This window comes from Klebsiella sp. WOUb02, from assembly GCF_050058015.1.
Classification (GTDB): Bacteria; Pseudomonadota; Gammaproteobacteria; order Enterobacterales; family Enterobacteriaceae; genus Klebsiella.
Window position 1 is genome coordinate 3628398 of record NZ_CP170110.1, and the last position, 455003, is coordinate 4083400.

Consider the following 455003-nt stretch of genomic DNA (forward strand, 5'->3'; position numbering starts at 1 on the left):
CGATTATGGCCCGGACTCAAACTTCAGGCCCTTAACTAATGACTAGAGGATTAAAGGTATCTCATGGCTGAATGGAGCGGCGAATATATCAGCCCATACGCTGAGCACGGTAAGAAGAGTGAGCAAGTAAAAAAAATTACGGTTTCCATTCCTCTGAAGGTGTTAAAGATCCTCACAGATGAACGCACGCGTCGTCAGGTCAACAACCTGCGCCACGCCACCAACAGCGAGTCTGCTGTGTGAAGCGTTCCTGCATGCATTTACCGGTCAACCGCTGCCAAACGATGAAGACCTGCGTAAAGAACGCAGTGATGAAATTCCGGAAGCGGCGAAACAGATTATGCGTGAGATGGGTATCGACCCGGATACGTGGGAATACTAAGCCAATAAAAAAGGCAGAAGTTTTCTTCTGCCTTTTTTATTTCTCCGCGTTTGACGGCGTGAGAGAAACAAAAAAGCCGCCCTGAGGCGGCTTTTTTTTGGCTTCCGGCAACTTACTTGCTGGTGCCCGGTACGCTGAAGCGCTTGTTGAAGCGGTCAACGCGGCCACCGGTCGCAACATCACGCTGCTTGCCAGTGTAGAACGGGTGGCATTTACCGCACACGTCGAGGTTCAGGTCGTGACCAACGGTAGAGCGGATTTTCATGACGTTACCGCAAGAGCAGTTAGCAGTAACTTCTTCGTATTTCGGGTGAATATCTTTTTTCATGGGAGAACCTCAGTTAAGGCCGCGTCGCTCTTCCAGCCCTAACGCCAGACACCACGCGATGTTAATAATTTCCCGTAGACTTTCCGCCGGGCGGAATTCATGGGTAATAGTATACGCTTTGATGCTGCACGAAGCACACCAAAGGCGGCGAATCATACAGAATTTGACCGACGGATGCAAACTGATCCGCGAGCCCTTATCACAATGTGTATACTAAGCGGCCAGATTTCAAGTCAGGAAGATGACATGCCCGTCGCCCACGTAGCCCTGCCCGTTCCGCTGCCTCGTACCTTTGACTATTTGCTCCCTGAGGGCATCACGGTCAAAGCGGGCTGTCGCGTACGCGTGCCGTTTGGTAAACAGGAGCGCATTGGAATTGTCACCGCGATTAGCCAGCGCAGCGAGCTGCCGCTGGATGAGCTCAAACCGGTGGCAGAAGCGCTGGACGCCGAGCCGGTCTTTTCTTCCTCTATCTGGCGGCTGCTGCTGTGGGCGGCAGACTACTATCACCATCCGATTGGCGATGTACTGTTTCACGCCCTGCCCATCGCCCTGCGCCAGGGAAAACCGGCCAGCGCGACGCCGCTCTGGTACTGGTTTGCCACCGAGCAGGGCCAGGCGGTTGACATCAACGGCCTCAAGCGTTCGCCGAAGCAGCAGCAGGCGCTGGCCGCGCTGCGTCAGGGAAAAATCTGGCGTCACCAGGTGGCGGAGCTGGAGTTCAGCGACGCGGCGCTGCAGGCGCTGCGCGGGAAAGGGCTCTGCGAACTGGCGAACGAAGCGCCGGCCCTCACCGACTGGCGGACCGGCTTTACCGTACCCGGAGAGCGGCTGCGCCTGAATACCGAACAGGCCACCGCCGTTGGGGCGATCCACAGCGCCTCCGACCGCTTTTCCACCTGGTTGCTGGCAGGGATCACCGGCTCGGGGAAAACCGAAGTTTATCTTAGCGTACTGGAAAACGTGCTGGCGCAGGGCCGCCAGGCGCTGGTGATGGTGCCGGAAATCGGCCTGACCCCGCAAACCATCGCCCGCTTTCGCCAGCGCTTTAACGCTCCCGTTGAAGTGCTGCACTCCGGACTTAACGATAGCGAACGCCTCTCGGCATGGCTCAAGGCCAAAAACGGCGAAGCGGCGATTGTTATCGGTACCCGTTCGTCGTTATTTACCCCGTTTAAAGACCTCGGGGTGATCGTTATTGATGAAGAGCACGACAGCTCCTATAAGCAGCAGGAAGGCTGGCGCTATCACGCCCGCGACCTCGCGGTATGGCGCGCCCATAGCGAGCGGATTCCGATTATTCTCGGCTCGGCAACCCCGGCGCTGGAGACGTTACACAACGTTCGCCAGGGCAAATATCGTCAGCTGAAGCTGACCCGGCGCGCGGGTAACGCCCGCCCGGCCCAGCAGCACGTGCTGGATTTAAAAGGCCAGCAGCTGCAGTCGGGGCTCTCTCCGGCGCTGATCGCCCGGATGCGTCAGCACCTGCAGGCCGATAATCAGGTCATCCTGTTTTTAAACCGCCGCGGCTTCGCCCCGGCGCTGCTGTGCCATGACTGCGGCTGGATTGCCGAATGCCCGCGCTGCGATAGCTATTACACCCTGCACCAGGCGCAGCATCATCTGCGCTGCCACCACTGCGACAGCCAGCGCCCCGTCCCGCGTCAGTGCCCTTCCTGCGGCTCGACGCACCTGGTGCCGGTAGGGCTCGGTACGGAGCAGCTGGAGCAGGCGCTGGCGCCGCTGTTTCCCGGAGTGCCGATATCCCGCGTTGACCGGGATACGACCAGCCGTAAAGGGGCGCTTGAACAGCATCTCTCCGATATTCATCGCGGCGGCGCGCGTATTCTGATTGGTACCCAGATGCTGGCAAAAGGTCACCACTTTCCGGATGTCACCCTGGTCTCTCTGCTCGACGTCGACGGGGCGCTGTTTTCCGCCGATTTCCGCTCGGCGGAGCGCTTCGCCCAGCTCTACACCCAGGTATCAGGCCGCGCGGGCCGCGCCGGGAAACAGGGCGAGGTGATCCTCCAGACCCACCACCCGGAGCATCCGCTGCTGCAAACGCTGCTATATAAAGGCTATGACGCCTTCGCGGATCAGGCGCTCGCCGAACGCCAGGCGATGCAGACTGCCGCCGTGGACCAGCCACGTGCTGATTCGCGCGGAAGACCATAACAATCAGCAGGCGCCGCTGTTCCTGCAGCAGCTGCGTAACCTGCTGCAGGCCAGCCCGCTGGCCGACGATAAGCTGTGGGTCCTTGGTCCGGTTCCGGCGCTGGCGCCAAAGCGCGGAGGCCGCTGGCGCTGGCAGATCCTGCTGCAGCACCCGTCACGCACCCGCCTGCAGCACATCGTCAGCGGTACGCTGGCCCTGATCAATACGCTGCCGGAAGCACGCAAGGTGAAGTGGATGCTCGACGTCGATCCTATTGAAGGTTAAGCCTTCTCTTGCGAGGCGGATCGAAAAAATTCAATGCTCATCACGTTTTTCATGAAAATTCTGTAACTCTCTGTAGCGACTATCTGTTAAAAATGTTGTTGATGTCAGAACACAAAGGATGTGTCTGCGCCAGTCAGCGAGGAGAAAACAGGTGAAGCCCAAAAAACAGGTGGTTGCCGCCACGATGAAAGACGTTGCCCTGAAGGCTAACGTTTCAACGGCAACCGTATCCCGAGCGTTAATGAATCCCGATAAGGTTTCACAGACCACCCGTAATCGGGTGGAGCAGGCGGCGCTGGAGGTCGGCTATTTGCCGCAGTCGCTCGGGCGGAATATGAAACGCAACGAATCGCGCACGATCCTGGTGATTGTGCCGGATATTTGCGATCCCTTCTTCAGTGAAATTATCCGCGGTATCGAAATCACCGCTGCGGAACAGGAGTACCTGGTGCTGATCGGCGACTGCGCCCATCAAAACCGCCAGGAAAAAACCTTTATCGATCTGATTATTACCAAGCAGATCGACGGCATGCTGCTGCTCGGCTCCCGGCTGCCGTTCGATGCCGGCGTAGAGGAGCAGCGCAATCTGCCGCCGATGGTAATGGCAAACGAATTTGCGCCAGAGCTCGAGCTGCCGACGGTGCATATCGATAACCTCACCGCCGCCTTCAACGCCGTCAACTACCTACACGAGCAGGGACACAAGCGGATTGGCTGTATCGCCGGCCCGGAAGAGATGCCGCTGTGTCACTACCGCCTGCAGGGCTACGTTCAGGCGCTGCGCCGCAGCGGGATAACCGTCGAGCCGCAGTATATTGCCCGCGGCAATTTTACCTATGAAGCCGGTTCTAACGCCCTTGAGCAGCTGTTATCGCTGCCCGTGCCGCCGACGGCTATATTCTGCCATAGCGATATTATGGCGCTGGGGGCGCTGTCGCTGGCAAAACGCCGCGGCCTGAAAATTCCTGACGATTTGTCTATTATTGGTTTCGATAACATCTCTTTGTCTGAATTTTGCGATCCGCCATTGACGACCGTTGCGCAACCGCGCTTTGATATCGGCCGCGAAGCGATGCTGCTATTGCTGGACCAGCTGCAGGGCCACAGCGTCAGCAGCGGCTCGCGGCTGCTGGACTGCGAACTGATCGTTCGCGGCAGTACGCGAAAAATCAGAGTATAACCATCAGGCTTTCGGGCCTGCTCTTCTGGTCAAAGGCCCGCTGCTTAAGTAACATGGCGGACTGACGAACGAATAAGACAGCGAAACGATAGTGGCACAACGAGATTATGTACGCCGCAGCCAACCGGCTTCTTCGCGGCGCAAAAAGAGCAATACCCGAAGCTCAAGGAACAAGAAAAGCGGCCTTTCTGCTGTTTCACCAACTATGGTGGCAATCGCGGCGGCCGTGCTGGTGGCCTTTATCGGTGGACTGTACTTCATCACGCATCACAAAAAAGAAGAAGCTGAAGCGCTGCAAAACCGCCAGGCGGCAGGTAACGGCCTACCGCCGAAACCGGAAGAGCGCTGGCGCTATATAAAAGAGCTGGAAAGTCGTCAGCCCGGCGTCCGCGCGCCGACTGAACCGACGGCCGGCGGCGAAGTGATGAAGCCCGAACAGCTGACCAACGAACAGCGCCAGCTGCTGGCACAGATGCAGGCCGATATGCGCCAGCAGCCCACTCAGCTGACCGAAGTGCCGTGGAACGAACAGACTCCGGCGCAGCGTCAGCAGACGCTGCAGCGCCAGCGTCTGGCTCAGCAGCAGGTACAGCAGCAGGTACAGCAGCAGCAGTGGACGCAAACCCAGCAGCAGGCGCCGGTACAGCAGCCGCGCGTACAGCCGCGGGTGGCTGAACAGCCGATCCCGCAGCCGAAGCCGGTACAGCAGCCGAAACAAACCGCGGCAGCGCAGCAGCCGTATCAGGATCTGCTGCAGACGCCAGCGCATACCGCAACGGCGCCTAAAACGCAGACGCAGGCCGCCGCGCCGGTTGCGCGGGTTGAAGAAGCGCCAAAAGCCGCCGCCGAGAAGAAAGACGATCGCAGCTGGATGGTCCAGTGCGGCTCCTTTAAAGGAGCCGAACAGGCGGAAACCGTGCGCGCTCAGCTGGCCTTTGAAGGCTTTGCCTCGCACATCACCACCAACAACGGCTGGAATCGCGTGGTCATTGGGCCGCTGAAAGGCAAGGAAAATGCCAACGACACGATCGTGCGCCTGAAAATGGCCGGACACGCAAACTGCATTCGTCTCGCCGCCAGGGGTTGAAACCCTCAAAATCCCCCCCATCTATAATTGCATTCCGCCCCGCGTAAAGCGCGGGGCCCCTATTCCGCTTTTGTAACCAAGGGGTCCGCTCGTGACAACAATAGTTAGTGTTCGCCGTAACGGCCATGTGGTTATTGCCGGCGATGGCCAGGCCACGCTGGGCAACACCGTAATGAAAGGCAACGTGAAAAAAGTCCGCCGTCTCTACAATGACAAAGTGATTGCGGGCTTCGCCGGCGGCACCGCAGACGCCTTTACGCTGTTTGAACTGTTTGAACGTAAACTGGAAATGCATCAGGGCCATCTGGTCAAAGCCGCCGTTGAGCTGGCGAAAGACTGGCGTACCGACCGCATGCTGCGCAAGCTGGAAGCGCTGCTGGCGGTTGCGGATGAAAACGCCTCCCTGATCATCACCGGTAACGGTGACGTGGTGCAGCCAGAAAATGATTTAATTGCTATCGGCTCCGGTGGTCCCTACGCCCAGGCCGCTGCCCGCGCTCTGCTGGAAAATACCGATATGGGCGCTCGCGACATCGCAGAGAAGGCGTTGAATATTGCAGGCGATATCTGCATTTATACCAACCATTTCCACACCATCGAAGAATTAGCCTCTAAAGCGTAAGGATCTCCCATGTCTGAAATGACCCCACGCGAAATTGTCAGCGAACTGGACAAACATATTATTGGTCAGGACGCGGCTAAGCGTTCTGTCGCTATCGCCCTGCGTAACCGCTGGCGCCGTATGCAGCTTAGCGAAGAGCTGCGCCATGAAGTTACGCCGAAAAACATTCTGATGATCGGCCCAACCGGCGTCGGTAAAACGGAAATCGCGCGTCGCCTGGCAAAGCTGGCCAACGCGCCGTTCATCAAAGTTGAAGCGACCAAATTCACCGAAGTGGGCTATGTCGGTAAAGAAGTGGACTCCATCATCCGCGATCTGACCGATGCGGCGATCAAAATGGTCCGCATGCAGTCCATCGATAAAAACCGTTATCGCGCGGAAGAGCTGGCGGAAGAGCGCATTCTGGACGTGCTGATCCCGCCGGCGAAAAATAACTGGGGCCAGGCTGAGCAAACTCAGGAGCCGTCCGCGGCTCGTCAGGCGTTCCGTAAAAAGCTGCGCGAAGGCCAGCTCGATGATAAAGAGATCGAGATTGACCTTGCCGCTGCGCCGATGGGCGTAGAGATCATGTCCCCTCCGGGCATGGAAGAGATGACCAGCCAGCTGCAGTCCATGTTCCAGAACCTGGGCGGGCAGAAGCAGAAACCGCGCAAGCTGAAAATCAAAGACGCGATGAAGCTGCTGATTGAAGAAGAAGCGGCGAAACTGGTTAATCCGGAAGAGCTGAAGCAGGATGCTATCGATGCGGTAGAGCAGCACGGCATCGTATTTATCGACGAGGTCGACAAAATCTGTAAGCGCGGCGGCAATAGCTCCGGCCCGGACGTGTCTCGCGAAGGCGTCCAGCGCGATCTGCTGCCGCTGGTTGAAGGCTGTACCGTCTCAACCAAGCACGGCATGGTGAAAACTGACCACATTCTGTTTATCGCCTCCGGCGCATTCCAGGTGGCCAGCCCGTCGGACCTGATCCCTGAACTGCAGGGTCGTCTGCCGATTCGCGTCGAGTCTGAAAGCGCTGACCACCGAAGACTTCGAGCGCATCCTCACCGAGCCGAATGCTTCGATTACCGTGCAGTATAAAGCGCTGATGGCCACCGAAGGCGTGAGCATCGAGTTTACGCAAGACGGCATCAAGCGTATCGCCCAGGCCGCATGGCAGGTCAACGAAACGACCGAGAACATCGGCGCGCGCCGTCTGCACACCGTCCTGGAGCGTTTGATTGAAGATATCTCCTACGATGCCAGCGAAATGAACGGCCAGAGCATCACCATTGATGCTGAATATGTCGGTAAACATCTCGATGTTCTGGTGGCGGATGAAGATCTGAGTCGTTTTATCCTATAATCCGGTTCAATATATTTTCATCACAATCGATGGGGCTATATATAGCCCCATTTTTATTGGCCGGGAACCATGACTGAACAACCTATAAACCGCACCCAGGCCTGGCTGGAAAGCCTGCGCCCAAAAACGCTGCCTCTGGCCTTTGCTGCTATCGTTGTCGGCACGGCGCTTGCCTGGCGCCAGGGTTATTTCGATCCCTGGGTGGCTCTGCTGGCGCTGATTACCGCCGGTCTGCTGCAAATTTTATCCAATCTGGCTAACGATTACGGCGATGCGGTAAAGGGCAGCGACAAGCCCGATCGCCTGGGCCCGCTGCGCGGGATGCAAAAAGGGGCGATCAGCCAGGCGCAGATGAAGCGTGCGCTCATCCTCACCGTGGTGCTTATCTGTCTTTCCGGACTGGCTCTGCTGTTTTCCGCCTGGCAAACCATGGCCGATTTTATTGGCTTTCTGGTTTTGGGTGGCCTGGCCATCGTGGCGGCCATCACCTATACCGTCGGCACCCGCCCTTACGGCTATATCGGCCTTGGCGATATTTCGGTGCTGGTCTTCTTTGGCTGGCTGAGCGTGGCGGGAAGCTGGTACCTTCAGGCCCACACGATTGCCGCAAACGTCTTCCTGCCGGCAACGGCCTGCGGCCTGCTCGCGGCGGCGGTACTCAATATCAATAACCTACGCGATATCGATAGCGACCGGGAAAACGGCAAAAACACGCTGGCCGTGCGCCTTGGCCCGATCAACGCCCGCCGCTACCACGCCTGTCTGTTAATCGGCGCTCCGCTATGCCTGGCGCTGTTTAATCTGCTCTCTCTGCACAGTCCGTGGGGCTGGCTGTTTATCCTCGCTACGCCGCTGCTGGTGAAGCAGGTGCGATTTGTCATGCGCGAGCGCGAACCGGTGGCGATGCGTCCAATGCTGGAACGGACGGTAAAAGCGGCTCTGTTAACCAACCTGCTGTTTGTCATCGGGATTATTTGCAGCAAGCTGCTGGGTTAACTGACAAATATCAATTAACAATTGATGATTTTGCCAACAATGGGTTTCGCGAGATATACTAAAAACTCTCGCAGCAACTGAACGTTAAGCCTATGAAATACGATACTTCCGAGCTTTGTGACATCTACCAGGAGGATGTCAACGTAGTGGAACCTCTGTTCTCCAACTTTGGGGGACGGTCGTCGTTTGGTGGACAAATCATCACGGTGAAATGTTTCGAGGATAACGGGTTGCTATACGATATGCTCGAACAGAACGGCCGTGGTCATATTCTGCTGATCGATGGCGGCGGTTCCGTCCGACGGGCGCTGATTGACGCAGACCTGGCGCGTCTGGCGGTGCAGAATGAGTGGGAAGGCGTGGTGGTTTACGGCGCGGTACGTCAGGTAGACGATCTGGAAGAGCTGGATATCGGCATCCAGGCGCTGGCGGCCATTCCCGTAGGTGCCGCGGGTGAAGGCATCGGCGAAAGCGACGTCCGCGTCAACTTCGGCGGCGTGACCTTCTTCTCCGGCGACCATCTGTACGCCGATAATACCGGAATCATCCTCTCCGAGGATGCGCTGGATATCGAATAACCCGCCCAATAAAAAAGGCCTTCTCAGAGAGAAGGCCTTTTTGTTTCACGCCGAAACTTAGTACAGTTTCTTCGCGCAATCCAGCCAGTCATTTTTGAACGGACGCTTCATGTTTTCGATAGCGTCGATGATGTCGTGATGAACCAGCTTCTCGTTCTGAATACCGACGCAGCGGCCGCCAAAGCCCTGCTGCAGCAGTTCAATCGCGTATGAGCCCATGCGGGATGCCAGGATACGGTCGTAAGGAACCGGAGAGCCGCCGCGCTGAATGTGGCCCAGAACGGTAGCACGGGTTTCGCGGCCGGTTTCCTTCTCGATGTAGTGCGCCAGCTCGTCCACGTCGCACATATGTTCGGTAATCGCCACGATGGCGTGTTTCTTCCCTTTGGCGATGCCCGCTTTGATTTCTGCGACCAGATCGTCACGCGAATATTCTACTTCCGGCACCATGATGAACTCACAGCCGCCGGCAATCGCCGCTGCCAGGGTCAGGTCGCCGCAGTAACGGCCCATCACTTCAACCACGGAAATACGCTGGTGGGAAGAAGAGGTGTCGCGCAGGCGGTCGATTGCTTCAACAACGGTGCTCAGCGCGGTGAAGAAACCGATGGTGTAGTCGGTGCCCTTGATGTCGTTATCGATGGTGCCCGGCAGACCGATACATGGGAAGCCCATTTCAGTCAGGCGCATCGCCCCCATATACGAACCATCACCGCCGATAACCACCAGCGCATCCAGGCCGCGCTTTTTCATGTTCTCAAGGGCCACGGCGCGAATATGCTCTTCGCGGAATTCCGGGAAACGCGCCGACCCCAGGAAGGTGCCGCCACGGTTGATCATATCGGAAACGCTATAGCGGTCGAGCTGGACCATACGATCTTCATACAACCCGAGGTAACCGTCATAGATTCCAAAAACTTCCAGACCTTCCGTTAATGCCGCGCGCACAACGCCGCGAATTGCCGCATTCATGCCCGGCGCATCACCGCCACTTGTCAACACACCGATTTTCTTAATCATGACTACCTCTGAACTTAGGAAGCAAAAAATAATCCTGTTGCCTGAAGCGCTCCCTTATCAGGAGTGCACGACGATAATTGCAATAGTATATCAAACGCTTCTGGCTGAATTGATTCAGGTCAGACCAAACGGCGGTAATTTATACAAATAATGCCGGGCTGCCCCACATTTTTACATCGAGTTTACAGACTATAACTCAAAGCTTAAAAAACGCCCTGCCGCGCCAGCGGCACCACAGAACAGGGGTCCTGATGGATAATGACATCAGAACCCGGAAAACGGTGCAGAATCGCCTGCTCCACCTGGTCGGCAATGACGTGCGCCTGAACCAATGGCAGGTTATCTTCCATTTCCAAATGTATTTGAATAAAGCGAGTCGGCCCTGACTGCCGCGTCCGTAGATCGTGTGCTCCGCTGACGCCCGGCCATGCGGTCACGATATTGATAATGTCCTGACGTTCCTCATCAGGCTGCGCTCGGTCTAACAGCGACTGGACGGCCTCATAGGCCATGCGCAGCGCGCTATACAGAATATAGACGCCAATTCCTAGCGCAAATAGCGCATCGGCACGATGCCAGCCGTACCAGGAGAGGCCCAGCGCCACCAGAATAGCGCCGTTCATCATAACATCAGACTGATAATGAAGCATATCTGCGCGCACCGCCTGACTCCGCGTTTTTCTCACCACCCAGCGCTGAAACGTCACCAGCACCAGCGTACTGAGCAGCGCAATCAGGGTCACAATCATCCCGATGCCCGCCGCCTGCATCGGTTCCGGGCGCGCCAGATGCTGAATGCCGGTTAAAAACAGGAACAGTGCCGACCCGGAGATAAACATACTTTGCGCCAGCGCCGCCAGCGACTCGGCCTTACCGTGGCCAAAGGTATGCTCCTCATCGGCAGGCTGCAGCGAATAGCGCACCACCAGGAGGTTGGTTAACGAAGCGGCAATATCCACCAGCGAGTCCACCAGCGCAGCCAGAATACTCACAGAACCGGTGTACCACCACGCAAAAATTTTGATCAAAAGTAACGTGGAGGCCATCACCGTCGCCGCAACAGCCGCACGACTCACCAGCCGGCCATAAGATTGATTCATAAACGCTCCTTCACCCGCAATGCGCTTAGTATAACCCGATCTATTGCGACGACGGATGGCAAGCGGGGGGTCGTTTAGCTGAATGACAGGCAAAAAAAAACCCCACATCATGTGGGGGAAGACAGGGATGGTGCGCTAAGGGTGGCATCATCCAACTGATAAAAAAGGATTTTTATCAAGCAGTGTCCACACTGCGACCATATCGACAAAAAGCCACGGTTACCCGTGGCTTCCTTTTGCGCTCACTTCCACCCGCATGACTTCTGTAGTGGTTTGATGGCCTCTGAAAGTCCCTTGAGATCGAAAGTAGTGGTAGCTGAATTTTCATTATATGGAGTAATCTGCGCCAGCATTTTTCCAGACTTCTCAAGACTCTTGATAAAATCAATTGTCCTGCCCCTGTAGAAAACTGCTTTTGTATTACCTGATATATCCCACACTTTTGTGACCGCCTTTTGCTTATCAAGCCTGTGAAGCATAGAGGTTTCACCAAGTCCTAAATAGACATCCCAGTTAATGAATAACTCAGTCTTCCTCTCTCTGCATGTAATAAAAAGTACGGGGGTGGAGGTTCTTCCAAAATTTGATGAGATCGGTAAATCGGCTGTCAGCATAGCAAAAACATTTGTCGAGTCATCAATATCTGATTCGACCGTTGATACTTGCCACTTCCCTGTGTCGCTTTTTTCCTCCGGGCTCTGTATCTCATTTGGCGGCAACAACAGATCGTAGCAACCTAACCTTTTTGTACCGTTTTCCTCGGCCTGGCACTTTGCCAAATCATCTTTGCTTACTGTGGGGGCTTCCTCTGTCTTTGGTTTCGGCTTTTCTTGCGCGTGAACCCCCAAAGAAATGAGCGCACCGAAGAAGGTCGCAAGAAATAAACAACTCTTCTTCATGTGGTTATCCCTTTGGTCTTGTGAGAAATACAAGGGTTCCGATTATTACATCACCAATAACCCAAATGGTCCCCATAGCCATCATTCCCAACCCAGCTCCCAAAGCGGCCCCGGCTCTTTCCGCGTCCGATGAGGCTTGACTGATCACCTCGCCGCTGCCACCTAACCCCTTAAAAACAGCGTAGATCATGAAGATATTAAACAGGATGAATACCCATTTAATTAACTTCCCAAAAATTGAGCGGCGTGGTTTTTTTAGCTGCTTGCCACAAGATGGGCACCTCAAAGCGGAATCACTTACTTCCTTCCTGCATTCCGGACAACTGACCAAAGCCATAATGCATCCCCTTAATTATTTAATAATTGCCATTTGTTACAAAACATTTTGATTTTATCGGATTACTCTGAATTGACAAGAAAATAGCCCCGCGAAATGCGGGGCTTGTTTTATACGGCGAGACTTAATTGCGGATCGCCATAGTGGGATGACGGAAACGCATCTGAGGGGATAAAGCCAGGCGGCAACTTTTCGCGATGGCCGCGCTTTGTTACCAGCTTTTCAACGCTGTTAAGTGTGGTAAAAGTGATGCTGCACTCAAAGTTTTGGCACTGGTGATAATGGCGAACGGTGGTATTACTCAATGGGCTACTGGTGCGCGTTTTAGCAACGGCACCGCAAATAGGACACTTGAACATGATGGCCTCCCGGGCGGGAGTTGAACTCACCGTTATTATGGCTGCTACGACTCCGTTTCTGCAATCCATTCAGGTATTTTCGCTTCAAGCTCCAGCTGCGTTTTAAATCCGCCGTCGTCGATCGTGTGCGTGGCCTTCGCAATTATCCAGTCCTGATTATTTATATCCGTCTTAAATCCCGATACCGTGCCGTGCATCTCGGGGTACAGATCTGCGCGGCCGTAAGCCAGTGTCATATTAAATTCGGCAGCGCCGCGTTTGAGCTGCTGCCACTTTGCCGCAGCGGCCCGCTGGGCGGCGATCTCATTGTTGAAGGTTGTACGCAGCACAAATACGTTGCCGTCTTCACCGGCGATATAATCCCCTTCCCTTGCGCTGCTGCGCGGCTTGTTCTCGGTCTTTTTCTTGCGTTCCTTGACGGTGACTTTCTTCTTTTTGCCGAACTCCAGATCCAGCCAGTACGCCTGCACGCCGGTGTAAGCGTCACGGTCAGCGATGCGGAAGGAATGCCGGTCGCCACTGGAGCGGGTGATCGCAAACTCCGGCAGGGCTTTGCCGTTCGCGCTGACGCCACCACCCGGCAGGATAAACAGAAGGCTACCGTTTTTGATGGTGGCAATAGCCCCCAGCAGGTCGGCCATCCTCGTCAGAAATGACATATCGCTTTCCTGAGTCTGGTCAGCATGGTCAATCTCGGCGCTCATCAGTTGCTCGGAAATCACCGGCGTCAGTTTGTAACGCCTGGCGATGGCTGACACGATGCGCTCAACCGTCACGTCATGCCATGACACCTCGCGCTTGACGTTGAACTCGTCCCGAAAATCTGCACTGCGGGCGGTGATCTCCAGCCTGTCTGGCGGCCCTGAATGCGCGACCTCGTCAACAGTGTAAACCCCTTTGTAAACCAGCGGCTCGCCCTGCCACCCCAGCGACACCGACAGACTCAGCACCACGCGGCGGCAGTTCGATCAATCCGTCGCTGTCGTCGATAGCAATAGTCAGCTCGTCGGCCTCAAATCCGCGGTTGTCGGTCAGCTCCAGCGAAATGATACGCGGATCCAGCTGCGTCAGTGCTTTGCCGCCCATCAGGATACTGAAGGCCGGTACTCGCGACAGTTCGGACTGATAGTCCTGGAATCGCTGCGCCCCTTCGTCCAGCAACGCTTTTGCTTTGTCGATAGTGTCTGTCGTCAGTGCCATATGCATTCCCCCGCCGTTGATGTTTTCATGCGCGCGCGATACTGGCGATGGCTTTTTGTTGTGACAGACCGGTCACAACCCTGAAGGCACGACAGCGGCCCGCCATCCCGGCGATGATGACCGCGAACTCACTCAACATGATGGCGGTAGAGTATGACCGACAACTTTTTTCACGGGGCGCGCGTCAAGGAAAATACCGACCTCCAGACCGCGATCAATGACATTGATTCAACGGTCATTGGTCTGGTCGCGGTAGCCGAAGACGCCGACCCTCTTACTTTTCCACTTAACACCCCGGTGCTGGTGACGCGGGTTATCAGCGTACTCGGCAAAGCAGGTAAAACCGGTTCGCTCTACAAATCGCTGAAAGCTATTTCCGACCAGGTCAGCACCCGCGTGATTGTTGTACGCGTGGCAGAGGCCGGAACTGGCGAGGACGATCCGACACAGTCGCAGCTGATTATCGGCGGCACGCAGGCTGACGGCAGCTACACCGGGATGTTTGCCTTTCTGACGGCGGAGCAGAAAACCGGCTATCGCCCTCGCATTCTCGGCATTCCGGAGTACGACACCGCCGAAGTGACCGCGCAGCTGCGGGTTATCGCGAAGCAGACTGCGGGCGTTCTCATACAGCTACTGCGACGGCTGCGACACCATCGCGGAGGCGAAAACCTACCGCGAGACGTTTGCGGAGCGCGAGGGAATGCTGATCTGGCCGAACTTCATCGCCTATAACCCGCTGACCGGTGTGAATGAAGAATTCCCGGCGGTGGCTTATGCGCTGGGTCTGCGGGCGCTTATCGATAACGAGCAGGGCTGGCATAAATCACTGTCTAACGTGCCGGTGAAAAATGTGCTGGGGATTGCGAAGGATGTGTTCTGGGCGTTGCAGGCGGAAGATTCCGACGCCAACGAGCTGAACGCCAACGAGATCACCACGCTCATTAAGCGCGATGGCTTCCGCTTCTGGGGCAACCGCACCACCGAGACCGAAGAATTCATTTTCGAGGTGTACACGCGAACCGCGCAGATTCTGGCAGACAGTATCGCAGAAGCGCAGTTCACCACCGTGGATACCCCGCTGACACCCGCGAACGTGAAAGACGTGGTGAGCGGGATTAACGCCAAGCTTCAGGCGCTGGTCACAGCAGGCAAGTTGATTGGTGCGGCCTGCTGGTATGACGTCGTTGATAACCCGGTAACAGGCATTCGCCAGGGTAAAGCTATCGTGCGCTATAACTACAGCCCGGTGCCGCCGCTGGAAGATCTGACGATGATCCAAACATTCACCGATCAGTATTACGAATCCGCTTTTGCATCGCTGGGAGGTGAATAGTGGCTATTCCTAAAAAACTCCGGCTGTTCACCGTCTTTGTGGACGGCGTGAACCATATCGGCAAAGTCCCCAGCGTGACGCTGCCGAAAGTGACCCGCAAGACCGAAGATTACCAGGGCGGCGGTATGCTCGGTTCGGTGGCGGTTGATCTGGGGCTGGATTCCGGCGCGCTGGACGCGTCAATGATTGTCGGTGGTGTGGTCGAAGAGCTGATCCTGAAATATGGCGGCGATATCGACGAAATGCGCCTGCGCTTTGTCGGCGAGTTTTACAGCGGCGGTACCAGCTCGTTACTGGAAGTTGAGATGCGCGGCCGCATCACCGAAATCGATCCGGGTGATGCGAAGCAGGGCGATGACACCAACCACACCTACGCCATCAAAAACACCTACTACAAGCTGTCGGTGGACGATAAGCCGCTGCTGGAAATCGACCTGCTGAACTTTATCTACAAGCGCAACGGGGAGAATCTCTACCCGGATCGCATTATGTCGGCGCTGGGCCTCGGCAGCTGATAGCCCTTTTTACTCACCTTTAAGGCGGCCTGATGGCCGCCCGGAGAAAATGCTATGTCCGTTATTCTCAGTAAGCCGGTTAAGCGCGGCGATCAGGAAATTATCACCATCACTATCACTGACACCATCAAACAGGCGGGTTCGCTACGTGGTCTGCGTCTGGTTGACGTGCTGAACTTCGATTTTGATGCGGTCTCCACCCTGCTGACGCGCACCACCAGTCCGCAGCTGACCAGCGCCGAGATTGCCGCGCTGGCAACCGGTGACTTCACTGCACTCTGCGAAGAGATCACGCCTTTTTTGACGAAACCGGCGCCGTCCGTACCGAACGCGGCGGAGACGGGGAGCGAATAAGAGAGGCGGTATTTTCTGACGTCGACGATCTGATCGCCGACATTGCAGTTATTTTTCACTGGCCGCCCTCCGAGATGTACGGCATGGAGCTGCGCGAGCTGATGGCCTGGCGCGAGAAGGCGGCCATCAGAAGCGGCAACCATGAACAGGAGGATGACGACGATGGATCTTAGTATTCGCGTTGCGTTCAGTGCCATTGATAAGCTCACCCGTCCGGTCAGTGCCGCCAGTAAAGCTATTGGCGGCCTTTCGGACTCCCTCAAGCAAACGCAGGGCTCAATCAAAGAGGTTGAGCGGCAATCTGCTGCCTTCAACCGTCTACGCGACAGCGTTAAAAAAACTTCCCGCACTATCGACGACACCACCCGTACGCTGGAAGGGCTGAGACAGGCCCAGCGGTCAGGTGCGACGCTGACGGATAAGCAACGCCAGCAGATGACCGATCTCGCGGCGAAGCTGGATCGTCTCAAAGTCCGACGCGATAAAGAGACAGAGAGTCTCCGGGGGGCCTCCGAGGCGCTCCGTCGTCATGGTGTCTCCCTTGCGGGTGGTAGTCAGACCATAGCCAGCGCCATTCGCCGAACCGAGCAATATAACCAGACCCTTGAGCGTGAACGCCGCCAGCTCGCTGCTGCCACGCAAGCGCGCATGCAGTATGACCGCGCGAAAGAGATCGCCGGCAAGATGCGCGGCGCCGGGCTGGCGATGACGGCGGCCAGTGCCGGTGGGTTCTATCTGGGTTCGCGGCTGATGGCGCCACAAATTCAGACACAGGAACACGCCTCCGTTATTGCTGCTCAGAATGGCGAGAGCGCAGCATCCGGCGGTCGCTACTCTCGCATCATTCAGAACATTAACGCCGCTGGCGTCAGTCGCGATTTAGCCCGCATCTCTGAGGCGGTGGCGGGTGTTCGCAGTACGCTGGGCGCGCTCGGCGCGGTAGGTGACGAGGAACTCACGCGCATTTCCCGCAAGGCGCTGGATCTGCAAGCCGTCCTTGGCGGGGATATGACGGAACATATCCAGATGGCGGCGATCATGATGAAAAACGGGCTAGCCCGTAACAGTGATGAGGCATTCGACCTTATCACGTCGGGCATGCAGCGCGTTTCCACGCAGATGCGCGGCGAGATGCCGGAAATCCTTCACGAGTATTCGACCCACTTCCGCAACATGGGCTTTACCGGTGCGGAAACCATGACGCTGCTGGTCAATATGGCTCAGCAGGGTAAGTTCGCGCTGGATAAAACCGGGGATGCCATCAAGGAATTCAGCATTCGCGGCTCTGACATGTCAAAAAACAGCGTCAGCGCCTACAAGGCGATCGGTCTTGACGCGGCAGCCATGTCATCGGCGATAGCCACCGGCGGCGAAAGTGCGCGCAAGGCGATGGAGAAGACCGCAAAAGGGCTGCTGTCCATTCAGGATCCGGCGACGAGGGCTAATGCCGCGATTTCGCTTTTTGGTACCCCGATTGAAGACCTGTCTATAGACCAGATCCCGGCGTTTCTTTCGGCGCTGGCGAACGTTTCTAATCGTCTCGGCGATACCAGGGGAAGCGCCGACAGGCTGGGCGATACCCTGCGCGATAACCTGCCTGGTGATATCAGCAAGCTGGGCGGGGCATTTGACGGGCTGCGCACGGAGGTGCTGACGGGGATGGATACCAGCCTTCGGACAATCACGCAGACACTGACGGCTTTCGTCAACAACCTGCGGGACTGGGTGAGTGAAAACCCGGAGCTTACACAGACTCTGGTGCTTGTCACTGCCGCGCTTGTGGCCCTGACTGGAGCGGTAGGCGTAGCGAGTCTCGCCGTCAGTTTCTACGTTGGCCCCTTTGCAAAGCTAAGGCTGGCTATTCAAAACATCGGCCTGTCTTCGATCACCGCAACCTCCAGTATCGCCAGACTTAACCTGGTTCTTTCCGGCCTGCGCGTCATTCTTGCAACACTACTCGGCATCCCCGGAGTGATTGCGCTGGGGTTTATCGCTGCTGGGCTGATTATCTGGAAATTCTGGGAGCCCATTAAAGCATTCTTTGGTGGTTTCCTTCGCGGGATATGGGAGGGATTAACCCCGCTCAGGAATGCATTCTCAGCGCTGGCGCCAGTATTCTCCTCCTTGGGTGATGCCATTAAAGCAGTGTGGGGATGGTTCAAAGACCTGCTGTCTCCGATGCAGGCCAGCAAGGATACGCTGGATAAATGCGCTACCGCCGGGGAGACTTTCGGGCGGGTGATGAGTTCTGCGCTCAGTTTCCTGCTGTGGCCGCTACAGCAGTTAATGAATGGCGTGGGCTGGCTGCTTGAAAAGCTGGATCTTATTCCTGAAGGGATAGACAGGGCCAGGCAGCAGGCTGACAAGGCACAGCGGGAACTTGAAGCCTCTGCGACAGCGCTGGCCGGGCATCAACTACCCCTGGGTCAGGCAACGGTGTCGAAACCAGCCGGGGGAAGTAAGCCGCCGGTTATCACTGGTGTTCAGGGTCACCTGAAAAACATCGATACGAATACCAAAGCAACGGCCAACAACACGAAGAAAGTCGGCCCCGGCGACATTGTCTTTAAAAATCTGCCGCGTGCGCTGGCGCTGCGTGGGGCTTATCAGGAGGCGCGGGTTATTCCGCAACCTGTGCCGCGCGTCGGCGGCGTTCTGTCGGTACCGACGGCGACGCAAGGGGCGACTTCTGCGCCGGTCGCCGCAGCTTCGGGTGCGGCGCCGTTCTTCCAGCTGGTCTTTAACGACGTCGGCAAACGCTCGGATCAGGAGCTTGAAAAGATGGTGCGCAACGCCGTGCGCGATGCAATGGCCAACACCCACAAAACTAACCGTGGTTCATTCCGCGATCGGGAGTAAGGAGGTTTTTATGATGATGGTATTCGGGATGTTTGTTTTTACGCTGCGCACTGTCCCGTATCAGCAGCTGCGCCACTCGCAGGAGTGGCGTCACGTTAAGAATGACCGGGTCAATCAATCGGCGGGCTGGCAGTACATCGGGCCCGGTGACGACACGATCACTCTTGACGGTGTGCTCTACCCGGAAATCACCGGCGGGCGGTGGTCGCTGTCGGCGCTGGAGACCATCGGCTTTGCCGGTCGCCCCTGGCCTCTGATTGAAGGTGACGGGCTGATTTACGGGATGTACGTCATGACACGTCTGGAGCGGGGAAAAACGGAGTTTGACCGCTACGGCAACCCCAAAAAAATTGAGTTCACTATCAGTCTGAGTCGGGCCGATGCGGATTTTCGCGAGAAGCTACAGACGTCGTCGGTCAGTGATGTGCTGGATGACCTTAAGACCAGTGCGACCAAAGCCGTTAACTCGGTTTCAAACTCGCTGAGCAGCCTGTTTTAACCCACAAAAAAGCCCCTTCGGTGAGGGGCTTTCACTGCCGGCAAACATCGCCATTCCTGACGATGGCGGTACCGCACCGCCATTTCTGGCGACCTGCAGCACTGTTAATTTTGACGGTACTCGATACTCACGCCACCCGCGCCCAGCACATCAACAGGATGTGAGATTCAACAACGCTGAGAGCGGCACCGCTACCCAGATTGTCTGTTTTACCGCTGAAGGTGTGCTCTTGCTCCGGGATAATCACCTCGTGGTCATGATCGTCCACTTCGTCGGTTTCGCCCAGGTTGGCGGGGTTAAATTGCTGGCTAATGTCGCCGCCAATCTCCCACGGGTTTTCCCGGCTGGGAACTCCACCATGCTTGTGTCTGCCGGCAGGTTCCGTTCTCAGGGTTTGTTCCGGGTGGTTGCTGATTTCGCCACTAACGTTAATCTGCACTGCCGGGAGGTTGACTCCCTGAATGGTGACGGTATCACTACCGCCAGTCGTGCCAATATCTGAACCGTTAGCGTTGCCGACACGGATGGTCTTTTTCTCCCCGGTATACGCCCACTCAGTCCACGGATAGCGCTCATTGGGATCAACGTTCTGCGCGTAGAATTTCACTGTACCAACGGGGTTATCCAGCTCCCATGCTGAGCGGATGGCTGCGGCAATAGCCAGCTTTACGGCCAGAGGAGTCGCCGCCTTCTCCTGATCGTCGCTATCAATCTTATTGCTCAGCTGGGTAAATCCCTTTTCATCCAGCGTTGCATCGGGGTGGTTTCGTGACGCCGCATGCTCGCTCAGTTGCTCGTCGGCATAGTCTTTGGCGTTGTTACCAGCATTAATCACATCCTCTACGGTTGCCAGAACGATCCCCGGATCCACAATGAGTTCAACCACCTCGGTACTGCTTACTGCCAGCCAGATGCGGAGGATGGTAAAGCGCCCCGAGCCTTCCGCCAGTGCGGGTTTATAGGTTTCCGGGACATTGGCAACCGCCATGCACTCGCCGGCATCATCAAATAATGCCGCCTCCCGGATAGTAAATCCGCCCACCTCCGGGGGAATAATCATCTCGGCGATAATAATACTGTCGCTATCGGACAATTTCAGGCTGTTCAGCTGGGTGCGAAAAAGCTCATTCACTAATGAGGCTTGCTCTTCATCGGGGGTTGTTGCGCTACCGCCGCCATCACCGACAGACATTTGAGAGAAAACGACCTTATCCCCGTTAACGATTGCAGTAGCTATTTTCTCCCTGCCGGCGGTCGTAATTAGCGATTTAAAAATTTTGCTCATCTTGATTGATTCCGTATTGTGTGACGGTTATCAGTTGGATCGATACTCTACGTAGCTGCACTCGCTATCGGGTTTTGAAGGGTCGCAGGTATGTATTTATAGATCGCCTTCAGTTCTACCTCTATCACATCCGTGGTTAATGCAACCCCGTCGTTACTGGCTGGATTCCTGATCTTCCTTTGCTGCCTTATTCTCTTCCTTCCTGATGAGCACCAGCGCCAGCTTTGCTTCGGCGAGCTGGTTATCGTTTGCTGATTTATCCCGTGACAGGATTTGCATATGAGCATTAAGCAACGCGTCGCGGGTGGTATACAGCTCTATTTCCAGCTCAACTTCGCGCTTGCTCTTTTTCAGTAATTCTTCTTTATTCGCCATTTTTATTCACCGTAGAATTGAGTCAGGAACGCCTCGGCCTCGGCAATGAGGTTATCTTCATCTTCAAAATTAAACTGCTCAACCCGTTCGAGATAAACCCCGCTGTCGATATCGAATTTAATCGTGTGAACGGCGTTGGCGATATTATTCGCGGGGTCGATTATATTTGAACCAATAACATCAATGCTCAGCACAACATCAAGTTCGGAAACGTAAGGGGCACCAAATCCCATATACGCAGTGTGTCGTTCTATTTTCTTTGAAACGGTAATTGTCATATAAACCTCTTATGCGGTGTATTTAGCCAGGATGTACCAGTATGTGCCGTCAGTCTCTAATACCACTGCGCCCTTTGCCGGTAGGCTGAATGAGCCAGCGCCAAATTCAAACGGGCCGGTCAGTGCCAGGGCGTACGTGGCGCTCAAATTTTTAACTGTAAGTTTTTTGTTTTTCATGCGTGTCGGCATAATAATGGCGTCACCAGTTGCCGAGGGGGTCGCAAACGTTACCCCGGCAAAACCGGACACGGTCGCCCCGATAGCTGTTGTAGTTGAATACTCCTTAGGGGTCTGCCACGAGCCGGTTTCGTCCATGCCGGTGATGAAGTTGTTACTGTTATCAAGGACTCTCAGCGCATAGCTTTGAATATTTTTCGCAGTAAAACCGTATTGGGCGCCCCAGGAGTGAAAGCTCTGTGTGGAGTTAACATCATAAAATCCAAAAGACGTGTTTCCGCTGGCCGGGGTGTTAGCAAATCCATAGCCGCCAGTGCCGTCAACATGGTTAGCCATATTACGAAAGGCGAATATCAGATTGCCCCTCGTCAGCGCCCCGGCATTCATGTTATACGTGCCGTTGCTTATCAAATCCAATATGGTACCGTTGCCTGCGGCGGAGGCTTTGTTATTTCGGCCATTGATTTCACCGACGGTGAACGTGTTGGCGTCGGAAGACTCATTAAGCGAAGCAATAACGTTAAGGCCCCAGCTTTTATTATTTGGAACCAGTTTCATGGCTGAGCCGTCAGCAGGCGTGCCTGTTACATTGGTGCTCCCAACCTTGTACCAGGCATCCTCGATATAAATTGTTTTATCAATTACTCCCAGAACAAATGAAGACCACGTCGCCGAACCTTCCGTGACGTTAATAATCTGCTTAACCCTGATTTTAGAAATGGTCTCTGCCGTTAGGTCAGAGCAGGTGACAGAGTCAGCGGTGAACGTGGTATTTGAACTGCCTAACAGGAGCGGCTGGGCGACGTGGTGAACGTAGAGCGACGCCGCCCCGCGCTCCGGGTTGAGCGCCAGCGCCGCTGAATTTGCAAACCCGGCAATGCTCGACTGCGGCTCGGTATCGCCAGGGTCCATCATGTTCCGGATGGCAGTGACCGTCGCCCGGTCATATGGCCCATCACAGAACTTGAACGCCTTAAACCCCATGCCGGGCAGCATATACTGATCATAACCGAGATAGGGAATACGCAGAGAGGTAGCGCGGGCCCTGGCTTCGGCTTCAATATCCAGCGGGTTAACTGCATCTCTGTCCCCGCCTAAATCCATCAGCGACATCGACTCAGCGTTTTTCGCCTGTTGAGTCCTCGCGACCGCTCCTCCAAATGTCTGTTTAAAGGCCAGGAGCCATGAACCCATACCCTCTTCGCCTGAACCCAGGTTTTGGCGAATTACAGCATCCGACGTATACGCCCAGCATCCGGCACCAATTCCGCCCGTCCCTTGCGGCGTGCTGCCAGCCAGAACCGTTTTCGGAAATTCCCCTGTCCACACCAGGCGATAACTGTCGAACAGGATTTCTTCACGCGGCGATTCCAGGGTCGCGCCCTCGGCGAACGTCTTTACCGCACTGACTTTTTCGGCGATCGATTCATCTGCTGTGTCGGCCTGGTCTTTAAGATACCGCGTACGGTTTGCCAGGCTTTTCAGTGGGCGGTTTGCTGGGCCATCCAGTCCCCCGGCGACGCGCTCGCTCCGGGAGATCAGCTCAATCTCTTCTTCCCACGATGAGGACTCTGGAAGTCTGGTCATACTCTTACCCGTAATTAAAATTGCCATCGTGAAAAATCACGCCGTTGTAAGTAATGTTCTCTTCCGGTTCAAAATCCTCCGGATAGATGCTGATAATGTCGCCGCCACATAATGTGGATCCGGCCCAGATATCCCCCGTCAGCTTAACGGCGATATTGAGCCGGGCGGCATGCCTGCTGACCGGTTTTGCGTCGTCAATCAGGCGATTCAGTTCTGCCAAGGTCTTTTGTGTCAGCCCGACCTCATTGATATCGACTTCAAGGCGGAATGTTCCCGGTTCGTCGCCGACGTCAAACCACTCCGCGAACGTCGCTGAAAACCCCATGTCCTCAATGACGCGCCGCACCGCGCCACGCGTACCCTTGCGCCGGTGCAGCCAGTACGATCGCTGTATGGCGGCAATTTTTCTCTCTGCCGGCCACCCTTTATCCCACCTGTCAACTGACAACGCCCAGGCCAGATACGGCAGCAAATCAACGGGGCAAGCGGTCGGCGTCCACAGTGTGCGAAGTGCAACTGTGATCGCCGACAGCCTGGCTGTGCCGGCTTCGGTGTAGCGAAGCCAGTCCCCGGAGGACGGCGGCAGCAGAGAATTACTCATCGGTGCCGCCGTTTTCCACTTCGTAGCCGGTATTTCGTGCCACCTGCGTGTTATCGATCTGCAAATCGCTTTCCGGTGAATTGATCACCACGCGTTGCACCCCCTGGACATGCAACGCTGCCGAAATGGCGGAGCGCACCACATCACGGCCGATTTTTTTATCGGCATTCGCGAGAAAGGTCTGCAGCGAGGCCAGTGCGGCGTTAATGATGGGCTCCGACTCCGGGCCCGGATACAGGTACAGGGTGGCATCAATCGCATATTCAATAATCTCGGCGCCCTGCACCGTCACGCGATCGCCCAGCGGGCGTGTATCTTCATCGTTAACCGCCGCCTGAACCGTCGAAATCAGTTCGGCCGATGGCGTCCCGTCGCCGTCACTGGAGAGGATAGCGATCACCACCTCTGCCGGTGACGGGCTGGTTGCGCGTACGGCAGCAACCTTGCCGCTGGCACTACGGGCGAAATACTCATAGGCAGTCTGACGGCCCGGCAACGCTCATCCCTTCAAATGCGGCCTGTGCGCGCAGGCGCAGTGCCTCGTCGCTTTCTGTCACGGCGTCGGTGGTGTCCGTCGCTTCGGTGATAACCAGGCGTTCCGTGTCCAGATTGGCAGCAATATTATCCAGGTCATCGCCAGTCGCGTGACTGAGCATGCAGGCTGCTGCACCCTCATTGATGCGCTGGCGCAACAACAGCTCACGGTACGCCACTGCCTGAGCAATAATATTCAGCGGCTCCGACTCCAGCTCTATCGCTGCCGCGACAGGCTGTCTGCTGATCATCCGGGAATGCAGCCACCATCACCGCTTTTACCTCAATGAGGATGGCCTCGAAGTCCAGCTCTTCGATAATGGTCGGTGATGGCAGCTGTGACAGGTCAATTGTTGGCATTGGCATCCCCCTTTAACGTCACCGCACGGGTGCTCTTTTCCATCGATTCGGTCAGCATGCCGGACATCTCAGCAGTTACCGCGCCACTGGCGGAATACGTCACATTGATGGTGTCCAGCACGATCCGCGGCTCCCACGCCGCCAGCGCTATCACCGCCGCACTCATCAGTTGCAGGCGGGTGACGTCGTTTTTCGGGCTGTCGATAAGGTCAGGGCACAGTGAGCCGTAGTTACGGCGCATCAGGCGACTACCAACCGGCGTCAGCAGAATGTCGTTAACTGACTGCCACACGTGATCCTCGTCGGTCAGGGTGCCGGTGCCTGCGGCATTCATACCGCGATAGCGCTCTGTCATTTTGTGCCCACCGTCCAGTCGCCACCGCGCTCAACCTCGCCGTGACTGTGATCATCCACCTGCACACCGTTAGAGGTGAACGCCCCGCCGGTGTGGGTGATATCGCCGTGCATCTCACCGCCTTCGGTGACGTTAAGATTTTTGGTCGTCAGCAGGTTGGTGCACTCCACCTCCGGCGTGTCCAGCGTGATTTTGACTGACACCTCAACCACGGCGGATTTAATGCCCCTCACCTGCAACGCCCCCGCCTCCGCGTCATAGCGGAACGTCGCACCATCCGGTGCCGTTACCACCATCTCGTTACGCGATGCGCCCGGTGCCGGGTTGTCGGCGCTGTACAGGCTCCCACCGATAAACGCGACGTCGGTATTGCCGCCCAGGCACAGGAACCAGACCTGCTCGCCGACGGACGGCGGCACCCAAACTTTAAACGCACCGGCCCGCTGCGCCGTCCAGCGCAGCCAGGTGGTTTCGAGCTCGCCGCTTTGCACGCGAACGCGCCATTTTCCCTCGTCGATCTCCGTCACCGTGCCGGTGCGGGCGATGTTCTCAAGCAGGCGAAGCAGCCCGGCAATCTCCATCAGCGCCCCTCCAGTGAGTTAATCACGTGGCGGAAAATAGCCGTGCGGTCGGCTTTGCTCAGGCCCAGTAGCTCGCGGCGCGGGTAGTCCGCCATTGCACCGCTGTCATTAATCCGATCACGTAGCCCTTCCTGATGTGCTCTCGCGATACGCGCAGCAACGCCGGAATAGCCCACTTCAACGCCATCGACCGTAGCGCGTGACTTCAGGAAGCGCGCGGTTCTCAGGCGCCGGAACATCGGCTCGGCCGTAGTGGTATTGCGGCGCGTTTCACTCAGGTTGATATCGAGATAACGCTCAATATCCTCGCGATAGAATGACCGCTGCGCCCCGCGCTCCACGTCAAAACCGCTCACCATGCGCCCCCGCCTACTGCGGGTTGTACGCCAGTTGCGCAGGTTTCTTTCCTGCCCCTGCCATATGAATTTGATTCCTGCGCGCGCACGCAGCACCTTGCGGCGGCGGCCTTCATATTTCGTGCCGTCCGGGTCTTCCTGCTTGCCGATGCGCCGGCTCTGACTCTGGCGCAACATCGTAGCCATCCCCCTGGCCATGCGCAGGCGGCCTTGTACGGACGCCCCTTCCAGAATGGCCGCAAACACCTCATCAAGCTGATGAAACGACGGATCATTGCTCATGCCAGTGCGCCTCCGGACTCGGGATTAAAGACCATCTCCCACTCTCCGCCATTGAAACGGGGTCGGGACTCGGCGAGATGCTCCGCCTTCGGCGTGCCGAATGCGTCGTTTGTCACTATGACGCGCTCCCAGACAGGCACCTTAAACAGAATGTCGGCGACATCGTCGTTGACGATCTCGGCGTCAAACTCCACCTTGCGGTTATTGTCGGGATTCAGCAGCAAGTCAGGCTGTTGCTGCCATACCCACGCCAGCAGCGGCAGCATGAGATCGTCCACCTGGCCGGGAAAATCCATCGCCAGCACCTGAATGGTGTAGTGGTACATGAACGACGCTTCGCCGGTCGCCTCAATCTGGATATGACCTTTTTCCACCCAGACCGTGATTTGTTCCGGGTTGGCTTTGCACCAGGTATTACCGGCGGTCAGCGCAGCACGCAGTAGTTCGGCTTTTTTCACTTTATCCCCCTGGCAATACGCCGCAGTTCCAGCTCACGGATCCCCGCCTTATCGGCGTTGCAGGTATCCAGCGCATCAAGTAATGAGTCCGTCCAGACGGCAAGCCCGCCCCACGTCATCGGCCTGGCCGGTGGTGGCGGAACATCAGTTTTTGCCGTCAGGCTTTCGGGCAAGGGCTCCTGAATAATCTGCGGCGCTGACTTCTTCGGCTCGCTGGTACAGGCTGTCAGCGCCAACAGCAGGCACAGGAGCAACGGCGCAGCCGTTACCGGCCAGTGCGGTTTTGATGTTTTCACGTCGGTGTTCTCCCGTTGCGGTGCGCTGCTGGTTTAGTTGCTTCAGCCCGGCCTCAACCTGATTGACGTCCCGGCGTAGCGCCCTGACCTCGGTCAGCACATCGCCGGTCTGTTTCAGCTGTCCCTTGGTGCTGGTCAGCGATTGCTCTGCCTGTTCGCGCTTATGGCTTTGCCACGCAAGACCGCTGACGGCGGCAATCAGCAGGACAAACATCACGATGGCAAGAATGGCGGCCGCTTTCATTTCGCCCCCTTCAGCGCCGGGTCAGATAAGCACCAGGCTTTGAACTCTTCCCGGCGGTTGACCAGCCCCTGCAGGCGCTTGCCACCGGAGTTCACAAAGTCCGTCAGTCGTTCGCAGACGCCCCGCCAGTTTCCCGCCTGCGCATGGCGCCAGAGGGTGGTTCTGACTTTCTGGCCTTTGGCGTTGGTGTACCAGCCCAGCCCGGTACAGCCGACGTTAAAGGTGCCGTCGGTCATGCTCTCGAAGACCTTCTGCGGTGCGGCGGCACCATTAAACTCGCGGTTCGTGCACTTTTCGGCGCGCATCAAATCGTTAACCCAGCGCTCGGCGATCTCGCCCTCGGCGTATTCGCGGTTCTCCACCTTTGAGGTGGAGCCGATACCCACCGTCAGCACGCCTGCCGGGCAGTAATACGGGGTCTTGCGACAGTCCTCGTACTTCGCCATCTTCTGCTGTGCTTCCGGGCTGGTTCGCAGCGCCTGTGGCCAGAGCGTCGCCGCCAGCGAGATGATCGCGGCGGTTGAGCAGGCAATAATGCGTTTTTTCATCGCGGCGCCTCCCGGATGGTTCGGATCAGCTCTTTAACGTCCTGGCGGTTCTCGGTGTCGTCGCGGATGGCGTCGATCAGTTCGTTCAGCAGCGTGTTATTGGTCTCCTGAATGCGCGCCATCCGGCGGCGGTGCATCTCGCCCAACACAGCGGCGGCGATACCAATCAGGATGCCGGCGGCGGTGAGCCAGTCCTTTTGCGTCATGACGCCAACGCCCGTCAGAAACGTTGACCAGGAGTACGTCACGCCATTCCAGATGCGATTGATTAAGTCCATAGCTGCACGGTCTCCTGTGTCGCCGTGGTGCTGATTTCCGGCAGCTCTACCACCTGGCCTGCGTCGAGAAAGATCTGACCGGCCAGCGCTTTGTTAGCAGCGAGGACGATCTCAGTCACGCCCTGCGTGGAGCCGTAGTGCCGCTGGCATAACAGGTCTACCGTGTCGCCCTGCAACGCTTTGACTTTCATCAGAATGCCTCCGCAGTATTGCGCACGGTGCCGCGAATATCGGAGATCGCCCAGCGTGCATCGCGCCACATATCATCGGCCTGCGAGGTCAGCGCCGCGGCGCGTTTTTCGCCCGCATCGCCCGAGGTATCCACGTCCCGGTTCGTGCCGAGGATGTGCGCACGGGCAATACTGAATACCGCCCGGCGGAAACGGTGGACCTTCACGCTTTCGCCGTTCACCTCGACCGCCGGGACGTCGGCCAGTCGGATGTAACCCGCTGACAGCTGAACGGCCTGCCAGTCAACCAGTTGATCGAGGGTGTGGGATACCCCCTCAATAACGGCTTGCTTCAGGCGCGAGGTGGTCACCGCACCATTGATGCGCATCTCCATGCGCACATCGCTCAGGGCGATTTCCGGCCAGAACGTCCCGGCGGTGACTTTCTCGCCACCGTCGTCAGTGTCCGGCACATCCTCCGAGGAGGGGGTAACAGTGCGACCGGCTACAAGGCTCATCGCGTCGTCTCCTGAATAGGTGGCGGTGAGCGGACGGAGAAAAGAAAACGCAATGCGTTGCAGATCTCCGCCCGCGCCGCCAGCGCACGGGGCGCAAGTCGGTTATTTTTTGACAGCAGGCGTTTTTTTCGTGGTTGTTTTGCGCGCTGCCGTCTTACGAGTTGTGCTTTTGCGGGTGGTTTTGGTCGCTGTGGCGCTGGCCGCTACCGCCGGATCTGACGTTGCTGCAGCTTCGCCTGCGCCGTCCGCTGCGGTATCTCCGCCGGTATCGCCAGTACCTTCAGCGCTATCGCCTCCATCGGTACCATCAGCATCACCGCCCTCACCTGCGCCCGCGTCTGCTGCGGCTTTTTTCACCGCGCGGGCAAGGCGTTCAATCTCTTTTTTCACCCCGGCGCCCGCATCCAGAGTCAGCGCCTGGCGCAACAGTGCCAGCGCGGCGGTCTGTTCTTCGGTTGTGCCGTTTCGCAGCGCAAAAGCGCGTGCTTTGCAGAGTTTGGCGCGAACCACGTCGGGCATATCGCTGCCGGCGGTGAACTCTGCAACCTCATCGAGCACCGCCAGATATGGCGTGACGTCGGTGGTATCGTCTGCCTTGACCTGCACCAGGATCGGATCGCAAATCTCATCGACAAGAACGGTTGCGGCGGTACGGTTGAAGCGGTCTGGCATCAGCAGGCCATGTGTAACGACATAGCGGCCAATACGGGCGGCCAGCGCGTAATCGCCGGCATCGATCGCCCAAACCATCAGGGTGACGATTACCTCGTCCTGTCGGCCGCTGTCGCCGTCGAGAGTGCCCTCGATCCAGCCCTCATAATTCGGCAGCAGCTGGCGTTTCATCGCTGCTTTCGCCTGGTCAGACTGCACCCGCTTTAATGCACTCTGATCCATGCGCAGCCGGTGCATGATTTGCTCGTGCGCCGTCCGTGCGGTATCTGACTGCTGGTCGGTTTTGCCATGACGCTCGGCCATGACCGTCTGAAAATGTTTTTGTGCCGGTGTCAGCATTATCTCTTCCCCGAATAACGGCGGGCCGTAGCCCGCCTGGTGCACGGTTACTCGCCGCCTTCTGCCGCTTCGGCAAAGGTGATGCCGTCGATAAAGGCCACTGCGCCGTAGTCTTCAACGATGAAGTCATCGTTCGAGGACTGGTACGTTGCCACGCGGTTGTATTCCGGCTCCTCTTTGATCGTCCGGCGCAGACCACCCCGCTGGTAGTAAATCGAGAGGTTTTTAAACGGCGTGATGAGAATGGCGTTACCTGGCATGTAAGGCGCAATAAAGGTCGGCATGTTGCCGACGCGTTCCTGCGCAACAATCAGCTGACCGGCCAGCATTTCGGTGTTCGGGTTGGTCTGACTCATGGCGTTGATGGTCGGGAAATTGCTGGTTGTCAGCAGATCGCCGGACAAAATCACCACGTTGTCAGGGTTGCGCTTATGCCATTCATCCATGAGGCTGTTTTTGGCGTCATAGACCGCAGCCGCTACGTTACCGTAGGTGCCCTCGGCGACAATGGCGTTGTTCTGGTTGCGCGAGGTGATCGTCACGCCGGTAATGCGACGGTGCGCCGCTTCGTTGCGGATTTTTTGCAGCCAGCCAATACCACAATCCTGCAACAGCGGATTCGCTGCGCGGTCTGATGGGTCGGCGTAACTGGTACCGTTAAAGCCGATCATGATGCGGTCGAGCGACATCTGACGGGCCATCGCAGAGCTAATCAGCGGCTGGAAGTTCGGCTGATGCGCCCACGCATCCATTTGCGCATAGCTGACGGCGTAGTCGTAGTTGGTTTTGCGGCACAGATAGTTGTACGGATCCATCTGGTCGTTAGCGCCAGGATTACGACGGTTGGTGGTGCTGTTGTTGACGCCCGCCAGCGGGCCTTTGCTGCCGATCAGGATTTTCTGGCCGATCTGCTCTTCAACGCCAAAGACGTTGATCAGTTTCAGGAAAGCATCATCCTGCTGCGCGGCCGCTTCAAGGCGCTGCTGCACGGTCGGATCAACGCTGAATTGCGCCGCAACGGCGGCAGCGCTGACGCCGTTCAGCTGTGCCTGGCGGGCAACGTAGCTGTCAAACAGCTTACGGGTAGGATTTCTCATGTCGGGATCTCTCGTTATGGATATCAGTAATCAGCGAGCTGCGCGTTCGCGCCGCCGTTCGCTGGCTGGCGCTGGCTGAAATTGCCGTCCGTCCCTTCAAGCTGCTGGCGCAGCGCGGCAAGGTCGGTGGTCAGCTTCTGGATGGCGGCTTTGTCCTGCTGGCGCTCCAGTTCAGCGGCGTTGAACTGGTCAATTTGTTCAGATTGTGATTGCGCCACGGCTTCAACGACCTGATGCATCTGGCTGAAGCGCTGATCATCAGTTTTCTGGCCTTTGCTGATAATGCCCATCACGCGGCTATACCACTTCGCGCCCTCGTCGCTGCGCTGAGCGGTCAGCTCAATGACCTCGGCTTCAATGGCTTCGGTGAACATCGGCGGTTCTGCCTGCTGGTTGTTGAAGGCCATCACCGATGCGCGGTGCTGCGCGGCAAACTTCAGGCGTTCGGTGCCGAGACTTGCCGGCGTATCGGTCATCGCCAGCCCCACGACATAGGCCTTGCCGTTAAGGGCAAATTGCGGGTGCAGCTCAATGCTGGAGTAGACCTTCTCCCCCTTATTGGTCATCTGCACCATGCGATCAGACGGTTCAATTTCCGCATACAGCGCCGTGCGCCCGGCCAGCGGCCCTTCGGTAATGTCCTCGGTGCTGAGTGCTGCCACATCGCCCATCGCGCCAAAGTCGCTGCCGGGATACATGGAGAGATAGTGCTCAATGTTGACGCGTGCGCCGTACACTTCCTGGCTGTAGTTCGCCGCTGCATCACGGAGGTGTTGCGGCTGAATTTCGCGGCCATCAACGGTATTACCGGAGACGGCAACGCGGAATTTCTTACGGGGTTTGGTTGTGCCTGCCATGTTCGTTTACTCGCTCGGTTTCTGAGTTCCCGGTGATGATGGCAGGCGGTGACGCACGCGCTCAACGCGTTGTTGTTGTGAGGGAGCTACCACAACCAAAAGCGGGCGAAAGGGCACGCGCGCGCGGGTTAATCTCCCCGGCAGGAAGCGAGGAGGATTAATGGCGATTGAAGAAGCATTCATCATGCAGCGGGCGCGGCAGCTCTACTGGCAGGGATACCCGCCGGCGGAAATCGCGCGCCTGATGGGTATCAATCAGAACACGATTTACTCATGGAAAAAACGTGACGAATGGGACACCACGCCGCCAGTTCAGCGCGTCACAACGTCCATTGATGCGCGACTGATCCAGCTCACCAGTAAGGACACAAAGACCGGTGGCGACTTCAAGGAAATTGACCTGCTGACGCGACAGCTCAAAAAGCTGGATAACGGCACACCAGTGACGCAGCCGAAGAAGAAGATCCGCAAGAAACAGAACTTCTTTTCAGAGGCGCAGATCGCTGCGTTACGAGAGAACATACTCGGCTCTCTGCGCTGGCATCAAAAGAACTGGTACGACAATCATCGGTGGCGTAACCGGGCTATCCTGAAAAGCCGTCAGATTGGCGCGACCTGGTACTTTGCCCACGAGGCGCTGTTGCGTGCGCTGTCTGACGAGGTTGAGCACAAACATCAGCGCAATCAGATATTTCTGTCGGCCAGCCGTCGCCAGGCGTACCAGTTCCGCACCTTCATTCGTTCCGCTGCTGCTGAGGTGGACGTGGAGCTAAAGGGCGGTGACATGATCCAGCTGTTCAACGGCGCGGAGCTGCACTTTCTCGGCACGTCAGCCGCAACCGCGCAGTCGTACACCGGCAACCTGTATTTCGATGAATTTTTCTGGGTCGGGCAGTTTGCCAACCTGAAGAAAGTGGCCGGCGCAATGGCGACCCTGAAGGGGCTGACGCGTACCTACTTCTCGACGCCGTCGGCAGAGAGTCACGAGGCGTACCCCTTCTGGTCTGGTGAGGCGTTCAACAAAGGCCGCAGCCATAGTAAGCGCGTGGAGTTCGACACGTCCTGGAAGACGCTTAACAGCGGGGTGATGTGCCCGGACAAAATCTGGCGCCAGATCGTCACGTTGCAGGACGCCATCGATCACGGCTGGACTCTGACTGACATTGACGAAATCCGCGAGGAGAGCAGCCCGGAAGAGTACGACAACCTCTACGGTTGTGTCTTCATCAAGGATGGTGAAACCGCCTTTGACTACAACATGCTGCTGAGCTGCGCCGCAGACGGTTACGACGAGTGGCCGGACTGGAAGCCCTACGCCATGCGCCCGATGGCCGATCGCCCGGTATGGATTGGCTACGACCCCAACGGCTCCAGCGGCAAAGGCGACAGCGGGGCCATCTCTGTTAACGCAGCGCCACTGATCCCCGGCGGCAAGTTCCGCACCATCGAGACCATTCGCGTGCGCGGCATGGAGTTTGAGGCGCAGGCCGCCATGATTATTAACATGCTCACGCGCTACAACGTGCAGCACATAGGTATCGACGGTAGCGGCATTGGTGAGGCGGTTTACCAGCTCGTGAAGAAGCGTTTCCCTGCGGCGGTGTGCTACCAGTTCTCGCCAGCCAGCAAGCGCATGCTGGTACTAAAAATGCTGCAACTGATCCGCGCCGGTCGCTGGGAGTATGACCGGGGAGAGTATGACCTGATCACTGCCTTCTGTGCTGTGCGCAAAGTGGTCACGCCTGGCGGCGTCATCACTTATGACACCGACCGTGCCCGTGGTGTGAGTCACGGCGATCTCGCCTGGGCGACCATGCTCGCCACTGTTAACGAGCCGCTGGGTCAGGAAGGCGGCAACACTATGACTGTTATGGAGTACTGATGAGCAGACGAAAATCCCCGCGCGGCAGGCAGTATGCCAGAGAGCAAGCCGACCTCGCCGACGCCCTGAAGTCAGCCCCCGGCCTGAGCGCGTTCACGTTCGACGGCCCGTGGCCGGTGACCGGAGCTCATGACCTGCTGGATAACATGTACTGCGCCAACAATGGCCGGTACTACGAGACGCCGATCAGCTGGTACGGACTGGCCCGCCAGTTCGGCTATGCGAGCTGGCACCAGTCGGCGCTGTTCTTCAAGCGTAACGTGCTGGCCGGATGCTTTATCCCGCACAAACTGTTATCGCGCCAGGCGTTCAGCGCCTTTGCGCTCGACTGGTTTGTGTTCGGTAATGCGTACCTTGAGATGCGTCGTAACCGCCTGTATGGGCCAATGGGTTTTCGTAACTCACTGGCGAAGTACACCCGGCGAGGCTCTGACCTCGACACCTACTGGTTTATTCAGTCCGGCCTTGATGACCACCAGTTCGAAACCGGTTCGGTGTGCCATGTGATCAACCCCGACATTCACCAGGAGATCTACGGCATGCCTGAATATTTCGCCGGCCTGCTGTCGGCCAACCTGGCGCACTCCGCCGACAAGTTCCGCAAGCTCTACTACGACAACGGGTCGCATGCCGGCTGTATCGTCTACGTCAGCAGCGCAGTGGCTGACGGTGAAAGCCTGGAGAACCTGAAGAAAACATTGACCGATACCCGGCGAGGCGGGGCATTTAAAAACATCCTGCTGAGTGCGCCCGGCGTCGGCAAAGATGCCGTGCAGATCCTGCCGTTCAGCCAGATATCGGCAAAGGATGAGTTTGTGGGTGTGAAGTCCTCCACGCGTGACGACATGCTCGCGGCTCACCGTGTTCCGCCGCAGCTGATGGGCGCCATCCCGGAAGGCAACGGATCGTTCGGCGACGTCGAGAAGGCGGCGAGAGTCTTTGCGGTCAACGAGCTGACGCCGGTCATGGAAGCGATGAAGCATGTTAACGACTGGCTCGGCGAAGAGGTGATCCGCTTCAACCCTTACGCCCTGCTCGACGTCGCGCAGTAACACCAGGCCGCACCGCCATTCCTGGCGGTGCGGTACCGACCTGCAGCACCGCCATTCCCGGCCATGTCGGCCAACCTGCAACACCTCAATGTCATATCACCAACCAGACGCAGCCAGCGCCATTCTGGCGGGCTTTTGCCTGCCCGCTCGCCGGATGCACCGCGAAAGTGCGCGCCCGGCAGGCGGCTTTTGGCGAGGTATGCCGACCCCTTCCCTACCCCCAAAGCGCGCGCTTACTCCCCCGCCTCGCCTGCGCGCTAAACATGCGTCTTTTTGTGCACTTTGTGCAGACCGCCGAAGTCCCGCCAGTACTGGCGCTGCGGGGCAAAAACGACGTTTCAAAAATTGTGCAAATTTGTGCACCTTTTTGCACTACATCAAACACCTTGAAGGCGTGTTATTATTGCGCAATATGTCGCTATATTTACGCTACGGTGCGAATGCTGGAAACGAATATGAAAACTGTAACTGACGCTGAATTTCGTGCAAATATTGGCGATATGCTGGAGTACCTCCGCTCTGGTGGAAGCATCACTATTAAGGGTGAAGACCGGAAGGATGTTGTTCTTTCTGGTTCGGATCTTAGCCCTGAATATCTTGCTGCCAGCGATGACCTCAGAAGCATTCGAGAAAAGGTAACTAAAATGAGCCAACATCCTTTGTTGCAGACAACGCGTGAACTCGCAAAGCGCCACCCCACGTTGTTTTCTCATGGGAAAAAGGCGCTTTCCTTTGAAGAGGCAATGAAGCGCACGAAGGAAAAACACGCCGAAATCATCAAGAGGCTTGAGGATAACTAATGGATCTGGTTTTTCTGTCGACAGGCGAGGTCGAGCGGATACATGCTGAAACCCTCCCTCAGAGTGGCAGCCCCAATGCTGGGCTACTGGAGGGGGCGTTAAACCGTATTCAGAACCTGCATTACTATGAAGGTGTTGACGATATTTATGCTCTTGCCGCTATGTACCTTATTGGCATAGCAAAAGCGCATGCTTTCCATGACGGTAATAAAAGAACCGCGTTTCAGGCGGCCTCTATCTTCTTGATGATGAATGGCTCAGAGCTATCAGGCTCGCTTTTGCTGGTTAAATTAACGGTATTTGCTGCGATGGGAGCAGCCAGCCTGGAAGAAACCACTTTTGCCCTTAAACTACTGTCTGATTATGGAAATGATCTGATTAATGACTATGAAGAAGATTATCTTTAGTGATGAATTTGATGGTTTTTAGCCCGTCCGATGCACAAAAGCCGCCTGATTAAGCGGCTTTTTGCTTTTTACTCCACCTCACCCAGCGCTACCATGATCGCCAGTCGTTCTGCTGGCGGTAATGCTGCAAATTTATCCTTCCAGCGCTGCGCTTTTCGCTTAATCCGATACCTATCGTTGTAGTCTTTACCGGCGAACGCATGCGAGTATGCGGCCCCCTCTGGGTAGTTCATCCAGATTTTCTCGGTGCGCACGCCGCCGCGCGTCATGGCCTGAAATTCCTTGCTGCGCCAGTTCGGTAAGGCATTGTCATAAACCGAAGAAGGATATCCCGATACGATTACGCTCACATTTTCTGGCATCGAGCAGAGCAAGCCCAACAGGCGGTAATGATCGCCAATGGTGTATTCATGCCGATAGCGCGCAGAACTGGAGCGCGTTTCGTGGAGATATGGCGGATCAGAATAAATTAAGACGCGGCCGGCAGAGGCGTAATCAAAGCAACTCAAGAATTCGACGGCATCCCCAACATCAATAAACAGGGTGTCGGCCAGTCTATCCAGAAAATCAGGGTTGCCCTGGTTAAATATCTCGACGGTTTCCGGGTCAATATCGATCCCCCAATTACGTCGCGCCGGGGGCTTGCGCAACATCACCGCGCCGCCGCCCAGGTGCGTTTCAATGTAGGTATCATGCGGTGGCATTTCGGCGATGATTTTTTGATAAACACCGCTGCCCGCCTTGCTTCCCAGATAGCTCATACTCGCCAATCTCCTAAAAATAGTTCTGCAGTACTGCTAAAAATGACGGTGCTCGATAGAATGGCCAGCACGGTCAAAAGTGACCGTGCCCTCCTGAATAATCAGCGGCTTTTCCGTTTAGCTGCTTTCTTCCAACGCGTGACCAGGTCACCGGCTTTATGATCTGCCAGAGTTTTACGCCACGGCTTATCAACCCCGGCAATGATCAGCTCACCCGTAACCGGATGCGCCCGATACACCGTATCCAGCACCGTCACTTCATTGCCGCGCGCCAGCTGTATGGCCTGCGGCTTACTGATCTGAATTTTTTTAACCTGTGCCCACGACTGGATTAACCCTGCCAGCCCGGCAATTTCCGGTGATAAAACCTGCTCTTGCCGCCTGATTTCGTGGGCGGCTTTGAGGTAACTTTCAGCCCGGCGAGTGTCGTATTCGGAACAGTCACCGCTGGTTATGCTGCGCGCCAGCTCCTCAAACTCATCAGCAGGCGATTTTTGCCGCGGCGGTTTGTAGTTACGAATGCTCTCAAACACCTGTTTTCGCTGGTCGCGTGTTAACTGACCGATTTCAAACTGTTCCGGCTCCTCCCCGTCAGCTGACACCGTCATTAATGACGGTGATCCTGGCGGCGGATTTGTTTGTTTTTTAGCCTCGGTACAGTTATTGACACGAGTCCTAGAGGGCGCGGACGCGCCCGGAAGGTCAAAATCAAAGTCAACTACCTGGCCGGAGTCGTCTAAAACCTCCGGTTTCTTCCTTACGATTGAGTAGGAATGCAGGCGGGTTTCAATGGGTGGGATCTGAACGGCTGGCATCATCAGACCTTTGATGAGGTCACGATATTCACCGTAATCATTCGGCTCGTCTTTCTGCTGGTACCAGATGCGCAGCGGTAGATCGCGGCGGGCAACCAGTGCGCCGCCCTGTAATTGAGTGTATTGCTGCCAGTCGCCAGCATCGGCCGCGCGGTGTAGCTCGGCAAACAGCGGGTTTATCTTGTCGGCCTGTTCCTGATTGCGGAACCGGCGCAACTCGCGCCAGACAGACACCGGCGCGCCACCCAAAAACTGAAACTGACGGATACCCCAGCATGAAGCCCAGGCGGTAGCGTGTTTAGATGTTTCTTTGAGTGGCCGGCCGCTTTCGTCGTCGGTTTCACCGTCGAGCGCGTAACCATCAATATTCTTGCTGATGTACTTCACCACGTAGCCGGTGGCGCTGCCGATCTCATGGTCAATAGGCTTCATGTCAAAGCGCGGCTGGTTACCATGCTTACCCTGCAACTCTTCCACATCCTCGCGGGTGGCGTAGTCTTCCATCACTTCCATCAGCTCGGCGGAATGTTCCGGCAAAGAGAACAGCAGGCCATGCCAGTGCGGCGTACCGTCGTGGTGAGACTCGGCTACACGCAAACCAAAAACCGGGATTTCGCGGCGGGCCAGCTCTGCGCGGATTTTCTGCCATACCCGGTTAAGGTAGCGCTGCGTCGCTCTCGGGCTGGCGCCGTTCCATTTGGCATTACGATGACCGAATACGGTATATGCGTGGTATTTGGATGGTGCTGTCAGGGTAAAAAACTGGCCCGCGTAGCCGCTTTCGGTGGCTACCTTCTCAAAGCCGCCGATGCGGGTCATGAGTTCAACGCGGCGCAATGCCGGGTTAGATATGCTCTTATCGATCTGCTTAATAAGCGAAATACGTTCTTTGGTGTCCTGATCTTCCAGCTCAAGGCGGGCCATGATCGCGCGGCTGCGCTTGCGTCTGGCGTCCCACTCGTCAACGTGGTGCTTACTGCAATACGGAGCAGCACCACGTTTCACATCGCCAAAAGCAATGTGTAGATGCTCGCGCCAGCGCGTGGCGTACTTTTTCAGGTTGCGGTGCCAGTAGCGATCATCCAGCATCTTGCTGATGCCGGTAGTAGCCTCATCAATAAACAACGCGCCGCGACAATACTTTCCCCAGCTCGGTGGCGTCAGGAAGAAAAGCCGCGCGAGGATGGCCGCTTCGGTGTAAAGGTACCCGGCATATTTGCGATCACTCTGCGTCTCTATCGTTTCATGAACTTCACTCAGCACAGACCGCATATAGATGGCGATATCCTGCGCCAGCAGCTCGACATCTCCCGGCGTGAAATCCGGCAGGCGATTAAAGCGCTCAACCAATCCATGCAGGGTGTTGAACGTGTGATAAAGCGGGTTTAACCCCTTAAATGCCGTATCGGCCTGAGATTTAGCCTCATCGGTCATCGCAATAGCATATTGCTCATTAACCATATTGATAGGCGGCAGATCCCTGCGGATGATGTCGCGCAGCGCCAGGCGGGCTATGTGCCTGCCCTTCATGGTGTGAATGCTGTCAATGCGGGAAGCCAGGCGCAGGCGAATAAAGCGAGGTAGCGGTGCAAGGGTGACTTTTACCCACGCCAAAAACTCCTTCTCTTGACCAAGTTCAACCAGATCAACAGCAGGAGTCTTATCAACATAAATGGCAGGTCTCGGCTTCTGCCACTCGTAATCATACCGGGTGGCGTCAGCGCGACCCGGCTGCGCGATGTGAGGCGCAGTTGATGCGGCGGTCATTGTTCCGCCGCCATATACGCTTTTATGAACGCTGCCGCCGCTTCAATGTTGATAGCGTTTCCGTAGGCGCGCAGTCTTCCCACTCGGGCGGGAACCCCATCAGCCAGCGGGAATGATCCGGGTCTAGCTGGCCGCCACTTTCCATCCCGGCAGTATAGCCAGTCAGCATCTCGCCAGAAGCCGTTAACCGGACCTGGCCACTCAGGACCGCCACATCCTGCAAGCGCTTCTGAATCTTTGTTCCATTTTCGCGATACGTCTGCATAGCTTCTTGCGGGCATGGTGAACGATCGTTGCTCGTGGTTGGCGTCGGCCAGCCCGCTAATTGCGCAGCCACGTCCAGCCTGTCCGTTGATAGCCTCCCGTTGCGGATCCGTCCACCCTGATAACCGCCCTTCCCGTCCGTTGCCGTCGGTGTGGGCCAACCCGCTAATAACGCCGCAGTCTGAAGGTTTACCCCCCCCTGTCGGTTGAAATTCCCCGCACCTCTCCCATTGCTGGCGATCGGCGTCGGCCACCCAATAAGCACGGTCTCTTTGGTGCGGCGCGGCGACGCTCGCAGACGGAAACGCAGTCGCCCCGAAGGCATAGCCCAGGGCTTCCACGTCAGCTTGTACAAGGTCGATCCAGTCGTTCGCGTCAGCGCTGCCAGATTGCTCGCCAAAGACCACGACAGGGCGGCGCTGGCCGACAAGCCAGTGTGCGGAGGGCCATAAGTGCCGCTCGTCAGCAAACCCAAGACCTTTGCCTGCCTGGCTGAAAGGCTGGCAGGGGCATGATGCTGTCCATGCGGGGCGATTGTCGGGCCATCCTGCGCGGCGCAGCGCGAGAGACCATCCGCCGATCCCGGCGAAGAAATGGCACTGATTGAATCCGATAAGGTCATTGGGGGTTACATCCTCAATTGAACGGGTATCAACGACGCCCGGCGCAATATGGCCGGCGTCGATAAGGTTGCGCAGGTGCTGGGCTGCGTGGAGGTCTATTTCGTTGTAATAAGCAACCACAGCGCCTCCCACACCACAGAGAAAACACGAAAGGCGAGATAGCCCATCGGGAGCCAGAACAGCAGCGAGCAGAGCGCGCAGCAGATAACAAGGTTTCGCCAGAACCGGCGATAATTGGTTTCTTCGTTCATTTGCGGTCCCTCAGATCGTTACCGTGTCGCCGGGCTTAACCTGGCGGGCTTCTTTTTCGCTATCGCGGATGATGATCGTGTTGCTGTAATCGACGTAGCACAGCACCTCCACCTCGACGACCCAGAAATGGCGATATGGACGAACGTCCAGAATTCGCGTCACAACGGCATCAAGCGTGTTCATCAGATGGCTTCCCGTTATCGAATCCGGCGGCCAGGTCAAACCCGATCCATATCGCCGCCGGCCGCAGATGTTCAGTGGCGCTCGTCCAAGCTCCACATGCGCCAGAGTTGCAACCCGCGGCGCCGCGAAGAACGCCGATCACTTCACCGGCCATATCGCGGCTTTTGGCGCTGACAGAGCGGCGGACGCTGAAGGCGTGGAGATTGAAAGCGGAATAGATTTCGCGGGTTTCTGGGGTATCGCTGTTGGATATCACCGCGCGGGCGCCGTGCTGGCGATGAGCACCGAGCAGGGTTGCAACCAGGTCGCGGTGATCGTCCAGGGTAAATGGCTTGCCGTAGGCGGTGAAGTTGGCGGTTTTGCTGGCCGGGATGTATGGCGGGTCGCAATAAATGACAGCGTCATCGCTGGCGTATACGACAGCGCGGATTGAAAGGCGAAAGTCGCTATGCATGAAAATGGCTTTTGTGTCGTTGGCCTTTTCGGCAAAGCTGCGCATTTCATCAGCCGGAAAGTAAGGTGCGGCATATTTCCCGAACGGGACGTTATGTTCACCAATCTGATTGACGCGATATATCCCGTTAAAGCAATGGCGGTTCAGATACAGAAACAAAGTGGCGTAAAGCAAAGCAGCATCAGCTTTGCCTGTATCGCTCCACTGCATGGAGTTAAATAGTGCCCGGCGCTTGTAATACTGCTCTTCGTTATTGCCACCCAAAAACATTCCGCGCGCGGTGTCGATCAGTCGCTCGGTGTCGGAGGTTAATACGCGAAAAAAATTTATCAGCGCGCGGTTGCTGTCGCAGAGGACGTAGCGGCGGTATTCCGTGTTCATAAATACGGTACCGCTGCCAACGAATGGCTCTATTAAGCAATCGGCTTTTGGGAGATGCTTCAGCAGCTTCGGCATGACGCGGGTTTTTCCGCCCGCCCATTTGATCGGGGACTTAATCACGGTTCGCCTCCATCGCGGTGTATTTCTGGATAAGCGGGTCAAGCACCAGATTCATCAGATTAACGAGGGTCTTCGCGGCCTCCGGGCTTTCCAGTACAGCGAGCGGTGTCGCGTTTGCGAGATTGAGGATTTTGGCTTCGTGCAGGGCGGCCAATGCACCCTGGGCGTATTCAGGTGATCGGTTCATTTGCGGTATTCCTGGTTGTAGGTTTCGTGGGTCATAAGCCGCCACTGCTGGCCGCCGTTCTTGCTGAGCAAGCGCCAGCGGCGACCAATGCGGATCACGAGATAGGCGTGAGGCATGACGCGGGAGAAATTGCGCTGACCGCGCGCGAAGCATTTCAGGGCGGCTAACGCCCTGTTGCATACCGGCAGCGGTGCGCTACAAATGACGGAGAGACGCGGATGCATGGCGGCCCTCACAGCGATTCAATGTGCGGGGAGGTCAGGCGCTGCCAGATCTCGCAAACCTGCTCGGCCTGATAGACGGCATCTGTCAGGGTGTACCGCGCAAGGGCTTTCCGTGCGTGGGGGGCGTAGCCAGTGGCGGCGGCAAGATCGAGAAGAGAGCGAATGCAGCGGAATTTTGTACCGTCAGGGAAGATGCCAAGCACTTTTGTGCGCTCGACGGCATACCGCAATGAGACCAGCTTTTCCGGGGTATCCTTGAACCACACAAATAAACTATCGAACCGATGCTCGGTGTTGTCGGCAATAAAGCCCGCCAGGTCGCACATCACACCTTCTTCGGCCTCGGTGGCACTCATTAATTCAGCGCGCCAGTGGGAATCCTTTTTCATCCACTCAAAGGCTGTATCAACGTTGATCAGGCCTGTCGCCATCCGGATATTGATTGGAGAGTAAAAGCTTTTCCCGATCTGACCCGTTGACGGCTCAAAGAACACGGCTTCGATAGCGAGCAAAGGTGAAGACTGTTTCTCGTTGGTGATTATCAAATCGACCATTAAATGATTCATTATTTATTGCCCTCGCTGATTGGTAATTCGCGGCTATCAATCCACCGCTCGATTGATGAATAAATCTCTTCCGGGGTAGCACTTTCCTTTTTCAGCTGGCCGACAAAAATACGCAGCAGGCCCAGAAGGTGGGCGCGTTCGTGCTTCCGAGCGTTGGCGCTTATTTCCACAAACTCCGGATCGCTTATTCCGCCATCCAGTTTTATTGACGTGATCGACATGCGACCTCCTGAAAAAGGCAAAACGAATCCCCGGCAAAATGAATGCCGTTATTTTTAACGCTGGTTAATTAAGGGTTAGGGCGCTGTTTTTTTCTTTTAGCTAGCTTAAATATCCTTTCGTGCCAGTAATACATAAAATCTATAAACGTCAGGCGATCGCGTTCATAATCTCCGCGAATTGATTTTTCTAAACCGTGAATAATTAAGTCAATTGACGAATCATTCGCGGGTACGATAATACGGGCGCCGTTTTTAAGCTGTACCGTGAATCCTTGCCTGGCGTTCTCTACTGCCTCGCGGATCAGCATTTCCTGTGCCCATGAAGTCTTCTCTTCGGTGAACATGCTCATGCAGCAATCCCCGCAAACACTGGAGGCGGTATCTCTCCATTCATGATGGCGTTGACGAATGGGCGAAGCTCGCTAAGCGTGTCATCGTCATTCAGGCAGAATGCGGCACCATAAATATGCTGGATCCCGCTAGCTAAAACGCCATAATGTGAATCGCGGCCCTGCGGGTTGTTTTCCAGATTGAAATAATAATCTTCCAACATTTTATTAATCTGTTCGGCATAAAGGCGTTTCACTTTTCTTTCTCCTTAATGACTAATAAAGCGGCTTTTATTAATGACCCTGTCTATCGTTTTGCACGCTTCGGCTAACGCAAAATCAATCCCGAAATAATGGCCGCCATGCGTAATTTGATACCGCTGGCGGTTATAAGGCTTTTTGCGAGGGAGCTTCAGAATAGTAAAACCACGATAAAGGCTGGTTTTACTGTTCAGCTGCGAGACCGCTCCGCCAATTCCACTTTTCATAGCGCTACTCCCTGAAGCGGTTCGCATTAAAGCCCCATCCACAGCAACCAGGCATCGCGCTGCTCTACCGGGCGGTTGTAGTACGCCTCGCGCACTGCGCGGTTGAACTCGGGGATATAAACCCAGCGCTCACCTGCGCGGGCGTTAGGCTTGTTGGGGTCGCGCAACTCAATGACCGGCAGCTTTCTAGCCTTGATCATTTCCTCCACTGCGGTCTTTGGTTTACCGATCAGCTCGGCGAACTTCTCTACATGAACGGCATCAAGCGGGTATTTGATTGTGCAATCACTCGCTTCCATAAAACCTCCGGTTAGTTGCCGGGTAACTCCCTGCCCGGCTCAGGTTTTTGTGGTATTTTCGCTATGCCCCATGTTCTTGGCAGGACTCGGGCATAATTTATTAACCGCAAGGAACATATTCATGAACAACAGGAAAGAGATCATTGCCCATCTGGCAGCGCTCAATGCGCTTATTTCCCAATCCACCACAACTATCAGCTGTCCTGAAAATAAAGATCTCAGGGAGTTGCATGCTGAAGTGACTAAGCAAATTCATCAAAAATTCCCCTACTCACCTCTCGATAATCGTTTTGAAGCGTTTTAATCACAGGCCGGAGCAATCCGGCTTCTTCGCGTCAGCGCTTCCAGCGAGACAAAGATCTGAGACAATTGCTGGACTGGAATTTTTTTCCCATTCTTAAAGCTGTTTGACTTCACTAACCCCATGATCTGGCCCATTAATTCCACGGACTCAGCCACCGTAAATGCACCTTCCTGGAGTTGCTGGTCACTGGCGGCGCCCTCTTGGCTGCTACCATTTTTATTGTGATCGGCGTGCTTTTCGCTCTTGCCTGCATGCCAGGTAATCGCGATGCCTGTTTGTTCAGCCAAACTGCGGGCCAGTTCTTCAATGGCCCTTTCCTGCGTCTGGTTCCAACAAATAACTCCGTGGCGAGATAAATTCTCACTGGCATTGCCAATGCGCGTACGGATCACCAGCTCTGCCGAGCACATATCAAAAAGAACCCCGTGCAAACCGTGCCCCTCGCTTGGCTCGCGTTCTCCGACCTTCTCGCTCATCGTTTCCCCCGGCTCATTTCGTGTTAATCTCGTAAGATCCAGCCCTCTCTAAACCGTTTGAAAACGTTCTAGCGGCTGGAACTCACGCCCAAAAAGGTTCTAACCTTTAGACCTTTTGGGGAAATATAGTCCCAAGGTAGGAACCATGTCAAATGAACATAGCTGAAAAAATTAGGGCGATACGCAAGGCGGAGGGATTAACGCAAGTAAAGTTCTGTGAAATCAGCGGGCTGGCATTAAGTACTTTAAAAAACTATGAGGGCGGACATGCGGAGCCAGGGTTAGGGGTTGTGTTGAAGATCACGAACACCTCACAACTTCAAAAATACACCCTATGGTTGATGACCGATAAGACTGCGCCGCAGGCTGGTCAGATCGCACCGGCCCTCGCACACATTGGGCCAGAATCAACGGAATCAGACCAATCCGATAAACAGATTGGTTAACAGTTTATAAATCTTACATTTTCACTATTTGTTACCAGGATAGTGAAATCTGCGCCGGAGGGCTTTCTTATGTCGATTAAGAAGCTCGATGATGGTCGCTACATGGTGGACATTAGACCTCGCGGGGCAGCAGGACGCCGCATCCGCAAGACGTTTGACAGAAAGGCTGAGGCTGTTGTGTTTGAGCAATACACGATAGCGAACGCAAGCCAAAAAGAATGGGCAGGAAGGCGCGCCGACCGGCGGCCTTTAAGTGAGCTGCTCAATGCCTGGTGGCGGTACCACGGGCAAAACCATGAAAATGGCAAAAAGGAGTTCAATCACCTGCTGAAGACGATTAATGGCCTGGGCGATCCCACTGTTAGTCGGCTGAGTAAAAGGGATTTGATGGACTACCGATCCGGCCGTTTGGGTGCCGGGATTAAGGCATCAACAATTAATCGTGAGATGTACCGGCTATCCGGCATGTTTACGAAGTTAATACAGATCGAGGAATTTGGCGGACAGCATCCCGTTAACGGGCTTCCACCATTGGCGGAAGAAAACCCGGAGATGACATTTCTGGAGCGGGAAGAGATCAGCAACTTGCTGAGCGTTCTGGAGGGGGATTCTCTGTTAGTTGCCCTGTTATGTCTGAGCACCGGCGGAAGATGGTCAGAGGTCGCCACGCTGAAGCGGTCAAATATCGTTAACTGCCGCGTCACGTTTCTGAAGACGAAGAACGGGAAAAAGCGCACGGTGCCGATCTCTGAGGAGCTGGAAAGTAAGGTGAAAAAAGAGGCCAGCGGAAAGCTGTTCAAAGTGGACTATGAAAGGTTCTGCAAAATACTGCGGGAGGTGAAACCGGATATCCCGGAGAACCAAGCAACGCATATCTTGCGCCACACCTTTGCGAGTCATTTCATGATGAATGGCGGGAATATTATCGCCCTGCAACAGATCCTGGGGCATGCAAATATTCAGCAAACGATGGTCTACGCTCATCTGTCGCCTGACTACCTGCAAAACGCGGTTACGCTGAACCCATTGCAGGGAGGGATTGCGGCATAAAGTGCGCCCCGAAGTGTCCACATACTGTCCACGCTTCGGGAAATTTGAAAGTGTTCCAAACCTTCACAACTCTTTTCAAGTCGTTGTTTTAGCTTGAATACAGAGGTAAGTGATTGATAAAAAAAACCCCTCCATCATGGAGGGGAAGACAGGGATGGTGTCTATGGCAAGGAAAACAGGGTTTGTTACTGGGGTTGCACGGTATTGCTACTACTTGAAAGCATCTTCGCTGAGCCTTTCTGCATCCTTACAACCTCACGCAGCTGATCCATTCGCTGCTGGTGCTTAGCATTTAAAACCGCTTGCTGCTCTGGCGTTAACAGGTGGTACATCTGGTTGCGAACCTTCGCCATTTCGATCTGGCGGTCAACCTGTTCCTGCGCCATCTTATCGGCCTGAGCGCGCACAGCGTTTTCATCAAATTTATCTGCGGTGACAAGGCGATGCATTGTCTCTATTTCGCTAACATTAACGGGTAACCTGTCGTGGCGTGCCCGTTGCATAAGATCTCGTAACTGCTGCCGTTGCTGTTCGGTTAAACTTATGCCATCAAACATATGGCCCTGGCTGCTGCGCTGCGCCCCTTCTTCTCCCGGGAGCCAGTTAACGCTGGTAACGACTTCAGCGGCCTGGCTATAAGCACTTAGCGCCAGCGTTGAGGCCATGACGGCAGCAATAACATTGCGCATCACATACTCCCAAAACGTTTGTGTCGCGATTCAACGAGAGACAGTCTACGATTCGGGCTGCAAACATGCGTCAGGGGGTGTAAAACAACGTAAAGTCATGGATTAGCGAGCCTTGATGACGTAATTTCTGCCTCGGAGGTATTTAAACAATGAACAAAATCCTGTTAGTTGATGATGACCGGGAGCTCACCTCCCTGTTAAAAGAGCTGCTCGATATGGAAGGCTTTAACGTGCTCGTAGCCCATGACGGGGAACAGGCGCTGGCTCTCCTGGACGACAGCATCGATTTACTTTTACTTGATGTGATGATGCCGAAGAAAAACGGTATCGATACGCTTAAAGAGTTGCGTCAGACACACCAGACTCCCGTTATCATGCTAACTGCCCGCGGTAGCGAGCTGGATCGCGTTCTCGGCCTTGAACTGGGCGCGGATGACTATCTGCCTAAGCCGTTTAACGATCGTGAGCTGGTGGCGCGCATACGCGCGATTCTGCGCCGCTCCCACTGGAGCGAGCAGCAGCAAACCACCGAAGTGGGATCGCCGACGCTGGAGGTTGACGCATTGAGCCTCAACCCAGGCCGCCAGGAAGCCAATTTCGATGGTCAAACGCTGGAGCTGACCGGCACGGAGTTCACCCTGCTGTACCTGCTGGCGCAGCACCTTGGCCAGGTGGTCTCTCGTGAGCACCTGAGTCAGGAAGTATTGGGTAAACGCCTGACGCCGTTCGACCGCGCCATCGATATGCATATTTCTAACCTGCGGCGTAAGCTGCCGGAACGAAAAGACGGCCACCAGTGGTTTAAAACCCTGCGCGGGCGCGGCTATCTGATGGTCTCAGCTTCATGATTGGAAGTTTAACCGCACGCATCTTCGCTATTTTCTGGCTCACGCTGGCGCTGGTGTTGATGCTGGTTCTGATGCTGCCTAAGCTGGATTCGCGCCAGATGACCGAACTTCTGGAAAGCGAGCAACGCCAGGGCATCATGATTGAGCAGCACGTTGAGGCCGAACTGGCAACCGATCCCCCCAACGATCTGATGTGGTGGCGTCGTCTGTTTCGGGCGATAGATAAATGGGCTCCGCCGGGACAGCGCCTGCTGCTGGTCACCAGCGAAGGGCGCGTTATCGGCGCAGAACGCAACGAAATGCAGATTATTCGCAACTTTATCGGCCAGGCCGATAACGCCGATCATCCGCAGAAAAAACGCTACGGTCGTCTGGAAATGGTCGGCCCGTTTTCCGTCAGGGATGGCGAAGATAATTATCAGCTCTATCTGATCCGCCCCGCCAGCACGTCCCAATCCGATTTCATCAACCTGCTGTTTGACCGTCCGCTGCTGCTGCTTATCGTCACCATGCTGGTCAGCGCCCCGCTGCTGCTATGGCTGGCGTGGAGTCTGGCAAAACCGGCGCGTAAGCTGAAAAACGCCGCCGACGAGGTCGCCCAGGGGAACCTGCGCCAGCACCCGGAACTGGAAGCCGGCCCGCAGGAGTTTTTGGCCGCCGGGACCAGCTTTAACCAGATGGTCACCGCCCTGGAACGGATGATGACCAGCCAGCAGCGTCTGCTCTCCGATATCTCCCACGAGCTGCGCACGCCGCTTACGCGCCTGCAGACTGGGCACCGCGCTGCTGCGCCGCCGCAGCGGCGAGAGCAAGGAGCTGGAGCGTATTGAGATGGAGGCGCATCGGTTGGACAGCATGATCAACGATCTGCTGGTGATGTCGCGCAATCAGGCCAACAACGCGCTGGTCAGCGAGACGGTAAAAGCCAACCAGCTGTGGGGCGAGGTGCTGGATAACGCCGCCTTTGAGGCCGAGCAGGTAGGGAAATCGTTCACCGTGGAGTATCCGCCGGGTCCCTGGCCGCTGTACGGCAACCCCAACGCGCTGGAAAGCGCGCTGGAGAATATCGTCCGCAACGCCCTGCGCTACTCGCATACCCGAATTTCGGTGAGCTTCTCGGTGGATAAAGACGGTATCACGGTTAACGTCGATGATGACGGGCCGGGCGTCAGCCCTGAGGATCGCGAGCAGATTTTCCGCCCGTTCTACCGGACCGACGAAGCGCGCGATCGCGAGTCAGGCGGTACCGGTCTGGGACTGGCGATTGTCGAAGCCGCTATTCAGCAGCATCGCGGTTGGGTGAAGGCCGACGACAGCCCGCTGGGCGGCCTGCGGCTGACCATCTGGCTGCCGCTGTATAAGCGTACCTGACGAGGTGTCCCCGGCCTGCGCCCGCAGCCGGGGAAGCATTATTTGCCCCACAGTCGGCGGGAGCTATCTTCGATCTGCCCGCTTAAACGCCGCTTCTGCATGGTGCGGCTCCAGCTTACCGACAGCCCTCCGGCAGAGAGCAGGCGATGATACTGCTCATCATCAAACGGCATATGCCAGGCAATCGCGCCGGCCTCGTGTACGCTGATATCGCTCACCCGGGACACCAGCTCCAGCGGCGCGTCGCAGGAGACCACGCCCCCCGCCACCACCCGATACAGCCAGCCGGTTTTACCGCTATTTTGCATGCGCTGGGCCATATCGCTGATGGCAAAATGGAAGTTGAGCTTAAAGCACGGCGATCGCGGCTGCGTCACCTGAATCAGCGCCTCGCCCCAGCGAAAGATATCGCCGATATAGACATTTTTCTCGGTCATCCCTTCTGCAGAAAGGTTTTCGCCAAAGGCCGGCGCGCAGAAAAGGTCGGCCTGCTGGGGGAATTCACGGGTCCAGTCGGCGTAGTGCTCACGCGGGTACTGGCAGATCGCGCGATCCGGACCGCCGTGAATTTTCGTTTCCGCCTGCTCATCGCCTTCCAGCCCCAGATCGCCGAGGATTAACTCGCCGTCGACCTGGATTTTCCCGATGGCGCTCGGACGGCTTCCTTCGTAATCCCTTATTTTGCCTACAAAGACGTTCACCGGATAGTGCATCTGCTGCCCCCCTGCTACAGGTATAAAAAAAGCGAGCCATCAGACTCGCTTCTCGGTCAGCACAATGCAACCTTATTTTTTGGCGGCAAAACGCGCTGCGGCTTCGTCCCAGTTAACCACGTTCCAGAACTCTTTGATGTAGTCCGGACGACGGTTCTGGAATTTCAGGTAGTAAGCGTGTTCCCACACGTCCAGGCCCAGGATCGGGAAACCGGAAGCTCCGGAGATAGCTTCACCCATCAGCGGGGAGTCCTGGTTCGCGGTAGAAACCACGGCCAGTTTGTCGCCTTTCAGCACCAGCCACGCCCAGCCGGAACCGAAACGAGTGGCTGCCGCTTTCTCAAACTCAGCCTTGAAGTTGTCAACAGAACCGAAATCGCGCTCGATAGCCGCTTTCAGATCGCCCTGCAGAGTGGTACCGGTTTTCAGGCCTTTCCAGAACAGGCTATGGTTAGCGTGACCGCCCGCGTTGTTACGCAGAGGACCCTTTTTGTCAGCCGGCAGCTGATCCAGTTTAGTAATCAGCTCTTCAGCAGACAGATCGGCGAATTCCGGCAGGCTTTCCAGCGCAGCGTTGGCGTTGTTAACGTAAGCCTGGTGGTGCTTAGTATGGTGGATTTCCATAGTCTGCTTGTCGAAATGCGGTTCCAGGGCGTCATAAGCGTACGGCAGGGCTGGCAGTGTAAAACTCATAATCATCTCCATTATTGTCGAGCGGCTGAAGTGTTAAGGCCGCGTAAGCAGTTGGTTCATTATAGTTAATTAAATGATATTGAAAACGCTTATCAATGCCGTATTTTTAATAAGGTTATAACAGAGTGTGATACCTGCGATTTTGTGATCTGGAACAAGTAATTAAGCCGTTGGTTGCCAGGGTTTTCCAACACGTGGCAACAGCCTGAAGGCGATAAAACTGACCGATTTTTACACTCATCGGGTCGGAAGAAGATTTATCCGATAAAAAATAGATGAGGATAAGATCAATGAATCACGCGATTACGATGGGCATTTTTTGGCATTTGATAGGTGCGGCCAGTGCAGCCTGTTTCTATGCTCCGTTCAAACAAGTTAAACAGTGGTCATGGGAAACCATGTGGTCTATCGGCGGGATTGTCTCCTGGCTGATCCTTCCCTGGACTATCAGCGCCATGCTGTTGCCTGATTTTTGGGCCTATTACGGCTCCTTCAGCGCCTCGACTCTGCTACCGGTCTTCCTGTTCGGCGCAATGTGGGGGATCGGCAATATCAACTACGGCCTGACCATGCGCTATCTCGGCATGTCGATGGGGATCGGTATCGCCATTGGTATTACCCTGATCGTCGGTACGTTAATGACCCCGATTCTCAACGGTCAGTTCGGGGTTTTAGTCAATACCAAAGGCGGCCAGATGACGCTGCTCGGCGTGCTGGTCGCGGTGATTGGCGTGGCTATTGTGACCCGCGCGGGGCAGCTGAAAGAGCGCAAAATGGGCATTAAAGCCGAAGACTTCAATCTGAAAAAAGGCCTGCTGTTGGCGGTGATGTGCGGTATTTTCTCGGCGGGGATGTCGTTTGCGATGAACGCCGCCAAACCGATGCACGAAGCCGCCGCGGCGCTGGGGGTCGACCCGCTGTACACCGCCCTGCCAAGCTACGTGATCATCATGGGCGGCGGCGCGCTGGTAAACCTCGGATTCTGCTTTATTCGGCTGGCCAAAGTGAAGAATTTGTCGATAAAAGCGGACTTCTCGCGGGCAAAACCGCTCATCATCGCCAATATTCTGCTTTCCGCTCTCGGCGGCCTGATGTGGTATCTGCAGTTCTTTTTCTACGCATGAGGCCACGCCAGCATTCCGGCACAGTACGACTATATGAGCTGGATGCTGCATATGAGCTTCTACGTTCTGTGCGGCGGGCTGGTTGGGCTGGTGCTGAAGGAGTGGAAAAACGCCGGGCGGCGTCCGGTCGGCGTGCTCAGTCTCGGCTGCGTGGTGATCATTATCGCCGCCAATATTGTCGGCCTGGGAATGGCGAACTAAATCACCTAAGCGGCGACGCGACTGCGTTGCCGCCACTGCCCCGGCGTCATGCCAATTTCACGGTTAAAGACCACCGAAAAGTAGTTACTGTCTTCAAATCCGCACAGCATGGCGACTTCGCCAATTAGCCGCTCCGTATGCTGCAGCAGGTACTGCGCGTGGCAAATCCTCAGCTGACGTAAATAGTGGTTGATCGTCATCCCGGTCTGCTGGCGAAACTGCTGGCGCAGGGCGCGCTCGCTGCACGCTTCCCGCGCGCAAAAACGATCGAGAAAAAAGGGCCTGTTCAGGCTGCCGGCCAGCTCGGTCAGCAGTTTATCGAGCAGGGCTTCACTTTGGGTCGCCGCCAGGTTATCGGTCGCGTAGCGATGGCGGTGCAAGCTCAGCGCCAGCTGGGCGAACAGCAGCTCGGCCATCTGATTGGCCTGGGCGTCGCTGCGGGTGCTCTCCTGCTCAAGCTGGGTAATCACCTGCCGCACCTGGGTCATCCCGGAGCTGCCAATCCGCCAGTGCGGGAGCCACGGCGTACCGAACAGGCCGGGAATATGGGCCGCCCAGTCAAAATTGAGCCGCAGCCGATCCGGGCAGTAGATGACGTTTTGCAGGACCAAATCGTTAACCGAGGCGTAGGAGTGCTTGTCTTCCGCGCGGATATAGAACAGATCGCCGCGGGTAATGCGCCACGGGCGATCGTTCAGCACGTGCAGGCCGTTTCCCCGCCATACCAGCACCAGTTCGCAGAACTCATGGGTATGCTCGGCGAAGACGTTTTGCGGGTAGCGATCCGCTACCGCCACCGCCTGAGAGGGCGAGGCAAAAAACTCATCTTTGCGAAGAATCAACTGACCGGCCACCGCGACAACTCCAGGCGCAAATAACGTTTCATTATTCGCATTTTGCTGACTAAAACGTTGACTGCTCTCGCGTTACTGAAGAATGGCGTCGCGCCCCTGGCGGATATCACGCGGCGACCAGGAAAACTCGCGGCGAAATAGCGTCGAAAAGTGGTTACTGTCGCCGAATCCGCAGCGATAAGCGATATCCGTGACGCTGTCATCGCTGTGCCGCAGCAGATGGCGCGCCTTCATCAGCCGCACCCGGTTCAGGTAGCGCTGCGGCGTCAGGCCGGTCTGCTGCTTGAGCTGACGATGCAGCGTGCGCAGCGACAGCGAAAACTGCGCCGCCACCTCTTCCCAGCAGACATCCTCGGCAAAGTGATCTTCCAGCCACGCCATCAGATGATTGAGCCGCGCCTCGCTATCGGCGGCCCCTTCCGCGAGGCTGCTTTTGCGCAGCAGCACCAGCAGCTGCATAAACAGGATTTCGCGACTGGCAATGGTATGCACATCCGACTCAGCGCCGAGGCTTTCCATCTGGTTGACGAGCTGACGCACCTGCTGCAAGGCCCCCTGATTAACCCGCCAGTGCGAAAGATAGTTGCCCTCCTGCTCCTGCGGCAGCAGCAGATTCAGGCCGTTGAGAAAGCGAAACGCATCCGGCGCGCGGTAGAGCACGTTGGTCAGGCACAGATTATCGGTGTGTTCATAAAGATGGCGATCGCGATCGCGAATAAAGCACACCGAGCCGCCGCTGATGGTATAGGGCTGGCCGTTAAAAACGTGGATCCCCGTCCCGTGCTCAACGATAACAATTTCATGGAAATCATGGTGATGTTCCGGAAACGCCGACTGAGGGAGACGTGGCTCAATAGCAACAGCAGAAGTACCGGACTTAAAGAAATCCACACTGTGCAATATGGTCATGGCAGCGCCCTCGTAATGAGAAATGTTATCAATCAGTGTGGCAAATAGTAATTAAGGACCGGCAATCCGGCCTTCAATTTTTGACCGCAAACTTCGTAAAGCCTGCCGCTTTTTCAAGAAACAGCCGGAAAGATCGGGAACTGCGGACAACGTCACATCCGCCACGCCCATCGCGACAGAATGAAATTGTGAGCTCTCTCACGGCCACCTTTGCTTCCTTGCCAGCCGGGAAATATCCCTGTCCGTGGCAAGAAGGTGCGCGACCGGCGACTTTTTTAGACTGCTGGCAATGATTTTCAGAAGGATCTCTGCCATGAGTTTTCGTCATTGTGTCGCCGTTGATTTAGGCGCCTCCAGCGGGCGGGTGATGCTCGCCAGCTATGAAAGCGGACAGCGTGCGCTGACGCTGCGTGAAATCCACCGTTTTACCAACGGCCTGCGCCAGGTGGATGGCTATGACTGCTGGGATATCGATAGCCTGGAAGGCGACATTCGCCGCGGACTGGAGAAGGTGTGCGCGCAGGGCATCCTTATCGATAGCATCGGCATTGATACCTGGGGCGTGGATTATGTCCTGCTCAACAAGCAGGGCCAGCGCGTCGGTCCGGCGGTGTCCTATCGCGACGACCGCACCCGCGGCCTGATGCAGCATGCCGAAGAGCAGATGGGCCGCGCGGATATCTATCGCCGCAGCGGCATCCAGTTTCTGCCGTTCAACACCCTGTACCAGCTGCGCGCTCTGGTTGAACAGCAGCCGGAGCTGGTGAGCCAGGCCGCGCACGCGCTGCTGATTCCGGACTATTTCAGCTTCCGCCTGACCGGCCAGATGAACTGGGAATACACCAACGCCACCACCACCCAACTGGTCAATATCAACAGCGATAGCTGGGACGAAGAGCTACTGAGCTGGAGCGGCGCACCGCGCGAGTGGTTCGGTACCCCGACCCATCCCGGCAACGTGATCGGTCGCTGGATCTGCCCGCAGGGCAACGCGATCCCGGTGGTCGCCGTCGCCAGTCACGATACCGCCAGCGCGGTGATCGCCGCTCCGCAGCAGAACCCGGACGCCGCCTGGCTCTCCTCCGGCACCTGGTCGCTCATGGGCTTTGAAAGCCAAACCCCTTACACCGGCGACGATGCGCTGCAGGCCAATATCACCAACGAAGGCGGCGCGGAAGGCCGCTATCGGGTGCTGAAAAATATTATGGGCCTGTGGCTGCTGCAGCGGGTGCTGAAAGAGCAGAACGTCAGTGACCTGCCGGCGCTGATTGCCCATACCGCCGCTCTCCCGGCCTGCCGATCGCTGATTGACTGCAACGACGATCGCTTTATCAATCCGGCCAATATGAGCGCCGAGATTCAGGCCGCCTGCCGTGAATCCGGGCAGCCGGTTCCCAGCGGCGATGCCGAGCTGGCACGCTGTATTTTTGACAGTCTGGCCCTGCTGTATGCCCGCGTGCTCGGCGAACTTTCCCGGCTGCGGGGCCAGCCCTTCAGCCAGCTGCATATCGTCGGCGGCGGCTGTCAGAACGCGCTGCTCAACCAGCTGTGCGCCGACGCCTGCGGCATTACGGTCATCGCGGGTCCCGTCGAGGCCTCCACGCTCGGCAATATCGGCATCCAGCTGATGACGCTGGACGAGCTAAATAACGTCGACGATTTCCGTCAGGTGGTGCGCGACAACTACGCGCTCACCACGTTTACCCCTAATCCTGAAAATGAAATTGCCCGCTTCGTTGCGCAGTTTCAGCAACAACAGACCAAGGAGCTTTGCGCATGACCACTCAACTTGAACAAGCATGGGAAATCGCCAAACAGCGCTACGCCGCCGCCGGTGTGGATGTCGAGGAGGCTCTGCGCCAGCTGGACCGGCTTCCCGTCTCCATGCACTGCTGGCAGGGCGATGACGTCGCGGGCTTTGAAAACCCGGAGGGGAGCTTAACCGGCGGGATTCAGGCCACCGGCAACTATCCGGGCAAAGCCCGCAACGCCGGCGAGCTGCGCGCCGACCTCGAGCAGGCGCTGAGCCTGATCCCCGGCCCGAAACGGCTGAATCTGCACGCGATCTATCTGGAGTCTGATGCCCCGGTTGCGCGTAACGAAATCAAACCTGAGCACTTTAAAAACTGGGTTGAATGGGCCAGAAACAACGGCCTGGGGCTCGATTTTAACCCCTCCTGCTTCTCGCATCCGCTGAGCGCCGACGGCTTTACCCTGTCGCACGCCAACGATGAAATCCGCCAGTTCTGGATCGATCACTGCAAGGCCAGCCGCCGGGTTTCCGCCTATTTCGGCGAGCAGCTGGGCACCCCGTCGGTGATGAATATCTGGGTCCCCGACGGCATGAAGGACATCACCGTTGACCGCCTGGCGCCGCGCCAGCGCCTGCTGAACGCGCTGGATGAGGTCATCAGCGAGAAGCTCGACCCGGCGCACCATATCGATGCCGTGGAGAGCAAGCTGTTCGGTATCGGCGCCGAAAGCTACACCGTCGGCTCCAATGAATTCTATATGGGCTATGCCGCCAGCCGCCAGACCGCGCTGTGCCTGGACGCCGGGCACTTCCATCCAACGGAAGTTATCTCCGACAAAATCTCTGCCGCCATGCTCTACATTCCGCGCCTGCTGCTGCATGTCAGCCGCCCGGTGCGCTGGGATAGCGATCACGTGGTGCTGCTGGATGACGAAACCCAGGCCATCGCCAGCGAAATCATCCGCCACAACCTGTTTGACCGGGTGCACATCGGCCTCGATTTCTTCGACGCCTCTATCAACCGCATCGCGGCGTGGGTGATTGGTACCCGCAACATGAAAAAAGCGCTGCTGCGCGCGCTGCTGGAACCGACGGAACAGCTGCGCCAGCTGGAAGCCGACGGCGATTACACCGCCCGCCTGGCGCTGCTGGAAGAGCAGAAATGCCTGCCGTGGCAGGCAATCTGGGAGATGTACTGCCAGCGTCACGATACCCCGGCGGGCAGCCAGTGGCTGGATAGCGTGCGCGGCTACGAGAAGAGCGTTCTCAGCCAGCGCGGGAATTAACCTCGCCCGGCGACCGGCAGATATACAACCTATTTAGGGTACGGGGTCAGCCCCGTGCCGAATCAACAGGAAGCACAAGACTATGCACACCATTATCGACTCCTGGTTCGTCCAGGGCATGATTAAAGCCACCACCGATGCCTGGCTGAAGGGCTGGGATGAGCGCAACGGCGGTAACCTGACGCTGCGCCTCGACGAGGCCGATATCGAACCCTTTGCCGCCGATTTCCACGTCAAACCGCGCTATATCGCCCTGAGCCAGCCGATGCCGACGCTGGCCAATCAGCCGTTTATCGTTACCGGCTCCGGTAAATTTTTCCGCAACGTGCAGCTCGATCCCGCCGCCAACCTCGGCGTGGTCAAAGTGGACAGCGACGGCGCGGGATACCACATCCTGTGGGGCTTGACCCACGAGGCGGTGCCGACCTCAGAACTGCCGGCCCACTTCTTGTCCCACAGCGAACGCATCAGGCTGACCGGCGGCAAAGATCGCGTGATCATGCACTGCCACGCCACCAACCTGATCGCCCTGACCTACGTCCTCGAAAACAACAGCGATCTCTTCACCCGTAAGCTCTGGGAAGGCAGCACCGAATGTCTGGTGGTGTTCCCGGACGGCGTCGGCATTCTGCCATGGATGGTGCCGGGTACCGACGAAATCGGCGGGGCCACCGCGCTGGAAATGCGTAAGCATTCGCTGGTGCTGTGGCCGTTCCACGGCGTCTTCGGCAGCGGGCCGACGCTGGATGAGACCTTTGGCCTGATCGATACCGCCGAGAAATCGGCTGAAGTGCTGGTGAAGGTTTACTCCATGGGTGGTATGAAGCAGACCATCACCCGCGAAGAGCTGATTGCCCTCGGCAAGCGCTTTGCTGTGCAGCCTATGCAGTCCGCGTTAGACCTTTATCAATAATTACATCGCGCCCCGCTCACCGAGACGGGGCGAACTCTGTCACCTGCAAACCCTATCCGAAGCCTTTCGCCATGCGGGAAGCCTACGCATCAGCAAGGAGAAAGACAGCGGAAAACTAACTCAATCATGTGGAGTAAAAGCAATGAAAATAAAGACAAGCTTGATCCTCACCGTTGCCGCCCTGGCGTTGTCCGGTTCTGCTTTAGCTGAAGTTAAAATTGCCCTCGTGGCAAAATCATTGGGAAATGGATTCTTCGAGGCAGCGAACGTCGGCGCGCAGGAAGCGGCGAAAGAGTTAGGCGATGTGAAAGTGATTTATACCGGCCCCACCACCACAACCGCCGAAGCGCAGATCGAAGTGCTGAACGGGCTGATCGCCCAGGGAGTGGACGCGATCGCCATTTCCGCCAACGATCCGGACGCCGTGGTGCCGGTGCTGAAAAAAGCGATGCAGCGCGGAATCAAAGTGGTCTCCTGGGATTCCGGCGTGGCGCCGGCGGGCCGTCAGATCCACCTGAATCCTTCCAATAACGCACTGATCGGCGAGACCAACGTTAAGCTCGCCGCGGATGCCTTAAAAGCGCTGAACGTCGAAAAAGGCGACGTGGCGATCCTCAGCGCGACCCCAACCTCAACCAACCAGAACATCTGGATCGAAGAGATGAAGAAGGTGCTGCCGAAGTACCCTTCCGTCAACCTGGTCACCGTTGCCTACGGGGACGATCTCTCAGACAAGAGCTACCGCGAAGCGGTCGGGCTGCTGAAATCGTATCCGAATCTGAAGGCGATCGTCTCGCCTTCGTCGGTGGGGATCGTTGCCGCCGCCCAGGCGGTGAAGGATCAGGGCAAGATTGGCAAAGTGTACGTCACCGGGCTGGGGCTACCGTCTGAAATGGCCGGGGCGATTAAATCCGGCGCCAGCAAAAGCTTCGCTATCTGGAACCCGATTGACCTCGGCTACGCCGCCACCTACCTGGCCGACGATCTGGTCAAAGGTACGGCAACCAAAACCGAAGCCGATATGGGCAGGTTGGGCAAGGTGAAGCTGGATGCCGACGGTAGCGGCGCGATGGCGCAGCCGTTCGTCTACGATGCCGGCAACATCGATAAGTTTTCCAAAATTTTCTAATCCTCATCCCCCGTTTCGCCTGGAAACGGGGGGAAAAACGGAGACTTATCATGACGGCGTCCACCCCGCTGCTGTCGCTGAAGGGCATCACCAAGGTTTTCCCCGGTGTACGCGCCCTTGAGAACGTACAGCTCGATCTCTGGCCCGGCAAAGTGACCGCCTTAATTGGCGAAAACGGTGCCGGTAAATCAACGCTGGTCAAAGTGATGACCGGCATTTATCAGCCCGAAGAGGGCGAAATTCTGTATAAAGCGATCCCGATTCATCTGCCCCATCCGGAGTCGGCGCACAGGGTCGGGATCACCGCCATCCACCAGGAGACGGTGCTGTTTGACGAACTCTCGGTGACCGAGAATATTTTTGTCGGCCAGTATCTGCATAAAGGCCTGCTGAAAAAGCTCGACTGGCCCGCGATGCACCAGAAAGCCGGGGATATTCTCCGCCGCCTGGAGGTGCAGATCGACCCGCGCGCTACGCTAAAAACGCTGAGCATAGCCCAGCGCCACATGGTGGCCATCGCCCGGGCGCTCTCCTTTGAGGCGCAGGTGGTGATCCTTGATGAGCCGACCGCCGCGCTCTCGCAGCACGAAATTCTGGAGTTTTATCAGATAGTCGAACGCCTGAAGCAGGACGGTAAGGCCATCCTGTTTATCTCGCATAAGTTTGACGAAATCTTCGAGCTGGCGGACTACTACACCATTTTGCGCGACGGCGTGTACGTGAGCTCCGGCGCCATCAACGAGATCACCGAAGAGCGGATGGTGGCGATGATGGTCGGGCGCGCCATAACCCAAACCTACCCGAAAGTGAGCTGCGCCCCGGGAGAGACGGTGCTGGAGGTCAACAACCTCTGTCATCCCAGCGAGTTCGCCAATATCAACTTCACCCTGCGTAAAGGCGAAATCCTCGGCTTCTACGGCCTGGTCGGCGCCGGGCGCACCGAGCTTATGCAGGCGCTTTCCGGCGTATCGCATCCCTCCTCCGGCGAAATCGTGCTGAAAGGCAAAGCGGTGCGTTTTCGCCAGCCGGCGGACGCCATTCAGGCCGGTATCGTCTGCGTACCGGAAGAGCGGCAGAAGCAGGGAGCGATCATCGCCCTGCCGATCGCGCAAAACATCAGCCTGCCCCAGCTCGCCAGGCTCAACCCCAGCGGCGTGCTGAACGACGCGCGCGAATGGCGGCTGGCCGATGAGTATGCCTCACGCCTGCAGGTCAAAGCCTTCAGTCTGGCAGCAGGCGGTCGAAACCCTCTCCGGCGGCAACCAGCAGAAGGTGGTGATCGGCAAATGGCTGGCCACCCATCCGCAGGTGATCATTCTCGATGAGCCGACGAAGGGTATCGATATCGGTTCAAAAGCGGCGGTACACCAGTTTATGTCCGAGCTGGTGGGCCAGGGGCTGGCGGTCATTATGGTCTCTTCAGAGCTGCCGGAGGTCATGGGAATGGCCGACCGCATCATTGTGATGCATGAAGGGCTGATGGTGGCCGAATATCGCGCCGGCGAAGCGACGGCGGAAACCATCGTCAGCGCCGCCAGCGGCATTGCCCGGGAGGCTGCGTAATGTGGCGACAACTGCTTAAACACCGCGAAGCGCTGCTGGCGGCGGTCATTATTCTGATGGTGGCGGGGATCGGCAGCCGGGTGCCGTCGTTCATCGCGGCGGAAAACCTGGTCGAGATGTTTAATGACACCTCGATTCTGATCGTCCTCGCTCTCGGCCAGATGATGGTGCTGCTGACCAGGGGGATCGATCTGTCGATGGCCGCCAACCTGGCGCTGACCGGGATGATCGTCGCCCTGCTCAACGCCCATCACCCGGAAATTCCGGTGTGGGCGCTGCTGCTGCTGGCCACCCTACTTGGCCTGCTGATGGGAGTGATTAACGGCCTGCTGGTCTGGCGTCTCGGCATCCCGGCGATCGTGGTGACCCTCGGCACCATGAGCATCTATCGCGGCATTATTTTCCTGCTCTCCGACGGCGGCTGGGTTAACTCGCACCAGATGAGCGCGGACTTCCTCGGCCTGCCGCGCGCCTCGCTGCTGGGACTGCCGCTGCTGAGCTGGTGCGCCATCGCCGCCCTGCTGCTGGTGGGTTACTTCCTGCGCTATAGCCGTACCGGGCGGGCGCTGTACACCGCCGGCGGCAACGCCACCGCGGCCTACTACACCGGTATTAACGCCGGAAAAATGCAGTTCATCAGCTTCTGCCTTTCCGGGGCGCTGGCGGGATTTTGCGGCTATCTGTGGATCTCCCGCTTCGCCGTCGCCTACGTTGACGTCGCCAACGGCTTCGAACTACAGGTCGTGGCGGCCTGCGTCATCGGCGGCATCAGCACGATGGGCGGTACCGGGCGCGTGATTGGCTGCCTGTGCGGTGCGCTGTTCCTCGGAATTATCAACAACGCGCTACCGGTTATCGGTATCTCACCTTTCTGGCAAATGGCTATCTCCGGCGCGGTGATTGTCATCGCCGTGGTGCTTAACGAGCGCGGGAACAAACGTCACGGACGGCTCATTCTGCGCAGCGCGGTGCAGGCTTCGCAAACACAGACGGTGAAACCATGAGCAAAATAATGACCACTGAAGAGATGACCAACCGCCCGGCAGCGCCGTCGCCGCTGCGCCGCCTGCTGTGCTGGGAAGGCTTCCTGCTGGCGGTGACGCTGGCCGTTTTCGCCGCCAACGCGCTGGCGTCGCCCTACTTCCTTAATATCTGGAACCTGTCGGACGCCACCTTCAACTTCACCGAGAAGGCGATTATCGTCCTGCCGATGGCGATGCTGATTATCGCCAGAGAGATCGACCTCTCGGTCGCCTCGACCATGGCGCTGAGCTCCACGGCGATGGGCTTTTGCGCGGCGGCGGGGATGGATACTCCGCTGCTGGTTGCCGTTGGGCTGGGCGTCGGTCTGCTGTGCGGCCTGTTTAACGGCATCCTGGTGACGCGCCTGAACCTGTCGTCGATCGTTATCACCATCGGCACCATGAGCCTCTATCGCGGCCTGACCTACATCCTGCTGGGCGATAAGGCCCTGAACCACTATCCGGACAGCTTCGCCTGGTTCGGCCAGGGCTACGTCTGGGGAGCGCTCTCGTTTGAGTTTGCGCTGTTCCTGCTGCTGGCGGCCGCCTTCACCTTCCTGCTGCATAAAACCAACTTTGGCCGCCGCACCTACGCGATTGGCAATAACCCGACCGGCGCCTGGTTTTCCGGGATCAACGTCAAGCGCCATAACCTGATCCTGTTTGCCCTGGTCGGGCTGATGGCAGGGCTCGCCGCGGTGCTGCTGACGTCGCGGCTGGGCAGCACCCGCCCAACGCTGGCGGTGGGCTGGGAGCTGGCGGTGGTGACGATGGCGGTGCTCGGCGGCATCAATATCCTCGGCGGCTCCGGCAGCATGGTTGGGGTGATTATCGCCGCCTTCCTGATGGGGCTGGTGACCTTTGGCCTGAGCCTGCTCAACGTACCGGGCATCGTGATGTCGATAATCATCGGCGCCATGCTGATCGCGGTGATTTCACTGCCGATTATCACCCGCCGGGTACTGCAGCGAAGACATTAGCCCTTCGCCTGACGGTGGGGGGAAACGGGATTTTCTTAACAGGAGAGTTATTATGAGCTTTATGTTGGCATTGCCGAAAATCAGCCTGCACGGCGCGGGCGCCATTGGCGATATGGTCAATCTGGTCGCCGATAAAGGGTGGGGCAAAGCGCTGATCGTCACCGACTGTCATCTGGTGAAGCTGGGCCTGCTGGACAGCCTGTTTGCCGCGCTCGATGCGCACCAGATGCCCTGGCACCTGTTTGACGAGGTATTCCCCAACCCCACCGAAGCGCTGGTACATCAAGGCATTACCGCCTTCCACGACGCGCAGTGCGATTACATTATCGCCTTTGGCGGCGGCAGCCCCATCGATACCGCGAAAGCGGTTAAAATCCTCACCGCCAATCCGGCCCCTTCCACCGCCTATTCCGGCGTCGGCAAGGTGAAAAACGCCGGCGTACCGCTGGTGGCGATAAATACCACCGCCGGAACGGCGGCGGAGATGACCAGTAATGCGGTCATCATCGATTCCGCGCGCCAGGTAAAAGAGGTGATTATCGATCCGAATATTATTCCGGACATCGCCGTCGATGACGCCAGCGTGATGCTGGATATCCCGGCCTCTATCACCGCGGCCACCGGCATGGATGCCCTGACCCACGCCATCGAAGCCTTCGTTTCGGTCGGCGCCCATCCGCTAACCGATGCCAACGCCCTTGAAGCCATTCGGCTGATTAATCTGTGGCTGCCGAAAGCCGTCGACGACGGGCATAACCTTGAGGCGCGCGAGCAGATGGCGTTTGGCCAGTATCTGGCGGGCATGGCCTTCAACAGCGCCGGGCTCGGCCTGGTTCATGCGCTGGCGCATCAGCCGGGCGCGACCCACAATCTGCCCCACGGCGTATGCAACGCCATCCTGCTGCCGATCATCGAAAACTTTAACCGCCCGAACGCCGTCGCCCGTTTTGCCCGCGTGGCGCAGGCGATGGGCGTCGAGACCCGCGGCATGAGCGATGAAGCGGCCAGCATGGCGGCGATCGAGGCGATTCGCGCCCTGAGCAAACGCGTCGGCATTCCGCAGGGCTTCAGCCAGCTGGGGGTGACCAAAGCCGACATCGAAGGCTGGCTGGACAAGGCCCTCGCCGACCCGTGCGCGCCGTGTAACCCGAGAACAGCCAGCCGCGACGAAGTACGCGAGCTGTATCTGGAGGCATTATGATCCGCAAGGCGTTTGTGATGCAGGTGAATCCCGACGCGCACGAAGAGTATCAGCGTCGGCATTCGCCAATCTGGCCGGAGCTGGAGGCGGTTCTGAAGGCGCACGGCGCGCACCATTACGCCATTTATCTCGATAAAGAGCGTAATCTGCTGTTCGCCACGGTGGAGATTGAATCGGAAGCGCGCTGGAACGCCGTCGCCGGAACCGAGGTCTGCCAGCGCTGGTGGAAGCATATGCGCGACGTGATGCCGACCAACCCGGACAACAGCCCGGTGAGCGCCGAGCTGAAACCGGTATTCTATCTGGATTAAATCCCCGGTGGTCCCGCCGAACGATGTTTAGCGGGGCCACTTTTACAGTCTTCAGAAGAAATATTTAAAGCGTAGGCGCGCGCCGTAGCGATCGTCGTCATCGTTCTTATTGACCTGCACATCGCTATCAAGGATGGAGTAGTAGGCCCCAAGATAGATATTAAAGTTCTGCATATTCATTACGTTCGGGATTTGATATGAGGCGTGGAAGGTATGAATATTGTAGGTTCCCTCATCCTTAATCCAGCAGTCGTTATCGCAAATCACCCCGGCATAGTCGTTGATTTTGTTATGGGCGTAGATATAGCCCAGCTCAAAGCGCTGCCACAGCGCGTTAACCCCGGCGGTGAAGTCTTTTTCATTGTTGGCATCCATATACGCAGTGTTGACGTTCACCACCAGCCCATCGGCCGGATTGGTTTTCAGGCCATTCCACGTCATGGTCAGACCGTAGCCGGTACGATCGGACTGATCGACAAACTCTCCCCGCGCGTTGCTATAGCCGTAGGCGTTTTTCACCACGTTTGACTCCATCGCCGCGGCGAAGGAGAACTCATCCTTCGCCCACGAGACAACCGGACGCAGGTAGGCGACGTTCTTTTTCTGTTCCATGTCGCGGCCGTGGTAGCCGCCACCGTCATACAGGGAGGTGCCATCCTCCAGCAGCGTATTCAGCTCGAAATACCAGTTATCCAACTGCTTGCTCAGCAGGAAATTACCGCCCGCGTCGGATCGCCCGCGCCCCTCTTTCATCATGTAGATATAGCCGTGACCGTCGCTGTAGAGATCGTTGGCGGTATTACCCGAATGCTCGACGAAGGTATCCTGATTCAACGGGAACATGTCATAGGCTTCGAAGCGCCCGACCTTTATCTTCCAGTCCTTCTCCTGACCGAAGAAGAAGGCGGCGTCATCAAGATTCATTGAGCCGGTCATATCGGCCAGCGGCTGAATCGAGAATCCGGCAAAATAGCCGTTATTCATGGTGCGAATGCCGTCAAAGCCCAGCAGAATGCGGCCGTTTAAATCCCAGTTATCGTAGGTCGGGTCGCTGCCAACATCGGCGTTAGTCATCGCCAGCAGGCCGTGCTTGCTCTCCGCGTCCATGTTGAACTCAACGTCACCGTAGATTTTCAGATCGCCATAGCCGGAGAGCTTAAGCTCCGGCGCGGTAATATTCTTTTTGCTCTCTGCGACTGGCGCGACGCTTTTTACCGCAACGGTCGTTTGCGCCAGCGCAATAGCGGCTGGTTGCTTTTCCTGTAATTCCCGCAGCTGGCCTTCCGCCACCGCGGCCCGACTTTCCGCCGCGGCCAGCCGCGCTTCCAGCTGTTCCATACGCTGTTCAAGCGTCAGAGCGTTATTTTTAGCAATTGCTGAACTTGCCATCAAACATAAACTCATCACTAACGCTATCGTCTTTTTATTCATTTTTATTTTCCGGAGGTAACGAGAAGGTCTGATGAGTTAATAACTCACCTTTTTATCTTAATTGTTTATATATGGGTATAAGCGCTAATTAATATGCGGCGTATATTTATTGGCCGGTATAGAGCTCGATATTTATTTTTATCCTCAGCGGTAATTTCTCTTAATACCCGGCAGGGCACCCCGGCGGCAACAACGTTCGGCGGAATAGAGCGATTCACCACGCTGCCGGCGCCAATCACCGAGTTTTTACCGATGGTCACGCCAGGATTAATAATCACCCCGGAGCCCAGCCAGACGCCGTCCTCAATAATCACCGGCAGGGAGAACTGCTGCTGCGTATGGCGCAGATCCGGATGCACCGGATGGCCGGCGGTAGAGATCGTCACATTCGGTGCGAACATCACGTTATTGCCGATAATAATCTCGGCATCATCGACCAGCGTCAGGTTGAAGTTTGCGTAGAAGTTATCACCTATGGTGGTGTGAATTCCGTAAGCAAGATTGATCGGCGGCTCAATCCAGCACTGTTTGCCCACGCTTGCAAACATGCGAAGGATAATGTTGTCTCTTAGCTCCTGACCGAAAGGGTGCGAGTGGTTATATTCATAGGCCCGCACTTTTGCTATCAGCCGCTCCTCTGGCAGCCCGTGTCCGGAATCAGAGTAAAGTTCACCGCTGTTCATTCTTTTTTTAATATCCATCGTCAACCTGTTCTCCATTTATTCAACACATCCCTGTGAGAATTTATTCTGTTAATTTATTAAATGGTCATTGCTTTATTACCAACGCTGGCAGAGGCGGATTTCCCTGAAAGCGTAAAGGCCGATATTAAGGTGACGGACAGCGCAATACCGCCAAGGATCATATACGTCTCCTGGAAACCAATCCGGTCATACATATTGCCGGCAAATGCGGAGAGGAAAATCGCCGCCACCTGTTTGGCGAACTGGAAGCCCACCAGATAAATCGTCGCCGACAGCCGGACGTCAAATACGCCAGTAATATATTTAAACGCCCCGACCAGCAGGAACGGCACTTCCAGGGCGTGGAGCATTTTCAGCGCCACGACCTCAACCGCGGTGGTGGCGAACGATGAGCCGATCATCCGCGCCGCCATCACCATCCCGGCAATCAGCAGGGTATTCTTCGCACCGATGCGGTTAATAATCCACGGCGAGCTGAACATGATGATCGCGTTGCAAATTTCCCCGGCGGTGGTCGCAAAGCCAAAGGCGCGGGTGCCCGATTCCGGCGTAGCGAAGAAGGATTTAAAGAAGGTGGCAAACTGCTGATCGAAGACGTCGTATACGCACGCCACGCCGACCACGTACAAAATAAACATCCACATTTTGCGCTGCCGGAACATCCTCAGGGCGGTTTTTAAATCCACCGATGGGCGATTCGCGCCCAAAGAATCCATGACCTGAGCGGCCTGGCTGGCCTGCGGTTTCGCGATAGCCACCAGCACCACCAGCAGCAGCGCGGCGGCCGATCCCATCCAGAATACCCACTCGGGATTGACGCTAAACAGCATCCCCGCGGTCGTCGCGCAAAGCGCCCAGCCAAGGCAGCCAAAGGTACGCGCTTTACCGTACTCAAACCCGCTGTTGCGGCTGATGCGTTCGATATAGGCTTCCATCGCGCCGGCGCCGGCGGAGAACACGAAACCAATATAGGACCCCCCGCTTAATGCCCCCAGCCAGATATTGATTTTCAGCAACGGCGCAAAGACGTAGAGGAAGAACGGCGCAATCAGCACCAGCAAAATTGTCACGATCCACATCAGGTGTTTTCTCAGCCCCAGCTTATCGGAAATCACCCCCAGAACGGGCTGGAAGCAGATCGCAAACAGGGAAAGGCTGGAGAAAACGATGCCAGTCTCGGTTTTATTCAGGCCAATAACGTCCGACAGCCAGATCGGCAGGAACGGGAAACAAGTGGCCATAATGAAAAAGTAGAGAAAAAAGAACAGGCCGAAAATCCAGAAGTTAGGGTTGTTTTTGTGGGTACAGGCAGTCGGGTTCATTTTATATTCCTCAGTCAGGGCCGCCTGGCGGCCCGTCTCCATTACACGCGTTGCAGGCCAATCAAAATGGCGCTTTCCGGATCGAGGATTGGCAGCGCCAGCCCCGCCAGCTGTAGCCACTCGCCGCTCACCGTTTGCGGGGTCACCATCCATTCCGGCAGCTTGCGCATGGTATGTCCTCCCTCTCCCGTAATCTGAATATCCGGGTGATCGAGCAGCATAACCTGATAGCGAGCGCCCGCTTCCAGCCCTGCGACGCGCAGCGGCGCCATCAGGGTGTAATCCGGCATCGCCAGCTGGCTGACGAGGAAAATCGCCTGGCTCTTATCTTCACTGACTACGCCGTGCGCCAGCGTGGTAGCGTCCGGCATATCCATGCGCCACTGCACGCCGTGATGAATGACATCGCGCCACTGCTTATGCAACGCGGCATACTTGCGGTAGCCCGCGCGCTCCTGTTCGTCGGCGCTCACTGGATCCAGCTCCAGCCCCATATGGCCAAACAGCGCAGTCAAGCCACGAAAGGCGATGCTGTGCTGGCGGAAGGTAGCGTGGCAGTGGCGGTTGCCGATATGCGCGCCTATCACTTCCGGCGGGAAGAAATAGCTCATGCCGCGCTGGATAGCGTTGCGCTCCAGGGCATCGTTGTTATCGGAAGCCCAGAAGCGATGGCTGCGTTTCAGCACTTCATAATCGATACGTCCGCCGCCGGAGGAGCAGGATTCAAATTCGATATGCGGGAAGCGGGTAACCAGCGCGTCCAGCAGACGATAAAACTGGCGGGTCTGCGCATCGGCGGCGGCTTTACCGTTATGGCCCGGCTGCACCAGCTCTCGATTCATATCCCACTTCACATAATCCACGGCGTGCTCGCCCAGCAGCCAGCTCATCCGCTCCAGCAGATAATCAAAGGCCTGCGGAATATTGAGGTTCAGGACGTACTGATGGCGGCCGGTCAGCGGCGTATAGCCCGGCAGGGCCAGCACCCAATCGGGATGGGCGCGGAAGAGGTCCGAATCCGGATTGATCATTTCCGGCTCAACCCAGATGCCGAACTCCATGCCCAGCGATTTCACTTGGTCGATAACTGGCGTCAGCCCGTTGGGGTACTTTTTCTCATCCAGATACCAGTCGCCGAGCGCCGCCCAATCGTCGTCGCGCCCTTTAAACCAGCCGTCGTCAATGATGAAGCGCTCGACGCCAAGTTCCGCGGCCTCGTCCGCCATGCGCATGATGTACTGCGGGTCATGATTGAAATAGATCCCTTCCCAGGTATTGAGATGCACCGGGCGCGGTTTGTTATCCGGGAAGCGCACGATCTGCTCGCGCAGGTAGCGATGAAACTGCTGGCTCATGCCGTTCAGGCCCTGCGCCGAATAGCTGGCGTACAGCGACGGCGTCCACAGGGTTTCGCCTTCGGCCAGCGCCATCTCACCCGGTAAATAGAGCGCTTCCGCCTGCAGATAGCGGCGGCCATCGGTTTTTACCTCAGCGCGCAGGCGGTGGTTGCCGCTCCAGCCAAGGTGCACGCCCCACACTTCGCCCTGCATCTCGCTAAAGGCGATGCTGCCGGTAATCAGCGCCGGGAAATGCTCGTGGGAGGTGCGCCCGCGGCGGTTTTCCAGCACGAAGCTGTCGTGCTCAAGGAGCAGCCGATGCGGCTGAAACTCGCGGATCCAGCGGCCATGAAAGGCCATCACTTCGCGGGCGCGTTCGGCAACCGGCAGCGTGACCGCAAGCCGGTCCACCTGCCAGGGCTGCGCGCGCAGATTGGTAAGCCCGTGGCGAACGCTGAGCACACCGCAGCTATCGAGCACGATTTCGCTACGTAGACGCAGCCCGGCCTGCGGGTCCTCGCTGATAATGGTCAGGTTTCGCCCGTCCTGCGTGACCTCCACGGTGGCGAACATTGGCGAGCCGTCCAGCCCCTGGCGGTGCCCTTCAATACCCGGCGCACCAAACAGACCGTGGCCCAATTCGGCCATGAGCGTTATAGGGGAATCGACATCCAGGCGACCGTTAGCCACCGGACGCGTCAGGCTGGCCGCATCCTGCGGCGAAAAGTGGCTTAAATGCGGCCCCCAGTAGATAATTTCGGCGAACGGATGGGTTTTGATTACCACATCGGCCCCTGCGCTTTGCAGGCGTAAAATCGAATCAGACATCAGACATCTCCACAACAAGGAATGTCTTACTGTTGATCCGAAACGTTTCGGATGCCAACCAAAACGTTTCGGATTCGTGATCGAGTGCAAAATTAGCGTAGCGGGAGAGATGTCAGGCGGTGTCTCCGGGGATAAATTCGGGCTGCCAAAGCACCTGCAGAGAAGAAAGATCGTCGCCGGCGATCAGCCGACGGACCATACCGGCGATCTGGCGGCCAACGCCCTGCCGAGTGGATTGGATCACCGCCGCCACCGGGGTTTCAATAATGCTGTCCTGCGGCAGTCCGTCGTAAACTACCAGCGAGACGCGATTATCGCCGGTCAAGCGCCCCAGCTGCGATAGCGCCATCGCCGCACCGTCGCCGTGGGTGTTACAGTCGGTCACGATCGCCGTGGGCGGTTCCGGTAAGCGCAGCAGCTCCATCGTCGCCTGATAGCCGCCGCGGCGGGTTGGCGGCACGCTGCGCAGCCACGTATCCGCTAATCCGGCTTCGCGCAGCGCCTGCAGGTAGCCGTTGCGGCGTTGGGTGATAAACGCCTGATTGTTATTTTCGCTCAGCAGCGCGATGCGCCGATGCCCCTGGCTGATTAAATGGTGGGTCGCCCGCCAGGTTCCGGCCTGATTATCAAAATCAAACCAGGCATAGGGTTTCGGCAACCGGCTGCGGCCAAGGGCGAGGAAAGGAAAGCCAGAGGAGAGCAGCTGCGTGAGGCGGGGGTCTTCATCGAGGGTATGGGCGACAATCAGCGCATCGACCCGCCGACTCTGAACCATCCGCATATAGCCGTGCTTATCCGCCTGCTCATCGTCGGCAATCAGCAGTAAATCAATCTCATAACGCGCCAGCTCGTGGCTAATTTCGCCGACCATGTCGAGAAACACGCTGTTATTCAGCGGCGCCGGGCTGATGGGGAAAACCAAGCCCACGGCGTCAATTTTGCCCATTTTAAGGCGTCGTGCGAAGGTATTGGGCCGGTAGCCGCGGCGCTGCGCTTCCGCCTCCACGCGGGCACGCGTCTCCTGTGACACGTCGTCATAACCGTTCAGCGCGCGGCTGACGGTGGTTACCGAGATCCCAAGTTCTTTAGCAATAGCTTTCAGCGACATACGCATCCCAGTCGACGGTGGAGGAGACGGCTAGTGTCCCGCAATACGGGCGGGACGTCCAGAGAGCGGCGCGATGATCGCCGCGCTATGACGCTAGTTTTGCTCCGCCACCAGAATAGCCTGTGTATCCGGCTCCAGCGCCTGGAAGAGATGTTCCCGATCCGCGGGATAACAGATGTAATCCCCGGCGCCCAGCTCTTCCGGGGTTTCCGTCAGGCCCACCAGCGCGCGCCCCTGGGTGACGATAATATGCTCTATCGATCCCGGCGGGTGCGGGTGAGAAATACGGTCAGCGCCCGGCTGGGTCAGCAGCAAATAGATATCGCGGCGGGCGCCGGGCGGGCAGGCCGCCAGCAGAATTGCCTGATAGTGGGCCTGCTCAGCTACCACCTTAATCCCTTCCCCACGGCGCAATACCTGCGTTTTTTGCGCCTGCGGCTCCAGCAGCCTGGCAAACGGAATATCGAGGGCGACGCAGAGCGCCCACAGCGTTTCGAGGCTGGGGTTGCCGTTGCCTGACTCCAGTCTGCGATAGCGTCGATTTGGCAATACCGGCCCGGCGAGCGACTTCCGCCAGCGAGAGTCCGGTGCGCGAGCGCTCGCGTACCAGACTCGCGGCAATCAGGCTAATTGGCTGTGTCATACACGGCTCCGCGTTTTTTATATAGAACGATTCGTTCGACTTGAAAGTCGACAGGGTTGCGTTCATTATAATGGAAATTCGTTCGATATGGCTAAATAGTATGAAGCAGCACTTCTCCAGTCTCAAAGGAGACACGATCAAAGCGATATTCCTGGTCTGCCTGGCCGTTGGCGTCGTCGGCCTCTCCTACGGTTCGCTGGCGATAGCCTATGGCTTCCCGGTGTGGGTGCCATTCGTACTGTCGATTTGCGTGCTGGCGGGCGCCTCGGAGTTTATGTTTATCGGCATCGTCGCCAGCGGCGGTAATCCGCTGGCCGCCGCCGCGGCAGGCTTATTGGTCAACGCTCGCCACGTGCCGTTCGGCGTAACGGTGCGCGATCTGGTCGGCAGGCGCGGCGCCAGCCTGCTGGGCTGCCATATTATGAATGACGAGAGCGTGGTCTTCGGGCTGTCGCAAAAAACGCCGGAGCAGCGTAAAGCCGCCTACTGGCTGTGCGGGCTCGGCGTAGCCATTATCTGGCCGCTGGGGGCGCTGCTTGGGGCGCTGGTCGGCAAGATCCTGCCGGATCCGGAAACCATCGGCCTCGATGCCGTCTTCCCCGCCATTCTGCTGGCGCTGGTCATTCCCGCGTTGAAAAACCGCACCACCTTAATCCGCGCCTGCAGCGGCGCGGCGTTGTCCCTTGCGTCAGTCTCCTTCGCCCCTACGGGCCTGCCGGTGCTGTTCTCCCTGTTCGGCCTGCTGGCGAGGAAAAAATAATGGGTAACATCACGCTGTTTATCGCCGGGATCGCTATCCTGTCGGCCGGAACCTATCTGATGCGCCTCGGCGGCGCGAAGATCGGCAATCGGCTGGCGCTTTCCGAGCGTTCTCAGGCGCTGCTCTCCGACGCCGCGACGGTATTGCTGTTTTCGGTCGCTCTGGCAACGACTTTGTATGAGGGCGAACATTTTGCCGGGATGGCGCGGGTGCTTGGGGTAGGTTTCGCCGTTTTTCTTGCCTGGCGTAAGATGCCGCTGATCGTGGTAATTATCGCGGCGGCCATCGTTACGGCGCTGCTGCGTCTGGCGGGTATAAACTAAAAAAGCGCCCCAGGGGCGCTCTTTCGACGATAGCACTTCGCTTATTTGTTCAGTTCCGCCGTCATATGCACGCGGTTACCGGTAAAAGCTTCGGTAATTTTATAAGACGATGCGCCAGCGGCCTGCGCCTGAGCGGCAATTTTCGCTTCAGCCCCGTCCATGGTTGTGGCGGTGGCGGTCACGCTTTCAGCGGCGAATGAACCAAAAGAAGCGGCCAGAGCGATAACTGCGACAAAAGTTTTGATGCTTTTCATGATGTAAATCCTTCAATTAAGTTGTTTGGATAAGGCGTTGTGCCTTGATGTGATAAATAATAGCCCTCACATCCCATAACGAAAAGCGGAAGGATTTGTTGTCATCATTCAAAAAAACTGACCTTTATTCACCCCTCAATAAGCCGCTGTGGGTGGGTGTAAATCGTCGCCCTGCCCGGCTTGCAAAACCCCACCAGCGTCAGGTTGCAGCGTTCCGCGACCTCAACCGCCAGCGCGGTCGCGGCGGAGACCGCAAACAGAATTTCCACGCCGCACATGGCCGCCTTCTGCACCATCTCGTAGCTGGCCCGGCTGGAGACCAGCGCCGCTCCGTTCTGCCAGTCGCTCCCCTCTTCCACCCGCCGCCCGAGCAGCTTGTCGAGGGCAACGTGACGGCCAACGTCTTCATGCCCTCCCGCCAGCTGGCCTGACGGCCGAACCCAGGCTGCCGCGTGGGTGCACCCGGTGATGCGACCGATGGGCTGCACGTCGTTAAGGTGCTCCAACGCGCGATCGAGGTTCGCGAGGTTGAAAGTTTGCGTAAACGCCAGCGGGCGCACCGGCCTGCCGATATCGTTGAGCTGTTCGACGCCGCATACCCCGCAGCCGGTTCGCCCGGCCAGCGCGCGCCGATGCTCTTTTAACCCCATAAAACGGCGGCTGGAGAGCTCAATCTGCACTTCCAGGCCATTGCATGCCGGCACCACCTCCATCCCGTAGATCTCTCGTCGATTTTCGATAATCCCTTCGGATAAGGAAAACCCCACGGCAAAACGCTCCAGATCCCCGGGAGAGGCCATCATCACGACGTGGGAGATACCGTTATAGACCAGCGCGACGGGAACTTCCTCGGCTAACTCGTCAGACTGAGGATGTTGCAAATTCTCGCGCTTCCACAGCGCGACCTGACGGTAACCTGAGACATTCGTCACACTTTCAGTTTGTTGGTGAGGGTTCTTATTCACTTTGTCTTAACCGTATTGGAACAGGCATACACACAATGTGGTATTCTTCCGTATACCCCTTCAAGCGAAAGGGCGATCGTCTCTCAATTCTGAACCTTCGCGGTCCTCACCGCAAAGTAAATAACTATATGTGACAATGTCGAGACAAGGAGTGAACCATGCAGGTCAGCAGAAGGCAGTTCTTTAAGATCTGCGCTGGCGGTATGGCAGGCACTACGGCCGCGGCGCTGGGCTTTGCCCCAGGCGCTGCGCTGGCGGAGACCCGGCAGTATAAGCTGCTGCGTACCCGCGAAACCCGTAACACCTGTACGTACTGTTCTGTCGGCTGTGGGCTGTTAATGTACAGCCTCGGCGACGGGGCAAAAAACGCCAAAGCATCCATCTTTCATATCGAAGGTGACCCGGACCATCCGGTCAACCGTGGTGCGCTCTGCCCGAAAGGGGCCGGTCTGGTGGACTTTATCCACTCCGAAAGCCGCCTGAAATTCCCGGAATATCGCGCGCCAGGCTCCGATAAATGGCAGCAAATCAGCTGGGATGACGCGTTCGATCGCATCGCTAAGCTGATGAAAGAAGACCGCGATGCCAACTTTATTGCGCAAAACGACGCTGGCACCACCGTCAACCGTTGGTTGACCACCGGGATGCTCTGCGCTTCCGCATCCAGTAACGAAACCGGCTATTTAACCCAGAAATTCACCCGCGCGCTCGGTATGCTCGCGGTCGACAACCAGGCGCGCGTCTGACACGGACCAACGGTAGCAAGTCTTGCTCCAACATTTGGTCGCGGTGCGATGACGAACCACTGGGTTGACATTAAAAATGCCAACCTCATCGTGGTCATGGGCGGCAACGCCGCTGAAGCGCACCCGGTAGGGTTCCGCTGGGCGATGGAAGCTAAAATCCACAACGGCGCCAAACTTATCGTTATCGATCCGCGCTTTACGCGTACGGCATCGGTGGCCGATTTCTATACGCCAATTCGTTCAGGGACGGATATTACCTTCCTCTCCGGGGTGATCCTGTATCTGCTCAACAACGAAAAAATTAACCGTGAGTACACCGAAGCCTATACCAACGCCAGCCTGATCGTGCGTGAGGATTACAGCTTCGATGACGGTCTGTTTAGCGGCTACGACGCCGAAAAACGCAGCTACGATAAGACCAGCTGGAACTACGAGCTGGACGAAAACGGCTTTGCCAAACGCGATACCACCCTGCAACATCCGCGCTGCGTCTGGAATCTGCTGAAACAGCACGTTTCCCGCTATACGCCGGACGTCGTAGAAAATATCTGCGGTACGCCAAAAGCCGACTTCCTGAAGGTCTGCGAATATATCGCCGAAACCAGCGCTCATGATAAAACCGCGTCGTTCCTCTATGCCCTTGGCTGGACGCAGCACTCGATCGGCGCGCAGAATATCCGCACCATGGCGATGATCCAGCTGCTCCTCGGCAATATGGGGATGGCGGGCGGCGGCGTAAACGCGCTGCGCGGCCACTCCAATATTCAGGGGCTGACCGACCTCGGGCTGCTCTCCACCAGCCTGCCGGGCTACATGAACCTGCCGAGCGAAAAACAGGCCGATATCCAGACTTACCTGGCCGCCAGCACGCCGAAACCGCTGCTGAAGGATCAGGTGAACTACTGGGGCAACTATCCGAAATTCTTCGTCTCGATGATGAAGGCCTTCTACGGCGATAAGGCAACGGCGGAGAACAGCTGGGGCTTTGACTGGCTGCCGAAGTGGGATAAAAGCTACGACGTGCTGCAGTACTTCGACATGATGAGCCAGGGCAAAGTGAACGGCTATCTGTGTCAGGGCTTTAACCCGGTGGCCTCGTTCCCGAATAAGAACAAGGTTGTCGCGTCGCTGTCGCGGCTGAAGTTCCTGGTCACTATCGACCCGCTTAACACCGAAACGTCCACCTTCTGGCAGAACCACGGCGAGTCGAACGACGTCGATCCGGCGAAAATCCAGACCGAAGTCTTCCGCCTGCCGTCAACCTGCTTCGCCGAAGAGAACGGTTCGATCGTTAACTCCGGACGCTGGCTGCAGTGGCACTGGAAAGGCGCGGACGCCCCGGGGATCGCCGTCACCGATGGTGAAATCCTCGCCGGTATCTTTATGCGCCTGCGGAAAATGTACGCCGAAGAGGGCGGTCCGACGCCGGAGCCGGTGCTGAATATGACCTGGGACTACTCCACGCCGCATGAACCGGCTTCGGAAGAAGTGGCGATGGAGAGCAACGGCAAGGCGCTGGTGGATATCACCGACCCGGCCACCGGCGCGGTTATCGTCAAGAAAGGCCAGCAGCTGAGCTCGTTCGCGCAGCTGCGCGATGATGGCACCACCGCCAGCGGCTGCTGGATCTTCGCCGGCAGCTGGACGCCGGATGGCAACCAGATGGCACGCCGCGATAACGCCGACCCGTCGGGCCTCGGCAATACGCTGGGCTGGGCATGGGCGTGGCCGCTTAACCGCCGCATCCTCTATAACCGCGCCTCCGCAGACCCGCAGGGTAAACCGTGGGATCCGAAGCGTCAGATCCTCAAATGGGATGGCGCAAAATGGGGCGGTATGGATATTCCGGACTACAGCGCCGCCGCGCCGGGCAGCGACGTCGGGCCGTTTATCATGCAGCCTGAAGGGATGGGCCGCCTGTTTGCTATCGACAAAATGGCGGAAGGACCGTTCCCCGAGCACTATGAACCGTTCGAAACGCCGCTGGGCACTAACCCGCTGCACCCCAACGTGGTCTCCAACCCGGCCGCCCGCGTCTTTAAACATGACCTGGAGCAGATGGGTAAAGCGGATAAGTTCCCGTACGTCGGCACCACCTATCGTCTCACCGAGCACTTCCACTACTGGACCAAGCACGCGTTGCTCAACGCCATCGCGCAGCCGGAGCAGTTCGTGGAAATCGGCGAGAAGCTGGCGAATAAGCTCGGTATTGCCCACGGCGATACCGTCAGAGTCTCCTCCAACCGTGGCTATATCAAGGCCAAGGCGGTGGTGACCAAGCGAATTCGCACGCTGAAGGTGGACGGCAAGGATGTCGATACTATCGGTATTCCGATCCACTGGGGCTATGAAGGGGTAGCGAAGAAAGGCTTTATCGCCAACACGCTAACGCCGTTCGTCGGCGATGCGAATACGCAGACGCCGGAGTTCAAGGCCTTCCTCGTGAACGTGGAAAAGGTGTAAGGGAGACGACTTATGGCTTATCAATCGCAAGACATTATTCGTCGTTCCGCGACTAATGGTTTCACCCCCGCGCCTCAGGCGCGGGACCACCAGCAGGAGGTCGCAAAGCTTATCGACGTCACCACCTGTATCGGCTGTAAAGCCTGTCAGGTGGCCTGTTCAGAGTGGAACGATATCCGTGATGAGGTCGGTCACAACGTCGGCGTGTACGACAACCCGGCCGATCTGACCGCCAAATCCTGGACGGTGATGCGCTTCTCGGAAGTGGAGCAAAACGACAAGCTGGAGTGGCTGATCCGTAAGGATGGCTGTATGCACTGCGCCGACCCGGGCTGCCTGAAGGCGTGTCCGTCGGAAGGGGCTATCATTCAGTATGCCAACGGTATCGTCGACTTCCAGTCCGAGCAGTGCATCGGCTGCGGCTACTGCATCGCCGGCTGCCCGTTCGACGTCCCGCGCCTGAACCCGGAAGACAACCGCGTCTACAAGTGCACGCTGTGCGTCGACCGCGTTACCGTCGGCCAGGAGCCGGCCTGCGTGAAGACCTGTCCGACCGGCGCGATCCACTTTGGCTCCAAAGAGGATATGAAGGTGCTGGCAGGCGAGCGCGTCGCCGAGCTGAAAACCCGCGGTTACGACAACGCGGGCCTGTACGATCCGGCCGGCGTCGGCGGCACGCACGTGATGTACGTCCTGCATCATGCCGACAAGCCGAATCTGTACCACGGCCTGCCGGAAAACCCGCAAATCAGCGCCACCGTGAAGTTCTGGAAAGGTATCTGGAAACCGCTCGCGGCGGTGGGCTTTGCCGCGACCTTCGCCGCCAGCATCTTCCACTACGTCGGCGTCGGTCCGAACCGGGCGGAAGAGGAAGAAGACAACCTGCATGAAGAGAATGACGAGGTGCGCAAATGAAAAGACGTGACACCATCGTGCGCTACACGGCGCCGGAGCGAATCAACCACTGGGTGACCGCCTTCTGCTTTATGCTGGCGGCGATTAGCGGGCTGGGGTTCTTTTTCCCCTCCTTCAACTGGCTGATGCACGTCATGGGCACCCCGCAGCTGGCGCGAATTCTGCACCCGTTTGTCGGGGTTATCATGTTTGCCTCGTTTATCATCATGTTTTTCCGCTACTGGCACCACAACCTAATCAATCGGGATGATATCTTTTGGGCGAAGAATATTCGTAAGATCGTCGTCAACGAGGAGGTAGGCGACACCGGGCGCTATAACTTCGGCCAGAAATGCGTATTCTGGGCGGCGATTATTTTCCTGGTTCTGCTGCTGGTGAGCGGCGTGATCATCTGGCGCCCCTATTTTGCGCCTGCGTTCTCAATCCCGGTGATCCGATTTGCGCTAATGCTGCATTCATTTGCCGCGGTGGCGTTAATTGTGGTTATCATGGTGCATATCTACGCCGCCCTGTGGGTGAAAGGCACCATTACCGCGATGGTGGAAGGTTGGGTTACCAAAACATGGGCGAAGAAACATCACCCGCGCTGGTATCGCGAAGTCCGCCAGAAACAGGAAAAAAAGACTGAATGAGTATTCGCATAATCCCGCAAGATGAGCTGGGTTCGAGCGAGAAACGCACGGCGGAATATATTCCGCCGCTACTGTTCCCCAGGCTAAAAAATCTTTATAACCGCCGCGCCGAGCGCCTGCGCAAGCTGGCGGAAGACAACCCGCTGGGCGACTACCTGCGCTTTGCCGCGCTGATCGCTCACGCCCAGGAAGTGGTGCTGTACGACCATCCGCTGCAGATGGATTTGACGGCCCGACTTAAGGCTGCGAATGAGCAGGGCAAACCGCCGCTGGATATTCACGTCCTGCCGCGCGATAAGCACTGGCACAAGCTGCTGCATTCGCTTATCGCCGAGCTGAAGCCGGAGATGAGCGGCCCGGCGCTGGCGGTGATCGAAAATCTGGAAAAAGCGTCCGAACAGGAGCTTGAGCTGATGGCGAGCGCGCTTTTCGCCTCCGACTTTGCCTTAGTCAGCAGCGATAAAGCCCCGTTTATCTGGGCCGCGCTGTCGCTCTACTGGGCGCAGATGGCGAGCCTGATCCCCGGTAAAGCTCATGCCGAATACGGCGAGCAGCGTCAGCATTGCCCGGTTTGCAGCTCGATGCCGGTCTCCAGCATGGTACAAATCGGCACCACTCAGGGGCTGCGCTACCTGCACTGCAATCTGTGCGAAACCGAATGGCACGTGGTGCGCGTGAAGTGCAGCAACTGCGAACAGAGCCGCGATTTGCACTACTGGTCGCTGGATAACGAGCAGGCGGCCATCAAGGCCGAAAGCTGCGGCGACTGCGGAACTTACCTGAAGATTATGTATCAGGAAAAAGATCCCAACGTCGAAGCCGTTGCCGACGATCTTGCCTCGCTGGTGCTGGATGCCCGTATGGAGCAGGAAGGCTTTGCCAGAAGCTCTATTAACCCGTTTATGTTCCCGGGCGAAGGCGAGTAGGTTGCCCCCGATGGCCGGGTAACGCAGGTTGCCCGGCCGCTTCTCACGCCGCGTACGTCAAAGCCTCGCTGAATTTATCAGCGCTCTTCTGCGCGCCATCTCCCCACGCCTGCCCTGAATAATCCCGTGTTCATCCGCCATAAACCAGGCTATAAAGCTGTATATCCATACAGAAAAGGAGTGACAGATGACGCTGGAAAAAGGCATTAACCGGCTGGTTGATGAGTTTATCGCCGCGGCCGCCCCTCTTCGCGAGCGCAGAATATTGATGACCGGAGAGCGGGCTACGTGGCCAGCGCGGCGCTGGCGGGAGAACCTGAAACCCGCGTGCAGGTCGAGGATATCGCCATAGACGGCATGACCTTTCGCGTAGTATCGCCGCTTGATGCCCAGGGCGCACTGCCCACGGTGATTTACTATCACGGCGGCTGCTTTATCAGCGGCGGCTTTGCCACCCACGATCGGCAGCTTCGACAGCTGGCGTATGAGAGCCGCTGCCGGGTGATCGCCGTGCAATACCGGCTGGCCCCCGAGTATACCTTCCCCGCCGCACACGATGATGCGCACCGCGGCGCCTTAATTATCCACCGCCACGCCGGGCGGCTGGGGGTAGATACCGCGCGCATCACGCTGGCCGGAGACAGCGCCGGCGGCCATCTGGCACTGGTTACCGCCCTGCGGCTGAAAGCCGCGGCAGAGTGGCGGCCCGTGCAGCTGATCCTGATTTACCCAATGCTGGACGCCACCGCCCGCTCGGCAAGCTACGTCAGCAACGGCGAAGATTACCTCATCACCCGGGATACGCTGCTGAGCGGCTACGAGATGTATCTGCCGGCGACCGAGTTTGCCCATCCGGAGGCGAGCCCCCTGTGGCGAGAGGACTTCAGCGGCCTGCCGCCGGTGCATATTATTACCGCCGAATACGACCCGCTGCGTGATGAGGGCGAAGCCTTATATCGCCGGCTGCTTGCGCAGAACGTCGAGTGCAGCGCGCAGCGCTACCTCGGGGTGATTCACGGCTTCTTCCAGCTTGCGGGGATCAGCCCGGCGGCGCGGGATGCGATGCGGGATATCGCCTGGCGAAGCGGTTCACCAGGCGCCGCATAAGGTAAAAGGGGCGGGCTACTCTTCTTCGTTGCCGCCCTCTTCGTACGAGCCAAACGGCTTCGCGGGCAGAACGATATAAATGCCTTCAAAAACGGCACCGAGATTCTCATCGCCAAACAGCTCGACCTGTAGCTGTACGCGCGCCTTTCGGCCGCGAGCGAGGCGGTCAAGATCGCCGCTTAGGGAGCCGAGGTCCGCAACCGCGCTCGGGCGGCCGCTGATCGGCTGGCTGTAGCGGATATGGGCGTCGGCGAGGATAATCGTCCCGCCCAGGTGCCGCTCGCGCAGCATCAGCCAGATCAGCCCCCAGCCGGTAAGGGTCGCGAGGGAAAACAGGCTCCCGGCAAACAGCGTGTGGTGCGGATTCTGGTTGCCGGCTTCCGGCATGGTGGTGATAAATTTTTTCCCGGTGTACTGCTGGATGCGCACGCCCATTTTTTCGCTGAGCGGAATATGCTGATACCAGGCCTGCTGCAGTCTGTCCGCACCAGTCGCCGCGGTGAAGAATATCGTCCAGCGAGGCAATCGGCTTGATCATCAGAAAATGGCGGATGGGCGTGGTGGTTGGCGTGGTTATCTCGCCCTGGTTGACGAACCCCAGCTTGGCGAAGAAATCCACCGCATCCTCGCGGGCGCTGCAGGTCACGCGCTTCACGCCTTCCTGACGCGCCACCGACTCCAGGGTCATCGCCATCAGCGTCCCGAGCCCTTTATCCTGGACGGAAGGGTGCACCGCCATAAAGCGAATGGAGGCTTCATTTTCGGCGTTAACGTACAGCCGCCCTACGGCAACCAGGTTTCCATCTTCATCGACCACCATCTGGTGATGCGCCATGGCATCCCAGGCATCGCGTTCCGACCCTTTTGGCTGATGCAGCGGTTTACGCAGCATCTCCCAGCGGAATTGATAGTAGCTCTCTAACTCTTCTTCTGTTTGCGGTACACGAAGGTGATACATAGTCGTACTCTCTTTTGTTACCCGCAGCCTGCCCGGAAGCTGACTCATACCTGTAACCAGAAGGTGACAGGGCCATCATTAACCAGCGAGACCTGCATATCCGCAGCGAATCTCCCGGTCCGCGTGTTCATTTCCTGCTGGCGACAGCGCGCGACGAAATAGTCATACAGCGCCTCAGCGGCGTCGGGCGCGGCGCCTTTCGAGAAGCCCGGACGCATGCCGCGCTCGGTATCCGCAGCCAGCGTAAACTGGGAGACCACCAGCACGCTGCCGCCGGCCTGCCGGACGTTGAGGTTCATTTTGCCTTCCGCATCGCTAAAGATGCGGTAGCCCAGCACGCGTTCGCAGAGGCGGTTCGCCTTCTGCTCATCGTCGTCTTTCTCGACCCCCAGCAGCACCAGAAGTCCCGGGCCGATTTCGCCCGTCACCTCGCCCTCCACGGTAACGCTGGCACGGGATACGCGTTGAATTAATGCAATCATGGTTGTTCTGTTTCTTCTTTTTTTAGTTTGCGGTATTCCCCGAGAGTGACAGTAATTTCGGCCCCAAGCAAGACGATACACCACGTCCAGTAGACCCAAACAAACAAAATGGGCACGACGGCTATCACGCCATAAATCAGCTGATACGACGGAAAGGCGGTAATATACAGGGCAAACGCTTTTTTACCGGCCTCAAACAGCAGCGCGGCCACCAGCGATCCGATCACCGCGTCGCGGTTTCGCACCTGCGTCGTCGGGACAATGCTGTAAAGCAGCCAAAACGCCGCCCACGATAGAATCAGCGGGAAGATGCGCAGCACGTCATCAATGACGCTGTTGAGATCGCTGGCCCAGCGCAGCGACAGCAGGTATGAGCTGATCGCCAGACTTGCCCCCGCCAGTAAAGGTCCGAGGGTCAGGATCATCCAGTAGACTGCAAAAGAGTAGATTTTTGGCCGGGCGCGCGCGCTGCGCCATATGGTATTCAGCGCGCTATCGATCGAATACATCAGCAGCAGCGAGGTCACGATCAGCCCGCAGGCGCCCACCGCCGTCATTCGGCTGGAGTTCGCGACAAACTGCTCGATATAGCGCTGAATGACATCCCCCGTCGCCGGGATAAAGTTGGCAAAGATAAAGTGGCGTATCTGCCCGCTCACTTCGGAAAACATGGGAAAGGCGGAGAAAAGCGCAAATATTACGGCAACCAGCGGCACCAGCGCGAGCAACGACACATAGGCAAGATTTCCCGCCAGCGTCGTCATATTGTCTTCATCAATCCGGCGCCACAGCAGCTTTAGCCAGGCCAGCAGCGGCCGGCAGCGATGCTTCGCTTTTTGATGAACGGTTTTTAACATAATCATTGCGCAAAGTAGTCAGGGATGGTCTCCTTTCCGGTCACCAAAATGCTGGTTATTCCCAGCCGGTTCGCACCCGCGATATTTTCGGCGTTATCGTCAAAGAAGACCGTATCGGCGGCGGAAAAACCCTCTTCCTGCAGGACGCGTTGGTAGATCCGCTCCTCGGGCTTGCGCATCCCCATCTCCTGCGAAAGATAGATACGGTCGGCCGCGGCGCGCACCTCGGGGTATTCATCCGGCCAGAAAGTGGTGTGCAGGCGGTTAGTGTTCGACAGTACGACCACGCGATGCCCCTGCTCGCGCAGTCTGCTGCATAATCGCAATGACCTCCGGGCGAAGAGCCACAAATACGGCCTGCCAGCCGTGAGAAAACTGCTCATAGCTCAGCGCCATATTCATCTCATGGCACATCGCTTCAGCGAAGGCTTCGTCGCTGATTTCACCGCGCTCGTGCTGGCGAAACGCCTCACCCATGGTGAAGTGCTGCTTCAGCGTCGCAAGCGGAATGCGGCTTAAATCACTCCACGTCCCGAGTACCCGGTTGAAGTCGATGTCGACAATCACATTACCTAAATCAAAGATATAGAGCATGGCCCTCTCCTTTTGCACCGTGGAAAATTAACTGTAGCGGGAAAGGCGGGGTTTGACTATGAGACGGGTGCTTTGAAACCCAAAAAGAAACCCCGCCATTAAGGCGGGGTTTAGGTATCAACGGACGGCGAGAGTAAGTATCCTCCGGCAGAGCCGGAGGCTTTAGGGTGAGCGCCTCAAAGGCGCCGACAAACCATGAGCCGCCCAGGGCGGCTGCTATACGTTCAGTTTCATTTGATCGTATCGTTCGTCTTCTCTCTCCTGGTTGCGTATGTACGCCCTGACCGTGGCTTCATCCAAACCAACGGTTGAAACGAAATAACCTCGAGCCCAGAAAACTTCACCGGTGAAGTTTTTACCTCTGCCGAAGTGTCGTGCTATCGCTATCGCACTTTTTCCCTTCAGATAGCCGACTACTGTCGATACCGAGTACTTTGGCGGTATGCTGATGCACATGTGGACATGATCGCGCATCAGATGCCCCTCCAGAATCTGACAGCCCTTCTGGCTCGCAAGCTCGTGGAATATTTTTCCCAACTCATGCCGCAGCGCACCATATAACCGCTGCTTCCGGCGTTTAGGGATATAAACCACGTGATATTTACAGTCCCATTTCGTATGGCTTAAGCTCTGATAGTCTCTCATCACGAATCCTCATCTCTTGGCGGAGATTTCAGATTCGCGCGACTGACTTAAAGGTCAAACCTTTCGGAGTCCCCCGGCAAAGCCGGGGGTTTACCGGATTTAATTAGTCTTCTTTCGCACCGCGCATAGCGCGTTTACGATCGTTCTCGGTCAGGTGACGTTTACGGATACGGATAGACTGCGGAGTCACTTCTACCAGTTCGTCGTCATCGATGAACTCCAGAGCCTGCTCCAGGGTCATCTTGATCGGCGGAACCAGAACCGTGGCTTCGTCAGTACCGGACGCACGCATGTTGGTCAGTTTCTTACCGGTCAGGCAGTTTACGGTCAGGTCGTTAGAACGACTGTGAATACCGATGATCTGGCCTTCGTACACTTCTGCACCGTGACCCAGGAACAGCTTACCGCGGTCCTGCAGGCTGAACAGGGCGAAAGCAACCGCTTTACCCTGACCGTTGGAGATCAGTACGCCGTTGTTACGCTGGCCAACTTCACCCGGACGAACGTCATCGTAGTGGCTGAAGGTGGAGTACAGCAGACCGGTACCGGAAGTCATGGTCATGAACTCAGAACGGAAGCCGATCAGGCCACGGCTTGGGATCACGTAGTCAAGACGTACGCGGCCTTTACCGTCTGGATTCATGTTTTTCAGGTCGCCTTTACGCTCGCCCAGCGCCTGCATCACGGAACCCTGATGCTGCTCTTCAACGTCCAGGGTGACGTTTTCGAACGGCTCTTGCTTGCGGCCGTCGATTTCGCGGAAGATAACTTTCGGACGGGAAACCGCCATCTCGAAACCTTCACGACGCATATTTTCAATCAGTACGGACAGGTGCAGCTCGCCGCGGCCGGAAACGCGGAATGCGTCAGCGTCTTCGGTTTCTTCAACGCGCAGCGCCACGTTGTGGACCAGCTCTTTGTTCAGACGGTCGAGAATCTGACGAGAGGTCACATACTTCCCTTCTTTACCGCAGAACGGAGAGGTGTTGACGTTGAAGAACATGGTAACGGTCGGCTCATCAACGGACAGCGCCGGCAGCGCTTCAACATTCTGCGGATCGCAGATGGTGTCGGAGATGTTCAGCTCGCCCAGGCCGGTGATCGCGATAATATCGCCCGCTTCGGCGATGTCGCTGTCGATACGTTCCAGACCCAGATGGGTCAGCACTTTACCGACTTTACCGTTACGAGTTTTGCCTTCGCTATCGATGATAGTGACCTGCTGGTTCGGCTTCACTTTGCCGCGTTTGATGCGGCCGATGCCGATAACGCCAACATAGTTGTTGTAGTCCAGCTGGGAGATCTGCATCTGCAGCGTACCGTCCAGATCGACGTTCGGTGCCGGAACGTGGTCAACGATCGCCTGATACAGCGGAGTCATGTCTTCCGCCATATCTTCGTGGTCCAGACCCGCGATACCGTTCAGCGCAGAGGCATAAACGATCGGGAAATCCAGCTGCTCATCGGTGGCGTCGAGGTTTACGAACAGATCGAAGACCTGATCGACAACCCAGTCAGGGCGCGCGCCCGGACGGTCAACCTTGTTGATGACCACGATCGGCTTCAGGCCGTGGGCAAAAGCTTTTTTGGTGACGAAGCGCGTTTGCGGCATTGGGCCGTCAAAGGCATCAACCACCAGCAGCACGGAATCGACCATGGACATAACACGCTCAACTTCACCTCCGAAGTCGGCGTGCCCAGGGGTATCAACGATGTTGATACGGTAATCATTCCATTTGATTGCGGTGTTTTTCGCGAGGATGGTAATCCCACGCTCTTTCTCCAAATCGTTGGAGTCCATCACACGCTCTTGTGTTTCGGCACGTGCATCGAACGTACCGGATTGCTGGAGCAGCTTGTCAACCAGGGTAGTTTTACCATGGTCAACGTGCGCGATGATGGCGATGTTACGCAGATTTTCGATCACAAACTTTGCCTCAGGCATTAGAAATAGCGCGTTATTGTACACGTAATAAGCGAAGGACTGAACAGGATCACAAACATCCTCCGCAAACAAGTATTGCAGAGTTTCTTTGTGATCGCTTTCACGGAGCGATAAAAGGGCACCGCAATAAAAATTGCACCAAAATAGTGCCCAACGTTCACATTGAGGCACTATTTTGGTGCATTATTCCCATCATGGTGCAGTTCTTTTGCACTATGGTGCGCATGATACAGCGTTTTACATAGAATTTAAAAGTTGGCACAGATTTCGCTTTATCTATTTTAAGGCAACAACGCCACTTTAAGTAGTAAAAAAAGTTTTCGTTACCACGACGACAATGACCAATCCGGGAGAGTTTAAGTATGTCCGCTGAACACGTTTTGACGATGCTGAACGAGCACGAAGTGAAGTTTGTCGATCTGCGCTTCACCGATACCAAAGGTAAAGAACAGCACGTCACAATTCCTTCTCATCAGGTTAATGCCGAATTCTTCGAAGAAGGCAAAATGTTTGATGGCTCCTCGATTGGTGGCTGGAAAGGTATTAACGAATCTGACATGGTTCTGATGCCGGATGCGACCACCGCGCTGATCGACCCGTTCTATGAAGAACCGACGCTGATCATTCGCTGCGATATCCTGGAACCAGGCACCCTGCAGGGCTACGATCGTGACCCGCGCTCCATCGCGAAACGCGCTGAAGAGTACCTGCGTTCTACCGGCCTGGCAGACACCGTCCTCTTCGGGCCAGAGCCAGAGTTCTTCCTGTTCGATGACGTCCGCTTTGGCGCTTCTATCTCCGGTTCCCACGTGGCTATCGACGATATCGAAGGTGCATGGAACTCCGCCACCAAATACGAAGGCGGCAACAAAGGTCACCGTCCGGGCGTGAAAGGCGGTTACTTCCCGGTTCCGCCGGTTGACTCCTCTCAGGACATCCGCTCTACCATGTGTATGATCCTGGAAGAGATGGGCCTGGTTGTTGAAGCTCACCACCACGAAGTTGCGACTGCTGGTCAGAACGAAATCGCGACCCGCTTCAACACCATGACCAAAAAAGCGGACGAAATTCAGATCTACAAATACGTTGTGCACAACGTTGCTCACCGCTTCGGTAAAACAGCGACCTTTATGCCAAAACCAATGTTTGGCGATAACGGTTCCGGTATGCATTGCCACATGTCCCTGTCCAAGAACGGCGTAAACCTGTTCTCTGGCGACAAATATGCGGGCCTGTCTGAGCAAGCGCTGTTCTACATCGGCGGCGTCATCAAACACGCTAAAGCAATTAACGCCCTGGCTAACCCGACCACCAACTCCTACAAGCGTCTGGTCCCGGGTTACGAAGCACCGGTTATGCTGGCCTACTCTGCGCGTAACCGTTCCGCCTCTATCCGTATTCCGGTGGTCACCTCTCCGAAAGCGCGTCGTATCGAAGTGCGCTTCCCGGATCCGGCTGCCAACCCGTACCTGTGCTTCGCAGCGCTGCTGATGGCTGGTCTTGACGGTATCAAGAACAAAATCCATCCGGGCGAACCGATGGACAAAAACCTGTATGACCTGCCGCCGGAAGAAGCGAAAGAGATCCCACAGGTTGCCGGCTCTCTGGAAGAAGCACTGAACGCGCTGGACGCGGACCGTGAGTTCCTGACCGCAGGCGGCGTATTCACCAACGACGCTATCGATGCCTACATCGCCCTGCGTACCGAAGAGAACGACCGCGTACGTATGACTCCGCACCCGGTAGAGTTCGAGCTGTACTACAGCGTTTAATTTTGCTGTAAATCCTCGGTATTCCGTGTTGTGGCGTGGGGTACCAGGGATATTTTGTTGCCGTGGAAACTTTCAGCCCATCTCAGGATGGGCTTTTTTCTCCACCAACATGCTGATCTTATGCGCTTTTTACTTATAAAAAGCTATACTGCACTAAAATAGTGCACTCTTTTTCAGGAGACTGTCAGATGGCAACAGGCACTCAGCCCGATGCTGGGCAGATCCTTAACTCTTTAATCAACAGCATCTTATTGGTCGATGACGACCTGGCGGTGCATTACGCGAACCCGGCGGCGCAGCAGCTGCTGGCGCAAAGTTCACGTAAGCTATACGGCACGCCACTCCCCGAGCTGTTGAGCTACTTTTCGCTGAATATCGGTCTGATGCAGGAGAGTCTGCAGGCGGGCCAGGGCTTTACCGATAACGAAGTCACCCTGGTGATCGATGGCCGCTCGCATATCCTGTCCTTAACCGCCCAGCGCCTGCCTGAAGGGCAAATCCTGCTGGAGATGGCGCCAATGGATAACCAGCGGCGTTTGAGCCAGGAGCAGCTGCAGCACGCGCAGCAAATTGCGGCGCGTGATTTAGTCCGCGGCCTGGCCCACGAGATTAAGAACCCTCTGGGCGGCCTGCGGGGCGCAGCGCAGCTGCTGAGCAAGGCGTTACCCGAGCCGGCGCTGGTGGAATACACCAACGTCATCATTGAGCAGGCCGACCGCCTGAGAAACCTGGTCGATCGCCTGCTGGGACCGCAGCATCCCGGAATGCACGTTACCGAAAGCATCCATAAAGTCGCTGAGCGGGTGGTGAAGCTGGTTTCGATGGAGCTGCCGGATAACGTCAAGCTTACCCGTGATTACGACCCTAGCCTGCCGGAGCTGGCGCACGACCCGGACCAAATCGAACAGGTCCTGCTGAATATCGTGCGCAATGCGCTGCAGGCGCTGGGGCCAGAGGGCGGGGAGATAATTTTGCGCACCCGTACCGCCTTTCAGCTGACGCTGCATGGCGAGCGCTACCGTCTCGCCGCGCGCATCGACGTTGAAGACGACGGCCCGGGAATTCCGTCCCATTTACAGGATACGCTTTTTTATCCCATGGTTAGCGGTCGCGAAGGCGGTACCGGTCTGGGGCTTTCCATTGCCCGCAGTCTCATCGATCGACACTCCGGCAAAATTGAATTTACCAGTTGGCCAGGGCATACCGAATTCTCGGTGTTCCTGCCTATTCGGAAGTAGAGGTGTTTATGCAACGAGGGATAGCCTGGATCGTTGATGACGATAGCTCCATCCGTTGGGTGCTTGAACGCGCGCTCACCGGGGCAGGCTTGAGTTGTACAACGTTTGAAAGCGGCAACGAGGTGCTTGATGCACTGACCACCAAAACCCCGGATGTACTGCTGTCTGATATTCGGATGCCGGGGATGGATGGGCTCGCGCTGCTGAAACAAATTAAGCAGCGCCATCCGATGCTTCCGGTCATCATAATGACCGCGCATTCGGATCTGGATGCCGCAGTAAGCGCCTACCAGCAGGGCGCCTTTGATTATCTGCCGAAACCGTTTGATATTGACGAAGCCGTGGCGCTGGTTGACCGCGCCATCAGCCACTATCAGGAGCAGCAGCAGCCGCGAAATGCGCCGATAAACAGTCCGACGGCCGATATCATCGGCGAAGCGCCGGCGATGCAGGACGTCTTTCGCATTATCGGCCGCCTGTCGCGATCTTCCATTAGCGTGCTGATCAACGGTGAATCCGGTACCGGTAAGGAGCTGGTCGCCCACGCTCTGCACCGCCACAGCCCGCGGGCAAAGGCGCCGTTTATCGCGCTGAATATGGCCGCGATCCCAAAAGATTTGATTGAGTCCGAGCTGTTCGGTCACGAGAAAGGGGCGTTTACCGGCGCCAATACCGTGCGCCAGGGCCGCTTTGAGCAGGCCGATGGCGGCACGCTGTTTCTCGATGAAATTGGCGACATGCCGCTGGACGTGCAGACGCGCCTGCTGCGCGTGCTGGCCGACGGTCAGTTCTATCGCGTTGGCGGCTATGCGCCGGTGAAGGTGGACGTCAGGATTATCGCCGCGACCCACCAAAACCTCGAACAGCGCGTTCAGGAGGGAAAATTCCGTGAGGACCTGTTCCACCGTCTGAACGTGATTCGCGTCCATCTGCCGCCGCTGCGCGAGCGTCGGGAGGATATTCCACGCCTGGCGCGCCACTTCCTGCAGGTTGCGGCGCGTGAACTCGGCGTTGAGGCGAAGCTGCTGCACCCGGAAACGGAAACGGCGCTCACCCGCCTGGCCTGGCCCGGTAACGTGCGCCAGCTCGAAAATACCTGCCGCTGGCTGACGGTGATGGCCGCCGGTCAGGAAGTTCTGACCCAGGATCTCCCCGGCGAGCTGTTTGAAACCTCGGTGCCGGACAGCCCAACGCATATACAGCCGGATAGCTGGGCGACGCTGCTGGGACAGTGGGCCGATCGCGCCCTGCGATCCGGTCATCAAAACCTGCTCTCTGAGGCTCAGCCGGAAATGGAGCGGACGCTGCTGACCACCGCCCTGCGCCATACCCAGGGGCACAAGCAGGAGGCCGCGCGCCTGCTGGGATGGGGACGCAACACCCTTACCCGCAAGCTGAAAGAGCTGGGAATGGAATAACGCGGTTCGCGCTGGCCGAGCGGCCAGCCGCTTTATCGCCCCGGCTGGCTATGCGCCGCCGGGGCTTCGCTTAAATCACCCGTGAGAACTGCTGCATCCGCGCTTTCTGGCGCAGATAGGTATCAAAGCACATGCAGACGTTGCGGATCAGCAGCCGGCCTTTCGGCGTCACCTCAATCCCCTTTTCATCGACGTCCACCAGCCCATCTTTCGCCAGCGGCGCGAGCAGCTGCAGGTCTTCAGCAAAATAGTGCTGACAATCGATATCCCATTGGGCGGTGACGGTAGCAAAATCGAGACGGAAATTGCAGATCAGCGATTTGATGACGTCCCGGCGAATGCAGTCATCGCGGGTCAGCGCAATACCGCGCCACAGGCCGTTCCCGATGTCATCAACCTGCTGATAGTACTGCTTCAGCTCTTTCTGGTTCTGCGCGTAGCAGTCGCCGATCATGCTGATTGCGGAAACGCCCATTCCCAGCAGGTCGGTGTCGCCCTGCGTGGTGTAGCCCTGGAAGTTGCGATGCAGGACGCCTTCACGTTGAGCAATCGCCAGCTCGTCGTCCGGGCGCGCAAAATGATCCATACCAATAAACTGGTAGCCGGCATCGGTAAGGGAGCCAATCGTCTCCTGCAGGATATCCAGCTTCTGTTCCGCCGTTGGCAGGTCAGCTTCTTTGATTTTACGCTGCGCGGCAAAGAGCGTGGGCAGATGCGCATAGTTGAATACGCTCAGGCGATCGGGGTTGAGTTCGGCCACCTTCTGCAGCGTAAAGGCAAAACTTTCCGGCGTTTGCTTCGGCAGACCATAAATCAGATCAATATTGGTAGAGGTAAAGCCAATCTCACGCGCGTGGTTGAGCAGGGCAAAGATAAACTCCTCATCCTGCTCGCGGTTCACCAGGCGCTGCACCTCTTTATTGAAGTCCTGCACGCCCATGCTCAGGCGATTAAAGCCCTCAGCGCGCAGGTGGTCCAGCACGTCCAGCTCAATTTCCCGCGGATCGACTTCAATTGAAATCTCGGCATCGGCAATAAAATTGAAGTGGCCGCGCAGCAAATTCATCAGCCGGCTGATTTGCTCTTTATTCAGATAGGTTGGCGTTCCGCCCCCCCAGTGCAGCTGGCGCACCTGGCGCCCGGTAAAAAGCGGAGCCCGATGAATAATTTCCTGCTCAAGCACGTCCAGATACTGGTCGGCCTTATGCTGCTGGCGGGTCACAATTTTATTACAGCCGCAGAAATAGCAGAGCTTATGGCAAAACGGGATATGCACGTACAGCGATAGCGGGCGCTGCGGATAGCGGGCCACCGCCTCGTCGAACTCAGCGGCGCCAAATTCGGGAGAAAACTCCAGCGCGGTGGGGTACGAGGTATAACGCGGCCCGGAATAGTTATATTTTTGGATCAGGGCCAGATCCCAGTCGATTAACTGCACAGACATGCTCACTCCTTCCGATGGTGCCGCCGGCGGGTACGCCGCTCCGGCCCAACCGCACTTCGGGTAATGAGCCGGTTGCGCAGCCATTTCTGACGCCGCGACAACCGTCGTAGTTTAGCGAATAACCACAGCAGATAACACATAACCAGAAGGGTTATAAGCAGGACCGGAAATCCGATCGAGTGCAAACGTTAGTTTCCACCCTTCAGCAGGCGCATCATATCTTCCTTACGCTCTTCTTCTTCCTCATCTTCGTCGTCGTCGTAGGAGAGGCCGAGCTGCTGCATAAGCTCATCAATACGATCGAGTTTGGCATCAACCCAGGTCTGCTCTTCAGCATTCAGGGAACCACCCTCTTCCAGACGTTCCAGCAGCGCGTCCAGGCGCTCATCGTTTTCCAGCAAATCCAGCTCAGCCTGCGGTGAAAGCATAGGTTTCTCGCTCTTCGGTTTGTGCTGCTTAATAGCCGGGGTGCTCTCGGTCACGCCCAGCGGAATCGGTTTTTTACTACCAATACGCGGATCTTGCTGCTGACCTGCTTTTTTGCCTGGCGAAGAAGCGGCTTCTCCGCCAGTGGCGCGACTTCCTGCCGTATGACCGCGATGCTTCTTCTGACGCTTGCGATCGCGAGATTCCTGATTCACTTCTTCACGCGTCTTACGCTGTGTTTTACCACGGGATACAGCTGTCGGTTTTTTCATGGTGTGTAATCTTCAGATCGTTTTCTTCAGTATAGAATTGAGGCGGAATCTAGCAGAAAGCAAGCAAAGAAAAAAGGCGACAGATTACTCTGTCGCCTTTTTCCTCACGAACAACCCTTAAAGGGTTTCCACTTTCCATGTTAGCTAACGACAAACCCTGTCTTTCCCTTAGCTAAACATTCCTTGTTACATCCCTTTCCCTTTGAAAACGTCTCCAGACGCCCGTCATCCTGACTATCCCTGGTCTTCGCCTCCTGGCGCTCCCTGACCGCTCATCCTGAGCCCTGTTCCCGCTGGCATCCTCGCCTTGAACACTACTTTACCGGGTTAAAGGAAACCCACAACCAACTGCCGTACAAAAAAGCGTTTTTCAGAATTTTCCTCAACGAGTAACTAATTGATATATATTTATTTTATCTATTATCCCGCGACTCTTTCTCACGGATTTCGTATACCACGAATGGTCAATGTCTCACAAATTGCATGGTTTTTACCTACAGCGGCCTTAATTTGCGAGATGCGGTAAAAACAGTCTTTTTCTGCTGTTCAGGTATAATCCCCGCCATAGCCTTATTTAACGGAGACGACAGTCTTGACCAACTGGAATTATCAACAGACGCATTTTGTCACCAGCGCACCGGATATCCGCCATCTTCCTTCCGATACCGGAATCGAAGTGGCGTTTGCCGGCCGCTCAAATGCAGGGAAATCCAGCGCCCTGAATACGCTGACGAATCAGAAAAGCCTGGCGCGTACCTCAAAAACGCCGGGGCGTACCCAGTCTGATTAACCTGTTCGAAGTTGCCGACGGCAAACGTCTGGTCGATTTACCAGGCTACGGCTACGCTCAGGTCCCTGAGGAGATGAAGATCAAATGGCAGCGGGCGCTGGGTGAATACCTCGAAAAACGCCTGTGCCTGAAAGGGCTGGTGGTTTTGATGGATATCCGCCATCCGCTTAAAGACCTCGACCAGCAGATGATCGAATGGGCCGTAGAAAGCGATATCCAGGTGCTGGTGCTGCTCACTAAGTCCGATAAGCTGGCCAGCGGAGCCCGCAAAGCGCAGCTCAATATGGTGCGTGAGGCGGTACTCGCCTTTAACGGCGATGTGCAGGTTGAGGCGTTTTCTTCGCTGAAGAAATCAGGCGTCGATAAGCTGCGGCAGAAGCTCGATAGCTGGTTTAACGAAATCCCGCCTCAGGAAGAGATCGAAGACGGAGAGTAATCTTCGCCAGGCTCCCCCGGATAACGGCGCGTAGCGCCTTATTCGGGCGACAAAATCAGGCCAACTCCCACCATCCCGCTCGAGAACCGGTCGAGAAAAACTTTTCTTTCGCGCAATAAAAAACGCCCCGGTCATAAATGACCGGGGCGGCTAAAATATTCAGCCAAATCCGATTACGTGAAGTAAAAGGTCTGAAAGATAGAACATCTTACCTCTGTACCCTACGTCACTAACTCTACTCTTCTTTCAGTTAGGGAGAAAGCACTTTTTGTAGTTTTTTTTCACTCTTTACATAGCAAATTCGAATGATCGTCACAAAACGCTATAAGTTATGTTGCTTACTTACAGAAAAAGGCTCTCTCCACGAAACACTTAGTGCGCTTGATCCCAGTTTTCTCCGCTGCCGACTTCCACCAGCAGCGGAACCGCCAGCGTAGTGCTGTTTTCCATTAATTCATGGACCTTTTTCGCCACGCTATCGAGATCGTCTTTATGCACTTCAAAGACCAGTTCATCGTGCACCTGCATGATCATCCGCACCCGCGGCTTCTCGGCCAGCAGCCACTCATCAACGGCAATCATCGCCCGTTTAATGATATCCGCCGCCGTACCCTGCATTGGCGCGTTGATTGCCGCTCGCTCGGCGCCGGCGCGACGCGCGCCGTTGCTGGATTTGATGTCCGGAAGATAGAGCCGACGACCGTCCAGCGTTTCAACATATCCCTGCTCTTTCGCCTGCGCGCGGGTGCGCTCCATATACTCCAGCACGCCCGGATAGCGCTCGAAGTAGAGATCCATATACTTCTGCGCTTCTCTACGCGGAATATTGAGCTGGCGCGCGAGGCCGAAAGCGCTCATGCCGTAGATCAAACCAAAGTTGATCGCTTTAGCGCTACGGCGCTGCTCGGCGCTGACGCTCTCCAGCGGCAGGCCAAATACCTCCGCCGCCGTCGCCCGGTGGATATCTTTCCCCTCCGCAAAAGCGGTCAGCAGGCCGTTATCACGAGATAAATGGGCCATAATGCGCAGTTCAATCTGCGAGTAGTCGGCAGAGACGATGAGATAATCCTGCGGCGCGATAAACGCCTGACGAATGCGTCGCCCTTCCTCGTTACGCACCGGTATATTTTGCAGGTTAGGGTCCGTTGAGGAGAGACGCCCGGTGGCGGTGACGGCCTGGTGATACGAAGTATGGACCCGACCGGTTTTGGGGTTAATCATCAGCGGCAGCTTATCGGTATACGTCGACTTCAGCTTGGCCAGCCCGCGGTACTCAAGAATCACCTTCGGCAGCGGATAGTCCAGCGCCAGCTCTTCCAGCACCTCTTCCGAAGTCGATGGCGCGCCGCCCGGGGTTTTCTTCAGCGGCTTAATGCCCTGCTTCTCAAACAGAATCGTTTGCAGCTGCTTCGGCGAGGAGAGATTGAACTCTTCCCCGGCGATCTCATAGGCCTTCTGCTCCAGCTCAACCAGGCGCTTAGCGAGCTCCAGAGAGTGGGCGTGCAGCACCGCCGGATCGATTTTTACCCCATTACGCTCAACGCGGGATAGCACCGGAACCAGCGGCATCTCGATGTTTTTAAATACCCGCAGCGGCCCTTCGTGCTGCTGCAGCTTCGGCCACATCTTGAGGTGCAGCTGCAGGGTGACGTCGGCATCTTCAGCCGCATAGCGGCCCGCTTCTTCCAGCGCAATCTGGTTAAACGTCAGCTGATTCTTTCCTTTGCCGGCAATCTCTTCGAAGGTGATGGTTTTATGCTGCAGCCAGCGATCGGAGAGGCTGTCCATGTCATGGCGCCCCGCCACGCTATCAAGGATGTAGGACTCCAGCATCGTATCAAAGGCGATGCCGCGAAGTTCAATGTCATAGTTAGCCAAAATCCCGCGGTCATACTTCAGGTTTTGCCCAACTTTGAGGAGGCTGTTGTCTTCCAGCAGCGGCTTGAGCAGCTCAAGCACGCGATCGCGCGGGATCTGATCCGGCGCATCAAGATAATCATGCGCAACCGGCACATAGGCCGCGACGCCGGGTTCGATAGCGAACGACAGGCCGACCATATTGGCAGAGATGTTATCCAGGCTGTCCGTTTCCGTATCGAAAGCAAACAGCGGCGCTTTCTTCAGCTTCGCAATCCACGCCGTCAGCGTCTCTTCATCGAGAATGGTGACGTAGTTTTCGGCAGATAGCGTCGCCGCAGCTTCAACAACCTTTTCTTCAGCGACCGCAGCCTGCGCGGGTTTTGCCGCGGGTTTACCGCCTTTTACCTGCATCCATTTGCCGGACTCCACGTCGGTTATCCAGCGCTTGAATTCATACTTTTTGAACAGCGCCAGCAGATCGTCCGCCGCCGGTTCCTCAACCAGCAGCTCCTCGCAGCTCAGATCCAGCGCCACGTCTGTTTTAATGGTTGCCAGCTGGTAGGAGAGGTACGCCACCTCTTTATTCTGCTCCAGCTTCGCGGCCATCGTTTTGGCGCCGCGGAAGCTCAGGCCAGCGATTTTTTCCGCTTCGGCATACAGCGTATCAAGGCCGCCTAATCCCTGTAGCAGGGCCTGAGCGGTTTTCTCGCCGACGCCAGGAACGCCTGGGATATTATCCGAGGAGTCGCCCATCAGGGCGAGGAAGTCGATGATCAGCTCTGGCGGAACGCCGTACTTCGTCACCACCTCATCCGGGCCGAGGATCGTATTGGTCATGGTGTTAATCAGGGTGATACCCGGAGTGACCAGCTGGGCCATGTCCTTGTCGCCGGTACTGATCAATACCGGACGCCCCGCTTTTTCAGCCTCACGCGCCAGGGTGCCAATCACATCGTCAGCCTCCACGCCCGGTACCGCCATCAGCGGCAGGCCCATGGCTTTCACCATCGTGTGCAGCGGCTCAATCTGCGCGCGCAGATCGTCGGGCATCGGCGGGCGGTGGGATTTGTAGTGCTCAAACAGTTCGTCACGGAAAGTTTTTCCTTTGGCATCAAACACCACTACGGCATGAGTGGGCTGGTACTGCAGGATCAGGCTTCGCAGCATATTCAGCACGCCATACATTGCGCCGGTCGGCTCGCCTGCGCTATTGGTCAGCGGCGGGAATGCGTGGTACGCCCGGTAAAGGTAAGAGGAGCCGTCAACGAGGATGAGAGGGTTTTCAGGGATCTGAACCATAATTTCCGTGCCTGTTTATCAGATTATGGATAAAGGATGCCACAGACGGGCATGAAAACCTGAATTTTTCCCACATTTCGCCGAAAAGATTCATCGATCCGGTCGATCCTGCGGCAAGGCTATCTGTGGATAAGTTTGTGCATAATTTTAGGGCGGTTGTCAGAGCGTTTGCATAACAGAGTGCATCATTATAATTAGTTAATATTTATCAATGCATTACACGTTGAATATTGATTTTAAACCGTAGCGATGACTCAATGCTCCATGTGGATATAAGATCCGCCTGTTTTTCTATTCTCGTTAGACCCATCATTTGCTGCGTTTTCTGATAAAATCAGGCTCTTGCGCTGTTTAATCGCGCTCTTTATCAGCCTAACTTTCTGAATAAAATAACTATGTCGAGATTACTCGTTGCGATAACGCTGCCTCTGAGTATCGCTCTTACCATCTTAGTCACCATTATTTGTTCCGTACCGATAATCATCGCCGGACTGATTAAACTGCTGCTGCCAATCCCCGCGGTATGGCGGGCTATATCTCATTTTTGTAATTTCATGATGTACTGCTGGTGTGAAGGGCTGGCGCTGCTGCTGTACCTCAATCCGAAGCTGAAGTGGGACGTGCAGGGTCTTGAAGGGCTGAATAAAAAGAACTGGTATCTGCTCATTAGCAATCACCATAGCTGGGCGGATATCGTGGTGCTCTGCGTTCTGTTCCGCAAGCATATTCCGATGAACAAATACTTCCTCAAGCAGCAGCTAGCCTGGATGCCCTTTATCGGCCTTGCCTGCTGGGCGTTGGATATGCCCTTTATGCGCCGCTACTCGCGAGGCTATTTAATTCGCCACCCGGAGCGCCGCGGCAAAGATGTTGAAACAACCCGTCGTTCCTGCGAGAAATTCCGCGCCTATCCAACGACCATCGTGAACTTCGTGGAAGGGTCGCGTTTCACCGAGGAAAAGCAGCACCAGACCCGTTCGCCTTACGCCAACTTATTGCCGCCAAAGGCGGCAGGCATTGCTATGGCGCTAAACGTGCTGGGCAGTCAGTTCGATAAGCTGCTGGACGTGACGCTATGCTATCCGCAGAATAATCGGCGCCCCTTTTACGATATGCTCTGCGGCCGCCTCACGCGCATTGTGGTCCGCGTTAATCTGATGCCCGTCGCTGAAGAGCTGCATGGTGATTACGTGAATGATAAAAACTTTAAACGTCGCTTTCAGCGCTGGCTGAACGAGTTATGGCAAGAAAAAGACGCCCGGCTGACGGAAATGCTGCAACGGCAGGAAAAGTAATCTTATTGGGCCTGAAAACAACAACGCCGGTCAGTGACCGGCGTTATTTTTTTATTTCTTCTCAACCAGCTGTTTAACAGCATCAGCATACTGGGCGACAAATGCGTCCATATTGCTGGTATCCATCCCCTGCGGGTTCAGCTGATATTTACCATTAACGTACATTGCCGGTACGCCCTGCAGCTGCAGGTCAGCAGCCGCTTTTTCCTGCTGGGCAACCAGCGATTTCACCACGAAGCTGTTCCAGGCCGCATCGTAATCTTCGCCTTTCACGCCGGCGTCAACGAAGACTTTACGAATATCGGCAACGGTCTGTACGGTTTGGGTTTTCTGTACCGCTTCAAACATTGGCGTGGTGATCCGATCCTCAACGCCCAGCGCCATGGCCACCGCCCACGCCTGAGTTAAATCTTTGCCCAGCGGGCCAAGGAACTCCACGTGGTATTTGGTCATTTTGACGCCTTCCGGCAGCTTTTTCTTCACGTTGTCGGAAACGTGCAGCATTTCTTCAAACTGATAGCAGTGCGGGCAGTAGAACGAGAAGAATTCGAGCACCTGAGGCTCTCCGGCAACCGGCTTCTCGAGGGTAATGTACTGCTTGCCGTCGGTTATCTGGGCAGCGGATGCGCTAAAAGCCAGAATAATACCAGCCAGCGCCAGCCAAATTTTTTTCATTTTTAACTCTCTCCTGGAAATATCAGATTAATACATTGGCGTTAACTGAAGAGGGGGTTCCTGTAGAACCTTCACCTGCTCAAGAAAAGTTGTGGTCTGCCCGCGCCAGTAATCTTCCCCGGTTAGCCATGGGAAGTTGATCGGGAAGGCAGGATCGTCCCAGCGTCTGAGCAACCACGCAAGGTAGTAAACTAAGCGCATGGCGCGTAAAGGCTCGATGAGGGCAATTTCGTCGGTGTTAAACGGGCTGAATTCTTCATAGGCTTCAACGATCGTCTCCAGCTGCATGCGCTGCTCGGCCTTATCGCCGTTCAGCAGCATCCAGAGATCCTGGATAGCGGGACCGTTGCGGGCATCATCCAAATCGACAAAAAGCGGGCCATCGCGCCAGAGAATATTTCCGGCGTGGCAGTCACCGTGCAGGCGCAGGATCTTCGCGCCGCCCTCCCACTTTGCCGTGACCGCCTCGATCAGCTTATCAGCGGCAGCAAGAAAACGCCCCTTCAGGCCGGCCGGTATCAGCGTTGAGTGCTCAAAGACCGCGCGCGGCTCGAGTAAATATTCCTTAATTCCGATCTCTGGTCGGGCAACAAAGAGTCTGCTTGCGCCCGGTTTGATGCAGGCGGCCGAGAAAACGCCCAACCCATTCCATCTGATCGAGATTATCCGCTTCAAACTGGCGCCCGCCCAGGCTTGGAAAAACGGCAAAGAAGAAGCCCTGATGCTGATGCAGCGAGCGGCCGTTGAAGAGCAGCGGCGCGGCGACGGGCACCTCATCTTGCTCTAGCTGGAAGGTAAACTGGTGTTCTTCGAGGATCTGTTCGGCGGACCAACGTTCAGGACGATAGAACTTCACCACATAGCGGCGACGATCCTCGTCCTGAAACTGGTAAACGCGGTTTTCATAGCTATTTAGCGGGGTAAGACCTGAGTCGACCCGCATCCCCAGATCAAAGAGGCCATCAATGATGGTATCCGGGTGAAGCGTCTGAAAATTGAAAGCCTTATCGTGCATCCTGACATCCGATAATCGTACGAATAGTTCAGGATATCATCTCATAACTCATTCTGCGGTCGCACTTACAACCTTTTACTCTTTAATCACGCCGCGAGCGCGCAGCAGCGCCGTTTTGAAATCTTCTTCGTAATCTTTCTGAATCCCCGGAATAACGGCTTCCTTTGCAGAGTCGCGCATTTTCAGATGGTAAATAAGAATATCGTCAGAAAGATCGGCAAGTTCCCCCTTGTAGCCGGCCTCTTTCGCCAGTTTCTGCAGGAATTGAATCAGATTCAGTTCCGGCTCTTTTTGCCAGGCCGGCTGGAGGAGTTCAATAACTTCATTCAGACGTTTACATTTCATGGTCATGCTCCTTACTCTTGATAGGCACAAGTTAACAGGGTCAATCCCACAATGAAAGAGGCGATATTTATATGCAAGGCGAGGCAATAACCGGCGTCGTGCTGGCCGGCGGAAAAGCCACGCGGATGGGCGGAGTGGATAAAGGACTGCAGCCGCTAAACGGGAAACCGCTATGGCGCTATGTTACCGATGCGCTGGAACCGCAGGTGACAAAGCTGGCGATCAGCGCTAATCGTAACCTGGAAAGATGGCACGCGACGGGTTACCCCATCTATACCGATAGCCTTAACGATTTCCCCGGGCCGCTAGCCGGCATGCTGTCGGTGATGCAGCGGATAGAGTGCCCCTGGTTTGCATTTTGCCCCTGCGACACGCCGTTTATTCCCCCGTTTCTGGTTGAACGTTTGCTGCAGCAGAAACAAGAGGCCCCGGTAGTCTGGGTGCACGACGGGGAGCGGGATCATCCCGCTATCGCCCTGATGCATCGCCGGCTGATACCACAGCTTGAGGCCTATCTGGCGGCCGGCGAGCGACGGGTGATGGTCTTTATGCGCCAGGCTGGCGGGCATAGCGTCGATTTTAGTGACGTAAAGTCTGCGTTTATTAATATGAATACGCTTGCTGATTTGCAGAATATTCACGATATCCAGGAGCCTTCATGATCCCTGTATTGGCCATTTCGGCCTGGAGCGGAACCGGCAAGACAACCCTATTAAAGCAGCTGATCCCGGCATTATGCGCCGAGGGGTTGCGTCCTGGTTTGATAAAGCATACCCATCACGATATGGATGTCGATAAGCCCGGGAAAGACAGCTATGAGTTGCGCAAAGCGGGCGCCGCGCAGACTATTGTCGCCAGTACGCAGCGCTGGGCGCTGATGACGGAAACCCCGGATCAAGAAGAAATAGACCTGCCGTGGCTGGTTAGCCGGATGGATGCCGCAAAGCTGGACGTTGTGCTGGTAGAGGGTTTTAAGCATGAACCGGTGGCGAAGATCGTGCTTTTTCGGCAAAACGGCGGGCATCGGGTTGAGGAGCTCGTTCTGGATAAGTACGTTATTGCCGTGGCCAGCGATGCTCCGGTTGCAACGTCTTTGCCGCAGCCTGGATTTAAACGATATCCCGCAGATCGCAGCATTTATTGTGCGCTGGTTGGAAGAAGAACGAGGGTGATGGTAGCAAGGTTAATTGTGTATCGTATCGCAGCGCTGCGATACACCGTTTTTCCTGAACCGCAGACAACAAAAAAACCCCATGCCTGCGCATGAGGTTTTTTTGTTTATTTGATGCCTGGCAGTTCCCTACTCTCACATGGGGAGACCCCACACTACCATCGGCGCTACGGCGTTTCACTTCTGAGTTCGGCATGGGGTCAGGTGGGACCACCGCGCTAGTGCCGCCAGGCAAATTCTGTTTGCCAACACGCCATAAGGCCTGTCAGCTAATCTGTATCAAGCTGATTATTCGTCTCACGCCAAAACAGCTTCGGCGTTGTAAGGTTAAGCCTCACGGTTCATTAGTATCGGTTAGCTCAACGTATCGCTACGCTTACACACCCGACCTATCAACGTCGTCGTCTTCAACGTTCCTTCAGGACTCTCAGGGAGTCAGGGAGAACTCATCTCGGGGCAAGTTTCGTGCTTAGATGCTTTCAGCACTTATCTTTTCCGCATTTAGCTACCGGGCAATGCCATTGGCATGACAACCCGAACACCAGTGATGCGTCCACTCCGGTCCTCTCGTACTAGGAGCAGCCCCCCTCAATTCTCCAGCGCCCACGGCAGATAGGGACCGAACTGTCTCACGACGTTCTAAACCCAGCTCGCGTACCACTTTAAACGGCGAACAGCCGTACCCTTGGGACCTACTTCAGCCCCAGGATGTGATGAGCCGACATCGAGGTGCCAAACACCGCCGTCGATATGAACTCTTGGGCGGTATCAGCCTGTTATCCCCGGAGTACCTTTTATCCGTTGAGCGATGGCCCTTCCATTCAGAACCACCGGATCACTATGACCTGCTTTCGCACCTGCTCGCGCCGTCACGCTCGCAGTCAAGCTAGCTTATGCCATTGCACTAACCTCCTGATGTCCGACCAGGATTAGCTAACCTTCGTGCTCCTCCGTTACTCTTTGGGAGGAGACCGCCCCAGTCAAACTACCCACCAGACACTGTCCGCAACCCGGATCACGGGCCCACGTTAGAACACCAGCCATTAAAGGGTGGTATTTCAAGGATGGCTCCACGCAGACTGGCGTCCACGCTTCAAAGCCTCCCACCTATCCTACACATCAAGGACCAGTGTTCAGTGTCAAGCTATAGTAAAGGTTCACGGGGTCTTTCCGTCTTGCCGCGGGTACACTGCATCTTCACAGCGAGTTCAATTTCACTGAGTCTCGGGTGGAGACAGCCTGGCCATCATTACGCCATTCGTGCAGGTCGGAACTTACCCGACAAGGAATTTCGCTACCTTAGGACCGTTATAGTTACGGCCGCCGTTTACCGGGGCTTCGATCAAGAGCTTCTCCCTAAGGATAACCCCATCAATTAACCTTCCGGCACCGGGCAGGCGTCACACCGTATACGTCCACTTTCGTGTTTGCACAGTGCTGTGTTTTTAATAAACAGTTGCAGCCAGCTGGTATCTTCGACTGACTTCAGCTCCACGAGCACGTCGCTTCACTTACCATCAGCGTGCCTTCTCCCGAAGTTACGGCACCATTTTGCCTAGTTCCTTCACCCGAGTTCTCTCAAGCGCCTTGGTATTCTCTACCTGACCACCTGTGTCGGTTTGGGGTACGATTCGTTGTTACCTGATGCTTAGAGGCTTTTCCTGGAAGCAGGGCATTTGTTACTTCAGCACCGTAGTGCCTCGTCATCACACCTCAGCGTTAAAAGGTTCCGGATTTACCTGGAGCCTCCGCCTACATGCTTAAACCGGGACAACCGTCGCCCGGCTAACATAGCCTTCTCCGTCCCCCCTTCGCAGTAACACCGAGTACAGGAATATTAACCTGTTTCCCATCGACTACGCCTTTCGGCCTCGCCTTAGGGGTCGACTCACCCTGCCCCGATTAACGTTGGACAGGAACCCTTGGTCTTCCGGCGAGCGGGCTTTTCACCCGCTTTATCGTTACTTATGTCAGCATTCGCACTTCTGATACCTCCAGCAACCCTCACAGGCCACCTTCAACGGCTTACAGAACGCTCCCCTACCCAACAACGCATAAGCGTCGCTGCCGCAGCTTCGGTGCATGGTTTAGCCCCGTTACATCTTCCGCGCAGGCCGACTCGACCAGTGAGCTATTACGCTTTCTTTAAATGATGGCTGCTTCTAAGCCAACATCCTGGCTGTCTGGGCCTTCCCACATCGTTTCCCACTTAACCATGACTTTGGGACCTTAGCTGGCGGTCTGGGTTGTTTCCCTCTTCACGACGGACGTTAGCACCCGCCGTGTGTCTCCCGTGATAACATTCTTCGGTATTCGTAGTTTGCATCGGGTTGGTAAGTCGGGATGACCCCCTAGCCGAAACAGTGCTCTACCCCCGAAGATGAGTTCACGAGGCGCTACCTAAATAGCTTTCGGGGAGAACCAGCTATCTCCCGGTTTGATTGGCCTTTCACCCCCAGCCACAAGTCATCCGCTAATTTTTCAACATTAGTCGGTTCGGTCCTCCAGTTAGTGTTACCCAACCTTCAACCTGCCCATGGCTAGATCACCGGGTTTCGGGTCTATACCCTGCAACTTAACGCCCAGTTAAGACTCGGTTTCCCTGCGGCTCCCCTATACGGTTAACCTTGCTACAGAATATAAGTCGCTGACCCATTATACAAAAGGTACGCAGTCACACCCCGAAGGGTGCTCCCACTGCTTGTACGTACACGGTTTCAGGTTCTTTTTCACTCCCCTCGCCGGGGTTCTTTTCGCCTTTCCCTCACGGTACTGGTTCACTATCGGTCAGTCAGGAGTATTTAGCCTTGGAGGATGGTCCCCCCATATTCAGACAGGATACCACGTGTCCCGCCCTACTCTTCGAACTCACAGAATGTGCATTTTAGTGTACGGGAGTATCACCCTGTACCCTGCGACTTTCCAGACGCTTCCACTAACACACAAACTGATTCAGGTTCTGGGCTGCTCCCCGTTCGCTCGCCGCTACTGGGGGAATCTCGGTTGATTTCTTTTCCTCGGGGTACTTAGATGTTTCAGTTCCCCCGGTTCGCTTCGTTAAGCTATGTATTCACTTAACGATAGTGCAACGAATTGCACTGGGTTTCCCCATTCGGAAATCGCCGGTTATAACGGTTCATATCACCTTACCGACGCTTATCGCAGATTAGCACGTCCTTCATCGCCTCTGACTGCCAGGGCATCCACCGTGTACGCTTAGTCGCTTAACCTCACAACCCGAAGCTGTTTCGTAAAACAGTCGCGTTGCGAAAATTTGAGAGACTCGAACACACTTAAAGTGTGTCGTTTCAATTTTCAGCTTGATCCAGATTTTTAAAGAGCAAAACTTCGCAGTGCACCTTTTCAGGAACACTCGGAAGTTTTCTTGTTTTGAGCAGTAAAAGGATGGTGGAGCTATGCGGGATCGAACCGCAGACCTCCTGCGTGCAAGGCAGGCGCTCTCCCAGCTGAGCTATAACCCCATCGTAATTGCTAATCTCCCGTACCGGTAATTCAGACTGAGACAAGGCGTGGAAGGACGAAGCATACTGAAGTATGCGAGTCGTTTCACAACGCAGTATTCAGGATGAATTTGGTAGGCCTGAGTGGACTTGAACCACCGACCTCACCCTTATCAGGGGTGCGCTCTAACCACCTGAGCTACAAGCCTGCAGAGATTTTTACTGCTTATTTTTCATCAGACAATCTGTGTGAGCACTACAAAGGCAGGTTCTTTCAGGTAAGGAGGTGATCCAACCGCAGGTTCCCCTACGGTTACCTTGTTACGACTTCACCCCAGTCATGAATCACAAAGTGGTAAGCGCCCTCCCGAAGGTTAAGCTACCTACTTCTTTTGCAACCCACTCCCATGGTGTGACGGGCGGTGTGTACAAGGCCCGGGAACGTATTCACCGTGGCATTCTGATCCACGATTACTAGCGATTCCGACTTCACGGAGTCGAGTTGCAGACTCCGATCCGGACTACGACATACTTTATGAGGTCCGCTTGCTCTCGCGAGGTCGCTTCTCTTTGTATATGCCATTGTAGCACGTGTGTAGCCCTGGTCGTAAGGGCCATGATGACTTGACGTCATCCCCACCTTCCTCCAGTTTATCACTGGCAGTCTCCTTTGAGTTCCCGGCCGGACCGCTGGCAACAAAGGATAAGGGTTGCGCTCGTTGCGGGACTTAACCCAACATTTCACAACACGAGCTGACGACAGCCATGCAGCACCTGTCTCACGGTTCCCGAAGGCACTAAAGCATCTCTGCTGAATTCCGTGGATGTCAAGACCAGGTAAGGTTCTTCGCGTTGCATCGAATTAAACCACATGCTCCACCGCTTGTGCGGGCCCCCGTCAATTCATTTGAGTTTTAACCTTGCGGCCGTACTCCCCAGGCGGTCGACTTAACGCGTTAGCTCCGGAAGCCACTCCTCAAGGGAACAACCTCCAAGTCGACATCGTTTACAGCGTGGACTACCAGGGTATCTAATCCTGTTTGCTCCCCACGCTTTCGCACCTGAGCGTCAGTCTTTGTCCAGGGGGCCGCCTTCGCCACCGGTATTCCTCCAGATCTCTACGCATTTCACCGCTACACCTGGAATTCTACCCCCCTCTACAAGACTCAAGCCTGCCAGTTTCAAATGCAGTTCCCAGGTTGAGCCCGGGGATTTCACATCTGACTTAACAGACCGCCTGCGTGCGCTTTACGCCCAGTAATTCCGATTAACGCTTGCACCCTCCGTATTACCGCGGCTGCTGGCACGGAGTTAGCCGGTGCTTCTTCTGCGAGTAACGTCAATCGACAAGGTTATTAACCTTATCGCCTTCCTCCTCGCTGAAAGTACTTTACAACCCGAAGGCCTTCTTCATACACGCGGCATGGCTGCATCAGGCTTGCGCCCATTGTGCAATATTCCCCACTGCTGCCTCCCGTAGGAGTCTGGACCGTGTCTCAGTTCCAGTGTGGCTGGTCATCCTCTCAGACCAGCTAGGGATCGTCGCCTAGGTGAGCCATTACCTCACCTACAAGCTAATCCCATCTGGGCACATCTGATGGCATGAGGCCCGAAGGTCCCCCACTTTGGTCTTGCGACATTATGCGGTATTAGCTACCGTTTCCAGTAGTTATCCCCCTCCATCAGGCAGTTTCCCAGACATTACTCACCCGTCCGCCACTCGTCACCCGAGAGCAAGCTCTCTGTGCTACCGTTCGACTTGCATGTGTTAGGCCTGCCGCCAGCGTTCAATCTGAGCCATGATCAAACTCTTCAATTTAAGTTTGATGCTCGTGAATTAAACTTCGTAATGAATTACGTATGTTCACTCAGAGACTTGGTATTCATTTTTCGTCCGAAGACGTTAAGAATCCATGTCACTTTGAGTGCCCACACAGATTGTCTGATAAATTGTTAAAGAGCAGGTGCGACGCGCTTTAGCGCTCTGTCGCGAGGTCCCGTATATTACGTTTTCCTCATTCAGAGTCAAGCGTTTATTTTGCTTTTCTCCGTCGGCTTTTGCGGCTGATATTCAGCGCTGAAGCCTGCTGACCCGGCGGCATGTTGGCCGTTGTTCCGTGTCAGTGGAGGCGCATTATAGGGAGTTCTCCGACGTTGACAAGCCCTGTTTGCAAAAAACTTTTCAACCGCCTCTTTTTTCACCAAAACGGGTCGCTGAGTGGCAAAAAACCGGCGTTTTGCCGTTTTAAACAACGAAACGCCCCGCCTGGTGGCATACTGAGAGAGTAGAAAAGAGAAAGGAACGGCATTTATGTCTCTAAGCGCACAGCAACTGGCGGCACAGAAAAACATCTCCTGGGTACTGGCGGAGAAACTGGCCCAAAAAATTCTGACCGGCGAATATCAGCCGGAAAGCATTCTCCCCGGCGAAATGGAGCTGGGCGAGCAGTTTGGCGTGAGCCGAACGGCGGTACGAGAGGCGGTCAAGACGCTGACAGCGAAAGGTATGTTATTGCCGCGCCCGCGCATCGGTACCCGGGTGATGCCACGCAGTAGCTGGAACTTTCTCGACAAGGAGTTGCTCTCCTGGTGGTTAACGGAAGATAACTTCGAAGAGGTGGTGACCCATTTCCTCGTCATGCGCAGCAGCCTTGAGCCCCAGGCCTGCTTGCTGGCCGCCACCTTGGGCAGCGCGGAGCAGAAAGCGCAGCTCAATAGCTTAATGGAAGAGATGGGCGAGCTGAAAAGACGCTTCCAGCGCGAGCGCTGGATTGAAGTCGATATGGCCTGGCATGAGCACATCTATGAAATGAGCGGTAATCCCTTCCTTATCTCTTTCGCCTCGCTATTCCATTCGGTCTATCACACCTACTTCACCTCTATTACCCAAAATGAGGTGGTGAAGCTGGATCTCCACCAGGCCATTGTTGACGCGATTCTGAATAGTGATGGCCCGCAAGCGCTCAGCGCCAGCCAGGCCCTGCTAAGCGCGCCAAACCATTCAGCTAAATAAAGGGTTCCGCATGACCGAGAAGAAAGGGCGTAGTATGGCCGGACTGCCGTGGATTGCGGCGATGGCCTTTTTTATGCAGGCGCTGGATGCCACCATTCTGAATACCGCCCTTCCGGCAATAGCCCATAGTCTCAACCGTTCGCCGCTGGCAATGCAATCCGCGATCATCAGCTATACGCTAACGGTGGCGATGCTCATTCCGGTCAGCGGGTGGCTCGCCGACCGCTTCGGCACGCGTAAAGTGTTTATTATTGCCGTTGGCCTGTTTACGCTCGGCTCCCTCGCCTGCGCGCTTTCCGGCTCCCTGACGGAGCTGGTCATTTTTCGCGTCATTCAGGGGATCGGCGGCGCGATGATGATGCCGGTCGCACGCCTGGCGTTACTGCGGGCCTATCCGCGCAGCGAGCTGCTGCCGGTGCTGAATTTCGTGACGATGCCGGGGCTGGTCGGCCCTATCCTTGGGCCCGTTCTCGGCGGCGTGCTGGTGACCTGGGCCAGCTGGCACTGGATTTTCCTGATCAATATTCCCATTGGCATCATCGGCATCCTTTACGCGCGTAAATGCATGCCGAACTTCACTACCCCGCGCCGCCGCTTCGATACCCGCGGATTTTTGCTGTTTGGGCTGAGCCTGGTGCTGTTTTCCAGCGGCATCGAACTGTTTGGCGAGGAAATCGTCGCCACCTGGATCGCGCTGACGATTATCGCCCTTAGCGTCCTTTTGCTGCTGGCCTATATCCGCCATGCCCGCCGCCATCCCACGCCGCTGATCTCGCTTTCTTTATTTAAGACCCGAACCTTTTCCGTGGGTATCGCCGGCAATCTGGCCACCCGTCTGGGCACGGGCTGCGTGCCGTTCCTGATGCCGCTGATGCTGCAGGTCGGCTTTGGCTATCCGGCGATTATCGCCGGCTGCATGATTGCGCCGACCGCCGTCGGCTCTATTATCGCAAAATCCACCGTCACGCAGATTCTACGCTGGCTCGGCTACCGGAAAACGCTGGTAGGGATAACGATATTTATCGGCCTGATGATCGCCCAGTTCTCGCTCCAGTCGCCCGCGATGCCCGTCTGGATGCTGCTACTGCCGCTGTTTGTTCTGGGGATGGCGATGTCCACTCAGTTCACCTCAATGAACACCATTACGCTTGCCGATCTGACCGATGATAACGCCAGCAGCGGCAATAGCCTGCTGGCGGTCACGCAGCAGCTATCGATCAGTCTCGGGGTCGCGATTAGCGCGGCGGTACTGCGCTTTTATGAAGGATTCGACAGCGCCAATACCGTGGAGCAGTTTCACTACACCTTTATTACGATGGGCGCGATCACCGTGGTGTCCGCACTGGTGTTTATGCTGTTAAAAGCGAAGGATGGCCGTAACCTGATAAAGGAACGGCACAAACGTTAAGCTGAGCCGCGAACGATAAGCTCGGGCGTGAGCTGTACGCGCTGCTGCTGCTGTCCGGGATCGGCCATCCGGTGGATCAGTACATCAATCGCCAGCTCGCCCAGCTCATCCTTCGGCTGATGGATAGTCGTCAGCGGCGGCGTCATATAGCGGGCCAGCTCAATATCGTCATAGCCCACCAGCGCCATATCCTGCGGAATACGCAGCCCGGCCTGATAGAGAGACTGATACGCCCCAAACGCCATGGCGTCGTTGCCGACAAATACCGCCTGCGGTCGTTCAGATAGGGCCAGCAGACTCCTGCATCGCGCTGAATCCGCCGCCAAACTCAAAGTCGCCGGTAATCACGTATCCCTCCGCTATCTCCAGCCCGGCGCGGGACATCGCGGCGTGATAACCCTCCAGGCGCAGCCGTGACGGAGTTTTATCCAGCGGACCGGCAATACAGGCGATCCGGGTATGCCCCTGGTCAATCAGGTACTGGGTCGCCATATCGCCGCCCAGCAGCGAGTTATCCTGAATCAGATCGCTGTCGCCATCAAACGGCGCCCAGTCCATCATCACCGTTGGCACCGAAGGATAGCGCTGCATAATTTCTGGCGAAGGCTGATGCGTCTCGGTACAGAGCAGCAGTAAACCATCAACGCGCTTTTGCATTAGCGTTTCCAGATTACTGTTCATGCGCTGCTCATCGCCTTCCGTATTGCACAACACCAGGCTATAGCCGCGCTCGAAACAGCTACGCTCCACGCCGCGCACCAGCTCAGAATAAAACGGGTTGGTACTGGCCGTGATGAGCATACCGATGGTACGGGTTTGATTGAGCTTGAGGCTACGCGCCAGAGCGGACGGCGCGTAGTTCAGGTTTTTGATCGCCGCGTCCACTTTGGCGGTAACCGCCTCGCTGACGAAACGATCTTTATTAATGACGTGGGAAACCGTCGAGGTGGAAACGCCCGCCTCGCGGGCCACATCCTTCATGGTAGCCAAGCGTTACCCCTGTTGACGTAAAAATTCGTCGATTTCTTTTCGCCACGGCACTGAAGGCTGAGCGCCCTTGCGGGTAACGGCAATGGCGGCAGCGGCATGGGCAAAGCGGATAGCGTCTGCCAGCGCGGTGCCCTCCAGTAAGGCGGTCACTAAGGCGCCGTTAAAGGTATCGCCTGCGGCAATGGTATCGATGGCCTGAACCTTAAAGCCCGGAACCCGACGGCCTTCACCCGCGTGGCTCACCCAGACGCCGCGGCTACCCAGCGTAATAATGACGGTACCGATACCTTTATGATGAAGCACGCTAGCCGCTTTGGCCGCATCGTCATCGTTTTCGACGCGAATACCGGTCAGCTTCTCCGCTTCCGTTTCGTTAGGCGTGATGATGTCCACCAGCGCCAGCAGCTCATCCGACAGCTCGCGAGCCGGGGCCGGATTCAGCACCACGCTTGTTTGATGCTGATGGGCGATTTTAGCCGCCGCCAGCACGCTCTCCAGCGGCGACTCCAGCTGCATCAGCAGCGCATCGGCGTCGGCAATCCGCGTCTTCTCGGCCTCAACCTGGGCGACAGAAAGAGCGGCATTGGCGCCGGCATGAATGCCGATGACATTCTCACCTTCACCGTTAACAAAGATCAGCGCCACGCCGGTTGATTCATCTTTTACCGCGCGCACCGGCGCGATGTCGATGTTATCGCTCGCCAGCTGGCGGCGAACGCGCTCGCCGATATCGTCATCGCCGGTACAGGCGATAAACGCAATATTTGCCCCGCTGCGCCCGGCGGCAACGGCCTGGTTGGCCCCTTTACCGCCAAAAGCTACCTGATAATGGTTACCGGTGACGGTTTCGCCCGGCGTCGGGAAAGATTTAAGGTTAAGAATGTGATCGGCATTGATGCTGCCAAGGACGACAAGTTTGCCTGAGGTTTTCATCATTTGAGTTCCCGGGAAAGCGCGCCACCGGACTCCGGTGGCGCATGCCCTGCTTTTCTTTTTTATGTTGTCCCTCGGACCGTTGCCGGCCCGAATCGCATATTACTGCTTAATGACCAGTTTCAGCTCAACCGGATAGCTGGCATCCACTTTTTCACCCTTCAGCACTTTATCAGCAGTCTCGACGCCTTTCACGCCGATCTGCTCAGGCAGCTGGGCGATGGTCGCAGCCAGTTTGCCACTATTTACCGCTTTTTCGCCATCCGGAGTGCCGTCAAATCCAACCACCATCACATCGGATTTACCCGCCGTTTGTAAAGCACGCAGCGCGCCCAGCGCCATTTCGTCGTTCTGAGCAAATACCGCCTGCACGTCCGGATGCGCCGTCAGCAGGTTCTGCATGACGTTCAGGCCCTTGGTACGGTCGAAATCTGCCGGCTGGCTCGCCAGCACGTTAAATTTGTGCGCCGCTACGGCCTGCTTAAAGCCTTCGCCACGCTCGCGCGCCGCGGATGTCCCTGCGATACCCTGCAGCTCAATAACCTTCGCGTTCTCACCCGCTTTCTGCGCAATATAGTCGCCGGCCATTTTGCCGCCGAGCACGTTATCAGAAGCAATATGGCTGACCACGTCGCCTTTTGCCGCCTGACGGTCAAGGGTAATAACCGGGATCTTCGCCTGATTAGCCATCTTCACGGCGTTACCTACCGCATCAGAGTCGGTCGGGTTGATCAGCAGCAGCTTAGCGCCGCGCACCGTCAAATCCTGCACGTTGGCCAGCTCTTTCGCCGGGTTATTTTGCGAATCCAGCACCACCAGGTTATAGCCCAGCTTGTCGGCTTCTTTCTGCGCGCCATCTTTCAGGGAGACAAAGAACGGGTTGTTAAGGGTCGAGATAACCAGGGCAATGGTATCTTTCGCCATCGCGTTGGCGCTCACGGTCGCGCTTAAAGCAACAGCAGATACCAGGGTCGCCAGTTTTTTCATATTCATAGTTAAGATGTCCTGTAGAGTTCTTAGTTACTGCTTTTTGTTATCTACCAGTACCGCCAGCAAAATGACCACCGCTTTTACGATCATCTGGTAATAGGAAGAAACGCCTAATAGGTTCAAGCCGTTATTCAGGAAGCCGAGGATTAGCGCGCCGATCAGGGTACCGACGATACGCCCCTTGCCGCCGGCCAGGCTGGTGCCGCCCAGTACCACCGCGGCAATGGCATCCAGTTCATAGCCGGTCCCCGCCGTCGGCTGCGCGGAGGAGAGGCGCGCCACTTCGATAATGCCCGCCAGCGAAGCCAGCAGGCCGCATAACGAATAGACGATAATTTTGACTTTATTGACGCTGATGCCGGACAGACGCGTGGCCGCTTCATTGCCGCCCAGCGCGTAGATATAGCGGCCCAGGCGCGTGTGGTGCAGCATGTACCAGGCCGCCAGGAAGACGATCGCCATAATCCACACCGGCGTCGGAACCCCTAACGGGCGGCCGATACCAAACCAGCCAAACAGGTCGGCATTATCCGTAAACCCGGTATTGACCGGGCTGCCGTTGGTGTAGACCATCGTCACCCCGCGTAGCAGCAGCATCATCACCAGAGTGGCGATAAAGGCCTGCACGCGCCCCTTAGCCACAATCACGCCGGTCACTGCGCCAATCGCCGCGCCTAAGGCAAGCGCCGCGGCGATCGCCACCAGCGCATTAACCTCAAGGCCGACAATCGACGCCGCGACCGCGCCGGTCAGCGCCAGCAGGGACCCCACCGACAGGTCAATCCCCGAGGTGAGAATAACCAGCGTCATGCCCACCGCCATAATGGCGTTAACCGACGTCTGCTGCAGGATATTGAACAGGTTATTGACGGTAAAAAAGTTGGGGCTCATGGTCGAGACAATCGCTATCAGCACCAGCAGGGCAATCAGCGATTTTTGCTCCATCAGCCATGCTTTAGTGAAATAGCGGCGACCAGCAACAGCCTGGGTTGTCATCTTTTTTACTCCTGATTCACACGGTTAAGCTTGCCCACAGCGGCAGCCATCAATACTTCCTGGGTGGCCTGCTCGCGTGTAAATTCACCGCCGAGATGCCCTTCATGCATCACAATGATGCGATCGCTCATGCCTAACACTTCCGGCATCTCCGAAGAGACCAGAATGATGCTCAGACCATCGGCTTTAAACTGGTTAATCAGCTGGTAGATCTCTTTCTTCGCCCCCACGTCAACGCCGCGGGTAGGCTCATCAAGGATCAGGACCTTCGGGCGGGTCATCAGCCCGCGGGCAATAGCCACCTTCTGCTGGTTACCGCCGGAGAGCAGGCCAATCGCCTGCTCCATCGATGGCGTTTTGACATTGAACAAGCGGATGAAATCGCTCACCGCCTGCTGTTCATCTTTATGCTTCAGCTGGCCGCCGGCGTGGCTGAAGTAGCGCAGCGCGGTCAGCGACATATTTTCCTTTACCGACATGCCGAGGACTAAGCCATCGCGCTTACGGTCTTCGGAGATATAAACGATGCCGTTCGCCAGGCCATCCTGCGGGGAGCGGGTGACCACTTCGTGCCCGTCGAGGGTGACGGAGCCGCTGCTGCGCGGCAGCGCGCCGTACAGGACCTTCATCAACTCCGTGCGCCCGGCGCCCATCAGCCCGGCGACGCCGAGAATTTCCCCCTGACGCAGGGTAAAGGTGACGTTTTCCACGCCCGGCCCGCACAGGTTATCGACCTTCAGGCGCACGGCGCCCGGCGCTTTATCCAGGCGCGGATACTGGTCTTCCAGCTTACGACCGACCATCATCTCGATCAGCAGGTCTTCGTCCAGGCTCGCCACCTCGCGCTCGGCAATAAACTGCCCGTCGCGAAAGACGGTAACGTCATCGCAAATCTCGAAGATCTCTTTCATCCGGTGGGAGATATAGACAATTCCGCGCCCCTGAGATTTCAGCTCGCGGATAACGCGGAACAGAGAGTCCGTTTCGGTGTCGGTCAGGGCGTCCGTCGGCTCATCCATGATGATGACCTTCGACTCAAAGCTCAGCACCTTGGCGATTTCAACCATCTGCTGGTCGCCGATCGACAGATCGCCCACCAGCTTCTGGCTGTTAAAACGTAAGTTCAGCTTCGCCAGCAGCTTGTCCGCTTCGGCGTACATCGTTTTCCAGTCTATTTTGCCAAACCGGTTAACGAACTCACGGCCGAGGAAAATATTCTCCGCGATCGTCAGCTGAGGGATCAGGTTGAGTTCCTGGTGGATAATGCCGATCCCGGCTTCCTGGGAGGATTTCGGCCCGTTGAAAGTGGTCTCTTTTCCTAACCACGTTAAGGAGCCGGCGTCGCGGGCGTAGATCCCGGTCAGCACCTTCATCATGGTGGACTTACCGGCGCCGTTTTCGCCCACCAGCGCCATCACCCGGCCGGCATAGACGTTGAGCGCGGCGCCGGAGAGCGCTTTGACGCCCGGGAACGCTTTATCGATCCCTTTTAATTGCAATAAGGCTTCCATATCGGCGACCTCAGAACGTGACGCCGGCACAGAGAATGACGTTCGCAAACGGGGAACACTCCCCGCTGCGAATCACCGCCTGACTATCCGCGGTTTGTTTTTTAAACTGCTCATGACTGGTGTAACGAATTTCAATGGTGTTTCCCTGGTATTGCTGCAGCAGCTCAAGGTGAGTGAGCAACGTCGCATGGAGCTGCGGATTATGAGTTTTAATCTCTTCCGCAAGGATCGCCGCCTCAACCTGCATTTCCGCCGTTACCACCTCCAGAACCTGCATAAAGGAGGGAACGCCCTGGGTTAACGCCATATCAATACGCGCGCTGCTGCGGGGAACCGGCAACCCGGCGTCGCAAACCACCAGCGTATCGGTATGACCCAGGCGGGAGATAACCGAGGAAATATCAGCGTTAAGTACGGTGCCTTTTTTCATTTTTCTCTTCTGCTCCAGTAGCGAAACGTTTCGCTGAACAGAGTATTGTCAAATTGCGCGCAGAAAACCACCGCCAGAAGAGAGAAATGTGATCGCCATCGAAACGTTTCGCAAAGCGCAGGGAGAGAAAAGTGAGCGCAGGCCAATAGCGATAAAAAGCCCTTCGCAAGGAAGGGCTTCGGAACATCAAATTTCGACCTGGGTACCCAGCTCAATGACCCGGTTAGGCGGGATCTCAAACTGATCCGGCGCCCGCAGGGCGTTGCGCTGCAGCAGAAGATAGAGCTTGCCGCGCAGCCGCAGATACCACGGCCGTTTACCGATAATCAGCGATTCATGCGACATGAAGAACGAGGTTTCCATCATCCGGCAGCTCAGCCCTTCCAGCCCGCAGCGGTGGAAAACCTCTTCCACATTCGGCGTTTCGCGCCAGCCGTAGCTCGCCACCACGCGCCAGAACGACGGTGAGATTTGCTCGATCTGCACCCGGCGAACGTTGTGCACGTAAGGCGCATCTTCGGTCCGCAGCGTCAGCAGGATCACCCGCTCATGCAGCACCTTGTTGTGCTTGAGGTTGTGCAACAGAGCAAACGGAATGACGTTCAGGGCGCGGGACATATAGACCGCAGTGCCCGGAACGCGGACCGGCGGCGATTTCTCCAGCGAGGAGATCATCGCTTCCAGCGAGTTGCCGTGTTCGTGCATCCGGCGCAGCAGGCGGAAACGCTCGCTCTTCCAGGTGGTCATCACGGTGAACATCACCAGGCCGAGGGTCAGCGGCAGCCAGCCGCCGGAGACGATCTTATCGAGGTTGGCCGAGAACAGCGGCAGGTCAATGCACATAAAGGCGATAAACAGCAACGCCACGAGGAATTTATTCCAGTGCCAGTTTTGACGCGCCACGGTGGTGAACAGAATAGTGGTCAGCACCATGGTACCCGTCACCGCAATACCGTACGCCGCCGCCAGGTTGGAGGAGTGCTCGAAGCTGATAATCACGATGACCACCGAAACGTACAGCAGCCAGTTGATAAACGGGATATAGATCTGCCCGGATTCCATCTCGGAGGTATGGATGATGCGCATTGGCGATAGATATCCGAGGCGCACCGCCTGACGGGTCAACGAGAAGACCCCGGAAATAACCGCCTGGGAGGCAATCACCGTCGCCAGAGCGGCGATAATCAGCATCGGGATCAGCGCCCATTCGGGAGCCAGCAGGAAGAACGGGTTTTTGATCGCCTCAGGATGTTTGAGCAGCAAAGCCCCCTGGCCGAAGTAGTTCAGCACCAGCGAAGGCAGCACCACAGAGAACCACGCCAGGCGAATAGGCAATTTGCCGAAGTGGCCCATATCGGCATACAGCGCCTCAACGCCGGTAATGGAGAGCACCACCGCCCCGAGAGCGACAAAAGAGACGGTCTTATATTCGAGGAAGAAGTGCACCGCCCAGTACGGGTTCAGCGCCTGCAGGACTTGTGGATTCGCAATAATGCTGCGCGCGCCGAGCACCGCCAGCAGCAGGAACCAAATCAGCATAATCGGCGCAAACAGCTTACCCACCATACTGGTGCCGTGCTTCTGGATGGCAAACAGCAGGGTCAGCACAATGATGGAGATCGGGACAATCCAGGTATCCAGATTGGGGGCAATAATTTCCAGCCCCTCAATCGCCGACATCACCGAGATCGCCGGGGTAATGACCACCTCGCCATAGAAGAAGCTGCCGCCAATCAGCCCGAGGATAACCAGCACCGACGTTGTTCGCGCGGAGGTGTTGCGCCCCGCCAGCGACATTAGCGTCAGGATCCCCCCCTCACCGGCGTTGTCCGCCCGCATAACGAAGGTAATATATTTGAGTGATACGGTAAAAATTAACAGCCAGAAAATTAGCGACAGGAAGCCAAAAACAGCATCACGTTCAACGCCAAACCCAAACTGACCTGACAGACATTCACGTAGCGTATACAGTGGGCTGGTACCAATATCGCCGTACACCACGCCGATTGCCGCCAGCGTTACTGCCGGAAGCGATTGCTTATTATCAGAGCTCATAGACTAGTCTTTTCGTTTATACATATCATTTTTCAAGCTGCTTCTGCGCTGCTGGCGTCCAGAAATCCCGGTCACATAGCCGTGCGCCAGGGGATTTCATCCCTTGCTGCCTTGCCGCAACTTGAATGTTTTTGTGTATATAAAACAAATGTGTTCCCGGTCCTCAGGCTCACAAAAAGCGCACAGTATGCACGATTATTTGCTGAATCGTACCCCTAACGGACATCATATTAACCTGGCTCAAAGAAAATAAATCGAATCTTCAGGCTATTACCGCACCTAATCAAACATCTATACTCGACTCAATAACGACACATGAAAAAGCACGCAACTCAATTATGGCTCAATCACATTTACTGGCAGAAAGAATTTCCCGGCTGAGCGCGGCGCTGGAAAAAGGTTTGTTTGAACGCAGCCACGCGATACGGCTCTGTCTGCTGGCCGCGCTCAGCGGCGAGAGCGTGTTTTTGCTGGGCCCGCCGGGTATTGCTAAAAGCCTGATCGCCCGCCGTCTCAAATTCGCCTTCCAGCAGGCTCGCTCCTTTGAATACCTGATGACCCGCTTCTCGACTCCGGAAGAGGTTTTTGGTCCACTGTCGATCCAGGCTCTGAAGGATGAAGGCCGTTACGAACGCTTAACCGCAGGCTACCTGCCGGAAGCGGAGATCGTCTTCCTCGATGAGATCTGGAAAGCCGGCCCGGCGATTCTTAATACCCTGCTGACCGCCATCAACGAACGCCATTTCCGCAACGGCGCCAGCGAAGTGAAAATTCCGATGCGCCTGCTGGTGGCGGCGTCCAACGAACTCCCGGAAGCGGATAGCAGCCTGGAAGCGCTGTATGACCGAATGCTGATCCGCCTGTGGCTCGACAAAGTACAGGATAAAACCAACTTCCGCTCCATGCTGCTCAGCCAGCAGGATGAAAACGGCAATCCCGTCCCGGCATCCCTGCAGATTAGTAGCGAAGAGTTTGCCCAATGGCAGCAGGATATCAGCGGCGTGAAGCTGACGGATAGCGTATTCGAACTGATCTATCAGCTGCGCCAGCAGCTGGAGACGCAGCCCAAAGCGCCCTACGTTTCGGACCGTCGCTGGAAAAAAGCCATTCGCCTGCTGCAGGCCAGCGCCTTCTTCAGCGGCCGCGATACCATCGCGCCCATCGACCTGATCCTGCTGAAAGACTGCCTGTGGCACGACATCGAAAGCATGAATCTGATGGCGCTGCTGCTGGAAACCCTGATGACCAACCACGCGTGGCAGCAGCAGACGATGCTGACGCGCCTCGGCGCCATTACCCAACGGCGTATTCAGATCCAGCAGCAGCACAGCGACAAAACCGCGCTGAAGGTCACGCGTCTCGGCGGCATGTTCAGCCGGAAAGCGCACTATGAACTTCCCGCCGACGTTGAAGGAACAACGCTCCTTCTGCTGCTGCAGCAGCCGCTCAAGCTGCACGATATGGAGGTTATCCATATTACCTTTACCCGCGAGGAGCTCTCCCACTGGCTGGAGAAGGGCGGCGAGATCCGCGGTAAGCTCAACGGCATTGGTTTTGCCCAGCCGCTAAATATGGATGTCGATACCAGCCAGCATCTGGTGGTGCGCGACGTCAGCCTGCAGGGCTCGCGTCTGGCCCTTCCCGGCAGCGAATCACAGGAAAATATGCCCGCGGAAATCAGGCAGCAGCTGGAAGCCCTCGACGACGAGTGGCATCAGCAGCACAACCGTTTTAGCGAACAGCAAAAATGTCTGTTTATTCCCGGTGACTGGCTGGGACGGATCGAAGCCAGCCTGCAGGACGTCGGGGCGCAGATCAAACAGGCCCGTCAGCCATGACGCTGGATATGCTGAATGTCATGCTGGCAGTCAGCGAAGAGGGGATGATCGAAGAGATGCTGCTGGCGCTGCTGGCCTCTCCGCAGCTTGCCGTTTTCTTTGAGAAATTCCCGCGGCTGAAGAACATTATCGCCGCCGATATCCCGCGCTGGCGCGAAGCCATCAGGGCCAGGCTAAAAGAGACGCATATCCCGCCCGAGCTCGATGCTGAAGTGCAGAATTATCAGCGGTCGCAGCTTCTTTCGACCTCGCAGTTTATCGTGCAGCTGCCGCAAATTCTTACGCAGCTGCACAAGCTCGAGTCCCCTTTTGCCGCCCAGGCCCAGCAGCTGGCGGATGATAACCCGCACTTTACTCCCGCTTTGCACACCCTGTTTCTGCAGCGCTGGCGTCTGAGCCTGGTGGTGCAGGCCACCACCCTCAACCAGCAGCTGCTGGATGAAGAACGCGATCGGCTGCTCAGCACGATGCAGGAGCGGATGACCCTCAGCGGCCAGCTCGATCCGGTGCTGGTGGAAAACGATAACTCCGCGGGACGCCTGTGGGATATGAGCGCAGGCGAGCTGAAGCGCGGCGATTATCAGCTGATCGTCCGCTATGGCGATTTTCTTACGCAGCAGCCGGAGCTGATGCAGCTAGCCGAACAGCTCGGGCGCTCGCGGGAAGCAAAATCGGTCCCGAAAAAGGATGCGCCGATGGAGGCTTTTCGCAGCCTCGTTCGCGAACCGGCCACGGTACCGGAACAGGTTGACGGCCTGCAGCAAAGCGATGACATTCTGCGCCTGCTGCCGCCGGAGCTGGCAACCCTCGGGATCACCGAACTGGAGTTCGAGTTCTACCGCAAGCTGGTGGAAAAGCAGACTGCTGACCTACCGGCTGCACGGCGACGCATGGCGGGAAAAAATTACCGAACGGCCGGTTATCCACCAGGATTTTGACGAGCAGCCGCGCGGGCCATTTATCGTCTGCGTCGATACTTCAGGCTCAATGGGCGGTTTTAACGAACAGTGCGCCAAGGCGTTTTGCCTGGCGTTAATGCGGATCGCCCTGGCGGACAACCGGCGCTGCTTTATTATGCTGTTTTCCAGCGAAGTGGTGCATTACGAGCTCACCGGCCCGCAGGGGCTGGAGCAGGCGATTCGATTCCTCAGCCAGCGCTTTCGCGGCGGTACCGATCTGGCCAGCTGCTTTCGGGCCATTATTGAACGCATGCAAAATCCGCAGTGGGTCGATGCCGATGCGGTGGTCATTTCTGATTTTATCGCCCAGCGCCTGCCGGATGAGGTGATCGGTAAGGTGGGAGAACTACAGCGCAGACACCAGCATCGCTTTCACGCGGTGGCGATGTCGGTGCATGGCAAACCCGGGATCATGCGCATCTTCGATCATATCTGGCGCTTTGATACCGGGCTGCGCAGCCGCCTGCTGAGACGCTGGCGGCGTTAACAAGCGAATTAAAGCAGGGAATCGACGCTTTCACGGACCTGCGCAGGCCATACGCCGCACTGAACCTATCCGATGTGATCGAGCTGCAGCAGCAGCATCGTCAAACGCGACTGACCAATGCCGCCGCCGATGGTCTGCGGCATTTCGCCGCGCAGCAGCGCCTGGTGCCACTCCAGCTTCAGGCGATCCTCATCACCGGTGATCGCCAGCTGGCGCTTCAGGGCGTCGGCATCGACGCGGATCCCCATAGAAGAAAGCTCGAAGGCGTCCTGCAGAACCGGGTTCCACACCAGAATATCGCCGTTCAGGCCGGCAAAGCCTTCGGCAACCTCGGTGCTCCAGTCATCATAATCCGGCGCACGCACGTCGTGGCGCTGGCCATCGGTGAGCTTGCCGCCAATCCCGATGAGGAATACGGCGCCCAGCTCTTTGGCGATCGCCCGCTCACGCCCTTTAGCGTCGAGATCCGGGTAACGGCTCAGCAGATCCTGGCTATGAACAAACTGAATCTGCTCCGGCAGGAACGGCGTCAGGCCAAACTCTTTGCTGACGGCGGCTTCGGTCGCTTTGATCCCGGCATAGATGGCTTCTACGGTAGATTTCAGCGTCCCGTCGTGGCGTTCGTCGTCGCCCATCACACGCTCCCAGTCCCACTGGTCAACGTAAACGGAGTGGATGGCGGTCAGCCGGTCTTCGTCGGGGCGAAGGGCCTTCATGTGCGTGTACAGCCCTTCGCCCGCGCTGAAGTCGTGTTGTCCCAGGGTTTGCCGCTTCCATTTAGCCAGGGAATGAACGACTTCAAACTGGGCATCCGGCAGCGTTTTCACTTTTACCTGAACCGCCTTCTCGCAGCCAGACAGGTTGTCCTGAGTCCCGTCCCCTACGCGGCTTAAAATGGGAGCCTGGACTTCGATCAGGCCCAGTTTGTCTTCCAGCTGGCGGGAAAAGTGAGACTTAACGAAGCTGATCTGGCGTTGTTTTGCGATATATGCGGTTTTCATTTTTATGACTCCTGCGTCCTGTTGCTATTGATTAAGCAACAAAACAGGCCATCAATTCAATAATCAAACAACAAAAAGGCGCATACACTTTTGATTCATTAAAATATAGGGCTAATATAGAAAGAACCTTTAAACATCATAAGAAAAACCTATGGAAAATTATCAGATCGACAATCTGGACCGCGGCATCCTTGAAGCCTTAATGGCCAATGCGCGCACCGCCTACGCCGAACTGGCCAAACAGTTTGGCGTCAGCCCGGGAACGATCCACGTCCGCGTGGAGAAGATGAAGCAGGCAGGCATTATTACCGGCGCGCGAATCGACGTGAATCCGAAACAGCTCGGCTATGACGTCTGCTGCTTTATCGGCATTATCCTGAAAAGCGCCAAAGACTACCCCTCCGCGCTGGCCAGGCTGGAGAGCCTGGATGAGGTGACCGAGGCCTACTACACCACCGGCCACTACAGCATCTTTATTAAGGTAATGTGCCGCTCGATCGATGCCCTCCAGCAGGTACTTATCAACAAGATCCAAACAATCGATGAAATTCAGTCCACCGAGACGCTGATCTCCCTGCAAAACCCGATTATGCGCACCATCCGCCCGTGATCGGGCTTTTTTAATCCCACATTTTCCACAGGTAGATCCCAGCTCACACACAGCGTACAATGTGCCACACTGAATAAATGAGCGGACGATCATGGCAGACATTACTCTTATCAGCGGCAGCACCTTAGGCAGTGCGGAATATGTAGCGGAGCATCTGGCGGAAAAGCTGGAAGAAGCGGGCTACAGCAGCGAAATCCAGCATGGCCCGCTGATTGAGGATCTGCCGACGGACGGGATCTGGCTGGTTATCTCCTCGACTCACGGCGCCGGCGATATTCCTGACAACCTGACGCCTTTCTATGAAGCGTTGCAGGAGAAGGAAGCGGACCTGTCGGGCATACGCTTTGGCTTAATCGGGATCGGCAGCCGGGAATATGACACTTTCTGTGGCGCAATCGACAAGATTGACGATGCATTAAAGGCGTGCGGGGCAAAACAGATCGGCGAAACGCTGAAAATTAACGTCCTCGATCATGAAATTCCGGAAGATCCGGCCGAGATTTGGCTGGGATCCTGGAAAAATTTGATCTGATTTTTGTAAAGATCGCTCGATCATCTGTGGATAACTGTGCTTAAAACCGTTGATCAACCGGTAGTTATCCAAAGCATAACCGTTGTCTTGTTTTTGATCTGTGCATAACCCTTCATTTTGATCCCAGCTTATACGGAACAGGATCACCGATAGTTCACAGTAAGTGATCCTCCTTAACCGATTGATCTTAAAACGCGGATCCGGCTTATCCACAGAGAGCTTCGATCCTAATAAGAGATCACAATAAAACAGATCTCTAAATAAAAGATCTTCTTTTAAATACTCAAGATCCCGGAGCTTTCTCGGAAGTCGAAAGTTGAGTAGAATCCACGGCCCGGGCTTCAATCCATTTTCAAACCGCTTTATGCGAGGCATACCACCATGTTTTATCAGGATCCTTTTGACGTCATCATCATTGGCGGGGGTCATGCAGGCACTGAGGCCGCAATGGCCGCAGCGCGAATGGGTCAGCAGACCCTGCTTTTGACACACAATATCGACACCCTGGGGCAGATGAGCTGCAACCCGGCGATTGGCGGCATTGGGAAAGGACACCTGGTAAAAGAAGTGGATGCTCTTGGCGGCCTGATGGCGAAAGCGATCGACCAGGCAGGCATTCAGTTTAGGATACTAAACGCAAGCAAAGGTCCGGCGGTGCGCGCCACTCGCGCTCAGGCAGACCGCGTGCTCTACCGCCAGGCGGTACGTACGGCGCTGGAAAACCAGCCCAACCTGATGATCTTCCAGCAGGCGGTGGAGGATCTGATTGTCGAAAACGATCGCGTTGTCGGCGCTGTGACCCAGATGGGGCTGAAGTTTCGCGCCAAAGCGGTGGTCCTGACCGTCGGTACCTTCCTCGACGGCAAGATCCACATCGGACTGGATAACTACAGCGGCGGTCGTGCTGGCGATCCGCCGGCTATCTCGCTTTCCCGCCGCCTGCGTGAACTGCCGCTGCGCGTCAGTCGTTTGAAAACCGGTACTCCGCCGCGTATTGACGCGCGCACCATCGATTTCAGCGTCCTGGCGCAGCAGCACGGCGATGACCCGATGCCGGTATTCTCGTTCATGGGATCCGCGGATCAGCATCCGCGTCAGGTTCCGTGCTACATCACCCACACCAACGAGAAAACGCACGACGTCATCCGCAATAACCTCGACCGCAGCCCGATGTACGCCGGGGTGATTGAAGGGATCGGCCCGCGCTACTGCCCGTCGATCGAAGATAAGGTGATGCGCTTTGCCGATCGCAACCAGCATCAGATCTTCCTCGAGCCGGAAGGGCTGACCTCTAATGAAATTTATCCGAACGGCATCTCCACTAGCCTGCCGTTCGATGTGCAGATGCAGATTGTTCGCTCGATGCAGGGTATGGAGAACGCCAAAATCGTTCGCCCGGGTTATGCCATTGAGTATGATTTCTTCGATCCGCGCGACCTGAAACCAACGCTGGAAAGCAAATATATCCAGGGTCTGTTCTTCGCCGGCCAGATTAACGGCACCACGGGTTACGAAGAGGCGGCGGCCCAGGGCCTGCTTGCCGGTCTCAACGCCGGTCGCTTCTCTGCGGAAAAAGAGGGCTGGGCGCCGGGCCGCTCTCAGGCCTACCTTGGCGTGCTGGTGGACGATCTCTGCACCCTCGGAACCAAAGAACCGTACCGCATGTTTACCTCCCGCGCGGAGTATCGTCTGATGCTGCGTGAAGATAACGCCGATTTGCGCCTGACCGAACAGGGTCGCGAGCTGGGTCTGGTGGATGATGAGCGCTGGGCGCGCTTCAATCAGAAACTGGAAAGCATTGAGCTTGAGCGTCAGCGGCTGAAAACGAGCTGGGTGAACCCGCTGGCCGAAAGCGTTGGAGAAGTGAACGCTCACCTAACCGTGCCGCTCTCACGCGAAGCCAGCGGCGAAGATCTGCTCCGTCGTCCGGAGATGACCTATCAGCAGCTGGTGCAGCTGTCGCCTTTCGCTCCGGGTCTGCAGGATGCGCAGGCGGCTGAGCAGGTTGAGATCCAGGTTAAGTATGAAGGCTATATCGCACGCCAGCAGGATGAGATCGAAAGACAGCAGCGCAATGAAAATACCTTGCTGCCCGCTACGCTTGATTATCGCCAGGTCATTGGGCTCTCCAATGAGGTGATTGCCAAGCTGAACGATCACAAGCCGTCTTCAATCGGCCAGGCGTCGCGCATTTCTGGCATAACGCCTGCGGCAATCTCCATTTTGCTGGTCTGGCTGAAAAAGCAGGGGATGCTGCGCCGCAGCGCCTGATCCTCAGGCAGTTTTTTGGCGGATAGCTTCCCGTTCTCCGCCTTGTTGTTCATCAGCCCGGTAAGCGTTTTCGCCTCCGGGCTCATTATTTTTAGACAGGTACCGATCGTGCTCAACAAACTTTCTCGTCTCCTGGATGAAGCGGCTATTACGCTCACCGATCATCAGAAAAATCAGCTGGTGGCGTATGTTGGACTGCTGGATAAGTGGAATAAAGCCTACAACCTGACCTCCGTTCGCGACCCGAACGAGATGCTGGTGCGGCATATTCTCGACAGTATCGTCGTTGCCCCCTATCTTCAGGGAAGCCGCTTTATCGATGTCGGCACCGGTCCAGGACTGCCCGGCATTCCGCTGGCCATCGTCCGCCCTGAGTCACATTTCACTCTGCTGGACAGCCTTGGCAAGCGCGTGCGCTTTCTCCGTCAGGTTCAGCATGAGCTGAAGCTTGAAAACGTGACGCCGGTGCAGAGCCGGGTAGAAGCGTTCCCGGCCGAGCCGCCGTTTGATGGGGTGATCAGCCGCGCGTTCGCCTCGCTGAGTGATATGGTGAGCTGGTGTCATCATCTGCCGGCAGAAGAGGGACATTTTTACGCGCTTAAGGGCGTGGCTCAGGCTGAGGAAATCACCGATTTGCCAGCCGGATACGCGGTGAGTGAGGTGATTAAACTGCATGTTCCTCAGCTGGAAGGGGAGCGTCACCTGGTGGTTATTAACTCAAAAATGATTTAATTTTTATCAAAAAATGTGGAAAAAATGTCGCCTGCGGATGTTACAAAAATGAAGATAACGTCGGGGTAGTATCGGGGGGCATTTAACCTTCTTTTCACTATGGCTTTTCTGGCGATTAACTTTTGCCGATTCATTTACCAGCATAATAGTCAACTTAGAAAATATCAGTCCGCTACAAATCAAGGCGCTGAACAGGCATATGGTTGTTAAATATTTATTATAAATGTCAATAAAAGGTTTTTAATGTATGTGGGGTTGTTTTGGAAAAAGTCTCTGGTTTTTATCTTGAATATCAAAAGGATGAAAAGTCATGATTTATGAAAAAAATTAATTCACGAAAACCTTAAATGTTTATAATGTGATCTAATGCACGCTTTGTAGGCCGTATTTTCTCGGTATTTGCAGTTTTGCATGATCGCTCACAGATTGGCAAAATGCAGGAAAAGTTGCCTGTCAGAAAATAATTAAACATTTATTCACTATTTTGCTACTTATTGTTTGAATTCACGGGTTGTCACCGTATAATTTGTCCGCTTTTTGATGCTTGACTCTTCGCCTCAAAGGACGTTTTATACGACACGCGACATACCTCGAAGGGAGCAGGAGTAAAAACGTGATGTCTGTGTCGCTCTTGAGTCGAAACGTTGCTCGTAAGCTTCTGTTTATTCAGTTACTGGCAGTAATAGCAAGTGGACTGCTGTTCAGCCTCAAAGACCCCTTCTGGGGCATCTCCGCAATATGCGGTGGTTTGGCAGTGGTTGTGCCAAACATAATGTTTATGATTTTTGCCTGGCGTCATCAGGCGCATACACCAGCCAGAGGCCGAATGGCCTGGACCTTCGCTATCGGCGAAGCTTCCAAGGTGTTGCTGACCTTCGCCCTCCTCGTGATGGCGCTGGCCGTTTTCAAAGCGGTATTTTTACCGCTGATAGTGACGTGGGTTTTGGTGCTGGTGGTACAAATTCTGGCACCAGCTGTAATTAACAACAAAGGGTAAAAGGCATCATGGCAGCAGAAAATATGACGCCGCAGGAATACATAGGGCACCATCTGAACAACCTTCAGCTGGACCTGCGTACTTTCTCGCTGGTGGATCCGCACAACCCCCCGGCCACCTTCTGGACGCTCAACATTGACTCCATGTTCTTCTCAGTGGTGCTCGGTCTGTTGTTCCTTACCATTTTCCGCAGCGTGGCGAAGAAAGCGACCAGCGGAGTACCGGGTAAACTCCAGACGGCTATCGAGATGACCATCGGCTTCGTCCATGGCAGCGTTAAAGATATGTACCATGGCAAGAGCAAGCTGATTGCTCCGCTGGCCCTCACCGTGTTCGTCTGGGTATTCCTGATGAACCTGATGGATCTGCTGCCAATCGACCTGATTCCTTATATCGGTGAACACATTTTCGGCCTGCCTGCACTGCGCGTGGTTCCGTCTGCGGACGTAAACATCACCCTGTCGATGGCGCTTGGCGTGTTTATCCTGATTCTTTTCTACAGCATCAAAATGAAAGGCGTGGGTGGGTTCGTTAAAGAACTGACGCTGCAGCCGTTCAATCACTGGGCGTTCATTCCTGTCAACTTAATCCTTGAAGGGGTAAGCCTGCTGTCCAAACCTGTTTCACTGGGTCTGCGACTGTTCGGCAACATGTATGCCGGTGAGCTGATTTTCATTCTGATTGCTGGCCTGCTGCCGTGGTGGTCACAGTGGATTCTGAATGTGCCATGGGCCATTTTCCACATCCTGATTATTACGCTGCAAGCCTTCATCTTCATGGTTCTGACGATCGTCTATCTGTCGATGGCATCCGAAGAGCATTGATTTTTACCAACATACTACGTTTTTATTGAAACAAACTGGAGACTGTCATGGAAAACCTGAATATGGATCTGCTGTACATGGCTGCCGCTGTGATGATGGGTCTGGCGGCGATCGGTGCTGCGATCGGTATCGGCATCCTCGGGGGCAAATTCCTGGAAGGCGCAGCGCGTCAACCGGATCTGATTCCTCTGCTGCGTACTCAGTTCTTTATCGTTATGGGTCTGGTGGATGCTATCCCGATGATCGCTGTAGGTCTGGGTCTGTACGTGATGTTTGCTGTCGCGTAGTAAGTTGTACGTAAGAAACCTAAGCCACAGAGTTAATTTAAGAGGTATTGTGCTGTGAACATGAACGCAACAATCCTCGGCCAGGCCATCGCGTTTGTTCTTTTCGTATGGTTCTGCATGAAGTACGTATGGCCGCCTTTAATGGCAGCCATCGAAAAGCGGCAGAAAGAGATTTCTGACGGTTTAGCTTCTGCAGAACGCGCTAAGAAGGATTTGGACCTTGCACAGGCCAACGCGACCGACCAGCTGAAAAAAGCGAAAGCGGAAGCCCAGGTAATCATTGAGCAGGCGAACAAGCGTCGCGCTCAGATTCTGGATGAAACTAAAGCTGAAGCAGAACAGGAACGCACCAAAATCGTCGCACAGGCGCAGGCTGAAATTGATGCCGAACGTAAACGTGCTCGTGAGGAGCTGCGTAAGCAGGTCGCAATCCTGGCTGTTGCTGGCGCCGAGAAGATCATCGAACGTTCCGTGGATGAAGCTGCTAACAGCGACATCGTGGATAAACTTGTCGCTGAACTGTAAGGAGGGAGGGGCTGATGTCTGAATTTGTAACGGTAGCTCGCCCCTACGCCAAAGCAGCTTTTGACTTTGCCGTCGAACACAAAGGCGTTGAGCGCTGGCAGGATATGCTGGCGTTTGCCGCTGAAGTGACTAAAAACGAACAAATGGCAGAGCTTCTGTCCGGTGCCCTGGCGCCGGAAACGCTCTCTGAAGCGTTCATCGCGGTCTGCGGCGAGCAGCTGGACGACAGCGGCCAGAACCTGATTCGGGTTATGGCTGAAAACGGTCGTCTGAAGGTGCTCCCGGATGTTCTTGAGCAGTTCATTCACCTGCGCGCTGCCAGTGAGGCAACCGCAGAGGTAGAGGTTATTTCTGCCACCCAACTGAGTGAAGAACAGCTCGCGAAGATCGGCGACGCGATGGAAAAACGTTTGTCACGCAAAGTTAAGCTGAATTGCAAAATCGATAAGTCTGTACTGGCAGGTGTTATCATCCGTGCGGGTGATATGGTCATTGATGGCAGCGTACGCGGCCGTCTCGATCGCCTTGCAGACGTCTTGCAGTCTTAAGGGGACTGGAGCATGCAACTGAATTCCACCGAAATCAGCGAACTGATCAAGCAGCGCATTGCTCAGTTCAATGTTGTGAGCGAGGCTCACAACGAAGGTACTATCGTTTCCGTCAGTGACGGCGTTATCCGCATCCACGGCCTGGCCGATTGTATGCAGGGCGAGATGATCTCCCTGCCGGGTAACCGCTTCGCTATCGCACTGAACCTGGAGCGCGACTCCGTAGGTGCGGTGGTAATGGGTCCGTACGCTGACCTGGCCGAAGGCATGAAGGTTAAATGTACCGGCCGTATCCTGGAAGTTCCCGTTGGTCGTGGCCTGCTGGGCCGCGTGGTGAACACCCTGGGGGCGCCAATCGACGGTAAAGGTCCGGTTGAACACGATGGCTTCTCGCCAATCGAAGTTATCGCACCGGGCGTAATCGAACGTCAGTCCGTCGACCAGCCGGTACAGACCGGTTATAAATCCGTCGATGCCATGATCCCAATCGGCCGTGGCCAGCGTGAGCTGATCATCGGTGACCGTCAGACCGGTAAAACCGCGATGGCAATCGATGCGATCATCAACCAGCGTGATTCCGGTATTAAGTGCGTCTACGTGGCTATCGGCCAGAAAGCGTCCACAATCTCTAACGTGGTACGTAAGCTGGAAGAGCACGGCGCGCTGTCCAACACCATCGTTGTTGTGGCGACCGCTTCTGAATCCGCAGCGCTGCAGTATCTGGCTCCGTATGCCGGTTGCGCAATGGGCGAATACTTCCGCGACCGCGGCGAAGATGCGCTGATCGTATACGATGACCTGTCTAAACAGGCCGTTGCTTACCGTCAGGTGTCCCTGCTGCTCCGCCGTCCGCCAGGACGTGAAGCATTCCCGGGCGACGTGTTCTACCTCCACTCCCGTCTGCTGGAGCGCGCATCCCGCGTTAACGCGGAATACGTTGAGAACTTCACCAAAGGTGAAGTGAAAGGTAAAACCGGCTCCCTGACCGCGCTGCCGATTATCGAAACCCAGGCTGGCGACGTTTCCGCGTTCGTTCCGACTAACGTAATTTCGATTACCGATGGTCAGATCTTCCTGGAAACCAACCTGTTTAACTCCGGTATTCGTCCGGCGGTCAACCCGGGTATCTCCGTATCCCGCGTGGGTGGTGCTGCTCAGACCAAGATCATCAAGAAACTGTCCGGTGGTATTCGTACCGCGCTGGCGCAGTATCGTGAACTGGCTGCGTTCTCTCAGTTCGCATCCGATCTGGATGAAGCAACCCGTAAACAGCTGAGCCATGGTCAGAAAGTAACCGAGCTGCTGAAACAGAAACAGTATGCGCCGATGTCTGTAGCACAGCAGGGCCTGGTCCTGTTTGCTGCTGAACGCGGTTACCTCGAAGATGTGGAACTGGCGAAAATCGGTAGCTTCGAAGCCGCTCTGCTGGCTTACGTTGACCGTGACCACGCTCCGCTGATGCAAGAGATTAACCAGACCGGTGGCTATAACGACGAGATCGAAGGCAAGCTGAAAGGCATCCTCGACTCCTTCAAAGCAACCCAGTCCTGGTAAAGTCTGGCGGCTTGTCTTAGGGCAAGCCGCACGGCATTGAGGAGAAGTTCATGGCCGGCGCAAAAGAGATACGTAGTAAGATCGCAAGCGTCCAGAACACGCAGAAGATCACTAAAGCGATGGAAATGGTCGCCGCTTCCAAAATGCGTAAATCGCAGGATCGCATGGCGGCCAGCCGTCCTTATGCAGAGACCATGCGCAAAGTGATTGGTCACCTTGCAAACGGTAATCTGGAATATAAGCACCCTTACCTGGAAGAACGCGACGTTAAGCGCGTAGGCTACCTGGTGGTGTCGACCGACCGTGGTCTGTGCGGTGGCTTGAACATTAACCTGTTCAAAAAACTGCTGGCGGATATGAAAGTCTGGTCCGATAAAGGCGTTCAGTGCGATATCGCAATGATCGGCTCTAAAGGCGTTTCTTTCTTTAATTCCGTAGGCGGCAATATTGTCGCTCAGGTGACCGGCATGGGTGATAACCCGTCCCTGTCCGAACTGATCGGTCCGGTAAAAGTGATGTTGCAGGCCTATGATGAAGGCCGTCTGGACAAGCTGTACGTTGTCAGCAACAAATTTATTAATACCATGTCTCAGGCTCCGACCATTACTCAGCTGCTGCCGCTACCGGCGTCAGAAGATGCTGATCTGAAGCGTAAATCCTGGGATTATCTGTATGAGCCAGATCCAAAAGCGCTGCTGGATACCCTCCTGCGTCGCTACGTTGAGTCTCAGGTTTATCAGGGCGTGGTAGAAAACCTGGCCAGCGAGCAGGCCGCACGTATGGTGGCGATGAAAGCCGCTACCGATAATGGCGGCAGCCTGATTAAAGAGTTGCAGTTGGTATACAACAAAGCTCGTCAGGCCAGCATTACTCAGGAACTCACCGAAATCGTCGGTGGTGCATCCGCGGTATAACCAGGTTAATTCGTAGAGGATTCAAGATGGCTACTGGAAAAATTGTCCAGGTAATCGGCGCCGTGGTTGACGTCGAATTCCCTCAGGATGCCGTACCGCGCGTGTACGATGCTCTTGAGGTACAAAATGGTAACGAGAGTCTGGTGCTGGAAGTTCAGCAGCAGCTCGGCGGTGGTATCGTACGTGCTATCGCCATGGGTTCTTCCGACGGTCTGCGTCGTGGTCTGGAAGTTAAAGACCTCGAGCACCCGATCGAAGTCCCGGTTGGTAAAGCAACGCTGGGTCGTATCATGAACGTGCTGGGTCAGCCGATCGATATGAAAGGCGACATCGGTGAAGAAGACCGTTGGGCTATCCACCGCGCGGCGCCTTCCTACGAAGAGCTCTCCAGCTCTCAGGAACTGCTGGAAACCGGCATCAAAGTAATCGACCTGATGTGTCCGTTCGCTAAGGGCGGTAAAGTCGGTCTGTTCGGCGGTGCGGGCGTGGGTAAAACCGTAAACATGATGGAGCTGATCCGTAACATCGCGATCGAGCACTCCGGTTACTCCGTGTTTGCGGGCGTAGGTGAACGTACTCGTGAGGGTAACGACTTCTACCACGAGATGACCGACTCCAACGTTCTGGATAAAGTATCCCTGGTTTACGGCCAGATGAACGAGCCGCCGGGAAACCGTCTGCGCGTTGCGCTGACCGGCCTGACCATGGCTGAGAAATTCCGTGACGAAGGTCGTGACGTACTGCTGTTCGTCGATAACATCTATCGTTATACCCTGGCCGGTACGGAAGTATCCGCACTGCTGGGTCGTATGCCTTCAGCGGTAGGTTATCAGCCGACTCTGGCGGAAGAGATGGGCGTTCTGCAGGAACGTATCACCTCCACCAAAACCGGTTCTATCACTTCCGTACAGGCGGTATACGTACCTGCGGATGACCTGACTGACCCATCCCCAGCAACCACCTTTGCTCACTTAGATGCAACCGTGGTACTGAGCCGTCAGATCGCGTCTCTGGGTATCTACCCGGCCGTTGACCCGCTGGACTCCACCAGCCGTCGAGCTGGATCCGCTGGTTGTTGGTCAGGAACACTACGACACCGCGCGTGGCGTACAGTCTCTGCTGCAACGTTATCAGGAACTGAAAGACATCATCGCCATCCTCGGTATGGATGAGCTGTCTGAAGAAGATAAACTGGTGGTAGCTCGCGCGCGTAAGATCCAGCGCTTCCTGTCCCAGCCGTTCTTCGTGGCGGAAGTATTTACCGGTTCTCCGGGCAAATACGTCTCCCTGAAAGACACCATCCGTGGCTTTAAAGGCATCATGGAAGGCGAATACGATCACCTGCCGGAGCAGGCGTTCTACATGGTTGGTTCCATCGACGAAGCCGTGGAAAAAGCCAAAAAACTTTAACGCCTTAATCGGAGGGTGATATGGCAATGACTTACCACCTGGACGTCGTCAGCGCAGAGAAGCAAATGTTCTCTGGTCTGGTCGAGAAAATCCAGGTAACGGGTAGTGAAGGTGAACTGGGTATTTTCCCGGGTCACGCCCCGCTGCTCACCGCCATTAAGCCTGGTATGATTCGCATCGTTAAACAGCACGGTCATGAAGAGTTTATCTATCTGTCCGGCGGCATTCTTGAAGTGCAGCCTGGTAGCGTGACCGTTCTGGCTGATACGGCAATTCGTGGCCAGGATCTCGACGAAGCGCGAGCCCTGGAATCGAAGCGTAAAGCGGAAGAGCATATTAGCAGCTCTCACGGCGACGTAGATTACGCTCAGGCGTCTGCGGAACTGGCCAAAGCGATCGCCAAACTGCGCGTTATCGAATTGACCAAAAAAGCGATGTAACACCGGCTTGAAAGTTAAAAAGCCAGTCTGGTTTCCAGGCTGGCTTTTTTTATGCCTTCATCTTAAAGCCTGTCATCGGTCCTGGCGTACAAGTCCCGGTCACCTTCCCCTGCGAGGCTCGTCAGCATGCCGCGGCAATGCGATAATTTGCTGGAACAGGCTAATGCCTAAGGTATTTTCTTCATTTTCGAGCGCGAGGGTAACCATTGGCCTGCACGCGCTAAGTGCGGTCTGAAGCTATGTTTTATGTATAACTTGTGCTTTATTCAGGTGTCAAAAAAACAGGAAAAGCAGTGAGATAGCAGGCGTTTATCGCCTTTGTGACCCTTTTTCGGAGATAAACACATTTGCAGTGGTGAAAAATAGCGCCATAAAATGGCGTATAGCGTTGAGCCTGAGCGTTTTATCCTCGTCTCGTTTTATGATGAAAAATATGTAGTATTTTCAACGTGAAAGGCTTTTACTTTTCGTTCTAACAGCTGTCAGGATGCGTATGTCAAACAGTGCGATGAGCGTGGTTATCCTTGCCGCAGGCAAAGGGACCCGCATGTATTCCGATCTTCCCAAGGTGCTGCACGCCCTGGCTGGAAAGCCAATGGTGCAACATGTCATTGATGCTACTAAAGATTTAGGTGCTTCTTCTGTGCACCTTGTGTACGGGCACGGCGGCGATCGGCTGCGTCAGACGCTGCATGAAGACAATCTTAACTGGGTTCTGCAGGCGGAACAGCTGGGGACCGGCCATGCGATGCAGCAGGCGGCGCCTTTCTTCGCCGATGACGAAGATATCATGATGCTGTACGGCGACGTCCCGCTGATCTCCGTCGATACCCTGCAGCGCCTGCGCGCCGCTAAACCGCAGGGCGGAATTGGCCTGCTGACGGTGAAGCTGGACGATCCGAGCGGCTATGGGCGCATCACCCGTGATAACGGCCGGGTTAGCGGCATCGTTGAGCATAAGGATGCCAGCGAAGCGCAGCGTCAAATTCAGGAAATCAACACCGGGATCCTGATCGCCGGCGGCGCCGATTTAAAACGCTGGCTGGCTAAGCTGACGAATAACAACGTCCAGGGCGAATACTACATTACCGATATCATCGCCATGGCCTATCAGGAAGGCCGGGAAATCGTTGCCGTCCACCCTCAGCGCTTAAGCGAAGTGGAAGGCGTCAACAACCGCCTGCAGCCTCTCCCGCCTTGAGCGCGTCTATCAGTCTGAACAGGCGGAAAAACTGCTGCTGGCGGGCGTTATGCTGCGCGATCCGGCACGTTTTGATCTCCGCGGCACCCTGACGCACGGGCGCGACGTTGAGATTGATACTAACGTTATCCTTGAGGGCAACGTGGTGCTGGGCGATCGGGTGAAAATCGGCGCCGGCTGCGTGATTAAAAACAGCACCATTGGCGATGATTGCGAAATCAGCCCCTACTCGGTGGTGGAAGATGCCCATCTGCAGGCGGCCTGCACCATCGGGCCTTTCGCGCGTCTGCGGCCGGGGGCGGAGCTGCTGCAAGGCGCGCACGTCGGCAATTTTGTCGAAATGAAGAAAGCGCGCCTGGGCAAAGGCTCGAAGGCGGGGCATCTCACCTACCTCGGCGATGCGGAAATCGGCGATAACGTTAATATCGGCGCAGGTACCATCACCTGTAACTATGACGGCGCCAATAAATTTAAAACCATTATTGGCAACGACGTGTTTGTCGGGTCGGATAGCCAGCTGGTGGCGCCGGTAACCGTCGGTAACGGCGTGACGATCGCCGCCGGCACCACGGTGACCCGCGATATTGCCGATCATGAATTAGTATTAAGCCGCGTGCCGCAGGTCCATAAGCAGGGCTGGCAGCGTCCGGTGAAGAAAAAGTAGGTCATTTATCCCTCGTCCTTTCGGGATGAGGGCCGGGGTGAGAGGATAAAATAATCCTCCCCCCATAGCAGTAACCATAAAAATAACCCCACTCTCTACAAGGCTCGGGGCGCCCGGAAAGGGCATTATCCAACGTAAATGCGTTGGGTAAACACAGGTCAGCGACAACGCATGGCATAACGCCATTATCAGGAAATTTAACTATGTGTGGAATTGTTGGCGCAGTCGCGCAGCGTGATATTGCTGAAATCCTTCTCGAAGGTTTACGTCGTCTGGAATACCGGGGCTATGACTCTGCCGGTCTGGCAGTGGTTGATAACGAAGGACACATGTCCCGCGTTCGTCGGCTCGGTAAAGTACAGATGCTGGCTCAGGCGGTAGAAGAGCAGCCGTTGCACGGCGGTACGGGGATTGCCCATACCCGCTGGGCGACCCACGGCGAACCGTCCGAGAGCAATGCGCATCCGCATGTTTCTGAACATATTGTGGTGGTCCACAACGGCATCATCGAAAACCATGAACCGCTGCGCGAGCTGCTGCAGTCGCAGGGCTATATTTTTGTATCAGAGACCGATACGGAAGTGATTGCTCATCTGGTGCACTGGGAGCTGGAGCAGGGCGGCACCCTGCGTGAAGCCGTTCTGCGCGCCATCCCCCAGTCTGCGCGGCGCCTACGGTACCGTGATCATGGATACCCGCGATCCGGGCACCCTGCTGGCCGCTCGTTCAGGCAGCCCGCTGGTTATTGGTCTGGGGATGGGGGAGAACTTCATCGCCTCCGATCAGTTGGCGCTGCTGCCGGTGACCCGCCGTTTTATCTTCCTCGAAGAGGGCGATATTGCGGAAGTCACCCGCCGCTCGGTGGTGGTATTTGATAAGTCCGGCGCGGCGGTTAAACGCCCGGATATTGAATCCAACCTGCAGTACGACGCGGGCGATAAGGGCATCTACCGCCACTACATGCAAAAAGAGATCTACGAGCAGCCGAACGCTATCAAGAACACCCTCACCGGGCGGATTAGCCACGGAGAGGTCGATCTGAGCGAACTGGGCGCCAACGCCAACGAGATGCTCTCTCAGGTTGAGCATATTCAGATTGTCGCCTGCGGCACGTCGTATAACTCCGGGATGGTTTCTCGCTACTGGTTTGAAGCGCTGGCCGGGGTGCCGTGCGATGTCGAAATCGCCTCCGAATTCCGCTATCGCAAATCGGCAGTGCGCCGCAACAGCCTGATGATCACCCTCTCCCAGTCCGGCGAGACGGCGGATACGCTGGCCGCTCTGCGCCTGTCGAAAGAGCTGGGATATCTTGGATCTCTGGCTATTTGCAACGTGCCTGGCTCATCGCTGGTTCGCGAGTCCGATCTGTCGCTGATGACCAAAGCGGGCACCGAAATCGGCGTGGCTTCCACCAAAGCCTTCACCACCCAGCTGACCGTGCTGCTGATGCTGGTGGCGAAACTGGCGCGCCTGAAGGGCCAGGATGCGGCGATTGAACACGATATCGTGCATGGCCTGCAGGCGTTACCAAGCCGAATCGAGCAGATGCTGTCGCAGGACAAGCGCATTGAAGCGCTGGCGGAAAGCTTCTCTGATAAGCACCACGCGCTGTTTCTCGGCCGTGGCGATCAGTTCCCTATTGCTCTTGAAGGGGCGCTGAAGCTGAAAGAGATCTCGTATATCCACGCGGAAGCCTACGCCGCCGGTGAGCTGAAGCACGGTCCTCTGGCCCTGATTGACGCTGAGATGCCGGTCATTGTGGTCGCGCCGAACAACGAACTGCTGGAGAAGCTAAAATCCAACATCGAAGAAGTTCGCGCCCGCGGCGGTCAGCTGTACGTCTTTGCCGATGGCGATGCGGGTTTTAGCAGCAGCGACAATATGCACATCATCCAGATGCCGCACGTTGAAGAGGCGATCGCGCCAATCTTCTACACCGTCCCGCTGCAGCTGCTGGCCTATCACGTCGCGCTGATTAAAGGCACCGACGTTGACCAGCCGCGTAACCTCGCAAAATCGGTTACCGTAGAGTAAAGCACAACGCATCCTGTAAGGGCTGCCATTCGGTGGCCCTTTTTGTTATCCGCAGATCGTTTTTTTATCGCGGCGGTAAACAGTTTGTCGGCGCTGGTTTATGACAAACTGTCATCTTTGACGACGGTATTGGCTGTCAAAAAAATAAAATATTCCCGTAAAATTCCCGTCACTTAAATAATTAACACCATGATTTATAGTGTTTTTATTTTATTCTGTTGCGCATCTTTTTGCCTGTCATAAAACTGTAATAATTCGTACATTTTACTGTCACCTCTTTGTCCTATTTTGCTCACCATAGCCTCGAAACAACGATTTACGAATCCAGCAGGAGACATTATGAACGTTATGCGTACCACCGTCGCAACAGTTGTCGCCGCGACCTTATCTATGAGCGCTTTTTCTGCATTTGCAGCAGCAAGTCTGACGGGCGCAGGCGCAACTTTCCCTGCGCCGGTGTATGCCAAATGGGCTGATACTTATCAGAAAGAGACCGGCAATAAAGTGAACTACCAGGGCATCGGCTCTTCCGGTGGTGTAAAACAGATTATTGCCAACACCGTTGATTTCGGTGCTTCTGATGCTCCTCTGGCTGATGACAAGCTGGCTCAGGAAGGTCTGTTCCAGTTCCCAACCGTTATCGGCGGCGTGGTGCTGGCCGTTAACCTGCCAGGCCTGAAGTCCGGCGAGCTGGTGCTGGATGGTAAAACGCTGGGTGACATCTACCTGGGCAAAATTAAGAAGTGGGATGACGAAGCGATTGCTAAACTCAACCCGGGCAAGAAGCTGCCGGCACAGAATATCGCCGTCGTGCGTCGTGCCGATGGTTCCGGTACTTCCTTCGTCTTCACCAGCTACCTGTCGAAAGTGAACGAAGAGTGGAAATCTAAAATCGGCGCCGGCTCTACCGTTAACTGGCCGACCGGCCTGGGCGGTAAAGGTAACGACGGTATCGCCGCTTTCGTTCAGCGTCTGCCTGGTTCCATTGGCTACGTTGAATACGCCTATGCTAAACAGAACAATCTGGCCTACACCAGACTGCTGTCTGCCGACGGCAAGCCGGTTAACCCAACGGAAGATAACTTCGCTAACGCCGCGAAGGGCATCGACTGGAGCAAGTCCTTTGCCCAGGACCTGACTAACCAGAAAGGTGATAATGCATGGCCGATCACCTCAACCACTTTCATCCTGGTGCACAAAGCTTCCAGCAAGCCTGAGCAGACGGCTGAAGTGCTGAAGTTCTTCGACTGGGCGTATAAAAACGGCGGTAAAGAAGCTAACGCCCTGGATTACGCAACGCTGCCGGAAAGCGTGGTTGAGCAGGTTCGCGCTGCATGGAAAACCAACGTGAAAGACAGCAGCGGTAAAGCGCTGTACTAATACTCGCTATACTTCGCGCTGCGGGCCACGTTGCTTGCGGCGCGAATTATTTTGGGTATAGCATTACCTTTGTCTTACAGGTCAGTAATATAGAGACCTTTCGGACCCGAACTTAAAGAGTAACCTATGGCTGCAACCAAGCCGGCATTCAACCCTCCGGGGAAAAAGGGTGACATAATTTTCGGCGTGCTGGTCAAACTGGCGGCGCTGATTGTGCTATTGATGCTGGGCGGCATCATCGTTTCCCTGATTATCTCTTCGTGGCCAAGCATGCAAAAGTTTGGCTTTGCCTTTTTGTGGACTAAAGAGTGGGATGCACCCAACGAAATCTTCGGGGCGCTGGTTCCGATCTACGGTACGCTGGTTACCTCATTTATTGCGCTGCTGATTGCCGTTCCCGTGAGCTTCGGTATTGCGCTATTCCTGACCGAGCTTTCTCCTGCCTGGCTTAAGCGCCCTCTCGGTATTGCGATTGAGCTGCTGGCGGCTATTCCGAGTATCGTGTACGGCATGTGGGGCCTGTTTATCTTTGCTCCGCTGTTCGCGACCTACTTCCAGGAGCCGGTTGGCAACATCATGTCGACTATTCCTTTCGTTGGCGCCCTGTTTGCGGGACCGGCGTTTGGTATCGGTATTCTGGCGGCCGGCGTTATCCTGGCCATTATGATCATCCCTTATATCGCCGCGGTTATGCGCGATGTCTTTGAGCAGACGCCGGTGATGATGAAAGAGTCGGCCTACGGCATCGGCTGTACCACCTGGGAGGTTATCTGGCGCATTGTGCTGCCATTTACCCGCAACGGGGTGATAGGCGGCGTGATGCTCGGTCTGGGGCGTGCGCTGGGGGAAACCATGGCGGTGACCTTTATTATCGGTAATACCTACCAGCTGGATAGCGCTTCGCTCTATATGCCGGGCAACAGTATCACCTCTGCGCTGGCGAATGAGTTTGCCGAAGCCGAGTCTGGCCTGCACGTCGCGGCGCTGATGGAGCTGGGGCTGATTCTGTTCGTTATTACCTTTATTGTTCTGGCCGCATCTAAGTTCATGGTGATGCGTCTGGCGAAGAATGAGGGAGCACGCTAATGGCGACGATTGAGCTACAAACCACCGCCGAGCTGGCGGAATCCCGCCGTAAAATGCAGGCTAAGCGGCGCCTGAAAAACCGCATCGCGCTGGGCCTCTCAATGGGGACGATGATATTCGGTCTGTTCTGGCTTATCTGGATCCTGATGGCCACCGTGACCCGCGGTATTGACGGTATGAGCCTGGCGCTGTTTACCGAAATGACCCCGCCGCCGAACACCGCTGGCGGCGGCCTGGCTAACGCCCTCGCGGGCAGCGGCCTGCTGATCCTGTGGTCAACGATCTTCGGTACGCCGCTGGGCATTTTAGCGGGGATTTATCTGGCGGAATATGGACGTAAATCCGCGCTGGCGGAAGTGATTCGTTTTATTAACGATATCCTGCTTTCCGCGCCTTCTATCGTGGTGGGCCTGTTCGTCTACACCATCGTGGTCGCACAGATGCAGCACTTTTCCGGCTGGGCGGGGGTTATTGCCCTGGCGCTGCTGCAGGTGCCTATCGTGATTCGTACCACCGAGAATATGCTGAAGCTGGTGCCGGACAGCCTGCGTGAAGCGGCCTACGCCCTGGGGACGCCGAAATGGCGCATGATTTCCGCAATTACCCTGAAAGCCTCGGTTTCCGGCATTATGACGGGGATCCTGCTGGCTATCGCGCGTATCGCCGGGGAAACGGCACCGCTGCTGTTTACCGCGCTCTCCAACCAGTTCTGGAGTACCGATATGATGCAGCCGATCGCCAACCTGCCGGTCACGATTTTCAAATTTGCCATGAGTCCGTTCGCGGAGTGGCAGCAACTGGCGTGGGCCGGGGTACTGATTATCACCCTGTGCGTACTGCTGCTGAACGTTCTGGCGCGCGTGGTTTTCGCGAAGAATAAACACGGTTAATTTTTGCGGCGCGGCGAAACGCGGCGCTGAATGAGGAAGAGATTGATGAGTATGGTGAATGCTACCCCGGGTAAACTTTCAGTTCGTAACCTGAACTTCTACTACGGAAAATTCCATGCCCTGAAAAACATCAACCTGGATATTTCCAAAAACCAGGTGACGGCGTTTATTGGCCCGTCAGGCTGCGGTAAGTCGACCCTGCTGCGTACGTTTAACAAAATGTTTGAGCTGTATCCGGAGCAGCGTGCGGAAGGCGAAATTTTGCTGGATGGCGATAATATTCTCACCAATACCCAGGATATCGCCCTGCTGCGCGCCAAGGTCGGGATGGTCTTCCAGAAGCCGACGCCGTTCCCGATGTCGATTTATGACAACATCGCCTTTGGCGTTCGCCTGTTTGAAAAACTGTCGCGCACCGATATGGACGAGCGCGTGCAGTGGGCGCTGACCAAGGCCGCGTTGTGGAACGAAACCAAAGATAAGCTGCATCAGAGCGGCTACTCTCTCTCCGGCGGCCAGCAGCAGCGTTTGTGCATTGCGCGCGGTATCGCGATCCGCCCGGAAGTGCTGTTGCTTGATGAACCCTGCTCCGCGCTGGACCCGATTTCCACCGGGCGCATTGAAGAGCTGATCACCGAGGCTGAAGCAGGATTACACCGTCGTTATCGTTACTCACAACATGCAGCAGGCTGCGCGTTGTTCTGACCATACGGCATTTATGTATCTTGGCGAGCTGATTGAATTCAGCAACACGGACGATCTGTTTACGAAGCCCGCTAAGAAGCAAACTGAAGATTACATTACCGGCCGCTACGGTTGATATGCTCCTCAGCTTTCAGGCTGTACCCGCGCTGGCTGCCTTTGCTCACCCCGGTTACGTAGCCGTATATCTACGCGCCCGGGGATTTGCGCTGTTGCCGCCTCGCTATGGCCAGAAATCTCTTGGGCATCTGGAGGAACGATGGATAACCTAAACCTTAATAAACATATTTCCGGCCAGTTCAACGCTGAACTGGAGTATATCCGCACCCAGGTAATGACGATGGGTGGGCTGGTGGAGCAGCAGCTTTCTGATGCGATCACCGCGATGCACAACCAGGACAGCGAGCTGGCAAAGCGAGTTATCGATGGTGATAAGCAGGTCAATATGATGGAAGTGGCCATTGATGAAGCCTGCGTGCGCATCATCGCCAAACGTCAGCCTACCGCCAGCGACCTGCGCTTAGTGATGGCGATTATCAAAACCATCGCCGAGCTGGAACGCATCGGCGATGTCGCGGATAAAATTTGCCGCACGGCGCTGGAGAAGTTTTCCCAGCAGCATCAGCCGCTGCTGGTGAGCCTGGAGTCTCTTGGCCGCCACACCGTGCAGATGCTGCATGATGTGCTGGACGCCTTTGCGCGCATGGATCTGGACGAAGCCGTACGTATCTATCGTGAAGATAAGAAAGTGGATCAGGAGTATGAAGGCATCGTGCGCCAGCTGATGACCTATATGATGGAAGATTCACGTACGATTCCGAGCGTGCTGACCGCCCTGTTCTGCGCCCGCTCTATTGAGCGCATCGGCGACCGCTGCCAGAACATCTGCGAATATATTTTCTATTTCGTCAAAGGCCAGGACTTCCGCCACGTTGGCGGCGACGAGCTGGACAAGCTGCTGGCGGGTAAAGATCCGCAAGAGTAAGCGGCCATTCCCCGGCCGCGCGACGCTGGCCGGGGTGGCAGTTTCTTGCCCAACCCTGGCCCGGCCGAGCGCAGCGATGCCGGAGCTTAGCGGGTAATTTCCCAGCCCCGCGCTTTCCACAGCGCCGGGAGCTGCGCTAAATCGGTAAACATCGTCACTTTCGGATGCACGATCGGCGGGTTATGCGGATCGGCGCAGAAGTAGAACACCTCCATTCCGGCATCAATCCCCGACCGGGCGCCGGCGCTGGAGTCATCAACCAGAATGCAGTTCTCGACGTTAACGTTCATCGCTTTCGCCGCGTGGAACATTAGCGCCGGATCGGGCTTCCAGCGTTGAATATCGTAGCCGCTGTACAGCCTGTCGGGGAAATGGTGCAGCATGCCGGTTCTGCCGAGCGAGTGCTGCATTTTGCTGACCGGGCCGTTCGAGACCACGCATTGGGGAACGGTCACCGCATCCAGCAGCGCTTCAGCGCCGGCAATAGCCTCCAGCTCTGAATCAAACAGGCGCGCCACCTCGTCGCGATAGACCGGCTCAAGCGTCGCCTTTTGCAGGCTAACGCCATACTCCTCATTGATGGTATCGATGATCTCGTAGAGCTTTACGCCTTTGAAGCGCTTAAAGATCTCTTCTAAATCCAGCGTAATGCCAAACTCTTTGAACATGTGCACATAGGCGCGGGAGCAGATCACTTCGCTGTCGACCAGCGTGCCGTCACAGTCGAAAAACAGGGCTTCTATTGGGGACATGCCGTTTCCATTTTAACAAGTTTAACGTTTTCGTAATGCAGATTTGCGCGACGCAATCGTTGCCGTATAAGCAAAAGCAATGAAAAAAAATTAACACACAACTGCACCCGGTGTCGCATTTTGGTATAGGATAGCGTCGAATTTTCCCTCCTTTGTTCGGAAACCGATAATGAGTCAACAACAAACCAGCCAGTCTTCTGGCCAGGGTCTGCTGGAGCGCGTGTTCAAGCTGCGCGAACATGGTACAACGGCACGCACCGAAGCGATCGCAGGTTTCACCACCTTCCTGACGATGGTCTACATTGTTTTCGTGAACCCACAAATTCTCGGCGTAGCGGGTATGGATACCAGCGCCGTATTTGTGACGACCTGTCTGATCGCGGCATTCGGCAGCATTATGATGGGGCTGTTTGCTAACCTGCCCGTCGCCCTGGCGCCGGCAATGGGCCTCAACGCCTTCTTTGCCTTTGTGGTAGTTCAGGCAATGGGCCTGCCGTGGCAGGTGGGAATGGGGGCGATTTTCTGGGGCGCCGTCGGCCTGCTGCTGCTGACGATTTTCCGCGTCCGCTACTGGATGATTGCCAATATTCCGGTGAGCCTGCGCGTGGGGATCACCAGCGGGATTGGCCTGTTCATCGGCATGATGGGGCTGAAAAATGCGGGGGTGATTGTTGCCAACAAGGATACGCTGGTCAGCATCGGTAACCTGACCTCCCACAGCGTGCTGCTGGGAGTCCTCGGCTTCTTTATCATCGCCATTCTGGCATCGCGTAACATCCACGCGGCGGTACTGGTTTCTATCGTGGTGACAACGCTGCTGGGCTGGATACTGGGTGATGTTCACTACACCGGTATTGTTTCTGCGCCGCCGAGCGTGATGACGGTTGTGGGTCATGTCGATTTAGCCGGTTCGTTTAATCTTGGTCTGGCCGGCGTTATCTTCTCCTTTATGCTGGTCAACCTGTTTGACTCCTCCGGTACCCTGATTGGGGTGACGGATAAAGCCGGTCTTGCCGATGAAAAGGGTAAATTCCCGCGCATGAAGCAGGCGCTGTTCGTGGACAGTATCTCATCCGTTGCGGGTTCCTTTATCGGTACTTCGTCGGTCACGGCCTATATCGAGTCCTCCTCCGGCGTCTCCGTCGGCGGACGTACCGGCCTGACGGCGGTGGTGGTCGGCATTCTGTTCCTGCTGGTGATTTTCCTGTCGCCGCTGGCGGGAATGGTGCCAGCCTACGCGGCGGCCGGGGCGCTAATCTACGTCGGCGTGCTGATGACTTCCAGCCTGGCGCGCGTGAAGTGGGACGATCTGACGGAAGCGGTGCCGGCGTTCATTACCGCGGTGATGATGCCGTTTAGCTTCTCCATCACCGAAGGTATCGCCCTCGGCTTTATCTCCTACTGCGTGATGAAGATTGGCACCGGTCGCCTGCGCGACCTCAGCCCGTGCGTGATTATCGTATCACTGCTGTTCGTGCTGAAAATTGTGTTTATCGACGCCCACTGATTTGCCCGCACGAAGCCCTCTCCCAACAGGGAGAGGGCTGTCGCTTAGGCTTTAACGCGCTGAATATAATCGCCAAAGGCGCTCAGCTGGCCGCTGAGATGATCGAGCGTGCTCTGATCGACCACTTCTCCCGACTGCGGGTCCACCTTGTTCTGAATAATCCCGCCCATAAACTCAGGCTTGTTCATCACCATCGCGTCGAGGAATACCAGAATCTGCCGCAGGTGATACTGGCAGCGCGCGCCGCCGATGGCGCCCATCGAGCTGGTTTGGATCAGTACCGGTTTCCCCGCGAGCGGCTGTTCAGGCAGGCGAGATAGCCAGTCAATCGCATTTTTCAGGCCGCCGGGAACCGAATAGTTATATTCCGGGGTCACGATGACCACGCCATCCGCTTCGCGAATCTGCCGCGCAATCTCCTGCACACTTTGCGGGAATCCCTCTTCCTGCTGGAGATCCGCATCGTATAGCGGAATGTCGCCAATCGACGGCAGCGCGGAGATCGCCATCCCCGCAGGGGCGATGCCCGGCAGAGTGCGTGCGACCATACCATTGAACGACTCTTTGCGCAGACTTCCGAGTAACGTAACAACTTTCAACGTATCAGACATGATTGTTCCTTTGCATCATGATGGCCGGGCGAACCGGTCAGTTGAGGGAGAATGCTTTTTCCACCGGCAGGCTGGTAAAGCGCATCAGGCGGGCCGAGGGCTCTTTCGCGCGCGCCTGGGCGTTCGGCAGGGTATGCCAGCCGTCGCTGCTCGCGTATTCCCAGACTTTAAGCTGGCCGATACCCGGAGTGGCGGCAATGGACCAGACCAGCACCGTTTCGGCGTCGCAGAGCGCCTCTATGGGTTGGAGGTTGGCGGTTCGCAGCCGACCTGAGCCAGGAAGCAGCTGCAGGCGTACGGGCGCTTCTCCGGTGAGCTTGAGGACGCTGCGGCGCAGCGCCACCAGCTGGGCGCGAGCTTCATCGGGATCGTGCTGGTTGTTAATCCATAGATTTTCGTTGCTGTTGAAAACATACCGATTGGCGTCGTGCAGCGGATGCACGCCGCGCGAAGCGTGCTGCAGCTCCATGTCCAGACCGCAGTCGCCTTCCGTTGTTAGCGTGACGCCAACGATATTTCCGGCATACGCAATGGAAAAGCGGGGAAGGTGGCTGTCGCGAAAGACGGGCCTGCCGTCGGCTTCTCGGATGATTTCGGGGAGCTCGCGAATGCCGTACAGCATAAACAGCAGCTCTGCGAGCAGCGACCGCGAGGCGCGGTAGCGGGTCTGCCGGTACTCCGGCAAACGTTGGGCGGTTTGATGACAGGCCGCCGACAGGCGTGTCGATAGCGGCTCCCTTGCGCTCAGTATCCCTCTTGCAAAATGCGTTGCCATTCGTCGCTCCGTGATTAATGGTCAGAGATAAAAATTGAGAACTACATTATCGCCTGGAATTAATAGGTTTTAATGCGGAAATCATCCCTTGAAAAGGGGATTATGTGAATTTTACAAATTCTTGCCTAACAAAGAGAGGGTGATACGGATAACAGTGCTACAGCGGGTCCGTATAGAGTCGTTTCAGGGCATCCCTGAGCCAGACGATTTTGGGGTTGTAGCTGTTGCGCTTATGCCACAGCAGGACGAAAGGCACCCTGACTTTTTCCAGCAGCTGGGGCTCCAGAGGAAGGGGGCGGGACACCAGCGGCAGCTGGTGCTGGCGGTTATAGTGGTGGCAGTAGCGCGGTGCCGTCGCCAGCATGTGGTGATCCGGCTGGGCGGCCATAAACAGAGATTGCTCAAAGCCCGGCAGGGTCAGAGCGACGCTGCGCTTGTGGCCCAAATCGTGCAGAACCTCATCCAGCGCCCAGGTATCAATTTGCTCCCAGTCTGATATTGATATGCGGGTAGCGTAAAAAGGTCTCCAGATTCCACTCTTCGCCGAGGGCCGGATGATCCGCGCGCAGCCACACCTGCGGCAGATCGGTAAACAGCACCTCGAAATCGATATACCACGGCAGCTGGCTCAGCTGCTCGCGCGAGCGCGGGTGCGTTTCCCGCCCGCAAAATCCAATATCGACCTCGCCGCGAATAATGGCATCCAGAGAATCATAGTCCCAGCCGCGCAGGCGGATCAGCGCCTGGGGATAGCGCTGGTAGATCTGCCGGGCAAGGGTATCAAACAGGATCATCATGAGCGGCATTTCCGCCGCCAGTTCGAACTTCAGGCCGCTGGGCGTGGCGTGATGCGGCTTATCGAGGATCTGGTTACCCATCTGCATCCAGTCCGCCAGATCCTGCTCCATGCTGGTCATCAGCGGAGTTGGCGTCAGGCCGAGAGGCGTTTTAACGAATAGCGGATCGTCGAACCAGGCGCGGAGCTTGGCCAGCGACTTGCTCACCGCCGACGGCGAAACGTTCATTCGTTTCGCCGTGCGGGTGACGCTGAGCTCCTGGGTTAAGAGCTGCAGGCAGAGTAATAAATTAAGATCGAGACTCGACAGGGGTTTCTTCATAAGTTTGCGCGGCCCGTGCGGGGGCAGCGGCCACAATCAGCACAATGCTGACTATGCTACAGCCAATGAGGATCCCGATCAGCATATTCATTGCGCTTAAGCCAACGATAGCGGCCAGCCAAATCCATAGCGAAGAGCCGCAGACCTGAGCGATACCCAGCGCGGAGCTGGCGACGCCGGCGCGCAGGGTAAACGGCCCCAGCGCCTGGCTCATTGCCACGCCGAAGCCGACGGAGAAGCCCGCGCAGATCAGCGCCAGCCCCAGCATCGTCACCGTTTGGCTGGTGGCGAGGCAGAGCAGCGTCCCGGCGATAAAGAACATCGCCTGCGAGGTTAGCATCAGGGTGCGCGGCTTAAACAGGGTGAGCGCAAAGGGCGTGGAGAACGAGACGGCCATGCTGATCAGCGCCATCAGGGCCATCGCCATTGAATATTTGCCGCGGTCGAAGCCCATCTCCTCCATCATCAGCACCGGCGAGACGTTGACGTAGGTCAGGATGGCGGTGACGCTGAGGGTGGTAATGACCACCCGGCTGAGGAAAAAGCGGTTCAGCAGCGACTCGACGCCGGCAGGTTGCTGAGCCGACTCGCCTGGCAGCGCGGTCGGCCGCGTCTCCCGCAGCACGAAGATCGAAAGCAGACCGACCATCACGCCCATGCCGGTCATGGTGTAAAACAGGCTTTGCCACGGGTACTTAAGCATAATCAGATGTCCCAGCACCGGCGCCAGCACCGGGATAATGCAGGTAATCCCGTTGAGGAGCGATAGCACCCTGGCGCGCCGCCGGTCATCGAGGGTGTCGCGCAGCACCGCAAAAGCCACCACGTAGCAGTCTGCCGGCGCCGATGCCCTGAATAAAGCGGCCGATCAGGAAAAGGGGGCTGGTATGCGCCAGCGAGCAAAGAAGGGAGGCGAGAATAAAGGTAAAGGCGCCAAATATGGCGACCGGCTTGCGTCCGGACCTGTCGGCAATGCGCCCGGCAAACAGCATCGCGGTGGCCATACCCGCCAGGTAGACCGAGAACGCGATATGCAGCTGCGCCTCGCTGGCCCCCAGATCCTGCGCAATTCTCGGTAGACCGACCAGGTACATATCAATGCCGGATGGATAGAGCAAAACCAGCGCAAAACCACAGATTAAAAAGCGTGCCATAGGACCCCTCGCGATAATAGTGCCGTACAGAGTAATGGGGAATGCCAGACAGTACGAGTTGCCATTTGGACAACAATGATTTCCTGAGAGGAAAAATGGGGGGCTTAAAAAGTAAAAGCCCGCATCAACGGCCGGTTAATGCGGGTTAGTGAACGTTCACGGACTACGCGAGGTACGGCTACTTGCCGATGCAGAAGCTGGAGAAAATGCGCCCCAGTAGATCGTCAGAGGTAAATTCACCGGTAATTTCGCTTAAGGCCTGCTGCGAGAGCCGCAGCTCTTCTGCCAGCAGCTCGCCGGCCCATGCGCCAAGCAGCTGGGCCTTACCCTGCTGCAGATGGTTGGCCGCCGTTTCCAGCGCCTGCAGGTGGCGGCGGCGGGCGAGGAAACCGCCCTCCATATTGGTCTCGAAGCCCATGCTCTGCTTAAGATGATTGCGCAGCGCCTCAACGCCCTCGCCGGTACGCGCCGAGAGGCGAATAAGCGAGTGACCATTTACTTCACTCAGACCCAGCGTTTCGCCGGTGACGTCGGCTTTATTGCGCACCACGGTAATCGGCAGTTTTGCCGGCAGGCGTTCGATAAAGTCCGGCCAGATCTCCGCGGGATTGACGGCGTCGGTGGTGGTGCCATCCACCATAAACAGCACCCGGTCGGCCTGGGCGATTTCCTGCCACGCGCGCTCGATACCGATGCGCTCAACCTCATCGTTGGCGTCGCGCAGACCGGCAGTATCGATGATGTGCAGCGGCATGCCGTCGATGTGGATATGCTCGCGCAGCACGTCGCGGGTGGTTCCGGCGATATCCGTCACAATCGCGGCTTCACGCCCGGCCAGCGCGTTCAGCAGGCTCGATTTCCCGGCGTTAGGGCGCCCGGCGATCACCACCTTCATTCCTTCACGCAGCAGGCTGCCCTGACGGGCCTCGGCGCGGACCGCGTCGAGATCGGCCATCACGTCGTTAAGCTGGGCCTCTATTTTGCCGTCGGAGAGAAAATCAATTTCCTCATCCGGGAAGTCGATAGCCGCTTCGACGTAGATTCGCAGGTGGGTCAGCGCTTCCACAAGGTGGTTTACGCGCGTGGAGAAGGCGCCCTGCAGCGAGTTCAGCGCCGAACGCGCCGCCTGCTCGGAGTCTGGCGTCAATCAGATCGGCAATCGCCTCGGCCTGAGCCAGGTCGAGCTTATCGTTGAGAAACGCGCGTTCGGAGAACTCTCCCGGGTGAGCAATGCGCAGGCCCGGAAGGGTCAGGATACGTTTGAGCAGCAGATCGAGAATAACCGGGCCGCCGTGGCCCTGCAGCTCGAGGACGTCTTCGCCGGTAAAGGAGTTTGGCCCCGGGAACCACAGGGCGATGCCCTGATCCAGCGCCGTTCCGTTAACGTCCTTGAACGGCAGGTAGTCGGCATAGCGCGGCTTTGGCAGCTTGCCGAGTACCGTCTCTGCGACCTCGCGCGCCTTCAGGCCGGAGATGCGCAGAATGCCCACACCACCGCGTCCCGGTGGGGTTGCCTGGGCGACGATAGTGTCGTTATGGCTCATGATGACTCTCTATGTAAATGTAAAAAAGGCGGTCTATTGACCGCCTTCTCTGGCATTAACTTTACCGTATATTCTCGAAATAGTTCAAGTTGCAGGAAGGCGGCAAGTTAGAGATGCCCCAGGAGCTTACTGAAGTAAGTGACTGGGGCGAACTAACGAAGCCAACGCATCTGCGGCTTGAAGAATGAAGAGAATCAGGTTTTTTTCTTCTCGCGGCTATGCAGGCCACGCTTCTCCAGACCACGATAAATCAGCTGCTGCTGAATAATGGTGACCAGGTTGCTGACGATATAATAAACCACCAGGCCCGACGGGAACCACAGGAAGAACACCGTAAAGATGACCGGCATAAAGGTCATGATCTTCTGCTGCATCGGGTCGGTCACGGTGGTTGGCGACATCTTCTGAATGAAGAACATCGTTGCGCCCATGATGATCGGCAGGATGTAGTACGGGTCTTGTGCAGACAGGTCGTGGATCCACAGGATAAACGGCGCATGACGCAGCTCAACCGAGGCGCTCAGCATGTAGTACAGCGCAAGGAAGATTGGCATCTGGATAATCAGCGGGAAGCAGCCGCCCAGCGGGTTAACCTTCTCCGCTTTATACAGGGCCATCATTTCCTGGCTTTGACGCTGTTTATCATCGCCCAGACGCTCACGCATCGCCTGAATCTTCGGCTGCAGCATACGCATCTTCGCCATGGAGGTGTACTGCGCTTTGGTCAGCGGGTACATGATGCCACGAACGATAAAGGTAATAACGATGATCGAGAAGCCCCAGTTGCCGAGGAAGCTATGGATCCATTTCAGCAGCTTGAACAGCGGCTGAGAGATAAACCACAGCCAGCCGTAGTCAACGGTCAGATCGAGGTGCGGCGCAACGGCAGCCATTTTGTCCTGAATTGCCGGGCCGACCCACAGCACGCTTTCCAGCTTATCGGTTTGACCCGGCTGCACCAGAACCGGCTGAGATTTGTAGCCGATAGCGACAAGACCGTTGCCGAGGTTCGCGGTGTAGAAGCTGTTGGTGCCGCTATTCTGCGGAACCCATGCGGTAGTGAAGTACTGCTGCAGCATGGCAACCCAACCGTCTTTAGTGCTGACGTTCAGGTTTTCGTTATCGACGATGGTATCGAATTTGTATTTTTCGTACTTGGCATCTGCAGTTGAATACGCGGCACCGCGGAAGGTGTGCATCGTAGACAGGCCACCGGTCTGGGTATCGCGAGCGGATGGCAGGTTAGCAGACTGTTTCAGCTGACCGAAGGTGGAGATCTCCAACGGTTTTGCGCCGACGTTCTGTACGCTATAGCCTACGTTCACCGCATACTCACCGCGTTTCAGGGTGAACGTTTTGGTGAATACGTTGCCGGCCTGGTCGGTGTACGTCAGCGGAATGACGATTTCGTTCTGGCCATCGGCCAGCACAAACGCATCTTTATCGACGTTATACAGCGGACGAGAGCCATTCGCCGGGTTATCCGGGCCATCACGACCGGTTAAACCGCTCTGCGCCTGATAGATAAACTGCGGGGTGGTCTCCAGTAGCTGGAACGGTTCGGTAGACTTCAGCGCTTTCGGGTAAGCCGGAAGCAGCGCCTGCTCAACATCACCACCGCGGGTGTTGATGGTCAGATCGAGCACGTCTGTTTTAACCGTAATCAGTTTCCCCTGGCCACTGGCCGGTACGCCCTGGTCGGCGGCGCTACCCGCTGCTGTGGTCGTTGTCTGCGTGGTCTGCTGCTGCTGGGGTTGCGGATTGTTATCCTGCTCCCAGGCTTGCCAGATCATGAAAGACACGAACAACAAAGCGATGATAAGAAGATTGCGTTGCGAATCCATCGTTAGTGTTCTCTGGTATCAAATGGTCCAGGCGGGACGGGATCGTCACCACCAGGGTGTAAAGGGTGGCATTTTAATACGCGTTTCACTGTCAACCAACTGCCTTTTACCACACCAAACCTGCGCAATGCCTCAATTCCGTAGCTTGAGCAGGTTGGAGTGAAACGACAATGCGGCCCGAGTAGCGGACTAATCAGGCGCTGATAGACCCGAATAAGGCCTATCAGGACCCGGGAGCCAGGCGACAATGGCGGCGCCATAATTTTTCCAACGCTTCCGAGAGAGCACGGTTATCGAGTTCGGCAACCCCTTTCTTTGCCACCACCACGAAATCCATTGGCGGGAGTTCATGCTGACGCAAACGGAAGCTTTCACGCGTCAGACGTTTAATCCGATTGCGTTCATGCGCGCGTTTGACGTTTTTCTTGGCGACAGTAAGACCGATGCGGGGATGCCCCAGCGAATTCAGGCGGCCGAGGATGGTGATTTGCGGCGTGCCAGCCCGTTGTGGCTGCTGGAAGACGAAAGTGAAATGACTGGGAGTTAACAAACGTAACTCCCTGGGAAATGCTAGCTTAACCACGCAGGGTTAGCTTTATTACTTGGAAACGGTCAGACGAGCACGGCTTTTAGCACGACGACGTGCCAGAACCTGACGACCATTTTTAGTAGCCATACGTGCACGGAAGCCGTGAGAACGGTTGCGCTTCAGTACAGACGGTTGAAAAGTGCGTTTCATGGCGGTTTCTACCTAAACTTGAATAATTTCACTGACTTTTGCGTATACCCGAACGGACTTCGAACGACTAACGCCTCAGCGATGGTGATTAAAGAGGCCGGATTGTAATAATTGTACACTCCGGAGTCAATTCTCTTTCCTTATTTCTCACACCTTGTCGCATAAAAAATGAGCTGAGACAGGCTGCTGAAAACGGGCATTACGCACCGGGTGGAGGATTATACGGCCTGACGGGTAAAGCGCAAGGATCGCCGGGGATCTTTGTTAGATCGTTTAGGCCAAAAACCGGCATAGCTCATTAATTTTTCCAATATGTGGGCGAAATCGTGCCCCTCCTCTCGCAGGATCGATTACACTTACCCGGCTTCGATCCTTCCTGTGGATAAATCGGGAAGAATCTGTTGAGAAACACAAGATATCTTTTGCAGTTTAGGCTATGATCCCCGGTCCCGATCGCGATCCCCGGATCCGCATCGGACCAAAACCGCAGATAGCGGTTCGCACGTCACCCCTTTTGTGCAGGGGCTTTTCGGCTTATGCAGGGTCTGGTCGACGTGCGCCAACAATCACGATTGTTTCTTTTTTTCTTGATATCGATTTTACGTTCGAGTGGAGTCCGCCGTGTCACTTTCGCTTTGGCAGCAGTGTCTTGCCCGATTGCAGGATGAGTTACCAGCCACAGAATTTAGTATGTGGATACGCCCGTTGCAGGCGGAACTGAGCGATAACACGCTGGCACTGTATGCGCCAAACCGTTTTGTGCTCGATTGGGTAAGGGATAAATACCTCAATAATATCAATGGACTCCTCAATGATTTTTGCGGTGCTGATGCTCCACAGCTGCGGTTTGAAGTCGGCAGCAAACCGGCGGCACAGCCGCAGCGCAGCGCGGTAAATAACGTCGCGGCAGCCGTACCGGCCGCGCAGGTGCAGATGGCGCGCGCTGCGCCGACCCTCGTGCGCCCGGGCTGGGATAACGTCCCGGCGCCGGCGGAACCCACCTACCGCTCTAACGTCAACGTCAAGCATACCTTTGATAACTTTGTCGAAGGTAAGTCTAACCAGCTGGCCCGCGCGGCGGCACGTCAGGTTGCGGATAACCCGGGCGGCGCCTACAACCCGCTATTCCTTTATGGCGGCACCGGTTTGGGTAAAACCCACCTTCTGCACGCGGTCGGTAACGGCATCGTTGCGCGCAAACCGAACGCCAAAGTGGTCTATATGCACTCCGAGCGCTTTGTTCAGGACATGGTTAAGGCCTTGCAGAACAACGCGATCGAAGAATTTAAGCGCTACTACCGCTCCGTCGACGCCCTTTTGATCGATGATATTCAGTTCTTTGCCAATAAAGAGCGCTCGCAGGAAGAGTTTTTCCACACCTTCAACGCCCTGCTGGAAGGTAATCAGCAGATCATTCTCACCTCGGATCGCTATCCGAAAGAGATCAACGGCGTTGAGGATCGTCTGAAATCACGCTTCGGCTGGGGGCTGACGGTGGCGATCGAGCCGCCGGAGCTGGAAACCCGCGTGGCGATCCTGATGAAAAAAGCGGACGAAAACGACATTCGTCTGCCGGGTGAAGTGGCCTTCTTTATTGCCAAGCGCCTGCGTTCCAACGTACGTGAGCTGGAAGGGGCGCTGAACCGCGTTATCGCTAACGCCAACTTTACCGGCCGGGCGATTACCATCGATTTCGTGCGCGAAGCGCTGCGCGATCTGCTGGCGCTTCAGGAAAAGCTGGTCACCATCGACAATATTCAGAAGACGGTGGCGGAGTATTATAAAATTAAGGTGGCGGATCTGCTCTCCAAGCGCCGCTCCCGCTCGGTGGCGCGTCCTCGTCAGATGGCGATGGCGCTGGCCAAAGAGCTGACCAACCACAGTTTGCCGGAAATTGGCGACGCGTTTGGCGGCCGCGACCATACCACCGTGCTGCACGCCTGCCGTAAGATTGAGCAGCTGCGTGAAGAAAGCCACGATATCAAAGAAGATTTTTCCAATTTAATCAGAACATTATCCTCGTGACGCTATGAAATTTACCGTAGAACGTGAACATTTATTAAAACCTTTGCAACAGGTAAGCGGCCCGTTAGGTGGTCGTCCGACGCTGCCTATTCTCGGTAACCTGCTGCTTCAGGTCTCGGAAGGCGCGCTGTCGCTCACCGGCACGGACCTGGAGATGGAAATGGTGGCGCGCGTTGCGCTGATGCAACCGCATGAAACGGGCGCAACGACGGTTCCGGCGCGTAAATTCTTTGATATCTGCCGCGGCCTGCCTGAAGGGGCGGAGATCGCGGTTCAGCTGGAAGGCGATCGGATGCTGGTGCGCTCCGGGCGCAGCCGTTTCTCGCTGTCGACGCTGCCTGCCGCCGATTTCCCGAATCTCGACGACTGGCAGAGCGAAGTTGAATTCACGCTGCCGCAGGCGACGATGAAGCGCCTGATTGAAGCCACCCAGTTTTCAATGGCCCATCAGGACGTCCGCTATTACTTAAACGGGATGCTGTTTGAAACCGAAGGCGACGAACTGCGCACCGTCGCTACCGACGGGCACCGTCTGGCGGTCTGCTCTATGCCGCTGGGTGAATCGCTGCCTGACCATTCGGTGATCGTGCCGCGTAAAGGGGTGATTGAGCTGATGCGCATGCTCGACGGCGGCGATACGCCGCTGCGCGTGCAGATTGGCAGCAACAACATCCGCGCCCACGTCGGCGACTTCATCTTTACCTCGAAGCTGGTGGACGGTCGTTTCCCTGACTACCGCCGCGTGCTGCCGAAGAATCCGGATAAGCATCTGGACGCCGGCTGCGATATCCTCAAGCAGGCGTTTGCCCGGGCGGCGATTTTGTCGAACGAGAAGTTCCGCGGCGTGCGCCTGTACGTCAGCGAAAATCAGCTGAAAATCACCGCCAATAACCCGGAGCAGGAAGAGGCGGAAGAGATCCTCGACGTTTCCTACTCCGGCAGCGAAATGGAAATCGGCTTTAACGTCAGCTACGTGCTGGACGTGCTGAATGCGCTGAAGTGCGAAAACGTGCGTATTTTGCTGACCGATTCGGTTTCGAGCGTGCAGATTGAGGATGCGGCGTCGCAATCGGCAGCCTACGTTGTCATGCCCATGAGGTTGTAGAAAATATCGGGCTATCTTACTTGTTATTCTGGCTCCGGGCAGTGCTCGCAATCCTCACGTACTTTAGTACGCTCCGGTTGCTGCGCGCTGGCCGTAACCAGACTAACTGCGACGATAACGCCCTGGCTATGAGTTGATATGTCGCTAACCCGATTACTCATCAAAGACTTCCGCAATATCGAAAATGCGGATCTTGCCCTATCCCCCGGCTTTAACTTTCTGGTTGGCGCCAACGGCAGCGGCAAAACCAGCGTGCTGGAAGCCATTTATACGCTCGGTCACGGCCGGGCGTTTCGCAGCCTGCAAATTGGCCGCGTCATCCGCCATGAGCAGGAGTCGTTCGTGCTACACGGGCGCCTGCAGGATGGCGAACGTGAGGTCGCTATCGGTCTGACCAAAGACAAGCTGGGCGACAGCAAGGTCCGCATTGACGGCACCGATGGCCATAAAGTGGCCGAGCTGGCGCATTTAATGCCGATGCAGCTGATTACGCCGGAAGGGTTTACTTTACTCAACGGCGGTCCCAAATACCGAAGAGCCTTCCTTGACTGGGGATGCTTTCACAATGAAACCGGGTTTTTTACCGCCTGGAGCAACCTCAAGCGCCTGCTGAAGCAGCGCAACGCCGCGCTGCGTCAGGTTGGCCGCTATGCGCAAATTCGGCCCTGGGATCTGGAGCTGATCCCGCTGGCGGAGCAGATTAGCCGCTGGCGCGCCGATTACAGCGCCGCTATCGTCGAAGACATGGCGGATACCTGTAAGCAGTTTTTACCTGAATTCTCTCTGACCTTTTCCTTCCAGCGCGGCTGGGAAAAAGAAACAGATTACGCCGAGGTGCTGGAGAGAAACTTCGAGCGTGACCGCATGCTGACCTACACCGCCCACGGCCCGCACAAAGCGGATTTCCGCATACGTGCCGATGGTGCGCCGGTCGAAGATACTTTGTCACGTGGGCAGCTCAAACTCCTGATGTGCGCGCTACGGCTGGCACAGGGCGAGTTTTTAACCCGCGAAAGCGGGAGACGCTGTCTGTATCTGATAGATGATTTTGCCTCGGAACTTGATGACGCGCGGCGCGGGCTGCTTGCCAGCCGCTTAAAAGCCACGCAGTCGCAGGTTTTCGTCAGCGCAATAAGCGCTGAGCACGTAATGGACATGTCGGACAAAAATTCGAAGATGTTCACCGTGGAAAAGGGTAAAATAACGGATTAACCCAAGATTAAATGAGCGAGAAACGTTGATGTCGAATTCTTATGACTCCTCCAGTATCAAAGTCCTGAAAGGGCTGGATGCGGTGCGTAAGCGCCCGGGTATGTATATCGGCGACACGGATGACGGCACCGGTCTGCACCACATGGTATTCGAGGTTGTGGATAACGCTATCGACGAAGCGCTCGCAGGGTACTGTAAAGACATCGTTGTCACCATCCATAGCGATAACTCCGTCTCCGTACAGGATGATGGCCGCGGCATTCCGACCGGTATTCACCCGGAAGAGGGCGTATCGGCGGCAGAAGTCATCATGACCGTACTGCACGCAGGCGGCAAGTTTGATGATAACTCCTATAAAGTTTCCGGCGGCCTGCACGGCGTAGGCGTTTCCGTGGTTAACGCCCTGTCGCAGAAGCTGGAGCTGGTGATTCAGCGCGATAATAAAGTTCACCGTCAGCTGTACGCCCACGGCGTGCCGCAGGCGCCGCTGGCCGTAACCGGCGATACCGAAAAAACCGGCACCATGGTACGTTTCTGGCCGAGCTATGAAACCTTCACCAACGTGATCGAGTTCGAATATGAGATTCTGGCAAAACGCCTGCGCGAGCTGTCGTTCCTGAACTCCGGCGTCTCCATCCGCCTGCGCGACAAGCGCGATGGCAAAGAAGACCACTTCCACTACGAAGGCGGCATCAAGGCGTTCGTTGAGTATCTCAACAAGAACAAAACGCCAATTCACCCGAATATCTTCTATTTCTCGACCGAAAAAGACGGTATCGGCGTCGAAGTTGCGCTGCAGTGGAACGACGGCTTCCAGGAAAATATCTACTGCTTTACCAACAACATTCCGCAGCGCGACGGCGGTACGCACCTTGCGGGCTTCCGCGCGGCGATGACCCGTACCCTGAACGCCTACATGGATAAAGAAGGCTACAGCAAAAAGGCTAAAGTCAGCGCCACCGGCGACGACGCCCGCGAAGGCCTGATTGCCGTCGTTTCCGTGAAAGTTCCGGATCCTAAGTTCTCCTCGCAGACCAAAGACAAGCTGGTCTCCTCCGAGGTGAAATCGGCGGTAGAGCAGCAGATGAACGAGCTGCTGAACGAATACCTGCTGGAAAACCCGTCAGACGCCAAAATCGTGGTGGGTAAAATTATCGACGCCGCGCGCGCGCGCGAAGCGGCACGTCGTGCCCGTGAGATGACCCGTCGTAAAGGCGCGCTGGACCTGGCTGGCCTGCCGGGCAAGCTGGCTGACTGTCAGGAACGCGATCCGGCGCTCTCCGAACTGTACCTCGTGGAAGGGGACTCCGCGGGCGGTTCTGCCAAGCAGGGCCGTAACCGTAAAAACCAGGCCATCCTGCCGCTGAAGGGTAAAATCCTCAACGTCGAGAAAGCCCGTTTTGACAAGATGCTCTCTTCTCAGGAAGTCGCGACCTTGATTACCGCCCTGGGCTGCGGTATCGGCCGCGATGAGTACAACCCGGATAAGCTGCGTTATCACAGCATCATCATCATGACCGATGCGGACGTCGATGGTTCGCATATTCGTACCCTGCTGCTGACCTTCTTCTACCGTCAGATGCCGGAAATCGTCGAGCGCGGTCACGTCTATATTGCGCAGCCGCCGCTGTACAAAGTGAAGAAAGGCAAGCAGGAACAGTACATTAAAGACGATGAAGCGATGGATCAGTACCAGATCTCCATCGCCCTCGATGGCGCCACCCTGCACACTAACGCCAGCGCCCCGGCCCTGGCCGGCGAAGCGTTAGAGAAGCTGGTTGCCGAGTTCAACGCCACGCAGAAAATGATTGGCCGCATGGAGCGTCGCTTCCCGAAAACGATGCTGAAAGAGCTTATCTACCAGCCAACGCTGAGCGAAGCCGACCTTTCTGACGAGCAGGCCGTTACGCGCTGGGTGAATGCGCTGGTAACCGATCTGAATGAGAAAGAGCAGCACGGCAGCCAGTGGAGGTTTGATATTCACGCAAACAGCGAACAGCAGACTGTTTGAGCCGATTGTTCGCGTCCGTACCCACGGCGTAGACACCGATTATCCGCTGGATCATGAGTTTGTGACCGGCGGCGAGTATCGTCGTATTTGCACCCTGGGCGAGAAGCTGCGCGGCCTAGTCGAAGACGACGCGTTTATCGAACGCGGCGAACGCCGTCAGCCGGTTGCCAGCTTCGAGCAGGCGCTGGAGTGGCTGGTGAAAGAGTCCCGTCGCGGCCTGGCTATCCAGCGCTATAAAGGTCTGGGCGAGATGAACCCTGACCAGCTGTGGGAAACCACCATGGATCCGGATAGCCGCCGCATGCTGCGCGTCACCGTTAAGGATGCTATTGCCGCCGACCAGCTGTTTACCACCCTGATGGGCGACGCCGTTGAACCGCGCCGCGCCTTTATCGAAGAAAACGCCCTGAAAGCGGCGAATATCGATATCTAAGCCGCAGATTACCCGGTCTGGCGCTTCGCTGACCGGGGCTGGCGTTTGATAAACCCGGATCGCACGCTCAACGGCGTCATCCGGGTTTTTTTATGCGGGAAAAGGGGAATCTCCCCTGCCGAACCCATCCCCGTTTTCCTTGGTTTCTGTTGCTGTTTTTTGAGCGGAATCGCGTTAGCATGAGTCAGGACTCATCTTACCTGGGGATCTCATGGCCATTAAACTGATTGCAATTGATATGGACGGCACGCTTCTGCTGCCGGACCATACCATCTCTCCCGCTGTTAAAACCGCGATTGCTGCGGCCCGCGCGCGCGGCGTCAACGTGGTGCTGACCACCGGTCGGCCATATGCCGGCGTGCACAGCTACCTGAAAGAACTGCACATGGAGCAGCCGGGAGACTACTGCATCACCTACAACGGTGCGTTAGTGCAGAAGGCCAGCGACGGCAGCACCGTTGCGCAAACGGCGCTGAGCTATGATGACTACCGCTATCTGGAACAGCTTTCCCGCGACGTCGGCTCCCATTTTCACGCGCTTGACCGCAATACCCTGTATACCGCCAACCGCGATGTAAGCTACTACACGGTGCATGAATCCTATGTTGCAACCATCCCCCTGGTTTTCTGTGAAGCCGAAAATATGGATCCCAACATCAAGCTGCTGAAGGTGATGATGATTGATGAGCCGGTGATTCTGGACCAGGCCATCGCGCGCATTCCGGCAGAAGTGAAAGAGAAATATACCGTGCTGAAAAGCGCGCCATACTTCCTCGAGATCCTCGATAAGCGCGTCAATAAAGGCACCGGCGTGAAGTCGCTGGCCGATGCGCTGAATATCAAGCAGGAAGAGATCATGGCGATTGGCGATCAGGAAAATGATATTGCGATGATTGAGTTCGCCGGCGTCGGCGTGGCGATGGATAACGCGATACCGACCGTTAAAGAAGCGGCAAACTTTATTACCAAATCAAACCTTGATGACGGCGTGGCGTATGCCATTGAAAAGTATGTTCTAAATTAAACCCTCTTTCCTGGAAATCAGCCCGCGACCCTCGCGGGTTTTTTTATGTCTGCCGTTTCCCCGCCATAAATATTCTCATTATCAATTGTCGTTTTTGTGATCTAAATTGTAGTACAACACAATATTGTTGTACTACATTATGGCCATGGCAATGATGAGTGCTATCACGTTAGTACTACAAAGTTGAGGCGAAATCCGGCGGTCACGGTAAAGTAGAGCAGGACATACAGAGCACAAGGACTCTCCATGACTCTCAATAAAACCGATCGCATTGTTATCACGCTGGGCAACCAGATCGTCAGCGGCAAATACGTTCCCGGCTCGGCGCTGCCGGCGGAAGCGGAGCTGTGTGAAGAGTTTGAAACCTCGCGCAACATTATTCGCGAAGTGTTTCGCTCCCTGATGGCCAAGCGGCTGATAGAGTTGAAGCGCTATCGCGGCGCCTTCGTCGCACCGCGTAACCACTGGAACTACCTGGATACCGAGGTGCTGCAGTGGGTGCTGGAGAATGATTACGACCCGCGCCTGATTGGCGCGATGAGCGAAGTGCGAAACCTGGTGGAGCCGGCCATCGCCCGCTGGGCGGCGGAACGCGCAACCTCGAGCGATTTAGCGCAAATCGAAGACGCGCTCAACGACATGATTGCCAATAACCAGGACCGGGACGCCTTTAACGAAGCCGACATTCGCTATCACGAAGCGGTGCTGCAGTCGGTACATAACCCGGTATTACAGCAGACTGAGCGTGGCAATCAGCTCGCTGCAAAGAGCGGTATTTGAACGAACCTGGATGGGTGATGAAGGCAACATGCCGAAGACCCTCCAGGAACATAAGGCGCTGTTTGATGCCATCCGGCATCAGGATAGCGAAGCGGCGGAGCAGGCGGCGCTCACCATGATCGCCAGCTCAACACGAAGGCTGAAGGAAATCACATGACATCACGCTACATCGCAATTGACTGGGGATCGACCAACCTGCGCGCCTGGCTTTTTGAGGGCGACAGGTGCCTGGAGAGCAGGCAGTCGGAAGCAGGCGTCACCCGCCTCAACGGCAGGTCCCCGGCCGCGGTGTTTAGCGAGATCACCGAAAGCTGGCGCGATGAAGCCACGCCGGCGGTGATGGCGGGGATGGTCGGCAGCAATGTGGGCTGGAAGATCGCTCCGTATTTACCGGTTCCGGTCCATTTTTCGGCTATTTGCCAACAGTTAACCGCCGTTGGCGACAATATCTGGATCGTTCCCGGCCTAAGCGTCTCCCGGGACGATAACCGCAACGTGATGCGCGGCGAAGAGACGCAGCTGCTTGGCGCGCACGCGATCGCTCCCTCTTCCGTCTACGTGATGCCCGGCACCCACTGCAAATGGGTGCAGGCCGATGGCGAGCAAATTGTTGATTTTCGCACCGTGATGACCGGTGAGCTGCACCATTTACTGCTGCAACATTCGCTGGTGGGCGCCGGTCTGCCGCAGCAGGAAACCTCCGCGGAGGCATTTTCCGCCGGCCTCGAGCGCGGGCTGATCTCCCCCGCCGTGTTAGCGCAGCTTTTTCAGGTTCGCGCTTCGCACGTGCTGGGTACGCTGCCGCGCGAGCACGTCAGCGAATTTTTATCCGGTCTGCTGATTGGTGCCGAGGTTGCCACCATGAGCGAAAGCGTGATTGACCAGCAGATAACCATCGTGGCCGGAGAAGCGTTGGCGAACCGCTATCAGCAGGCGTTGGCCGCATTTGGCCGCCAGGCGACGGTCATTTCCGGCGATACGGCTTTCCAGGCGGGTATCCGGTCCATCATCCAGTCGGCTTCTTTACTGGCCGCGCCCGCTCGCTGAATTGAGCCGGCGACCGGGGATGCCCGGGCCCGCTGTCCCGACGCAGTCTGAATGATTTTGTCTAAATAAGGAGCATCGCATATGCAGTGGCAAACTAAGCTTCCGCTGATCGCTATTCTGCGCGGCATCACGCCGGAAGAGGCGCTGGCGCACGTTGGCGCCGTTATCGACGCGGGCTTCGATGCCGTCGAAATCCCGCTGAACTCTCCCCGCTGGCAGCAAAGTATTCCGGCCATCGTCGAAGCGTTTGGCGATCGGGCGCTGATTGGCGCAGGCACCGTGCTGCAGCCGGAGCAGGTTGACGAGCTGGCGAAGATGGGCTGTCGGCTAATCGTTACGCCCAATATTCACGCTGAGGTTATTCGCCGCGCGGTGGGCTACGGCATGACCGTCTGTCCCGGATGCGCTACCGCCACGGAGGCTTTCACCGCGCTCGATGCGGGTGCCGGCGCGCTGAAGGTGTTCCCGTCCTCCGCGTTTGGCCCGGATTATATCAAGGCGCTGAAGGCCGTTTTACCGCCAGAGGTTCCCGTCTTCGCCGTCGGTGGCGTCACGCCGGAGAACCTGGCGCAATGGATTGATGCCGGCTGTGCCGGCGCCGGACTGGGGAGCGATCTTTATCGCGCCGGACAGTCCGTCGAGCGCACCGCGCAGCAGGCGGCCGCATTTGTTAAAGCGTATCGAGAGGCAGTGCAATGAAAATAACCAAACTGACTACTTACCGTTTACCCCCGCGGTGGATGTTCCTGAAAATTGAAACCGATGAAGGCGTCGTTGGCTGGGGCGAGCCGGTAATTGAAGGGCGCGCGCGTACCGTCGAAGCGGCGGTGCACGAGCTGGGGGAGTACCTGATTGGCCAGGACCCGGCGCGTATTAACGACCTGTGGCAGGTGATGTACCGGGCCGGCTTCTATCGTGGCGGCCCCATTTTGATGAGCGCCATTGCCGGCATCGATCAGGCGCTGTGGGATATCAAAGGTAAAGTGCTCAATGCGCCGGTATGGCAGCTGATGGGCGGCCTGGTGCGCGACAAAATTAAAGCCTACAGCTGGGTCGGCGGCGATCGCCCGGCGGAAGTTATCGATGGTATTAAAAAGCTGCGCGGGATTGGTTTTGATACCTTCAAATTAAACGGCTGCGAAGAGATGGGGGTTATTGATAATTCCCGCGCGGTAGACGCAGCGGTCAATACCGTGGCGCAAATTCGCGAAGCCTTCGGCAATGAAATTGAGTTTGGACTTGATTTCCACGGCCGCGTCAGCGCGCCGATGGCTAAAGTGCTAATTAAAGAGCTGGAACCGTATCGTCCGCTATTTATTGAGGAGCCGGTGCTGGCGGAGCAGGCGGAATATTATCCAAAACTGGCGGCGCAAACCCATATTCCGCTCGCGGCGGGCGAACGTATGTTCTCGCGCTTCGAATTCAAGCGGGTATTGGAAGCGGGCGGCCTGGCCATTCTGCAGCCGGACCTGTCGCATGCGGGCGGCATTACCGAATGCTATAAAATCGCCGGCATGGCCGAGGCCTATGACGTGGCGCTGGCGCCGCACTGCCCGCTGGGCCCGATTGCCCTGGCCGCCTGCCTGCACGTCGATTTCGTCTCACGCAATGCGGTTCTCCAGGAGCAAAGCATGGGTATTCACTACAACAAGGGCGCGGAGTTGCTCGACTTTGTGAAAAATAAAGAAGACTTCAATATGGAAGGCGGCTTCTTTAAACCGTTAATGAAGCCTGGGCTGGGAGTGGAAATTGATGAAGCCAGAGTGATTGAACTCAGCAAAAATGCGCCGGACTGGCGTAATCCATTGTGGCGTCATGAGGATGGTTCCGTCGCCGAATGGTAATGTCCGTCATACTTTGCACCGGTGATGCGTTGGCTGTATTTTCTTACCCCAGTCACATACAAACGTATGCTCCTGGGAATGCGAAAACTCGCCGCCTTTCCCCGGCACAAATTATTTAGCGCATTACGCTTAAGCTATTAATAAAAAATTCAAATAAACCCTCTGTAAATTACAGGGCATGGTGAGCGGTTTCGCTATGCCCAAAATCTGGAGACAGATTGCTATGGATATATCAGTGACAGCTGCAAAAACCGGGCGTCGTCGTTATCTGACGCTGGTTATGATCTTTATTACCGTTGTTATTTGCTACGTTGATCGGGCTAATCTTGCCGTCGCCTCCGCGCATATTCAGGAAGAGTTTGGGATTAGCAAAACGGAAATGGGCTATATTTTTTCTGCTTTTGCCTGGCTATATACGCTGTGTCAAATTCCCGGCGGTTGGTTCCTCGACCGCGTCGGTTCGCGAATGACCTACTTTATTGCCATTTTTGGCTGGTCGGTGGCGACGCTATTTCAGGGCTTTGCCACGGGGCTAATGTCGCTGATTGGTCTGCGAGCGATTACGGGCGTGTTTGAAGCTCCGGCTTTCCCGACCAATAACCGCATGGTGACCAGCTGGTTCCCGGAGCATGAGCGCGCATCGGCGGTCGGCTTCTACACCTCCGGTCAGTTTGTGGGGCTGGCGTTCCTGACGCCGCTGCTGATCTGGATCCAGGAGCTGCTGAGCTGGCACTGGGTGTTCATCGTCACCGGCGCTATCGGTATTGTCTGGTCGTTAGTTTGGTTCAAGGTCTACCAGCCTCCGCGCCTGACTAAAAGCATCAGCAAAGCCGAGCTGGACTATATTCGCGACGGCGGCGGCCTGGTGGACGGCGATGCGCCGGTCAAAAAAGAGGCGCGGCAGCCGATGACCGTGGCCGACTGGAAGCTGGTATTCCATCGTAAGCTGGTCGGCGTCTACCTCGGGCAGTTCGCCGTCACCTCCACGCTGTGGTTTTTCCTGACCTGGTTCCCCAACTACCTGACTCAGGAAAAGGGGATCACCGCGCTTAAAGCGGGCTTTATGACCACGGTGCCGTTCCTTGCCGCGTTCGTTGGCGTGCTGCTCTCGGGCTGGCTGGCGGACAGGCTGGTGCGAAAAGGCGTGTCGCTGGGCGCCGCGCGTAAAACGCCTATTATCTGCGGGCTGCTGATATCGACCTGTATTATCGGCGCGAATTACACCAACGATCCGGTGTGGATTATGACCCTGATGGCCATCGCCTTCTTCGGTAACGGCTTTGCTTCTATCACCTGGTCACTGGTGTCGTCGCTGGCGCCGATGCGCCTGATTGGGCTGACCGGCGGCGTGTTTAACTTTGTCGGCGGTCTGGGCGGGATCACCGTTCCACTGGTGATTGGCTATCTGGCGCAGGGATATGGTTTTGCTCCTGCTCTGGTTTATATTGCCGTCGTGGCTCTGATTGGCGCGCTTTCATACATTGTGCTGGTGGGCGATATTAAACGTGTAGGCTAATTCTTGCCGATACTATACCCTGATGCGAACGCCGTGCATCAGGGTAGTCCTATGAAACAAATCACTTTTGCCTCTCGTCATCATCAGTTGACCAATACGCGCGTCTGGACTGCGGACAGCCAGTGGCTGGTTTTTGACGTCCGCCCTTCCGGGACCTCCTTCACCGGGGAGACGATTGAGCGGGTCAACGTCCACACCGGCGCGGTAGAGACTATTTATCGCGCGCAGCAGGGCGCTCACGTTGGGGTGGTGACCGTTCATCCGACGAAAGATGCCTACGTTTTTATTCACGGCCCCGAGCGCCCGGATGAAAGCTGGCATTATGATTTCCACCACCGCCGCGGCGTGGTGTCGTTTCAGGGCGAGTGCCGTAACCTCGATGCGATGGATATCACCGCTCCATATACCGCCGGCGCGCTACGCGGCGGTAGCCACGTCCATGTTTATAGCCCTGATGGTCAACGGGTCAGCTTTACCTATAACGATCACGTGCTGCATGAGCGCTCGCCCGCGCTGGATCTGCGCAACGTTGGGGTGGCCGCGCCCTATGGCCCGGTAGTACCGCGCGGGCAGCATCCGCGTGAATATGGCGGCAGCCACTGGTGCGTGCTGGTCAGCCGGACGACGCCTGAGCCGACGCCGGGCAGCGATGAAATCAACCGCGCCTATGAAGAGGGCTGGGTTGGTAACCATGCCCTGGCCTTTATTGGCGACACGCGATCGGCAGAGGGAGCAAAGGTCCCGGAGCTGTTTATCGTCACCCTGCCGAATAGCGAAGCCGGCTGGAGGCGGCAGGGCGATGCGCCGCTGGCGGGTACCGATACGACGCTCCCCGCGCCGCCGGCCGGAGTGATGCAGCGGCGCCTGACCTTTACCCACGACCGCCGCTATCCCGGATTAGCCACCGCGCCGCGCCACTGGATGCGGGCTAATCCGCAGGCGACGGAGATTGCGTTTTTGATGCGCGATGATGCCGGCGTGGTTCAGCTGTGGTTGATTTCGCCGCAGGGTAGCGGCCTGCGGCAGCTAACCGCTAATCGTTCGGATATCCAGTCGGCCTTTAACTGGCATCCGTCGGGCGACTGGCTGGGATTCGTGCTGGAGAATCGGATTGCGCTTTGTGACGCCCGGTCTGGCGCGGTGACGTTTTTGACGGCCGAGGGGGAAAGCGCGCCTTCGGCGGATGCGATCGTCTTTTCGCCGGATGGTAAATATCTGGCATGGATGGCGGAGGTGGGCGGCTATCGTCAGACTGTGGACCACCGAGGTTACGCGTTAGATCAAGGATTTGGCATTGACGCTGGCGGGATAACCGAATTGGTCGCCAGCGACTCTTGTTCGCTTTTTTCTACGCGCGATTTTATCGAGCTATCGGTACGGAACATATCCCACGGCAGCAGCAGCGTATCCATCACCGCGGTGAGGGGCATATCTATCGCCACCAGGGATTTGGTGCCCCAGTTGGCATCGCTATCGCCCAGCATCTGCGCGCTGGCTCGCGTTCCCGGGTAGGTTCCTTCCTTGCCGCCGGTATGAGACATCACGCTGGAGCAACCGCTCAAGCCTACCATTCCACCGAACAGGACCAGCTTTAACAGACCGCTTTTCATCATTCTTCCATTATTGTTTCGGGCATTGAGATAACCATTTATCGGTTATATCGGGCCATCCTCTGAATGCATAGCGTTATTACGCCGCACTGTGGCAGGCATCGCATTTTGCTTTTTGTGCTCCCCTCAGTCTAAGCAATCGTCGGCAAACTGCAAAAAAAATTGCGGCATTCGTCTTGAAAAACGCGCCGGGAAACCCATTTTAGAAACGTGGCCCAATGAGAATACGCCTGCGGGGTATTCCGGGTAATAACGACCTGTCCATGATGGAAGGTCATAAAATTCTCGCTGATTTCAGGAGCTATTTATTATGCGTAATTTCGATCTCTCTCCGCTGTATCGTTCTGCTATTGGTTTTGACCGCCTTTTTAATCTGTTAGAAAACAATCAGAGCCAAAGTAATGGCGGCTACCCTCCGTACAACGTTGAGCTGGTAGACGAAAACCATTATCGCATTGCGATCGCCGTTGCCGGCTTTGCCGAAAGCGAACTGGAGATCACCGCCCAGGATAATCTGCTGATCGTCAAAGGCGCCCATGCCGGTGAGCAGCAAGAGCGTACCTACCTCTATCAGGGCATTGCCGAGCGCAACTTTGAGCGCAAATTCCAGATCGCGGAAAACATCCACATCCGCGGCGCGAACCTGGTGAACGGCCTGCTGTATATCGAACTGGAACGCGTGATCCCGGAAACGGATAAACCGCGCCGTATCGAAATCAACTAATCCCGTTGGGTCGCCCGCGCGGCCCGCTATTGAAACTTGCTCGCCGTCAGGGGGCAGATGCGGGTTATCAAACCTGCGGTATTCACTCGCTTCTTAGAAGGAGAAACACATTATGCGTAACTACGATTTATCCCCGCTGCTGCGTCAATGGATCGGTTTTGACAAACTGGCTAACGCTCTGCAAACCGCCGGTGAAAGCCAGAGCTTCCCGCCTTATAACATCGAAAAAAGCGACGATAACCACTATCGCATTACCCTTGCGCTGGCCGGTTTCCGTCAGGAAGATCTGGACATTCAGCTGGAGGGGACGCGCCTGAGCGTGAAAGGCACGCCGCAGCAGGCGGAAAAAGAGACGAAGTGGCTGCATCAGGGGCTGGTAAGCCAGGCCTTTAGCCTCAGCTTCACTCTTGCCGAAAATATGGAAGTCTCCGGAGCCACCTTCAACAACGGCTTGTTGCATATCGATCTCACCCGCAATGAACCGGAAGCGGTTATCCCGCAGCGGATCGCGATTAGCGAGCGTCCGGCGCTCGATAGCTAATTCGGCAAGACCATCCAGGCCCCGATCTTTCGGGGCTTTTTTTTGCCCTCCTGCGCTGCAATGACCGCCAGAAATACCCGCTACGCGCTTGTGATGACCCGCTGATTATTGTGCGCCATGCTGCATACAGGCCCCCGAGGGTTGAGCCATAATCCTTGGCATTACTAATGTTATTCACAGGGAAAACACGATGAGTGATATAGCATTGACCGTCAGCGTCCTGGCGCTGGTTGCGGTTGTCGGATTGTGGATCGGCAATGTCAAAATTCGCGGCGTGGGTTTTGGCATTGGCGGCGTGCTGTTTGGCGGTATCATCGTCGGCCACTTTGTCGATCAGGCAGGCGTTACCCTCAGCGGCCCCATGCTGCACTTTATTCAGGAATTTGGCCTGATCCTCTTCGTCTATACCATCGGTATTCAGGTCGGGCCGGGGTTCTTCGCCTCTCTGCGCGTCTCAGGTCTGCGCCTCAATCTCTTTGCCATCCTCATCGTGATCCTCGGCGGTCTGGTGACCGCGGTACTGCATAAGCTTTTTAATATCCCGCTGCCGGTAGTGCTCGGTATTTTCTCCGGGGCGGTCACCAATACCCCGGCGCTGGGGGCCGGGCAGCAGATCCTGCGCGACCTTGGCGTGCCGCTCGATATGGTAGATCAGATGGGGATGAGCTATGCCATGGCCTATCCGTTTGGCATTTGCGGCATTTTGCTCACCATGTGGCTGGTGCGCCTGTTCTTTCGCGTCAACGTCGACAAAGAGGCCCAACAGTTTGACGAGAGCAGCGGTAATGGCCATGCGCTGCTGCAGACGATTAACGTCCGCGTTGAAAACCCGAACCTGAATAATATGGCGATTCAGGACGTACCGATGCTCAACAGCGACAGGCTGATCTGTTCGCGCCTGAAGCGGGATGAGCTGCTGATGGTCCCGGCTCCGGGCACGCTGATCCAGACCGGAGACCTTCTGCATCTGGTGGGGCGCCCGGAGGATTTACACAATGCGCAGCTGGTGATCGGCAAGGAGGTTTCCACCTCGCTTTCCACCCGCGGTACCGACCTGAAAGTTGAGCGGGTGGTGGTGACCAGCGAGAAGATCCTCGGCAGGAAAATCCGCGATCTCAACTTTAAGCAGCGCTATGACGTGGTGATCTCGCGGCTTAATCGCGCCGGCGTGGAGCTGGTGGCCAGCAGCCATGCCAGCCTGCAGTTTGGCGATATTCTTAACCTGGTCGGGCGCCCGGAGGCGATTGACGCGGTTGCCGCAGAGCTGGGTAACGCGCAGCAAAAACTGCAGCAGGTCCAGATGCTGCCGGTATTTATCGGCATTGGTTTAGGAGTGCTGCTGGGCTCTATCCCGCTGTTTATTCCCGGTTTTCCCGTCGCGCTTAAGCTGGGGCTGGCCGGCGGGCCGCTGATTATGGCGCTGATCCTCGGGCGAATCGGCAGCATCGGCAAGCTGTACTGGTTTATGCCGCCCAGCGCCAACCTTGCGCTGCGCGAGCTCGGGATCGTGCTGTTTTTGGCGGTGGTTGGCCTGAAGTCGGGCGGTGATTTTATCCTGACGCTGACTCGCGGCGACGGCCTGAACTGGATAGCCTACGGTATTTTCATCACCGGCATTCCGCTGCTGACGGTCGGTGTTCTGGCGCGAATGCTGCTGAAGATGAACTATCTGACCCTCTGCGGCATGCTGGCCGGCTCGATGACCGATCCCCCGGCGCTGGCCTTCGCCAACAACCTGCACGCCACCAGCGGCGCGGCGGCGCTGTCATACGCCACGGTCTATCCGCTGGTGATGTTTTTACGCATCATCACGCCGCAGCTCCTCGCCGTGCTGTTCTGGGGGATAGGCTAACGGGCTATCGAGGTGGACGCGGCGCAAATGGTAGTCCACCTGATACACGCTGGCGTTGCGAAACATAACCGAGTAATTGAGAAATTCGCCGCTGTCGCTGTAGGAGAGCGAGGTGATGCGCAGCAGCGGCGTCTGCTCCGGCACGTTCATCGACTGCGCCAGCTGCCTGTCCGCCAGCACCGGGGAGAGGCTCTCGTAGTTACCGCTAATCGTTAGCCCGCATTCCTTCTCGATGTAGTCAAATTTTGACCCCTCGAGATGCACCAGCGACAGATTACGAAACAGTTTTACCGGCATATAGCTGTCTTCCAGCATCAAGGGCTTCCCATCTACGTAGCGCACGCGTCGTGAGAAATAGATCCGCTCGTTAATCTGAATCCGCAGCTGGCTGGCAATCGCCGGCGGGGCGGCCATTACCTCGAAAACCAGTACCTGGCTGATCACCTCTTTCCCCTGCTGGCGCAGCACTTCGGCCAGGCCGGTAAGGTTAGTCGTTTCATGGTGCAGGTCTTTGCGCGCGACGTAGGTGCCGCTCCCGTGCCGCCGCACCACCAGTCCCCAGCTCACCAGCAGATCGATGGCTTTGCGAATGGTCATCCGCGCGACGCCAAACTCCTGCGCCAGCTTTTTCTCTCCCGGCAGCGGGCTGCCGATGTTGAAATCCGATGAATTGAGCCGCAGGCGTAATCTTTCCGCAATCGATTTGTAGATCACCAGTAGACCTCTATTTCAGTAGCTGAGGTGATTATCAAACCTCTTTTTTGTATTAATAATCATTAAATTACATACGTATATGCTGGTTTTTTTTCAGGACCATGATGGGCGGCATTGTTGTTGTCTATGTTTTATTAAAAAAGTAGACAACATTGCGCTTATTAAAACCATGAAAGCGATCACGAATCGCACCGACATTGCATGTTGGATGACGGGTAAATTCCTATTCTCGCTTTAGGCCGATACTCAAGACAAATAAGGCCACTCACCCTACAGGTTGTTAAATGAGGATTTTAAAATGCTCAGTCAAATACAACGTTTTGGCGGTGCCATGTTTACCCCGGTTTTGCTGTTTCCGTTTGCCGGGATCGTGGTCGGAATTGCCATTATGCTGCGCAACCCGATGTTTGTCGGCGAAGCGCTTACGGCCCCGGATAATTTATTTGCGCAAATCGTTCACATTATTGAAGAGGGCGGCTGGACGGTATTTCGTAATATGCCGCTGATTTTCGCCGTCGGCCTGCCGATTGGCCTCGCTAAACAGGCGCAGGGCCGGGCCTGCCTCGCGGTGCTGGTCAGTTTCCTGACCTGGAACTACTTCATCAACGCGATGGGGATGACCTGGGGCCACTTCTTCGGCGTCGATTTCTCCGTCGAACCCACCGCCGGCAGCGGCCTGGCAACGATCGCCGGAATTAAAACGCTGGATACCAGCATCATCGGCGCGATTGTTATTTCCGGCTTCGTGACCGCGCTGCATAACCGCTATTTTGATAAACCGCTGCCGGTTTTCCTCGGTATTTTCCAGGGCTCCTCGTTTGTCGTTATCGTGGCGTTCCTGGCGATGATCCCCTGCGCCTGGCTGACGCTGTTGTGCTGGCCGAAAGTACAGATGGGGATTGAATCTCTGCAGGCGTTTTTACGCTCGGCCGGGGCGCTCGGGGTTTGGGTTTATATTTTCCTTGAGCGGATCCTGATCCCAACCGGCCTGCACCATTTTGTCTACGGTCCGTTTATCTTCGGCCCGGCGGTGGTGGAGGGCGGCATTCAGATGTACTGGGCGCAGCATCTGCAGGAGTTCAGTCAGAGCACCGAACCGCTGAAGGCCCTGTTCCCGGAAGGCGGTTTCGCCCTGCACGGCAACTCGAAGGTCTTTGGCTCCGTGGGTATTGCGCTGGCGCTCTACTTCACCGCCGCCCCGCAAAACCGCGTCAAGGTTGCCGGGCTGCTGATACCAGCCACTCTGACCGCCATGCTGGTCGGTATCACCGAACCGCTGGAGTTCACCTTCCTGTTTATCTCTCCGCTGCTGTTCGCCGTGCACGCCGTGCTGGCGGCGACGATGGCGACGGTGATGTATATGTGCGGCGTGGTGGGCAACTTCGGCGGCGGTCTGCTGGATCAGTTCCTGCCGCAGAACTGGATCCCGATGTTCCATAACCACGCGTCGATGATGTTTATCCAGATCGGCGTCGGGGCGTGCTTCACCGGCATCTACTTCGTTATCTTCCGCACCCTGATCCTGCGCCTCAACCTGAAAACGCCGGGCCGCGAAGAGTGTGAAATCAAGCTCTACAGCAAGGCCGACTACCAGGCGGCGCGCGGCAAAACCAGCGCCGCGGGCGCGACGGAGGCCAAACTCGGCCAGGCCGCAGGCTTCCTGCAGGCGCTCGGCGGGGCGAGCAATATCGACAGCATCAATAACTGCGCCACCCGCCTGCGTATCACGCTGGTCGATATGGCGAAAACGCAAAGTGACGACGTCTTTAAAGCGCTGGGCGCCCACGGAGTGGTGCGGCGCGGCAACGGGATTCAGGTCATCGTCGGCCTGCACGTTCCTCAGGTTCGCGACCAGCTTGAAACCCTCATCAAAGATTCTCTACCGACCGAACAAAACACCATGACGGAGGCAGTGTCATGAAAAAATTCTCAGTTGTTATCGCAGGCGGCGGCAGTACCTTTACCCCGGGCATCGTATTAATGCTGTTAGCTAACCAGGACCGTTTCCCGCTGCGGGCGCTGAAATTTTATGACAACGACGGCGCGCGGCAGGAGACTATCGCCGAAGCCTGTAAAGTTATTCTCAAAGAGCAGGCGCCGGATATTGCGTTCAGCTACACCACCGACCCGCAGGCGGCGTTTACCGACGTGGATTTCGTGATGGCACATATTCGCGTCGGTAAATATCCGATGCGCGAAAAAGATGAAAAAATCCCCCTGCGCCACGGCGTGCTGGGCCAGGAAACCTGCGGACCTGGCGGCATTGCCTACGGAATGCGCTCGATCGGCGGCGTGCTGGAGCTGGTGGACTATATGCAAAAATATTCGCCGAACGCGTGGATGCTTAACTACTCCAACCCGGCGGCCATTGTGGCAGAAGCGACCCGCCGCCTGCGTCCGAACGCGAAAATCCTCAACATTTGCGATATGCCGATCGGTATCGAAGGGCGGATGGCGCAAATCGTCGGCCTGAAAGACCGCAAGCAGATGCGCGTGTGCTACTACGGCCTTAACCACTTCGGCTGGTGGACGTCGATTGAGGATCTGCAGGGTAACGACCTGATGCCAAAACTGCGGGAATATGTCGCGAAATATGGCTATGTTCCGCCATCTAACGACCCGCATACCGAAGCGAGCTGGAACGATACCTTTGCCAAGGCAAAAGACGTGCAGGCGCTGGATCCTGATACCATGCCGAACACCTACCTCAAGTACTATCTGTTCCCGGATTATGTGGTTGCGCACTCCAACCCTGAGCGCACCCGCGCAAACGAGGTCATGGATCATCGCGAGAAAAACGTCTTCAGCGCCTGCCGGGCCATTATTGCCGCCGGCAAATCATCTGCCGGTGATTTGGAGATCGACGAGCACGCCTCGTACATCGTTGACCTCGCGGCGGCGATTGCCTTCAACACCCAGGAACGCATGCTGCTGATTGTGCCGAATAATGGCGCTATCCATAACTTTGACGCCGATGCGATGGTCGAAATTCCGTGCCTGGTTGGCCATAACGGGCCGGAGCCGCTAACGGTTGGCGATATCCCGAACTTCCAGAAAGGGATGATGGGCCAGCAGGTGGCGGTCGAAAAACTGGTGGTCGATGCCTGGGAACATCGCTCCTACCACAAGCTGTGGCAGGCGATTACGCTGTCGAAAACCGTGCCGAGCGCCTCCGTCGCCAGGGCGATCCTTGATGACCTGATTGCGGCCAATAAAGAGTACTGGCCGGAACTGCACTAATCTCTCCCTCTCACCGGCACCCAACGGGTGCCGGTTCTTCCCTCTTCCCCCGTTCGTGATGAATTACGCTATGCTGGAGCCTGGCCGTGGCACGAACAAGGAACCCTGATGAAAATCTCCCGCGTCGGCGAAGCGCCGGATTATCGCTTTTCACTCGCCAATGAACGTACTTTTCTCGCCTGGATCCGCACGGCGCTGGGCTTTCTCGCCGCCGGCGTCGGCCTCGATCAGCTGGCGCCCGACTTTGCCACGCCGCTGATTCGCGAAGCGCTGGCGCTGCTGCTGTGCCTGTTTGCCGGCGGCCTGGCCATTTACGGCTACCTGCGCTGGCTGAGTAATGAAAAGGCGATGCGTCTGAAACAGGACTTGCCCTATACCCGGACGCTGCTGGCGATCAGTATTCTGTTGATGATTGTGGTCGTGGTGGTGATGGGACTGGTGCTCTACGGTGGATAGGCGTCGGATGCGGCGGGAGAGCGATCCGGGCCTGCAGCCGGAGCGCACGTCGCTGGCCTGGTTCCGCACGCTGCTGGGCTACGGGGCGCTGATGGCGCTGGCGGTCAAACACAACTGGCACAGCGCCGGCGCGCTGTTCTGGCTGTCGATTGGCGTGCTGGCCGTCGTTGCCATTATTCTCTGGCGCTATACCCGCAGCCGCAACCTGATGGATATCAACGAGAGCGATTTCGCACACTCCCGGGCGATACGTGACAAATTTTTGATCTCTCTCGCAGTGCTTTCGCTGGCGTTAATGTTTGCTGTAACTCATCTACGGCAAATTGTTTTATTCATTAAGGATGTGACATGACAGGACGTTGCCACAGCAGGAGTGCCGCAGAGAGGGAGCTGAAGGTACTGGACGTCAATATTTATCGCCATCACTGCCAGATCCCGGGGCAATATTATCGCCAGCTACGCCAGCAGGGCGTTTCAGCGATCCGCTTTGTTCCGCAGCTTCAGCCGGAAGATGCCGGGGCCTGGGGGGAGTTCCTGTGCGCGGTTTTTGCTATCTGGGTACGCGAGGATATCGGCCGGATCCTGGTGTTGCCCTTTGAGAGCGCTCTGCGCGGCTGGTGTGGTGAAGCGGTGCGTCCCGCCGACGCGCCGGTTACGCCAGATTGTCGTGACTGCCCGTGGCTAAGGTTATGCGGCGGTGATTGCCCGCCGCCGGATGCGGAAAAGGGGCAAAACCCGCTGTGCGCGGGTTATCGCCGGTTTTACAGCATGAGCGCGCCCTATATGCGCGTCATGCGCGATCTACAAAACCAGCAGCGGTCGCCCGCCGAGCTGATGCCGCTGCTGCGCTAACGGCGGGCTAGCGGCCCTTCGCCAGATACTGCGCCATTTCTTCTTCCGGCACCATGCCCCCGCCGGTGGCCCACACTAGGTGCGTGGCATTGCGCATCTGCTCCGGGCTAAAGCCGTGCATTTGCCGGTAGGTCTCGCTTGCGCAAATATGCTGCGGCCCCTTCATGCCCGCCAGCGCCGAAGGCTCAAGGCGGATATTTTCAGCCTGCGCCAGCCAGCCCAGTATGTCGTACATCGTCTGGTCGTCGAGGGTATACAGGCCATCCAGCAGACGCTCCATCGCCCGGCCGACAAATCCCGACGCCCGGCCAACGGCGAGCCCGTCGGCGGCGGTCAGGTTATCAATACCTAAATCCTGGACCGCAATCGCATCGTGCAGTCCGGTATAAATCCCCAGCAGCATACAGGGCGAGTGGGTCGGTTCGGCGAAGAAGCAGCGCACGTGGTTGCCGAAGGCCAGCTTGAGGCCAAATGCCACTCCGCCAGGGCCCCCGCCAACTCCGCACGGCAGATAGACGAACAGCGGATGGTCGGCATCCACCGCGCGGCCCTGCTGAGCAAACTGGGCCTTCAGACGCTCGCCGGCGACGGCGTAGCCGAGGAACAGCGTGCGCGAGTTTTCGTCGTCGATAAAGAAGCAGTTAGGGTCTGATTCGGCGGCTTTACGCCCCTGCTCAACCGCCACGCCGTAATCCTGGTCGTACTCCACCACCGTCACGCCGTGGCTGCGCAGCTTCGCTTTTTTCCACGCCCGGGCGTCGGCGGACATATGCACGGTGACCTTAAAGCCGATGCGCGCGCTCATGATGCCAATCGACATGCCGAGGTTGCCGGTGGAGCCCACGGCGATGCTGTACTGGCTGAAGAACTGTTTAAATTCAGGCGTCAGCAGCCTGCTGTAGTCATCCGCGGTGGTGAGCAGTCCGGCTTCCAGCGCCAGTTTTTCCGCGTGGGTCAGCACCTCATAAATGCCGCCTCGCGCTTTAATTGAGCCGGAGATCGGCAGATGGCTGTCCTTTTTCAACAGCAGCTCGCCCGCCACCGGCTGCACAAATTCCTGCTCCAGCCGCACCTTCATGGCCGGGATCGCCACCAGCTCGGATTCGATAATCCCGCCGGTGGCCGCGGTTTCCGGGAAGGCCTGCGCCAGATACGGGGCAAAGCGATCGAGGCGGGCGCGGGCGTCCTGGACGTCTTCGCCGGTCAGGCCGACGTAGGGTAAACCCTCGGCCAGGGTGGTGGTGGCCGGGTTAAACCAGGCGGTTTCTTTCAGGGCAACCAGCTCCTTCAGCAGCGGGAACCGGGAGATTAAAGTGGTCATGTCAGCGTTTTTCATATTACGTCTCTTTGGCGCTCAGATGATGAAAGAAAGCAGGAACGTACAGGCCAGCGCAAGTAAGGATGCGATAAATGTGGCCGTTGTATAGTATTTAAACGTCTCGCTCAGGCTCGCTCCGCAGTATTGTTTGACCAGCCAGAACAGGGAATCGGTGACGATCGTGCAGCCAATGGCGCCGGAACCAATAGCAATGGCGATGATCTCCGGACTCACGCCGGGATAAAGCGGCAGCATCGGGGCAACGATGGCGGTGGCGCCCATCATCGCGACGGTGGCAGAGCCAGGCGCAGGCATAGCGGCGGGATGGGGGAACCCCGGGCAGGACGCTTCGCGTCGCGGCCCGGGGAGAACTGCGGAAGCCCTAAACCGGCTGCTGATGGCGGCTAAAGCGCGAGGCCAGCGGCAGCCAGCACAGCATAATCAGCAGCCCCATCAGCATCATCAGCAGCCCGAGGCTGCCCTGGCCGGTCTGCGGCATCATGGCCGATAGCCAGGCCAGCACGCCGGAACCGATATTCTGCAGGCCGCCAACCAGCGCGCCGGCGGTACCGGCGAGGAACGGGAACGGCTCCATTGCGCCGCTGGTTGCCAGCGGAAACAGCATTCCGGCGCCGAAGAAGAACAGCGCGGCGGGCACCAGCAGCGTCCAGACGGTCATGACGCCCATCAGCCCCGGGAGCCACATCATAATTCCCGCCAGCAGGCAGCAAATCACCGATTGCCACATCAGCGTCGGGAAACGCTTGTTTGGACGCCCGGCGAACCAGGCGCCGAAGAAGGCCGCCGGGATCGGTAAAATAAACAGGATACTGACCGCCATGCTGCTCAAGCCCAGCACTGCGCCCATCAGCACGCCGGAGCAGGCTTCAAAAACGGCAATTCCGGCGAGGCCGCCGACCAGCATCAGCAGGTAGCAGTTGAACGCGCCGTTGCCGAAAAGGGTCCGGTAGCTGGTGGACAGGCGGGTTCGCGGCGCGGCGGCCGGGCGGGTTTCCGGCATCCAGCGCGCCATGCTAAAGGTCACCACGGCGCAAAGCACCAGCAGGAAAGCGTAGCAGGCGCGCCAGCTCCACAGCGTATTGAGGACCCCGCCAAGCAGCGGCGCCAGCAGCGGGCTGACCAGAATACCCATATTCAACAGACTGTTGGCATGTCTTAGCTGCGCGCCTTCATACAGATCGCGCGGCAGAGTACGCGCCATGACGCCGCCGACGCCGGTGCCCATTCCCTGAATCGCGCTGGCGATAATCAGCACCGTCAGGCTATGGGTGGTGATGGCAACCAGCGTCGCCAGCATAAAGATAGACATCCCGACCAGAATCACCGGGCGTCTCCCCACGCGATCGGACAGCGGCCCGTAAAAGAGGCTGCGATACGCCGTAGGTCAGCAAATAGGCCGCCATCACGCTCTGCACGGCGCCCTCGCGGACATTGAGCGAGATGGCCATGTCGGCAATGGCCGGAATATATATGGTCTGCGCCATCTGGCCAACGGCCACCAGCACGACCAGCATCAACAACAAATTGAAGTTTTTATGCCGTTTCATGTCGATGAATACTTTGTGGGTAGAGATAAATAAAGAATATGTGACTGGCACATCCGGTAAACGATGGAGGAATCTACCACATAAAAATGACAGAACAACCACCCGGCGGCGATTGTCAGGGAATTAAAGGCAGGTTTTGTAAACAATAATCGGCAACTAATGTTGCCATGATGCGCTAAGAGAGGCGCAGCAGGATCGCGCCGGCCGCGATGCCGCAGGCGGCAACAATTCGCAGGGCCATGACCCGCTCTTTAAGCAGGACGAAAGCGATGAGCGCGCCGAACAGAATTGAGGTTTCACGCAGCGCGGCAACGACCGCCAGCGGCGCCTGGGTCATGGCCCACAGCGCGAGGCCGTAGGAGCCCATCGTACTGATGCCCCCGAGCAGCCCCTTGTGCCAGTGCTGGCGCAGATAGCGGCTGACCTCCCGGCGACGGGTGACCATCGACCAGACCAGCAGGCAGCAGCCGTTCATCAAAAAGGACCACAGCGTGTAGCCCAGCGCGGAGCCGGAAAGCCTTACGCCGGTACCATCAACCAGGGTATAGCCGGCAATAAAGCAGGCGTTAATCAGCGCCAGTACGACGCCGCGCCGCGAGCTGGCCCGCCCGTTGTAGGCCATCGCCAGGATCGCCAGGCAGATCACCCCAATGCCAGACCAGGCCAGAGGGGAGAGGCGATCGCCGAGAAACAGGACGCTAATTATCGCCACCAGCAGCGGCGCCGTGCCGCGCATCAGCGGATAGGTCTGGCTCATGTCCGACACCTGGTAGGTTTTGGCCACCAGTACCGTGTAAACCACCTGCAGGGCGCTGGAAAGCAGCAGGTAGGGCGCGCTGGCGAAGGATGGCTGCGGCGCGAAAGGCAGCAGCAGCAGGGCGATGACCGCCGCCGAACCGCTCACGCTAATTGCCGCGTACATCTTATCGCCGCTGGCTTTGACGATCGCATTCCAGCTAGCGTGCAGCAGGGCGGCGAACAGCAGAATGCAGAAAACGTTGATCGTCATTAGGGTGGAGCACCGTGGTGGCGTGATGGTGAAACTGTAACATGCGCCTTTTCGCCCGGCCAGAGGCGGCTACAGCGAGCAGAACAAGCGATGCGTTACCCGCGGCTCATCGTAAACCGGGCGAAACCCCAGGCTTTCATAAAACGGCCACGCCGATGACGGCGCGTGGGTGTTGAGGAAATCGAACCAGGTGCTGGAATGGGTGATAACCGCCACCAGCAGACTGCTGTCCGACGCCCTGGCGACGGTAGCGCTCGCCGATGTACAGGTGGCGAATGCGCCCGGCCCGCGGCTGCTGGCTGTCGGCGTCAACGTTCAGCCCGCAAACGCCCACCAGCTCTCCACCACGGAAGGCCCCCAGCAGCTTCTCTCCCGGAGCGTTAAAGCGATTTTCTCCGCTTTGCCAGTTCTCCGCCAGGCGGCGCAGCATATTAAAGTGCTGGGCGAGGCTTTCGCTACGCAGGGCGAGAAACCCGGCGTCGTCCGGCGTGGTGGCGGCAATCAGCAGCGGTGGCATATTTTTCTCCATCAGTCGGCGCAGGTGAAGGGAGACCGCCTGTAGAGGGGCGGTTTCCCGCCCCTCCCAGGTGCGACCTGAACCTGAATCAGCGGAACTGTTTCAGGACAGCATCAAGCAGTTGCAACGCGGCAACCATGAGTTTCAGGATAAGAAGGATAATATCCATCGTGCCCATACGCGTCTCCTCGGTAAAGGAGCACAGCCGGCTGGCGTACCTTTCCGCCGCCTGTTGCCAGCCAGGGTATACGCCGCCTGCCTGAACACGTTGCCGTGCCCGGAAGATAGCGTATTTGTTGACGTAACACAGTGTGCTCTTTCAGGGTTAAGGCGCTGACGGCACCACCCGTTTCAGCCAGGACTTGATTGCGCCGGTAAACATGCGGCCCCCGAATGGCACAGAGTGAACGCTTTCAGTATAAGCATTTACTGTATAAATAAACAGTATTTTTCTCGACAAAAATCCACCGCCGATCCATACTCTATTTTATGAAAAACCGTGGCTAAAATTGCGTGAACCGCCGTGAACGCGTATACTTTTGCCGTTGACGTAATAGAGTGTGCTTGCGGTTACCAGCCGCAAAAATGCTAAAAAAAACCTCGCTGCGGCGGGGTTTTTTGCTTTTTATCGCCGGGGTAAAAAATTGTGATCCTCTGCGCAAATTTCCGTGGTTGAAAATAAATCCGTTGTTTAATGGCGGCAGCTGTGTTTGTATAAATTCAGTTAATTTTTCGACACAAAGGCCCCTAATGAATGCTTCCATGCTGACTTCGACCCTACTAAAAACCGCGCCTGCCGCGGTGGTCGTCGTGCGTGTGGTGGTCGTCGTCGGCAATGCGCCGTAGGGTCCGGAACAACACGATTCCAAACCCCGCCGGCGCAAACCGAGCGGGGTTTTTTTTCGACCCTCGCCCGGTAGGCCGGCTCAGAATAAAAGGACTGGAGCATGGCAAGTTCGGGCACAGCATCACATAAAATGCGCTTTACCGGCGCGCAGTTAGTTGTTCATTTACTGGAACGTCAGGGGATCACCACGGTAACGGGTATCCCTGGCGGCTCCATTCTGCCGGTCTACGACGCGTTAAGCCAAAGCAAGCAGATTCGCCATATTCTGGCGCGTCACGAGCAGGGGGCCGGGTTTATCGCCCAGGGCATGGCGCGCACCGAGGGCAAGCCGGCGGTTTGTATGGCCTGCAGCGGCCCGGGGGCGACAAACCTGATCACCGCCATCGCCGACGCGCGTCTGGACTCGATCCCGCTGGTCTGTATTACCGGTCAGGTGCCGGCCTCAATGATTGGCACCGATGCGTTCCAGGAAGTCGATACCTACGGCATCTCTATCCCCATCACTAAACACAACTATCTGGTTCGCGACATTGCCGAGCTGCCGCAGGTGATGAGCGACGCTTTTCGCATCGCGCAGTCCGGGCGTCCGGGGCCGGTGTGGATAGATATTCCTAAGGACGTGCAGAGCGCGACCATCGAACTGGAGGCGTTACCCGAGCCCGGCGTTCGCGCGGCGGCGCCTGAGTTTGACGGCGCCAGCGTACGTGAAGCGGCGGCGATGATTAATGCCGCTAAGCGTCCGGTGCTCTATCTGGGCGGCGGGGTGATTAATGCTCCGGAGCAGGTTCGCCAGCTGGCGGAAAAAGCCAATCTGCCGACCACCATGACCCTGATGGCGCTGGGCATGCTGCCAAAGGCGCACCCGCTGTCGCTGGGCATGCTCGGCATGCACGGCGCGCGCAGTACCAACTTTACGCTGCAGGAAGCTGATTTACTGATTGTTTTAGGCGCACGTTTTGATGACCGGGCGATTGGTAAAACCGAGCAGTTCTGCCCGAACGCGAAGATTATTCACGTCGATATCGACCGCTCCGAGCTGGGTAAAATTAAGCAGCCGCACGTGGCTATCCAGGGCGATGTCGCCGAGGTTCTGACGCAGCTGATCCCGCAGGTTGCAGCGCAGCCGCGCGACGAGTGGCGCCAGCTGGTCGCCGACCTGCAGCGTGAATTCCCCTGCACCATCCCGCAGCAGCAGGACCCGCTCTCTCATTACGGTTTGATCAATGCCGTTGCCGCCTGCGTGGATGATGAGGCGATTATTACCACCGACGTCGGCCAGCACCAGATGTGGACCGCGCAGGCCTATCCGCTGAATCGCCCCCGCCAGTGGCTGACCTCCGGCGGCCTGGGCACCATGGGCTTTGGCCTGCCGGCGGCGGTTGGCGCAGCTCTGGCGAATCCGCAGCGGAAGGTTATCTGCTTCTCCGGCGACGGCAGCCTGATGATGAACATTCAGGAGATGGCCACCGCCGCTGAAAATCAGCTCGACGTAAAAATCATTCTGATGAACAACGAAGCGCTGGGCCTGGTGCATCAGCAGCAGAGCCTGTTCTATCCGCAGGGCGTGTTTGCCGCCACCTACCCGGGGATGATTAACTTTATGCAGATTGCCGCCGGCTTCGGCCTGCAGACCTGCGACTTAAATCATGAAGCCGATCCGCAGGCGGCGCTGCAGGCGATTATTGACCGCCCCGGCCCGGCGCTGATTCATGTGCGAATCGATGCCGAAGAAAAAGTCTATCCGATGGTACCGCCGGGTGCGGCAAATACAGAAATGGTGGGGGAATAAACCATGCAACAGCAGACTCATGACAACGTTATTCTGGAACTCACCGTGCGTAACCACCCTGGGGTCATGACCCACGTTTGCGGCCTGTTCGCCCGTCGCGCCTTCAACGTGGAGGGCATCCTCTGCCTGCCGATTCAAAACAGCAATCAGAGCCGCATCTGGCTGCTGGTCAATAACGATCAGCGCCTCGAGCAGATGATCAGCCAGATCGATAAGCTGGAGGATGTCGAGAAGGTGACGCGCAATCAGTCCGATCCTTCCATGTTCAATAAAATCGCCGTCTTTTTCGAGTGAGCTAATCGCTCGCCGCATCCGGCGTGATGACTTTTACCGACCCGTTCCGGCAGTGCTGCGCGTAGTCTGCCGGTAGGGGACGATCGCTGATCAGGACATCAAAGGCCGACAGCGGCGCGATGCTGGCGGGCGCGACGTCATCGAACAGCCCGTAGCGGGCGAGCAGGATTTTGCGTAATCCGCGATCCAGCGCCTTGCGTTTAGTGGTGAGATCGTCGGGGTTAAACCAGCTGACGCCAAAATGTTCGTGCACGCCGCTGGCGGAGATAAACACCTTCCGCGGATTCAGGGAGTCGAGGGCCGAGGGGTTGCTGGCATCATAAAAGGCATCGCTCTTGGCCCGGTAGGTGCCGCCGCAGAGGATGGCGGTGGCGTTAGGCTTTTCATTCAGCGCCACAAGCACCCGGTGCGAGTAGCAGATTCCGGTAAAGGTAATGTCATCCGGGATCATGCTAATCACCAGCGGCATCTCACTGCCGTTATCGAAAAAGACGAGGTCGTTTTCGCTGACCAGCCCGGCGGCGAGGATGGCGACGGATAAATCGTCCCGGTGGTGGGGGCTTTTGCCCGCCGGCGCAGCGCTGGCCGCGGGCGATGAGGGCTTGTTCACCATCACCACGTACCCGCCCAGCAGCGTCAGCGGCAGCGGTTGGTCATTCTCAAGGCTGAGATCCCGACGAATGGTCATCACCGAAACTTCCAGCATCCGCGCGGCTTCTTTGAGATGGATACGGTCGGTTTTCTTGAGCAGCTCCATCAGACGCCGGATACGTTCTTTTTGCTTTGTTTCCATTCACCTTCTCCGCAAGTTTGGGCAATAATGTTCCTTTAGTAACATTTTTTGTTCGTCGAAACATTGTGCATTCACACTACTATACTGTGGGCGATCAATAATTAAAAGCGGGTAAGATCGCGTCTCTTAAATTATAAATATTTTACTTTCAGTGTCTTATGTTTATTTCTCGTACTTATTGTTTTACGGGCATGCCGAGCGGCTGAACAGAGGTGGCGGTTAAATAAACAGCCCGTGATTCTGCAATCGCGATCCTGGTCACAAATGGTACGAAAGTAACATGATAATGTTACTATAATATCATTGTTATGTGATTGTTTCTAAGAGGTAGTAAAATGGATATCGCGGTTATCGGCTCAAATATGGTGGATCTGATCACCTATACCAATCAGATGCCAAAAGAGGGGGAAACTCTCGAGGCGCCCTCTTTTAAAATTGGCTGCGGCGGTAAAGGCGCCAACCAGGCCGTCGCGGCAGCCAAGCTTAACTCCAAAGTCCTGATGCTGACCAAGGTCGGGGACGACATCTTTGCCGATAACACGATTCGCAATCTGGAGTCCTGGGGCATTAATACGACCTATGTTGAAAAAGTCCCCTGCACCAGCAGCGGCGTGGCGCCGATTTTTGTTAACGCCAACTCCAGCAACAGTATTCTGATTATTAAAGGCGCCAATAAGTTTCTCTCCCCGGAGGATATTGACCGCGCTGCCGAAGATTTAAAAAAGTGTCAGCTGATTGTTTTACAGCTTGAGGTACAGCTGGAAACGGTTTATCACGCCATTGAATTTGGTAAAAAACACGGCATCGAAGTGTTATTAAATCCGGCGCCGGCGCTGCGTGAATTAGATATGTCCTACGCCTGCAAATGCGACTTTTTCGTCCCTAATGAAACCGAGCTGGAAATATTAACCGGATTGCCCGTTGATACTTACGAGAATATTCGTAGCGCCGCCCGCAGCCTCGTAGAAAAAGGGCTGAATAACATTATTGTCACTATGGGGGAGAAAGGTGCGCTATGGATGACGCGCGATCGGGACGTTCACGTCCCGGCGTTTAAGGTCAGCGCGGTTGATACCAGCGGCGCCGGCGACGCCTTTATCGGCTGTTTTGCGCATTACTACGTCCAGAGCGGCGATGTTGAAGCCGCGATGAAAAAAGCCTCGCTCTTTGCCGCCTTCAGCGTCACCGGCAAAGGTACCCAATCGTCTTATCCCAGCATTGAGCAATTCAATGAATATCTGGCGTTAAACGAATAACCCTCAGCACTGTAAAAGGTAGCACTATGAACGATAAAAATATCGTTCAGATGGCCGACGGCTATCTGAATAAAACCCCTCTGTTCCAGTTTATTTTGTTATCCTGTTTATTCCCGCTATGGGGATGCGCTGCGGCATTAAATGATATTTTAATTACTCAGTTTAAAAGCGTATTTGCGCTGAGCAACTTTGCCTCCGCGCTGGTACAAAGCGCCTTTTATGGCGGTTATTTTTTAATTGCCATTCCGGCCTCGTTAGTGATTAAAAAAACCAGCTATACACATGATACTTCAAGTTGCAGTTTGTTAAGTTCATTCCCTTATATTAATCATTCACTCTGTAACTGATTAAGGATTTGGTGCATGGCCGCCTTTTAGCAAAGCAGATTTTTGGATTTCTTTATTCAATAAAACCAAATCCACCTCAACCCGCTACACTACCGCAACATATTTTATGCCATTGTTATTCTCTTTTAACGTTTCAAGCGTCTGTGGAATGTCATCAAACGCAACGGTTTGAATAAACGGCATAATCAACTCGCAGCGACCGATCTGTTGCAGCATGTTTTCGCCGGCTTGACGTAACCGACTCCACTGTACATTGCTACCGTATGCATGAATGGCTGCCAGAGCAATTTCATGAAGCGAGATACTGGTCGTGAACGGTGGTAATGGCGCTTTTTCCAATCTGTCCTGAATACATACAAGATGGCCGTAATAACCCAGTAATCCCGCCAGAGATAGTGCATTTTGCTGATTGACGGTATCGAAAGCAGCGTACAGCGGTTTTTCGCCCAGTGCGCGATTCAACTCATCTGTCCATGACCTATGGCCATAGTCAAAGCACTGGATGACCCCATGGTTGAGCAATTTTTGATGATGCCTGCCGCTGGCGGTGACATAAACATTAGCGCCTGCCTGAATAAGCATCTGTGTTAACAGGCTGCCAGCACTACCACCGGCACCGCTGACAAGCACGTTCTCACCAGAGAGATGAGGGACTTTTTGCACTGCCTGCCAGGCCGTCAGACCCGGGCAGGGTAACGCTGCCGCGCTGATATCACTGATATGCTCGGGAACAGAAATAACTGCATGAGCGTTGACTATTGTATGGCGGGAAAAACTGCCGTCGAATCGAAGATCGGTATGGTACATTACCCGAGAACCAAGGCGCAGATGCGTGGCGTTTCGGCCTGTGGCGGCTATGACACCCATACCATCTACACCTGGGATTTGGTCAATTTGCCAGATATCTGATAGACCATTCAGTAATTTCCAGTCTACAGGATTGATGCCAATAGCCCGATTCTCAATCAGCACCTGATCATCGCCAGGTTCCTGTAAGACTTTTTCGTGGCGAACAAGCAGGAGTGGAGATACTTGTTTTTTCCACAGAAAGGCTTCGGTTTCTATCATTGATCAGTCCTCTGGTTTTGGTGAAAGGACAAATTAAACAGCGCCTGAGCGTGAATACAATTTCATTTACCCAATCATACCGAAGATGCTGGTCTGAGTGTCTGGAAATTATCGTTAATCCGACAGGTCAGTTGCCCGGCTATCACTGGCAGGGTATCGCTGAAAAATCCGTTTATTGCCGCCCGGAAGGCCTTCGCCGTGGCAAAATACCGGTTGTTCCGGGCATGCTCATTCATGACCTTCCACAACCGCTCAATCGGATTCAGATTCGGGCTGTAAGGAGGCAGGTAGTGCAGTTCAATATTCATCACCACCGCCCAGTCCTGCACCAGTGAGGCACGGTGATACGGTGCACCATCCAGTATAAGATGCACTTTCTGCCTGACCGGGTAAGTCTGCCGGATAGCGATGAAAAACTCACAAATGGTTCTGGCATTAATCTGCGCATAATCGCAGGTCACTGTCCGGGCGATGTCGTTCAGGCTGAGTGCCCCGATGATATTCATCCGGGTACGGCTGCCGGTGGTTTTAACCGCTTTGCGCTCACCCCGGCGTATCCAGCCACCACTCAGTTTCGTTGACTGCGTGGGATGCACCGCATCCATAAACAGGATGGGTTCGCTGTCACCCGCCGTCAGCTTCAGAGCCTCATATTCAGCCATGAACTGCTGCTGTTTTTCTTCGCTGAACTTATGCGGGACGCCCGTCGGCTTTTTCCATGAAAAACCATTGCGGTGAAGCCACTTGTTCATCCCCGGAATGGAGTAAGACACACCGAAACGCTCGCTGACGAGGGCAACAATACTGGCTGTACTCACATGTACGTCATCGGTCAGCAAACAGATTAACTCTGCTGAGTGCGCAGAACTGAGATGCTCCTGAGAACCACCGTTTTCAGAGGTCAGCTTACCCTCATCAAGATAATCCGCGATATGGCGCAGGACGGTGGTCTCATGGATAAGCTGGGACTGCGCAATCATGGTCGTTGACCAGCCCTGAGCAGAGAGGAGTACGCAGCGAATTCTGTCGCAGACACGGCGGTCACGGCTTAGGCGGTGCTGAGCCTCAAGGGCTGCAATCTGTTCGGGTGAGAGTCTGATGTTCATGAATTAAGCATGATCCCCTGACTGCATGAAATCAAGCAGTTTCAATGATCACGGGTATATAAAGTGGCGATTTTAACCGGCCTGACGCTTTATATCGTCGGCTGTACGCTCTTTTTCCCGGCCTCGCACATGGCAACCTACACCATGTTCCTGGCCGCGATTTTTGCCATCGCTATCGGCCTGAGCTTCCTGGAGACGGCGGCGAACACCTACAGCTCAATGATTGGGCCAAAGGCGCAGGCGACGCTACGTCTGAATATTAGCCAGACCTTCTATCCGATTGGCGCCGCGGCCGGCATCCTGCTGGGCAAATATCTGGTCTTTTCCGACGGTGAAAGCCTCGAAAAACAGATGGCGGGCATGAACGCCGAGCAGATCCATAACTTTAAAATCCTGATGCTGGAAAACACCCTTGAGCCCTACAAGTACATGATCATGGTACTGGTGGTGGTGATGGTGCTCTTCCTGCTGACCCGCTTCCCGACCTGCAAAGTGGCGCAGACGGCGAACCATAAGCGTCCGTCGGCGCTCGACACCCTGCGCTACCTGGCGAAAAACGCCCGCTTTCGTCGCGGGATTATCGCCCAGTTCCTCTACGTCGGGATGCAGGTCACCGTCTGGTCGTTCACGATTCGCCTGGCGCTGGAGCTGGGGGATATCAACGAGCGCGATGCCTCAACCTTTATGATCTATAGCTTCGCCTGCTTCTTCATCGGTAAGTTTATTGCCAACATTCTGATGACGCGCTTCACGCCGGAAAAAGTGCTGATTATCTACTCGGTCATCGGCGCACTGTTCCTCGCCTACGTGGCGCTGGCGCCGAGCTTCAGCGCGGTGTACGTAGCGGTGCTGGTGAGCGTTCTGTTTGGACCCTGCTGGGCAACCATCTATGCCGGGACCCTCGATACGGTTGATAACGAGCATACCGAAATGGCCGGGGCGGTGATTGTGATGGCGATTATCGGCGCGGCGGTAGTGCCGGCGATTCAGGGCTACGTCGCGGACATGTTCCACTCCCTGCAGGTGTCGTTCCTGGTGCCGATGCTGTGCTTCATCTACGTCGGCGTCTACTTCTGGCGCGAGTGCAAAGCGCGCCGCGCCCTGACCGAAGCGACGGCCTCCTGAGGAGAATCATCATGACGACACGTTTAACCCTATGGCGTCAGCTCTTTACCGAACACCCTCGCGTCCTGCTGGCGAACGATGCCTTTACGGTCACCGCGTTCCGCTACCCCAGCGGCGTAGAGGGCCTGCGGGTGGAGAACTCGCGCGGCCAGCTGGTCATTCTGCCCTGGCTGGGGCAAATGATCTGGGACGCGGAGTTCGATGGTCACGATCTGACGATGCGCAATATGTTCAGCGAGCCGAAGCCGGCGACGGAAGTGGTGGCCACCTACGGCTGCTTCGCCTTCCACTCCGGGCTGCTGGCGAACGGCTGCCCCTCGCCGGAGGATACGCATCCGCTGCACGGCGAGATGGCCTGCGCCGCGATGGATGAAGCCTGGCTGGAGCTGGCGGAGGAGAGCCTGCGGGTAACGGGACGCTACGAATACGTGATGGGCTTCGGTCATCATTATCTGGCGCAGCCCGCGGTGGATCTGCATAAAGGGAGCGCGCTCTTTGATATTCACATGGCGGTCACCAACCTCGCTTCCGTCGCGATGCCGCTACAGTATATGTGCCATATGAACTATGCCTACGTGGCCGGGGCCCGCTTCAGCCAGAATATCCCCGACGACGCCCTCGCGCTGCGGGAGTCGGTGCCGGCCCACGTGCATCCGACCGAGCGGTGGCTGGCGTTCAACCGGCGCATTCTGCAAGGAGAGGAGTCGCTGGCGGTCCTGAACGAGCCGGACTATTACGATCCGGAAATCGTCTTTTTCGCCGACAGGCTCGATCGCTACACCGACCGGCCTGAATTTCGCATGACGGCTCCGGATGGCACCACGTTCATCACCCGCTTCTCCAGCGCGGAGCTGAACTACGTGACCCGCTGGATCCTCTATAACGGCGATCAGCAGGTGGCGGCTTTTGCGCTACCGGCCACCTGTCGTCCCGAAGGATTTCTGGCGGCGCAGCGTAACGGCAGCCTGATCTCGCTGGCTCCGCAGGAGACCCGCGCCTTCAGCGTGACCACCGGCATCGGCGGCTGATGAGTATAATAGTGCTCAAGGCTTGAACAGCAGCGCGCTTATCGTTAAGGTAAGCGCGTTTTTTTATCCGCCGGGAAACGCCATGACCTCCATTGCCCTTATTGACGATCATCTTATCGTCCGCTCCGGTTTTGCGCAGTTGCTGGCGCTGGAAAGCGATTTCCGGGTGGTGGCGGAGTTCGGCTCCGGCCGCGAGGCGCTGGCGGGTCTGCCGGGCCGCGGCGTGCAGGTCTGCATTTGCGATATTTCGATGCCGGATATCTCGGGCCTCGAGCTGCTGAGCCAGCCTGCCCAAAGGCATCGCGACCATTATGCTCTCGGTCCACGACAGCCCGGCGCTGGTGGAGCAGGCGCTGAACGCCGGCGCCCGCGGCTTTCTCTCCAAACGCTGCAGTCCGGACGAGCTGATTGCCGCCGTCCGCACGGTGGCGACCGGCGGCTGCTACCTGACGCCGGATATCGCCATGAAGCTGGCGGCCGGTCGCCAGGATCCGCTCACCAGGCGCGAACGGCAGGTGGCGGAAAAGCTGGCCCAGGGAATGGCGGTGAAAGAGATCGCCGCCGAGCTTGGACTATCGCCCAAGACCGTCCACGTTCATCGCGCTAACCTGCTGGAAAAGCTCGGCGTCAGCAACGACGTTGAGCTGGCGCGGCGCATGTTCGATAGCTGGCAGTGAAAGCGCTGTTCTCGCGGCTGCTCTCGGTCGTCGGCTGCTTCTTTATCTTCTCCGCCGCGTGGTTTTGCCTGTGGAGCATCAGCCTGCACGTGGTGGCGCGCCCGGATCTCGCGGTGCTGCTGTTTCCCTTCGGTCTACGCCTTGGCCTGATGCTGCAGTGCCCGCGCGACTACTGGCCGGTGCTGCTGGGAGCGGAATGGCTGCTGATCTTCTGGCTGGCGCAGGAAGTGGCGCTGGCTCATCCGATAATATTGACGATCGGCAGTCTGCTAACCCTGCTGCCGGTGGCGCTGATTTCGCGCTATCGCCAGCAGCGCGACTGGCTGACCCTGCTGCGTCAGGGCGGCGCGCTGATTGCCGCCGCGCTGCTGCAATCGCTGCCGTGGCTCGGCGAAGGCAGCGACGGCCTCAACGCCCTGCTGCTGACGTTGACCGGCGGCCTGACGCTGGCGCCGACCTGCCTGGTCATCTGGCACTACCTCACCAGCACCGTCTGGCGTCCGCTGGGGCCGGCGCTGGTTTCGCAACCGGTGAACTGGCGCGGGCGGCACCTGATCTGGTATCTGCTGCTGTTTATGGTCAGCCTGTGGCTGCAGCTGGGGCTGCCCGCCGAGCTCTCGCGCTTTACGCCGTTTTGCCTGGCGCTGCCGATTATCGCCCTGGCCTGGCACTACGGCTGGCAGGGGGCGCTGATTGCCGCCCTGATGAACGCGATTGCCCTCATCGCCAGCCAGACCTGGCACGACCATCCGGTGGATTTACTGCTCTCCCTGCTGGCGCAAAGCCTGACCGGCCTGCTGCTGGGGGCCGGCATTCAGCGGCTGCGTGAGCTGAACCAGTCGCTGCAAAGCGAGCTGGCGCGCAACCGGCGGCTGGCGGAACGCCTGCTGGAAACCGAAGAGAGCGTGCGCCGCGACGTGGCGCGCGAACTGCATGACGATATCGGCCAGACCATCACCGCCATCCGCACCCAGGCGGGCATTGTGCAGCGCCTGGCGCCGGAGAACGGCGGCGTCAGGCAGAGCAGCCAGCTGATTGAGCAGCTCTCCCTGGGCGTCTATGACTCGGTGCGCCGCCTGCTGGGGCGCCTGCGCCCGCGGCAGCTGGACGATCTGACCCTTGAACAGGCGGTGCGTTCGCTGATGCGCGAAATGGAGATCGAAGATCGCGGTATAGTCAGCCACCTCGACTGGCGCATCGATGAATCCGCGTTGAGCGAAAATCAGCGCGTTACCCTGTTCCGCGTCTGCCAGGAAGGGCTGAACAATATCGTCAAGCACGCCAGCGCCAGCGCGGTTACGCTGCAGGGCTGGCAGCAGGATGGGCGGCTGATGCTGGTACTTGAGGATGACGGCAACGGGCTGCCGCCGGGCACCGGACAGCACGGCTTTGGCCTGATCGGTATGTGCGAGCGCGTGACGGCGCTGGGCGGGACCTTAACCATTTCCTGTACCCACGGCACTCGCGTCTGCGTCAGCCTGCCGCTGCGCTACGCCTGAGGAGCGATGATGTTTACCTTTATGAAATCCCCGCTCGACGCCGAGCCGCTAGCCGATAAGCAGGCCCTGGACGAGCGCTATCGCTACTGGCGGCGCCATATTCTGCTGACCATCTGGCTGGGCTACGCGCTATTCTACTTCACGCGCAAAAGCTTCAACGCCGCGGTGCCGGAGATTCTCGCCGGCGGCGTGCTGACCCGCAGCGATATCGGCCTGCTGGCGACGCTGTTTTACATCACCTACGGACTGTCCAAATTTTTATCCGGCATCGTCAGCGACCGCTCTAACGCCCGCTACTTTATGGGCCTCGGCCTGATTGCGACCGGGGTGGTCAATATCCTGTTCGGCTTTTCTACCTCGCTGTGGGCCTTTGCGCTGCTGTGGGCGCTGAACGCCTTTTTCCAGGGCTGGGGCTCGCCGGTGTGCGCCCGTCTGCTGACCGCATGGTACTCCCGTACCGAGCGCGGCGGCTGGTGGGCGCTGTGGAACACGGCCCATAACGTCGGCGGCGCGCTGATCCCGATAGTTATCGGCGCCGCGGCGCTGCACTACGGCTGGCGCGCCGGGATGATGATTGCCGGCATGCTGGCGATCCTCGCCGGGCTGTTTCTCTGCTGGCGGCTGCGCGACCGGCCGCAGGCGGTGGGGCTGCCCGCGGTAGGCGACTGGCGTCACGATGAGCTGGAGATCGCCCAGCAGCAGGAGGGGCTGGGCCTGACGCGCCGGGAGATCCTCTACAGATACGTATTAACGAACCCCTATATCTGGCTGCTGTCGCTGTGCTACGTGCTGGTTTACGTGGTGCGGGCGGCGATTAACGACTGGGGCAATCTCTACATGTCGGAGACCCTGGGGGTCAATCTGGTGACCGCCAACTCGGCGGTGACCATGTTTGAGCTGGGAGGATTTATCGGCGCGCTGGTGGCCGGCTGGGGCTCGGACAAGCTGTTCAACGGCAATCGCGGGCCGATGAACCTGATTTTTGCCGCCGGGATAATGCTGTCGGTGGGCGGCCTGTGGCTGATGCCGTTTGCCAGCTACGTGATGCAGGCGGCCTGCTTCTTTACCACCGGCTTCTTTGTTTTCGGCCCGCAGATGCTGATCGGCATGGCGGCGGCGGAGTGCTCGCATCGCGACGCGGCGGGGGCGGCAACCGGGTTTGTCGGGCTGTTTGCCTATCTGGGCGCCTCGCTCTCCGGCTGGCCGCTGGCGCAGGTGATGGACGTCTGGCACTGGAGCGGCTTTTTTGTGGTGATTACCATCGCCGCCGGCATTTCGGCGCTGCTGCTGCTGCCATTTTTAAACGCCCAGGCGCCGAGAACCGCCAGCGAAGCGTGACCTGGCTCTCCTTTTTGCCCCGAGTGGGGCAAAACTAAGAAATTTTCCCGGTTTCACCTGGACGCTGTCTCAGGCCAGCCGCATGGCCAGTTTTTACAATAGCGGTCATTCAAAATCATTTTCCCAAAATAGTTCATGTTGCAGGAAGGCGGCAGGCGAGCGTCGCCAACGTACCTGAGGCTTGAGGCATCAAGGGAAAACCGGGAGTGTGCTATGCTGGCCTTTTTAAACCAGGTACGTAAACCGACCCTGGATCTGCCGCTCGACGTGCGGCGCAAGATGTGGTTTAAACCGTTCATGCAGTCCTATCTGGTGGTCTTCATCGGCTACCTGACCATGTACCTGATCCGCAAGAACTTTAACATTGCCCAGAACGACATGATTTCGACCTACGGGTTGAGCATGACCCAGTCTGGGGATGATTGGCCTGGGCTTTTCCATCACCTACGGCGTGGGTAAAACGCTGGTTTCCTACTACGCGGATGGCAAGAACACCAAGCAGTTCCTGCCGTTTATGCTGATCCTTTCCGCCATCTGCATGCTCGGCTTCAGCGCCAGCATGGGCGCCGGATCAACCAGCCTGTTCCTGATGATCGCCTTCTACGCGCTGAGCGGCTTCTTCCAGAGCACCGGCGGCTCGTGCAGCTACTCGACGATTACCAAGTGGACGCCGCGACGCAAGCGCGGATCGTACCTCGGGATGTGGAATATCTCCCACAACCTCGGCGGCGCGGGCGCGGCAGGGGTTGCGCTGTTTGGCGCCAACTACCTGTTCGACGGCCACGTCATCGGGATGTTTATCTTCCCGTCGATTATCGCGCTGATCGTCGGCTTTATCGGCCTGCGTTTTGGCAGCGACTCTCCTGAATCCTACGGCCTCGGCAATGCCGAAGAGCTGTTCGGGGAAGAGATCAGCGAAGAGGATAAAGAGACCGAAGATAGCGCGATGACCAAGTGGCAGATCTTCGTCGAGTATGTGCTGAAAAACAAAGTCATCTGGCTGCTGTGCTTCTCCAATATTTTCCTCTACGTGGTGCGTATCGGCATCGACCAGTGGTCGACCGTCTACGCTTTCCAGGAGCTGAAGCTGTCAAAAGAGGTGGCGATTCAGGGCTTTACCCTATTTGAAGTCGGCGCGCTGGTCGGCACCCTGATGTGGGGCTGGCTGTCGGATCTGGCCAACGGCCGCCGGGCGCTGGTAGCCTGCGTCGCGCTGGCGCTGATCATTGCGACGCTCGGCATTTATCAGCATGCCAGCAATCAGTATGTCTATCTGGCATCGCTGTTTGCCCTCGGCTTTTTGGTCTTTGGCCCGCAGCTGCTGATTGGCGTCGCGGCCGTCGGTTTTGTGCCGAAAAAAGCCATCGGCGCGGCTGACGGCATCAAAGGCACCTTCGCCTATCTGATTGGCGACAGCTTCGCCAAGCTGGGCCTCGGGATGATTGCCGACGGCACGCCGATCTTCGGCCTCACCGGCTGGGCGGGCACCTTTGCGGCGCTGGACGCGGCGGCAATCGGCTGTATCTGCCTGATGGCCATCGTGGCGGTATTTGAAGAACGTAAAATTCGCCGCGAGAAGAAGAAACAAAGTTTGCAGACCGCCTGAGGCATCAGGTATTGGTAACGTTGCCCGGCCTTCCCGCCGGGCTTTTTTATGCCGCAGGGCCAGGGCTTGTTTCAGGCTGACTCACCTGCCAGAGCAGCTCCCGCAGCCACTGCTGAGCCGGATCGCGATGGCTGCGTTCGTGCCAGGCCATGCTTTTGGTAAAGCCCGGGATCGTCAGCGGCGGCGGCGTGATAAGCATTCCTGAAGTCACTGTCGCCAGCCGGCGCGGCACCACCGCGATCATGTCGCTGACCGCCAGTATCTCCGGGAGCACTAAAAAGCTGCTTACCGATAGCCCCACCCGTCGACTACGGCCGACTGCCGCCAGCGCCTTGTCGGTCACCCCGCGAAAGCTGTCGCCCTCCCAGGACACCAGCATATGTTCCAGCGCGCAGAATTGGTCGAGCGTTAGCGGCGCGCCGGCCTGGGGATGATCGGCGCGCATCAGGCAGACGTACTCTTCGTGGTACAGCGCCCGACCGTGGAGCTCGGGCGGCGTTGAGGGCGGCGTGAGGAGCGCAATATCAACCTCTCCGCGTTCGGCCTGAGCCAGCAGCGTGGATGGCGACTCCGGAATAATGCGCACGCGGATCCCCGGCGCCAGCGGTTTCAGGGCGGCAATAAACGGCACGATCACCGCCTTCAACGCATAGTCGGTGGCGGCGATAGTCCAGGTGAAATCGGCGTTAAGCTGTTCGAAAACGGCGGGCTGCAGCAGGGCTTCGGCATCGGTCAGCAGCTGCTTTACCGGCGAAGCCAGCGCCTGCGCGCGCAGGGTCGGGATCATGCCATGCGGAGCACGGATAAACAGCGGATCGTTAAACGCATCGCGCAGCCGCGTAAGCATGCCGCTCACCGCCGGCTGCGTCAGCGCCAGCCGCTGGGCCGCGCGGGTGACGCTGCGCTCATCGAGCAGCGCATCCAGCGTTTTCAGCAGATTAAGATCGAGGTTTCTGATATCAGATTTCATGATAGCTTTCCGCAGCCGCGATAAGTCACATTATGGTACGCCCGGGAGTCGACAGCGCGCAAATTCCCATTATGATAGTGGGGCTGCGATAGAGTGAGAGGAAGCATGATCTGGTTAGGACTGGCCACGCTGGTGGTTGTATTTGTTGTAGGATTTCGGGTACTGACCTCTGATTCTCGTCGTGCGATTCGTCGTTTGAGCGAACGGCTGGGTATTACTCCCGTCCCGCTGGAATCGATGATCGATCAGCTGGGAAAAACCGCCGGAAGCGAGTATCTGCGCTACCTCGAGCGGCCTAACGAAGCGCATCTGCAAAACGCGGCTCAGGTTCTGCTGATCTGGCAGGTCGGCGTCGTCGATAGCAGCGAGCAGAACCTGCACTACTGGTATCGTTTGATGCAAAAATCTCGCCTGGCGGTGCCGATAACCGATGCGCAGATCCGCCTGGCGCAGGGGTTTCTCCGCGAGCTGGAGCCGGAATACGGTGATATTATCGCCCTGCAGCAGCGCTATAACGCCCTGTTTTTACCGGAAGAGGGCGTTCACTGGCTGCACTGATATCACTATCGGTGATGATGTTTATCCGGAATGGTGATTCGATTTATATCATTCCCCGCCGCATCATTGACCTCGTAAAGTTTGTTCACTCACGAGGTTAATGATGCACCAGCCCACCCAACAAAGCGCCATCGTCTGGCCGGAAGCGTATCTGCCGGGAACTACCGACAATTTTGCCTCCAACGAAATCATCGTCAGCGGCCTGACGGCGGCAGAAATTTGGGCGCAGCTCGACGATACGACGCGCTGGCCGACCTACTACAGCAACGTTGCGGACATCCACGTTGACGGCGGCGGCCCGCTGCTGAGCGCGAATGCGCGCTTTCGTTTCTCAACCTTTGGTTTTCCGATTGAGGCGCAGATCGTTGAATACGTTCCTCCGGCCGTCGGACAGGCCGCGCGCGTTGCCTGGCACGGCTGGGCAGAGGGCGACGAAGCCACGCGTCTTGACGTCATTCATGCCTGGCTATTCGAGGATTTACCCGGCGGCCGCGTGCGTATCCTGACCCAGGAGTCGCAGAAGGGCGTTCCGGCGCAGACGCTGGCGGCGAGCGTGCCGAATCCGATGATTAACGGGCATCAAGAGTGGATTTGCGGCCTGGTCACGGCAGCGCAGCGCGCGCGGGGCCAGTGATGCGGTAATTCGTACGGCGGCGGGCCTTGTCTGACGGGCTCGTCGGCGGCAAAGGAGAAACAATCAAGCTCAAAGCTGTCAAAACGTTAAAGTCGTCACACACAAAATGTTACACTGCGCGGCTTCCCCGTATTTCAACCATGCAGGTAACTAATGACTCCTTCGAATGCATCTACGTCACACGCCAGCCAGCCGGCACGGCCAAACTGGTCGGCGGTCTTTGCGGTGGCCTTCTGCGTGGCCTGCCTGATTACCGTTGAGTTCCTGCCGGTAAGCCTGCTGACGCCGATGGCGCAGGATTTAGGTATTTCCGAGGGGATGGCCGGACAGTCGGTCACCACGACCGCGTTTGTGGCGATGTTTGCCAGCCTGTTTATTACGTCCGTTATCCGCACCACCGACCGTCGCTACGTGGTGATCCTGTTTTCCGTGCTGCTGACGCTCTCCTGCCTGCTGGTCTCCTTTGCCAACAGCTTTTGGCTGCTGCTGCTGGGTCGCGCCTGTCTGGGGCTGGCGCTCGGGGGATTTTGGGCGATGTCGGCGTCGCTGACGATGCGCCTGGTTCCGACGCGAGTGGTGCCGAAGGCGCTGTCGGTGATCTTCGGGGCGGTGTCGATTGCGCTGGTGATCGCCGCGCCGCTGGGGAGTTTCCTCGGCGGCATTATCGGCTGGCGCAACGTCTTTAACGCCGCGGCGGTAATGGGCGTGCTGTGTACGATTTGGGTGCTGAAGGCGCTGCCTTCGCTGCCCGGCGAAGCGCCGCATCAGCAGCAAAATATGCTGGGACTGCTGAAGCGTCCCGGCGTGATGGCCGGGATGGGCGCGATTTTCATGGCCTTCGCCGGCCAGTTCTCCTTCTTTACCTACATTCGCCCGGTCTATATGACCCTCGCGGGCTTTGACGTTGATGGCCTGACGCTGGTGCTGCTGAGCTTTGGGATTGCCAGCTTTGTCGGGACCTCGCTGTCGTCGATGCTCCTGAAGCGCTCGGTGAAAACCGCCTTAGCGGTTGCGCCTGTGGTACTGGCGGTCTGCGCGGCGGTGCTGGTGCTGTGGGGCGAAAGCCAGGCCGTGGCCTCGGCGGTGGCGATTATTTGGGGCTTTGCCTTCGCCCTGATCCCGGTGGGCTGGTCAACGTGGATCACCCGTTCGCTGTCAGACCAGGCGGAAAAAGCCGGGTCGATCCAGGTCGCGGTGATTCAGTTGGCCAACACCTGCGGGGCCGCCGTTGGCGGCGTGGCGCTGGACCACTTGGGCCTGCTATCGCCGCTGTTTATCTCGGGCGCCCTGATGCTGCTGACCGGACTGCTGGTCACCACGAAGGTGCGGATATAACCGCGATCGCCTACGCCGGACGGGCGAACCCGGGCCGGGCATTCACGCCGCGACCCGGGACCGTTTCTGCGCTTAGAACCAGGCCTCGAACATGCCGCCGACGTTCAGCGAGTCCAGCTGGTCGCTGCTGGTACCCTTGACCCTGGCGGTATGCTTATTATCCACCTGGCCGCCGGTGACGTAGAAGCGCAGCATCGGCCGGAACTCCGGCCCCATTCCGATAGCAATGTTCTGCGACAGCGTCAGCTTCCAGCCCTTATTGTCGCCGCCTCGATCGTAGTCAACGCGCTGATAGCCGGCCTCCAGCCAGGTTGAATGCACGTCGTTCCAGAAATACATCGGACGAACAATCGCGCCGTAGTTTTTACGGTTATCGGTATTGTCCTTGCCGTTATCGTAATCATGGAAGGCCAGCAGATACTCCACCTGCGCCTGTTGGGTAAACTTGTGGCTGCCCTCAAAGCTGGCGTAAATGGCCGTCAGATCGTCGGTTTTGTTATAGACGCTGTTATCCGAGTTATCGGAATAGCGCAGGATAACTTTGTTGACCCCGCGGTCGTTGGTATGGCTCAGCACCAGGCCGCCCTGCCAGGCATCGAGCTGCGCGTCGTTATCTACCGCTTTTGAATCAAAGCCGTAGTTGGCATACACCTCAACGTCGATTGGCCCGGCCTTCATATTGTGGATTTTTGAGGTCAGCGCGTAGTGGCCGTCATCGCCGGTGCCGGAGCCGCCGGTACAGGTGATGCGCGACGGGTTGGACTCATCGGCCATCACCTCCGGGCTGCAGGACTCAACCTGTGAGACCCCCGCCACGTCGAACTGCACGCCGCCGATCTCACAGTTTTTCACCCCGGCGCCCTGGCCGTCGTGGTTCATCCAGAAGTAGTCGTTGATCCCCTGCTGCGGACGCTGGTGGAAGTCGCGGCCGGCCCAGATATAGGCGTTGGGGTTGGATTCGAGGACGTTGGTGACGCCGACGTAGGCCTTTTTCAGGTTAACTTCGTCGCTCCAGTGGTCGAACATGACGTTAATATCCCAGATAGCCCCCTGGCTGCTTTTAAAGGCCTTGGTTATCTGGAATTCGCCGCCGTTGCCTTCGTTGCCGAGACGGCCGATAGCCGACGCGCCGTTATAGGAGCCGTCGACGCCGACGAACTTCTGGTCGCCGGTCTGGAACTGGGCGCCGTAGCGGGCGTAGCCGCTAAATTTCAGGCCGAACGGGATAGCCATATCCGGCGAGGTCGCGGTGGTCTGGGGGTTGGTAATGACGTCCACCTTTTTATCGGCGGCGGCATCGATTTTGGCCTGACGGTCGGCCAGCGCTTTATCAACGGCTTTCGCCACAATGGCGTCTATTTGTTGCTGAGTAAAATCTTGCGCTAATACAGAAATTGGGCACAGCGCGGCAACGACCGCCATGGCTAATGGCAGCATTTTTACATTATTCATAATTATCTCGCGTGTAATAATTTATATATTAAGATAATAACCATCCCTCCCCGGTTAATAGACAGGGAAAACGACAGGATGACGGATATATATTAACGTTGGTATAGGTGAATAATTTCCTGTGAAAGTTCGCGAGCCAGCAGCGAGTTCATCAGATGGTCCTGGGCGTGAACCATAATCAGCGTCATCGGCTGGCGCGCCTCGCCTGCATCCTGCTCAATAAGTAGGGTCTGCATCTGGTGCGCCCGGCGGGCGTAGCCATCGGCTTCATTAAGCAGCAGCCTGGCTTCATCAATATTACCGTGGCGGGCAGCGTGAAGCGCTTCGAAACATAATGAGCGTGACTGTCCCGCATTCACGATAATTTCCATTACCGCGTCTTCTAATTCGATCATAATATTTCCTGAGGGTATTAACTTTATTATTTAAAGCGTACGGCGAAAGTCCCTTTTCCGCATAATTAAATCCGGTAAACCCCCGGCTTTGCCGGGGGACTCCGAAAGGTTTGACCTTTAAGTCAGTCGCGCGAATCTGAAATCTCCGCCAAGAGATGAGGATTCGTGATGAGAGACTATCAGAGCTTAAGCCATACGAAATGGGACTGTAAATATCACGTGGTTTATATCCCTAAACGCCGGAAACAGCGGTTATATGGTGCGCTGCGGCATGAGTTGGGAAAAATATTCCACGAGCTTGCGAGCCAGAAGGGCTGTCAGATTCTGGAGGGGCATCTGATGCGTGATCATGTCCACATGTGCATCAGCATACCGCCAAAGTACTCGGTATCGACAGTCGTCGGCTATCTGAAGGGAAAAAGCGCGATAGCGATAGCACGACACTTCGGCAGAGGTAAAAACTTCACCGGAGAAGTTTTCTGGGCACGAGGTTATTTCGTTTCAACCGTTGGTTTGGATGAAGCCACGGTCAGGGCATACATACGCAACCAGGAGAGAGAAGACGAACGATACGATCAAATGAAACTGAACGTATAGCAGCCGCCTTGGGCGGCTCATGGTTTGTCGGCGCCTTTGAGGCGCTCCCCCTAAAGCCTCCGGCTCTGCCGGAGGATACTTACTCCTGATGACGGTGTTATTTTTATCGGACGCTCCGGGAAATAGCGCTGAGAGCGTATTTCCCGACTATTACTGGCTTACGGTTTCAGCGACCGGAACGGCGCCTTTGGCTTTTTCGACTTCGGTTTTCATTAATGAGCGTTCATAGGCGCGGAGGAATGGCAGGTAAATGACGGCAGACATCACCATGCAAATGACGCACATCACTACCGGGCTCAGGGTCCAGTTGGCGGCCCAGGAGGCGCCGATGGGTGCCGGCGTGGTCCACGGCGTCAGCGAAACCACCTGAGTCAGCCAGCCGAGACGCGTTGCGCCGTAGGCCAGCACCGCGTTGATCATCGGCACGAACACGAACGGGATAAACATCATCGGGTTCATGATAATCGGCGCCCCGAACAGGATCGGCTCATTAATGTTGAAGAAGCTTGGCACGATGCCCATTTTGCCGATAGTCCGCAGGTGCGCCACGCGGCTGCGCAACAGCAGGAAAGCCAGAGGTAGCGTCGAGCCCACGCCGCCAATCAGCAGATAGTGGTCCCAGAAGCCCTGCAGATAAACGTGCGGCAGCGCGGCACCAGCGGCCAGTGCCGCCTGGTTTGCCGACAGGTTCGCCATCCAGAACGGGTTCATAATCCCGGTCACAATCAGCGAGCCGTGGATCCCGGCGAACCAGAAAATCTGGCACATCAGCACCGAGAGCAGAATTGCCGGCAGGGAGTCGGAGGCCGACACCAGCGGTTCCAGCAGATGCATAATCGCCTGCGGTAGGATCATACCAGTCTGCGCTTCGATAAACAGGTTCAGCGGGTGCAGCGTACCGATCACCACCAGCACCGGGATCAGGATTTCGAACGAGCGCGCGACGCCGGTGGGCACCTCTTTGGGCAGGCGGATAGTAATATTATTCCGCTTCAGCCATGCGTAAATGCGGGTGGAGTAGATGGCGGTAATTAAAGCGGTGAAGATCCCCTGGCCGGACAGATACTGGGTGGAAATTTTGCCGTCAGCGTAGGGCGCCGCGACCAGCAGGAAGGCCATAAAGGCCAGCAGGCCGGACATCACCGGGTCGAGCTGAAACTGGCGGCCGAGGCTGGCGCCAATGCCGACGGAAATAAAGAAGGTCATGACCCCCATGCTCAGGTTAAACGGCAGCATCAGCTGTTCACGATACTGCTGTGAGAAATCCAGCCAGCCGCGGGCAAAACCGTTGGTGGTGTCGGGCGAAAAAGGAGGAAAGATAAATACCAGCATGAAAGAGCCGATGATCATAAACGGCAATGCGGCAGTGAAGCCATCGCGGATGGCGATAACGTATTTCTGCTGCCCAAGGCGTCCTGCCAGCGGAGTAATAGATTGCTCGATCGCGGCAATCATGGACTGATACAGAGAACTCATTTGCACACCTCTTAATGCGCCGCTGCTATCAGCGACAGAGCGTAATCCAGGACGTTATCTCCCCGCTGCATTCCGTAGTCCATCGCGTTTATCGGCTGGACCGGAATATTCAGGGAGGCGGCTTTCTCAGATAAGGTTTTCAGCATGTATTTTACCTGGGGCCCGAGCAGCACCACCTGGTATTGCGGAAACTGCATGTCAAATTCGGAAACGCCGTAGGCGTCTATCTGCACCGGCAGGTTACGTTCCTTCGCCTCATCAACCATCTTCCTGACCAGCAGACTGGTGGACATCCCCGCAGAGCAGCACAGCATAATCTTGTACATCGGCACTCATCCTCGAAATGTAAAAAGTTATTGCGTGGATGATTTGATATCAGACGGAAACCGGTTTCCATTTATAAAAAACAGAACTGTGATAACCGTCAAGAACTAACGGGGTAAGGGCTGATTAATTAGATTCTGCTCACATAATTCCGTGGTTTCTGCGATGATTTTCCATGAAACGGAAAGTCGGTTTCCAAATAAAAAAGGAAACGGATATACTGCCGTTGGTTACTATTGAAGCGATTCAGGTTTTAAGATTTACAGGGATCGGCCCGACCCTGTCAGGGGAGAATGATGTCTACAATCAACGATGTATCACGGCTGGCTGGCGTCTCAAAGGCCACGGTTTCACGCGTATTGAGCGGTTCTCGCGGAGTCAAAGAGGCCAGTCGTCAGGCGGTACTGCAGGCGGCTGAAGAACTCAATTACCGGCCAAATATGATTGCCCAATCATTGTTCAGCCAGAGCACGGGCTGCATCGGGGTGATTTGCGCGCAGGATAATATCAACCAAACCACCAGCTATCTGTATGCCCTGGAAAAACAGCTCAGCCAGCATCAAAAGCATCTCCTGCTGCGCTTTGCGAACACCCGCGATGGGGTGATGAACTCGCTTGAAGAGCTCAGCTGCGGCCTGTGCGACGATATCCTGATTATCGGCGCCCGCTTTCCATTGAATATCGACCGGCCGGACGTGGCGCTGATCGACTGCCTCGAGAGCGAAGGGGCGAACAGCATTCAGTTTGACCACGCTTTTGCCGCGGAAACCGCCTGTAACTATTTGATTAGCCAGGGGCGACGTCAGATTGCGCTTATCCATCCCGAGGGGAGCGGCTTTGCCGATCAGGTGCTGCTGGGCTACAAGCATGCGCTGGAGAAAAACTTCCTGCCGTTTAATCGTAACCTGGTATTCCTTGACAGCATTTCGCCTTCGGTGGCGGTGCAGGAGCTGGTGAGCAACGCCACAACGTTGAATTTCAATGCGCTGCTGGTTGCCGATGAGCAGCAGGCGCAGCGGGTTGTCCCGCAGCTGCAGGCGTTCAGTCGCGCGGTGCCGGAAAAGGTGATGGTTTTTAGCCTGGCGGGATCGCTACAGCTGCCCGGTATTCCGACCATCCCGGCGATTGAGTACTCGATGGATGTGATGGCGATGCGGATCGTCAACTGGCTGACGGAAAAGACGCAAATGCTCGGTGGCAGCATGCTGCGCGGGGATCTTATTATTCCGAAAATCTGAGGCGGCCTGCGCACGGGCGCATAAAGCGGCGATTAACACCAAAAATACCTGCCAGCGGCGCAGCTGACAGGTATCTTCCTTCGCGCGGCGGGCAGCCTGCTGGGCGCGCCGCGAACGCGATCACTGCGCCGGGCAGGTAATTTTGTCGATCGCCGCCCGGTAGTTCTGCTGGTTATTACGCTCTTTGGCCAGAGTTGCCTCGCGGACGTAGGTTTGATTCTCTTTTGCGGCCAGAACGCTATTGGCAAAGTCGTTATCGCTAATGGCCGTCGCCGGGGCGCATTTTTCCTTCACCGCTTTTAATACCTGCTGTTTTTGCTGCTCGAACTGCAGGCTTTGTAGCGGCGATTCGGCCCGAGCCGCCGTGGCGCTGAGGGCGCTGACCAGGCACAACATCCAGCATGCTTTCATGGCGCTTCTCCGTAAAAGGTGATACCAAACTATATGCATAGCGCGCAAAACACGCAAATCACCTCGCCTTTAACTTATTTAAAATCAGTAGATTGCTCTGCTATGCCACCCGAGCGCGCCGCCGTGAATCCATGGCTATCAGCACCACCGACGACAGGATCAGCAGCGTGCCGAGCCAGTCCGGCAGCGTAAAGGTGATGCCCAGCAGCAGCAGCGAGAGCAGGGCGCTGCTCAGCGGCTCGGCGCAGCTGAGAATGCCCGCTTTCGCGCCGCCAATCATCTGCGCGCCGTTCAGATAAAGGCTGAAGGTCAGCGAAGTGCCGATCACCACCAGATAGAAGAAGGCCAGCAGCAGGGGGCCGTTGACCACAAAGTTGCTGCCCTGGCCGCCGTAGAACGGCAGCAGCATCGCCCCGCCGAGCAGCATGCTCCAGCCGACGATCGGCAGGGTGCCGTAGCGGGCGATAAGCGTTGACGGCCAGGTGGTGTAGAAGGCGGCGGCAAAGGCCGAAGCCACTCCCCAGAACAGCGCCGCGGGTGAAATGGAGAGCGTGGTCGGATTGCCGTGGGTCACCAGCAGAAACGTCCCCGCCAGCGACGTGCCGATGGCCGCCAGCACCAGCGGACGAGGCCGCGTTTTGCGGACCAGCGCGAACCAGGCGACGATAATCGTCGGCGACAGGAACTGCAGCACCGTCGCGGTGGCGGCGTTTGATTTTTCGATGGTCATCAGAAAGGTGTACTGCACGGTCAGCGCGCCAAACAGCGAGAAAATCAGCAGGCTGACGGCATCTTTGCGGTTTTGCAGGACGCGGAAAATTTTATCGCCGTGGACGAAAGCGAGCATCAGCAGGATCAGGCCGGCGAACAGCAGGCGCGTCATGGTCAGAAACGGTGATGACATCTGGCTTTGCTGCATAATGTACTGCGCGCAGACGCCGGAACTCCCCCATAGCACGGCGGCTATAAGCACATTCAGCATCCCTTTTTTACTGGAGCCCATCTTTCCCTCAGGTGGTATATCGCGAAAAGGGAATCATAGCATGAGCGGGGCCTGGCGGCGGGGCAGGAAATAGCCGGCGGACTATTTGGTCTGTGAGTTCGCTCCGGTTTGGCGATCCGTTGCGCAAGCTGAAGGCGGGTTAGATCCCGTCGAAAAGAAAATCTATTGACGCTTTAATAACCGCGCTCTGGTTATTCAGATTACAAACTTCTTCACCCACAGCCCGGTGCGGAATACTGGCAAGTTCATGGGTCATCACGACGTAGGCTTCCCCTGCCACGGTGACGACTGGCGTTAAACGATCGGCGCGTGGGCCTGTGTAAGCCGCCAGAGGAAACAGTGGAATCACAACCCGGGTATTGCGCTTACCGATGATGTCGTTTTGTACATCAAGGAGATAAGGATACGCAGCAACGCGTCCCGTATTCTTATAAACGTAATACTGCATACCTAAAACGTCCTGTATTCGTCAGAAATAGTTCCGTTTTCCTCAGTTAAATCATTTAAATACTCAATGGCCTGCGCATTCTCTTTTTGCCAGCGGGCCACTTCAATGCTGTGGATTTCGCTTTTCAAGGCTTGAGAAAGCGTATGAGAGAGATTGATGCCGGCCTCGCGGGCTTGTTTAACCAGGGCCGGGTCCAGCGTCACGCTGACATTTTGCTTATTGCGTTTTGCCGCTGGCATAGGGGATCTCCTGTGTTATTCACACGTGTAGATTACACAGAAATAAACAAACCCGCCATCAGGCGGGTTAAAATTCGCGCAATACTTATATGCAGGCCTAAGCCTTAGCTCAAATCGACGTTTTTACTGCCGAACAGCCAGGTCAGCGCAAAGCCGCACAGGTAAGAGACGGCCAGCCCCGCCGCGTAGACCGCCATCCCGGCGTAGATGCCGCTGCCGGAGGTCATCAGCGGCAGCGCCACCAGGCCGGACGGGCCGAAGACCGTATTCAGCCCCACCGGCAGGCCCAGCCACGCGATCAGGCCGAGGAAGAAGCCGCCGCAGGCGCCGCCGATGCAGGCGGTGACAAACGGCTTCATCCGCGGCAGGGTGACGCCATAAATCAGCGGTTCGCCGATACCGAGAAAGCCGGGGATAATCGCCCCTTTAATCTGGGTGCGCAGCAGCGAGCCGTGCTTCGCCCGCCAGTAAAGGGCCAGCGCCGCGCCCACCTGCCCGGCGCCGGCCATCGCCAGAATCGGAAACAGCGAGTTAAAGCCCTGCGCATCCACCAGCGCGAAATAGACCGGGACAAAGCCCTGATGGACGCCAAACATCACCGCCAGCAGGAACAGCCCCGCCAGCACCGCGGAGCCGAACGGGTTACCGTTGAGGTGCAGGAACAGCCACGACATTCCGGTAAACAGCCAGCCGCCAATCGGCATGATCACCGTAAAGGTGACCGCGCCCATAATCAGCAGGGTGACCGCCGAGGTAAGGATCATATCGAGGTTGGCCGGCATGATGCGCCGCACCTGTCTTTCCACCCATGCGCCGATAATCGAGGCGATCAGCACGCCGATAATATTGCCGCGCGGGTCGATGCCGTGGCCAAAGAAGGTGGAGATCCCGGCGTAAAATCCGCTGGTCGCTTCGGGGTTGTAGCCGAGGACGAACAGCGAGGCGATAATCGCTCCGTTAACCCCGGAGCCGCCAAACGCCTTCTGGGCGTTATAGCCGATTAAGATACTCAGGAAGGTAAACATCCCTTTGCTGAAGATCTTCATATAGCCGATCAGCGCCACCAGGCCGGCGTTAGGGTGCACATTCTCCAGGACGAAGATCTGCTCTGCCAGGGTGGCGAAGCCGAGCAGCAGGCCGACGGCGATGAAGCCGGGGATCAGCGGCGTAAAAATGGTGGCGAATTTGGCGAGAAACTTCTGCACCCCGCTGGTTTGCTTGCTCTTCAGCGCCTGCTTTTTCTCGGCGGCGATATCCGCCAGCGACGATGCATCCTGCGGCGCATCCTCCAGCATGGCGTTCATCATTTCCGCCGCGGTTTGCGCTTTTCCCGGGCCGAGGACGACCTGGAACTGCTCATCGCTGACGATAACCCCCATCACGCCTTCAAGCTGGCGAATCGCGGCGCTATCGGCCAGGGCTTCGTCACGCAGCGTCAGGCGCAGGCGGGTCATACAGTTGCCCGCCTGCGCCACGTTTGCGGCTCCGCCGACGTGGGCAAGGATCCGCGCTATCATCTCTTTGTTTATTTTTGCCATTGCAGATTACCTGTCTGTTGGCGCTCAGGCGTTGCCCAGCGCTTTGCGGATATAGCCGCTATTTTTGGCCAGCAGCGACTGCGCTTCTTCGGCGCTAATATCGGCAAGCACCATCACAATCGCCGTTTTACAGCGGCGGCCGCAGGCGTCCAGCGCGCGCCGGGCGGCGTCGCGATCGCACTCGGTCGCCTCCATCACGATGGAGATCTGGCGCTCGATAAGCTTCGCGTTGGTGGCTTCAACGTCCACCATCAGGTTGCCGTAAACTTTGCCGATGCGGATCATTGCCCCGGTAGAGATCATATTCAGCACCAGCTTTTGCGCGGTGCCGGCTTTCAGGCGGGTCGAACCGGTCACCACTTCCGGGCCGACCGTCGGGGTGATGGCGACGTCCGCCAGCCGGGCCATTTCGCCGTGCGGATTGCAGCTGACGATGGCGACGAAAGCGTTCTGGCTATGGGCATACTCCATCGCGCCGATGACGTACGGCGTCCGTCCGCTGGCGGCAAGGCCCACCAGCACGTCGAGGTTGCTGAAATTGAGGTTCTGCAGGTCCATTGCGCCCTGAGCTTTGTTGTCTTCGACATTTTCCACCGCGCTGAGAATCGCTTTATGCCCGCCGGCGATAATTCCGACCACCTGCTCCGGGCGCGTGCCGAAGGTGGGCGGACACTCGCTGGCATCGAGGATCCCCAGGCGACCGGAGGTGCCTGCGCCGATGTAAATCAGACGCCCGCCCGCCTGCAGCGCCGCGGCGACCTTATCGACAACCTGAGCGATCTGCGGCAAGTAGGGGGTAATTGCCTCGGCTACCTGCCGATCTTCCTGGTTAATCACCGTCAGCATCTCAACGGTCGGCAGGGTGTCAATATTGGCGCTATTGGCGTTGCGCCGTTCGGTCAGCAATTTGCTCAGGTCGATACTCATAACAAAACCTCATTATTCACAATGGCAGGTATTCTAAGGAATTAATTATTCCATTCATGTGAAGATTATCACGATTAGCGTACGGCGGATAATAAGATATTTGTAGGTATGGCGGGGGATTGTGCGGTAATAAAACTGGAATATTTTATTACCGCAGGGTGGGCTGACGTACCGCGGCGGGCTTTTTCAGGCTCATTTTGAGCATGGTTTCACCGTCGAGGCCCGGTCTGGGCAGATCAGCTGGCGCCGCCTCCCAGCGACTGCCAGAGTGTAATACGGTTTTGCAGATCGGTTTGCTGCAGGGAGATCAGCGTGGCCTGCGCCGACCACAGCGTACGCTGCGCGGTGAGCACCGACAGATAGTTGCCTATCCCTGCCTGATAGCTGCGGGTGGCGATATCCAGCGATTTCTGCTCGGCGGTGACGTACTGCCGCTGGGCATCCAGCTGCTCACCCAGCGTTTCCCGCCGCGCCAGCGCATCGGCGACGTCTTTGAAGCCGCTCTGAATGCTTTTCTCGTAGGTGGCGATCAGCCCCTTTTTCTCCGCTTCGGCATAGCGAAGCTGCGCCAGATTGCTGCCGCCGGTAAACAGCGGCAGGCTGATCGATGGCGCGAACGACCACACCTGCAGCCCGTGGCTGAACAGCGAAGAGAGCGAATCGCTGCCGACCCCGGCGCTGGCGGTGAGTGAAATGCTCGGGAAGAAGTTGGCGCGCGCGGCGCCAATATCGGCGTTGGCGCTTTTGAGGTTATGCTCCGCCTCCTGAATATCCGGGCGGCGCAGCAGGACCGACGAAGAGACGCCGGCGGGGATCAGGGCGATGCTGTTGTCGCCGAGGCTTTGCAGCGTGCCGGGCAGCAGACTCTCAGGGACGGTTTCGCCGGCCAGCAGGTTGAGCGCGTTTTTATCCTGCGCGACCTGGGTACGATAGCTGGCGACGCTGGCGCGCGCCTGCTGGTAGACGCCTTCTGCGTCGCTCAGATCGCTGGCCGAAGCGGTACCGACCGCCATCTGGCGGGCGACGATTTTGCGCGAGCTGTCGGCGCTGGCCATGGTTTCTGCGGCCAGCGCCAGGCTGCTGTTATCCGCCGCGAGGGTGATCCACGCGGTGGTCAGGTCGGCGATCATCGTCAGCCGCGTATTTTGCGCGGTGAATTCGCTGGCGAGCCAGGTTTCCCGCGCCGCGCGCGACAGGCTCTGGTTCTTGCCGAACAGATCGAGCTCAAAGCTGGAGACCGCTCCGTCGGCCTCGGCTGACGAGGTGAGGCCGCTGGCCACCGTTTTGCTGCGGGTGTGGCTCAGCTCGGCGTCAACGGTGGGGAACAGCGAAGCGCGGGTTTCGCCATATTCGGCGCGGGCGGCTTCGATATCGGCCAGCGCCTTTTGTACATCGCGGTTGCTGTTCAGCGCGATGGTCACCACCTTTTTGAGCCGCGCGTCGTTCACCACCTGCTGCCACTGACTGACCACCGTCGTCGCTTCGCCGTGGGCGCCGGGCAGCGTGGAGGGAACCGGCGCCGCCGGGCGCTCATAGTGTGGATCAAGCGAGACGCAGCCTGCGCTCAGGAGCGCGATAAAAACGAAAGTAAAACGAAACATAACCTACTCCTGAGAAGGACGCTGGCGGGTGAAGAATCGCTTCACCAGCACAAAGAACAGGGGAACGAAGAACACAGCCAGCAGCGTGGCGGTCAGCGTGCCGCCGATGATCCCGCTGCCGATCGCCACGCGACTGTTGGCCCCCGCGCCGGTGGCCACCGCCAGCGGCAGCACCCCGGCGATAAACGCCAGCGAAGTCATGATGATAGGGCGCAAACGGGTTTGCGCGGCGCGTATTGCCGCCCGCGAAAGCGAATAGCCCTCATCGACCGCTGACTCAGCGAATTCAACGATCAGGATGGCGTTCTTCGACGACAGGCCGATGGTGGTCAACAGCGCAACCTGGAAGTAGACGTCGTTATTCAGATCGCGTAGCCAGGCCGCCAGCGCCGCGCCGAGCAGGCCGAGCGGGATAACCATGATCACCGAGAACGGCACCGACCAGCTCTCATACAGCGCCGCGAGGCACAGGAACACCACCAGAATTGAGATGGCGTACAGGCTCATAGCCTGGCCGCTGGCCAGCTTTTCCTGCAGCGACATGCCGCTCCACGCCCAGGTGGTGCCCGCCGGCAGGCTGTTGGCCAGAGCTTCCATCTTATCCATCGCCGCGCCGGAGCTGGAGCCGGCGGCGTTTTCGCCCTGAATTTCAAAGGCGGCGGAACCGTTGTAGCGCACCAGGCTTTCCGGACCGTACTGCCAGCGGGTGGTGGCGAAGGCGGAGAACGGCGTCATGGCGTCATCGCTGCCGCGCACGAACCATTTGCCGAGATCGGCGGGGACGGCGCGAGAATCGCTATCGCCCTGGATATAGACCTTTTTCACCCGCCCGCGATCGATAAAGTCGTTGACGTAGGTGCCGCCCCAGGCGCTGGAGAGGGTGTCGGTGACGTCGCTCAGCGATAGCCCCAGCGCTACCGCCTTGTTGTTGTCGATATCCACCTGCAGCTGCGGCATCTGCGGCAGGTCGTTGGCGCGCACCGACTGCAGCTGCGGGCTCTGATTGGCCGCCGCCAGCAGCTGGCTGCGCATTTTCATCAGGCTGTCGCGATCGGTGCCGCCGCTGGCCAGCAGCTCAAAGGTAAAGCCGTTGCTCTGCCCGAGGCCGTCCACCGAAGGGGGCGTCATGGCGAACAGCGAGGCGTCGCGGATGCTGCCGAGCTCTTTGGTGGCGCGCAGGGCAATGGCCTGCGCGGTATTGGCTTCGCCCTTGCGCTGGGACCAGTTTTTCAACGACACAAAAGCCATCCCGGCGTTCTGTCCGCTGCCGCTGAAGCTGAAACCGTCGACGGTAAAGATAGCGCTGGTATTGGCCTTCTCTTTGGTCAGGAACCAGTCGGTCACCTGGCGGCGAACCTCGGCGGTGCGCACGGCGGTCGCGCCTGCCGGCAGGGTGTACTGGACCATGATTTCGCCCTGATCCTCCGCCGGCAGGAAGCTGCCCGGCAGCTTCCACATCGCCAGCGCCATGACGGCGCAAATCAAGGCGAAGGCGCCCATCATCGTCGCCGAGCGGCGCAGGCCGCCCAGCACGCGATGCTGATAGCCCTGCTCCGTGCGCCCCCACAGGCGGTTGAACGCCCCGAAGAAGCCGGTGGTGTGAGGCTTAGAATGGCTAAGCAGCGCGCCGCACAGCGCCGGGGTTAAGGTCAGCGCCACCACCACGGAGAGCAGCATCGCCGAGATGATGGTCACCGAGAACTGGCGATAGATCACGCCGGTTGAGCCGCCGAAGAAGGCCATCGGCAGGAACACCGCCGACAGCACCAGGGCAATGGCGATCAGCGCCCCGGAAATTTCGCCCATCGACTTCTCGGTAGCTTCACGGGCGGAGAGCCCCTCATCGCGCATAATTCGCTCGACGTTCTCCACCACCACGATGGCGTCATCCACCAGCAGACCGATCGCCAGCACCATCGCAAACAGCGTCAGGGTATTGATGGAGTAGCCAAACAGCGCCAGCACGCCGAAGGTGCCAAGCAGCACTACCGGAACCGCCACCGCCGGGATCAGCGTGGCGCGGAAGTTCTGCAGGAACAGATACATCACGCAGACCACCAGCACGATGGCCTCAAACAGCGTTTGAATCACATCCTCAACCGATATTTTAATAAATTCGGTGCTGTCCTTCGGATAGGCAATGTCGTAGCCCTGAGGCATCTGGCGCTGATACTCGGCAATCTTATCCTTCACGCGCGTCGCGGTATCCAGCGCGTTGGCGCCCGGCGCCATCATGACGGCGATGCCGGCGGCAGGGTGACCGTTGAGGTTCGCCGCGGCGGTGTAATCTTCGCTACCCATTTCAACCCGGGCGACGTCGCTCAGGCGGACGACCGAGCCGTTGGTCTTGCTCTTTACAATAATGTTTTTGAACTGATCGACAGTCTGCAGGCGCGACTGAGCGCGCACGGTGGCGGTGAGCTGCTGGGCGTTAGAGGACGGCAGCGCGCCGATTTTACCCGCCGAGATCTGCACGTTCTGCGCTTCGATTGCCGTTTCGACATCGGAAGGCATCAGCGCATAGGAGGCCAGTTTGGTCGGGTCCAGCCAGATGCGCATCGCATATTCAGCGCCAAATACCTGCAGGCTGCCGACGCCTTCAACGCGCGCCAGCGGATCCTGCATGTTACTCACCAGCCAGTCGGCGATATCGGAGCTGGTAGCTTTGTCGGTTTTGTCATACACCGCGAGGATCAGCAGGAAGCTGCTCTGCGATTTCACCACCGTCACGCCGGACTGCTGCACCTCGCTGGGCAGCCGCGACTCGGCCTGTTGGACCTTGTTTTGCACCTGCACCTGCGCGGTGTCCGGATCGGTGCCTTGCTCAAAGGTCACGTTAATGCTGACCGAGCCGTCGGAGCTGCTGGTGGAGCTGAAGTAGAGCAGGTTATCCAGCCCGGTAAGCTGTTGTTCGATAACCTGGGTCACGCTGTTTTCCAGGGTTTCGGCAGAGGCGCCGGTGTAGGTGGCGGAAATTTTCACCGACGGCGGCGCGACGTCCGGGTACTGGGCGACCGGCAGCGTGCGGATGGCGAGGATCCCGGCGAGCATAATCAGGATAGCGATAACCCAGGCGAACACCGGACGCCGGACGAAGAAGCGGGAGAACATCAGGCGTTGCCTCCGCTGTTTTTCATTTCAACGGCTTTGACCTGCTGTCCGGCGGCAACCTTGCCGGTTCCTTCAACGATCAGCCTGTCGCCGCTCTTCAGGCCGCTCTCTATCAGCCACTTATCGCCATAGGCTTCGCCGGTTGCGACCTCGCGCAGGGCGACTTTGCCGTTGGCATCGACCACCAGCGCGGTGGCGTGACCTTTGGCGTCGCGGGTGATGCCCTGCTGCGGGGCGAGGATCGCATCGTCCATCACGCCCTCATCGATGCGGGCGCGTACGAACATTCCCGGCAGCAGGAGGTGCTGTGGGTTGGGGAATACCGCGCGCAGGGTGACCGATCCGGTTGCTTCGTCCACCGCCACTTCGGTTAGCGTCAGGCGGCCCTTCTCGCTATAGGTGCTGCCGTCTTCGAGGCTCAGGGTGACGCTAAGGGTATCGGCGTTGCTTGCCAGCGTTTGCTGGCGTAAGCGCAGCAGATCAACGCTCGATCGCGTGAGATCGACGTAAATCGTCTCCAGCCCGCGGATCGTCGCCAGGGCCGTATCCTGATCGGCGGAGACCAGCGCCCCCGGGGTAACGGAGGAGATACCAATCCGTCCGGCAATCGGCGCGCTGACGGTGGTCCAGTCGAGGTTGATGCGGGCGCTCTCCAGCGCGGCCTTTTTCGACTCGACGCTGGCCTTGTCCTGGTTACAGGTCGACTGCGCGTCATCGGCATCCTGCAGCGACACGCCGTTATCTTTTACCAGCTGCGTATAGCGCCGGGCCTTCTGACAGTCGGCAACCGTTAGCGATTGCGCCTGTTTCAGGGCGGCTGCGGCTTCGTTATAGGTTGCCCGGTAGCTGGCCGGGTCAATTTGATACAGCGCCTGGCCGGCTTTTACCATGTCGCCTTCGGTAAACAGACGCTTTTGAATAATACCGCCCACCTGCGGGCGCACTTCGGCGCTGAGCGATGCGGTGGTGCGGCCGGTCAGCTGGCTGATAACGGAAACGGACTGACCTTTCAGTGTGACAACGCCGACTTCCGGCGTCGTTTGCGGCGGGGCAGATGTTTGCGAATTATCGCATCCGGCCAGCAGAAATAATGCTGTTGCGATGGGGATGATGGTCTGTTTCATTATATTCTCTCAGGATGAACAACGTCCGACCCGCTAATTAAATCATGCGGTGATGGGCCGGGCGTTGAGGCATCTTCGGATAAACGAAAATGCCGAAACAGGAACCCAGGCGTTCCTGTATGCTGTTATTCGACGATGGCCGCCGAAGCGGTCATTTTGACTTCTCTACGCCAGAGGTGCCTTCACTCCTGGATTTATTGTGAGAATGACCATTCTCATTTTTGCTCGTCATACGTCTCGAACGGCTAATGGAAAGGTTTTTTTGTCTAAATTTGAGTCGTGAAAATTAAGACAAAAAATAATGGAGGAAATAAGAATTTTTTGTGAAAGCAAGCACCAATAATACCCTTACATAATTTAATCTGGAGGCATTAATGGCTTTAATAATGACAACAAGCATTAATCCCGCGGATCGGGAAGAGCTGCTGGCGGGTCTACAGGAATACAACCTGCGCTACCTGGACCCGACGCAGTTTGGTGAACTGGGGATCTATCTCCGCGATCGGGCGGGGGAGATGCAGGGCGGTCTGATCGCCAAAAGAAAGGCCAACTGGCTGTGTATTGAGTACCTGTGGGTCAGCGAAGACTCGCGCGGTAGCGGGCTGGGCGGCGAGCTGATGCGTGCGGCGGAAAAGCAGGCGCGCGAAGAGGGGTGTAACCACGTGCTGGTGGACACCTTCAGCTTCCAGGCCCTGCCGTTTTATCAAAAACAGGGCTACCGGCTGCAGATGTCGCTGCCTGATTTCCCGCACCCCGGCATGGAACGCCATTATCTGTCGAAGGCGCTGTAAGGCTGCTGCCGGCGCGGATATTAGCCGCCAATCCCCTGCTGGATCATCGCCAGAGCGTGGCTGACGATGGTTTCCCGGGAGATCGCTTTTAGCCGCGCGTCGGTGCGAATGCGCGAATAGGGCACCAGCACCAGGCTAATCAGGCTGGTGAACAGCAGCTCCGGCGACAGGGCCGGGTTGAGTTTTCCCTCCTGCTGCCAGCGGCTTATGGTCTCCAGCATCCGGCGATACTTATCGTCACCAAAGCGGGCGTGCATATGCTGGCGCAGCACCGGCATTTCGCCAATCATCTCCTGCATCCACAGCGGCGCAAACCAGTCGTTTTGCTCCGCCAGCGCGGCGAGCGCCTCAATCAGCAGGGTAAACGCGGTCAGCGGATCTTGCGGATGGGCGATAAAAATCTTGCTGATTTCGCTGCGCAGCGGCATAAAGCGCTCCTCCAGCAGCTGGTCGACTAATATCTCCCGCGAGTCGAAATAGTAATGCAGCATCGCCGGCGTGACGCCGGCCTCTTTAGCGATGGCGTTCAGCGACGTCCGGGCGATGCCCTGGCGGGCAAACAGCGCCAGCGCAATATCCATAAGCTGTTCACGGTTAGCGGTGCCCGGTTTTTTGCCGCGCGGACGGCCCGGACGGCGAGGCGCATCATTGTCTTTTTGTGCCGTCATTTCTTCACTGTCTCTTGACCAGATTCATCATTTCCCTAAATATTAATTATGCATTTAATTAATTTCAAGCGAGTGTTGCTATGACATCTGAAATCGCCGCCCGGCCGGTGCCGTCGATCCGCCTGCTGTTCAGCGCGCTGCTGCTGGTGATGCTGCTGTCGGCGCTGGACCAGACTATCGTCTCGACCGCGCTGCCGACCATCGTCGGCGAACTCGGCGGGCTGGATAAGCTCTCGTGGGTGGTCACGGCCTATATCCTGAGTTCGACCATCGTGGTGCCGCTGTACGGTAAATTCGGCGATCTGCTCGGGCGAAAAATCGTGCTCCAGGTGGCGATCGTGCTGTTCCTCGTCGGCTCGGCGCTGTGCGGCCTGGCGCAGAATATGACGCAGCTGGTACTGATGCGCGCGCTGCAGGGACTGGGCGGCGGCGGCCTGATGGTGATCAGCATGGCGGCGGTCGCCGACGTGATCCCCCCGGCAAACCGCGGCCGCTATCAGGGGCTATTCGGCGGAGTCTTTGGCCTGGCGACGGTCATTGGGCCGCTGATCGGCGGTTTCCTGGTGCAGCACGCCTCCTGGCGCTGGATTTTTTATATCAACCTGCCGCTGGGGCTGTTTGCGCTGCTGGTTATTGGCGCGGTGTTCCACAGCAGCAACAGGCGCAGCGCGCACCAGATCGACTGGCTGGGGGCGTTTTACCTGAGTATGGCGCTGGTGTGCATTATCCTCTTTACCTCCGAAGGCGGCGGCGTGCGGCCGTGGAATGACCCGCAGCTGTGGTGCATTTTGGCCTTTGGCGTGGTGGGGATGATTGGCTTTATTTATGAGGAACGGCTGGCCCTTGAGCCGATTATTCCGCTCTCGCTGTTCCGTAACCGCACCTTTCTGCTGTGCAGCATGATTGGTTTTGTGATCGGCATGGCGCTGTTTGGCTCGGTGACCTTCCTGCCGCTCTATCTGCAGGTGGTGAAGGCGGCCACCCCCACCGAAGCGGGGCTGCAGCTGATCCCGCTGATGGGCGGCCTGCTGCTGACGTCGATCGTCAGCGGGCGCATAATCAGCCGTACCGGGAAATACCGCCTGTTCCCGATTCTCGGCACTCTGCTGGGCGTGGCGGGGATGGTGCTGCTGACCCGCATTACCATCCATTCGCCGATGTGGCAGCTGTATCTGTTTACCGGCGTATTGGGTGCGGGCCTGGGGCTGGTGATGCAGGTGCTGGTGCTGGCGGTGCAGAACGCGATGCCGGCCCAGATGTACGGCGTGGCTACCTCGGGCGTGACGCTGTTTCGCTCGATTGGCGGCTCGATCGGCGTGGCGCTGTTCGGCGCGGTCTTTACCCACGTACTGCAAAACAACCTGCAGCGCCTGCTGCCGGAGGGCGCCGAGCTGCCCAGGGCGCTGAACCCGGAGGCGGTACAGGCCCTGCCGACGACGATCCGCCTCGATTATCTCGACGCTTTCGGCGCGGCCATTCACGCCGCCTTCCTGATGGCCGCCGGCATTATGGCCGTTGCCTTTATGCTGTCATGGCTGCTGAAAGAAGTACCGCTGAAAAAGGCGGCAGGCTAGGCGGTTCCGGCGATACGCAGCAGCGCCCGGCGCAGCGCCGGCGCGGCGAAGCTGAGGAACTTCCGCAGCTTGAGCGGGGCCAGATCCCGGTCGGTATACAGCAGGTGCACCGGCGCCGGCTCGGGTTCCACCGATTCCAGAATGAGCTGCAGCTCGCCGCGGGTCAGACCGTCGATGGCCTGATAGTGCAGCAGCCGCGCCACGCCTGCCCCCAGCCGGGCGGCGTCAGCGGCGCTTTCCGGGGTGGTGACCGACAGCACGGCGCGCAGAGCCACCAGCCGATCTGCCGCTTCGGCGGCGCGAAAGCGCCAGCCGCGATAGGGCATCGGCGATTCAATACTAATAATCGGCAGCCCTTCCAGATCGCGGGGGCGCTGCGGCACGCCGTGCTTTGCCAGCAGCAGCGGGTGGGCGCAGGTGACGATACGCATCTCGCCGAGGCGGGTGGCCACCATGCCGCTATCCGGCAGGGTTCCGATGCGCACCGCCAGGTCGACGTGGTCGTCTATCAGGTCAACATTACGGTCGCTGAGCAGCAAACGAACGTTAATTTGCGGATAACGGGCGAGAAAATCGGTCACCACCGGCAAAACGTGGACGCGACCGAACATCGTTGGCGCGGCGATCACCAGCTCGCCCTTGGGCTGCAGATACTCCCCGGCCGCCTGCCGCTCGGCGTTGTCCACCTCTTCAAGGATCCGCCGCGCGGCGGCGACGTACTCTACGCCGGCATCGGTCAGCGTAAGCCGGCGGGTGGTGCGGGTCAGCAGGCGCGCGCCGAGCGCGCTTTCCAGCTCGGCAATGTTGCGGCTGACGGTGGTCAGCGGCGTGTTCAGCGCGCGTGCCGCCGCCGACATACTGCCCAGTTCGGTAACCTTCACCAACAGCGCCATCGCGCTTAATCGGTCCATTATTATCCCGCCTTACGGAAAGATGATTGCCAGATCCCCAGTATTATCATTTGTCGCAGCAGAGTCCATGCTGTGGTCAGCGATACGACGACGCGGAGGATCTATGGCCGGTGATTTTCTTGGTATTGCCATCACCCCGGATGTGATGGATGTCCAGCATGAAATGGGCAGCGACGGGCTGTGGCAGTCGCCCCACGGCCGCCGCCAGGCGGATCGCTTTACCGCCAGCGAGGAGGCGATGATTACCACCCGGGATAGCTTTTATCTGGCCACCGTTTCGCAAACCGGCTGGCCCTATATCCAGCATCGCGGCGGGCCGCCCGGCTTTCTGCATCTGCTGGATGAGACGACCCTGGCAATGGCTGATTTTAGCGGCAACCGGCAGTACATCAGCACCGGCAACCTGCGGGGAAGCGCCAGGGCGTGCCTGTTTTTGATGGATTACCCGCGCCGTGCCAGGCTGAAAATCTACGCCACCGTTGAGGTGCTGGCGGTGGATGACGATCCCGTGCTGCTGGCCAGGGTAAAGCCGGAAAATTACCGCGGCAGGGTTGAGCGCATTTTTCGCTTTCATCTGCAGGCGTTCGACTGGAACTGCCCGCAGCATATTACGCCGCGCTACAGCGCTCAGCAGGTGGCGGAATATAGCCAGACGCTGCGGCAGCGTATTCACGACCTTGAGCAGGAGAATCAGCGCCTGCAGCATTTAACCCACACAGGAGAAGATCATGACTGAACAACGCCCGCCGCTGCCGCCGTTTACCCGCGAAAGCGCGGCGCAAAAAGTACGTGCCGCCGAAGATGGCTGGAACAGCCGCGATGCGCAGAAGGTGGCGCTGGCCTATACCCCCGATAGCGAATGGCGCAACCGCAGCGAGTTTGTGCACGGGCGCGCGGAAATCGTCGGCTTCCTGCAGCGCAAATGGCGCAAAGAGCAGGAGTACCGGCTGATTAAGGAGCTGTGGGCGTGGAGCGATAACCGCATTGCGGTGCGTTTCGCCTACGAGTGGCATGATGACAGCGGCAACTGGTTCCGCTCGTACGGCAATGAAAACTGGGAGTTTGATGAGCACGGCCTGATGCGCACGCGCTACGCCTGCATCAACGATCTGCCGATCGGCGAAAACGAACGCCTGTTCCACTGGCCCCAGGGCCGCCGCCCTGATGACCATCCGGGACTTAGCGCTCTGGGGCTGTAAAGCAGGCGTTAACTTACGGGTTAATCGGCTTGCGGGAAATCGACGACCGTATCGTTAACCCGATTCACCATGTTGGTGAACAGAATGGCGTCCGGCGAGTGGCGACGCCGGTTCAGGAGAAAATAGTCGTCCGGTTTTCGGTTGTCGTCTTCCCGGCAGAAGCCCCAGAATTCTGCGCATAACAACAAAACCGGAGGACATATGGATTTCGCACAACAACATCACCAGGCCACGCCTGTGCTGCTGGCTAACGTCTGGGATGTTCCCAGCGCCAGAGCCGCGGCTGCCGCGGGCTATTTGGCTCTGGGCACTTCCAGCGCCGCTATTGCCAACACCTTTGGCTATAACGATGGTGAAGAGCTCTCGTTTGCTGAGCTGCTCTTGCTCGTCACGCGTATCCGCGGGCAGGTTGCGCTGCCGCTGAGCGTGGATATGGAGTTCGGGTATGGCGCCAGCGTCGCAGAGGTGGTAGATAATCTGCGAGCGCTGGCGCAAACCGGCGTGGCAGGCGTTAATCTCGAGGACAGCCTGGTGGCCGACGGTGAGCGGCGCCTGGTGGATGGTGAAACCTATGCCCGCCGCCTGCGGGCGGTCAAAACCGGACTGGAACAGGCGGGCGTCGCGTTGTTTCTTAATATTCGTACCGATCCGTTTTTGCTTAACCGACCGCAGGCGCTGGCTGAGACGGTTGCCCGAGGTCGAGCTGTATGCGCGAAATGGGGCTGACGGCCTGTTTGTCCCTTGCGTTACCGAGGCGGCGGATATTGCGGCGATAGCGGCGGCGGTTGCGCTGCCGCTGAACGTCATGGCGATGCCCGCGCTGCCCGATATTGACCAGCTGACCCGTCTCGGAGTGAAGCGGATTTCTATGGGCAACGCGCTGCATAGCGCCCTGCAGGGGCATCTGCACTCTCTGCTACATAACGTACGGCAGCAGCAATCGTTTAAAGGGGTATTCCGCAATGCAGGTGACTGATAAAGGGTTATGCGATACCTGGTATGAGGCGCTGGTGGCCCGCTCATCCCAATACGCCGGGCTTTTTTACGTCGGCGTGAAAACCACCGGCGTGTTCTGCATCGCCACCTGCCGCGCCCGCAAGCCAAAGCGGGAAAACGTGGAGTTTTATAGCGATTTTAAAGCCGCGCTCAGCGCCGGCTTTCGCCCGTGTAAGATTTGTCGGCCGACGGAAAACGCCAGCTCCGCGCCGCCGATGGTGGAGCAGGTGATGCAGCAGACTGCGCGCCGCGCCGAAGGTGCGGATCACCGACGACCAGCTGCGCCAGCAGCACATCAGCCCGGAGCGCATGCGGCGCTGGTTTAGCCAGAACTACGGCATGACCTTTCAGGCCTTCCAGCGGATGCTGCGGGTCAATACCGCCCTGCAGGAGCTACAGGGCGGGCGCAGCGCGACCGACGCGGCGTTTGACAGCGGCTACGATTCGCTAAGCGGCTTCGGCTATACCTGCAAAAAGCTCACCGGCCGGGCGCCGAGCAAAGCGGGGCGGGTGATCCTGATCCACCGCTTTACCACCCCCATCGGACCGATGTTTGTCTGCGCTACCGAGCGCGGGGTTTGCCTGCTGGAGTTTGTCGACCGGCGGATGTTGGAGAGCGAATTCCGCGACCTTCAGCGCCTGCTGGCGGCCAATATTATCGCCGGGGAAAACGCCCATACGCGCCAGGCGGTGGCGGAGATCGGGGAGTACTTTGCCGGCCAGCGGCAGCGCTTCTCCCTGACGCTTGACGCGCCGGGCAGCGATTTTCAGCAGGCGGTCTGGCAACAGCTGCGGGCGGTACCCTACGGCACGACCGAGCATTATCAGGGGCTTGCCGCACTGATGGGCAATGCCGGGGCGGTGCGGGCGGTGGCCAACGCCAACGGCGCCAACCGGCTGGCGATTGTTATCCCCTGCCACCGGATTATCGGCAAAGATGGCTCGCTCACCGGCTACGGCGGCGGCCTGGCGCGCAAAGAGTGGCTGCTGGCCCATGAGGCTAAATTCAGTAGATGATTTTATTTCCTGTTGCTGCTTTTGATGTTTAAAAGCCGGCCATAAAGCCGTTATAGTTTCGTACGAAAATAATAATGACTTTCTAATGGACTAACAGGGTGAAGATAATGAAATTGCGTTTATGGACAGCCGCCGCGGTGGTGCTGACGGGCCTGCTGCTGGCGGGTTGCGATCGGCAGGACGGCGATGCAAAACACATTAAAGTCGGCGTTATTAACGGCGCTGAACAGGATGTGGCGGAAGTGGCGAAGCAGGTGGCGAAAGAGAAGTATGGCCTCGACGTTGAGCTGGTTGGTTTTAGCGGCTCCCTGCTGCCGAACGAGTCGACTAACGCCGGGGATCTGGACGCCAACGTCTTCCAGCACCGGCCGTTCCTCGAACAGGATAATAAAGCTCACGGCTATCATCTGGTGGCGGTCGGCAACACCTTCGTGTTCCCGATGGCGGGCTACTCGCGCAAGATTAAATCGGTCGCTGACCTCAAGGACGGGGCGACCATCGCCATTCCTAACGATCCGACCAACCTCGGTCGCGCGCTGCTTCTGCTGCAGCAGCAGAAGCTGATTACCCTCAAAGCCGGCACCGGGCTGCTGCCGACGGCTCTCGATATCACCGCCAACCCGCATAGCCTGAAAATCATGGAGCTGGAAGGCGCGCAGCTGCCGCGCGCGATCGACGATCCCAAGGTCGATGTGGCGATTATCAGCACCACCTACCTCCAGCAAACCGGGCTCTCGCCGGTGCGCGACGGCCTTTTTATCGAGGATAAAAACTCGCCCTACGTGAACATCATCGTTACCCGCGATGACAATAAAGATGCGCAGAACGTGAAGGAGTTTATGCAGTCCTATCAGTCGCCGGAAGTGGCGAAGGCGGCGGAAACGATCTTCAACGGCGGCGCGGTGCCGGGCTGGTAATTACTCACGTAGGGAGAGGTGTATATGCTTCGGCAACGTCAGGCGGATGTGCTGCTGGTCGCCGCCACGATCATCGCCGCGTGCGGGTGGATATTTTCGCGTGAAGCCATTGCCGGGATGCCGGTTTTTGCCTTCCTCGGCCTGCGCTTCTTTTTCGCCGCGCTGCTGCTGCTGCCTTTCTGCCGCGGTTTTCGCGTAGAGAAACGGCAGTGGCCGCCGATACTCATCAGCGGCTTGTGGTTTGCGCTAAACCTGTGCTTGTGGATTTACTCGGTGTCGACCACGCCGTCGCTGGGCGAGGGGGCGTTTATCATGAGCCTGTCGATGCTGTTTGTTCCGCTGACCGCATGGGTGATGATGAAAACGCGCCCGGCGCGCGCTTACTGGGAGTGCCTGCCGCTGGCGATCGTCGGCCTTGCCCTGCTGAGCCTGCATATGCCGATTGCCTTCCACCCCAGCCAGGGCTGGTTTCTGCTCACCGCGCTGGTGCAGTCAATCTGGTTCTGCTACACCAGCCGCTGCGCCCGCGAGGTGCCGCTGATCCCGCTGACCGCCGTGCAGCTGGGGATCACCGGGCTGGTGGGGCTGGCGATCTCGGCGGCGGTTGAAAGCTGGGATCGGCCGTTTACCCTACCCACCTTCGGCTGGCTGCTCGCCAGCATCGTTATCGCCACCAGCCTGCGCTTCGGCCTGCAGATGAAGGGGCAGAAGTACGCGGCGGTTGCCAGCGCGGCGATTATTATGGTGCTCGAACCGCTGCTGACGGTGATTGCCGCCGCCCTGTGGTATCACGAGCAGCTGCCGCTGCAGAAGATTGTCGGCGGCGTGCTGATCCTCGTCGCCCAGCTGTGGTTCCGCTGGCGCATGCTTAAACCGTTACGCTAAACCACCGTGCCGCTGCGCCATCAGGTGCAGCAGCGGCACCAGCGATAGCCCGTCCGGCATCTCGCCGCGGGCGATCAGCTCCCGAATCTCTTCGAAGGTAAACCAGCCGGTTTCCATCACTTCATCCTGGTCGGCGTCCATCCCGACGTACTCCAGATCGCGGGCAAGCCAGGTGATGAACAGCTGGTCGCTGCTGCCGTAGGAGGGGTTGTAGCGGATAATCTCTTCGGCGTTTTTGGCCTGCCAGCCGGTCTCCTCGCACAGCTCACGCAGGGCGGCCGCCCGCGGCTCTTCGCCTTCATCGACGCCGCCTGACGGGATGGCCCACACCACCTGGTCAATCAGATAGCGGTAGTGGCGGATCAGCAGCACTTTATCCTGCTGCATCGCCACAACGCCTACCGCCGGGCGCGGATAGTGGATGGAGTAAAAGTCGCGGCGTTCGCTAGCGGTGATGTCGATAGCCACCTTGCGCATACTGAACCACGGGGTGTCGGCAATCACTTCGGCATCGTGCATATCGGCGGCGGTCAGTCTCTTTTTCATCGGGGCCACTTCTCCAGAAAATTGAGCGTTCAGCACAGCATAGCCGGCGGCGGCTGACAAGCGGAGAAAGTTGGCCCAATCTCATCGATCATTGCCCGAATGCCCATATTGCGCCAGGCTTGTGGGACGTACGATGTTCGCCAGATTATCCCGAAGAGGAACGAGCATCATGAACATCACCCACATCCGTAACGCGACCCAACTTATTGAATACGCAGGTAAGAAATTCCTCATCGACCCGATGCTGGCGGATAGGGCCGCCTGGCCGGGATTTGCCGGCACCGCCCGCAGCGAGCTGCGTAACCCGCTGGTGGCGCTGCCTTTGCCGCTCTCTGTCATTATTGATGTCGACGCCGCGATCGTGACCCATACCCATGAGGATCACTGGGACGCGGCGGCGATCGCCGCGATCCCCAAAGCGCTGCCGGTTTTTGTCCAGCATGAGGCCGATGCCCGGCTGCTGCGGGGCCAGGGATTTAGCGATATTCGCCTGCTGTCTGAGAGCAGCGAATTTGCCGGCGTGAGCCTGCAGAAAACCACCTCCGGGCAGCACGGGAGCGATCGCACCTACGCCGTGCCGGCGATGGCGGAGCGCCTGGGCGAAGCCTGCGGCGTGGTGCTGCGTCATCCGCAGGAGAAAACGCTGTGGCTGGTGGGGGACACCATCTGGTGCGATGAAATCGAAGCTGACATGATCCGCCTGCGCCCCGATGTGGTGGTGCTGAATGCCGGGTATGCCCACGTCATCGGCTTTGGGCCGATCATCATGGGCAAAGAAGACGTGCTGAAAACGCACTTTACCCTGCCGGAGGCGCAGATCGTCGTCGGCCATATGGAAGCGGTGAACCACTGCCTGCTGAGCCGTCGGGAGCTGAGCGAGTACGTGGCTGATAACCAGATTGCCGGGGTGGTCAGCATCCCGCAGGATGGGGAAAGCATGGTATTTTAAGCTTCTGGCCGGGAGAGGAGGCAGCGATGAAGTTAACCGAGGTGGCGATTGTCGCGGTGGAAGGGTTTAGCCCGTTTCACTACTCCGTTCCCTGCATGCTGTTTGGCGATAGCGTGTCAGAAACCAAGCGTTTTAACCTGCGCCTGTGCGCCGAGCGGCCGGGGATGTTGACCGCCCGCGACGGCTTCGCGCTCCACGCCCGGGATGGTTTTACCGCCCTTGAGCGGGCGGATATTGTGGTGGTGCCCTACTGGGGGGCGGTGAATCAGCGCCCGCCGCAGGCCCTGCTCGATAGCCTGGTGCGGGCGCGGGATAACGGCGCCGAAATAGTTGGTCTCTGCCTGGGGGCATTCGTGCTGGGCTACGCCGGGCTGCTGGACGGCAGGCGAGCGGCGACCCACTGGGAGTTTGAGCAGGATTTTCAGCGCCTTTTCCCGCAGGTGCGGCTGGATATCAACGCGCTGTACGTCAATGATCGGCGGATAATCACCTCGGCGGGCACCGCGGCGGCGCTCGACTGCTGCCTGTATATTATTCGCCAGCGCTTCGGCAGCCTGGCGGCCAACCAGATTGCCCGGCGGATGATCGTTCCGCCCCATCGCGAAGGCGGCCAGGCGCAGTTTATCGCCCAGCCGGTGCCGAAAAGCACCCGCGATGCGCGCATTAACTGCCTGCTTGAGTATCTCCAGCAGCATATCCACGAAACGCACAACCTCGATTCGCTGGCCCAGGTGGTGGCGATGAGCCGCCGCACCCTGACCCGCCATTTTGCGCAGGCCACCGGGATGAGCATTGCCGACTGGCTTACCGCGGAGCGGCTGCGGCGCAGCCAAATCCTGCTCGAAGCGGGCGAGATGCCCGTTGAGCAGGTGGCGGAAATGGTCGGATTTCGCTCCGCCGTCACCTGGCGCCAGCAGTTTAAGTCCCGCTTTGGCGTCAGCCCGGCGGAGTGGCGGCGGACCTTTCGCCGCGGGGCTTAGCCGGCGAGGGTGGCGCTGTCGATCACGAAGCGATATTTGACGTCGCCTTTGACCATCCTTTCCCACGCTTCGTTGATCTGATCCCCGCGGATCAGCTCAATATCGGCGACGATGCCGTGTTCGGCGCAGAAATCGAGCATCTCCTGGGTTTCCGGGATCCCGCCAATCATCGACCCGGCAATCGACCGACGACGAAATATCAGGTTAAACACTTCCGGCGACGGGTGAGGGGTTGCCGGCGCGCCCACCAGGGTCAGCGTGCCGTCGCGTTTAAGCAGCGTGGTGAAGGCATCGAGGTTGTGTGGGGCCGCCACGGTGTTAAGAATAAAGTCGAAGCTTTTGACGTGCGCCGCCATTTCCGCCTCGTTGCGCGACACCACCACTTCGTCCGCTCCCAGCTCTCTGGCCGCGTCACGCTTGGATTCCGAGGTGGTAAAGGCCACCACGTGGGCGCCCATGGCGTGGGCCAACTTGATCCCCATGTGCCCCAGCCCGCCGATGCCGACGATGCCCACTTTTTTGCCCGGCCCGACGTTCCAGTGACGCAGCGGCGAGTACGTGGTGATACCGGCGCACAGCAGCGGCGCTACGGCGGCCAGCTGCTCCTGCGGGTGGCGCACGCGCAGCACGTAACGCTCGTGAACGACGATTTGCTGAGAGTAGCCGCCCAGCGTATGGCCGGGCGCATCCTGAGTGGGACTGTTATAGGTGAGCACCGTGTGGTCACAATAGTTTTCCAGTCCTGCCTCGCACTCTTCGCACTGCTTACAGCTGTCGACCATACAGCCGACGCCCACCAGGTCGCCCACCGCGTGGCCGGAGACGTGCTCGCCGACGGCGGTGACCCGGCCAACGATTTCATGCCCCGGCACGCAGGGGTAGATCGTCCCGGCCCATTCGGAGCGGGCCTGGTGCAGGTCGGAGTGGCAGACGCCGCAGTAGTCGATGGCGATCTGCACATCGTGCGGCCCAGGCTCGCGGCGGGAGATGGCCATCGCGGCCAGCGGCTGGCTGGCGGAGTTAGTACCAATAGCGTTGATCTGCATAGCGAAACCTCTTCTGAATAAAGGTGCTGAATAGGGCGGAGGGAGATGCGTGTTTTTTGCGCGGCAACGCTAAGCGTAGCCTGGCCAGCGCCGGGCGGGAGGGAATTAGCTCAAAGGGTTAAAAAAGGCGGACAATCCCCCGGCTGGCGGGGGATCGGGGGTGACATTAGGGCTCAACGGCCGTCAGAAAGGCTCTTCAGTGCCGCAAACCGTTGTCTTAGAACCCTTCCAGCACGATTTTGCCCACCGCGCGTCCGGTTTCGAGCTGAGCGTGCGCTTTCTGCAGATTTTCCGCGGTGATCGCGCCATAGTGTTCGCCGAGCGTGGTTTTAATCGTTTTATCATCAATCAGCGCGGCGACGCGGGTCAGCAGCCGATGTTGGGCAACGATATCCGACGTTTCAAACATTGAGCGGGTAAACATAAACTCCCAGTGCAGCGAGATGCTTTTGGCCTTCAGCGGCCGGGCGTCGAGGGTTTGCGGATCGTCGATCAGCGCCAGTTTACCCTGCGGCGCGAGGGCATCAATCAGCTGCGAATAATGCTGTTCGGTGTTGTTCAGGCTGGCGACGTGGGTCACTTCCTTCACCCCGATACGGGCCAGCTCTTCGCTCAGCGGCTTACTGTGGTCAATCACGTGATGCGCGCCGGCGTCCAGCACCCATTTCTGACTATCCGGGCGCGATGCCGTTCCGATCACCGTCATCCCGGTCAGCCTGCGAGCCAGCTGGGTAAGGATTGAGCCGACGCCGCCCGCCGCGCCGACGATCAGCAGCGTGTCGCCGGCGTTGCCGCCCTCCTGGACGCCCAGGCGATCGAATAACAATTCCCAGGCGGTAATAGCGGTGAGCGGCAGGGCGGCCGCGGAAGCGTTATCCAGCGAGCGCGGCTTGAGGGCCACGATCCGTTCGTCCACCAGCTGAAACTCCGCGTTGCTTCCCGGACGGCCCAGCGCGCCGGCGTACCAGACCTCATCGCCCGGCGCGAACAGGGTGACCGCCTCGCCAACGGCTTTTACCGTGCCAACCGCATCCCAGCCCAGCACCCGCGGAGTATCGGCATTGAATCCGGCGCGCACCTTGGTGTCCACCGGGTTAACGGAAATGGCCTTTACCTCGACCAGCAGGTCATGGCCCTCGGCGGTAGGAACCGGCAGCTCGATGGCGCTTAAAAAGGGGATATTGCGGCCTTCTGCCGCTGCGCGGGTAATCGCGATTGCTTTCATATACTCTCCGGTTTGCGAATCGGTTCATCGGTTGAATGCGTCGAGGATAGACCGGCGGCGGCCGGGGAAAAACGGTCCGGCGGCGATAAGAGTTATATTCAAAAAGAGAAAATCGCTTACCCGACAAGGATCGGACAGTCCGGCCCCCGCTGTTTCATATTTGAGAATAATTTTGCGTAGACTTCAAAAATATTAATTGCTGAAGTAATGAATAATAATATTGCGTTATAGCGCAAAGTTTACGCCTTGACTCACGCCACGCTGCATGCGACTTTCTTTATATCAAATAATAAACCGAGTTTCATATTTGAGACAAAAATATCATCATCGCGATATTTAGCTGATTGTTTCACCGCTGAGACAAATTAATTAAAAACGCCGCTATTTAGCGGCGGCGGACTGCTGTTGTTTATTAAAATATAAAGTGAGGCATGTGCTATGCGTAAAATTATCATCACGCTGCTGCTGGGCGCGTGTACCGGGGGCTTCGCGCAGGCGGAGCAAGGAAAGCCGTTTCCGCATCTCGGCTGGCGCAGCGCCGATAATCTTGCCGGCGTGGATTTCGGCGGCGCCCTGCGGGCCAACTACCGCTATGAAGACTGGCACGGCAGTAATTATCGCCACCCGCCGCATCTGCGTTTTGATACCTTTCGTATCGACAGCAGCGGATTTTATAATAACTATTTCTTTGACGCCGGATTCTGGTTTCAGGATCACCATAAATATGCCGTCGACCGGGCCTATGTGGGCTATCGTTTAAACGATAATAACAATATTACGCTCGGTATTCCGGGTAAACCTTTCGGCCTTGAACCCTATCCGCAATTCGGCTGGTCTTACGGCATTCCCTTTTATTTAGGCTTTGGCGTCAATGCCGGCAGCGGGGTGAACTATCAATATCACGATAATAACTGGTCGCTGGATATGGCCTATTTTCCGTGGATGGAGCCGGAAAATCTGCGCTATGCGCCGGAGGTGGGCGACTACAGCCGCCTGAAGAACACCATTTACCCGAGCCAGCATCAGCAGCGTAACGAGAAGCGCGATCAGGTGAACGTCCGCATCGCCAGGGAGTTTCACGGCGGAGGCTGGAGTAACGAGCTGGGCGGCTCGCTGGCGCTGGCGCGTCTGCACAATCGCGAAACGGACGATGACGGCACCTTCTGGGCGGCAGGCCTGCACGGAATGGCGCACAACGGGCCGTGGCAGCTCACGTCGCAGGTGATTCGCTATCAGTACGATCCTAAGAACCCGGCGGGCGTCAGCGACGATACGATCCTGATGGGTGGCAACGGCCTGACGCCGGCCTACCTCATCCCGGCAAAGGCTACCACCGCGTCGCTAAACCTTGCTCGCGACGTCGATGTGCAGTGGGGAGCGGTATCAAAGCTGCGTTTCTATAATGACTACAGCGTGCTGTGGAAAGACAAAAGCGGCTGGCAGGATTCGCAGATGAATACCGTGGGGGTGCAGGTATTCGCCCTGCCGGTGATGCTGTGGGTCGACCTCGGCTGGGCGAAGAACGTCAACCCCTGGGGCGGGGCGCTGAACGCCACGGGCTGGACCAGCACCGAATCCGAGGGCAGCGGCAAATGGTATTTCCGCACTAACGTCAATATTGGGTACTACTTCTGATGAGAAGCGGGGCAAGGAGGCCCCTGCTGTTTTTACCGGCCAGGGCAGGCTCTGGTTTTCTCGCGCGACATCCGAAGCCATTTGCCAAACGGTCATGCATAGAGCTGAAAGCTAAAGGTGCCTGGAGGGGGGAAAACGAAAAGGTCGAAAATATGCTGAATGCAGACTCGATTTTAATGACGGATTGAAAGAGTGATTACCCGCGCCTGGTACAGAATTCACCATCAAATGGCGTAGAGGAGAGCAACTGGCGGAAGATCACAGGAGTTGAACCTGCCCGGGACCGCTGGCGGCCCCAACTGGATTTGAAGTCCAGCCACCTCACCGGAGATGACGATCTTCCGCGCCTCGATTGCTACATGGAGGCGGGGCGCATTATAGCTACTTTCAGTCATTTACCACATACCTAAACGCACTTTTTTACTGTTAAAACTGGACTTTACAGAACACTCCTGGTCAAATCCTTTCAAAATCCGTGGCTTACACTTTTTTACATTCTCGTGCGCTAGCGCAATCTCCTCTTCGCAGGGGTTTTCGCGTCGATTATCTCCTCTTAAAAGCCCGGAAAGATGCGGTGCACGACGCCGCTGGCGTGCAGAAAAGCCTGAAGCGCCGCTCCGATAAGTGGATGACGGCGCCGTTTTTTTGCTGACCGCCCCCGATGCCGCACGGTAAAAGGTTTTTTTATTCCATTTATTTGGAAAAGGTAATTTCCGTTTCATTGCGGTGACTCACGCCACAGACAGTTTTGCCGTTCGGTGATAGCGTAATCTGCCGCTGAGAGGAGCCCGGAATGGATTTAGAAAACATCTTTCGTGACGTTAAGCTGAGTAAAACGGAAATGACCGTCCTGCGCTCTATTCAGCACGATCCTGAACGCTGCGTGCGGGAGGGGATCCGCGCCGTCGCCGAGCGCTGCTACAGCAATCCTTCCTCACTGGTGCGTCTGGCAAAGAAGCTCAAGTTCAGCGGCTGGCTGGAGCTGGTCTATTTTATTAAATTCAATATCACCATGCCTAAGCTCGATGTCACCAACGACATCGACTATATGAGCATTCTGCCGGCGGAGCAGGTCACCCCGCTGCTGGAAAGCCTGCAGCAGCACCGCATCCTGGTTCACGGCAGCGGCTTCTCGCAGCTGATTGCGCAATATATTTATAATAAGTTTCTGGTGACCGGCGTAAACGCCAGCCTCGCGCTGTGGCCGGATTATGAAATTCTCGAACAGAAAAACGCCGCCAAATTCGACTCGATCTGGATAATTTCTAAATCCGGGCGCAGCAGCTCGGCGCTAAACTGGGTAAAGGCGCTGGAGGGAAAAGAGATTAACCTGGTCTGCTTTACCGGCGACTATCAAAGTCCGCTGGCCCAGGCGGCGGATACCGCGTTTATTATTCACGATCCGCAGAAGTTCGATGATGATATTTACTGGAGCAACCCGTTTTTCGGCTACTGCATATTGGGCTTTGAGCGCTTTCTGAAGATGTGGTTTATTCAGACCGCAAAAGGCAGGGCGGGCGACGCCCTTTAGACGCGGCGCCGCAGTGTTTCCGGGCTGCGGCGTTGAGGCTGCAGCCCGGAGGCTGGGGGTGATTACCGCCAGTCGGCAACCAGCTTATCGTCGAGGTAGGCGTTAACCAGCTTCTGCGCCAGCGACCAGGAGCCGACCAGCGGATGAGCCATCAGCGCCCGTATCGCCAGCGACTTATCCCGCTGCAGGATCGCCGCCACCGCCAGGCGTTCATACTCTTTGACGCTGGCGATCATATTCTTCTGCGCCGTCGGCACGTGCGCCGGGGTGACCGGCTTCAGGCCATCTTTGCTCAGATCGCAGCTAATCTCAATCACATCATCCGGGCGCAGGAAGTCGAGGGTGTCGTTATTGGATATCGACACCACGATACGCTTGGTGGTGGTGCTGTTGACCGCCTCCAGGATATCCAGCGCCACGCCCGCGTAGCCGCCGGTGTCCGGCTCTTCGATAAACTGCTGTAGGGTAAGCGGCTCGCGAGTATGGAACTTCTCCTGCTGCGACTCATTCTGCATATAGCTGTTTTCCCGGCGCAGGTAGTGCTTCATCCAGATATTGAACGCCGCTTCCGGGTTGGCCCGTACGTCAACGGTTTGCAGCTCATCGCGCATATCGCGGTTGATGCGGGCGATCTGCTCCCCGCGGGTTTCCGGCGCTTCCTGAATCGCTTTTAACGCCACCTCGCGGTAGTAGTAATAGTAGAGATATTCGTTCAGCAGCTGCTTGTCGCATAGTTCAACCAGCTCGGGCGAGAAATACTGCATCGCCGTTTTACGATACAGATCCGGGCTGGCGATCAGGCGTTCGGTCACGTCTTCTCCGCGCACCGTGAAGTGGGTAAACCAGGAGAAGTGGTTCAGGCCGTAGCACTCGACGCCAAGGTCACGCTCGTCGCAGCCGAGGATCTCCGGCAGCTCGCGAATCAGCTCCGACGGCGCATCGCAGATACCGTATACCCGGCGCTTAAAGCCGGACTTGATAATCGCCTCGGTCACCAGCCCCGACGGATTGGTGAAGTTAAACAGGATTGCGTCCTCGGCGGCGTGCTCTTCGATGAGGCGGCAGTAGTCCAGAATCGCCGGTATTGAACGCATCGCCATGGCAAAACCGCCGGCGCCGGTGGTCTCCTGGCCTAACGTATTATGCTCAAGCGCAATGCGCTCGTCGCGAATACGGCTCTCGTCGCCGCCGACCCGCAGGGTGGTAATAACGTAGTTGGTATTCGTCAGCGCGGCGACCGGATCGCGGGTAGCGCTAAAGTGAATATCCGGGCGGATAGCCTGAAAGACGTAGCGGGCGATCTCGCCAAAGATGGCCAGGTTATCAGCGGAGCTGTCGAGAAATACCACTTCCGTTAAACCAATGCGGTGCGCGTTATAAGCCAGTGATTTTGCCAGAAACGCGGAGCGAACGCCGCCCCCGCCTAATACGGTTAATTTCATAAATAACTCCTGATTAATTTTCTGCGAGCCAGCTATCAACCCGGGAACGAACCTGTCCCACCTTGACGCCATAAATAACCTGTACTTCATTTCTGTTGCGCACCACGCCATTGGCGCCGGTGCTTTTCAATATATCATCGTCAACCAGTTGCATATTTTTAATAGCGACCCGCAGGCGGGTGAAGCAGTTATCAACGGAAATAATATTATCCTTACCGCCTAAACCATTAATAATTTCATCGGTGACCGCCGATTTATCGCTCATCTTTTTGCGATAATCCGCTTTGCTATATAGCTTCACATTTTCATCGTCTTCGCGGCCCGGCGTTTTCAAATTCAGTTTTACCACCAGGGTGCGGAAAATAACGTAGTAGACGGCAAACTGACCGATACCGATAAGCACATAGCCGGGCCAGCGCGTGAGCGAAACCGGCAGCGGCAGGTTATAAATCAGGAATTCGATCAGCCCGGATGCGCCCCACGGACGAACGGTGAAGATGTCGCAAATGGCCTGCGAGGCGGCGGTTAACGTCGCGTGGATCACCCACAGCAGCGGCGAAACAAACAGGAAGGTGAACTCAATGGGTTCGGTAATCCCGGTCAGCATCGAGGTGATAATGGCGGGCAGCAGAATCGCTTTGGCCAGCATTTTCTTCTCAGGCTTCGCGGTGTGGTAAAACGCCAGCGAGGCGCCGGCCAGGCCGAAAATCGTGGTCATCCCCTGCTGGGAGAAGCGTAGGGCTTCGTTCATCACCGGGGTGAGATCCGGATGGCGCATATAGGCGAGGAAAATCGCCTGGGTGCCGGAAACGACCTGCCCGTCAACGTTCAGCGTGCCGCCGATCTGCGTCAGCTGGAACGGCGACCACACGAAATGGTGCAGGCCGGTGGGGATAAGGAATTTTTCAAAGAAGCCGTAGACGAAGACGCCCGCGACGCCGGCGTTTTTCATAAACCCGGTTAACGCCGCGATGCCGTGGGTCATAAACGGCCAGATCCAGGTGAAGGCGATCGCATAGAAGATGATAACGGGCGTCATGGCCACCAGGGTCAGCTTCGCGCCGCCGTACATCGACAGCGCGCCGGGCAGCTCAATGGTCGAGACTTTATTATGTACCCAGGCGATGGTGCAGCCGAGAATAATGCCGAGGAATACCCCCATATCGACCACCACGAACCCTAGGATCTGCGTCTGGCCGGTACCGTAATATTCGCCGTTAATTTTTTCGGCAATCCCGTGAGTATGCTCCAGCCACGAGTGGTTGGCCCCCAGAAACATGATAAAACACATGACCGAAACCAGCGCCACTTCCGTTTTTTTATCTTTTGCCAGACCGTAACTAATACCAACGCAAAACAGTAATCCGAGATTGCCGAATAATGGCCAGAAGGTATCGCCGAGCAGTTGACCAAGCTGATGTAAAAAACTGGTTTCAGAAATTAATGTTGGGTTAGTTAAGACAGAACTGAGTGCCAGAATTAAACCGATGACCGGCAAGAACAATACAGCACCGATCATCGCTCTGGAGAATTTTTGCATATTCTCCAGCGCATGTTGACGTATTGCGGACATAGTTGTTCCTTTTATTTTTGTAGCTACAGGGACTTTAATTATTTTTTTGACTTCCAGTATTTTGGTTATAGCAATTCTGCTATTTGAAAGGAACATGTTGCGGGAAATAGGCACAAACAGCCGCAAAATGGCAACAGGTTTCAGGGGCGGGAAATATAGGGGGACCTTCTCCCCGCAGGGAGAAGGCTGGAGGACGAGGAAATTAAGGCGCGACGGGCGCGGGCTGGGCGCCGCTTACCTCGCCGCTGCGCATCACCTGCGCAACCTGCTGTTTTTCCATATTGGTCGCGCTGAGCTGGCCGTTCACCGTCGGCCTGAGCGGCGCATCGGCTAGCACGCTGCCGCTGGCGGTTAGCTGGAAATTGCCGTCACCGGAAACCGGTAGCGCGGGCCAGCCCCACGCCTGCAGGACGTTCAGCGGTACGCCGCGCCCGTTCAGGCTGAGATTAACCTGGCGCTGGGGAAGCTGCGACACCGCGGCGGTGGCCTGTAAAATACCGCGCTCGGTAAAGGCGCTAAGCTCGTTGATATTGACCGTTGAGGCGTTGGCGCTGAGCTTAAGCGACGGGCGGCGGACGTCAACGCGGTTAAAGGTCGCGGCGGCGGCGTTGAGCGTCGCGCTGCCGTTCCATACGCCCCAGCGCCGATCCTTCACCAGCTGCAGTTCGCCGCCGTAGCCGTCAAGGGCGGTAACCTGCCAGGGGAACTGCGGATCGATATCGATAACCAGGTTGCGGCTGGCGCCGAATTTCTTCAGCGTCAGGCTCTGTAACCAGGCCGGCAGCGGCTCCATCCACAGCTGTTTCCAGTTTTCCGGCAGAGTATATTCCAGCCCGGCAAAGGCGGTGTCATCCAGCACCAGCGCCTTGCCGTCGCGCAGCCAGCGGCCGGAGGTGCGCACCATCCCGCCTTCCCAGCGCGAGGTAAACTGACGCAGGGCGATACCCTGCGGCGAGAATTCGGCATTAAGGATTGGATCGAGGAAGTGCAGCGAGCCGTTAATGAATTCGCTGGCGTTCATCGACAGGGTGCCGTCCTCGCTCTGCCAGTCGCCGTGGCTTAAGGTCAGATTGCGCAGGCTGAGGTCCAGGCCGGTGACCGCCCAGTCGGTTCCCTGCAGGCTGGCATCGGTCACATCGAGGCGGCCAATTTGCAGCGAAGGGACGGTGGTCAGCGGAGCGAAGAAGTCCGCCAGCGCCTTATCGCTCTGCAGGCGGGTTTCATTCAGCTGCAGATTATCAACCAGCCAGCTGCCGTCGGCGCCGCGTTTGGCGTTGCCGGTTAGCGTTCCGCGGGCGATATCGGCGCCGAGAGTGGACAGCGTGACTTCGCCATTATCAATGCTTCCCTGAATCAGGACGTTGCTGGCCTCAACCCCGTTGAGAGTCAGCGAACCCGCGCTCATCTGAATTTGCGCTTTTTTCCCCAGAACGTTGCCCGCTTCCGGCGCCCACGGGCTGACGCCGCCGGTCACCCGCTGCGCGCTCAGGTCCCAGCCGGTTTCCGGGCTGTTAAACGCCATATTGCGCAGCTGCAGGCGGTCGGCGGCAAAGGGCAAAGAGGCGGAGGAGGGGGAAAGGTTTAACGTCCCGTCGCTGAGCACAATCTCATCGGCATGCAGCGGATCGCTGAACTGGCGGGTGCTAAAGCCGATATCCACCGTTTTGGCAACCAGCGTCGGGGGCTTGCCGTCGCGACCGAACGTCACGTTTTGCAGCTGCAGGTGGAGCGGCGCCGAGAAGTCGTGATCCATCGCATCGAAGGAGACCTGCCAGCCGGTGCCGTCGCTCAGCCAGGCGCTGGCCTGACGCGAGCCCCAGTGGGTCTGTAGCAGGAACCAGGCGGCAACGATCGCGACCAGCAGAACGGCCAGCAGCCAGAGAATCAACTTTCCAGGAAATTTCATGGTCTTACATCCTGAGCGAGGCACATAAGGCTGTTATGCCCGAATTATGCGCAATCCTCAAGACAGGAATTGTGTAATCAGATGATGTGAGGGGGCTAAAAGGGGCAGACTTCAGGCTGCCCCGGCCGCCGTGCGCGGCCGGGGAGCAAGGCGGGATCAGTTTTTCTCTGGCGGGAAGACCAAATTCAGCACAATCGCCGTAATACCGCCGGCGGCGATACCGGAGGAGAGCAGGTTCTTCAGCCAGTCAGGGGCGAACTGCAGGATCATCGGCTGCTGGGAGACGCCGAGACCCACCGCCAGCGACAGGGCGATAATCAGGATCGCCCGGCGGTTCAGCGGCTCGCGGGAGACGATGCGCACGCCGGATGCGGCGATGGTGCCGAACATCACCAGCGTCGCGCCGCCGAGCACCGGCTCAGGGATATGCTGCACAAAGCCGCTGACCGCCGGGAACAGCCCGAGCACGATAAGCATCAGCGCCACCACAAAACCGACGTAGCGGCTGGCCACGCCGGTGAGCTGAATCACGCCATTATTCTGACCGAAGCAGGAGTTCGGGAAGGTATTAAATACCGCGGAGACAAACGAGTTCAGGCCGTTGGCCAACACGCCGCCCTTCAGTCGCTTCATATACAGCGGGCCGGAAACCGGCTGCTCGGAAACGTCGGAAGTGGCGGTGATATCGCCGATCGTTTCCAGGGAGGTGATCATAAACACCAGCATCAGCGGCAGCAGCAGGTTCCAGTCAATCCCCAGACCGTAATAGAGCGGGGTGGGCACCATAATCAGGCTGCTGTCGGTTGCCGCGGTATTGGCGGGAAGCATATCGAGCAGCCAGGCCGCCAGGTAGCCGGCCGCCATCGCGATAACCAGCGAAGCGATGCGCAGGTAGGGGTTGCGCTGGCGGTTAAGAATAATGATCAGCCCCAGCACGATACCCGCCAGCAGCAGGTTTTTCGGCGCGCCGAAGGTGTGGTCGGCCATCGCCGCGTAGCCGCCGCCGATGGAGGTCAGGCCAACCTGAATGAGGGACAGGCCGATAATCATCACCACCACGCCGGAGACCAGCGGGGTAATAACGCGTCGCGCAAGGTGCAGAATGCGGGAGAGGACCATTTCCGTGCAGCTGGCCAGCATCAGGGTGCCGAACAGCGCGGCCATCATCGTCGGCACGTCGGCGCCGCCGGTTTTTAGCGCGGTACCGCCCATAATCAGCGGGGCGACGAAGTTAAAACTGGTGCCCTGAATGGAGAGGAGCCCGGAGCCGACCGGTCCCCAGGCCTTAATTTGAATAATCGATGCCACGCCGGAAGCAAACAGCGACATGCTGATGATGTGCTGCGTATCCTGGGCGGGAAGACCCAGAGCCTGACAAATTAATAGCGCCGGCGTGATCACCGCAACAAACATCGCCAGCAGGTGCTGGAAGGCGGCGAACAGCGTTTGTGGCAGCGGGGGGCGGTCTTCGAGGCGGTAGATTAATTCGCTGGTTTGTTTATGCGCAACCGGTTGCGCATTTTCTGGCTCGGCGGTATTCACGGACATCACAAGCAATCCCAAGGTGGCAAAGCGGGGATTTTAGCGGACTGTAATGCAAAAGCAAACGTTTGCCAGCGTTTGAGGAAAAATAATTCCGCCGAAAAAGTGTGGGGAAAAGGCATTCGCATGGCGGGGCGAAAAAGAAGCCCGAGCCGGTGCCGGGCACCTTATCCGGGCGAAGAAAAAACGTTGCGCATAAAGCCGTCGTCCCGGTAAGCGCTGCGCTACCGGGACGGTTTCGGCGGGATTACTCTTCGTGCTCTTCCCACGCCAGGGCGCGTTTCACCGCTTTTTTCCAGCCGCTGTAGCGGTAGTTACGTTCGGTGGTTTCGATCCCCGGACGGAATTCGCGCTCGATCACCGCTTTCTCCTGCAGCTCGTCCAGGTTCTGCCAGAAGCCAACTGCCAGACCGGCCAGGTAAGCCGCACCCAGCGCCGTGACTTCACGGACTTCCGGGCGCTCGACGCGGGTGCCGAGAATATCGGACTGGAACTGCATCAGGAAGTTGTTGGCGACCGCGCCGCCGTCGACGCGCAGCGCGTGCAGGCGGATGCCGGAGTCAGCCTGCATCGCTTCCAGCACGTCGCGGGTCTGATAGGCGATAGACTCCAGGGTTGCGCGGATAATATGGTTGGCGTTTACCCCACGGGTCAGGCCAAAGATCGCGCCGCGAGCGTACGGGTCCCAGTAGGGCGCGCCGAGGCCGGTAAACGCCGGGACCACGTACACGCCGTTGGTATCCTTCACCTTGGTGGCGAAATATTCGGAATCGAACGCGTCGTTGATCAGCTTCATCTCGTCGCGCAGCCACTGAATAGAGGCGCCGGCCATAAATACCGCGCCCTCCAGGGCGTAGTTAACTTCGCCGCGCGGGCCGCAGGCAATGGTGGTCAGCAGGCCGTGGGTCGAGGCAACCGCTTTCTCGCCGGTGTTCATCAGCATAAAGCAGCCGGTGCCGTAGGTGTTTTTCGCCATCCCCTCTTTGACGCACAGCTGGCCGAACAGCGCCGCCTGCTGGTCGCCGGCAATACCCGCGATAGGAATACGCGTGCCGCCTTTACCGCCGATGTTGGTCTGGCCGTATATCTCGGAGGACTTGCGCACTTCCGGCAGCATGGCGCGCGGAATATCCAGCGCGTCGAGCATTTTGTCGTCCCAGTCCAGGTCGTTGATATTGAACAGCATGGTGCGCGAGGCGTTGGTGTAGTCGGTCACGTGCACGCGGCCCTGGGTCATTTTCCACACCAGCCAGGTATCAACGGTCCCGAACAGCAGCTCGCCGCGCTTAGCGCGTTCGCGCGAGCCCTCAACGTGATCGAGGATCCACTTCACTTTGGTGCCGGAGAAGTACGGGTCCACGACCAGGCCGGTGGCCTGGCGGATGTACTCTTCCATGCCGTCACGCTTGAGCTGCTCGCAGATCTCGGCGGTACGGCGGCACTGCCAGACGATGGCGTTATAAATCGGCTTGCCGGTTTCGCGTTCCCAGACGATGGCGGTTTCACGCTGGTTGGTGATGCCGATGCCGGCGATCTCGTCGGAGCTGATATCCGCTTTCGCCAGCACTTCTACCAGCGTGGAGCTTTGCGAGGCCCAAATCTCCATCGGGTCGTGTTCAACCCAGCCCGGCCGGGGATAAATTTGCTCAAATTCACGCTGAGAAACGCTGACGATATTGGCATTGTGATCCATCACTACGGCCCGGGAGCTGGTGGTGCCCTGGTCGAGCGCAACGATATATTTTTTGTCGGTCATAGTATGAGTCTCGTAGTCAGATTACAGCGAAGCTTTGGGTTGCGTCGTAGAGGTGGAGGTTGTGTCCTGCTCCTCAACTTCGCAGATGTCGCAGGGCAGGTGGCGGCCAATCAGCTTGCGGTAGCTGAATGCACCCAGAGCGGCACCGACCACCGGTGCGCACAGCGGCACCAGGAAATAGGGAATATCTTTGCCGCCGGTGAAGGCGACGTCGCCCCAGCCGGCAAGCCAGGCGAAGGTTTTCGGTCCGAGGTCGCGAGCCGGGTTCATGGCGAAGCCGGTCAGCGGGCCCATCGATGCGCCGATCACGGCGATAAGCAGACCGATCAGCAGCGGAGCCAGCGGTCCGCGAGGCACGCCGTTACCGTCATCGGTTAACGCCAGAATAACGCCCATCAGGATAGCGGTAATCACCATCTCTACCGCGAAGGCCTGCACGAAATTGATATGCGGGTTCGGATAAGTGGAGAAAATTCCTGCCAGATCAAGACTTTCGACGCTACCGCGCACCATATTATGCGAGTGTTCGAAATCGAGGAAAAGATTGTAATAAAGCCCGTAAACTAATGCCGCAGCGCAAAAGGCGCCAGCGAATTGCGCAACGATAAAAGGAACAACTTTACGTCCGTCAAAGCAGGCGAACAGCCACAGCGAGATGGTAACTGCCGGGTTAAGGTGAGCACCGGAAACGCCTGCGGTCAGGTAAATCGCCATCGCGACCCCCAGACCCCAGATGATGCTGATTTCCCATTGACCGAAGCTGGCTCCCGCGACTTTGAGCGCAGCGACGCACCCAACGCCGAAAAAGATCAACAACCCGGTACCGAGGAACTCTGCGATGCACTGGCCTTTTAGTGTTGATGTTTGGCTCATAATCGAATCCTGAAACAAAGTGGTGATTATTGTAAGTATGAAGGTCGTCGTCGACCACGCTGCCATGTAGGCATAGTGTTAATTTATCGTTAACGAACAAAAACGAGAAATATCGAACTCAAAATGTGTGTGCCAGCTCAAGAAAATGAGCGTTTTCGCGCCACAAACGCGTGTTGTAGCACATTAAAGAGCGTTTACGGCCGCGCGGCGCTAACCCAATGATTAACAATTGCCGGAGAAGTTCCGGGGACAGGCGCCGAATGGGCCAGGTAAAGACTGAAAAGTGTTGCCAACCGCAATCTGCGCGGGTTGTCGCTGGACAGGGAAGGCGGGGATTCATACAATCGACTGCATCACCACTGTAGTGCGCTTATTTTCGTTAAGGCGTCAACGCGTATACGAAACGGACGGTTTCTATCAACGCCTTGCAAGTTCAGGAGAGGTATGACGATGTCATTAGAAGTGTTTGAGAAATTAGAGTCAAAAGTACAGCAGGCGATTGATACCATCACGCTGTTGCAGATGGAAATCGAAGAGCTGAAAGAAAAGAACAACACGCTGGCGCAGGAAGTTCAGGGCGCTCAGCACAGTCGTGAAGAGCTGGAGCGTGAAAACGGCCAGCTGAGAGAGCAGCAGCAGGGCTGGCAGGATCGTCTGCAGGCGCTGCTGGGCCGCATGGAAGAAGTGTAGCCCGCTCGTCCTCACCCTCTCCTGTCCGGGAGGGGGTTAGTTTTACTCCTTCGTATATTCCCTCAAGTTATAGCCAATCTTTTTTTATTCTTTAATCATTGATTCGCTTTCTGGCACGCTTAGTTCATCACAACACGACATATAGAGAGCGGTGCGATGAATAAGTGGGGCGTGGGGTTAACTCTGTTGCTGGCATCCGCCAGCGTTCTGGCAAAAGACATTCAGCTATTAAACGTATCTTACGATCCGACGCGCGAGCTGTACGAACAGTACAACAAAGCGTTTAGCGCGCACTGGAAGCAGGAAACCGGCGACAACGTGGTGATTCGTCAGTCTCACGGCGGTTCCGGCAAGCAGGCGACATCGGTCATTAACGGCATTGAAGCCGACGTCGTTACCCTGGCGCTGGCCTATGACGTTGACGCGATTGCCGAACGCGGCCGCATCGATAAAAACTGGCTGAAACGCCTGCCGGATAACTCCGCACCCTATACTTCAACCATCGTGTTCCTCGTGCGTAAGGGCAACCCGAAGCAGATTCATGACTGGAACGACCTGATTAAGCCGGGCGTGTCGGTCATTACGCCGAACCCGAAAAGCTCCGGCGGCGCGCGCTGGAACTATCTGGCAGCCTGGGGCTACGCCCTGCACCAGAATCACGGCGACCAGGCGAAAGCTCAGGAGTTCGTGAAGGCGCTGTTTAAAAACGTCGAAGTGCTGGATTCCGGCGCCCGTGGCTCAACGAATACCTTCGTCGAACGTGGGATCGGCGATGTGCTGATCGCCTGGGAAAACGAAGCCCTGCTGGCGGCAAACGAGCTGGGTAAAGACAAGTTTGAAATCGTCACTCCGAGTGAATCGATTCTGGCCGAGCCGACCGTTTCGGTCGTGGATAAAGTGGTCGATAAAAAAGGCACTCGCCAGGTGGCGGAAGCCTACCTGAAGTATCTCTACTCCCCGGAAGGTCAGGAGATTGCGGCGAAGAACTACTATCGTCCGCGCGATCCGGCCGTCGCCAGCAAATATGCCAGCGAGTTTCCGAAGCTGAAGCTGTTTACTATCGACCAGGAGTTCGGCGGCTGGACCAAAGCTCAGAAGGAGCACTTCTCTAACGGCGGCACCTTCGACCAAATTAGTCAGCGTTAATCTCTCCCCTCAACGCCCGGTTAAATGACCGGGCGTTTTCATTTGGTCATCAAATTACGCTACTCTTCCGTTTCTGGCTGAGACAGGAAAATATAATGCGAAGAGTACGATACCTTTTATTCGGCGTTCTGGTGGTGGCTGCGGCGGCAGCGGCGGGCGGCTGGTACTGGCTGCGCTCCGGCAACCCGGATGCGCTGCGGCGCATCGTATTGCAGCAGTGCGTGGTCAATCAGCAGCAGCAGCAAAACCCGGCCCCCTGCGCCGAGGTCAATCTGCAAGGCGGCTATGTCCTGTTTAAAGACCGCAACGGGCCGCTGCAGTATCTGCTGATGCCGACGTACCGGATTAACGGCACCGAGAGCCCGCTTCTGCTCAATCCATCGACGGCAAACTTCTTCTGGCAGGCCTGGCAAGGGCGGGAAATTATGAGCGAACGTCGCGGTTCGCCGGTACCCGATAACGCGGTTGCGCTGACGATTAACTCCCGCAGCGGGCGTACGCAGAACCACCTCCATATTCATATTTCCTGCCTGCGCCAGGACGTTCGCGCCCAGCTGGACCGCGAGGCCTCCGTGATTAGCAGCCGCTGGCTGCCGCTGCCGGGCGGTTTGCTTGGCCATGAATATCTGGCGCGCCGGGTGACCGAAGCGGAGCTTGCCCAGCGCAGCCCCTTCCTGATGCTGGCGGAAGAGGTGCCCGAGGCGCGTGAACATATGGGACGCTTCGCGCTGGCGATGGCCAAACAGAGCGACGGTTCGCTGGTGCTGCTGGCAACCGAGCGCAATTTGCTGACCCTGAATCGCGCCTCTGCGGAAGAGATTCAGGACCATAGCTGCGCGATCCTGACCTCCCGGTAGTTTTCTCCCCATCGGCGCCCTGCCGGTATCTTATTGATTCTCATCCCGGTTGCTGCCGGGATGTAGATCCATACGTAAAATTAATGTGAATCCGATCAAAAGATATAAAGGTATACCTTTATATCTTTTTGGCGATCGTTACACTCTCCTCATAGTCATCTTATTGGATGGCTTATCCATAAAAACGTTTTTATTTCACGTAGTGTCATCATCAATTGTTCGACAGGTTTGCGCTTTTGAGCGTAAAGGAATTTCAACATGAAACTTTCTATCGTGGAAAAAATCGGCTTTGGCGCAGGGGATATGGCGATAAACGTTGTCATTATTGCTATGCAGTCTGCTCCTCGCTTATTTCTATACCGACATCTACGGCCTGAGCGCCGCGGATGTCGGCGTGCTGTTTGTGGTCGTACGGTTGATCGATGCCATTATCGATCCGGCAATGGGGATCCTGACCGATAAGTTCAATACCCGCTGGGGGCGCTATCGTCCGTGGCTGCTGTGGTTTGCCGTGCCTTTTGGCTTTGCCGTCTATTTGATGTTTATCACCCCGGATATGGCGTATATGGCCAAGCTGGCGTGGGCCTACGGTACCTATATTCTGATGACCCTCGTCTATACCGCCATTACCATTCCCTACATTTCGATGATTGGCGTGATCACCGACGACCCCGTTGAACGCCTGAGCGCCAACGGCTATCGCTTTGTCATGACCAAGATTGCCGCGTTCCTGGTGACCATCGTGGTGCCGATGCTCGCCGTCTGGCTGGGGCAGGGCAACAAGGCGCTGGGCTACCAGTTTTCGATGGGGCTGATGGGCGCCATGGGCGCGCTGCTGTTTATCTTCTGCTTCCTCGCCACCCGCGAACGCAGCGTCCCGGAAATTACCTCTCTCCCGGTCGGCAAGCAGTTTAAGTATCTGCTGCGTAACGATCAGTGGCTTATTCTCGGCGCGGTGATTTTACTCCTGATGTGCGGCTACGTGATCCGCGGTTCCGTCGCCGCCTACTACGCGAAATATTTCCTGAACGGCGGCGATAGCCTGATTTCGCCCTTCCTGACCACCGGCGTCGTCGCCTCGATTCTGGCGATGATTGCCACCACTTGGGTCACCCGCTTCTGGGACAAAATCAAGATGTTCCGCTATACCCAGCTTGTCACCTTCGTCCTCAGCGCGCTGATGTATTTCTGCGTCGGCCGCGAAAACCTCGCGCTGGCGTTTGTCTTCTATTTTCTCATCAACTTCTTCTGCGACATGCAAATGCCGGTGTTCTGGTCGTCTATCGCCGAGGCGGTGGATTACGGGGAAAAGAAAACCGGACTGCGCGTCTCCGGCCTCGCGTTTGGCGGCATCCTCTTTTTCCAGAAGTTCGGCATGGGGGTGGCGGGCGGCGTGCTGGGCTTCCTGCTGAGCCATTTTGGCTACCAGGCCGACGTTGAGCAGAGCGCCCGTTCGCTCACCGGCATTGCGCTGATGATGACGATAATCCCGGCGCTGTTCCATCTGGCGGTGGGCCTGCTGATGAAAAAATATCTGATCAATAACCACTACTACCGCGACATTCAGCACGAGCTGGCGCAGCGGCAGGCATAAGGAGGCGCGGATGAACGGCATGAATAAGGTCTGGGTTATCGGCGACGCCTCCGTTGATCTGGTTGCGGAAAGACAGGACAGCTACCTGAAGTGCCCCGGTGGCGCCTCGGCGAACGTTAGCGTCTGCGTCGCCAGGCTGGGAGGGCGATGCGGCTTTATCGGCTGCCTCGGGGACGATGATGCGGGGCATTTCCTGCGCCAGGTTTTTCAGGATAACGCCGTGGATGTCTCATATCTGAGGCACGATGCGGCGCTGACCAGCGCGGTACTGATTGTCAATCTGGCGGCCGACGGGGAGCGCAGCTTCACCTATCTGGTGCATCCCGGGGCCGATACCTACGTGTCGCCGGCGGATCTGCCGTCGTTCCGCCCGCACGAGTGGTTTTACTTCAGCTCGATAGGGTTAACGGACCAGCCGGCGCGGGAGGCGTGCCTGGAAGGGGCGAAAAGAGCGCGCGAGGCCGGCGGCTACGTGCTGTTCGACGTCAATTTACGCAGCAAGATGTGGCGGGATGCCGGCGAAATCCCCGCCCTGATCGCCCGCTCCGCGGCGCTCGCCTCAATCTGCAAAGTCTCCGCCGACGAGCTCTGCCAGCTGAGCGGCGCCGACCGCTGGCAGGATGCCCGCTACTACCTGCGCGATCTGGGCTGCGAAACCACCGTGATCTCATTAGGCGCCGAGGGCGCGCTGCTGGTGAGCCCCGAAGGCGAGCTGTGGTTTCCCGCCCCCCGCGTTGAGGTCGTCGATACTACCGGCGCCGGCGACGCTTTTGTCGGCGGCCTGCTCTACACCCTCGCGCAGGCTGACCGCTGGGACGCCGCGCTGCTGGCCACCGCGATTCGGCAGGCTAACGCCTGCGGCTCGATGGCGGTAACGGCGAAAGGGGCGATGACCGCGCTGCCGTTCCCCGATCAGCTAAACACTTTTCTCTCCAGCCACGCGCTGGAACAAGCCATGACCGTGAAATAAGGAGTCATCATGCACGTTGAGCAAAACAAAATACTGGGATGCCTGGTTGGCGCCGCCGCGGCGGACGCGATGGGCGCGGCGACGGAAGTGCGCACTCAGCAGCAAATAAAGGACTATTTTGGCGGCTGGGTCACCACCTTTCAGAAGCCTCCCGCCGACACCTTTGGCCGCTGCAACGAGGCCGGGATGTGCACCGATGATTTTATCCAGGCGAAGTACATTATGGAGGCTCTGCTGCGCCATCGGCGCGAGGTCAGCGACGAGGCGATGCGCGAGGCGTTTCAGCAGTGGCTGGCTTATCCCTACTACGCCAATTTTACCGGCCCCACCACCCGGGCGGCGATGAAGGCGATCTTTAACGATAACCGCGCCTCGTTGCAGGGCGAGCTGGAGGGAGAAAAGCAGTCCGTACAGATTATTAATAAGGGCAACGCCGAGGCGACGAACGGCGCGGCAATGAAGATTTGGCCCGCGGCGGTGCTGCATCCCGGCAATCTTGACGCGGCGATTGATTGCGCGCTGCAGATTTGCCGCTTTACGCATAACAACGTGCTGGCGATGTCCGGCGCGGCGGCAATGGCGGCGGCGACCAGCGAAGCGCTAAGGGCCCAGACCGATGCCGACAGCATTATCGCGGCCGGTGTGTACGGCGCGCAGAGGGGCTATCTGCTGGCAGAAGCCCAGGGCGCGATGATGGTCGCCGGGCCGTCCGTCGCCCGGCGCATCGAGCTGGCCGTGGCGATCGGCAAGCGGCATCGTCATTGGGAAACGGCGGTAGTGGAGCTTGCCGACATCATCGGCAGCGGGCTGCACGTCAGCGAAGCGGTGCCGGCGGCGTTCGGCCTGTTCGCGTGCTGTCCGAATTCTGCCGTAGATGCTATTATCTCCGGCGTTAATATCGGCAATGATACTGATACCGTCGCCACCATGGTTGGGGCGATCGCCGGCGCATTCCACGGCGTGGACGCTTTTCCCGCCGATTATTTAACGACCGTGGATCGTATGAATCATTTCGATTTGGCAGAACTGGCCAGACAGATCGCAGGGTAGCGAATTCACCCTGCCGGGGACGGTAGCGCGTCCCCCGCTGGCGAAGACGCGAGGTGCGTAGTTTGCAGGTTGATAAAACGAGCTTTACCCCGCTTTATAAGCAACTATTTTTTATCATCTGTCAGCGGATCCAGAACGGCTCTTTGCCTTTGGGCAGCCAGTCTGCCGACGCAAAAGGAGCTGGCCCGGGAGTATCACGTCTCGCTGATCGTGGTGAAGCAGGCCTGGAGCGAGCTTATCAACGCGGGCATTATCTCGTCGCAGCGCGGGAGCGGTTCGGTGGTCTGCGCCGTGCCGGAAGGGGTCAACTACGGCCACACCTTTCGCGGAATTACCCGCGATTTACAGGATGCCAGCGTTGCCGTTGAAAACCGCATCCTCGAAATTGCGCCCCGTCGGGCGCGCGACGCCCAGGCCGATGGCCTGAGCCTGCCCGCGCATCAGCACTATCTTTTTATTTCGCGTATTCGCTACCTGAACAATCGCCCGTTTAACCATGAGAAAATCTATCTCGATCTGAGCTTCTTTCCCGGCCTCGAACTGACGGCTGAGGCGCTGGAGCACACCTCGCTGTATTCGCTGCTCAACGTCACCAGCGACTCGGCGATTGAAAAAGTGGAGGCCATTTTGCCCTCCGCGGAGCTGTGCGAGAAGCTGCAGGTTGCCGCCAACAAGCCGCTGCTGTCCGTGGCGCGACAGACGTTTCAGGCCGGGCGGGATATCCCCTTCGAATACTGCCGCTATTACGTGCTGTCGGAATATTTCGGCGAAATCCACTACCACTAACCGCGCGGCGCGATAAACCCCGGGGCGGCGAGCGACCAATAGGCCCACCATATCTGGCATTTACCTGTCCGACCCGGCGTCGTATTCTTGCTGAAAAAAACGACAGGAGACAGGTATGTCGCTCTGGCTTTCTTACCCTCTGTTCCTTCCCTCTCTGATTATCGGTATCACCATCCTGCTGTGGGCGACCTCCCTGCTGCCGGAGTTTATTACCGCGCTGCTGTTTTTCGCCGTCGCGATGATGGCGAAAATCGCGCCGCCGGAGGTTATCTTTGGCGGCTTTGCGTCCTCGGCGTTCTGGCTGGTGTTCAGCGGCTTTGTCCTCGGGATCGCGATCCGTAAAACCGGGCTGGCGGACAGGACGGCGCAGGCGCTATCGGCCAGGCTCACCGACTCCTGGCCGCTGATGGTGGGCAGCGTGGTGCTGTTCAGCTATGCCCTGGCCTTCGTGATGCCCTCCAATATGGGGCGTATCGCGCTGCTGATGCCGATCGTCGCGGCGATGGCGAAGCGCGCCGGGATTGAGGACGACACCCGCGCCTGGTACGGGCTGGCGCTGGCGGTCGGCTTTGGCACCTTCCAGCTATCGGCGACGATCCTGCCCGCCAACGTGCCGAATTTAGTGATGAGCGGCGCGGCGGAGGGGTCGTACGGTATTCACCTCAACTACCTGCCGTATTTGCTGCTGCACACGCCGGTGCTGGGCTGGCTGAAGGGCGCGGCGCTGGTCGTGCTGATTTGCTGGCTGTTCCCCGGCAGGCCGCATCCGCCGCGGGAACGGACGCCGCTGCCGCCGATGAGCCGGGATGAGAAGCGCCTCTCCTGGCTGCTGGCGGTGGTCTTGAGCCTCTGGGTGAGCGAGAGCTGGCACGGGATTGGTCCCGCCTGGACGGGGCTGGCGGCGGCGGTGATTACGCTGCTGCCGCGGGTGGGATTTATCAGCGGGGAAGAGTTCTCCAGCGGGGTGAATATCCGCACCTGCATTTACGTCGCCGGGATCCTGGGGCTGGCGATTACCGTCACGCAAACGGGGATTGGCGGCGTGGTCGGCAACGCTTTGCTGCACGTTATGCCGCTCGACAAAGAGAGCCCTTTTACCAGCTTCCTCGCCCTGACGGGGATCACCAGCGCCCTGAACTTTATTATGACCGCCAACGGCGTACCCGCGCTGTACACCACCTTTGCGCAGAGTTTTGCTGACGCCACCGGCTTTCCGCTGCTGAGCGTGATTATGATTCAGGTCCTGGGTTATTCGACGCCGCTGCTGCCGTATCAGGCATCGCCTATCGTGGTGGCGATGGCGCTGGGCAAAGTTCCGGCGCGTTCGGGGATGCTGCTGTGCATTGCGCTGGCGGCGGTCAGCTATCTGCTGCTGCTGCCGCTGAACTACGGCTGGTATCAGCTGCTGGGGAAACTATAAAAAAACCCGGCTAGCGCTACGCTAAGCCGGGCTGCGGATTCATCTCGCCGGGTGACCGGCGTATTGAATTACGCTTTTTTCGCTGCTTCTGCCGCTTTAACGATGACCGCGAAAGCGTCTGCTTTCAGCGATGCGCCGCCAACCAGCGCGCCGTCGATGTCCGGCTGGGTGAACAGCTCTGCGGCGTTAGATGCGTTAACGGAACCGCCGTACTGAATGATGACCTGCTCGGCCACTTTGGCGTCCACTTTCGCAATGTGGTCACGGATAAATTTGTGCACCGCCTGAGCCTGAGCCGGGGTCGCGGATTTGCCGGTACCGATAGCCCATACGGGTTCGTAAGCGATAACCACGCCTTCGAATGCCGCTGCGCCCTGAGTTTTCAGCACGGCGTCGATCTGGCGTGCGCAAACTTCTTCCGTTTTGCCCGCTTCGTTTTCAGCTTCGGTTTCACCGATGCACAGAACCGGGATCAGGCCCTGCTCTTTCAGCACGGCGAATTTCTTCGCGATAAATTCGTCAGACTCTTTGTGGTAAGTACGACGCTCAGAGTGGCCGATGATGATGTATTCAGCGCCGACATCTTTCAGCATCTGGGCAGAGGTTTCACCGGTGAATGCGCCGGACTGGTTCAGGTCAACGTTCTGCGCGCCCAGGTGAATATGGCTGCCTTCTGCCGCATGCTTAGCCAGATCGATATACATTTCCGGCGGCGCGATAGCAACAGCACAGCCGGTCACGCCGGCCAGCTCGGTACGCAGGTTCGCCACCAGCTCGTTTACCATGTGGCGGCTGCCGTTCAGTTTCCAGTTACCCATCACTAAAGGATGTCGCATTTTAATTCTCCACGCTACATAAGCGAATTAAGGAATATAGCCGCCCCTGGGGGCAGCATGGTCTGTCAAACAGTATAGAGTTTCGTCGTTGGAAAGGCTTTGCTTTTTGTCATTTATTATTGCTCTCCAGCGTTTCAGATAGCGCTAGCTTAATCGGTTCAACCGCGAAGGTAAGCCCCTTTTCGCCGTTATCTGCCACCACATAGCGGATAGCGCCTTCGGTTTCGGCGAAGTAGCGTTTCCCTTTGCCGGCGGCGAGGAGTTTTTGCAGCTTTTGCCCGCTTTGCGCCGGGCTTAATGTTGGGACGAAAGCGCGTACAACGGCGCTCATATACTCCTGCGCTTTCGCCTTTGCCGCCTTCTGCTCCGGCCCCTGAACGGGCAGCCAGGTCACCTGCATCGATTTGATTTTGAGCGTGCCGCGTTCCAGGGCGGTGGAGGCGTACAGGTTTTCGTTAATCTTGCTGGCCGCCCGGGTCAGGTTAGCCCGATCGCGGCTGGAGGCAATCGCGCGAAATTCGTTGAGCTGCAGTTTGGGGTTCTCGGCGTTGAATTTTTCGCGAAATTCGCTGATGGAGATATCAAAGGCCGGCGCGCCGGAGAGCAGATAGGGCGCCGCGGAGGAGGCTTCTGGCTCGGCGGACAGCGCCTTATGGCCGACAGATAACGCCGTCAGCCCAATCAAACATAAGGTTGCCCACTTCTTCATACCGGTCCTTCCTTTTTTTGCCTGCTGACGATTAAAACGGGAACCGTCGCGCTTGTCAAAAAGTCACCGCTCCAGGGTAAACTACGCGAATGATGAGGATAAGGAATAAAACATGACCCTACAGCAGTGGATGTTCTCAATTAAAGGGCGTATTGGACGCCGTGATTTCTGGATTTGGATCGTTATCTGGATAGCGACCATGAGCGCGCTGTTCACCCTCGCCGGCTCAAATTTGCTGAATCTACAGACCGCGGCCTTTATGCTGGTTTGCCTGCTCTGGCCAACGGCGGCGGTGACCATCAAGCGGCTGCACGATCGCGGCAGGTCGGGGCTCTGGGCGCTGCTGATGGTTCTGGCGTGGATGCTGCTGGCGGGGAACTGGGCGGTGATTCCGGGGGCCTGGCAGTGGGTTGTCGGCCGCTTTGTGCCGACGCTGATTATGGTGATGATGCTGATCGACCTGGGGGCGTTCGTCGGCACCCAGGGCGAAAATAAATTTGGTAAAGAGACGCAGGACGTTCGCTGGAAGGCGGAGTCCTGATCACCAGTAGTGTTCGGCTGTCATATGGCCCGGCCGGCGACGCAGATGTTTGCTCATCTGCCGGGTATCCTTCAGCAGCTGCTGGGTATCCCGCACCATCTGCGGGTTGCCGCAGAGCATCACGTGGCTATTGTCAGCGTTCATCGGCAGGCCGACCGCCTCTTCCAGGGCGCCGGTTTCGATCAGGAACGGAACGCGCCCCGTTAGCATGCCCGGTACGGTTTCCCGACTGACCACCGCCTGGATGCGCAGCTTGCCCTTATAGCGTTCCTCCAGCGCCTGCATTTGCGGCAGATAGCTAAGATCGGCGGCATAGCGCGCGGCGTGGACCAGCACCAGGTTTTTAAAGCGCTCCAGGTCCTTGCCCTCTTCCAGAATCGACAGGTAGGGGCCAATTGCCGTGCCGGTGGCCAGCATCCATAGGGTGTCGCAATCCGGCACTTCTTCGAGCACGAAGAAACCGGCGGCCTCGCTGACGATCTGCACGTCATCGCCCGGCTGCAGCGCGGCCAGCCGCGGGCTGAGTTTGCCCTCCGGAACCGTCACCAGGTAGAATTCAAGATCGGGGTTGCTTGGGGCGTTCACGTAGGAGTAGGCGCGCTGCACGCGCTCGCCGTCAACATCCAGACCCAGTTTGGCAAACTGCCCGGCGGTAAACGGATGAACAGGGGCCCGTACGTGCAAACTAAACAGCGCGTCGGTCCAGTATTCTACTTTTGTTACTTTGCCGCTAATCCAGTCCGCCATGATCTTCTCCCGTTGCCAAGCGTTGCCCTATCTTCGTTGCAGACGACAAAGATTTCCAGCCCAACGGGGCCGGAAAGCTCTATTGATCAAATATTAGCGCCTGCTTCAGCCTGCCCGCAGGCTGAAGGGCTTACAGGATGTGCAGCTGGATATCCGGATCTTTGCGATCGAGATAGTGAATGGACTGGATACGGCGGATGGTGCGAGATTTACCGCGGATCAGCAGCGTCTCGGTGGTGGCCATATTGCCCTTGCGGGTGATGCCGTCCAGCAGATCGCCTTTGGTGATCCCGGTGGCGGAAAAGACCACGTTATCGCTGCGCGCCATCTCGTCGAGGCGCAGCACGATGCCGGCCTCAATGCCCATCTCTTTACAGCGCGCCAGCTCGTTCTCACCGATACGGCGGTTCTCTTCGCTGTCGCCCTTAACGTGGTGGCGGGCCAGCAGGCGACCCTGCATATCGCCGTCCAGCGCCCGGATCACCGCGGCGGAAACCACGCCTTCCGGGGCGCCGCCGATGCCGTACAGGACGTCAACTTCGCTATCCGGCATGCAGGTCAGAATCGAGGCCGCCACGTCGCCGTCGGGAATGGCGAAGACGCGAACGCCCAGCTGCTGCAGTTCGGCAATCACCGCATCATGGCGCGGCTTGGCGAGTACGGTCACCGTCAGTTCGCCGAGCGGCTTATTCAGCGCGCTCGCCACGTTACGCAGGTTCTCAGACAGCGGCAGATTGAGGTCAATCGCCCCTTTCGCCCCCGGGCCGACAATCAGCTTTTCCATGTACATATCCGGCGCATTCAGGAAGCAGCCCTTATCGCCAACCGCCATGACGGCCAGCGCGTTCGCCTGGCCCATCGCCGTCATCCGCGTGCCCTCGATCGGGTCGACGGCGATATCCACCGCGTCGCCGCGGCCGGTGCCGACCTTCTCGCCGATATAGAGCATCGGCGCTTCATCGATTTCACCTTCGCCGATGACGATAGTGCCGTCGATATCAATCAGGTTGAGCATAATACGCATAGCGTTAACCGCGGCGCCGTCGGCGGTGTTTTTATCACCGCGGCCCAGCCACTTGTAGCCCGCCAGCGCGGCGGCTTCGGTAACACGCGAAAATTCGATGGCCAGTTCTCGTTTCATAATTCACTCGTTGTGAAGGAAAATTGCGCGCGGCGCCGTTCTGCTCCTGCGGGAGCAGAGGCGTCAGGCGTTGGAATAGCGTTCGGTTTCCGGCATCCAGCGCTCGATAAGCGCCTGGGCCTGCTGTGGATAACGTTGATGAATATGGCGGGCAATGCGCTGAACGTCGGGGATCATTGCCTTATCGCGCAGTAAGTCGGCGACTTTAAGCTCGGCGGTGCCGGTCTGCCGGGTGCCGAGCAGCTCGCCCGGGCCGCGGATCTCAAGGTCCTTTTGCGCGATGACGAAACCGTCGTTGCTATCGCGCAGGACCTGCAAGCGCAGCTGCGCCGTTTTCGACAGCGGCGACTTATAGAGCAGCACGCAGTGGGAGGCCACCGCACCGCGCCCGACGCGGCCTCTGAGCTGATGCAGCTGCGCCAGCCCCAGGCGTTCCGGGTTTTCGATAATCATCAGGCTGGCGTTAGGCACGTCCACCCCGACCTCGATAACCGTGGTGGCGATAAGCAGATGCAGCTCGCCCTGCTTAAAGGCCTGCATGACCGCCTGTTTGTCCGCCGGCTTCATCCGCCCGTGCACCAGGCCGATATTCAGCTCCGGCAGCGCCAGCTTCAGCTCTTCCCAGGTGGCTTCCGCCGCCTGGGCTTCCAGCAGGTCCGACTCTTCAATCAGCGTACAGACCCAGTATGCCTGACGCCCTTCCTGGGTACAGGCGTTGCGCACGCGGTCGATAATATCGCTGCGGCGGGTGTCGGGGATGGCCACCGTAGTGACCGGCGTACGGCCCGGCGGCAGCTCGTCGATCGTCGAGGTGTCGAGGTCGGCGTAGGCGGTCATCGCCAGGGTGCGCGGAATGGGGGTGGCGGTCATGATCAGCTGATGCGGATGGAAGCCCTGCTGCTGGCCCTTTTCCCACAGCGCGAGGCGCTGATGCACCCCGAAGCGGTGCTGTTCATCGATAATCACCAGCGCCAGGCCGCTAAACTGGACCTGCTCCTGAAAAATAGCGTGGGTGCCGACAATCATCTGCACCTGCCCGCTGGCGATGGCATCCTGCTGCGCCTGACGCGCTTTGCCTTTTTGTTTGCCGGCCAGCCAGCCGACCTCAACGCCCAGCGGGGCAAACCAGCTGCGGAAGTTGGCGGCGTGCTGCTCCGCGAGCAGCTCCGTCGGCGCCATCAGCGCCACCTGCCTGCCGTGGGCGATGGCCCGCAGCGCCGCGAAGGCGGCAACCAGCGTTTTACCGGAGCCGACGTCGCCCTGCACCAGGCGCATCATCGGCACATCGAGCGCCATATCCCGCTCAATCTCGGCGGTCACCCGCTCCTGCGCGCCGGTCGGTTTAAAGGGCAGGGAAGCCAACAGCTTGTTTTTCAGAGAGTCGTTCGCGCTGAGCGGCACGGCGTGGAAACGCTGGGCGCCGGCGCGAACCGCCAGCATGCTCAGGTTATGCGCCAGCAGCTCTTCCAGAATTAAGCGCTGCTGGGCCGGGTGCTTGCCGGTTTCCAGCTCGCTGAGCTGGAGCGACGGCGGCGGGCGATGCAGCGTGCGCAGCGCCTCCGGGAGACTCATTATCCCCTGCGCCAGCTCGGGCGGCAGCAGTTCGGCGATAGCGCAGGTCTCCAGCAGCTCCAGCGCCTGATCGGTCAGCTTACGCAGCGTAGCCTGTTTGATACCTTCGGTAGTGGGGTAGACCGGAGTGAGGGTCTCCTGCAGGTCCGGCGTGCTCATATCGCCCTGCACGCGGTATTCCGGGTGGATCATCTCCGCGCCGTATTTGCCGCGCTTCGCTTCGCCGTAGGCCAGCACCCGGCGGCCGGCGGCAAGGCTGTTTTTCATCGCGGCGTTGAAGTTGAAGAAGCGCATGGTGAGAATACCGGAGCCATCGCTTATCTGACAGGTCATCATTCGGCGGCCGCCGAAGGTGATATTGCTGTTGAGCACTTCGCCTTCAACGGTGGCGTAGACCCCCGGCAGCAGTTCGCCGATTTGATATAGATGGGTACGGTCTTCGTAGCGTAGCGGCAGATGCAGCAGAAGATCCTGCACGGTGTGCAGGCCGATTTTCGCCAGCTTGCTGCTCTGCGCTGCGCCAACGCCGGTTAACGTGTTGAGCGGGACAGCATCCAGCAGACGGCTTTGCATCGGTTTACCTCGCTGCCTGCATCGTGGCCCACCACGCGGCGTCGGCTTCGACTTCGCCCTGGCCGTTGACGTGGGGATAGGGCAGGCCTTTTTGTTTTGCCACCCTCGCCAGCACCGGATAACCCCCCTCAAACAGCAGGCGCTGCTGCTCTTCTTCCGGCAGCATGCTGTTTTCGCGTTTATACATGCCCGCGTTCTGCCGCTGGCGCTGCGCTTCATACAGAATTAAGGCGGAGGCGACGGAGACGTTTAGCGACTGTACCATGCCGGTCATCGGAATAATGATGTCCTGGTCCGCCAGCGCTAAGGCTTCCGTGGTGATGCCGGTTTTTTCCTGGCCCATCAGGATACAGGTGGGCCGGGTGTAGTCTATTTCACGAAAGTCGACGGCTTTGTCGGAAAGATGGGTGGCGAGGATCTGCATGCCCAGGTCCTTTAAGTGACCGACGGCATCGCCAATGGTACGGTGCGTTTTGACCTGTACCCAGCTGTTGCTGCCCGCGGCGGCGGCGGCCATGGGACGCATGCGGCTACTGGGCCAGATAGCGTGCACTTCGTGCACGCCAACGGCATCTGCGGTACGAATCACCGCAGAGACGTTATGAGGTTTGTGGACCTCCTCCATGCAGACCGTCAGGTCAGGCTGACGCCTGGCGAGCATCTCACAGATACGCGCATAACGCTGTGGGTTCATAAGGCTAGTTTCGGTTACGGGTGACTTTTATCACGTCCGGCATCACGCGAATTTTGCGCATGATATTCGCCAGATGCACGCGATCGCGCGCCGTAAGGCGAATAAAGGCGCTGTAGACGCGGCCATCCTTTTCTTCCGTATTCAGGCTTTGAATATTGGAAGCGGCGGTATTGATTGCGGCCGTGAGGTTCGCCAGCGCGCCCTGGTGGTTAAACATATCCACCTTAATTTCGGTGATAAATTCCTGGGCGGTCTCTTTATCCCATTCGACGGCCATAAACTTCTCGGGCTCTTTCTGGTAGCCGCGGATGTTACGACAGGACTCATGGTGAATGACCAGGCCTTTGCCGGGGCTGACGTGGGCGATAATCGGGTCGCCGGGAATCGGGCGGCAGCACTTGGCAAAGGTAATCAGCACGCCGTCGGCGCCTTTAATCGGCAGATGGCCGTGGCCTGACGAGACGCTTTGCGCCGGCGCGGTGACGGTTTCACCCTGCTGCAGGTTTTTCGCCACCACCACGCTCATCGCGTTGCCGAGGCCGATTTCCGCCAGCAGATCGTCCAGCGACGCCAGCTTCATGCGCTCAAGCTCGCGCTGAACGTTCTCTGGCGGGATTTCCGCCAGCTTACGGCTGCCGCCGAGGGCGTGGTTGAGCAGCCGGCGGCCAAGGCTGACGGAGTCATCGCGCTTGAGGTTTTTCAACAGCTGGCGGATCTTCGCGCGCGCTTTCGAGCTGACGACAAAGTTTAGCCAGGCGGCGTTCGGACGCGCGCCCGGTGCGGTGATGATCTCTACCGTCTGGCCGCTGGAGAGCGGCTGCGACAGCGGATAGGGCTGGCGGTCAACGCGGGCGCCAACGCAGGCATGGCCGATATCGGTATGCACCGCGTAGGCAAAGTCCACCGGCGTCGCGCCGGCGGGAAGTTCGACAATGCGCCCTTCCGGGGTGAAAACGTAAATCTCATCCGGGAACAGATCGGATTTGACGCTCTCGATAAATTCAAACGAACTGCCTGCGCTCTGCTGCAGTTCCAGCAGGCTCTGCATCCAGCGCTGGGCGCGGATCTGCGCGGTGGTGCTGCTCTCGCCGCCGTGCTCTTTATAAGCCCAGTGCGCCGCAACCCCCATTTCCGCCATCTGGTCCATGTCTTCGGTACGAATCTGTACCTCAACCGGGACGCCGTGCGGGCCGATCATCGAGGTGTGCAAGGATTGATAGCCGTTCGCTTTCGGAATGGCGATGTAGTCTTTCATCCGCCCTGGACGCGGCTTGTAGAGGCTGTGCATCTGGCCAAGCACGCGGTAGCAGGTGTCGGCATCATGCACGATTACGCGGAACGCGTAGATATCCATGATCGAGTGAAAACGCTGCTCTTTGAGCACCATTTTGCAGTAGATGGAGTACAAATGCTTCTCGCGACCGCTGACGCGACAGGGGATCCCCGCTTCCTGTAAACGCCCTTCGATTTCGGAGAGGATCTTCTGGATCATCTCTTTACGGTTGCCGCGCGCCGCTTTAACGACTTCTTTAATGACGCGATAGCGATTGGGATACAGCGCTTCAAAGCCCAGCTCTTCGAGCTCGGTTTTAATGTGATGGATACCTAAACGATGGGCCAGCGGGCTGTAGATTTCCAGCGTTTCGCGAGCGATGCGGCGGCGTTTATCCGGGCGTAATGAGCCCAGGGTGCGCATGTTGTGGGTGCGGTCGGCAAGTTTGATGAGGATGACTCGGATATCCTGCACCATCGCCATAATCATCTTGCGAAAGTTTTCGGCCTGCGCCTCTTTCTTATCGCGGAACTTGAGCTTATCAAGCTTCGACACCCCCTCTACCAGCTCGGCAACGCTTTTACCAAAGAGCTGCTCCATGTCCTGGTAGGTGGCAGGGGTATCTTCAATCACGTCATGCAGCAGGGCGGCCATCAGCGTTTCGTAGTCGAGCTTCATCTCGGCCAGAATACAGGCTACCGCAACCGGGTGCGTGATATAGGGTTCACCGCTTGAACGTGTCTGACCCTCGTGAGCGTCACGTGCAACGAGATACGCCTGCCGAAGACGCTTGATTTGCTCTTCCGGCAGGTAGTTTTGAATCAGCTGATTCAGGCTTTCAAACAGATACAAGGGCGACCCGCTGCGTTATTAACGACGACCTTCAGCAATAGCGGTAACTGCTTGTAATTCAGCGGCTTCCTGCTCTTGCTGTTCCTGACGATCGCGCACGTCGAGGATCTGGTTGTTGATCAGACCTTCTTCGATTTCGCGCAGTGCGATAACGGTAGTTTTATCGTTTTCTTCCGCTACCAGCGGATCTTTTCCGCCAACCTGCATCTGACGAGCGCGACGCGCGGCGACCAGCACCAGGTCAAAACGGTTACCAATTTTCTCTACAGCGTCCTGAACAGTTACGCGTGCCATACTTAAAATGCTCCACAGATGAAGAAAGGACTGGGCATGATACTGAATGTCGGTTCAGTCTGCCAACAGTTTGGTGATTAAAGCGCCATGTCGCTGCTTTTGGCGGCTCATGCGCAGGCGTTCGGCGCGGATGATGTTTTTCAGATCGCCGAGGGCGGTATCAAAATCATCATTCACAATAAGGTAATCATATTCCGCGTAATGGCTCATTTCTGCAACAGCCTGCGCCATACGTTTTGCGATCACCTCTTCGCTGTCCTGGCCGCGGCCGCGCAGGCGACGGTCAAGCTCATCTTTGGACGGCGGCAGAACAAAAATGCTGCGCGCGCCCGGCATTTTATGACGGATCTGCTGAGCGCCCTGCCAGTCGATATCGAGGAAGACATCAACGCCGGTTGCCAGTACCTGCTCGATGGCTTCGCGCGAGGTGCCGTAATAGTTGCCAAAAACCTCCGCGTGCTCAAGAAACGCGTCTCTGCTAATCATCGCTCTGAAATCGTCGTGATTAACAAAGAAATAGTGTTCACCGTGCACTTCGCCAGGACGCGGCGCGCGCGTGGTATGCGAAACAGAGACCTGGGAGTCGAACAGCGGTTGGGTTTTTAATAAAGCCTGAATCAGGCTGGATTTACCCGCGCCACTTGGGGCGGAAACAATATAAAGCGTGCCTTGAGCCATGAGAGTCTTTTGTATGTGATGGTCGAAAGAGAAACTACATACGAGCCTATTATACACGCCGCCGCGCCGTGACGTAGTCCCTGCCACACTTTTTCCCTCGGTTTCTTTCATTTTGCCTGCTGTTTCCCTGATTTCTCTATGAGTTGCCGCAATGACGTACAAACCCTGGAAGCCGGATCGCGGCGCTGAAAAGCCCTTATCGCCGATTAAGCCCCGTCGGCGGCAGAATGCCAATGGACAAAAAGGAGGGCAGCGCAGTGCAAAAATGGCTTTGGGCGATAGGAATATGGATGACGGCGGGATACGGCCAGTCGGCCTGCCCCGCATGGACGCAGAGGCGGGCTGAACAGGAGGTTAGCCGCCTGAGTCAGCAGATTAGCGGGTGGAAAAACGACTACTGGCTGCGCGGCGGCAGCGAGGTCGCTGATGACGTCTACGATCGGCTTTTAGCGCGGTTAATCGAGTGGCGGCGCTGTTTTGCCATCAAAACGCCGGTAATCGATGATTTACCGCCGCCCCGCGGCGAGGTCCGGCATCCGGTTGCCCACACCGGCGTGCGCAAGCTGGCGGAAAAAACCGACGTTGCGCGCTGGATGCGGGGCAAAACCGATCTGTGGGTGCAGCCAAAGGTGGATGGCGTTGCGGTGACGCTGGTTTACCGCCGCGGGCGGCTGGTACAGGCAATCAGCCGGGGGGATGGCCGAGCCGGCGAAGACTGGACGGCAAAAGTGCGGCAGATTCCCGGCGTGCCGAGGGTGACGAAGGGCGCGCTGGCCAATAGCGTGCTGCAGGGAGAGCTTTTTCTCCGCCGCGCCGGACATATCCAGAAGCGGATGGGGGGAGCGAACGCCCGGGCGACGGTGGCGGGCGCCATGATGCGGCTGGATACGTCGACAGCGTTAGCGGAGCTGGGGGTCTTTATCTGGGCGTGGCCGGACGGGCCCGCGGAGATGCGCCAGCGCCAGGCTCTGCTGCAGCAGGCCGGATTTAGCGATAGCGCCGGCTTTTCTCAACCGGTGGCGGACGTGGAGCAGGTTGCGCGCTGGCGCGAACGCTGGCTAACGTCAGCGCTGCCTTTTGCTACCGATGGCGTTGTCGTGCGTCTCGGGAGAGAACCGGACGGCCGCTTCTGGTCACCGGGGCAGGGTGACTGGGTCGCCGCGTGGAAGTACCCTCCGGCCAGCCGCATTATGGAGGTGCGCGACATCCGCTTTTACGTCGGGCGAAGCGGGAAAATTGCCGTGGTGGCAGGGCTTGAGCCGCAGCGGATGGATGATAAGCAGGTCAAACGCGTGAACGTCGGGTCGCTGGCCCGCTGGCAAAAGCTGGATATTGCTATTGGCGATCAGCTGCAAATTAGCCTGGCGGGACAGGGAATACCGCGGATAGACGGCGTGGTGTGGCGAACGGCCCAGCGGCAGAAGCCGCAACCACCTCCGGAGCACTTTAACGCCCTGACCTGCTATTTTTTCTCCCCCGAATGCGCCGGGCAGTTTCTTGCACGGCTGGTCTGGCTATCGTCAAAACCCGTACTGGATCTCGACAGCGTCGGCGAGTCCGTCTGGCGCGCCGTCCATCAGTCTCACCGTATGACGCACCTTTTTTCGTGGCTGGCGCTTACCCCTCAGCAGCTGCAGGCGGTCCCGGGGATCTCTGCGCAGCGCGGCCAGCGGCTCTGGCACCAGTTTAACCTCGCCCGCCAGCAGCCCTTTCTGCGCTGGGTGCAGGCTCTGGGGGTGCCGGTGCCGCAGGCGGCGCTGGCGGGCCTGGCCGGAGATGGCTGGCCGCAGCCTGCTGGCGCGAAACGCAGAGCAGTGGCGACGCCTGCCGGGAGTGGGGAATGAAAGAGCGCGTCAGCTGGTGGCCTTTCTTCGTCATCCTGACGTTACCGCGCTGGCGCAGTGGCTTCGCGAGCAGGGTATCTCCGGGTTTTAGCCCGCTTAGTGCGCATTATGATTGTAGTGGAAGACCGGTAGGCCTAGCTTCCAGCGCAGGGCCAGCATGCGGGCGGTGAAGCCAAACAGCAGGGTGGAGATGACTACCACGTCGTGGCTGCTGACGTAGTGCTGCAGGGCGATATAGAGAATGGCGGCGGCAAAAGAGATCCCGGCGTACAGCTCTTTCTGGAACACCAGCGGGATGCGCTTACAGAACATATCCCGCAGCACGCCGCCGAATACGCCAGTGATGACCGCTGCGATGGAGGCGATAACCGGACCTTCTCCCATATCGAGGGCAATCTGCGCGCCGATGATAGAAAACACCACCAGACCGAGGGCGTCCAGGACCAAAAACAGCCGGCGCAGGTGGGGCATAACCGGGGCGGCAATCGTGGTCAGCACCGCGGCGACGGCAACAATGATGACGTATTCCGGGTTCTTGACCCAGCCGAGGGGATAGTGGCCGAGCAGAATATCCCGCACCGACCCGCCGCCCAACGCGGTGGCGGTCGCGATAATGATCACCCCAAAGGTATCCATACGACGGCGTCCGGCTGCCAGCGCGCCGGTCATCGCTTCCGCGGTAATACCAATTAAATACAGAATATGAAGCAGCATAGATCCCCCACGATGAGAGTCGGCAGGTTAGCGATTTGTGCGCAGTATCACGACTGAGATTTTCTAAGGTGAACTATTTACGCCTTGAAAAAATAATGCCTGATTTTGTCTTTTACCTTTATTAATAGGGGGTGTGAGGTTTTTTGTGTCATGTATTACTTTAGAAAAAGTAATGAATAGGCTTCGGGAGGAGCCGCTAAGGAAAATACGCGTTAAATACGTAATATTTAACTTGCGGCTTTTATCATTTCTTTTTCTCTTTCCGAGGCTTGTGAATATGACCGGAGTGACCGGCGAGAAAAACCACCTGCTCCGCCTGGCTGCCGTTGTTCTGACCGGCGTCCTGGCCGGCCTGTCGGGAATGGTTCTGGCGATGATTTTGCACGCTATTCAACACCTTGCTTTTGGATACAGCCTCGATCGTATTATCGGTACGGAGTCATTTTTGCAGGGGGTAACGGACGCCTCCTGGCCTCGACGCTTCACGGCCATCGTGATTGGCGGAACGATCGCCGGGTTTGGCTGGTGGCTGCTTGGCCGCTACGGCCAGAAGCGGGTATCGATTTCCGCCGCCGTCGCCACGCCCGCGGTGCCGATGCCCGCTGGCACGACAACCCTGCACGCCTTGCTGCAGATCGTCACCGTGGCGCTGGGCTCCCCGCTCGGTCGGGAGGTGGCGCCGCGAGAGATGGGGGCGCTGGGGGCCGGTATCGTGGCGCGCAGAATGGGCCTGCATCAAGATGAGACCCGCACGCTGATTGCCTGCGGCGCCGGCGCCGGGCTGGCGGCGGTGTATAACGTGCCGCTGGCCGGAGCCCTGTTTAGCCTCGAAGTGATGCTGCTGTCGTTTAGCTGGGAGAAGACCCTGGCGGCCGTTGTGACGTCCGCCGTTGCTGCCTGGACGGCGGCCCTCGGGCTGGGGGATGAGTCGCAGTATCACTTTATCTCCGGGGCGCTCCCGGGCTCGTTTATGTGGTGGGCGATAATCGCCAGTCCGCTGCTTGGCGCGGCGGCGTGGCTGTTTCGTCGGGCGACCAGCGCCGCGCGGGCGCGGGTCAGGGCGAACTGGCAGATGCCGCTATTTTGCCTGCTGGCGTTTGCCCTTCTTGCCGGGCTGAGCCTCTATTTTCCTCAACTCCCTGGCAACGGCAAGGGCCCGATGCAGCTCGCGATCGGCGACGGGCTGGGATTTCATAGCGCGCTGGTACTGCTGGCCCTGAAAGCGATCGTGATTCTGGCGGTGCTGCGCGGCGGTGCGGAAGGAGGGCTGCTGACCCCTGGCCTGGCGGTAGGCAGCCTGGTGAGCCTGCTGCTGAGTATGCTTTGGCAGCAGCTGGTGCCCGGCGGCGACGCCAGCAGCTTTGCGCTGGTTGGGGCCGCGGCTTTTCTGGCGGCGTCAATGCAGATGCCGCTGACTGCGGTTGCGCTGGTGATGGAGTTTACCCATATGGACCATAGCTATCTGGCCCCCACGCTGCTGTGCGCTGCGGGCGCGTTTATCACCTGTCGAATACTGGATGGAAAGTACAGGTTCTGAATTGAAGAGATAAAAAAGGCTGGTAGAACCAGCCTTTAATCGATGTGCCTGCGGTTATTCGATGTTCTGAATCTGCTCGCGCATCTGCTCAATCAGCACTTTCAGGCTCTATGGCAGAATTGGTGACCTCCGCATTAATCGATTTTGACGCCAGGGTGTTCGACTCGCGGTTGAACTCCTGCATCATAAAGTCGAGGCGGCGGCCAACGGCTTCTTTTTTCTTCAGAATGTTGCAGGTCTCTTTGACATGTGCTTCCAGACGGTCCAGCTCTTCGGCAACGTCGATACGCTGCGCCATCAGCACCAGCTCCTGTTCGAGACGGTTGTTCTCCAGCTGAACTTCCGCGTCTTCCAGCTTCGACACCAGGCGCTCGCGCTGCCACTGCAGGATTTCCGGCATATGGCTGCGAACTTTACCGACTTCACTGCTGACGCCCTGCAGGCGCTGTTCGATAAGCAGCTTCAGCGCCTGACCTTCGGTCTCGCGAGCGACGATAAAGTCATCCAGCGCGCCGTTCAGTGCGGTGAGAATTTCGGCGGCAATAGCGTCGAGGTCCTGCTCCTGAGCGGCCATTACGCCGGGCCAGCGCAGAATATCAACCGGGTTGATTTCCCCTTCATCGCTCTGCATTTTTACCCAGTTGGCGGCGTTGACCAGCTGCTTCGCCAGGTTTTCGTTCAGGATCAGCTCACCCTGAGCGCTGGGATCCTGTTCAAAACGCAGGGTACATTCGATTTTGCCGCGGGTCAGACGCGCACGAATACGCTCGCGCACCACGGGCTCCAGGCTACGGAACTGCTCCGGCAGGCGGAAATAGGTTTCCAGATAGCGCTGGTTTACCGAGCGCAGTTCCCACGCGGCGCTGCCCCATTCGCCCTTAATTTCACGACGGGCATAGGCGGTCATACTGCGGATCATAGACGTTCCTGTTTTTAAAGGAGAGTGGGGGGGATTATAGCTTTCAGGGCCTTATCAGGATAGGAATAAGCGACCATTATCCGTATAATGCGCAGCCATATTCGTTTCAAGCCGGAGAGAACATCATGCGTCCAGCAGGCCGTAGCGCTAATCAGGTGCGTCCCGTAACCCTGACCCGTAACTATACCATACACGCTGAAGGCTCCGTGCTGGTCGAATTTGGTGACACTAAAGTGCTGTGCACCGCGTCAATTGATGAAGGCGTACCGCGCTTTCTGAAAGGCCAGGGCCAGGGGTGGATCACCGCGGAATACGGCATGCTGCCGCGCGCAACGCATACCCGTAACGCGCGTGAAGCCGCTAAAGGTAAGCAGGGCGGCCGTACCATGGAAATCCAGCGCCTTATCGCCCGCGCGCTGCGCGCTGCGGTAGACCTGAAGGCGCTCGGCGAGTTCACCATTACCCTCGATTGCGATGTGCTGCAGGCCGACGGCGGCACCCGTACCGCATCCATCACCGGCGCCTGCGTGGCGCTGGCCGACGCGCTGAACAAGCTGGTCGCCGCCGGCAAGCTGAAAACTAACCCGATGAAAGGAATGGTTGCCGCCGTTTCCGTCGGCATCGTTAACGGCGAAGCGCTTTGCGATCTGGAGTACGTGGAAGATTCCGCAGCGGAAACCGATATGAACGTGGTGATGACCGAAGACGGCCGCATCATCGAGGTGCAGGGCACGGCGGAAGGCGAGCCGTTTACCCATGAAGAGCTCCTGACTCTCCTGGCATTGGCCCGAGGGGGGATCGAATCCATTGTCGCGACGCAGAAGGCGGCGTTGGAAAACTAGTTTTTAAGGCGACTGAGAAGTCGCCTTTTTTTTGTCCGTAGATCCATAGAAAGCATGATGAGGAGCGAATCCATGAAACCATATCAGCGCCAGTTTATTGAGTTTGCGCTTAACAAGCAGGTTCTTAAGTTTGGCGAGTTTACGCTGAAATCCGGGCGCAAGAGCCCCTATTTCTTCAACGCCGGCCTGTTTAACACCGGGCGCGATCTGGCACTGTTGGGCCGTTTCTATGCGGAAGCGCTGGTCGACTCCGGAATCGATTTTGACCTGCTGTTTGGCCCGGCCTACAAAGGCATTCCTATCGCGACCACCACCGCGGTTGCGCTGGCTGAACACCACGACCTGGATTTACCCTACTGCTTTAACCGCAAAGAAGCCAAAACGCACGGCGAAGGCGGCAATCTGGTTGGGAGCGCCCTGCAGGGTCGCGTCATGCTGGTCGACGATGTGATAACCGCAGGTACCGCTATTCGCGAATCAATGGAGATTATCCAGGCCAACGGCGCCGAGCTCGCCGGCGTGCTGATCTCGCTGGATCGCCAGGAACGCGGCCGCGGCGAAATTTCCGCGATTCAGGAAGTTGAACGTGATTACGGCTGCAAGGTGATCTCTATCGTCACCCTCAAGGACCTGATTAGCTATCTGGAAGAGAAGCCGGAGATGGCCGGGCATCTGGCGTCGGTGCGGGCGTATCGGGAAGCGTTTGGCGTATAGGTAATAAAGCCCGGGGCGCGATGCCACCGGGCTTTGGATTATTGCAGCTGTGCGGCGACCAGCGGCCAGCGGGCGTCAAAATCGTCCGTCGGACGATATTTAAACTCGCTGCGCACAAAGCGCGACAGCATGCCTTCGCAGAACGCCAGCAGCTGGCTGGCCAGCAAAGATTCATCGGTGGCAAAGCCTTCGCCTTCGCGCATTTTCTTCTCGCGCATCACCTGGCGTAGCTGAACCTCAATACGCTCAAACAGCTGGTTGATGCGGTCCTGCAGACGATCCTGTTCAAACATCAGCGCATGGCCGGTCAGAATACGCGTCAGCCCAGGATTACGCTCACCAAACCCAAGAATCAGCAGCACAATCAGGCGCAGGCGCGCGGATGTGTCTTTTTCATCTTTTAAAATCAAATTGATGCGCGTAATCAGACTGTCTTCGATAAACTCAATCAGGCTATCGAACATGCGGGTCTTGCTGGGAAAATGACGGTACAGCGCCGCTTCGGACACGCCGACGGACGCCGCCAGTTTCGCCGTGGTAATACGTTGACTACCATCGCTGGATTCAAGCATTAGCGCCAGAGATTGAAGTATTTCCTCGCGACGATTCCTTTTCGCAGTTTGTTTTTCTGCCATGTTTTAAAATACCCCTGAAAATAAGCACTTGTCAGGCAGACATCCACAAAGCGGCCGCAAACGGTCATTTGCGGCGATGTTATTGCATTATTGCGCTTTGGGATGCGGGTTTTGTGTAGCCGGGCCTATGCGCGCCCTGAGTGGCCAAAGCCACCTTCGCCACGTTCGGTGGCGTCAAAATCTTCCACCAGATTAAATTCCGCCTGTACGACGGGTACAAATACCATTTGAGCGATACGCTCGCCGGGCTCAATAGTAAAGCTCTGCTGGCCGCGGTTCCAGACGGAAACCATCAGCTGCCCCTGATAGTCGGAATCGATAAGACCGACCAGATTGCCCAGGACGACACCGTGCTTATGGCCCAGACCGGAGCGCGGCAGGATAACCGCCGCCAGGGACGGATCGGCGATATGAATAGCCAGGCCGGTTGGCAGCAGGGTCGTTGCGCCCGGCGCAAGCTCTACGGCGGCGTCGAGGCAGGCCCGCAGGTCAAGTCCGGCAGAGCCGGAGGTGGCGTAGGTTGGCAGCGGAAACTCTTTGCCAACGCGCGGGTCCAGAAGCTTAACGTCGATTTTTTTCATCATAACGGGTCACGATCTCGTCGAGTAATAATTGGCCCAGGAGTTCCTTGCGCTCGTGCGGCAAGCGCTTATCTCCATCCTGCCAGAAAAGGTGTAATGCGTTGCTGTCGCTGTTAAATCCCTGATTTGGCTTAGATACATCATTGGCGCAGATCAGGTCGAGATTTTTGCGAGCGCGTTTTTGTCTCGCGTATTCTTCCACATTATTCGTTTCGGCAGCAAACCCAACGACGTAAGGTCGGCTATCCGTTAGCGCAGCGACCCCGGCAACGATGTCCGGGTTTTTGACCATTTTTATTGTTAATTCATCATCTTGCTTTTTGATTTTGTTCTCAGCAATGGTGATGGCGCGGTAGTCGGCGACGGCCGCACAGCCGATAAAAATATGCTGCTGCCGAACGCCGCCGTCGACTGCGGCCTGCATTTCCAAAGCGGTAGTAACGTCGATCCGCTGCACAAACGGCGGCGTCGGTAGCGAAACCGGGCCGCTGACCAGCGTGACGTTCGCCCCGCGGTGTGCCGCAGCGGCGGCAATCGCGAAGCCCATCTTACCCGAGCTTTGATTGCTGATATAGCGTACCGGATCCAGCGGCTCGCGGGTGGGACCCGCGGTAATCATGATGTTGAGATGTTGCAAATCTTTGACAGGCGAAAAATGCGCGGCCGCCATATCGACGAGGGTCAGCGGGTCAAGCATCCGGCCTGGACCGATATCGCCGCAGGCCTGGCTTCCGCTGTCCGGGCCCCAGACCAGCAGGCCGCGCGAGGCGATGACCTCAAGGTTATGCTGCGTCGCGGCGGCGCGATACATCTGCTGGTTCATGGCGGGCACCACCGCAACCGGCGACGGCGTGGCGAGGCAGATAGTGGAGACCAGGTCGTTCGCCATGCCGGCGGCGACGCGGGCGATGAGATCGGCGGTTGCCGGGGCGAGGATAACCAGGTCGGCCCATTTTCCCAGCTCAATGTGGCCCATTGCGGCTTCTGCCGCCGGGTCGAGCAGGCTATCGGAAACCGGATAACCCGACACCGCCTGCAGGCTGAGCGGCGTAATGAAGGCCTTCGCGGCTTCCGTCATGGCGACCCGTACCTCGGCGCCGCGGTCGCGCAGGCGGCGTACCAGTTCAGGCGTTTTATAGGCAGCGATGCCGCCGCTCACGCCGAGAACGATCTTTTTACCAGCCAGACTCATCATGATTCTTTCCTGTTGGAGTACACCAGAATTCGCGCATCTTATCACAATCCCGTCGGCGTCGTGCGCCTGCCTGGAATTGACTTTGCGAGCCTCTACGCAAGGGTAAAAGGCGGCCGTCGGCGGCGGCGAAAGGCTATGCCATGATATGGGGCGCACTGGAGAGGAGAGGCTGCGATGGATTTACTGGACCCCCTGCTGCCGAGGGAAAAAATGCTGCTCTACGGTATCGAAGCGCTGTCGGACGTTGAGCTGCTGGCGCTGTTTTTACGTACCGGCACCCGCGAGCAGGACGTGATGACGTTTTCGCACGACCTGCTCGCGCGCTTTGGCTCGCTATACGGTCTGCTATCGGCGGACAAGGCGCAGTTTGACAAGATCGACGGCATTGGTCTGGCGAAGTTCGCCCAGCTGAAAGGCGTTGCCGAGCTGGCGCGGCGCTATTTTAGCCGACGGATAGTAGAGGAGCCTTCTCTGGTTACGCCGCTGATGACGCGGGAGTTTTTGCAAAGCCAGCTGATGGACGAGGAGCGGGAGATCTTTATGGTGATCTTTTTAGATAATCAGAATCGGGTATTGAAACATAGCCGGCTTTTTTCTGGTACTCTTAGCCACGTTGAGGTGCATCCGCGAGAAATTGTACGCGAAGCCATCAAAGTGAACGCCGCTGCGGTGATCCTGGCACATAATCATCCATCCGGTAGCCCCGAGCCGAGTAAGGCCGACAGGTTGATTACCGAAAGAGTGATAAAGTGTTGTGGTTTCATGGATATACGTGTGCTCGATCACCTTGTTATCGGCCGCGGTGCGTACGTATCTTTTGCCGAGCGCGGCTGGATTTAGCCCCGAGCACGCGATCCTGCGGGATCTTTGTCTGTTCGGGACTTGAGCACATCGCCGAGTCAGCGTATACTACGCCACCTTTGAGAATCTCGGGTTTGGCATTTGGGCCTGGCAATCGATGGTTCACTTAGACACCCAATCACTCCGGTTGCATCAAGGCGGCCTGAATGATGACGTGTAGAACTGCGATGACCGGGCTGTAAAGCCTGACGAGGCGCCAATACCCCATACGAAGCTCGAGCTAATTTGATTTTTGGAGAATAGACATGTCCCGAGTCTGCCAAGTTACTGGCAAGCGTCCGGTGACCGGTAACAACCGTTCCCACGCACTGAACGCGACCAAACGCCGTTTCCTGCCGAACCTGCACTCTCACCGTTTCTGGGTTGAGAGCGAAAAGCGTTTTGTCACCCTGCGCGTATCTGCTAAAGGTATGCGTGTTATTGATAAGAAAGGCATCGATACAGTTCTGTCCGAACTGCGTGCCCGTGGCGAAAAGTACTAAGTACTAAGAGGAAATAAATCATGGCTAAAGGTATTCGTGAGAAAATCAAGCTGGTTTCTTCTGCTGGTACTGGTCACTTCTATACCACCACGAAGAACAAGCGTACTAAGCCGGAAAAACTGGAACTGAAAAAGTTCGATCCAGTTGTCCGTCAGCACGTTTTATACAAAGAAGCTAAAATCAAATAATTTTAGCTTCGATGTAAAAAAAACCCCGCCCTGGCGGGGTTTTTTGTTTTCTGGCCATCCCCATAATAAAGACATCTGCAATACAGCCGGAGACGCTATGCCTGAATTACCTGAGGTGGAAACCAGCCGACGCGGGATTGAACCGCATCTGGTTGGCGCAACTATCCTACACGCCGCTATTCGCAATGGACGCCTGCGCTGGCCGGTTTCTGAAGAGATTTATCGTCTGAGCGACGTGCCGGTGCTCAGCGTGCGTCGACGCGCCAAATACCTGCTGCTGGAGCTGCCTGGCGGCTGGATTATCATTCACCTGGGCATGTCGGGAAGCCTGCGCATTCTGAGCGAAGAGCTGCCCGCAGAGAAGCATGACCACGTCGACCTGGTGATGAGCAACGGCAAGGTGCTGCGCTATACCGACCCTCGACGCTTTGGCGCCTGGCTGTGGACCAAAGAGCTGGAAGGGCATCCGGCGCTGGCGCATCTCGGTCCTGAGCCGCTGAGCGACGATTTCAACGCCGCCTACCTGCAGACTGAGGTGCGCGAAAAAGAAAACCGCCATTAAGCCCTGGCTGATGGATAACAAGCTGGTGGTGGGGGTCGGAAATATCTACGCCAGCGAATCGCTGTTTTCTGCCGGGATCCATCCGGATCGGCTGGCGTCGTCGCTATCGCATGAAGAGTGCGAGCGGCTGGTGAAGGTGATTAAAGCCGTGCTGCTGCGCTCGATTGAGCAGGGCGGGACCACGCTGAAGGATTTCCTGCAAAGCGACGGTAAGCCGGGATATTTCGCCCAGGAACTGCAGGTCTACGGGCGCAAAGGCGAGCCTTGCCGCACCTGCGGCACGCCGATTATCGCCGGCAAGCACGCCCAGCGGGCGACGTTTTATTGTCGCCAGTGTCAGAAGTAGGGCTGCGTCCCCGAAGGCGTAAAGATTAGAGCTTTTTCAGCAGCGCCTGGTGCACGTTAGCCGGCAGGAAGTGGGAGACGTCGCCCTGATGGCGCGCGACCTCCTTGACCAGCGATGACGAGATAAACGACCACTCTTTGCTCGGCATCAGGAAGACGCTTTCGAGGGTCGGCATCAGGTGGCGGTTCATATGCGCCAGCTGCATTTCGTATTCGAAATCCGCTACCGCCCGCAGGCCGCGAATCAAAATGTTGGCCTGCTGCGCGCGGGCGAAATTGGCCATTAAATCGCTAAAGCCGATGACCTCAACGTTGACCAGGTGCGCGGTTGACTGCTGCGCCAGCGCAATGCGCTCGTCGAGGCTGAACATCGGCTTCTTGCTCGGGCTGGCGGCAACCGCCAGCAGCACTTTGTCAAACATGCTGGCCGCGCGGGTGACGATATCGATATGACCGTTGGTGATAGGGTCGAAGGTACCCGGATAAATCGCTTTTGTGCTCATAATTACACTCTCTCCGAGTAGCCGCGGCTCAGCGCCCACAGCTCGGTGTATTTATTAAACGTATACTGCGCGTTGACCACGGCGAGCAGCCAACCCTGTTTACCATCCAGCACGCCGCCGCGCAGCAGCAGCGTTTTGACAAATGCCCCCAGCGTATGGCCGAAGATGCTCAGCAGCGAGGTTTTTTTACCCTTCTGATGGCGCTCCTGCGCCCAGGCGGCGGCGTAGGCCAGCTGCTTTTGCTGAAAGCCGGAGAAGTCGCGGCAGGTCAGATGCAGCAGGTCGCCGGCAAGTTCGATAACCGGCGCGCCTTTGGCATCGAGCGATTCGTGTACCAGATTATTGTTATAGCGGTAACTATGGCGCGGGTACAGGCGCATCACGCGATCGGGATACCAGCCGCTGTGGCGCATAAAGCGGCCAAGGAAATAGTTACGCCGGGCAATGCTGTAGATAGCGCCCTCTTTTGGCGCCGTCAGCGCCTGACGGAGTGACTGTGCCAGCTCCGGGGTGACGCGCTCGTCGGTATCAATCATCAGCACATAGTCGCCGGTGGCGTACTCCTGGGCGCGCTGGCGCTGAACGCCGTAGCCCTGCCAGTCGGTGTTGATGTAGACCTGAGCGCCGAGGCTGCGCGCCAGCTCAACGGTGCCGTCGCTGCTGCCGGAATCCAGCAGCACGATCTCATCGGCCCAGCTTACCGACGCCAGACAGTCCGGCAGCAGATCCGCCGCGTTTTTGGCGATCATCACGACGGACAGTCGGGTCGACATTAGTGGCTCCGCTGCGGCAGATAGGGCTGCAGTAACTGTAGCAGACGGGAGAGCGCGCCCTGGTTTTGGTGCAACACTTCCACTGCGTGACGGCCGTACCACAGGCGGTAATCTTCGTCGGTCAGCAGATTAGAAACCTGAGTGACCAGCGAATTCAGGTCGGTCACGGTGATCAGGCCATCATCCTGCTGCAGCTTGGCGCAAATATCTTTAAAGTTGAAGGTGTGCGGGCCCATCAGCACCGGGATGGCGTGCGCCGCCGGCTCCAGCGGATTATGACCGCCGCGCTCGACCAGGCTGCCGCCGACAAAGGCAAGATCGGCAATGCCGTACAGCAGCATCAGCTCACCCATGGTATCGCCAATCACCACCTGGGTGCTATTGGAGGGGATCTCGCCGGTGCTGCGCAGGGTAAAGCTCATCCCCGCTTTCTGCACCATCTCCCGCGCGTCGCCGAAGCGTTCAGGGTGGCGAGGGACGAGGATCAGCAGCAGATCGGGGAAGGTTTCCAGCAGCTTTTTATGCGCCTGCAGCACGATTTGCTCTTCACCGTCATGGGTGCTGGTGGCTATCCACACCTTGCGGTGCGGCGCCCACTGGCGGCGCAGGGTGATGGCGCGGGCGGCCAGCTCCGGGGTGACGGAAATATCAAACTTCAGGCTGCCGGTGACCGCCAGCTGATTGCGCTTCAGCCCAAGGGAGATAAAGCGGCTAGCGTCTTCTTCATTCTGCGCGGCGATAAGCGTAATGCGGCTCAGCAGGCGGCGCATAAATTTACCCAGTTTGGCATAGCCCTTCGCCGAGCGTTCGGAGAGGCGGGCGTTAGCGATAACCAGCGGAATTTTACGCTTGTGCAACGCGGCGACCATATTTGGCCACAGCTCGGTTTCCATGACGATAACCAGCTTCGGCTGCACGGTGTTGAGGAAGCGGTTCATCGCGCAGGGGAGATCGTAAGGCAGGTAGACGTGGTGCACGTCTTTGCCGAATGCGGACATCGCGCGTTCGGAGCCGGTGGGCGTCATGGTGGTGACGGTAATAGGCAGCGAAGGATAGCGGTGGCGCAGGGCGCGTACCAGCGGGATGGCAGCAAGCGTCTCACCCACGGAAACGGAATGTAGCAGAATCCCATCCGGCGCTACCTTGTTCTGACAAAAGCCATAACGTTCAGCCCAGCGTTTGCGGTAGGCGGGGGCCTTACGGCTGCGCAGCAGCAGTCGCAGCCAGACCAGCGGCTGAATAAGATAGAGTAGGGTGGTATAAAGCAATTCCAAGCGATTTATCCGTTTTATGTTTTAGCGGGCAAATTCTAAGCATTTAGCCCGTGTAAAGCTATCCCTTTGGCGGAAACAAAGGGATTCAGCGTCAGGCCGCGTTGCGATAGCGCTTAATACGCAGGTAGCGCCGCCCAAGGCGCCAGCGTAAGCGGAACGTTCTGGCGTTTTTCCAGATCAGGTGCCAGATGCCGCGGTTGAAGAACTCGGTAATGATAATATGCTTTTTTGATTCATCTTTCATGCTATCGAAGGTATGAATAATTCCCAGCCCCTCTTTCGCAATCTGCCAGCGGCAGGCGGAAATATGGCGCACCTTATCGGGATAGCGTTGGTTAATGGCGTCGAGCATCTCCAGAATCTTCATATAGTGGCGGGCCGAGCGCATCAGCGTGTCGTCGTTATCCGGCTTATGCGATACCGATTCTGAATGGATGTAGTAATCGTAGAACTGTTCGCTGGTGTACTGCACGCGCTCCGCCGCCAGCAGCGCCTCAGTGGTCCAGGGAATATCCTGATGGCGCAGGCCCGGCTCGAAGTGAAAGCGATGCTGCATGATAAATTCGCGGCGGTAGATATTCAGCCAGGTCACGTGCAGGAACTTACGCGAATCCAGCGCCTGTTTTAGCCACACGTGGCCCGGCAGCACGCCGGTAGACGGCAGCCGCTCGGGAGGCAGGATCGGGTGGATATCATTTTTGCTCTCGTACACGTAGCGGCCATTGCAGGTGGCGATATCGAGATTGCCCTGCTCCGCCATCGCCAGCAGCGTGCGGTACATGCCCGGATAGAGCTTGTCGTCGATATCCGGGAACGCCAGGTATTTACCGGTGGCTACCGCCAGCCCGGTATTGCGCGCAACCGAAACGCCCTGGTTTTCCTGCTCCTGCACTCTCACGTTTTGTAGCCGCGATTTCCACGCATCGATAACCGCGAGGCTACCGTCCGTTGAGCCGTCGTTCACCAGGATCAGTTCATAGCTTTCCAGTCTGCTGTTGCTCAAGGCATTCAAAGAATTGCGCAAGGAATTTTTCGCCGTTATAGACGGCGGCCACGATGCTCAGTAAAGGCGTTTGACTCATAAATCATTCGATCCTGGTTAAATAACGGCGTCAGGCGCGGCGCAGCTGACGGTACTGCTGACAAATCGTATCGACGCTGAACTTTTCCAGCGCGGATTGCTCAATGACCGGCGGGTTATGGTAAATGCTTTGCATCGTCTGAGCCAGCGCCGGGCCGTTGAGTTCGGCCAGGCCGCGGGCTAATTCGCCGGTGAGAATCTCCGTTACCCCGCCCGGGCAGCGGGTGCTGGCAACCGGCGTATTCAGCAGCAGCGCCTCCACGATCACGTTGCCAAAGCCTTCGCTATCCGAGCTGAGCACCAGCATCTTCGCGTGCTTAATCCACGGCAGCGGGTTTTTCTGAAAGCCTTTAAACAGCACGCGATCGCTGACCTGCAGCCGCTCCGCCAGCTGGCGCAGACGCTGTTCCTGCTCCGGTTTGCCCTGTCCCAGCAGCACCAGCGGCGCCTGGATACCGCTTTGGGCATAGGCTTCAATCAGCCGGTCGTGGCGTTTGCCGGGGTGGAAACGCCCGACGTGGATAATATAGTCGCCGGTTGGCTGCTCGCCCGCCATCTCCGCGCCGGCCCGCAGGGCGGCAATATCGAACGGGTTATAAATCGTTTTCAGCTGCGCCGGGCGAATGGCGAACTGGCTGACCAGATCCTCCCCGACCGCATCGGAGACGGTTACCACATTGCGTCCCTGATAGACGCGTTTGATTTTCTGCTGCTTTATCCAGCGGTCAAAGCCGGTGCGGTGGCCGAGATACGACGTAGAGAAGACGCCGTGCAGGCAGAACCAGACGTTACGCTGCGCGAGCGCGCGGCTGCGGGCGACGATACGGTCGGTTTTGTGCAGATTGGAGAGCACCAGATCGAAGCTGCCCTGCCGCTCAGACTCGGCGATGGCCGCGTCAAGCTGGCGCGCGCGGCGCGACAGCTCGGTCAGCTTGCGCCACGGTTTGCGGCAGCGGTCGGTAATCACCCGGTAATCCAGCCCTTCCGGCAGCGGGTAGTCGCAAACGTCGCGCAGGGAAAACAGCGAGACGCGCTCTCCCTGGCGCAAAAAATGTTCCGCCAGCGTGAGCACCACTTTTTCCGCTCCGCCGCCGGGCAGGCCGTCGATGACAAACAGTATGCGCATAGCTATTTTACCAGCTCCTGATAGAAAGAGAGCAGCTGCGCCGATAGCCGTTCGCTGGTGCAGGCCATAATGCGCTCGCGCGCCCGGATGCCTTCCGCTGAACCTAAGGCGCGGGCGGGGAGCGCGACTACCGCCTGCTGCAGCGCCGAAATATCCAGCGCGTCGCAAACAAAACCGTTGCTGCCCTGAATAATAAACTCCGAACCGCCGCAGCCGGTGGTGGTAACTACCGGCAGGCCGCAGGCCATCGCTTCAAGGATAACGTTAGGGAACGGATCGTACAGCGTAGGCAGCAGCAGTCCGTCGGCCATCTGGTAGAAGGGCAGGGTTTCTGACTGCATGCCGAAGAAGCGTACCCGCTCTGCGCAGTTCAGCGTGTTAGCCAGCGCCTGATAGCGGCTCTGTTCTTTGTCTTTACCTACCACCAGCAGATAGCGATCGGTGGGGGCGATGGCGCGAATCGCCGCCTCCAGCCCCTTGCGTTCAAAGCCGGAGCCGACGTAGATCAGGCAGGTTGCCCGGTGCGGTAGGTTCCACCGGTCACGCAGCGCGATAAAGGCTTCTTCCGTTGGCGGCAGGAAGCGCTGGTTATCAATCGCGTTGTAGATAACGCGGATCTTCTCCGCCGGCAGGCCGAAGTCTGCAATAATTTCCTGTTTAATCATCTCCGCGTTGCAGATGACCCCGCGCAGGTGCGGGTCGTGATACATCTCGCGTTCGGCCCGCATAACGTAGCGGTGGTAGCGATCGGCGAACAGCAGGCGGCTTTTCCAGCCGGGCAGGATGCGCGAGCGCTGCTGCAGCCAGCGGCGATGCACGCCGTCGCCGGCGCGATACAGGTCGCAGCCCGGGATGCGCTCATGGCTCTGAACCAGGTCGAAGTTTTCGGCCTGCCACAGCCGGCGCGCGGCGTCGGCAAAGCCGCGTTCACGGCTGATGCGTCCCCATTTGCGCGGGTTGCAGATGCGAATATTCCACTCGGGCTTCACCGGCCCCAGCCATTCGCGGGTAATGACGTTCAGTTCAAGATTACTGCTATCGAGGGCCTCCAGCGCGCGGGAAACGAAACGCTCCGCGCCGCCGTCGGGGCGATATTTCTGCCGCACCAGGGCGAGCCTGAATTTGCTCATGCCAGCACCTTTTTGGCCGCCGCGATAACCACGTCGGCGGGAATTAAATCGAGATAGCGCTCTTCCGTACCGGTATCAATGTCGTCAGGGTCGGGCAGAGGACCAAAGTCTCCGGCCCAGATGACTTCGCCCTTCGCCTGCCACGGGCTCCAGAAGGTTAGCTTTGATGGGCCGAACAGCGCCACCAGCGGCGTGCCGAGGGCGGCAGCCATATGCATGGGTACGGAATCAACGCCGATAAATAAGCGGGCGTGGCCGATGACCGCCGCCAGCTGACGCAGGGTCAGCTGCCCGGCAAGGGAATGCAGGCGGGCGTCCGGGCAGCCGGCGATAATGGTCTCCACCATGCGCTGCTCTTTCGCATCGGGCCCCGAGGTTAGCACCACGGCATGCCCCGCCGCGGAGAGGGCGTTAATCAGCGCGCTCATCCGCTCTTCCCGCCAGCATTTAAAGAACCAGCGGGAGGTGGGCTGAATGACAATATAGTTATCCTCAAACCCCGCCGGCAGCAGCGCGCGGCTGCTCTTCCAGTCCTGTTCGCTGTAGCCCATGCGCGCCGGGGCGTCATTAACGGCCAGCCCGAGGGGAGCCAGAATGGAGAGGTTCTGCCGCACCGTATGCAGGCTTTGATGTTCCCGGGTGGAGGCCAGGGCGGTATGGCAGAAGCGCCAGGCCAGATGGCGGCGTTTCGGGAAATCAAAGCCGATGCGCGTGGCGGCGCCGGTCAGGCGGGTAATAATGGCGCTCGGCCACTGATCGGCAAGGTTAAGCACCAGGTCGTAGCGCTGCTGGCGCAGCGTGCGGATCAGCCGCAGCTCCATTTTGAGCTGATGGAGGGTTCCCTGCTTTTTCCAGCGGCGGTCAATCGCGTAAATCTGGTTAATATCCGCGTTCGCCGCGAGCATATCCCGGGTCTCTTCATAAAGCAGCACATCAACGCTGGCCGCGGGGTAGTGCCGTTTGAGGGCGTGAACGAGCGGCGTGATCAGCAGCATATCGCCATGATGGCGCAGCTTGATGACCAGGATGCGCGCCGGGTTCACGGCACCGGGAGAGCGGGTTTCAGGGGTCATTCTCTGTTCTTCATTCAGTATCAGGGTTCCGATTCTAGGGGATCAGATAGATTGAGAGAAGCGTTGTCTTGCTCTACCATGACCCGATACGTATGGTCTGAGGACGTTTTCGTGCACAATCCCGCATTTCTCATCACGATTGATACCGAGGGTGATAACCTCTGGCAAAAACATGACAGCATTACCACCGAGAATGCGCGTTATTTACCGCGTTTTCAGCAGCTTTGCGAAAAGTATGGTTTTAAGCCGGTCTATTTAACCAACTACGAGATGGCGATAGATCCATTCTATATTGAATTCGCCAAGGATGTGATTGCCCGCGGCACCGCCGAAATCGGCATGCATCTGCATGCCTGGAACAGCCCGCCGACCGACCCGCTGACCGCTGATGACTGGCGACATAAGCCCTATCTTATCGAATACAGCGATGCGGCGATGCGTGAAAAAGTCGCTTATATGACCCGTCTGCTGGAAGAGACCTTCCAGACTAAAATGGTCAGCCATCGCGCCGGACGCTGGGCGTTTGATGAGCGCTATGCGCGCCTGCTGGTGGAGCATGGCTATCAGGTCGACTGCTCGGTGACGCCGCGGGTCAACTGGAAAACGGCGAAAGGCGCTCCGCAGGGCGATGGCGGCACCGATTATCGCCGCTTCCCGCAGCACGCCTATTTCCTCGACGAGAACGATATTAGCCGGGAAGGGCGCTCTCCGCTGCTGGAGGTGCCGATGAGCATCCAGTACAAACACAGCGCCCTGATGAACGGCATTAAGCAGGGCTATGACCGCCTGCGCGGCAAGGTGCGCTCGCCGTCGGTTCACTGGCTGCGGCCGATGGGCGGTAACGTTGAGACGATGAAAAAGGTCGTCGAACAGACGTTGACTCAGGGTAATGACTACGTCGAATATATGCTCCACTCTTCTGAGTACATGCCCGGCGGCAGCCCGACGTTTAAAAACGAGCAGGATATCGAACGTTTGTATGCGGACCTCGAAAGCTTCTTCAGCTGGCTGGCGCCGCGGGTTAAAGGGATGACCCTGGCGGAGTACTCTGCCTTCCGGAGAAATCCTACCTAAAAAGGTCAGGTATCATAGAGATATCTGACCTTTCTGGTGTAACATTATCCGCGTTTATATATTGAGCTTTTGGGTTCTTTCTGTACGGTGTGTTTTCATTTTCTGAGGTATTCATGAAGATAGTAACGGTATTGCGTTCTGGTGGTGATTATAATCATGATCATGTTCAGTGGTTGTATAAGCAATTACCGGATAATATCGAGAAGATTTGCTTCACTGACCTCATCATTCCGGGCGTTCAGACGATTAAACTGACTGAAAATCTTCCCGGCTGGTGGTCAAAAATTGAAATATTTGATCCACAAAAAGTCGACGATGATATTTTCTATATAGATTTAGATGTGGTTGTCGTAGGTGACATTACGGATATTTTGCAAAATACCCGCCTGACTATGTTAAGCGATTTCTTCTTTCCGCAGAAAACTAAAAACTCGGCAATAATGCGTATCCCGCATGAAGAGAAATTTAAAGTATGGGAAGCTTTCAGACGCTATCCACAGTTGTTTATGACGCGTTATCAGAGCGGTGGGGATCAGGAGTTTATTAGTAAAATATATCCTCAAGCGTCGATCTGGCAGGATATATTGCCTGGACAAATTGTCAGCTATAAAAAGCATGTCATTAGTAAGAAGAAACATGAGCATGCGACCGGAAACGGTTCCGTGCCTGTCGGAACTCGAATTGTATGCTTCCATGGAAAACCAAGACCGTGGGATTGCGGTGAAGTATGGGTACCCCCATTTTTGAAAAGCTAATCAGACATGATCAGAGATAAGTTTCCGTTAATAATATTGCTGGCGGCAATATTATCTTGCGCGGTAGTAACCCCAGAAAAAATAATGGGGAGAAACCTTTTTTACCTTTCATCGATGATTACCGTTAGTTATGCAGCAATAAACTTTAAAGCACTGCGTTTCAAAACTGAAGAAGTTGTGCTGGCAGCTACTCTTTTTTTGATGGGAGTTTCACAGTTGCTGTGGACATATAGATTTCCTGTTAATGCCACCGAAGTTTATATGGCTGATCTTAGCTATGCACGAACGGGTGCCTATTTGATTATTGGTTCAGTAGTGATGCTGCTGATTTCAGCAGTGCTACGCCTAATTAAACCGTATCCAGGGCAGTTTATTAACTACATGCTGCTATTAGGTTTCGCCTATTTAACATTATATGCACTGCATTTCCACTTCTTTATTTCTGATGATCGTCTGAGAATAGATAGTTCAGCAACGTTAAGTGCCTATATTTATGCGTTCTATACCATGATTACGCTTTACGCTTTATCATGTGTGAAAATTCGCTATCGTGCTCCGATAATTATTACAGTTGTTGTTTTATCGTTATGGATTATATTTTTGACGCAAACCCGGTCAGTGTTGATTTTTTACCCGGCAATTTTGTTATATTGTTTGCTGAAAAGCAAAATGCTGTCCAGGGCAAAATTTATAGCGCTGTGTGTGGCGTCTTTATTAGCCTCACTGGTGATGATTGAGTTTGCTTTTCCGACCATCAAGGTGCGGGCGGTGGAAGCCGTTACCGAACTGTCTGAATATCAAAACGATAACAATACCTCGCTGGGTGCCAGATTAAGTATGTGGCATACGGGGGTCTATGAGATATACCGCCATCCTTCAGGGGTCAGCTCTCAGGACCGCTATGAAATTCTGTCGCAGTTAATGCAAGAGAAAGAGCATGGTAATCCGGAGGGAATGCGTAACATGGTTTACCATTTGCACAACGACCTCATTGAGACGATGTCATTACAAGGCGTTATCGGTGGCATCATCTTACTGTGCCTGTACACGGCAATGGTTTTCTATGTTCGTAGAAAAGGGATATTATCGTGCGGCACCGCTTTTTTATGTGCGCCGGTTATCTTGTTCGGCTCAGTGGATTCGCTTTTTATTCATGACCGATTTATTGTCATGCTCATCACCGGCCTCATTATTTTCACAGGCCTATCGGAAGCCAAACAAGCGCGAGCATGATCAGGTGAAAGAGGTGGCCTGTTCGGTCACTTCTTTCACAATTTGGCTGAACGGCACTTTACTGAATATATCGACAGGAACCGCGCTATTTATTGAGGTATTGATAATGTTGATTCCGGAGCTTTGCATATAGCGGCTGGCCAGTGCAAGCGCAGGGAAAATCAGCGCAGTAACCTTGCTTTCGAGATAAGAAGGTAGCTTATTTGCATCATTTTCATAAAATCGTGGCCGGTTGAAATTATTCATATCCAGACCAGCGATAATAACTTTATCAAACCCAAGGTAGGCAATAATTTGCAGCGCCCAGTAGGCTACGGTGCCTGCATCGAATATTCCTTGACGAATATCGATAGAAAAAGCAATATTATCAATACACTCGTGCAATATTACCGTGTCAAAGTCGGTAAACCGGGCGCGAATATCTTTGCTGACTACCCGAGGTTGATAAATTTTGTAGCAGGCATCTTCAATCAGCGCCAGTCGGCAGCGGATATTCTCCATGCCTGTGCGATCGATAATTTTGGCAATGCCGTGGGCGGTTGTGAAAAATAGAATCTGCGGATTGCTGACAATAGCGGAAATAACGTCCGGCTTGCGGTCGAAAAATTCCATATCCACGATAAGATATAAGGAGAAACTGAGTTTTCCTTCCAGCGAGAAGGCACCATTCACGCCCATTACCGGTACGGTACAAGGGGTAACGGAAAAATCAATATCCTTAACTGATGGCCCCGTGGCGGTCAGAAGCAGTGGTCCGGAAAAGCTATTTTTCAGTTCGCTCAGGCTGCACAGTGGCACAGTTTTGCCTTTGTATATCATTGAACAAATCTCACCCGACGCTGCGCGGGCGATCTTCGCCCACGGCCACAGGTTCTCATTATGGCGAAAAGCGCGCGGATGCGTGTAGCGATAGATTTGCTTAAACAGTGAGCCCATCAGGCCAGTCCCCGGGAGGTCAACAGTTGCAGAACCCGTGAGGCGCTAATATCCCCCGTGCTGTTGCCGTTTTCCGGACGCACGACGTACTGGTTTTGCCCATAGCCGCCGATAAGGCCCGGATCGGTCGGACCGTAGAGGGTGAAATTCGGCTTATCGAGCGCGGCGGTCAGATGGCTCAGGCCGGTGTCGACGGAAACCACGCCGCGGGCGCCGGCCAGGATCTGAGCGACCTGCTCCAGGCTCATGCGCGGCAGCACCTCGACAAAATCATGCCCCTGCGCCAGCCGTTTGGCCCGCGCCTCTTCGTGCGGCGCCCCCCACGGCAGCTTGATCCGCAGGCCGCTGTCGGCGAGCAGGGCGATAAGCGCCTGCCAGTTCTCTTCCGGCCAGTGTTTATCATCGCGGGTGGTGGCGTGCAGGAAGACCAGATAGGGCGCGGCACCGGTCTCTTCCTGGCGCAGAAAGTGGCGGGCAATCGCATAATCGCCCTGGGCCTCTGGCCTGGCGTAGCCGAGGCTTTTGGCAAACAACTCGCGGGTGCGCTCAACGGCGTGCTGCTGCTTAGCGATATGGTGGCGGCGGTTATAGAACAGGCTGGCCAGCGGCTCGCGGGCCGTCTGCCAGTCCATGCCGTGCTTCACGCCGTGCGCCAGCCGGGTGACCAGCGCCGCGCTTTTCACCAGCCCCTGGGCGTCAATGATTGCGTCGTACTGCTCCGCCCGCAGCGCCTGGCGGAAGGCCTTACGCTCGGCCTTCACCGGCGCGGAAAACCACGCCTTGCGCCAGCGGCGAATGGCCACCGGAATCACGCGGTCAACGCTTTGGTGCCAGGAGGGGATCTGGGCGAAGCCCTCTTCGACTACCCAGTCGAAACGAATTCCGGGGAAGGCCTGCGCGGCATCGGTCAGCGCGGGCAGCGAGTGCAGGACGTCGCCCATGGACGAGGTTTTAACGATCAATACCCGCATCCGCTAGGCTTCCTCTTTTTCCGCTTCGTTCTGCAACAGCGGGTTCAGCTCTTCCAGTACGCGCTGCGGCGTAATATCGATCAGGCTCTGATGATATCCTTCAGCCGCCTCTCCTTTCCGCACCTTGTGGTAGCCGCTGATCAGACGGATCGTCCGCGCCTTATGCGACAGCGGTGGCGTAAAGTCTGGGCTGCTTGGGCCGTACAGCGCGACCAGCGGGCGATTGAGCGCGGCGGCGACGTGCATCAGCCCGGAGTCGTTGCTGACAACCGCCTGGCAGGCGGCAATCAGTACCACCGCCTGTTCAAGCTGGGTTTCGCCGGCCAGATTACGGCACCATGCCTGCTGCTGGGTGCTGAGAGCGGCCAGAATGTCGTTGCCCGCCTCATGGTCCTTGGCCGAACCGAAAAGCAGCACCTGATAGCCGTCATCGATCAGCCGTTTGGCCAGTTCGGCATAGTGGTAGTGCGGCCAGCGCTTGGCCGGACCGAACTCAGCCCCGGGGCAGAAGCCGATAATGGGGCGATGGGTGGAAATATTGAAGGCGTTGCAGACCTGCGACTTCTCCCCTTCATGCACCTGCAGCTGCGGCCAGAGCAGCGGCTGCGGCAGATCTTTCGCGCCGCGCATAACGCCTTTGTCGTAGGCTAAAGCCACGTAGCGCTCAACCATCAGCGGCCATGCGTCTTTATCCAGCGTTCTGGCGTCGTTTAGCAGGCCGTAGCGCATCTCGCCGCGCCAGCCGGTGCGGTGCGGGATGTTGGCGAAGAAGGGAACCAGCGCCGATTTAAACGAATTCGGCAACACGTAGGCGCGATCGTAGCGACGTTCGCGCAGGCTGAGGCCGAGCTTGCGCCGTTCGCCGATCTCCAGCGCGCCGTGGCCGAGCGGCATGGGAATGGCTTCGTTGACTTCCGGCATCCGTGACAGCAGCGGACGGCACCACGCGGGCGCCATCACGTCGATGATTGCCTGGGGATAGCGCGCCTTGAGCGTGCGATAGAGACTTTGCGACATCATCATGTCGCCCACCCATGACGGGCCGATCACCAGTATTTTCATTCACTTCATCCTTCAAACGGTCTCTGCGTTGGCTACCTGCGTTCACTCCGGTCACTTGCTTTTGTAAGCTCCCGGAGATTCACTTAGCTGCCCGAATGATTTTGTGAATTTGTATCGCTGTCGCGGTTCAGCCAGCGCATGTACTCGGTGACGCCTTCGGCCACGGTTTTGAAAGGCTTATCATAGCCTGCCGCACGCAGGTTGGTGAGATCTGCCTGCGTAAACGCCTGGTAGCGGCCCTTCAGCTTGTCAGGGAACGGGATGTATTCGATGCTGCCCTTCTGGTGGAACGCCAGCGTGGCGTCGGCTACCGCCTGGAAGGATTCCGCCCGGCCGGTGCCGAGATTGAAAATACCGGACGCGCCGTTCTCCCAGAACCACAGGTTGACCGCCGCCACGTCGCCGACGTAGACGAAGTCGCGCTTGAAGCCGTCGCTGCCTTCGAACAGTTTCGGACTTTCGCCATTATTCAGCTGGGTATTGAGGTGGAACGCCACGCTTGCCATGCTGCCTTTATGGCCTTCGCGCGGCCCGTAGACGTTGAAATAGCGGAAGCCGACGATCTGCGAATCGACTTCCGGCAGGATCTGGCGCACGTATTCGTCAAACAGGAACTTGGAGTAGCCGTAGACGTTGAGCGGCTGCTCGTATTCGCGGGATTCGATAAAGTCGCTGGTACGGCCGCCGTAGGTGGCTGCGGAAGAGGCGTACAGGAACGGGATCTCGCGCTCCAGGCAGTAGTGAAGCAGCTCTTTAGAGTACTGATAGTTGTTATCCATCATGTACTTGCCGTCCCACTCCGTGGTGGAGGAGCAGGCGCCTTCATGGAATACCGCTTCAATTTCTTCGCCGAACTCTTCGCCCGCCATAACCTGGATCAGGAAGTCTTCTTTATCCATGTAATCCGCGATGTTCAGGTCAACCAGGTTCACAAACTTGGTGCCATCTTTCAGATTATCTACGACCAAAATGTCGGTAATGCCTTTGTCATTCAGGGCCTTAACGATATTGCTGCCGATAAACCCTGCGCCGCCGGTAACGATGATCATAACAGTAACCTTTGAAGTATGGAGTCCAGAGATAATCCGGACATGAATGCTTCTATCATATCACCACATGAGACAGGCTTCAGCCCTTCGCAGAAAAGGTGCCGGGTGAGCGTGATTTATGCTGCAAATAATTCATTCAGGCATGCATCATCTCGTATCAGAGTATAGCTTTGGGTAATATGTGCCAAATTTTGCCGAATCTGGAGAGTTGCAATGCGTGGTGATTTTTATCAACAGTTAACCAATAGCCTGGATACCGCTCGCGCGGAGGGGCTGTTTAAAGAAGAACGCATTATCACATCGGCGCAGCAGGCGGATATCACCGTCGGCGGCAATAGCGTGATTAACTTCTGCGCCAATAACTATCTCGGCCTCGCCAACCACCCGGAGCTGATTGCCGCGGCGAAAGCCGGCATGGACAGTCACGGCTTCGGTATGGCCTCCGTGCGCTTTATTTGCGGGACCCAGGACAGCCACAAAGCGCTCGAGAAGAAGCTGGCCGAGTTCCTCGGCATGGAAGATGCGATTCTCTACTCCTCCTGCTTTGACGCCAACGGCGGCCTGTTTGAAACCCTGCTGGGGCCGGAGGACGCGATTATTTCCGATGCCCTGAACCATGCGTCGATCATCGACGGCGTGCGCCTGTGTAAAGCGCAGCGTTTCCGCTACGCCAACAACGACATGCAGGAGCTGGAAGCGCGGCTGAAAGAGGCGCGTGAGGCCGGCGCGCGGCACGTGCTGATCGCCACCGACGGCGTGTTCTCCATGGACGGCGTGATCGCCAACCTGAAAGGCGTCTGCGACCTCGCGGATAAATACGACGCGCTGGTCATGGTCGACGACTCTCACGCCGTCGGCTTTGTCGGCGAAAACGGCCGCGGCTCCCACGAGTACTGCGAGGTGATGGGCCGCGTGGATATCATCACCGGCACCCTTGGTAAAGCGCTGGGCGGCGCCTCCGGCGGCTATACCGCGGCGCGCAAAGAGGTGGTCGAGTGGCTGCGCCAGCGCTCGCGTCCGTATCTGTTCTCCAACTCGCTGGCTCCGGCGATCGTCGCCGCCTCCATCAAAGTGCTGGAGATGGTGGAGTCCGGCGCCGAACTACGCGACCGTCTGTGGTCCAACGCGCGCCTGTTCCGCGAAAAAATGACCGCGGCGGGCTTTACCCTGGCGGGCGCCGATCACGCCATTATCCCGGTGATGCTCGGCGAAGCGACCGTGGCGCAGAACTTTGCCCGCGAGCTGCAAAAAGAAGGTATTTACGTCACCGGTTTCTTCTATCCGGTGGTACCAAAAGGCCAGGCGCGTATTCGTACCCAGATGTCTGCGGCGCATACCCCTGAACAAATTGAACGTGCGGTGGAAGCCTTTACCCGCATCGGTAAACAACTGGGCGTTATTGCCTGAGGGTGTGAGATGAAAGCGTTATCCAAACTGAAAGCGGAAGAAGGCATCTGGATGACCGACGTACCGGAACCGGAAGTCGGCCACAACGATCTGCTGATTAAAATCCGTAAGACCGCGATTTGCGGTACCGACGTACACATCTATAACTGGGACGAGTGGTCGCAGAAGACCATCCCGGTGCCGATGGTAGTAGGGCACGAATACGTCGGGGAAGTGGTGGGTATCGGTCAGGAAGTTCGCGGCTTTAAGCTGGGCGATCGCGTGTCTGGCGAAGGTCATATTACCTGCGGCCACTGTCGTAACTGCCGCGCCGGGCGCACCCACCTGTGCCGCAACACCATTGGGGTTGGCGTTAACCGTCCCGGCTGTTTTGCCGAGTATCTGGTGATCCCGGCTTTCAATGCCTTCAAAATTCCGGACAACATTTCTGACGATCTGGCGTCGATTTTTGACCCCTTCGGCAACGCCGTCCACACCGCGCTCTCCTTCGACCTCGTCGGCGAAGATGTGCTGGTTTCCGGCGCCGGTCCGATTGGCATCATGGCGGCGGCGGTCGCTAAGCACGTCGGCGCGCGCAACGTGGTGATCACCGACGTCAACGAATATCGTCTGAGCCTGGCGCGCAAGATGGGCGTGACCCGCGCGGTTAACGTTGCGCAGGAGAGCCTTGCCGACGTGATGGCCGAGCTGGGCATGACCGAAGGGTTCGATGTGGGTCTGGAGATGTCCGGCGCGCCGCCGGCGTTCCGCACCATGCTGGATACCATGAACCACGGCGGCCGTATTGCGATGCTGGGTATTCCGCCGTCCGATATGTCCATCGACTGGACCAAAGTCATCTTTAAGGGGCTGTTCATCAAAGGGATTTACGGTCGTGAAATGTTTGAGACCTGGTACAAGATGGCGGCGCTGATCCAGTCCGGCCTGGATCTGTCGCCGATTATCACCCACCGTTTCGGCATTGATGATTTCCAGCAGGGCTTTGACGCGATGCGCTCCGGCCAGTCGGGTAAAGTGATTCTGAGCTGGGATTAAACCTCCGTTATCCGCCGCGTCAGCAGATGGAAATCCGTTTGCTGGCGCATCTCCGAGCGCCTGCGGGCGCTTTTTTATTGGGATGTGGATAACATTTCAAACATACTTCATTGCAAACGCACTATTTCTAAATCGATTTTTTGCCAGGTCGTTTATACAGTTTGTTTACCCATGTTTTAACCTTATAAACTCTATGCCTAAACTCACCGTCTGCCTGCTAACCTGTGACTCCGCCCGCCTGCTGCGGGAGGTTTTGCCGCCGCTATTACAGGTGGCGGATGAGTGCATTGTCGTTGATTCCGGCAGTACGGATGCGACGCTGGATATCTGCCGGCAGTTCGGATTACAGGTTCATCACCACGCCTATACCGTCCACGGCACGCAGATGAACTATGCCACAGCGCTGGCCAGCCACGACTGGGTGCTGTGTATGGACAGTGACGAAATCCTCGATAGCGAAGTTGTCGCCGCCATTCTGAGGCTCAAAGCCGGGCCGGAGATCGATCCGACCTGCGCGTGGCGCCTGCCGCGTTACTGGTACGTGCTGGGAGAGGCGGTCAGAACCATTTACCCCGTTTCATCGCCGGATTACCCGGTGCGCTTGTTCAACCGTACCGTGGCGGCCTTTAACGATCGCCCGGTAGACGATCGCGTCGTTGGCTATGGCCGCTCAATCAGGCTGCCCGGCCGCGTCCGCCACGATACCTTCTACTCGCTGCATGAAGTCTTCAACAAGCTCAATAGCTATACCACCCGGCTGGTTAAGCACCAGAAGATCAGGCCGTCGCTGGCCCGCGGAGCTATCAGCGCGATTGGCGCATTTTTTAAGTGGTATCTGTTCAGCGGGGCGTGGCGTAGCGGAAAGGTTGGGCTGGTGACCGGGCTGTACGCCACCTTCTACAGCTTCCTGAAATATTTTAAAGCCTGGTATGCCGATGGGGATAAACGGGAATCCGCGGCAGAAAAGCGCCCGGATTCCCGCTCCGTCTAGTTCGTCGGATTATCCCAGCCCTGCCATTTCAGCTGGTAATACTGCACCAGCGTGCTCTGGCTAATGCTTTCGCTCAGAATCGTAAAGAAGCGGCTGGCGTTCACCGGCTCCAGCGGACGCTGCGGTTTGCAGTATTTCACGCCGCGGAACGGATTATGCGGCTTCGTCGGCGGCACGGTCTGCGACGGCGAGGCGTTACCCGGTGTGGAGGTATCCACCTGCGGCTCGTTTAGCAGGCTGCTCGGGCGCACGAGGGTAATGTCCGACGGCAGGCTATAGACCATCTGCTGCAGCACGCGCACCGTGGTGGGGTGCGGGTGGCCGATGGCAATCGCCGAACCGTTACGTCGCGCCAGGGCGATCGCCCGGTTGAACTGGACGCGGATATCCGCTTCATTCTGCGTATCGTCGAGGAACACCTTGCGCTTAATCACCTTCACGCCGGTGCCCTGCGCGGCGCGCATCGCCTGGGTGTTGCCAATGGTCACGCTGTCGAGGAAGTAGAGATTGTAGCGCTCCAGCGCCTGCATCACCTTCTGCATCCCGAACAGGTTAGAGGTCATCGCGCTGCCCATATGGTTGTTCAGACCCACGGCGTACGGCACTTTGCCATAGGCTTCACGGATGATGCGCTCAATCTCGGCGCTGCTCATGTCCGGACGCAGGGTGTCTTTTTCCAGCGGCTGCTTGCTGAGCGGCGCCATCGGCAGGTGAATGAGCACCTCATGGCCGAGGCCGTGCGCTTTGGTCGCCATTTCACGGGCGTGCGGGGCATTGGGTAACACGGCAACGGAGATGGTGGCCGGCAGCGCCAGCACCTGGTTTTCCGTCTGTGGACGATAGCCAAAATCGTCAATAACAATAGAAAGTTTGCCAGCCAAAGCTGGCGCGGCGAAAGCCAGCGTACCGGCTACCGCGAGTGCAATTCTGCGAAATTGAAGCAAAACTTATCTTCCCAACCACGGCTGTGGATTGACCGCCTGACCCTGGCGACGAATTTCGAAATAGAGCGACGGACGGCCTTGACCGCCGCTGCTGCCGACGAGGGCAATCGCCTGGCCTGCACGGACCTGAGCCCCGACGCTGACCAGCGCGCTTTGATTATAGCCGTAGAGGCTCATATCGCCTTTACCGTGCTCCACGACCACCACCAGGCCGTAGCCCTGCAGCCAGTCGGCGAGGATCACCCGACCATCGGCTATCGCTTTGACCTCGGTGCCTTCAGACGCGGCGATAACCATCCCCTTCCAACGTAGTTCACCTTGCAGCTGTTCGCCATAGCGGTGGAGCAGCGTGCCGCGCACCGGCCAGTAGGCCTGGCCGCGCGGCGAACCCAGTCCGCCGGTACGGGACATCAGGGAACGTTCGCTTTCGGATGGTTTATAGGTGGTGCCTTTGCGGGATGCATCCTGCTGGCGATCGCGGACCGCCTGCGCCTCGCGGGCTTCGCGCTCCGCGCGAGCCTTAGCCGCCGCTTCTGCCTGGGCAACGCGACCGCGGAGGCGCGATTCGTTGGCCCGCATTTCGCTCAGCTGCTGTTGACCCTGCTGGATAGAGGATTCGAGGCCTGAAAGCGTCTTTTTACGCTCGTTGCGCGCCTGCTCAAGCTTAGCCTGCTGCGCGCGCTGCTCGTAGACCAGCGTTTGCTGCTGGCTCTGCTTCTCTTCCAGCTCGGCCTTTTGCGCGGTGACCTCTTCGCGCGTCTGCTTCAGCTGGGCGATAGTCTCCTGGCGGGCCTGGTTGAGATAGCCGTAGTAGGCCTGGATACGCTGGTTGCGCTGGCCTTCTTCGCCGCTGAGGATCATCTGCATGCCGGTGTGCGGCCCCTGACGAAACGCGGCGTCCAGCTGGGCGGAGAGGTTACGCTCCTGCGAGGCGCGCTGGCGCTCCAGCCTGGCGATAGAGGCGTTCATCTCGTCAATCTGCTTGTTCAGCTGGGTCAGAGTGGCCTGGGTTTCACGCAGCTTGCGGGCGGCGGCGGAGATGGCTTCTTCCTGGGTCTTTAGCTGAGCGAGCAGGGAAGAGCGCTGCTGCTGCTGCTGCTGTATCGCCCGCTGTTTAGCGGCAATATCGGCCTGAATGGATTTTAGCTGATCGCGATCGTCCGCATGGGCTGGTACGGCGCACAGCAATACGCCAGCGCTGAACGCGCTGGCGTAAAGAACGGATCGTACTGTCGTTGCGATCCATGTATTTGAATAAGTCGCCTTTCCCCTCATGGGGAAGGATTATTCCACGATGAACAGCGCCTTGCCAGTCATCTCTTGCGGGATTTCCATTCCCATCAGCGACAGCATGGTCGGCGCGATGTCGGAAAGTTTGCCATCGGCGGCCGCTTTTACGGTTTTATCACCGACGTAGATCAGCGGTACCGGCAGGTTGGTATGGGCAGTGTGGGCCTGGCCCGTCGCCGGATCGCGCATCTGCTCGGCGTTGCCGTGATCGGCGGTGATCAGCAGCTGGCCGCCGACGGATTCGACCGCTTTCGTTACCTGATCGATACAGTTATCCAGCGTTTCGACGGCTTTAATCGCCGCTTCCATGACCCCGGTGTGGCCGACCATATCGCCGTTCGGATAGTTACAGATAATGGTGTCGTACTCGCCGCCTTTGATGGCCGCAACCAGTTTTTCAGTCAGCTCGGCGGAACTCATTTCCGGCTGCAGATCGTAGGTCGCGACTTTCGGCGAGTTGATCAAAATACGATCTTCGCCTTTAAACGGCTCTTCGACGCCGCCGTTAAAGAAGAAGGTCACGTGCGCGTATTTTTCCGTTTCCGAGATACGCAGCTGCGTTTTATCGTTTTTCGCCATCCACTCGCCGAAAGTGTTCGCCAGTGAGGCCGGCGGATAGGCGCAGGCGACTTTGATGTCGGCGGCATATTCGGTCAGCATCACGAAGTCGAGGTTAACCGCTTTCTTACGCGCAAAGCCGTCGAAATCGGCGTTGACGAAGGCGCGGGTGATCTCACGGGCGCGGTCGGCGCGGAAGTTCATGAAAATCAGCGCGTCGCCGTCTTCCATTGCCGCATCGGCCTGGCCCGCGGCGCGAATCACCGTGGCTTTGACGAATTCGTCGTTCTCATCACGGGCGTAGGCGGCCTGCAGACCGGCAACGGCGCTATCGGCCTGGAACTCGCCCTGCGCCAGGGTCATCAGGTTATACGCCTGTTCGACGCGATCCCAGCGGTTGTCGCGATCCATGGCGTAGTAGCGGCCGATAATCGAGGCCACGCGGCCCTTACCGAGAGCGGCAAATTTGTCTTCGAACTTCACCAGCGTGCTTTCCGCGCTGCGCGGCGGAGTATCGCGGCCGTCGAGGAACGCGTGCAGGTAGATTTTCTCCGCGCCGCGCTCTGCCGCCAGTTCAACCATCGCCATGATATGGTCTTCGTGGCTGTGAACGCCGCCGGGGGACATCAGGCCCATGATGTGCACTGCTTTACCTGCGGCAACCGCTTTGTCTACCGCCGCGGTCAGTACCGGGTTAGCAAAGAACGTCCGCTCTTTGATTTCGACATCAAGACGGGTCAGGTCCTGGTAAACGATACGACCGGCGCCAAGGTTAACGTGGCCCACTTCGGAGTTGCCCATCTGGCGATCCGGCAGGCCCACTTCGAGGCCCGAAGCGTCAATCAGCATATGAGGACGTTTCGCCCACAGCGCGTCCATGACGGGGGTTTTTGCGCTATAAATAGCGTTATCCTGCTGCTCTTCACGGTAGCCATAGCCATCCAGAATGACCAGTACCATAGGTTTTTTAGAAACCGACATTGCGACAACCTCATGCTCAAAGACAGAAAATTTGCGTAATTTTACTACAGCTGAATCGTTCAAATCACCGTGAAAGATCAAAGAAAGGGAGCGGCCAGGCCGCAGGTGAGCGGCAAGGAGGCGTTTTTTTCGCGGCGTGCCGCAGAAAATGCATTACATCGCGCTCACTGGCTGTATTTGCCGCAATGCACAGGTATACTCCTTGCCTGGTTTTTTTATCACTTAGTCGGGAGTTGTAACCCCCCATGCAAGAAATTATGCAATTCGTCGGCCGTCACCCCGTCCTGAGCATCGCGTGGATCGCGCTGCTGGGTGCGGTGCTGTTCACCACCTTTAAAGGGCTGACGTCGAAAATTAAAGTCATTACCCGCGGTGAAGCGACGCGTCTGATCAACAAAGAGGACGCGGTGGTTGTCGACCTGCGCCAGCGTGACGATTTCCGTAAAGGCCATATTGCCGGTTCCCTCAACCTGCTGCCGAGCGAGATCAAGGCAAATAACGTTGGTGAGTTGGAAAAGCACAAAGCACAACCCATTATAGTGGTAGACGGTTCCGGTATGCAGGCGCAGGAGCCTGCGAGCGCGCTGAACAAAGCCGGATTCGAAAAGGTCTTTGTACTGAAAGAAGGCATTGCCGGCTGGAGTGGCGAAAACCTTCCGCTGGTACGCGGCAAATAATTTACCCCGCGCCTTTATGACGCAGCAGGGTTCCCGCATTGCGGCTATCCGCAGAGCGCGCGCCTTGCCTGCGGTCTAAAATCCTCAGGGTAAAAACAGGAGTGAAGTCATGGCCAATATTGATATCTATACCAAAGCGACCTGCCCGTTCTGCGTGCGTGCGAAAGCGCTGCTGAACAGCAAAGGCGTGGCGTTCAACGAGCTGCCGATCGATGGCAACGCGACGAAGCGCGAAGAGATGATTCAACGCAGCGGTCGCACCACGGTTCCGCAGATTTTTATTGATGAGCAGCACATTGGCGGCTGTGACGACTTGTATGCGCTTGATTCACGTGGTGGACTTGATCCCCTGCTGCGCTAATTTTGCGTCTACCCAGGCCGGGTAGGCGTATTTAAGGACAACACGAAAGGGTTTTACTATGTCAGAACAAAACAGCACCGAAATGACTTTCCAGATCCAGCGTATTTATACCAAGGATATCTCCTTCGAAGCGCCGAATGCTCCGCAAGTTTTCCAGAAAGACTGGCAGCCAGAAGTTAAACTTGATCTGGATACCGCTTCCAGCCAGCTGGCTGAAGGCGTTTATGAAGTGGTGCTGCGCGTGACCGTAACCGCCGCGCTGGGCGAAGAAACCGCATTCCTGTGCGAAGTGCAGCAGGGCGGCATCTTCTCTATCGAAGGCATTGACGGCAACCAGATGGCGCACTGCCTCGGCGCATACTGCCCGAACATTCTGTTCCCGTACGCGCGCGAGTGCATCACCAGCCTGGTTTCTCGCGGTACCTTCCCGCAACTGAACCTTGCGCCAGTGAACTTCGATGCGCTGTTTATGAACTATCTGCAGCAGCAGGCTGGCGAAGGTGCCGAACAGCATCAGGATGCCTGATGAACGAACTTAATGCTGCAATGACTGTGATCGGTGCCGGCTCGTACGGCACCGCTCTTGCCATCACCCTGGCAAGAAATGGCCATCACGTTGTGCTCTGGGGCCATGACCCTAAGCACATCGCGACGCTGCAAAACGATCGCTGCAACGCCGCTTTTCTTCCTGACGTTCCCTTGCCCGATACGCTGCATCTGGAGAGCGACCTGTCGACCGCCCTGGCCGCCAGCCGCGATATTCTGGTTGTCGTTCCGAGCCACGTCTTCGGCCAGGTGCTGCGCCAGATTAAGCCGCTGATGCGTTCCGACGCGCGCCTGGTCTGGGCGACGAAAGGTCTTGAAGCTGAAACCGGCCGCCTGCTGCAGGACGTGGCGCGGGAAGCGCTGGGGGAGAATATTCCGCTGGCGGTGATCTCCGGCCCAACCTTTGCGAAAGAGCTGGCCGCAGGGCTGCCGACGGCCATCTCCCTGGCCTCGACGGACCCGCAGTTTGCCGACGATCTGCAGCACCTGCTGCACTGCGGTAAAAGCTTCCGCGTCTATATCAATCCGGACTTCATTGGCGTCCAGCTTGGCGGCGCGGTAAAAAACGTTATCGCCATTGGCGCCGGGATGTCCGACGGGATCGGCTTTGGCGCCAACGCGCGCACCGCGCTGATTACCCGTGGTCTGGTCGAGATGTCTCGCCTGGGCGCGGCGCTGGGCGCCGATCCGGAAACCTTTATGGGGATGGCGGGCCTGGGCGATTTGGTACTGACCTGTACCGACAACCAGTCGCGTAACCGCCGCTTCGGCATGATGCTCGGTGAGGGCATGGACGTGCAAAGCGCGCAGGATAAGATTGGCCAGGTGGTTGAAGGCTACCGCAATACTAAGGAAGTTCGCGTTCTGGCACAGCGTTTAGGCGTTGAAATGCCAATAACCGAGCAAATTTATCAGGTATTGTATTGCGGAAAAATTGCGCGCGAGGCAGCATTGACCTTATTAGGTCGCGCACGCAAGGACGAGCGCAGCAATTAGCCTCAAAGGAACCTTGTCACCTCTATGACCCGGTCAGCACAGAACTGGCCGGTCATTATGCTATCGCCTGGAGTCAGCAATGCCGTGTGAAGAACTGGATATCGTCTGGAATAATATTAAAGCCGAAGCCCGAGCTTTAGCTGACTGTGAGCCGATGCTCGCCAGTTTCTACCACGCCACGCTGCTGAAGCACGAAAACCTCGGCAGCGCGCTGAGCTATATGCTGGCTAACAAGCTGGCCTCGCCGATTATGCCCGCCATCGCGATTCGTGAAGTGGTGGAAGAGGCCTATGCCGCCGACCCGGAAATGATCGCCGCCGCCGCCTGCGATATTCAGGCCGTGCGTACCCGCGACCCGGCGGTCGATAAATACTCCACGCCGCTGCTGTACCTCAAAGGATTTCACGCGCTACAGGCGTACCGCATCGGGCACTGGCTGTGGAATCAGGGCCGGCGCGCGCTGGCGATTTTCCTGCAAAACCAGGTTTCCGTCTCCTTCCAGGTCGATATTCACCCGGCGGCGAATATTGGCCGTGGAATAATGCTCGACCACGCGACCGGCATTGTGGTTGGCGAAACGGCGGTGATCGAGAACGACGTCTCTATTCTGCAGTCCGTCACCCTCGGCGGTACCGGTAAAACCAGCGGCGATCGCCATCCGAAAATCCGCGAAGGCGTGATGATTGGCGCCGGGGCGAAGATCCTCGGCAATATCGAAGTGGGACGCGGGGCCAAAATCGGCGCCGGATCCGTGGTGCTGCAGCCCGTTCCGCCGCATACCACCGCCGCAGGCGTTCCGGCGCGCATCGTCGGCAAGCCGGAGAGCGATAAGCCGGCGATGGATATGGATCAGCACTTTAACGGCATCCACCATACGTTTGAGTACGGCGACGGGATCTAGAATCGGGCTATCTTAGCGGCCGGCCTGGCGTCGGGCCGCGCTGGCCGTCCTCACGCGCTGCGCGCAGTCCATTCCATACTGCGGCGAAACATCCGAATAGTTAACTACGCAATAGCGCGCCGGGATATCCCAACTGGCGCCAGGCCTCATACACCACTACCGATACCGCGTTTGACAGGTTCATGCTGCGGCTGTCCGGCATCATCGGAATACGGATTTTCTGCTGCGGCGGCAGGGCATCAAGAATGCTGGCCGGCAGACCGCGGGTTTCCGGGCCGAACAGTAAAAAGTCACCGTCCTGATAGCTCACCGCGCTGTGGGCGGGGGTGCCTTTGGTGGTGAGCGCAAACAGGCGCTGCGGGCTGGCGCTTGCGACAAAAGCCGCATAATCGTGATGTCGCTGAACGGCGGTAAACTCGTGATAGTCCAGCCCGGCCCGGCGCAGACGCTTATCGTCCCAGGCGAAGCCCATCGGCTCGATGATATGCAGGCTAAAGCCGGTGTTGGCGCACAGGCGGATAATATTGCCGGTGTTCGGCGGGATCTCTGGTTCGAATAGTACAATGTTCAGCATGCTGCCCTGTCTCATTAGGCTCTTGATGGCGGGGGGCAGAATAGCAGATATTTCCCCGGCCCTCATCCCTGCGGGAGAGAGCCGGGGGAGCGGATTACGCGGCGTTACCCTGCTTAATCGCATTGAAGGTCTGCAGCGCGTCGGCGTTCTGCACCAGCGAGTCGCGGCTGATTTCAGCGATGGTTTTGGTCCCGGTCAGGGTCATCGCCACCTTCATCTCTTTCTCAATCAGGTTCAGCAGGTTGGCTACCCCCTGCCTGCCGTGGGTGGCCAGCGCGTACAGATAGGCGCGGCCGAGCAGCACGCTATCGGCGCCCAGCGCAATCATCCGCACCACGTCGAGGCCGTTGCGAATACCGCTATCGGCAAGAATCGCGATATCGCCCTTCACCGCATCGGCGATAGCGGGCAGCGCGCGGGCGGAGGAGAGGACGCCGTCGAGCTGGCGGCCGCCGTGGTTGGAAACCACGATCCCGTCGGCGCCGAAGCGCACCGCATCCCGTGCGTCCTGCGGATCGAGGATCCCCTTGATCACCATCGGGCCGTCCCAGAATTCGCGGATCCACTCCAGGTCTTGCCACGAAATCGACGGATCGAAGTTATTGGCCAGCCAGCCGATATAGTCTTCAAGACCGGTTGGCTTGCCGAGATAGGCGGAAATATTGCCGAGGTCATGCGGGCGGCCGTTTAAGCCAACGTCCCACGCCCACTGCGGGTGGGTCATCGCCTGCCAGTAGCGGCGCAGCGCCGCATTCGGGCCGCTCATGCCGGAATGGGCGTCGCGATAGCGGGCCCCCGGCGTCGGCATATCAACGGTAAAGACCAGAGTTGAACAGCCCGCGGCCTTGGCGCGCTCCAGCGCATTGCGCATAAAGCCGCGGTCGCGCAGGACGTACAGCTGGAACCACATCGGGCGCTTGATGGTCGGGGCGACCTCTTCAATCGGGCACACGGAAACGGTGGAGAGGGTAAACGGAATGCCTTTATCATCCGCCGCGCCTGCGGCCTGCACTTCACCGCGACGGGCGTACATCCCGCACAGCCCGACCGGTGCCAGCGCCACCGGCATGGCGAGCTTTTCTTTGAACAGCGTGGTTTCCAGACTCAGGTCCGACATATTTTTCAGCACCCGCTGGCGCAGCGCCACGTCGGAGAGATCTTCAACGTTGCGGCGCAGCGTGTGCTCGGCGTAGGCTCCGCCGTCGATATAGTGGAACAGGAACGGCGGCAGGATCCGCTGGGCGGCGGCGCGGTAGTCGCTGGCGGCTGAAATAATCATCACGAGTTCTCCCTGGAATTTTCATTGTGGGCGCCGGGCAGGCGGGTAATGCGCGCCTGGCGGGCCTGATCTTCATCAAAACGTTTAATCGTGGCGTGGACAAAGCCCAGGTGGGCCATCATCGCCTGGCGCGCGCCCTCGGCGTCGGAGGCAAAAATGGCGTCCATAACGGCCTGATGCTGTTCGGTCAGGCGGGCGAAAACCGGCGGCACAAGGTACATCCGCTGGCGGCTCTCCTTGACCGACGACTGCAGGAGGTCGAAAAAACCGCGCATGGTTTGCAGCAGCACCACGTTGTGCGACGCCTCGGCAATCGCGAGGTGGAAGCGGACGTCGGCCTGGGAGGCCAGGTCCGGGTCCTCGCTCTGGGTGGCTTCAAAGCACAGGCGGATTTTCTCTTTTTCGCCATCGGTAGCCCGCATCGCGGCGTGCCAGGCGGTGCTGGCCTCAATGGCGTGGCGGGCTTCCAGAATATCAAAACTGTAGTCGGGGTCGTCGGCGAGCAGCGTTTTCAGCGGCTGCACGATATTCTGTTCCGACCATGCTTCGTGCTGCCAGCGGACAAAGGTTCCGCCGCCGCGGCGGCTCAGCAGGAGCCCTTCGTTAACCAGCATCGCCAGCGCCTCGCGCAGCGAATTACGCGACACGCCGAGCTGGGCGGCCAGCTGCCGTTCGGCGGGCAATCGCATGCCCGCCTCGAGGTTTTGTTCTTCAATCAGCTCCCGCACGCGACGGGCGACGTCGTCGGCGAGGCGCTTAGGCATAACTATCACGGGATCATCCAGGTTAAGACGTAAGCCTGCAGCGTGGTGATGACGCCGACCATACAGGTAAAGATCAGGCTATGTTTTACGGTAAAGCGGAACAGGTCAGACTCCCTGCCCACCAGGCCTACCGCCGCGCAGGCGATGGCGATGGACTGCGGGGAGATCATCTTCCCGGTGACTCCGCCGGTGGTGTTGGCGGCAACCAGCAGAATATCGGAAACGCCGATTTGCTGGGCCGCCGTGGCCTGTAGCGCGGCGAACAGCGCGTTCGACGAGGTATCTGAACCGGTCAGGAACACCCCCAGCCAGCCGAGGAACGGCGAGAAGAAGGTAAACGCATGGCCGGTATGCGCCAGGGCGAGCGCCAGCGTCGACGACAGCCCGTAGGAGTAGTTGGAGATAAACGCGAACGCCAGAACCATACCGATCGAGTAAATCGGCAGCGCCAGCTCCTTAAGCGTGCTGCCAAAGGTGATCAGCGCGTCTTTCGGCTTCATGCGCAGCCAGACCACGGAAAGTATAGCCGCGAACAGAATCGCCGTACCGGTGGCCGACAGCCAGTCGAATTTATACACCGCGGCGTAAGGCGTCGCGGCGCTGACCACCGGCGGCATGCGGGCGACCATCTTATCGAGGAACGGCACGGAGATATTAATCACGAAGTCGTACATCGCGCCGCCCGGAGCAAACAGGGCCTTAAACGGCGGGATGCTCCACAGCGTGACGGTGGCGGTCAGGAACAGGAACGGCGACCAGGCGCGAATGACCTGGCCGGCGGTGTAATGCGTACGCGCCAGGGTTTGATCGACCTGCGCGGCGCCCATATCGCCAAAGCGGAAGATACGAACCGGCTGCCAGCGCTTAAGGAACAGGGTCAGGCAGACCAGCGACACCAGCGAGGAGATGATATCCGGCAGCTCCGGGCCAAGGAAGTTTGAGCTGAGGTATTGCGCAATGGCAAAGGAGCCGCCGGCGACAATCACCGCCGGCCAGGTCTCTTTGACGCCGCGCCAGCCGTCCATAATCGCCATAATCCAGAACAGCACGATGATCGTCAGGAACGGTAGCTGGCGTCCGACCATCTGGCCGATGGCGAAGCTGTCGATTCCGGTGACCTGGCCGGCGACCAGAATAGGGATCCCCATCGCCCCGAAGGCTACCGGCGCGGTGTTGACAATCAGGCACAGGCCGGCGGCGTACAGGGGGTTAAAGCCGAGGCCCACCAGCAGCGCGGCGGTAATCGCCACCGGCGCGCCAAAGCCCGCCGCCCCTTCGAGGAAGGCGCCGAAGGAGAAGCCGACGATCAGCATCTGCAGGCGCTGGTCCGGGGTAATGGACAGTATTGACGAGCGGATAATCTCGAACTGCCCGGTCTTCACCGAGATTTTGTAGACGAATACGGCGGCAATAATAATCCAGGCGATGGGCCACAGGCCGTAGAAGAAGCCGTAGACCACGGAGGTCAGCGCGCGGTCGACCGGCATTTTATAGAACAGCAACGCCACCGCCAGCGCAATCGCGACGGTCCAGCTGGCGGCAACGTACCCTTTGAGCTTGAGCTTAATCAGGGCAAAAAAGAAAAACAGAATCGGTAGCGATGCGATAAAGCTTGAGAGCCAGATATTACCGGCCGGATCGTAATTTTGTTGCCAGAGGTTCATGCAGGTCTCCATCGGGCCACCGTGATGCCGTGCTGAGTCTGCGCTCCTTGCCGGTCACATCATTTGTAAAACTGGCCCAGCCAATAGGGTGTTGTGGGATTAACGACAACGAATGGTTAACTAAATGTTATTGATGAGCAATATGGTTGTGACGAAAAATGATGGATATGTGAACTATTGGACGATTTAAGAAATCATTGGTTGGGCCAATTTAGCGAAATGCTGGGGAGCGTCCTGCGCAGAGAAAATCCCCTCTCCGGGCGGAGAGGGAAGGGGGATCAGAATGCGATTTTAGAGAAGCCGGTCATTTCCGTGAGCTTCATTTCACGACCCAGAGCGGTCATCGGGTGAACGATAACCAGGCCGCGCACGCTTTTTTTCAGCTTGCCCATGTCGGCCTGCTCTTTTTTGGTGATCGCGCGGCGGTGCGGCAGGCTCATGAGCTTTTGCGCCTCTTTGCTTAGCTTCTGGCCCTGAACGGCGCGCAGGCGCACGATTTCCGCTTCAATGGTCTCTTTTTCTTTGTCCAGCTCGGCGTATTTGTCCGCGGCTTCAACCAGCGACATATCGGCCTGCTGATGGCGGATGGCGTCGAGACGGTCGCTCAAACGCTTGATTTCATTCTTTTCGACTTCTTTCATGGTGATTTAATCTATTAATAAAGGGGGATCAACGCCATATAGTATGGGCTGTGAGTTGTGCTGTGGGTAGTTATTTATCGAAATCTCGCGGCTTTGCCCTGTGAAGCATTCTCGTCGGGAGTATTGCGGCCAGCTGTATCGGCAGCGTGCGATGTGCGCAGACGGGAGTCAGAGCGCCAGTTTCTGAAAAGCTTTTTTTAAGCTGATTCGGGAAATCAGCTCGGTCAGGGACAGCATCATCGTTGAGCGTACAACCTGCTGGTAGCGCAGCTTCTGCATCGCCAACAGTTCCGCATCGCTCTCATCAAACAGCGGCACAGGCGGCAGCGCGCTGACGCAGTGCAGTTCGCCAAAAGGCCCGAGGATCTCGTCGTCGGTAAAACCGTACTCGTTGCCGTCGTGGTTGAGCTCTTCGCGCAGGGCCATCAGCAGCTCGGCGTCTTCATACTCGGCGCGGCTAATCACCCCAAGGCCGTAAATCAGCTTCAGGCGTACGGAAAGGTCGCCCAGCGGCCCGTCGCCGTCCAGCAACGGTTCCACTGCGTATTTCACCGCGTAATCATCTTTGCGGAATACCTGAAGCACCAGGATATTAACCGCCTCAGTGAGTAGCTCGACGGCGGCGATCAGGAAGCTTCGTACGGTTTTGCCAGCATTCAGACGCTCAAGCACACGGTTTTCAAATGCCTGTGTTTCTTCCATTATTGCCTGCATATCTGACAGGAGTAGTCGTGGGCGCGGTTCGTGCCGCGCCAGTTCGTGCCTCATTTGATGGCGTTATAGTCGTTAACGGCCTCCAGCACCACGTCGCTTGCGGCATCCAGACCGGAAATCTGTGCCAGCGCGCCCTGCGGGCCCTTCTCGGCAATCAGCGCCGCCAGCTCCTGCGCCTGCGGATCCTCTGCGCTACGGAAGTGCATCGCCGCCGCAATCCCTTTCACCAGGTTGGCGTGCGGCAGGGCGTATTCCAGCGTGCCGAGCAGCGGCTTAACCAGGCGATCGCCCGCGCTAAGTTTACGTAGCGGCTGGCGGCCAACGCGCTCAACGTCATCTTTCAAATACGGGTTCTCGAAACGACCGAGAATCTTCTGGATATAGGCGGCGTGCTTCAGGGCATCAAAGCCGTAGCGCTTAATCAGCACCGCGCCGCTCTCTTCCATGGCCCCTTTGACGATGGCGCGAATTTTCTCATCGAGGATCGCGTCGCGAATCGTCTGGTGGCCCGTCAGTTTTCCGAGGTAGGCGGTTATAGCATGTCCGGTGTTTAAGGTGAATAGCTTACGTTCGACAAATGCCATCAGGTTGTCGGTTAATTCCATGCCCGGGATAGCGGGCAGGGCGCCCTTAAACTGGGTTTTATCGACAATCCATTCGCTGAAGGTCTCCACGGTGACTTCCAGCGGGTCGTGGGTCGCCGACGCGGACGGCGGCACAATGCGGTCAACGGCGGAATCGACGAAGCCGACGTGGGCTTCTACCCAGGCTTTGTCTTCTTCGGCCAGCGCGTTAAACACGTGGCCCTTCAGACTGCGTGGTTCCGCGCACCATGTTCTCGCAGGCGATGATGTTCAGCGGGGCTTCAACCCCCTGCGCCTTGCGCTTGACCAGCCCTTTGGCAATGGCCGGGGCGATGCGCTCCAGCACGACCGGGCCGACGGCGGTGGTGACCAGATCCACGCTGGCGATCAGCTCAACGACCTCATCGCCGATGCTGCTCACGGCGTTGACGCCGGAGACGGTATCCACCTGCTCGTTTTCGCCGACAACGTGAACCTGATAGCTATGACGGGCGTTAAGGGCATCCAGAACGACCTGATTCACATCGGCAAATGTTAAGGTGATTCCCGCGTCGGCCAGCAGTTTACCGATAAAGCCGCGCCCGATATTACCTGCGCCAAAATGTAATGCTTTCATAGTATTAACCTTCAATTAATGTTTTTACCTGAGAGGGTTCGGGTGAGGCCTGTCCCTCACCCGAACCCTCTCTCCGGCATGCGGAGAGAGGCTGGTGTTTCTCGTTATCCCGGACGCCGGCGTCAGCGCCTCGTCCGGGCAACGGATTAGGCTTTGTTCAGTAGCGCCAGCACTTCTTCCACGCTGGTGGTGTGCGTCAGGCGCTCAATCACCGTCTCATCGTCCAGCGCGTTGGTCAGGCTGGTGATGACCTGGATGTGCTCGTTATTGCGGGCGGCGATGCCGATGACCAGACGGGCAACCTCATCTTCCTCTTCGCCGAAACGTACACCCTGCGGATACTGGCAGAACACCACGCCGGTTTTCAGGACGCGATCTTTCGCTTCGATAGTGCCGTGCGGGACCGCGATGGACTCACCCAGGTAAGTGGAGGTCAGCTTTTCGCGATCCAGCATTGCCTGCACGTATTCCGGTTCAACGTAGCCGCCTTTGACCAACTGCTCGCCGGCAAAGAGAATGGCTTCTTCTTTGGTCGCCGCGTGACGACCGAGGAAGATATTTTCCGCCCCGAGCCTGAACAGGTGAGTATCGGCGGCGTCAAAGCTGTCCTGCAGGCTGTCGCGAACTTTCTCTTCGTTATCGGTATGGCGCTGCGCCGCGACCAGACGTTCGGTCAGGCTGGTGTACAGGCCGCTATCGAGGAAGTTGGTCAGCGAAATATGCTGAGCCTGCGGGACCTGGCGCATGGCGCGTTCGGTCAGGTCGCGGTGGGTAATCACCAGGTCGACGTCCGGCGGCAGGTTGTTAATCGCACAGTTGGTGACGGAGATATTGCTCAGTCCCGCATCCTGTACTTTCTTACGCAGCACGCCTGCGCCCATGGCGCTGGAACCCATACCGGCGTCGCAGGCAACGATGATTTTGCGCACGTGGCTCAGGTCGTTAGCGACATCGCCAGCGGCCAGCGGCGTCGCCGCGCCTTTGGAAGCGGACTTCATATCCTGCACACGGCGGGTTGCCGCATCGATATCCTCTTCCTCTTTCACTTTGCTGGTTTTCAGCAGAATGGCGGAGACCACGAAGGAGACGGCCATAGCGGCGATAATCGCAGCGATGTTAGCAAAATAGGTGCCTTTCGGCGTCATGGCCAGCACCGCCAGGATGGAGCCCGGAGAAGCCGGAGACACCAGGCCACCGTTGAGGATGGTCAGGGTGAACACGCCGGTCATACCGCCGAGGATAACGGCGAGGATCAGACGCGGGTTCATCAGCACGTACGGGAAGTAGATTTCGTGAATACCGCCGAGGAAGTGGATGATTGCCGCGCCGCCCGCGGACTGCTTGGCATTACCGCGACCAAAGAACATATACGCCAGCAGCACGCCCATCCCCGGACCCGGGTTCGCTTCAATCAGGAAGAAGATTGATTTGCCCAGCTCGTGGGACTGCTGAATACCCAGCGGCGAGAAGATACCGTGGTTGATGGCGTTGTTGAGGAACAGGATTTTCGCCGGTTCTACGAAGATAGACGCCAGCGGCAGCATGTCATGCACGACCATGAAGTTAACGCCCGCCGCCAGAATTTTCGACAGGACTTCAACCGCAGGGCCAATGCCGAGAAACGCCAGAATCGCGAGGATCATCCCGATGATGCCGGCGGAGAAGTTATTCACCAGCATCTCGAAGCCGGACTTAATCTTACCGTCTACCCAGCCGTCAAAATGTTTAATCGCCCAGCCGCCCAGCGGACCGGCAATCATCGCGCCGAGGAACATCGGCATATCGGCGCCGACGATCACGCCCATCGTGGTAATCGCGCCGACCACGCCGCCGCGCTCGCCGCCAATCAGCTTACCGCCGGTGTAACCGATCAGCAGCGGCAGCAGGTAGGTAATCATCGGGCCGACCAGCTTCGCCAGCGTTTCGCTCGGCAGCCATCCTGTCGGAATGAATAGTGCGGTGATGATACCCCACGCGATAAACGCGCCGATGTTTGGCATCACCATATTGCTAAGGAAACGACCAAAGCTTTGCACCTTGATCTTGATATCGGATGACATAAAACACCCCTTTTTCTGTTTTGCTTATCGCGTAGGCTAAAAGCCTGAGGCTTGTTGTTAATGTGGCGGCAGAGGAAGCCGGACCCTGATTGATAAAGCGAAATCTGGCACTGAATCGTAGAACTGTCCAGTGACCGGGTCTTTATGTGATCTGTGTCACGTGAATATAGGCGATCGTGAGGTGTATATAGTGATTTGTGTCACATAATGGCTGTGCAAAAAAGCGTCCGGGGGATAATTTGCGGCCGAAAATGCGATTTAATGTGATAAATGTCACAATTTTGTATCTGATAATAATTTTTTATATGTGATGTTTGTCACAAAATATCGGCGCTTGTTTTTAGCGCCTGTGATCTCAGGCAGATTTCGCGGGCCGGCGTTGGCCCATGCGGATCGGTTGTATAACGTCCAGGGCTGATTGCCGCGACGTCCCGCCTGCCTTTTGTCCGCGCCTGAACCATACTTAGATTTTTGTTGGCGAAAGGAGCAGGCAATGAAACTGATCGGCAGCTATACCAGTCCCTTTGTGCGCAAAATTTCCGTCATACTGCTGGAAAAAGATATTCCCTTCGAGTTCGTCAATGAATTCCCCTGGAGCGAAACCAGCGGCGTCGCGAAATATAATCCGTTAGGCAAGGTGCCGGTACTGGTGACCGACGACGGCGAGTGCTGGTTCGACTCGCCGATTATTGCGCAATATCTGGAACTGCTCGGCGTGATGCCGGATATGCTGCCGACCGAGCCGCAGGCGGCGCTGAAAATACGGCAGCTGGAGGCGCTGGCTGACGGCGTGATGGAGGCGGCGCAGGCACTGGTGCGTGAAAAGGCGCGTCCGCCGGCCCAGCAGTCGGAAACGGAGCTGCTGCGCCAACGCGAGAAGGTGGCTCGCGGCCTGGATGCGCTGGAGGCCTACGCGGCCGACGGCACCCTGCGCGGGGATGAGATTAACCTGGCGTCGATCTCCGCGGCCTGCGCCATTGCCTATCTTAACTTCCGCCGCGTGGCGCCGGGCTGGTGCGCGACGCGGCCTCGGCTGATTGCGCTGGTTGAGGCGCTCTTTCAGCGCGCCAGTTTTGCCCGCACGGAACCGCCAAGGAGTTGACCCAGGCGGGTAACAGTTTCCGCGCGCAGGCGTTACAATTGCCGCTCAATTGTTGACTCCCTCTCCCGTCGGGAGGGGGGAAAATAACCTATCGCCAGGCTCATTCATGACTACCGATACTCGCGCGCTTTATACCCAACTTCCGGCCACCGACCGTCTGCTCCGCGATCCCGCTTTCTCGTCCGTGCTGGCTCGATACGGCCACGCCCAGGTTGTCGCCCTGCTGCGCCAGATGCTGGAGCTGGCGCGGGAGCATATCCGCCTGAGCCACGCGCTGCCCGACTGGTGCGGCGACTGGGGGCGGGAGGCCGAACGGCGGCTGGCGCAGACGATGGAAAGCGCGCTGCGCCCGGTTTTCAACCTGACGGGAACGGTGCTGCATACCAATTTAGGCCGCGCGATCCAGGCCGAGGTCGCGGTGGAGGCGGTTGCGCAGGCGATGCGGGCGCCGGTTACCCTTGAATACAGCCTCGACGACGGCGGGCGCGGCCACCGCGATCGCGCGCTGGCAGATCTGCTGTGCCGCCTGACCGGCGCGGAAGACGCCTGCATCGTCAATAACAACGCCGCGGCGGTGCTGCTGATGCTGGCGGCAACGGCCAGCGGCAAAGAGGTCGTGCTCTCGCGCGGCGAGCTGGTGGAGATTGGCGGCGCGTTTCGCATCCCTGACGTGATGCGTCAGGCGGGCTGCGTTTTACACGAGGTGGGCACTACCAACCGCACCCATGCGAAAGATTATCGCCAGGCCGTGGGTGAGAATACCGGGCTGCTGATGAAGGTGCATACCAGCAACTACAGCATTGCCGGTTTTACTAAAAGCGTGGATGAGGCGGAGCTGGCGGCGCTGGGCCGCGAGCTGGATATTCCGCTGGTGGTCGATCTGGGCAGCGGTTCGCTGGTGGACCTGAGCGAGTACGGCCTGCCGAAGGAGCCGATGCCGCAGGAGATGATTGCCGCCGGCGTCAGCCTGGTGAGCTTCTCCGGCGATAAGCTGCTCGGCGGCCCGCAGGCGGGGATTATCGTCGGTAAAAAGGCGATGATTGCCCGCCTGCAGCAGCACCCGCTCAAGCGCGCGCTGCGCGCCGATAAAATGACCCTTGCGGCGCTGGAGGCCACCCTGCGCCTCTACCTGCATCCGGAAACCCTCGCCGGGCGCCTGCCAACCCTGCGCCTGCTGACCCGCACCGCCGAAGATATCCACGCTCAGGCGGCGCGTCTGCAGCCGCAGCTTGCCGCGCGCTACGCTGACTTTGAGGTGCGGATTGAGTCCTGCCTGTCGCAAATCGGCAGCGGCTCGCTGCCGGTGGACCGTTTGCCCGGCGCCGCCCTGACCTTCACCCCGCGCGACGGTCGGGGCAGCCGGCTGGAGGCGCTGGCTGCCCGCTGGCGGGCGCTGGCGGTGCCGGTGATTGGGCGAGTTAGCGATGGCCGCCTGTGGCTGGATTTGCGCTGCCTTGAAGATGAATCGAGGTTTATGGAGATGTTATTACCATGATTATTGCCACCGCCGGACACGTTGACCACGGCAAAACCACGTTGCTGCAGGCGATTACCGGCGTGAATGCCGACCGCCTGCCGGAAGAGAAATCCCGCGGGATGACCATCGATCTGGGCTATGCCTACTGGCCGCAGCCTGACGGCCGGGTGCCGGGCTTTATCGACGTGCCGGGCCACGAAAAGTTTTTGTCCAACATGCTGGCTGGGGTGGCCGGTATTGACCACGCGCTGCTGGTGGTGGCCTGCGACGATGGCGTGATGGCGCAGACCCGCGAGCATCTGGCGATCCTGCAGCTGACCGGAAAGCCGTCGCTAACCGTTGCGCTAACCAAGGCCGATCGGGTGGAGGCGCAGCGCGTTGACGAGGTGCGCGCCGACGTAGAAGCGGTGCTGGCGGAGTTTGGTTTTACGCGCGCCGCGCTATTTACCACCGCCGTACCCACCGGGCGCGGAATTAGCGAGCTGCGGGAGCATCTGCTGCAGCTCTCCGGGCGCGGACATCCGCAGCATCAGCGCTTTCGCCTGGCGATCGACCGCGCCTTTACCGTTAAGGGCGCGGGGCTGGTGGTGACCGGCACGGCGCTCAGCGGGGAAGTTAAGGTCGGCGATACGCTGTGGCTTACCGGCGTCGATAAGCCCGTGCGCGTGCGCGGCCTGCATGCGCAGAATCAGCCGGTCGAGCAGGCGCGGGCCGGTCAGCGCATCGCGCTGAATATCGTCGGCGATGCGCAAAAAGAGGCGCTAAACCGCGGCGACTGGCTGCTGTCGGTTCAGCCTCCCGAAGCGGCTGGGCGGGTGATAGTCGAGCTGCAGTGCCACGTGCCGCTCACCCAGTGGCAGCCATTGCATATCCATCATGCTGCCCGCCACATTACCGGACGCGTGTCGCTGCTGGAGGGAGCGCTGGCCGAACTGGTGCTTGATAGCCCTTTGTGGCTGGCGGATAACGATCGCCTGGTGCTGCGCGATATCTCCGCCCGCGCCACGCTGGCAGGCGCCAGAGTCGTGACGCTCAATCCCCCGCGCCGCGGCAAGCGTAAGCCGGAATACCTGCAGTGGCTGCATACGCTGGCGAGCGCCGACGACGACGCCCGGGCGCTGGAGGTGCATCTGCAGCGCGATGCGGTGCGTCTCGATGATTTTGCCTGGGCCCGGCAGCTTAGCGAAGCCGGCTTGGCCGCGCTAATGGGCCAGCCCGGCTATCTGCAGGCGGGCAACAGCCTGCTCAGCGCCCCGCTGGCGGCGCGCTGGCAGACCAAATTGGTCGATGCGCTGGCGCGTTATCACGATCAGCATCGCGATGAGCCGGGTACGGGACGCGAACGCCTGCGACGCATTGCGCTGCCGATGGAGGACGAAGCGCTGGTGCTGCTGCTGATTGAGCAGATGCGCGAAAGCGGGGTTCTCCACAGCCACCACGGCTGGCTGCATCTGCCGGAACATAAAGCGGGCTTTACCGATGAGCAGCAGGCCGTCTGGCTGCGGGTGGTCGAGCTGTTTGCCGATGAGCCCTGGTGGGTGCGCGATCTGGCAAAAGAGGGCGGCGTTGAAGAACCCTTAATGCGCGCGGTGCTGCGCCAGGCGGCGCAGCAGGGAGTGATTACTGCGATCGTTAAAGATCGCTATTACCGCAACGATCGGATCGTCGAATTCGCCGGGCTGATCCGCGAGCTGGATCTCGAGAGGGGATCGACCTGCGCCGCTGATTTTCGCGACAAGCTCAACGTCGGCAGAAAGCTGGCGATCCAAATCCTCGAGTATTTTGACCGTATTGGCTTTACCCGCCGGCGCGGAAACGATCATATTCTGCGCGATAAGGCGCTGTTTCTTTAGCCGGGCGGCTACGCGTCCTGTTCGCCCCAGGCGCGTTCAACCTCTTCGGCGAGAATCTTCACGCCCGCTTCAATTTTCTCCGGGTCCGGCACGTAGTTCATGCGCATGCACTGGTGGGTATGCGGCCAGGGCTTATCAAGGCCCGGGAAGAAGTAGTCGCCCGGCACCATCAGCACGCCGCGCTTTTTCAGGCGCTGATAGAGCAGCTCGGTGGAGATCGGCAGATCCTTAAACCACAGCCAGAGGAAAATAGCGCCTTCCGGCTTATGGATCAGGCAGCGCTCGGCCGGCAGGTAGCGGCGAATAATGGCGATGGTTTCCTGAACCCGTTGGTAATAGAACGGCTTAATCACCGTTTCCGACAGGCGCAGCAGGTCGTTGCGCTTAATCATTTCGCACATCATCGCCGGCCCCATGCCGCCGGGAGCGAGGCTGATAATGCCGTTCATATTGCTGATGGCGGTAACGATCTTCTCATTGGCGATGATAATCCCGCAGCGGCTGCCCGGCAGGCCGAGCTTGGAGAGGCTCATGCACAGCACGATATTGGGATTCCATAGCGGCCTGGCGTCGCTGAAAATAATCCCCGGGAAAGGAACGCCGTAGGCGTTATCAATGACCAGCGGCACGCCGTGCTGATTGGCCAGCGCATCCAGCTTGATCAACTCTTCGTCGGTAATCACGTTACCGGTAGGGTTAGTCGGGCGGGAGACGCAAATCATGCCCGTCTCTTCCGTCACCTGCAGATGTTCGAAATCCACATGATATTTAAACTGGCCTTCCGGCAGCAGTTCGATGTTCGGGCGGGTGGCGACGAACAGATCCTCTTCGAGACCCGAATCGGCGTAGCCGATATATTCCGGGGTTAGTGGGAACAGCACCTTGCGGGTGGTGCCATCCGCACGGCGTCCGGCAAAGAGGTTAAATAAGTAGAAAAACGCACTCTGACTGCCGTTTGTTAGTGCAATATTCTGTGGTTCAATCTCCCAGCCCAGTTCGTCACGCAGCATCTGCGCCAGCAGGCTCAGCAGTTCGCTTTTTCCCTGCGGGCCGTCGTAATTACAAAGCGCATCAAGGGCTTTACCGTTAGCCAGCATGTCGGCGAGCAGGCCGTGGAAGTAGTCATTCATTTCCGGGATTTGCGCGGGGTTGCCGCCACCCAGCATGATTGCACCCGGCGTACGCAGGCCGTCATTAAGGTCTTCCATCAAACGGGTAATGCCCGAATGGCGGGTGAATTTGTCGCCGAAAAGTGAAAATGTCATCGCGAATAATCTGTCGGTATGTCTGGAAAGTGGGTAACCATAACGCCAGCGTTGGCGAGGTGCAAATCTGCGGAAACGGGGAGGGTTTTGTTATTGTGCTGAGTTATTTCGTTTTAATAGCGATTTATTCTGTAGCGGCGCCCTCGACAGGCGAAGGCGCCGCTTATACGCGGACTAGCGCTGACCTGCCCACACGATCATGACTTTGTCATCGCCGCTATCGCGCACAAAGCCGTAGCCCTGCGGCAGGGAAAGGGTGGTTTGCTTGCCCCTACCGACGGCCGGATGGCGGGCGCGGAACTGGCCCAGCTTCTGCCAGTGCGCCACGCTAAGCGCGGCTTTACCCGTGACGTCCTGCCAGTTCATATCCGAGCGCGTGCCCTGCAGCGGATCTGAACCCGTCGGGCCAAAGGGCCGCGAGGACTCATCGCCGTAGAAGATTTGCACCGCGCCGGGGGCGAGCAGCAGCAGTTCGGCCGCCGAACTGCCGCCTTCGCGGAACAGGCGCGTATCGTGCGATGAGAGGTAGCTCAGGACGTTAAACTGCTGCAGCTTGTCCGCCATCTGCTGCCAGGTCAGATCCATATTGGCCAGGCAATCCGCGGCCTTCGCCGCCTGATCCTGATAATCGAAGTTAATCATCGCGTCAAAACCGTGGCGATAGTAATCGCTCTGCATGACGCCGTGGCCCCAGGCCTCGCCGGTCATCCAGAACGGCGCATTATCCAGCGCCTTATCGGGGTTGGCTTTTTTCCACTCCGCCAGCGCGGCGGTGGCCTGGGTTTTCAACTGCTGCCAGGCGGCCTGTTCGACGTGCTTGGCGGTATCGACGCGGAAACCGTCAATACCGTAGTCACGTACCCACTGGCTCAGCCAGTGGGTCAGGTAGTCGCGCGGCGTGAAGCCGGGGAGCTCTTTGGCGGCGGTATCTGCTTTCTGCCGATAGAAGTTCGGCAGGCCGGAAGGCGTTGTCGACTCCGTTTTCAGGTCCGGCAGGAAGGCCAGGGACATGGTCAGATCGTCAAAGCCGGGGTTGTCGTAGTCGCCGATATCGGTACGGATCCACTTTTTCCCCCACCATTTTTCCCAGCCGGCCTTATCGCTGAAGTTGATGTAATCGTTAAAGCTGTGCCAGCTCTGCCCCGGGCCGGGTTTCCAGTCGGTCCAGCGTTCGCCGAGCGTCTTTTTCAGCTCATCGCCCTGCAGATAGAGGGAGCCAAATTTGAAATCCTGCATATCGGCGAGCGTCGCGTAGCCGGTGTGGTTCATCACGACATCAAACAGGATGCGCATGCCGCGCTTATGGGCCTCATCGACGAGACGGCGCAGGTCGGCTTCGGTACCCATGTTGGCATCCAGCTTCGTCCAGTCCTGCGCGTAGTATCCGTGATAGGCGTAATGCGGGAAGTCTCCCTTGGTTCCGCCGCCAACCCAGCCGTGAATTTGCTCCAGCGGCGAGCTGATCCACAGCGCGTTGACGCCCAGCTGCTGGAGATAGTCGAGCCGGCTGGTCAGGCCCTGCAGATCGCCGCCGTGAAAGGTGCCAATCTCCTGCATGCCGTCTTTGTGTCGCCCGTAGCTATTGTCGTTCGCGGGGTTGCCGTTAACGAAGCGGTCGGTGAGCACGAAATAGACCGTGGCGTTATGCCAGCTAAACGGCGCGGCGGCGTCGGTTTCCGCGCGCTCGAGCAGCAGCAGGCCGTTGCTGTTGGGAGCGGGCTGGAGGGTGACTTTGCCGCCGCTCACCGTTGCGACGTTGCCGCTGTAAAAATCACGCACCTTGCTGCCTTCGGCAAAGGTCTGGCCGACGGCGATCGTCAGCGGCTGGCCCTGCCATTTCGGGCACTGGCGCAGCTGGGGCGTCGCCGCTGACGCCGTTTCGCTCTCCTTGAGGGTGATCATCAGCGTCGGCGTGCCGGAGCGGGTGTCGACATCAAGGGTATACAGCCCTTCGCGGAAAACTCGCCACTGGGCTGGCGTGCCGCGGCAGGGCTCCATAGAGAGCATTTGGTTAAGCTTTATGGCTCCGGCGGGCTGCCAGCACTGTTGGTCAAAATTTATTTGCAGCGGACGTGTACCTTTCGCCACCTCGTTTTGGCTAATAAATCGGCCGGCGCCTTCTTCGGTGAAGGTGGGAAAGTTAGCGGTGTTCCAGGCGGCGAAGGCCATCCCAGGCAACAGTAGCGACGCGAGAGCAACGAGTTTCATGCCGAAGTCCTGTAAGGTTTTTTGTGCAGTTTGCCCGTCCGGCCCGGGGATGAACTCATCCCACCTGCGCTTTTACGGGGAGGATGAAAAGGGGTGAGTGATTCAGTTCAAAAATAGCCAAAAAATGAGACCGGGCTAGCATTTTTGCGACGTTTTCAGCGGGCCGAAACCGATTTCAGATGACAGCTTTTAGGAATTGGACTATTTCTGTTAGTGCTCTCACTGGGTATTTTTGATACTATTCGCGATTCAATTAACGTTTTTTCGCATAAAACAAGGCGTTGGAATGCATATATCCGACCAGGAGATCTAATGATATCGATTCCCATTCGACGATATGGGGCTGCGATACTCATGTTACTTACCTGCATATTTTCAGGTAGTGTGTTGGCAACAACCCACACGGCAACAACGAGTCATAAAGCCCCGATAGTAAAGAAAAAAAGTAGTGTTAAGGTCAGCAGTAAACAAGAGTATTCTCGCAATAGTGTAAAGAGCAGTTCACTTCCTGATTTGCGAAAATACCCTTCCGGAACCCCAAGGAAAAAAGCGTTTCTCCGGACAGTTATGCCTTATATTACCAAGCAGAATCAGGTGATTACCGCGGATCGCAACTGGCTTGTTACCAAGCAGTATGATTCCCGTTGGTCGCCGAGCGAGCGCACGCGTCTGAAAGACATTACCTCTCGCTATAAGGTGAAATGGGCCGGCAACACGCGTCATATTCCGTGGAACACGCTGATGGACCGCGTTGACATTATCCCTAACAGCATGGTTGCCACGATGGCGGCGGCCGAAAGCGGCTGGGGTACGTCGAAGCTGGCGCGCATGAACAACAACCTGTTTGGTATGAAGTGCGGCGGCGGCAACTGCAGCGGTGCGATGAAAGGCTATTCTCAGTTTGATTCTGTAGAACAGTCGGTGCAGGCCTACGTGACCAACCTGAACACCCATCCGGCGTATAAATCCTTCCGCACCTCCCGCGCGCAGCTGCGTAAAACGGACCAGGAAGTGACCGCCAGCACCATGATTCATAAGCTGAAGGGCTATTCGACCAAAGGGTCGAGCTATAACAACTATCTCTTCGCGATGTATCAGGATAACCAGCGTCTGATTGCCGCACATATGTAACGCAAAATCCGTAATAAAAATGCCCGGCGCGCATGCCCGGGCATTTTTTTCGCGCTTTTCCCGCTACATCATCACCTCGCTGTGCCGGTCGCGGTACTCCTTCGGCGTGACGTCGTACTCTTTCTTAAACACGGAATAGAAATACTGCAGCGACGGATAGCCGCACATCTGCGAAATTTCATTGATCGACAGCGTCGTCGAAACCAGCAGGCTGCGCGCCTTTTCTAACTTCTCGCTGTGAATGACCGTATGAATGGTTTCGCCCACCTCCTCTTTAAAGCGTTTTTCGAGGTTCGAACGCGAGATCCCGACCGCGTCCAGTACCTGCTCGACTTTTATGCCCTTGCAGGCGTGATTGCGGATGTAGTGCATGGCCTGAATAACCGAAGGGTCGGAGAGGGAGCGGTAGTCCGTCGAGCGTCGCTCAATGACGCGCATGGGGGGAACCAGCCTGCGCTGCAGCGGCAGCGCTTCTTTATCCAGCAGGCGGTGCAGCAGCTTTGCCGCCTGATAGCCCATCTGGCGGGTGCCCTGCGCCACCGACGATAGCGCCACGCGCGACAGGTAGCGGGTCAGCTCTTCATTATCGATGCCAATAACGCAGAGCTTTTCCGGTACCGGAATATGCAGCAGCTCGCAGGCCTGTAAAACGTGGCGGGCGCGGGCGTCGGTAACGGCGATGATCCCGGTTTGCGGCGGCAGCGTTTGCAGCCAGTCCGCCAGACGGTTTTGCGCGTGCTGCCAGTTTTCCGGCGCCGTCTCCAGCCCCTGATAAACCACGCCGCGATACTTCTCTTTGGCGACCAGCTGGCAAAATGCGTGCTCGCGCTCAACGGCCCAGCGCTTGCCGCTGGAGGTGGGCAGCCCGTAAAAGGCGAAACGATGAACCCCTTTCTCTTTAAGATGCAGGAAGGCGCTCTCAACCAGGGCGGCGTTATCGGTGGCGATATAGTGAACCGGCGGGTAATCCTCGGGGCGATAGTAGGAGCCGCCGACGCCGACGATCGGCACTTCGACGCCGGCCAGCAGCTTTTCAATTTCGGGGTCGTCATAATCGGCGATCGCCCCGTCTCCCAGCCACTCTCTGATGTTCTCTATCCGGGCGCGGAAATCCTCTTCGATAAAGATGTCCCACTCCAGTACTGCGACGCCTGTAAATATTCGCCAACGCCTTCCACAACCTGCCGATCGTAGGCCTTGTTGGCGTTGAATAACAACGTAATACGGTGGCGCTTTTCAAACATAATCTCGTTCCCTGGTCTCTCTTGCTGGCCATACAATACCGGCCAATGCCCGAACTATTACAAGCGACTTATGCGGAAATCCGGCGGTAGCGCAAATAATTCGGGCATTCTGCTGTCCGGAGCGTCAGGTGCGCCGCTTGGTGGCGGAATCCATCCACACCGCCAGCAGCAGGATGGCGCCTTTAACGATGTACTGCCAGAAGGTGGCGACGTCCATCATGCTCATGCCGTTATCCAGCGCCGACATGATAAAGGCCCCCATCACCGCGCCGGCCACGCTGCCTACGCCGCCGGCAAGGCTGGTGCCGCCGATAACGCAGGCGGCGATGGCGTCCAGTTCGGCGATGTTGCCCGCGGACGGCGAGCCGGCCCCCAGCCGCGAGTCTGAGGATCAGCCCGGCAATGGCGACCATCAGGCCGTTGATGGCGAACACCGCCAGCTTAGTTCGCTCGACGCTGATCCCCGACAGGCGGGCCGCCTCAAGGTTGCCGCCGATGGCGTAAATCCGCCGACCAAAGGCGGTGCGGGTGGCCATAAACATCCCTGCCAGCAGCAGCGCGGCGAGGAGCAGCACCGGCGTAGGGACGCCGCGATAGTCGTTCAACAGCCAGATTGCGCCGAGAACAAAAACGGCGGTAAGGGTCTGGCGGCCGACGGTAGCGGTTGCGGCGGAGGTGGTTAACCCCAACGCCTGGCGGCGCAGGCGACCGCGCCACTGCCAGATAATAAAAGCGGCCATGCCGACGACGCCGATACCGAAGCCAATGCCGTCCGGCAGGTAGCTCTGGCCGATTTGCGACATCGCCGGGCTGGTCGGGGAGACCGTGGTGCCGTTGGTGATGCCGATCAGTATCCCGCGGAACGCCAGCATGCCGGCGAGGGTGACGATAAACGAGGGCACTTTACGGTAGGCGACCCACCATCCGTTCCACGCGCCCAGCAGCAGCCCCATCGCCAGCGTCACGAGGATAGTGAGCGGCAGCGGCCAGCCGAGCCAGACGTCGAAGATGGCCGCCGCGCCGCCGAGAAGCCCCATCATTGAGCCGACGGAGAGGTCAATCTCGGCGGAAATAATCACAAAGACCATCCCCACCGCGAGGATGCCGGTGATGGCCGTCTGCCGCAGCAGGTTCGAAATATTGCGCGCGCTTAGGTAGGCCCCGTCGGTAACCCAGGTAAAGAACAGCATGATGACCACGATGGCGGCGATCATGACGAAAACCTGAAGATTCAGGCCCTTTAATCCGGGCAGGGTGGCGGAGGCTGATGGGGCCAGTTTTATCTCAGACGACGTGTTTTTCGACATGGTGTTCGCTCCTCAGTGCGGCTTCCATTACCTGTTCCTGGGTCAGACCCTGGTTGATTAAGTTGGCTTTCAGTTTGCCTTCGTGCATGACCAGCACCCGATCGCTGAGCCCGAGCACCTCCGGAAGCTCCGACGAGATAACGATAACGGCGATCCCCTGCTGCACCAGCTGGTTTATCAGCTTGTAGATTTCGTATTTCGCGCCGATATCGATGCCGCGGGTGGGCTCATCAAGGATTAAAATGCGCGGGTTCAGCAGCAGGCAGCGGGCGAGGATCGCTTTCTGCTGATTACCGCCGCTGAGTCGGCCGATGGCCAGATCCGGCGACGAGGTTTTGATTTTCAGCCGCTGGATAGACTGCTGAATGCACAGCTGCTCCCCGGCGTCATCGAGGCTGCTTAGCGGGCCGCTAAACTGGTCCAGCGCGGCCAGAGTGATGTTCTTGCCAACCGCCATTACCGGCACGATGCCGTCTTTTTTGCGATCCTCCGGCACCATGGCGATACCGTGGGCAATCGCCTGCTGGCAGTGATGAATCGCCACCGGCTGGCCGTCGATATAGATTTTCCCCTCCCAGCGCCCCGGCCAGACGCCAAACAGGCACTGAACGGCTTCGGTACGCCCGGCGCCGACCAGCCCGGCAATGCCGAGAATTTCGCCGCGATGTAGCGAAAAGGAGATATCGTTCACCCGTTTGATATGACGGTTGACCGGATGCCAGGCGGTTAAATTCTCGACGCGCAAAATCTCGTCGCCGCGGGTATGCGGCTCGTTGGGGTAAAGGGCGGTAAGCTCGCGGCCGACCATCATGGTAATGACGTCATCTTCGTTCATGCCGCTGGCGTCGCGGGTGCCAATATGCTGGCCGTCGCGGATTACGCAGATGGTGTCGGAGATAGCTTTAACTTCGTTGAGCTTGTGAGAGATATAAATACAGGCGATGCCGTGGTTTTGCAGATCGCGAATAATGTTCAGCAGGATTGCCGTTTCTTGTTCGGTCAATGAAGCGGTGGGCTCATCGAGAATCAGTAAGCGCACCTGCTTGTTGAGCGCTTTGGCAATTTCAACCAGCTGCTGCTGGCCAAGGCCTAAATCCCCGACGCGCGTATCGGGCGAGATCGCTAAATTGACCTGAGCCAGCAGCTTCTGGCTGCGTAGGGTCATGGTTTCATAATCCAGCAGGCCGTGGCGGGAAATTTCCGCGCCGAGGAAAATATTCTCCAGCACCGTTAGGTGTTTTACCAGCGCGAGCTCCTGGTGAATGATGGCGATGCCTTTACGCTCGGTATCGCGAATATGGGCGGCCTGCAGGGTTTCGCCAGAGAAGATAATCTCGCCCTCATAGCTGCCGTGCGGGTAAATGCCGCACAGCACCTTCATCAGGGTGGATTTGCCGGAACCATTTTCGCCGCACAATGAGACAACTTCCCCGGCGTTAAGCCGCAGGCTGACATTATCAACGGCCTTCACCGCGCCGAAAGATTTGGTAATGTTCTTCATTTCAAGTAACCAGGACATAGATGCTCCGCATAAGCGATATCCGGCTGGACGAGAATAACGCCCCCGCTAAGGGGCGTCGGGGATTACAGTTCGCTCTTTTTGTGGAAACCGTCTTTAACAACCGTTTGCTCGATGTTGTCTTTATTGACTTCGATTGGCGTCAGCAGCCGTGACGGGACGTCCTTCAGCCCGTTATTTAAGGTCGCGTCGGCGTGCGGCGCCTTATCGTTACCGAGCTCGACGGCAATTTCTGCCGCCGTGGTGGCAAGCGTCACGATGGGTTTATAAACCGTCATCGTCTGGGTACCGGAGATAATGCGCTTCACGCCCGCAAGGTCGGCATCCTGACCCGAGATCGCCACTTTCCCCGCCAGCCCCTGGGCGCTTAACGCCTGGATTGCCCCGCCGGCGGTGGCGTCGTTTGAGGCCACTACCGCATCAATTTTGTTATTGTTGGCGGTCAGCGCATTCTCCATAATTTTTAACGCGTTTTCCGGCAGCCAGCCGTCGACCCACTGATCGCCGACAACGTTGATTTTGCCGCTATCAATATAAGGCTTGAGCACCTTCATTTGCCCGGCGCGGAAGAGCTTGGCGTTATTATCAACAGGCGAGCCGCCCATCAGGAAATAATTGCCCTCGGGCACTTTATTGACCAGGCTTTGGGCCTGCATTTCGCCGACTTTTTCGTTATCGAAGGAAATATAGAAATCAATATCTGCGTTATTAATCATACGGTCGTAGGCGAGGACTTTGATTCCTTCCTGCTTCGCTTCTTTAATAACGTTACTTAAAACCTGACCGTTGTAAGGAATAATAACCAGCACGTCGACGCCGCGGTTTATCATATTTTCAATTTGCGACATCTGCGTTTCTTCATTACCGTTAGCAGACTGCACAAATACTTTTGCGCCTAATGATTCGGCCTTGTTGACAAAAATATCGCGATCTTTTTGCCAGCGCTCCAGGCGCAGATCGTCAATAGCCATACCAATTTTAACTTCTTTAGCAATACCCGCCATGCTGGTCAGAATGAGTGAAGCGCAGAGCGTGAGGCAAAGGTTCTTTATCTTCATAATAATAATACCTTTTTGTAAATTGCAGGATAACACAAGCGGTAAAGGAAGACGGCCTGATACGTTGAAGATTCTTAACGTGGAAAAGGGCGCTGGCAATTACCTGTGCTTATTTTGGCGTTATGAAATTTAGTTTATTTGCTGATTTATGACCGCGATCTTATTTTAATCATCAGAGCCTCAGGGATTGTCCCTGTTTTTCATTGGGATACGCTATAAATAACGAATTGATGGGGTGTTTATGCGATCTGGCGCACGTTTGCGGATTCTCTCAATCGCGGTGTGAAATAACGTAATTGAGGAAAGTAAAACAGCAATTCTATATTGGCTTATGACTTATTACCCGCCGCATCCCTGAATATGGAGTTCATTATGCAAACCTATTTCGATCAACTCGATCGCGTTCGTTATGAAGGCCCTAAATCCACTAACCCGCTGGCTTTCCGTCACTATAATCCGGATGAGCTGGTGCTGGGCAAACGCATGGAAGAGCACCTGCGGTTTGCGGCCTGCTACTGGCACACGTTCTGCTGGAACGGGGCCGATATGTTTGGCGTCGGTTCCTTCAACCGTCCGTGGCAGCAGCCGGGCGACGCCCTGGAAATGGCAAAACGTAAAGCCGACGTCGCCTTTGAGTTTTTCCACAAGCTGAACGTTCCCTACTACTGCTTCCACGACGTTGACGTCTCGCCGGAAGGCGCGTCGCTGAAAGAATACCTGAACAACTTCGCGCAAATGGTCGATGTGCTGGCGGCAAAACAGGAGCATAGCGGCGTGAAGCTGCTGTGGGGCACCGCGAACTGCTTCACTAACCCGCGATACGGCGCAGGAGCGGCAACCAACCCGGATCCGGAGGTGTTCAGCTGGGCGGCGACTCAGGTGGTGAGCGCCATGGACGCCACCCACAAGCTGGGCGGGGAAAACTACGTCCTGTGGGGCGGCCGCGAAGGGTATGAAACGCTGCTCAACACCGACCTGCGCCAGGAGCGCGAGCAGATTGGCCGGTTTATGCAGCTGGTGGTCGAGCACAAACATAAAATCGGCTTCCAGGGGACGCTGCTGATTGAGCCGAAGCCGATGGAGCCGACCAAGCACCAGTACGACTACGACGCCTCCACCGTCTATGGCTTCCTCAAGCAGTTCGGTCTGGAAAAAGAGATCAAGCTGAATGTCGAAGCGAACCACGCGACCCTGGCAGGCCACAGTTTCCACCACGAGATTGCCACCGCTATCGCGCTGGGCCTGTTTGGCTCCGTCGATGCCAACCGCGGCGACCCGCAGACTGGGCTGGGATACCGATCAGTTCCCGAATAGCGTGGAAGAAAACGCGCTGGTGATGTATGAGATTCTCAAGGCCGGCGGTTTCACTACCGGCGGGCTGAATTTTGATGCCAAAGTGCGTCGTCAAAGCACCGATAAGTACGACCTGTTCTATGGTCATATTGGGGCGATGGATACGATGGCGCTGTCGCTGAAAGTGGCGGCGCGCATGATTGAAGACGGCGGGCTGGATAAGCGCGTGGCAAAACGCTATGCCGGCTGGAACGGCGATCTGGGCCAGCAAATCCTCAAGGGGCAGATGACGCTGAAGGAAATTGCTCAGCATGCCACGCAGCATAATCTGGCGCCGCAGCATCAGAGCGGCCACCAGGAGCAGCTGGAAAATCTGGTGAATCATTATCTTTTTGATAAGTGATGATAGCGCCCGGCGCGTCCGGGCATAGGCTATTTAGCACGCTTTCGCGCCACGTTCAGCCGTGGCGCGCCGTTCAGGAGAGTCTGTATGTATATCGGGATTGATTTAGGTACCTCGGGCGTGAAGGCCATTTTGCTCGATGAGCAGGGTGAGGTACTGGCTTCGCATACCGAAAAGCTCAGCGTATCGCGCCCGCACCCCCTATGGTCCGAACAAGATCCCGAGCACTGGTGGCAGGCAACGGATGGCGCGATCAAAGCGCTGGAGGAGCAGCACGCCCTGCGCGACGTGAAGGCTATCGGTATCGCCGGGCAGATGCATGGCGCCACGCTGCTGGATAAGCAGCAGCGGGTGCTGCGTCCGGCCATTTTATGGAACGACGGGCGCTGCGGCGAAGAGTGCACTCTGCTGGAAGAGCGGGTGGCGCGGTCGCGGCAGATCGCCGGCAACCTGATGATGCCCGGCTTTACGGCGCCGAAGCTGCTATGGGTTGCGCGACACGAGCCGGATATTTTCAGCCAGGTTGATAAGGTCCTGCTGCCGAAAGATTCTCTCCGTTTACGCATGACCGGCGAGTTTGCCAGCGATATGTCCGACGCTGCCGGGACGATGTGGATGGACGTGGCAAAGCGCGACTGGAGCGACGAGATGCTCGCCGCCTGCGGCCTGAGCCGCGATAACATGCCCGCGCTATTTGAGGGCTGCGAAGTGACAGGAGCGCTGCGCCCGGCTATCGCCGCGGCGTGGAATATGCCCCAGGCGCTGGTGGTGGCCGGCGGCGGCGATAATGCCGCCGGGGCCGTCGGCGTGGGGATGGCGGATGCGGGACAGGCGATGCTATCGCTGGGCACCTCCGGCGTTTACTTTGCCGTCAGCGAGGGTTTTCTCAGCAAGCCCGAAAGCGCGGTGCACAGTTTCTGCCACGCGCTTCCAGGGCGCTGGCATTTGATGTCGGTTATGCTCAGCGCGGCATCCTGCCTTGACTGGGCGGCGAAGCTGACCGGCCTCGGTACGGTTCCGGCGCTGATCGGCGCGGCCGAATCGGCGCAAGAGAGCGCGGGCCCGGTGTGGTTTCTGCCCTATCTTTCCGGCGAGCGGACGCCGCATAACAATCCGCAGGCGAAAGGCGTCTTTTTCGGCCTGACCCATCAGCATGGCCCGGCGGAGGCTGGCGCGCGCGGTGCTGGAAGGCGTGGGATATGCGCTGGCGGACGGGATGGATGCGGTCCACGCCTGCGGCATTAAGCCCGAGAGCATTACCCTGATTGGCGGCGGCGCGCGCAGCTCCTGGTGGCGGCAGATGCTGGCCGACATCAGCGGACAGCAGCTGGATTACCGCACCGGCGGCGACGTCGGGCCGGCGCTGGGCGCCGCGAGATTAGCGCAGCTGGCGCTGCATAAAGGCGCGTCGTATTCAGACCTGCTGCCTCAGCTGCCGCTGGAACAGGCTCACCTTCCGGATAGCGAACGCTTCGCGCGCTATGCTCCGCGTCGCGAAACGTTCCGCCAGATTTATCAGCAGCTCCTGCCGCTGATGTCGTAGCGGCGAAAGCGGATTTTAGCGCTGCGCTAGCTCACCAGCCGCCGCGTGTCGATGCGCTGCACCAGCGCCGACAGCAGCAGGCTGCCCAGCAGCGCGGCGCTAAAGATCCACAGAATATCCAGCAGCGGCCAGCGGGTGAGCTCGAGGCCGCTGGCCCGCAGCGCGTGGATAATCAGCGCGTGGAAGCCGTAGATCCCCAGCGAGTGGCGGGCGATAAGCGCCAGGCCGGGGATCTGACGTACGTTGAGGGTATTTTTCGCCAGCGTCAGCAGGGATACCGCGCAAACAAACACCGCCGGACCGCAGTATAAATACCAGGTATCGCCGAAGTCGCCGCGCCACTTGAGCTCGTGCAGCGTACCGCGTGATATCACCCAGACGGCGCTGGCAAACAGCGCGGCGCACAGCAGAGTCAGCCATTTTTTATCCGTCTCCATCATGCCAATCGCCCGGCCAAGCACGCCGTACAGCACGTAGTAAAAGGCATCGCCGCTGATATAGAGATTGAGCGGCAGCCATTCGATACCGCCCGCTTTTACGCTCACCATATTGGGATTGGCGAGAATGCCGATGACCAGCATCAGCGCCAGCAGCATCTTGCCGCTGATCTGCTTAACCTGAATGAGCGGCGAGAGCAGGTAGATGACGATAATCGCGAAGAAAAACCACAGGTGATAGAACACCGGCTTTTGCAGCAGGTTTCTTAGCGAGAGCTCGACGTTGATATGGGTAAACAGCGAGATGTAGAGCAGCGACAGGGCGCTGTAAAACAGCACGCACAGCACTATGCGCAGAAAGTGCCGCGGCCGGGCGCTGCGTTCGCCGAAAAACAGATACCCTGACATCATGAAGAAGAGCGGGACGCTGACGCGAGAGGCGGAGTTGAGCAGGTTGGCCATATCCCATTCCACCAGGCTGATGGCGTGGGGATGGGTGATGTACCAGGTTGTGCTGTGGATCATCACCACCATCATGCATGCGATACCGCGTAGGCTCGTAATCCAGTTTATTTTTTCCTGCATCAGTACCTCAGTGGTTCCTTCTTAAACAGGGTCTGACTTCCCTGATACGGCGGTGTCGCAATAGAATATTCTGAGTTTTCCGCCGCATGCTTGTAGAGATGTGGAGAGATTCGCACAATGTCCGGGCGATTTCACGTAATCTGCACGATAACAATTTGCTAACAAGGCGGTTGACGATAATGGTGATGAAATATTTCCTGGCTGGAGCGCTGCTGCTGGTGCTTGCCGGCTGCAGCCAGACGCCGTCCCAGCCGCTACAAAAAGCGCAAAGAGCGCGAATTACGCCGCAAATTACCCTGAATATGGAGCAGCTGTGTAAGGATAAGGCGGCAAGGCGCTACAGCACCGGGGCGAGGCTGGTTGACGTCAGCCATTTTGAACAGTTCCAGGGAAGCTATGAGCTGTCGGGCCATACCGAGCAGAATGAGCGTTTTATCTGTTCTTTCGATCCGGACGGCCAGTTTTTACATCTTTCGATGCGCTAAATGCCCCGCAGCCGGCGCATGATGGCGTGAATTTCCCCCATTTTGCTTAAACAACGCCGTTTCGTACTGTATATCTCGCAGCCAGCGGGTATACTGATCCCTTCCTTTAAATCCACACGTATCCAGCACGAAATAATATGCAAAAGTTTGATACCAGGACCTTCCAGGGCCTGATCCTGACCTTACAGGATTACTGGGCTCGTCAGGGCTGCACCATTGTTCAACCACTGGACATGGAAGTTGGCGCCGGCACCTCCCATCCAATGACCTGCCTGCGCGCGCTGGGGCCAGAGCCGATGGCGACCGCCTATGTGCAGCCTTCGCGTCGTCCGACCGACGGTCGCTATGGCGAAAACCCGAACCGCCTGCAGCACTACTATCAGTTCCAGGTGGTCATTAAGCCATCGCCGGACAACATTCAGGAGCTGTACCTTGGGTCTCTGAAAGAGCTGGGTATGGACCCGACTATTCATGATATCCGCTTCGTGGAAGACAACTGGGAAAACCCAACGCTGGGCGCCTGGGGTCTGGGCTGGGAAGTGTGGCTGAACGGTATGGAAGTGACGCAGTTCACCTACTTCCAGCAGGTGGGCGGTCTGGAGTGTAAGCCGGTTACCGGCGAGATCACCTACGGTTTGGAGCGTCTGGCTATGTACATTCAGGGCGTAGACAGCGTTTACGACCTGGTCTGGAGCGACGGCCCGCTGGGTAAAACGACCTACGGCGACGTGTTCCATCAGAACGAAGTCGAGCAATCAACCTACAACTTTGAATACGCCGACGTGGATTTCCTGTTCTCCTGCTTTGAGCAGTATGAGAAAGAAGCTCAGCAGCTGCTGGCGCTGGAAAATCCGCTGCCGCTGCCCGCCTACGAGCGTATTCTGAAGGCCGCCCACAGCTTCAACCTTCTGGATGCGCGTAAAGCCATCTCCGTCACCGAGCGTCAGCGCTATATTCTGCGCATCCGCACCCTGACGAAAGCGGTGGCGGAAGCTTACTACGCTTCCCGTGAGGCCCTTGGCTTCCCGATGTGCAACAAAAACAAATAAGAGGCGGCCATGTCTGAGAAAACTTTCCTGGTGGAGATCGGCACCGAAGAGCTGCCACCAAAAGCCCTGCGCAGCCTGGCTGAATCTTTTGCTGCGAACTTTACCGCCGAGCTGGACAGCGCGGGCCTCGCCCACGGCGCCGTTGAATGGTTTGCCGCCCCGCGTCGTCTGGCGCTGAAGGTGGCCAATCTGGCCGCTTCCCAGCCGGATCGTGAAATCGAAAAGCGCGGCCCGGCGGTTTCTGCGGCGTTTGACGCCGAAGGTAAACCGAGCAAAGCGGTCGAAGGCTGGGCGCGCGGCTGCGGCATCACCGTCGAGCAGGCCGAACGTCTGGCGACCGATAAAGGCGAATGGCTGCTGTATCGCGCCCATGTGCAAGGCGAAAGCGCGGAAGCGCTGCTGCCGAACATGGTCGCGACGTCGCTTTCCAAACTGCCGATCCCTAAACTGATGCGCTGGGGCGCGTCGGACGTGCAGTTCGTACGCCCGGTTCACACCGTGACCCTGCTGCTGGGCGACAAAGTCGTTCCGGCGACCATTCTCGGTATCGACTCCGATCGCGTCATTCGCGGCCATCGCTTTATGGGCGAGCCGGAATTCACCATCGATAACGCCGACCAGTACCCGCAAATCCTGCTGGAGCGCGGCAAAGTTATTGCTGACTACGAAGCGCGTAAAGCCACCATTAAAGCCGACGCCGAAGCCGCAGCGCGCAACATCGGCGGCAGCGCCGATCTGAGCGAAAGCCTGCTGGAAGAGGTGACCTCGCTGGTGGAGTGGCCGGTGGTGCTGACGGCGAAATTCGAAGAAAAATTCCTCGCGGTACCGTCAGAAGCGCTGGTGTACACCATGAAAGGTGACCAGAAGTACTTCCCGGTCTACGCGGAAGACGGCAAACTGCTGCCGAACTTCATCTTCGTCGCCAACATCGAATCCAAAGACCCGCAGCAGATCATCTCCGGTAACGAGAAGGTGGTGCGCCCGCGTCTGGCGGATGCCGAATTCTTCTTCAATACCGACCGTAAAAAGCGCCTGGAAGACCATCTGCCGCGTCTGCAGACCGTCCTGTTCCAGCAGCAGCTGGGCACCCTGCGCGATAAAACCGACCGTATTCAGGCCCTTGCCGGCTGGATTGCCGGTCAGATTGGCGCGGACGTTAACCACGCGACCCGCGCGGGCCTGCTGTCGAAGTGCGACCTGATGACCAATATGGTCTTCGAGTTCACCGATACCCAGGGCGTTATGGGCATGCACTACGCGCGTCATGATGGCGAAGCGGAAGACGTTGCCGTGGCGCTGAACGAGCAGTACCAGCCGCGCTTTGCCGGCGACGATCTGCCGTCTAACCCGGTTGCCTGCGCGGTGGCGATTGCCGATAAGATGGATACGCTTGCCGGTATCTTCGGCATTGGTCAGCATCCGAAAGGGGACAAAGACCCGTTCGCGCTGCGCCGCGCCGCGCTGGGCGTGCTGCGCATCATCGTTGAGAAGAACCTGAATCTGGATCTGCAAACTCTCACCGAAGAAGCGGTACATCTGTACGGCGACAAGCTGACTAACGCCAGGGTTGTGGATGACGTCATCGACTTTATGCTCGGTCGCTTCCGCGCCTGGTATCAGGACGAAGGCTACGGCGTTGATACCATTCAGGCGGTACTGGCGCGTCGCCCAACCCGTCCGGCTGATTTTGATGCGCGCATGAAGGCGGTTTCGCACTTCCGCACGCTGGAAGAGTCCTCGGCGCTGGCGGCAGCCAACAAGCGCGTCTCCAACATCCTCGCAAAATCTGAAGAGACGCTGAGCGATACCGTTCACGCCTCGGTGCTGAAAGAGGCCGCAGAGATCAAGCTGGCGACCCATCTGGTCGTGCTGCGCGATAAGCTGCAGCCGTTCTTCGCCGAAGGCCGCTACCAGGAAGCGCTGATCGAGCTCGCCTCCCTGCGTGAACCGGTAGATGAGTTCTTTGAGAACGTGATGGTGAACGCCGAAGATCGGGACGTGCGTATCAACCGCCTGACGCTGCTGTCCAAACTACGCGAGCTCTTCCTGCAGGTAGCGGATATTTCTCTGCTGCAGTAAGCGCCTTTTGGCAACAAAAAAACCTGCCTTCCGGCAGGTTTTTTTATGGCGCGAAGACGCTCATGGAGCAATCTCGTTGCCCGCAGGCTGGCCCTTAATTACTCCAGGTTGCCTGCCGTCAGGCCCTCTTTGTCGAAAGCATGGCTGACGTTAATGCGGTTTTGATGCGCCGACGTATCGATGTTTGAGCCCGCTTCCGGCGGTACGGCATGACGTTCTGCCGCCATGACGCCGGTCGACAGTGAGGCTGCCAGAAACAGGGCGGTCATCACGCTGATATTTTTCATCTTCTATTCCTTTTCATCGTGCTGTTGTTGTCGCCTGTGTAGCGGGTTCCGGCGGCCGACACTCTCTAAGAGAGCCATCAACGAGATTTATTTAGTCAGCTCTGCGGTCATATGAACGCGGTTGTTGAACTGGGCGCTGGTAATTTTGTAGGACGCACCTTGCTCGGCGGCCTGGGCGGCAATTTTGGCTTCTGCGCGATCCAGGGTGGAGGCGGTGGTGCTGATGCTCTGAGCGAATGCGCCGAAGGACATCATAGAAAGTGCGGTAACTACAACTAAAGTTTTGATTGATTTCATGATCGTATTCCTGAGGTTGTTTGTCTGTAGTAGGGCGTTTTTCCTTGATGTGATAAATAATAGGCCGATCGGCGGGTGATTAAAATCGGAACAATTTGCGCATATCATTCAAAAAAATAGAATGAGTTTTGATCGATAAAACCTCGGGGCTAATCGTCATGATCGACGATAAGTGCGTCGGTCAGTTTGCCCGGCGGCGCGGCTATTTTTGCCCCGTATCGCCGCGAGCGCGGAAAAAATAGTCTTGAAATGTGGTTGTCGCTGTGGCTATTCTGTGTCCCGACGAATCCCTCGTCTTACTGAGAGCACACTGAAAATGGATAACCACGCCTGCTGAATTCACTCCTTGCCAGCGCCACGTGCGGCAGGGGAAGTATCGATTTCATTCAGGAGTGCTTATGGTCCATTGTGCCCAATCCCCCGCTTTTATTTTGCATCAGCTCACCTGTCAGTTTGCGACAGGAGACACGCTATTTGGCCCGCTAAATCTCTCGCTGGAGAGGTCGTTCTGCGGCCTGGTCGGCCGTAATGGCGTCGGCAAAACGCGCCTGCTTCGGCTGCTGGCGGGCGCTGATTCTCCTTCCGGCGGACATATCGAACGCTTTACCTCGCTGGCTTACGTTGCCCAACATCCGGCCATTGCTTCCGCTACCACGCTGGCCAACCTGCTGGGCTATGAGCCTATATTCTCCGCCCTGCGGCGGCTTGAGCGCGGAGAAGGACAGGCTGACGACGTTGAGCGCCTGGATGGTTTCTGGGATCTGCACGAGCGTCTGAGCGCGGCGTTCGCGGATGCCGGCCTGCCTGCGTTCTCTCCCGAACGACCCGCGTCGTCGTTGAGCGGCGGCGAGCGGGTGAAAGCGCTGCTGTGCGGGGCCTTTCTCTCAGGCGCGGGCTATTTGCTGCTGGATGAGCCGACAAACCACCTCGACCGGCAGGGCCGCCAATGGCTGTACCGGCAGCTTGAGCGCTGGCGCGGCGGGGGAATTATCGCCAGTCACGATCGTGAGCTGCTGGCGCGGATGCCGCGCATCCTTGAGCTCACGCCGACGGCGCTGCGAAGCTACGGCGGGAACTACGCCGACTATCGGCAGCAGCGTGATGCCGAACAGCAGGCCGCACGTGCCGCGCTGGAGCATGCCGCGACAGAACGCCGTCGCACCCGGGCGCGGATGCAAAAAGAGCATGATGCCAGCCAGCGGCGATCTGCGCAGACGCTGCGGGTTGTTGATACGCTGAATATTGCCTCGTTTGAACGCGTGAAGTACAAAGGCGCGGCGAAGGAGCGCCCCGGGACGCTCCAGCGGCAACATCGGGAACAAAATAGCGCCCTCAATACCGCCGTCGCCCAGGCGTACGAGCGGGTAGAAGATGAGGCGTCGGTGATGTTCACTCTACCGGGGAGTCAGATCGCCGCCGGTAAACAGGTTCTGACGCTGGAGGCTTTACGGCTGGCGCACTCGGCGGCGGCGCCGCTTAGCTGGCGTCTTGATGGGCCGATGCGCGTTGCGCTGCGCGGGCCTAATGGCTGTGGAAAAACCACCTTACTGAAAACGCTGGTCGGTCTCGAGCCGCCGCTTTCTGGCGAGTGCCGGCTATCGGTTCATGCGGCCTGGCTGGATCAGCACCTGACGCAGCTGGAGCTGTCGCTATCGGTTTTAAGGCACCTTAATCTTGACGATACGCCGCTGGAGGAGGGCGTACTGCGCAGCCGGCTTGCGCAGCTGCAGACTGGGAGCGGATAAAATCAATCTGCCGCTGGCGATGCTGAGCGGGGGAGAACGTCTGAAAGCGGCGCTGGCCTGCGTACTGTGGCGGCGAGACGCCGCCCAGCTTTTGCTGCTCGATGAGCCGACTAACCATCTTGATTTAGCCTCTGCTCAGGCTATTGAAGCGGCGCTGGCTGGGTTTCCCGGTGCGATGCTGGTTGTGTCGCATGATGAGGCTTTCCTGCAGGGGCTGAAGCTCACCCACGTTTTAGCGTGGCGGGACGGCGGCTGGCATTTTGAGACGAGCTAAAAGCCAAAAAAACCGCCATGCGACGTGGCGGTTTTCTGATGTTCAGATAAAAAAAATCCCCGCCATCAGGCAGGGATCTTAAATTCTGAGCTTATTTAAGCTTACAGGCTGGTAACGTTGCCAGCTGCCGGGCCTTTAGCGCCGCTTTCGATGGTGAAGGAAACTTTCTGACCTTCATCCAGAGATTTGTAGCCATCGTTCATGATAGCGGAGAAGTGTACGAACACGTCTTTAGAGCCGTCATCAGGAGTAATGAAGCCGAAACCTTTATCAGCGTTGAACCATTTTACGATACCAGTCATTTTACCGGACATAGCGAAATACCTTTAAATAATAAATGAACCTTTCGGCGATACGGTCTGGACTACAGATTTGAAGCTATAAAGGGAAAGTTCACTACCGGGGTATCTAGGATAACCGCTCAAGGACTACTCTATACTAATGCTCTGTGGTCTGTACATCAAACCTGCGAGCATTAACTCATTTTTGAGATGCGATAGCAAACGTTTTTTTCATAGGAATTAAAACGGTCCTGAAGCAGGACCGTAATCAGTGTCCAGTAAGATTATAGAACTTTACTCGAGAACCTGCCTTGAAAGCTTCGAATTAGCCTGGATCAGGCGCATTAACTTGAGCTCGGTAGAAGAGGGCTTAACGCGTCTTGACTCCCACTCCTGCACCATCGCTACGCTGACGCCCATGGCATCGGCGAAATCGTCAATTTTCAGCCCGGTTCCTTTACGCAGCCGGTCGAATTCGCTGAACGCGGTTGGCTTGAGCGTTGAGGCGGTCGTGCGGGGAATATCTTTAAAAACAATTTGTTCCAGGCTGCTAAGCAATTCGAATATCGGATCTTTATATTCCATTGAGGACTCCTTTCTGTTGCACAGTAAAGGGTAGGGTTTGTTGAGTCCTCTTAAGAATAGTCAGAAAAAAGCGTGAAGAACGATTCCGGGGGTGATTATATGCCAGCAGACTTTCTTTTGCGGCCGGGCAGCCCGGCGGGAGCCTGGGGTAAGCCAATGATTAATCATCATACGCGTGGGTTTGGAAAATATTTGTAAACGATAGTGTAAAAGTGAGGCCAGCGGCTCCCCGCCGCCTTGCATAGCAACGGCGATAAAACACCGCCAGCGGGCTATTTCCTGCGCAAGATTGTCAGGAAAGTGTATCCTGCGAGGCCGACCTGGACTATCCTTGTCAGCGTCTGGCACGTGTGTGTCTGTTTGCGCTTTTTTTGGCTGAAAGGAGTAAAAAAATGGCGACAGGAAAGTCCTGCTCTCGCTGGTTTGCGGCTGTTGCGGCCTTATTAATGGTGGTTAGCCTGAGTGGGTGTTTTGATAAAGAAGGCGATCAGCGCAAAGCGTTCATCGACTTCCTGCAAAATACGGCGATGCGAAGCGGCGAACGTCTGCCGACGCTGACCGCCGATCAGAAAAAACAGTTCGGTCCATTTGTGTCCGATTATGCGGTGATTTACGGCTATTCGCAGCAGGTAAGTCAGGCGATGGACGCGGGTCTGCGCCCGGTGGTAGACAGCGTGAACGCGATTCGCGTCCCGCAGGACTATATCACCCAGCGTGAGCCGCTGCGTCAGGCAAACGGCGCGCTGGGCGTGCTGAGCCAGCAGCTGGAAAATGCCAAAATGCAGGCCGACGGCGCACATAGCGCGCTGAAGCAGGGTGACGATCTGAAGCCGGTCTTTGACCAGGTTTACAACAAAGTGGTTACCGCGCCGGCAAATGCCCTGCAGCCGCTGATCCCTGCGGCGCAGGTCTTTACTCAGCAGCTGGTGCAGGTTGGTGATTTTGTTGCTCAGCAAAGTACGCAGGTGAGCTTCGCGGCAAACGGGATTCAGTTCCCGACCTCGCAGCAGGCCAGCCAGTACAACGCATTGATTGGCCCGCTGGCGGCTCAGCACCAGGCCTTCAATCAGGCGTGGACTGCGGCAGTTAACGCGACGCGCTAACCGCTGCCCAGGCCCGGGGAAGGCGTTTAGCGCGCCGTTACCCGGGTTTCTTCCCGGCTGACGCAGCGCTCAGCCGGGCGGGAATGCCCCTTTCCTGTCTATTTCACCTGCGGATTCACGCAGTTCTTATCGACGTTGCCCTGCAGCGCATCAATCAGATTATCCACCGCACAGGCCGCCATGTTGTAGCGCGTTTCATGCGTGGCGGAACCAATATGCGGCAGCGCGACGACGTTCGGCATGCTGAGCAGCGGAGAGTCATGAGCCAGCGGCTCCTGTTCAAACACGTCGAGACCGGCGGCATGAATTTCGCCGTTCTGCAGCGCGGCAATCAGCGCCTTCTCATCGACGACCGGGCCGCGCCCGGCGTTAATAAAGATGGCGGAGGGCTTCATTTTGGCGAACTTCTCCGCATTGAAAAGATGATAAGTCTCAGCGGTCAGCGGCAGGATCAGGCAGACGAAATCGGCTTCCGCAAGCAGCGTATCCAGATCGCAGTAGCGGGCGTTGAAGCGCTCTTCCGCCTGCGGGTGCTGGCTGCGCGCGTTATAGAGAATCGGCATCCCGAAGCCGGCGTGCGCGCGCTGGGCCAGCGCCATGCCGATGCGCCCCATTCCCACGATACCTAGCGTTTTGTGGTGCACATCGCTGCCGAACCAGTCCGGGCCGATGCTTTTGGTCCATTCGCCCGCCTTCACGCGGTTGGCGACTTCCACCACCCGGCGCGAGCCGCTGAGCACCAGCGCCATCACCGTATCGGCAACGGTTTCGGTCAGCACGGTGGGCGTATGCATCAGCAGGACCCTGCGCGCGTTCAGCGCCGCAACGTCGAAGTTGTCGTAGCCCACGGAGACCGTTGAGGCCGCACGCAGATTGGGCATTTTCTCCAGTAACGCGGTATCAACTTTTTCGCTGGAGCCCAGCAGGCCTTCGGCCTGGGCAAACGCCTCGGCGTGCTGCGCGACGGTTTCGGCACTCAGGTTTTTCACTCGGGTGACGGCAAAGTGTTTTTCCAGACGTTGCTGCAGGTCGTCGGGAAGCGTTTTATAGAGAATAACGGACGGCTTCATACGGATCTCCGTAGTATTAGGATGTCAGGCGTGACGAGCGCCAAGCGGGAGTTTTTGATTATTAGCAGGCTTAACAATTAAAGTAAGCCATACCGCGACAAAAAGCGCCACTCCCATGAAAATGTACGAGGCCGCCGGGCTGCCGGTCGAACCGTTCAGGTAGCCGACAAACCACGAGCCAAAGAAGGAGCCCAGCGCGCCCATGCTGTTAATCAGCGCCATCGCGCCGCCGGCGACGTTGCGCGGCAGCATCTCCGGGATGATGGCGAAGAAGGGACCATAGGGAGCGTACATCGCCGCGCCGGCGATCACCAGCAGGGTATAAGAGGTCCAGAAGTGGTTCGCGCCGACGGCCCAGGAGCCGATAAAGGCCAGCCCGCCAATCAGCAGCAGCGGCCAGACGAACAACTTGCGGTTCTGCAGTTTGTCCGAGGCCCAGGAGACGACGATCATCGCAATCGTTGCCGCCAGGTAAGGCACCGCGGAGAGCCAGCCAACCTCGACCATGCCCATGTTTTCGCCGCCGCTGCGGATAATTGACGGCAGCCACAGCACGAAGCCGTATACTCCGATACTCCAGGCAAAGTACTGCATGCACAGCAGAACGACGTTACGCGAGCGGAAGGCCTCGCCGTAGTTACGTACGGCTTTGATGCCCTGCTGCTCGCGCTCCAGCTGCTCCTGCAGCGCGGCTTTTTCGCTCTCCGACAGCCAGCTCACCTGCGACGGCTTATCTTTTACCAGTACCCACCAGCAGAAGGCCCAGATCACCGCCGGAACGCCTTCAATAATGAACATCTCGCGCCAGCCAAAGGACTGAATCAGATAGCCGGAAACCACCGACATCCACAGCACCGTGACCGGATTACCGAGGATTAAAAAGGTATTGGCGCGCGAGCGTTCGGATTTAGTAAACCAGTTGCTGATGTAAATCAGCATCGCGGGCATCACCGCGGCTTCGACAACGCCGAGAATAAAGCGGATAGCGGCCAGCGCCGGAATATTGTGCACCATGCCGGTCAGCGAGGCGCAGGCGCCCCACAGGATCAGGCAGATAAAAATGAGTTTTCGCACGCTGCGGCGTTCAGCATAGATTGCCCCGGGGATCTGGAAGAAGAAGTAGCCGAGGAAGAAAAGGGCGCCCAGCAGCGACGAGATACCTTTAGTGATCCCCAAATCTTCGGTAATGCCCGCCGCGGAGGCGAAGCTGAAGTTGGCACGGTCGAGATACGCCAGGCTATACGTGATAAACACGATAGGCATGATGTACCACCAGCGTTTTGTTGCATTGGTTAAGCTGTTCATAGGCTTGCCTCTGTATGTGAGGTAACACTCACCGATAGAAAGGTGTCTTATGCCGCGCTGTATGTAGGGTACAGAGTGGCTACGATCGTTGCATTAAACGTTATTCGCCCAGCGCTTCGCGCGTCGGTAATCCTTCGCTATCGCCCTGAACCTGAATCGCCAGCGAGCCGATTTTGTTCCCGCGTCGTACCGCCTGTTCCAGCGTTTTGCCTTCCAGCAGGGCGCTAATGACCCCGACGGCAAAGCCGTCGCCCGCGCCGACGGTATCGACGACGTTATCGACCTTTATCGCCGCGACGGCACCCTGCTCGCCCGCGGCCGTTTTATACCAGGCGCCGTCGGAGCCGGTTTTGATAATCACGGCGCGCACGCCGCGGTTGAGATAGAAGTCGGCGATAGCCTCCGGCGTTTGCTGACCGGTCAGGATCGTTCCCTCCTTCAGGCCGGGTAAAACCCAGTCGGCCTGGAAAGCCAGATGATTGAGCTTTTCCACCATCTCCCCTTCGCTTTTCCACAGCACCGGCCGCAGGTTGGGGTCGAACGAGATCGTTTTTCCCGCGGCCTTCATCGCGCCGGCGGCGCGATCCAGCAGCGCATATGAACTCTCCGACAGCGCGGCGGCGACGCCGCTCAGGTGCAGGTGGCGGGCGCTGGTAAAGTAATCGGGGTGGAAATCATCCGGCGACAGGTGGCTGGCGGCCGATCCTTTGCGGAAATACTCCACGATGGGATCGGTTCCATTTTCGACTTTAGATTTCATCTGGAAGCCGGTGGCGTAGCGCTTGTCCGTGGTCACGCCGCGGGCGTCAATCCCCTCTTTAGCCAGCGAGTTAAGGACAAAACGGCCGAAGCTATCCTCGCCGACGCGGCTGACCCAGCCGACCTTCAGCCCCAGACGGGCAAGGCCGGTGGCGACGTTCAGCTCCCGCGCCGGCGACGCGTTTGATGAAGCATTCTACTTCCGCGAGGTCCCCGGTTTGGGTCGCGACAAACATGGCCATCGCTTCGCCGATGGTAATGACATCCAGGCTGTTTTCCATGGCTTAATCCTCGCGTAAAAGGTTGACATAGCGGCGGGTCACGGCCGTGAGGTCATGGCCGATCAGCGGAAATTCGATACCGCGCGGGGCGTCGGCAGGCAGGTTATCCAGCAGCGCCATCCAGCGCGGAGCGGCCTCATCGGGAGGCACGGCGCGGTACTGCTCGCGATGCGGCTGGGCCGCCTTCACGTGAATATAGCTGACGGCGGGCGCGAGGTGGCGGGCGGCCTCTTCCGGCGAATCGCCGACCCACAGCCAGTTGCCCATATCAAAGGTCAGCGTCACCGGCAGGTTATTGACCCGACAGATGGCTTTAAAGCGCTGCATCGGCGCCAGCTGGCCGCAGCTGGTCTGGTCATTTTCCACGACCAGCGCCATCCCGCTCTCCTGCAGCGTGTGGCGCAGGGTTTCCAGCTGGTTGTTATGGATGAAGTGGCCGAGGGAGAGTTTTAACCATAAGGCGTTGAGGGTTTGCGCTTCCTGCAGCAGCGCCGCGAGATTCGGGTTAAGCGAGCCGTCGGCGGCAAACAGGGCTTCCGGCGCGGAGTAGCAGACCAGCAGGCCGTGGCTCTCTATCTCGGCGGCGAGCGCGGGCAGCCGGCTCAGCTCGCCGGGGCTGAATAGCTCGCGGCGGATCTCCACGCCGTCGGCGCCGGAACCGGCAATAAACGGCAGTACGGCGGACTGCCCGCCAAGCGCTCTGACGCGATCGTGGCCATAAGCGGCGGTCACGACAATGATTTTTCTGGCCATCTGACAAACTCCCGGTGGTTCTGTAGCGAATCTCTCTATTACGCTATATGGGACCGGTTCCAAAGGAAAGCGGAGGATGTCTAATTTATGATCACCATCACGAAGGCGAGCTAACGGGAGGTCGATCCGCGGACGATCAGCTCCCCGGAAAATACCCGTTCACAGATCGGCTCATGGCCGCCTTCGATGCGGCGTATCACCTGTTCAACGGCGGCGTAGCCAATTTGCCACGTCGGCTGTTTGAGTGTGGTGATCCCGACGCCCGCCAGCTCCGCCCACTCCAGCTCGTCAAACCCGAGCAGGCCGATATCGCTTCCCCAAATCAGGTTGACCCGCTTCAGCGAACGCGCGACCTGCAGCGTCAGGGCGCCGTTGGCGGAGATAACCGCTTTGCGCATTCCGCGATGGCCGGAGTGAAACTGGCGCAGCACGTTGTCCAGCAGCGCGCCGTCGTTGAGCGGAACTTCGGCATTTTCCGCGACGATCCCGATGTGGCGCTGGATGGTGGCGCGAAAAGCGCTCAGGCGCTCGCGTCGCGTGTTGACGGAGCCTAGCGGCTCGCTCAGAAACAGCAGCGCCTCAAAGCCTTTTTCCACCAGATGTTCGGTGGCGGTGGTGGCGGCCTGGGCGTTATCCAGCCCGACCACGTCGCAGGCGAAATCGGGAATTTTTCGGTCGATCAGCACCATCGGCAGCGCCGACTGCTGCAGGCGATTGAGGCCCTCTTCGCGCATGCCGACGGCGTTGACCACAATCCCCTCAACCTGATAGCTGCGCAGCAGGTCGAGGTAGTGCAGCTCCTGATCCAGCTCGTTGTTGGTATTACATACCAGCAGGGTGAAGCCTTTCTCGCGGCAGGCGGCCTCGATGCCGCTAAGCACGTTAACCGAGTAGGGATTGGTAATATCGGCGATGATCAGGCCAATCAGCCGGGTACGGCCGTGCTTAAGGCCGCGAGCCATCAGGCTGGGGCGATAGTTAAGTTCGGCAATCGCTTTTTCAATGCGCGCCAGCAGGTCATCGGAAAGCAGATGCTTTTCGCCGTTGAGGTAGCGTGAAATGCTGGTTTTACCGGTTTTTGCGGCTTTTGCCACATCGCTAATGGTTGCTCGCGCCGCTTTCGCCATGATGGCTTCCTTTGCTGAAATCTGGAGAACACCTTAGCGCGAAAATTCGCTATATCAAGCATTTTGCCCGGTAAGCGCCTCCTGGCGGGCGGAGCAGGGCGGGGTTTGGGGCACTTCCACGCGACGGTTCTGCGCTTTGCCTTCCGCCGTGCCGTCGCCGGCAACCTGATTGGCCGGGCCACGCCGCGGGTGCGGATTCGGTTGGCGGCGATGATTATTTCCTTAATCCATTTTATTCTTTGTCATAGCACGCGTGACGGTTGATTATGACGCCCGGATGTGGAGAAAATTCCCCGGATATTGTAAGCCACAATCGAACGGTCGATAACAGGCCGTCACCACACCTGCATTCGCTGACCAGGAGCCCGCTTTGCCAACCTCATCTGCAACTGAAACCATCCTCACCGCGGCCCATTGGGGACCGATGCTGGTTGAAACCGATGGTGAAAATGTCCTCTCTTCCCGCGGCGCGCTGGAAACTTCCTTCGCTAACTCTCTGCAAACCGCCGTGCGGGACCAGGTTCATAGCAAGACCCGCGTGCGCTACCCGATGGTGCGTAAAGGCTTTCTGGCCTCGCCGGATAGCCCGCAGGGCGTACGCGGACAGGATGAGTTCGTCCGGGTGAGCTGGGAGCAGGCGCTGGATCTTATTCATGCTCAGCATCGGCGGATCCGGGAGAGCTACGGCCCGACGTCCATTTTTGCCGGCTCCTACGGCTGGCGTTCAAACGGCGTACTGCATAAAGCGGCGACGCTGCTGCAGCGCTATATGAGCCTGGCCGGCGGCTATACCGGCCACCTCGGGGATTACTCCACCGGCGCGGCGCAGGCAATAATGCCGTACGTGGTGGGCGGAAATGAGGTCTACCAACAGCAAACCAGCTGGCCGATGGTGCTGGAGCATAGCGAGGTGGTGGTGCTGTGGAGCGCTAATCCGCTGAATACGCTAAAAATTGCCTGGAACGCCTCCGATGAGCAGGGAGTGACATGGTTCGATCGGCTGCGTAAGAGCGGCAAGCGGGTGATCTGCATCGATCCTATGCGATCGGAAACCGTTGATTTCTTTGGCGAGGATATCGACTGGGTGGCTCCGCATATGGGAACGGACGTGGCGATGATGCTCGGTATCGCCTGTACCCTGGTCGAAAACGGCTGGCAGGACGATGCGTTCCTTGGACGCTATACCAGCGGCTATGAGATTTTTGCCCGCTACCTGACCGGCGAGAGCGACGGCGTGGCGAAAACCGCCGAGTGGGCCGCGGAAATTTGCGGCGTAAGTGCGGATAAAATCCGCGAACTGGCGCAACTTTTCCACGAAAATACCACCATGCTGATGTCCGGCTGGGGTATGCAGCGGCAGCAGTTCGGCGAGCAGAAGCACTGGATGCTGGTCACGCTGGCCGCGATGCTGGGGCAGATTGGCACCCCCGGCGGCGGTTTTGGCCTCTCCTACCACTTCGCCAACGGCGGCAATCCGACCCGCCGGGCGGCGGTGCTGGCCTCGATGCAGGGCTGCGTGGCGGACGGCATTGAGGCGGTAGAAAAAATTCCGGTGGCGCGCATTGTCGAAGCGCTGGAGAACCCCGGCGCGCCGTATCAGCACAACGGCATGGACCGATGCTTCCCGGATATTCGCTTTATCTGGTGGGCGGGCGGCGCCAATTTTACCCATCATCAGGATACCAACCGGCTGATCCGCGCCTGGCAGAAGCCGGAGCTTATCGTCATTTCGGAGTGCTTCTGGACCGCCGCGGCCCGCCATGCCGATATCGTCCTGCCGGCAACGACCTCGTTTGAACGCAACGATATGACCATGACCGGCGATTACAGCAACCAGCATCTGGTGCCGATGAAGCGCGTGGTTGCGCCGCGCGACGAGGCCCGGGATGACTTTGAGGTGTTTGCCGATCTTAGCGAGCGCTGGGAAGAGGGCGGCCGCGCCCGTTTTACCGAAGGGAAAAGCGACCTCCAGTGGCTGGAAAGCTTCTACCGCATCGCGGCTCAGCGCGGGGCGAGCCAGCAGATTACGCTGCCGCCGTTCGAGCAGTTCTGGCAGGATAATCAGCTTATCGAAATGCCGGAAAACCCCGACAACGCCCGTTTCGCCCGCTTTGCCGCTTTCCGCGCCGATCCGCAGGCTAATCCGCTGAAAACGGCGAGCGGAAAAATTGAGATCCACTCGCCGACGATTGCCGGTTTTGCCTATCCCGACTGCCCGCCGCACCCGATGTGGCTGGCGCCGGACGAATGGCACGGCAGCGCGCAGCCGGGCCAGTTGCAGGTGCTTTCCGCCCATCCGGCCCATCGCCTGCACAGCCAGTCTGAATCATACGACGCTGCGGGAGCAGTACGCGGTGGCCGGCCGCGAGCCGTTGACCATTCATCCGCTGGATGCCGAGGCGCGGCAGATTGCCGACGGCGATCTGGTGCGGGTATGGAATTCGCGCGGTCAGGTTCTGGCCGGAGCGGTGGTGACGGAAGGGATCCGCCCCGGGGTTATCTGCCTGCACGAGGGGGCCTGGCCCGATATCGACCCGCAGGCGGGGATCTGTAAAAACGGCGCGGTGAACGTGTTGACCAAAGATATTCCAACCTCGCGCCTGGGTAACGGCTGCGCAGGCAACACGGCGCTGGCGTGGCTGGAAAAATACGCCGGTCCGGCGCTTACGTTAACGGCGTTTGATCCGCCGGCCAACGCATAATCCACGTCGGCTGCAGGGTATCGTCCTGCCATGCGCAGTCTTCTATCCGGAAGCCCTGCGCATGGTAAAAATCCACCGCCCGGACGTTTTTTTGGTACACCTCGAGGCTCAGCCAGGCATAGTGCCGCTTGACCTCGTTCAGCAGCGCGCTGCCGATCCCCCGGCGGACCGCCTGCGGCGCGACGAAAAGCGCGCCGACAAAGCGTGATTCCAGAACGCTGATAAAGCCTTTTATCTCCTCGTCTTCTTCCCACACCCAGGTGCTGGCGGCGGGAAGGTAAACGTCGCGCACGACCGCGACGCTTTCATGCCAGTACGTCTCTTTAATAAACGGATGCGCCTGAGTCGTGCTTTCCAGCCATAGCGCGAGCAGCGGACGGAACTCTTTAGCTTCCCACTTGCGGATCATCCGCACCTCCGGGGTAACAGAAACAGCCCGTGACGTGATCGTTCACCAGCCCACAGGCCTGCATAAAGGAGTAGCAGATAGTCGAACCGACAAACTTGAAGCCGAGTTTTTTCAGCGCTTTCGACAGCGCATCGGAGGCGGGGGTCGTCGTGGGGATTTCCGCCAGCGTAGCGGCGTGCGATATCTGCGGACGATTGTCGACAAAGGACCAGACAAAATCAGCGAAGGAGTCGCCTTTTTCTTCCATCGCAAGAAAAGCCCGCGCGTTGCCGATAATGGCCTGAATTTTACCGCGATGGCGAATAATACCGGCGTCCAGCAGCAGACGCTCGACGTCGGCCTCGTCCATCGCGGCGACGCGAACCGGGTCGAACTGATGAAACGCCCGGCGATAGTTTTCACGTTTTTTTAGCACCGTAATCCATGAAAGCCCGGCCTGCTGGCCCTCAAGGCAGATCATTTCGAACAGCTTGTGGGCATCTCTTTGCTCTACGCCCCATTCTCTATCGTGATACTGGATATAGAGCGGGTCCTGGCTAACCCATCCGCAACGCTGCATGTCTGTCTCCCTTAGCAATAAAACTTACGCGTTCACCTTGACGGCTGAAAGATAAAGATAATAGTTAATACAGGGATATCACTCCCAAATACAGGGGTATCAGATCCCATAAAAAACACAGCAATACTTCCGGTTTGGCTCTTTATGGAGTCGCTTTAATGATAATAAAGAAATGCAATGGCTTGTGGGGATACTTCCTCCCGGCATGCGTATCCGTATGGGTATCGTGCGTCTGTGGGGCGCATGCCTGGCAACAGGAATATATCGCTATCGATACAAAAAGTAATACCCCTGAACGCTATACGTGGGATAGCGATCACCAACCGCGCTATGAGGACATTCTGGCCGAGCGCATCAATTCGACCGGCAACGCCGCCGGATTGGCCCTCAACCAGGGGCTGGCGCCGCCGGATACCGGCCGCGGCATGAGCGTGGGCTGGAACTTTACCTTAGCCAACGGCGTGACGTCAGGGCCGGTGGCAAGCTTACGCAGCGATCTGCTGCAGCCGCCTCCCGTTCGCCGGGCTGCGGAAAGTAGCTACGTGAATACGCTCGGCTGGCGCGTGGATTATCAGCAGACTGTGGGGGATTCATCCGTGGGCGCAGGTGAGCTACAACCAGGCGCTCGCCTCCGAGCTGCCCTGGCCAACCCGTACTCAGGACGGCGGCTGGCGGGATGTCACCTTTGGGGCGGATATGTCGCTCAATTCGCACCTTGCGGCGTGGGCGGCGCTTTCGCAGGCGGATAACCTGCCAACCGGGGCAAACTATCAGTACCTGATGGGGGTCAGCGCCAATTTCTAAAGCGTTTTTCGCCGACCTCGCCGCTGGCATAAGATCGTCAGGCGAACGCGCCGCGGCTATTTTGCTGCCGTAATGTTAATTATGTCGTCCATATGTAGCACGTTTAGTCCGACGCTTTAACTTAGCGATCACAGAACTGGCGCGCCGTGGTGAGATAGTAGGTGCTAACTTATCTCCTGTTATCAAACGCGCGCTCGTTTCTCAATGTCATTCATTCCGGCATTCATGCATTTCATTCCCTGCTGACGGCATTTCATGCCTTTTCTCCCCTGCGCTTGAGGGGACTTCGCTATTGTGGCGGCAGTTAATACTTCAGGACATCTGCTATGAACGCTACCAATACTCACTATACCCGCTGGCTCACGCTATTCGGCACGATCGTGACGCAATTTGCGCTGGGATCGGTTTATACATGGAGTTTGTTCAATAGTTCTCTTTCCGCAAAGCTGGATGAGCCGGTAAGCCAGGTGGCGTTCTCCTTTGGCCTGCTGAGCCTCGGCCTGGCGCTCTCCTCCTCCGTCGCCGGTAAACTGCAGGAACGCTTTGGCGTAAAATGCGTGACGATGGCGTCCGGCGTGCTGCTTGGACTCGGCTTTTTCCTCACCGCCCACGCCAACAGCCTGATGATGCTGTGGCTGAGCGCCGGCCTGCTGGTCGGTCTGGCCGACGGCGCCGGCTATTTGCTGACGCTGTCCAACTGCGTGAAGTGGTTCCCCGAACGTAAAGGGCTGATTTCCGCCTTCTCCATCGGCTCCTACGGTCTCGGCAGCCTCGGGTTTAAATTTATCGATGGCCATCTGCTGGCTACCGTCGGGCTGGAGAAGACCTTCATTATCTGGGGCGCGATTGTGCTGGTGATGATTATCTTTGGCGCAACGCTGATGAAAGATGCGCCGAACCACGCCGCCAGCACCGGCAATGGGGTGGTGGAGAACGACTTCACGCTGGCGCAATCGATGCGCAAACCGCAGTACTGGATGCTGGCGGTGATGTTCCTGACCGCCTGCATGAGCGGCCTGTACGTTATCGGCGTGGCGAAGGATATCGCGCAAGGGATGGTGCACCTGGACGTGGCGACGGCGGCGAATGCGGTCACCATTATTTCTATCGCCAACCTGAGCGGACGCCTGGTGCTGGGGATCCTGTCGGATAAAATTTCCCGCATCCGCGTGATTACGATTGGTCAGGTTGTTTCGCTGGTCGGTATGGCGGCGCTGCTGTTCGCCCCGCTGAACGCCACGACCTTCTTTGCCGCGATTGCCTGCGTGGCCTTTAACTTCGGCGGCACAATTACCGTGTTCCCGTCCCTGGTCAGCGAGTTCTTTGGCCTGAATAATCTGGCGAAAAACTATGGGGTGATTTATCTGGGCTTCGGTATCGGCAGCATCTGCGGGTCGCTGATTGCGTCGCTGTTCGGCGGATTCTACGTCACCTTCTGCGTGATCTTCGCGCTGCTGATTCTTTCTCTGGCGCTCTCCACGACCATTCGCCAGCCGAAAAGCGAAGTTTACAGCGCTGCGCACGCCTGACGGCGCGACGGACCATCAATTCACTAAGCGAATAATGCCAATCCGACCAGATATTTTGTAAATATTTGGTTGGATCACATTCCCTCCTGATACTTTTCCCTTCCTCTGTGGTCTACTTACCGCGCTTTGTAGAGGTTTCTCATAACTAACCTTCACGCACTCTATTAACCTGCTTGCTTATATCGCGTAAGTGAGGGGGGTTTTATCTCATCTTTTTCCAGGTTTTCTTGCATGAAATATATTAGAACGATGACGCAGCAGACGCTCAGTATATGGCTGGCGCTGTACATCGGCTGGTTTATGAACGTTGCCGTTTTTATCCGTCGCTTCGACGGTTATGCTCAGGAATTTACCTTCTGGAAAGGCGTTTCCGGCTTTGTGGAACTGGTTGCGACCGTGCTGGTGACCTTCTTCCTGCTGCGTCTTCTGTCGCTGACGGGACGGCGGTTATGGCGAATATTAGCCACCCTGGTCGTGCTGTTCTCCGCGGCCGCCAGCTACTACATGACCTTCCTCAACGTGGTCATTGGCTACGGTATTATTGCCTCGGTGATGACCACCGATATCGATCTTTCCCAGGAAGTGATCGGCTGGCATTTGATTCTTTGGCTGGTGCTGGTTAGCGCGCCGCCGCTGCTGCTTATCTGGAATAACCGCTGCCGCCATACCCTGCTGCGGCAGATCCTCACCCCGGGTCAGCGGGTGAAGAATATTGCTATTGTCCTGCTGGCGGGGCTGATGGTCTGGGGGCCGATTCGCCTGCTTGAGGTTCGCCAGAAGAACGTTGAGCGGAGTTCCGAAGTGGATATGCCGAGCTACGGCGGGGTGATCGCTAACTCCTATCTGCCCTCGAACTGGCTCTCCGCGCTGGGGCTGTACGCCTGGGCGCAGGTGGATGAATCTTCCGATAACGGCTCCCTGATTAATCCGGCGAAGAAATTCACCTACGTTGCGCCGCAGGGGCTGGATGACACTTACGTGGTGTTTATCATCGGCGAGACGACCCGTTGGGATCACATGGGGATTCTGGGATATAACCGCAACACCACGCCGAAGCTGGCCGAGGAGAAAAACCTCGTGGCCTTCCGCGGCTACTCCTGCGATACCGCGACCAAGCTCTCTCTGCGCTGCATGTTCGTTCGCGAGGGCGGGGCGGAAGATAACCCCCAGCGTACGCTGAAAGAGCAAAACGTCTTTGCCGTCCTGCATCAGCTGGGCTTTACCGGCGATCTCTACGCCATGCAGAGCGAGATGTGGTTCTACAGCAATACGATGTCAAACACTATTGCCTATCGCGAGCAGATTGGCGCCGAGCCGCGTAACCGCGGTAAGAGCGTCGATGACATGCTGCTTATCGATGAGGTGAAGCGTTCGATGCTGAAGAACACCCGCGGCAAGCACCTGATTATTCTGCATACCAAGGGGTCGCACTTTAACTATACCCAGCGCTATCCGCGCAGTTTCGCCCAGTGGAAGCCGGAGTGCGTCGGCGTGGACAGCAAATGTTCGAAAGCCGAGCTGATTAACTCCTACGATAACAGCGTGACCTATGTCGACCACTTTATCGTTAGCGTGCTGGATCAGCTGCGGGATAAGAAAGCGATAGTCTTCTATGCCTCCGATCACGGTGAGTCGATCAACGAGCGCGAGCACCTGCACGGGACGCCGCGCAAGATGGCGCCGCCGGAGCAGTTCCGCGTGCCGATGATGGTGTGGATGTCGGATAAGTATCTGGAAGCGCCTGACCACGCGGCCTCGTTTGCCCGACTCAAGCAGCAGGCGGCGATGAAGGTCCCGCGTCGTCACGTTGAGCTGTACGATACTATTATGGGCTGTCTCGGCTATACCTCGCCGGATGGCGGGATTAACGAGAATAACAACTGGTGCCGCGTGCCCGGAGCGAGTAAATCCGCGCAGGAATAACGAGAGTGGTGAGTTTCTCGCCGCTTGAGTGATTTTTTCGTAATAAGGCATTGACGGGTGTGGGTCTCAGCAGTAAGATGCGCCCGCATTCGGTGATTGGCGCAGCCTGGTAGCGCACTTCGTTCGGGACGAAGGGGTCGGAGGTTCGAATCCTCTATCACCGACCAAATTTAAAAGCCCGCTCTTAGAGCGGGCTTTTTTGCGTCTGTGGCCGGTGAGGATGAGAACCTCCGGGGGCAGAGGTTCGACTCGAGCGCAGCGAGAGAACGTTGCTTTAGCAACGGCCCGTAGGGCGAGCTATCCTCTGCGCGTAATGTTTGCCAGTTAAGCGGCGTTCCGTTCACCATACGTCTGGCAGACCATGCAGCCCCGGCGCCAGGTGACCGGGTTAAGGGGAAGATAACCGTCTTCCCCTTAACAATCCCCGCGGTCTCGCACGGAAATCGGTGCTGCGCACTGCGCTCACCTCCCGGCCTGCAGCCTGCGGTCGGCTCAACTCGACCTGCTCGCCCGTTCCGGGCTCGCTCCTGTCTCGATTCGCCTCTTGCCGCCATCCCTGGCGGCCAGCCCTTGTCTTCCGGCCTTCGGTTCGCCGATTTCAGCGGGGAGCCAGGGCCTCGCTGCACGCCTTTTCTTCACTGAACGCTCAGCATCGCGGGGATGGGGGCGGGTATGAAGCGATGGTATGAAGTAAGGGAATGAGATGAAGATCCTGTCTCGATTCGCCTCTTGCCGCCATCCCTGGCGGCCAGCCCTTGTCTTCCGGCCTTCGGTTCGCCGATTTCAGCGGGGAGCCAGGGCCCTGCTGCACGCCTTTTCTTCACAGAAGGTTCTGTATCGCGGAGCAAGGGAGGGGCGGTACTATGCGCGTTGAGCGGACGTAGCGGGTGCGTGACTCTATCCGACTCGTCAAAAAGGCGCTGATCCCCGTTTCTACCCGCCTGTTTATCGTTTTGTGACATCTTCCATTGTATTTTTTTATATATGAACCGATCTTTTTTCGCGAAGCTTATGGATAACGGCAGCATTTTTCGCTGTGCGCTTTAACGTTCGCGCTATTAATCGCTCACATATTGGTCACATGGTAATAAATTTTGGCCATTTGCCAGAATTGCTTATCACTACATGTTGGAAGGTATTAAGGCATTTATGCTGGCTCAATGGCGCTAGCATAAATTTCTATGCTGAAAATAGCCTCGCGGAGTTTTTTTAATCTTTGCCTGTGGTTTCTCACCCCGGATGTAAAACCAGGTTGGCTGTATTGACGTTTTCCCATTCTGTTGACAGATTGTAGGGCATGAGGGGCATTTCATGGAGAATCCGCACTGCAACTCAGTCGTTTTTGTGAAAGGAATCCCCATCTCTCTCAGCGCCCTCGGGCACAACCGACCAGACCGGGTAAAAAATAAATAAAGGTCTGGCGGAAATATGCAAACAACATCACATCTGGAGCAGAATAATGAGTATTTCCTTGAAAAAGTCAGGGATGCTGAAGCTTGGCCTGAGCCTGGTCGCTCTGACCGTTGCCGCAAGCGTACAAGCTAAGACCCTGGTTTACTGTTCTGAAGGTTCGCCGGAAGGCTTTAACCCACAGCTATTCACCTCTGGTACCACCTATGACGCCAGACTCGGTGCCAATCTATAACCGCCTGGTTGAATTCAAAACCGGGACCACGGAAGTTATTCCTGGCCTGGCTGAAAAATGGGACGTGAGCGAGGACGGTAAAACCTATACCTTCCACCTGCGTAAGGGCGTGAAGTGGCAGGACAATAAAGACTTTAAACCGACCCGTGACTTCAATGCCGACGACGTGGTGTTCTCGTTCGATCGTCAGAAAAACGCGCAAAACCCGTACCACAAAGTGTCTGGCGGCAGCTACGAATACTTCGAAGGCATGGGCCTGCCGGACCTGATTAGCGAAGTGAAGAAAGTGGACGATAATACCGTCCAGTTCGTGCTGACCCGTCCTGAATCGCCGTTCCTCGCCGACCTGGCGATGGACTTCGCCTCCATTCTGTCAAAAGAGTATGCTGACAACATGCTGAAAGCCGGCTCGCCGGAAAAAGTGGACCTGAACCCGATCGGTACCGGCCCGTTCCAGCTGCTGCAGTACCAGAAAGATTCGCGCATCCTCTACAAAGCGTTCCCGGGCTACTGGGGCACCAAACCGAAGATCGACCGCCTGGTCTTCTCTATCACGCCTGATGCCTCCGTGCGCTACGCGAAGCTGCAGAAAAATGAGTGCCAGATCATGCCGTATCCGAACCCGGCAGACATTGCGCGCATGAAAGAAGATAAAAGCATTACCCTGCTGGAGCAGCCGGGCCTGAACGTCGGCTACCTCTCGTTCAACACCGAGAAGAAACCGCTGGATAATGTGAAAGTTCGCCAGGCGCTGACCTATGCGGTCAACAAAGAAGCGATCATTAAAGCCGTTTACCAGGGCGCAGGCCAGTCGGCGAAAAACCTGATTCCGCCGACCATGTGGGGCTATAACGACGACGTTAAAGACTACAGCTACGATCCGGAAAAAGCGAAAGCGCTGCTGAAAGAAGCCGGCATGGAAAAAGGTTTCTCTATCGATCTGTGGGCAATGCCGGTACAGCGTCCGTACAACCCGAACGCGCGCCGTATGGCCGAGATGATTCAGGCCGACTGGGCTAAAGTTGGCGTCCAGGCCAAGATCGTGACCTACGAGTGGGGTGAATACCTCAAGCGCGCGAAAGCGGGCGAGCATCAGACCGTGATGATGGGCTGGACCGGTGATAACGGGGATCCGGATAACTTCTTCGCGACGCTGTTCAGTCTGCGCGGCGGCGAAAGACGGCTCCAACTACTCCCGCTGGTGCTACAAGCCGTTTGAAGATCTGATTCAGCCGGCTCGCGCAACCGACGACCATAACAAGCGTGTTGAACTCTACAAACAGGCCCAGGTGGTGATGCACGATCAGGCTCCGGCGCTGATTATTGCCCACTCCACCGTATTTGAGCCGGTGCGTAAAGAAGTTAAAGGCTACGTGGTCGATCCGTTAGGTAAACACCACTTCGAAAACGTCTCAATCGAATAAAAACAGTGTGGTCCCCCTCTCCCTTCACCGGGAGAGGGAATTGACATTTGTGAGCAATGCAGACGTCCTGTCACCAGGCAGAGCGTCACTATAGAGAATCCGGGTTATGTTGCAGTTCATCCTCCGACGTTTGGGACTTGTCATCCCAACATTTATCGGTATTACCCTTCTCACCTTTGCCTTCGTGCATATGATCCCCGGTGACCCGGTGATGATTATGGCGGGCGAACGTGGTATTTCCCCTGAACGTCACGCTCAGTCTGCTGGCCGAAATGGGCCTCGATAAGCCGATGTGGCAACAGTATGCCCACTATATCTGGGGCGTGCTGCACGGTGATTTAGGCATCTCGCTGAAAAGCCGTATTCCGGTATGGGAAGAGTTTGTGCCGCGCTTTAAGGCCACGATGGAGCTGGGCGTCTGCGCGATGATTTTCGCCGTCGTCGTCGGTATTCCGGTTGGCGTACTGGCGGCGGTAAAACGCGGTTCTATCTTCGATCACACCTCCGTAGGCCTCGCGCTGACCGGCTACTCCATGCCTATCTTCTGGTGGGGCATGATGCTGATTATGCTGGTCTCGGTGCAGCTTAACCTGACGCCGGTCTCCGGGCGCATTAGCGATACCGTATTCCTTGACGATACCCTGCCGCTGACCGGCTTTATGCTGATCGACACCGCTATCTGGGGCGAGCCGGGCGACTTTATCGATGCCTTGATGCATATGATCCTGCCCGCCGTGGTGCTGGGCACCATTCCGCTGGCGGTGATTGTGCGTATGACCCGTTCGTCGATGCTGGAAGTGCTGGGCGAGGACTATATCCGCACCGCGCGCGCCAAAGGGCTAACCCGAATGCGCGTCATTGTGGTCCACGCGCTGCGTAACGCGATGCTGCCGGTCGTCACGGTCATCGGCCTGCAGGTGGGCACGCTGCTGGCGGGCGCCATTCTGACTGAAACCATCTTCTCCTGGCCTGGCTTAGGGCGCTGGCTTATCGACGCGCTGCAGCGCCGCGATTATCCGGTAGTGCAGGGCGGCGTTCTGCTGGTCGCGACGATGATTATCCTCGTCAACCTGCTGGTCGATCTGCTCTACGGCGTGGTGAACCCGCGTATTCGGCATAGGAAGTAAGGGGCCATCATGTCACAAGTTACTGAAAATAAAGTTGTCGCCGCACCGGTGCCAATGACCCCGCTGCAGGAGTTCTGGCACTATTTCAAACGCAATAAGGGCGCGGTCGTCGGTCTGGTGTACGTGGCGATCATGATTATCATCGCCGTATTTGCCAACTTCATCGCGCCGTATAACCCGGCGGATCAGTTCCGCGACGTGCTGCTGGCGCCGCCTGCCTGGCAGGAAGGCGGGAGCTTCGCGCACCTGCTGGGGACCGATGACGTGGGCCGCGATATCCTGTCGCGCCTGATGTACGGCGCGCGCCTGTCGCTGCTGGTCGGCTGCCTGGTGGTGGTACTGTCGCTGATCCTCGGCGTCGTGCTTGGCCTGGTGGCGGGCTATTTCGGCGGGGTTGCGGACTCTATCATCATGCGCATCGTCGACATCATGCTGGCGCTGCCTAGCCTGCTGCTGGCGCTGGTGCTGGTGGCCATCTTCGGCCCGTCGATCGTTAACGCCTCGCTGGCGCTCACCTTTGTCGCCCTGCCGCACTACGTGCGCCTGACCCGCGCGGCGGTGATGGTTGAGGTCAACCGCGACTACGTCACCGCTTCGCGCGTGGCGGGGGCGGGAGCGCTGCGTCAGATGTTCGTCAATATTCTGCCTAACTGCCTTGCGCCGCTGATTGTTCAGGCCTCGCTGGGCTTCTCTAACGCCATTCTCGATATGGCCGCTCTTGGCTTCCTTGGCATGGGTGCGCAGCCGCCGACACCGGAGTGGGGCACCATGCTCTCCGATGTGCTGCAGTTCGCGCAGAGCGCCTGGTGGGTCGTCACCTTCCCGGGTGTCGCGATCCTGCTGACGGTGCTGGCATTTAACCTGATGGGCGACGGTCTGCGTGACGCGCTCGATCCCAAACTGAAGCAGTAAGAGGTTCGAGATGGCGTTATTAAATGTTGATAAATTATCGGTGCACTTCGGCGACGAAGGGACGCCGTTCCGCGCCGTAGATCGCGTGAGCTACAGCGTGAATCAGGGCGAAGTGGTGGGCATTGTCGGTGAATCCGGTTCCGGTAAATCGGTGAGCTCGCTGGCGATTATGGGGCTGATTGATTACCCCGGCCGCGTGATGGCGGACAAGCTGGAGTTTAACGGTCGCGATCTGAAGCGTATTTCGGAAAAAGAGCGCCGCCAACTGGTGGGCGCCGAAGTGGCGATGATCTTCCAGGACCCGATGACCAGCCTCAACCCGTGCTATACCGTGGGCTACCAGATTATGGAAGCCATCAAGGTGCACCAGGGCGGCAATAAAAAAACCCGCGTTCAGCGGGCGATTGACCTGCTGACGCTGGTGGGCATTCCCGACCCGGCATCGCGCCTCGACGTCTATCCGCACCAGCTCTCCGGCGGGATGAGCCAGCGCGTGATGATTGCGATGGCGATTGCCTGTCGGCCGAAGCTGCTGATCGCCGATGAGCCAACCACCGCGCTGGATGTCACCATCCAGGCGCAGATCATCGAGCTGCTGCTGGATCTGCAGCAGAAAGAGAATATGGCGCTGGTCCTGATTACTCACGATCTGGCGCTGGTGGCCGAAGCGGCGCACAAAATTATTGTGATGTACGCCGGCCAGGTGGTGGAAGCCGGCGACGCGAAGGATATCTTCCGCGCGCCGCGCCACCCGTATACCCAGGCGCTGCTGCGCGCGCTGCCGGAGTTTGCCCAGGATAAGGCGCGGCTGGCGTCGCTGCCGGGCGTGGTTCCCGGTAAATATGACCGCCCGAACGGCTGCCTGCTCAATCCGCGCTGCCCGTATGCCACGGACCGCTGCCGCAGCGAAGAGCCAGAACTGAACGTCGTGGACCACGGACGTCAGTCCAAATGCCACTTCCCACTCGATGATGCCGGGAGGCCAACCCTATGAGCACCGAACAGGCCACCGCGCAACAGTTGCTGTTGCAGGCCATCGATCTGAAAAAATACTATCCGGTGAAGAAGGGGCTATTTTCCCCTGAAAGGCTGGTCAAGGCGCTGGACGGCGTCTCCTTTACCCTCGAACGCGGCAAAACGCTGGCGGTGGTCGGGGAGTCCGGCTGCGGGAAATCAACCCTAGGCCGCCTGCTGACGATGATTGAAATCCCCACCGGCGGCGAGCTGTACTACCAGGGACAGGATCTGCTGAAGCACGATCCGCATGCGCAGAGCCTGCGTCGGCAGAAAATCCAGATTGTGTTCCAGAACCCGTACGGCTCGCTGAACCCGCGTAAAAAGGTGGGGCAGATTCTGGAAGAGCCGCTGCAGATCAACACCTCGCTGAGCAAAGAGGAGCGTCGTGAGAAAGCGCTGGCGATGATGGCGAAGGTGGGGTTGAAAACCGAGCACTACGATCGCTATCCGCATATGTTCTCCGGCGGCCAGCGTCAGCGTATTGCTATCGCCCGTGGTTTGATGCTGGACCCGGACGTGGTGATTGCCGATGAACCGGTCTCTGCGCTGGACGTATCGGTGCGCGCGCAGGTGCTGAACCTGATGATGGACCTGCAGCAGGAGATGGGGCTCTCCTACGTGTTTATCTCCCACGACCTGTCGGTTGTTGAGCACATCGCCGATGAAGTGATGGTGATGTACCTCGGGCGCTGCGTAGAGAAAGGCTCGAAAGAGCAGATTTTCGGCAACCCGCAGCACCCGTACACCCAGGCGCTGTTGTCGGCTACCCCGCGTCTGAATCCGGACGATCGCCGCCAGCGCATTAAGCTGACCGGCGAGCTGCCAAGCCCGCTGAATCCGCCGCCGGGCTGCGCGTTTAACGCCCGCTGCAGCCGCCGCTTCGGACCCTGCACCCAGCTGCAGCCGCAGCTGAAGGAGTATGGCGGTCAGCTGGTGGCCTGCTTTGCCGTTGACCAGGACGAAAACCAGGATAAACACTCCGCCTGACGATCCCGCTGCTGCTGAAGGGCGAACGCCTTTCGGCAGCAGCGTACTTGCCTGCTGCCCTTTTCCACCGCCGAACAATGCGCCCTCTTTTTAAATGCATCAGCCAGTCGACCTATATGTACAAAGTTGTAAAAGGGTTAAACTATATTAAATTGATTATATTGAACGCCTGTTATGCTTATCCGATATAAATGGTTGGAATAAAAATCTGGTTATTTTTAGTAATAAGGTGAATCTGAGAGGCGCATTAAGATACCTCCTGGAAAATGGAGCTATCATTTCGCATAAGAACTGATAGGGTAAACGCATAATTATCAGTGAATTAAAGCCGCTCTGACCTATACCCGGATACAATCTGTCGCATAGCCGATCGTCCTGATCAACTTAACTTTATGAAAAACAATAAAATACTCTATGCTCTGGAGGTATAGGGTCTCAATAAAAGCAGCTAAAATATAATGAATTTAGAATCATGGGGTTGTCTATGAACCATTATGATGATTTGCAGCGCTTCAAGGAAAAGACTCGGACACAAAGTCTTCATTTCAAGGACCTTTCATCACAATCAGCCGCCCGGGAACAGGGCGATTGGGTTATCCTCAATCAGCTCGCTCCCGGGGAAAAAGAGTCCTCGCTGGCAATGGGAGGGTCGGTGTCGCTACCCCTGCCGCAGCAGGTCCCCGCGGATACGTTTCTGTGGGTTGAGGCTGCGCCAGCGCAGGCCGCTCCCGAGCCCTCTTCGCCGATCCTGACGCCGCAGCCGGCCCCCGCTGCCGTCGTGCCGGCTGCCGCTGCGCCGCGCCTGCGCCGGTAACCACGCCCGCGCCGGCAATGAGCGCTGCGCCTCGTCCGCTGCCGGCACCGCAGCCGGCCGCGGAAGGCTATGCGCATCTGTTTGCGACGAAAGTCGCTGCACCTGCGGCTAAAGATAAAGATCAGCCGCTTAAATCTCTTTTAGAAAGGATTGCGACATGCCGCTGATCTGCGTGTGTTCCCCAAAAGGCGGCGTGGGAAAGACCACCCTCGCAGCAAACCTGGCCTGGTCGCTGGCGCGCGCGGGTAGCAAAGTTCTGGCACTCGATTTTGACGTCCAGAACGCGTTACGCCTGCATTTTGGCGTCCCGCTAGGCGATGAGCGCGGGTACGTGGCGAAGGCGCTCGAGCTGCACGACTGGAGCCAGTGCGTGCTAAGCGCGGGCAGTAATATCTTCGTGCTGCCCTATGGCGACGTGACCGAAGAGCAGCATCAGGCGTTTGACGTACGGCTCGCCAGCGATCCGCATTTCCTGACGCGCGGGCTGTCGGCGCTGCTCAACTACCCGGGCCTGGTTATTATCGCTGACCTTCCTCCTGGCCCCTCTCCGGCGCTGGCGGCGTTAACGCCGCTGGCGGACCTGCACCTGGTGCCGCTGCTGGCGGATACCGCCTCGATGTCAACGCTATCCCATGTGGAAAAGCAGCGCTTAACCGGCGGTGAACTCAATCACAAGCTCGGACACTTTTTCGTGATAAACCAGAGCGATAATCGCCGTCAGGTGAGTCGTGACGTGGTTGCGTTAATGGAGGATAAGCTGAGCGACCGCCTGCTGGGCATTATCCACCGTGATGAAAGCGTCGTAGAGGCAAATGCTTCCCAAAAGTCGATTCTCGACTTTAATTCATCCTCTTCAGCCGCCTTTGATATTGAAATTATTGCAAAAAAAATCTCTGCGCTGTTGGGTATCAATATTGGCGACGGCACGGTGCACAGCCAGCCTCGCATGTCAGGGCTTTAACTTATTGCAGGGCTGCTGAATGAAAAAGTCACTTTTCTGGTTGCTGGTACTGCTGCTGTCGCCGGTTGCCGTGCTGGTCGTTATCACGCCGATGGACAGCCAAAAGCAGTATATTTTTGGTCTGCTGAGCATCGGCATTCTGTTCTTAATGGGGTTTAGCAAGAATCGCAGCATTTCCGTCATTATGGTCGTGACTTCGCTGCTGATGTCGACCCGTTATATGTATTTTCGCCTGACGCAAACCCTGCATTTTAACTCCGGAATCGAGACGATCCTGGGGATGGGGCTCTTTTTGGCGGAAGTCTATATCTGGGTGATGCTGATACTCAACTACCTGCAGACGATCTGGCCGCTGAAGCGCGAAATTGTCCCGCTGCCGGACGATATGAGCACCTGGCCGACGGTCGATATTTATATCCCCAGCTATAACGAACCGCTCGAAGTGGTCCGCGATACGGTGCTGGCCGCCCAGTGCATTGATTATCCAGCGGATAAGATGAAAATTTATCTGCTGGACGACGGTAAGCGCAGCGAGTTTGCGGTGTTTGCCGCCGATGTTGGAGTGGGGTATATCACCCGTAACGACAACAAGCATGCCAAAGCGGGCAACCTGAACCATGCGATGACCCTGACCCAGGGCGAGCTTATCTGCGTGTTTGACTGCGACCACGTCGCCACCCGCGTCTTCCTGCAGGCCACGGTGGGCGGCTTCCTCAAGGACCCGATGCTGGCGCTGGTGCAGACGCCGCACTACTTCTACTCGCCGGATCCGTTTGAACGCAACCTCTCCGTCGGGCGCAACATTCCCAACGAAGGGATGCTGTTTTATGGCCCAATCCAGCAGGGTAACGATAACTGGAACGCGACCTTCTTCTGCGGCTCCTGCGCCGTTATTCGCCGTAAAGCGCTGGAGCAGATTGGCGGTTTTGCGGTAGAAACCGTCACCGAAGATGCGCACACCGCGCTCAAGTTTCAGCGCCTGGGCTGGAAATCGGCGTTCCTCGATATCCCGCTGGCGGCAGGCTTAGCCACCGAGCGTTTGGTGGTGCACGTCATTCAGCGAACCCGCTGGGCGCGCGGGATGACGCAAATCTTCCGCCTCGATAACCCGCTCTTTGGCCGCGGGCTGACCATCCAGCAGCGTCTGTGCTATCTCAGCGCCATGCTGTACTACCAGTTTGCGCTGCCGCGCGTGGTTTTCGTTACCGCGCCGCTGGCCTACCTGCTGTTTAACCTCAATATTATTTACTCGTCGGCGAGCCTGATCGTCTCGTATGCTCTGCCGCACCTGTTCCTCGCCATCTACGTTGGCTCGAGGATGAACGGTCGCTATCGCTACAGCTTCTGGGGCGAAATTTACGATATCGTTCTGGCATTCCACCTGGTGCTGCCGACGCTGGTGACGATGATTTTCCCCAAACGCGGCAAATTCAACGTCACCGATAAAGGCGGCCTGCTGGACGTCGGCTACTTCGACTTTACCGTGGTCAGGCCGCATCTGGTGGTGGCCTGCCTGCTGGGCGCCGGCGTGGTGGCCGGTCTCGTGCGCGCTATCGGCCACGACTATTTCGGCTCCGATCCGAACGTTATCGCGCTGAACGTCGGCTGGGGGATCTACAGCCTGATCTTCCTGCTGGCGGCGATTGCGGTGGCGCGGGAAACCCGCCAGGTGCGTAAAACGATCCGTATTGACGTGGATATTCCGGTGCTTATCCATTACGCCAGCGGCATTGTCTCCCGTAGCCGTACCGCCGACCTGTCGATGGGCGGCTGCCGTATCACCGTGCCTGACGATCGCCACCTGCAGGATAAAATCGAAGAGATTGAGCTGATTCTGCAGTCCGGGGCGATCTGTATCCCCGCCGAGCTGGTCACCGCCGATGCGCGCTTTATTCGCCTCAAGTTTGATGAAAATATCCCGCTCTCCCTGCGCCGCGAGCTGGTGCGCGTGGTGCTGGCCCGCGCCGACGCGTGGATTAATCCGCCGCGTCCGCAGGACAGGCCGTTCCGCTCCTTCGCCACCATTCTGCGCTGCGTATTTGAGCTGTTCTGGCTGACGTGGAAAACGCGACGTGACCGGCGTCGGCAACGCCCTGCTGCGCAGACCGCGCAGGAGGATGGCCAGCTATGAAGCGATTAACTACCCTTGCGCTGCTGGCGGGGATGCTCTCCGCCCCCGCGCTGCATAGCGAAGAGGCGCCGGCCGATCGCTCGGCCCCGCTGAACTTCCCGCTGCCGGACGCGGCCAGCGATAGCGCGCCGGATGAGGGAGCCGCGCCTGCTCAGACGGCGGCGGAACCCGAATCGACAGCGGCGCCGGCTGCTCTGCCCGCGATGCCGCCGGTCAGCGATCCGGCTCCGGACGTCGTGCCGCTAACGCCGATCGTCGGCGGCAGTCTGAATCTGGCGCAAATGGGGATGCCGGACGGCATTATGCTGAGCGGCGGCCAGCTGCAGGGCGGCGCGAGCTTTACGCTGCCCTCCGATCAGGTGGTCACCCACGCCGAATTGATGCTGGACGTGCGGGTTTCGCCGGAGATGGCGGCCCGCAACGCCACCCTGCAGCTAATGCTCAACGGCCAGCCGCTGGGCACGGTGCCGCTGGGTACGGACGGCGCCGATATCTCGCACTTCCAGCTCGATATCCCGGCCGCGCTGATGGTCTCGAGCAATAATTTAAGCTTTAAGGTGAACGACGGCGACGCCATGCAGTGTCAGCTCCATACGCGCGACACCTCCGGCATCACCGTGCTGCCCGCCTCGCGTTTTAGCTGGGAAAGCCAGCCGCTGAATATCAGCAACGACCTGAGCTACTTCCCGCGGCCGTTCTTCGACAGCATGCAGATGACTCCGGCGGATATCGCCATCGCCTACCCGCAGAAAGCGGGGGCGGATATCTTCAGCGCGGCGGCGCTGGTGTCGTCGTGGCTGGGCATTCAGGCGGACTATCGCGGGATTGCTTTTAACGCCCTGCGCGATCGTTTGCCGGAGCGCAACGGCATTATCATCGGCCACCCGGGCGATCAGGTGGGCGGTGTGACCCTGCCGCAAACCGACCGGCCGCTGCTGCAGGTTGTTGATAACCCCGGCAACCCGAGCTACAAGCTGCTGCTGATCGTCGGCCAGAACGATGCGGCGCTGCGCGCGGCGGCCTGGCGGCTGACCCGCGGCAACATTGCGCCGCAGACCGCGAGCATGACGGTGGATCCGCAGGCCATTCCGCTGGGCAAACCGTACGACGCCCCGCGCTGGATCCCCACCGATCGGCCGGTCAAAATCAGCGAGCTGCTGCGTAAAGATCAAAGCCCGACGGTGAGCGGAGTGTGGCACGAACCGCTGCGCGTTGCTTTCCGCGCGGCGCCGGATCTCTATCTGTGGGATGGCGAGACCATTCCCCTGCAGATTAGCTACCGCTTCCCGTCCGAAAGCTGGATCAACGAAGATCAGTCGCTGCTGAGCGTCACGCTGAACAACACCTTCCTGCACAATTTGCCGATGAACAAACAGGGGCCGCTGGAGAAGCTTTGGCGTCACCTGGGCGGCGATGCCCGCCAGGAACGCTTTACCATCCCGCTGGCGCCGTACCTGATCTACGGGGATAACCAGACTCTCGCTCTACTTCAACGTGGTGCCGAAGGACAATGCCCCCTGCTCGGTGCTGTTGAATAACAACATCAAGAGCCGCATTACCGACGACTCATGGATTGATTTGAGCAATACGCGGCACTTCTCGCTGCTGCCGAACCTCTCCTACTTCGTCGGCGCCTCGTTCCCGTTCTCGCGGCTGGCGGACTACTCGCAAACCGTGCTGCTGCTGCCGGAGCAGCCGTCGGATACGCAGGTGGCGACCCTGTTAAACCTGGCCGCGCGTTCGGGTAATGCGACCGGTACGGCGCTGGCCAATAACCGGGTGGTGCTGGGGATCCCTGAGGGCGGCGCGGGCCTGCAGTACCTGCGGGAGCGCGACGTGCTGGCGGTCAGCGCCCTTGACCAGAAAACCTTTAACCAGCGCCTGTTGGCGGATTCTCCCTACAGTACGGTGGATAACCAGCTCAGCGTTCGCGAAGCGGGAAGCTGGGAGAAGGTGCAGCGCTGGCTGACCGGCGACTGGACCTCCGCAAGCGTCGATGCCGACCGCTACTTCTCCTCCAGCAGCGCCTGGCGCGGCTTTATCAGCTACCGCTCGCCGTGGAATTCCCGGCGTACGGTGGTGGTGGCGATGGCCAGCAATGACGATCAGCTCGCGAGGCTGAAAAGCGACCTCGACTCGCCGCGGATCAACGCCGGCATTCGGGGCGATACGGCGGTGATCACCAGCGATAACGGCGTACGCAGCTTCCAGGTCAGCACGCCGTTCCCAAGCGGGCAGATGCCCTGGTACATGATGGCCATCTGGTACGCTAACCAGCACTCCGGCCTGCTGGCGATCCTCGGGCTGATCGCCACATCGATAATTGGCCTGGCGTTAACCGCCATGTTTAAACGGCACGCTCGCAAGCGTTTGAGTTCGGGGGATGGCCAATGAAACGAGCGATCAAAATGAATAGCAGGGCAACCCGCAGACTATCAACCTTCTGCCTGTCAGGCGCGCTGACGCTTGGCGCATTCGGCGATGCCCTTGCCGCGAGCAACGATGCCGCGCTGCAGGCGCTTTTTGCCCAGGCCAACTACTGGCATGAAAAATCCCACGACGAGCTGGCGATGGAGTCGCTGCAAAAGGTGCTGCTGGTTGATGCCAACAACACCCAGGCGCTGTACCTGATGGCGCTCTGGGCGCAACAGGGGGGCGATCTTCAGGCGGCGGCGCAGTGGCGGGCGCGGCTGGCGAAAACCTCGCCGGACAGCGCCAGCCTGCAGGAGCTCGACAATGCCAGAAAAATGACCCAGGTGCCGCAGGGGCAGCTGAGCCTCGCCAGGCAGCAGGCGCGCAGCGGCAACGTGCCCGCCGCGCTCGCCACCTGGCGCAGCATGTTTAACGGCAACGTCCCGCCGGCGGGGCTGGCGGCCGAATACTACATGACGATGGCCAGCGATAAATCGCTCTATCCGCAGGCGCTCAGCGAACTGCGCCAGTACGTGGCGCAGCATCCGCAGGAGAACGCGCCGCGGGTGGCGCTGGGCAAAGCGCTGACCTGGCGTGAAGATACCCGGCGGGAAGGGATCGCGATGCTGGAGCCGATGGCCAGCGGCAGCAAAGATGCCGATAGCGGGCTGCGCCAGGCGCTGCTGTGGCTGGGACCGCAGTCCGGCGACCAGCAGTTTTATGATACCTGGATGCAGCGCCACCCGCAGGATACCGAGGTGCAGAACTACTATCGCCAGCGGCTAAGCGGCCAGGCGCGCGGGGAGGGGTATGCCAACCTCAACAGCGGCAACACCGCCGCCGCGAAGCAGCAGTTTGAACAGGTGCTGCAAACCAACCCGCAGGACGCGGATGCGCTGGCCGGCATGGGCTATATCGCCCAGCGTAAAGGCGATTTCCAGGCGGCATCCCAGTATTTGACCCGGGCGGCGGATCTCGGCGGCGATGATTCCGCCGCCCGGCGCCAGCAGGCTGCCGATGAGCTGTTCTACGGCCAACTGGCCCAGGCGCAGCAGGCCTATAAGCAGGGCAATATCAGCCAGGCGCTGGCGCTTTCCGCCCCGCTGGCCCAGCAGGGCGGGACGCGAGGCACCTCGGCGAAGCTGTTCCGCGCCGACGTTCTGCGACACAACAAGGATCTGCCGCAGGCCGAGCAGACGCTGCGTTCGCTGCTCGACGAGCAGCCGCAAAACGGCCCGGCGCGGGAGAGCCTCTATTACGTGCTGCGCGAGCAGAATAAAACGGCGGAGGCGCAGGCGATGCTGCGCACGCTGCCGGAGAGCCTACAGCAAAAACTGCAGCCGCGGGTGGTAACCGGCATGCCGGGCGATTCGCTGCGCCGGCAGGCGCAGGAGCAGGCCAGCAGCGGTAACGTGAGCGGCGCCATCGCGCTGCTGAGCCAGGGCGTATCCCGCTACCCGGATGATGCCTGGATGCGGCTTGATTTAGCCCGGCTGCTGCAAAAATCGGGCAACGAGAGCGAAGCCGCCTCGACGATGGCGGCGGCCTGGCGTCCCGGCGCCAGCAGCGCCTCGCTGTACGCCGCGGCGCTGTATGCCAGCGAAAACGGCGGCTGGCAGCAGGCGCAAACGCTGCTGGGGCGCATTCCCGCCGCCAGCCAGACCGGCCAGATGCGCGATCTCCATCAGCGGGTGAACTACAACCTGCAGCTGGTGACGGCGCAAAACTATCTGGCGCAGGGCAATACGGTTGCCGCCTCCAACACCCTGCGGGCGATGGCCGCCACGCCGCCGAAATCGCCGGCGGACGTCGGCAAGCTGGCGCGGCTGCTGGCGCAGAGCGGCGATGTCACGACCGCCGTCTCGCTGGTACGCAACAATATCAGCGGCGGGATCTCGGGCAATGCCGGCGACTATGCAGATCAGGTGACGGTGCTTAATCAGGCGGGCCTGACCCGCGAAGCGCAGAATCTGCTGAGCAACCCGCAGCTGCAGGCCAGCAGTACGCCGACGCAGCTGGCGAGCATTCGCAACGGCTATGTGATTGACGAAGCGGATCATCTGCGCGAGCAGGGGAACTACGCCGCGGCGTACGACAAGCTGATGGGCGCGATGCAAAGCGACCCGCAAAATACCGACCTGATGTTTGCGATGGCGCGTCTCTACCAGAGCGGCAAAATGAACAAAGAAGCCGGGGTGGTTTACGACTATCTGATGACCCGCGATACGCCGGATCAGGCGGCGCGCAGCGGGGCGATTGACGTTGCGCTCTCGTCGGGCGACAGCGACCGCGCGCAGCAGCTCGCCGGCGGGCTGCGTCAGGATAATTCACCGGACCGCCTGCTGCTGCTGGCGCGGGTAGAAGAGGCCCAGGGACACCATCAGCAGGCGATGACCTATCTGCGCAGCGCGCGCGGCAAGCTGCTGGGCCTGCAGAGCAGCAACAGCGCGCAAACGCCGACCGTTGGCGGCGTGCTGGCGGCGGATAACCCCTTCGTCGGCGTCTCCCGCACCCCGACGACGACGCGGACGGCCTCGACCTACGGGCAGTATATGCCGTGGCAGGTCGCGCAGGTATCGACGGGGGACGGAACCTCGCTGCCGGGGATCCAGCGCCCCGATCTGCCGGTAGAGACCGCGCAGACCCGCACGCTGCGCCAGGTGGATACCATGATGGAGTCGCTGCAGGAGAAAACCGGCAGCTGGCTGCAGGGCGGGATGGAAGTGCGCGGACGCGATGGCGAATCCGGCACCAGCAAGCTGACGGAAATAAAAACGCCGCTGACCTGGTCCTCGTCGCCGTTTGGCGATTCGCGCTTTGATTTCACGGTCACGCCGATCACCCTGAACGCCGGTAGCGCCACCGGCGACGCGTGGCGGCGCTACGGCGCGAACCCGCTCTCCAACGCGGTCTCCAATATGATTAGTACCGTGACCAGCGAGCAGGCGGCGATTGCGGCGATGACGGATACCGAGCGGACAACGTACTTTGCCAGCAATCCTGGCGCCGAGGCGCTGAGCTCGCTGGGGACGCTGAACGCCTCCGATTTTAACGCCACGACCCGCAGCGGCATGGAGAACCTGGCGAAGCTGGGAGCCTATGATTCCGGGCAGGTTGCCAGCTATCTGGCCTCCTCCAGTCTGAAACCGAATGTCGACCAGGCCAGCGGCTCGACGGACGCGCAGAGGGCCAACGGCGTCGAGCTGGCGCTGGCGCTGAGCGGCGATGATTACCGCGTCGACATCGGCAGCACCCCGCTGGGGCAGGATCTGAATACCGTCGTCGGGGGCGTGAAGTGGTCGCCGAAGCTGACGAACTATCTGTCGCTGATTTTCACCGGCGAACGCCGCTCGCTGACCGACAGCCTGCTCTCCTACGTCGGGCTGAAAGACGCTTACTCGGGGAAAAACTGGGGCCAGGTGACGAAAAACGGCGGCACCCTGCAGCTGAGCTATGATGACGGCGACGCCGGCTTCTACGTCGGCGGCGGGGGCTATAGCTATATTGGCGACAACGTCGCCAGCAACACCAGCGTTAACGCCAACGCCGGGGTCTATCTGCGGCCTTACCACGACGAGTATCGTCAGCTGCAGACCGGCCTGAGCATGAGCTATATGGATTACTCGAAAAACCTGAGTTACTTCACCTACGGTCAGGGGGGCTATTTCAGCCCGCAAAACTACGTGAGCGTCTCGCTGCCGGTCAATCTGACGGAGAAATACGATAACTGGACGATGAAGCTGGGCGGCTCGGTGGGCTATCAATCCTATAGCCAGGATAAGAGCGCCTACTTCCCGACCAACTCCGAGTGGCAGCGGACCCTGGAAACCGCCGTCACCAACGGGTTCGCCAAGGAAGCTTACTATTCGGCAACCTCGAAAAGCGGCATCGGCTACACCCTGCGTGCCGGTGCGGATTACAAGGTAAACAAACAGATGACGCTTGGCGGCCAGGTGGGCTATGACACCTTCGGCGATTATAACGAAAGCACCGCCGGTCTTTATATCCGCTATATGTTAGGAGATAACTGATCATGACGGAAAATAACAACGCGGAGGCGCTGGCCTGGTTTCAGCAGCAGCAAACTCCTGCCGGATGGTTCGATCTGCTGATCGTTATGGTGGATGGCATGCTCAACAACGCGGGCGAGCTGGAGAGCCAGCCCTTTCTGCGCCAGATGGGCGAGGCGCTGGCGGACAACTATCCTCTGCCGGATGCGGAGACGGTCGGCCAGCTGGAGGCCAATATCAATCAGTTGCTGAGCCGCTTTCAGTGGGGAGTGGTCACCGTCGACGTCGGCGACGACGGGCTGCGGCTCCGCCATCGGGCGCTGCCGGTCAGCCGCGATGAAGCGCGTCGCGTGCGCTGGTGTAATGCATTCTGTGCCATACTCGAAGGGCTTTATTCCCGCTGGCTGAGGGGACAGGGCGGCGGTGCGCACGTTGTTTTACAGCGTGAGCGGCTGTTTTCTGTGTCTGACGTTCAGTTTCTCTACTTTCATCCATAACGAGTGCACTTATGTCCTTGCGTGCTTTAGTCGCAGTCATGGTTACGACGACGATGATGGTGCTTCCCCGCGCGTGGGCAGATACCGCCTGGGAAAGCTACAAATCCCGCTTTATGATGGCCGACGGGCGAATCGTTGATACCGGCAACGGCAACGTTTCCCATACCGAAGGGCAGGGGTTCGCCATGCTGCTGGCGGTCGCCAAAAACGATCGCCCTGCCTTTGATAAGCTGTGGCAGTGGACGGATAACACGCTGCGTAATAAAGACAACGGGCTTTTTTACTGGCGCTACAACCCCGTCGCGCCGGACCCGATTGCGGATAAAAACGATGCGACCGATGGCGATACCCTGATCGCGTGGGCGCTGCTGCGCGCGCAGCAGCAGTGGGGGGAGAAGTCCTACGGCATCGCTTCCGATGCCATCACCGCGTCGCTGCTGAAATCAACGGTGATTACTTTTGCCGGTCATCAGGTGATGCTGCCCGGCGCGAAGGGCTTCAACCTCAACGATCATGTCAATCTCAACCCCTCCTACTTTATCTTCCCCGCATGGCAGGCTTTTGCCGCGCGTACCCACCTGACCGCGTGGCGTACGCTGCAGAGCGACGGCCAGGCGCTGCTGGGTAAAATGGCGTGGGGTAAGGCGCAGCTGCCCAGCGACTGGGTGGCGCTGAGGGCGGACGGCAGAATGGAGCCGGCAAAGGAGTGGCCGCCGCGGATGAGCTACGACGCGATTCGCATCCCGCTGTATCTCTACTGGGCCGATCCGCATAGCGCCCTGCTGACGCCGTGGAAAAGCTGGTTTCAGAGCTATCCGCGGCTGCAGACTCCGGCGTGGGTCAACGTCAATACCAACGACGTCGCCCCGTGGTTTATGACCGGCGGTCTGCTGGCCGTTCGCGACCTGACCAGCGGTGAAGCGCAGGAGGATCCGCAGCTTAGCGCGCAGGATGATTATTATTCTGCCAGCCTGAAGATGCTGGCCTGGCTGGCGCATAACGACCGTCGCCAGGCAACGACCGGCGGCTGAACGGGCCGCGGGGGTAAAACCCTGCGGCCTTTTTCGTTTTTACTGCGGATACGGTACCCAGCTTCCTCCGTTCAGCTGGACGTAAGGTTTGCCCTGATACTGAATGACGATGGCGTTGGCGTTCTCCGAGACCGCGGCGCTCTGCGGCAGGTTGGCGGGCTGAAGGACTGCGGCAGCCATACCGGTAAAACCAGGGGCGGGATGCGCGTCGACTGCGGCAGCAGCAGCCAGGGCTTCGTCTATACCGGTCGGCCGCTGGTTCCCTACGCGGATTGGTAGCAGAATAGGCTGAATTACGCGATCAACCGTCACTCCACCCTCGTGTTCGCGTATACTCGTCGTACTTCGCGCCGCGGGGGGCGTCCCCGCTCGCACGGCGCTCATCGGCACGCCGGCCCGGCGCGCCCGCAAGCCAGGGGCGGCGCTTCGTACCCGTCCTGGTGACTCGTTTGGCGCTCTCTGCCGGGCGTTTGCGAGCTATTTTGCCGAGATAAGCCGCCTGAAAATACCGGCGTTGAGGGACGGAATCCGGACAGCATTCAGTATCAGTGGAGAACACAGTTGCGCGTCAGCCGCTCACTTACAATTAAACAGATGGCGATGGTCGCAGGCGTGTCCATGGCCTTTGTATTGGTTTTTTGCTCTATTTTACTCTTTCACTTTGTGCAACAGAGTCGCTTTACTACGGCCACGCAGTTAGAAAGCATCGCCCGTTCCGTTCGCGAACCGCTCTCCGCGGCTATCCTGAAGGCGGATATTCCGGAGGCGGAAACCATTCTTGGTCGTATCCAGCCCGCTGGCATCGTCAGCCGGGCGGACGTGGTGCTGCCGAACCAGTTTCAGGCGCTGCGGATGCGCTTTATTCCCGAGCGCCCGGTCCCGGTGATGATTACCCGCATGTTTGAGCTGCCGGTACAGATATCGCTGCCGATCTACTCCCAGGAACGGCCCGCAAATCCGCAGCCGCTTGCCTATCTGGTGCTGCAGGCCGACTCATACCAGATGTATAAGTTCGTGATGAGTACGCTTTCTACGTTGGTGACTGCTTACTTCCTGCTGGTGCTGGTTCTGACGGTGGCGATCACCTGGTGCATCAACCGGCTGATCGTCCGTCCGCTGCGCAAGGTGGCGCGTGAACTCAACGATGTTCCGCAGCAGGAGCGTCTCGGGCATCAGCTGACCCTGCCGCGGCTGCATCATGATGATGAGATAGGCATGCTGGTGCGCAGCTACAATCGCAACCAGCAGACCCTGCTGCGCCGGCACGATGAGCTCCTCTTTACAGTCCACCCGCTTCCCGGTCTCCGACCTGCCGAATAAGGCCTTCCTGATGGCGCTGCTCGAGCAGGCGGTGGCGCGCCCGCAAACCTCGGCGCTGCTGGTGGTCGCCTGCGAAACGCTGCAGGATACCGCCGGCGTCCTGAAAGAGGCCCAGCGCGAAATACTGCTGTTGACGCTGGTGGAAAAGCTGCGGGCAATCATCCCATCGCGTATGGTGCTGGCGCAGGTGAGCGGCTATGACTTTGCGATTCTGGCCAGCGGCATCACCGAGCCCTGGCAGGCGGTGACATTAAGTAAGCAAGTGCTCACTGCTATTAGCGAACGTCTGCCGCTGCAGGGTATTCAGCTTCGCCCCTGCGCCAGCGTCGGAATTGCGATGTTTAACGGCGAACTGAGCGCGGAGCAGCTCTACCGACGGGCGTTTTCCGCCGCCGTCGCCGCGCGGCGCAAAGGTAAAAACCAGATTGAGTTTTTCGATCCGCAGCAGATGGAGAAGGCGCAGCGTCGGCTGATGGAGGAGCACGATATTCTGGCGGCGCTGGAGAATCAGCGCTTCGCCATCTGGCTGCAGCCGCAGGTGAATACCGCCAGCGGCGAAGTGTGCGGCGCGGAGGTTCTGCTGCGCCAGCGCCAGGAGGACGGCAACTGGCTGCTGCCGCCGGATCTGATGGCGCGTATTGAGGCCTGCGGGCTGATCGTTTCGGTCGGCTACTGGGTAATGGAAGAGGCCTGTCGCCAGCTTGCGGCATGGCAAAGCCGGGGCATTATGCTGCCGCTATCGGTAAACGTGTCGCTGCTGCAGCTGCTGCATCACGACCGGGGCGCAGAGATGCTGACCCTGCTCGCGCGCTATCGCATTCCGCCGGGCACGCTGATTATCGACATTACCGAAAGCCGCCGGCTGGACGATCCGCAGATGGTGGTCTCCCTGCTGCGCCCGCTGCGCGAGGCGGGCGTGCGCATCGCCCTCGATGATTTTGGCATGGGTTACGCCGGGTTGCGCCAGCTCCAGCATATGAAGCCGCTGCCGGTGGATATCCTGAAAATCGATAAGGCTTTCATCGATATGCTGCCCGAAGATGCCAGCATGGCGCCGGCGATTATTCAGCTGGCGCGCGGTCTTAACCTGCGCATCGTGGCGGAAGGTGTCGCGAGAGAGGAGCAGCGTCGGTGGCTGCAGGAGGCCGGCGTCGAGACTGCCCAGGGCTCCCTCTTCGGCTGCGCCTTGCCGCAGGAGGCGTTTGCGGCGCAGTTTTTACCGCTGAACGAAGAGGGTGAAAACCTGTAACGGGATGCTGACTTGTGCGAGTCAGACTCAAAGTTTTTAACAAATTCGTTGCAATATTACGCTTAGTTATTTCTGAAATGTTTCCCGGGTGTTACTTTTAAGCCACAGACACCATATAACCCTTCCATGTCTGTGGTTATACCCAAAGGACACCCTATGAAAGCCTCTCTCTTCAAAAGCCTCTATTTTCAGGTTTTGTCGGCCATTGCGATCGGTATTCTGCTGGGCCATTTCTACCCGGAACTGGGCGCGCAGATGAAACCCCTCGGCGACGCCTTCGTTAAGCTGATTAAAATGATTATTGCTCCGGTAATCTTCTGCACCGTCGTGACGGGGATTGCCGGGATGGAAAGCATGAAGGCCGTCGGCCGTACCGGTGCGGTAGCGCTCCTCTATTTTGAAGTCGTCAGTACTATCGCGCTGATTATTGGACTGATCATCGTCAACGTTGTGCAACCCGGCGGCGGCATGAACGTCGATCCGGCGACCCTCGATGCGAAGGCCGTGGCGGTCTACGCCGAGCAGGCAAAAGATCAGGGCATCGTCGCCTTCCTGCTGGATATCATCCCCGGCAGCGTGATCGGCGCTTTTGCCAGCGGTAACATCCTGCAGGTGCTGATGTTTGCGGTGCTGTTTGGTTTTGCCCTGCACCGTCTGGGCAGCAAGGGCCAGCTGATTTTCAACGTTATCGAAAGCTTCTCGCAGGTGATCTTCGGCATCATCAACATGATTATGCGCCTCGCGCCGATTGGCGCCTTCGGGGCGATGGCCTTTACCATCGGGAAATACGGCGTCGGCACCCTCGTGCAGCTGGGCCAGCTGATCGTCTGCTTCTACCTGACCTGTATTCTGTTTGTGGTGGTGGTGCTGGGCACCATCGCGCGGATGACCGGCTTTAGCATCTTTAAATTTATCCGCTATATCCGCGAAGAGCTGCTGATTGTGCTCGGCACCTCCTCGTCCGAATCGGCGCTGCCGCGCATGCTGGATAAGATGGAGAAGCTGGGCTGTCGCAAATCGGTGGTGGGGCTGGTGATCCCAACCGGCTACTCCTTCAACCTCGACGGCACCTCCATCTACCTGACGATGGCGGCGGTATTTATCGCCCAGGCGACCAACAGCCATATGGATATTTTCCATCAGATAACGCTGCTGGTGGTGCTGCTGCTCTCCTCGAAAGGCGCCGCGGGCGTCACCGGCAGCGGTTTTATCGTCCTGGCGGCCACGCTTTCCGCGGTGGGCCATTTACCGGTTGCCGGCCTGGCGCTGATCCTCGGTATCGACCGCTTTATGTCCGAAGCGCGCGCCCTGACCAACCTGGTGGGCAACGGCGTGGCGACGATCGTGGTGGCGAAATGGGTGAAAGAGCTGGATACCCAACAGCTGGATGATGTCCTGAATAACCGCACTCCGGCGAATAAATCGCAAGAATTATCCTCTTAAATCCATCTGTTAGGCCGTTGTCCCTTGCTGGACTCCGGCCTCCTGCGCATAATTAGGTATCGCTCCCCTGGGTTGGGGAGTGATACTAAATGATTATTTTACGTCTCCGTGCGACATTTTCCTCTCCGCGTGGTCTAACCGACGTACTTACTCACCATATTTTTGGCAGCCCTTCAGCGGGCTGCTTTTGTAACCAGGAATGTTCATCAGGGGTTCACATGCAGGGCACAAAAATTCAACTCTTAACGGGTGGTTTGCTGATGATGGCAGCGGCCGGTTATGTGCAAGCAGAAGCGCTCCAGCCGGACCCGGCCTGGCAACAGGGGACTCTCGCCAACGGGCTTCAGTGGCAGGTTTTAGCCACTCCGCAGCGTCCCAGCGATCGTATTGAAGTCCGCCTGTTCGTCAATATTGGCTCGCTGAGCGAAAGCACTCAGCAGAGCGGTTTTAGCCGCTTTATTCCCCGCCTGGCCTTGACGCAGAGCGGCAGCCTGCCGACGATGCAGGCGCGCTCCCTGTGGCAGCAGAGCATCGATCCGAGCCGCCCGCTACCGCCGGCGATCGTCTCCTATAGCGACACCATGTTTAACCTGAGCCTGCCGAATAACCGCAACGATCTGCTGAAAGAGGCGCTGAGCTGGCTGGCTGACGCCAGCGGGAAGCTGACGGTAACGCCGGAAGCGGTAAATCACGCCCTGCAGGGCAGCGATATGGTGGCGACCTGGCCGCTGGATACCAAAGAGGGCTGGTGGCGCTATCGCCTGAAAGGCTCTGCCATGCTGGGGCATGACCCCGCCGCGTCGCTGAAAAATCCGCTCGATGTTGCGCAGACTGAAAGCGTTTTATCAGAAGTGGTACACCCCGGACGCCATGACGCTGATCGTGGTGGGCAACGTCGATAGCCGCAGCGTCGCGGAGCAAATTAACAAAAACTTCGGCGAGCTGAAGGGCAAACGAGAAACGCCGGCCGCGGTGCCGACGCTGGCTCCGCTGCCGACGACGCCGGTCAGCATTATGACCAATACCGTACGTCAGGATAAGCTGTCGCTCATGTGGGACTCTCCGTGGCAGCCGATTCGCGATTCGGTCGCCCTGCAGCACTACTGGCGCGACGATCTGGCGCGCGAGGCGCTGTTCTGGCACGTGCAGCAGAACTTGAGCAAAAACAATATCAAAGACGTGAGCCTCGGCTTTGACTGCCGGGTGCTGTACCAGCGCGCCCAGTGCGCGATCAACATTGAATCGCCGGGCAACAAGCTCAACGCGAACCTGATCGCGGTATCCCGCGAGCTGGCGAAGGTCCGCGATAACGGGCTACCGCAGGAAGAGTTCGATACCCTGCTGGCGCAGAAAAATCTCGAACTGCAAAAGCTCTTCGCCACCTACGCGCGTACCGATACCGATATTTTGATCAGCCAGCGCGTCCGCTCGCTGCAGAATCAGGTAGTGGATATCGCGCCGGAGCAGTACCAGAAGCTGCGCCAGGAGTTCCTTGATTCGCTGACCGTCGATATGCTGAATCAGTATCTGCGCCAGCAGCTGTCGCAGGATATGGCGCTGGTGCTGCAGCAGCCGCAGGGCGAGCCGGAATTTAACATGAAGGATCTGAAGGCGACGTGGGAGAAACTGATGCTGCCTCCGCCAACGGCGACGGCCGGAGGCGGCGAGGCGGCCGACGCGCACAGCGACGCGACGGATATTCCCCCCGCCCAGTAGGCCCGGTTGACGAGGGGCTTCCCGGGCTGCGGCCGCTATGGCGCAGCCCGGGCGAGCGTTACTGCGGCATCGCTTCGCGCGGAATAATGGCCCCGCGATGCTGAATAACCGTGCTGGCTGTCAGGTGCCCGCGGGCGGCTGCGGACTTCGCGTCGCCGCCGGTCAGGCGGACGGCGAGGTAGCCGGCGCTAAACGAATCGCCGGCGGCGGTAGTATCCACCACTTTCTCTTTCGGCAGCTTCACGGCAGGGATCTCCTGCTGCGGCTCGTCGACAATCGACACCAGGCACGAATCCGCCCCGCGTTTCACCACCACCTCTTTGACGCCGGCGGCGTGCGTGCGGGCAATCACCTCCGCTACCGGTTTTTCACCCCATAGCGCATCTTCGTCATCCAGCGTCAGGAAGGCGATATCGGTACAGGTCAGCATTTGCTGATAAACCTGCTGAGTCTCTTCTTTGCTGGCCCACAGGCGCGGGCGGTAGTTATTGTCGAAGATCACCTGCCCGCCGTTAGCGCGGCATTCGCACAGCAGCGTTAGCAGCTTCTCGCGGCTCTGGGGGCTGAGAATGGCGAGGCTGATTCCGCTGAGATAGAGGTAGTCAAAGGTCGCCAGCTCTTCGCAGATCGCGGCGGACTGCTCGCTTTCCAGCCAGAATTTTGCCGCCGCTTCGTTGCGCCAGTAGTAAAACGTACGCTCGCCGGTATCGTCGGTTTCGATGTAGTACAGCCCCGGAAGACGATCGGCCATGCGCTGGATCAGGTCGGTTTTGACCTCCTCAGCCTGCCAGGACTCCAGCATCTGCTGGCTGAACGCGTCCGTCCCCAGCGCGGTCACGTAGTGCACGGCGAGCGCGCTGGCGTCGGTCTGACGCGCAATATAGACCGAGGTATTCAAGGTATCGCCGCCAAATCCACGGTTTACCGCCGCGTTTTTCTCTGACAGCTCAATCATACATTCGCCGATAACGGCAATTTTTTTAGACATCATCATGACCTGAGATTGAATCGAAATTAGCGCTAGTGTGCGCCGCGTCGTTTTTATGGTCAATCATATTAAAACATCGTTCCATTATTTTTTTGACATCGCGCGCGTAATGTGACGAAAAGCGCATTTGGCGGAGAAAGATGCGCTTTTCAACTATATTCAGGACTGACGAGGAGCAAAGGAGCTGAGAGGGTATGACCACAACCCGCAAGACGATTGCCATTATCACGGGAACGATAGTCTTAGTTATTGTTCTGTTTTTCATCGTGCTGGCGACCTTTGACTGGAACCGCCTGAAACCAACCATTAACCAGAAGGTCTCCGCCGAACTGAACCGGCCGTTTGCCATTCGCGGCGATCTCGGCGTGGTCTGGGAGCGGCAGCGCGACGAGCGAGGCTGGCGGAGCTGGGTGCCCTGGCCGCACGTTCATGCCGAAGATATCGTCCTCGGCAACCCGCCGGATATCCCGCAGGTTACGATGGTGCATCTGCCGCGCGTCGAAGCCACGCTGGCGCCGCTATCGCTGCTGAGCAAAACGGTGTATCTACCGTGGATTAAGCTGCAGCAGCCCGATGCCCGGCTGATCCGGCTCTCTGAGAAAAGCAATAACTGGACCTTTACCCTCGGTGCGGACGACGCTGCGGCCAGCCAGGCCGCGCCATCCGACTGGTCTTTTCGGCTGGATAATATTCTCTTCGATCGCGGACGGATCGCCATTACCGACAAAGTGACGCGCGCCGATATTACCCTGATGGTCGATCCGCTGGGCAAACCGCTGCCGTTTAGCGAGGTCACCGGCACGGCAGACAAAGAGGGGCCACAGAAGGTGGCGGACTACGTTTTTGGGCTGACGGCGAAGGGGAGCTATCGTGACCAGCCGCTCTCCGGCAGCGGTAAAATTGGCGGCATGCTGGCGCTGCGCAGCGAAGGGACGCCGTTCCCGCTGCAGGGCGACTTCCGCTCCGGCAATACCCGGGTGGCCTTTAGCGGGACGGTTAACGACCCGCTCAACCTCGGCGGCGTCGATCTACGCCTCAAGTTCTCCGGCGATTCGCTGGGGGATTTATACGATCTCACCGGCATCGTCCTGCCGGATACGCCGGCGTTCTCTACCGACGGACGCCTGCGGGCGGTCTTCAACCAGCAGAGCGGATCGCGCTTTAGCTATCACGATTTTAACGGCCGCATCGGCGAAAGCGATATTCACGGCTCCCTGACCTACACCACCGGCAAGCCGCGGCCGAAGCTGGAGGGCGACGTGGAATCCCGCCAGCTGCGTCTGGCGGACCTCGGGCCGCTGATTGGCGTGAACGCAGACGGTAAGGCGAGCAAAACCGGGCAGCGTAAAGGCGAAGCGGCGCCGCAGCCGGCCGGGAAAGTCCTGCCCTACGATCGCTTCGAGACCGACAAGTGGCAGCTGATGGATGCCGACGTCCGCTTCAAGGGGCGGCGAATTGAACACGGCGGCACGTTGCCGATTAGCGACCTCAACACCCACGTTATCCTCGAGCGCGGCGACCTGCGCCTGCAGCCGCTGCGCTTTGGCCTCGCCAACGGCACCATCGCCGGCAGCCTGCACCTGCAGGGCGATAAAAAGCCGCTGCAGGGCAGCGCCAACCTGCAGGCCAGGCGCCTGAAGCTCAAGGCGCTGATGCCGAAGGTGGAGATGATGCAGAAGACCCTCGGCGAGATGAACGGCGATATGCAGCTGCGCGGCACCGGTAACTCGGTGGCGGCGCTGCTGGGCAACAGCAACGGCAATATCAAGCTGCTGATGAACGATGGCCTGATTAGCCGGAACCTGATGGAAATTCTGGGGCTGAACGTCGGTAACTATCTTATCGGGCAGATCTTTGGCGACGACGAGGTGCGGGTCAACTGCGCGGCGGCGAACGTTGACGTAGTTAACGGCGTCGCGCGGCCGCAGATTTTTGCCTTTGATACCGAAAATGCGCTGATTAACGTCACCGGAACCGCCAGCTTCGCCTCGGAACAGCTCGACTTAACCATCGACCCCGAAAGTAAGGGGCTGCGCATTATTACCCTGCGCTCGCCGCTGTACGTGCGCGGCACGTTTAAATCGCCGAACGCCGGGGTGAAGGTGGGGCCGCTGATTGCGCGCGGTGCGGTTGCGGCCGCGCTGGCGACGCTGGTCACGCCGGCGGCGGCGCTGCTGGCGCTGGTATCGCCGGCGGAAGGCGAAGCCAACCAGTGCCAGACGATTTTATCGCAGATGAAAAAGTAGAAGAGCAGAGGAGATATGCCCGGCACGGCGCGCCGGGCATCTAAGGATTACAGCGACCGGTGGCGGGTTTCGTGGGTTAGCAGCAGCGCAATCAGCGTCAGCGCGGCCATCGAAGCCAGATAGATCCCCACCGCCGTCAGGCCGTAGTTGCCCTGCAGCCAGGCGGCGATATAGGGCGCAACGGAGGCGCCAAGGATCGACGATACGTTATAGGAGAACGAAGCGCCGGTGTAGCGTACTTCCGTCGGGAACAGCTCCGGCAGCAGGGCGCCCATCGGGCCGAAGGTCAGCCCCATCAGGCTTAAGCCGATCAGCAGAAACGCGAAGACCAGCGCCGGCTGACCGGAACCCAGCAGCGGTTTAAAGGCGAACAGAGCGAAGAGAATAATCATCGAGGTGATGACGATCATGCTCTTACGACGGCCAAACGCGTCCGCCAGCAGGCCGGCAACCGGCACCATCACGCCAAAGCCAATCACCGCCATCATCAGCATCCACAGCACTTCATTACGCGGCAGGCCGAGGCCCACCGGCGCCGCGCCGGTGCTGAAGGTCATCGAGTAGACGGTCATGATATAGAACAGGGTATAGGTGGCCAGCATGATAAAGGTGCCGAGCACGGTCACCCGTACGTGCTTAGTCAGCAGCGTCCCTAGCGGGATTTTCACCTGTTTCTTCGCCGCGGCGATTTTGGCGAAGACCGGCGTTTCATGCAGCGAAACGCGGACATACAGCCCGATAATCACCAGCACCGCGGAGAAGATAAACGGTACGCGCCAGCCCCACGCCATAAACTGCTGGTCGGTCAGCAGCCAGGAGAGCAGCAGGAAGGTGCCGTTGGCGAAGAAGAAGCCGATCGGCGCGCCCAGCTGCGGGAAGGAGCCGTACAGCGCGCGTTTACGCGGCGGGGCGTTCTCGGTGGCCAGCAGCGCCGCGCCGCCCCATTCGCCGCCCAGGCCCAGCCCCTGACCAAAGCGCGCCAGCGCCAGCAGCATCGGCGCCAGAATGCCGATGCTCTCATAGCCCGGCAGCAGGCCGATGACTACGGTAGAGATCCCCATGGTCAGCAGCGAGGCGACCAGCGTCACCTTACGGCCGACGCGATCGCCGAAGTGGCCGAACAGCGCTGAGCCAATCGGGCGCGCGACGAAGGCAATGGCGAAGGTTGCCAGCGACTGTAGCGTCGCGGCGGCCGGATCGCCCTGCGGGAAGAAGATATGCGGAAACACGATAACCGCGGCGGTGGCGTAAATGTAGAAGTCGAAGAACTCAATGGCGGTGCCGATGAGTGAGGCAACGACGACCTTATTGCGCGAGTTAACCGGTGCGGTTTCCTGCGCCTTGTCGAGCGTGGTGGCTGTGGCTTGCATAGATCTTTCTTATTTTTAGCGAACGAAAGGCCATATAGCCACAGCAAAAGCGACATTTCAATCTGTAACAGGGGGCGGGAGAGGTGAAAAAACGGGCAAAAAGCGGATAATTTTCGTGCCTGTAAAATATCTTCTATGAAATGCTTCACATAAATAAAATAATGGCAGATAAAACCAGGTTTAGGTTAAATAAAAGTTACGCATTGGATTTATCTGCTGAAATGATCGATCGGGCTGAATGATAGCTCTTCGTTCAGCCCGATACGCCATCAATCGTGGGTTTTCCCCGGCATCCGGCGGTCGTCTTTATACTCGGCGGTGGCAATCCACGCCGCGCAGAAGAGCGTCAGGCGCGCGAAGAAATAGAAAAAGGCCATCAGCCCTAAAACGGAGCCAAACGCGGCGCCCGACGGCGACTTCACCAGCGCCGGCAGCGTCCAGGTCATGACGATTTTAATCACCTCAAAGCCGATTGCCGCAATCAGCGTGCCGCGAATCAGCGCCTTGCGCCGCGGGCGGTGGCGCGGCAGGCGCCAGAATATCCAGAAAAACAGCAGGTAGTTGGCGAAAATCGAGATCCCGAGGCCAATCAGCCGCCAGGCCGGTTTTAGCCACTCAATGCTATCGAGATACAGCGCGGAGATAATGGTCTGCTGCGCGGCGCCGGCAATGGAGGTAATGGAGAGGGTAATAATCAGGGCGACCAGCAGGCCGATTAATGAAATAAAGTCGCGGAAGTATTTTACCCAGATCTTTTCCTGATCCTGCGGCGTACGCTCCCAGACGTCGCGGGACTGGGCGCGAATGGCTTCCCGCAGGTTGCCCATCCAGTTAATGCCGGAATAGAGCGCGACCAGCAGTCCGACGATGCCGACGGTGGTGCGCTGCTGAACCGCGGTACTGATGGTGTTCTTCAGCGTCGCCGCCAGCGTCGGATCGCTGACGTTGAGCAGGATTTTATCGAAGATGTCCTGCAGCAGCGTCGGATGCCAGGTGAGGACAAAGCCGGCGGCGGCGAAGGAGACCATCAGTATCGGGATCATCGACAGAAACGAGAAGTAGGAGATGGCCGCGCCGAACTGATTGCCCAGGCGGTCGTTGAAGCGCTCGGCCGCGCGGATCAGGTGCGCAATAATCGGATTCCGCTGGACCTTTTCCGCCGTCCCGGTCACGCTTTTCAGCGCCTGGTTCGCCTTCTGTCCCACGGCGGATTCGTTGATGGCGGCCAGCTTGCTTTTACTTTTTTCCGGCTGCTGGCCCGGATCCTGGATCGGGCGCGTGGCGTCGTTTTCCGGTGTCATGAGTTATTTCTTCCTTTTTTTACAGCGAGATTCAGCAAAAATTATATACGCAAAATGCCGGTTGCGGCGGCGGGGCGGTAAACCCGACCGCGCGCCGGCAGGCAAAGCGGGCCCGCCGCGGGCTAATCGACGTACTCTTTCATCACCTTACCCAGCCACTCCATAAACAGGTGTACGCGGCGCGAAAGATTGCGCCGATGCGGATAGATAATCGAGACCGGCAGCGGTTCGGCGCGGTATTGCGGCAGAATTTCAATCAGCTCGCCGGTACGCAGCGCGTCGCGAACGCCGATGCGCGGCGCCTGAATAATGCCCAGCCCGGCCAGGCAGGCGGCCTGGTAGGTCTCGGTGCTGTTGACGGTCAGTATGCCGCCGGTTTTCACCCAGCGCGCGGCGCCGTCGCTGACGACCTCAAAACCCGCCGGACGGACGCCGAGAGTGCTGGCATAGTGGATCAGGGCATGATCGCCGAGATCGTCAAGAGAGTGCGGGTAGCCGAAGCGCGTCAGATACTGCGGGCTGGCGCAGTTAATTTGCGTTAGCTTACCCAGCGGGCGGGCGATCAGGCCGGAATCTTTCAGCGTACCGACGCGAACGACGCAGTCAAAGCCTTCGCGGATCACGTCAACCAGCCGATCGCTGCTGCTTAGTTCGAGCTCGATCCCCGGGTACTGCTGCAAAAAGGCCGGCAGCCGCGGAATAATCAGCTTTGCTGCCACGCCGACGGGCATATCCACCCGCAGCCGTCCGCTGATGCTGGAAGGATCGTGCTGAAATATTCCGTCCAGCTCCTCGAGGTTGCTCAACAGATCTTTGGCGCGCTCGTAGTAGACCATCCCGTCCTGCGTCAGCTGCACCCGGCGGGTGGTGCGGTGCAGAAGGCGCGCGCCGAGGTGGCTTTCCAGCGCCTGAATCTGGCGCGATACGCTGCCTTTCGGCAGGCCCAGGGTGTCGGCGGCGCGGGAAAAGCTCTCCAGCTCCGCCACGCGAATGAACAGCTGCATTGCGTGAATTTTATCCATGCCTGAGACCTATTGTTGTTTCCATTGAAACAGTAAAACGTAATCTAGCGTATTTATTGTTTTCCTGTCAGCTAATAAGCTCTTTAACGATGCAAACGCAACCGATAAGGGGTTTCTGATGACGCAACGTATTGCTTTAGTGACCGGCGGCAGCCGTGGATTGGGAAAAAACGCGGCGCTGAAGCTGGCGGCGAAGGGAACCGATATTATCCTGACCTACCACAGCAACCGGCAGGCGGCGCTGGAAGTTGTCGCTGAAATCGAACAAAAAGGGGTTAAAGCTGCGGCATTAGCGCTTAACGTCGGCGATACGGCGAGCTTCGAAAGCTTTGCTCTGGAGGTGGAAAAACTCCTGCAGCAGCGCTGGCAGCGCAGCACCTTTGATTATTTATTAAACAACGCCGGGATCGGTCTCAACGTCGCCTTTGCTGAGACCCGCGAAGCGCAGTTTGACGAGCTGATGAATATCCATTTTAAAGGCCCGTTCTTTCTGACCCAGCGCCTGCTGCCGCTGCTGCAGGACGGCGGGCGCATCCTCAACGTCTCAAGCGGGCTGGCCCGCTTCGCGCTGCCGGGATACGCCGCCTATGCATCAATGAAAGGGGCGATGGAGGTGCTGACCCGCTACCAGGCAAAAGAGCTGGGCGCGCGCGGGATCTCGGTGAACATTATTGCGCCGGGGGCCATCGAGACGGACTTTGGCGGCGGCGTGGTTCGCGATAATACGCAGGTAAATCAGCATATTGCGGCGCAAGCGGCGCTGGGGCGGGTAGGGCTGCCGGACGATATCGGCGATGCGATAGCGGCGCTGCTGAGCGACGATCTGCAATGGATGAACGCCCAGCGCGTGGAGGTTTCCGGCGGCATGTACCTGTAAGCCGTCAGGCCGCGGCGCTAGCCCGCCGCGGAGGCGGAGCGGAGATAGTCGCGCGGCAGCAGGCCAAATAGCCAGTCGTTATGCCAGCGGCCGTTGAGCCAGTAGCATTCGCGCAGCTCGCCCTCCAGCAGAAAGCCGGTTTTCTGTAACAGGCTTTTCGAGGCGATGTTGCCGGCGGTAACGGTGGCGGTCAGGCGACGGACGCCGCCTGCGGAAAAGGCGAAATCGCATAGCGCCTGCAGCGATTCGTAGCCGTAGCCTTTTCCCTGGGCCTGGGGAGTGAACAGGAATCCGACCTCAGCGCAGTCGTCCTCGTGGTGCCGATAGCCGGTTATGCCGAGCGGCGTATGGGTGTGTCGATCGCGGACGATCAGGCACAGCCAGTGCCTGGCGCCCGGCGTCCACGGCGACAGGCGCGAATCGAACGCTTCGCGGATCTCGGCGAGCGGGCGCGAATCGGCAATATATAGCATCACCTGCGGATCGCGCTGCAGGGCTAAAAAGAAGGACCAGTCATCCAGCTGCAGCGGCGAGCAGCGCAGCCGTGGCGTAAGCAGTTCGGGCATCGGTAAAGGTTCCAGCACAGGTCAATAGCCTGACCATAGCAGGACATTCTCCGCCGGAATAGCACCTGGTTATAATGGCTCGCCGTAGAGGCCGATCAGCCGACGCACCACGCCGTTGGTCCAGCCGAAACCATCCTGCAGCGGGTATTCGCCGCCGCCGCCCTCGTGCGGGACGCCGCTGGCAATATGGTACTTCTCAATTAGCTTGTGGTGCTGCTTGTAGAAGTGGTTCACCGTCTGCAGCCAGCTTTGGGCTATTTCATCGCCGAGAGGGTCCTGACCGTACATTTTAAAGCCCTGCACCGCCATCCACTGCAGCGGCGCCCAGCCATTGGGCCTATCCCACTGTTCGCCGCTCTCATACTCGGTGGCCATAATGCCGCCGGGCGTCAGCAGGCGGGCGCGCACGGCGTCGGCAAGGCGATCCGCCTGCTCATGGGTGGCCATTCCGACGTACAGCGCCACGATGCTGGCGGCTGAAAAGAGCGCCAGCTGCTCGCGGCGCCAGTCGTAGTCGCGGAAACAGCCGCTGTCGTCGTCCCACAAATAGCGGCTCACCGCCGCCCGACGGTCGCTGGCCTTCTGGCGAAAAGCGGCTTCCGTTTCGCGATCGCCCTCAACGCCGGAGAGATTGGCGATGGTATTTTCCAGCTTGAACAGGAACGCGTTCAAATCGATGGGGATAAACTGGGTGGTGCGAATACTAGCCAGGCGGGTAATATCGCGCAGCCAGCGGCTGGAGTAGTCCCAGCCGGAGGCGGCCCCGGCGCGCAGGTCGCGATAAACCTCGTTGGGCGGGCGGCCGGAGCGTTTTGCTGTTTCCACATCTTCGCGCCAGGACTCGTCGCGCGGGGTATCGCGATCGTCCCAGTAGCGGTTGAGCAGCGAGCCGTCCGGCATACGTACCGCGTGGCGATACGCCTGGTTGGGGATCAGCGACTCGGCGCCGTCCATCCAGAAGCGGTACTCCATCTTCAGGTGCTCAAGATAGCGCCGCGCGCCGCGCACGCCGTCCTCTTCAAACAGCTCAACCATCAGGGCAAACACCGGCGGCTGCGAACGGCTGAGATAGTAGGTGCGGTTGCCGTTAGGGATATGACCGTAGGTTTCAATCAGCCAGGCGAAGTTATCCGCCATGCACTTCAGCAGGTCCTCGCGGCCGCTCTCCGCCAGCCCCAGCATCGTGAAGTAGGAGTCCCAGTAGTAGGTCTCGCTAAAACGGCCGCCGGGCACAATATACGACTGCGGCAGCGCCAGCAGCGACGACCACGGGATATGATCCTGCGGCTCGCGGGTCAGGATCGGCCACAGGTGATCGATATGCTCTTTCAGGGATCGCTGAGGATCGGAAACGTAATCCTCCGCGCGATGATCCGGGAGCCAGAAGTGATCTTCGACGAACTGCCGCAGATCGAACCCGGGGGCGCGTTTCACCCGCCGGTAGTGGATTAAAATATCCAGCGGATCCTGCTTTGGCGCGCAGTCGGGGAAGGTTTTGCTGTCGGCGAAAATGCGCGATTTTTGCACGTGGGCAAACAGCTCCAGATAGCGATCGGCGGGGGTCAGGGCGTCAGACGCCGGGAACCCCTCGATAATTTCTGGCTCCGGTTCGGCGTCGAACATTTCATCCAGTTTTAACTCATACGGATCGGCTTCGTAGCGCAGATCGACGTCGATCTTTAACTCATCGCTATTATCGTTGCGTAATGTCTGGCTGGACATAGTGATACGGACCTCCGGATCGCGTCGCTTAATGGCGCCGGGTTTCCCCGGCATGGTTTTTAAGCTTAGTCATTCGCTTCGGTTTTCGTGGGGTAAACTGTGCGTCAGGTCACGCTTCTGTGCAAAATCCTGAAGCGGGATTTTTTATTATGCTTTGATTTTTATTGATAATTTACGATCTGATGCTCTGAGTCGCGCGGAGAAATTCAGAGCAATCGTTTTGCAACAAAATCTTATTTTTCCGCGCTGGCGTGGGATCACTCCCACGCCGCTTCCAGCATCTCCAGCAGCTGTTCGCTGCTCAGCGTGACCGAGTTGGCTTTCATCGACGACGAGCCGCTGGCGGCCAGCGCGGCGGGCTCAAGCGCCCGATGCGCCACGCCAAGCTCATTCAGATTGCCGAGCCCCGCGCCGCGGCTCCATTCGTGCAGGCTCTCCCAGGCAGTGCCAGGATCGACGTTGAGCCCGTCGGCCAGCCAGCGGCGCACGTCGGTGAAGCGCCCGCGCAGGCTTTCATCGGTGACCAGCGATTCATTCAGCGCGAGGCCGAAGGGCAGCAGGCAGCCGCACAGCGCGCCGTGGGAGGCGTTGCTCAGGCCGCCCAGCGGCCCCGCGAGACCGTGCACCACCCCGAGGCCGGCGTTGGCCAGAGCCAGGCCGCCGCACAGGCTGACCCAGGCCATCTCATCGCGGCTCTGCGGGCACTCTTTGGTCATCAGCGTTTTAAGCGCCTTGATGCCGCGCGGGATCGCTTCCCGGCACAGGGCGTCGGTAAACGGGTTGGCGCGGGTGCACAGCCAGGGTTCGATCAGCTGGGTGATCGCATCGAGGCCGGAGCCCAGCGTCACCGCTCGCGGCGCGTTATCGGTAAGCGACGGGTCGACGATCGCCAGGTCCGGCAGCATCCTGTCATCACGCAGGCTGACCTTACGCTGCTGCGGCACGACGTTAATTACCGCGTTTTTCGTCACCTCGGCTCCGGTGCCGGAGGTGGTGGGGATGGCGACAAACGGCAGCGGATGCGCTTCCAGTATCCGACCGCTGCCGACCACTTCCAGATATTCGATAACCTCTCCGGATGCCGGCACCAGCGCGGCGATCGCCTTCCCGGCGTCGATAACCGCGCCGCCTCCGAGGCTCACCACCGCCCCGACGCCCCTTTCGCGGGCCAGGCGTACGCCCTGCTCGATCGCCTGCAGGTCGGGCTCATGGGCGATGGAGAGGGTCGTTACCTCCAGCGCGTGGGCACGAAGTTCGGCCAGCAGAAAGTCGGCGCGCTGCGGGCTGGCGCCGTGCACCAGCAGCACCTTGTCGCTGCGCTGGGCCAGCCAGGGCGCAGCGCTCCGCGCCAGGCAGCGACCAAAACGGATATTTCCCGGGGTTAAAACGTTAAAGGGGGTCAGCATCACGGGCTCCTGTATCGGCAAAAAGGCAAGCAAAGGCAAGCATCAACTATACCCTAAATCATTCGCGTTGCAGGAAGGCGGTAATGCAGCAATGCAGGGAATTCCCGGGAGCCTACCCAGGTCATCGACTGGCGCGAGCGAGGAAAGCCAACGCACATGTCATTACATATTATCCGGCTGGCTGCCCCGTTGCTGGCTGTACTCGCGCAGCCGATGGAGTATGGTGAATAAAACGTCCCTTCGGTTAAGGAATCCCTGACAATGCTAAGAATACTGGGTAAACGCTCATCAATTAACGTCCGTAAAGTGTTGTGGACCTGCGAAGAAGCGGGCCTTGAGTATCAGCAGGAAGATTACGGTAGCGGATTTCAGCCGATTGATACCGCGGAGTTCCGCGCGCTGAACCCGAACAGCCTGGTGCCGGTGCTGCTGGATGACGACTTTGTCCTGTGGGAGTCGAACAGTATCTGTCGCTACCTGGCGCGCAAAGCCGGACGGGACGATCTGCTGCCCGCCGCGCCGCAGGCGGCAGCCGAGGTCGAGCACTGGATGGACTGGCAGGCCACGGAGTTTAATAACGCCTGGCGCTACGCGTTTATGGGGCTGGTGCGTAAGGACCCGCGCTTTCAGGATCCGGCGGCGCTGAAAGAGAGCATTGCCAGCTGGACCCGCTGCGTGCAGATAGTGGACGCGCAGCTTCAGCAAACCGGCGCGTGGCTGACCGGCAGCCGGTTTACGCTGGCGGATATCGTCCTGGGTCTGTCGGTTCACCGTTGGAAAATGACCCCTTTTGCCCACCCGGAGATGCCAGCCGTCGAACGCTGGTATATGGCGCTCAACCAGCGTCCGGCGTTTATGCGCCACGGTAATAACGGCATGGCGTGACGGCAGGATAAAAAAACGTCCAGATTTACATCGCCGCGGATGTTAAATTCAGCCTACTCGCTTTGCAATCACCGATGACTGCCGTTACGATCTGCGTCCCTTTTTTATTCACCTGGTAGTGCGTACGGCAGGACAGTATGGTTTGAGCAGGCAGTTGAACCCTGTGTTGCTGGCGTCTCCGCTGCTTGTAGGATGCTCCGGAACGCTTTCGCAAATGAGAATCGCTTCTGACGAAACCAGCCAGATAGGGCAAAACGGGCATCTGCTCTCCGTTGATATCTTCGTTAACCACTATCCGCGGCAGACCGAGGCGGCGAATATTGCCTGGGTGACAGTTACGATCTGCGGGCAGAGGATTATCTATCAGGTGGGCTACATCGGCGGCTGTTCCAGCAATATCGGCTTTGATAAAGAGAACCAGAATGCGGTAGTGGTGCTACAAAATAGCTTTAACTGGAGTAACTACATCGGACATGCGATTTTGCAAAATCAGGCGGCGGGAACGGCTTATCGGGCGCGCCATGAGGTGTTGAAAAAAGCCCCGTGAGTACGGGGCCTTGAGGATTAGCGCATGGTAACGAACTCTTCCGCGGCGGTCGGGTGAATCGCCACAGTATTGTCGAAGTCCTTCTTGGTGGCGCCCATCTTCAGCGCGACCGCAAAGCCCTGCAGCATTTCATCCATGCCGAAGCCGATGCCGTGAATACCGACAATCTTCTCTTCCGGGCCGACGCACACCAGCTTCATGCGGCACGGCTGGCGGTGCGAGGTCACGGCGGTATACATCGCGGTAAAGGACGATTTATAGACCTTCACCGCCTCATCGCCGTACTGCTCGCGGGCCTGCGGCTCGGTTAAGCCGACGGTGCCGATCGGCGGGTGGCTGAAGACCACGGTCGGGATGTTGCTGTAGTCCAGATGTTCTTCCGGCTTGTTGTTGAACAGACGCTCGGAGAGGCGGCGGCCGGCGGCAACGGCGACCGGCGTCAGCTCGACCGCGCCGGTGTTATCGCCCACCGCGTAGATCCCCGGCACGCTGGTGTTCTGGAACTTATCCACGACGATATAGCCTTTGTCGTTGGTCTTCACCCCGGTAGCCTTGAGGTTGAAGTTATCGGTCTCCGGCTCGCGGCCGATGGCCCAAATCAGGCAATCGACGGTCTGGCTGCGGCCATCTTCCAGGGTCAGGGTCAGGCTGCCGTCGGCGTTTTTCACCACCGCCTGCGGAATGGCGTGGGTATGCAGACTGCGGGCCTTCGGCGTTCATCACCTCAACCAGCGTCTCGACAATCAGCGGATCGAAGCTGCGCAGCGGCGCGTGCTTGCGCACGAACAGATGCGTTTCGGCCCCCAGACCGTTAATCACGCCCGCCAGCTCAACGGCGATATAGCCCGCGCCGACAACCGCCACGCGCTTCGGCAGCGCCGGCAGCTCGAAGAAGCCGTTGGAATCGATGCCGTACTCTACGCCCGGAATCGACGGGTGGCTCGGACGGCCGCCGGTGGCGATGAGGATATGATCGGCGGTCAGGGTTTCACCGTTGACTTCAACCGTTTTGGCGTCGATAAAACGGGCGAAGCCTTTAATCACGTCGACCTTATTTTTACCCAGCACGTTGTCGTAAGAGGTATGAATGCGGTCGATATAGGCGCTACGGCTGGCAACCAGCCTCTCCCAGTCGAAGTGATTAATGGTGGTATCGAAACCGTAGTCCGGGCCGTACAGGTGAATCGCTTCGCGGATCTGCGCCGCGTGCCACATTATTTTCTTCGGTACACAGCCGACGTTAACGCAGGTGCCGCCCAGATCTTTCGCTTCAATCAGGGCGCACTTCTGGCCGTACATCGCCGCGCGGTTGATGGAGGCAATACCGCCGCTGCCGCCGCCAATCGCAATGTAGTCATAATGTTTGCTCATGAGTCATATCCTTAATATCTGAATGCTGCGATTGTATACCGGAAATCAATAGGTTCCGTCGATGACTGCGATTACTCCGGGACGATCCAGCTAACCGTTGCGTGGCCGATGCCGGTCGGCACCAGCTTTTTGTGCAGCCACGGCAGGACGTTGTTCATCTGCTGTTCCAGCTTCCACGGCGGGTTAATCACGATCATCCCCGACGCGGTCATGCCGCGCTGGTCGCTATCCGGGCGCACGGCAAGCTCAATCTGCAGGATTTTACGAATGCCGGTCGCTTCTAACTCTTTGATCATGCGCTTAATCTGCGCACGCAGGACCACCGGATACCACAGCGCATAGGTGCCGGTCGCAAAGCGCTTGTAGCCTTCGTGAATGCCGGTCACCACCGCCTGGTAATCGCTTTTAATTTCGTACGGCGGGTCGATCAGAATCAGGCCGCGACGGGAGGCGGGCGGCAGTTTAGCCCTCAGCTGCTGATAGCCATCGGACTTCTCCACGCGCGCGCGCTCGTCTTTCTGGAACTCCGCGCGCAGCAGCGGGAAGTCGCTCGGGTGCAGCTCGGTCAGCTGCAGGCTGTCCTGCTCGCGCAGCAGCTGGCGGGCAACCAGCGGCGAACCCGGATAGTAGCGCAGCTGGCCGCTGCGGTTGAAGTGCTGAACCACGGAGATATAGGGCTCCAGCTCGGCCGGCAGGTCATCCTGCTGCCAGATGCGGGAGATGCCTTCCAGGTACTCGCCGGTACGCTCGGCGTGCTCGCTGCTCAGGTGGTAGCGCCCTGCGCCGGCGTGGGTGTCCAGATAGAGAAACGGCTTCTCTTTCTCTTTCAGCGATTCAATGATCAGACTCTGAACGGTATGTTTGAGGACGTCGGCGTGGTTGCCTGCGTGAAAGCTGTGGCGATAACTGAGCATGGATGCAGAGATTCCGGGAATTAAACAAGATAACCGACAGTTTACCGCAGATCCGTCCGGATTACCGCTGTAGCGCCGCGCTGTTTCAATTGTGGCAAAAGCGTTGCAAAACATAACGGCGTCATAAAACTGTCAAAATTTCGCGCTAGCGTCGCGTGCAGGCAAGGTAATCGTTTGAATAAAAGGAAAAATAATGAAACTGCGAATCACACTTCTGACGTCGGCGCTGATCCTGGCGCTGCCGGCGCTGGCAAAAGATGTTCCGCTCCATCAGGCGGCGGCGATCGCCGCCAGCGTCACCCCTGCGGCCGCCAGTCCGGCGTTTGACGCGCTGGAAAGCCAGACGCTGGCGGCGCTGCGCCAGGCGCTGAAAGGGGATGCCGCGACGCTGACCCGCGGCCAGCTGGAGCACGCTAAGCAGAATAAAACCCAGGCGGATAAAGCCTGGCTCAAGGCCAGCGGCTATGACTTCCGGGGGAAAGCGAACCAGCAGGCGGGGATTGCGCTGCTCTCGGCGTTCAGCAAGCTCCCGGATGCGGTGGTGAAGGATAACCTCGCCACCGTCACCGCCATTAACCGCGATGCCACCCAGGCTACCCGCCACCAGGCGCTGGCCGATGCCGAGGGGATAAGCTATCTCTACTTCCTCAGCGATGCGCTGGGGCCTCGACTGGGCAAAGCGTTCCTTACGGCCTACGACAAAGGCGAGCTGGGCAAAGCGGCGGCGCTGATTAAGGCCAGCGAAGTCAGCACCGGGGCGGCGAAAAAGCACTTCAATAACCCGCGTCCGTTCCTGATTCAGGGCAACACCATCCATCTGGTGCCGGATGACGTGGTGGTGAAGGATAACCAGCCCTATTCCGCCGACGAGGGTTCTTTCCCCAGCGGGCACACCAATACCGGCTATACCGATGCCCTGCTGATGGCCGAGATGATCCCGGAGCGCTTCGATGCTCTGGTGACCCGCGGCGCGCGCTACGGCTACTCGCGGATCGTACTTGGCGTGCACTACCCGCTGGACGTGATGGGCTCGCGGATGGTGGCGCAGCGTAACGTCGCCCACTATCTCAACGACGCAAAATATCGTGCGCTGTTTAACGAAGCGCGCGATCAGCTGCGCGCCGCGCTGGAGAAAGAGTGCGGCACTTCGCTTGCCGAATGCGCGAAAACCGCCGGCAAGGACGATCCCTATCGCGACCCGGCCATGAGCGCCTTTTATCGCTTCACCATGACCTACGATCTGCCGCAGCAGAAGGGCGAGAAGCCGGCCCTGAAGGTGCCGGAAGGGGCCGAGGTGCTGCTGGAGGCCGCCCTGCCGCATCTTTCCGCCGCCCAGCGTCGGGCGCTGATGGTGAAAACCGCGCTGCCGGCCGGCTACCCGCTGTCGGGAGAGACCGCCGACCAGCAGTTCTGGCAGCGCCTCAACCTGCCTGCCGCCTGGCAGATGGCGCAGAAGACGCATTAATCGCACGCAGCCCGGCGAAGCAGCGCGCCAGCCGGGATTTTGCTCAACGGCCGGGCTTATTGCAGCAATACCCGGCGCTGCGCATCGCGCGACATTGAAATTCACCCAACTATCCCCCATTCTAGATCCCATGCTAAAGCGCCGGAACGCGCGCTTCATTTCCCCTTTTCAACAGGACTGCGCATATGACCAATCCATTACTGACGCCTTTTTCATTGCCGCCTTTTTCTGCTATCAAGCCGGAACATGTGGTGCCTGCGGTCACCAAAGCGCTGGACGATTGCCGGGCAGCGGTAGAGAGCGTCGTGGCGCAGGGCGCGCCCTATAGCTGGGAGACGCTGTGCCAGCCGCTGGCGGAGGTCGACGATGTGCTGGGGCGTATTTTTTCTCCCGTCAGCCATCTGAATTCGGTCAAAAATAGCCCGGAGCTGCGTGAAGCCTACGAACAAACCCTGCCGCTGCTGTCGGAATACAGCACCTGGGTGGGCCAGCACGAAGGTCTGTACAAAGCGTATCGCGATCTGCGCGACGGCGACCACTACGCCACCCTGAACATCGCCCAGAAAAAGGCGGTGGATAACGCGCTGCGTGATTTTGAACTCTCCGGTATCGGTCTGGCGAAAGAGCAGCAGAAGCGTTACGGCGAGATTGCCGCGCGTCTGTCCGAGCTGGGCAATCAGTACAGCAACAACGTGCTCGATGCCACCATGGGCTGGAGCAAGCTGGTGACCGACGAAGCCGAGCTCTCCGGGATGCCGGAGAGCGCGCTGGCGGCGGCTCAGGCCCAGGCGCAGGCCAAAGAGCAGGAGGGCTATCTGCTGACCCTGGATATCCCGAGCTATCTGCCGGTGATGACCTACTGCGACAACCAGGCGCTGCGCGAAGAGCTGTATCGCGCCTACTCCACCCGCGCTTCTGACCAGGGACCGAACGCCGGTAAATGGGACAACAGCCCGGTGATGGCGGAGATCCTCGCCCTGCGCCACGAGCTGGCGCAGCTGCTGGGCTTCGACAGCTACGCCTCAAAATCGCTGTCGACCAAAATGGCCGAGAACCCGCAGCAGGTGCTCGAGTTCCTGACCGACCTGGCGAAACGCGCCCGTCCGCAGGGGGAGAAAGAGCTGGCCCAGCTGCGCGCCTTCGCTAAAGCGGAGTTTGGCGTTGACGAGCTGCAGCCGTGGGATATCGCTTACTACAGCGAAAAGCAGAAGCAGCATCTTTACAGCATCAGCGATGAGCAGCTGCGCCCCTATTTCCCGGAAAACAGAGCCGTTAACGGCCTGTTCGAGGTGGTTAAGCGCATTTACGGCATCACCGCCAAAGAGCGTACCGATATTGACGTCTGGCACCCGGAAGTGCGCTTCTTCGAGCTGTATGACGAAAACGGCGAGCTGCGCGGCAGCTTCTATCTCGATCTCTATGCGCGCGAGCATAAGCGCGGCGGCGCGTGGATGGACGACTGCGTCGGCCAGATGCGCAAGCTGGACGGTTCGCTGCAAAAGCCGGTGGCCTACCTGACCTGCAACTTTAACCGCCCGGTTAGCGGTAAACCGGCGCTGTTCACCCACGATGAAGTGATCACCCTGTTCCACGAATTCGGCCACGGTCTGCACCATATGCTGACCCGTATCGATACCGCGGGCGTGTCCGGAATTAGCGGCGTGCCGTGGGATGCGGTTGAGCTGCCGAGCCAGTTCATGGAGAACTGGTGCTGGGAGCCGGAGGCGCTGGCGTTTATCTCCGGCCACTACGAGACCGGTGAACCGCTGCCGCAGGCGTTGCTGGAAAAAATGCTCGCCGCGAAGAACTACCAGGCCGCGCTGTTTATTCTGCGCCAGCTGGAGTTCGGCCTGTTCGACTTCCGCCTGCATGCGGAGTACCAGCCGGAGCAAGGGGCGAAAATCCTCGAAACGCTGGCGGAGATCAAAAAACAGGTCGCCGTGGTGCCGGGTCCGTCGTGGGGCCGCTTCCCGCACGCCTTCAGCCACATTTTCGCCGGCGGCTACGCGGCGGGCTACTACAGCTACCTGTGGGCCGACGTGCTGGCGGCGGACGCCTTCTCCCGCTTCGAGGAAGAGGGGATTTTCAACCGCGAAACCGGCCAGTCGTTCCTTGATAACATCCTGAGCCGCGGCGGTTCTGAAGAGCCGATGATCCTGTTCAAACGCTTCCGCGGCCGCGAGCCGCAGCTTGACGCGATGCTGGATCACTACGGGATTAAGGGCTAATTTACCCGACAGACTTCAGGCGGCCTCTGCGGCAACTGCACTCACTCACCCCGGGAACGCGCTCTGCGTACGTTCCCGGGGATTTTTCCCTTGTTGTCCTGCGGCAACGCGAATTGTTTAGGGTAAAGCGGAAGTGAAAATCTGCTTAATTGATGAAACGGGCGCCGGAGACGGCGCCTTATCCGTTCTTGCCGCCCGCTGGGGGCTGGAGCACGACGAAGAGAGCCTGATGGCGCTGGCGATGACACCGGAGCATCTGGAATTACGTAAACGCGATGAGCCGAAGCTTGGCGGCATCTTCGTTGATTTTGTCGGCGGGGCGATGGCCCATCGGCGTAAGTTCGGCGGCGGACGCGGCGAGGCGGTGGCCAAAGCGGTGGGGGTCAAGGGCGACTATCTGCCGGACGTGGTGGACGCCACGGCGGGGCTGGGGCGCGACGCGTTTGTGCTCGCCAGCGTGGGCTGCCGCGTGCGGATGCTGGAGCGTAACCCGGTGGTGGCGGCGCTGCTTGATGATGGCCTGGCCCGCGGCTACGCCGATCCGGAAATCGGCCCGTGGCTGCAGCAGCGCCTGCAGCTTATTCACGCCTCAAGCCTGACGGCGCTGAGCGATATTACGCCGCGGCCGCAGGTGGTCTATCTCGACCCGATGTTCCCGCACAAGCAGAAAAGCGCGCTGGTGAAAAAAGAGATGCGCATCTTTCAGTCGCTGGTGGGACCGGATTTAGACGCCGACGGTCTGCTGGAGCCTGCGCGCCTGCTGGCGACCAAACGCGTGGTGGTCAAACGGCCCGACTACGCGCCGCCGCTGGCGGATGTCGCCACGCCGAACGCGGTGGTTACCAAAGGCCATCGGTTTGATATTTACGCCGGTACGGCGGAATAACCCCTTCTAGCAGAACGCCACGCACGATACGCCTTATCCGGGCTACGTAGCCCGGTCAGCATCACCCGCCGGGGCGCGGTTAGACAAACGGCGCCAGCGGAGCGACTTCCTGCAGGCTGGCCGCCGCTATTTGCTCTCGGCAGGGGTATTGATCATGCGGTTGAGCCACGGCACCAGAATTGCCATCACAATCGTCACCGCCAGGGTCACCAGGCCAATTTTGCCGAACACGCTGGTGTAGATCGGCAGGGTCTGCAGCGGGTCGGTGATATTTTCCGGCACCGCGGTGAAGGTCGCCACGTATCCCCCCATCAGGAAGGCCGCCGCCTGCGTCAGGAACCACATCCCGAGGATAAAGCCCATCAGCTGCTGCGGCACCAGGGCGGCGACCATCGCCAGGCCGAGCGCGCTAATCAGCAGCTCGCCGAGGCTCTGGAACAGATAGACCAGCACGATAAACCACGGCGAGGTGAGCCCCTGGGCGTCGGCAAACCAGATGCCGGCGGCGGCGGCGGTCAGGAAGCCCAGCGAGCATAAAAACATCCCGAGAGTAAACTTCATCGGCATGGTCAGGTCCCGGCCTTTGTTGCCCAGATGAGTGTAGACTGCCGCCAGTACCGGGCTGGCGACCACCACCCAGAACGGATTCAGCGCCTGGAAGCTGACCGGGTTAATGGTGATGCCAAAGATTTGGTGGTGCACGTTGTTGATGGCAAAAAAGTTGAGCGATGTGGGCATTTGCGCGTACAGGATGTAGAACAGCACCGCTTCCAGCATCAGGATAAAGGCGACAAACATCCTGTTGCGCCCGGTTTTATCCAGCTTAAAGGCCTCGCGAAAGAAGAAAATAATCACCGCGATGGAGAGGACGATCAGCACCAGATTGGCGATTTTCACGTTATGCATGAGCCAGGCGCAGAGGAAGACCATCGCTACCGTACCGACCAGCACGTACAGCAGGTTGCGCAGAACCCGCGGCCGATGGTCAGGCTGCGAACCGATATCTTTAACCATCCCACGGCAGGCGAAATAGACCAGCAGGGCGATAATCAGCCCCGCGCCGCACAGGTTGTAGGTGACGGCATAGCCAAACTTCTCGGCAATCACCGGCGCCAGCGATAGCGACAGCAGCGAGCCGATGTTAATCGACATGTAAAACAGGGTGAAGGCTCCGTCCAGGCGCGCGTCGTCGGGGGGGTAGCACTTTGACAGCAGGCTGGCGGGGTTGGCCTTAAACAGCCCGTTCCCGACGGCGATGGTGCCCAGAGCGATAAAAATGAGATCGGGTTTTAAGAGCGACAGCCCGGTCATGAAATAACCGAGCGCCAGCACAATAGCCCCCAGCACCAGCGTCCGTTTGGTGCCCAGCAGGTGATCGCCGACGTAGCCGCCGATGGAGATCAGGCCGTATACCAGCGCCGCAAATGCGCCAAAGGTAATAAACGCCTGTTCCTGAGAGAATCCGAGCTGTTTAACGAAGAATACCGCCAGGATGCCCTGGACGCCGTAATAGCCAAATCGCTCCCATAACTCTACAAAAAAAATCATAAAGAACGGCCGCGGTTGCTGCAGCAGGCCCGTAGGTGCAGTTGTTTTCATATTCCTTCGCCTTGTCGTGCTATCCCAAAAAAGTATGAACGCGTATGCCAGAACGCGCTGAAAAAGTATGATGATGTGCGATGCTGCGCTCACTGGCTGAATGATTAGATTATTATATGGATATTTTTTCTTATAATTGGTTGATCACACTAACTTATATTGGATGTATGGATTGATATTCTTATTATTCTCGACGGGCTGGCGTAAACGGTCCGTTGGGGAGCTTCGGATAATCGCGGGCGGGAGTCACCGGTGCGGAGGGAAAAGAAACGCCCGCATAAGCGGGCGCGGACAGGCTGATCTTGAAAAAAGCGGCAACGTTATTCGTCTTCTTCGTCGCGCAGCGGCACAATCAGCATATCGACATGTACGGTGTTGATCAGCTGGCGCGCGGAGGACATTAGCTTGCTCCAGAAGTCCTGATGGTGGCCGCAGACGACCAGGTCCATATCGTATTTTTTAATTGCATCAACCAGCACCTGACCGAGATCGCCGCTGCCGCTCAGGGTTTCCGTAATCGGATAGCCCGCGTTGCCGGAGAGCTCGCTCAGCGCATGGTGAGTCTCTTCAGAAATGCGTTTTTGCATATCGCCCAGATTGACATCGATAAGACCGGTGTAGAGGTCGGAGTAATTCACATCGACGTGGATCAGGGAAACCTTGGCATTGTAGGGACGCGCCATGGAAACGGCTTTCTCTACCAGCACTTTGCTTTCCGGGGAGAGGTCTACTGCAATAAGAATATGTTTGTAAGCCATAGTGTTACTCCTTCCATAAGTTGTCGATGACCGTTGGACCAGACAGCTAGCGCTGCCGCTTCGCCCGCGTCCTGCGTGCTAATTCGCGGGGGTTCTGTCCGTTAAGGACTTAATTGTAGAAGATATTTCTACCTTATAGCGCCCCTCGCGCTCCGTCAATGCGCCTGGTTCACCTAATAGTTAAACAAATATATCCGTCTTAGGTATTGATAACGATTAACCTTGTGGTAAAAAAATTAACTGATCTCCTACACTATTTAATGAGCCGATCGAATAAATAAATGTGATTGGTATCGCACTCTTCTATTGTATGGGTTGGGTATTGGGGAGCGCTAGCCCCGGAGACGTCTCCGAGGGCGGGTCGCCGGGGAGGAAGTATGATCAGCACGATTGCGCTGTTTTGGGCCCTGTGTATCGTTTGTGTGGTGAATATGGCACGCTACTTCTCATCATTGCGTGCGTTATTGGTAGTGCTGCGTGGTTGCGATCCCTTGCTGTATCAATATGTTGATGGCGGAGGTTTTTTCACCTCCCACGGCCAGCCGGGTAAACAGATGAGGCTGGTCTGGTATATCTACGCCCAGCGCTATCGCGATCATCATGACGACGAGTTTATTCGCCGCTGTGAACGGGTGCGGCGGCAGTTTATTTTAACCAGCGCGCTGTGCGGCCTGGTGGTGGTGAGCATGGTTGCGCTGCTTATCTGGCATTAGCGCAAAAAAAACGGGCCAGTTTCCTGACCCGTTCTATCGTTACCGGTAGCCGCTTAGATTAGCTTCAGCGCGATCCAGTAGAGCCCGCCTGACAGCACAATCGCCGCCGGAAGGGTGAGAACCCACGCCATCAGAATACTGGTAACGGTTTTTCTCTGCAGTCCGCCGCCGTCAACGAGCATCGTCCCCGCAACCGAGGAGGAGAGCACGTGGGTGGTGGAAACCGGCATCCCGGTGTAGCTCGCCAGACCAATCGATACGGCAGCGGTCATCTGGGCCGACATGCCCTGCGCGTAGGTCATGCCTTTCTTACCGATCTTCTCGCCGATAGTGGTCGCCACGCGGCGCCAGCCGATCATGGTGCCGATACCTAACGCCAGAGCCACCGCCATAATGATCCAGATTGGCGCGTACTCGATGGTGCTCAGCATATCGGTTTTCAGCTTCTTCAGCAGACGCTTATCATCGCCGTTCACTTCCGGCAGCTTCGCGACCTTGTCGGCGGTGTCGGAAATACACAGCATAATGCGGCGCATCTGGCTGCGCTGATCGAGAGTGAGCGCGTCGTAGCTTTCGATTCCGGTGAGCATCGTTTTCACGCGGTTAAGCGCGTTGACGGTGTTCGCCGGATGGCAGTGGAACTCGCCCGCAGCGGCTACGCCGGGTTCCGGTGACGGAATCAGCTGGTCAACGCCGGTCGCTTTCTTCAGCAGTTCAGGGCGCTGCTCGAAGAAGGTTTCCACGTTATTGACCGCGTCGCGGGTACGGGTGATTTCGTAGCCGGAGGCGTTCATGTTCACCACGAAACCCGCCGGCGCGACGCCGATAAGCACCAGCATCACCAGGCCGATGCCCTTCTGACCGTCGTTCGCGCCGTGCGAGAATGACACGCCTATGGCTGACAGAATCAGCGCGATACGGGTCCAGAACGGCGGCTTTTTCTTGCCATCTTTCTTTTCACGTTCCGCAGGAGTCAGGTGGATGCGGGCGCGTTTCTTGGTGTTGCTCCAGTAGCGGCGCAGAATGAAAATCAGGCTGCCGGCTATCACCAGGCCGACGATCGGCGAGACGATCAGCGAGGCGAAAATACCGATGACTTTCGGGATATTCAGCGCGTCAACCACCGAGGTGCCGGTCATCAATGCATTGGTTAAACCAATCCCGATGATGGCGCCGATCAGGGTATGCGAACTGGAGGCCGGAAGACCGAAGTACCAGGTGCCGAGGTTCCAGATAATCGCCGCCAGCAGCATGGAGAACACCATAGCGAGGCCATGGGCAGAACCCATGTTAAGCAGCAGGTCAGTCGGCAACATATGCACAATGGCATAGGCTACGCTAAGACCACCCAACAGAACGCCGAAAAAGTTGAAGAGGGCCGCCATCGCCACAGCAAGCTGCGACCGCATTGCGCGCGTGTAGATCACAGTTGCAACAGCGTTTGCGGTATCATGAAAGCCGTTAATCGCTTCGTAAAACAGTACGAAAGCTAAAGCAAGCAATAGTAATAGCCCGGTATGGAAATCCAGACCGGCAAATAAATGTAGCATAGGACGTTACGCCATTTTGAGGACATGAACGCGGCGCATTATCAGTGACTTTGGCGGCGCGGGCAAAGTGAAATATAGACTTTTTTTGATTTCCTTGCTCTTCAGGCGCAAACCGCTTGGGAGTAATCCTATATCTTTCAATGATGTACATAAATACTTAATTTTTCGCGCTGGTGCGACCAGCGTGAAATATTTACAATTCCCGACAATCGGGACATGAGGAAGCAGTGTGGAAAGGTTTGATGCCATTGTAATCGGCGCCGGGGCGGCGGGAATGTTTTGTGCAGCACAGGCGGGACAGGCGGGGCTGCGCGTGCTGCTGCTGGATAATGGCAAAAAGCCGGGGCGTAAAATCCTGATGTCCGGCGGCGGGCGCTGCAACTTTACCAATATGTATATCGAGCCGGCGGCCTATCTCAGCCAGAACCCGCATTTCTGCAAGTCGGCGCTGGCGCGCTACACCCAGTGGGATTTTATCGATCTGGTGGGGAAACACGGTATCGCCTGGCATGAGAAGACCCTCGGTCAGCTGTTCTGCGACGACTCTGCCGAGCAGGTGGTCAACCTGCTGCTGGCCGAGTGCGAAAAGGGCGGCGTGCAGATCCGCCTGCGCACGGAGATCCTGAGCGTCGAGCGCGACGACGCGGGCTTCACGCTACAGCTGAACGGCGAAACGGCGGCGGCGAACAGGCTGGTGGTCGCCTCCGGCGGCCTGTCGATGCCGGGCCTTGGCGCCTCGCCGTTCGGCTACAAGCTTGCCGAACAGTTTGGCCTGACGGTGCTGCCGACCCGCGCCGGGCTGGTGCCTTTTACCCTGCATAAACCGCTGCTTGAGCAGCTGCAGACGCTCTCCGGCGTGTCGGTGCCGTCGACCATTACCGCCGAGAACGGCACGGTTTTCCGCGAGAATCTGCTGTTTACCCATCGCGGGCTCTCCGGCCCGGCGGTGCTGCAAATTTCCAGCTACTGGCAGCCGGGGGAGTTCGTCAGCGTCAACCTGCTGCCGGATTGCCATCTTGAGGCGTTCCTCAACCAGCAGCGGGCGGAGCATCCGAATCAAAGCCTGAAAAATACCCTCGCCATGCAGCTGCCGAAGCGTCTGGTCGAGTGCCTGCAGCAGCTGGGGCAGATCCCGGACGTCACGCTGAAGCAGCTCAACCTCCGCGAGCAGGAGGCGCTGGTTGAGACGCTGACCGCATGGCGCGTGCAGCCCAACGGTACCGAGGGCTACCGCACGGCGGAGGTGACCCTCGGCGGCGTGGATACCAACGAACTCTCTTCCCGTACGATGGAAGCGCGAAAAGTGCCCGGGCTCTATTTTATCGGCGAAGTGATGGACGTCACCGGCTGGCTCGGCGGCTATAACTTCCAGTGGGCCTGGGCCTCCGCCTGGGCCTGCGCGCAGGCGCTGGCCGGGAAGTAGGGCGCTACTCTCCGGCGGCAGAAGGCGGCGTAAACAGCGCCTGCCAGGCGCGCGCCGCGCCGTTAATCTCCTCTTTGCGGCTGACCCGGATCAGGTTGGCGCAGAGCTCCGGGGCATCCAGCGGGCGATAGACGATACCCGGAATGCCGACCTGTACCACCGGCTCGGGGACCAGCGCCACCCCCAGCCCGGCGCCGGCCATCGCCAGCACGCTCAGCGTCCCCGACGCGCGGGAGACGAGGCGGTTTTCCCCGCCGCTGAGCGCCTGCAGCGTTGACGCTAGCTGCGCATCCGCATCGTGGCTGGCGTAGAGGATCAGCGGTTCGTCCGCCAGCATCGCCACGCTCAGCCGCGCGTGCGCGGCCAGCGGGCTATCCTCACTCATCGCCACGAACCGCTGCCAGCTGCCGACCGCCTCCCGGCGCAGCGCCGGGTGGTTTGCGCCCTGAAAATCCGGCAGATAGCCGATATCGAGCCGGTCATGCAGAATGGCTTCGATTTGCTGGTGCGGCTCCAGCTCCTGCACCCCGATCTCCGCCTGCGGATAACGCTGGTGAAAGCGCCGCATATCGGCAATCAGCCGACCGCTAAGCACCGCGTTACCGGCAAAGCCGACCCGCACCTGGCCCATCTCCCCCTTGAGCGATCGTTCGACAATTAAGCGACTGTGCTCGGTCTGGGCGAGAATGTTTTGCGCCTGGACCTGCAGCAGCTTCCCGGCTTCGGTGAGCGTCACCCGGCGGCTTGAGCGGATAAACAGCGCGCCTCCCAGCTCGTTTTCGAGGTCTTTAATCTGCTTGCTCAGGGCGGGCTGCACGATGTGCAGGCGCTCCGCGGCGCGCCCGAAATGGCTCTCCTCGGCGACGGCCAAAAAGTAGCGCAGATGGCGTAGCTCCATAGGGCTCCTCATTCATCACTTAAAGTGATTGATCGATGAAATCTGTATATTTGAGTTATTGTATCCCGGCGACAAACTACATCCGGTTCACTAATCGGAGAGACCAACATGCATAGCCAACTGCAGGACCGCCAGCAGCTTAACGATCTGATGACCGGCTGGATCCATCGCGACCTGAGCGAATGGGATAAATTACGCGAGCTGTTTCACCCGGACGGAACGATAGAAATTACCTGGTTTGAGGGGCCGGCCAGCGATTTTATCGATGGTTCGATACGCATGGGCGCCTCTGAGCTGCGGACTCGCCACCTGATTAGCTCCCCGGTCGTGCAGTTCAGCGCGGACGGCAGCCGCGCGATCCTTGAAACCTGCGCGATGATTATTGCGGAGAACACCCGGCTGAATATCGGCTGCGAGTGCCACAACCGTTTTTACGATATGGCGGAAAAGCGCGACGGCGCGTGGCGGCTATTCCACCGGCAGAGTATCTACGATATGGGGACCTTTACCTTCCCGCTGGGACCGGTCGAGGTTGATTCGGCGCTGGCGGCAAAGTATCCGCGCGAGTATGCCGCGCTGGGCTATCTGCTTGAGCAGAGCGGTTTTCCGCTACAGCGGGTTTTTGCCACCCGGGGCAGCGACCTGGAGCGGGAGATGAAAGCCGCAGGCATGCGCTGGCTCTCGGCATAGCGCTGGCAAAAAACGGGCCGCCGGGCGCGGGCCGGCGGGCCCTGGCCGATCAGTTCAGACCGAGAAAATACTGGGCGATTTTGAAGTAGATAATCAGCCCGGTGCCGTCGATCAGGGTGGCGATAAACGGCGCGGAGACCACCGCTGGGTCAATGCCGACGCGCTTGAGCACCAGCGGGATCACCGACGATACCAGCGCGCTCCACAGCGTAATGCACACCAGCGTCAGGCTGACGATCAGCGTGATTTCCATGCCGATGCCCATCATCCAGGCGCGCAGGCATCCCGCCAGCCCGAGCGTGAGGGCGATCAGCAATGACGTCGAGACCTCTTTACGGATAACCCGCCCCATATCGCGCAGCCGCACTTCGCCCAGCGCCATCGAGCGCACCAGCGTGGAGGTGATCTGCGTGCCGCTGTTGCCGCCGGTGCCAATCAGTAGCGGGATGAAGAAGGCCAGCGCAATGGCCGATTCCAGCGCCTCTTCAAAGTGCTGGATCACGCTGCTGGTGTAGGCTTCGGCGACGAACAGCAGCAGCAGCCAGACCGAACGCTTTTTCCACAGCGTCCACGGGCTGATCTCCAGATAGGGCTTCTCCAGCGGCAGCGTGGCGCCCTGCAGATGCGCGTCTTCGGTGACCTCATCTTCCAGCAGATGGGCGATCTCCTTCTCCATCAGGCAGCCCACCAGCTCGCCTTTTTCGACCACCGGCACCAGGTCAAGCCCGCGATCGGCCAGTTCGGCCACCACCTGCTGGCGCTCGTCATCGGGCTTGACGCGGAACAGGCAGCTCTCCATTAAGTGGCGAATGGGCTGAGCGGTATCGCTCTCCTGCAGCAGTTTTTTAATCGACAGGCTGCCGCGCAGCTTCCTGCCGGCGACGACGAAAACCTGGCCTGGAATATCGTCGCTGCTGAGCTGCGAGACAAAGCGCTCCCGCGCTTCATGGACGCTGAGCTGCTCCGGCAGCGTAATAAAATCGGTACGCATGTACTGGGCGATGGCATCGCCGTCGAAGGCGGCGTTAGCCGGATGGGTGGCGCAATATTGGATGGATGACATGGTGTAATTCCCTATAAAAAATCACTCATAGGGGCGAACAAGACAGGATGACCACAGGCAGATTGCGGGCAGATCCCTACGTCCTGGTTTAGGTTGTGCCCCCTGATTAGACGTGAACGTCGCTGGCGGTTATTTTGGCCCAAGGCAAGGCGCGAGCGGTGTAGTTTGGGGGCCCAAATGCGCTGCGAGCAACGCGGTATTGGACCAAAACAGCCCCAGCCCTTCGGGACGCGTGCCGGAAGCGCGTACTCTGCGTTGTCGGGCTTGGGCATAGGTTTCTATGCCCTGCCCCTCCGCCTTGATTACGCGCTTCTGGCTCAGCGTCGACGCCGCGTATAATCAGGGGGCACAACCTCGAACTGTACAACGTATCCGTCCGGCACGAATGCCGTCAGAAGTTACCTTGGCAACACCTTGATTCGATGGATGCCTGTATTTCCCTGAGTGGTCTCTCTCGATACCAGCAGGGCGGTAACTTATATTTGTGCAGGAGCCTCGCCATAACGAGATCGTTAAATGAGGCGCTATTATTCACGAAGCGGGATAGTTAACCATGCTTATGATTCAACAGGTTTATCAACTGTTGATAAACGGCGGCGAGACTACCGGTGGGAGTGCTCCTCGTCGGCGGTCAGGCAGTGCAAATGCCCGTGGCGTACGCCGCGCTGGGTAATCACCTCATCGGCGAAGCGCTGCAGCTGGCCCATCTCCCCTTTTAGCACCGCAATCTCCAGGCAGTCATCGTGGCTGATGTGCACATGCAGCGTGGCGACGGAGAGATCGTGGTGGTGGTGCTGGGCGGCAATCAGCCGGCTCGCCAGCTCGCGCTTCTCGTGTTCATACACGTAGGAGAGCACCGCGTAGCCGCGCTGTTCGCTCTGTTGCGCGTGCTCATGCATCAGGGCGTTGCGCAAAATATCGCGCACCGCTTCCGAGCGGTTGTTGTAGCCCCGCTGTTCGCTGAGCGTATCAAGGGTGGCGAGGAGCTCATCATCAAGAGTCAGGGTTACGCGCTGCATGGTCGTTTCTCTTTGGTCAGGGAGGCTGGAAAAGCGGGAAGTACCGCGCGCTGTAGCGCCCGGCCCGCCGTGGACTGAAGACGCAGCGGGGAGCTTATCTCCGTGGTTTCAACAATTTGCCCGCCCTCCATCACCATCACCCGCTGGCAAAAGCGTTCGACCAGCCGCAGGTCGTGGGTGATAAACAGGCAGGCGCCGGAAAACTGTACCTGCAGACGCTTGAGTAGGGCAACGATCTCCGCCTGCAGCACGAGATCCAGATTCGACACCGCCTCATCAAGGATCAGCAGCTGCGGCCTGGCCACCAGCGCCCGGGCCAGGCACACGCGCTGGAGCTGTCCGCCGCTGAGCTGCAGCGGGCGCCTGTGGAGCAGGTCCGCGGAGAGATCGACCGCCTGCAGCATCGCCTTCACCTGCGCCATGCGCTCATCGCGCGAATAGCGGAACAGGTGGCGCAGCGGTTCGCTGATAATCTCGAGCACCGTTTTACGCGGATTCACCGCGCTCAGCGGGTCCTGAAAAACCAGCTGGATATCGCGGCGAAAGGCGCGCAGAGCTTCGCCCTTGAGGGCCGTGAGCGGCGTGCCGCGCCAGGTGACGACGCCGCATTCCGGCGACTCCAGCCCCACCAGCATGCGCGCGAGAGTGCTCTTGCCGCAGCCGCTGCGGCCGAGCAGGGCGATCGTCTCCCCCGGCGCGATGCTGAGGTCGATCTGCTGCAGCACCGCCGGGTGATGCGGATAACCGTGGCTGACGCCAGCGACGTTAAGTAAATTCACGCTCTGCTCTCCATTCCATACAGCGCCAGGTGCGCCGCCAGCAGCCGCCGGCTAACCGGATGCCGCGGGGCGCTGAACAGGGTTGCCACATCGCAGCGTTCGACGATACGACCGCCATCCATTACCGCGACCTCATGCGCCAGCCGCGCCACCACGCCCATATCGTGGGTGATCAGCAGCAGGCCCTGGCCGCGGGTGGCGACGATCTCTTCCAGCAGGTCAAGAATGCGCGCCTGGGCGACGGCATCGAGGTCGGTGGTGGGCTCATCGGCAAAGATAAACGGCGCCTCGCTCAGCACGGCGAGGGCAATCATCATGCGCTGCAGCATGCCGCCGCTCATCTCGAAGGGATAGCGCCTGAGCAGCCGGGCGGGGTTCTCCAGCCCTACCGCCTGCAGGGCGGCGATAAATGAGGCTTCATCCGGCGGCCGGCCGACGGCGCGGCAGGTTTCCCGGGCGTGAGCCGCCATGGTGTGCAGCGGGTTAAAGGCGCTGCGAGGATTCTGCATGATGGTGGCGACGGTGCCTCCGCGCAGCTGCCTGCCGAGGACCGGCATACCGTCGAGCAGGATGCGCCCGGCGCTCTGGCGGACGCCGGGCGGCAGCACCTCAAGGGCCGCGGCGCAGGTCAGCGATTTTCCGCAGCCGCTGCTGCCGAGCAGCGCCAGCACCTGGCCGCGTCGCAGCGTCAACGACAGATCGTGGACCAGAGGTTGCCCGGCGTGGAGGGTGAAGTGCTCGAGTTCGATCTGCTGTGGCATCAGTGGCTATGCTCCGCGATCAGGTGAGGATCGAGACGATCGCGCAGCGCGTCGCCCACCAGGTTAAAGGCCATCACGCTGATAAACAGCGCCAGGCCAGGCCACAGCATCTGCAGCGGCTGGGTCCAGATATACTGGCGCGCGTCGTTAATCATCACTCCCCACTCCGCGGTTGGCGCGCTGACGCCGAGGCCAAGGAACGACATTCCGGCGACGTGCAGCATCATATGGCCGATATCAAGCGTGGCGAGCACCAGCAGCGACGGCACCACCGCGCCTGCCAGATGATCGACAAAGACGCGGACATGCCCCGCCCCGCACAGCCGGGAGGCGAGGACAAACTCGCGCTGGCGTAGCGAAATCGTCAGGCTGCGCACCATCCGCGCGTACCATGCCCAGTGCGACAGGGCGATGGCGATAATCACGTTAGTCAGCCCGCTACCCAGTACGCCGACCATGAAAAACGACAGGATTGAGGTCGGAAAGGTCATAAACATATCGGCAACCCGCATGGTGAGCTGATCGACCCGGCCGCCCATCAGCCCGGCGCAGCCGCCGATAACCAGCCCGAGCGTCAGCACCAGCAGCAGGCAGGCCAGCACCGCGCCGAGAGAAACCCGGGTGGCGGCCAGCAGACGGGAAAGCGTATCGCGTCCCAGATGGTCGGTACCCAGCCAGTGCTGGCCGTCCGGCAACAGCAGGCGAGACGATAAATCAACGGCCTGCGGGTCGTAGGGCAGCCACCACTGGCCGGTGAGGGCAATCAGCGCCAGCAGGATAATGACGATCAGCGCCAGGCGTACCGGCCAGCGGGCGGAAAGAAAAAGGTTCACCGGCGCGCTCCTTCATGGCGGCGAATGCGCGGGTCCAGCGCGGCGTTGAGCAGGTCAACCGTCAGGTTGCAGAGGGCAAACACCACCACCATCACCAGCGTGAAGCACTGGATCACCGGGTAGTCGCGGTTAAAGATGGCCGATACCGCGTAGCGCCCGATGCCCGGCCAGGCAAAGATATTTTCGATAATCATCGTGCCGCCAATCAGCTCGGCAATATGCATCCCGATAGCCGTCACCACGGGCAGAGAGGCGTTGCGTACAATATGACGGCGTTCGGTTTGCCGGTCGCTCAACCCGCGCAGCCGCGCCCAGGTCACGTGCCGCTGGCCGGCAACCTCCAGCATGCTGGCGCGCAGCAGGCGGGCGTTAATGGCCAGCGACATCAGGGCTATCGACGCCGCGGGTAGAATAAGGTGCCGCCAGCCGCCGTAGCCCAGCGCCGGCAGCCACTGCAAGTAGACGGAAAAAAACATCACTAGCAGGAAGGCGAGCCAGAAGTTGGGCATCGAGACGCCGAGAAAAGCGATCGCCCGCACGATGAAATCCGCCGGGCGGTCGCGATGGCGGGCGGCCCAAATCCCCAGCGGCACGGAGGTCAGCAGGATAATGACCAGCGCCGCGCCCGCCAGCTGCAGCGTGGCGGGCAGGAAGTGCATCACGTCGTCGATTACCGGTCGCTGGGTGGCGAAGGAGAGGCCAAAATCGAGATGCAGCGCCTGCCATAGCCAGTCTGACGTACTGGGCGACGAGCGGCTGGTCCAGCCCGAGCATCGCGCGCGTGGAGGCCACCATCTCCGGCGTCGGCGGGAGATTTGATAAGCGCAGATAGTCCAGCGCCGGGTCGCCGGTGCCGAGGCGCAGCATCAGAAAGATAATGACCGAGGCGGCGAAAATCATCGGCATCAGCAGCAGGATGCGCCGCAGTGCGTAGCGCCGCATCAGGGCTGCTCCGGCTGGATCAGTTCGAACGGAATCTCGGCGGCGATGGGAGCGTAAGGGATCGTGCCGAGCTCGGGTTTTGCCACCACCATCGTTGAGACGTAGCTGATGGGCAGATAGACCGCATCGTTATGCAGGCGGGTCAGGATGTCGCGATACAGCGCCTGGCGCCGGGTTTCGTCGGCGGTAGCCAGCACCTTGCCAATCTGCTGGTCGATAAGCGCCTTATCGGCTAATCCCAGCTGGGCCTGATAGTCGGCGTGAGAGGGGACGCGCATCGAGCTCATAAAGGCGTGCGGATCGTACGGCGCGCCCCAGGTGCGGTTAAAAATCATGCCGAAGCGGCCGTCGCGCTGGCGGGCGTAAATACTGCTCTCTTCTTCGCCGTTGAGCACGACGTCGACGCCCACCTGGCGCATATCGGCCTGCATAATTTCGGCCATGGATTTGCTCAGCGCGTCGGTGCCGATAAACGACATCTCTATGCGCAGCGGCTGGCCGTTTTTCCGGCGGATCTGTTCGCCCGCGGGCCTCAGCCAGCCGGCCTTCTCCAGCAGGGCGTTAGCCCGCTGCGGATCGTAGCGGCGCGGCGTCAGGCCGATATTAGCGTAGGGGACCGAAGAGGCAAACAGGGTATCGGCGACCTGCTGGGTGCCGTACAGCGCGTTGTCGATCAGCGACTTTTTGTTGACCGCGTAGTTGAGCGCTTCCCGCACCGCCAGCTCATTGGTCGGCGCTTTGGCAGAGTTAAGCGCCAGCATCACCGTTTCAACGGGCTGAGAAAGCTGGGTGCGCCAGGCCGGGCTATGGCTGAAACGCTCGAAGGTGTCCAGCGGCAGCAGGCCCTCGTTGCCGTAAAGCAGATCGATATCGCCGGTTTCAAAGGCTACGGCGCGGGTCAGCGGATCCGGAATGACCTTCACGGTCACCTGGTCAAGCGCCGGTTTTTCGCCCCAGTAGCGTGGGTTGCGCACCAGCACGTCATACTGGTTGAGTTTGGTGGTTTTCAGCACCCACGGCCCGGTGCCGATGGGCGCCTTAATGTCGTGCAGGGTGCCGCCGTCAACAAACTGTGACGGGGCGATAAAGCGGAACGGACGCGGCAGCGCCAGCTCCTGGAGAAAAGGGTAGTAGGCGCTTTTGAGGGTGATTTGCAGCTGGCTATCGCTCAGCGCTCTGACATCGCTGATCTGGTTGGTCAGCTCCAGCCAGGCGTGACGCTGCCTGTTCGCCAGCACCGCCTGAAAATTGGCTACCGCCGCCCGGGCGTTAAACGGTTCGCCGTTGGAGAACTGCACGTCACTGCGCAGGGTAAACAGCCAGACTTTTCCGTCCGCGGAGTGGCTCCAGCGGCTCGCCAGCCACGGCTTGACCGAGCCATCCTGCTGATATTTGACCAGCGGCTCGTAGACCATGCTCTGGGCGAACATCTGGTTGGGGGTATAGAGGTGGGGATTCAGAGGGCCAACGTTAACCGGCCAGGCGGTCACTAATTCACGCGCGGCCGCGCCGGTAAGCAGAGGCAGGCAGATGAAAACCGCCGTCAGAAGAGGGCGGATGAAGGAGCGAAGGATCGACAAGGCGTTAATCTCAGTGAGCGGAAAAGTATGATGCTTTTAATAATTCATCATACTTTAGGGGTCACTCAGATCAATCAATGGCCCAATAGTATAAGAAAATCATATAGACGCGCGCTATCAGCGGCGCCTGAAACCTGAGTTCACGGTCGTGCGCCGATAGGGACGCTATTATTCATTATCCTGCCAGCCAATTAGCCGCCGGTTTTTTTGCAAACCTGTAATACCCCGGAAATAATTTTGTGATCTATGTAAGATTTCTCTGTTTAGTATCAGCGCGTAACATTCTATTTATTGTTTAACGGTTTAATGTTTGTTTAATTTACCGCGCCGAGCTCCCGGCCGCTGCCGATCCGGAAACTCCATCCTTCCCGCTTAAATCAGCCATCACAGTTAATAAACTTATTTATAAAACAACTGGTTGTATTGCCGATCGCCAACTATATTAATTTCTTAATATTATCCTAAGCAACCCCGTCTAAATTAAATAACGGCAAATACCCTGCAATGAAAATGTGGCATTGAAAGAATTTCATTTTCATTTTGTTTAAGTCCGCTGGCGCAGGATATTTTTTTCTACCGGTCTGAGTTTGTTCGGACCATATACTGAGCAGGAAAATGATGAGCGAATTTTTGCCGTTTTCGCGCCCGTCAATGGGTGACGCAGAGCTGGCCGCGCTGCGTGAAGTTTTGCAATCAGGTTGGATCACCACCGGGCCGAAAAATCAGGCGCTGGAAGAGGCCTTCTGCACGCTGACCGGCAATCGTCACGCGGTGGCGGTCAGCTCGGCCACCGGCGGCATGCACGTCACGCTGATGGCGCTGGGCATCGGCGCCGGCGATGAGGTGATCACCCCTTCGCAGACCTGGGTCTCGACCCTCAACATGATCTGTCTGCTGGGCGCGACGCCGGTGATGATCGATATCGATCGCGATAACCTAATGATCGCCGCTGAAGCGGTCGAAGCGGCGATTACCCCCCGCACCAGGGCCATCGTTCCCGTGCATTACGCGGGCGCGCCGGCGGATATCGACGCCATTCGCGCCGTCGGCGAGCGTCACGGTATCGCGGTGATTGAAGATGCCGCCCACGCGGCGGGGACTTACTACAAGGGCCGTCACGTTGGCAGCCGCGGCACCGCAATCTTCTCCTTCCACGCCATTAAAAATATGACCTGCGCCGAAGGCGGCCTGATCGTCACCGATGACGACGAGCTGGCTTCGCGCATCCGTAGCCTCAAATTCCACGGCCTTGGCGTTGATGCCTACGACCGTCAGACCCTCGGCCGCGCGCCGCAGGCGGAGGTGATCTCCCCGGGCTTCAAGTACAACCTGGCCGATATCAACGCCGCGCTGGCGCTGGTGCAGGCTGAAGAAGCTGCCGCACGCCAACCGCCGTCGCGCCGACATTGCTCGTCGCTATCTGAGCGAGCTGGCGGATACCCCGTTCGCGCCGCTGCAGGCGCCTGACTGGGAGCACCAGCACGCCTGGCACCTGTTTATTATCCGCGTCGATGAGGCCCTCTGCGGCATTAATCGCGATGCCTTAATGGAGCAGCTGAAAGCCATGGGCATCGGCACCGGGCTGCATTTCCGCGCGGCGCATACGCAAAAGTACTACCGCGAGCGCTTCCCGACGCTGTCATTACCGAATACGGAATGGAACAGCGCGCGCATTTGTTCACTCCCGCTGTTCCCGGATATGACCGATGACGACGTCACCCGCGTGATCTCCGCTCTGCGCCAGCTGTCAGGACGTTAATATGTTTACTTATCCTCCCGTGAAGAAAGTCTCGGTGGTCATCCCCGTTTATAACGAACAGGAGAGCCTGCCGGAGCTCATTCGCCGCACGGATAGCGCCTGCGCCACCCTTGGGCGCGACTATGAAATCCTGCTGGTCGATGATGGCAGCAGCGATGACTCCGCCCGCATGCTGACGGCGGCAGCCGAAGCCGAAGGCAGCCGCGTCGTGGCGGTGCTGCTGAACCGCAACTACGGCCAGCACTCGGCGATCATGGCGGGCTTTAGCCACGTCACCGGCGATCTGATTATCACTCTTGATGCCGACCTGCAAAACCCGCCGGAGGAGATCCCGCGGCTGGTGGAGAAAGCGGACGAGGGTTATGACGTGGTCGGTACCGTACGTCAGAACCGCCAGGATACCTTCTTCCGCAAAACCGCGTCGAAGATGATCAACCGCCTGATCCAGCGCACCACCGGCAAAGCGATGGGCGATTACGGCTGCATGCTGCGGGCCTATCGCCGCCATATCATCGACGCGATGCTCAACTGCCACGAGCGCAGCACCTTTATCCCGATCCTCGCGAACACCTTCGCCCGCCGGGCGGTGGAGATCCCGGTGATGCACGCCGAGCGCGAGTTCGGCGATTCCAAATACAGCTTTATGCGCCTGATTAACCTGATGTACGACCTGGTGACCTGCCTGACCACCACGCCGCTGCGTCTGCTCAGCGTTTTCGGCAGCGTCATCGCCCTGCTGGGCTTTGCCTTCTCGATCCTGCTGATCGTGCTGCGCCTGGTTCTCGGCCCGCAGTGGGCGGCCGAAGGGGTGTTCGTGCTCTTCGCCGTGCTGTTTATGTTTATCGGCGCCCAGTTTGTCGGCATGGGCCTGCTTGGGGAGTATATCGGCCGCATCTATAACGATGTGCGCGCCCGCCCCCGCTACTTTATTCAACGTGTTGTTCGTCAGCCGGAAACGGCATCTCAAGAGGAAGATCGTTCATGAAAGCCGTAGTCTTCGCTTATCACGATATGGGTTGTGCTGGTATTCAGTCCCTGCTGGACGCCGGGTATGACATTGCCGCTATTTTCACCCATCCGGATAACCCCGGCGAAAACCATTTCTTTGGTTCGGTGGCGCGTATCGCTGCGGAACAAGGTATCCCGGTGTGGGCGCCAGAAGATGTGAATCACCCGCTGTGGATTGAACGTATCCGCGACATGAAACCGGAGGTCCTGTTCTCCTTTTACTACCGCAATCTGCTGGGCGATGAGATCCTCAATCTTGCGCCGCAGGGCGCCTTTAATCTGCACGGCTCCCTGCTGCCGAAGTATCGCGGCCGCGCGCCGCTGAACTGGGTGCTGGTCAACGGTGAAAGCGAAACGGGCGTCACCCTGCACCGCATGGTCAGCCGCGCCGATGCCGGCGATATCGTCGCCCAGCAGACGGTGGCCATCGGCGGCGATGACGTGGCGCTGACCCTGCACCGCAGGCTATGCGCGGCGGCGTCCGAGCTGCTGGGCCAGGCGCTGCCGGCGATCCGTGAAGGCAAAATTGACGCTCGCGCGCAGGACGAGAGCCAGGCGACCTACGTCGGCCGCCGTACGCCGGAAGATGGCCGTCTTGACTGGGAGCAGCCCGCTCAGGCCCTGCATAACCTGGTCCGCGCGGTATCCGATCCGTGGCCGGGCGCGTTTGGCTATACCGGCGCCAACAAATTTATCGTCTGGACATCTCGCGTCCGCCGCGATCTGCCGGCGGCGAAGCCGGGGACGGTGATCTCCACCGCGCCGCTGGTGGTCGCCTGCCGGGACGGAGCGCTGGAAATCGTCACCGGCCAGACCGATCGCGGCGTCTATATGCAGGGTACCCAGCTGGCGCAGGCTTTGGGCCTGGTCTCCGGCGCCGTGCTGAGCAGCAAGCCGGTGGCGGCGGCTAAGCGCCGCACCCGCGTGCTGATCCTCGGCGTTAACGGGTTTATCGGCAACCATCTGACCGAGCGCTTACTGCAGGACGATAATTACGAAATCTACGGTCTGGATATCGGTTCTGATGCCATCAGCCGCTTCCTCGAGAACCCGCGCTTCCACTTCGTCGAAGGGGATATCAGCATTCACTCCGAATGGATTGAGTATCACATTAAGAAATGCGACGTGGTTCTGCCGCTGGTGGCGATCGCCACGCCTATCGAATACACCCGTAACCCGCTGCGCGTGTTCGAGCTGGACTTCGAAGAGAACCTGAAGATTATCCGCGACTGCGTGAAGTACGATAAGCGCATTATTTTCCCGTCGACCTCGGAAGTGTACGGTATGTGCACCGATAAAAACTTCGATGAAGACAGTTCGAACCTGGTGGTGGGGCCGATCAACAAGCAGCGCTGGATCTATTCGGTATCGAAGCAGCTGCTCGATCGCGTGATCTGGGCCTACGGCGACAAAGCCGCGCTGCGCTTCACCCTGTTCCGTCCGTTTAACTGGATGGGCCCGCGTCTGGATAACCTCAACGCCGCGCGTATCGGCAGCTCCCGCGCCATTACCCAGCTGATTCTCAACCTGGTTGAGGGCTCGCCGATTAAGCTTATCGAAGGCGGTAAGCAGAAGCGCTGCTTCACCGATATCAGCGACGGGATTGAGGCGCTGTTCCGGATTATCGAGAACAAAGACGGCCGCTGCGACGGGCAGATTATCAACATCGGTAACCCGGATAACGAAGCCAGTATTAAAGAGCTGGCGGAGATGCTGCTGGCTTGCTTCGAGCGCCATCCGCTGCGCGGCAGCTTCCCGCCGTTCGCCGGCTTCCGCGATGTCGAAAGCAGCGATTACTACGGTAAAGGTTATCAGGACGTCGAGCACCGTAAGCCGAGCATCCGCAACGCGAAGCGCTGCCTGAGCTGGACGCCGACGGTACCGATGGAAGAGACCGTCGAGCATACCCTCGACTTCTTCCTGCGCACCGTTGAACTGGCGGATGATAAGAGATCATGAAACAGGTCGGCTTACGCATAGATGTTGATACCTTTCGCGGCACGCGGGACGGAGTTCCGCGGCTGCTGAGCCTTCTGGCCCAGCACGGGATTCAGGCAAGCTTCTTTTTTAGCGTTGGGCCGGACAATATGGGGCGCCATTTGTGGCGCCTGATAAAACCGAAGTTTTTGTGGAAGATGCTGCGCTCAAAGGCGGCCTCGCTGTACGGCTGGGACATCCTGCTGGCCGGTACCGCTTGGCCCGGGCGGCGCATCGGCGCGGGGAATGAAGAGGTACTGCGCGCGACGGCGCAGGCGCATGAGGTGGGCCTGCATGCCTGGGATCACTACAGCTGGCAGGCGTGGAGCGGCGTCTGGCCGCAGGAGCGTCTGGCGCTGGAGGTTGAACGCGGGCTGCTGGAGCTGGAGCGGATTATTGGCCGTCCGGTAACCTGCTCCGCCGTCGCCGGCTGGCGCGCCGACCAGCGGGTCATCAAAGCTAAAGAGTCCTTCGATTTTCTCTACAACAGCGACTGCCGGGGCAGCCGCCCCTTCCGGCCGCAGCTCGGCGACCAGACGCTGGGGACCGTGCAGATCCCGGTCACGCTTCCCACCTGGGATGAGGTGGTCGGCAGCGTGGTGGATGCCGGCGGCTTTAATCGCTATCTGCTGGACTGCATTCATCGCGACCCGGGCGTCCCGGTCTATACCATTCACGCCGAAGTGGAAGGCATCGCCTTTGCGCAGCAGTTTGATGAACTGCTGACGCTGGCGGCGCGGGAAGAGATCCTGTTTTGTCCGCTAAGCCAGCTGCTGCCCGCTGATTTTAGCGCGCTGCCGGTGGGCAAGGTGGTACGCGGTGAACTGGCCGGCCGGGAAGGCTGGCTTGGGCGTGAACAATTACTGAGTCAGGACGTATGAAAAGCATTCGTTATGGTATCTCCCTGCTGGCGCTGTTTGCCCTGTATTACGTACTGCCGCTGAATTTCCGCCTGCTCTGGCAGCCTGACGAGACGCGCTACGCGGAGATCAGCCGCGAAATGCTGGCCTCCGGCGACTGGGTGGTGCCGCATTTCCTCGGACTGCGCTACTTTGAAAAACCGATTGCCGGCTACTGGATTAACAGCATCGGGCAGTGGCTATTTGGCCACAACAACTTCGGCGTGCGCTTTGGCTCGGTCTTCTCCATCAGCGTGACCGCGCTGCTGGTTGCCTGGCTGGCGTGGCGGATCTGGCGGGATAAGCGGCTGGCGATCCTCTCCGGCGTGATGTTCCTCACCGCGCTGCTGGTCTACGGTATCGGCACCTATGCGGTGCTGGACCCGATGATCGCCATGTGGATGGCCCTCGCCATGTGCAGCTTCTGGGGCGCCGCTCAGGCGCAGACCTCGAAGGGTAAAATGGCCGGCTATCTCCTGCTGGGCGTGGCCTGCGGGATGGGGGTGATGACCAAAGGCTTCCTCGCCCTGGCGGTGCCGGTGGTTGGCGTACTGCCGTGGGTGATTGCGCGTAAGCGCTGGCGCGAAGTGCTGACCTGGGGCTGGCTGGCGGTGGGCGTCTGCGCGCTGGTGGTGCTGCCGTGGGGGCTGGCCATTGCCCAGCGCGAGCCGGACTTCTGGCGCTACTTCTTCTGGGTGGAGCATATTCAGCGCTTTGCCGAGCAAGACGCTCAGCATAAAGCGCCGTTCTGGTACTACATTCCGTTCCTGATTGGCGGAAGCCTGCCGTGGCTGGCGCTGCTGCCCGGGGCGCTGAAGCGCGGCTGGAGCGAACGCGACGACGCCCGCGGCGCGCTGTATCTGCTGGGCTGGGTGGCGATGCCGCTGCTGTTCTTTAGCATTGCTAAGGGCAAGCTGCCGACCTACATCCTGCCGTGCTTTGGGCCGCTGGCGATTCTGATGGCCCGCTATGCGCTGGAGGCGGCGAAAGCGGGGGGCAGGGCGCTGCGCATCAACGCCATGATCAACATCGGCTTCGGCCTGGCCGGTCTGCTGGCGGTGCTGGCGGTCTCGCCGTGGAGCTTTATGCACAAGCCGGTGTGGTCGCAGATCGAGCTGTATAAATGCCTGCTGGCAGCCCTGATCTTTGCGCTCTGGGCGCTGGTGGGCTGGCTGACGCTCAGGGATAGCGCCCGGCGCTGGCCGCTCGCCGCCTGCTGCCCGCTGGGGCTGGCGCTGCTGGTGGGGTTCGCTATTCCCGACCGGGTTATTGATAGCAAGCAGCCGCAGTTTATGGTCGATATCGTCGGCGAGTCGCTGGCGCCGAGCCGCTACGTGCTGACCAATAACGTCGGTATTGCCGGCGGCCTGTCGTGGGAGCTCAGGCGCAGCGATATCATCCTGTTCGATAAGCAAGGTGAGCTAAAATATGGTCTCGACTGGCCGGACGCGCAGGGCCGCTACCTAAGCGAGGGCGACTTTGCCAGCTGGCTGGAGGCGCATCGTCAGCAGGGGCCGGTGTCGCTGGTTCTGCTGATGGATAAAGGGGAGAGCATGAACGACCTGCCGCTACCGAAACCCGATAGCTCCTATGAGCTAGGACGGGTTGTGTTTATCCAGTATCTGCCGCAATGAGCATCTGGATCTGCCTGGCCCTCGCCAGCCTGCTGAGCTGCGCCGGGCAGCTGTGCCAGAAACAGGCCACCCGCCCGTCGAAATCCGGGCGGCGCGGGCGGCATATTCTCGGCTGGCTGGGGCTGGCGCTGCTGGCGCTCGGCGGCGGAATGCTGCTGTGGCTGAGCGTGCTGCAGGCGATCCCGGTGAGCGTTGCCTACCCGATGCTGAGCCTCAATTTCGTCTGGGTCACCCTCGCGGCGTGGGGCGTCTGGCGCGAGCCGGTGGCGCGTCGCCACTGGGTTGGGGTCGGGCTGATTGTCGTGGGGATCGTGATTCTCGGGAGTAGCGTCTGATGGGCTTAATCTGGGCGCTACTTAGCGTCGGGCTGGTCAGCGCCGCGCAGGCTGCTACTGCGCGGGGCGATGGTGGAACTGCCGCCGCTGACCGAGCTGGTCGCGTTTATCAGCCACCTTGTCCATCTCCGGGCCGGCACCTTCGGCCTGGCGCTGGGGCTGGGCGGCTATCTGCTGTCGATGGTGTGCTGGTACTTTGCGCTGCACCGCCTGCCGCTCGCCAAAGCCTACGCGCTGCTGAGCCTGAGCTACATTGCGGTATGGGCCGCGGCGATCTGGCTGCCCGGCTGGCACGAGGCCTTCCGCTGGCGCGCGCTGCTGGGCGTGCTGCTTATCGTTGTCGGGGTGCTGACCATCTTCTGGCCGCTGAAGCGCAAAGCATAGCTTAGCCCAACCGTTCGACCTTGAGCTCGAACGGCGTCGGCGTGCAGACCGCGAGGCTGAGGTTGCCAAGCTGGAGCTGGCTGACCGACAGCCGGCCTCGGAAGGTGCTGTCGACGCTAGCGATCTGCCAGGCGCTGCCGCCGCGCTTCTTAACGATGGCCTCTTTACGCGTCCAGATGCGCCAGAACGCGGCCAGCTGCTGCTCCGGCCGTTCGGCCTCCAACTGAGCGTGCTCGCCGGCGCTAAATACCGCATTGGCGATCCGACGCCAGTTTTCACGCGGGCGAATGACTTCAATATCGCAGCCCACTTCTCCCTCGTCGCTGAGCAGCAGCGCAATATTGTCGCCGCTATGGCTGAGGTTAAACCACAGCGGCGTCCCGTCAGCAAACCCCGGCTTGCCCTGTTCGGCGTAGATAATCTCGGGCAGCGGCGTCATCGCCCGGGAGAGCAGCGCGCGGCCAGCCAGCCAGCCAGCGCGGCGCGCTCCCTGCGGCGCGAGGGCGGAGATCGCCGGCGGCAGCGCCTGGGTGTTTAAGGTCGAAATTTTCCCCAGCAAAAGCCGATACATATCAGGACCAACGCTTAATGATGATGGACGTATTGATGCCGCCAAAGGCGAAGTTGTTGCTCTGCAGGTACTCGCAGTCGATCCTGCGCGCTTCACCCATGATGTAGTCGAGTTCGCCGCACTGGGGGTCCGGCTGACGCAGGTTGAGCGTCGGGGCGAACCAGCCTTCGCGCATCATCTGCAGGCTCATCCAGGCCTCCAGCGCCCCGCAGGCGCCAAGGGTATGGCCAAAATAGCTTTTCAAGGAAGAGATCGGCACGCGGCTGCCGAAGAGGGCGGCGCTGGCCCGGCTTTCGGCGATATCGCCGCGATCGGTCGCCGTACCGTGGGCCGAGATATAGCCGATATCTTCGGGGCGTAAACCGGCTATGCTGAGCGCCTGCGCCATGCAAATCTGCATCGTTTCCTGCTGCGGCTGGGTGATATGCGCGGCGTCGCAGTTGGTGGCAAAGCCGACGATTTCGCCGTAGATCGTCGCGCCGCGCGCTTTGGCGTGCTCCAGCTCTTCGAGGATCAGCGTGCCGGCGCCTTCGCCAATCACCAGGCCATCGCGGCGCTCGTCGAACGGCGAGGGGGTGGTTTTCGGCTCATCGTTGCGCTGGCTGGTGGCGAAGAGGGTATCAAAGATCGCCGCTTCGGACGGACAGAGCTCTTCGGCGCCGCCAGCCACCATCACCGTTTGATAGCCGTGGCGGATGGCTTCCCAGGCGTAGCCGATGGCCTGGCTGCCGGAGGTGCAGGCGCTGGAGGTGGGGATCACCCGCCCGCGCAGGCCGAAGAAGAGCCCGGTGTTGACCGCGGTGGTGTGCGGCATCATCTGCACGTAGGTGGTGCCGGTAATGTTATTGGTATGCTTTTCCGTCAGCATAGTGGCAAACTCGCTCACCGGGCCGGTGCTGCCGGTCGACGAGCCGTAGGCAATACCGGTTTCGCCGTTCGTCAGCACCGTTTCGCCAATCAGGCCGGCCTGCTCCAGCGCCAGCTCGCTGGCGCGGGTGGACATCAGCGATACCCGACCCATGGCGCGAATACGCTTGCGGGTATAGTGCTCCGGTAGGGTGAAATCGTCGATCGGCGCGCCGAGCAGGGTGTGCAGGCCATCGTAGATTTGCCATTCCGGCATCTTGCGCACGGCGTTCTCGTAGGCGAGCAGCCTGGTGGAAACGTCCTGCCAGTTTTCCCCAAAGGCGGTGACGCCGCCCATCCCTGTAATCACGACACGGCGTGTCATAACATACCTCCATTGATAGAAATAACCTGGCGGGTAACGTAACCCGCAATGTCGGACATCAAATAGCTGGCCAGCCCGGCCACTTCCTCCGCCTGGCCCATACGTTTCATCGGGATCAGCGCCATCGCCTCTTTCTGCGCGGCCTCTTCCATCTCGATCATCCCGGTATCAATCAGCCCCGGCGCAATGCAGTTGACGGTGATTTTGCGTTTCGCCAGCTCGATAGCCAGCGCCTTGGTGGCGCCGATAATGCCCGCCTTCGCTGCGCTGTAGTTGACCTGGCCGCGGTTGCCCATCACCCCGGAAACGGATGACAGGGTGACAATCCGCCCGCCCTGACGGGCGCCGATCATTGGCATAATGCACGGCTGAATGACGTTATAAAAGCTGTCGAGGTTGGTGTGGATAACGCAATCCCAATCGTCGTCGCTGAGCGCCGGGAAGGCGCCGTCGCGGGCGATCCCGGCGTTGCTTACCACGCCGTACCACGGGCCGTGGGCGGCGATATCCTGCTCCAGCACCTCGCGGCACTGCTCGCGGTTGGCGACGTCAAAGCTCAGTACCCGCCCGCTGCCGCCGGCGGCCTGCAGGGTCTCGAGGGTTTTCCGCGCGCCCTCGGCGTCGCGATGGTAATGAACGCCGACGGTAAAACCGTCCGCTGCCAGCCGGCAGGCGATGGCGCGACCGATGCCCTTGCTGGCGCCGGTCACTAATACTGAGCGACTCATGGTTTCTCTCCCTGATTAAAAAGCGTCGTTAACTCTTCGGCGGTGGGCTGAAAGGTATTCACCCGGCCGGTTGCCAGCGCCTCATCCCCGGCGCTGATGGCGCATTCAAAGCTGCCAAAACGCGCGTCCTGCATCAGCAGGCTGACGCTGATGGTCAGCGTCCGGTCGGCGGGCAGAATCCCGGCGGCGCAGGTCAGCTCTCTGGCGCCGAGCACCATGCCGAGCGCAATAGTGCTTTTCCCCTGCCGATGACGATGCCAGCCCGACCAGACACCGACGGTCTGCGCCATCAGCTCCAGCGCGAACCAGCCGGGCAGGTTGCCTTCGGCGTCAAGAAACGGCCCCAGTACGCCGCCGCTGGTGACGGCAACACGGCAAACGGCGGTTTCATCAGTGACCTCCAGCACCTCTTCCAGCAGCAGCATCGGCGCGTCGTGCGGCAGATAGTCGCCGGGCGATAAATAGTGGTTCATAACACTCTCCCGAGCAGAATGCTGGCGTTATTGCCGCCAAAGGCAAACGAGTTGGACAGGATAGTCGGACGGGCCAGCGGCTGCGCTTTATCGATAATGCCGCAGGCGGGCAGCGCCGGGTCGCGCGGCGAGAGGCTGAAATCCTGCGCGGGCAGCGGCAGGCTGCGCTGCAGAATGAGCATAGAGATTGCCGCCTCGGTGATCCCCGCCGCGCCCAGCGTATGGCCGGTCAGATGCTTGGTAGAGCTACACGGCACCCGCTCGCCAAACAGCGCGCTGACGACCTGCGACTCCACCAGATCGTTAAGCGGCGTCGCGGTACCGTGCAGGTTGATGTAGCCCACCGCGTCGGCGGAGATACCGGCGTCGTCGAGCGCCTGGCGAATGGCGCGGATGGCTCCTTCCCCCTGCGGATGGGGGGCCGAAATATGGTGCGCGTCGCTGGACTCGCCCACGCCGAGCAGGGCTACGGGCTGCGGCTCGCGGGTCAGCAGCATCAGCGCCGCCCCTTCACCGATCGTAATCCCGCTGCGGTCGCGGCCGAAGGGCTGGCACAGCGTTGTGGAGAGGGATTCCAGGCTGTGGAAGCCGTTTACCGGCATTCGGCTGAGGGTGTCGGCGCCGCCGACAATCGCTACGTCCGCGAGGCCGGCCTCAATCAGCCGCCGTCCGCTGATTATCGCGCGGGCGCTGGAGGAGCAGGCGGTGGAAAGGGTAAACGCCGGGCCGTCGAGATCCAGCCAGCGGCTGAGAAAGCGCGACGGGTCGCCCAGCTCCTGCTGCGGGTAGTGCCAGGCCGCGCTCGCTTTTGCGTTGAGGGTTAAGTCCACGTGCCTGTCGCCCTCATCGAGCCCGGAGGTGCTGGTACCGAGCACTACCGCTACACGGTCGCGGCCGTAGCGGGCGATAGAGTCGTCCACCTGCGGCTGAATCTGCGCCAGCGCCGCCAGCAGCAGACTGATTGTTGCGCGAACGGTGGGCGGCAAACGCGTCGCCTATGGCGGGCAGCTCGCCGTCAACGCCGCCGAGCACCGCCTGCGGCTGCCCCTGCAGCCAGCCGGCGCGCGGGCGCATACCGGGGGCGATGCCGCGCGTCAGGTTGCAGGCTATCTCGTCGAGGCTGTTGCCCAGCGCGTTGATCATGCCGACAGCGGAAATGTAGATCATCTCAGTCACCCAAATATTGAATGGTGATGTGATAGCCGAAGGCCCGCTGCTGAATGCTGATGGGCTCGCGGCGTCCTTTGCGGTTCAGGTAGGTGATTTCCGTCACCAGACTGCCGCGGGCGTTGCGCAGTTCGCGCCTGTCGCCGGCGTCGGTCAGCGTCCAGCCTTTCGGCAGACTGCGGCTGCCAGGCCGCTATCGGCCAGTGGCTGAGCATCACGTCGGCCAGCACCTGGCCGGCGGGCGGCATCTGCGGCACCACGATCGACTGTTCGGTATGCACGCCTTTCTCATCATAGGTGACGAGGAACAGGCGAATGCCCACCGATGAGAGCCCGGCCAGCGTCAGCTTTTGCGCATCGGCATTGAGCATCACCAGCAGCGACTGGGTCTGGCCGTTAAAGCTACCGGTCAGCAGCTGCTGTGAGCTGAGCGTCGGCGAGATGCCCGGCGCCGGGAGCGTCACGCGGGTGCCCGGCTCCAGCCACGCCTGCGGGCGGCCCTGCTGCGCCTTCTGCGAATGGCCGCAGCCGGCAAGGGCTAAGGTGGCGATCAGCGCGAGGGCGCGGCCGAATCTGAATTTGATCATCTTCTTTTTTTCCCTTTTTTGCCGGGCATCGCCAGAGGCGATAGCAGGAAGGCGGTGAAAATCCCGCTAACCAGCACGATGCCAAAGCTGGCGATCGCCTGGGTTGAGCTAAATACCAGCATGCCGAGGGTCAGCAGCGTGGTCATCATGGCCAGGCTGACGGCCAGCAGCGAGGTTAGCGGCGTGCCGCGCGGATTGCTGAAAAACAGCGTGTAGTTGATGCCGACTCCGAGCACCAGCACCAGCGCCAGCAGTGAAAACAGGTTGAGCGTATGGCCGCTGAGGGAGAGCGCCGCGAGGCCGCAGCCTAACGAGAGTACCGACGGCACGAGGCTGATAAGCCCTTTGCGCCAGCCGAGGCGCAGAACCGCTCCGCAGGCGATGGTGGCCAGCGCAATGCCCAGCAGCCCGGTCAGCAAATGGCGATAGAGGGCGAAAAGCTCGTCGAACGCGTTTTTTCTGTCGACCCACGCCACGCCGCTATATTTTGCGCCGAGGGCCTTCAGCGCCGGGCTCGCCTTCACGCCGTCAACCGGCACCAGTACGCCGCTCTCGCCGTCCTGCAGGGTTATCCACAGTAGGTGCCAGCCTTCGCTAGCCGGGCTGGCAAGCCAGGCTTCCACGCTGACCGGCATGGGGCCGAGATCCGGATTGATCGCCTGCAGCCCGGCGCTTTGCAGCACGCGGCTCACCGCCGGGGAGGCCGCCTTCAGCAGCGCCAGATCCTGACGCTGGCGGGCCAGAGAGTTCAGCGGGATCGTCCGGTAGCCGTTGAGCAGGCCCTTATTTTTCGCCTGTTCCAGCGCGGGGACAAAGGTTTCCAGCCGCTCCAGCGTCTGCTGCGGCGTCCGCCCGTAGACCACGAACCACTTCTGATCGGCGCCCTGGCCAGTTAAGGTCGCGATCGTCTTTTCCTGCGCCAGCAGAGGCTGCGGCAGCGCCTGCAGTTGGGAAATATCGTCATCGACGCGCAGGGTGGCGATCCCCGCCAGAGAGAGCAGCGCCAGAACGACCGGCAGGCCGATGGTGAGCTTTTTATTGCGCCGCCACGCCGCCAGCCAGCGCAGCATCAGGACCATCGCCGGCACCGGGCGCACCGGCAGGCCGCGGGAGAGCAGCGGGTGCCAGAAAATAACCGTTAGGCAGGAGGCGCTGAGTCCGGCGGCGGCGAATACCGACATCTGGCGAATGCCGGGGAAGGGCGCGAGCATCATGATCAAATAGGCTACGACGACCGTCAGCAGCGCCAGCAGCAGCGCGTTGCGCACCTTGGCGAGGCTTTGCCACGGCGTGACCTCGCCGCCGTGTACCATCCGCTCGGTCAGGTAGTAGAGCGTGTAGTCGGCGGAAATACCGATAATGCTCATGCTCATTACCAGCGTCATCAGGTGCAGCTCGCCGAACAGCAGCAGCGTGGCGACGGTGCCAGCCAGCGCGCCGATGCCGATGGAGATCAGGCTCAGGATCAGCGGGCGCAGCGAGCGAAAGACCGCGACGATGAGCAGAATAACGCCGAGGATGGTGGCGACGCCGAGGGTTGAGATATCCCGTTTTGCCTGCTGGCTGGCGTAGTCGCTGTAAAATACCGTGCCGCGCGAGAGCAGCCGAGCCTGCGGATAGCGGGCCTTGAGCTCCGCCTCCAGGCCGGAGAGGGTGGTCACCAGGCGATGGGTTTGCTGCATATCAAACGACGACCCCGCCAGCTCGCCGTGCAGCAGATACCACTGGTTGCCCTGCTTATCCTCGGTCACCAGCCAGCCATCCTTCAGACTGCATACGCTGGCCGTTTTTCGCCATCGCCAGACTGCGAGCCGCGCATCAGCATCAGCGGGTCATTTTGCAGCTCTTTGCCGCTGACCCCGGAAAACGCGGAATAGAGCTGGGAGAGGATCCACTGCGCCTGGGCTTCGCCGCCGTTTTGCAGGCGGGTGCGGGTGGCATCGTCAATCAATCCGTTGCGGTGCTGCCAGAAAAAAGCGCCCCAGGCCTGCTGGCCGGCGGCATCCATCGGACCTTTCACCGTCGCCAGTGCGCGGGAACTCTGCAGCAGACTGAGCCACTCGCGGGCCACCTGCGGGTCGGCCTGCCTGCCGGGGCTCACCAACCAGACCAGCTGCCGGTCAAGGCGCTGCATAAAGCCCTCATTGAGGCTCGGAGGAACGGCGCCCAGCGTCTGCTTCGGCAGCATCGCCAGCACGCTGCTGTTCATCCGCGACTGGGGCAGCAGCGTCAGCAGCACGCCCAGCATCACCAGGCAGGCGAACCCCCACAGCAGCGCGAAGCTCCTGCGGTTACCGTGCAGCAAATCGTTGGCGTTCGTCATCGGTTAGTTGCGCTGGCGTAAGTTGATGTTGAGAAAGGGTGATATCGGTGCGGTCGCCCTGCTTATCGTTCAGCTGAATATGTTCCAGATAGGTCTGCCCGTCGAGATCGATGGTGGCGAAGATTTTATCCAGCGGCGTGGCTATCGGCGTCAGGCGCAGCGTCCAGCGGCCTGCGCCCGCATCGCTGAATTCAACGCGGAAGTTCTGCTCCAGCACCCGGCGGTCGGCCTGGAACAGCGCCCGCAGCAGATGGTTGAACTGGAACATCTGCGGGTTGCTGTCGGCGGTGATGACCTGCGGCGGCTGGCCGTTAATCGCCTGCACCATGCGCCGGTCGTCGAGCAGCAGCTGCATCGGGAACGGCCGGGTTTGATCCCACAGCAGGCCCTTATCGCGGGCGATCAGCATCGTTCCCTGGGATCGCAGCGGCTGCGGCAGATCCTTGATGGTGCGGGTTTGATCGAAGCGGGCGCGGATAACCGGCTGCTCGGTGAAGCGCTGCTGCAGGTCGTCGAGCGTCAGCGCGCTGACCAGCGGGCTAATGAGCAGCATCAGCAGGGGCCAGAGTTTCATGGCATGACCCCCATACGTTCAAACAGAACGTCCGGGCAGACGAAGCTCATTTCCCGGCTTTTCTCCTCCACCGCCACCTGAATGGTGTAGCCGGTGGTGGTCCGTTTGCCGCTGGCCGCATCAACGATCTCATAGCCAATGCGCAGCCGGTTCTCGTACTCTTCGAGGCGGGCGCGTACGCGAAAGCGCTGCTCAAAGGTCAGCACGTCACGGTACTTGACGCGGGTGTCGACGACCGGCCACAGGTAGCCGGACTCCTTCATCTGCCGGTAGCCGTAGTCGAACTGATTGAGCAGCGCCTCGCGGGCAATCTCGAAGTAGCGGAAGTAGTTGCCGTGCCACACCACGCCCATCATATCGACGTCGTGAAACGGGACGGTCAGCTCTACCTCAGCAGTAAAACGGGGATCGTTCAGCACCCTTTACTCCTTCTCTTTGGCGTCTGGCAACTGCCAGAAATCGAAAAAATTGAACCAGTCCAGCGGTGAGCGCAGGGCGTAGTGCTCGAGGCGGCTGGCGTAGCGATCGACCGCGTGTTGTATCGCCTCCTCGCGCCCGTCGCGCGGCAGGATCAGCGGGTCGGCGAAGGGTTCGCAATGAATGTGCAGCTTGTCCTGCTGGCGGAGGGCGAAGATGAGCCTGCACCGGACAGCGCAGAACCGATGCCAGAATAAACGGCCCCTGCGGGAACGGCGCGGGCTGGCCCATAAACGGGCTCCAGCAGACGCGCCACGTGCCGCCACGCTGGGGCGTCACCGCGATGCGGTCGCCGACGATCGCAATCCATTCTCCGCGCTCCAGCTTCTCTTTCAGCAGGATGGCGGTATCCGGACCGATATCGGTTACAGGCATCAGGTTCAGCCCGGCCTGCGGCGCCATCTCCTGCATGATTTGCTTAAAGCGGCGGGCGTTGTCGCTAAACACCAGCGCGTTGATGGTTTTGGTGCCCTGCAGCTGCGCCAGCGCCCGGCAGGCTTCGACGTCGCCAAGATGCGAGGCCAGCAGCAGCTTGCCGCCGGGGGCGCTGCTGTGCAGCGTTTCCTCGGCGCCGGGCGCAAAAACCACGTCGCGGTCGAAGCGGAGCTCGCCGCGCCAGCCGGCGATTTTATCGAGCATCGCATGGCCAAAGCGCAGAAAGTGGCGATAGCTGTTCAGCGCAGGCAGCGGCTGCTGCCGGGCGCTAAGCTGCGCCCGCACGCGGGAGAGCCAGCCCCGGGAGGCCCGGCGGGCGCGGTGCGCGCTGAGCCAGTAGACCGCAACCACCGGATAGAGCAGCAGCGAAAACGCTTTGCGCCCCAGCAGGCGCCAGACCAGCAGCATCAGGCGCATGCCCCACAGCCCTTTGACCTCCTCCTGCCGCGCCCAGTGTACGGGGGAGCGGCGCAGCAGCAGGGAGGGGATGCGCGGCAGCATGCCGAGGAACAGGCGGGTATGCATCCAGGAGATGCGGCAGTTATCCCTGAAGGCGTCAAAGTGAGAGAGCCCGTCCGGCGGATAGGTGACGCGCGTCGGCACAAAATAGCTGGGGTTGCCCTGCCAGTAGAGGCGGACCATCACTTCGGTATCAAAATCCATACGCTGGCCGAGGGCGACGCGCTGCGCCAGGCGCAGCGTCGGCGCTATCGGGTAAACGCGAAACCCGCACATGCTGTCTTTCAGCTGCAGCGATAGCGTTTCGATCCACACCCAGACGTGCGTTATCCAGCGTCCGTAGAGTCGCGAGCGGGGAATGGAGTCGTCGTAAACCGGCCGGCCGGAAATCAGCGCCGCCGGATGGCTGCGGGCCAGTTCGAGCAGCTGCGGAATATCTTCGATGGCGTGCTGGCCGTCGGCGTCAACCTGCACGGCGTGGCTATAGCCGGCTTCGGCGGCGGCCTGCAGGCCGCGGATCACCGCGACTCCTTTGCCGGCGTTTTCGTGCAGCCGAATCAGCGTGAGGTTCGGCTCCTGGGCTGCCAGCTCGCTAAGCCGTAGGCGGGTCTCCTCGCCGCTGCCGTCGTCCACCACAATGCAGGGCAGGCCGAACGGCTGCAGCCGGGCCAGCACGCGCGCCATCATTGCCCCGTGGTTGTAGCAGGGGATCACCACGCAGGGGCGGAAGGTTAGCGACACAGGCGAATCTTCCCGTTGCTGGCGGTATGGCGCGCCTCGCCGTCGTGGCGCTGATAGCTAAAGGTCAGTATCTGGCGCGCTTCCTGCCAGCTCAGGGCCAGCGTGACGGTGGTCTCCGGCAGCAGCGGCGCCTGGAATTTGACGTTTTGAATGCTGTGAAAGCGCCAGCCCGGTGCCAGCAGCGTGGTGGCGTAATGCATCGCCCAGTCGAGCTGCGCGACGCCGGGCAGCAGCGGCTGGACGGCAAAATGGCCGCTGAACCAGAAGAGGTTAGGGTCGAGGTGCAGGACGATTTCAACCTGCTGCGGCTGTGCCTGATGGCGCTCTATTTCATGGGGTATCATGAAAAAACTCCTGTAGTTGCGCATAGACACGCTTGTTCATACTGTTGACCGGGATGTCGTCAATCACGCGCCAGTAGCGGGGAAGCGCCACCGGTTCCAGCGTCGGGCGCAGCGCCTGGCGCCACTGCCGCTCAAGGGTTTTGCCCTCGAGCTGCCAGCGCTGACGGGTCTGCGCATCCAGCACCAGCAGCGCGCCAATCCCCTGGCGATCGCCGCGGGTGACCGGCAGAGCGGCCGCTTCGCGGATCCCCGGCAGGTTCAGGAGCCTGAGCTCTATTTCGCTGAGCGAAATCCGCTTCTCTTCAATTTTGACCACCCGCCCACGCCGTCCGGTCAGGCGGAACTGGCCGTTAGCGGTAAACTCCAGGGTATCATCGATTAACAGCCCGTCTTCATCGGCGATAAGCGGTGAAAACAGGCGAAAAGATTCCCCCTGTTGCAGCAGCCTGATGCCGGCAAAGGGCTGCCAGGCCGCCGCTTCCTGGCGCCGCGAACGCCAGGCGATCACGCCGGTTTCGGTGCTGCCATAAATTTCGTCCGTCCAGACCTTCAGCCAGTCGGCCGCCCGGGCGACATCTTCCGCGGGAAGCCGGCCGCCGGCGGAGAGAATGAGCTCTACCGGCGGCGGCGTCAGATGGGGATCGAGGCGTTTCAAAAACGCCGGGCTGCTGATGAACGCATAGCGGTAGCGCTGGCTCAGGGCGCTGAGCTGCTCCGCGTAAAAGAGCATCGCCGCGTGGAGCGGCAGGCCAAGGGCCATCGGCAGAAAGATGCGGAAGGTAAGCCCGTAGAGGTGCTGGGGTACCACCGAGGCGACGATGCGGCAGCCCTCAAGGCGGGTCGCGAAGCGCGCGGCCAGCAGTTCGGCCTCGCGGTCAAGATGGGCGATCGGTTTGATAACCCGCTTCGGCTTTCCGGTTGAGCCTGAGGTAAACAGCTCGACGCAGGCCTCCTCGGCGATGCTTTGCAACGTGCCGGGCTCCGCCATCGCGCGCCGCGTGCTGTCGATGACCAGCGAGGGTCCGTGCCAGTCGAGGGGTCTGTCGCTGAGTACGCCGTCAAACAGCGCCCGCTGCTCGTTCAGCAGCGAGCTGCGGCTATGTCCTGGGATCACCGGGATTTTATGCGCGTGCAGGGTAGCCAGCAGCGCGACGAGAAACAGATAGCTGTCCTCAAAGCACAGCGCCCAGCGTTCGGCGTCGTGCTGTTGCAGCCGTTCGACCCACAGCGCCACGTCGTAGCGCAAATGGCCCAGGGTCCATGTTTGTTCATCCAGCCAGGCGATCGGCGTGTCCGACGGTCGCGAAGCGTCCAGCCAGCACGCCAGGGAGAGAGGCGCTATCATGACGATTCTCGCTTTATCATCTGCCGGCGCACCAGCCACTCTGCGGCCATCAGCGCGCCGATCAGCAGATAGGCAATCATGCCGTTCCATGCCGTCCATAGCGCCATATCGCCATACAGCGCGGTAAAGAGCGCCATGCTGCCGTTAAGAATAAAGAGGCCGCACCAGATTTGCGTCACCCGGCGGGTGTAGCGTATGCCGGCCGCGGAAAGCTGCGGGTCGCGCAGGCGCCCCAGCCGCTCAACGACCGGCATCGCGGACCACAGCGAGCCGCCGAAAACGGCAAGCATCACGGCGTTGACCACCAGCGGATAAAACAGCAGCAGCTGGTGCGTTTTTAGCAGATAGCTGGCGGTGCACAGTGCAATACCCGCCAGCGCCACCAGCTGGGTTACGGCGCGCAGCGGCCCCGCCTGTCGCCGGGTCTGGCGAAAGCGTAACAGCAAAATCAGCGCCATCAAGGGAAGCAGCCAGTGCAGGCTGTTGTGCGCGAGGCCCAGCCAGATTAAAAACGGCCAGGCCAGCAGGAGCAGGCTCGTCAGCAGCTGTATGCTCTTTGATGAAGGGGCGCCCGACATGCGGGTCAGGCTTCTCGGGACAAGCGTTCAACTGCATCAACCACGTCCTGTACGGTACGCACGGCCTTAAACTCTTCCGGCTTTATCTTCTTGCTGGTCTTCTTTTGCAGATGGACGATCATGTCGACGGCATCAATGCTGTCCAGCTCGAGATCTTCGTACAGACGTGCTTCCGGGCGGATCTCCTGCGGGTCAATTTCAAACAGCTTAACCAGAAGCGCCGAGACTTCTGCATAAATATCATGTGACTCAGTCATGGGGCGTGCCTCAGGTACGTTGAGCGTGGATGAACGCGGCCAGGGTCGCGACGGAGTAGAAGTGCTGGCGCATCTCGTCACTTTCGGCGGAAAGCACCACGCCGTAGCGGTTTTTGACCGCCAGTCCGAGCTCCAGGGCGTCAATGGAGTCGAGGCCGAGGCCGTCGCCAAAGAGCGCCGCGTCGGCGTCGATGTCGTCAGCCGACAGCTCTTCCAGATTCAGCGTGTTGATGATGAGATTTTTCAGTTCAAGATAGAGCGCTTGCATCATTAATTCCTGAAGTAGGCGTAGTACCTGATTGTAATTGAAGCAAAATATGCCGATTTAGCTGTCTTGCTGCCAGCGACGGTTCTTGTGAGTTTTCGTCGTAAAATTGGGCGATCTGCACCCGCTCGCCTACCTCGATGGTAAAGAGAGGCCTGGTCGCCGGCGCATCGTACCATTTACTGTTTTTGCCCAGCATATGTTCGCTGCTGATGCGCCGCGCGATAAATGCGGCCATTCCGGCGCGATAAATCACGGGCACACCTGTTGCTATATGTGAAATGGAATTACAACTTAGAGGCTACTGGAAGGTACTTGTAGATGGTCTTAACCCCAACGTTATAAATCTCTGCAATCTGTTGGCGGGAAGCCCCGTTCGCGAGCATTCTCTGGGCTCTTTCAACTGCCTCCTCTGTCATCACTCGCTTACGCCCTCCAATTCTGCCTTTAGACCTAGCTGCTGCCAGTCCCGCACGTGTCCGCTCAATAATCAATTCCCTTTCCATTTCAGCAAGGGCACTCATTACATGAAAGAAAAAACGGCCTGCAGGTGTACTGGTATCAATTGAGTCGGTCAGACTGCGGAAATGTACGCCACGTGATTGCAGGTCTGAGACAAGGGTAATCAGATCCCTGACGCTCCTCCCCAGTCGATCTAACTTCCAGACAACCAACGTATCGCCTTCTCTCGAACGTCGAATCGCCTGCTTTAAGCCTGGTCGGCGTACGTGTTTACCGCTGGCTTTATCTTCAAAAATCAGTTCACATTCTGCGCGAATCAGCGCGTTTTTCTGTAAATCGAGGTTTTGATCCCCTGTTGAGACCCTGGCGTAACCAATCAGCACTGTGTAACTCCCTGAAAATACCGATTGTAAAATGCTGATGCTATTCGCTCAAACCTGGGTTCAGGCGAAGAGGGTATGGGTTCATGGCTCCTGGCCTTTAAACAGACATTTGAAGGAGCGGTCGCGAGGACTCAACAGTCGAAAAACAGTGAGTCAATGAGCATCATGGATTTTGGCGGAAGCCGGGATGCTTTCGACCCGACATCATACGAAACGTTAGCCAGGGCTCGGGCAACAGAGCTGAGAATTCCCTATCTCGGATACGACCAAATGATGTTGCCAGGGATGGGACTGAAGATTTTCAAATACTGTGATGGCCCATATGACAGATTCCCGGTTGTCTCTATCAGAAATATGATGGACCCGCATGAGTCGGAGCCTCAATCGAGCATTGGTGGATTCGCTAACTCTGCGGCATTGGCGAATAATTCTGAACGAGGCACGGCATCACTTTATGTACATCACGTGGGTCAGCCGGTTTTATTTACCACGTCAAACACGACGTTTACGGCAGAATCGGTAACCTGTTCTGATTTAACCTCCGAGATTATTTCTAAAATCAGGGTTAAACAAATAATCAACGTGACATATGGCTCCGCCACCTGGTCGGCATTTGTCCTGGGCGTTGTTGACAACACGATTTACATAGAGGATGCGTGGTACAAAGTTGGTGGCGGCGGAGCAACCGGAACGCCGTCAAATGGTTCTGTAATTAAATTAGTGCCAAACAATAAATCGTGGGGCGCAAATATTATATCAAGCCTGAATGAGGACTCGGACTCTAATTCACTGGTAGGCATCGAATTAAACACGAGAAATAATAAAGCACTGGCCGCGGGGCAGGGTTACGGATTAGACGTGGTCAGCAATGGCGCATACAATGTCGGCCAGGGCGTTCAGGTTCGTGGTGCGTGTGTGTTTGGATTCAGGAACTACACGCATAATATGTACGGTTTTGCCAACACACCGGAAGCCGGTAACCTCGTTTATGGTTTCTATGACATATCATCAACGAGTGGTTTTTATGCCTGGAATAATGCATATGGCCTTACGGCAAAAAATTCTGCTAACTACTCGTTACGAGTTTTAGATAATGATAATGGTTTCCAGACCGGGATGGGACCTACCGGTACCTGGCAACGATTAAAGCTTTATGCAACCACCACACCTACCGGATCAGAGATAAGTTCCTTTGCCAGTATCACATTCGTTGTCCCTGACGAAACAAATAATACCGTATCGATGCCGGGCATGCACTCGGGGCATACCCTAACCATCAAAAACCGGAGCTCATTGCAGGCATTGACCCTGACAGGTCCATTCGAAGATGGAGCCGGTTCATTTGTTATTCCGGTGAAAAATGCAGTAACGTTTTATTGCGACGGGTCTCGTTGGTTTCCATTAAATAACTATAACTGAGGATTAAACATGTCTCTTCAGGTTTCAAAGAAAGTAGAAAAACACACCCACTACGTGGGCATATGCCCTGCTTATTCATCATTCATCGATGCAGTACTTAACATTGAAGTTCTTAAAACTGAAATAGTGGATTATGAAAAAAATACAGCGGCGGTAACTTTTTCCGTGAAATTTGATATTGATAGTGATGTGTACTTAGAATCAACGGAACAGTTTGCTTTTGCTGATGAAGATGACCTCGTTTCCGAGGCCGAAGCGTTCCTGACTAAATTCTATGGTGAATAAAAATGGCGACTAAAGAAGATCTGATGAAAAAAAGAAAGCGCGAAGTTGAACTGGAAATCGAGCTGTGTACAACACGTGAGGCGTTACTCAATGCGCATATGCAAATCCTGTCCCGGGATAAAGCGGCAAACGATAACCAACTCGCCGAAGCAAAGCTGGCGCTAATGCTGATCAGGAAGGAAGAGAATAAGGCGGCAAAGGAAGAGTCAGGCGATAAGCAAACCCGCCAGTAATGGCGGGCAGATTCAGTTTTATTCGGTCAGCGCAGCAGTCTCCTGTGCCTCCAGTTCGGCTTTTAATGCCTCTTCCGCAGCGGTCAACGGGTTCCCTTCGCCGGGATAATCAAAATGATAATCCCGGCTCCCCCGGATATAGCATCCGTCTACCACAATCTGAAACTGTGCATCCGCTGTACCATCTCCGTTAATGGTTAATGATACGGCGGTATAGGTTACGTCCGTTTCAATTTCTTCCCCCGGCATTTCGACACCGAGCGCCGGAAAATGTCGACGAACAGTTAATTTACGGGTAATGGTAAATGACATGATTTCACCTCTTATATTTGTACCGCTTTATTGCCGCTCTCAATAACAAACTGGTAATACTTACCCGCCACCATACTGATATTGGCACCTGTTGAGGTGACGAGAAGTGATGAGTTAACCAGAATGCATCCGGTGACGTTGGCTTTAAGCGCAATGGTTTGCCCCGCCATCCCAATGAGCTGCGTCACATTGCCCACCGCCGTTAAATACATGGTCTTTTTGCCGTAGCAGTAAACAATACCTGCTGCCGAATTCCCCCATTCAGTGCCGAGTGTATCAGCGGCATTATCCATATCACCCCCGACAAGCCTGAAAGGTGCGGTTCCGCCTTCTACTGTTTTGGCGCCTTTCAGTTTTGATTTTTTATTCCTGAAGTAGACCAGTGGCCCGGCTTCTTTTTCCACCGACGAATTAAAGTTATAGAACACATCAATGTCGCAGGAATACCCGGCGCTGATGAGCCCACTGTTTTTACTGGTAAAACTTCCCTGACTGGTAATCCCCGAAGCGGCCGCCGATGCGCGGCCTTTAAATTCCGTGTAATGACCGAAATAAACCGGGTAATCCGCACTGCCGTTCGCTGCATCCGAAGGCAGGCAGTTATCAAAACTCATGTATATTCTCTTGCGGTACAAGTTGGTGATGTTCATCCCGTAATACCAACGAACCCCGGCATATTTATCGTCTTTATTGGGCGTGCCGCCCGCACACCACCCGTCGATTTCGGTATAGCGCCCCAGGTCCTGCATAAAGTACTGAAGCGTGCTGGGGTTGGTCACGAACATTCCCTGAAGCCTGAGCTTGGTGGATTCAGAGCGGATGGTCATAACGTAATGTGTGGCATCTTCTTTGCGGTGTGACTCAACTTTGAAATTATCAAACGTCACATGTTCGCAAAAACCAAAATCGACAGAATACGGGCTGAACTCAATATGAAAATGACTGACGCTAAGGTTATTGCTGTTGTCAGTACCCGTTGATCCAAAGGTCACCGCCGGGACAGTACCATCCGGGTTAGAGCCATACATGATCCGGCAGTTTAAAACTGAACCATCCCATAGCTCATTACCGATAAAAGACCGTTCAAAACCAAAAGTCACCAGACCTTTGATATCTACCTGACCGCCACTGTATTCGAGCTCAAAGCCGGTTCGCTTTGAACGTTCGGTAAACTCACCCCGGTTCGGATTCGCGTAGAAGTCGAGAGAGACGAGCTTGATATATTTGAGGAAAAGCCCCGTAACACGACTTTTACCCGTCGCGGTGGCGGAGGTGACTTTAAAAAAAGACTGATATACGCGGTCACCGTCTTCATCCAGGGTGTACTGATCGTTATCGTAGATAGCCAGGCATGTTCCGTTACCCCCGGTCGCACCAGCGGTTGCGCCAAACGTCCCTATCATCTTCGGGTCAACCCCCTGAATCAGTATCGGGAGTGTGCGTATAGTTAAGGGGGGCAGGATAATTAAACGCTTCCCGTTATTCCAGTATGCCAGTTGCTGAATAACGTCGCGATTGTAGGCGAGGTCATCAGTCAGGCCCAGGCCATATTGCACAGCGTTAATAATATCCCCGACGTTCAGTCGCCAGGCACCCGATGCACCGGTGGGATCTCTGTCTGGTGCAATAAATAGCCGGGGATATTTGATTACCTCATTACTTAAATTTGAAGCATCAAATATCCAGTCTGCCATTCCTCCATCAAAGGACGTAATTGCGCCGTCAGTTTTAATGCTGTCGAGAATAGACAATTCAACCTGTCGTAATTCTTCGATAAACCCTGGTGCACCAATCAATAACTGACCTTCGCCTGAACCCAGGTTTGCGCGAAGCGATACATCATTGCCGAGGTTAAACCAGTTGTCGTTATCGTCGAGTGATGGAGAGGCCCCGGTAATGGTGTGAGGCAGAGACCCACCATAACGATACCAGTAGCCCTGGTAGTGAACGATTTGTGATGGCGTTGTGACCTCCATCCCCACAGTCCATTCGCCCAGTTCAGCCCAGCCCAGACCACTGAATGCCTCTTCATAACGCTGTTTAAGCCATGCCGTGCGCTTCAGAAGGTCAATTAACGGTTTGTTCGCTGGGCCGTCAACGCCACCGCGAACAGGATCGCTCTTTTCCAGTTGATAGACGCCATCGGTCCATTCCGGTGTTTCAGGTAAATAGGCCATCAGGGCATCCTCTAATAAGCAAACGTGTATTTACCATCGAAGTCGATGGTGCCGTCGTACGTGATAGTCATAAATTCTTCTATCAGTACGATCCGGCCAAACAGGCCAAAAACATCCGCTGCCTGGCGGTTCAGGTCGGGCAATACTGCAGATGAGGTTTCCATTCCGGAAAGCGAGGTGGCGTTATTAATGAGTTCCAGAACCGTCAGGGGATCAAATGTCATTCGCCAGAGCTCGAGGAGCACTTTTTTACCCCCTTCCGCCAGGTTAATCCCCTCATAGCGCAGTGAAACCTCGGGGGATGTCGCGTTGAGCAGACTGACGGACTGGCTGCCCGCATAGTCATAGGTCACGCTGACAGGTTGTTGTTGTGGGGTGGTGAGAAAACTGATTGCACCAAACGCATAATCCACTTCGTAGTCAGTTCCCTCAACCAGACCACTGATACTGACTTCCCGGATATTCTGATAAACCAGAGCAACGCGATCACCTGCTGTGATACCTGCGGGCAACTCCTCGCCGTTCTGCCAGTTCTGGACCACACGGCTGGTTTTTCCGAATAACAGCAGCGCCAGATTATCAGCGGAGAAATCGTGCCAGACCGATGCCAGCGAGGCGGCAAAAGCGGTATACCGGCGTTCTGAAGTCAGGACCACGCCACCCCGGGAGATCTTCCGCTCGCTCTGTTCAAATGACAGCTTCATCGTCAGGGCAGAAACATCACCCACCCAGCGCCAGATATCAGGTTTGCTGGTCGCCGGGTTGCGTACCGAAAGGAAAACTTTGCCCTGACCATAATAATATGTGTCGTTCATCCGGTTAACCTCTCTGGGTCAGCGAGAGAGAGATTATGCCCTCGTTCAGAACCGGCTCATCCGTCTTGAACAACGTCATATCTGTCTCAGCATGATAAACACCGGCATTCCAGGGAATAACGGCAGTAGAATCTGTTGTGGAGTCGATGGCAAAGAGAGACGCATCCCCCGACAGGGTTAGAACGGTCCACGGCACACCGCTCTCCGTCCACTGCACAATGGACAAAATCTGATGCGGACCAAACGACCACGGCGACGGCGGCCATGTCCCGGCTGGATATTCGATATCATCCGCAGGAATGGAAAGCCCGCTGGCCAGCAGGTCAGGCGGATACCAGTTGGTCATCCCGGCAGCATCAGAAATGGCGTACAGCTCAGGGACTGCGCCGGTATCCGTATCTTCAGGCGTGGTACCAGCCCAGTCGCCGCCATCAAGAATGGTCAGCGACAGTGTGACGGTGATCGGGAAGGCTTTGTACTGACCCGCAGGCAACAGGGTCCGGAAGGTGTACAACGAGGTGATCCCGTCACGGATGCTCTGCAGTGTCAGGGCATGTTCTGCCGCGCCACTTCCCCCGGTGACGTATGGGAGCGGAATGCTGGCATCACTGGAGGTGAGCGACCAGACCTCTTCAGCGGTATCCTGGTTAATCAGCTTCGCCACATATTCCACGCCGGGCTCTGGTCCGATGCTACCTTCCGTGCAGTCAATCAGGCGGTCGGCCTGCAACAGGCGGTCCCGGTGAGCGAATGTCAGGGTGTAGTCGGTGGCAGCAATGACCAGTGACGGGTACGGCGAACCATTGACGCGGATATTTCCCGGCAGATAGGGACGGTTCTGCCTCTGAACTATCACCAGCGCACTTACCGGTGCGGCAGACGCCGCCAGTGTCTCTGAACTGGTGCGGGTCAGCAGACGCGCTTCCACGGTTTCCCCCGCCAGATATTCAATACCGTCAGACTCAAGCGCATCCCCCCACAACCAGATAACGTCTGATTCATCATGACCTGCTGGCAGTGTGTCGAAACAGCCCCTGCCAACATTCAGTGTCCCGACTGACTCGTCAACGGCATCGACCCGGATCATCTCATCATTGAGTAGCAGCCCGTCGCCGACAGACGGGAAGCGGGTCATATTCACATGGAGAACCGTATCAAGTGGGCCGACCTCAGTTGCCAGTAACCCCGACGGGGTCCAGTCACCTGTTCCCCGATCAGCAAAATCACCGCCTGCAGCGCGGGTCTGGATCTGATAGTTGATGCTGAGTGTTGTCGGGGCCACGGCCATGATGCCCGGATAACCGGATTCGGGCTTAAGGTAGTTCAGCTCCGCCTCGCTGAGCGTCCCGGCCAGCACGGCGTAGGGCAGCTCGATGAGGCGCTGAACGCTGACAGGCCTGGCGGTTTTATCTGGCGGTGTCCAGCTGCTGCCCTGCTGGCCAGAGCTGTACGACGTGGACGGCAGACCGAAAACGTCCTGAACGACGGTCAACGTCAGGACGCCGGTATCACCTTCCTCAATTTTACCCACCCGGAGAACCATATTGTCGATATTGCGGTCGGGCAACTGAACGCGGAAAACATCCCCCGGACGCAGAATACCGCCACGCCGGTCGAACTGGATGACCAGACGGGTCAGTTCAGACTGCGCGGTTTCCAGGTCGCGCTGGGCAACGCGTTCGGCGAGGGAGTGCGTGGGGATCGCTTTGTACTCGACGGAGCTGCTGTTGAGTCCGGTATTTTGTATCGCCCCGAGGTTCTGCGCACGGACCTCGCCATCGGAATTCGTGACGGGGTCATTCCAGGTCACGACAACCTCATTCGGATTCGATGTGGTACTGGCGCTGTCGTCATCCTGAACGGCGATAATGCCGTTGTCGTAGGTGAAAACCGGCAGGTCATCGACACTGTAATCCCCGCGCAGCAGCTTCAGGGTCAGCTTGCCGGTTTCGAGGTCGGCATACTGCACTGCGCCCACATGGTCGAGGATCTGCTGAACAAAGGTGTCCAGACCATCCTGACGGTTATAGCGGAAGCACAGACCAAAACCTTCATCAAACAGCGTGTCGGCAGCGGCACGATAACTGTCGAGGTTCAGGTCATCTGCGAGCGTCAGCTGACGCCCCCAGTCGCGATTGGTGGCACATTCCACCAGAATGTGCGCCGGGTTCATGGCATGAATGGCCCGCAGATTGGCAATCTGGTCCGGCAGCAGATCGCTTTCGTCATCCAGCTGGCCCTCGGTATTCTCAAGCATGATGGTGGCTTTCTCCGGGTACCAGACATCACCGTCCCAGCCTTTCGTGGTGCGGCGAACGCGGTATAACCACGGTTTGGGGCTGGCGCTGTAGCTGCTGACCAGGCCGCTGAAGAAGGTGGTCACCACACCGCGAAACCCCGGCACCAGTCCCGTCAGCAACTTCAGGAGCGATGCCGGTGGCACCTGATCCGGTTCGCCCATCATGATATCGAGCTGCCCCTGTATGCCTCCTTCACCGCCGGTATCGTCTCCGCCGAACAGGCCGGGTTTGTCGATATAGACTGATGTGCTGGCTGAAATCTGCCCCGGGGTACCGGCGAAGACCGTCTTTTTATCGGCCATGATCGACACAATTTCATTAACCGGACCGCGCCCCAGCCCCGCCTGCACATCCCAGGAATAGCGATAGCCAACGGTGACTTTTTTGGAACCTTTACCGCCCATTTATGCTCCCGCTTCTTTCTGAGTCTGTTGTGCCAGTTTGACAATCTGGATTGCCAGCGCATCGCCGGTCGCCAGCAGAGTCTGCGAATCAATTCCGCCATCACGAAGAAAGGCTTGCAGGTCAAGATGGTGACGGGCAAAAAAGGTCCGTAGCCCCCATGCACAACCGCCACCGGCGCGAATATGTTCCATTGTGATCAGCATGGTGCCCCCTTATTTTTTGATGGCCTGATAGCGGTAATTGCCGTAACCCAGCACGAACCAGTCAGCCGTCCAGCAGTCACCAAAGAAGACGCACTGCGGGGTGCCCTCATCGGGCATGGGCATATTCCAGTCATCCTCCGTTGCTGCTTCCGGCGTGGAGTTTTTTTGTTTTGGCGCTAATGCGGTATTGATCACATACGATGCAATCAGAACCGCCACGAATCTAGCTACAGCCCACCACATGGCGTACTCCTCTAAAACAGTTTGATGATTGTGTATGGCGACTTACCGGGCATATGCGGCTGGCCACCGTAGTTCAGATAGTTTGAGAATTTGCTGTTGCAGGTGGCAATCGTGCGGTCGCAGCCCGGGTACAGCGTGACGGACTGCCCGACCTGCAGGCCGGTTGTGCCGCCAAACAGATGCAGCGTATTACCGTCCTGAGCACGCAGGCCGCGCCGCTCGGTATAGCCGTTGCGGTCAAACTCAACGTAACCGCCCGAGAACCAGTCGCTGGCAAGGCCAGCTGGCAGGTTCGCGGTAATGGAGGAGCCATCGAGGGCGGTGACCGCCACGCCGCTGACCGCAAACCGGAGCGGATCAACACGGCAGTTATGGTCATACAGCGCATACGGGCACTGACGCCCCCAGGTGAGACGGAGTCCGACCCGTGTAAACGTGCTGGCCAGGCTGATGGTGATCAGCTTGCAGGATTCAATCTGCTCGCGTTTGACGCTGCTGATTTCCCCGATCCAGACGACACGAAACTCGCCGGAGGTATCCGTCGCGTGCCAGCGCATCACCCGTACCCTGACGGTGCGCGATGGCGGTGTGGCACGAAACAGCAGCGCCACCGGATTACTGGCCGGAACGGTGATATCCATCCCGTCACCGCTGCCGGAACTGAGGCCGCTGTTGCTGATGGCCTGTGCCTCCCAGACCTGACCGGCAAAATCAATATCTTTGTCGGCGTTGCTGTAACGCCAGAACAGGCTGTCGCCCAGCCGGAACTCATACAGCGTCAGCGGCTGGCCATCGGCCACGGAATATTCAAACTCACTCCAGCTCATCACGTACTCCGGTAAAGGTGGTGGCGACCCGGGCCACGCCGTCGGCGTCGGTCGCATGCTCCCAGGACACGCTGTCGGCGTCCTGACGGGCCAGGGTCATCAGGGAAATGTCAACGATCTGGTTCTGGCCCACAGTGATGGCGTCGCCATCGAGCACAAGACGTTCCACACCGCTGACCAGACTGACAGCGGTGATGCGGCGGTAATGCCGGGTGCCATCTGCCAGCAGTATGCAGATATCGCGGCGGCCCGGGCGAATGCCCAGTTCGGTAAAGCCCGCCTCAACAACATCAACATAATTGCCGCTGATGCCGGACGTCGGGAAAAAGTCCAGCGTCTGCCCGGGCACCCATATCGGGCGCTGACGCCCCCGGAGGTACCACAGAAGCTGGCGCAGGGAAGTCTGAGCCTGGCGGTTGACGGTGAACCAGCTGTGCGTCTGCCGCCAGAACGGTCGACCGGCGGTGTCCAGCCGGTACGGAATACCGCTGCTGTTGTCCAGTTCACGGATCAGAGGCTGATAGCTGCCGCTGACCGATTCGCCCCAGTCGGTTTCGGACTCCAGCACCGGATGGCCACGGTACTGCGTGAGCACCGGCGCATCGCTGAAGGCATTGTGCTCTGCGATGCGGAAGCGCACCTGCGCGGTCGCCGCCGTATCAGTGAGACGGGAGAGCGACGGCGGCTCTGTCAGCACTGCCGGACGCACCGGATACACCAGCGAGCCAGCAGGCCAGCTGTCGGTCAGAGGGGAGGCCAGTTGCAGGACATCCCCGGTCATACCGGCGATGGTCGCCATCCGGCTGGTTGCATCAGGGGACTCATTGGTTTTCAGCAACACTGTTCCACCAACAGAAAAGTCCCGCCCGGCGGTCGGAACGGAGAGACTCCGTCGCGCCACTGGACACCGCTGCCGGCAGCGCATAAACATCCGGATAAACGGGCATGGTCCAGGTGCCCGCGCAGCCCTGCCAGAGCATATGTTCGAAGCGCTGGCGGGCAGTGTCATACAACATCGCCGTGAACTCGAACGTCCGGCGCGGCGAGAGACGACGGGAAATCCGCTGCTCAGCGCCGGTGGGCGACTGCAGCACATCGGTCTTCCACTCCAGCGTCTCAGTCACGCCACGGGACCAGTCGGGGTCAGCCAGCCAGGGAAATAACGTCGTCATTTATTCAGTCCCAGCCATTGTTTCAGGGTCGGGACCTGCGCCTTGAGCGACGTGGTGAACTGGCGCTGGCCAGCCAGCGTCTGAGCCCCTGCGGTGTATGCTTCTCCGGCATTGAATACCAGTTGCTGCTGCAGACTGACAGGTTGTTGTGATGCAGCGGCGGGCGTGGCCATCGCGGTCTCGGGGACCGTAGCCGGGAGCGGCATATTCTGTGCGGGGATGCCCGCCAGACCACCTGTGGCATGACGAACGCGGGGCAACCAGCCCTTAACTGCGTCCATACCGTGGCGGTTGAACGCGTGCAGGAAGTCCAGCGCACCCGGCTGCTGAACCACAGCGGCGCGGGTCACAAACTCCTGGTCGGAGAGCATCGCCGGAATAGAATCAGAGGTGGTGCTACCCGGGCCACGTACCTGACCACCATCGGCGGCAAAAAGACTACCAATCAGGCCACCCGCAGCGCCACTGCTGCCAATCAGGCTGGAGGTGGCCATCTGGGCCAGCTGCTGTGCCGCCAGCTGCGCCATGCTGTTAATAATTGTGAGGGCGAGGTTTTTCACCGCATCGCGCAGGTTCATGGTGCCTTTGGCCAGTCCCATCAGGGAACTCTCGATACCGCTCTGCAGGCCGTCACGGAATGATTGGGTCAGCTCATTCCCGGCCTGATTCAGCTTGCCGAGTTCTTCTTCGAGCTGGCGGATCATCTCCCGGATTTTGTCACCGGCTTCACCGGGGGCGGTGGCCATCTCTTTCAGTTGCGGGAGGTAGCCCTTGATTTTGTCGCCAACCTCCTGGTGGAGATCGACGAGGCGCTGCCGCCCCTGAATCTCATTAAGCAGACCACCCTGAACCTGCGCCTGAATGCTGGTTTCCTGCTGGGACTGGTACGTGAACAGATCGTCCAGCTGCTTTTTAAGGTCATCGACGCGGATTTTGGTTTCCGCGACCGGCAGCAGCTTGTCGAGCCAGTTCAGCCCTTCGGTGTTGCCGCTGGCTTCAAACTCGCGGCGCAGGTCAGATACACGGTTCTGCAGCTCGAGCATCGATGCGCCAGCGGTGTCGCCGGTATCGCGCATGTACTCCAGCTGCAGCTGGAGGTTCTGGCCCTTAAACTCCTGGGCAGTGATGGCAGCGTTTGCCGCTTCAGCCTGACGGCGCTGCTCGGCGGTCAGGTTGCGGGTCGCAATCTCCTGGGCGCGGGTAGCGGCAGCACCCTGAGTGCGTTTTGATGCCTGATCCTCAAGCTGTTTGACGAAGTTTTTATTGGAGGTTTCCTGCTGTTTGGCCAGCGACTGTCCTTCTTTTGTCGCCTTATTGGCCGCGTTGGCCGCATCAATTTTTTTGGCCAGCGCCCGGGCTTCGTCCTGCTGGGCTTTGGTCGCGTTAGAGAGCGAACCATTGCGGATTTCAGCCTCGACGCGATCCAGTTCGGTGATGGCTTTTTTCTGGTTCAGGGTCTGCTGCAGCTGTTTGTTGTACTGGTCCGCCTTCTGACCGGATTTATCCAGCGCTTTGGTATCGGTGTCCCACTGACCACCGGAAAAGTTTTTACCGTCGGTAGAGGTGACGCCACGGGACTGAAGCATGTCCCGACCGCTGGCGCTCTTCCACAATGTTTCATAGTTCTTACGGGTTTCTTCTACCGCGTCAGCTTCTTTTTCAAGCTCGGAGCGGTTGCCTTTCCAGAGTTTCTGGAGTTTCTCGGCGGCAGCAATGCTCTCGGCATCGGTTTGTTTGCGTTTTGCTTCGGCAGCTATGGCTTTTTCTTCAGCCTGTTGCTTTTCCTTCAGTGCAGCCAGATCCGCTTTATATTGCTTCACTGACTCCTGGTATTCACGAGGCTGCATGGCAACCTCAGTATCACTACCTGCAGCTGCAATTTTGGCTTCTAATTCCTTAATTTTATTTGTCAGCTCGTCAGCCGGAGCATCCAAACCAAGCGCACCACCTGCCTTATCTTTAAACGATTCCCATGCGCCAGTGGCCGCAATTTTTACATTATTCCATGCTCTCGCCGCCCGGTTGAGCTGTTGCTCCATTGTGCGAAGACGTTCTTCGCTGGCCTTCTTAAACGCCTGAGAGGCAACTTCAATGGCTTCCTCTTTTCGCCCCTGGTCCTCCAGACTCTGAATACGCTGGTAGGTCTCCAGATCCAGAAAATGATATTGCTGGGTGGTATTGGCCGCCCATGACGTGACACCATCGTTCATCTTGAGAAAGCTGGAAACAACTTCATCTGCTGACTGGCCGCTAAGTTCAGCCATGAGGGTCGCGGCCTGAGCGACGGAGGTCAGCGTTTCGCCGGTAAACCTGCCGCTACTGACCAGCCCGTTCAGGATATCGCGGACCTGGCTGTAATTACCGCGCAACTGGCCACCCTGTTGGGCCATCTGCTCCAGTTCGCCGGAGGTCACACCGGCATAGTTGCCGGTTTTCTGGATCGAGCGGTTAAATTCATCCTGGTCATTCATCGCCGAAACGGCAGCAATCCCTGCCGCCGCAACAATACCAACCAGACCACCCATTGCAATGCGTGCGGGGGTAATAAGCGTAGTCAGCGCTTTGAACGTGTTACCGATGCCGCCGAAACTGTCCTTGATTTGTCCGCCTTGCTGAATGGCCACGAGCCAGACCGGCATCCCGCTGGCCAGCGAGGTGACGACGTCGGTAATCTGCATCGGCAGATAGCGCATCGCCTGCGCATACTGACCGGCGCTGATACCACCTTTGCTCATGGCGGCGTTCTGGTCGGTAATCTTCTGGATAAAGGGCGCGGCTTCCGCCGAAATACCTAACTGAGCCGCTTTATACTGCAGCAGCTCGGCGGTGGTCAGGTTCAGAGTCTCAGCCTGCTCGCGCAGCCGGTTGATGAACTGTTCTTTGGTGGCCGCAGCCTGCGCTTCAGCCTGTGCGGCTTCCCGGGCTGCAGCCGCCTCTTTGCGGCCAGCATCGGTCGCGGCCCAGGCGGATTTTTCCACCTGAAGGCGCAGTTCATTCAGGCGCGAGGAGTACTGCTCAAAGTCGTCATCACCGACCAGCCCCGCGCCCCGGAACGCATTCAGTCTGTTCCTGCATCTCATCAAGCCGACCGTAGGCGGCGACAACCGGATCGATGCGATTGACAAGAGCAGTCAGCGCGGCACGCTGGGCATCGATATCTGCGGTGGTGCCGTCCATACCGCTCTGGAGAGACCCCATCTCCGCACGGGTGCGGGCGATCGCCGCCTGATAACCGGCATAATCTGTCGCCGCCTGCTGGACGGCATCGCCGGTCTGTGAAGCAGCGGCGGCTGCACTCTGTTCCGCCTGAGCCTGTCCACGTGCTGATTCGGCAACGCTATCCTGTGCCCGCGCGGCGGTATCGAGTTTCTGTGAGCTGGTTGTTGCTGCAGAGCCAACGTCTTCCACATCTCCGGCCAGTCCCTGCAGGGCACGGCTGGCATCCGCAAGGTCGGCGCGGATTTTCAGCATTAAATTGAGGGTGGAGTTATCGGCCATGACGCACCTGTGTATAAAGGAAGAAAAAGCCCCGATCAGGATTTCAGGGCATTCACCCGCTGAGTGGCGGTATTGCCACCGGCAAATGCGGCATTGACGTCAAATACCCGGTCAATGCACGCCTGCCGGTGCTGCCGTAGCGCTTCGCTGTAATACAGCGTCAGCTGGCGGAGGGTGTAGGTTCCGAGCCTGCCCGGGTCGTGTCCGGCCCGGATGAGGGTTGCGAAGATGCTGCCGAAGCCGACAATTTCGCCCGTGTTGCCCTGATGGTTTCCAGCCGGACGACAGCGTTCATAAAAAAACGGCGGTTCTGGGTCCACCACCAGTCAATCAGGCTCTGTCCCTCACCGGCGGGCAGTAGCGCCACCCACTGAACGGGCTGATCCACAGAACAGGCGATGAGTTCAGGGATATCACCGGCGTGCTTTCGCAGCACTGCCTCGATCTCTTCCAGCGGTGGCCACGGTGTCTGCATAACCTCCGCCAGGCTGTGGGTGAGCGCATCCAGTTTGTCACCCAGCTGCAGCATATCCATCAGGTTGTATTCGCGGATGACCAGTCCCCGACCCGCAATGGTGATATTGCGGGTCGAGATCAGCACGCTCAGCTCGTCTTCGGTGTCGGCGGTTTTCTGCTTGCTCATGCGACAGGCTCCGCAACATCAATGACGCGGCCAAATCGACCGATGGTCGGGTCGTCCGGGCGGGCATTGTCGTACAGCACAGTGGAGGTGGTCTCCAGCCCGGCCAGTGAGGTGTCGCCCTGAATCAGCGCCAGAGCAGAGGCCGGGGAGAAGGAGATTTTGTAAAGCTCCAGAATCTTCGCCGCACCGCCTTCGGCAAGGTTGATCCCCTCGAAACGCAGGTAAAAATCTTCCGGCTGCTGCGTGAACAGAGTGGTGTTGACCGAACCTGCATACTCATAATTCACAGACGGTGCCGTTGCCTGAGCGGTCAGGAAGGTGATCGCCCCGTAGGTGTAATCCACTTCGTAGTCGGTCCCTGCCACCAGGGTACCGATAACCACGTCACTGACGCGCTGATGGTCCAGAATGTAGCGTTCACCCGCCACAATACCTGCCGGAAGAAGTTCGCCGGTGATGGTGCCTGCGGGGATCACAACCTGCTCACCGTACAGCACCACGGCCAGATTCTCCGAGGCCAGATCGTGCCACGTTGACGTCAGCGTGCCGTCCTGGTTGGTGACAAAGCTGCGCACCGTGCCCCGGCGTCCGGAATAACTCTCTTTGTGGTTAAGACGCTCAACCGTCAGCGCTAGCGATAAGGCCGACACATCGCCAACCCAGCGGAATGCGCCAGGCTTCCCGTTAGCCAGACGACGGGCCAGAAACACTTTCCCCTGGCCGTAGTAGTAGGTTTCAAGCTGTGCCATTGTCTTCCGGCTCCTGTTGTTTGCTTTTGCCACGGTTGCCCTGAGTGTCGCTGACGACCGGAGTGGCAACCCCGATAAGTTGATGGTCCCGGAGCCAGACTTCTTCGGCTTCGGTCACGGTGATGGTTTCACCGGCTGCAAAGCGCTTACCCTTATGGGTATGCGATTGCTGGAGTTTTACGTCGGGCATCGTCTGCCTCCGATAACATGATTGACCTGGAAGGTATCCATCCAGAGCAGTGTGCCGCCGTCATAGTCCAGAATGTCCCCCTTGAGCCACTGGATACCGGTGGTGGAGAGCTTGCCGGGTACCCAGCCAATCAGTTGGTCGCGTATCTGGCCTATCAGCGGGCTGATTTCATGGGTCAGACCGTCGGCACCCTGACCATAGTTGCGCACGGCAACGGCCACACCGAAGACCGCCTCGGCAACCTGCGCCCGGCTCCCGTTCCCCGGGACACCGCGCTCAGGTCCCATCAGCACATACGCCCCGGGGACCGCAAAACCGGATAACTCCGTCACCTGGCTGTATTCGACGATGGTACCGAGGAAGCTCAGCGGGGACGGCGTCAGTGGCTGCAGGCGCTCGACGATCAGGCTGATGGAAAACGGTTCGCTGCTCATTTTCCGAAGTCCCTCAGTGAATCCATGCTGAACGTGCGACCGGGGCCATCCACCATCGGAGGACCGCCAGCGGGTTTCTGCGTATCGGTTGCGCCGAGGCTGAATTTGCCGTTGGCCAACTGCTCCATCAGCTTCATCGCATCGCGGTAATCACGGACAATCGGGTCTGTCCGTTCATCAGAAATACGATGCTGATGCAGCTTGTAGCGCACAACGGAGCGCCCCCAACTGCTCAGGATCGAGTGGACCTTCACCAGCGGCAGGGTATAACCACGCTGGCGGAGATAACCGTCAATCAGGTTCTGAGCTTCTTCCACCGCACCGCCAATGCGCTCCACCACCTCAAGGGCCACAGCCACTTCAGCAGGAGGCCATGACGTGGTCTCTTCCCCACGCAACACCGCATCCAGCAGCTCCGGTTGGGCCGGAGGCTTGCCCGGAAGCTGAGTCACCTGAGACAGTTCGACTGCTCCCGGGCGGTCAGCCAGTTCAGCAAGGGAGATATACCAGGTCACGGCCATCACTCGCCTCCGCTTATGCCGATACGGCATTCTGGAAGAAGTAGCCACAGTCCTGAGCCACAATCAGCTCGCGCACGGACTCACCGACACGGACACGCTGGCCACCGCGCATCCCCATGTCCGGATCAGGAATAGAGCCGGACACACGGGACCCAAACTGCGCGGTAAAGCCGAAGGTCACGCCCCCCTGGGTATCGGCCAGCAGATTGCGGTAGATAAAGGCGGCATGATTGGCCCAGGCACGCACCAGCACCGGCTTCTGACCTGGTCGGGCGATATTGACGAACGCCGAACCGACGACGATTTCGTCGAGTTCCAGCAGGCCGCGAAGGAAGTCCAGCGGTACCAGGCCATCTTCACCCAGTGTGCCGTTATAGGCTTTCACAACCGACGGGTTCTGACGCAGGGCTGTTGCCGTAGAGCGTCCCAGTACTGCCACGTTCGGGCGCATGATCATCTTGTCGAGCGCAGTGACAATTTTCTTAATCGGCTTGCTCGCGTCGTTGTCCCACTGGTCAGCTGCAGCCAGGTTTTCTTTATTACCCACAGGGTAACTGGCCGCGTTAAACACCTCTTTACTGGTGCGAACTTCGCGGTCGAGCATGATGATATCGGACACGCGCTCGGTCGCACGGCCCAGCGGATCGTAATTGGGCGGGGCATTGTCGATATCAGACTGAGGAACCGGTGCATCGAGGGCGTAATCGTTGGTCGAGGAGGTCTCATCCTCCGCATCAAACTCAATCTGATTGGGTTGTGATGTCCGTCCGACGGTGGTGGTCGGTACGGTGAAGCCCTGCCCGAGATCGAACTTCCACCATTTAAATTCTGCTTTCCCAACCGGCACGCGCGGTAACACGCTGTCGGCAATCAGGGAGAGGTTACGATACCCGATGGCAATCGCCGTCAGGTGGGGGTCAATCGGAAAGGGTGCTTTGGCCATTCTGAATTACTCCGGAAAAATAAGATGAAAAATTCTGTTTGTTACCCAAGGTGCTGCTGTCAACCGCCACCGGCTGCAGCAGCGGCCAGTTGACCCGGTGCAATCCAGACAGAACCGAGATCGTCTTCAGCACCGTCATACTCCGCAAAACCGAGATAGAACTGACCCGCTGTGGCCAGAATTGCACGACCGTCAGCATCAGCCGTCAGCGGGGCACCGGCGACAACATCACCACCATAGATAACCGGGGTCAGCTGGCTGCGAACCACATCGGCGGGTTCCCCGACGCTGGCAGCAACGAGGGTGGTGACACCGATAATCAGCTTGCTGCCATCGACGGCCAGAGTGATTTCGTCCGGCACCGTGCCATGCGTGACCATACGACGCGCAGCCAGTGCCACTTCTGCCTTATGGCAGGTGATCAGACCCGGAATATTCATTGCTGGGCTCCTTTTTTGACGTGGTTAACGGCGTCCGTCATGGAGATGGTGCGCCCCTGTTTAGCCTGCTCTGCCTGATAGTTCTGTGCGGCAGTGGCCAGCGCGGAAGCATCGGCAAAATCGACAGGATCATCAGCCGTGCCGGTTTTTTCGCTGAAATTCACGACGGCAGGTTTAGTGCTGAGGATCTCGCGTAGTAGTGCCTCCGGCGACTGACTGATAGTCGTCTCCCCTTCAGAGAAAGAGAGCGGCTCCTGGGACAGGTTCATCAGCACTTCGACAATGGCTGTTTTCTGGCGCGGAAGAATGCTACCGCCCTTAACCAGACCATCGGCAAACGCCACGGTGGCAGTGCGTTTTTCCTCCAGTTGTCGGGTACGGGCAACTTCCTCGTCTGCAGCCAGTTTGGCTTCACGTGCTGCCAGCGCGGCTTCACGCTCGGCGAAATCCGTCGCCGTACTGGGGGTCTTTTTGTTCGGGTCCACATTGGTCTCCTCGGCATATGCCAGTGGTGAGATTGACTTACGTTCATCGGTGGCCGAGTCCAGAATCGACTGAATACGCCACTGAGGAATGATGGAATCGGCCTGCTCGATAGTTGTTTCCTGAATCACCCAGTCGCGAATCGACTGAAACAGGCTGGCCAGATTGTCGGCTTCCCACGGCAACGCGAACTCCAGCGGGCCGTTATCGCCGCTGGCCTCTGCGAACTGCGCATCAGGGAGCCCTTTGACGCCAGGAGGGACGGCCCCCAGAAAACCCACATGGCGGGCATAGAAATGACCGGGTTTCGGGTTGCCGGGGCTGTCAGGCTGATAAATAGAGAGGGAGCGTTTTTTGTAGCTGCCCGCGTTGAAAGCTTCCGCAAAGGCCGGATTCACCTGACGCGGCGCGGCATAGACGATGCCGTCACGGTACTCGAGACGTTCCGCCCAGCCATATGCCGGAGCGGTCAGGCTCGGGTGCCCGATGACAAAGGGGGCCTCCGATACTGAAGGGTCGTAGCTGTTGGCCAGATCAATGCAGTCTTCAGGGGTGAACGTGATGGTCCGGCCATCCATCGCGGTGTGGGTACCGGGGGCAAAAACCGCAAGTGTCGCTTTAGCTGTGCTCGTCGTCATGGCTGTCGTCATTCTGGTTGTCAGGGGTTATGGCGACATCATGACGAAACGTGTTCAGGGGGTAATCTGCCCACGGACAGATAAAAACGGAACGGAAGATAAAACGGAGGGCCAGCGCGAGGGAGGAACAGGGCCGGAAACCGTATTAAAACGTATTATAATACGGGTCGCCAGCGTGGATTGCGTCATCGTAGCCAGGCGACCACCAGAACGCGTTACAGGGCCTCTGACGGCGACATCAGTTAAACGCCCCCCGCAGGTAGTTTTTCGCCATATCGATAAGGGTTTCCCCCTCGGACTTTGACACCCCCAGCCACGGACGGGCCTTAATCTTAATTTTGTAGGCAGGAATGGTATGCCACTGTGCAAAGTTCGATTTGTCCTTACGAACGAACTCGTTGGTAATCCTGCCGCTCTTTTTCTGGCGGTAATATGCCTGCTGACTGCGGGCGGCGATTTCGATGGTCCCGCCAAACTGATGAATGGCACCGTAGACCCGGTCCGTACCGAACAGCAACTCATCGGCATTCACCTGCCAGCGCAGGGTGTTACGCAGATAACCGTCCCGGGTAAGGATCTTGTCCGCATTTTTCCGTTTGCGCCGCTGGTACCGGGGCTTAAGCGCAGCCCATTCGATGCCGTCAGGCGACTTTTGCTCCTGGAATCGTTTCTGGTGAAATTCAAGCAGGCGTTCGCCCATCGACCGAAGCAGCGGTTCCGGGCGCATCATATCCTCCCGGGCATCCCACAGCTTGCTCAGGGCATCCTGAGCATTGAACGTCAGCGTCACACCCGACATCGTCAGTCCTCCCGCGACCACAGCCGGATACCCTGGCGTAGCGACTGCAGCAGCGTATCGTCAGTTGAAATATTTCCGGCCCAGCCATCGCGGCCCGTGGCGAACACCACCGACAGCGGGTCCGCTTCACCTTCCTGCTGCAGGCGTGTCAGGTAATAGCGCCGGACCAGCGACTGCTGTTCTTCCGGCAGCCAGACAATCTGCGCCCAGATTTCATCAGGGTTGCGGATGGTCTCTGCCAGTTGCAGTGCCTGTGCCAGCGTCAGGGGGATCTGACCCTGCCCCTCCGGTGACGCGAACATGTCGTGGCCGATAGCCAGGCGCTGGCCTGTCGGGTCGCGGAACGCCGCATCACGGTCAGCGGTCGCGCCGAACAGCTGCAGGAACGCATCCACCGGGTCGGTCTCGGCTTCAGTCACCGGTGCCGGACGCGGCGATGGCAGCGGAGCTGGTGTGGCCGAGGGTTCTGCTACCGGCGTGAACGGCCCGTCGCTGACCGGGTTCTGGCTCCGGGGAGGCGGCACCTCGCTAAATACGCGGCTGCGGCCCGGAGTATGCTCAAAACCCGGATCAATCCCTTCCGGCACAATAACGGTCCTCGGGCCACCCGGGCTGCGCTGGCCAATCACGCGGGCAATGAATTTAATCGGTGGCGCAGTATCCGGGCCGTCTTTGCCCATGCGTCGCAGGTCGTCTTCGGTGCGGGCAATCACACTGCACTGACAGCCCCAGGCATTCACCGGGAAATGGTAAATCCACCACGGGTCATCCGCCCGCAGTACCATGCCGTTCCAGCCCAGATGGTCCTGACGCGGGTGTTCGACCACATCACTGTGGACGTACTCCCAGTAGGGGTGTGTATCCCGCATGGCCATGAGCTGCTGGTAGCGCCCGGCCATGTAAGAACTGCGCAGGTTGGTCTCGTAAATGACTCGCGATCGCCACTCAAAGCCGCCGTTATAGCTCCAGCCATAGCGGGCAACGATGGCCGCGAAGTCCTTGCGGAAGGTTTCCAGCGTACCACCGTCAAGACTTTTCTCGACTGCGGTACGCAGGTCTGCCAGCAGATCATCGCGGTTTGCCCCGGCAACCATAAACTCACTGTCATGCGCGGAACCATACACATCTGTCCAGGCGTCGGTCTTCGTGTTGAACTTACGACGGAAGAATTCGATCTGCTCGCTGAACGGCAGCGAACCATAGCTGACATTACCGGCCATTCATTTCCTCCAGCAGATCGTTACGTCCTGCCAGGGCAGCAGCCGACATGGCGTCGCCCAGAATACGGGCATAGTCATCAAGAGACATATCGGGTATCAGCGCCGTAAGGCCGTCACGCAGCTCGTCGGCGGTCTCAGCAGAATCGATCAGCGCTTTTATCTGATTGATCCAGCCGTCCATGACCGGGCGCAATTCGGTATTTAGGCGACCGGCCATCATCGTGGCGGTATCATTATGGTCCAGGTCATGCTCCGCAAATGATGACGGCGCTGGCGCCCGGGGAACAGATGATACCGGCTCAGGCTTCGGCTCCCATTCACCGCCGTAGGTCTCCTTAACGGAGGCCAGCGTCGGACGATAGCCGGTGGTCTCACTGATGGTTTTGTCACGTTCGGCCCGGTCTTTCAGGTCTTCCGCTTCTTCAAAGACGCGGGACACCACCGGCACTGCTGCATCGGGAAAGTTAAACTCGGTAAACCATTTACCCGGCCCCCGGTTCCAGGACTCGCAGATCACGTCGGCATCCGCCTTGACGATAGAGTCCAGCACCTTATCCTGCAGGGATTCGTTACCGCCAATACCTTTCGCCGCGCCACCTGAACTGGAGATCTGACCGACCGTCACGCGGCGAATGGCCTCATTCATCGCGTTATACATTGCCTGGTAGTCGGCGGCACCGGAGCGGGCTGCAGCCATCAGTTCGACGCTCATCCCTTCGGGCATAATGACACCGCTGTCGGTCGAGATGGCCCGGGTCAGTGCCAGCAGGTTACGTTTCTGCTCCTGCGTGGCCCCTTCGGGATGTTTCCCGGCCACGGTCGGCATCCCGAATTTGTCCAGGAAAATCAGCCAGAACTTGATATCGTTACGCTTGAAGAACGTCGGCCAGTACAGCCAGTGCGCCAGTCCCAGACCGTAGGGTTCATCATCGTGGTCTGCGCCGGTTGAAAACGACCAGAAATATGGTCCCTCGCAGGGCTCACCGGCCATCATGTTCTGTGGAGTCAGCAGGCGCAATTCGCCTTTCGGACTGAACCGGAAGCGGCGACGATCGCGGACCTTAATGTCGTCAATCCACAGTAAATTATCCCGGACACCATAAATCAGCTCTGAAACGGCATAACCGTAAAACACGCCAAAGTGCATCAGCCGTGTAATACGGTCGAAGCCCAGAGATTCTATCTGCTGGCGCATGGCGTCCGCCGCCTCGATATCGATCGGACGTTCGCCACCGGCCTCGACTTTAATCTCACGGGATATCAGCGCATCCTGCCGCTGGCTGAAGGCCGACTTGACCTCATCGTCACTCAGTACCTCGCGATAAATCTTCAGGTCAGGTGCGCCGCGATGCTGCAGAACGCTGTCATCGGATAATGCCAGCGCACCGATCCACGGGCGGGTGATATCGCGCCCGTCACCGGTCGAGGCAAACTCGCGCCCCAGTTCAGGACGCGGTGTGGATGAGGGCTTTGATGGCATTTGTCTTTTTTGTTTTTTGCGACTCACAGGAATCCTCCAAAGTCATTAATGCCACGTACGGTACCGAACCCGGTGTCAGTGAGTTCACCGGCGCGGCTGCTGTCGCCGAAGCCTGACAGCACGCGGAAAATGTCGCGCTCACCGGTCGATTCAAACGCAATCTCAGTGGCCAGGTTCAGGGCTGCATAGTTCGCCAGACAACCGGCAATCGCGGTATCACCGTGACGCACCAGTTCCGGGTCTTTCAGGTCTTTTTTCTCCAGACTGGCGACCATTGGTACTCCGTCGATGTTTTCTACCGTTCGCAGGTCCTGTGCCGTGTTCTCATCGCGCGGCAGGATGATCATGCTGTCCTCAAACAGACCGGTAAATTTTGGCATCCAGAAGCCGTACCACTTACGGTTCAGGGTAATTTCAGCGATGCGCGGGCGACCATAGCGGTCGGCGGTATACTCGGCCAGTACCATACCCGGCCCGGTGGCATCCATCGCACCGCCTGACTGGCGGGGGAGATGCTCGATGATCCAGAACAAAATCTGCTGCTGCAGCGCTGAGGGCACATTGTTCAGCTCCAGCAGGAACGGAACGTCGCGACACAGGTTCTGCATGATGGCCATCGGTACGATGGAGGAAAAGTGACGGTGGCGGGCGAAGTCCATACCAAACACGTGACGCAGCTCCGGATTCAGGGTCTCTGCCATCACCGGTCGCAACTCCCTGTCAATCCAGTCATTACCCCATGCCGCTCGCTCTGCCTCGGTCATATGGATAAAGTCATCATCAAGCGCGAGACGTATGACTGGCCGTTCCTCCGGCATGGCCCGCTCGATCCAGACACCGGGAATACAGATACCGTTACCGTCACGCGGGATAGCGTCAAGCTCCTCACGCATCGCCGCTTTACGCGGGCCATAGGCGTTACGGATGCGGTTATACCAGGTCTTTTTCCCCTCGACGGTTGCCGCTTCGCCTTTCATGGCGCAGACCCGTTCAAACAGGCCATTGGCGACAGCATCATCAAAGGTCACGGTAAATACGGCGGCGTCATCGCCATAGCGGCCCGCCTCAATATCGTTACAGAACTGACAGAAGGGATTGTTCTTACCGTTATGGGAACTGATGATGACAATACGCCCACCCCAGATAAGTAGCGCTGTTGCCGCATCAAGTACGCCCTGAACATCCTGATGGAATGCCGCCTCGTCGATAACCACCACGCCCTGCAGACCACGGATGTTGGCTGGTCGGGAAGAGAGTGCTGCCACCTGAAACCCGCTGGCGAACCGGACGCGATAGGCCGCAATCATCCGGGTGTTGCCCTGTTCGTCCTGGTCTTCGAAGAGAAACTCTTCAATCGCTGAGACGTCCTGCGCCTGCTGCGCTGCGATGACCCGGGCGAATTTGGCCACGTAGCCGATGAACTCCAGACCTTTCTCTTTGGTATCACCGATGTAATAGACGTTGTCGCCGCCAGCGGCTTTCTGCGCCCCGGCTATCAGGGTCGAGTTCAGCCCCCAGGCAAAGGTGATGCCGGTACGACGGCCCTTCGGGATAGCCAGAATAGAAACGTCATATTTGAGACATTCCACCTGGTGGGCCATCAGCACGCCGTCGGCGAACGGGTTGAAGCCGAACGGGATTTCCCGGGCCCGCGCCGGAAGCTCGTCCCATTCAACGGTACGGATGGTGGACGCTAATGGTTTCATCACTTGATCCCCAGCACGCGCTCACGCCAGAACTGCACCTGGTCTTCGCTTAACCCCTGCGCTCTGGCAGTCTCTTTCAGATTTTCTTCCTGCTCGCGCAGCAGCCGTTCACGGGCGGCACGCTCAATCTCGCGGCGCTCATCGAGACTGGCCTTACGGGACTGCAGGACGTCTTTTGCTGCCCTGGCAAGGTGGCGCACCGTATCAATATCCGGATCTTCTTCCTGTTGGGCGGTAAAGGCGGCATGGGTGGTGAGCGTGGTGACGGCCTGAACCATCAGGGCACCGGCGCGTTCGTCGGGATTCTCACCCAGCTCACTCACCAGCAGGCGGGCCATCTGGTCCTGCTCACGCATGCGACTGACCATTTCGCCAAACGTCTGCTTATAACGACCCAGCGCACTGCGGCTGGGTGCATCCTCGCCCGGGAAGTGCTCGTGAATGTCGGTCAGCAGCTCATCCAGCGTCATACGGTCTTCCCGCAGACGGCGCTCGATATGGGCGCGGACGTCAGGCTCCAGACGGTGAATCGTGGACTTTCTCCCCATATCAGCCTCCCGCGCCGGGACGCTTCACACCAGGCACAATCGCCCGACCCGCAGCCACATCAGCGCCGCGTTCGGTCAGGCGGGCAACCAGCACCGTCTCGATATCATCAACCGTCACCAGACCCTGCTCTTCAAGCCAGCGCAGCTCTGATTTAATCTGATCGCGGCTGGGGGCGTGGCCATAGCGGGTCAGTGCCTGGTAAATGACGGAACTGTTGGAGCTGTAGCTCGGCATTTCAGACAAAAACCGCAGCATGACGAGACGCTGATCCTCACGCAAAAAACTGGCAAAATTCATGGGTCCTCCGTTATTTCTTCTGCAGCAGATAGGTTTCGATATTCTCAGTGCGACGATAGGTCGCCGCCATCTGTTCCTGCATTCCGGTCATCTGGGCTTCAGTGCGGCTCAGTTTTGCGATGAGTTCGGTGATCTGCGACTGTGTTGGCACCGATTTAATCTGCGCCTCAACGGTGGTTATCCGGGTGCGCAACTCCAGCAGACTCTTTTTGACTGGCAGACTGGCGGCCAATCAGCCAGGTATAAATACCGACCACAGCCATCACCACCCATTGCAGAAATGCCCAGTCAAATCTCAGTTCATTTATTCCCACAGCTACCCTCCTGGGCACATTTGATCACTTCAACCAGTTGACCGGCGCAAAGGCCGTACTGGTCATATAACTGCTTCTGAGCTACCGCGAGATCGTCCATGCTGCTACTTGCCGGAAACACCGGACGAGGGCATGGTACGGTCATCCTCGCGGGCAAGACCCGAGGAAGCGGCTGTTGCTGCTCTCTCACGGGCTCCGGCGAGTTCCTGCATGACGTCAGCATCAAACCTGCAACCAGCACGACTGGCAGCGTTCTTTTTGAGAGCCTCACGAATGGCCTCCGTGGATTTTTCATCCGCCTGCTGGCGGGCGTTTATTTGTTGTGCCAGTAACGCGCTGGCCTGATTAGCCTGTGCGGTCAGTCTGCTTTGCCCCGGCGATGAACTGATTAAGCGCATCAGCGGCCTGTTGAGTCTGCCCTCTGGAGCACTCCAGACGAGCGGCAGCGAGGCCCTCACTGTAGGCATCATCCCGGATATACCAGACCGCAACCGCCAGGCCGATAAGCCCGCCCAGGAGGAACCATTTATTCAGCGTCATTACACTCTCCCGGCCCCCAGCCAGACGCCAGATACAGCGGTTGCCAGGTATAGATGATTTTCAGGGGATAGCCCCGGTTCTCGCGAAAGTTGGCAGCGCTACGGCCCGCATTCACCTGCTCGACGTGATTCCAGTAACGGCTGGCATCCAACCCGCGACTGGTGGCCAGCCTTCGGTCTTTCTGAACCCAACCGAGCCCACCGTTGTAGGCCGACAGCACGAATACCATGCGGTCACAATCACTGGCGGTACCGGCGATCCGCTGCCAGTGCCACCAGTTGTACTGCACCAGTGCCCGCATGGACCACGACGGGTTGTAAGGCTGATTGGATTTCAGTTGCTCAGGGTAAATACCGGCAATCCAGACTGGCTGTGGCGGGCATAAACTGCGCCAGCCCCTGCGCCCCGACCGGTGAAAGGGCCCGGGTGTTCCACTGTGATTCCTGGTGGATTTGAGCGGCGAAGGTGGAAACAGGGGCATTGAGCCCCCAGACGACGCGGGCATTGCGGGTCAGCTCGCGCTGGTATTGTCGGGCCTCAACCGGAATGCTGGCCGCAAGAGCCGGATGACAACCGCTCAGCAGACAAAGCAGGATGACGGACAGCGCGAGCCGGGTCATGGTCAGAGCCCCATCGTCACGCCGAGGCAGATCGCCGCGACAATTAGCGCCCGGCGAATCAGCACTACAGCGAAAATCAGCTCATAGCCTTTTGCGACAGGATGTTCAGGGCCGCTGAAATACTCAACACCACTGAACTTGCTAATTTGCCTGGTGTTTTGCTTTTTCCAGTCGTTAGCCAGGTACCCACCCGGGCTGGCATAAGGGAACAGAGCCCGATCAAGGTGGTAGCCGAGAATGGCTGCGATAGAAACCAGAGACAGCTTGTACAGCGTGACGCCGAGCTGTTCTGGCGAAATGACAGCGATAGCGGCCAGCAGCGCAACGGCGAGGATGATCCAGTTGCGGAGCCGCTGATGGCGGACCTTGTGAAATAGTGACATGAGGTTCTCCTGAAGAAGGCCAAAAGGCTGAATAAATCAGGAGTTAGTGTGCGGTATAGCGGGGTGAGGAGTAATTTGCCCCCGGACAGAATATTTGCGGGTGTACTGGGGTCAGGATGATAAGGCAAAGAAAGAGCGGCCAGCAGGATGCGCGAACATCCAGCTGGCCAGTAACACACAGCACGTACCTGTGAGTCACATCATGGCTCAGTCCGTCTCGCGAGACAGATTCAGCCTACTGCATTTTCATTTAATGAAAAAGGCTTACAGAATATGAAATCTCAGTTTTTGCCAGTACTTCCGTGGATGGGTGGCAAACGTCGCCTGGCCAAACACATTCTTCCGTTATTTCCGTCACACACCTGCTACGTGGAACCGTTCTGCGGTGCAGCTGCACTGTATTTCATGAAAGAACCCAGCAAAGTCGAAGTCATCAATGACATTCACGGCGAGCTGATCAATCTCTACCGGGTGATCAAACATCACCTCGATGAGTTTGTCCGGCAGTTTAGGTGGGCGCTGGTCAGTCGCCAGATATACCGCTGGATGAAGGATACCCCGGAAGAAACACTGACCGATATTCAACGGGCCGCTCGTTTTTTCTACCTGCAGAAACAGGCTTTTGGTGGCAAGGTGGCCAATCATACCTTTGGTACGACAACGACCAGTGCACCACGCCTTAATCTGCTGCGCATCGAAGAAGAACTTTCACTGGCTCACCTGCGGCTATCCAGTACCACGATAGAGCATCTGGACTGGGCTACCTGCATTAAACGGTACGATCGACCCCATACGCTTTTTTACTGTGATCCGCCGTACCTGAAAACTGAGGGGTATGGCGTTGATTTTGGGCTGGAGGAATACGTGCGCATGGCAGAACTGGCACGAACCATCAGCGGGAAAATGGTTATTTCTGTGAACGATATTGAGGAAATGAGGGAAACCTTTGCCGGGTTACGGATTCAGACTGTCGATATCCGCTACAACCTGCAGACAACAGGTAAGGCTGAACTCAAGCGAGAACTGGTTATCTGCAATTTCTGATTAGTATTACTAAAAGGCCACCATACAGAAGTGGTGGCCTATGAATTTCAGGCGGTCTCATAACCGAAACAGCTGCACCATTGGCAACCTGAAACAGGTTAAAATATATGAAACTCGCTTATCTCCCCAGAATCATTATTCACAACACAACGAACACTGTGCAAATCCATCTCATGTGGTGTTGATGTCGGTACAAAGAACTCATTATCACCATACCACTCAAGAATTGAATCACGACCAACGGATTCAGCCTCAACCACTGGTACAGCACCTTTAATGTCTAGTGAGGAGAGTATCTTATCTTTGCAAAGTTCAAAGGGAGTCTTCCAGTTAACACCAGAATATGTGGGTTTACGCTCATTGGTGATACAGAGTTTGTTCCAGTATTGTTCTTCAAAAATCGTCTGCGGGTGACTTGTTTTGTTCGAATCTTTTGTTGCACGACGAGATTTGTCGTCGTCACCTTCAACAATGAAACTCAAAGGAGTAAAAGTTGATTTTTGAGGCCCAGTGAACACCTTGACAACAAACCGTTTTTCACCAGTGTAAGCGCCAAAGAGGTTCTTGCCACTCACGAAACCACAGATATTTTCAACATAAGGATCAGCAGAATCAGTAACTGCCTGAACGTCACGAAACTTTGCCGAGTCTGGGTCTCGCATTTGTTGCGCCACGTAATTAGTTCCGGCTTTTTGAGCATTGTCACAACCGAAGAGAATCAAGGTCGAAACAAAAATTAAAAGAAGGAGAAAACATCTATTCCCCATAAAAAAAACATACTGGATTCGAACGTTATCCATGATCCATGTCCTTAACTCAAAGACTAGCCAGATCTTTTCATGAGACCTATCTGTTGCGCAACTTCAGCGGCAGTAGCCTCAATGATTTTTTTGCCTGCTTCATCGGTATTCTCGTAATTATCAAGCAGAGCCGACTGACGTTTAGTTAGTGAAGATGCTGTCGTAACTGCTGGTAGAGAAGCATTCCTAATCCCTGTAACTATGTACAAAACATCTACCCCCAGCCCAGACAGTGCAGATAACTGCACTGCATTCGGCGATGTCCTTCCCTTTTCCCAATCAATCAACGTTCTTTTTGCTATTTCAATAGCATCAGCCAACCCTTGCTGCGTAAGGGCTAGCCGCTCTCTTTCTTCTTTTATACGCAAACCGATCATGTGAGTTTTTCTGCACTTTAAAATTGACTGGTGAGATTTTCTGCACCATAATCTAACACACATAAGGCAAACATCATTGCATCAATAAAGGGGACAACGATGACTGCAGAACAAGTCAAATCACTCTTTCGCCAAAGGGGGGTTACTTTCACCCAGTGGGCTGAAGAGCATGGCTACTCCCGGAACGAGGTTTACCGGGTTCTCAACGGCCAGACAAAAGCCAACTACGGTAAATCGCACGAGATCGCCGTCAAGCTGGGCCTCAAACCCGGCAACGTTGCAGCCTGAAATGCTTGCAATAAGTGTAACAGTGTTTCGCATATAAAAAAGAGGTATGTGACATGACCAAAGCAATCACATCCACATCCGGTGGCCGTATCCTGCGGGTTCTCAAAGCGCTGAAAGGTTCTTCGCTCAGTGGTCGTTCCAACAGCGAGCTGGCGAAAGCACTAGATGAGTCTCCGGCCAACATAAACCGCGCCCTCAATACCCTTATTGAAGAAGGATTGGCCCAGAAATTGGATAACGGGCGTTTTGCCCTAAGCGTCCAGGTTCTGCAGATCGCTGTTGCTCACAGTAATGAAATTGCCCGCGCTCAGGGGCGCATTGATGAACTGAACCAGCGCGTTATTGCCGGTAGTCGGTAATTAAGGAAAAACAACAATGGCACGCACCAAATCACAACCTGCTCAACTAATACCGGACGTAACGTTAAATCCAGAACTGGAAGCAACCCAGAACCTGATGGCCACGGTCAGCAGCCAGATGAATGGCGAGCGAGACCTTGTTAATCAACTTTTGGGGCAAGCTCAGACTGGCTGGCGCATTCGAAGATTTTTCCCGCACGGTGCGGATCTCAAAACTGGCATTTGTCAAAGAAAACAAGCTATATCGCCAAATTGAGGGCATGAAACTCCGCACCTGTGCGGAGAAATTATCTGGGACCTGGGAAGAATTCTGCAACCTTCTTGGGCGATCTGTTGATCAGATTGATCGCGATATTGCAAACCTACGCTCCTTCGGTGAAGAAGCTCTGGAATCCATGTCCCGCATGGGCATCGGTTACCGGGAGTTGCGCCAGTTCCGTCGCCTGCCGGAAGACCAGAAAAGCGCCCTGATTGAGGTGGCCAAAGAAGGCGACAAAAACGCGCTGCTGGACCTGGCTGAAGAGATGATCGCCAAACATGCCCGCGAGAAAGAAGAGCTGAAAACCGACCTCGAAATCAGTCGCCAGATGCTGGCCGAGAAAAAAGAAGAGCTCGGCACGATGCGCAATGAAAAAGAAGAGCTTAAATCCCGGCTGGTTCGCCGCTCCGCCACTGAAACACCTGATGAAGAAGGCGTAGCGCTTGAGACCGAGGTCACTGGCTTTAAAAGCGGGGTTCTCAGCGCATTCTTTGACCTTAAAAGCGGCTTCAACGCGCTGACCGAGCATACCGAACGTACCGGCATCAACCATACCGGCATGATGGCAGGTCTTCTCGATGACCTTCAGGCGCAGTTTGAAGAGCTGCGTCAGGAATTCAGCCTGCCGGAAGCCCGCGAGACCAGCGTGATACCGGACTGGGTAAAAGAAGCACAGCAAGAGGATGAAAATAATGGATAAAACTACCGCTGTTATTGATTCACCAGAGGCGCTGGGCGCGGCCCTGTGCCGCCATGTACCCGATATGGCCAACGGCTTCACCATCACCACCAGGGACAGCCAGCTGCACTGACTGTAACCGCCGAAGATACCAGGCCTTTCATGGCGGCGATGGAACGTCTGCTGAAGGGAAAAATTCGCCAGATCCAGCGTGGGCATCAGGAGCGCGTTCTGGGTGAAAGGTGGGCCCAGATTGAAGCAAACAACCGGATGTTTGCCGAGCAGGTCAAAAGCAATGGCAAGAACCTGGTGTTTACTTCCTCTACTTCAGAACAACACCGTCAGAAACTGACTGCTGCCGAGATTGCTCAGAAATACAGCCAGCCTCATACAGCTTACCAGTTGTCGGCCATGCAGAAGCGTGATTATGCGACCCGGCATATGAGCCTGGAAGAACTGAATACAATTCTGGATTACGCCGTTGAACAAGGTATGCCGGAACAGATGCTGTCACCGTTCCGGAATGGCGTTAAAACCCGGGAGCAGGCCCGCAAGCTTGAGCTTTCCTACTATGCATGGGTCGCATTAGAAAACATCAGGGCTTTTCATCGTCAGAGGTCCCGCAGGGACGATCAGAAAGAGACGTCCGAAGTATCGGGTCAAGATGCCGGGTCCCCCGGCTGTAATCAGCAAGGTCCCGTACAGCCCGAAGCAGGTGGTCAGGAGCCGAATGATTCTCCATCCCCATCAGACAAACGTCCAGATACCCGGCAAAGTCCAGGTGATCAAACGAACTCTCTTTGATGATGAGGTACTGAACGATGAGATCAAACGTATACCCCCACGGTGCCGGTGAATATCCGTTAAGTGATGCTTCGGCATCCCCGGCAAGTTTCCTGACGTCAGTTGCGAGGGACGTTAACTCCCCGGCAATGTCAGCAGGTGCATCCTGGTCTCGTTCTATTTCTCTGGCAACGGCCCGGGCGTCAACAGCGCCCGTTTTATGCAGGGCCTCAACGAGTTTTCTGAAGGCAAAACCCAGGGCTTCGGTACTTTCTGTCATAAAAACATCCTCATTTTTTATGGGGGCAGAATGAATCCAGTACTGACTCAACGTCTTGTTGCCATCGCCGAAGCGGCCAGCGCTGCCGGGCATGGCAAAAAAGAAGCAGTGTATCAGGCCGCCTGCGAGGAATTGTGTATGTCACGTGCAACATTGCTCAAAAAACTGAATGCCGTCCGCCTGCAGAAGCCGAGAAAACAGCGCTCAGACGCCGGTGATTCCGCGCTGACCCGCGATGAGGCGATGACCATTTCCGGCACCCTGATGGAAACCATCCGCGGGACGGGCAAG

382 protein-coding genes, 4 tRNA genes, 3 rRNA genes, 1 other RNA gene, 72 pseudogenes, 1 riboswitch and 1 other annotated feature (1 of these 464 only partly in view) are annotated in these 455003 nt (G+C 57.9%); of the genes and pseudogenes, 206 read left to right on the forward strand and 256 right to left on the reverse strand.

Annotation, left to right across the window (positions count from 1 at the left end; translation table 11 throughout):
• The first annotated feature begins 63 nt into the window (after nt 1-63).
• Nucleotides 64-382, forward strand: a pseudogene (gene metJ / locus ABOC21_RS24535) (met regulon transcriptional regulator MetJ).
• Nucleotides 383-494: 112 nt separating this feature from the next.
• Here the strand turns inward: metJ and rpmE are convergent.
• Nucleotides 495-710, reverse strand: coding sequence for a 50S ribosomal protein L31 (gene rpmE / locus ABOC21_RS24540; protein WP_045853658.1), 216 nt, complete (start codon nt 708-710; stop codon nt 495-497).
• Between the two features lie 246 nt (nt 711-956).
• On the opposite strand from rpmE, the pseudogene priA reads away from it, so the two are divergent.
• The 7 genes and pseudogenes from priA (at nt 957) to rraA (ending at nt 8961) form a co-directional block, all read left to right on the forward strand.
• Nucleotides 957-3153 (forward strand): annotated as a pseudogene (gene priA / locus ABOC21_RS24545) (primosomal protein N').
• 151 nt (nt 3154-3304) lie between these two features.
• Complete coding sequence (gene cytR, locus ABOC21_RS24550; protein WP_426813594.1) at nt 3305-4333, forward strand: DNA-binding transcriptional regulator CytR; 1029 nt, start codon at nt 3305-3307, stop codon at nt 4331-4333.
• Between the two features lie 91 nt (nt 4334-4424).
• Nucleotides 4425-5420, forward strand: coding sequence for a cell division protein FtsN (gene ftsN / locus ABOC21_RS24555; RefSeq protein WP_426813595.1), 996 nt, complete (start codon nt 4425-4427; stop codon nt 5418-5420).
• Between the two features lie 91 nt (nt 5421-5511).
• Nucleotides 5512-6042: an ATP-dependent protease subunit HslV gene (gene hslV, locus ABOC21_RS24560; RefSeq protein WP_095105382.1), complete on the forward strand. Its 531-nt coding sequence runs from the start codon at nt 5512-5514 to the stop codon at nt 6040-6042.
• Nucleotides 6043-6051: 9 nt separating this feature from the next.
• Nucleotides 6052-7387: pseudogene (gene hslU, locus ABOC21_RS24565) on the forward strand (HslU--HslV peptidase ATPase subunit).
• Between the two features lie 69 nt (nt 7388-7456).
• Nucleotides 7457-8383, forward strand: a complete 927-nt coding sequence (gene menA / locus ABOC21_RS24570) for a 1,4-dihydroxy-2-naphthoate polyprenyltransferase (RefSeq protein WP_426813596.1) — start codon at nt 7457-7459, stop codon at nt 8381-8383.
• 92 nt (nt 8384-8475) lie between these two features.
• Nucleotides 8476-8961, forward strand: coding sequence for a ribonuclease E activity regulator RraA (rraA, locus tag ABOC21_RS24575; protein WP_095105378.1), 486 nt, complete (start codon nt 8476-8478; stop codon nt 8959-8961).
• 57 nt (nt 8962-9018) lie between these two features.
• Here the strand turns inward: rraA and pfkA are convergent, their stop codons facing one another.
• The 6 genes and pseudogenes from pfkA to ABOC21_RS24605 form a co-directional block, all read right to left on the reverse strand.
• Nucleotides 9019-9981 carry a 6-phosphofructokinase gene (gene pfkA / locus ABOC21_RS24580; RefSeq protein WP_132731810.1) on the reverse strand — a complete coding sequence of 321 codons (963 nt, stop codon included), beginning with the start codon at nt 9979-9981 and terminating at the stop codon, nt 9019-9021.
• Nucleotides 9982-10184: 203 nt separating this feature from the next.
• On the reverse strand, nt 10185-11081 hold the full coding sequence (fieF, locus tag ABOC21_RS24585) for a CDF family cation-efflux transporter FieF (protein ID WP_426813597.1): 897 nt from the start codon (nt 11079-11081) through the stop codon (nt 10185-10187).
• Between the two features lie 242 nt (nt 11082-11323).
• Nucleotides 11324-11980 (reverse strand): type VI secretion system-associated protein TagO, encoded by a 657-nt coding sequence (locus ABOC21_RS24590; RefSeq protein ID WP_426813598.1) that lies wholly within the window; start codon nt 11978-11980, stop codon nt 11324-11326.
• Nucleotides 11981-11984: 4 nt separating this feature from the next.
• A complete protein-coding gene (locus ABOC21_RS24595) occupies nt 11985-12317 on the reverse strand; it encodes a zinc ribbon domain-containing protein (protein ID WP_048757645.1) in 333 nt (110 codons plus the stop codon).
• A gap of 110 nt (nt 12318-12427) precedes the next feature.
• Nucleotides 12428-12676: an ogr/Delta-like zinc finger family protein gene (locus tag ABOC21_RS24600; protein WP_426813599.1), complete on the reverse strand. Its 249-nt coding sequence runs from the start codon at nt 12674-12676 to the stop codon at nt 12428-12430.
• Between the two features lie 44 nt (nt 12677-12720).
• Nucleotides 12721-13876 (reverse strand): annotated as a pseudogene (locus tag ABOC21_RS24605) (phage late control D family protein).
• A gap of 153 nt (nt 13877-14029) precedes the next feature.
• Between ABOC21_RS24605 and ABOC21_RS24610 the strand changes: the two are divergent.
• From ABOC21_RS24610 to ABOC21_RS24635, 6 genes and pseudogenes are all read left to right on the forward strand, one after another.
• Nucleotides 14030-15212: pseudogene (locus ABOC21_RS24610) on the forward strand (phage tail sheath subtilisin-like domain-containing protein).
• The gene (locus tag ABOC21_RS24615) at nt 15212-15727 is read left to right on the forward strand and encodes a phage major tail tube protein (RefSeq protein ID WP_023328126.1); all 516 of its coding nucleotides are present in this window, start codon (nt 15212-15214) and stop codon (nt 15725-15727) included. Before ABOC21_RS24610 ends, ABOC21_RS24615 begins: the two are co-directional and overlap by 1 nt.
• A gap of 54 nt (nt 15728-15781) precedes the next feature.
• Nucleotides 15782-16081 (forward strand): phage tail assembly protein, encoded by a 300-nt coding sequence (locus ABOC21_RS24620; RefSeq protein ID WP_406905169.1) that lies wholly within the window; start codon nt 15782-15784, stop codon nt 16079-16081.
• Between the two features lie 32 nt (nt 16082-16113).
• Nucleotides 16114-16254 carry a GpE family phage tail protein gene (locus ABOC21_RS24625; protein ID WP_032415160.1) on the forward strand — a complete coding sequence of 47 codons (141 nt, stop codon included), beginning with the start codon at nt 16114-16116 and terminating at the stop codon, nt 16252-16254.
• Complete coding sequence (locus tag ABOC21_RS24630) at nt 16244-18940, forward strand: phage tail tape measure protein (protein WP_426813600.1); 2697 nt, start codon at nt 16244-16246, stop codon at nt 18938-18940. Before ABOC21_RS24625 ends, ABOC21_RS24630 begins: the two co-directional genes overlap by 11 nt.
• A gap of 10 nt (nt 18941-18950) precedes the next feature.
• Nucleotides 18951-19439 carry a phage tail protein gene (locus tag ABOC21_RS24635; RefSeq protein WP_426813601.1) on the forward strand — a complete coding sequence of 163 codons (489 nt, stop codon included), beginning with the start codon at nt 18951-18953 and terminating at the stop codon, nt 19437-19439.
• Between the two features lie 127 nt (nt 19440-19566).
• On the opposite strand, the gene ABOC21_RS24640 is transcribed toward ABOC21_RS24635, so the two are convergent.
• The 19 genes and pseudogenes from ABOC21_RS24640 to ABOC21_RS24730 form a co-directional block, all read right to left on the reverse strand.
• Complete coding sequence (locus tag ABOC21_RS24640) at nt 19567-20724, reverse strand: phage tail protein (protein WP_426813602.1); 1158 nt, start codon at nt 20722-20724, stop codon at nt 19567-19569.
• 153 nt (nt 20725-20877) lie between these two features.
• Nucleotides 20878-21099, reverse strand: coding sequence for a hypothetical protein (locus ABOC21_RS24645; protein WP_426813603.1), 222 nt, complete (start codon nt 21097-21099; stop codon nt 20878-20880).
• A 2-nt stretch (nt 21100-21101) separates the two neighbouring features.
• The gene (locus ABOC21_RS24650; RefSeq protein ID WP_426813604.1) at nt 21102-21377 is read right to left on the reverse strand and encodes a hypothetical protein; all 276 of its coding nucleotides are present in this window, start codon (nt 21375-21377) and stop codon (nt 21102-21104) included.
• Nucleotides 21378-21386: 9 nt separating this feature from the next.
• A complete protein-coding gene (locus ABOC21_RS24655; RefSeq protein WP_426813605.1) occupies nt 21387-23168 on the reverse strand; it encodes a hypothetical protein in 1782 nt (593 codons plus the stop codon).
• Nucleotides 23146-23742 carry a phage tail protein I gene (locus ABOC21_RS24660; RefSeq protein ID WP_426813606.1) on the reverse strand — a complete coding sequence of 199 codons (597 nt, stop codon included), beginning with the start codon at nt 23740-23742 and terminating at the stop codon, nt 23146-23148. Before ABOC21_RS24660 ends, ABOC21_RS24655 begins: the two co-directional genes overlap by 23 nt.
• A pseudogene (locus tag ABOC21_RS24665) lies at nt 23735-24636 on the reverse strand (baseplate assembly protein). Before ABOC21_RS24665 ends, ABOC21_RS24660 begins: the two are co-directional and overlap by 8 nt.
• Nucleotides 24623-24991 carry a GPW/gp25 family protein gene (locus ABOC21_RS24670; protein WP_148379620.1) on the reverse strand — a complete coding sequence of 123 codons (369 nt, stop codon included), beginning with the start codon at nt 24989-24991 and terminating at the stop codon, nt 24623-24625. The pseudogene ABOC21_RS24665 and the gene ABOC21_RS24670 overlap by 14 nt, the downstream one beginning before the upstream one ends.
• Entirely contained in the window at nt 24988-25572 is a 585-nt protein-coding gene (locus ABOC21_RS24675; protein WP_426813607.1) for a phage baseplate assembly protein V, read from the reverse strand. The genes ABOC21_RS24670 and ABOC21_RS24675 overlap by 4 nt, the downstream gene beginning before the upstream one ends.
• The gene (locus ABOC21_RS24680) at nt 25572-26210 is read right to left on the reverse strand and encodes a phage virion morphogenesis protein (RefSeq protein ID WP_426813608.1); all 639 of its coding nucleotides are present in this window, start codon (nt 26208-26210) and stop codon (nt 25572-25574) included. The genes ABOC21_RS24675 and ABOC21_RS24680 overlap by 1 nt, the downstream gene beginning before the upstream one ends.
• Nucleotides 26207-26668, reverse strand: coding sequence for a phage tail protein (locus ABOC21_RS24685; RefSeq protein WP_426813609.1), 462 nt, complete (start codon nt 26666-26668; stop codon nt 26207-26209). Before ABOC21_RS24685 ends, ABOC21_RS24680 begins: the two co-directional genes overlap by 4 nt.
• On the reverse strand, nt 26665-26922 hold the full coding sequence (lysC, locus tag ABOC21_RS24690) for an Rz1-like lysis system protein LysC (protein WP_418287116.1): 258 nt from the start codon (nt 26920-26922) through the stop codon (nt 26665-26667). Before lysC ends, ABOC21_RS24685 begins: the two co-directional genes overlap by 4 nt.
• Nucleotides 26813-27208: a DUF2570 domain-containing protein gene (locus ABOC21_RS24695; RefSeq protein WP_426813610.1), complete on the reverse strand. Its 396-nt coding sequence runs from the start codon at nt 27206-27208 to the stop codon at nt 26813-26815. Before ABOC21_RS24695 ends, lysC begins: the two co-directional genes overlap by 110 nt.
• Complete coding sequence (locus ABOC21_RS24700) at nt 27205-27756, reverse strand: lysozyme (protein WP_187227999.1); 552 nt, start codon at nt 27754-27756, stop codon at nt 27205-27207. The genes ABOC21_RS24695 and ABOC21_RS24700 overlap by 4 nt, the downstream gene beginning before the upstream one ends.
• Nucleotides 27753-28034 carry a hypothetical protein gene (locus ABOC21_RS24705; protein WP_426813611.1) on the reverse strand — a complete coding sequence of 94 codons (282 nt, stop codon included), beginning with the start codon at nt 28032-28034 and terminating at the stop codon, nt 27753-27755. Before ABOC21_RS24705 ends, ABOC21_RS24700 begins: the two co-directional genes overlap by 4 nt.
• Entirely contained in the window at nt 28025-28225 is a 201-nt protein-coding gene (locus ABOC21_RS24710; protein WP_117251306.1) for a tail protein X, read from the reverse strand. Before ABOC21_RS24710 ends, ABOC21_RS24705 begins: the two co-directional genes overlap by 10 nt.
• Nucleotides 28225-28722, reverse strand: a complete 498-nt coding sequence (locus ABOC21_RS24715) for a head completion/stabilization protein (RefSeq protein ID WP_426813612.1) — start codon at nt 28720-28722, stop codon at nt 28225-28227. Before ABOC21_RS24715 ends, ABOC21_RS24710 begins: the two co-directional genes overlap by 1 nt.
• 102 nt (nt 28723-28824) lie before the next feature.
• Nucleotides 28825-29733 carry a phage terminase small subunit gene (gpM, locus tag ABOC21_RS24720; protein WP_426813613.1) on the reverse strand — a complete coding sequence of 303 codons (909 nt, stop codon included), beginning with the start codon at nt 29731-29733 and terminating at the stop codon, nt 28825-28827.
• Between the two features lie 47 nt (nt 29734-29780).
• Nucleotides 29781-30830, reverse strand: coding sequence for a phage major capsid protein, P2 family (locus ABOC21_RS24725; RefSeq protein WP_426813614.1), 1050 nt, complete (start codon nt 30828-30830; stop codon nt 29781-29783).
• 23 nt (nt 30831-30853) lie between these two features.
• Complete coding sequence (locus ABOC21_RS24730; protein WP_426813615.1) at nt 30854-31687, reverse strand: GPO family capsid scaffolding protein; 834 nt, start codon at nt 31685-31687, stop codon at nt 30854-30856.
• Nucleotides 31688-31847: 160 nt separating this feature from the next.
• Here ABOC21_RS24730 and ABOC21_RS24735 point away from each other — a divergent pair, with 160 nt between their 5' ends.
• From ABOC21_RS24735 to ABOC21_RS24750, 4 genes are all read left to right on the forward strand, one after another.
• A complete protein-coding gene (locus ABOC21_RS24735) occupies nt 31848-33569 on the forward strand; it encodes a terminase large subunit domain-containing protein (RefSeq protein WP_426813616.1) in 1722 nt (573 codons plus the stop codon).
• The gene (locus ABOC21_RS24740; RefSeq protein WP_426813617.1) at nt 33569-34621 is read left to right on the forward strand and encodes a phage portal protein; all 1053 of its coding nucleotides are present in this window, start codon (nt 33569-33571) and stop codon (nt 34619-34621) included. The genes ABOC21_RS24735 and ABOC21_RS24740 overlap by 1 nt, the downstream gene beginning before the upstream one ends.
• Before the next feature lie 455 nt (nt 34622-35076).
• Entirely contained in the window at nt 35077-35421 is a 345-nt protein-coding gene (locus ABOC21_RS24745; RefSeq protein ID WP_426813618.1) for a type II toxin-antitoxin system Phd/YefM family antitoxin, read from the forward strand.
• Nucleotides 35421-35828, forward strand: a complete 408-nt coding sequence (locus ABOC21_RS24750; protein ID WP_426813619.1) for a type II toxin-antitoxin system death-on-curing family toxin — start codon at nt 35421-35423, stop codon at nt 35826-35828. The genes ABOC21_RS24745 and ABOC21_RS24750 overlap by 1 nt, the downstream gene beginning before the upstream one ends.
• A gap of 68 nt (nt 35829-35896) precedes the next feature.
• On the opposite strand, the gene ABOC21_RS24755 is transcribed toward ABOC21_RS24750, so the two are convergent.
• The 14 genes from ABOC21_RS24755 to ABOC21_RS24820 form a co-directional block, all read right to left on the reverse strand.
• On the reverse strand, nt 35897-36589 hold the full coding sequence (locus ABOC21_RS24755; protein ID WP_426813620.1) for a DNA adenine methylase: 693 nt from the start codon (nt 36587-36589) through the stop codon (nt 35897-35899).
• A 101-nt stretch (nt 36590-36690) separates the two neighbouring features.
• Entirely contained in the window at nt 36691-39171 is a 2481-nt protein-coding gene (locus tag ABOC21_RS24760) for a replication endonuclease (RefSeq protein ID WP_426813621.1), read from the reverse strand.
• Nucleotides 39168-40178: a DNA cytosine methyltransferase gene (locus tag ABOC21_RS24765; protein ID WP_426813622.1), complete on the reverse strand. Its 1011-nt coding sequence runs from the start codon at nt 40176-40178 to the stop codon at nt 39168-39170. Before ABOC21_RS24765 ends, ABOC21_RS24760 begins: the two co-directional genes overlap by 4 nt.
• Nucleotides 40154-40309, reverse strand: coding sequence for a hypothetical protein (locus tag ABOC21_RS24770; RefSeq protein WP_159174780.1), 156 nt, complete (start codon nt 40307-40309; stop codon nt 40154-40156). The genes ABOC21_RS24765 and ABOC21_RS24770 overlap by 25 nt, the downstream gene beginning before the upstream one ends.
• A gap of 10 nt (nt 40310-40319) precedes the next feature.
• Entirely contained in the window at nt 40320-40493 is a 174-nt protein-coding gene (locus ABOC21_RS24775) for a hypothetical protein (protein WP_426813623.1), read from the reverse strand.
• Nucleotides 40480-41448 carry a DNA adenine methylase gene (locus tag ABOC21_RS24780; protein ID WP_426813624.1) on the reverse strand — a complete coding sequence of 323 codons (969 nt, stop codon included), beginning with the start codon at nt 41446-41448 and terminating at the stop codon, nt 40480-40482. The genes ABOC21_RS24775 and ABOC21_RS24780 overlap by 14 nt, the downstream gene beginning before the upstream one ends.
• On the reverse strand, nt 41441-41635 hold the full coding sequence (locus ABOC21_RS24785) for a hypothetical protein (RefSeq protein ID WP_426813625.1): 195 nt from the start codon (nt 41633-41635) through the stop codon (nt 41441-41443). Before ABOC21_RS24785 ends, ABOC21_RS24780 begins: the two co-directional genes overlap by 8 nt.
• The gene (locus ABOC21_RS24790) at nt 41632-41859 is read right to left on the reverse strand and encodes a ParE family toxin-like protein (protein ID WP_032418764.1); all 228 of its coding nucleotides are present in this window, start codon (nt 41857-41859) and stop codon (nt 41632-41634) included. The genes ABOC21_RS24785 and ABOC21_RS24790 overlap by 4 nt, the downstream gene beginning before the upstream one ends.
• An 8-nt stretch (nt 41860-41867) precedes the next feature.
• Nucleotides 41868-42425 carry a 3'-5' exonuclease gene (locus ABOC21_RS24795; RefSeq protein ID WP_426813626.1) on the reverse strand — a complete coding sequence of 186 codons (558 nt, stop codon included), beginning with the start codon at nt 42423-42425 and terminating at the stop codon, nt 41868-41870.
• Nucleotides 42425-42646: a hypothetical protein gene (locus ABOC21_RS24800; RefSeq protein ID WP_049085055.1), complete on the reverse strand. Its 222-nt coding sequence runs from the start codon at nt 42644-42646 to the stop codon at nt 42425-42427. Before ABOC21_RS24800 ends, ABOC21_RS24795 begins: the two co-directional genes overlap by 1 nt.
• Nucleotides 42647-42714: 68 nt before the next feature.
• Nucleotides 42715-42990, reverse strand: a complete 276-nt coding sequence (locus ABOC21_RS24805) for a hypothetical protein (RefSeq protein WP_272822387.1) — start codon at nt 42988-42990, stop codon at nt 42715-42717.
• Between the two features lie 2 nt (nt 42991-42992).
• On the reverse strand, nt 42993-43232 hold the full coding sequence (locus ABOC21_RS24810) for a DUF4754 family protein (RefSeq protein WP_048756373.1): 240 nt from the start codon (nt 43230-43232) through the stop codon (nt 42993-42995).
• Between the two features lie 12 nt (nt 43233-43244).
• Nucleotides 43245-43463 (reverse strand): DUF4761 family protein, encoded by a 219-nt coding sequence (locus ABOC21_RS24815; RefSeq protein ID WP_048756371.1) that lies wholly within the window; start codon nt 43461-43463, stop codon nt 43245-43247.
• A 26-nt stretch (nt 43464-43489) separates the two neighbouring features.
• Nucleotides 43490-43762: a Cox family DNA-binding protein gene (locus ABOC21_RS24820; RefSeq protein WP_426813627.1), complete on the reverse strand. Its 273-nt coding sequence runs from the start codon at nt 43760-43762 to the stop codon at nt 43490-43492.
• A gap of 121 nt (nt 43763-43883) precedes the next feature.
• Here ABOC21_RS24820 and ABOC21_RS24825 point away from each other — a divergent pair, with 121 nt between their 5' ends.
• Entirely contained in the window at nt 43884-44066 is a 183-nt protein-coding gene (locus ABOC21_RS24825) for a hypothetical protein (RefSeq protein ID WP_426813628.1), read from the forward strand.
• On the opposite strand, the gene ABOC21_RS24830 is transcribed toward ABOC21_RS24825, so the two are convergent.
• Nucleotides 44063-44542 carry a hypothetical protein gene (locus tag ABOC21_RS24830; protein WP_426813629.1) on the reverse strand — a complete coding sequence of 160 codons (480 nt, stop codon included), beginning with the start codon at nt 44540-44542 and terminating at the stop codon, nt 44063-44065. The two genes, ABOC21_RS24825 and ABOC21_RS24830, sit on opposite strands and share 4 nt — an antisense overlap.
• Before the next feature lie 152 nt (nt 44543-44694).
• Here ABOC21_RS24830 and ABOC21_RS24835 point away from each other — a divergent pair, with 152 nt between their 5' ends.
• Complete coding sequence (locus ABOC21_RS24835; RefSeq protein WP_426813630.1) at nt 44695-44988, forward strand: helix-turn-helix domain-containing protein; 294 nt, start codon at nt 44695-44697, stop codon at nt 44986-44988.
• Between the two features lie 69 nt (nt 44989-45057).
• Entirely contained in the window at nt 45058-46038 is a 981-nt protein-coding gene (locus ABOC21_RS24840) for a phage integrase (protein WP_426813631.1), read from the forward strand.
• 185 nt (nt 46039-46223) lie between these two features.
• Here ABOC21_RS24840 and cpxP read toward each other — a convergent pair whose 3' ends face one another.
• On the reverse strand, nt 46224-46727 hold the full coding sequence (gene cpxP / locus ABOC21_RS24845; RefSeq protein ID WP_426813632.1) for a cell-envelope stress modulator CpxP: 504 nt from the start codon (nt 46725-46727) through the stop codon (nt 46224-46226).
• A gap of 149 nt (nt 46728-46876) precedes the next feature.
• Here cpxP and cpxR point away from each other — a divergent pair, with 149 nt between their 5' ends.
• Both cpxR and cpxA read left to right on the forward strand, forming a co-directional pair.
• Nucleotides 46877-47575 (forward strand): envelope stress response regulator transcription factor CpxR, encoded by a 699-nt coding sequence (gene cpxR / locus ABOC21_RS24850; RefSeq protein ID WP_426813633.1) that lies wholly within the window; start codon nt 46877-46879, stop codon nt 47573-47575.
• Nucleotides 47572-48946, forward strand: a pseudogene (gene cpxA, locus ABOC21_RS24855) (envelope stress sensor histidine kinase CpxA). Before cpxR ends, cpxA begins: the two are co-directional and overlap by 4 nt.
• Nucleotides 48947-48984: 38 nt before the next feature.
• Here cpxA and yiiM read toward each other — a convergent pair.
• The gene (gene yiiM, locus ABOC21_RS24860; RefSeq protein WP_426813634.1) at nt 48985-49659 is read right to left on the reverse strand and encodes a 6-hydroxyaminopurine reductase; all 675 of its coding nucleotides are present in this window, start codon (nt 49657-49659) and stop codon (nt 48985-48987) included.
• 72 nt (nt 49660-49731) lie between these two features.
• Nucleotides 49732-50352 carry a superoxide dismutase [Mn] gene (gene sodA / locus ABOC21_RS24865; RefSeq protein ID WP_426813635.1) on the reverse strand — a complete coding sequence of 207 codons (621 nt, stop codon included), beginning with the start codon at nt 50350-50352 and terminating at the stop codon, nt 49732-49734.
• Between the two features lie 290 nt (nt 50353-50642).
• Here sodA and rhaT point away from each other — a divergent pair.
• A pseudogene (rhaT, locus tag ABOC21_RS24870) lies at nt 50643-51677 on the forward strand (L-rhamnose/proton symporter RhaT).
• A 5-nt stretch (nt 51678-51682) separates the two neighbouring features.
• On the opposite strand, the gene rhaR reads toward rhaT, so the two are convergent.
• Nucleotides 51683-52531, reverse strand: coding sequence for an HTH-type transcriptional activator RhaR (gene rhaR / locus ABOC21_RS24875; protein ID WP_426813636.1), 849 nt, complete (start codon nt 52529-52531; stop codon nt 51683-51685).
• Nucleotides 52532-52603: 72 nt separating this feature from the next.
• Nucleotides 52604-53440, reverse strand: a complete 837-nt coding sequence (gene rhaS / locus ABOC21_RS24880; protein WP_426813637.1) for an HTH-type transcriptional activator RhaS — start codon at nt 53438-53440, stop codon at nt 52604-52606.
• Between the two features lie 313 nt (nt 53441-53753).
• On the opposite strand from rhaS (ABOC21_RS24880), the gene rhaB reads away from it, so the two are divergent.
• From rhaB to rhaM, 9 genes and pseudogenes are all read left to right on the forward strand, one after another.
• Complete coding sequence (gene rhaB / locus ABOC21_RS24885) at nt 53754-55220, forward strand: rhamnulokinase (RefSeq protein WP_426813638.1); 1467 nt, start codon at nt 53754-53756, stop codon at nt 55218-55220.
• A complete protein-coding gene (gene rhaA / locus ABOC21_RS24890) occupies nt 55217-56479 on the forward strand; it encodes an L-rhamnose isomerase (protein WP_426813639.1) in 1263 nt (420 codons plus the stop codon). Before rhaB ends, rhaA begins: the two co-directional genes overlap by 4 nt.
• Nucleotides 56480-56561: 82 nt before the next feature.
• Entirely contained in the window at nt 56562-57392 is an 831-nt protein-coding gene (rhaD, locus tag ABOC21_RS24895; RefSeq protein WP_426813640.1) for a rhamnulose-1-phosphate aldolase, read from the forward strand.
• 142 nt (nt 57393-57534) lie between these two features.
• Nucleotides 57535-58521, forward strand: coding sequence for a rhamnose ABC transporter substrate-binding protein (rhaS, locus tag ABOC21_RS24900; protein ID WP_426813641.1), 987 nt, complete (start codon nt 57535-57537; stop codon nt 58519-58521).
• Between the two features lie 50 nt (nt 58522-58571).
• Nucleotides 58572-60084: pseudogene (locus ABOC21_RS24905) on the forward strand (sugar ABC transporter ATP-binding protein).
• Nucleotides 60084-61088 (forward strand): ABC transporter permease, encoded by a 1005-nt coding sequence (locus ABOC21_RS24910; protein WP_426813642.1) that lies wholly within the window; start codon nt 60084-60086, stop codon nt 61086-61088. The pseudogene ABOC21_RS24905 and the gene ABOC21_RS24910 overlap by 1 nt, the downstream one beginning before the upstream one ends.
• Nucleotides 61085-62086 (forward strand): ABC transporter permease, encoded by a 1002-nt coding sequence (locus ABOC21_RS24915; protein WP_426813643.1) that lies wholly within the window; start codon nt 61085-61087, stop codon nt 62084-62086. Before ABOC21_RS24910 ends, ABOC21_RS24915 begins: the two co-directional genes overlap by 4 nt.
• A 52-nt stretch (nt 62087-62138) precedes the next feature.
• Complete coding sequence (fucO, locus tag ABOC21_RS24920; RefSeq protein ID WP_426813644.1) at nt 62139-63287, forward strand: lactaldehyde reductase; 1149 nt, start codon at nt 62139-62141, stop codon at nt 63285-63287.
• Nucleotides 63284-63598, forward strand: a complete 315-nt coding sequence (gene rhaM / locus ABOC21_RS24925) for an L-rhamnose mutarotase (protein WP_426813645.1) — start codon at nt 63284-63286, stop codon at nt 63596-63598. Before fucO ends, rhaM begins: the two co-directional genes overlap by 4 nt.
• A gap of 51 nt (nt 63599-63649) precedes the next feature.
• Here rhaM and ABOC21_RS24930 read toward each other — a convergent pair whose 3' ends face one another.
• The 6 genes and pseudogenes from ABOC21_RS24930 to ABOC21_RS24955 form a co-directional block, all read right to left on the reverse strand.
• Nucleotides 63650-65029, reverse strand: a complete 1380-nt coding sequence (locus ABOC21_RS24930; RefSeq protein WP_426813646.1) for a carbohydrate porin — start codon at nt 65027-65029, stop codon at nt 63650-63652.
• 65 nt (nt 65030-65094) lie between these two features.
• Nucleotides 65095-65730 (reverse strand): DapH/DapD/GlmU-related protein, encoded by a 636-nt coding sequence (locus tag ABOC21_RS24935; RefSeq protein ID WP_426813647.1) that lies wholly within the window; start codon nt 65728-65730, stop codon nt 65095-65097.
• Between the two features lie 59 nt (nt 65731-65789).
• Nucleotides 65790-67055, reverse strand: a complete 1266-nt coding sequence (locus ABOC21_RS24940; protein WP_426813648.1) for an MFS transporter — start codon at nt 67053-67055, stop codon at nt 65790-65792.
• Between the two features lie 41 nt (nt 67056-67096).
• On the reverse strand, nt 67097-69220 hold the full coding sequence (locus ABOC21_RS24945) for an alpha-galactosidase (protein ID WP_426813649.1): 2124 nt from the start codon (nt 69218-69220) through the stop codon (nt 67097-67099).
• Between the two features lie 112 nt (nt 69221-69332).
• Complete coding sequence (locus ABOC21_RS24950; RefSeq protein WP_426813650.1) at nt 69333-70328, reverse strand: substrate-binding domain-containing protein; 996 nt, start codon at nt 70326-70328, stop codon at nt 69333-69335.
• Nucleotides 70329-70421: 93 nt separating this feature from the next.
• A pseudogene (locus ABOC21_RS24955) lies at nt 70422-70971 on the reverse strand (helix-turn-helix domain-containing protein).
• A 100-nt stretch (nt 70972-71071) separates the two neighbouring features.
• Here ABOC21_RS24955 and ABOC21_RS24960 point away from each other — a divergent pair.
• Together ABOC21_RS24960 and ABOC21_RS24965 are read left to right on the forward strand one after the other, a co-directional pair.
• A complete protein-coding gene (locus ABOC21_RS24960) occupies nt 71072-71731 on the forward strand; it encodes an AzlC family ABC transporter permease (RefSeq protein WP_426813651.1) in 660 nt (219 codons plus the stop codon).
• Nucleotides 71731-72054, forward strand: a complete 324-nt coding sequence (locus ABOC21_RS24965; protein ID WP_426813652.1) for an AzlD domain-containing protein — start codon at nt 71731-71733, stop codon at nt 72052-72054. The genes ABOC21_RS24960 and ABOC21_RS24965 overlap by 1 nt, the downstream gene beginning before the upstream one ends.
• 41 nt (nt 72055-72095) lie before the next feature.
• Here the strand turns inward: ABOC21_RS24965 and ABOC21_RS24970 are convergent, their stop codons facing one another.
• On the reverse strand, nt 72096-72308 hold the full coding sequence (locus tag ABOC21_RS24970) for a YdgH/BhsA/McbA-like domain containing protein (protein ID WP_426813653.1): 213 nt from the start codon (nt 72306-72308) through the stop codon (nt 72096-72098).
• Between the two features lie 128 nt (nt 72309-72436).
• Nucleotides 72437-73273: a formate dehydrogenase accessory sulfurtransferase FdhD gene (gene fdhD / locus ABOC21_RS24975; protein WP_426813654.1), complete on the reverse strand. Its 837-nt coding sequence runs from the start codon at nt 73271-73273 to the stop codon at nt 72437-72439.
• Nucleotides 73274-73431: 158 nt separating this feature from the next.
• On the opposite strand from fdhD, the gene fdnG reads away from it, so the two are divergent.
• The 5 genes and pseudogenes from fdnG to ABOC21_RS25000 all read left to right on the forward strand — a co-directional run bounded on the left by fdnG (nt 73432) and on the right by ABOC21_RS25000 (nt 80062).
• The gene (gene fdnG / locus ABOC21_RS24980; protein WP_426813655.1) at nt 73432-76482 is read left to right on the forward strand and encodes a formate dehydrogenase-N subunit alpha; all 3051 of its coding nucleotides are present in this window, start codon (nt 73432-73434) and stop codon (nt 76480-76482) included.
• Nucleotides 76483-76494: 12 nt separating this feature from the next.
• Nucleotides 76495-77397 carry a formate dehydrogenase subunit beta gene (gene fdxH / locus ABOC21_RS24985; protein ID WP_426813656.1) on the forward strand — a complete coding sequence of 301 codons (903 nt, stop codon included), beginning with the start codon at nt 76495-76497 and terminating at the stop codon, nt 77395-77397.
• Complete coding sequence (gene fdoI, locus ABOC21_RS24990; protein WP_426813657.1) at nt 77394-78029, forward strand: formate dehydrogenase cytochrome b556 subunit; 636 nt, start codon at nt 77394-77396, stop codon at nt 78027-78029. The genes fdxH and fdoI overlap by 4 nt, the downstream gene beginning before the upstream one ends.
• Nucleotides 78026-78955: a formate dehydrogenase accessory protein FdhE gene (gene fdhE / locus ABOC21_RS24995; RefSeq protein ID WP_426813658.1), complete on the forward strand. Its 930-nt coding sequence runs from the start codon at nt 78026-78028 to the stop codon at nt 78953-78955. Before fdoI ends, fdhE begins: the two co-directional genes overlap by 4 nt.
• A 187-nt stretch (nt 78956-79142) precedes the next feature.
• Nucleotides 79143-80062: pseudogene (locus ABOC21_RS25000) on the forward strand (alpha/beta hydrolase).
• A gap of 15 nt (nt 80063-80077) precedes the next feature.
• Here the strand turns inward: ABOC21_RS25000 and fabY are convergent.
• The 6 genes and pseudogenes from fabY to typA form a co-directional block, all read right to left on the reverse strand.
• A pseudogene (fabY, locus tag ABOC21_RS25005) lies at nt 80078-81020 on the reverse strand (fatty acid biosynthesis protein FabY).
• A gap of 44 nt (nt 81021-81064) precedes the next feature.
• Entirely contained in the window at nt 81065-81502 is a 438-nt protein-coding gene (gene dtd / locus ABOC21_RS25010; protein ID WP_426813659.1) for a D-aminoacyl-tRNA deacylase, read from the reverse strand.
• Nucleotides 81499-82359, reverse strand: a complete 861-nt coding sequence (locus ABOC21_RS25015) for a virulence factor BrkB family protein (protein WP_426813660.1) — start codon at nt 82357-82359, stop codon at nt 81499-81501. The genes dtd and ABOC21_RS25015 overlap by 4 nt, the downstream gene beginning before the upstream one ends.
• Nucleotides 82360-82361: 2 nt before the next feature.
• Nucleotides 82362-82953 (reverse strand): annotated as a pseudogene (yihX, locus tag ABOC21_RS25020) (glucose-1-phosphatase).
• A 216-nt stretch (nt 82954-83169) separates the two neighbouring features.
• A complete protein-coding gene (tnpA, locus tag ABOC21_RS25025; RefSeq protein WP_426812394.1) occupies nt 83170-83598 on the reverse strand; it encodes an IS200/IS605 family transposase in 429 nt (142 codons plus the stop codon).
• Between the two features lie 103 nt (nt 83599-83701).
• Nucleotides 83702-85525 (reverse strand): ribosome-dependent GTPase TypA, encoded by a 1824-nt coding sequence (gene typA, locus ABOC21_RS25030; RefSeq protein WP_045853700.1) that lies wholly within the window; start codon nt 85523-85525, stop codon nt 83702-83704.
• A gap of 380 nt (nt 85526-85905) precedes the next feature.
• Between typA and glnA the strand changes: the two genes are divergently transcribed.
• The 3 genes from glnA to glnG all read left to right on the forward strand — a co-directional run bounded on the left by glnA (nt 85906) and on the right by glnG (nt 89971).
• Nucleotides 85906-87315, forward strand: a complete 1410-nt coding sequence (gene glnA / locus ABOC21_RS25035; RefSeq protein WP_426813661.1) for a glutamate--ammonia ligase — start codon at nt 85906-85908, stop codon at nt 87313-87315.
• Nucleotides 87316-87503: 188 nt separating this feature from the next.
• The gene (glnL, locus tag ABOC21_RS25040; protein ID WP_426813662.1) at nt 87504-88553 is read left to right on the forward strand and encodes a nitrogen regulation protein NR(II); all 1050 of its coding nucleotides are present in this window, start codon (nt 87504-87506) and stop codon (nt 88551-88553) included.
• Between the two features lie 8 nt (nt 88554-88561).
• The gene (gene glnG / locus ABOC21_RS25045) at nt 88562-89971 is read left to right on the forward strand and encodes a nitrogen regulation protein NR(I) (protein ID WP_426815573.1); all 1410 of its coding nucleotides are present in this window, start codon (nt 88562-88564) and stop codon (nt 89969-89971) included.
• 70 nt (nt 89972-90041) lie between these two features.
• Here glnG and hemN read toward each other — a convergent pair whose 3' ends face one another.
• The gene (gene hemN, locus ABOC21_RS25050) at nt 90042-91415 is read right to left on the reverse strand and encodes an oxygen-independent coproporphyrinogen III oxidase (protein ID WP_426813663.1); all 1374 of its coding nucleotides are present in this window, start codon (nt 91413-91415) and stop codon (nt 90042-90044) included.
• A gap of 188 nt (nt 91416-91603) precedes the next feature.
• A complete protein-coding gene (yihI, locus tag ABOC21_RS25055) occupies nt 91604-92113 on the reverse strand; it encodes a Der GTPase-activating protein YihI (protein WP_426813664.1) in 510 nt (169 codons plus the stop codon).
• Between the two features lie 592 nt (nt 92114-92705).
• Here yihI and yihA point away from each other — a divergent pair.
• A pseudogene (gene yihA / locus ABOC21_RS25060) lies at nt 92706-93339 on the forward strand (ribosome biogenesis GTP-binding protein YihA/YsxC).
• A 372-nt stretch (nt 93340-93711) separates the two neighbouring features.
• Here yihA and polA read toward each other — a convergent pair.
• Nucleotides 93712-96498: a DNA polymerase I gene (gene polA, locus ABOC21_RS25065; protein ID WP_426813665.1), complete on the reverse strand. Its 2787-nt coding sequence runs from the start codon at nt 96496-96498 to the stop codon at nt 93712-93714.
• A gap of 395 nt (nt 96499-96893) precedes the next feature.
• Here polA and ABOC21_RS25070 point away from each other — a divergent pair, with 395 nt between their 5' ends.
• On the forward strand, nt 96894-97793 hold the full coding sequence (locus ABOC21_RS25070) for an acyltransferase (protein WP_426813666.1): 900 nt from the start codon (nt 96894-96896) through the stop codon (nt 97791-97793).
• Between the two features lie 51 nt (nt 97794-97844).
• Here ABOC21_RS25070 and dsbA read toward each other — a convergent pair whose 3' ends face one another.
• From dsbA to ABOC21_RS25085, 3 genes and pseudogenes are all read right to left on the reverse strand, one after another.
• The gene (gene dsbA / locus ABOC21_RS25075) at nt 97845-98468 is read right to left on the reverse strand and encodes a thiol:disulfide interchange protein DsbA (protein ID WP_426813667.1); all 624 of its coding nucleotides are present in this window, start codon (nt 98466-98468) and stop codon (nt 97845-97847) included.
• A 27-nt stretch (nt 98469-98495) separates the two neighbouring features.
• Nucleotides 98496-99483: pseudogene (locus ABOC21_RS25080) on the reverse strand (serine/threonine protein kinase).
• Between the two features lie 75 nt (nt 99484-99558).
• Nucleotides 99559-99828, reverse strand: coding sequence for a YihD family protein (locus ABOC21_RS25085; protein WP_426813668.1), 270 nt, complete (start codon nt 99826-99828; stop codon nt 99559-99561).
• Nucleotides 99829-99899: 71 nt separating this feature from the next.
• On the opposite strand from ABOC21_RS25085, the gene mobA reads away from it, so the two are divergent.
• Both mobA and mobB read left to right on the forward strand, forming a co-directional pair.
• A complete protein-coding gene (gene mobA / locus ABOC21_RS25090; RefSeq protein WP_426813669.1) occupies nt 99900-100490 on the forward strand; it encodes a molybdenum cofactor guanylyltransferase MobA in 591 nt (196 codons plus the stop codon).
• Nucleotides 100487-101000, forward strand: a pseudogene (gene mobB, locus ABOC21_RS25095) (molybdopterin-guanine dinucleotide biosynthesis protein MobB). The gene mobA and the pseudogene mobB overlap by 4 nt, the downstream one beginning before the upstream one ends.
• A 115-nt stretch (nt 101001-101115) precedes the next feature.
• Here mobB and rrf read toward each other — a convergent pair.
• The 5 genes from rrf to ABOC21_RS25120 form a co-directional block, all read right to left on the reverse strand.
• Nucleotides 101116-101231 (reverse strand): 5S ribosomal RNA (gene rrf / locus ABOC21_RS25100).
• Between the two features lie 91 nt (nt 101232-101322).
• Nucleotides 101323-104229 (reverse strand): 23S ribosomal RNA (locus tag ABOC21_RS25105).
• Nucleotides 104230-104405: 176 nt separating this feature from the next.
• Nucleotides 104406-104481, reverse strand: a tRNA-Ala gene (locus ABOC21_RS25110).
• 111 nt (nt 104482-104592) lie between these two features.
• Nucleotides 104593-104669 (reverse strand) — tRNA-Ile (locus ABOC21_RS25115).
• Nucleotides 104670-104739: 70 nt separating this feature from the next.
• Nucleotides 104740-106279 (reverse strand): 16S ribosomal RNA (locus ABOC21_RS25120).
• The 16S, 23S and 5S rRNA genes sit together here with 2 tRNA genes alongside, the layout of an rRNA operon.
• Before the next feature lie 492 nt (nt 106280-106771).
• Here ABOC21_RS25120 and ABOC21_RS25125 point away from each other — a divergent pair.
• Complete coding sequence (locus tag ABOC21_RS25125) at nt 106772-107473, forward strand: FadR/GntR family transcriptional regulator (RefSeq protein ID WP_426813670.1); 702 nt, start codon at nt 106772-106774, stop codon at nt 107471-107473.
• Nucleotides 107474-107483: 10 nt separating this feature from the next.
• Nucleotides 107484-108881 carry a multidrug transporter subunit MdtD gene (mdtD, locus tag ABOC21_RS25130; RefSeq protein ID WP_426813671.1) on the forward strand — a complete coding sequence of 466 codons (1398 nt, stop codon included), beginning with the start codon at nt 107484-107486 and terminating at the stop codon, nt 108879-108881.
• Here mdtD and rbsR read toward each other — a convergent pair.
• The 7 genes and pseudogenes from rbsR to kup form a co-directional block, all read right to left on the reverse strand.
• Nucleotides 108878-109871: pseudogene (gene rbsR / locus ABOC21_RS25135) on the reverse strand (ribose operon transcriptional repressor RbsR). The gene mdtD and the pseudogene rbsR overlap by 4 nt on opposite strands.
• Before the next feature lie 3 nt (nt 109872-109874).
• A complete protein-coding gene (gene rbsK / locus ABOC21_RS25140) occupies nt 109875-110807 on the reverse strand; it encodes a ribokinase (protein WP_426813672.1) in 933 nt (310 codons plus the stop codon).
• A 99-nt stretch (nt 110808-110906) separates the two neighbouring features.
• Entirely contained in the window at nt 110907-111797 is an 891-nt protein-coding gene (rbsB, locus tag ABOC21_RS25145; RefSeq protein WP_426813673.1) for a ribose ABC transporter substrate-binding protein RbsB, read from the reverse strand.
• Between the two features lie 27 nt (nt 111798-111824).
• Nucleotides 111825-112790 carry a ribose ABC transporter permease gene (rbsC, locus tag ABOC21_RS25150; protein WP_426813674.1) on the reverse strand — a complete coding sequence of 322 codons (966 nt, stop codon included), beginning with the start codon at nt 112788-112790 and terminating at the stop codon, nt 111825-111827.
• Nucleotides 112791-112795: 5 nt separating this feature from the next.
• Nucleotides 112796-114301, reverse strand: a complete 1506-nt coding sequence (gene rbsA / locus ABOC21_RS25155; protein ID WP_426813675.1) for a ribose ABC transporter ATP-binding protein RbsA — start codon at nt 114299-114301, stop codon at nt 112796-112798.
• Between the two features lie 10 nt (nt 114302-114311).
• On the reverse strand, nt 114312-114731 hold the full coding sequence (rbsD, locus tag ABOC21_RS25160) for a D-ribose pyranase (RefSeq protein ID WP_045853722.1): 420 nt from the start codon (nt 114729-114731) through the stop codon (nt 114312-114314).
• Nucleotides 114732-114917: 186 nt separating this feature from the next.
• A complete protein-coding gene (gene kup / locus ABOC21_RS25165; RefSeq protein ID WP_426813676.1) occupies nt 114918-116786 on the reverse strand; it encodes a low affinity potassium transporter Kup in 1869 nt (622 codons plus the stop codon).
• A gap of 338 nt (nt 116787-117124) precedes the next feature.
• Between kup and ravA the strand changes: the two genes are divergently transcribed.
• Together ravA and viaA are read left to right on the forward strand one after the other, a co-directional pair.
• The gene (gene ravA, locus ABOC21_RS25170; protein ID WP_426813677.1) at nt 117125-118624 is read left to right on the forward strand and encodes an ATPase RavA; all 1500 of its coding nucleotides are present in this window, start codon (nt 117125-117127) and stop codon (nt 118622-118624) included.
• Nucleotides 118621-120070, forward strand: a pseudogene (gene viaA / locus ABOC21_RS25175) (ATPase RavA stimulator ViaA). The gene ravA and the pseudogene viaA overlap by 4 nt, the downstream one beginning before the upstream one ends.
• 65 nt (nt 120071-120135) lie before the next feature.
• On the opposite strand, the gene asnA reads toward viaA, so the two are convergent.
• The gene (asnA, locus tag ABOC21_RS25180) at nt 120136-121071 is read right to left on the reverse strand and encodes an aspartate--ammonia ligase (RefSeq protein WP_426813678.1); all 936 of its coding nucleotides are present in this window, start codon (nt 121069-121071) and stop codon (nt 120136-120138) included.
• Between the two features lie 151 nt (nt 121072-121222).
• Between asnA and asnC the strand changes: the two genes are divergently transcribed.
• The 20 genes and pseudogenes from asnC (at nt 121223) to phoU (ending at nt 141657) form a co-directional block, all read left to right on the forward strand.
• Nucleotides 121223-121681: a transcriptional regulator AsnC gene (asnC, locus tag ABOC21_RS25185; RefSeq protein WP_045853727.1), complete on the forward strand. Its 459-nt coding sequence runs from the start codon at nt 121223-121225 to the stop codon at nt 121679-121681.
• A gap of 91 nt (nt 121682-121772) precedes the next feature.
• The gene (mioC, locus tag ABOC21_RS25190) at nt 121773-122213 is read left to right on the forward strand and encodes an FMN-binding protein MioC (protein WP_426813679.1); all 441 of its coding nucleotides are present in this window, start codon (nt 121773-121775) and stop codon (nt 122211-122213) included.
• 381 nt (nt 122214-122594) lie between these two features.
• Nucleotides 122595-124484, forward strand: coding sequence for a tRNA uridine-5-carboxymethylaminomethyl(34) synthesis enzyme MnmG (gene mnmG, locus ABOC21_RS25195; RefSeq protein WP_426813680.1), 1890 nt, complete (start codon nt 122595-122597; stop codon nt 124482-124484).
• Between the two features lie 108 nt (nt 124485-124592).
• Nucleotides 124593-125216, forward strand: a complete 624-nt coding sequence (gene rsmG, locus ABOC21_RS25200) for a 16S rRNA (guanine(527)-N(7))-methyltransferase RsmG (protein ID WP_426813681.1) — start codon at nt 124593-124595, stop codon at nt 125214-125216.
• A 616-nt stretch (nt 125217-125832) separates the two neighbouring features.
• Nucleotides 125833-126213, forward strand: coding sequence for a F0F1 ATP synthase subunit I (atpI, locus tag ABOC21_RS25205; protein ID WP_426813682.1), 381 nt, complete (start codon nt 125833-125835; stop codon nt 126211-126213).
• Between the two features lie 8 nt (nt 126214-126221).
• A complete protein-coding gene (atpB, locus tag ABOC21_RS25210; RefSeq protein ID WP_041143359.1) occupies nt 126222-127037 on the forward strand; it encodes a F0F1 ATP synthase subunit A in 816 nt (271 codons plus the stop codon).
• Between the two features lie 47 nt (nt 127038-127084).
• Complete coding sequence (atpE, locus tag ABOC21_RS25215; protein ID WP_000429386.1) at nt 127085-127324, forward strand: F0F1 ATP synthase subunit C; 240 nt, start codon at nt 127085-127087, stop codon at nt 127322-127324.
• A 54-nt stretch (nt 127325-127378) separates the two neighbouring features.
• On the forward strand, nt 127379-127849 hold the full coding sequence (gene atpF / locus ABOC21_RS25220) for a F0F1 ATP synthase subunit B (RefSeq protein WP_041143358.1): 471 nt from the start codon (nt 127379-127381) through the stop codon (nt 127847-127849).
• A 14-nt stretch (nt 127850-127863) separates the two neighbouring features.
• Nucleotides 127864-128397: a F0F1 ATP synthase subunit delta gene (gene atpH, locus ABOC21_RS25225; protein ID WP_426813683.1), complete on the forward strand. Its 534-nt coding sequence runs from the start codon at nt 127864-127866 to the stop codon at nt 128395-128397.
• A gap of 12 nt (nt 128398-128409) precedes the next feature.
• Complete coding sequence (gene atpA / locus ABOC21_RS25230) at nt 128410-129951, forward strand: F0F1 ATP synthase subunit alpha (RefSeq protein ID WP_041143356.1); 1542 nt, start codon at nt 128410-128412, stop codon at nt 129949-129951.
• 50 nt (nt 129952-130001) lie between these two features.
• The gene (gene atpG, locus ABOC21_RS25235; RefSeq protein ID WP_426813684.1) at nt 130002-130865 is read left to right on the forward strand and encodes a F0F1 ATP synthase subunit gamma; all 864 of its coding nucleotides are present in this window, start codon (nt 130002-130004) and stop codon (nt 130863-130865) included.
• 26 nt (nt 130866-130891) lie between these two features.
• Nucleotides 130892-132275: pseudogene (gene atpD / locus ABOC21_RS25240) on the forward strand (F0F1 ATP synthase subunit beta).
• A gap of 20 nt (nt 132276-132295) precedes the next feature.
• Nucleotides 132296-132715 carry a F0F1 ATP synthase subunit epsilon gene (locus tag ABOC21_RS25245; RefSeq protein ID WP_426813685.1) on the forward strand — a complete coding sequence of 140 codons (420 nt, stop codon included), beginning with the start codon at nt 132296-132298 and terminating at the stop codon, nt 132713-132715.
• 493 nt (nt 132716-133208) lie between these two features.
• Nucleotides 133209-134580, forward strand: a pseudogene (gene glmU, locus ABOC21_RS25250) (bifunctional UDP-N-acetylglucosamine diphosphorylase/glucosamine-1-phosphate N-acetyltransferase GlmU).
• A gap of 203 nt (nt 134581-134783) precedes the next feature.
• Nucleotides 134784-136614: pseudogene (gene glmS, locus ABOC21_RS25255) on the forward strand (glutamine--fructose-6-phosphate transaminase (isomerizing)).
• A gap of 339 nt (nt 136615-136953) precedes the next feature.
• The gene (gene pstS / locus ABOC21_RS25260; RefSeq protein ID WP_426813686.1) at nt 136954-137994 is read left to right on the forward strand and encodes a phosphate ABC transporter substrate-binding protein PstS; all 1041 of its coding nucleotides are present in this window, start codon (nt 136954-136956) and stop codon (nt 137992-137994) included.
• 126 nt (nt 137995-138120) lie between these two features.
• Nucleotides 138121-139080: a phosphate ABC transporter permease PstC gene (gene pstC / locus ABOC21_RS25265; protein WP_426813687.1), complete on the forward strand. Its 960-nt coding sequence runs from the start codon at nt 138121-138123 to the stop codon at nt 139078-139080.
• Complete coding sequence (gene pstA, locus ABOC21_RS25270; RefSeq protein WP_426813688.1) at nt 139080-139970, forward strand: phosphate ABC transporter permease PstA; 891 nt, start codon at nt 139080-139082, stop codon at nt 139968-139970. The genes pstC and pstA overlap by 1 nt, the downstream gene beginning before the upstream one ends.
• 45 nt (nt 139971-140015) lie before the next feature.
• Nucleotides 140016-140790, forward strand: a pseudogene (gene pstB / locus ABOC21_RS25275) (phosphate ABC transporter ATP-binding protein PstB).
• Nucleotides 140791-140931: 141 nt separating this feature from the next.
• A complete protein-coding gene (gene phoU / locus ABOC21_RS25280) occupies nt 140932-141657 on the forward strand; it encodes a phosphate signaling complex protein PhoU (RefSeq protein WP_426813689.1) in 726 nt (241 codons plus the stop codon).
• A gap of 86 nt (nt 141658-141743) precedes the next feature.
• Here phoU and yieH read toward each other — a convergent pair whose 3' ends face one another.
• Nucleotides 141744-142409 (reverse strand): 6-phosphogluconate phosphatase, encoded by a 666-nt coding sequence (yieH, locus tag ABOC21_RS25285; RefSeq protein WP_426813690.1) that lies wholly within the window; start codon nt 142407-142409, stop codon nt 141744-141746.
• Between the two features lie 169 nt (nt 142410-142578).
• Here yieH and adeP point away from each other — a divergent pair, with 169 nt between their 5' ends.
• Nucleotides 142579-143916, forward strand: a complete 1338-nt coding sequence (adeP, locus tag ABOC21_RS25290; RefSeq protein ID WP_426813691.1) for an adenine permease AdeP — start codon at nt 142579-142581, stop codon at nt 143914-143916.
• Between the two features lie 44 nt (nt 143917-143960).
• Here the strand turns inward: adeP and ABOC21_RS25295 are convergent, their stop codons facing one another.
• From ABOC21_RS25295 to ABOC21_RS25340, 10 genes and pseudogenes are all read right to left on the reverse strand, one after another.
• Nucleotides 143961-144527 carry an NADPH-dependent FMN reductase gene (locus ABOC21_RS25295; protein WP_426813692.1) on the reverse strand — a complete coding sequence of 189 codons (567 nt, stop codon included), beginning with the start codon at nt 144525-144527 and terminating at the stop codon, nt 143961-143963.
• A gap of 37 nt (nt 144528-144564) precedes the next feature.
• Nucleotides 144565-145149 carry a 4'-phosphopantetheinyl transferase family protein gene (locus ABOC21_RS25300; RefSeq protein WP_426815574.1) on the reverse strand — a complete coding sequence of 195 codons (585 nt, stop codon included), beginning with the start codon at nt 145147-145149 and terminating at the stop codon, nt 144565-144567.
• Nucleotides 145150-145459: 310 nt separating this feature from the next.
• Nucleotides 145460-146420: pseudogene (gene yidZ, locus ABOC21_RS25305) on the reverse strand (HTH-type transcriptional regulator YidZ).
• Nucleotides 146389-147574, reverse strand: a pseudogene (locus ABOC21_RS25310) (MFS transporter). The pseudogenes yidZ and ABOC21_RS25310 overlap by 32 nt, the downstream one beginning before the upstream one ends.
• A gap of 178 nt (nt 147575-147752) precedes the next feature.
• Nucleotides 147753-149118 (reverse strand): annotated as a pseudogene (gene mnmE, locus ABOC21_RS25315) (tRNA uridine-5-carboxymethylaminomethyl(34) synthesis GTPase MnmE).
• 194 nt (nt 149119-149312) lie between these two features.
• Nucleotides 149313-150962: a membrane protein insertase YidC gene (yidC, locus tag ABOC21_RS25320; RefSeq protein WP_426813693.1), complete on the reverse strand. Its 1650-nt coding sequence runs from the start codon at nt 150960-150962 to the stop codon at nt 149313-149315.
• A gap of 2 nt (nt 150963-150964) precedes the next feature.
• Nucleotides 150965-151222: a membrane protein insertion efficiency factor YidD gene (gene yidD, locus ABOC21_RS25325; protein WP_071844869.1), complete on the reverse strand. Its 258-nt coding sequence runs from the start codon at nt 151220-151222 to the stop codon at nt 150965-150967.
• Nucleotides 151186-151545 carry a ribonuclease P protein component gene (rnpA, locus tag ABOC21_RS25330; RefSeq protein WP_071844868.1) on the reverse strand — a complete coding sequence of 120 codons (360 nt, stop codon included), beginning with the start codon at nt 151543-151545 and terminating at the stop codon, nt 151186-151188. The genes yidD and rnpA overlap by 37 nt, the downstream gene beginning before the upstream one ends.
• Before the next feature lie 15 nt (nt 151546-151560).
• The gene (rpmH, locus tag ABOC21_RS25335) at nt 151561-151701 is read right to left on the reverse strand and encodes a 50S ribosomal protein L34 (RefSeq protein ID WP_004871828.1); all 141 of its coding nucleotides are present in this window, start codon (nt 151699-151701) and stop codon (nt 151561-151563) included.
• Nucleotides 151702-151919: 218 nt separating this feature from the next.
• Nucleotides 151920-152000: a hypothetical protein gene (locus tag ABOC21_RS25340; RefSeq protein ID WP_426815575.1), complete on the reverse strand. Its 81-nt coding sequence runs from the start codon at nt 151998-152000 to the stop codon at nt 151920-151922.
• Between the two features lie 322 nt (nt 152001-152322).
• Between ABOC21_RS25340 and dnaA the strand changes: the two genes are divergently transcribed.
• From dnaA to ABOC21_RS25395, 11 genes and pseudogenes are all read left to right on the forward strand, one after another.
• Nucleotides 152323-153726 (forward strand): chromosomal replication initiator protein DnaA, encoded by a 1404-nt coding sequence (dnaA, locus tag ABOC21_RS25345; protein WP_426813694.1) that lies wholly within the window; start codon nt 152323-152325, stop codon nt 153724-153726.
• A gap of 4 nt (nt 153727-153730) precedes the next feature.
• Nucleotides 153731-154831 (forward strand): DNA polymerase III subunit beta, encoded by a 1101-nt coding sequence (dnaN, locus tag ABOC21_RS25350; RefSeq protein WP_095102386.1) that lies wholly within the window; start codon nt 153731-153733, stop codon nt 154829-154831.
• Nucleotides 154832-154969: 138 nt separating this feature from the next.
• Nucleotides 154970-156043, forward strand: a complete 1074-nt coding sequence (gene recF / locus ABOC21_RS25355) for a DNA replication/repair protein RecF (RefSeq protein WP_426813695.1) — start codon at nt 154970-154972, stop codon at nt 156041-156043.
• A gap of 28 nt (nt 156044-156071) precedes the next feature.
• Nucleotides 156072-158487: pseudogene (gyrB, locus tag ABOC21_RS25360) on the forward strand (DNA topoisomerase (ATP-hydrolyzing) subunit B).
• A gap of 211 nt (nt 158488-158698) precedes the next feature.
• The gene (gene yidA, locus ABOC21_RS25365; RefSeq protein WP_426813696.1) at nt 158699-159511 is read left to right on the forward strand and encodes a sugar-phosphatase; all 813 of its coding nucleotides are present in this window, start codon (nt 158699-158701) and stop codon (nt 159509-159511) included.
• Between the two features lie 246 nt (nt 159512-159757).
• A pseudogene (gene dgoR, locus ABOC21_RS25370) lies at nt 159758-160448 on the forward strand (D-galactonate utilization transcriptional regulator DgoR).
• Nucleotides 160445-161338, forward strand: coding sequence for a 2-dehydro-3-deoxygalactonokinase (locus ABOC21_RS25375; protein WP_426813697.1), 894 nt, complete (start codon nt 160445-160447; stop codon nt 161336-161338). Before dgoR ends, ABOC21_RS25375 begins: the two are co-directional and overlap by 4 nt.
• Nucleotides 161339-161419: 81 nt before the next feature.
• The gene (locus ABOC21_RS25380; RefSeq protein ID WP_426813698.1) at nt 161420-162037 is read left to right on the forward strand and encodes a 2-dehydro-3-deoxy-6-phosphogalactonate aldolase; all 618 of its coding nucleotides are present in this window, start codon (nt 161420-161422) and stop codon (nt 162035-162037) included.
• A complete protein-coding gene (gene dgoD, locus ABOC21_RS25385) occupies nt 162034-163182 on the forward strand; it encodes a galactonate dehydratase (protein ID WP_426813699.1) in 1149 nt (382 codons plus the stop codon). The genes ABOC21_RS25380 and dgoD overlap by 4 nt, the downstream gene beginning before the upstream one ends.
• A gap of 178 nt (nt 163183-163360) precedes the next feature.
• Entirely contained in the window at nt 163361-164698 is a 1338-nt protein-coding gene (locus tag ABOC21_RS25390; RefSeq protein ID WP_426813700.1) for an MFS transporter, read from the forward strand.
• A 51-nt stretch (nt 164699-164749) separates the two neighbouring features.
• Nucleotides 164750-165977 (forward strand): annotated as a pseudogene (locus ABOC21_RS25395) (DUF3748 domain-containing protein).
• Between the two features lies 1 nt (nt 165978).
• Here ABOC21_RS25395 and ABOC21_RS25400 read toward each other — a convergent pair.
• On the reverse strand, nt 165979-166311 hold the full coding sequence (locus tag ABOC21_RS25400; protein ID WP_426813701.1) for a YceK/YidQ family lipoprotein: 333 nt from the start codon (nt 166309-166311) through the stop codon (nt 165979-165981).
• A 239-nt stretch (nt 166312-166550) separates the two neighbouring features.
• Nucleotides 166551-166625 (forward strand) — a sequence feature (ROSE (Repression Of Heat Shock gene Expression) occurs in the 5'-region of heat shock genes and acts as an RNA thermometer to modulate expression.).
• On the opposite strand from ABOC21_RS25400, the gene ibpA reads away from it, so the two are divergent.
• The 3 genes from ibpA (at nt 166619) to ABOC21_RS25415 (ending at nt 169425) form a co-directional block, all read left to right on the forward strand.
• Nucleotides 166619-167032 (forward strand): small heat shock chaperone IbpA, encoded by a 414-nt coding sequence (ibpA, locus tag ABOC21_RS25405; protein WP_426813702.1) that lies wholly within the window; start codon nt 166619-166621, stop codon nt 167030-167032. It overlaps the preceding feature by 7 nt.
• A gap of 112 nt (nt 167033-167144) precedes the next feature.
• Nucleotides 167145-167573: a small heat shock chaperone IbpB gene (gene ibpB, locus ABOC21_RS25410; RefSeq protein ID WP_095102428.1), complete on the forward strand. Its 429-nt coding sequence runs from the start codon at nt 167145-167147 to the stop codon at nt 167571-167573.
• Nucleotides 167574-167763: 190 nt separating this feature from the next.
• Nucleotides 167764-169425 carry a putative transporter gene (locus ABOC21_RS25415; RefSeq protein ID WP_426813703.1) on the forward strand — a complete coding sequence of 554 codons (1662 nt, stop codon included), beginning with the start codon at nt 167764-167766 and terminating at the stop codon, nt 169423-169425.
• Here the strand turns inward: ABOC21_RS25415 and ABOC21_RS25420 are convergent.
• Complete coding sequence (locus tag ABOC21_RS25420) at nt 169372-170139, reverse strand: GntR family transcriptional regulator (RefSeq protein ID WP_426813704.1); 768 nt, start codon at nt 170137-170139, stop codon at nt 169372-169374. The two genes, ABOC21_RS25415 and ABOC21_RS25420, sit on opposite strands and share 54 nt — an antisense overlap.
• Before the next feature lie 298 nt (nt 170140-170437).
• Between ABOC21_RS25420 and ABOC21_RS25425 the strand changes: the two genes are divergently transcribed.
• From ABOC21_RS25425 to ABOC21_RS25445, 5 genes are all read left to right on the forward strand, one after another.
• Nucleotides 170438-172060: an alpha-glucoside-specific PTS transporter subunit IIBC gene (locus ABOC21_RS25425; protein ID WP_426813705.1), complete on the forward strand. Its 1623-nt coding sequence runs from the start codon at nt 170438-170440 to the stop codon at nt 172058-172060.
• Nucleotides 172057-173379, forward strand: a complete 1323-nt coding sequence (locus tag ABOC21_RS25430; RefSeq protein ID WP_426813706.1) for a 6-phospho-alpha-glucosidase — start codon at nt 172057-172059, stop codon at nt 173377-173379. The genes ABOC21_RS25425 and ABOC21_RS25430 overlap by 4 nt, the downstream gene beginning before the upstream one ends.
• A 108-nt stretch (nt 173380-173487) precedes the next feature.
• Nucleotides 173488-173835: a YidH family protein gene (locus tag ABOC21_RS25435; protein WP_426813707.1), complete on the forward strand. Its 348-nt coding sequence runs from the start codon at nt 173488-173490 to the stop codon at nt 173833-173835.
• A gap of 7 nt (nt 173836-173842) precedes the next feature.
• On the forward strand, nt 173843-174187 hold the full coding sequence (locus ABOC21_RS25440) for a DUF202 domain-containing protein (RefSeq protein WP_426815576.1): 345 nt from the start codon (nt 173843-173845) through the stop codon (nt 174185-174187).
• A complete protein-coding gene (locus ABOC21_RS25445) occupies nt 174184-174687 on the forward strand; it encodes a hypothetical protein (protein WP_426813708.1) in 504 nt (167 codons plus the stop codon). The genes ABOC21_RS25440 and ABOC21_RS25445 overlap by 4 nt, the downstream gene beginning before the upstream one ends.
• A gap of 7 nt (nt 174688-174694) precedes the next feature.
• Here ABOC21_RS25445 and dsdA read toward each other — a convergent pair whose 3' ends face one another.
• The 6 genes and pseudogenes from dsdA to tisB form a co-directional block, all read right to left on the reverse strand.
• Nucleotides 174695-176023, reverse strand: coding sequence for a D-serine ammonia-lyase (dsdA, locus tag ABOC21_RS25450; protein ID WP_426813709.1), 1329 nt, complete (start codon nt 176021-176023; stop codon nt 174695-174697).
• An 18-nt stretch (nt 176024-176041) separates the two neighbouring features.
• Nucleotides 176042-176314: pseudogene (locus ABOC21_RS25455) on the reverse strand (D-serine transporter DsdX); the annotation flags it as partial.
• A 73-nt stretch (nt 176315-176387) separates the two neighbouring features.
• Nucleotides 176388-177573 (reverse strand): annotated as a pseudogene (gene emrD, locus ABOC21_RS25460) (multidrug efflux MFS transporter EmrD).
• 175 nt (nt 177574-177748) lie between these two features.
• Entirely contained in the window at nt 177749-178582 is an 834-nt protein-coding gene (locus ABOC21_RS25465; RefSeq protein ID WP_426813710.1) for an EamA family transporter, read from the reverse strand.
• 69 nt (nt 178583-178651) lie between these two features.
• A pseudogene (locus ABOC21_RS25470) lies at nt 178652-179099 on the reverse strand (GNAT family N-acetyltransferase).
• An 88-nt stretch (nt 179100-179187) separates the two neighbouring features.
• Nucleotides 179188-179277 carry a type I toxin-antitoxin system toxin TisB gene (tisB, locus tag ABOC21_RS25475; protein WP_237372187.1) on the reverse strand — a complete coding sequence of 30 codons (90 nt, stop codon included), beginning with the start codon at nt 179275-179277 and terminating at the stop codon, nt 179188-179190.
• A gap of 572 nt (nt 179278-179849) precedes the next feature.
• Here tisB and ivbL point away from each other — a divergent pair.
• The 3 genes from ivbL to ilvN all read left to right on the forward strand — a co-directional run bounded on the left by ivbL (nt 179850) and on the right by ilvN (nt 182029).
• Complete coding sequence (gene ivbL / locus ABOC21_RS25480) at nt 179850-179945, forward strand: ilvB operon leader peptide IvbL (RefSeq protein ID WP_071844866.1); 96 nt, start codon at nt 179850-179852, stop codon at nt 179943-179945.
• Between the two features lie 101 nt (nt 179946-180046).
• On the forward strand, nt 180047-181735 hold the full coding sequence (ilvB, locus tag ABOC21_RS25485; RefSeq protein WP_426813711.1) for an acetolactate synthase large subunit: 1689 nt from the start codon (nt 180047-180049) through the stop codon (nt 181733-181735).
• A gap of 3 nt (nt 181736-181738) precedes the next feature.
• Nucleotides 181739-182029 carry an acetolactate synthase small subunit gene (gene ilvN, locus ABOC21_RS25490; protein WP_095102467.1) on the forward strand — a complete coding sequence of 97 codons (291 nt, stop codon included), beginning with the start codon at nt 181739-181741 and terminating at the stop codon, nt 182027-182029.
• 1 nt (nt 182030) lies between these two features.
• Here the strand turns inward: ilvN and ABOC21_RS25495 are convergent, their stop codons facing one another.
• The gene (locus tag ABOC21_RS25495) at nt 182031-182822 is read right to left on the reverse strand and encodes a DeoR family transcriptional regulator (protein WP_426813712.1); all 792 of its coding nucleotides are present in this window, start codon (nt 182820-182822) and stop codon (nt 182031-182033) included.
• Between the two features lie 335 nt (nt 182823-183157).
• Here ABOC21_RS25495 and rbsK (ABOC21_RS25500) point away from each other — a divergent pair, with 335 nt between their 5' ends.
• The gene (gene rbsK, locus ABOC21_RS25500) at nt 183158-184078 is read left to right on the forward strand and encodes a ribokinase (RefSeq protein ID WP_426813713.1); all 921 of its coding nucleotides are present in this window, start codon (nt 183158-183160) and stop codon (nt 184076-184078) included.
• A gap of 26 nt (nt 184079-184104) precedes the next feature.
• Nucleotides 184105-184356, forward strand: a pseudogene (locus ABOC21_RS25505) (L-fucose:H+ symporter permease); the annotation flags it as partial.
• A gap of 153 nt (nt 184357-184509) precedes the next feature.
• Here ABOC21_RS25505 and ABOC21_RS25510 read toward each other — a convergent pair.
• Together ABOC21_RS25510 and ABOC21_RS25515 are read right to left on the reverse strand one after the other, a co-directional pair.
• Nucleotides 184510-185493 (reverse strand): alcohol dehydrogenase catalytic domain-containing protein, encoded by a 984-nt coding sequence (locus ABOC21_RS25510; protein WP_426813714.1) that lies wholly within the window; start codon nt 185491-185493, stop codon nt 184510-184512.
• A gap of 74 nt (nt 185494-185567) precedes the next feature.
• Nucleotides 185568-186599, reverse strand: a complete 1032-nt coding sequence (locus ABOC21_RS25515; RefSeq protein ID WP_426812791.1) for an IS630 family transposase — start codon at nt 186597-186599, stop codon at nt 185568-185570.
• A gap of 57 nt (nt 186600-186656) precedes the next feature.
• Between ABOC21_RS25515 and ABOC21_RS25520 the strand changes: the two are divergent.
• The 6 genes and pseudogenes from ABOC21_RS25520 to uhpT form a co-directional block, all read left to right on the forward strand.
• Nucleotides 186657-187724, forward strand: a pseudogene (locus tag ABOC21_RS25520) (sugar MFS transporter); the annotation flags it as partial.
• Nucleotides 187725-187735: 11 nt separating this feature from the next.
• The gene (locus tag ABOC21_RS25525) at nt 187736-188752 is read left to right on the forward strand and encodes an aldose 1-epimerase family protein (protein WP_426813715.1); all 1017 of its coding nucleotides are present in this window, start codon (nt 187736-187738) and stop codon (nt 188750-188752) included.
• Nucleotides 188753-188834: 82 nt separating this feature from the next.
• Nucleotides 188835-189429, forward strand: a pseudogene (gene uhpA, locus ABOC21_RS25530) (transcriptional regulator UhpA).
• Nucleotides 189430-189446: 17 nt separating this feature from the next.
• Nucleotides 189447-190928 carry a signal transduction histidine-protein kinase/phosphatase UhpB gene (gene uhpB, locus ABOC21_RS25535; RefSeq protein ID WP_426815577.1) on the forward strand — a complete coding sequence of 494 codons (1482 nt, stop codon included), beginning with the start codon at nt 189447-189449 and terminating at the stop codon, nt 190926-190928.
• Between the two features lie 9 nt (nt 190929-190937).
• Nucleotides 190938-192266, forward strand: coding sequence for an MFS transporter (locus tag ABOC21_RS25540; RefSeq protein WP_426815578.1), 1329 nt, complete (start codon nt 190938-190940; stop codon nt 192264-192266).
• A 213-nt stretch (nt 192267-192479) separates the two neighbouring features.
• Nucleotides 192480-193872: pseudogene (uhpT, locus tag ABOC21_RS25545) on the forward strand (hexose-6-phosphate:phosphate antiporter).
• A gap of 46 nt (nt 193873-193918) precedes the next feature.
• Here uhpT and ABOC21_RS25550 read toward each other — a convergent pair.
• On the reverse strand, nt 193919-194842 hold the full coding sequence (locus ABOC21_RS25550; RefSeq protein WP_426813716.1) for a LysR family transcriptional regulator: 924 nt from the start codon (nt 194840-194842) through the stop codon (nt 193919-193921).
• Nucleotides 194843-194947: 105 nt separating this feature from the next.
• Here ABOC21_RS25550 and ABOC21_RS25555 point away from each other — a divergent pair, with 105 nt between their 5' ends.
• The 3 genes from ABOC21_RS25555 (at nt 194948) to nepI (ending at nt 197369) form a co-directional block, all read left to right on the forward strand.
• The gene (locus ABOC21_RS25555; protein WP_426813717.1) at nt 194948-195400 is read left to right on the forward strand and encodes a DUF1198 family protein; all 453 of its coding nucleotides are present in this window, start codon (nt 194948-194950) and stop codon (nt 195398-195400) included.
• Between the two features lie 103 nt (nt 195401-195503).
• Nucleotides 195504-196034, forward strand: a complete 531-nt coding sequence (locus ABOC21_RS25560) for an SRPBCC domain-containing protein (protein WP_426815579.1) — start codon at nt 195504-195506, stop codon at nt 196032-196034.
• Nucleotides 196035-196187: 153 nt separating this feature from the next.
• The gene (nepI, locus tag ABOC21_RS25565; protein WP_426813718.1) at nt 196188-197369 is read left to right on the forward strand and encodes a purine ribonucleoside efflux pump NepI; all 1182 of its coding nucleotides are present in this window, start codon (nt 196188-196190) and stop codon (nt 197367-197369) included.
• Between the two features lie 72 nt (nt 197370-197441).
• On the opposite strand, the gene ABOC21_RS25570 is transcribed toward nepI, so the two are convergent.
• Nucleotides 197442-198821 (reverse strand): carbohydrate porin, encoded by a 1380-nt coding sequence (locus ABOC21_RS25570; protein WP_426813719.1) that lies wholly within the window; start codon nt 198819-198821, stop codon nt 197442-197444.
• A gap of 92 nt (nt 198822-198913) precedes the next feature.
• A complete protein-coding gene (locus ABOC21_RS25575) occupies nt 198914-199216 on the reverse strand; it encodes a PTS lactose/cellobiose transporter subunit IIA (protein ID WP_426813720.1) in 303 nt (100 codons plus the stop codon).
• Nucleotides 199217-199384: 168 nt separating this feature from the next.
• Between ABOC21_RS25575 and tnpA (ABOC21_RS25580) the strand changes: the two genes are divergently transcribed.
• Complete coding sequence (gene tnpA / locus ABOC21_RS25580; RefSeq protein ID WP_426812394.1) at nt 199385-199813, forward strand: IS200/IS605 family transposase; 429 nt, start codon at nt 199385-199387, stop codon at nt 199811-199813.
• Nucleotides 199814-199963: 150 nt separating this feature from the next.
• Here tnpA (ABOC21_RS25580) and ABOC21_RS25585 read toward each other — a convergent pair whose 3' ends face one another.
• Both ABOC21_RS25585 and ABOC21_RS25590 read right to left on the reverse strand, forming a co-directional pair.
• Complete coding sequence (locus ABOC21_RS25585; protein WP_426813721.1) at nt 199964-201289, reverse strand: PTS sugar transporter subunit IIC; 1326 nt, start codon at nt 201287-201289, stop codon at nt 199964-199966.
• 11 nt (nt 201290-201300) lie between these two features.
• Nucleotides 201301-201615: a PTS sugar transporter subunit IIB gene (locus ABOC21_RS25590; RefSeq protein WP_041143294.1), complete on the reverse strand. Its 315-nt coding sequence runs from the start codon at nt 201613-201615 to the stop codon at nt 201301-201303.
• A gap of 294 nt (nt 201616-201909) precedes the next feature.
• Here ABOC21_RS25590 and ABOC21_RS25595 point away from each other — a divergent pair, with 294 nt between their 5' ends.
• Nucleotides 201910-202851, forward strand: coding sequence for a LacI family DNA-binding transcriptional regulator (locus tag ABOC21_RS25595; RefSeq protein ID WP_426815580.1), 942 nt, complete (start codon nt 201910-201912; stop codon nt 202849-202851).
• A gap of 120 nt (nt 202852-202971) precedes the next feature.
• Here the strand turns inward: ABOC21_RS25595 and ABOC21_RS25600 are convergent, their stop codons facing one another.
• From ABOC21_RS25600 to ABOC21_RS25640, 9 genes are all read right to left on the reverse strand, one after another.
• Nucleotides 202972-203262, reverse strand: coding sequence for a YicS family protein (locus ABOC21_RS25600; protein ID WP_426813722.1), 291 nt, complete (start codon nt 203260-203262; stop codon nt 202972-202974).
• A 100-nt stretch (nt 203263-203362) separates the two neighbouring features.
• Nucleotides 203363-204265: an EamA family transporter gene (locus ABOC21_RS25605; RefSeq protein WP_426813723.1), complete on the reverse strand. Its 903-nt coding sequence runs from the start codon at nt 204263-204265 to the stop codon at nt 203363-203365.
• 139 nt (nt 204266-204404) lie between these two features.
• On the reverse strand, nt 204405-204713 hold the full coding sequence (locus ABOC21_RS25610) for a CcdB family protein (RefSeq protein WP_426813724.1): 309 nt from the start codon (nt 204711-204713) through the stop codon (nt 204405-204407).
• A 2-nt stretch (nt 204714-204715) separates the two neighbouring features.
• Nucleotides 204716-204952: a type II toxin-antitoxin system CcdA family antitoxin gene (locus ABOC21_RS25615; RefSeq protein ID WP_426813725.1), complete on the reverse strand. Its 237-nt coding sequence runs from the start codon at nt 204950-204952 to the stop codon at nt 204716-204718.
• 104 nt (nt 204953-205056) lie between these two features.
• Nucleotides 205057-206490: a PTS N-acetylmuramic acid transporter subunit IIBC gene (gene murP / locus ABOC21_RS25620; protein WP_426813726.1), complete on the reverse strand. Its 1434-nt coding sequence runs from the start codon at nt 206488-206490 to the stop codon at nt 205057-205059.
• Nucleotides 206491-206514: 24 nt separating this feature from the next.
• The gene (gene murQ, locus ABOC21_RS25625; RefSeq protein WP_426813727.1) at nt 206515-207417 is read right to left on the reverse strand and encodes an N-acetylmuramic acid 6-phosphate etherase; all 903 of its coding nucleotides are present in this window, start codon (nt 207415-207417) and stop codon (nt 206515-206517) included.
• 236 nt (nt 207418-207653) lie between these two features.
• Complete coding sequence (locus tag ABOC21_RS25630) at nt 207654-209018, reverse strand: efflux transporter outer membrane subunit (protein WP_426813728.1); 1365 nt, start codon at nt 209016-209018, stop codon at nt 207654-207656.
• Nucleotides 209019-209021: 3 nt separating this feature from the next.
• Nucleotides 209022-212129 carry an efflux RND transporter permease subunit gene (locus ABOC21_RS25635; protein ID WP_426813729.1) on the reverse strand — a complete coding sequence of 1036 codons (3108 nt, stop codon included), beginning with the start codon at nt 212127-212129 and terminating at the stop codon, nt 209022-209024.
• Nucleotides 212129-213253 carry an efflux RND transporter periplasmic adaptor subunit gene (locus ABOC21_RS25640; RefSeq protein ID WP_426813730.1) on the reverse strand — a complete coding sequence of 375 codons (1125 nt, stop codon included), beginning with the start codon at nt 213251-213253 and terminating at the stop codon, nt 212129-212131. Before ABOC21_RS25640 ends, ABOC21_RS25635 begins: the two co-directional genes overlap by 1 nt.
• 374 nt (nt 213254-213627) lie before the next feature.
• On the opposite strand from ABOC21_RS25640, the gene ABOC21_RS25645 reads away from it, so the two are divergent.
• Nucleotides 213628-214044 (forward strand): GNAT family N-acetyltransferase, encoded by a 417-nt coding sequence (locus tag ABOC21_RS25645; protein ID WP_426813731.1) that lies wholly within the window; start codon nt 213628-213630, stop codon nt 214042-214044.
• A gap of 20 nt (nt 214045-214064) precedes the next feature.
• On the opposite strand, the gene ABOC21_RS25650 is transcribed toward ABOC21_RS25645, so the two are convergent.
• Nucleotides 214065-214712 (reverse strand): TetR/AcrR family transcriptional regulator, encoded by a 648-nt coding sequence (locus ABOC21_RS25650; protein ID WP_426813732.1) that lies wholly within the window; start codon nt 214710-214712, stop codon nt 214065-214067.
• An 80-nt stretch (nt 214713-214792) separates the two neighbouring features.
• Here ABOC21_RS25650 and ABOC21_RS25655 point away from each other — a divergent pair, with 80 nt between their 5' ends.
• On the forward strand, nt 214793-216286 hold the full coding sequence (locus ABOC21_RS25655) for an MDR family MFS transporter (RefSeq protein ID WP_426813733.1): 1494 nt from the start codon (nt 214793-214795) through the stop codon (nt 216284-216286).
• On the opposite strand, the gene ABOC21_RS25660 is transcribed toward ABOC21_RS25655, so the two are convergent.
• A complete protein-coding gene (locus ABOC21_RS25660; RefSeq protein WP_426813734.1) occupies nt 216283-217197 on the reverse strand; it encodes a LysR substrate-binding domain-containing protein in 915 nt (304 codons plus the stop codon). The two genes, ABOC21_RS25655 and ABOC21_RS25660, sit on opposite strands and share 4 nt — an antisense overlap.
• 103 nt (nt 217198-217300) lie before the next feature.
• On the opposite strand from ABOC21_RS25660, the gene ABOC21_RS25665 reads away from it, so the two are divergent.
• Nucleotides 217301-217933: a pyridoxamine 5'-phosphate oxidase family protein gene (locus tag ABOC21_RS25665; protein WP_426813735.1), complete on the forward strand. Its 633-nt coding sequence runs from the start codon at nt 217301-217303 to the stop codon at nt 217931-217933.
• Nucleotides 217926-218396 (forward strand): DUF1348 family protein, encoded by a 471-nt coding sequence (locus tag ABOC21_RS25670; RefSeq protein WP_426813736.1) that lies wholly within the window; start codon nt 217926-217928, stop codon nt 218394-218396. Before ABOC21_RS25665 ends, ABOC21_RS25670 begins: the two co-directional genes overlap by 8 nt.
• A gap of 20 nt (nt 218397-218416) precedes the next feature.
• Here ABOC21_RS25670 and ABOC21_RS25675 read toward each other — a convergent pair.
• Nucleotides 218417-218485: pseudogene (locus ABOC21_RS25675) on the reverse strand (carboxymuconolactone decarboxylase family protein); the annotation flags it as partial.
• Nucleotides 218486-218597: 112 nt separating this feature from the next.
• Here ABOC21_RS25675 and ABOC21_RS25680 point away from each other — a divergent pair.
• From ABOC21_RS25680 to ABOC21_RS25695, 4 genes and pseudogenes are all read left to right on the forward strand, one after another.
• Nucleotides 218598-219372 (forward strand): annotated as a pseudogene (locus ABOC21_RS25680) (isocitrate lyase/PEP mutase family protein).
• Nucleotides 219359-220409 (forward strand): annotated as a pseudogene (locus ABOC21_RS25685) (bifunctional transcriptional activator/DNA repair enzyme AdaA). Before ABOC21_RS25680 ends, ABOC21_RS25685 begins: the two co-directional pseudogenes overlap by 14 nt.
• Nucleotides 220410-220516: 107 nt before the next feature.
• A complete protein-coding gene (nlpA, locus tag ABOC21_RS25690; RefSeq protein WP_426813737.1) occupies nt 220517-221326 on the forward strand; it encodes a lipoprotein NlpA in 810 nt (269 codons plus the stop codon).
• A 24-nt stretch (nt 221327-221350) separates the two neighbouring features.
• The gene (locus ABOC21_RS25695) at nt 221351-222211 is read left to right on the forward strand and encodes a DMT family transporter (RefSeq protein ID WP_426813738.1); all 861 of its coding nucleotides are present in this window, start codon (nt 221351-221353) and stop codon (nt 222209-222211) included.
• On the opposite strand, the gene ABOC21_RS25700 is transcribed toward ABOC21_RS25695, so the two are convergent.
• The gene (locus ABOC21_RS25700; protein ID WP_426813739.1) at nt 222203-222757 is read right to left on the reverse strand and encodes an NUDIX domain-containing protein; all 555 of its coding nucleotides are present in this window, start codon (nt 222755-222757) and stop codon (nt 222203-222205) included. The genes ABOC21_RS25695 and ABOC21_RS25700 overlap by 9 nt on opposite strands.
• Nucleotides 222758-222926: 169 nt before the next feature.
• Between ABOC21_RS25700 and ABOC21_RS25705 the strand changes: the two genes are divergently transcribed.
• A complete protein-coding gene (locus tag ABOC21_RS25705) occupies nt 222927-223706 on the forward strand; it encodes an MBL fold metallo-hydrolase (protein WP_426813740.1) in 780 nt (259 codons plus the stop codon).
• Nucleotides 223707-223732: 26 nt separating this feature from the next.
• Complete coding sequence (locus ABOC21_RS25710; RefSeq protein WP_426813741.1) at nt 223733-224686, forward strand: GlxA family transcriptional regulator; 954 nt, start codon at nt 223733-223735, stop codon at nt 224684-224686.
• On the opposite strand, the gene ABOC21_RS25715 is transcribed toward ABOC21_RS25710, so the two are convergent.
• Together ABOC21_RS25715 and ABOC21_RS25720 are read right to left on the reverse strand one after the other, a co-directional pair.
• Nucleotides 224683-225732, reverse strand: coding sequence for an NAD(P)-dependent alcohol dehydrogenase (locus ABOC21_RS25715; RefSeq protein ID WP_426813742.1), 1050 nt, complete (start codon nt 225730-225732; stop codon nt 224683-224685). The genes ABOC21_RS25710 and ABOC21_RS25715 overlap by 4 nt on opposite strands.
• Nucleotides 225733-225949: 217 nt before the next feature.
• Nucleotides 225950-226957 (reverse strand): zinc-binding alcohol dehydrogenase family protein, encoded by a 1008-nt coding sequence (locus ABOC21_RS25720; protein WP_426813743.1) that lies wholly within the window; start codon nt 226955-226957, stop codon nt 225950-225952.
• Between the two features lie 438 nt (nt 226958-227395).
• Here ABOC21_RS25720 and ABOC21_RS25725 point away from each other — a divergent pair, with 438 nt between their 5' ends.
• Entirely contained in the window at nt 227396-228592 is a 1197-nt protein-coding gene (locus ABOC21_RS25725; protein ID WP_426813744.1) for a hypothetical protein, read from the forward strand.
• 248 nt (nt 228593-228840) lie between these two features.
• Here the strand turns inward: ABOC21_RS25725 and ABOC21_RS25730 are convergent.
• Both ABOC21_RS25730 and ABOC21_RS25735 read right to left on the reverse strand, forming a co-directional pair.
• Nucleotides 228841-228935, reverse strand: a tRNA-Sec gene (locus ABOC21_RS25730).
• 52 nt (nt 228936-228987) lie between these two features.
• Entirely contained in the window at nt 228988-229314 is a 327-nt protein-coding gene (locus ABOC21_RS25735) for a hypothetical protein (RefSeq protein WP_426813745.1), read from the reverse strand.
• A 71-nt stretch (nt 229315-229385) separates the two neighbouring features.
• Between ABOC21_RS25735 and ABOC21_RS25740 the strand changes: the two genes are divergently transcribed.
• Nucleotides 229386-230123, forward strand: coding sequence for a MurR/RpiR family transcriptional regulator (locus tag ABOC21_RS25740; protein WP_132512534.1), 738 nt, complete (start codon nt 229386-229388; stop codon nt 230121-230123).
• Between the two features lie 62 nt (nt 230124-230185).
• On the opposite strand, the gene ABOC21_RS25745 is transcribed toward ABOC21_RS25740, so the two are convergent.
• From ABOC21_RS25745 to ABOC21_RS25770, 6 genes are all read right to left on the reverse strand, one after another.
• Nucleotides 230186-231565 carry a glycoside hydrolase gene (locus ABOC21_RS25745; protein ID WP_426813746.1) on the reverse strand — a complete coding sequence of 460 codons (1380 nt, stop codon included), beginning with the start codon at nt 231563-231565 and terminating at the stop codon, nt 230186-230188.
• Nucleotides 231566-231578: 13 nt separating this feature from the next.
• Nucleotides 231579-233138 (reverse strand): PTS transporter subunit EIIC, encoded by a 1560-nt coding sequence (locus ABOC21_RS25750; RefSeq protein ID WP_095102580.1) that lies wholly within the window; start codon nt 233136-233138, stop codon nt 231579-231581.
• Nucleotides 233139-233340: 202 nt separating this feature from the next.
• Nucleotides 233341-235044 carry an AsmA family protein gene (locus ABOC21_RS25755; RefSeq protein WP_426813747.1) on the reverse strand — a complete coding sequence of 568 codons (1704 nt, stop codon included), beginning with the start codon at nt 235042-235044 and terminating at the stop codon, nt 233341-233343.
• A 156-nt stretch (nt 235045-235200) separates the two neighbouring features.
• Nucleotides 235201-236592 carry a nucleobase:cation symporter-2 family protein gene (locus ABOC21_RS25760; RefSeq protein WP_426813748.1) on the reverse strand — a complete coding sequence of 464 codons (1392 nt, stop codon included), beginning with the start codon at nt 236590-236592 and terminating at the stop codon, nt 235201-235203.
• A 241-nt stretch (nt 236593-236833) separates the two neighbouring features.
• A complete protein-coding gene (glpK, locus tag ABOC21_RS25765; RefSeq protein WP_426813749.1) occupies nt 236834-238342 on the reverse strand; it encodes a glycerol kinase GlpK in 1509 nt (502 codons plus the stop codon).
• A 21-nt stretch (nt 238343-238363) separates the two neighbouring features.
• Nucleotides 238364-239215, reverse strand: a complete 852-nt coding sequence (locus ABOC21_RS25770; RefSeq protein ID WP_426813750.1) for an MIP/aquaporin family protein — start codon at nt 239213-239215, stop codon at nt 238364-238366.
• A gap of 444 nt (nt 239216-239659) precedes the next feature.
• On the opposite strand from ABOC21_RS25770, the gene zapB reads away from it, so the two are divergent.
• The 8 genes and pseudogenes from zapB (at nt 239660) to ABOC21_RS25810 (ending at nt 247728) form a co-directional block, all read left to right on the forward strand.
• Nucleotides 239660-239905 carry a septal ring assembly protein ZapB gene (gene zapB, locus ABOC21_RS25775; RefSeq protein ID WP_095102595.1) on the forward strand — a complete coding sequence of 82 codons (246 nt, stop codon included), beginning with the start codon at nt 239660-239662 and terminating at the stop codon, nt 239903-239905.
• Nucleotides 239906-240061: 156 nt separating this feature from the next.
• Nucleotides 240062-241051 (forward strand): sulfate ABC transporter substrate-binding protein, encoded by a 990-nt coding sequence (locus ABOC21_RS25780; protein ID WP_045853817.1) that lies wholly within the window; start codon nt 240062-240064, stop codon nt 241049-241051.
• A 95-nt stretch (nt 241052-241146) separates the two neighbouring features.
• The gene (locus tag ABOC21_RS25785; protein ID WP_426813751.1) at nt 241147-241908 is read left to right on the forward strand and encodes a CDP-diacylglycerol diphosphatase; all 762 of its coding nucleotides are present in this window, start codon (nt 241147-241149) and stop codon (nt 241906-241908) included.
• Between the two features lie 258 nt (nt 241909-242166).
• A pseudogene (locus ABOC21_RS25790) lies at nt 242167-243502 on the forward strand (MFS transporter).
• A gap of 10 nt (nt 243503-243512) precedes the next feature.
• Entirely contained in the window at nt 243513-244472 is a 960-nt protein-coding gene (locus ABOC21_RS25795; protein ID WP_426813752.1) for an aminoimidazole riboside kinase, read from the forward strand.
• 9 nt (nt 244473-244481) lie between these two features.
• Nucleotides 244482-245522, forward strand: a complete 1041-nt coding sequence (locus ABOC21_RS25800) for an ADP-ribosylglycohydrolase family protein (RefSeq protein WP_426813753.1) — start codon at nt 244482-244484, stop codon at nt 245520-245522.
• A 62-nt stretch (nt 245523-245584) separates the two neighbouring features.
• Nucleotides 245585-246308: pseudogene (locus tag ABOC21_RS25805) on the forward strand (GntR family transcriptional regulator).
• Nucleotides 246309-246423: 115 nt separating this feature from the next.
• On the forward strand, nt 246424-247728 hold the full coding sequence (locus tag ABOC21_RS25810) for an SLC13 family permease (RefSeq protein WP_426813754.1): 1305 nt from the start codon (nt 246424-246426) through the stop codon (nt 247726-247728).
• 68 nt (nt 247729-247796) lie between these two features.
• Here the strand turns inward: ABOC21_RS25810 and tpiA are convergent, their stop codons facing one another.
• The gene (tpiA, locus tag ABOC21_RS25815; protein ID WP_095102601.1) at nt 247797-248564 is read right to left on the reverse strand and encodes a triose-phosphate isomerase; all 768 of its coding nucleotides are present in this window, start codon (nt 248562-248564) and stop codon (nt 247797-247799) included.
• Between the two features lie 109 nt (nt 248565-248673).
• Nucleotides 248674-249273 carry a DUF1454 family protein gene (locus tag ABOC21_RS25820; protein ID WP_426813755.1) on the reverse strand — a complete coding sequence of 200 codons (600 nt, stop codon included), beginning with the start codon at nt 249271-249273 and terminating at the stop codon, nt 248674-248676.
• A gap of 112 nt (nt 249274-249385) precedes the next feature.
• On the opposite strand from ABOC21_RS25820, the gene ABOC21_RS25825 reads away from it, so the two are divergent.
• On the forward strand, nt 249386-249814 hold the full coding sequence (locus ABOC21_RS25825) for a DUF805 domain-containing protein (RefSeq protein ID WP_426813756.1): 429 nt from the start codon (nt 249386-249388) through the stop codon (nt 249812-249814).
• Here the strand turns inward: ABOC21_RS25825 and fpr are convergent, their stop codons facing one another.
• The 7 genes from fpr to gmk form a co-directional block, all read right to left on the reverse strand.
• On the reverse strand, nt 249815-250561 hold the full coding sequence (fpr, locus tag ABOC21_RS25830) for a ferredoxin--NADP(+) reductase (RefSeq protein ID WP_426813757.1): 747 nt from the start codon (nt 250559-250561) through the stop codon (nt 249815-249817).
• Nucleotides 250562-250691: 130 nt separating this feature from the next.
• The gene (glpX, locus tag ABOC21_RS25835; protein ID WP_426813758.1) at nt 250692-251702 is read right to left on the reverse strand and encodes a class II fructose-bisphosphatase; all 1011 of its coding nucleotides are present in this window, start codon (nt 251700-251702) and stop codon (nt 250692-250694) included.
• 63 nt (nt 251703-251765) lie between these two features.
• Nucleotides 251766-253847, reverse strand: a complete 2082-nt coding sequence (gene recG / locus ABOC21_RS25840) for an ATP-dependent DNA helicase RecG (RefSeq protein ID WP_426813759.1) — start codon at nt 253845-253847, stop codon at nt 251766-251768.
• A 4-nt stretch (nt 253848-253851) separates the two neighbouring features.
• Nucleotides 253852-254541 (reverse strand): tRNA (guanosine(18)-2'-O)-methyltransferase TrmH, encoded by a 690-nt coding sequence (trmH, locus tag ABOC21_RS25845; protein WP_426813760.1) that lies wholly within the window; start codon nt 254539-254541, stop codon nt 253852-253854.
• Between the two features lie 4 nt (nt 254542-254545).
• On the reverse strand, nt 254546-256666 hold the full coding sequence (gene spoT / locus ABOC21_RS25850) for a bifunctional GTP diphosphokinase/guanosine-3',5'-bis pyrophosphate 3'-pyrophosphohydrolase (RefSeq protein ID WP_426813761.1): 2121 nt from the start codon (nt 256664-256666) through the stop codon (nt 254546-254548).
• An 18-nt stretch (nt 256667-256684) separates the two neighbouring features.
• Entirely contained in the window at nt 256685-256960 is a 276-nt protein-coding gene (gene rpoZ, locus ABOC21_RS25855) for a DNA-directed RNA polymerase subunit omega (RefSeq protein ID WP_006817787.1), read from the reverse strand.
• A gap of 54 nt (nt 256961-257014) precedes the next feature.
• Nucleotides 257015-257638, reverse strand: coding sequence for a guanylate kinase (gene gmk / locus ABOC21_RS25860; protein WP_426815581.1), 624 nt, complete (start codon nt 257636-257638; stop codon nt 257015-257017).
• Nucleotides 257639-257928: 290 nt separating this feature from the next.
• On the opposite strand from gmk, the pseudogene ligB reads away from it, so the two are divergent.
• Nucleotides 257929-259573 (forward strand): annotated as a pseudogene (gene ligB, locus ABOC21_RS25865) (NAD-dependent DNA ligase LigB).
• Nucleotides 259574-259578: 5 nt separating this feature from the next.
• Here ligB and ABOC21_RS25870 read toward each other — a convergent pair.
• Nucleotides 259579-260196, reverse strand: coding sequence for a trimeric intracellular cation channel family protein (locus ABOC21_RS25870; protein ID WP_426813762.1), 618 nt, complete (start codon nt 260194-260196; stop codon nt 259579-259581).
• Nucleotides 260197-260473: 277 nt separating this feature from the next.
• On the opposite strand from ABOC21_RS25870, the gene ABOC21_RS25875 reads away from it, so the two are divergent.
• Nucleotides 260474-261733 carry a chloride channel protein gene (locus ABOC21_RS25875; protein WP_426813763.1) on the forward strand — a complete coding sequence of 420 codons (1260 nt, stop codon included), beginning with the start codon at nt 260474-260476 and terminating at the stop codon, nt 261731-261733.
• Between the two features lie 54 nt (nt 261734-261787).
• Here ABOC21_RS25875 and ABOC21_RS25880 read toward each other — a convergent pair.
• Nucleotides 261788-262652: pseudogene (locus ABOC21_RS25880) on the reverse strand (YicC/YloC family endoribonuclease).
• 125 nt (nt 262653-262777) lie between these two features.
• On the opposite strand from ABOC21_RS25880, the gene rph reads away from it, so the two are divergent.
• Entirely contained in the window at nt 262778-263494 is a 717-nt protein-coding gene (rph, locus tag ABOC21_RS25885) for a ribonuclease PH (RefSeq protein WP_032690259.1), read from the forward strand.
• A gap of 72 nt (nt 263495-263566) precedes the next feature.
• Nucleotides 263567-264208 (forward strand): orotate phosphoribosyltransferase, encoded by a 642-nt coding sequence (gene pyrE / locus ABOC21_RS25890; RefSeq protein WP_123709562.1) that lies wholly within the window; start codon nt 263567-263569, stop codon nt 264206-264208.
• A gap of 38 nt (nt 264209-264246) precedes the next feature.
• Here pyrE and slmA read toward each other — a convergent pair whose 3' ends face one another.
• From slmA to coaBC, 3 genes are all read right to left on the reverse strand, one after another.
• Entirely contained in the window at nt 264247-264843 is a 597-nt protein-coding gene (gene slmA, locus ABOC21_RS25895) for a nucleoid occlusion factor SlmA (RefSeq protein WP_426813764.1), read from the reverse strand.
• A gap of 125 nt (nt 264844-264968) precedes the next feature.
• A complete protein-coding gene (gene dut / locus ABOC21_RS25900; RefSeq protein WP_426813765.1) occupies nt 264969-265427 on the reverse strand; it encodes a dUTP diphosphatase in 459 nt (152 codons plus the stop codon).
• A complete protein-coding gene (coaBC, locus tag ABOC21_RS25905) occupies nt 265405-266616 on the reverse strand; it encodes a bifunctional phosphopantothenoylcysteine decarboxylase/phosphopantothenate--cysteine ligase CoaBC (RefSeq protein WP_426815582.1) in 1212 nt (403 codons plus the stop codon). The genes dut and coaBC overlap by 23 nt, the downstream gene beginning before the upstream one ends.
• Before the next feature lie 177 nt (nt 266617-266793).
• On the opposite strand from coaBC, the gene radC reads away from it, so the two are divergent.
• The 4 genes and pseudogenes from radC to mutM all read left to right on the forward strand — a co-directional run bounded on the left by radC (nt 266794) and on the right by mutM (nt 269058).
• Nucleotides 266794-267459 (forward strand): RadC family protein, encoded by a 666-nt coding sequence (gene radC / locus ABOC21_RS25910; protein ID WP_426813766.1) that lies wholly within the window; start codon nt 266794-266796, stop codon nt 267457-267459.
• Nucleotides 267460-267725: 266 nt separating this feature from the next.
• The gene (gene rpmB / locus ABOC21_RS25915; protein WP_002436699.1) at nt 267726-267962 is read left to right on the forward strand and encodes a 50S ribosomal protein L28; all 237 of its coding nucleotides are present in this window, start codon (nt 267726-267728) and stop codon (nt 267960-267962) included.
• A 20-nt stretch (nt 267963-267982) separates the two neighbouring features.
• The gene (gene rpmG, locus ABOC21_RS25920) at nt 267983-268150 is read left to right on the forward strand and encodes a 50S ribosomal protein L33 (RefSeq protein WP_003024094.1); all 168 of its coding nucleotides are present in this window, start codon (nt 267983-267985) and stop codon (nt 268148-268150) included.
• Nucleotides 268151-268247: 97 nt separating this feature from the next.
• Nucleotides 268248-269058 (forward strand): annotated as a pseudogene (mutM, locus tag ABOC21_RS25925) (bifunctional DNA-formamidopyrimidine glycosylase/DNA-(apurinic or apyrimidinic site) lyase).
• A gap of 25 nt (nt 269059-269083) precedes the next feature.
• On the opposite strand, the gene coaD reads toward mutM, so the two are convergent.
• The 7 genes and pseudogenes from coaD to rfaQ all read right to left on the reverse strand — a co-directional run bounded on the left by coaD (nt 269084) and on the right by rfaQ (nt 276017).
• Nucleotides 269084-269560, reverse strand: a complete 477-nt coding sequence (gene coaD, locus ABOC21_RS25930) for a pantetheine-phosphate adenylyltransferase (RefSeq protein ID WP_426813767.1) — start codon at nt 269558-269560, stop codon at nt 269084-269086.
• A gap of 2 nt (nt 269561-269562) precedes the next feature.
• The gene (locus ABOC21_RS25935) at nt 269563-270333 is read right to left on the reverse strand and encodes a glycosyltransferase family 2 protein (protein WP_426813768.1); all 771 of its coding nucleotides are present in this window, start codon (nt 270331-270333) and stop codon (nt 269563-269565) included.
• Nucleotides 270333-271607, reverse strand: a complete 1275-nt coding sequence (gene waaA, locus ABOC21_RS25940) for a lipid IV(A) 3-deoxy-D-manno-octulosonic acid transferase (protein ID WP_426813769.1) — start codon at nt 271605-271607, stop codon at nt 270333-270335. Before waaA ends, ABOC21_RS25935 begins: the two co-directional genes overlap by 1 nt.
• Nucleotides 271608-271698: 91 nt before the next feature.
• Nucleotides 271699-272689: pseudogene (locus tag ABOC21_RS25945) on the reverse strand (glycosyltransferase).
• Nucleotides 272690-272719: 30 nt separating this feature from the next.
• A complete protein-coding gene (locus ABOC21_RS25950) occupies nt 272720-273814 on the reverse strand; it encodes a glycosyltransferase (RefSeq protein WP_426813770.1) in 1095 nt (364 codons plus the stop codon).
• A 2-nt stretch (nt 273815-273816) separates the two neighbouring features.
• Nucleotides 273817-274944 (reverse strand): glycosyltransferase family 4 protein, encoded by a 1128-nt coding sequence (locus tag ABOC21_RS25955; RefSeq protein ID WP_426813771.1) that lies wholly within the window; start codon nt 274942-274944, stop codon nt 273817-273819.
• Nucleotides 274941-276017 carry a putative lipopolysaccharide heptosyltransferase III gene (gene rfaQ, locus ABOC21_RS25960; protein ID WP_426813772.1) on the reverse strand — a complete coding sequence of 359 codons (1077 nt, stop codon included), beginning with the start codon at nt 276015-276017 and terminating at the stop codon, nt 274941-274943. The genes ABOC21_RS25955 and rfaQ overlap by 4 nt, the downstream gene beginning before the upstream one ends.
• A gap of 111 nt (nt 276018-276128) precedes the next feature.
• Here rfaQ and ABOC21_RS25965 point away from each other — a divergent pair, with 111 nt between their 5' ends.
• From ABOC21_RS25965 to ABOC21_RS25975, 3 genes are all read left to right on the forward strand, one after another.
• On the forward strand, nt 276129-277091 hold the full coding sequence (locus tag ABOC21_RS25965; protein ID WP_426813773.1) for a polysaccharide deacetylase family protein: 963 nt from the start codon (nt 276129-276131) through the stop codon (nt 277089-277091).
• 113 nt (nt 277092-277204) lie between these two features.
• The gene (locus ABOC21_RS25970; RefSeq protein ID WP_426813774.1) at nt 277205-277846 is read left to right on the forward strand and encodes a hypothetical protein; all 642 of its coding nucleotides are present in this window, start codon (nt 277205-277207) and stop codon (nt 277844-277846) included.
• Between the two features lie 6 nt (nt 277847-277852).
• Nucleotides 277853-279079, forward strand: a complete 1227-nt coding sequence (locus ABOC21_RS25975) for an O-antigen ligase family protein (protein ID WP_426813775.1) — start codon at nt 277853-277855, stop codon at nt 279077-279079.
• Here ABOC21_RS25975 and ABOC21_RS25980 read toward each other — a convergent pair whose 3' ends face one another.
• The 4 genes from ABOC21_RS25980 to rfaD form a co-directional block, all read right to left on the reverse strand.
• A complete protein-coding gene (locus tag ABOC21_RS25980) occupies nt 279080-280015 on the reverse strand; it encodes a sugar glycosyltransferase (protein ID WP_426813776.1) in 936 nt (311 codons plus the stop codon). It abuts the gene before it with no gap.
• Nucleotides 280015-280986 carry a lipopolysaccharide heptosyltransferase RfaC gene (gene rfaC, locus ABOC21_RS25985; protein WP_426813777.1) on the reverse strand — a complete coding sequence of 324 codons (972 nt, stop codon included), beginning with the start codon at nt 280984-280986 and terminating at the stop codon, nt 280015-280017. Before rfaC ends, ABOC21_RS25980 begins: the two co-directional genes overlap by 1 nt.
• A 3-nt stretch (nt 280987-280989) precedes the next feature.
• Nucleotides 280990-282048, reverse strand: a complete 1059-nt coding sequence (rfaF, locus tag ABOC21_RS25990; protein WP_426813778.1) for an ADP-heptose--LPS heptosyltransferase RfaF — start codon at nt 282046-282048, stop codon at nt 280990-280992.
• A gap of 83 nt (nt 282049-282131) precedes the next feature.
• The gene (gene rfaD, locus ABOC21_RS25995) at nt 282132-283097 is read right to left on the reverse strand and encodes an ADP-glyceromanno-heptose 6-epimerase (RefSeq protein WP_426813779.1); all 966 of its coding nucleotides are present in this window, start codon (nt 283095-283097) and stop codon (nt 282132-282134) included.
• Between the two features lie 213 nt (nt 283098-283310).
• Here rfaD and kbl point away from each other — a divergent pair, with 213 nt between their 5' ends.
• From kbl to ABOC21_RS26010, 3 genes are all read left to right on the forward strand, one after another.
• On the forward strand, nt 283311-284504 hold the full coding sequence (gene kbl, locus ABOC21_RS26000) for a glycine C-acetyltransferase (protein ID WP_426813780.1): 1194 nt from the start codon (nt 283311-283313) through the stop codon (nt 284502-284504).
• Between the two features lie 9 nt (nt 284505-284513).
• The gene (gene tdh, locus ABOC21_RS26005) at nt 284514-285539 is read left to right on the forward strand and encodes an L-threonine 3-dehydrogenase (protein WP_426813781.1); all 1026 of its coding nucleotides are present in this window, start codon (nt 284514-284516) and stop codon (nt 285537-285539) included.
• Between the two features lie 193 nt (nt 285540-285732).
• Complete coding sequence (locus tag ABOC21_RS26010) at nt 285733-286530, forward strand: glycosyltransferase family 2 protein (RefSeq protein WP_426813782.1); 798 nt, start codon at nt 285733-285735, stop codon at nt 286528-286530.
• Here the strand turns inward: ABOC21_RS26010 and ABOC21_RS26015 are convergent.
• The 3 genes from ABOC21_RS26015 to gpmM are packed head-to-tail and all read right to left on the reverse strand — an operon-like array spanning nt 286527 to nt 290303.
• Nucleotides 286527-287474, reverse strand: coding sequence for a divergent polysaccharide deacetylase family protein (locus tag ABOC21_RS26015; RefSeq protein ID WP_426813783.1), 948 nt, complete (start codon nt 287472-287474; stop codon nt 286527-286529). The two genes, ABOC21_RS26010 and ABOC21_RS26015, sit on opposite strands and share 4 nt — an antisense overlap.
• Before the next feature lie 3 nt (nt 287475-287477).
• Entirely contained in the window at nt 287478-288749 is a 1272-nt protein-coding gene (gene envC, locus ABOC21_RS26020) for a murein hydrolase activator EnvC (protein WP_426813784.1), read from the reverse strand.
• A 9-nt stretch (nt 288750-288758) separates the two neighbouring features.
• Entirely contained in the window at nt 288759-290303 is a 1545-nt protein-coding gene (gpmM, locus tag ABOC21_RS26025; RefSeq protein WP_426813785.1) for a 2,3-bisphosphoglycerate-independent phosphoglycerate mutase, read from the reverse strand.
• A 245-nt stretch (nt 290304-290548) separates the two neighbouring features.
• Between gpmM and ABOC21_RS26030 the strand changes: the two genes are divergently transcribed.
• From ABOC21_RS26030 to cysE, 5 genes are all read left to right on the forward strand, one after another.
• A complete protein-coding gene (locus ABOC21_RS26030) occupies nt 290549-290980 on the forward strand; it encodes a rhodanese-like domain-containing protein (protein WP_426813786.1) in 432 nt (143 codons plus the stop codon).
• Nucleotides 290981-291089: 109 nt separating this feature from the next.
• Nucleotides 291090-291341, forward strand: coding sequence for a glutaredoxin 3 (grxC, locus tag ABOC21_RS26035; protein WP_426813787.1), 252 nt, complete (start codon nt 291090-291092; stop codon nt 291339-291341).
• A 58-nt stretch (nt 291342-291399) separates the two neighbouring features.
• Entirely contained in the window at nt 291400-291867 is a 468-nt protein-coding gene (secB, locus tag ABOC21_RS26040) for a protein-export chaperone SecB (protein WP_041143201.1), read from the forward strand.
• Nucleotides 291867-292883, forward strand: a complete 1017-nt coding sequence (gpsA, locus tag ABOC21_RS26045; RefSeq protein ID WP_426813788.1) for an NAD(P)H-dependent glycerol-3-phosphate dehydrogenase — start codon at nt 291867-291869, stop codon at nt 292881-292883. Before secB ends, gpsA begins: the two co-directional genes overlap by 1 nt.
• 79 nt (nt 292884-292962) lie before the next feature.
• Nucleotides 292963-293784 (forward strand): serine O-acetyltransferase, encoded by an 822-nt coding sequence (gene cysE / locus ABOC21_RS26050; protein ID WP_041143199.1) that lies wholly within the window; start codon nt 292963-292965, stop codon nt 293782-293784.
• A 100-nt stretch (nt 293785-293884) separates the two neighbouring features.
• On the opposite strand, the gene trmL is transcribed toward cysE, so the two are convergent.
• The 8 genes and pseudogenes from trmL to ABOC21_RS26090 form a co-directional block, all read right to left on the reverse strand.
• Complete coding sequence (gene trmL, locus ABOC21_RS26055) at nt 293885-294358, reverse strand: tRNA (uridine(34)/cytosine(34)/5-carboxymethylaminomethyluridine(34)-2'-O)-methyltransferase TrmL (protein ID WP_426813789.1); 474 nt, start codon at nt 294356-294358, stop codon at nt 293885-293887.
• Nucleotides 294359-294452: 94 nt separating this feature from the next.
• On the reverse strand, nt 294453-295637 hold the full coding sequence (gene lldD, locus ABOC21_RS26060) for an FMN-dependent L-lactate dehydrogenase LldD (RefSeq protein WP_426815583.1): 1185 nt from the start codon (nt 295635-295637) through the stop codon (nt 294453-294455).
• Nucleotides 295637-296410, reverse strand: coding sequence for a transcriptional regulator LldR (gene lldR, locus ABOC21_RS26065; protein ID WP_426813790.1), 774 nt, complete (start codon nt 296408-296410; stop codon nt 295637-295639). Before lldR ends, lldD begins: the two co-directional genes overlap by 1 nt.
• On the reverse strand, nt 296407-298065 hold the full coding sequence (lldP, locus tag ABOC21_RS26070; protein ID WP_426813791.1) for an L-lactate permease: 1659 nt from the start codon (nt 298063-298065) through the stop codon (nt 296407-296409). Before lldP ends, lldR begins: the two co-directional genes overlap by 4 nt.
• A 278-nt stretch (nt 298066-298343) precedes the next feature.
• Nucleotides 298344-298706, reverse strand: a complete 363-nt coding sequence (locus ABOC21_RS26075; protein ID WP_426813792.1) for a YibL family ribosome-associated protein — start codon at nt 298704-298706, stop codon at nt 298344-298346.
• Between the two features lie 168 nt (nt 298707-298874).
• Entirely contained in the window at nt 298875-299474 is a 600-nt protein-coding gene (mtlR, locus tag ABOC21_RS26080; RefSeq protein WP_426813793.1) for a mannitol operon repressor MtlR, read from the reverse strand.
• Nucleotides 299471-300620: pseudogene (gene mtlD / locus ABOC21_RS26085) on the reverse strand (mannitol-1-phosphate 5-dehydrogenase). Before mtlD ends, mtlR begins: the two are co-directional and overlap by 4 nt.
• 146 nt (nt 300621-300766) lie before the next feature.
• Nucleotides 300767-302680 (reverse strand): PTS mannitol transporter subunit IICBA, encoded by a 1914-nt coding sequence (locus ABOC21_RS26090; protein WP_426813794.1) that lies wholly within the window; start codon nt 302678-302680, stop codon nt 300767-300769.
• Nucleotides 302681-303173: 493 nt separating this feature from the next.
• Here ABOC21_RS26090 and ABOC21_RS26095 point away from each other — a divergent pair, with 493 nt between their 5' ends.
• From ABOC21_RS26095 to selB, 3 genes are all read left to right on the forward strand, one after another.
• The gene (locus ABOC21_RS26095; protein WP_426813795.1) at nt 303174-303782 is read left to right on the forward strand and encodes a glutathione S-transferase; all 609 of its coding nucleotides are present in this window, start codon (nt 303174-303176) and stop codon (nt 303780-303782) included.
• Between the two features lie 106 nt (nt 303783-303888).
• Nucleotides 303889-305277: an L-seryl-tRNA(Sec) selenium transferase gene (selA, locus tag ABOC21_RS26100; RefSeq protein WP_426813796.1), complete on the forward strand. Its 1389-nt coding sequence runs from the start codon at nt 303889-303891 to the stop codon at nt 305275-305277.
• Entirely contained in the window at nt 305274-307112 is a 1839-nt protein-coding gene (gene selB, locus ABOC21_RS26105) for a selenocysteine-specific translation elongation factor (protein WP_426813797.1), read from the forward strand. The genes selA and selB overlap by 4 nt, the downstream gene beginning before the upstream one ends.
• A gap of 8 nt (nt 307113-307120) precedes the next feature.
• Here the strand turns inward: selB and avtA are convergent, their stop codons facing one another.
• Nucleotides 307121-308377, reverse strand: coding sequence for a valine--pyruvate transaminase (gene avtA, locus ABOC21_RS26110; protein ID WP_426813798.1), 1257 nt, complete (start codon nt 308375-308377; stop codon nt 307121-307123).
• A gap of 174 nt (nt 308378-308551) precedes the next feature.
• Nucleotides 308552-310585 (reverse strand): alpha-amylase, encoded by a 2034-nt coding sequence (locus tag ABOC21_RS26115; RefSeq protein ID WP_426813799.1) that lies wholly within the window; start codon nt 310583-310585, stop codon nt 308552-308554.
• 312 nt (nt 310586-310897) lie between these two features.
• Between ABOC21_RS26115 and ABOC21_RS26120 the strand changes: the two genes are divergently transcribed.
• A complete protein-coding gene (locus ABOC21_RS26120) occupies nt 310898-311716 on the forward strand; it encodes a protein bax (RefSeq protein WP_426813800.1) in 819 nt (272 codons plus the stop codon).
• 63 nt (nt 311717-311779) lie between these two features.
• Here the strand turns inward: ABOC21_RS26120 and xylR are convergent.
• The 4 genes and pseudogenes from xylR to xylF all read right to left on the reverse strand — a co-directional run bounded on the left by xylR (nt 311780) and on the right by xylF (nt 316844).
• Nucleotides 311780-312960, reverse strand: a pseudogene (gene xylR, locus ABOC21_RS26125) (D-xylose utilization transcriptional activator XylR).
• Nucleotides 312961-313084: 124 nt separating this feature from the next.
• Nucleotides 313085-314267 (reverse strand): annotated as a pseudogene (gene xylH, locus ABOC21_RS26130) (xylose ABC transporter permease XylH).
• Nucleotides 314245-315786, reverse strand: a complete 1542-nt coding sequence (locus ABOC21_RS26135; protein WP_426813801.1) for a xylose ABC transporter ATP-binding protein — start codon at nt 315784-315786, stop codon at nt 314245-314247. The pseudogene xylH and the gene ABOC21_RS26135 overlap by 23 nt, the downstream one beginning before the upstream one ends.
• Before the next feature lie 65 nt (nt 315787-315851).
• Nucleotides 315852-316844 (reverse strand): D-xylose ABC transporter substrate-binding protein, encoded by a 993-nt coding sequence (gene xylF, locus ABOC21_RS26140; RefSeq protein WP_426813802.1) that lies wholly within the window; start codon nt 316842-316844, stop codon nt 315852-315854.
• Between the two features lie 372 nt (nt 316845-317216).
• Here xylF and xylA point away from each other — a divergent pair.
• Both xylA and xylB read left to right on the forward strand, forming a co-directional pair.
• Nucleotides 317217-318540, forward strand: a pseudogene (xylA, locus tag ABOC21_RS26145) (xylose isomerase).
• Nucleotides 318541-318627: 87 nt separating this feature from the next.
• Nucleotides 318628-320083: pseudogene (xylB, locus tag ABOC21_RS26150) on the forward strand (xylulokinase).
• 26 nt (nt 320084-320109) lie between these two features.
• Here the strand turns inward: xylB and ABOC21_RS26155 are convergent.
• Nucleotides 320110-321105 carry an acyltransferase gene (locus tag ABOC21_RS26155; RefSeq protein ID WP_426813803.1) on the reverse strand — a complete coding sequence of 332 codons (996 nt, stop codon included), beginning with the start codon at nt 321103-321105 and terminating at the stop codon, nt 320110-320112.
• Nucleotides 321106-321284: 179 nt separating this feature from the next.
• On the opposite strand from ABOC21_RS26155, the gene ABOC21_RS26160 reads away from it, so the two are divergent.
• The 3 genes from ABOC21_RS26160 to glyS all read left to right on the forward strand — a co-directional run bounded on the left by ABOC21_RS26160 (nt 321285) and on the right by glyS (nt 324718).
• Nucleotides 321285-321590 (forward strand): YsaB family lipoprotein, encoded by a 306-nt coding sequence (locus ABOC21_RS26160; protein ID WP_426813804.1) that lies wholly within the window; start codon nt 321285-321287, stop codon nt 321588-321590.
• A gap of 137 nt (nt 321591-321727) precedes the next feature.
• The gene (gene glyQ / locus ABOC21_RS26165) at nt 321728-322639 is read left to right on the forward strand and encodes a glycine--tRNA ligase subunit alpha (RefSeq protein WP_004126458.1); all 912 of its coding nucleotides are present in this window, start codon (nt 321728-321730) and stop codon (nt 322637-322639) included.
• 9 nt (nt 322640-322648) lie between these two features.
• The gene (gene glyS, locus ABOC21_RS26170; RefSeq protein WP_426813805.1) at nt 322649-324718 is read left to right on the forward strand and encodes a glycine--tRNA ligase subunit beta; all 2070 of its coding nucleotides are present in this window, start codon (nt 322649-322651) and stop codon (nt 324716-324718) included.
• 98 nt (nt 324719-324816) lie between these two features.
• On the opposite strand, the gene ABOC21_RS26175 is transcribed toward glyS, so the two are convergent.
• Nucleotides 324817-325005, reverse strand: coding sequence for a hypothetical protein (locus ABOC21_RS26175; protein ID WP_426813806.1), 189 nt, complete (start codon nt 325003-325005; stop codon nt 324817-324819).
• An 87-nt stretch (nt 325006-325092) separates the two neighbouring features.
• Entirely contained in the window at nt 325093-325302 is a 210-nt protein-coding gene (locus tag ABOC21_RS26180) for a YdgH/BhsA/McbA-like domain containing protein (protein ID WP_426813807.1), read from the reverse strand.
• Between the two features lie 398 nt (nt 325303-325700).
• On the opposite strand from ABOC21_RS26180, the pseudogene ABOC21_RS26185 reads away from it, so the two are divergent.
• Nucleotides 325701-327321: pseudogene (locus ABOC21_RS26185) on the forward strand (ABC-F family ATP-binding cassette domain-containing protein).
• Nucleotides 327322-327422: 101 nt separating this feature from the next.
• On the opposite strand, the gene cspE reads toward ABOC21_RS26185, so the two are convergent.
• Together cspE and ABOC21_RS26195 are read right to left on the reverse strand one after the other, a co-directional pair.
• The gene (gene cspE, locus ABOC21_RS26190; RefSeq protein ID WP_004868803.1) at nt 327423-327635 is read right to left on the reverse strand and encodes a transcription antiterminator/RNA stability regulator CspE; all 213 of its coding nucleotides are present in this window, start codon (nt 327633-327635) and stop codon (nt 327423-327425) included.
• Nucleotides 327636-327896: 261 nt separating this feature from the next.
• Entirely contained in the window at nt 327897-328187 is a 291-nt protein-coding gene (locus ABOC21_RS26195) for an HTH-type transcriptional regulator (RefSeq protein WP_426813808.1), read from the reverse strand.
• A gap of 392 nt (nt 328188-328579) precedes the next feature.
• Between ABOC21_RS26195 and ABOC21_RS26200 the strand changes: the two genes are divergently transcribed.
• Nucleotides 328580-329290, forward strand: coding sequence for a DUF3053 domain-containing protein (locus ABOC21_RS26200; protein WP_426813809.1), 711 nt, complete (start codon nt 328580-328582; stop codon nt 329288-329290).
• 98 nt (nt 329291-329388) lie between these two features.
• Here ABOC21_RS26200 and ghrB read toward each other — a convergent pair whose 3' ends face one another.
• The 6 genes and pseudogenes from ghrB to ABOC21_RS26230 all read right to left on the reverse strand — a co-directional run.
• A complete protein-coding gene (gene ghrB / locus ABOC21_RS26205) occupies nt 329389-330360 on the reverse strand; it encodes a glyoxylate/hydroxypyruvate reductase GhrB (protein WP_426813810.1) in 972 nt (323 codons plus the stop codon).
• 24 nt (nt 330361-330384) lie between these two features.
• On the reverse strand, nt 330385-331665 hold the full coding sequence (locus ABOC21_RS26210) for an MFS transporter (protein WP_426813811.1): 1281 nt from the start codon (nt 331663-331665) through the stop codon (nt 330385-330387).
• A gap of 100 nt (nt 331666-331765) precedes the next feature.
• Nucleotides 331766-332705 (reverse strand): annotated as a pseudogene (locus ABOC21_RS26215) (sugar kinase).
• Between the two features lie 3 nt (nt 332706-332708).
• Nucleotides 332709-333458, reverse strand: coding sequence for a sugar phosphate isomerase/epimerase family protein (locus ABOC21_RS26220; RefSeq protein ID WP_426813812.1), 750 nt, complete (start codon nt 333456-333458; stop codon nt 332709-332711).
• A gap of 110 nt (nt 333459-333568) precedes the next feature.
• Nucleotides 333569-334585: a LacI family DNA-binding transcriptional regulator gene (locus tag ABOC21_RS26225; protein WP_426813813.1), complete on the reverse strand. Its 1017-nt coding sequence runs from the start codon at nt 334583-334585 to the stop codon at nt 333569-333571.
• Between the two features lie 54 nt (nt 334586-334639).
• A pseudogene (locus tag ABOC21_RS26230) lies at nt 334640-334797 on the reverse strand (hypothetical protein); the annotation flags it as partial.
• A gap of 158 nt (nt 334798-334955) precedes the next feature.
• On the opposite strand from ABOC21_RS26230, the pseudogene ABOC21_RS26235 reads away from it, so the two are divergent.
• A pseudogene (locus ABOC21_RS26235) lies at nt 334956-337287 on the forward strand (molybdopterin guanine dinucleotide-containing S/N-oxide reductase).
• Here the strand turns inward: ABOC21_RS26235 and ABOC21_RS26240 are convergent.
• Together ABOC21_RS26240 and tag are read right to left on the reverse strand one after the other, a co-directional pair.
• Nucleotides 337250-337696, reverse strand: a complete 447-nt coding sequence (locus ABOC21_RS26240) for an N-acetyltransferase (protein ID WP_426813814.1) — start codon at nt 337694-337696, stop codon at nt 337250-337252. The pseudogene ABOC21_RS26235 and the gene ABOC21_RS26240 overlap by 38 nt on opposite strands.
• Nucleotides 337674-338255: a DNA-3-methyladenine glycosylase I gene (tag, locus tag ABOC21_RS26245; protein WP_426813815.1), complete on the reverse strand. Its 582-nt coding sequence runs from the start codon at nt 338253-338255 to the stop codon at nt 337674-337676. Before tag ends, ABOC21_RS26240 begins: the two co-directional genes overlap by 23 nt.
• A gap of 158 nt (nt 338256-338413) precedes the next feature.
• Here tag and ABOC21_RS26250 point away from each other — a divergent pair.
• The 17 genes and pseudogenes from ABOC21_RS26250 to ABOC21_RS26330 all read left to right on the forward strand — a co-directional run bounded on the left by ABOC21_RS26250 (nt 338414) and on the right by ABOC21_RS26330 (nt 361479).
• Nucleotides 338414-339059 (forward strand): annotated as a pseudogene (locus tag ABOC21_RS26250) (autotransporter outer membrane beta-barrel domain-containing protein).
• 326 nt (nt 339060-339385) lie between these two features.
• Nucleotides 339386-340588 (forward strand): L-lactate MFS transporter, encoded by a 1203-nt coding sequence (locus ABOC21_RS26255; protein WP_426813816.1) that lies wholly within the window; start codon nt 339386-339388, stop codon nt 340586-340588.
• A gap of 231 nt (nt 340589-340819) precedes the next feature.
• Nucleotides 340820-342511 carry a kdo(2)-lipid A phosphoethanolamine 7''-transferase gene (eptB, locus tag ABOC21_RS26260; RefSeq protein WP_426813817.1) on the forward strand — a complete coding sequence of 564 codons (1692 nt, stop codon included), beginning with the start codon at nt 340820-340822 and terminating at the stop codon, nt 342509-342511.
• 90 nt (nt 342512-342601) lie between these two features.
• Nucleotides 342602-342678 (forward strand) — tRNA-Pro (locus ABOC21_RS26265).
• A gap of 32 nt (nt 342679-342710) precedes the next feature.
• Nucleotides 342711-342842: non-coding RNA, RtT sRNA (locus ABOC21_RS26270), on the forward strand.
• 1128 nt (nt 342843-343970) lie between these two features.
• A pseudogene (dppA, locus tag ABOC21_RS26275) lies at nt 343971-345580 on the forward strand (dipeptide ABC transporter periplasmic-binding protein DppA).
• A gap of 106 nt (nt 345581-345686) precedes the next feature.
• A pseudogene (dppB, locus tag ABOC21_RS26280) lies at nt 345687-346707 on the forward strand (dipeptide ABC transporter permease DppB).
• A 9-nt stretch (nt 346708-346716) separates the two neighbouring features.
• Nucleotides 346717-347619, forward strand: a complete 903-nt coding sequence (gene dppC / locus ABOC21_RS26285; RefSeq protein WP_426813818.1) for a dipeptide ABC transporter permease DppC — start codon at nt 346717-346719, stop codon at nt 347617-347619.
• Nucleotides 347620-347629: 10 nt separating this feature from the next.
• Nucleotides 347630-348613 (forward strand): dipeptide ABC transporter ATP-binding protein, encoded by a 984-nt coding sequence (gene dppD, locus ABOC21_RS26290; protein ID WP_095102794.1) that lies wholly within the window; start codon nt 347630-347632, stop codon nt 348611-348613.
• Nucleotides 348610-349623 carry a dipeptide ABC transporter ATP-binding subunit DppF gene (gene dppF, locus ABOC21_RS26295; protein ID WP_426813819.1) on the forward strand — a complete coding sequence of 338 codons (1014 nt, stop codon included), beginning with the start codon at nt 348610-348612 and terminating at the stop codon, nt 349621-349623. The genes dppD and dppF overlap by 4 nt, the downstream gene beginning before the upstream one ends.
• Before the next feature lie 484 nt (nt 349624-350107).
• Nucleotides 350108-350604 (forward strand): annotated as a pseudogene (gene bcsO / locus ABOC21_RS26300) (cellulose biosynthesis protein BcsO).
• Nucleotide 350605: 1 nt separating this feature from the next.
• Nucleotides 350606-351398: pseudogene (gene bcsQ, locus ABOC21_RS26305) on the forward strand (cellulose biosynthesis protein BcsQ).
• Nucleotides 351399-351417: 19 nt separating this feature from the next.
• A complete protein-coding gene (bcsA, locus tag ABOC21_RS26310; RefSeq protein ID WP_426813820.1) occupies nt 351418-353529 on the forward strand; it encodes a UDP-forming cellulose synthase catalytic subunit in 2112 nt (703 codons plus the stop codon).
• Nucleotides 353526-355923: pseudogene (gene bcsB, locus ABOC21_RS26315) on the forward strand (cellulose biosynthesis cyclic di-GMP-binding regulatory protein BcsB). The gene bcsA and the pseudogene bcsB overlap by 4 nt, the downstream one beginning before the upstream one ends.
• Nucleotides 355920-359972 (forward strand): cellulose synthase subunit BcsC-related outer membrane protein, encoded by a 4053-nt coding sequence (locus ABOC21_RS26320; RefSeq protein ID WP_426813821.1) that lies wholly within the window; start codon nt 355920-355922, stop codon nt 359970-359972. The pseudogene bcsB and the gene ABOC21_RS26320 overlap by 4 nt, the downstream one beginning before the upstream one ends.
• Nucleotides 359972-360448: a cellulose biosynthesis protein BcsD gene (bcsD, locus tag ABOC21_RS26325; protein WP_426815584.1), complete on the forward strand. Its 477-nt coding sequence runs from the start codon at nt 359972-359974 to the stop codon at nt 360446-360448. Before ABOC21_RS26320 ends, bcsD begins: the two co-directional genes overlap by 1 nt.
• Before the next feature lie 11 nt (nt 360449-360459).
• Nucleotides 360460-361479: a glycosyl hydrolase family 8 gene (locus tag ABOC21_RS26330; protein ID WP_426813822.1), complete on the forward strand. Its 1020-nt coding sequence runs from the start codon at nt 360460-360462 to the stop codon at nt 361477-361479.
• A gap of 39 nt (nt 361480-361518) precedes the next feature.
• Here the strand turns inward: ABOC21_RS26330 and bcsG are convergent.
• Nucleotides 361519-361635 (reverse strand): annotated as a pseudogene (gene bcsG / locus ABOC21_RS26335) (cellulose biosynthesis protein BcsG); the annotation flags it as partial.
• Between the two features lie 405 nt (nt 361636-362040).
• Between bcsG and hmsP the strand changes: the two are divergent.
• From hmsP to ABOC21_RS26350, 3 genes and pseudogenes are all read left to right on the forward strand, one after another.
• Nucleotides 362041-364048 (forward strand): annotated as a pseudogene (gene hmsP, locus ABOC21_RS26340) (biofilm formation regulator HmsP).
• Nucleotides 364049-364204: 156 nt separating this feature from the next.
• The gene (locus tag ABOC21_RS26345) at nt 364205-365491 is read left to right on the forward strand and encodes a dicarboxylate/amino acid:cation symporter (protein WP_426813823.1); all 1287 of its coding nucleotides are present in this window, start codon (nt 364205-364207) and stop codon (nt 365489-365491) included.
• Nucleotides 365492-365709: 218 nt separating this feature from the next.
• Nucleotides 365710-367207, forward strand: a pseudogene (locus tag ABOC21_RS26350) (M16 family metallopeptidase).
• A gap of 58 nt (nt 367208-367265) precedes the next feature.
• On the opposite strand, the gene ABOC21_RS26355 reads toward ABOC21_RS26350, so the two are convergent.
• On the reverse strand, nt 367266-368195 hold the full coding sequence (locus tag ABOC21_RS26355; protein ID WP_426815585.1) for a sugar kinase: 930 nt from the start codon (nt 368193-368195) through the stop codon (nt 367266-367268).
• A 194-nt stretch (nt 368196-368389) separates the two neighbouring features.
• Between ABOC21_RS26355 and ABOC21_RS26360 the strand changes: the two genes are divergently transcribed.
• On the forward strand, nt 368390-370441 hold the full coding sequence (locus ABOC21_RS26360; RefSeq protein WP_426813824.1) for an AsmA family protein: 2052 nt from the start codon (nt 368390-368392) through the stop codon (nt 370439-370441).
• A gap of 47 nt (nt 370442-370488) precedes the next feature.
• Here the strand turns inward: ABOC21_RS26360 and ABOC21_RS26365 are convergent, their stop codons facing one another.
• The 3 genes from ABOC21_RS26365 to ABOC21_RS26375 all read right to left on the reverse strand — a co-directional run bounded on the left by ABOC21_RS26365 (nt 370489) and on the right by ABOC21_RS26375 (nt 374134).
• Nucleotides 370489-371811 carry an MFS transporter gene (locus tag ABOC21_RS26365; RefSeq protein WP_426813825.1) on the reverse strand — a complete coding sequence of 441 codons (1323 nt, stop codon included), beginning with the start codon at nt 371809-371811 and terminating at the stop codon, nt 370489-370491.
• Between the two features lie 269 nt (nt 371812-372080).
• Nucleotides 372081-373112, reverse strand: a complete 1032-nt coding sequence (gene yhjD / locus ABOC21_RS26370) for an inner membrane protein YhjD (RefSeq protein ID WP_426813826.1) — start codon at nt 373110-373112, stop codon at nt 372081-372083.
• 122 nt (nt 373113-373234) lie between these two features.
• The gene (locus tag ABOC21_RS26375; RefSeq protein WP_426813827.1) at nt 373235-374134 is read right to left on the reverse strand and encodes a LysR family transcriptional regulator; all 900 of its coding nucleotides are present in this window, start codon (nt 374132-374134) and stop codon (nt 373235-373237) included.
• Between the two features lie 118 nt (nt 374135-374252).
• Here ABOC21_RS26375 and ABOC21_RS26380 point away from each other — a divergent pair, with 118 nt between their 5' ends.
• Entirely contained in the window at nt 374253-375011 is a 759-nt protein-coding gene (locus ABOC21_RS26380) for an SDR family NAD(P)-dependent oxidoreductase (protein ID WP_426813828.1), read from the forward strand.
• A 17-nt stretch (nt 375012-375028) separates the two neighbouring features.
• Here the strand turns inward: ABOC21_RS26380 and ABOC21_RS26385 are convergent, their stop codons facing one another.
• The 3 genes from ABOC21_RS26385 to ABOC21_RS26395 form a co-directional block, all read right to left on the reverse strand.
• Entirely contained in the window at nt 375029-375577 is a 549-nt protein-coding gene (locus ABOC21_RS26385) for a GNAT family N-acetyltransferase (RefSeq protein ID WP_095102839.1), read from the reverse strand.
• Nucleotides 375578-375646: 69 nt separating this feature from the next.
• A complete protein-coding gene (locus ABOC21_RS26390; RefSeq protein ID WP_426815586.1) occupies nt 375647-377299 on the reverse strand; it encodes an alpha,alpha-trehalase in 1653 nt (550 codons plus the stop codon).
• A gap of 257 nt (nt 377300-377556) precedes the next feature.
• Complete coding sequence (locus ABOC21_RS26395; protein ID WP_426813829.1) at nt 377557-378705, reverse strand: iron-containing alcohol dehydrogenase; 1149 nt, start codon at nt 378703-378705, stop codon at nt 377557-377559.
• A gap of 261 nt (nt 378706-378966) precedes the next feature.
• Here ABOC21_RS26395 and ABOC21_RS26400 point away from each other — a divergent pair, with 261 nt between their 5' ends.
• Both ABOC21_RS26400 and ABOC21_RS26405 read left to right on the forward strand, forming a co-directional pair.
• A complete protein-coding gene (locus ABOC21_RS26400; RefSeq protein WP_426813830.1) occupies nt 378967-379590 on the forward strand; it encodes a glutathione S-transferase family protein in 624 nt (207 codons plus the stop codon).
• A gap of 274 nt (nt 379591-379864) precedes the next feature.
• Nucleotides 379865-380137 (forward strand): annotated as a pseudogene (locus tag ABOC21_RS26405) (serine hydrolase domain-containing protein); the annotation flags it as partial.
• 17 nt (nt 380138-380154) lie between these two features.
• On the opposite strand, the pseudogene gorA reads toward ABOC21_RS26405, so the two are convergent.
• Together gorA and ABOC21_RS26415 are read right to left on the reverse strand one after the other, a co-directional pair.
• Nucleotides 380155-381508, reverse strand: a pseudogene (gorA, locus tag ABOC21_RS26410) (glutathione-disulfide reductase).
• Nucleotides 381509-381579: 71 nt separating this feature from the next.
• Complete coding sequence (locus ABOC21_RS26415) at nt 381580-382422, reverse strand: 23S rRNA (adenine(2030)-N(6))-methyltransferase RlmJ (RefSeq protein ID WP_426813831.1); 843 nt, start codon at nt 382420-382422, stop codon at nt 381580-381582.
• 193 nt (nt 382423-382615) lie between these two features.
• On the opposite strand from ABOC21_RS26415, the gene ABOC21_RS26420 reads away from it, so the two are divergent.
• The 3 genes from ABOC21_RS26420 (at nt 382616) to rsmJ (ending at nt 387001) form a co-directional block, all read left to right on the forward strand.
• Nucleotides 382616-383887, forward strand: a complete 1272-nt coding sequence (locus ABOC21_RS26420) for an acid phosphatase (protein ID WP_426813832.1) — start codon at nt 382616-382618, stop codon at nt 383885-383887.
• A 185-nt stretch (nt 383888-384072) separates the two neighbouring features.
• Nucleotides 384073-386115 (forward strand): oligopeptidase A, encoded by a 2043-nt coding sequence (gene prlC / locus ABOC21_RS26425; RefSeq protein ID WP_426813833.1) that lies wholly within the window; start codon nt 384073-384075, stop codon nt 386113-386115.
• A 133-nt stretch (nt 386116-386248) separates the two neighbouring features.
• Nucleotides 386249-387001 carry a 16S rRNA (guanine(1516)-N(2))-methyltransferase RsmJ gene (rsmJ, locus tag ABOC21_RS26430; RefSeq protein WP_426813834.1) on the forward strand — a complete coding sequence of 251 codons (753 nt, stop codon included), beginning with the start codon at nt 386249-386251 and terminating at the stop codon, nt 386999-387001.
• A 126-nt stretch (nt 387002-387127) separates the two neighbouring features.
• Here rsmJ and dtpB read toward each other — a convergent pair whose 3' ends face one another.
• Together dtpB and uspA are read right to left on the reverse strand one after the other, a co-directional pair.
• Entirely contained in the window at nt 387128-388576 is a 1449-nt protein-coding gene (gene dtpB, locus ABOC21_RS26435; protein WP_426815587.1) for a dipeptide/tripeptide permease DtpB, read from the reverse strand.
• Nucleotides 388577-388920: 344 nt separating this feature from the next.
• On the reverse strand, nt 388921-389358 hold the full coding sequence (uspA, locus tag ABOC21_RS26440; RefSeq protein ID WP_041143102.1) for a universal stress protein UspA: 438 nt from the start codon (nt 389356-389358) through the stop codon (nt 388921-388923).
• A gap of 377 nt (nt 389359-389735) precedes the next feature.
• On the opposite strand from uspA, the gene uspB reads away from it, so the two are divergent.
• Nucleotides 389736-390071 carry a universal stress protein UspB gene (gene uspB, locus ABOC21_RS26445; protein WP_159864284.1) on the forward strand — a complete coding sequence of 112 codons (336 nt, stop codon included), beginning with the start codon at nt 389736-389738 and terminating at the stop codon, nt 390069-390071.
• Between the two features lie 53 nt (nt 390072-390124).
• On the opposite strand, the gene pitA is transcribed toward uspB, so the two are convergent.
• Nucleotides 390125-391621 (reverse strand): inorganic phosphate transporter PitA, encoded by a 1497-nt coding sequence (pitA, locus tag ABOC21_RS26450; RefSeq protein ID WP_426813835.1) that lies wholly within the window; start codon nt 391619-391621, stop codon nt 390125-390127.
• Between the two features lie 229 nt (nt 391622-391850).
• On the opposite strand from pitA, the gene ABOC21_RS26455 reads away from it, so the two are divergent.
• Nucleotides 391851-393044, forward strand: a complete 1194-nt coding sequence (locus ABOC21_RS26455; protein WP_426813836.1) for an NAD(P)/FAD-dependent oxidoreductase — start codon at nt 391851-391853, stop codon at nt 393042-393044.
• A gap of 4 nt (nt 393045-393048) precedes the next feature.
• On the opposite strand, the gene ABOC21_RS26460 is transcribed toward ABOC21_RS26455, so the two are convergent.
• Entirely contained in the window at nt 393049-393942 is an 894-nt protein-coding gene (locus tag ABOC21_RS26460; RefSeq protein ID WP_426813837.1) for a LysR substrate-binding domain-containing protein, read from the reverse strand.
• Between the two features lie 108 nt (nt 393943-394050).
• On the opposite strand from ABOC21_RS26460, the gene ABOC21_RS26465 reads away from it, so the two are divergent.
• Nucleotides 394051-394632, forward strand: coding sequence for a nuclear transport factor 2 family protein (locus ABOC21_RS26465; protein WP_426813838.1), 582 nt, complete (start codon nt 394051-394053; stop codon nt 394630-394632).
• A gap of 49 nt (nt 394633-394681) precedes the next feature.
• Here ABOC21_RS26465 and ABOC21_RS26470 read toward each other — a convergent pair whose 3' ends face one another.
• The 7 genes and pseudogenes from ABOC21_RS26470 to nikA all read right to left on the reverse strand — a co-directional run bounded on the left by ABOC21_RS26470 (nt 394682) and on the right by nikA (nt 401588).
• Nucleotides 394682-395695, reverse strand: a complete 1014-nt coding sequence (locus ABOC21_RS26470) for a magnesium transporter (protein ID WP_426813839.1) — start codon at nt 395693-395695, stop codon at nt 394682-394684.
• Nucleotides 395696-396026: 331 nt separating this feature from the next.
• Nucleotides 396027-396210: riboswitch (M-box (ykoK) riboswitch) on the reverse strand.
• A gap of 87 nt (nt 396211-396297) precedes the next feature.
• The gene (gene nikR / locus ABOC21_RS26475; protein WP_426813840.1) at nt 396298-396714 is read right to left on the reverse strand and encodes a nickel-responsive transcriptional regulator NikR; all 417 of its coding nucleotides are present in this window, start codon (nt 396712-396714) and stop codon (nt 396298-396300) included.
• Nucleotides 396702-397493 carry a nickel import ATP-binding protein NikE gene (gene nikE, locus ABOC21_RS26480; protein ID WP_426813841.1) on the reverse strand — a complete coding sequence of 264 codons (792 nt, stop codon included), beginning with the start codon at nt 397491-397493 and terminating at the stop codon, nt 396702-396704. Before nikE ends, nikR begins: the two co-directional genes overlap by 13 nt.
• Nucleotides 397490-398254, reverse strand: a complete 765-nt coding sequence (nikD, locus tag ABOC21_RS26485) for a nickel import ATP-binding protein NikD (RefSeq protein WP_426813842.1) — start codon at nt 398252-398254, stop codon at nt 397490-397492. The genes nikE and nikD overlap by 4 nt, the downstream gene beginning before the upstream one ends.
• A complete protein-coding gene (gene nikC, locus ABOC21_RS26490) occupies nt 398254-399087 on the reverse strand; it encodes a nickel ABC transporter permease subunit NikC (protein WP_426813843.1) in 834 nt (277 codons plus the stop codon). Before nikC ends, nikD begins: the two co-directional genes overlap by 1 nt.
• Nucleotides 399084-400029: pseudogene (gene nikB, locus ABOC21_RS26495) on the reverse strand (nickel ABC transporter permease subunit NikB). The gene nikC and the pseudogene nikB overlap by 4 nt, the downstream one beginning before the upstream one ends.
• Nucleotides 400029-401588, reverse strand: a complete 1560-nt coding sequence (nikA, locus tag ABOC21_RS26500) for a nickel ABC transporter substrate-binding protein (protein WP_426815588.1) — start codon at nt 401586-401588, stop codon at nt 400029-400031. Before nikA ends, nikB begins: the two are co-directional and overlap by 1 nt.
• Before the next feature lie 639 nt (nt 401589-402227).
• On the opposite strand from nikA, the pseudogene arnB reads away from it, so the two are divergent.
• From arnB to arnF, 7 genes and pseudogenes are all read left to right on the forward strand, one after another.
• Nucleotides 402228-403368, forward strand: a pseudogene (gene arnB, locus ABOC21_RS26505) (UDP-4-amino-4-deoxy-L-arabinose aminotransferase).
• 1 nt (nt 403369) lies between these two features.
• Nucleotides 403370-404353, forward strand: a complete 984-nt coding sequence (gene arnC / locus ABOC21_RS26510; protein ID WP_426813844.1) for an undecaprenyl-phosphate 4-deoxy-4-formamido-L-arabinose transferase — start codon at nt 403370-403372, stop codon at nt 404351-404353.
• Nucleotides 404350-406335, forward strand: coding sequence for a bifunctional UDP-4-amino-4-deoxy-L-arabinose formyltransferase/UDP-glucuronic acid oxidase ArnA (gene arnA, locus ABOC21_RS26515; protein ID WP_426813845.1), 1986 nt, complete (start codon nt 404350-404352; stop codon nt 406333-406335). The genes arnC and arnA overlap by 4 nt, the downstream gene beginning before the upstream one ends.
• Nucleotides 406332-407234 carry a 4-deoxy-4-formamido-L-arabinose-phosphoundecaprenol deformylase gene (gene arnD / locus ABOC21_RS26520; protein ID WP_426813846.1) on the forward strand — a complete coding sequence of 301 codons (903 nt, stop codon included), beginning with the start codon at nt 406332-406334 and terminating at the stop codon, nt 407232-407234. The genes arnA and arnD overlap by 4 nt, the downstream gene beginning before the upstream one ends.
• Entirely contained in the window at nt 407231-408886 is a 1656-nt protein-coding gene (gene arnT, locus ABOC21_RS26525) for a lipid IV(A) 4-amino-4-deoxy-L-arabinosyltransferase (RefSeq protein ID WP_426813847.1), read from the forward strand. The genes arnD and arnT overlap by 4 nt, the downstream gene beginning before the upstream one ends.
• The gene (gene arnE / locus ABOC21_RS26530; protein WP_426813848.1) at nt 408883-409221 is read left to right on the forward strand and encodes a 4-amino-4-deoxy-L-arabinose-phosphoundecaprenol flippase subunit ArnE; all 339 of its coding nucleotides are present in this window, start codon (nt 408883-408885) and stop codon (nt 409219-409221) included. The genes arnT and arnE overlap by 4 nt, the downstream gene beginning before the upstream one ends.
• A pseudogene (arnF, locus tag ABOC21_RS26535) lies at nt 409221-409605 on the forward strand (4-amino-4-deoxy-L-arabinose-phosphoundecaprenol flippase subunit ArnF). The gene arnE and the pseudogene arnF overlap by 1 nt, the downstream one beginning before the upstream one ends.
• Before the next feature lies 1 nt (nt 409606).
• On the opposite strand, the gene acpT reads toward arnF, so the two are convergent.
• From acpT to ABOC21_RS26620, 17 genes and pseudogenes are all read right to left on the reverse strand, one after another.
• On the reverse strand, nt 409607-410176 hold the full coding sequence (acpT, locus tag ABOC21_RS26540) for a 4'-phosphopantetheinyl transferase AcpT (RefSeq protein ID WP_426813849.1): 570 nt from the start codon (nt 410174-410176) through the stop codon (nt 409607-409609).
• A 1-nt stretch (nt 410177) separates the two neighbouring features.
• Nucleotides 410178-411407, reverse strand: coding sequence for a beta-ketoacyl-ACP synthase (locus ABOC21_RS26545; RefSeq protein ID WP_426813850.1), 1230 nt, complete (start codon nt 411405-411407; stop codon nt 410178-410180).
• Nucleotides 411404-412135 (reverse strand): 3-ketoacyl-ACP reductase FabG2, encoded by a 732-nt coding sequence (locus ABOC21_RS26550; protein WP_426813851.1) that lies wholly within the window; start codon nt 412133-412135, stop codon nt 411404-411406. The genes ABOC21_RS26545 and ABOC21_RS26550 overlap by 4 nt, the downstream gene beginning before the upstream one ends.
• Nucleotides 412132-412608 carry an ApeP family dehydratase gene (locus ABOC21_RS26555; RefSeq protein ID WP_426813852.1) on the reverse strand — a complete coding sequence of 159 codons (477 nt, stop codon included), beginning with the start codon at nt 412606-412608 and terminating at the stop codon, nt 412132-412134. The genes ABOC21_RS26550 and ABOC21_RS26555 overlap by 4 nt, the downstream gene beginning before the upstream one ends.
• A pseudogene (locus ABOC21_RS26560) lies at nt 412605-413775 on the reverse strand (beta-ketoacyl-[acyl-carrier-protein] synthase family protein). The gene ABOC21_RS26555 and the pseudogene ABOC21_RS26560 overlap by 4 nt, the downstream one beginning before the upstream one ends.
• Nucleotide 413776: 1 nt before the next feature.
• Nucleotides 413777-414362: pseudogene (locus ABOC21_RS26565) on the reverse strand (DUF3261 domain-containing protein).
• A pseudogene (locus ABOC21_RS26570) lies at nt 414359-416685 on the reverse strand (MMPL family transporter). Before ABOC21_RS26570 ends, ABOC21_RS26565 begins: the two co-directional pseudogenes overlap by 4 nt.
• Nucleotides 416654-417259 (reverse strand): outer membrane lipoprotein carrier protein LolA, encoded by a 606-nt coding sequence (locus ABOC21_RS26575; RefSeq protein ID WP_426813853.1) that lies wholly within the window; start codon nt 417257-417259, stop codon nt 416654-416656. Before ABOC21_RS26575 ends, ABOC21_RS26570 begins: the two are co-directional and overlap by 32 nt.
• On the reverse strand, nt 417256-417678 hold the full coding sequence (locus tag ABOC21_RS26580) for an acyl-CoA thioesterase (RefSeq protein ID WP_426813854.1): 423 nt from the start codon (nt 417676-417678) through the stop codon (nt 417256-417258). Before ABOC21_RS26580 ends, ABOC21_RS26575 begins: the two co-directional genes overlap by 4 nt.
• A gap of 3 nt (nt 417679-417681) precedes the next feature.
• A pseudogene (locus ABOC21_RS26585) lies at nt 417682-419371 on the reverse strand (glycosyltransferase family 2 protein).
• Nucleotides 419362-419715, reverse strand: coding sequence for an ApeI family dehydratase (locus tag ABOC21_RS26590; protein ID WP_426813855.1), 354 nt, complete (start codon nt 419713-419715; stop codon nt 419362-419364). Before ABOC21_RS26590 ends, ABOC21_RS26585 begins: the two are co-directional and overlap by 10 nt.
• Nucleotides 419702-421060, reverse strand: a complete 1359-nt coding sequence (locus ABOC21_RS26595; protein WP_426813856.1) for an AMP-binding protein — start codon at nt 421058-421060, stop codon at nt 419702-419704. Before ABOC21_RS26595 ends, ABOC21_RS26590 begins: the two co-directional genes overlap by 14 nt.
• Nucleotides 421057-421638 carry a hypothetical protein gene (locus ABOC21_RS26600; protein WP_426813857.1) on the reverse strand — a complete coding sequence of 194 codons (582 nt, stop codon included), beginning with the start codon at nt 421636-421638 and terminating at the stop codon, nt 421057-421059. The genes ABOC21_RS26595 and ABOC21_RS26600 overlap by 4 nt, the downstream gene beginning before the upstream one ends.
• A gap of 5 nt (nt 421639-421643) precedes the next feature.
• The gene (locus ABOC21_RS26605; protein WP_045853985.1) at nt 421644-421895 is read right to left on the reverse strand and encodes an acyl carrier protein; all 252 of its coding nucleotides are present in this window, start codon (nt 421893-421895) and stop codon (nt 421644-421646) included.
• A 10-nt stretch (nt 421896-421905) separates the two neighbouring features.
• The gene (locus ABOC21_RS26610; protein ID WP_041143069.1) at nt 421906-422163 is read right to left on the reverse strand and encodes a phosphopantetheine-binding protein; all 258 of its coding nucleotides are present in this window, start codon (nt 422161-422163) and stop codon (nt 421906-421908) included.
• Nucleotides 422144-422368 (reverse strand): annotated as a pseudogene (locus ABOC21_RS26615) (1-acyl-sn-glycerol-3-phosphate acyltransferase); the annotation flags it as partial. The gene ABOC21_RS26610 and the pseudogene ABOC21_RS26615, both read right to left, overlap by 20 nt.
• A gap of 79 nt (nt 422369-422447) precedes the next feature.
• Nucleotides 422448-423005: a recombinase family protein gene (locus tag ABOC21_RS26620; protein ID WP_169516421.1), complete on the reverse strand. Its 558-nt coding sequence runs from the start codon at nt 423003-423005 to the stop codon at nt 422448-422450.
• Between the two features lie 75 nt (nt 423006-423080).
• On the opposite strand from ABOC21_RS26620, the gene ABOC21_RS26625 reads away from it, so the two are divergent.
• From ABOC21_RS26625 to ABOC21_RS26635, 3 genes are read left to right on the forward strand one after another with little or no spacing between them, the layout of a single operon-like run.
• Nucleotides 423081-424424: a hypothetical protein gene (locus ABOC21_RS26625; protein ID WP_426813858.1), complete on the forward strand. Its 1344-nt coding sequence runs from the start codon at nt 423081-423083 to the stop codon at nt 424422-424424.
• A 9-nt stretch (nt 424425-424433) separates the two neighbouring features.
• Entirely contained in the window at nt 424434-424709 is a 276-nt protein-coding gene (locus tag ABOC21_RS26630) for a hypothetical protein (protein WP_241721923.1), read from the forward strand.
• Between the two features lie 2 nt (nt 424710-424711).
• On the forward strand, nt 424712-424942 hold the full coding sequence (locus tag ABOC21_RS26635; RefSeq protein WP_426813859.1) for a hypothetical protein: 231 nt from the start codon (nt 424712-424714) through the stop codon (nt 424940-424942).
• Nucleotides 424943-424960: 18 nt separating this feature from the next.
• Here the strand turns inward: ABOC21_RS26635 and ABOC21_RS26640 are convergent, their stop codons facing one another.
• The 28 genes from ABOC21_RS26640 to ABOC21_RS26775 form a co-directional block, all read right to left on the reverse strand.
• On the reverse strand, nt 424961-425254 hold the full coding sequence (locus ABOC21_RS26640; RefSeq protein ID WP_426813860.1) for a hypothetical protein: 294 nt from the start codon (nt 425252-425254) through the stop codon (nt 424961-424963).
• An 11-nt stretch (nt 425255-425265) separates the two neighbouring features.
• Nucleotides 425266-427431 (reverse strand): hypothetical protein, encoded by a 2166-nt coding sequence (locus ABOC21_RS26645; protein WP_426813861.1) that lies wholly within the window; start codon nt 427429-427431, stop codon nt 425266-425268.
• Between the two features lie 11 nt (nt 427432-427442).
• The gene (locus tag ABOC21_RS26650; RefSeq protein WP_426813862.1) at nt 427443-428246 is read right to left on the reverse strand and encodes a hypothetical protein; all 804 of its coding nucleotides are present in this window, start codon (nt 428244-428246) and stop codon (nt 427443-427445) included.
• A gap of 4 nt (nt 428247-428250) precedes the next feature.
• Nucleotides 428251-430950: a phage tail protein gene (locus tag ABOC21_RS26655; RefSeq protein ID WP_426813863.1), complete on the reverse strand. Its 2700-nt coding sequence runs from the start codon at nt 430948-430950 to the stop codon at nt 428251-428253.
• Nucleotides 430951-431154 carry a hypothetical protein gene (locus ABOC21_RS26660; RefSeq protein ID WP_426813864.1) on the reverse strand — a complete coding sequence of 68 codons (204 nt, stop codon included), beginning with the start codon at nt 431152-431154 and terminating at the stop codon, nt 430951-430953.
• 9 nt (nt 431155-431163) lie between these two features.
• Nucleotides 431164-431397, reverse strand: a complete 234-nt coding sequence (locus ABOC21_RS26665) for a hypothetical protein (RefSeq protein WP_426813865.1) — start codon at nt 431395-431397, stop codon at nt 431164-431166.
• Nucleotides 431398-431408: 11 nt separating this feature from the next.
• A complete protein-coding gene (locus ABOC21_RS26670) occupies nt 431409-432224 on the reverse strand; it encodes a phage BR0599 family protein (protein WP_426813866.1) in 816 nt (271 codons plus the stop codon).
• Nucleotides 432211-433062, reverse strand: a complete 852-nt coding sequence (locus ABOC21_RS26675; RefSeq protein ID WP_426813867.1) for a hypothetical protein — start codon at nt 433060-433062, stop codon at nt 432211-432213. Before ABOC21_RS26675 ends, ABOC21_RS26670 begins: the two co-directional genes overlap by 14 nt.
• Nucleotides 433046-433396, reverse strand: a complete 351-nt coding sequence (locus ABOC21_RS26680) for a hypothetical protein (protein WP_426813868.1) — start codon at nt 433394-433396, stop codon at nt 433046-433048. Before ABOC21_RS26680 ends, ABOC21_RS26675 begins: the two co-directional genes overlap by 17 nt.
• Nucleotides 433393-436476 carry a phage tail length tape measure family protein gene (locus tag ABOC21_RS26685; protein WP_426813869.1) on the reverse strand — a complete coding sequence of 1028 codons (3084 nt, stop codon included), beginning with the start codon at nt 436474-436476 and terminating at the stop codon, nt 433393-433395. The genes ABOC21_RS26680 and ABOC21_RS26685 overlap by 4 nt, the downstream gene beginning before the upstream one ends.
• Nucleotides 436424-436894 carry a hypothetical protein gene (locus ABOC21_RS26690; RefSeq protein WP_426813870.1) on the reverse strand — a complete coding sequence of 157 codons (471 nt, stop codon included), beginning with the start codon at nt 436892-436894 and terminating at the stop codon, nt 436424-436426. The genes ABOC21_RS26685 and ABOC21_RS26690 overlap by 53 nt, the downstream gene beginning before the upstream one ends.
• A 160-nt stretch (nt 436895-437054) precedes the next feature.
• Nucleotides 437055-437537: a DUF6631 family protein gene (locus tag ABOC21_RS26695; protein WP_426813871.1), complete on the reverse strand. Its 483-nt coding sequence runs from the start codon at nt 437535-437537 to the stop codon at nt 437055-437057.
• Nucleotides 437534-438286: a hypothetical protein gene (locus ABOC21_RS26700; RefSeq protein WP_426813872.1), complete on the reverse strand. Its 753-nt coding sequence runs from the start codon at nt 438284-438286 to the stop codon at nt 437534-437536. Before ABOC21_RS26700 ends, ABOC21_RS26695 begins: the two co-directional genes overlap by 4 nt.
• Nucleotides 438273-438476, reverse strand: a complete 204-nt coding sequence (locus ABOC21_RS26705) for a DUF7210 family protein (protein ID WP_426813873.1) — start codon at nt 438474-438476, stop codon at nt 438273-438275. Before ABOC21_RS26705 ends, ABOC21_RS26700 begins: the two co-directional genes overlap by 14 nt.
• Nucleotides 438464-438910, reverse strand: a complete 447-nt coding sequence (locus ABOC21_RS26710; protein WP_426813874.1) for a phage tail terminator protein — start codon at nt 438908-438910, stop codon at nt 438464-438466. The genes ABOC21_RS26705 and ABOC21_RS26710 overlap by 13 nt, the downstream gene beginning before the upstream one ends.
• Nucleotides 438907-439431, reverse strand: a complete 525-nt coding sequence (locus ABOC21_RS26715) for a gp436 family protein (protein ID WP_426813875.1) — start codon at nt 439429-439431, stop codon at nt 438907-438909. Before ABOC21_RS26715 ends, ABOC21_RS26710 begins: the two co-directional genes overlap by 4 nt.
• A gap of 13 nt (nt 439432-439444) precedes the next feature.
• Entirely contained in the window at nt 439445-440374 is a 930-nt protein-coding gene (locus tag ABOC21_RS26720) for a phage capsid protein (RefSeq protein WP_426813876.1), read from the reverse strand.
• A gap of 59 nt (nt 440375-440433) precedes the next feature.
• Nucleotides 440434-440814: a hypothetical protein gene (locus tag ABOC21_RS26725; protein ID WP_426813877.1), complete on the reverse strand. Its 381-nt coding sequence runs from the start codon at nt 440812-440814 to the stop codon at nt 440434-440436.
• Nucleotides 440811-441935 (reverse strand): hypothetical protein, encoded by a 1125-nt coding sequence (locus tag ABOC21_RS26730; RefSeq protein WP_047684717.1) that lies wholly within the window; start codon nt 441933-441935, stop codon nt 440811-440813. The genes ABOC21_RS26725 and ABOC21_RS26730 overlap by 4 nt, the downstream gene beginning before the upstream one ends.
• Before the next feature lie 238 nt (nt 441936-442173).
• Complete coding sequence (locus ABOC21_RS26735) at nt 442174-442734, reverse strand: phage virion morphogenesis protein (protein WP_426813878.1); 561 nt, start codon at nt 442732-442734, stop codon at nt 442174-442176.
• A 2-nt stretch (nt 442735-442736) separates the two neighbouring features.
• A complete protein-coding gene (locus ABOC21_RS26740) occupies nt 442737-443954 on the reverse strand; it encodes a PBECR2 nuclease fold domain-containing protein (protein WP_426813879.1) in 1218 nt (405 codons plus the stop codon).
• A complete protein-coding gene (locus ABOC21_RS26745) occupies nt 443944-445434 on the reverse strand; it encodes a DUF935 domain-containing protein (RefSeq protein ID WP_426813880.1) in 1491 nt (496 codons plus the stop codon). The genes ABOC21_RS26740 and ABOC21_RS26745 overlap by 11 nt, the downstream gene beginning before the upstream one ends.
• 23 nt (nt 445435-445457) lie before the next feature.
• A complete protein-coding gene (locus ABOC21_RS26750; protein ID WP_426813881.1) occupies nt 445458-447140 on the reverse strand; it encodes a hypothetical protein in 1683 nt (560 codons plus the stop codon).
• Nucleotides 447140-447688 (reverse strand): phage protein Gp27 family protein, encoded by a 549-nt coding sequence (locus ABOC21_RS26755; RefSeq protein ID WP_426813882.1) that lies wholly within the window; start codon nt 447686-447688, stop codon nt 447140-447142. Before ABOC21_RS26755 ends, ABOC21_RS26750 begins: the two co-directional genes overlap by 1 nt.
• Nucleotide 447689: 1 nt before the next feature.
• Nucleotides 447690-447986 carry a VpaChn25_0724 family phage protein gene (locus ABOC21_RS26760; protein WP_426813883.1) on the reverse strand — a complete coding sequence of 99 codons (297 nt, stop codon included), beginning with the start codon at nt 447984-447986 and terminating at the stop codon, nt 447690-447692.
• Between the two features lie 10 nt (nt 447987-447996).
• The gene (locus ABOC21_RS26765) at nt 447997-448179 is read right to left on the reverse strand and encodes a DUF2730 domain-containing protein (protein ID WP_426813884.1); all 183 of its coding nucleotides are present in this window, start codon (nt 448177-448179) and stop codon (nt 447997-447999) included.
• Nucleotides 448154-448300: a hypothetical protein gene (locus ABOC21_RS26770; RefSeq protein ID WP_426813885.1), complete on the reverse strand. Its 147-nt coding sequence runs from the start codon at nt 448298-448300 to the stop codon at nt 448154-448156. The genes ABOC21_RS26765 and ABOC21_RS26770 overlap by 26 nt, the downstream gene beginning before the upstream one ends.
• Nucleotides 448287-448490 (reverse strand): hypothetical protein, encoded by a 204-nt coding sequence (locus ABOC21_RS26775; protein WP_426815589.1) that lies wholly within the window; start codon nt 448488-448490, stop codon nt 448287-448289. The genes ABOC21_RS26770 and ABOC21_RS26775 overlap by 14 nt, the downstream gene beginning before the upstream one ends.
• On the opposite strand from ABOC21_RS26775, the gene ABOC21_RS26780 reads away from it, so the two are divergent.
• Nucleotides 448399-448632, forward strand: a complete 234-nt coding sequence (locus ABOC21_RS26780) for a hypothetical protein (RefSeq protein ID WP_426815601.1) — start codon at nt 448399-448401, stop codon at nt 448630-448632. The two genes, ABOC21_RS26775 and ABOC21_RS26780, sit on opposite strands and share 92 nt — an antisense overlap.
• A 13-nt stretch (nt 448633-448645) precedes the next feature.
• On the opposite strand, the gene ABOC21_RS26785 is transcribed toward ABOC21_RS26780, so the two are convergent.
• Genes ABOC21_RS26785 through ABOC21_RS26800 form a run of 4 tightly spaced genes read right to left on the reverse strand, consistent with a single transcriptional unit; the run spans nt 448646 to nt 449843 of the window.
• Nucleotides 448646-448840, reverse strand: a complete 195-nt coding sequence (locus ABOC21_RS26785; protein WP_426813886.1) for a hypothetical protein — start codon at nt 448838-448840, stop codon at nt 448646-448648.
• Nucleotides 448827-449129, reverse strand: coding sequence for a hypothetical protein (locus tag ABOC21_RS26790; protein WP_426813887.1), 303 nt, complete (start codon nt 449127-449129; stop codon nt 448827-448829). Before ABOC21_RS26790 ends, ABOC21_RS26785 begins: the two co-directional genes overlap by 14 nt.
• A gap of 52 nt (nt 449130-449181) precedes the next feature.
• Nucleotides 449182-449460 (reverse strand): transglycosylase SLT domain-containing protein, encoded by a 279-nt coding sequence (locus tag ABOC21_RS26795; protein WP_426813888.1) that lies wholly within the window; start codon nt 449458-449460, stop codon nt 449182-449184.
• A 2-nt stretch (nt 449461-449462) separates the two neighbouring features.
• Nucleotides 449463-449843, reverse strand: coding sequence for a putative holin (locus ABOC21_RS26800; protein WP_426813889.1), 381 nt, complete (start codon nt 449841-449843; stop codon nt 449463-449465).
• Nucleotides 449844-450116: 273 nt separating this feature from the next.
• Here ABOC21_RS26800 and ABOC21_RS26805 point away from each other — a divergent pair, with 273 nt between their 5' ends.
• A complete protein-coding gene (locus ABOC21_RS26805; RefSeq protein WP_426813890.1) occupies nt 450117-450887 on the forward strand; it encodes a DNA adenine methylase in 771 nt (256 codons plus the stop codon).
• Between the two features lie 98 nt (nt 450888-450985).
• Here ABOC21_RS26805 and ABOC21_RS26810 read toward each other — a convergent pair whose 3' ends face one another.
• The gene (locus ABOC21_RS26810; RefSeq protein ID WP_426813891.1) at nt 450986-451687 is read right to left on the reverse strand and encodes a hypothetical protein; all 702 of its coding nucleotides are present in this window, start codon (nt 451685-451687) and stop codon (nt 450986-450988) included.
• Between the two features lie 23 nt (nt 451688-451710).
• Entirely contained in the window at nt 451711-452064 is a 354-nt protein-coding gene (locus ABOC21_RS26815) for a helix-turn-helix domain-containing protein (RefSeq protein ID WP_426813892.1), read from the reverse strand.
• Nucleotides 452065-452163: 99 nt separating this feature from the next.
• On the opposite strand from ABOC21_RS26815, the gene ABOC21_RS26820 reads away from it, so the two are divergent.
• The 5 genes from ABOC21_RS26820 to ABOC21_RS26840 all read left to right on the forward strand — a co-directional run.
• Entirely contained in the window at nt 452164-452352 is a 189-nt protein-coding gene (locus ABOC21_RS26820; RefSeq protein WP_152215465.1) for a DNA-binding protein, read from the forward strand.
• Nucleotides 452353-452405: 53 nt separating this feature from the next.
• On the forward strand, nt 452406-452711 hold the full coding sequence (locus ABOC21_RS26825; RefSeq protein ID WP_064144158.1) for a helix-turn-helix domain-containing protein: 306 nt from the start codon (nt 452406-452408) through the stop codon (nt 452709-452711).
• 122 nt (nt 452712-452833) lie between these two features.
• Nucleotides 452834-453670, forward strand: coding sequence for a hypothetical protein (locus ABOC21_RS26830; protein ID WP_426813893.1), 837 nt, complete (start codon nt 452834-452836; stop codon nt 453668-453670).
• 141 nt (nt 453671-453811) lie between these two features.
• On the forward strand, nt 453812-454453 hold the full coding sequence (locus ABOC21_RS26835; RefSeq protein ID WP_426813894.1) for a hypothetical protein: 642 nt from the start codon (nt 453812-453814) through the stop codon (nt 454451-454453).
• A 289-nt stretch (nt 454454-454742) separates the two neighbouring features.
• Nucleotides 454743-455003, forward strand: partial view of an integrase gene (locus tag ABOC21_RS26840; RefSeq protein ID WP_426813895.1) — the start only. 1524 nt of this gene lie beyond the right edge of the window; 261 of the gene's 1785 nt are visible here — the first part of the coding sequence; the start codon lies at nt 454743-454745; its stop codon lies beyond the right edge, outside the window.

What these genes read in the sequence shown, in the direction of transcription:
- rpmE (WP_045853658.1), bottom strand. Translation starts at nt 710, where the DNA reads ATGAAAAAAGATATTCACCCGAAATACGAAGAAGTTACTGCTAACTGC.
- menA (WP_426813596.1), top strand. Translation starts at nt 7,457, where the DNA reads ATGACTGAACAACCTATAAACCGCACCCAGGCCTGGCTGGAAAGCCTG.
- rraA (WP_095105378.1), top strand. Translation starts at nt 8,476, where the DNA reads ATGAAATACGATACTTCCGAGCTTTGTGACATCTACCAGGAGGATGTC.
- pfkA (WP_132731810.1), bottom strand. Translation starts at nt 9,981, where the DNA reads ATGATTAAGAAAATCGGTGTGTTGACAAGTGGCGGTGATGCGCCGGGC.
- fieF (WP_426813597.1), bottom strand. Translation starts at nt 11,081, where the DNA reads ATGAATCAATCTTATGGCCGGCTGGTGAGTCGTGCGGCTGTTGCGGCG.
- ABOC21_RS24590 (WP_426813598.1), bottom strand. Translation starts at nt 11,980, where the DNA reads ATGAAGAAGAGTTGTTTATTTCTTGCGACCTTCTTCGGTGCGCTCATT.
- ABOC21_RS24595 (WP_048757645.1), bottom strand. Translation starts at nt 12,317, where the DNA reads ATGGCTTTGGTCAGTTGTCCGGAATGCAGGAAGGAAGTAAGTGATTCC.
- ABOC21_RS24600 (WP_426813599.1), bottom strand. Translation starts at nt 12,676, where the DNA reads ATGTTCAAGTGTCCTATTTGCGGTGCCGTTGCTAAAACGCGCACCAGT.
- ABOC21_RS24620 (WP_406905169.1), top strand. Translation starts at nt 15,782, where the DNA reads ATGTCCGTTATTCTCAGTAAGCCGGTTAAGCGCGGCGATCAGGAAATT.
- ABOC21_RS24630 (WP_426813600.1), top strand. Translation starts at nt 16,244, where the DNA reads ATGGATCTTAGTATTCGCGTTGCGTTCAGTGCCATTGATAAGCTCACC.
- ABOC21_RS24635 (WP_426813601.1), top strand. Translation starts at nt 18,951, where the DNA reads ATGATGATGGTATTCGGGATGTTTGTTTTTACGCTGCGCACTGTCCCG.
- ABOC21_RS24640 (WP_426813602.1), bottom strand. Translation starts at nt 20,724, where the DNA reads ATGAGCAAAATTTTTAAATCGCTAATTACGACCGCCGGCAGGGAGAAA.
- ABOC21_RS24645 (WP_426813603.1), bottom strand. Translation starts at nt 21,099, where the DNA reads ATGGCGAATAAAGAAGAATTACTGAAAAAGAGCAAGCGCGAAGTTGAG.
- ABOC21_RS24650 (WP_426813604.1), bottom strand. Translation starts at nt 21,377, where the DNA reads ATGACAATTACCGTTTCAAAGAAAATAGAACGACACACTGCGTATATG.
- ABOC21_RS24655 (WP_426813605.1), bottom strand. Translation starts at nt 23,168, where the DNA reads ATGGCAATTTTAATTACGGGTAAGAGTATGACCAGACTTCCAGAGTCC.
- ABOC21_RS24660 (WP_426813606.1), bottom strand. Translation starts at nt 23,742, where the DNA reads ATGAGTAATTCTCTGCTGCCGCCGTCCTCCGGGGACTGGCTTCGCTAC.
- ABOC21_RS24670 (WP_148379620.1), bottom strand. Translation starts at nt 24,991, where the DNA reads ATGACAGAGCGCTATCGCGGTATGAATGCCGCAGGCACCGGCACCCTG.
- ABOC21_RS24675 (WP_426813607.1), bottom strand. Translation starts at nt 25,572, where the DNA reads ATGGAGATTGCCGGGCTGCTTCGCCTGCTTGAGAACATCGCCCGCACC.
- ABOC21_RS24680 (WP_426813608.1), bottom strand. Translation starts at nt 26,210, where the DNA reads ATGAGCAATGATCCGTCGTTTCATCAGCTTGATGAGGTGTTTGCGGCC.
- ABOC21_RS24695 (WP_426813610.1), bottom strand. Translation starts at nt 27,208, where the DNA reads ATGAAAGCGGCCGCCATTCTTGCCATCGTGATGTTTGTCCTGCTGATT.
- ABOC21_RS24700 (WP_187227999.1), bottom strand. Translation starts at nt 27,756, where the DNA reads ATGAAAAAACGCATTATTGCCTGCTCAACCGCCGCGATCATCTCGCTG.
- ABOC21_RS24705 (WP_426813611.1), bottom strand. Translation starts at nt 28,034, where the DNA reads ATGGACTTAATCAATCGCATCTGGAATGGCGTGACGTACTCCTGGTCA.
- ABOC21_RS24710 (WP_117251306.1), bottom strand. Translation starts at nt 28,225, where the DNA reads ATGAAAGTCAAAGCGTTGCAGGGCGACACGGTAGACCTGTTATGCCAG.
- ABOC21_RS24715 (WP_426813612.1), bottom strand. Translation starts at nt 28,722, where the DNA reads ATGAGCCTTGTAGCCGGTCGCACTGTTACCCCCTCCTCGGAGGATGTG.
- gpM (WP_426813613.1), bottom strand. Translation starts at nt 29,733, where the DNA reads ATGCTGACACCGGCACAAAAACATTTTCAGACGGTCATGGCCGAGCGT.
- ABOC21_RS24725 (WP_426813614.1), bottom strand. Translation starts at nt 30,830, where the DNA reads ATGAGAAATCCTACCCGTAAGCTGTTTGACAGCTACGTTGCCCGCCAG.
- ABOC21_RS24730 (WP_426813615.1), bottom strand. Translation starts at nt 31,687, where the DNA reads ATGGCAGGCACAACCAAACCCCGTAAGAAATTCCGCGTTGCCGTCTCC.
- ABOC21_RS24735 (WP_426813616.1), top strand. Translation starts at nt 31,848, where the DNA reads ATGGCGATTGAAGAAGCATTCATCATGCAGCGGGCGCGGCAGCTCTAC.
- ABOC21_RS24740 (WP_426813617.1), top strand. Translation starts at nt 33,569, where the DNA reads ATGAGCAGACGAAAATCCCCGCGCGGCAGGCAGTATGCCAGAGAGCAA.
- ABOC21_RS24745 (WP_426813618.1), top strand. Translation starts at nt 35,077, where the DNA reads ATGAAAACTGTAACTGACGCTGAATTTCGTGCAAATATTGGCGATATG.
- ABOC21_RS24750 (WP_426813619.1), top strand. Translation starts at nt 35,421, where the DNA reads ATGGATCTGGTTTTTCTGTCGACAGGCGAGGTCGAGCGGATACATGCT.
- ABOC21_RS24755 (WP_426813620.1), bottom strand. Translation starts at nt 36,589, where the DNA reads ATGAGCTATCTGGGAAGCAAGGCGGGCAGCGGTGTTTATCAAAAAATC.
- ABOC21_RS24760 (WP_426813621.1), bottom strand. Translation starts at nt 39,171, where the DNA reads ATGACCGCCGCATCAACTGCGCCTCACATCGCGCAGCCGGGTCGCGCT.
- ABOC21_RS24770 (WP_159174780.1), bottom strand. Translation starts at nt 40,309, where the DNA reads ATGAACGAAGAAACCAATTATCGCCGGTTCTGGCGAAACCTTGTTATC.
- ABOC21_RS24775 (WP_426813623.1), bottom strand. Translation starts at nt 40,493, where the DNA reads ATGAACACGCTTGATGCCGTTGTGACGCGAATTCTGGACGTTCGTCCA.
- ABOC21_RS24785 (WP_426813625.1), bottom strand. Translation starts at nt 41,635, where the DNA reads ATGAACCGATCACCTGAATACGCCCAGGGTGCATTGGCCGCCCTGCAC.
- ABOC21_RS24790 (WP_032418764.1), bottom strand. Translation starts at nt 41,859, where the DNA reads ATGCATCCGCGTCTCTCCGTCATTTGTAGCGCACCGCTGCCGGTATGC.
- ABOC21_RS24795 (WP_426813626.1), bottom strand. Translation starts at nt 42,425, where the DNA reads ATGAATCATTTAATGGTCGATTTGATAATCACCAACGAGAAACAGTCT.
- ABOC21_RS24800 (WP_049085055.1), bottom strand. Translation starts at nt 42,646, where the DNA reads ATGTCGATCACGTCAATAAAACTGGATGGCGGAATAAGCGATCCGGAG.
- ABOC21_RS24805 (WP_272822387.1), bottom strand. Translation starts at nt 42,990, where the DNA reads ATGTTCACCGAAGAGAAGACTTCATGGGCACAGGAAATGCTGATCCGC.
- ABOC21_RS24815 (WP_048756371.1), bottom strand. Translation starts at nt 43,463, where the DNA reads ATGAAAAGTGGAATTGGCGGAGCGGTCTCGCAGCTGAACAGTAAAACC.
- ABOC21_RS24820 (WP_426813627.1), bottom strand. Translation starts at nt 43,762, where the DNA reads ATGGAAGCGAGTGATTGCACAATCAAATACCCGCTTGATGCCGTTCAT.
- ABOC21_RS24825 (WP_426813628.1), top strand. Translation starts at nt 43,884, where the DNA reads ATGAACAACAGGAAAGAGATCATTGCCCATCTGGCAGCGCTCAATGCG.
- ABOC21_RS24830 (WP_426813629.1), bottom strand. Translation starts at nt 44,542, where the DNA reads ATGAGCGAGAAGGTCGGAGAACGCGAGCCAAGCGAGGGGCACGGTTTG.
- ABOC21_RS24835 (WP_426813630.1), top strand. Translation starts at nt 44,695, where the DNA reads ATGAACATAGCTGAAAAAATTAGGGCGATACGCAAGGCGGAGGGATTA.
- ABOC21_RS24840 (WP_426813631.1), top strand. Translation starts at nt 45,058, where the DNA reads ATGTCGATTAAGAAGCTCGATGATGGTCGCTACATGGTGGACATTAGA.
- cpxP (WP_426813632.1), bottom strand. Translation starts at nt 46,727, where the DNA reads ATGCGCAATGTTATTGCTGCCGTCATGGCCTCAACGCTGGCGCTAAGT.
- cpxR (WP_426813633.1), top strand. Translation starts at nt 46,877, where the DNA reads ATGAACAAAATCCTGTTAGTTGATGATGACCGGGAGCTCACCTCCCTG.
- yiiM (WP_426813634.1), bottom strand. Translation starts at nt 49,659, where the DNA reads ATGCACTATCCGGTGAACGTCTTTGTAGGCAAAATAAGGGATTACGAA.
- sodA (WP_426813635.1), bottom strand. Translation starts at nt 50,352, where the DNA reads ATGAGTTTTACACTGCCAGCCCTGCCGTACGCTTATGACGCCCTGGAA.
- rhaS (WP_426813637.1), bottom strand. Translation starts at nt 53,440, where the DNA reads ATGACCATATTGCACAGTGTGGATTTCTTTAAGTCCGGTACTTCTGCT.
- rhaB (WP_426813638.1), top strand. Translation starts at nt 53,754, where the DNA reads ATGAGTTTTCGTCATTGTGTCGCCGTTGATTTAGGCGCCTCCAGCGGG.
- rhaA (WP_426813639.1), top strand. Translation starts at nt 55,217, where the DNA reads ATGACCACTCAACTTGAACAAGCATGGGAAATCGCCAAACAGCGCTAC.
- rhaD (WP_426813640.1), top strand. Translation starts at nt 56,562, where the DNA reads ATGCACACCATTATCGACTCCTGGTTCGTCCAGGGCATGATTAAAGCC.
- rhaS (WP_426813641.1), top strand. Translation starts at nt 57,535, where the DNA reads ATGAAAATAAAGACAAGCTTGATCCTCACCGTTGCCGCCCTGGCGTTG.
- ABOC21_RS24910 (WP_426813642.1), top strand. Translation starts at nt 60,084, where the DNA reads ATGTGGCGACAACTGCTTAAACACCGCGAAGCGCTGCTGGCGGCGGTC.
- ABOC21_RS24915 (WP_426813643.1), top strand. Translation starts at nt 61,085, where the DNA reads ATGAGCAAAATAATGACCACTGAAGAGATGACCAACCGCCCGGCAGCG.
- fucO (WP_426813644.1), top strand. Translation starts at nt 62,139, where the DNA reads ATGAGCTTTATGTTGGCATTGCCGAAAATCAGCCTGCACGGCGCGGGC.
- rhaM (WP_426813645.1), top strand. Translation starts at nt 63,284, where the DNA reads ATGATCCGCAAGGCGTTTGTGATGCAGGTGAATCCCGACGCGCACGAA.
- ABOC21_RS24930 (WP_426813646.1), bottom strand. Translation starts at nt 65,029, where the DNA reads ATGAATAAAAAGACGATAGCGTTAGTGATGAGTTTATGTTTGATGGCA.
- ABOC21_RS24935 (WP_426813647.1), bottom strand. Translation starts at nt 65,730, where the DNA reads ATGGATATTAAAAAAAGAATGAACAGCGGTGAACTTTACTCTGATTCC.
- ABOC21_RS24940 (WP_426813648.1), bottom strand. Translation starts at nt 67,055, where the DNA reads ATGAACCCGACTGCCTGTACCCACAAAAACAACCCTAACTTCTGGATT.
- ABOC21_RS24945 (WP_426813649.1), bottom strand. Translation starts at nt 69,220, where the DNA reads ATGTCTGATTCGATTTTACGCCTGCAAAGCGCAGGGGCCGATGTGGTA.
- ABOC21_RS24950 (WP_426813650.1), bottom strand. Translation starts at nt 70,328, where the DNA reads ATGTCGCTGAAAGCTATTGCTAAAGAACTTGGGATCTCGGTAACCACC.
- ABOC21_RS24960 (WP_426813651.1), top strand. Translation starts at nt 71,072, where the DNA reads ATGAAGCAGCACTTCTCCAGTCTCAAAGGAGACACGATCAAAGCGATA.
- ABOC21_RS24965 (WP_426813652.1), top strand. Translation starts at nt 71,731, where the DNA reads ATGGGTAACATCACGCTGTTTATCGCCGGGATCGCTATCCTGTCGGCC.
- ABOC21_RS24970 (WP_426813653.1), bottom strand. Translation starts at nt 72,308, where the DNA reads ATGAAAAGCATCAAAACTTTTGTCGCAGTTATCGCTCTGGCCGCTTCT.
- fdxH (WP_426813656.1), top strand. Translation starts at nt 76,495, where the DNA reads ATGGCTTATCAATCGCAAGACATTATTCGTCGTTCCGCGACTAATGGT.
- fdoI (WP_426813657.1), top strand. Translation starts at nt 77,394, where the DNA reads ATGAAAAGACGTGACACCATCGTGCGCTACACGGCGCCGGAGCGAATC.
- fdhE (WP_426813658.1), top strand. Translation starts at nt 78,026, where the DNA reads ATGAGTATTCGCATAATCCCGCAAGATGAGCTGGGTTCGAGCGAGAAA.
- dtd (WP_426813659.1), bottom strand. Translation starts at nt 81,502, where the DNA reads ATGATTGCATTAATTCAACGCGTATCCCGTGCCAGCGTTACCGTGGAG.
- ABOC21_RS25015 (WP_426813660.1), bottom strand. Translation starts at nt 82,359, where the DNA reads ATGTTAAAAACCGTTCATCAAAAAGCGAAGCATCGCTGCCGGCCGCTG.
- tnpA (WP_426812394.1), bottom strand. Translation starts at nt 83,598, where the DNA reads ATGAGAGACTATCAGAGCTTAAGCCATACGAAATGGGACTGTAAATAT.
- glnA (WP_426813661.1), top strand. Translation starts at nt 85,906, where the DNA reads ATGTCCGCTGAACACGTTTTGACGATGCTGAACGAGCACGAAGTGAAG.
- glnL (WP_426813662.1), top strand. Translation starts at nt 87,504, where the DNA reads ATGGCAACAGGCACTCAGCCCGATGCTGGGCAGATCCTTAACTCTTTA.
- glnG (WP_426815573.1), top strand. Translation starts at nt 88,562, where the DNA reads ATGCAACGAGGGATAGCCTGGATCGTTGATGACGATAGCTCCATCCGT.
- hemN (WP_426813663.1), bottom strand. Translation starts at nt 91,415, where the DNA reads ATGTCTGTGCAGTTAATCGACTGGGATCTGGCCCTGATCCAAAAATAT.
- yihI (WP_426813664.1), bottom strand. Translation starts at nt 92,113, where the DNA reads ATGAAAAAACCGACAGCTGTATCCCGTGGTAAAACACAGCGTAAGACG.
- polA (WP_426813665.1), bottom strand. Translation starts at nt 96,498, where the DNA reads ATGGTTCAGATCCCTGAAAACCCTCTCATCCTCGTTGACGGCTCCTCT.
- ABOC21_RS25070 (WP_426813666.1), top strand. Translation starts at nt 96,894, where the DNA reads ATGTCGAGATTACTCGTTGCGATAACGCTGCCTCTGAGTATCGCTCTT.
- dsbA (WP_426813667.1), bottom strand. Translation starts at nt 98,468, where the DNA reads ATGAAAAAAATTTGGCTGGCGCTGGCTGGTATTATTCTGGCTTTTAGC.
- ABOC21_RS25085 (WP_426813668.1), bottom strand. Translation starts at nt 99,828, where the DNA reads ATGAAATGTAAACGTCTGAATGAAGTTATTGAACTCCTCCAGCCGGCC.
- mobA (WP_426813669.1), top strand. Translation starts at nt 99,900, where the DNA reads ATGCAAGGCGAGGCAATAACCGGCGTCGTGCTGGCCGGCGGAAAAGCC.
- ABOC21_RS25125 (WP_426813670.1), top strand. Translation starts at nt 106,772, where the DNA reads ATGTCTCTAAGCGCACAGCAACTGGCGGCACAGAAAAACATCTCCTGG.
- mdtD (WP_426813671.1), top strand. Translation starts at nt 107,484, where the DNA reads ATGACCGAGAAGAAAGGGCGTAGTATGGCCGGACTGCCGTGGATTGCG.
- rbsK (WP_426813672.1), bottom strand. Translation starts at nt 110,807, where the DNA reads ATGATGAAAACCTCAGGCAAACTTGTCGTCCTTGGCAGCATCAATGCC.
- rbsB (WP_426813673.1), bottom strand. Translation starts at nt 111,797, where the DNA reads ATGAATATGAAAAAACTGGCGACCCTGGTATCTGCTGTTGCTTTAAGC.
- rbsC (WP_426813674.1), bottom strand. Translation starts at nt 112,790, where the DNA reads ATGACAACCCAGGCTGTTGCTGGTCGCCGCTATTTCACTAAAGCATGG.
- rbsA (WP_426813675.1), bottom strand. Translation starts at nt 114,301, where the DNA reads ATGGAAGCCTTATTGCAATTAAAAGGGATCGATAAAGCGTTCCCGGGC.
- rbsD (WP_045853722.1), bottom strand. Translation starts at nt 114,731, where the DNA reads ATGAAAAAAGGCACCGTACTTAACGCTGATATTTCCTCGGTTATCTCC.
- kup (WP_426813676.1), bottom strand. Translation starts at nt 116,786, where the DNA reads ATGAGCTCTGATAATAAGCAATCGCTTCCGGCAGTAACGCTGGCGGCA.
- ravA (WP_426813677.1), top strand. Translation starts at nt 117,125, where the DNA reads ATGGCTCAATCACATTTACTGGCAGAAAGAATTTCCCGGCTGAGCGCG.
- asnA (WP_426813678.1), bottom strand. Translation starts at nt 121,071, where the DNA reads ATGAAAACCGCATATATCGCAAAACAACGCCAGATCAGCTTCGTTAAG.
- asnC (WP_045853727.1), top strand. Translation starts at nt 121,223, where the DNA reads ATGGAAAATTATCAGATCGACAATCTGGACCGCGGCATCCTTGAAGCC.
- mioC (WP_426813679.1), top strand. Translation starts at nt 121,773, where the DNA reads ATGGCAGACATTACTCTTATCAGCGGCAGCACCTTAGGCAGTGCGGAA.
- mnmG (WP_426813680.1), top strand. Translation starts at nt 122,595, where the DNA reads ATGTTTTATCAGGATCCTTTTGACGTCATCATCATTGGCGGGGGTCAT.
- atpI (WP_426813682.1), top strand. Translation starts at nt 125,833, where the DNA reads ATGTCTGTGTCGCTCTTGAGTCGAAACGTTGCTCGTAAGCTTCTGTTT.
- atpB (WP_041143359.1), top strand. Translation starts at nt 126,222, where the DNA reads ATGGCAGCAGAAAATATGACGCCGCAGGAATACATAGGGCACCATCTG.
- atpE (WP_000429386.1), top strand. Translation starts at nt 127,085, where the DNA reads ATGGAAAACCTGAATATGGATCTGCTGTACATGGCTGCCGCTGTGATG.
- atpH (WP_426813683.1), top strand. Translation starts at nt 127,864, where the DNA reads ATGTCTGAATTTGTAACGGTAGCTCGCCCCTACGCCAAAGCAGCTTTT.
- atpA (WP_041143356.1), top strand. Translation starts at nt 128,410, where the DNA reads ATGCAACTGAATTCCACCGAAATCAGCGAACTGATCAAGCAGCGCATT.
- atpG (WP_426813684.1), top strand. Translation starts at nt 130,002, where the DNA reads ATGGCCGGCGCAAAAGAGATACGTAGTAAGATCGCAAGCGTCCAGAAC.
- ABOC21_RS25245 (WP_426813685.1), top strand. Translation starts at nt 132,296, where the DNA reads ATGGCAATGACTTACCACCTGGACGTCGTCAGCGCAGAGAAGCAAATG.
- pstS (WP_426813686.1), top strand. Translation starts at nt 136,954, where the DNA reads ATGAACGTTATGCGTACCACCGTCGCAACAGTTGTCGCCGCGACCTTA.
- pstC (WP_426813687.1), top strand. Translation starts at nt 138,121, where the DNA reads ATGGCTGCAACCAAGCCGGCATTCAACCCTCCGGGGAAAAAGGGTGAC.
- pstA (WP_426813688.1), top strand. Translation starts at nt 139,080, where the DNA reads ATGGCGACGATTGAGCTACAAACCACCGCCGAGCTGGCGGAATCCCGC.
- phoU (WP_426813689.1), top strand. Translation starts at nt 140,932, where the DNA reads ATGGATAACCTAAACCTTAATAAACATATTTCCGGCCAGTTCAACGCT.
- yieH (WP_426813690.1), bottom strand. Translation starts at nt 142,409, where the DNA reads ATGTCCCCAATAGAAGCCCTGTTTTTCGACTGTGACGGCACGCTGGTC.
- adeP (WP_426813691.1), top strand. Translation starts at nt 142,579, where the DNA reads ATGAGTCAACAACAAACCAGCCAGTCTTCTGGCCAGGGTCTGCTGGAG.
- ABOC21_RS25295 (WP_426813692.1), bottom strand. Translation starts at nt 144,527, where the DNA reads ATGTCTGATACGTTGAAAGTTGTTACGTTACTCGGAAGTCTGCGCAAA.
- ABOC21_RS25300 (WP_426815574.1), bottom strand. Translation starts at nt 145,149, where the DNA reads ATGCTGTACGGCATTCGCGAGCTCCCCGAAATCATCCGAGAAGCCGAC.
- yidC (WP_426813693.1), bottom strand. Translation starts at nt 150,962, where the DNA reads ATGGATTCGCAACGCAATCTTCTTATCATCGCTTTGTTGTTCGTGTCT.
- yidD (WP_071844869.1), bottom strand. Translation starts at nt 151,222, where the DNA reads ATGGCGCCGCCATTGTCGCCTGGCTCCCGGGTCCTGATAGGCCTTATT.
- rpmH (WP_004871828.1), bottom strand. Translation starts at nt 151,701, where the DNA reads ATGAAACGCACTTTTCAACCGTCTGTACTGAAGCGCAACCGTTCTCAC.
- ABOC21_RS25340 (WP_426815575.1), bottom strand. Translation starts at nt 152,000, where the DNA reads ATGAGCTATGCCGGTTTTTGGCCTAAACGATCTAACAAAGATCCCCGG.
- dnaN (WP_095102386.1), top strand. Translation starts at nt 153,731, where the DNA reads ATGAAATTTACCGTAGAACGTGAACATTTATTAAAACCTTTGCAACAG.
- recF (WP_426813695.1), top strand. Translation starts at nt 154,970, where the DNA reads ATGTCGCTAACCCGATTACTCATCAAAGACTTCCGCAATATCGAAAAT.
- yidA (WP_426813696.1), top strand. Translation starts at nt 158,699, where the DNA reads ATGGCCATTAAACTGATTGCAATTGATATGGACGGCACGCTTCTGCTG.
- ABOC21_RS25375 (WP_426813697.1), top strand. Translation starts at nt 160,445, where the DNA reads ATGACATCACGCTACATCGCAATTGACTGGGGATCGACCAACCTGCGC.
- ABOC21_RS25380 (WP_426813698.1), top strand. Translation starts at nt 161,420, where the DNA reads ATGCAGTGGCAAACTAAGCTTCCGCTGATCGCTATTCTGCGCGGCATC.
- dgoD (WP_426813699.1), top strand. Translation starts at nt 162,034, where the DNA reads ATGAAAATAACCAAACTGACTACTTACCGTTTACCCCCGCGGTGGATG.
- ABOC21_RS25390 (WP_426813700.1), top strand. Translation starts at nt 163,361, where the DNA reads ATGGTGAGCGGTTTCGCTATGCCCAAAATCTGGAGACAGATTGCTATG.
- ABOC21_RS25400 (WP_426813701.1), bottom strand. Translation starts at nt 166,311, where the DNA reads ATGATGAAAAGCGGTCTGTTAAAGCTGGTCCTGTTCGGTGGAATGGTA.
- ibpA (WP_426813702.1), top strand. Translation starts at nt 166,619, where the DNA reads ATGCGTAATTTCGATCTCTCTCCGCTGTATCGTTCTGCTATTGGTTTT.
- ibpB (WP_095102428.1), top strand. Translation starts at nt 167,145, where the DNA reads ATGCGTAACTACGATTTATCCCCGCTGCTGCGTCAATGGATCGGTTTT.
- ABOC21_RS25415 (WP_426813703.1), top strand. Translation starts at nt 167,764, where the DNA reads ATGAGTGATATAGCATTGACCGTCAGCGTCCTGGCGCTGGTTGCGGTT.
- ABOC21_RS25425 (WP_426813705.1), top strand. Translation starts at nt 170,438, where the DNA reads ATGCTCAGTCAAATACAACGTTTTGGCGGTGCCATGTTTACCCCGGTT.
- ABOC21_RS25430 (WP_426813706.1), top strand. Translation starts at nt 172,057, where the DNA reads ATGAAAAAATTCTCAGTTGTTATCGCAGGCGGCGGCAGTACCTTTACC.
- ABOC21_RS25435 (WP_426813707.1), top strand. Translation starts at nt 173,488, where the DNA reads ATGAAAATCTCCCGCGTCGGCGAAGCGCCGGATTATCGCTTTTCACTC.
- ABOC21_RS25440 (WP_426815576.1), top strand. Translation starts at nt 173,843, where the DNA reads ATGCGGCGGGAGAGCGATCCGGGCCTGCAGCCGGAGCGCACGTCGCTG.
- ABOC21_RS25445 (WP_426813708.1), top strand. Translation starts at nt 174,184, where the DNA reads ATGACAGGACGTTGCCACAGCAGGAGTGCCGCAGAGAGGGAGCTGAAG.
- dsdA (WP_426813709.1), bottom strand. Translation starts at nt 176,023, where the DNA reads ATGAAAAACGCTGACATGACCACTTTAATCTCCCGGTTCCCGCTGCTG.
- ABOC21_RS25465 (WP_426813710.1), bottom strand. Translation starts at nt 178,582, where the DNA reads ATGACGATCAACGTTTTCTGCATTCTGCTGTTCGCCGCCCTGCTGCAC.
- tisB (WP_237372187.1), bottom strand. Translation starts at nt 179,277, where the DNA reads ATGGGCACGATGGATATTATCCTTCTTATCCTGAAACTCATGGTTGCC.
- ivbL (WP_071844866.1), top strand. Translation starts at nt 179,850, where the DNA reads ATGAATGCTTCCATGCTGACTTCGACCCTACTAAAAACCGCGCCTGCC.
- ilvB (WP_426813711.1), top strand. Translation starts at nt 180,047, where the DNA reads ATGGCAAGTTCGGGCACAGCATCACATAAAATGCGCTTTACCGGCGCG.
- ilvN (WP_095102467.1), top strand. Translation starts at nt 181,739, where the DNA reads ATGCAACAGCAGACTCATGACAACGTTATTCTGGAACTCACCGTGCGT.
- ABOC21_RS25495 (WP_426813712.1), bottom strand. Translation starts at nt 182,822, where the DNA reads ATGGAAACAAAGCAAAAAGAACGTATCCGGCGTCTGATGGAGCTGCTC.
- rbsK (WP_426813713.1), top strand. Translation starts at nt 183,158, where the DNA reads ATGGATATCGCGGTTATCGGCTCAAATATGGTGGATCTGATCACCTAT.
- ABOC21_RS25510 (WP_426813714.1), bottom strand. Translation starts at nt 185,493, where the DNA reads ATGATAGAAACCGAAGCCTTTCTGTGGAAAAAACAAGTATCTCCACTC.
- ABOC21_RS25515 (WP_426812791.1), bottom strand. Translation starts at nt 186,599, where the DNA reads ATGAACATCAGACTCTCACCCGAACAGATTGCAGCCCTTGAGGCTCAG.
- ABOC21_RS25525 (WP_426813715.1), top strand. Translation starts at nt 187,736, where the DNA reads ATGACGACACGTTTAACCCTATGGCGTCAGCTCTTTACCGAACACCCT.
- ABOC21_RS25540 (WP_426815578.1), top strand. Translation starts at nt 190,938, where the DNA reads ATGTTTACCTTTATGAAATCCCCGCTCGACGCCGAGCCGCTAGCCGAT.
- ABOC21_RS25550 (WP_426813716.1), bottom strand. Translation starts at nt 194,842, where the DNA reads ATGAAATCTGATATCAGAAACCTCGATCTTAATCTGCTGAAAACGCTG.
- ABOC21_RS25555 (WP_426813717.1), top strand. Translation starts at nt 194,948, where the DNA reads ATGATCTGGTTAGGACTGGCCACGCTGGTGGTTGTATTTGTTGTAGGA.
- ABOC21_RS25560 (WP_426815579.1), top strand. Translation starts at nt 195,504, where the DNA reads ATGCACCAGCCCACCCAACAAAGCGCCATCGTCTGGCCGGAAGCGTAT.
- nepI (WP_426813718.1), top strand. Translation starts at nt 196,188, where the DNA reads ATGACTCCTTCGAATGCATCTACGTCACACGCCAGCCAGCCGGCACGG.
- ABOC21_RS25570 (WP_426813719.1), bottom strand. Translation starts at nt 198,821, where the DNA reads ATGAATAATGTAAAAATGCTGCCATTAGCCATGGCGGTCGTTGCCGCG.
- ABOC21_RS25575 (WP_426813720.1), bottom strand. Translation starts at nt 199,216, where the DNA reads ATGATCGAATTAGAAGACGCGGTAATGGAAATTATCGTGAATGCGGGA.
- tnpA (WP_426812394.1), top strand. Translation starts at nt 199,385, where the DNA reads ATGAGAGACTATCAGAGCTTAAGCCATACGAAATGGGACTGTAAATAT.
- ABOC21_RS25585 (WP_426813721.1), bottom strand. Translation starts at nt 201,289, where the DNA reads ATGAGTTCTCTGTATCAGTCCATGATTGCCGCGATCGAGCAATCTATT.
- ABOC21_RS25590 (WP_041143294.1), bottom strand. Translation starts at nt 201,615, where the DNA reads ATGTACAAGATTATGCTGTGCTGCTCTGCGGGGATGTCCACCAGTCTG.
- ABOC21_RS25595 (WP_426815580.1), top strand. Translation starts at nt 201,910, where the DNA reads ATGTCTACAATCAACGATGTATCACGGCTGGCTGGCGTCTCAAAGGCC.
- ABOC21_RS25600 (WP_426813722.1), bottom strand. Translation starts at nt 203,262, where the DNA reads ATGAAAGCATGCTGGATGTTGTGCCTGGTCAGCGCCCTCAGCGCCACG.
- ABOC21_RS25605 (WP_426813723.1), bottom strand. Translation starts at nt 204,265, where the DNA reads ATGGGCTCCAGTAAAAAAGGGATGCTGAATGTGCTTATAGCCGCCGTG.
- ABOC21_RS25610 (WP_426813724.1), bottom strand. Translation starts at nt 204,713, where the DNA reads ATGCAGTATTACGTTTATAAGAATACGGGACGCGTTGCTGCGTATCCT.
- ABOC21_RS25615 (WP_426813725.1), bottom strand. Translation starts at nt 204,952, where the DNA reads ATGCCAGCGGCAAAACGCAATAAGCAAAATGTCAGCGTGACGCTGGAC.
- murP (WP_426813726.1), bottom strand. Translation starts at nt 206,490, where the DNA reads ATGGCAAAAATAAACAAAGAGATGATAGCGCGGATCCTTGCCCACGTC.
- murQ (WP_426813727.1), bottom strand. Translation starts at nt 207,417, where the DNA reads ATGAGTATCGACCTGAGCAAATTGCTGACCGAACGGCGCAACGCCAAT.
- ABOC21_RS25630 (WP_426813728.1), bottom strand. Translation starts at nt 209,018, where the DNA reads ATGTTTCGTTTTACTTTCGTTTTTATCGCGCTCCTGAGCGCAGGCTGC.
- ABOC21_RS25635 (WP_426813729.1), bottom strand. Translation starts at nt 212,129, where the DNA reads ATGTTCTCCCGCTTCTTCGTCCGGCGTCCGGTGTTCGCCTGGGTTATC.
- ABOC21_RS25640 (WP_426813730.1), bottom strand. Translation starts at nt 213,253, where the DNA reads ATGAAACAGACCATCATCCCCATCGCAACAGCATTATTTCTGCTGGCC.
- ABOC21_RS25645 (WP_426813731.1), top strand. Translation starts at nt 213,628, where the DNA reads ATGGCTTTAATAATGACAACAAGCATTAATCCCGCGGATCGGGAAGAG.
- ABOC21_RS25650 (WP_426813732.1), bottom strand. Translation starts at nt 214,712, where the DNA reads ATGACGGCACAAAAAGACAATGATGCGCCTCGCCGTCCGGGCCGTCCG.
- ABOC21_RS25655 (WP_426813733.1), top strand. Translation starts at nt 214,793, where the DNA reads ATGACATCTGAAATCGCCGCCCGGCCGGTGCCGTCGATCCGCCTGCTG.
- ABOC21_RS25660 (WP_426813734.1), bottom strand. Translation starts at nt 217,197, where the DNA reads ATGGACCGATTAAGCGCGATGGCGCTGTTGGTGAAGGTTACCGAACTG.
- ABOC21_RS25665 (WP_426813735.1), top strand. Translation starts at nt 217,301, where the DNA reads ATGGCCGGTGATTTTCTTGGTATTGCCATCACCCCGGATGTGATGGAT.
- ABOC21_RS25670 (WP_426813736.1), top strand. Translation starts at nt 217,926, where the DNA reads ATGACTGAACAACGCCCGCCGCTGCCGCCGTTTACCCGCGAAAGCGCG.
- nlpA (WP_426813737.1), top strand. Translation starts at nt 220,517, where the DNA reads ATGAAATTGCGTTTATGGACAGCCGCCGCGGTGGTGCTGACGGGCCTG.
- ABOC21_RS25695 (WP_426813738.1), top strand. Translation starts at nt 221,351, where the DNA reads ATGCTTCGGCAACGTCAGGCGGATGTGCTGCTGGTCGCCGCCACGATC.
- ABOC21_RS25700 (WP_426813739.1), bottom strand. Translation starts at nt 222,757, where the DNA reads ATGAAAAAGAGACTGACCGCCGCCGATATGCACGATGCCGAAGTGATT.
- ABOC21_RS25705 (WP_426813740.1), top strand. Translation starts at nt 222,927, where the DNA reads ATGAACATCACCCACATCCGTAACGCGACCCAACTTATTGAATACGCA.
- ABOC21_RS25710 (WP_426813741.1), top strand. Translation starts at nt 223,733, where the DNA reads ATGAAGTTAACCGAGGTGGCGATTGTCGCGGTGGAAGGGTTTAGCCCG.
- ABOC21_RS25715 (WP_426813742.1), bottom strand. Translation starts at nt 225,732, where the DNA reads ATGCAGATCAACGCTATTGGTACTAACTCCGCCAGCCAGCCGCTGGCC.
- ABOC21_RS25720 (WP_426813743.1), bottom strand. Translation starts at nt 226,957, where the DNA reads ATGAAAGCAATCGCGATTACCCGCGCAGCGGCAGAAGGCCGCAATATC.
- ABOC21_RS25725 (WP_426813744.1), top strand. Translation starts at nt 227,396, where the DNA reads ATGCGTAAAATTATCATCACGCTGCTGCTGGGCGCGTGTACCGGGGGC.
- ABOC21_RS25735 (WP_426813745.1), bottom strand. Translation starts at nt 229,314, where the DNA reads ATGAAACGGAAATTACCTTTTCCAAATAAATGGAATAAAAAAACCTTT.
- ABOC21_RS25740 (WP_132512534.1), top strand. Translation starts at nt 229,386, where the DNA reads ATGGATTTAGAAAACATCTTTCGTGACGTTAAGCTGAGTAAAACGGAA.
- ABOC21_RS25745 (WP_426813746.1), bottom strand. Translation starts at nt 231,565, where the DNA reads ATGAAATTAACCGTATTAGGCGGGGGCGGCGTTCGCTCCGCGTTTCTG.
- ABOC21_RS25750 (WP_095102580.1), bottom strand. Translation starts at nt 233,138, where the DNA reads ATGTCCGCAATACGTCAACATGCGCTGGAGAATATGCAAAAATTCTCC.
- ABOC21_RS25755 (WP_426813747.1), bottom strand. Translation starts at nt 235,044, where the DNA reads ATGAAATTTCCTGGAAAGTTGATTCTCTGGCTGCTGGCCGTTCTGCTG.
- ABOC21_RS25760 (WP_426813748.1), bottom strand. Translation starts at nt 236,592, where the DNA reads ATGTCCGTGAATACCGCCGAGCCAGAAAATGCGCAACCGGTTGCGCAT.
- glpK (WP_426813749.1), bottom strand. Translation starts at nt 238,342, where the DNA reads ATGACCGACAAAAAATATATCGTTGCGCTCGACCAGGGCACCACCAGC.
- ABOC21_RS25770 (WP_426813750.1), bottom strand. Translation starts at nt 239,215, where the DNA reads ATGAGCCAAACATCAACACTAAAAGGCCAGTGCATCGCAGAGTTCCTC.
- zapB (WP_095102595.1), top strand. Translation starts at nt 239,660, where the DNA reads ATGACGATGTCATTAGAAGTGTTTGAGAAATTAGAGTCAAAAGTACAG.
- ABOC21_RS25780 (WP_045853817.1), top strand. Translation starts at nt 240,062, where the DNA reads ATGAATAAGTGGGGCGTGGGGTTAACTCTGTTGCTGGCATCCGCCAGC.
- ABOC21_RS25785 (WP_426813751.1), top strand. Translation starts at nt 241,147, where the DNA reads ATGCGAAGAGTACGATACCTTTTATTCGGCGTTCTGGTGGTGGCTGCG.
- ABOC21_RS25795 (WP_426813752.1), top strand. Translation starts at nt 243,513, where the DNA reads ATGAACGGCATGAATAAGGTCTGGGTTATCGGCGACGCCTCCGTTGAT.
- ABOC21_RS25800 (WP_426813753.1), top strand. Translation starts at nt 244,482, where the DNA reads ATGCACGTTGAGCAAAACAAAATACTGGGATGCCTGGTTGGCGCCGCC.
- ABOC21_RS25810 (WP_426813754.1), top strand. Translation starts at nt 246,424, where the DNA reads ATGTCGCTCTGGCTTTCTTACCCTCTGTTCCTTCCCTCTCTGATTATC.
- tpiA (WP_095102601.1), bottom strand. Translation starts at nt 248,564, where the DNA reads ATGCGACATCCTTTAGTGATGGGTAACTGGAAACTGAACGGCAGCCGC.
- ABOC21_RS25820 (WP_426813755.1), bottom strand. Translation starts at nt 249,273, where the DNA reads ATGAAGAAGTGGGCAACCTTATGTTTGATTGGGCTGACGGCGTTATCT.
- ABOC21_RS25825 (WP_426813756.1), top strand. Translation starts at nt 249,386, where the DNA reads ATGACCCTACAGCAGTGGATGTTCTCAATTAAAGGGCGTATTGGACGC.
- fpr (WP_426813757.1), bottom strand. Translation starts at nt 250,561, where the DNA reads ATGGCGGACTGGATTAGCGGCAAAGTAACAAAAGTAGAATACTGGACC.
- glpX (WP_426813758.1), bottom strand. Translation starts at nt 251,702, where the DNA reads ATGAAACGAGAACTGGCCATCGAATTTTCGCGTGTTACCGAAGCCGCC.
- recG (WP_426813759.1), bottom strand. Translation starts at nt 253,847, where the DNA reads ATGCAAAGCCGTCTGCTGGATGCTGTCCCGCTCAACACGTTAACCGGC.
- trmH (WP_426813760.1), bottom strand. Translation starts at nt 254,541, where the DNA reads ATGAACCCACAGCGTTATGCGCGTATCTGTGAGATGCTCGCCAGGCGT.
- rpoZ (WP_006817787.1), bottom strand. Translation starts at nt 256,960, where the DNA reads ATGGCACGCGTAACTGTTCAGGACGCTGTAGAGAAAATTGGTAACCGT.
- gmk (WP_426815581.1), bottom strand. Translation starts at nt 257,638, where the DNA reads ATGGCTCAAGGCACGCTTTATATTGTTTCCGCCCCAAGTGGCGCGGGT.
- ABOC21_RS25870 (WP_426813762.1), bottom strand. Translation starts at nt 260,196, where the DNA reads ATGCTGCTTCATATTCTGTATTTAATTGGTATTACCGCGGAAGCGATG.
- ABOC21_RS25875 (WP_426813763.1), top strand. Translation starts at nt 260,474, where the DNA reads ATGACCGGAGTGACCGGCGAGAAAAACCACCTGCTCCGCCTGGCTGCC.
- rph (WP_032690259.1), top strand. Translation starts at nt 262,778, where the DNA reads ATGCGTCCAGCAGGCCGTAGCGCTAATCAGGTGCGTCCCGTAACCCTG.
- pyrE (WP_123709562.1), top strand. Translation starts at nt 263,567, where the DNA reads ATGAAACCATATCAGCGCCAGTTTATTGAGTTTGCGCTTAACAAGCAG.
- slmA (WP_426813764.1), bottom strand. Translation starts at nt 264,843, where the DNA reads ATGGCAGAAAAACAAACTGCGAAAAGGAATCGTCGCGAGGAAATACTT.
- dut (WP_426813765.1), bottom strand. Translation starts at nt 265,427, where the DNA reads ATGATGAAAAAAATCGACGTTAAGCTTCTGGACCCGCGCGTTGGCAAA.
- coaBC (WP_426815582.1), bottom strand. Translation starts at nt 266,616, where the DNA reads ATGAGTCTGGCTGGTAAAAAGATCGTTCTCGGCGTGAGCGGCGGCATC.
- radC (WP_426813766.1), top strand. Translation starts at nt 266,794, where the DNA reads ATGGATTTACTGGACCCCCTGCTGCCGAGGGAAAAAATGCTGCTCTAC.
- rpmB (WP_002436699.1), top strand. Translation starts at nt 267,726, where the DNA reads ATGTCCCGAGTCTGCCAAGTTACTGGCAAGCGTCCGGTGACCGGTAAC.
- rpmG (WP_003024094.1), top strand. Translation starts at nt 267,983, where the DNA reads ATGGCTAAAGGTATTCGTGAGAAAATCAAGCTGGTTTCTTCTGCTGGT.
- coaD (WP_426813767.1), bottom strand. Translation starts at nt 269,560, where the DNA reads ATGAGCACAAAAGCGATTTATCCGGGTACCTTCGACCCTATCACCAAC.
- ABOC21_RS25935 (WP_426813768.1), bottom strand. Translation starts at nt 270,333, where the DNA reads ATGTCGACCCGACTGTCCGTCGTGATGATCGCCAAAAACGCGGCGGAT.
- ABOC21_RS25950 (WP_426813770.1), bottom strand. Translation starts at nt 273,814, where the DNA reads ATGCGCATACTGTTTGTCATCGACGGCCTGCCCGGCGGCGGAGCGGAA.
- ABOC21_RS25955 (WP_426813771.1), bottom strand. Translation starts at nt 274,944, where the DNA reads ATGAGCAAATTCAGGCTCGCCCTGGTGCGGCAGAAATATCGCCCCGAC.
- rfaQ (WP_426813772.1), bottom strand. Translation starts at nt 276,017, where the DNA reads ATGACCCCTGAAACCCGCTCTCCCGGTGCCGTGAACCCGGCGCGCATC.
- ABOC21_RS25970 (WP_426813774.1), top strand. Translation starts at nt 277,205, where the DNA reads ATGAAGATAGTAACGGTATTGCGTTCTGGTGGTGATTATAATCATGAT.
- ABOC21_RS25975 (WP_426813775.1), top strand. Translation starts at nt 277,853, where the DNA reads ATGATCAGAGATAAGTTTCCGTTAATAATATTGCTGGCGGCAATATTA.
- ABOC21_RS25980 (WP_426813776.1), bottom strand. Translation starts at nt 280,015, where the DNA reads ATGGGCTCACTGTTTAAGCAAATCTATCGCTACACGCATCCGCGCGCT.
- rfaC (WP_426813777.1), bottom strand. Translation starts at nt 280,986, where the DNA reads ATGCGGGTATTGATCGTTAAAACCTCGTCCATGGGCGACGTCCTGCAC.
- rfaF (WP_426813778.1), bottom strand. Translation starts at nt 282,048, where the DNA reads ATGAAAATACTGGTGATCGGCCCGTCATGGGTGGGCGACATGATGATG.
- rfaD (WP_426813779.1), bottom strand. Translation starts at nt 283,097, where the DNA reads ATGATCATCGTTACCGGCGGCGCAGGGTTTATCGGCAGCAATATCGTT.
- kbl (WP_426813780.1), top strand. Translation starts at nt 283,311, where the DNA reads ATGCGTGGTGATTTTTATCAACAGTTAACCAATAGCCTGGATACCGCT.
- tdh (WP_426813781.1), top strand. Translation starts at nt 284,514, where the DNA reads ATGAAAGCGTTATCCAAACTGAAAGCGGAAGAAGGCATCTGGATGACC.
- ABOC21_RS26010 (WP_426813782.1), top strand. Translation starts at nt 285,733, where the DNA reads ATGCCTAAACTCACCGTCTGCCTGCTAACCTGTGACTCCGCCCGCCTG.
- envC (WP_426813784.1), bottom strand. Translation starts at nt 288,749, where the DNA reads ATGAGGGGAAAGGCGACTTATTCAAATACATGGATCGCAACGACAGTA.
- gpmM (WP_426813785.1), bottom strand. Translation starts at nt 290,303, where the DNA reads ATGTCGGTTTCTAAAAAACCTATGGTACTGGTCATTCTGGATGGCTAT.
- ABOC21_RS26030 (WP_426813786.1), top strand. Translation starts at nt 290,549, where the DNA reads ATGCAAGAAATTATGCAATTCGTCGGCCGTCACCCCGTCCTGAGCATC.
- grxC (WP_426813787.1), top strand. Translation starts at nt 291,090, where the DNA reads ATGGCCAATATTGATATCTATACCAAAGCGACCTGCCCGTTCTGCGTG.
- secB (WP_041143201.1), top strand. Translation starts at nt 291,400, where the DNA reads ATGTCAGAACAAAACAGCACCGAAATGACTTTCCAGATCCAGCGTATT.
- gpsA (WP_426813788.1), top strand. Translation starts at nt 291,867, where the DNA reads ATGAACGAACTTAATGCTGCAATGACTGTGATCGGTGCCGGCTCGTAC.
- cysE (WP_041143199.1), top strand. Translation starts at nt 292,963, where the DNA reads ATGCCGTGTGAAGAACTGGATATCGTCTGGAATAATATTAAAGCCGAA.
- trmL (WP_426813789.1), bottom strand. Translation starts at nt 294,358, where the DNA reads ATGCTGAACATTGTACTATTCGAACCAGAGATCCCGCCGAACACCGGC.
- lldD (WP_426815583.1), bottom strand. Translation starts at nt 295,637, where the DNA reads ATGATTATTTCAGCCGCCAGCGACTACCGCGCCGCCGCCCAGCGGATC.
- lldP (WP_426813791.1), bottom strand. Translation starts at nt 298,065, where the DNA reads ATGAACCTCTGGCAACAAAATTACGATCCGGCCGGTAATATCTGGCTC.
- ABOC21_RS26075 (WP_426813792.1), bottom strand. Translation starts at nt 298,706, where the DNA reads ATGAAAGAAGTCGAAAAGAATGAAATCAAGCGTTTGAGCGACCGTCTC.
- mtlR (WP_426813793.1), bottom strand. Translation starts at nt 299,474, where the DNA reads ATGAGGCACGAACTGGCGCGGCACGAACCGCGCCCACGACTACTCCTG.
- ABOC21_RS26090 (WP_426813794.1), bottom strand. Translation starts at nt 302,680, where the DNA reads ATGTCATCCGATATCAAGATCAAGGTGCAAAGCTTTGGTCGTTTCCTT.
- ABOC21_RS26095 (WP_426813795.1), top strand. Translation starts at nt 303,174, where the DNA reads ATGAAACTGATCGGCAGCTATACCAGTCCCTTTGTGCGCAAAATTTCC.
- selA (WP_426813796.1), top strand. Translation starts at nt 303,889, where the DNA reads ATGACTACCGATACTCGCGCGCTTTATACCCAACTTCCGGCCACCGAC.
- selB (WP_426813797.1), top strand. Translation starts at nt 305,274, where the DNA reads ATGATTATTGCCACCGCCGGACACGTTGACCACGGCAAAACCACGTTG.
- avtA (WP_426813798.1), bottom strand. Translation starts at nt 308,377, where the DNA reads ATGACATTTTCACTTTTCGGCGACAAATTCACCCGCCATTCGGGCATT.
- ABOC21_RS26115 (WP_426813799.1), bottom strand. Translation starts at nt 310,585, where the DNA reads ATGAAACTCGTTGCTCTCGCGTCGCTACTGTTGCCTGGGATGGCCTTC.
- ABOC21_RS26120 (WP_426813800.1), top strand. Translation starts at nt 310,898, where the DNA reads ATGATATCGATTCCCATTCGACGATATGGGGCTGCGATACTCATGTTA.
- ABOC21_RS26135 (WP_426813801.1), bottom strand. Translation starts at nt 315,786, where the DNA reads ATGTCCTGGTTACTTGAAATGAAGAACATTACCAAATCTTTCGGCGCG.
- xylF (WP_426813802.1), bottom strand. Translation starts at nt 316,844, where the DNA reads ATGAAGATAAAGAACCTTTGCCTCACGCTCTGCGCTTCACTCATTCTG.
- ABOC21_RS26155 (WP_426813803.1), bottom strand. Translation starts at nt 321,105, where the DNA reads ATGCAGGAAAAAATAAACTGGATTACGAGCCTACGCGGTATCGCATGC.
- ABOC21_RS26160 (WP_426813804.1), top strand. Translation starts at nt 321,285, where the DNA reads ATGGTGATGAAATATTTCCTGGCTGGAGCGCTGCTGCTGGTGCTTGCC.
- glyQ (WP_004126458.1), top strand. Translation starts at nt 321,728, where the DNA reads ATGCAAAAGTTTGATACCAGGACCTTCCAGGGCCTGATCCTGACCTTA.
- glyS (WP_426813805.1), top strand. Translation starts at nt 322,649, where the DNA reads ATGTCTGAGAAAACTTTCCTGGTGGAGATCGGCACCGAAGAGCTGCCA.
- ABOC21_RS26175 (WP_426813806.1), bottom strand. Translation starts at nt 325,005, where the DNA reads ATGAAAAATATCAGCGTGATGACCGCCCTGTTTCTGGCAGCCTCACTG.
- ABOC21_RS26180 (WP_426813807.1), bottom strand. Translation starts at nt 325,302, where the DNA reads ATGAAATCAATCAAAACTTTAGTTGTAGTTACCGCACTTTCTATGATG.
- cspE (WP_004868803.1), bottom strand. Translation starts at nt 327,635, where the DNA reads ATGTCCGGTAAAATGACTGGTATCGTAAAATGGTTCAACGCTGATAAA.
- ABOC21_RS26195 (WP_426813808.1), bottom strand. Translation starts at nt 328,187, where the DNA reads ATGGAATATAAAGATCCGATATTCGAATTGCTTAGCAGCCTGGAACAA.
- ABOC21_RS26200 (WP_426813809.1), top strand. Translation starts at nt 328,580, where the DNA reads ATGGCGACAGGAAAGTCCTGCTCTCGCTGGTTTGCGGCTGTTGCGGCC.
- ghrB (WP_426813810.1), bottom strand. Translation starts at nt 330,360, where the DNA reads ATGAAGCCGTCCGTTATTCTCTATAAAACGCTTCCCGACGACCTGCAG.
- ABOC21_RS26210 (WP_426813811.1), bottom strand. Translation starts at nt 331,665, where the DNA reads ATGAACAGCTTAACCAATGCAACAAAACGCTGGTGGTACATCATGCCT.
- ABOC21_RS26220 (WP_426813812.1), bottom strand. Translation starts at nt 333,458, where the DNA reads ATGGCCAGAAAAATCATTGTCGTGACCGCCGCTTATGGCCACGATCGC.
- ABOC21_RS26225 (WP_426813813.1), bottom strand. Translation starts at nt 334,585, where the DNA reads ATGGCGAAAGCGGCGCGAGCAACCATTAGCGATGTGGCAAAAGCCGCA.
- ABOC21_RS26240 (WP_426813814.1), bottom strand. Translation starts at nt 337,696, where the DNA reads ATGATCCGCAAGTGGGAAGCTAAAGAGTTCCGTCCGCTGCTCGCGCTA.
- tag (WP_426813815.1), bottom strand. Translation starts at nt 338,255, where the DNA reads ATGCAGCGTTGCGGATGGGTTAGCCAGGACCCGCTCTATATCCAGTAT.
- ABOC21_RS26255 (WP_426813816.1), top strand. Translation starts at nt 339,386, where the DNA reads ATGAACGCTACCAATACTCACTATACCCGCTGGCTCACGCTATTCGGC.
- eptB (WP_426813817.1), top strand. Translation starts at nt 340,820, where the DNA reads ATGAAATATATTAGAACGATGACGCAGCAGACGCTCAGTATATGGCTG.
- dppC (WP_426813818.1), top strand. Translation starts at nt 346,717, where the DNA reads ATGTCACAAGTTACTGAAAATAAAGTTGTCGCCGCACCGGTGCCAATG.
- dppD (WP_095102794.1), top strand. Translation starts at nt 347,630, where the DNA reads ATGGCGTTATTAAATGTTGATAAATTATCGGTGCACTTCGGCGACGAA.
- dppF (WP_426813819.1), top strand. Translation starts at nt 348,610, where the DNA reads ATGAGCACCGAACAGGCCACCGCGCAACAGTTGCTGTTGCAGGCCATC.
- bcsA (WP_426813820.1), top strand. Translation starts at nt 351,418, where the DNA reads ATGAAAAAGTCACTTTTCTGGTTGCTGGTACTGCTGCTGTCGCCGGTT.
- ABOC21_RS26320 (WP_426813821.1), top strand. Translation starts at nt 355,920, where the DNA reads ATGAAACGAGCGATCAAAATGAATAGCAGGGCAACCCGCAGACTATCA.
- ABOC21_RS26330 (WP_426813822.1), top strand. Translation starts at nt 360,460, where the DNA reads ATGTCCTTGCGTGCTTTAGTCGCAGTCATGGTTACGACGACGATGATG.
- ABOC21_RS26345 (WP_426813823.1), top strand. Translation starts at nt 364,205, where the DNA reads ATGAAAGCCTCTCTCTTCAAAAGCCTCTATTTTCAGGTTTTGTCGGCC.
- ABOC21_RS26355 (WP_426815585.1), bottom strand. Translation starts at nt 368,195, where the DNA reads ATGTCTAAAAAAATTGCCGTTATCGGCGAATGTATGATTGAGCTGTCA.
- ABOC21_RS26360 (WP_426813824.1), top strand. Translation starts at nt 368,390, where the DNA reads ATGACCACAACCCGCAAGACGATTGCCATTATCACGGGAACGATAGTC.
- ABOC21_RS26365 (WP_426813825.1), bottom strand. Translation starts at nt 371,811, where the DNA reads ATGCAAGCCACAGCCACCACGCTCGACAAGGCGCAGGAAACCGCACCG.
- yhjD (WP_426813826.1), bottom strand. Translation starts at nt 373,112, where the DNA reads ATGACACCGGAAAACGACGCCACGCGCCCGATCCAGGATCCGGGCCAG.
- ABOC21_RS26375 (WP_426813827.1), bottom strand. Translation starts at nt 374,134, where the DNA reads ATGGATAAAATTCACGCAATGCAGCTGTTCATTCGCGTGGCGGAGCTG.
- ABOC21_RS26380 (WP_426813828.1), top strand. Translation starts at nt 374,253, where the DNA reads ATGACGCAACGTATTGCTTTAGTGACCGGCGGCAGCCGTGGATTGGGA.
- ABOC21_RS26385 (WP_095102839.1), bottom strand. Translation starts at nt 375,577, where the DNA reads ATGCCCGAACTGCTTACGCCACGGCTGCGCTGCTCGCCGCTGCAGCTG.
- ABOC21_RS26390 (WP_426815586.1), bottom strand. Translation starts at nt 377,299, where the DNA reads ATGTCCAGCCAGACATTACGCAACGATAATAGCGATGAGTTAAAGATC.
- ABOC21_RS26395 (WP_426813829.1), bottom strand. Translation starts at nt 378,705, where the DNA reads ATGCTGACCCCCTTTAACGTTTTAACCCCGGGAAATATCCGTTTTGGT.
- ABOC21_RS26400 (WP_426813830.1), top strand. Translation starts at nt 378,967, where the DNA reads ATGCTAAGAATACTGGGTAAACGCTCATCAATTAACGTCCGTAAAGTG.
- ABOC21_RS26415 (WP_426813831.1), bottom strand. Translation starts at nt 382,422, where the DNA reads ATGCTCAGTTATCGCCACAGCTTTCACGCAGGCAACCACGCCGACGTC.
- ABOC21_RS26420 (WP_426813832.1), top strand. Translation starts at nt 382,616, where the DNA reads ATGAAACTGCGAATCACACTTCTGACGTCGGCGCTGATCCTGGCGCTG.
- prlC (WP_426813833.1), top strand. Translation starts at nt 384,073, where the DNA reads ATGACCAATCCATTACTGACGCCTTTTTCATTGCCGCCTTTTTCTGCT.
- uspA (WP_041143102.1), bottom strand. Translation starts at nt 389,358, where the DNA reads ATGGCTTACAAACATATTCTTATTGCAGTAGACCTCTCCCCGGAAAGC.
- uspB (WP_159864284.1), top strand. Translation starts at nt 389,736, where the DNA reads ATGATCAGCACGATTGCGCTGTTTTGGGCCCTGTGTATCGTTTGTGTG.
- pitA (WP_426813835.1), bottom strand. Translation starts at nt 391,621, where the DNA reads ATGCTACATTTATTTGCCGGTCTGGATTTCCATACCGGGCTATTACTA.
- ABOC21_RS26460 (WP_426813837.1), bottom strand. Translation starts at nt 393,942, where the DNA reads ATGGAGCTACGCCATCTGCGCTACTTTTTGGCCGTCGCCGAGGAGAGC.
- ABOC21_RS26465 (WP_426813838.1), top strand. Translation starts at nt 394,051, where the DNA reads ATGCATAGCCAACTGCAGGACCGCCAGCAGCTTAACGATCTGATGACC.
- ABOC21_RS26470 (WP_426813839.1), bottom strand. Translation starts at nt 395,695, where the DNA reads ATGTCATCCATCCAATATTGCGCCACCCATCCGGCTAACGCCGCCTTC.
- nikR (WP_426813840.1), bottom strand. Translation starts at nt 396,714, where the DNA reads ATGCAGCGCGTAACCCTGACTCTTGATGATGAGCTCCTCGCCACCCTT.
- nikD (WP_426813842.1), bottom strand. Translation starts at nt 398,254, where the DNA reads ATGCCACAGCAGATCGAACTCGAGCACTTCACCCTCCACGCCGGGCAA.
- arnC (WP_426813844.1), top strand. Translation starts at nt 403,370, where the DNA reads ATGTTTACTTATCCTCCCGTGAAGAAAGTCTCGGTGGTCATCCCCGTT.
- arnA (WP_426813845.1), top strand. Translation starts at nt 404,350, where the DNA reads ATGAAAGCCGTAGTCTTCGCTTATCACGATATGGGTTGTGCTGGTATT.
- arnD (WP_426813846.1), top strand. Translation starts at nt 406,332, where the DNA reads ATGAAACAGGTCGGCTTACGCATAGATGTTGATACCTTTCGCGGCACG.
- arnT (WP_426813847.1), top strand. Translation starts at nt 407,231, where the DNA reads ATGAAAAGCATTCGTTATGGTATCTCCCTGCTGGCGCTGTTTGCCCTG.
- arnE (WP_426813848.1), top strand. Translation starts at nt 408,883, where the DNA reads ATGAGCATCTGGATCTGCCTGGCCCTCGCCAGCCTGCTGAGCTGCGCC.
- acpT (WP_426813849.1), bottom strand. Translation starts at nt 410,176, where the DNA reads ATGTATCGGCTTTTGCTGGGGAAAATTTCGACCTTAAACACCCAGGCG.
- ABOC21_RS26545 (WP_426813850.1), bottom strand. Translation starts at nt 411,407, where the DNA reads ATGACACGCCGTGTCGTGATTACAGGGATGGGCGGCGTCACCGCCTTT.
- ABOC21_RS26550 (WP_426813851.1), bottom strand. Translation starts at nt 412,135, where the DNA reads ATGAGTCGCTCAGTATTAGTGACCGGCGCCAGCAAGGGCATCGGTCGC.
- ABOC21_RS26555 (WP_426813852.1), bottom strand. Translation starts at nt 412,608, where the DNA reads ATGAACCACTATTTATCGCCCGGCGACTATCTGCCGCACGACGCGCCG.
- ABOC21_RS26575 (WP_426813853.1), bottom strand. Translation starts at nt 417,259, where the DNA reads ATGAAACTCTGGCCCCTGCTGATGCTGCTCATTAGCCCGCTGGTCAGC.
- ABOC21_RS26590 (WP_426813855.1), bottom strand. Translation starts at nt 419,715, where the DNA reads ATGATACCCCATGAAATAGAGCGCCATCAGGCACAGCCGCAGCAGGTT.
- ABOC21_RS26595 (WP_426813856.1), bottom strand. Translation starts at nt 421,060, where the DNA reads ATGATAGCGCCTCTCTCCCTGGCGTGCTGGCTGGACGCTTCGCGACCG.
- ABOC21_RS26600 (WP_426813857.1), bottom strand. Translation starts at nt 421,638, where the DNA reads ATGTCGGGCGCCCCTTCATCAAAGAGCATACAGCTGCTGACGAGCCTG.
- ABOC21_RS26605 (WP_045853985.1), bottom strand. Translation starts at nt 421,895, where the DNA reads ATGACTGAGTCACATGATATTTATGCAGAAGTCTCGGCGCTTCTGGTT.
- ABOC21_RS26610 (WP_041143069.1), bottom strand. Translation starts at nt 422,163, where the DNA reads ATGCAAGCGCTCTATCTTGAACTGAAAAATCTCATCATCAACACGCTG.
- ABOC21_RS26625 (WP_426813858.1), top strand. Translation starts at nt 423,081, where the DNA reads ATGGGTTCATGGCTCCTGGCCTTTAAACAGACATTTGAAGGAGCGGTC.
- ABOC21_RS26630 (WP_241721923.1), top strand. Translation starts at nt 424,434, where the DNA reads ATGTCTCTTCAGGTTTCAAAGAAAGTAGAAAAACACACCCACTACGTG.
- ABOC21_RS26635 (WP_426813859.1), top strand. Translation starts at nt 424,712, where the DNA reads ATGGCGACTAAAGAAGATCTGATGAAAAAAAGAAAGCGCGAAGTTGAA.
- ABOC21_RS26640 (WP_426813860.1), bottom strand. Translation starts at nt 425,254, where the DNA reads ATGTCATTTACCATTACCCGTAAATTAACTGTTCGTCGACATTTTCCG.
- ABOC21_RS26645 (WP_426813861.1), bottom strand. Translation starts at nt 427,431, where the DNA reads ATGGCCTATTTACCTGAAACACCGGAATGGACCGATGGCGTCTATCAA.
- ABOC21_RS26650 (WP_426813862.1), bottom strand. Translation starts at nt 428,246, where the DNA reads ATGAACGACACATATTATTATGGTCAGGGCAAAGTTTTCCTTTCGGTA.
- ABOC21_RS26655 (WP_426813863.1), bottom strand. Translation starts at nt 430,950, where the DNA reads ATGGGCGGTAAAGGTTCCAAAAAAGTCACCGTTGGCTATCGCTATTCC.
- ABOC21_RS26660 (WP_426813864.1), bottom strand. Translation starts at nt 431,154, where the DNA reads ATGCTGATCACAATGGAACATATTCGCGCCGGTGGCGGTTGTGCATGG.
- ABOC21_RS26665 (WP_426813865.1), bottom strand. Translation starts at nt 431,397, where the DNA reads ATGTGGTGGGCTGTAGCTAGATTCGTGGCGGTTCTGATTGCATCGTAT.
- ABOC21_RS26670 (WP_426813866.1), bottom strand. Translation starts at nt 432,224, where the DNA reads ATGAGCTGGAGTGAGTTTGAATATTCCGTGGCCGATGGCCAGCCGCTG.
- ABOC21_RS26680 (WP_426813868.1), bottom strand. Translation starts at nt 433,396, where the DNA reads ATGACGACGTTATTTCCCTGGCTGGCTGACCCCGACTGGTCCCGTGGC.
- ABOC21_RS26685 (WP_426813869.1), bottom strand. Translation starts at nt 436,476, where the DNA reads ATGAGATGCAGGAACAGACTGAATGCGTTCCGGGGCGCGGGGCTGGTC.
- ABOC21_RS26690 (WP_426813870.1), bottom strand. Translation starts at nt 436,894, where the DNA reads ATGGCCGATAACTCCACCCTCAATTTAATGCTGAAAATCCGCGCCGAC.
- ABOC21_RS26695 (WP_426813871.1), bottom strand. Translation starts at nt 437,537, where the DNA reads ATGAGCAAGCAGAAAACCGCCGACACCGAAGACGAGCTGAGCGTGCTG.
- ABOC21_RS26700 (WP_426813872.1), bottom strand. Translation starts at nt 438,286, where the DNA reads ATGGCACAGCTTGAAACCTACTACTACGGCCAGGGGAAAGTGTTTCTG.
- ABOC21_RS26705 (WP_426813873.1), bottom strand. Translation starts at nt 438,476, where the DNA reads ATGCCCGACGTAAAACTCCAGCAATCGCATACCCATAAGGGTAAGCGC.
- ABOC21_RS26710 (WP_426813874.1), bottom strand. Translation starts at nt 438,910, where the DNA reads ATGAGCAGCGAACCGTTTTCCATCAGCCTGATCGTCGAGCGCCTGCAG.
- ABOC21_RS26715 (WP_426813875.1), bottom strand. Translation starts at nt 439,431, where the DNA reads ATGGCCGTGACCTGGTATATCTCCCTTGCTGAACTGGCTGACCGCCCG.
- ABOC21_RS26720 (WP_426813876.1), bottom strand. Translation starts at nt 440,374, where the DNA reads ATGGCCAAAGCACCCTTTCCGATTGACCCCCACCTGACGGCGATTGCC.
- ABOC21_RS26725 (WP_426813877.1), bottom strand. Translation starts at nt 440,814, where the DNA reads ATGAATATTCCGGGTCTGATCACCTGCCATAAGGCAGAAGTGGCACTG.
- ABOC21_RS26730 (WP_047684717.1), bottom strand. Translation starts at nt 441,935, where the DNA reads ATGACGACGAGCACAGCTAAAGCGACACTTGCGGTTTTTGCCCCCGGT.
- ABOC21_RS26735 (WP_426813878.1), bottom strand. Translation starts at nt 442,734, where the DNA reads ATGTCGGGTGTGACGCTGACGTTCAATGCTCAGGATGCCCTGAGCAAG.
- ABOC21_RS26740 (WP_426813879.1), bottom strand. Translation starts at nt 443,954, where the DNA reads ATGGCCGGTAATGTCAGCTATGGTTCGCTGCCGTTCAGCGAGCAGATC.
- ABOC21_RS26745 (WP_426813880.1), bottom strand. Translation starts at nt 445,434, where the DNA reads ATGCCATCAAAGCCCTCATCCACACCGCGTCCTGAACTGGGGCGCGAG.
- ABOC21_RS26750 (WP_426813881.1), bottom strand. Translation starts at nt 447,140, where the DNA reads ATGAAACCATTAGCGTCCACCATCCGTACCGTTGAATGGGACGAGCTT.
- ABOC21_RS26755 (WP_426813882.1), bottom strand. Translation starts at nt 447,688, where the DNA reads ATGGGGAGAAAGTCCACGATTCACCGTCTGGAGCCTGACGTCCGCGCC.
- ABOC21_RS26760 (WP_426813883.1), bottom strand. Translation starts at nt 447,986, where the DNA reads ATGAATTTTGCCAGTTTTTTGCGTGAGGATCAGCGTCTCGTCATGCTG.
- ABOC21_RS26780 (WP_426815601.1), top strand. Translation starts at nt 448,399, where the DNA reads ATGCTGCTACTTGCCGGAAACACCGGACGAGGGCATGGTACGGTCATC.
- ABOC21_RS26785 (WP_426813886.1), bottom strand. Translation starts at nt 448,840, where the DNA reads ATGACGCTGAATAAATGGTTCCTCCTGGGCGGGCTTATCGGCCTGGCG.
- ABOC21_RS26795 (WP_426813888.1), bottom strand. Translation starts at nt 449,460, where the DNA reads ATGACCCGGCTCGCGCTGTCCGTCATCCTGCTTTGTCTGCTGAGCGGT.
- ABOC21_RS26800 (WP_426813889.1), bottom strand. Translation starts at nt 449,843, where the DNA reads ATGTCACTATTTCACAAGGTCCGCCATCAGCGGCTCCGCAACTGGATC.
- ABOC21_RS26805 (WP_426813890.1), top strand. Translation starts at nt 450,117, where the DNA reads ATGAAATCTCAGTTTTTGCCAGTACTTCCGTGGATGGGTGGCAAACGT.
- ABOC21_RS26810 (WP_426813891.1), bottom strand. Translation starts at nt 451,687, where the DNA reads ATGGATAACGTTCGAATCCAGTATGTTTTTTTTATGGGGAATAGATGT.
- ABOC21_RS26815 (WP_426813892.1), bottom strand. Translation starts at nt 452,064, where the DNA reads ATGATCGGTTTGCGTATAAAAGAAGAAAGAGAGCGGCTAGCCCTTACG.
- ABOC21_RS26820 (WP_152215465.1), top strand. Translation starts at nt 452,164, where the DNA reads ATGACTGCAGAACAAGTCAAATCACTCTTTCGCCAAAGGGGGGTTACT.
- ABOC21_RS26825 (WP_064144158.1), top strand. Translation starts at nt 452,406, where the DNA reads ATGACCAAAGCAATCACATCCACATCCGGTGGCCGTATCCTGCGGGTT.
- ABOC21_RS26830 (WP_426813893.1), top strand. Translation starts at nt 452,834, where the DNA reads ATGGCGAGCGAGACCTTGTTAATCAACTTTTGGGGCAAGCTCAGACTG.
- ABOC21_RS26835 (WP_426813894.1), top strand. Translation starts at nt 453,812, where the DNA reads ATGGCGGCGATGGAACGTCTGCTGAAGGGAAAAATTCGCCAGATCCAG.